The sequence below is a fragment of the Prosthecobacter fluviatilis genome (assembly GCF_055388355.1).
The window spans coordinates 3,331,544-3,792,916 of the sequence record NZ_AP043782.1 but is presented as its reverse complement, the minus strand read 5'-3'; the positions used below and the strand labels follow the sequence as shown (position 1 = coordinate 3,792,916).

Sequence of the window (461,373 nt, the reverse complement as noted above, 5' to 3'; positions counted from 1 at the left end):
GGCCATGCAGCCCGTCACATCGGCCAGCAGCGGCAGCGTGGTCAGCCAGCCGGAGCCCAGGATCGTCACCCCGCGTGCCTCCTGCAGATAAGTGGCAAACCAGCTGGCAAAAAAGATGTACCCCGCCGCCCGGCAAAACTGCTGCAGGCACAGGCACCACAGCGCCGGACTCCGCAGCAGCAGACCCCATGGCACGCGCGGAGCTTCAATCGCAGCCCCCGGCGGCGCGTCCTGCTCGATCTGCGCGCGCTCCGCTGCATTCACTCCTGGATGTTCGGACGGCCGGTTACGGTACCAGACCGCAAACCACGCCGCCCACAGCACACCGGGCACGGCATACCACACGAACATCCAGCGCCAGCCGATGCTCACGACCAGCCACGCTGTCAGCGGTGCCGCGATGATGCTGCCCACGGACATGAAGCCGCTGAACGCACCGGAGGCCGAGGCCTGCGCCGTGCGTGGAAACCACCGCGCCATCACCGTGGTGCCCACCGGCACCAGCCCCGCCTGCGCCATGCCCATGAAGGCACGCGCGCCTGTCATCACCGCCAGATTTCCCCACGCCAGGAAGGCGGTGGCCACGGACCATAGCACACCATACAAAGACAGCGACCAGCGTGCTCCCAGCCGCTGCGCCAGCATGGCCGCAGGGATCTGGCACAGCGCATACGGCCAGAAGAACGAGCTCATGAGCATGCCCGACTGCTCCTTGGTGATGCCCAGCTCCGCACGGATCGTGCTCTCCGCCGGCGCCACCCCATTGCGCGTGAAATACGCCAGCGCTGCCGCCGCACAGATGCCTGCGAGCACGATGAAGCGGGTGCGGGTGGGTTTCATGGCCGGTAGATTACCAGTCCGTCACAGCTCCATCAGGGCTGAACTCTCGCAGCACGATCTCCTGCTGGAAGGGATGCTTCTTCACCTCCGCTTCATTGATCGTGATGCCGAGGCCGGGCTTCGTATTCGGGCGGACGATGCGGCCCTGCTTCTCGATGGTGAAACCTTCCTCCACCACGTCCTGCCGCCAGGGCACATCGTTGTGGACGGTTTCGCAGATGATGTAGCTGGGCTGTGAAAAGCCGAACTCCAGCGATGCGGCGGTGCTCACAGGCCCCTGTGGGTTGTGCGGCGCCAGGGAGATGCGGTGCGCCTCCGCCAGCGCGGCGATGCGCTTGGCCGCGCTCAGCCCGCCGCAGTGGGTGATGTCCAGCTGGCAGATCTCCACCGCGCGTTTTTCAAACATGTCCTTGAAGGCCTCCAGGTTTGTCACGCGCTCGCCGCTGGCCACGGGTGTGGTGAGTGCGGCATTGATGCGGGCCAGCCCGTCCACGCATTCCGGCCAGCAGGGCTCCTCAAAAAAGTAGAGACCGAAGTCATCCAGGGCCTTGCCAAACTTCAGCCCCATCGCGGGAGAGGGCCGCGCATGGCAGTCCACCATGATGTCGATGTCCGGCCCCACGGCCTCCCGCATGGCGGCCACGGCTGCGGCTGCGGCGCGCACGGGCTTCTGGCCCTCGATGGGCATCGTGCTGGGCACCGCCATGCTTTTGAAGGCGGTGTAGCCATCCGCCACGGCGGCCTGCGCCAGCTCGGCAAAACGTTTGGCGTTGTCCGCCGGGGTTTGGTAAAAGTCCTCCATCTTGCCGCCGCCGAGATGGCAGTAGGTGCGCACAAAATCACGCACCGGACCGCCGAAGACCTTGGAGAGCGGCATGTTCGCCACCTTGCCGACGATGTCCCACAGCGCGAGATCAATGCCTGCGATGGCCGTGGCCCGCACGATGCCGTGCCCATGCCAGAAGTGCTGCCGGTACATCACCTGCCACAGATACTCCACCCGCGTCGGGTCTTCGCCGATGAGGAGATGCGACATGTCCTCGATCGCGCCGACGATGCTGCGCGTGTGCCACTCCAGCGTCGCCTCTCCCCAGCCGATGAGACCGGGCTGGTCCGTGACGACTTTCACGAAGACCCAGTTTCGCATTCGGGCATGGCAGACGAGTGTTTCGATGGCGGTGATTTTCATGAGGCGATGTGGTTGGAAATGGATTCGATGAGTTGCTCCAGGCTGCCCGGCGCGACAACGGCGATGCTCTCCTGGTAGATCCCCGTGTCGTAAAGCTCACGAGGCGGCAGGTAGGAGGCGCCCCAGTCCGCAGCGATGGTGGCCACGATGACGATCTTCTCTGGAAAGCGGCGGCGCAGCTCGGTTTGCAGCACGCTGTAGCTCTCTCCCTGCACACCCACCCACACCGCATCGCCCATGTGCCAAACGACGACTTGCAGCGGAAAGCGATCTCCCGGCGGCAGCTGGTGGAGCTTGTGCAGCAGGCGCGTTTTGCGCTCGCTCATCGCACGGCAGTCGGCGGCTTGGGCTTCATCGCCCGCAGCACGCGCGGTGGCCTCGGCAGCCTGGAAATGATCCAGCTCCGCCTGCACCTGCGCCACCGTCGGCTGGCCGGGGCGGTAGCGCAGCGGCTCATGCCAGCGCTGCAGCTTCCAACCCGCCTTGGTTTCCAGATCGATCTTCTCGTGCTTCCACGCACCCAGCGTCGCACCGGACACGACAGCGCCTTGATAAACAAAGACCGTGCCCGCCGCTGGCAGCGCCGTGAGGGCCGAGAGCGCGGCATAACCCAGCTCGCGCCCATTGCGATCCGCCACAGCGGTGTCACCGACGAAGCCCTCGCGCGGACCCAGTTCGCCGCTGGCGCCTTGCAAAAAGAGGCAGGGCGCGCCGGTGTCGCGTTCAACGAGCTCGCGCATCGCACCGATGTAGTCGGGACTGATCAGCGTGTTTTCCCATGCCAGTGTGGTGGGGTGGCAGGCATAGTTTACGATGCAGGCCAGCGTCTTCCCGTCATCCGCCGTCACACGTGCCAGGACCACGCTGTCATCCGCAGGCACACCGGGATTGTGACCGCAGATGTATTGCATGCCGTCCCAAAAATCGCGCTGAGTGGCCAGACTGCAGCGGCCACGGCCATAGACGATGCCCGCAGGCACCAGCGAGGCCATGCATTGCTTCACCAGCCGCCCTGCCCGCTCCCCCAGTGCGTGCAGGTAGGGCGGAATCAGATCGCCACCCGGCAGCGTGGCACGGTCCAGTCCCATCAGCCCCGCGCCGTGGGTGTGGGAAAAGACCACAAGCACCTCCTCCTTTGCCACACCACCGATCTCCGCCGCTTGTGCCACGAGCTGCGCATGCTCCGTGGCCCCCATCACGCAATGATCCAGCGCTAGAATGATTTGCCGCCCCGTTCCCTCCATCGGCGCAAACACCGCCACCGTGGCGCGCAGCGGTCGGTGCACCCCGGTGGCGCGCTCGTGCTTCGCCGCGCCCCACATGCGGTGGTAGATGTCCGCCGGTGGCGTGATGTCGCACCAGGAGAGTGCAAATCGGCACCGGCTTTGCGGTGCGGGATCTTCGGTGCGGGAGAGTTCAGGCATCACACATCAAAGGCATGGCGGACCTCCAACTTTCATCATGTCATGAATCTCCTTCCCCAATCCATGCACATTACGCCCCCCCGGGGCCGCTGGTGCGGTTTTCAGACCACGAGGTTGCCGCGAAAGCCCATGGGCCTGGCACGTAATTTACCCCATGATGATTTATCGCCGCCGCTTTCCTGTCACCGCACTCGCTTTCGGTCTCGCCGCATTCTCATCCCTCGGTGCCGCAGACAGCGTTCTCGACATCGGCTCGCGCCGTGAGTTGTTTGTCGATGATTTCCTCATCGGCCAGCTCACCGGCAAGGCCGAGCAACGGCTGCACCATCCTCAGATCCAGGAGATCGCGCTGACGCATGATGCGCCATGGGAGGGCAGCGGCAGCGGTTACCACAGCGTCTTCAAAGACGGGGACAAATACCGCATGTACTACAAGAGCTGGCAGCTCACCGTCACAGCCCCTGGCAAGGTAAACACCGGCGAGCACCCGCTCTTCACCTGCTACGCGGAGAGCGACGACGGCATCCACTGGCGCAAGCCCGAGCTGGGCCTGCATGAGTTCAAAGGTTCCAAGGCCAACAACATCGTCATTCCCCACGGCATGATGGGAAAGGTGAACCCCGATGGCGGACACCCCGCAGTTTTCAAAGATGAAAATCCCGCCGCACCCGCAGATGCGAAATACAAGGCCATCGTGCGCTCCAATTCACCCAAGGGCCTGCTCGCGCTGAAATCGCCCGATGGCCTCCGCTGGTCCCCCATGGCCGATGCACCCGTCATCACCGATGGAGCGTTTGATTCGCAGAACCTCGCGTTTTGGGATGCGCAGAGCGGCGTGTATCGCGCCTACTGGCGCTACTTCACCGCCGGCACCACCGATGAAAAAAACTGGAAGCCCTCAGGCGACCGCGCCATCCGCACCGCCACGTCCAAAGACTTCCTCCACTGGGAAAACCAGCACGACCTCACCTATGTGGACTCCCCGTCCGAGCAGCTCTACACCAATCAGGTCAAGCCCTACCACCGTGCACCGCATCTGCTGCTGGGCTTTCCCACGCGCTACACCGAGCGCGGCTGGTCAGACAGCATGCGCGCACTGCCCGAGCGCGAGCACCGTGAGTGGCGCTCCAAGGCCAGCGACCGCTACGGCATGGCCATCACCGAAGGCCTCTTCATGGCCAGCCGCGACGGCTTGAAGTTCAAGCGCTGGAATGAAGCCTTCCTGCCGCCCGGCATCGAGCGCCCCGGCACCTGGAACTACGGCCACCAGTACATCGCCTGGCATCCGGTGGAAACCAAGTCCGCTCTGGAAGGCGCACCCAATGAGCTCAGCCTCTACGCCACCGAGAGCTACTGGACCGGCAAGAGCAGCGCCCTGCGCCGCTACACGCTGCGGCTCGACGGCTTTGTCTCCATCCACGCCCCCAGGAGCGGCGGCGAGCTCATCACCAAGCCGCTCACCTTCACCGGCAAAGCACTCACCCTGAACTTCGCCAGCTCCGCCGCTGGTGGCATCCAGGTGGAGATCCAAGATGCAGACGGCAAGCCGCTCCCCGGCTTCACCCTTGCCGACTCCCAGCCTGTCTTCGGCGATTCCCTTGACCGCACCGTCACCTGGAAAACCGGCCCCGATGTAAGCGCCCTCTCCGGCAAACCCGTGCGCCTGCGCTTTGTCCTGAACGATGTGGATTTGTACTCGCTGAAGTTTGAGTAAAGTAGCCCTGTTCCTGTGGAACAGGGGTGCGTGCCGCAACGCCCATAAGCACGGAGCCAAAGTGAATTGGCTTTGGAACTTCTAAATCCACATGCAACTCCCGCTACCCTGTGGCATGAGTAGCTCCGATATTATTTTATGAGCTACATAATGGTGGATGTGGAGTCGGACGGTCCGATTCCGGGAGATTACTCGATGATCTGTTTTGGTGCGGTGGTGGTGGAGCCGGGGCTGAGCCGCACTTTTTACGGGCGGCTGCGCCCGATCTCGGAGCGCTTCATGCCGGAGGCGCTGGCCGTCAGCGGCTTCACGCGGGAGCAGACGCTGCAGTTTCCTGAACCTGTCGAGGTCATGCAAAACTTCGCCGAATGGCTGAGCGGTATTTCCAAAGACCGTCTCATGTTCGTGTCAGACAACAACGGATTCGACTGGCAGTTCATCAACTGGTACTTCCACCACTTTACCGGGGCCAATCCCTTCGGCTTCTCCTCCACCAATCTCGGCAGCTTGTACAAAGGAATGGTGAAAGACACCTTCCAGACCTTCAAGCACCTGCGCCGGACCAAGCACACGCATCATCCCGTGGATGATGCCATCGGCAACGCCGAGGCGCTGCTGACGATGAAGGATGAGCTGGGGCTGAAGATCAGGTTGTGATCACTCGGCGGCAGGTGTGGGCAGTTTGTCAAAGCCGATGAAGAGACGTGCGGAAGCGTTTCTGCCAAGCTCAGCCATGGCCTCCAGCTCTTTCAGCCGAAGCATGGCGGGATTTTGTTGGTAGAATTTTGCCAGAGCTTCACGAGCAGCCATGGCGGCGCTTTCGCCTTCAGCGGTGATGCGTTCTGCTTCCGCAGCCGCTTCCGCACGAGCACGGCTGGCCTTGGCGTCTGCCTCTGCACGCAGCGTCTGAACCTCGGCTTCGTTGGCAGCCTCCAATTTTCGTTTCTCCAATTCGGTGCGTGTCTCCACCAGTCTGGCCTCGCTCAGGCGCTCTGCGGCCAGCACCTTGTTCATGATCTCCTGGAGATTCCCAGGAAACACCAGATCCTTCACGTCCGCACGGAGAATAGCCACACCGTAGCTGCTCGCGGCCTCTTTGACATCTCGCATGATGTCTTCACTCAGGCGGTTCCGATTCGTGAGGATTTCCTCCAGCGACATGGATGCCAGCGAGCGCCGCGCGGCCAGCTGCACATCGCTGTAAAGCCGCTCCTCGTAGTTCACCACCTGGTGAATCGCCGCCTTGGGGTCGGAGACCTTGAACTGAACGATGATGCTCACACGAATGGCCACCTTGTCGGAGGTCAGAATCTCCTGGCCTTTGATGGTGAGCTCACGCTCGCGCACATCCACCACCACCACAGACTCGACAGGCCGCCGAGGCATGAATAGCAGCGCAGGGCGAGGGCCTTTGATCTCGTAGCGTCCGGCTTCCAGAATTTTCTTTAACACACCGTCCTGATAAAACAGGCCGCGGTGCGTGTCTTTGATGATGAGCTCTCCTGTCATGATCGAATGAAATGGACCTCGGAACCAAGCCGATATGGTGGAACAGGCGGCCCAGATTGGGTGGAGGACCTGGCGTGTTCAATGAATGCCATGTCCACCTGTTTGGAGCCTGCCTCCTAACTTGGTCGAGGCATGTGCATGATAGCCGCCCATGCGTAAGAGCGCAAGAGCTGCATGAGCAAACTTAGTAATGCCCCACTTGTGAAGAGCTTAGGTCTGACATAAGATGAGCCTGTGTCACCACAGGCTCATCCACACATCACCTTGTCAATGGCTGACGCTTTTACACCTTCGCCAGCACCGCATTGAACGTCGCGCTCGGACGCAGCGCGGCATCCGCCTTCGCGGTGTCCGGCTTGTAGTAGCCGCCCACATCAGCGGGCTGGCCCTGCACGGCGAGGAGTTCGGCGACGATCTTGGCCTCGTTGGCCGTCAGCTCTTCGGCGACGGGCTTGAACTTGGCCTGCAGCTCCGCATCAGCCGTCTGGGCAGCCAGTGCCTGGGCCCAGTAGAGGGCCAGGTAGAAGTGGCTGCCGCGGTTGTCGATGGTGCCCAGTTTGCGGCCGGGGCTGCGGTCGTTTTCCAGGAACTTGCCCGTGGCGGCGTCGAGCGTGTCGGCCAGCACCTTGGCCTTCGGCAGGCTGAAGTTTTCGGCGATGTGCTCAAAGCTCGGTGCCAGTGCGAAGAACTCGCCCAGGCTGTCCCAGCGCAGGTAGTTTTCTTCGAGGAACTGCTGCACGTGCTTCGGCGCGGAGCCGCCGGCGCCGGTCTCAAACAGGCCCCCGCCGTTCATGAGCGGGACGATGGAAAGCATCTTGGCGGAGGTGCCCACTTCCAGGATGGGGAAGAGATCGGTGTTGTAGTCGCGCAGCACGTTGCCGGTCACGGAGATGGTGTCCTCTCCTTTGACGATACGCTCCAGCGAGAAGGTGCAGGCCTCGGCAGGCGGAAGGATGCGGAGGTCCAGACCAGTGGTGTCGTGGTCCTTGAGATACTTCTCCACCTTGGCGATGATCTGGGCGTCGTGAGCACGGTTCTTGTCCAGCCAGAAGACGGCGGGGGTCTTGGAGGCGCGGGCGCGGTTCACGGCCAGCTTCACCCAGTCCTGGATGGGTGCGTCCTTGGTCTGGCAGGCGCGCCAGATGTCTCCGGCCTCCACGGCGTGCTCCAGCAGCACGGTGCCGGCGCTGTCGGTCACGCGCACGGTGCCGTCGGCGGGGATCTCAAAGGTCTTGTTGTGGCTGCCGTACTCTTCGGCGGCTTGGGCCATGAGGCCCACGTTTGGCACGCTGCCCATGGTCTTGGGGTCCAGAGCGCCGTTCTTCTTGCAGAAGTCGATCACGGCCTGGTACACGCCGGCGTAGCTGCTGTCAGGAATGACAGCCAGCGTGTCCTGCTCCTTGCCGGCGGCGTTCCACATCTTGCCACCACCGCGGATCATGGCGGGCATGGAGGCATCCACGATGACATCGCTCGGTACGTGCAGGTTGGTGATGCCTTTGTCGCTGTTCACCATGGCCAGTGCGGGGCGGCTGGCGTAGGCGGCCTGGATGTCGGCCTCGATCTCGGCCTTCTTTTCCGCAGGCAGCTTGGAGAGCTTGGCCACGAGGTCGCCGAAGCCGTTGTTGAGCTCCACGCCGATCTCCGTCAGCGCGGCGCCGTGCTTGGCCAGCACGTCCTTGAAGAACACACGCACGGCGTGGCCGAAGATGATGGGGTCGCTGACCTTCATCATGGTGGCCTTCATGTGCAGGGAGAAGAGCACGCCCTCGGCCTTGGCTTTTTCCAGCTGGGTCTCGATGAAGGCCACGAGCGCCTTCTTGCTCATGCGGGTGGCGTCGAGGATCTCGCCGGCCTTCAGCGGGGTCTTGTCCTTCAGCACTTTGGTGCTGCCGTCTTTGCCGATGAACTCGATCTTCACATCCGTGGCGGCTGGCACGCAGACGGATTTCTCATTGGAGAAGAAGTCGTCCTTGCCCATGGTTCCCACGCTGGTCTTGGAGTCGGCGCTCCACTTGCCCATGGAGTGGGGGTGGGCCTTGGCGTAGTCCTTCACGGCCTTCGGCGCGCGACGGTCGGAGTTGCCCTCGCGCAGCACAGGGTTCACGGCACTGCCCATGACCTTGGCGTAGCGGGTCTTGATGTCCTTCTCGGCGTCCGTCTGCGGGTTTTCGGGCAGGTTTGGCACGGCGTAGCCCTTGCTCTGCAGTTCGGCGATCGCGGCCTTCAGCTGCGGCACGGAGGCGGAGATGTTTGGCAGCTTGATGATGTTCGTGGTGGGCTCCAGGCAGAGCTTGCCGAGGTAGGCGAGGTCATCAGACTGCTTCTGCGCATCGGTCAGGAAATCGGGGAAGTTCGCCAGGATGCGGCCCGCCAGGGAGATGTCGCGCGTTTCCACTTCGATCCCGGCCGGTTTGGTGAAGGCCTGCACGATAGGCAGGAAGGAAAAAGTGGCCAGCAGGGGAGCTTCGTCGGTCAGGGTGTAGATGATCTTGGCGGACATGATTTGGAGGGGGGAGAATGAAGAGCGGAAGAGCTAAACGCGACCACGCAGCTGCGCAATGCCCAAGGTGCCGCAGCTTCTGCGCCGCACTGGGCGCGGCTTGGGGGCTCTCCAATTTTTGAGAACATGCCGGGATGCAAAATGTGAACGTGAGTTCAAATTCCTGAACTCCACCTGCTCATCAGCTTGAGCGTTCGTTTCGCCGTGAATTCCTGCATCAGTGGCCGCAGTTGATCGGTACCGCCAACTGCCAAGGCCAGGATGGCGATGGCTCTGATGACTGCCGGCAGATGGGTGAGGACAATCCGGACGAGTTCGTTGGTCTCCTTGGGAGTTCGCTTCGGAGTTCGTGGGTGCTTTTTGGATTTCATGCACCCGTACCAATATGCTTTGCTCTCAGAGTGCAAACAATCGAAGAGCCTCAAAAAGCCCCCTTTTTTGAAGCTTTTCGAGGAGGGGGCTTGGAACTTGCGTTCAAAACGTTCCTTATTGAGTGTGTTGATTTAATGCATTGATAAACAATGGATTGAGTGCCAATGCTGCGCGTCACACCATGGGGCTATCCGCCCCGCACAGCATCGCGGATGGCGGGCACCAGCAGCTCCGCCACGAGCTGGTGGCCCAGGTCATTCGGGTGCATGCCGTCCAGCAGCATGCCGTCGAGGGTGGTCTGGTGCTTCGCGGCAAAGGCCGGGTAGGCGGCATGCACATCCAGCAGCGGCAGCTTCAGCTCGGCGGCCAGCTGGCGCACGGCCTCGTTGTAGCGGACCAGCGTGGCGGACTCAAAGCCGTCTTCGGCAGCGGGATCGTAGGGCGCGTGCCCATAGAGCTCGCGCAGCTTGGAGGTCCAGCGCAGCGGGTTGGCCGTCATGAGGATGACCTTGGCCCCCTGTTTCTGCGCAGCCTGGATCATCGTGCGGTAGTTGCGGATGAAGGCATCCAAAGGCACGCGCGGGGTGGTGGCGGGCGGCTTTTTCCACACGTCCACCGCCGAGTCATTGATGCCAAACTGCATCACCACCACGCGCGGCTGGTGTTTCAGCACGTCCGCCTGCAGGCGCTTCAGCGCGTCCTGCGTGGTGTTGCCACTGATCCCCGCATTGTACACCCCCATGGAGGAGCCGATGCTCTGCAGCCCCTGCTCCACCCGAGTGGCATACACCTTGAGGCTGCCGCGCGGGGCCGTGGTGGAGTCTCCAAACATCACGATGCCGCCCGGCTTTGGCACCGGCTTGGGCGGCGGCACAAACACCGGAATCTCCCCTGCCCCGAGATCCGCGGCATTCACCTTCATCCGCAGCCCGCCCTGCATCGTGGTGATCCACAGCTCGCCGGGTTTGCGCTCGTAGAGGTAAGGATACGACACACGGCCGCCGGGCACGTAGTTCGCCGCCACGATCACCGGCTTGGACCACGTGGCTGCCTCATCGTCTGAAAACGCCAGCGCTAGCTCCACGCGGCTGGTGCCATTCTTCGGGTCATGGCGCGGCGGCGCGTTCCACAGCAGCGCGATGCGCTCGTCGCTCAGCCGCGCCATCTGCGGGCAGCAGGTGACGGAGGCGATTTGCGTCTGCTTCAGCCCCTGCCACTTCAGGCCATCGCGCGAGATCGCCTCCCACAGAAAGCCCGATTCCGTGCGCAGCAGCAGGTAGAGAGATCCGTCCTTGCGCTCGATCACACTGCCTTCGAGAGAGCCGGCGTGATCGTGCGTTCCCACGCCGTAATCGAGCATATCACCGCGCTGCCAGCTTTTGCCGAGGTCATCCGAAACCCACATCACCGTGGCATGCCGCCATTGCGGGATGATCTCCTGCCCCACCAGCACGATGCGCCCCGACTTCATCTGGATCATGGAGTGAATGCAGCCGCACCACGGTGTGCTGAGCCGCACGGGCGTCTCCCAGGTTTTGCCATCATCGGTGCTGCGGCAGGAGTAGGTGGGCAGCACAAAGGCCTTCCAATCTATCCCCGGCTCACCCCAGCCCCAGCGTTTGGGCGCCTGGCGCTCCGCACCGTTCATCCAGGCGGAAATGACGATGCCCTCACGTGTGCGCAGCAGCGCGCGCTCGTTGCTGACATTGAACTTGGCTCCTTCTGCAAACAGCGGCGTGCTGCTCCACGTGCGGCCTTCATCCGTGCTGCGCAGAGCGTTCTTCGCATCGATGCACAGCACGCCACCGTCTGCCGTGGTGACAAAGGGCCCCTGATGGGTGAAAGGCAGCGCAGCGGCCTTCGGGTGCAGCGTGGGTGAGTCAGCAGCAAACGCGTGGATGCTGAGCAGCGGCAGCAGGAGAAGAGAAAGTCTCATGGTGGCTCTCATGTACGCATGGAATCACTCCCTTGTACTCATGGCGTTCTGGTTCTATGCGCAGACCAGCCGCCTGGAAGTAGCACGGGCAATCCTGCCCGTGAAGAGCGCGTTCTTCGCGGGCAGGATTGCCCCCCACTGCCTTCGCTCACCCGATCACATTCTCCCCGCGGTTCTCCCTCTGCTGGATCGTCACCGGCCAGCCGGGAAACTGGTTGCCGGGCTTGCCATCCGTCGCGTCGATGAGGAAGCGGAAGGACTCAATGAAGTAGGTCTTCTTCTCCGTGTCGAAGGTGATGAAGCCAAATCCGCTGCCCTTCTCGTGCGCCTTCTCGTAGCGGTTCGCGGCCTTGCCCACCTCGGGATTGCCCACGGCGTACACATAGGCCTTGTTGCCCAGGCCTTCAATGAACTCACCCGTGTCCGGCAGGCCATGTTTGGGGCGGTTTTCATGCGGCATCTTGAGCTCATCCGGCCGCCACCAGCGCGGATAGCCGGCGGAGATGGCAGGCGTGCAGAAGGACCAGTTGCTGTCGCGCTGCTTCTCCACGCCGTATTGCGTCAGCGTGGTGAGATGCTGGTCGCCATTGATGTGCAGTGCCATGGAGGGGCGCATGATTTCCACTGCCCGGTTGCGCGGCGTCTGCGGCCAGCCGCCGGAGTCGAGATCGGCCTTCAGGTATCCATCGGGCCCGCCATGATGCGTCGCCACATTCGCAAACACCGTCTGGCTCAGCACCGCCTTCAGTGCATGCCCGCGCCAGTCCTGGGCCCACTTTTTGAGAAACTCCTCCTGACGCTCTCCGAGGAGCACGAGACCCGGTTTGTCGAGTTTCAAAGTGTCAAAGCCGGGGTCTGGAACATGATCAGCGCGGCCAGCGCCAGTCTCCACATGCTCGGGGCCGCTCTTCCATTGGCGGTCGGCGATGATGGCAAAGCCCACCCCGCCATACACCATGTCGCCGTAGTACACGCTGATGTCCTGCTGCACCGGCTTGGGATCGTAGGCATCGGGATGATGCGCCACATTCGTCTTGTGCACCGCATTGACCATCCGCGCCGGTTCGATGTAGCCGCCTTTTGAAGAGGCGCCTGTGTCGCCCACGTCCATTTTTTTGCCACCCTCGCCCCAGATGTTGCCCTGGAAGACATCGTGGTCATCCGGCAGGCAAAGCGTCGGCGCATTGCGCATCACCTCGCGGAAGGCCCAGCCGTGCTGGTAGAATTTGCGCAGGTAGTTCAGGATCGCAGGCTCTTCGGGCGTGCGGATGATGCCAAAGCCGCCGTGGTTCTCATAAATCTGGTCGCCGGAGAAAAAGACGAGATCGGGATCCAGCTTCAGCAGATTCTCCGCCACAGGCGCGTAGGGGAAGCCGTAGTCGTTCTGACAAGTCAGCGCCGCCATGCGCAGCGGACGGCCTTCGGGGTTCGCCTTGATCGTGCCGGTCCACTCATGCGGCGTCTCGCTGCCGTCCGTGTGCTGTTCTCGGTAAACCACCTTGTAGGGCGTGGCCTGCTTTGCATCCCATTTGGGAATTCGGAAGGTCGCCACCCAGGCGTCGGGATCGAGCTTTGCCTGTCCGAGAGATTTCCATGCACCGCCCTTCTTCACCAGCAGCTCCACCACCTGGTTGTCCTTCGCTCCCATCGGTCCCGTCAGCGCACTGAGCTTCATCACAAAGCCCTCGTCTGTGCGTGAATCACTCAGCGAGTACATCGACCAGAGCAACGGGCCAAATTGATTCTGCGGCGACACGGCGAAGGCATTGCCCTCCATCGTCCAGTTTTGAAAACGGTAGCGCCCTGCGCCTGCGGCACCCGCCTTGGCTTTGTTCTTCTTGGCCCCCGCCACCGCACCGGCGGCGAAGTTGTTGGCCATCGAGACATTGCCAAGGATTTCGTCTGCCGAAAATGGATGCATGATGGCTGCCAGCTCCGCGCCCGAGTCTGCCGCGTAGGCCGTGAGTGTCAGCGCGCACTTGTCGCCTTCTGCCGTGCCTTTGAGCGTCAGCTTCACCTGCTTCAAAGCGCTGCCATCTTTAACGGGCGCGGTCTTCGGGCCCAGAATGAGCTGATCGCCCTGCCATCCGGCGTTGATGCCCTTCTGCACGAAGCAGTTGCTCCGGTATTCATTGATCTCACTCCGAATGCCGATGCGGAAGCCCGCGCCGCCGTCGGTCTTGCCGGTCTCCAGCCGCGTCAATGTCACGCTCATGGTGAAAGCCCCGTTTTGTGTGATCTGGTGCGTCAGCGAATGCACACTTCGCCCGCCGGCCATGCTGAGGCACTCTGCACCGCCCTCGCTCACACGCCAGTCTTCCATGGGATTGGCCCAATACTCCCCGCCGAGAAACACGCGGTCATGTGTTTTTGCCCAGGCATCCGTTGCAGCTGCGGGCTTGGACGGTGCGGCAGTGGCTCTGTCACGGGTGCCAAGGCCCATGAGGGTTCCTGCCGTCATCAGCTTCAGTCCGGTGCGTCGGGAGATGTTTCGTTTCATGAGTGCGATGCAACGTTGCTCATGCACCGCACCCATCAGCGAATTTCACCCTTTTTGCCTCAGCTCGCTGCCGGAGCTTCCGCGGCGATGCGGCGATAGATTTCCTTCGCGGCCTCATACGCACGCCTTGCCACGTCCCGCTCCGCAGGCGCGATGTTCTTCTCCCGCATGCGCCAGAGCTGCTCGATGCAGGCCAGGCACCACTGCGCGCTGCGGCGCGAGGCACGGATGGGCTTGTCAGCGACGATGACGTTCACCGGATTCGTATGCATCTGCGGAAACTGCCGCACCGCCACCCAACTGCTGCGGGGGATGTCCACGTTGAAGCGGATCTCGTGCACTTGATCATCCGCAGGCACTTCGCGCGTGGCCACGGCTAGACCATTCACGACCAGCTCCACCTTGCGCTTACCGCCAGCGTAAGGCTGCGCGGCAGTCACGTCGTGATAGTTCACCGTGTCTCCGGTCAGGCGCGCACCCGCCACGGGCACTGCGCCGCCATACGCAATTTCGAGCGGAGTCTCGGAGCTGAACGCGACCTTCACGCGCACCTCCGCACGGCCCGGCTGGGCGAGGCGCACTTCGTCTCCCGCCGGCTGGCCTGCAACCATGAAGTCCAGCGCATGCGCATAGCCATCGCTCACATAGCTGCGGCCCTGCGCAAGGCCTTCACACCATTTCGTGAAATCAATGCGGTCCACCTTGCCCAGCTTCACATAGGTGCGCCCCTGGCCCACGCGGGTGCCGCTCATGCAGGGAAAGTCCGTTTCGCCCGCAGCCTTCAGCGGAAAGCCGCAGTTCATGAGATGGTACCATGCGTTCCACTCCAGCAGCCGCGCCGTGTCCATGGTGCTGATGAAATCACACACGCCGTGCGCAGTGGTCACAAAGATCTCATGCCCGCCTGCGTCCGGGATCGCCACATTGGGCAGCGCATCAAGTACACGCTCATGACTGTTGGCGAGTTCGGCCTCATTCAGCCCGTCATCACGATCAGCATCGATCTTGTCAAACGGTTCCGGCAGCAGCACGGCCTGCGCCTCAGCAGCCGAGAGTCGCGCATCCTTGTCTGTATCGTAAAGCCCGAGCAGGCGCCTGGCCGCCACACCAGCATTCACCTGCATGCCGCTGCCGGAATGCGGGTAGCCAGTGAAGCCGCCCTGCTGCTTGGTCCATCGCAGCGCGGGCAGCGTCCAGGTGGGCCAGCCTTTGATCCCTTCTGCACCGGGATACACCAGCTCGCGCAGGTTCAGCAGACATACATGGCCGAGCGCTGCGGAGCCGAAGCCGCTGACCTCCATGTCGTACTTCATCTGCGTCAGCGGTTCGCTGAATTGGTCCACCTGGGGGCCGAAGAACTGCCTCTGATAGTCGAAGCAGTAACCCCACGCGAGCACGCATCCCACGTTCAGCCCCTCGCCCTTCACCTGTTGAAACATGTCCTCCGGCCGCATGCCCTCGGAGGGCGTGGTGTAGTGTGCGCAGCCTGCCGCGTGGATGTGGTGATCGCCGCTGTAATACCCAAAATCCGCCGCATTCATCCAGCGCTCCAGCTTTACCGGCAGCGTCGTTTCCTTTGCTGATGGGATCGTCACCTTCGTCTTCACCGTGCGATATTCCGGCCCGCGAGATGCCTCCATGACAAACTCTCTCGGAGGCAGAAGCACACTGCCTCCGCTGGCCCGATAAAGATGCTTTTGGAAAAAGAAATCCGGCGCCAGCCGGCGTGCCTGTGGCGGGAAGACGCGGCCCTGCGCATCGGTGAAAGTCAGCCGCGCTGTGGTGTCCTTGCCGTCATGGTCTTTGACATCCAGCTTCACCGTCACCGCAGGTGAAATCTGAAACAGCACCGGCACCTCGGCACGAAACCCCAGGTCCTGCGTGCCCTGGCCGATGTCAAAAGCGAGCGTGGCTTCGCGTTTCCCCGACTCGCTGGAATAGACAAGCGCGATGGCGTACTCCACCTCCAGCCCGCTCAGATTCGCAGTCATCGGCGCAGAGTCATGCAGGCCCACCTCCAGAAACCGGTCTGCGCCCTGCGTGTTCTCATTTTCCCGCAGGTGCGTCTGGCGTTCTCTCTCCATGGTGCCCTTGGCCACGCCCGCATAGGAGGGCCCGGCCTGCGGACTGCTGATGTGCAATGCCGCCACGCTGGTGGCATGATTGATCACCTTGATCAACAGCGGCGTGTAGCCCGCTTGCTGAAGTCGTGCGGCAGCCGGTCCGCGCTGCGCTTTCACGCGGGATTCGGGATTGATGTCCACCACGCACAGCACCTGCGGATCCAGCACGGACTGCACGCCCGCGCCATCACGTGCGGTGATCGCGGTCTGCAGCTTCGTGCGCGTCTCAGGTGGCAGCGGCGCACCGAGAAAATCCAGCGCCTGCACCAGCCGCTGCGCATTCGCCGCCAGTGGCTGGCCCTCGGTCTCGATCACAGGGGGAAGGTCGGCGGCATGAACCATGCCTCCGGCCAGGAGCACGAGGAAACGGGCAATCTTTGCAGGCATGGTCTGTATACGCTCCTGGCAGGCGTATCTTGACCGCAGCCGCAGATCCCATCACGCCTTGAAGAAGATCTGCCTGCGGTACAGCGCGTAGAGAAAGAGCCACACCAGCAGCAGACCACCGGTGCTTTCCAGTACGCCGTGCCATTTGGGATCCAGCGGCTGGTACAGACCGCTGAAGAGCAGCTTGGAAGTGTGCCCAAAATTCACGAAGTGATACACCATGTAGATGGTGAGACTGTTCATGCCCACGACGACCAGCGGGAAGGCCCATCGCTTGAAGTTCAGGAGATCGATGATGCCGTAAAACACCGCCAGCAGCGTGAAGGAGATGCCCGTGGTCACCAGGATGAAGGAGCTCGTCCACATCCGCTTGGCGATGGGGAAATGCAGGCTCCACAGCAGGCCCAGCGCGAGGCACACGGCCCCCGCAAGCAGCAGCTGGCGGAGCTTGGCCGCAGGCGTGCTCGTGCTGCTCTGGAGCAGCTCTCCCGCGAAGACACCGAACATCGTCAGACACATGGCGGGAAACTGCGTGAGCAGGCCCAGCTCATCATACGTCACCTGCAGCAGACGTCCGGGCAGAAAGCTGCGGTCAAACCAGCCCACGAGATTGCCTTCAAACGAGAGATTTCCCGCGCCAAATCCCGGCACCGGCACCAGGAAAAGCGCGGCGTAGTAGGCCAGCAGGATGCCGCCCGCCACGCAGAGGCGCTTCGTGGAGTTCAGATTCAAATACAGCACCACGCTGACAAAGCCCGCCAGCCCAATGCGCCCCAGCACACTGCCCAGGCGCATCTGGTGCGGATCAAAGAACGGGATGGGCGCGTTTTTGTCCAGAAAGCCCAGCGCGGCGAGGATGAGCAGGCGCACGAAGGCCTTCCGGTACAGCTCACCTTTCGGCGTTCCCTGCGCCACGGCCTTGGCCAGCGAAAACGGAATCGACACGCCCGCCAGGAAGAGAAAGAGCGGAAAGATGCAGTCGTAAAAGGTGAAGCCAAACCACGCCGGATGCGTGAACTGCCCCGCCACCGCATCCACCCACGCCAGCCCCGTTTTCCCCTGCAGCTGATGGATCACCTGCCCCGTCCCGGCAATCATGAGCATGTCAAAACCGCGCAAGGCGTCGATGGACACAAGTCGGACTTTTTGCGCAGGAGCGGACATGGCGGTGCGTCAGGCTGAAGTCACTTCGCAAACTCCACCACCGTGCTCACCATGGCATCCCTCTCATCGGTCACGCCGATGTACCAGGTGTTGGCCTCGGCTGGCGGTTTGGGCGCGGTGATGGTGCCGCCCTGGACCGTGGCGGGGATGGACTTCCACTCGCGTTTCGAGCGCAGGCCCGTGTCCGTGGTGTAGTTCAGCTCAGCCTTCTTCAGCGGGACCTTGCTCTCGCAGCTCACCGTGACCTTGTCACCTGAGACCACAGGTGCCGCCGGATTCGGCAGCGGATCTCCACCACGGCATTTCGAATCAATAAAGATCCCGATCTCCTTTGGCGCCCATCCTGGCGGATGTCCATGAGGCATCTTCACCTGGATGCGGATGTGCTTCTCACCGGGCACCGCGTTGTAGCTCTTCATGTAGCTGTCCAGCACGTAGTGCACGTCGTTGGTGCCGTTCACAAAGAGCATGGGCACGCGGCAGCGGGGCAGCAGGCTGCCGGGATCATACTCCTTCACCCACAGCGCGCGGTGTTCGGGGTCCAGCTTGTCGATGCTGGGCTTCTGCACGGACTCGCCCTCATGCAGGAAGCCGCAGCCATACACCGGCACCGCCGCCTTGAAGCGGTCATCCAGCGAGGCCACGAGGCACGTTGTGTAGCCTCCCCAGCTGATGCCCGTCACCGCTGTGTGCTCTGCATCCACTTCAGAAAAACTGCGCAGCAGAGAATGTGCGCGCATCACGCTGGCTGCGGCATGAAAGGGCCAGTCATCGCTGGTGTCCGGTGTCAGGATGCAGTCAAATTTTTCCGGGTGCCCATGCGGCGGGCCGCCATTGGCCAGGCGCTTGCGTTCGCCACGGTGCCCGTTGCCGATCGCCATGCCGGTCTTGGGATCAAACTCCACCTCAGGCGGCCGTGAGCCGTTCAGATCCATCGCAATGGCCGCGTAGCCGCGCTTGGCCCAGAGATGCACCCAGTCGGCAAAGGCTGTGCCGCCGCCGCCGTGGATGAGCACCACGCCCGGAAACTTCGCGCCCGGTTTCGCCTCCCCCAGCGTGACGGGCGAGGCATAGAAGGCGAAGACCTCCGTGTCCTTGCCCTGGTATTTCTCTCCCGTGTAGGTCAGTGAATGGATCGGCTGGTCCTGCCTCACCCACTTCATGGCGGGCACGTTGCTTTTGAGCGCATCCAGATCCCAGGGGCCGACTTTTTCGGCATGCAGGGAAGTGGCAAGACAGAGAACGGTGGAGAAGAAAGCAAACCTCATGGCGGGTGATCAAACGCTCTGGCAGGTCGCGATTCACCCTCTTTTTCATCAAAAAACAAAACCGCCGCAGCGAGCGACTCCTGGCACTCACTGCGGCGGCATTTGGGTCAACGAGAGATGGACCGCTCTCAGTTGGCCTTCTTCGGACGGCCAAGCACATCGTCCTTGGTCGTGAGCGCCACGGCCACGACCTGGTCGATGAGATCCTGGCTGATCTTGAGATCCTTCAGGGTGTTCACCAGGTTTTCAGCGATGGCGTTGAAATGCTCCTCGGTCAGGCCCATGCCGTCGTGGGCTTTGCGCATGTCCTTGCCGGTCCAGGGCAGCGGGCCGCCGAAGGCAGCGCTGAGAAATTCCTTCTGCTTCCGGCGCTGCTTGTCCATGCTCACATCATCAAAGAAGTGCTTCACACGGTCATCGGCCAGCACCTTCACATAGAAGGCGTCAATCGCGGCGTCCATGGCGGCTTTGCCGCCCAGCTTCTGGTACAGGCTGTCTTCGCGCGCCTTCAGCCACTTGGCTTTGCACTCTTCTTTGGCAAAGGACCACTTGCGGCCTTCATAGCTGGCGGTGATTGCAGGATCGGCAGGCTTGCCGCTGATCGGGCAGATCGTGTTGGTGGCTGCTTCTGTGGCGACAGCGGCGGGATCAACGGCAAGCGCGGCGGCGTTGACCAGCAGAGTCATGACAGCGGTGATGGTGACGATGGATGAGAGGATGAGTTTCATGGTTTGGTTGGGCCATTTAATAAGTTGCATCAGCAATACATCAATGCACCGATCCTGCGCAGCTCTGCGCATTTGTTGCGCGCTGCTTTCCGCGCCAATTCCGGCGCACAACGACGCAGGAAGTGCAGAGCATTGCACGTTTATAGTTGCATCATAAATGCATGTTTAAGACGGAACCCCTGCTCAAATCTGACATCGTCGGCCGCGCCGAGATCGAAACCCTGGTCAACACCTTCTATGAACGTGTGCGGGCCGATGACACCCTCGGCTTCATTTTCGACAAAGTCGCCCAGACCAACTGGACCATGCATCTGCCCAAAATGTATGCCTTCTGGGAGACCGTGCTCTTTCGCACGGGCGGCTTCACGGGCAACCCCCTGGCAGCGCATGCCAGACTGGTGCCGCTCACGGACATGGGCCGTGACAAGTTTGACCGCTGGCTGCAGCTCTTCCGCGGCACAGTGGACGACCTCTTTGCCGGAGAGCGTGCCGAGCACATCAAAAACTGCGCGGCAGACATGGCCAATGTCATCTATTCGCGCATTAATGGTGTGCCCGATCCCCGGTTCGATCCCGCAAACCTCACCCTGGAACAACGCGCGCGTTATTCACGTTATCAGCAGCCAGCCGCATGAGCCAGTTTCCCGCCTGCAAACACAAAAAGCACCGTGCCACCGGGCCGCGCCGCGACGGGCTTCACTGGCTCGCATCAGAGCCGTATCGAGTGTTCTTTTTCAGCGGAGCGCTGTGGAGCATCATCGGCGTCGCTCTGTGGCCGCTGTACTATGCGCAGCAGCTCGGCTTTTATCCGGGCCTGGTGCATGCGCGGATCATGATCGAGGCCTTTGGCGCAGCGTTCGTGGTGGGCTTTCTCGGCACTGCCGGGCCGCGCATGGCCACCGCGCCAAAGCTCACACCGCTGGAGCTTGTCGGACTCCTCGTGCTGCATCAGGCCTGCGGCATCTCTCACCTCACGCTGCACATGGCGTGGGGAGATGCGTGCTTCATCGCGCTGCTCGGCTCGCTGCTGCTGTGCCTGGTGGTGCGTGTGGTGAAGTTCCGCAAGGAGGCGCCCCCTCCCCAGCTGCTCCTGGCGCTCACCGGCTTGATCTGCGGCATCACAGGCGCGTCGCTGCTGCTTTCAAACGCCACCCTGGTGAATCTCCAGCTCCTGCGTCTGGCCAATCTGCTGCTCTACCAGGGCCTGCTGCTGCCACCGGTGCTGGGCATCGGCGCCTTTGTGTTTCCACGCATGCTGGGCGGAGATTTTGGCGATCCTAAAACCGCTGCGCAAAGACGCGCCAAGCTCATGCTCGCCCTGACGGCGGCAGTGCTGGTGGTGCTCAGCTTTTTCATCGAGGCGCACGGCTGGGTGATCTTCGGTTACGCTCTGCGGGCCGGCATTGCGGCAGGCTATCTGCTGGTTGAGGTCAGCTGGAAGACTTCGCAAAGCGGATCTCTCACCACAGGCCTGTTCTGGTCGCTTGCTTTGGGCTCGCTTGGCCTGGTGCTTGCCGGACCTTTCTATGCCCAGCATGTCAGCGTCGAGCATCTGCTCTACATCGGCGGCTTCGGCATGCTCATGCTCATCGTGGGCAGCCGCGTGCTCTTCGGTCACAGCGGCGATCTCGACGGCTTCTTTGTGAAGAGCAAATGGGTACGCTTCCTGGTCTTTCTCAGCGTGCTGGCTGCCATCACCCGCGCCACGCCCGCCTGGGTGCCGTCCACCACGGTCTCCCATCACATCTATGCCGCGCTGACCTGGGCGCTGCTGGCCCTCTTCTGGCTGCTCTGGCACTGCCGCCGGTTCGTCAAACGGGATGAGGAGTAGCCTCCCCGCAAAATCAGCACAGCATTCCCCACGTGCAGGTGGGAATGCAGCTTCTGGATTCGGTTTACTCCCGCATGAACGCAGCGCTGAGCAGACCCGAATGGTCCAAGGTGGAATCAATGGCCTATGACGGCTTCGACGAACGCCCGTTTCTCGTCTTCTGGGAAATCACGCGCGCCTGTGCGCTGGCATGCAAACACTGCCGGGCCGAGGCGCAGTCTCACCGCCACCCGGATGAGCTGACGCGGGAGGAATCGAGCCGCCTCATCCGCCAGCTCGCAGAGCTGAAGCCGCCCATGCTCATCCTCACGGGTGGAGATCCGCTCATGCGCACGGATGCTCTCGATCTAGTGCGCGAGGCCACCGCTGCAGGGCTCCATGTGGGCCTCAGCCCCTCCGCCACAGCACGGCTCATGCATGCCGACTTTTCCGAAATCAAAGCCGCAGGTGTGGAGCGCATTTCCCTGAGTCTGGACGGCGCCACGCGGCAGACGCACGACGCTTTTCGCGGCATCAGCGGTACCTTTGACCGCACCATCGCCGCCGTGCACCGTGCCCATGCGGCCGACCTCAGCGTGCAGATCAACACCACGCTTACTCGCGGCAATCTGCGCGAATACGAGGCCTTCAAGAAGCTCATGTTTGAGCTGAAGCCCGCCATGTGGAGCGTCTTTCTGCTGGTGCCAACCGGGCGTGCCGGCATCGCCGATCTGCCGGATCCTCTGGACATCGAGCATGTGTTTCAGGACATGGCCTCGCTCGTGGGCAAAGCCCCCTTTGCCATCAAGACCACCGAGGGCCACCACTTCCGCCGCGTGCTCATCCAGCGCCACGGAGCCAGCGGCAGACAGCGCCCGGGCATGCGCTCGCCGCTCGGCATTCGCGATGGGCGCGGTGTCATGTTCATCTCCCACACGGGTGTGGTATCCCCCAGTGGCTTCCTGCCTTTTGACTGTGGCAATGTGCGCGAGGAGCACCCCGCAGACATCTACCGGCATCATCCGCTCTTCATCTCCCTGCGTGACAACGACGCCCTCGGAGGCAAATGCGGGCGCTGCGAATTCCGCGCCGTCTGCGGTGGCTCCAGAGCACGCGCCTACGGCGTCACGGGCGACCCCTTTGCAGAAGACCCGGCCTGCATTTACCAGCCGAGGCAAGGCACGGCAAAGATGTCAGCAGCCCCCCACGCCTGAATCAAAGCGAAGGCGGCGTCCAGTCGGGGATGCCGCCGGCCTTCTCCTGCTTCTCGTACAGCTCCCAGAAAGGCTTGGTGGGAGACATGGGCGCGCTTTCATTCACCATGAGCGGCCGTGCCTCCTTCCAGAAGGCCTCGTACGCGGCGTTCATCTTCTGCACCACTTCAGGGTAGTCGCCGCTCACATCTGTCTTCTGATAAGGATCAGCCTCAAGATCGTAGAGTGCGCCCTTGGAAGGCTGCGCCGCAGCACCGGCGGCCTGCTTTTTCTTTTTGGGATTCCCGCCTGCAGCCCGTGGCCCCACGTAGCGGAAGCGCTGGTTGCGCACGCCGTAGTTGAGAAATTCCTGCGTGTCCGGCTCCACGCCTGTGGGCCAGCGCGCCACATGGCTGAAGAGGTAGCGGTCCTCCCAGTTCCCGGCCTTGTCTTCGATCAGCGGTAGCAGGCTGCGGCCCTCCACCTGGTTCTTGGGCAGCTCGGCTCCTGCCATGGCGGCAAAGGTGGGCAGCAGGTCGATGTGTGCCGCGATGGTCTTGATGTCGCGGCCTGGATGGATATGCCCGTCCCAGCGGATGAAGAAGGGCACACGCACGCCGCCTTCATCCGTGGAGCCTTTGAGCCCGACCTGGTCGCCATTGAAGAAAGGATAGCCCGGCACGATGTCCTTGCCGGGAACGCCGGGGCCACCGCCGGTGGTGCCGTTGTCAGACATGAAGATGACCACCGTGTTTTTATAAAGGTCCCACTCCTTCAGCTTCTCCGCCAGACGCCCCATGTTCTCATCGAGGTTCTCGACCATGCCGTAGAATCCGGCCTGGTCTTTGCCAAAGCCGAGATCGGTGAAGCGCTTCGCATTCTTTTCCGGTGCAATGTAGGGACCGTGCGGCGCATTGGTGGCGATGTAGGTGAAGAAAGGTTTCCCGCTGTCCTTCTGCTGCTTGATCCAGCCGAGCGCGGCGGTGAAGAAGACATCGGTGCAGAAGCCGTGAGTCTTCACAAAGCTGCCGTTGTGACGGATCACAGGGTCCATGTACTTGTTGTTTGGCGCATCCGCGCAGGAGCAGTCGTAGGCCTGGCCAATGCCGCCCGCGCCGTGGATGAAGGCTTCGTCAAAGCCGCGCTTGTGCGGCTGATACGCTTCTTCATCTCCCAGATGCCATTTGCCAAAAATGCCCGAGGTGTAGCCCTTGGTCTTGAGCACCTGCGGCAGGATGGTGGCGTTCAGCGTCATGCGCTCGCGCTCCAGAATGGTGTGCGTGATGCCGTTTTTGAGATCGTGCCGCCCCGTCATGATGGCGCTGCGCGTGGGCGAGCATGTCGGACTCACGAGAAAGCGGGTGAAGCGCAGGCTTTTCGCATGCAGCGCGTCGAGATTCGGCGTCTTGAGCCACGGGTGGCCCACACATCCCATCTGCGCGTAGCCTTGGTCGTCCGACATGACGAGGATGATGTTCGGCTTGCTGCCGGCGAGGTCGGCCACTGCGTGCAGGGCCAGGGCAAAGAAAAAGGTCAGGGCGAGTTTCATGGTCGGAACTGTGAGGACGCAGGCGCGGCGGTGCTCTTTCAAGCAATGCAGTCAGGAGGCGAGATACAGGCTACTTTTTGTAAGGCGGTCGCTTCACTTCGTGAATCACGGGCACGTCCTTGTTCATCTGTTCGTAAACAGCCATGAGGCGCTTCACCTCCTCAGGATGCTTGGCGGCCACATCGTGCTGCTCGCCGGGGTCGTTCTGCAGGTCAAAGAGCTGCATCTTGGCCGCCGCATCGCCCGTGTTCAGCCCCGGGAAGGCGTCCAGATTGTACTGCTCGTAGGGCGCAAGGATGGTGACGCCATCCGGCGCGCGCGGGTCCAGCCATTTGCCATCCGCCCCGGGCTTCAGCTTGATCTGCGTGGCAGGCAGCACATGCAGCTTCCAGCGCACATCGCGGACATTGCCCAGCTTCGAGTTGAGATGACCGAAGATGTATTCATGCGGCGGCTTCGCCTCAGCACTCTTCAGCACCGGCATGAGGCTGCGGCCATCCAGCGCACGGTCATCCGGCATCTTGGCGCCGGTCACATCCAGCACGGTCGCAAAGAGATCCATCGTGATCGCGAGCTGATCTCTCACCTGCCCGGCGGGGATCTGCCCCGGCCAGCGGGCGATCATGGGCACACGGTAGCCGCCTTCCCATTGCGCCGACTTCATGCCGCGCAGTCCGCCGCTGCTTCCGCCAAACCATGCGCCATTGTCACTGGTGAAAAGCACCAGCGTGTTCTCATCCAGCCCCAGCTCCTTCAGCTTCGCCAGCACCTGGCCCACGCTCCAGTCCAGCTCCTCCACCGCATCGCCATAGAGCCCCGCCTCGCTTTTCTTATAAAACGCCTCTGAGGCCGCCAGCGGCTTGTGCGGCATGGCCTCCGCCAGGTAGAGCAGGAAAGGCTGGTCCTTGCTCCGCTCGATGAAGCCCAGTGCGCGCTCCGTGTAGCGCCGCGTCAGCGTTGCCTGCACCACAGGATATTCAATGACCTGCGTGCCCTCCAGCACCTGCACCGGCCTCATGTCGTTGGAGTAGGGTATGCCGTAATACTCATCAAAGCCGCGATCCGTGGGCAGAAAGCCTGCCTTGTGCCCCAGGTGCCACTTGCCCACCATGGCCGTGGCATAGCCTGCGGCCTTCAGCACCTGCGCCAGCGTGGTCTCTTTCTCGGGCAGATGCAGCGCATCTGCCTCCGGGCCGCCATCCGGTGCAGGGTTCTGCGTCATGCCACAGCGGAAAGGATAGCGCCCCGTCATCAGCGCAGCACGTGTAGGTGCGCAAAAGGGTGCCGGGCAGTTGAATTGCGTCAAGCGCGCGCCCTCCGCCGCCATGCGGTCCAGATTCGGCGTCTTGATTTTCACATGGCCATAGCAGCCCAGGTCACCATAGCCGAGATCATCAGCCAGGATGACGACGATGTTCGGTCTCCCGGCTGCATGACACGGCATGGAAAACGCAAGGGACAGAAGTGCGAGCAGCAGAGTCTTCATGGGATTGTGCGCAGATACGTGGCGAATGGCACGATCATGCACGGCACTCCTTCAATTCTGAAACGTCGGTGCGGCAAAGTCTTTCCTGACATGCGGACTCAGAGCTCGTCTTTCACCGGGGTTTGATGATCAGGCTCTCCAGCGGCGGCGCCTCATGCTCGCCTGTGTTTTCATAACCGGGCAGCTCTTTGCCGCCATGCCGTTCTTCGCGTGATGTCACCTCCGGTCCATAAGCCATGCGGACGAGTTTCAGGTTTTCAATTTTGTCCTCCGCCCGCACTCCGACGCGTGTGCGGTAGATGGCGCAGTCCTCCACCGTCACACGTGCATCTCCGCGACCGCCCGGGCCGCGTGCACGGATGGCCACCTCATTGTCATCAAAGACGCAGTGGGAGATCAGCGCCTCAATGTGCTCCTTCAAATTCAGCGCCGCCCGTGTGCTGATCTGGCTGGGCTGGTTCCAGCCATGCATGTAGCACTGGCGGATGATGAGCTTGCAGCGCTCGCCATCCGGCGGAGTCTTGGAATCAAACGCGTTTTCCCCCGGGCTCTGCCCCGCTTTGAACCCAGGTGCGTCTTCCGCCAGCGGGCTGGTCCACAGGTGGCATTTTTCGATCGTGAGGCTGCCGCGCTGTTTGCGGTCAGGATCAAACTGAATGCAGTCGCCCGTGATGTGGGAGATGTCGCAGTTGCGGATGGTCACATCGCCCCAGCGACCGGTGATGCCATGTGCGTCCGTTTGTTTTTCAAAGGTGCCGTTGAGCAGGTGATGGATGCGGCAGTTCTCGATCACCACATGCGTGCCAAACACACCAATGCCATTGCCCGTGCCATTGAAGATCTCGCAGTTGCGCAGCGTCACATCGTCCGCGGTGATCTTCACAATGTTGCCGCCCGCACCCTGGGCATCCACGCGGTAGTTTTCATACACTCCCGGCTTGGTGATCTCCAGCCGGTGCACCAGCTTGGCCCCAGCCAGGGTGCCCACTGGCCCCTGAACTCCCGCCAGGTCGGCGGCATGCAGCGGAGCCAGCCAAGAGGAAAGGATGCTGCAGAGGAAAAGCGTTCGTGGCATGGCCCCTTGAACGTAGCCGCAGGACCAAAATTTCCAGTCTACCAGGGAATCACCACCCGATCTTTGACGAACTTCCCCCGCAGGGAATGCGGAGCGTCCAGCGCCAGCCAGGTCAGCGTGTCAGCACCCTCCTCGGGGCTGCGCGGTGCTTCGCTGCCGCCCATTTCCGTGCGGCACCAGCCTGGGCACATGCTGTTCACCATCACCTGCGGCAGTGCGGCGGTGAGCTGCTGCGTCAGCATGTTTAGAGCAGTCTTGCTGATGCAGTAAGCCGGCGCCCAGGCCTGCGGCTCGCCATCGAGCTGCCCGGCCCCGCTGGAGACATTGATGATCCGTGGCGCGCTCGATTTGGCCAGCAGTGGCGCAAAAGCCTGACTCACGCGCAGTGTGCCCACGACATTCGTGTTCAGCGTCTCTAGCAGCGCCTCGGGCTTCAGCTCCAGCAGGTTCTGGTAGTGGTCCAGCAGGATGGCCGAGTTGTTCGCCAGCACATCCAGCCGTCCAAATTGCTGCGTGGTCTGCCTCACTGCAGCATCCACGCTGTTCTGATCCGTAATGTCCGCCGCCACGCCCACAGCTCCTTCGCCGATTTTTTCAGCCGCCGCCGCAGCACGTGCGCCATCACGACTGCTGATGATGACCTGCGCACCACGTGCGGCCATTTGCTTCGCGGCAGCAAGGCCAATGCCACGCGTGGCTCCAGTGATGAGAATGACAGGTTTCATGCGATGAAATCAGGCGGCGTTGCTTCACGCCCGTTCCCAGCGGAACTTACGCTCCTCCTCACGGATCGGTTGATCGTTGATGCTGGCATAGCGTCTGGCCATGTAGCCGTTTTCATCAAACTCCCAGTTCTCGTTGCCATGACTGCGCCACCACTGACCAGCCGCGTCATGCCACTCGTATTCAAAACGCACCGCGATGCGGTTTCCTGTGAAGGCCCAGAGCGTTTTCTTGAGCCGGTAGTCCTGCTCCTTTTCCCACTTCTTTTTCAGAAACTCGACGACTTCGGCACGGCCATTGAGAAACACATCGCGGTTGCGCCACTCGGTGTCGGGTGTGTAGGCCAGCGAGACGCGCTCGGGATCGCGGCTGTTCCAGGCGTCTTCCGCGGCCTGGACTTTCTTGATGGCCGATTCTTCAGTGAATGGTGGCAGGGGTGGGCGTGGGTTCATGGTGTTTGCAGTTTGAGTTGGGATTCGAGTTCGGCAATGCGCGCTTTCAGTGGAGCGACGGCTTCTTGTACTTCGGCGGCAGTGAAACGGGGTGTGATGAATTTGGGGCAGTTCCAGTCGTAGGATAAAACGTCGATGACAAAGATGCGCTCCACTCTCGCGGCATGACCTCCGGGTGGCGCGGTCTTTTCCACCAGCTCGGAATGTTCCCGCGCATCCAGCACCTTCGCATGACCGATGATCTTCAGCCTTTCACGCGCTGGATAATCCATGAGGAAAAGGCTCACGCGGTCATTCGCCGCAAGGCTCCCCACGCTGATCATCTGGCGGTTGCCGCCATGGTCTGCAAACATGAGCTCGTTCGGCCCGGTGACACGCAGAAAGCCTTTGGCCCCGCCGCGATGCTGCAAATACGGCCAGCCGTTTTCCGTGATGGTGGCCATGTAAAACGAGTCGCGCTGCGAGATGAACTCCGCTTCTGCAGCCGTGAACACGTCACGCTCAGGCGTGGATTCAAAGGCGGGGTGCGTCCGCCCGTAGTAATGTCGCTCCGCCTCGAACACGGCAGGCGTGAGCACGGTGTGCATGTATCGGTCGGCCATATTCGAGGTGGAGTGAGAGGTGGTTGTTTAGGCGACGCCGCCGAAGCTGACAAAATCGTCGAGATCAAGGTAGTCAAAGGTTCCGCGCAGATCTTCGCGCGCCGGATTGAGGCGTTTGATCTGTTCCGTGAACCATTCGCGCATCTCCACATCGTTGAAAGACACGGTTTCAGTCCAGTCGGACCACTGATTGATCTCAAGTGGCGTGCGCTGCAGCGGCGCTTTTTCACGCACCCACGCCAGCACCTCCCAGTCGCCCGCTCCCCTTTTCACCTGCTCCAGCAGCGCTTCGGGCTGAATGCCGGTGAAACGGAAGAAGTGGCCGTCATTGGGAGTGTCATAGACATACTCTCCGTTGGTGCCGGCGAGCGTGGCGCGCGCTTTGTCCAGCATGCGCGGCAGGATGGTGTACCCGCCGAGGCGCACGCGCGGGCTGCGCGGGGCGCGTTGAGTAAGGTTCGGTGCGTTCATGGGATGTTTCAGTGAAGTGAAGACATGATGAAATTTCAGAACACGAGCGTCTGCCAGCCTTCAGCCAGATAACGGCGGATGCTCGCAAAGCCGGGAGTGCCGGCCAGCGCGAAATCTTTGATCTCAGGCAGCCCGCAGGCTTCGACTTCCTTCGTCGCACCAAAGACGTTGGAGCAGCCGCAGGAGGCGCCGGCGATGGCCGGGCGCACAGCATTGTAGAGACCATGCGCCGGATGCGTGGGCTTCGAGAATTCAGCAGGCCAGCGGACGCCTGTTCCGGCGAATACGACACTGACTTCGTCGCTCTTTTCCTGCGCTTCCGCAGCGAGGGCGAGGCCATTGAAGGCGCGGCCAAGGGCTTCTTCGCCGTTTTTAGGATCGGAGGTGATGATGATTGCGATTTTCATGGGATGGTGTGTTTGGGTTTGAATGCTCTCTCTGGAGCAGGCGTATGCTGCTCTGCCTTTCAGCCTGCGGGTAATGCCGGTTCCTTGTTGCCGTTATGCCGGAAGCGCATAACCTTGGTGATATGATGGACCGCATCAAAGCCCTGCTCACCGTGATTGACGAAGGCAGCGTCAACCGCGCTGCGGTGCGTCTGCGCATCACCCAGCCCGCGCTGAGCCGGCAGATGCAGGCTCTCGAAAATGAACTCGGCGGCAAGTTGCTGGAGCGCGAGACCAGCGGCGTAAAGCCCACGGGCCTTGGCCATGCCTTGGTCAAGTCCATGCGCCCTCTCGTCGAAAATTATGAGGCTGCTCTCGCCGATCTGCGCCGCCAGGCGCGCGGTGAGCGCTCCGAGCTGCGCGTAGGGTATTTGGGCTCGGCCGCTCAGAGCATCCTCACTCCAGCTTTGGCAAAGCTCCGCAAAGTCCAGCCGCACGTGAAGCTCAAACTGCAGGACCTCTCACCGCGTGAGCAGATCGACGCCCTGCGCGCCGGAGAGCTGGATCTTGCGCTCATCGGCCAGGAGGGCCAGCTGGCGGCACGTGAGTTTCACAGTGCCAGGCTTTGTTCCCTGCATGTCTGCGTGGCCGTGGCGGATGATGATGCCCTCTCCACTCGCAAAAGCGTGACGCTGAAAGAGCTGAAGGGCCGCGACTTCATCGGCGTGGACGAGGAGCAGGTGCCCGGGCGCAATCGCTGGGTCGCTTCCATGTGCAAAGCCGCCGGATTCAAGCCGCGCTTTGCCGTGATTGTGGACGGCATCTCCAATGTGCTTTCGCAGGTCGTCTCAGAATCCGCAGTCACCCTGCTGCCCGGTTATTTTGAAAAACTCCAGCACCCCGGCATCACCTTTGTTCCTGTCAGTGATGACAGCGCTCGCTGGGACTGCATCGTGCTCTGGCAAAAAGGCCGCGCCTCCGCCGCCACCCGCGCGCTGGTGGAGGCCCTGAAGCAGGTCGCGGCGACGCTGCGCTGAGCGGATCAGCGCAGCCTCAGCCCATGCTGCTCCCAGAAGGACTGCATGGCCGCATGCGAGCCGTTGAAAACATTGCGCTCCACCGGCCGGTCGAGGTTGCCAAAGTAAAGGCTGTTGCGGTTCATGCCATGGTTGTACACCTTCGGCTGCGAGCGGCCATGAGACCAGTCCACACCCCCATACTGCCACAGGGCCCAGTCTGACCACACCTGATACTGATGCAGCAGCCCGTGCGGACTGCCTGGCGCGGGATACACCGGCCCCGCGCCGCTGTCGTGGGCATACAGCGCCAGCCAGTACGGCATGCGGCGCAGCTTGGCTTTCGTGGCCGGGTCCGCGCTGCTCAGCAGCTGCTTCAGGTGCGTACTGTTCTCCAGATACGCCACCGGCACCACCCCCGTGCGCGACTCCACCCGGTCCATGAAGCGCAGGATGTCCGACATGCGCGAGTTCGCGTCAAAGTCCGCGCACAGCAGCAGCGCAGGCGCATTCCACGCACGGCCATGTGCCAGGGAATGCGCCCTTGCACAGAACTGGTCCGCCTGTTTTACCGCATCCACATGCGTTTGCAGCCGGTAGTAAATCCCGGGCAGCATCCCATTGCGATCCGCCGACGCCAGGAAGTGCGCACACTTCTCATCCAGATTGCCACCCTTGCCCGCCCGTGCGATCAAGGCGCTGGCCCCATTGGCTCGCAGCGCGGACACATCATGCTCCGAGTACCCCTGACCCGGCCGCTGCTTCTCCTTCGGATCATACGCCGACACATTGATGATCTGCGGCATGCCCCAGGAAGACATCGGCGGTGGGATGTCTGGCGGCCCGCCGATGGGCGGTGTGGTGCAACTGGCGAGGGCAAGGAGTAGCGGCAGCAGCAGGGGGCGTTTCATAAAGGAGAATGATTCACTCCATCGGCTCGCGCGCAAGGGAGCGTTTCCCACGGCATAATCTAATCCAACCCCAGATCCTCTATGAACCTCTTGTTCTCGCCATACTTTTCCTCCGGCAGGCCTAGCTGGTCTAGAACGATGTGTTTGATCAGCAAGGCAATGTCACCCCGTGACAAAGCATGGCACTCGTCCTCTGTGAGTCGTTGCAACAGATGATAAGACGTCCAGTCAGACAGCTCTCCGAGTGTTTTCAGTTGGGCGGGAAAGTCCGTGCTGAGTCCGAACCAGCGCAGGCGCGGCCATGCTTTGACCCCCATCTCTTGTTTGAGTTGGCTCCATTGCCGACGGCGCGAGCTGCGATCAGCAAGCACATCATCGAGTTTCTGAATTCTGCTGACTTCGCCGTCAACCAAGCCCAAAACCCGCAGAGCTTTTGTCAGTTGCACCCAGACGGTCTCTTCTTTGGCCCGAAGCACAACGGTGTCGCTTTGCGCTTTCGCATCCAGTTTGGCGGCGATGCATTCAATGGCATCCCGCGGAGTGCGCATCTTTTCAGCTTCCTGATCGGAGATCGAAATCTGGAAGGTTTCCTCAAAGGCTAAAACAAGCTCGACGCTATCAAGACCCATGGCGGACGATGTTTGATAAAAGTGGAATCAATCGCTCTGCCGCACCAGTTCACAGACTGTCGCAGCTTTGGCAAGGAGCCTCATGCCATTCCAGCGGTGCCGGCAGTTCGAAACCTGCGTATTCAATGTGCAGCACGCGGCGCCTCCTCGGGCTGGAGGAACGCGAGGACGCATGCAGCAGCAACGGCCGCATCAGCAGCACGTCACCGGCTTTGGCTTCGCAAAGCACCTCTTCGCGCGTTTCACGACACCCCTGTATCGCTTCCGCGCTCAATCTGCCCAGCCGATGCGTACCCGGCAGCACTCGCAGGGCTCCGTTGCCTGCATCTGTATCGTCCAGGTGCAGCCGCACGGCCAGCATCTGCTCTAGCAGCATCATGGGTGGCTGCACATGCGGCACACCTTCCTTGACACTCCACGGCCCAAAGCCAGTCATTTCCGTCTGCTCTTTGAGCGCAAGTGTCAGGTCCTGGTGCCAGGCCACGAGCCAGTTGGTTTCCGGGCGTTTGTCAAAGTAGATGCCGCGAACCGGGACGGGGTTGAAGGCAAGATATGGACTCACCAGATCTGCCAGCAATGACTGCGCCAGCTCAGCCACCTCGCGGACGCGCAGCATGCCACGGGAGCCCGCTCCGTTCGCATCACCCAGCAAGGCAGCCAGAGCATGGCGGGCTGAAGCATCGAGCACATTCGGCACGATGACGAACCCGTGAGCGTCCAGATGAGATGCGAAATTCATGCTGTCGATGGCTTGCGCGTTTCCCGCTCATTTGCAAGCCGGCCATTGCCGGTGGAGGTGTTTCAAAAATCCGTTCGTGTCACCTTGCCGCCATCCTCCGAACGAAGCTCGATCCAGTCGAGCTCCATCCGCTGCTCCTGCATGGGCAGGTAAAGCCGCACGATGCCCAGCGGTCCAGCAGCAGGAATCTGCACGCTGATCTCCTCCCAGCCGCCTCCCTTCAGCGTGAAGAGCACGCGCTGCGCTTTGCCACCGTTTGGCACCCAGTCAAAATGCGAAGTGCCCGCCTTGGCCTTGATGCGGAATTTCGCTGTCGTCGGCCCGCTGTGCTTGCCAGCAGCGAACCCGAAGAAGCACTCAAAGCCGATGTTGGTCACACTCACGATGCCGTCCTTCACCGTGGCCTTGCAGTCGCGTGCCTTCCAGCCTTGCAGCGCGGGATCGCCGTCATCTTTGGCAGGTGCCTTGGCTTTTGTCTTGGCCTGCGGCTTGCCTTCGAGCTCGGGATGATGCTGCTTCGGATCAAAGGCCGGATTCGGCACCGGCAACACCGCATGGGTTTCCTTCAGAAACGCTTCGATCAACGTGTCCAGCTCCTGCACGAGTTCGGGCTTCTGTGCGGCAAGGTTGCTCTTCTCGCCGGGGTCATCGTGCAGATTGAAAAGCAGGTATCGGTGCGCGCCTTTCTCCCCGCCGTGAAAAAGGCGGATGAGCTTCCATTCGCCGCGATGCACAGACACTCCGGGCGGTAGCCAGTCCGGCACATTGGGAGAGGAATGCGGGAAGTACTGGAAGACCGCCTTGCCTGGCAAATCGCCGCCTTTCAGCGCGGGCACAAGGCTGTGGCCGTCAAAGATCTGCCCTGCCGCAGGCTGGATCGCGAGGGCTTCGAGCAGCGTGGGGTAGTAGTCCTCGCTCTGGATCAACGCATCGCTGCGTGCTCCCGCTTTGGCGAGACCTGGCCAGACGATCACGCCCGGCACGCGCGTGCCACCTTCAAACAGGCAGGCCTTGCCCCCACGCAGCGGCGCATTGCTGGTGGGAGTGGTGTCGTCCACCTTGTCATACATGTTGCCCCCGTTGTCGGAGGTGAAGATGATGATCGTATTGTCCGCGATCTTGAGCCGGTCCAGCGCATCCAGCAGCGTGCCGATGGCGTCATCCATGCTCTCCACCATCGCCGCATACGTCGGGCTGTGTTGCGGATCTTTGAGATTCACACGCGCACGATGTTTCTCGATCAGCGCCTTCTTCGCATCAAACGGCGCATGCACGCTGAACATCCAGTAGTTCAGGTAAAACGGCCCGTCCTTGTGCTCCTCCATGAAGGCCACGGCCTCCTTGGCCATGCGGTCCTCGATGTGCTGGTCCGGCACGTCTGGGTCCGCGTCAAAATCGGCAAACTTCCACGGCGCCATGTAGCTACCCGCCGGTCCGGGTCCGGGATGGTGCGGCACATCCACATCAAAGCCCTGCTGCAGCGGCGAGTAGGGTTCGGGGCCCAGATGCCATTTGCCAAAGTGGCCCGTCGCATAGCCCGCATCGTGCAGTGTCTCCGCCAGCGTGCGATATTCAGTTTTCAGGCGTGTCGGCGGCGTGGGCTGGATCGCCTTTTGGTCCGCTGCAGATTTTTTCGGCAGCGTCGCTTCCAGCACCACCTGCGGCATGTGGCAGTTCGGCACGGTGATGCCCGTGCGGGCCGGGCTCAGCCCCGTGAGAATAGCCGAGCGCGTGGGCGAGCACAGCGGACTCGCGGAATACGCCCGCGTGAAGGTCATGCCCCGCTGTGCCAGCCGCTGCACGTTCGGTGTCTGGTAAAACTTCGTTGTGCCATAAAGCGTCGTGTCACTCCAGCCGAGATCATCGGCCAGAATGATGATGACATTCGGCTGTTTCGCAGCAGCGAGGAGTGCCGGACAAAGGGCCAGAAAGCAGAACAAGAGTTTTTTCATCGTGACGCAGGCAGAAGATCAAGGGTGCGAAACTCAGCAGGACCAGGCGGCAGATGCACACGCACATGGATGACACGCCCCTTCGCCGGGATTGCCACCTCCTGCGTCTGCCATTCATCGCCCGCTTTCACTTCAAACGGCACGCGGTTCGCAGGGAGAAAGTCTTTGTCTCCATCCATGCGCCAGGCGATGGCGCCCTGGCCGGCGGCAGCCGTTTTGAAAACGATTTTGGCTGTCACAGGTGCGGCCAGCTTGATCTGGCTGCGGGTGATGAAGGTGCCCTTGCCACCCTTGTCTGGCGTGAGCACCAGCACTCCATTCTTATTGATGAGGCTGCCTCCGCGTGCCAGCCAGCCGCGTGTGGCCTTGGTGTCGGGCTGCTCGGCTTTGGCTTCAGGCTGCGGCGCAGGCTTTCCTTCGAGGTAGAAGTCAAAATAGGCATTCCACACCCCAGCCATAGGCCCGAGTGCGAGGCCTGGCGGGTTCAGCTCTCCACACCAAGCCGTGAGTTTGCCGCGCAGCCGTGCTGCGATGTCCGGATGCTGCGAGGCGAGGCTGTGTTTCTCTTCCAGGTCGGTGGAGAGATCGTAAAGGTACTCGCGCTCGCCCCCGCGCAGCAGCTTCCAGTTTCCCTCGCGAATGGCGCTTTGGGCCATCCAGCGCCACATCAGCGCCACATGCGGTGGCCGCGTGTCTTCACCTTTGAGATACGGCATGAGATTCACGCCATCCAGATCTCCCGGCTTGACGGAAACGTCCGCCAGCGCCGCTGAGGTGGCCGCGACATCCAGTGCGCTCACCGCATGCTCATACGTCTGCCCGCCGGGAATCGTGCCGGGCCATGCGATAAGAAACGGCACATGCATCCCGCCTTCGCTCAGCATGCCTTTTTCTCCATTCAGCGGCGTGTTCAGGCTGCCGTCCCAGCCGCCCGCATCTCCTTCCAGCGGCGAGTCGGTCTTGTGAATCTTCAACGGCGCCCCGTTGTCGCCGATGAGGAAGATCAGCGTCTTCTCAGTCAGTCCATGCTGCTTCAGCGTGTCCGTGATCAGGCCCACGCCATCGTCCACCGCAGCCAGCATGCCCAGCGCAGCACGGCGGCGCTCCGGCATCGGGCCTGGAAAGCGGTCCTTGTACGACTGCGGTGCATCCAGCGGCGTGTGCGGCGCACGAAAGGCAACATATAGAAAGAACGGCTGCTCTTTGTAGCGCTCAATGATTGCCGCCGCTGACTTCGCACAACCATCGACGTGATAAAGCTCCGGCTTCATCTCGCTCATCGGCCGGTCCTGACCATCCACCGTGATGTTGGCGGGAAACTTCTGCTGCCCATGCTGCGAATACACATGCTTGAACCCATGCTTCGTGATCTCGCTCTGCGGGCCGAGGTGCCATTTGCCAAACTGCGCCGTCACATACCCTGCCCGCTGCAGCCGCGTGGCGATCGTCGTCTCCTTGTTAAAGCCATCCAGCGTAGAGTTGTTGTTGTCCAGATTGAAGCGTCCTTGGAATTTCCCCACCATCAGTCCTCCACGTGACGGCACACACTGCGGCGCGGTGCTGTAGCCGTGCTTGGCCACGACACCGCTGCGCGCCAGCGCGTCGATGTGCGGCGTTTTCACATCCTTTTCCACACCGCGGATGCCGAGATCGGCATAGCCGTGGTCGTCGGTGTAAAAGACGATGATGTTGGGCTTTACGGCAGCACTGGCTGCTTCAGCCAGAATGACGAGGCCTAGAGCGAGGAGAATGCGGAGCTTCATGGTGCTTTCTTTTTCTTGGTCTGGTCAAACATCGCTGCAGCTTCGTGGCCCACCTGGCCCGGTGTCACGGCGTCTTTCAGGGACTCGGCCAGTTTGGCACGCATCGTGGCCAGACGCTCGGGCTCCTGCGCGGCCAGATTGTTCTTTTCGCCGATGTCGTTGGCGAGGTTGTAGAGGGCGAAAGTGTCTGCGGTGTTGGCTGTCTTCTTCGCACCCCCCTTGCCCTTTTTGCCCTTCCCCTTTGCTTTCGCGCCTTCTGCGGGCGCTTCTTCGCTGTCGGCGTCGCTGCCATTCACGACGAGCTTCCAGTCGCCCATGCGCAGCGCGGCCACGGTGGGAGACTGCACGCAGAGGATCGCATCATGCGGCGAGGGCGCACCCTGCGTGAGCATGGGCCAGACATCTTTGCCATCCAGCGGCGTCTTCTGTTCCAGGGAGCCACCGGCCAGTTTCACCAGCGTGGGATACCAGTCCACAGTATGCATGGGCTCTTTGATACGCTTGCCAGCCGGAATATGCCCCGGCCAGTTGGCAAAGGCGCACCCGCGCACACCGCCCTCATAAATGCTGCCTTTGAAGGCGCGCAACGGCCCGTTGCTGCCAGGAGGCGGACCGCCATTGTCGGTGGAGAAAATGATGAGCGTGTTTTCACGCTCCCCGCTTTTTTCTAAAGCGGCCACGATCTGCCCGATTGCCTCGTCCACCGCTGCCAGCATGCCCGCGAGTTTTTGCCGTCCGCCCGTCAGAGCGCCATAAGGCTTTAAGTACTCCTCCGGCACCTCCAGGGGGCCATGCACTCCATTGAACGGCACGTAGAGAAACAGCGGCTTCGCCTTGTCCTTTTCGGCGATGGTGCGGCAGGCCTCGCGTGCGAGGAGATGCGTGGTGTAGCCCTCTTCTTTGATCTGCTGGCCGTCGCGGTACCAGTCCAGATCCGGGCCGCGCATGTGGGTAAAGTAGTCCAGCATGCCAAAGTAGTGCCCATAGTGGTGGTCAAAACCGCGTGAGGTGGGCAGGTAGGCAGGCTCAAATTCACCCAGATGCCATTTGCCGATGATCGACGTGGCGTAGCCCGCATCGTGCAGCGCATTCGCCAGCGTGCGTTCCGTCAGCGGCAGACCCCACGTGGCATGCGGACGCACGATGGTGTACACACCCGTGTGCGTGGCATAGCGGCCGGTCATCAGCGCAGCACGTGTGGGCGAGCACACCGGCTGCACATAGAGCGACTCCAGCACGGTACCTCCGGCTGCCAGCTTGTCGATGTTCGGTGTCTGGATCTCCTTGCCGCCATTGAATCCGCAGTCCGCATAGCCCAGGTCATCGATCAAAAAGAAGACAATGTTAGGCTGCTTCTCGGCTGCGAAGGCCGATACCGAAAGGAGAAGGGATGATAAAAGCAGTGCGATGGTTTTCATGAGAGGAGAATGGAGATAAGGTTTCATTTGGACTTCTTCTTTTTGTCGGCGCCGGGATCGACCATCGTCACCGGTTCGCCAATCAGCAGCGGTTTGCCAAAGACGGTCTGCTTGTCTCCCTGCTGCTGCATCCAGGCGTCCACATCCTCACGCAGTTGCTGCAGGCGCTCCGCCTGCGCGGGTTCTGCGGCGAGGTTGTGCAACTCGTTCGGATCACTCTTCAGATCGTACAGCTCCTCCGCAGGCCGCACTGAGTACCGCTTCACCTTGGCCGCAGCTTCCGTGTTAGACTCAGCGGCGCTGAGCCAGCTCTGCCAGTAGTTGAAGCCGCTGGTCACCTTGCTGGAGCGGGAGATATGCGTGTGGTGCTGAAATTCGGGGTGCAGGTTGCGGATGTACTTCCAGTCACGCGTGCGCACACTGCGGATGGGATACACATTGAAATCGCCATCCCCGCTGTGCGTGGTGAAGATTTTCTCCCGGTGTGTCGTGACTTTCCCCAGCAGCACACCTGCAAACGACTTGCCGTCAATACCCTCCGGCACCGTGCCGCCACCGAGCTCGATGAAGGTGGGCAGCAGATCCGGCCAGGCGATCATGGCATCATTCGTGGAAGCCGGTGGCAGATGCCCCGGCCAGGCTGCGATGAAGGGGATGCGGATGCCCGCATCGTACAGATTCCATTTCCCAAACGGCCACTGCCCGCCGTGATCAGCGGTGTAGATGAAGAGTGTGTCCCCGGGCACCTTGTCCTTGGCCAGCGCCCGCAGCTCGCCGAGCAGGGTGTCCGCACGCGTGATGTCCGAGCAGTATCGCGCCCGCTGCTCCCGCGTCGCCGCAGTATCCACATGTTTAGGGGGCAGCTTGAGCGCCGCCACATCATAGCCCGCATTCTCACCCCAGGGCACATGCGGATGACGCGTGCCGAAGAATAAACACAGCGGCTTGGAGGCATCGCGAGTGTTGAGAAACTTGGCCACTTCCACGGTGTCCGAATCGCCCTGCTGCTGCCCGCCGAGAACATCAAAGCCATGGTCCTTGCCGTAGTTCCCATGCGCTACCTTGCCAAACGCCGCCACTTCATATCCCAGCGCATGCAGCACCGGTGGCAGCGAGGGCACGCCAGGAATCTTCGCCTTGTGGTTCGGCTCCGCCCCATTCCGCGCTGGCCACAGCCCCGTGCACAGTGTGGTGCGGCTGGGGCCGCAGGCAGGAGAGGCCACAAACGCATGCGTAAACTTTACCCCCTCCGCCGCCAGCTTCACCATGTTGGGCGTGCGGATGTCCGTGGCTCCATAGGGCTCGGAATCCAGCATGCTGTGATCGTCCGAAATAAAGACGACGATGTTTGGCGGCACGGTTTTCTCTGCCGCCAAAAGAGGCAGACACAAAAAAGACGCGAAGATAAACGACAGAGACAGGTTGGACATGCGCCCCGTTAACGAACGGTCTTGCAGAAACATCTCAGCAAATGCTGTGTCGGATTCCGCATCGGAGCTTGTCACCAGCCGGGTGGCATTCTAGCCTCCAGCCATCATGACCTCGAAACCGAGCGCCTCCACCAAGCAGTCCGCCGAATACGCCATCTACAAGCCCAACGGTCGCGGCGCCGGCGGCGTGATCCGCTTCGAGTTCAACCGCGCCAAGGGTGCCGTCTTTGTGGACGCCGCCTCACAGAGCGGGGAGAAGCAGTTCGACTGGGAGCAGAAGATCACCATGAAATGGGGCCTCTCCGATCTCGGCACGGTGCTGGCCACCCTCCAAGGCCGCCAGGAGCAGGCCAAGCTTTTCCACCAGTCTGAAAAGGCCAACAGCGCCTTCGAGCTCACCTTCCGCGATGATCCGCAGAAAGCACCTTACTTCATGAGCATGTCACGGCAGGAGGCCGCATCCAAGAGCGTCAAGAAAGTCACCATACCCGTGACCCATGCCGAAGCCGCGATCTTGGAAACCGCCCTCCGTGCGGCGATCACACGGCTGATTGGGTGGTGAAGCAAGCATCGGCAGCGTGGCTCATCCCCAGCTCTCGTCCCGGTACATCGCTGGCGAGGTGTTGCGGTACTGCCGCAGCATGCGGCTGAGGTAGTAGCGGTTTGTCAGCCCGCATTCTTCGGCGATGGATTCGATGCTCTTCTCCGTGTGCCTCAGCTGCCTGCAGGCCTCGTCCAGCCGGTAATCCAGAAGCACTCGCATGGGCGCCTGCTGCAGCTCTTGCTGAAAGAGATGGTTTAAATTCCGCACGCTCAGCCCCGCGTGCCGCGCCACCTGCTCGGCGGTCAGCTTGATGCCGAGGTGCTGGTGCATGAACTCCATCGCCCGCAGCACCCGCGCGTCCAGATGCTGCTTTTCCCAGACACTGTCCGGCAGGCACTGCACGGCGGCGATCACCAGCTGGATCGTGGGCCAGGGAAACCTCGCCGCCACCTTCTCCTTGCTCAGCTTGATCAGCCCCGGGATCAGGCTCTGCATCAGCGTCGTGGTGCGAAAGCGGTGGATGCCCGGTGCCGCGCGGTCCGCCAGCGGCCCCAGGTTGAAATGCGCATACCACTTGCTGAAAGGCCGCGTCGTCGTGGTGCTGAAAGTCGTGTGTGGCGGAATCAGATACATGAAGCCCGGCTCCAGCGGCGTCTTCTCACCCTCGATTTCCACCACCCCTCCCGGGCTCACCGGCCAGTACAGGCGCCAGTAGGGATCATTCAGCCGCCGCAGCTCCCACTGCTGCAGTTCGATCTTGCGTGTGGTCAGGATGTCCACCGTCACCCCCGGCAGCGCCACCGTGCGCTGGCCCTGCACGCGATGCGCGGAGCCGGTGGGCACGAGGCTCAGGATGTTTTTGTTCGTCTGCATGGGCATTGCAAAATCCGACACAAATCTGGCGAGCCCGTGCATGGACGGCAAGCGGGGAGTGGCTAAGGATTTAAGCTCAACCAAACTGAACACACACCATGGCCGACATCCAAACCAGCGCTGCAGACAAGAAGGAAAAGGAATTCTTCACCGACGTCCCCCAGGAGGCCCCAGGCTTCTTCCTCAAGGGCTGCCACCAGTATGACTGGGGTCTCAAGAACCGCCTCTCCAAGGTCTTCAACCCCAAGGACGGCCGCACCGTCATGCTCGCCTTTGACCACGGCTACTTCCAGGGCCCCACCACCGGCCTGGAGCGCGTGGACCAGACCATCCTCCCTCTCGCCCCCTACGCCGACTGCCTCATGCTCACCCGTGGCATCCAGCGCTCCGTCATCCCCGCCTCCACCACCAAGGCCATCGCCCTGCGCGCCTCCGGCGGCACCTCGATGATCAGCCCCATGGAAGAGTGGGAAGGCGAGCTCGACGGCAAGAAGATCAAGTTTGGCCGCCCCGGCTTCGAGCCCCTTTCCAATGAGAGCACCGCTCTCAACATTGAGGAAGCCATCCGCCTCAATGCCTCCGTGCTCGCTGTGCAGGTCTTCATCGGCAGCGCGTATGAGCGCCAGTCCCTCAAGAACCTCACCGACCTGGTGGATGCCGCCAGCCGCTACGGCATCGCCGTCATGGGCGTGACCGCCGTGGGTCGTGCCATGGCCCGCACGCCGCAGTACTTCCGCCTGGCCACCCGCATCATGGCGGAGCTGGGAGCCAACATCGTGAAGTGCTACTACACCGAGAAGGAGTTCGACACCGTGACGAGCTGCTGCCCGGTGCCGATCGTGATCGCCGGTGGCAAGAAGCTGCCAGAGCTCGACGCGCTGAAGATGTGCGCCAACGCCATCAAGCAGGGCGCGAGCGGCGTGGACATGGGGCGCAACATCTTCCAGAGCGACGCCCCCGTCTCCATGATGCAGGCCGTGCACGGCGTGGTGCACGGCGGTCTGAACGCCAACAAGGCCTTCGAACTCTACAACGACCTCAAGAAAAAGGAGCTGCGCAAGAAGTAAGCTTCAGCAGACCCAGCACATTCACAGGGGGGGGATCATCTTGATCCCCCTTCTTCCACGCACTGCTCCAACCACTCCAGCCTTTCCTTCCGACCATGTCACTCAACGCCAATCAAGCCCGCCTCATGATGCTGCAGGTGGCCGACGCCATCATCGCCGCCGAACCCATGCTCTCCCAGGCCGACCGCGACCTCGGCGATGGCGACCACGGCCTCGGCATGAAGCGCGGCATGGAGGCGGTGAAAGCCCAGCTTGAGCCCATGGACCCCGCCAGCGTGGAGCAGGTTTTCGTCACCACCGGCACCGCCATGATGACCAGCATGGGCGGAGCTTCCGGTGCCATCTTCGGCACCGTCTATCGCGCCGGTGGCAAGGCCCTCGCAGGCCGTCCGGCCTTCGACGCCGAAGGCCTCTCCCTCTTGCTCTCCGCCGCCCTCGAAGGCGTGATGAAACGCGGTGGCGCCAAGCCCGGCGACAAGACTATGATCGATGCCCTGGCCCCCGCCGCTGAGAAAGCGCGCGAGTCCACCGCTCTCCCTCTCACCGAAGCCCTGACCGCTGTCGCCGCCGCTGCCGAAGGCGGCAAGGAAGCCAGCAAGAACATGATCGCCCAGTTTGGCCGCGCCAAGACGCTGGGTGAGGCGTGCCTCGGATTCCCGGATGCAGGTGCCTGCTCCGTCGTGGTCATGCTGAACACGATGCGGGATTTTGTAGTGGGTTGACTTGTAATTTACCGAGTTAGAATTTGTTCTGGCAAGGTGGACTCATACTCTTTCAGTTTCGCTTTGAGATACTTGTGATGTTCGATAAAACGAGGGTCAGAAATTGGGTAAACATCACCATAACAATCCTCATAAATAAATCGTAGAAATGACAAAAGCAGTTCGCGAGACACATACTTTGGAAGTGCTGTTCGCAGCGGAACACACATCAAGGTAAAGGAATATTCCTTGGCTTCTGGCGAAAGAGAAATTCGTGGACACCGATAAGGAAAATCAAAAATAACGGCTTTCATTCCAAGCGCTTTTGCACTCTGTCGAAATTTAACAGGCCGCGCTCGTCTCTCGGTAATTTCATTTTGCGGAAGTGCACCTTCCACACCTTGCATGTCAAAGAATAGAAAATCACAGTGATGTTCAGCATCTAGCAGCACCTTCTTAAGGTAAGATAGCATTAAATCGGCAGCTTTTCGACGAGCTTCACGAACTTCTTTATTGATTCCAAAATAGCTCACAATAGCCTTCCTGCGGTGGCGATAAAAATGACACATCAGAAAACCCACAACGTCGTTGTGATGCGAAGCAGTTAAGACGATATTTTCTACATCCAGATGACGGTCGTTAGGATTTGGGTTGGTAAACTCTAGTAACTCCTCGCAGCTATAATTAGTTCCATCATCTGTAAAAAGCGTTGTGTAAAGGTCGATCAATCCTGCCACCTCCTTATCGTTAGCACTTTTTATCCGACTAACTTTCACGCGATCTCTAATCAAGTTTTCCCACACGAAAGCGGCAGTGATTGTGCCTACCACCGCAAGTAGAGATTCAACGATCATGATACACTCAGGTTGAGGGGATTTATTTTTTCACATGAAACTCTGAACGAATTGCGGTCGCGCAGATTAGTAATAAGCACATGGCAGAATCAGGCATCGATTCATATTCTGCAAAAAACAAGTAAAATATTTTGAATATAATTTGGGTATAATCTTAGGTAATATGATTTAATAACATGCAATCTTGCTTGCATCCCACAAAAACCTGTCCGGTTTCTTCCGCTGGTGTGAGATAATGCCACACGCATGAACACTCACGAAACCCAGGCCGCGCAGGTTTTCCTGGCCCATCACGACTTTGTGAGAGGGGTGGCGCTGAAGTATGCACCGTGGCCGGGGCTGATGGAGGACATCGCGCAGCAGGTGTTTTTGGAGTTCATGGCCAAGGAGTCCCAGTGGGATCTGAGCACGGATGCCCGCCCGCTGCTGGCCACGATGACGCGGCACATCGCGCTGCGGCAGTGGCGGGAGCGCACCCGGCAGCAGCCCGAGGTGGTGCAAAAACTGGCTGACCACATCCGCCTGCTGGCGGAGGAGCGCGAGGCCCCGCCGCGCTATGAGGAAGAGATCAGCGTGCTGCGCGCCTGCCTGCAAAAGCTGCCGGAAAAAAGCCGCGAGCTGGTGGAACTCTACTACTACAACGACATCGGCACGCCGCAGATCGCCGATCAGATCAACATGAAAGCGGACACCGTCTGCCGCGCGCTTTCCCGCGTGCGTGAAAAACTGCGCGAATGCATCGAGCGCACCACTGCCAGCCAGGGAGGGCAAGCGCATGCCTGACACCGACACCCTCGTCCAACGCTATCTTGAAGGCACCCTCACCAGCGGCGAGGCCGAGGAACTGCATGCGCTGCTGCAAGCGCACCCGGAACTGGGAGAGCGCCTGCTGCAGCACTTTGAAATGGACGCCATGCTGCGCGCCACCAAACCGCTGGTGGTGGAGAGCATGAGCACCCGTCCTGCACTGCTGCCCCGCCGTCGCTTCACCTTTGCCACCGTGACCAGCGTGGCGGCCATGGCGGCCTGCATCGCCCTGCTGGGTGCGTGGTTGATCCATCAAACGCTGAGTCCGCAGCCCGAGAACGAGGAGGAAACCACCGCCTCCGTGGCCGTGCTGACTCGCGGGGTCAATCTGGAGTGGGAATCCGCCGCCATCGCACCCGGCACGCCGTTGTCCCCGGGCTGGTTGAAGCTCAAGTCCGGCATCGCCCAGATCGAGTTTTATCAAGGGGCCCGCGTCCTGATCGAAGGCCCTGCCGAGCTGCAGCTCGTCTCCTCCGGCGAAGCCACCTGCACCCGTGGCAAGCTCAGCGCCCAGGTGCCGCCGCAGGCCAAGGGCTTCCGCATCAACACGCCCAAGGGCACCATCGTCGATCTCGGCACCGAGTTTGGCCTGGATGTGGGCGCGCAGACGGCCGAGGTGCATGTGTTCAAAGGCGAGGTGGAACTGCATCGGCCCAGCGCGACCATGAAGTCGCTGAAGGAGGGCCAGGCCATGGCCATCGCAGGTGCGACGGCCGTGCTCCCGGCCAATGCTTCCGGATTTGCCTCGCTGAATGAGATCGACGCCCGCAGCGCCATGTCCCAGCGATTCCAGTTTGAGAAGTGGCTGGCCTCCAGCTCTAAGCTGAACGCCGATGCCAGCCTGCGCCTGCGCTTTGATTTTCAGGAGGATGAAGGCTCGCGCTCCCTGCGCAACCACGCTGCGAACGGCGCGCAGATTGCCGATGGCAGCATCGTCGGCGCTTCCTGGACCACCGGCCGCTGGCCGGGCAAGCGTGCCCTGGAATTCCGCAACGTGAGCGACCGCGTGCGGCTGAACATTCCCGGCGAGACCAAGGCGCTGACCCTGGCCGTCTGGGTGCGCGTGAACGGCCTGGACCGCACCTTCAACTCCCTCTTCATGTCCGAAGGCTGGGGCGACCGCAAAACCCACTGGCAGATCATGCGCGACGGCAGGGTGCGCCTCGGCATCGCCGGTGGCGGTGGCGCGGCGCATGTGGACCACGATACACCGGTGCTCTTCACCCCCGAGCGCTTTGGCCGCTGGACGCACCTCGCCGTGGTGTATGATCCCGCCACCAAGGAGGTGCGTCACTATGTGAATGGCGAGCTGCTGACCCGCTCTGGGCTCAAGGACACCACACCGCTCAAGATCGGAATCGCCGAACTCGGCAACTGGAACGACCGCCGCAGCTCCGGCGGCGTGGCCATCCGCCTCCTCAGCGGCGCGATGGACGAGTTTGCATTCTGGGACCGCGCGCTGAGTGACGAGGAGATCGCGGGCTTGGCCAGGTAGAGGGTTATTGACAATGCTGGTGTAAAACATAGTTTTACCCATGGTCAAAACCATCAGCAAGATCGGCAACTCTCAGGGGCTCATCTTCGACACGGCCCTCCTCCAGCTGGCCCGGCTGAAGGTTGGGGATGAGGTGAATGTGGAGGTGCACGCCGGTGGCACCATCACCATCACTCCCATGAACCCTCAGGTCATCGAGGCCGAGAAAGCCGCCGAGAGCATCAAACGGCTGATCCAGAAAAACAGCGAGCTTTTCCGCCGCCTCTCATGAGCCCCGCCATTCTGCATCCGACGCTGGAAACGGCTCTCGCGATCCATGCCGAAATCCTTGCGGCGCAGGGTGGCAGTCCCGGCCTGCAGTCCAGAGCGCTGCTGGAATCTGCCCTGGCGGCTCCCCTGGCCTTGCAGTCGGGGCCGTCGTCGAACCAGGACCCTGTCGAAATCGCAGCAGCCTATCTGTTCTATCTTGGGCGCAACGACGCCTTTGTGGAGGGTGGCCAGCGGTTTGCCCTGGCCGTCTGCCTGGTGTTTTTGAGCGAGAACGGCTTTCTCAAAACCGAAGAGCTCGATGCGAACGCCTGGGAAAACCTCACCCGCGAAGCTGCCTCTGGCATCCTGAGGCGAGAGGAGGTGACTCAAAAAATGCGGGAACTGCTGGCCTGGGCAACGGGATAAGGGCTGCTTTTTAGTGCAGATCTGGAAGCGGGACGCACTGTCATTACGAGGCAAAGCAGCCCTGCACTCATACTTGACGAACGCAGCAGCACTGGATAAAAACGGCACGTCATGACATCCAAATTCTTATCTCTTCTCTCCCTCGCTGCTCTCACCTTCAGCCTCAGCCAGTGTGTGGCTCCTGCTGGCAGTGATGGCAGCCGTTCTGCTCCCTCGGGATCTTCATCCGGCGATGGCACCATCAAGCCTGGAATGACCAAGGCGCAGGTCATCGCTGCCTGGGGGGAGCCCGATGAAAAGAAAACTAGCGCCAGCGGCGAACTCTGGCGCTGGGCTCAGCAGGGGTGGAAGCGCCACGTGCCGGTGTATGGCACCTGGGCGAAGGTGGAGGAGCATGTGGTGCGTTTCGGAGCGGATGGCAAGGTCGTCGGTGCCGGTACGGAAGACTACGGCAATGCCTTCCAGGAAGGCTGGCGCCGCAGCTATGGCCCCAACTGAGATACCTCTTTCATGAGAGTGACACCCGAAACATTCGTGTGTCGTAATGCCAGCATTTGAGCCGCCAGGATTGTTTGATCCTGGCGGCTCTGCGCGTCTGGCAGGAACTCCTGCTGATCATCCCCCCCTTCCCCGCCCCGGACCGGGCCATTCCGTGGAATGCCAATTTTTTATTGTCCGGTTTCTCCGCCCTGTGCGGTACTAGCTCTCCCGCCCGTTTTTTTTCCCCAACCCATGAAGCAGCTCCTACTCACCCTCGCACTCCTCGGCTCGGCCCTGTCCGCGCACGCGCAGGAATATCTCGAAGTCGCGGCAAATCCGGTCGGCGCCGGCAAAGGCAAAAAGATCGTCCTGGTGGCCGGTGACGAGGAGTACCACACCGAGGAGAGCATGCCCATGCTGGCCAAAATCCTGGCCAAGACGCACGGCTTCAACTGCATCGTGCTTTTCTCCACGGATGAAAAGGGCGGCTACATCGACCCCAACAACCAGAAGAACATCCGCGGCACCGAGGTGCTGGACGACGCGGATCTGCTCATCATCGGCACGCGTTTCCGCCAGCTTCCGGACGCGAGTCTGGAGCACTTCGCCAAATTCCTGAATGCCGGCAAGCCGGTGATCGGCTTCCGCACGGCCACGCATGCCTTTACCGGCAGTGCCAAGACCGGTGACTTCAAGTGGAGCGAGTTTGGCCTGAAGATCCTCGGCGAGAAATGGGTGAGCCACCATGGGCAGCACAAAAAGGAGGGCACCCGCAGCGTGGTGGTGGAGGCCAACGGCAAGAATGAAATCCTGAGCGGCGTGGGCGAAATCTTCTGCACCACCGATGTGTATGGCGCACCGGATGTGAAGCCAGAGAGCGACACCATCCTGCTGCGTGGCGCGGTGACGGAGTCGCTGGACCCCAAGTCCAAGGCGGTCGCAGGCCCGAAGAACGACCCCATGCAGCCCATCGCCTGGCTGCACGACTACACCTCCCCGGACGGCAAGGCCAAGGGCCGCTCCTTCTGCACCACGATGGGTGCCTCGCTGGACTACACGGACGAAAATCTGCGCCGTCTCATCGTGAATGCGGTGCACTCTCTGCTGAAGCTGCCGGTGCCCGCCAAGGCGGACGTCGCTTTCATCGACCCCTTCAAACCCACCGCCTACGGCTTCATCAAGGACTCCTCTTACTTCAAGCAGCGCAACCTCAAGCCCGGCGACTTTGCCACGGGCAGCAGCCCCACGATGGGCACGCCCGATGACAAAAAGAACGCTGCCAAGAAGCCGGAGGAAGTGAAGGCCCCGCATCAGCCCACCACTGAACCTGCCGCCGCCACCTCCGCCCGCCCCCAGGCCGTGGCACCCCCGAGCAAGGGTGAGCACATCGTGCTCATCGGCAACGGCCTCGCCGAGCGCGACACGTGGTACAGCCAGATCGAGACCGAGCTCCAGCTCCGCTACCCGGACCGCGAACTGTTCTTCCGCAACATGGGCCATGTGGGAGACACCCCCGGCTTCCGACCGCATCCCTCGCGCGCCTCTCAGTGGGCCTTCCCTGGCGCGGAGAAGTTTCACCCGGACAAGACCATCCACAACGGCCAGGGCTTTTTCTCCACGCCGGACCAGTGGCTCACGCATCTGAAGGCGGACACCATCGTGGCCTTCTTTGGCTACAATGAGTCCTTCGACGGCCCCTCCAAGGTGGGCAACTTTGAGGCTGAGCTGGACGCCTGGGTGGTGCACACCCTGAGCAAGGCCTACAATGGCAAAGCCGCGCCGCGCGTGGTGCTGGTGAGCCCCATCGCCTACGAAAACCAGAGCGCCAAGCGTGATCTGCCGAAGGGCGACACGGAAAACGCCAACCTGCTGCTCTATGCGGGGGCCATCGAGAAAGTGGCCAAGAAACACGGCCTGACCTACATCGACCTCTTCACCCCCACGAAGGAGATCGAGGCCAAGGGCGGCGAGTTTTTCACCACCGGCGGCTTCATCCCCACCGAGAAAGGTTATGCAGAAATCGGCAAGCTGCTGGCCACCGGCCTCTACGGCCACGCCAGTTACGAATCCAAGGCCGACCCCAGGCTGGTACGTGAGGCGGTGAAGGAGAAGGACTGGTTCTGGAACACGGACTACAACATCCTCAACGGCGTGCACGCGCATGGCCGCCGCTACAACCCCTACGGCCCGCAGAACTACCCCGATGAAGTGCAGAAGAGCCGCGAAATGACCGCGCTGCGCGACAACCTGATCCACGCTGTGGCCACCGGCAAAACCAGCGAGCTGAAGGTGGACGACAGCAAGACCCACACGCTGCCACCTGTGCCTACCAACTACGTGCCGAGCGTGAAGAACGGCAGCGAGAAGTACCTCTATGGCGAAGAAGCCCTGAAGTCCCTCACGGTGCCGGAAGGCTACAAGGTGGAGCTGTTTGCCTCCGAAAAGGAGTTCCCCAATCTGGCGAACCCGATGCAGATGTCCTTCGACAACAAGGGCCGTCTCTGGGTGGCCACCATGCCCACCTACCCGCACTACCGCCCCGGCGATGCCATGCCGGACGACAAGATCCTCATCTATGAGGACACCAATGGTGACGGCAAGGCCGACAAGGAAACCGTCTTTGCCGACAAGCTGCACCTGCCCATCGGTTTTGAGTTCACCACAGAAGGCGTGTATGTGACCCAGGAGCCGAACCTCGTGCTGCTGCGCGACACCAACGGCGACGACAAGGCCGACAGCATGGAGATCGTGCTCGGCGGCTTTGACACGCACGACACGCATCACGCCATCAGCGCCTTCACGGCGGACCCCAGCGGTGCCTTCATGCTGTGCGAGGGTGTCTTCCTCCACTCCAATGTCGAGACGCCCTACGGGCCGGTGCGCTGCGTGGACGGCGGCTTCTTCCGCTACAGCCCGCAGCGCGGCCTGCTGGAGCGCACCATCCAGATGAGCATCCCCAATCCCTGGGGCTTCGTGTTTGACCAGTGGGGCCAGGACTTCCTGCTGCACACCTCCGGCACCACCATGAACTGGGCCCTGCCCGTGGAGGTGAAGCCCACCTTTGGCAGCAAGACCCCTTCCACCGCCGACCTCGTGCCGGACGGCCACAAAGTGCGCCCCACCAGCGGCCTTGAGATCGTCTCCTCCCGCAACTTCCCCGACGAAGTGCAGGGCGACCTCATCTATTGCAACGCCATCGGCTTCCTCGGCATCAAGCAGGTCAAGATTGAAGACAACGGCGCCGGCTGGAAAACCGCTCACCGCCAGGACCTCCTCGTCAGCACGGATGGCAACTTCCGCCCCGTCGATCTCGAATTCGCACCCGATGGCTCCCTCTACGTCATCGACTGGCACAACGTCCTCATCGGCCACATGCAGCACAACGCCCGCGATCCCCTGCGCGATCACGTCCACGGCCGCATCTATCGCATCACCTACCCCGGCCGCCCTCTTGTGAAGCCCGTGCCTGTCGCCGGTGCTCCGCTCGCCACCCTGTTCGAAGACCTCAAGGAACCCGAACTCCGCACCCGCTACCGCGCCCGCCGCGAACTGCGCGCTCGCGATCCCAAGGAAGTCCTCCCCGCCATCAAGACCTGGGCCGCAGACCAGAAGGACACCCACGCCAAGCTCGAAGCCCTCTGGGTCACCTGGGGCCTGAACGAAGCCGATGAAGGCCTCCTGCGCGAAATGCTCGCCTCCTCCGACTTCCACGCCCGTGCCGCCGCCGTCCGCGTGCTGCGCTACAACACCCACCGCATCGCCGATCACGTCGCCCTGCTCGAAAAAGCTGCCGCCGATGAACATGGCCGCGTGCGCCTCGAAGCCGTCGTCGCCGCCTCGTGGCTGCCAAACATTCCCGCCGCCAAGAACATCGTCGCCATCGCCGCCAAGCTGCCGCAGGACGACTGGAACAAGGCCGCCATCAAAACCGCCGCCGACCGCCTCGCTGGCGTGGCGGAAACCGTGAAGCCCGAGCACCCCGCGGTGCCCGCCCCTGCCTACCTGAGCGACGCCGCCAAAAAGCAGTTCAAGCTGGGCCAGGAGATCTACAACCGCGAAGGCCACTGCGTCACCTGCCATCAGCCGAACGGCGCCGGTCTTGATCCCGCCTTCCCCAGCATCGTGAACAGCCCCTGGGTCACCACGGACCGTGACCGCCTCATCAAGATCGTCATGTACGGCCTGATGGGTCCCATCAAGGTCGGCGGCAAGGAATACAACGGCCAGGTGCCCATGACTCCCTTCGGCGGCATGCTCAAGGACGAGGAAATCGCCAGCGTCCTCACCTTCGTGCGCAACCACTTCGGCAACAAAGCCGACCCAGTCACAGCAGCCGAAGTCAAAGCCATCCGCGACGCCAACCCCGGCCGCATGATGCTCTTCACGACGGACGAGCTTTTGAAGCTGCACCCGATGAAGTAGACGCGCAAACAGACGATTCTTGCTGCAACGCCGGGTGCCTAACAGCCCCGGCGTTGTTGTTTTGCCGAATCCGACACATCCTTTGCCGGTAGTTTTGGATAAACGGGTGCGTTTATCCACGCGCCCAACCATGAACCGTCTCCTTTTTCTATCCCTCCTGTTCACCTCCTTCGCCTCCGCGCAGGACGGCTTTAAACCGCTTTTCAACGGCAAGGACCTCACCGGCTGGGACGGCAATCCCGAGCTGTGGAGCGTGGAGGACGGCTGCATCACGGGCAAGACCACCGGGCCGGAGCAGCTGGCGTACAACCAGTTCCTCATCTGGCGCGGCGGGAAGGTGAAGAACTTTGAGCTGCATGCGAAGATCAAGGAAAGCGGCAACAACACGGGCATCCAGTACCGCAGTAAGGAGCTGCCGGAGAACGGCAAGTGGTCCATCGGTGGTTATCAGTGTGACATTCACCCGGCTCATCCGAACAACGCGATGGTGTATGAGGAACGCGGACGCGGCATCATCGTGCAGAACGGCCAGGGCGTGGTGATCGACCCCGAGGGCAAGCGCTGGCTGGCCTCCGAGCACGAGCCGGTGAAGGTGGACATCGCCGAATGGCACGAATACACCATCATCGCTCAGGGCAATCATTTGATCCACAAGATCGACGGCAAGGTGACGATCGACCTGCTGGACTTTGAGGAATCCAAGCGTGCGCTGGAAGGCTTGGTCGCTTTTCAGATCCATCGCGGGCCTGCGATGAAGGTGCAGATCAAGGATGTGATGCTCAAGGAACTGCCGGATGGCGGCGTGATCTCGTTTGAGAAGTCGGCCATCCCCAGCGATGCGCAGATCATCGAGGCCAAGGCACCCGCGAAGGGCAAAGGCAAGGCAGCTGCACCGGCCAAGGGTGATGGCAAAGGCAAGAACGCTGCCGCCAAGGGGAAGCCGAAGCGCGCAGAGGCGGTGGGGCCAGCCATCGGTGCGAATGTGGCCACACCGGTGACGAACATCAAGACGCTGCCTGATTTCAAAGTGGAGCTGCTCTACTCCGTGCCTGGTGGCGAGCAGGGATCCTGGGTGAACCTTTGCACGGATGACAAAGGCCGCATCTACGCCAGTGACCAGTATGGCTGCCTCTACCGCTTCAGCCCGCCTGCTGCAGGCCAGCCTTTGAAGGCTGCGGATGTGCAGAAGGTGGCGGCAGAGATCCGTGGCGTGAACGGCATGCTCTTCGCCTTTGGTGCCCTCTACATCGGCGTGAACGATTACGAAAAGAAGATCCCCAGCGGCGTGTACCGCATCACTGACAGCAACAATGACGACATGCCCGACAAACTGGAGATGCTGCGCGAATTTGACGCCGGCAGCGACCACGGTGTGCACGCCATCTTGAAGACGCCGGACGGCAAGGGGCTCTATCTCATCAGCGGCAACAATGCCGTGCTCAAGGAAGGACCGAAGGCGGGCACGCTGGACACCTCTCCTGTGGCAAAGTTTTGGGGCGATGACCATCTGCTGCCCCGCATGCCGGACGGCCGTGGCCACAACCGCCATGTGATGGCTCCTGGCGGCATCGTTTACCGCTTCTCACCGGATGGAAAGCAGTTCGAGATCTTTGCATCAGGCTTCCGCAACATCTACGACGGCGGTGTGAACCGCGAGGGCGAGCTCTTCGTGTACGACGCAGACATGGAGTATGACTTCAACACCTCCTGGTACCGCCCCACACGCATCAACCACGTGGTCAGCGGCGGCGAGTACGGCTGGCGCAACGGTGCTGGCAAGTATCCCGAGTTTTACTATGACAACCTGCCCGCCACGCTGAACATCGGTCCGGGCTCGCCCACCGGCTGCAGCTTTGGCTACGGCGCGAAGTTCCCTGCCAAATACCAGGACGCCTTTTATGCGCTCGACTGGAGCTGGGGTAAAATTTACGCCGTGCATCTCACGCCCAGCGGTTCCACTTACACCGCCACGAAGGAAGAGTTTGTCACCGGCGGTCCGCTTCCGGTGAGTGATGCGATCATCGGTCCAGACGGCGCGATGTATTTTACGATCGGCGGCCGTCGTGTGCAGAGCGGGCTGTATCGTGTGACATACACGGGCAAGGAGTCGACCGCACCCGCGATACACGAACCGCAGATCACGGCAGGTGCCAACCTGCGCCATCAGTTGGAGGCATTTCACGGCAAGGCAGACGCGAAGGCTGTGGCCTTTGCCTGGCCACACCTCAGTGACAAGGACCGCTACATCCGCGCCGCCGCCCGCACGGTGCTGGAGCACAATCCGCTTTCTGAATGGGAAGCCAAGGCGCTGAATGAAAAGAATGCCACTGCACAACTTGAAGCCCTGCTGGCGCTCGCTCGTGTCACGGGCGTGTGCCCCACGCACCGCGCTCCGGACCATGTGGTGAACACGGCGATGCGTGACAAGATCTTGGCTGCGCTGCTGAAGCGTGACTTTACCAAGCTGAACAATGAGCAGCGCATGGCCTACGTGCGCCTCACTGAGATCGTGCTGCATCGCTTTGGCAATCCGGACGATGCCATCGTGGCTGCGATCATCGCCAAGCTCGATCCTGCGTATCCGGCGGACAATTTTGAGCTCAACTGGCTGCTCACAGAAACACTGGGCTATTTGCAGGATCCAAAGGCTGCGGCGAAGGGCATGGCCCTCATTGCTGCAGCAGAGAGCCAGGAGCCACAGATGGAATATGCACGCAGCCTGCGCTTTCTGAAGACCGGCTGGACCAAGGAGCTGCGCACGCAGCAGCTGGAGTGGTTCCTGAAAGCGGCGAACTACAAAGGCGGTGCCAGCTTTGACAAATTCATCGAGTTCATCCGCAACGACAGCCTCACCACCTTTACGCCCGAGGAAAACGCGCAGCTGGCCGAGCTGATCGCGAAGAAGCCCGAGCGCAAATCCGCCATCGAAAACGTCGGTGCCATGTTCGTGGGCCGCACGCCCACGATGTGGACGCTGGATGAACTCAGCGCCGCCGCCAAGACCGGCATGAAAGGCCGCAGCTTTGACAACGGCCGCAAGATGTTCACCGCCGCCGCCTGCTACACCTGCCACCGCTTTGGCAATGCCGGCGGCATGACCGGTCCTGATCTCACTGGCGCTGGCGGCCGCTACAGCCCGCACGACCTGCTCGACAACATCATCAACCCCAGCAAGGTCATCAACGAGCAGTTCGCCCCCATCATCGTCACCAAGAACGACGGCAGCGTGATGAGCGGTGTGGTGGTGAACCTGAGCGGCGATGGGGTGACTCTCAACACCGACCTCACTGACCCCAACCAGCGCGTGAACGTGGACCGCAAGGAAGTGAAGAGCATCGAGCTCAGCACCGTCTCCCCCATGCCACCCATGCTGCTCGCCATGCTCAAGAAGGACGAGATCCTCGACCTCGTGGCCTACGTGCTGAGCGGCGGGGACAAGGGCAATGCGATGTTTGGGAAGTAAGCTGAGCCAATATCCTTTCCTCGACGGCTTTTGAGAGCTCCCTGCTTTTGCTGGGAGATCAACCTCTGTGCTTCGTTATCAACGCCCCATGAAACTCCATTCCACGATTCTTCACGCCTTCCGTGGCTTGATCCTGGCCGCAGCTTTGCCTTCCATGGTTTCCGCTGCGGAAAAGCCCAACATCCTCGTCATCGTCGCGGATGATCTTGGTTATGCTGACATTGGCGTGCACGGAGGAAAGGTGGTGCCGACGCCGAACATTGATGCGCTGGCGGCCAGCGGGGTGCGCTGCACGAACGGCTATGTGACAGCGCCGTATTGCAGCCCTTCGCGAGCCGGGTTCCTCACGGGGAAATCGCAGACGCGGTTTGGGCATGAGTTTAATCCGCATGTGGGAGACGAGGCAAAGCTGGGGCTGCCACTGGACCAGCGCACGATCGCCAATGTGCTGCATGATGAGGGCTACGCCACAGCACTCATTGGCAAATGGCATCAGGGTTTTGATGCGGCACATCATCCGCAGTCGCGCGGCTTTGATGAGTTTTTCGGCTTCCTCGTGGGCGGACACAATTTCCTGCTGCACAAGGATGCGGACCCGGAGTTTGGCTCCGCGCATTCGCACAACATGATCTACCGTGGCCGCGAGCTGCAGCACCTGGACGGCTACACGACGGATCTCTTCACCGACGAAGCGCTCGGTTTCATGAAGCGCCATGCGCCCAAGCCGTGGTTTCTCTACCTGGCCTACAACGCCGTGCACACGCCGCTGGAGATCGCGGACAGGGTCAAGGATCGGATTCCTGCAGATGTTACGGACCCTAACCGGCGTGGTTATCTTTCGCTGCTAGTGGCGCTGGATGATGACATTGGCCGCATCACCGCCGAGTTGAAGGCGAAGCATCCGAACACGCTGGTGTTTTTCTTCAGCGACAACGGCGGCTCAGGCAGAAAGCCCTTCTTGGCCTACAACACGGGTGTCAACACACCGTTGCGGGGTGACAAGGGCCAGACGCTTGAAGGCGGCATCCGAGTGCCGTTCTTTGTGAGCTGGGCCGGCAAGCTGCCCGCAGGCAAGACCTATGACCAGCCCGTGAGCACCATGGACATCCTGCCCACGGCCTGCGCTGTGACCGGAGCCAAACAACCTGACGGAGTCGAAGGTGTGAACCTGCTGTCGTATCTCAAAGGCGAAGTCACCACCGCACCACACGACACCCTCGCCTGGCGTTTCGGTCCGCAGAAAGCAATTCGCCAGGGAAACTGGAAACTCGTGGATGTGCGCGACATGGAGGCCAAAACCGAGTCCGGCTGGCAGCTCTATGATTTGAGCACTGACATTGGCGAAGAGCACAACCTTGCCACCTCCAAGCCCGAGCTTGTGGCCAAACTTTCCAAGACCTGGGAGGAGTGGAACGCCAAAAACATCGCGCCGCAGTGGCACGGCTCCCCGCACGAAGACCCCACCGCGCCTCAGAAGCCTGCGGCAAAGGCTGGCAAGGCGAAAAAGAAGTGAGCGGAACGGCCTTTGCACAGGCCGCAGGCATCATCCTACAAAGAGCAAAGGTTGCACTGAAAGCAGCCCGCGTTCAGCGTTTGATAGAACTCCTCCTATGCCCGTCTTTTCCGATCCCTTTAGCGAAGCCCGCAGCACCGCCGGCGTGATGAAGTGCCCCTTCCATGGCGAAGACATCACCATGATCCTGCGCCACGAGGATGTGCGCAAGGCGGCCAAGGACTGGCAGACCTTCAGCTCGGACGCGCCTTTCCGCGTGCCGATTCCCTCAGAGGAGGAAGTGCGCACCATGCGCCAGCTCCCCATCGAAACCAATCCGCCGGAGCACACCGACTACCGCGCCATCGTGGAGCCTTTTTTCCAGCGCGCCAAAGACCCGGCGATGATCGCGCAGGTGGAGGCGCTGATGGAGGGCATGCTCACGCAGGCGCTGGGCCGCGACTCCATCGAGATCGTCAACGAATTCGCACTGCCCATTCAGTCACGCGCGCTGACGCATCTGCTCAACGTGCCCGCCTCGGAAGGTGAAACCTGGATCGGCTGGGGCATTCATGTGTTCAAGGTCACGGGCGGCGAGTTTAAAAAGGGCAACGTGCTGGAGGATTACCTGCACGCGCAGTTTGACCGTGCAGAGGCGAATCCAGGAGAAGACTTTTTCAGTGCCCTCACACAGGCGGAGTATCGCGGGCGCAAACTCACCCGTGAGGAGATGATGGGCTTTGCCAATCTGGCCTTTGCCGGCGGGCGTGACACGATCATTCACACCATCTCCTGTGCGCTGGGTTATCTGGCGGAGCATCCGGAGGCGCTGGAGTTTCTGCGCGAAGATCCGAAGCGCATCACGTTGGCGAGCGAGGAGTTTTTCAGAGTCTTCATGCCGCTCACGCACATCGGCCGTGTGTGTCCGGCGGACACTGATGTGAATGGTGTCACGGTGAAAGCCGGCGAGCGCATTTCGCTCGCATGGGCCTCTGCCAACTTTGATGCCAATGCCTTCCCGCAGCCCGAGGAGGTGCGCCTGGACCGCAAACCCAACCCGCACCTCAGCTTTGGCTTCGGCACGCATCTCTGTCTGGGCGCACCGCATGCGCGGCTTATCCTTCGCACGCTGCTGAGACTGTGCTGCGAACGCGTGAAGCGCATCACCATTCTCAAAGCCGAAGAGCGTGTGGAGCATGAGGCCAAGTTTGACCGCACGCTTGGCTATGATTCGCTGGTGGTGAAGCTGGAAGCCTTGGGTTCGCCATGCTGATCGTGGCTTTTGGCTGAAGCCGCACTTGTCAGTGTTCCAGGCCCAGCAGCTTCAGGCTGTCGCGGTGGATCATGGCTTCGATCTGGTTCACGTCCAGACGCGGGAGCTTGGTGCCTTCGAGCATGTCGTTGAGCTTGCGGATGCCGTCGATGGAGGCGTTCACGGTGGTGAAGGGGAAGTCGGTGCCGAAGAGGAGCTTGTGCCAGACGCCGTACTCCTGGGCGAGCATGAGCGAATTGTAGAGCTGCCAGGGGCGGTAATGGAGTGCGCTGACGTCGGCGAAGACATTGGCGTGCTTGCGGATGGTGACGAGGCATTCGCCCTCATAGGGATGGCCGAGATGCGCGAGGATGATCTTCAGCTCAGGATGTTTCAAAGCCACGGGCTCGATGAGGCGCGGGAGGGTGAAGGCCAGCGGGGCCTGGGCGATGAAGGTAGTGCCGGTGTGGAGGAGCACGGGCAGGGCGTGCTTTTCGGCGTACTGCCACAATGGGTCCAGCTGAGGATCGTCCGGGCTGAAGCCGGCATACATGGGCATGAGCTTGATGCCGCGCAGGCCGAGCTCCTCATGGCCGAAGCGCATCTCGCGCTCCCAGTTTTCCTGAGTGGGATCGAGGGCCAGAAAGCCGATGAGACGTGCAGGATCGCGCGCGACGTAGTCTGCCACGGTCTTGTCATCGACCCAGAGGCCGCTGAGCTTTGCTTTGCCGCCGAAGACGATGGTGCGGGTGTTCTCCGGGGCGCTGGCGCGATAGGCCTCGTACGTGGCGCTGATGTCCACCTTCACGCCGGGACGTGCGCGGCCAGCCTGCTGGATGAAGTCTTCTGAGAAGTCGGAGGGGAAATTCCAGGCGTGGGAGTGGACGTCGATGATCATGGGCGGGAGAGTCGTCGGCATAAGTACGCCGTGAAGGGGCAGGAACTGGCATGCGGCGACTGCTGCGGCGGTCATGGCGCGTCCGCCGGCGCCAGAAGAAGTTGAGGAGAACAGAGACGTTTGGCCTGGCCGCTCCGGCACAGGCATGCGAAGGGGGCTGGTGACAAAAATACCGATAGAAAGCACGCGGAGGGAAAAAGGCGGCGCTGTGGGGAGCGTTTTCTGTCCGCGCCCATGAACGGACCTCCCACCTTTCCCACACCTCCTGCGGCTCGACATCAAAGCCTCCGTATAGGCATGTGCAGTCATGCCTTCACCAGCGCCAGCATAGCCATTTTCAGATGAACACAGTCCTGCCCACACTCGTCCTGCTGGCGGCCGCCCTCTGCCAGCTCCCGTTTCCGCTGCGCGCCGCGCCGCCTGAGTCCACAGCGCAGTCGACATTGCGCGCCGTGGATCTCCGCATCGGTGAAGCCGCTGAGGTGAAACTCGCGGACGGCAGCGTGGCCAAAGTGAAGCTGCTGGACCTGCAGGAGAAGACAGACACAATGGCCAAGGCTGTGCGCGAGGCCCGCGTGAAGGTGGTGGTGAATGGAGTGGAGGCTTGGATCATGAGCGCGAACTACCATCTGCCCAAGCCTGTGGGCGGTGTGCAGATCGACTGCCCGATCACGCGCGGCTACAATGCCAACAGCGGCGAGGATTCCTGGGGGCTGGAGAAAGACGCACGTCTGCGCCTCTGGCCCGCAGGCGCGTCGTGGATCGAGCCCGGGACGTTTGTGTATCCGCTCAAGCAGCGCTGGTTTGCCACCAGCACGCAGTTTGCCAATGAGCCCACCTATGTGGACGGCGGCGACAAGCCGGACCGGAAGAAGATTTATTATCACAACGACCTCGACTTCGGTGGCTGCGAAGGGCTTGTGGAAGTCGTGGCCGCCACAGATGGACTCGTGGTCAGTGCTCGGGACAAGACGCTCGACGGCTACTCCCTCACGCCCGTGCGTCCGCGTTACGATGTGGTCTATGTGCTCGATGCCAGAGGCTGGTATTACCGTTACAGCCACTTCCACAGCATCGATGACGCCATCCAGCCCGGCACGCGGGTGAAGATGGGGCAGCGCATGGGCCTGCTGGGCAAGGAAGGCGCCAGCGGCGGGTGGTCGCACCTGCACTTCGGCATCAAAAGCCGCCAGCCCTCGGGCAAATGGGGGACGCAGGAGGCCTACGCCTTTGCGTGGGAGAGCTACGTGCGCGAGCAGAAGCCGCAGGTGATTGCCGTGGCGCGGCCGCATCATTTCATCCGTGTAGGCGAGAGCATCACGCTGGATGCGTCCAAGTCCTGGGCCGCCTCAGGCAAGATCGCCAGCTATGAGTGGACGCTGGCGGATGGCACGAAGAAGAACGCGGCCACTTTTGAGCGCACCTACACGCAACCTGGCAGCACCAGCGAGATCCTCAAAATTACCGACGATGCCGGGAATACGAGCTACGACTTTGCCATCGTGCAGGTGATCGGAAACGACCTCGTGAACATCCCGCCCGCGATCCATCCGAGCTTTTCCCCCACGATGAACCTCAAGCCCGGCCAGGAGATCACCTTCAAGGTCCGCACCTTCCGCGATGCTGGCGGAGAGACCTGGGACTTTGGCGACGGATCCCCACCTGTGAATGTGAAGTCCGACGGCAACGCCAAAGCCCTGGCCAAAGACGGCTACGCGACCACCACCCACACCTTTTCCATGCCCGGTGACTACATCGTGAGCGTGCAACACGCCAACGCACGCGGGGAGAAGGCGCTGGGGCATCTGTGGGTGAGGATCGGGAAGTAAGCGGCGCATGCCAGCGCTTCACATCGATCATGCTGCTGCTGCGATCATGCGATCAAACTGGCGATCCACCTCGCGTTTGGTTTCGTCGTCGAGTTTGAAGCCGACGGGGCCGCGCACGAGGGTGTTTTTGAAGATGCCCTGGCGGACGAGGAGGTGCTTTTCGACGGCGAGGAAGCCATCGAGGCTGGTCTGCATGGAGATGAGGGCGGAGAGGGGGCCGTGGATGCGGTCGGCTTTTTCGGTGTCGCCGGATGTGAGCGCATTCCACAGCGGGACGAGGCCGCGGATGAGGTCCGCGCCTGGCATGGTGCCGACGACGCCGCGCTTGAAGGAGTCCACCAGCGCGATGCCGCCGGTGCCTTCGAAGACGCGGGCGCGACCTTGGGTGGCATCGCGGAGTTCGGAGAGCTTGGGGCCGATGGGGGAGGCTTCGGGTTTGTACTGCACGCGCTCGGGGCCGAACTCAGCGAGCAGCCGCGCCTGCATGGCGATGGGCATGGGCTTGCCGACGTAGCCGCTGGCGTCCTGCACGATGACCGGAATCTGGATGGCGTGGATGATGCGGGTGTAATAGGCCAGCAGCTCGCTCTCGCCGATGCCGATGGAGACGGGCGGGATGGCCATGACGGCATCTGCTCCGACGCTCTCGGCGTGCTTTGCATAGCGTTCGGCGGTCTTGGAGGATTCCGCGCCCACGCTGATGATGACGGCGCCGCGTGCTTTGCCAAATTTGCATGCGGCAGCGGCAAGTGCTTCGCGCTCCTCGCTGTCGAGCCGCAGGGTTTCGGAGACCATGGCCATGACGATGCCGTGGGAGCCGCAGTCGTAGAGCCAGGAAATTTCGCGCTCGAGTGTTTCGAGGTCGAGCGTTTCATCGGCATGCCATGGGGTCTGGAAGACGGGAAGGACGCCGTGGAGTGGGGGGGGGGGAGGCATGGGCTGGGGAGGGGGAGGGGAACTTCTGATTTCATCAATCGTCAATCGTGCGTGCCCTTGGTGTCTTGGAGACGGAGGATTGACGATTGAAGAGCCATCGATTCTTGATTTTTGAAGTATGAGCCGGAGGGTTGAATTTAAACGCGAATGCTTTGAGGAATGACCGCAAATTGACGCGAATCAGAAAGAGGGCTGAAGTTTCACCATAGCAGCTTGCCGCCATCGAGGATGAGGACGCTGCCGGTCATGAAGCTGCTGGCTTCGCTGGCAAGGTAGAGGGCCAGCGGTCCGATCTCATCGGGGCGGCCCCAGCGGCCCATGGGGATGCTGGTGGCGACTTCGCCTTCGAACTCGGGGCGCTCGCCGATCCAGCGTTTGTTGGCATCGGTCATGAAGGGGCCGGGGGCGATGGCGTTAACGGTGATGCCGTGCGCGGCCCAGTCGGCGGCCACAGCTTTGGTGAACATGATGAGTGCACCCTTGGAGGTCTCGTAGCTGCGGCCGCGCATGGCCTTGCCGGGCCAGAGGGCATTGATGGAGGCGATGTTGATGATGCGGCCCCATTTGCGCGGGATCATCGCTCCGCCGATGCGCTTGGTGAGGATGAAGGCCTGAGTGAGATTGAGGTCGAGGATGCGCTGCCAGTCTTCGAGGGGGAGATCTTCGGTGGGGGTGTTGATGCGGCGGCCGCCGACGTTGTTGATGAGGATGTCGATGGGGGCGTGATCGCGCAGCACCGTGTCGCAGAGGCGCTCGGCTTCCTCGGGCTTGGAGAGATCGGCCTGGATGGAGGTGACGTGGACATTGGCACTGTGCAGTTCTTCGCAGGCTTTTAGCAGGTGCTCTTCGTTGGAGCCGGAGATGATGACCTGGGCACCGGCCTCCCCCAGCGCACGCGCCATTTCCAGACCAAGGCCGCGAGAGCCGCCGGTGATGAGGGCACGGCGGCCGGTGAGTTTGAAGCGATCAAAAACAGGCATGGGAAGAGATCGCCTCAACGGGCGAAGTCTTTCAGGCTCGCCTTATCACGCTGCCTTCGGCTCCCGGATATGCGCCCAGCAGTGCACATGCGGGTCGCCGCGGAAGAACCAGACCATGTTGGGGCCTTCGATCTGCCAGACGTCCCAGACGCCGTGTTTGCCAACGTCCTGGTTTTTGAAGAAGGCCGTGTGCAGGCTGTCGAAGCCGCCGGCCTCGATGTACTTCATGGACTCTTCGCGTTCGGACTGGCGGAAGGGTTTCAGCAGATCGGCGAGGACTGTTTTGACGAGGTCTTTCTGGTCGGCTCTGAGGTCGGCGACGGAGATGCCTTCGAGGCCCTGGGTCTTGCCGGTGAGCTTGACGGTGTCGCTGCCGTCTTCGTCGCGGGATTCGCCCAGGAGGGTGGTCTCGCGCTGCTTGCCGTCGAGGGCTTGAAAGACTTCGTTGGCACGCTGGGCCTGGAACCAGTAGGCGTTACCAGGGTGAGTGGGCTTTTCATTGAAGCCCTGGGCGGCGTAGCCGTAGAAGATGGGGCCGCCAAAGGCCGCGCCTTTTTCGCTGTCTCCATTGCAGCGGCGGGTGCAGTGGCGGCCGGTGAGGACGAACTCGAACTGGTTGGTTCCGGGCTGGCCAAAGATGGCGATGGAGGCGCTGCCAAAGCCGCCGTCTCCTTTGTTGTACTGGTCAAACTGACGCCAGACCTCGGATTTGTATTCGTCGCAGTGAAGCTTGTCGAAAATCTGGCGCACGAGGTCCTTCTGGTCGGGTTTGAGGACGTCGCGGATCTTCTGCGGGGTGGTGTGCCATTTGTTATCCACCTTGAGGCGGCGGGTATCGCTCCAGGCAAAGCAGAGGGTCTAGCGCTGGGTCTCGCCCATGCTGCCGTAGAGCTGCTGCACGAGGGTTTCGGAGGTGGCTGGGGAGATGGCACCAAAGGCGGGGCCGGGCAGGCCTGCAGTGGCGGCCTGGGCACTGCGGGAGAGGAAATCGCGGCGGTTCATGGCCGCAGGGCGGGGATCGTGTTCATGGCTGGTTTGTACCAAACGCCGTCTGCAGTGGAAAGTTTTTGTTTATCGGGGCTCCATCACGATCCGGCATGGAAACGATGCTGAACGGGTATTTTCAGCATGGATGAGAGGGACGTAATTCCCAATGTGAAACTCCTCGGCACCACTTTTTTGTGCGGCGCGCTCTGGCTGGCGCTGATCACGACCATGCATGGTTCATTGAACCTGAAGTGGTTCGCGCCCAAGGCTGCGGGCACGACACAAGCGGCGGAGGGCAAATTCCGCATCGGCTTCCTGCCGGTGACGTGCCACCTGACCTGTCCGGTGACGGATTTCATCAATCAACAGGTGGAAGGGCAGAGCTCGTTTGAGCCGGTGCGCTTTAGCGGCTGGCCGGAGCTGAAAGAGGCGTTTCTTTCGGGCTACACGCCCGCCACCTTCATCCTGGCTCCCATGGCCATGGCGCTACGGGAGCAGGGTGTGCCGATCAAGGTGGTGTACCTGGGGCATCGTGACGGCAGCGCGGTGATGGTGCACAAGGATTCCAAAATTTACCGCATGGAGGACCTGCGAGGGAAGCGGATCGCGGTGCCAAACCGCTACTCCAATCAACGCCTGCTGGTGTTCCGCGCGCTCAAGCAGGCAAACATGACGGTGAATGACATCGAACTGGTGGAGATGCCGCCGCCGGACATGCCGGCTGCGCTTTACTCCAAGGCCGTCGATGCGATCTCCAGCGGCGAGCCCTTCATGGGCCAGACTGAGCTGGACGGTTACGGGCGCGTGCTCTGGCTGACGAAAGACGTGTGGCCCAACTTCATCTCCTGCGTGCTGGCGGTGCGCGAGGACTTCATCAAAAACGACCGCGAAACGGTGCAGCGGCTGGTGGACGGGATCGCGAGCAGCGGCAAGTGGCTGGACACGAAAATGGACAACCGCATGGACGCGGCGAAGTTTGTGGCGAAGAACTACTACAATCAGCATCCGCGCCTGCTGGAGTTTGTACTGAGCAAGCCGCCGGACCGCGTGAAGTATACCAACCTGGCGCTGCGGAAGCCGGACTTCGAAGAGATCGAGGCGCTCGCGCGGGAGGCGGGTGTGATCACCAAGGATGTGGTCTTTGAAGATTATACGGACACCTCGTTTGTGCCGGATGATTCCCAGGTAAAGCCGTCCTCCTATGAGGGGCTGAAAGGCGGAGAGGTGCCGCCGAGAAAGTAAGCCGTCGATTGCTGCATGAAGCGTTTTTCCTCCATCCTTCTGCCACTGGTCACCGCAGCGGTCTTCCTGCTGGGCTGGCATACGCTGGTGCGTGTCTCAGGCAGCGATCTCTTCCCCACTCCGGTGGATGTGCTGCGCGGCATCCATGAGCTCTTTGAGAAAGGGCTGCTGTTGAAATACATCGTGGCATCGCTCTTTCGAGTGAGCTGGGGTTTTGGGCTGGCAGTGGTCGTGGGCGTGCCGCTGGGGCTTGTTTTGGGGTGGTTCCGCCCGGCCTTCCAGGCACTGAACCCGATTATCCAGATCCTGCGGCCCATCTCACCCATCGCATGGATTCCTGTGGCGATTCTGTGGTTCGGGATCGATGACACTGCGCCGGTGTTTCTGATCTTCCTGGCCAGTGTGTTTCCCATCACCGTGTCCTCGATGGCGGCGGTGCAAAACATGCAGCTTGTGTATCTGCGTGCGGCTCAAAATTTTGGCATCAAGGGTCCGCAGCTCTTCAGGCGTGTGATTTTGCCTGCCGCCTTGCCGCAGATCATCACGGGCATCCGCATCGCGCTGGGCATCGCCTGGCTGGTGGTGGTGGCGGCGGAGATGATCGCGGTGAACAGCGGTCTGGGGTATCTCATCATCGACGCACGCAATGCCGGCAAACGCTACGACCTTGTGGTGGCCGGCATGGTGATGATCGGGCTGATCGGGCTGGTGCTGGATCTGCTGATCCGGCAGCTGGAGAAATTTGACGAAGTGAAATGGGGCTATGGACAACGATAAATCACTCATCCACGTCCGCGATTGCTGGAAATCCTTCCCTGGCAAAAGAGCCGGAGAGGAGGTGCACGTGCTGGAGCGTGTGAATCTGGATGTGAAGGCAGGAGAGTTTGTCTGCGTGGTGGGCCCTTCCGGCTGCGGCAAATCCACGCTGCTCAACATCATCGGCGGCTTTCTTAAAGAGTCGCAGGGAGATGTGCAGGTGGCAGGATCGGCGGTGAACGGGCCGGATCCTCGGCGGATCTTTGTGTTTCAGGAAAACGGCGTCTTTCCCTGGCTCACGGTCGAGGAAAACATCGGCTTTGGCCTGATGTCCCGCCCGCCCCGGGAGAGGGAGGAGCGTGTGACGCACTACATCGGCATGGTGGGACTCACCGGCTTTGAGAAGTCCTACCCGCGCGAGCTCTCCGGCGGCATGCGACAGCGCGTGGAGATCGCCCGTGCACTGGCGGCAGATGCCGAGGTGCTGTACATGGACGAGCCTTTCGGGGCGCTGGATTTCATCACTCGTCTGAAAATGCGCGCGGATCTGGTGCGCATCTGGCAGGCGGAGAAGAAGACGATTCTTTTTGTCACGCATGACATCGAGGAGGCCGTGCAACTGGCAGATCGAGTGGTGGTGATGAGCCGCCGCCCGGCCACGGTGGCTGAGGAGGTGCGGGTGGAACTGCCGCGCCCACGTGATCTGGACTCCCCCGGCTACCTGGCCGCACGAGACCGGATTTTCGCCATCATGGGCATGGATGTGCATGGTGGAGGAAGTGGTGATTTGAAGTGATCTTTTTGTCGCGAGCAACGTATATTCGGACCCATTCCATGAACACCGAACACGAAGTCATCATCATCGGCGGCGGACCAGCCGGCACCAGCACTGCGGCCATTCTGGCGGAGTACGGCCACAAGGTTCTCGTGCTCGAGCGCGAGAAGTTTCCGCGCTACCATGTGGGGGAGTCGCTGATCCCGTTCACCTTCGGCCCGCTGGAGCGTCTGGGGCTGATCCCGACGATGAAGAAATCTCACTTCATGAAGAAGTTCAGCGTGAGTTTTGTGCAGCCAGACGGACGGCGCTCGCAGCCCTTCTATTTTTACAACCGATATGACCGCGACACCGTGGCGCAGACGTGGCAGGTGATGCGCTCAGAGTTTGACCACATGCTGATGGAGCACGCGCGCGGCCGAGGCGCCGAGGTGCGTGAGGAGACGACCGTGACGCAACTGCTCAAGGACGACAGCGGCAAGGTCGTCGGCGTGGCTGTGAAAAACAAGGACGGCAGCACGGAGCACCTGCTGGCCAAGCTGGTGATCGATGCCTCGGGCAAGGAAGCGTTTGCCTCGGTGCGCGAGGGCTGGCGCGTGGGCGACCCCTACCTGAACAAGGTGGCGGTGTGGACCTACTACAAGGGATCCAAGCGTGAAGAAGGGATCGATGAAGGCGCGACGACAATCGCTTTTGTGCCGGACAAGGGCTGGTTCTGGCACATCCCCATGCACAATGACATGGTGAGCGTGGGAGTGGTGGCCGAGGGCAAGTACCTGAGCCGTGACGGCGTGCGCGATCCGAAGGCGATGTTTGAGCGCGAGATCGGCGAGAACCAGTGGATCAAGGAGCACCTCTCCGCCGGAACTTGCACGGGAGAATATTGGATCACGAGCGAGTATTCACGGCACTCGAAGTACGGTGCTTCGCCGGGGCTGCTCCTGGTGGGTGATGCCTTTGCGTTTCTGGACCCCGTCTTCAGCAGCGGCGTGATGCTGGCGCTCAAGAGCGGCGTGCTGGCGGGAGATGCTGTGCATGCGGCTCTGGAGGCGAGAGACCTCTCCCCGCAGCGCTTCAGCGAGTATGCCGAGCAGATGCGCCAGGGCATCGACAACATGCGCAAGCTTGTTTACGCCTTTTACAATCCAGACTTTTCCTTCAAGGACGTGGTCATGAAATACCCCGATGCGGGCGATGAGATCACCGACTGTCTTTCTGGAGATGTGAACAAGGACTACTCTTCGCTGTGGAAGAAGATCCGCGAGTTTGCGCCGATCCCGGACATCCTGCCCTACGGGGTGCCGATGGCGGCGTGAGCGGTTTTCTTCACACTCCAAACCACGAGCAGAAAGAGGGCGATCAGGCTCGCGCCGGTGGCGTTCTCGCGCAGGGTGGGCGGAAAGATGAGCAGGTAGCCGGCACTCTTCACCAAAGCGGAAAAGCTGGAGACGCAGAAAGGCATGAGAAAGAGGCGGAAGGTCACCCAGCGGTCCGGCCAGATCCAGCGACCGGAGGCCGGCGTCTGCGTGCTGATGAGCAGCGCCGCGCCGATGATGGCACTCAGGCCCACGGAGGTGAGCCAGATGCGTGGTGTGCCGTCGAAGTGGTTCACAATGCTGAGCAGCCACCAGATGAAGTAACACCAGAGAATGGTGCGGCCGGTGGAGAGATTCTGCAGGTAGCGGATGAGAGGCATGGCGGATGCGGTGGCAGATGAATGACGCGCATCCGGGCTTCGGCAAACACGAAGGACAGAAAGCCGCCCAGAGGAGTGCGGCCTGACAGTCATGGGGCGCGTAATGCGCATGCACCATGCCATCCCGACCCCGTCTCATCCTCGTGCTGGGAGACCAGCTAGATCTGCAGTCCGCCGCCTTTGACGGCTGCGACCCGAAGCGGGATGTGGTGTGGATGGCGGAGGTGGCGGCGGAGTCCACCAAGGTGTGGAACGTGAAGGCGCGCATCGCGGTCTTTCTCGCGTCCATGCGGCACTTTCGTGAGGCGCTGCGGGAAAAGGGATGGCGTGTGGACTATCATGAAATCGGAAAGCATGAGACGCTGGTGGAGGCGCTGAGTGCGAGTGTGCTGTCACTGAAACCCTCTGAGCTGATCATGGTGCAGGCCGGGGAGTGGGGAGTGCAGCGCGACCTGGAGTCTGCGGCCGCAGAGCTGAGCGTGCCGCTGGAGGTGCGGGAAGACCGCCACTTTCTCTGCACACCGGCGGAGTTTGCCAAACACGCGGCGGGCCGCAAACAACTGCGGATGGAGTTCTTCTACCGAGAGATGCGCCAGCGCACGGGCGTGCTGATGGAGAATGACGGCCCGGCGGGCGGGCAGTGGAACTTTGACCACGACAACCGCGGCACCTTTGGCAAAGAGGGGCCGGACCTGCTGCGCATGCCGCCAAAGCGGTTTATGCCAGACAAGATCACGCGGGAGGTCATCGCACTGGTGGAGGAGCGTTTTGCCAAGCATCCGGGGACGTTGACGGATTTTGACTGGCCGGTCACGGCGGCGCAGAGCCTGGAGGCGCTGGAGGATTTCATCGTGCACCGGCTGGCTGATTTTGGACAGTACCAGGATGCCATGTGGATGAATGAGCCGTGGCTGTACCACTCCAGACTCAGCGCGGCGATGAATCTCAAAATGCTGGATCCGCGTGTGGTGATCGCGGCTGCGGAAAAGGCGTGGCGCAGCGGCAAGGCACCGCTGGCGGCGGTGGAGGGCTTCATCCGGCAGATCCTGGGCTGGCGGGAGTATGTGCGCGGCATCTACTGGCTGAAGATGCCAGACTATGTGCGGCTGAATGAAATGCAGGCGCATGAGAAACTGCCCGCCTTTTACTGGACGGGAAAGACGGACATGAACTGCCTGAGCCAAGCCATCGGCCAGACTCTGCGCTATGGCTACGCGCACCACATTCAGCGGCTGATGGTGACCGGCTTGTTTGCACTGCTCTACGGGGTGGATCCGTATCAGGTGCATGAGTGGTACCTGGCGGTGTATGTGGACGCGGTGGAGTGGGTGGAGCTGCCGAACACGCTGGGCATGAGCCAGTATGGCGACGGTGGCCTGATGGCCAGCAAGCCCTACGTGGCCAGCGGCAAGTACATCCAGCGCATGAGCAACTACTGCACCGGCTGCAAGTATGACCCCGCGCAGTCCACAGGACCCAAGGCCTGCCCCTTTACCACGCTGTACTGGGACTACCTGCTGCAGCATGAGCCGCGACTGAAAAAGAACCAGCGCATGAGCATGCAGCTGAAAAACCTGACTCGACTGAGTGCGGAACAGAGAGGCGAGATCCAGGAGCAGGCGCGACGGGTGCGGGAGAGGTGTGGTGGAGAGGGGTGGTGGAGAGGGGTGATTCCCATTTGGAGTGCGGCTGCGTCGATGACCTGCGCTTGAAGACTGCTGCTTTTGGGTGGGAACTGATGTGCGAGCACTCACGAGCTTGCGGAAAGCGGTAGCTGCGCTCGTTCCTCGCTGCGCAACCGCACTCCAAAAACGCTGCGGCTGAACGGGGGATTTGGGGACGAACATGGATGTTCGTTTTATGTTGGAGATCACGCCAGCACGTCCTTCACCACCTTCGCGGGTTCGACGCCGGTGAGCTTGAAGTCGAGGCCCTGGGCGCGGAAGGTGAAGCGCTCGTGGTCGATGCCGAGCTGGTGCATCACCGTGGCGTGCAGGTCGCGGACGTGGACGGGGTTTTCGGCCACGTTGTAGCTGAAGTCGTCTGTGGCGCCATAGGTGATGCCGGGCTTGATGCCGCCGCCGGCCATCCACATGGTGAAGCAGCGCGGGTGGTGATCGCGCCCGGCCTCGGGGCTGTCCCACTTGCCCTGGCCAGCGACACCACGGCCAAACTCGCCACCCCAGATGACGAGGGTGTCATCGAGCAGGCCGCGTTGTTTGAGGTCCTTGATGAGGGCGGCGCTGGGCTGGTCGGTGTCGCGGCAGCGGGCGGTGCACCAGCTCGGGAGGCGGCTGTGGTGGTCCCAGTCGGGATGGAAGAGCTGGATGAAGCGCACGCCACGCTCAGCGAGACGACGCGCGAGGATGCAGTTTGCGGCATAGCTGCCGGCGCGGCGTGAGTCAGGGCCGTACATGTCGAAGACGTGATCGGGCTCGTCGCTGAGATCGGTCAGCTCCGGCACGCTGCTTTGCATGCGGTAGGCCATTTCATACTGGCGGATGCGGGTGGTGATCTCGGGGTCGTGCGTTTGCTCAAAGCGCATCTGGTTTAGCTCCGCGAGACCATCCAGCATGCCACGGCGCAGATGGCGTGGCAGGCCTTCGGGATCGGTGAGGTACAAGACGGGGTCTTTGGAGTTGCGGAGCTTCACGCCCTGATAGCGTGAGGGCAGGAAACCGCTGCCCCAGTAATGGTCGTAGAGCGGCTGGTCGCTCGGGCGCTGCATTTTGGAAATGAGCACGAGGTAGTCGGGCAGGTTGCGGTTCAGGCTGCCGAGGCCGTAGCTGATCCATGAGCCCATGCTCGGCCTACCGGGAAGCTGATGGCCGGTGAGAAACTGCGTCATGGCCGGCGCGTGGTTGATCTGGTCTGTCGTCATCGACTTGATGAAGCAGAGATCGTCCGCCACGCCCTGCAGGTGCGGCAGCCATTCGCTGATGGTGGCGCCGCTTTTGCCGCAGCGGCTGAACTGGGTAAGCCCCGGCAGGATGAGCTGCTTCTGACCGGAAGTCATCGTGGTGAGGCGCTGGCCCTGGCGCACGGATTCGGGCAGCTCCGTTCCCGCGAGGCGCATAAGCCCGGGCTTGTGATCGTAGAGCTCCAGCTGCGAGGGACCGCCTGAGTGAGTGAGGAAAATGACGCGCTTGGCCTTGGGTGCAAAATGCGGCAGCGAGGGAAGGCCCGGCACCTCCGGCTGCTCTGCGAGGGAGTGCAGCGCCATGGCGCCGACGGAAACGCCGGTGCACTGGCCGAGGAAGTAGCGCCGTGTGGTGTTGAGGGAGGATTCACTCATGGGTGATGGCTTCGTCGAGGTTGAGCACCAGGCTGGCCACGAGCGTGTGCGCGGCGAGTTCGGGCGTGGTTTGCAGTTTGCGGGCGTCTTCCGGATGCGTGCGGTAATGGGCCAGGGCGCTGTCGAGCTCGCGCTGAAGCACGGCGAGTTCTTTGGCGGTGGGCTGGCGTGTCAGGACAGACTGGTAGAGAAGCGGCAGGCGGTCTTCGCTCTTGGCCGCCAGCATGCGCTTGGCTAGTGCGCGGGAGGCTTCCATCATCGTCTCGTCATTGAGCAGGGTGAGTGCCTGCAGTGGTGTGTTGGTGCGGGTCATGGCCACCTCGCAGACACGGCGCTGGGCACTGTCGAAGAGGAAGGTGGGGGCGATGCTACGCCGCCAGAAGGCATACAGGGTGCGGCGGTGCTGGGCCGCGCCCTGGCTGGGCTCGTAGGTGAAGCGGCCCATGAAGATCTCCTCCCACACGCCATCCGGCTGGTAGGGGCGTACAGGTGGTCCGCCGAGGGCGGGATTGAGAAGGCCGGAGGAAGCGAGCGCGGCATCGCGGATCATCCAGGCGGGCAGGCGGAAGCGTGGGCCGCGCGAGAGGAGGAAGTTCTGCGGATCGGAGGCGTCTGTGCGGTCGGAGGACTGCTGATAGGTCGCGCTGGTGACGATGAGCCTGATCAACTTCTTCACGTCCCAGCCGTTCTCCATGAAATCGACGGCCAGCCAGTCGAGCAGTTCGGGGTGCGTGGGGCGCTGGCCTTGCAGACCGAAATCATCTGGCGTGCGAACCAGTCCCGCACCGAAAAACATCTGCCACACATGGTTCACAAACACGCGTGCGGTGAGCGGGTTGTCCTTGGACGTGATCCACTTCGCGAGGCCGATGCGATCCCGCGCCAGACCTGCGGGCCAGGGGGCGATGGCGGCGGGCACGTCGCGCTGGACGACATCGCCCTTTTTATCCCAGACACCGCGCACAAGCACATTCGTTACGCGCGGCTCTTTGCGTTCTGCGAGCACCATGACGTTGAGCTTGCCTGCGGCAGCCTGCACTTCCTTGAGCTGCGCGGTGGCGCGATCCAGCGAAGCCTTGGCGAGCTGGTAGGGTGCATAATCTTCCAGAAACTGCGCCATCAGGCGCTCGCGCTCGACTTTGCCGGCGGCGAGCTGTTCGACAGGCGTGAGGCCGAGTTCGCGCACGGCGGGGCCGGGCTGGTCGGTAGCGGAAACGCGGAAGCTGGCGATGTTGGCATCGCCATTGGTGGAGCGTTGGCGGAGTTCGAAGATGAGCTCTTCGTCAGTTTCGAGTTCGAGCGGCTCAGCGAAGCCGTAAAGCGCGGTATGCGGCTGGTCTTTGGGGAAGCCCCTGGTGGTCCAGCCGTTGCGCGGGTCGTCATCCAGCGTGCCTTTCACATCGCCGTACTCGCGGGCCTTGCCTTCGACCTTGGTGTCGGCCACGGCGTTCTTAACAAGGATGTCGCGGATCTGGGAGCTGCCCTTGCGTCGCACCTGCACCTTGATGTCAGTGAGGATGAATTCGCCGTCCTTGCCACGGGAGAGCACACCGTTTTGCGGCAGCACTTCGAGCTTCAAGCCGGTGAGACGCGGCAGCTTGACGGAGGAGATGAGGCGATAATCGTCCTGTTTGGGGTTCGGGCCGCTGGCAGTGACGATGCCGTCCTTGGCCTGGGTCAGCTTCGAGCCTTCCTGGGACTCCACCGTGCCATGAATCACGTGCCATGCCGTGAAGCCGCCCTTCACCGCGCTCTGCTTTTCAGCGAGCCATTTCTCGAAGGGCGTGGCGGCGTCGGCTTTCGCTTGAGCTTCGACCGGCTTGCGGGCATCGACCAGTTTTTGGGCTTCATCCACGGCACGCTTGGCATGGGGAGACTGGTAGCTCAGGTAAGGCTTGGCAGCCGTGCCGGCAGCACCGTCTTCATCGATGCTGTTAAAGAAGGCGTTGAGGCTGTAGTAGTCGTGATGGGAGATGGGGTCAAACTTGTGCGAGTGGCACTGGGTGCAGCCGAGCGTGAGACCGAGCCACACGGTGCCGGTGGTGTTCACGCGGTCGATTACGTAGTCGATGCGGGACTCCTCCTTGTCGCGACCGCCTTCGCCGTTGGTCATGTGGTTGCGGTGAAAGCAAGTGGCCAGTTTCTGCTCGGGCGTGGCATTGGGCAGCAGATCTCCGGCAAACTGCTCCAGCGTGAACTGATCGAAGGGCTTGTTGGCGTTGAACGACTCCACCACGTAGTCGCGCCAGGGCCAGTTGGTGCGCGAGGCGTCGGACTGGAAGCCATCGGTGTCGGAGTAGCGTGCGGCATCCAGCCACCACATGGCCATGCGCTCGCCGAAGTGGGGCGATGCCAGCAGGCTGTCTATGGTCTGAGATTCCGATGTCGGAGGCAGGCCGGTGAGATCGAAGGAAATGCGACGGCGGAGAATGTAATCTGGTGCTTTGGGGGAAAGCGTGCGGCCTTCTTTGGCGAGGCGGGCTTTGACAAAGAAGTCCACGGGATGGCCTTCGACCCTGGCCTTCACCGGCTTTTCGAGGGACCAGTGCTTGCCCCATTTGGCACCTTCGGCGATCCAGCGTTTCAGCAGTGCGACCTGCTCGGCCTTGAGCGCGGGCTTGTGTGATTTTGGCGGCGGCATGACCTCCTCCGGGTCGGTGCTGACGATGCGGGACATGAAGTCGCCGGACTTGAGCACCTCACGTGCGCCCTCTTGAGTATCGAGACGCAGGTCCGCTTTGCGATGGCCCGCGTCCTGGCCGTGGCAGGAGAGACAGTTGTCCGAAAGCAGCGGCAGCACCTCGCGGCTAAAGCTCACCGGCTCCGCATGAGCGGAAAACGAGAGGGCGAGGAGTGGCAGCAGGTATTTCGACATGAGACGCAACATGCTGAAACCAACGCGTTTGAACATGCAGGGTGCATGCATCGGCTTTGGACAATCCTGAGATTTTTTGCGTGCAGCCGCGCTCTGGGCTGTGGTGAGAGACGTATCTGGGAACAGCCCCCTTCCCTCATGAGCAAGTCTCTCTCCAAAATGCAATCCGGCCTCGCACTGGCCGGATTCATCGTCGTCACCTTCTGTGCTCCGCTACTCAGTGTGGGTGTGGGCTCCATGCCGGGGGCGTGGTACGCGGCGCTGAACAAACCCACGTGGAATCCGCCGCCGTGGGTGTTTGGCCCGACATGGACACTGTTGTACACGCTGATGGCGGTGGCGGCGTGGATGGTGTGGAAGCGCTCGGGCTTTTCAAAGCCCCTGGTGCTTTACTTTGTGCAGCTGGCGCTAAATGCAGCCTGGACGCCGATCTTTTTCGGCCTGCACTGGCTGGGGGTCTCGGTGACGGTGATCGTGGTGCTGTGGCTCATGATTGCGGCCATGCTGGTTTCATTTCGACGCGTGCGCGGCACGGCCGGGTGGCTGCTGGTGCCGTATCTGATGTGGGTGTCGTTTGCCACAGCGCTGAACGTCACGATCTGGCAGCTGAATGGTTGAGAATCCATGACGAAACCTGCACAGGCATGCTCAAAGCCCACGGTGGTGGATGCGGCTGCCATCCGTGAATGCCTGCTGCGGCTGGCAGCGTGCCGGGGCGAGGGGGCCACCTACTGTCCCTCCGAGGCGGCTCGGCAGCTCAGCCATGACTGGCGTCCACTGATGCAGCCGGTGCGCGAGGTAGCGGCCGAGCTGGTGGATGAAGGGCTGCTGGTCTGCACGCAGAAGGGCGTGCCTGCGGATCCACTGGCCGCGCGGGGACCGATCCGGCTGGCAAGGCCGGCGAAGGACTAGCGTGCTCCTTGTGGAATCTGCGTGGCAGGCTGAGGCGTAAACCGCTTCTGCATGGCTGTGCACACTTTGTTTCATCAGCAGATCATTCCTGCGCCGCTGACGGAGGTATGGGCGTTCTTTTCCAACCCGCGCAATCTGGCCCGCATCACGCCGCCGGGGATGGGGTTTTCCACGGAGGAAAAAGACCTGCCGGCCGCCGTTTATCCGGGGCTCATGATCACGCACCGGCTACGCCCGCTGCTGGGGATTCCCATGACGTGGCTCACGGAGATCACGCATGTGGTGGAAGGCAGGCGCTTTGTGGATGAGCAGCGTGTGGGGCCTTATGCGGTGTGGCATCATGAGCATGACTTTGAGGATCTGGGTGACGGGCGCACCCAGACGACCGACCGCGTAACGTATGTGATGCCCTTTGGCCCTCTGGGAGAGCTGGCGCATCCCTGGCTGGTGGCGCCGGAGCTGAAGCGCGTCTTTGCGCATCGGGAGAAGGCGATGCGGGAGATTTTCCCCGGCTGAGTTTGGGAGAGTCCGTACAGCGGCGGGTGCCGTATCTGCTGGCTGACTTTCCAACCCATACTATCAAAACAAAGCGCGCATGAGTTCCAAAAAATGGCTGATCACCGGATGTTCGAGCGGCTTTGGCCGGGCGATTGCAGAGGCGGCGCTGGCGGCCGGGCAGCAGGTCATCGCCACGGCGCGTGACGTGCGCAGCATCGCGGATCTGGAAAAGCCGGGAAGCTGCGAGGTCATGGCGCTCGACATCACCGATGCGGCCAACATCCGTGAAGTGATCGCGGCTGCGGGGGCGCTGGATGTGATCGTCAACAACGCGGGCTATGGCCTGATCGGTGCGGTGGAGGAATGCAGCGACGAGCAGATCCGCCGCAGTCTGGAGACGAATTTCTTTGGCCCGCTGAATGTGATCCGCGCGGTGCTGCCAGGGCTGCGGGCACAGAAGCGCGGTCACATTGTGAACATCAGCGCTGCGGCGGCCATTTCGAATTATCCGGGCTTTGGCATCTACGGCGGGGCCAAGGCCGCGCTGGAGATGATGAGCGAGAGCCTGCGGCTGGAGCTGGCGCCTCTGGGCATCCACGTGACGCTGGTGCAGCCGGGGCCGTTCCGCACGGATTTCATCGCACGGGGACTGGAAAAGGCCGCCACGCAGATCGCAGACTATGACGGCAGCGCGCGGAAGTTTGCCACGTTTCTTGAAACCGTGAACGGCAAGCAGCCCGGCGATCCGGTGCGTGCCGCGCAGGCCATTGTGAAGATGGTGCTGGATGGCGAGACGCCGCCACGCCTGCCGCTGGGCAAGTATGTGGTGAAGAAGATGCGTGACAAAGCCGCAGCCCTCACACGCGAGGCCGAGCGCTGGGGAGACGTGGCCGCAGCGACGGATTTTGCGAGCTGATGTAGCCCGCGCAGGGGATGATCGTTCGTTCGACTTGCGGCCGGATGCAGCGTAAGAAAGCCACCCGACATGAACATTCCCGTGCCTTATGAACTGAACGGCCGCCGCCGCTGCCTGCTGGTGCAGGACGGCGAGACCATCAGCGTCGGACGTGGAACGGCCTGCAGCATTCAGGTGAGCGGAGAGGCGGTGGCAGAAGTAGAGCTGAAAGCGCAGATGGTGAATCGCTGCGAGGTTGCGGTGGTGCATCCGGCCAACGGTGGCGTGCCCTACGCGCAGCCTCTGCCTTGGAAAATGACTCTGGGCGGCACCGAGCTGCAGATCATCCGGCCTGCCAGACCTGCTGCGGATGCGGCCGTGCCTGAGGATAGAGACATGGTGGTGCAGGGACTTAGGGCAGGAGAGATGCCGGTGATTTTGCGCCAGGCTGTGCCTCTGCTGGTGGGCTCGGGTGCCGAATGCCAGGTGGTGATTTCAGATGCGGGCTGCCCGCCTTGCTTGCTGGCCCTGTGGGCGGCACCCGGGGGCAAGGTGCAGGTGCAGCTGCTGGACGATTCTGCGACGGTGGGCTGGCTGGGACGTGCGGGCGAGAAGGAGGCGGTGCTGGAGCCTCCGCTGAGTCTGAGCATCAACGGCCGGATGCTCCTCCTGAGCAACAGCGCTGCAGCATCTGCACAGGCTCTGGTAGCCAGACCTCTCGTGTCCGGAGCTGCAGTCCTGCCCAAAGTGTCCGCCATTCTTCCCAAGAGTGCGGACAGCGGTCCGAAGATCATTTCCAAACAAGCGCCGGCGGAGACACCGAAAGAGGAGGCGGCCCGATCAGGGCAGAAAACCATCCTGCATGTGGAGGCGCCTGCCCACCGCCCGGTGGTGGTGCAGCAGGCCATAGCGCCGGCCAGCTCTGAGGCGGCACCGCTGACCATGGAGGAGGCGCAAAAGGCCCACACCCGGCACGCGAGCCCCACCGCCTTCATTATTTGCAGCTGGCTGCAGGTGGGGATGACGTATGCGGTGGCGTTTCTGCCGCAGCAGACCGTGGAGCTCTGGATCGCCGCCGGGGGCATGCTGGTGCTGACTCTGCTGCTGGGGCTGGCTGCGCTCCTGAAGTGAGCAGCGCTCAAGCATGCGGCTGGTTTTTTCCACGCCGGTGTCATACAAAGCGGCAGCCCGCGGCACTCAGCGGGAAATGAATGGAACGCGCGACTGCCGACCAGCTCGAAGCCCTGCATCCCGACGCCTTTGGCTGGGCGCTGCACTGCTGTGCGGGCGATCATGCGCGGGCGGAGGACGTGCTGCAAAACGCGTATCTCAAACTGGCCCAGCAGCGGACGCTGCACGATGGGCGCTCCAGCTTCAAAACGTGGTGGTTTGGAGTGATCCGACTCACGGCCTACGAGGAGTTCCGGCGGCTGAGATATCGCGAATCCCTTCTGGGCAGGCTGCTGCTGCACTTCGGCGCTGCGGAGCAGGATCCCAGTCCTTCGCCCGCACGAAAGATGGAGCTGGACGAGCGTACGGCCGAGTTGCGGCGCTGCCTGGCGCAGCTGCCAGCACGACAGGCAGAGGTGCTGCATCTGGTTTTCTACCAGGATCTGACGCTCAACGAAGCGGCGGAAGTGCTGCGTGTGAGCCTTGGCTCTGTGCGCCAGCATTACGAACGTGGCAAAGCGCGCCTGCGCAGCCTTCTGCAACCCGACCCCATCCATGAAACCTAGCACTGACGACGATTTGCTCGCGATTTTTGCGCGCCTGCGCCGGTCTGACCGTGAAGATGCACCCGCCTGGTGTCCAGAACTGCTGGATGCGCCCCGGCAACGCCCCGAACCTTCCAGGCGCTGGATGCCGGCAGTGCTGGCGGCATCCAGCGTGGTCGTACTGTCACTCTTCCTGGGGCGTATGCCGCAGCATGGGCCGTCGCTGAGTGAAGCCCTGCCGCCTTTGTTTGATGTGCCGTCTGGAGAGCTGTTTGCCAGCATCGAGCCATCGCTGATGGCACTTGAAGCGCCATCGGATTTTCTTCTGCCTGAACACCTTAACCTTATTCACCCATGAAAAAGTTTCTTTGCTGTCTGTTTCTTGCTGCCGCCAGTCTGCCCGCAGCTCAAGTGGAGGACTGGCTGAAAAGCGGGCTGCTGCATCCGGATGTGCTCGATTCAGTACGTGAGCAGCTGGGGCTTACCGAAGAGCAGCAGGTGAAGCTGAACTCCCAGCTCAGCAAAGCACGTGCGCAGGCGGAGCCGCTGGAACAGGCCGTGCAGGAGCAGAAGAAGGCGCTCGGCCAGATGCTGCAAGACCCGAAGACTGCAGCTGATGCGGCGGCGGAACAGCTGACGAAACTGCTCAATGCGGAAGCTGCGATCAAACAGCTGCAGCTCCGGACGCTGATCGGCGTGCGTGATGTGCTGACTCCGGAGCAGCTGGCCAAAGCCAGGAAGCTCGGCCCGCCGAAGGTGGCCGGAGGCAGCGCTCTGGAGGCCAAGGTCCATCAGAAAGCCGGCAAGCTGAGGGCTGCGGTGGAATCGATCGGCCTGCCGCCTACTGAGGCGATGAAATACCGTGGCGGCGAGATCGAAAAGCTGATCCAGAGCGGGCAGTTTTCCGAGGCCAATGCCAAGCTGGATGAGCTGATGGAGGATTCGCATGTCAAAGAGCTGGAGGCCGAAGTGGAAAAGGTGGACTTTTCCAAGTTTGAGCCTGGAATCACGGACTTGGAGACCCTGAAGGAACGCTATGAAAGCCTGCAGGTGGCCGGGCAGGAGATCATTTCACTGCCGCTGCTGCGCGAACTGGTGCAGGCCAAGGAGGCATTTGAAGCTGCCAAAGAGGCCCAGGACGCCGAAAAAGTGGGGCGCATCCTCACCTATGTGGAGGGCAAGCTGAAGAAGTAGGCCGGGCAAAAAACCGGGAAGCAGGGGAATGAGGAGTTTCCCCGTATGGCGGTGTCGGGGTGAAACCGTAGAAAACTTTCGTTTGCCTTTGGCCCGTTTCCGGCGATAAGACGCTGTAAGTCACCTGTTAAGGGTCAGGCTCAGTCGTTCATCAGGTGATTTTGAATCCGTTGGTGTTCATATACCGATGATCGGGGCTGATTCTGGCGCGAAGCGGAAGACTGCACCCAACAAAGATATGAATACCAAGATGTATGTGGGCAATCTGCCCTTCGCCGCTCAGGAACAAGACATTCGTGAGCTGTTCTCCCAATATGGTGGTGTCACCGAAGTCTTCCTCCCGATGGATCGCGAAAGCGGACGTCCACGTGGTTTTGCCTTTGTGACCATGGACTCTGCAGAAGCCATGAATGCTGCGATCAATGCGCAGAATGGCCAGGAATTTATGGGCCGTAAGCTGGCCATCAATGAAGCCCGCCCACGTGAAGAACGTCCGGCTGGCGGCGGCGGCGGTGGCCGTGGCGGCTACGGTGGTGGCGGCGGCGGTGGCCGTGGCGGCTACGGTGGTGGCGGCGGCGGCGGTGGCTACGGTGGTGGCGGCGGCGGTGGCCGTGGCGGCTACGGTGGTGGCGGCGGCAAGCGCGGCGGCTTTGACCGTGGCAATCGCGGCGGCGACGAAGGCGGCTGGTAATTTCCCAGTTTCCTTTTGATTTTAAGCCCGTGGTTCAGTGAGAGCGTTTCAGCCCTCCTGGATCACGGGTTTTTCTGCGTTCACGAACAGCGCAAACACGCCTGCCAGAACAAAGGCCCCCGCACACATCCAGACGCCCTCGTGGTAGTCCTGGTTGGTGTCGAAATTCTCACGCACGACAGAGAAAAGCATGGGCATGATGGCGGCTCCGAGGTTTCCCCACATGTTGGACCAGCCGAAGAGCTGTGCCTGGTATTTGCCGCTGATGTCCTGCATGGTCGTCCACATGGCTGGCAGGCCGATGTCGCCAAAAAAGGCGACGAGGCCAAAGGCCGCTGCCATACCCCAGGGGGAATCAGTCCACAGGGCCAGCATGTAGCAGGCAGCCGCGGCAAATTTGGTGACAGACATGGGCAGCATGCGACCCAGGCGCTTGCCATGATGGCGGCTGATGTAGTCCGTGATGAAGCCGCCGAGCGGGAGGGCTGCGATGCCAATGGAGAGTGCGCCTGTGGTGATGAGGCCGGTCATGCCTTCCTCCAGGTGCATCACTTTTCTGAGGTAGTCCGGCAGGGTGAGGATGAGGAAAGCCCAGCCGATGTTGGTGAAGAACTGCACGGCATTGGCCATCCAGAGATTGGTGCTTTTGCAGGAGAGCTTGAGAGGGAAGCTTTTGGGCGGATCTTTGACGGGCTGGAAGTCTCCCCTGCCCTCTGCCAGCAGGGAGATCTCAGCCGCATTGCAGCGCGGGTGCTGCCGGGGATGCTCGCGGAAGACACGCCAGTATGACGCGGCGACGATCACGCCGACGAGCCCATACAGCCACCCTGCCCAGCGCCAGTCGCCTGCGCGCAGAATCACGAATGCAGTCAGGCCTGGTGCCACAGCACCGCCCACGCGTCCGCCCCAGGAGATCAGGCTGCTGGCAAAACCACGTGATTCGATGTGTGCCCAGCGGGTGAGCAGGCCGCTGCTGGCGGGATAGTAGCCGGCTTCGGCCAGTCCGCAGAACAAGCGTGCGAGCAGCAGGGTGGTGAAGCCCGTGGCAAAGCTGGTGGCCGCGGTGAAAACCGACCACATGGCGATGTAAATGGTGATGAGTGTGCGCGTTCCAAAACGGTCGCTCAGCCACCCGGCAGGCACTTGGGCCAGAGCGTATGCCCAGAAGAAGGCGCCTTTGACCCAGTCAATCTGCCAGCCTTCCAAAGCGACACTTTTTTGGAACGAGTCTGAACTCACAATCTGTGCCAGGCAGATGCGGTCCAGGTACATGAGAAAGGCTACCATGGTCGCCGTGGCTAGGATCTGATGGCGGACGATCGTGGGGCGTGCGGAGGAAGACATCGTAGAGACAAGACGCAGAAAATCAGCCATCCCTAGCAGGATTCGAGCTTGAAGAAGAACCGGAAGGCGTGCATGAGCCGTGTGTTGCAGCGCAAAAGCGACGCAATGAACCGGCTTGCCTGCCGCGAAGTTTCATCAACTCTTCCTTACCATGACTGCCATCAAAAACCTTACCGCGCTGCTCGTGCTGAGCTTTCTCGCCTCCGGCGTGCTTGGCTGGTTCCTGTTTCAGTCGCATGCGGACCTCGCGGCGGTGCATGCGGAGCTTGAGCAGGTCAAGGCTGCGCATGCCGAGGAGATGAGCGCGAAGAAGGCTGAATTTCAGCGCACGCTCGAAACCCAGGCGGCGCAGCATCAGAAAATGGTCACCGCGCTCAATGATGAGCATGAAAAGAAGATCGATGAACTTCGCAAAGGTGAGCGCAAGCGTCTGGCGATTGCCGCCAAGGAGTTTGAAAACATCTTCGAGGGCAACAAGACCACGCTGCAATACATTGACCTGCTGGAGGACAAAGTGAAGGCGGGGCAGGCGCTGTCGAAGGCGGAAGTGGAAAAGCTCTCGATCATCACCACGGGGCTGAGCTACCTGAAAAAGCAGTACCAGAAGCCGATGCAGGAGTTTCAGGAGCTGGCAAACTACTTTGACGCCCAGGCTTCCAAGCAGCTTGAAAAACCGAAGGGAGGCTTCTTCAAGCGCCTCTTCAGCAGCAATTTCCGCGATGCAGAGAAGGAATACCTTCGTCAGGAGGGGGCCAAGGAAGCCTTTGAACAGGCCCAGGGCAAATTCTCCAGCACCTACAAGCAGGCCCAGAAGGTGATGAACTCCGTCAACCTTGATGCCGACGGCGAGATTCAGAAGCTGCACGCCTACATTGACGACAAGCAGCAGATGAACGCCCAGGATCTCACCTCTTTCTTTGACAAGGCAAGGAAAGCCCTGCGCACGCATCAGGATGTGCTCGATTTTGAGCCGGATGCCGTGCCACTGCCAGCGACTAAACCCCAGCCTTAAAGGCGGGATTCCGGCAGTGGCCGTTTTGGGGATGTATTCCTACGCCTCTTAGGCTTTTGATTGCAAGCATGACGCTGGCCCGGCGAAGCCGTGCTCAGGTGGGTTCATAACACTATAATACTCTGCTGGAGCAGCCAGCCTGGGGTCGGAAGAAGAACGGCCCTATTGATTCTTAAGTCAAAATTTGAGACTTTTGAGACGAGTCGCCAATTGGCTCATCCCTCAGTGAAGGACAAAGATTTTCTTGCCTTTGGGTTGCCAATTCCTTTAGCATCGACCTTCCCCCTCAAATTAAATCATTATGAATTTTTTACGCGTACATCGTTCATTTATCAGCGCGCTGATGATGTTGTTGATGTTCTCCTGGCAGGTAGGCCAGCCGCTGACTGCAGCGACCTTGTATTGGGATGCGGATGGTGTGCTGCCAGGCAACAGCCTGACCACAGGTGCCGGTCTGGGCGGTTCCGGGATATGGAACACAAGTCTGCCCTACTGGTGGGATGGAAACGTCACGGAAGCTCCAGCCACTTTCACAAGCGGCGACACCGCTGTTTTCATGGGGCTGGGGGGCGTTGTGCAACTGGGCTCTCCTGTTACTCTGGGATCTCTCACCTTTGGCCAGAGCGTAGGTGCTTCAGGCTTCAACATCACGGGAGATGGCACGGCGGGAAGCAACACGCTGACGCTCGCGGGGGCGGCGTCCATTGCGGTCAACGCAGCCGGTGCTGATACCATCAGTGCTGTGATTGCCGGCTCCAGCGGGCTGAATCTCAGCAGTACCACGACAGGCACGCTGGTCCTTTCCGGGGCCAACACCTTCAGTGGCAACATCAACATCAGCTCCGGGACACTGGGCATTTTTGCCGATGCCAATCTTGGGAATGCGGCCAATGACATCACATTCAACGGCAGTCTGGCTGCGGGCCTGATGTTCAATGCCCCTGTGACATTGGGGGCGGGGCGTACGATCACGCTTGGCAACACCGGCGGGGCCGTGGCGCTGCTTTCTTCAAACGGGGCTGCCGCACAGGTGGTGCTGGGGCAGGTGACAGGGGCCGGGACGCTGGCAGTGGCCAACGCCGGGACAACGTACCTTCTCAACACCGGCAACAACAACACGGGCATCCTCTGGGCACAATCGGGCACGGTTTCACTGAGCACTCTGCTGGACGGCGCAGGGAATGGCAACGTCCGGCTCGGTTCGGCTGGGACCACGGGGGGCCTGCAGTGGAATGTGGGTGCCACCGGGGCGCTGACCCTGAACAACCGGAGCATCGAACTTGCGGGCACCACGGGTGGCGGAACGATCGACAGCGCTTCGCTCGTGGCTGCGAACAGCATCACGATCAATTCAAACCTGGTGGCAAGCGGCAGCGGTGCCAAGACGCTGACGCTGACCGGTTTCAACACGGGCATCAACACGTTTGCCGGGCAGATCGTGAACAATACGACCACGACTGGCGTGAACAAAACAGGCATGGGCCTTTGGGTGCTGACGAATGCGAACAACACGTACACGGGTGCGACGACGGCCACAGCGGGCACTCTGAGGATCAACGGAGCAGGGGCGCTGAGCGCATCTTCGGCAATCGCTTTTGCAGGTGGCCAGCTGGAGCTGCGCAGCGACACGAGCAAGACTTGGGGAAACGTGAGCGGCATCACCGCCACCAGCACGCTGTTCATTGACCACACCCTAGGCGGAACAGCCGCAGGGCAGACGATCACGCTGGGAACATTCGCCGCCAACGGCACCTTTGCTCTGAACGTCGTTGGAGATCATGGCTACAACCTGACCACCGGCCTGATGACCGTGACCGGAGCGAAGACAGTAACTCTGAACAACTATCTTGGCGCCCCTGGCTACACGGCAGCAGGCTACTCGCCCGGGACGATCACCATCGGCAACGGCACCAATGCCATTACGACCGTCACCACGGGGACGGCAGCCCTGGTCCTGGCTGGCTATGGCGACTATGTTTTCGCAGGAGACATCAAGACGAGCAGCGCAGCCAACATCCCGCTCAACATCACCAAGAGCAATCTTGGCGTGGTGGTTTTCTCTGGCAACAACTCAAGCTGGTCCAGCACAACGCAGGGAATATTGAACACGACGGCGGGGACCACACGCATCAACGGTTCCACGTCTTCCATCGGTGGTTCCACCATCGGAGTGGCGGGTGGGATGACGGAGGTCCGCAACAATGCCAGCACCAACTGGTCTGCGAACAACCTGACTTTGCAGACGGCCAGCGGGACGTTCGTGGCGGCACCGCAGATCGGAAGCTCCAACACGGGAAATTTGCTCACGCTAGGTTCATTAACATCACTGACGACGGGTCTGACCTTCAGCTTTGACACGAACCACAGCTACGGGATCACCTTCAGCGGTGCCGGGACGACCGCGATTGCTGCCACGACCTTGAGCAACATCGGCAACGGAACGATCACCTATGCCGGAGGACTGACCAACACGGCCGCAGCGACGTGGACGATTGCTGGCAACGGGGACTCCGTGATCTCCGGGAGCCTGACCGAAGGCACAGGAGCTCTCGCGCTGACAAAGACGGGCCTGGGAACACTCACGCTCAGTGGTGCAGCCAATTCCTTCAACGGAACGCTCACGCTGACCGCGGGTATTCTCAAGCTTACCACAGCGCTCGGAACGGGCACCGGGAATCTGACGTTCAACAACACCGGCTCCGGTCTGCCGAACAACAACGTCATCGGGCTGGATCTGCGTAACAATGGCTCTCTGGACTTTTCCACTCATGGACTTGGCCGCTCGATCACCACCGTGTTCAATGTGGACAACAACGGCTCAGGAACGAATGGCACAATGACCCTCGGCGGCGGGCTTTCTCTTCAGGACAGCGGCTGGTCGGACCTGTTCATGGGAGCGAATGGTTACTCGCTCAAGTTTGGCGCTTCGTCTGCCGTGAAGGTGGGCATCGCTTCGCAGACAGCAGCGCTCAGCTACACTTTGTGGAATTACATCCCCAGCATTTCCGGGAACGGGAATGTCGAGCTGGCCGGCGGGCTGACCTTCTTTAATCCTTCGACTCAGACGGCGGCCATCGTTCTTGGTGGCACGGGTGATTACAAGATTTCCGGCGCGATCACCTACACGGCTGCGGGTACATCTGCTGACACGATCACCAAAAGCGGTCTTGGAACCGTGACTTTGACCGCAGACTCCAGCTCCACATGGAACACCGGCAGCACGGTCAACATTTACACCATGACCAACGGGATCACGCGCACCACGGTGGCCGGGGCGCTGGGCGGCGCCAATGCCAAAGTGAACGTGAACAGCGGGGTGCTGGATCTGCGTGGTGACACGGGATTTACACTGACGGCCCCCATCACTCTCGGTGCAAGCAACTCTTACATCAATGCGGACCGGGCGGTTGGGGGGGCGGGGACGGGGCAGACCATGACTTTGAACGGTGTCTCGTCAGGTGCATTCACCTCCTACTTCACCAGCGACAACAATTACTCGATCAACACGGGCACATTCACACAGACGGGTGCATCGGTCTTGGTGAACCGCATCGGGGGCACCGGGGCGCTGATCATCCCCACGCTGACGGGCACTTTTAATGCCAAGGTGGATGGCACAGGCAGCACCGGCATCACCACAGCGCTGACACTGGCCACTGGTACGCTGACCAAGAGCGGCACGGGCACGCTGACTGTTGGCGGACCTGCTGCGTATGCCGCCAGCAACACGAACGGTGCCGTCACAGTGAATGGCGGCACGCTGGCGCTGGATTTCACCGGGATCAGCACGGCCACGAACCTCCTGCAAAGCGCAGCTCTCACACTCGGGGCCGCGAGTGCGGGAGCAGTGAGCGGCGGCGCATTGAGCATCAAGGGGGCAGCCACGGGAAACACCAGCCAGACGTTGTCCACGCTCGCTGTGCAGGCTGGTTATGACCAGATCGTGCTCACGCCAAACGGTGCCGGCACCACCACGCTGGCCTTTACCGGAGCCATTACGGCGACGAATGCGGGCGGACAGCTGCTGATCAGCGCTCCGACAAACGCCACGGTGACGATTGGCTCCGCCTTGAACACGGCGGCAACCACCGGGCGCAACGTCGTTTTCTATGATGGCTCCAGTTATAACTGGGCAACGAATGCAGCCTCGGGAGGTGCGACGATTTCAGTGACCAATGGGTCTGCGCTCGCAGCGGTGAAGTATGCGGCTCTGGCGCTCACCGCTGGCACGGACACGAGCAATTCGCAGATCGCCACCAACGCACTTACCACACTGGGCGGGGCCCGGACGACAAACTCTCTCATGATCAGCCCTGGTGGGGCCGGCGGCAGTCTGGCGCTGGGCGCCAACACGCTGACGCTGACCCAGGGGGGCATTCTTTTCACAGGGGCGAACGCCTACACGATCACCGGCACCAGTGCGAGCAGCGGCCTGAAGAGCGCCACCGCCACAAACTCTGACCTCGTCATTAACAACTACAGCAGCAGTACGCTGAGCATCCAGGCTCCGATCATTCAGGGCACGGGCATTTCAACCCTGACTATCGGGGGCCTCAGCACTGGCACAACGGTGCTGGGAAATTCCAGCCTGCTGGCCACCGTGGGCACCTACACGGGCATCACCTACATCAACAGCGGCACCGTGCAGCTTGCCTCAGGCATTACGGGATTCGGCGCTGCAGCGAGCAACACGGCGCTGACTCAGAACGGGGGAACTCTGGACCTCAATGGCAACAATGTGAACGTCGGTGCTTTCAACGGCGGCCCTGCGGCGATCATCGACAACACGAATGCTGGAACGGCATCTTTGACCATCGGTGCCGGCAATGGCGCCGGCACCTTTACCGGAACCATCAAGAACACCGGAGGCGCGCTGAGCCTCATCAAAACCGGCACCGGAGCCATCACACTGGGTGATTTGACGGGCGCTGGCAGCCTTGCCTTTACCGGAGATTTGACGATCAACACAGCCGGCGCTTCGGGCGCCAATGTGCTGACCCTGGCGCTTGCGCTGGCAGATACTGCAGGAACCAAGATCAACCTTGGCACCGCAACCGCTGGAGACACCGTCCAGATGACCTATACCGGAGCCACAAACATGATTTTGAACAACCGCCAGTTTAACCTGAGCGGCCAGTCCAGTGCCACCATCACTGCCAGCGGTGTGAACGGTATCAACGGCACCCCCGGCATGCTGGTGATCAACAGCAACCTGCTGATGGATGGCACGGGTGCCAAGACACTGACACTGGGCGGCACTGCGGGTGCAACGGCGCCTGGCGGAGGCACGGTCAGCGGCATCACGGGCAGCGGGTCGGTGGCCACGATCAACCAGTTCAACGGGAACATCGGCAACGCATCCGGGGGCGGTGCCCTCACGCTGACGATCGCCGGGTCGGGCGGCTGGTCGCTCGGCGGGAACAACAGCTTCACCGGTGGCATGAACATTACCTCCACTGGCATCATCCGGGGCACCAGCGCCAATGCTTTTGGCGGCAGCGCCAACACGATCAACTGGACTGCAGCGGGGCAGCTGGACCTGCGCTCGGATTCATCGCTGAATTTCGGGAATGCAATCACTTGGGGCAACGCAGCGCTCAAGATCAATGTGGACCGCGCCATCAATGGCACAGGGTACGGGCAGGTGATGACGCTGGGGGCGATCACAGAGACCGTGTCCGGGCAGACGCTGACGGTGACCAATGCTCTTGGAGTGGGCAGCAACCTCAACGGCACCAATCCGATCACAGGCTATGGTTTGCGAGTCGCAGGCTTGATCCTCAATGCCGGCACCGCCACGACGATTACCAACGGCATCGGAGCCTCTTCTGTGGCCCAATTTGCTGTCCCAAATGCAGGAACCGGAACTGCGGGCGCATTCACCATCGATGGCATCAGCACGGCAGGTTCTCTTGGAGCCCATACACTGACCATCGGGTCGGCGGGCAATGCGCAGTCGGTGACCATCATCACGGGTGACATTGTCCAGGCGGCAGGGACCACGCTGGGCATACTTTACACGGGCAACAACCTCATGACTCTGGCAGGCCAGACTGCGAGCACCAATTACAGCGGGGGGCTGACGTTTAACAATGCTGCCACAGCCGCCTCTGACGCGAACTCCGCCATGACGGTGCGTGTCACGACGCAGTATGCGCTGGGAAGCGGCGCGGTCACTTTCAGCGGCAACAACTTTGGCACCCTGGAAGTGCGCAATGACTCCAGCGTGACCTACGCCAACAGCTTCATCATCAACAACGCTACAGCGGCGAACAACAGGCTGTATGTGGGTGAGGCGATCAATGGCTCCGGAGGGCATGGCAATCTCTTCACGTTTGGCCAGCTCACCTTCCAGGGCATCACTGCCAACGCACTGACGATCGGCGGCATCAGCAACAGCAACAACAACAGCGGTGACTCGGTCACTTTTGGCGGTGTTTCACTCAACCTTGCGGGAGCGGCGATATTTACCGTCACGAACAATCTGCTGCTTCCAGGCATGCTGAATCTGGGGAATGTGACCAGCACGAACACCACCGCAGCCACCACACAGACGCTGACGATTGCTGGAAGCGGTGTGACCGTTTTGGGAAATGTGACGGATTCGGCCACGGCCACGGCGCTGACGGCCATCACGTACAGCGGCACGGGCATCTTGGATCTTAGCGGGGCTACCAGCGCCAACACTTTTTCCGGCGGCCTGTCGCTGAACAACGGCGTGACCCGCGTGACCAATGCCTATGGGCTGGGCGCCAGCACGAACACGGTGGTGTTCAATGGCGGCACACTGGAACTTCGCAGCGACAGCAACGTCACGTATAACAATCCTTTGCAACTTCTGGCAACAGGCGCAGCTCCCGCCCAGGGCTCCGGGATCAATGTGGGGCAGCTTCCGGGCGGCACCGGAGTGAACGGCAGCTCGACGCCTGTGACTTTTACTCTGGCGCAATTGAAGGTGACTGCTGCCGGCAAGACCATTGCCATCAACGGGATTGGCGGGGTCGCCTCATCGTCGGCTTCTGTGGCGAGCAGTGCGGCGAGCGTTGTGTTTTCAGGCGGCATTGATCTGAACGGCTCGATAGGGGGGGCAACAACCATCACGAACAACCTGGCGCTGCCGGGCATTGTTGATCTGGGCAGTGTGAGTTCTTCCACAACGGGAGCCGCGACACTCACGGTCAACGGAGCTGGCTTCACCACGGTTGGTGATGTGAGCAACGGCAGTGGAACCGTGACGCTGACCTACGGCGGCACCGGCATCCTGCAGGTGACTCCGACAGCGACCACCACCACCAACTACAGCGGCGGCCTGAACCTTAGCGGCTCCGGCACCCTGCGGATCATTACCAACGGCACCGCAGCCAACTTTGGGGCGACGACCAACACCATCGCTCTGACCAACGGAACTCTGGACATCCGGACGGACTCCAACCTGAGCGTGGTCAACCCGATCACCGTGGCCACCAACAGCCCTACGATCAACGTGGACGCGGCAACGAGCGGCAATCTCAGCAGGACCGTCACCTTTGGCGGGGCTGTGACGACACTGACCACCACGGCCAAGACGCTCACGCTCACGAGCGGCAGCAACTATGGGATGACGTTCACGAACGGCTTCAGTGTGGTGACCTCGGGTGCCACCTACACCATCGCCAACAATGCCTCGGGTACGGTCAACCTGGGAGCGATTGATTTTCAGGCGGGCACCGGAGCGCTGACTCTCAGCGGATCTGGCACGACCATCGTGGGCAACGTGACAGGCACGGCCGCCGCACCTACACTCACCTATGCAGGCACCGGCTTCCTGGACATGACGGGCATCACGGGTGGCACTAATCCCTTCAGCGCCCTGACCCTGAGCGGTGCCGGTGGCATCGCGCGGGTGAACACGGTGACCAATCTTGGCGCGGCCGGCAGCGCTTTGACTTTTACGAGCACCACCACTGCGGCGACTCTCCAGATCCGTAACGACAACGGTGGCACAAGCAATGGCACCATCACCTTTGGCAACAATGTGGCGCTCAACGCCAACAATGCGCTGGGGATCATCGACTTGGGCAATGCCGGAGTGCTGGCCGCCACTGGCAACACGGTGGCTTTTGGAGCTCTGACCAACAGCACCACGGCCAACAGCATCGGCACACTGACGATCAATGGTGCCAATGGCTACGGTGCGAGCTTCACCAGCATCGCGCTGTCCAGCGGCACCACAGGGGTGGCCACGACTCTGGTGGCCAATGTCCCAGTGGCCATCACAGGCGGTGTCTCCAACGCCATGACGGTGACGGCGGGCAAAGGTAACACCCTGGTGCTCGACGGTGTCAGCACAGGCTCGATCTCCGGAAGCATCGCGGATGCCGCAGGCGGCTCTCTGGCTGCGGGTGGCTATACGGCCATCACCAAGCAGGGCACCGGGACCTGGACTCTTTCCGGTGCCAACACCAACGAGGGTGCGACCACGATCAACAGCGGGACGCTGCTCATCAATGGCTCGTCTGCGGCGAACAATGCGTACACGGTGAACGGTGGTGCCACACAGGGACTCCAGGGCACGCTGGGTGGCACTGGCACCATTGGAGGGTCGGTGACACTGGCGACAAACGGTGCCACTTCTTTCGCACAAGGAGCGGTGCTCACTCCCGGCACAGCCGGCGCAGTTGGCACACTGACGATCAACGGAACCCTGACGACAGGCAATTTCAGCAGTCTGAACTTTGACCTGGGCGGAAGCACGACGCCCGGAGGCGGTGTGAATGACCTGATCATCACAAGTCTTCTGCCGAATCTCGGGGCGAACACGCAGATCAACATCAACACACTGGCCACGCTCGCGGTCGGCAGCTACACACTCATCAACGGGTACACTGGCACGCTCACGCTGAGCAATCTGATCCTGGGCAATTTCACGGGTGTGGACACGATTCACTCGGGTGCGCTGCAGGTGTCTGACGGCATGCTGCAACTGCTCGTGACAGCTGCTGCGCCTGCCACCGCGTACTGGTCGGGGGCGATCAACAATACTTGGAACACTTTTGGGAGCGGAGTGACCACCAACTGGCGGACGGACGCCACGGGCAACGTGGACACCAATGCGCTGCCAGACGATGGAACAGACGTGCACTTTTACACGACGAACCCAAGCGTGCCCCTTGGGCCGGTCGATACCATCCTGGGCTCAAGCATCGGGATACGGACCTTGTCGTTTGATGCCAGCAGCGTGAATGCTGTTTCCATCTCCGGCAGTGTGCTCACCATCACGCCGACCAGCAGCAGCACGGGCATCAGCATTGATGCCGCCGCAGGGGCGGTGACGATCAACAGCGCGCTCACGCTGGGTGCGGCGCAAACGTGGACCAACAACTCCACCAGCAATCTCTTCACCGTGACCGGCAATGTGACCAACGGCGGCAATTCGCTCACCATCGCAGGTGCAGGGAACACCACGATAAGCACAGGTGTCATCAGCGGGACGGGTGGGCTGACAAAGAGCGGAATCGGCACGTTGACTCTGGGTGCGGCCAGCACCTATGGCGGTGCCACCATCCTGAGCGGTGGCACCCTGCGCCTGCTCACTGTCACCAATGCTCTGCCCACCACCACGGGGCTCACTCTTTCCGGAACGGCCACACTGATTGTGGACGGGGCGCAGACTCTCTCCGGAGCCTATGGCGACACAGCCACCAACACCCTGAATGGCAGTGCAGTGCTGACTTTCAACAGCGGTGCTATTACCATCAACAGCCTCATTGCCGGCAGTGCTGGCTTTGGAATCAGCCAGACCGGCACAGGAACGATCAGCCTTACCAATGCCAGCAGCACGAGCCTGGGGACGCTGAATGTGACAGCTGCAACTGCCAGCACCTCGACCATCGACATCGGCAGCAACACCTTTGCGGCCAGCGGCATCACGCTTGGCGGACTGGCAGCCACAAGCGCTCCAGTGATCGCGGGTTCGGGTGGCACACTCAACCTCGGCGGCAACGTGACCTACACGGCAACGAACAACCCGCTTGGCGGCCTTATCAGTGTCGCGAATCTGAATCTTCAAGGGGCGCAGCGCACGTTCACCGTGGGTGACAGCACCACAGCTGCGGCAGACCTCACCATCTCCTCCATTTTGAGCAACGGCTCACTCACCAAGGCTGGAGCGGGCACTCTGGTGCTCAGCGGCACAAACACCTACACGGGGCTGACGACGATCTCGGCAGGCACGCTGCAGCTGGGCATTGGTGGCACGGTGGGGTCGCTGGATCCCACGGGCGGGATAGCAAACAGCGGAACGCTGACGCTCAACCGGAGCAACACGATCACGCAGAGCACGGGATTTGGAAACATCAGTGGCACGGGATCGGTGATCATGAACGGAGGCGGCACGCTGGTTCTTGATGGCACCAACACATACACCGGCAACACCACCGTCAACGCGAGCACGCTGAACCTCACCGGGTCCTGGACCGGCAGTGCCTCCACATCCGCGCTGAAGTACGGGGATTCCGCAGGCATTTCGATCGTCAACTTGAGCGGCACCTACAGCGGCTTCATCATGACAGGGGCAAACGCCGTCGGCAGCGTTGCGGTCATGAACCAGACTGCTGGAACGGTGACGATTGTGCCTACCAATGGAACCGACACGCAGTGGGTTGCCAAGACAGGATACGGTTACCTCAACATCACCGGGGGCAATTTCAACACCGGCCGTTTCGACGTGAATGCGCCAGGTGGCTCGGCGGTCGGGGTGCTGTATGTGGGAGGCACGGGTACGCTGACACAAAACACGGGAGACTATTTCATCATCGCGTATGCCGGGCTGGCGCAGATGACGGTGGGACCGGGCGGCAGCTTCATCCGGACGTCCGGTGCCAGCAACAACTTCCAGATCACCATGCAGAACGCGAACAGTTCCGGCACGTTGAACATTGCAGGCGGCACAGTGAACACGGGACCAGCGAAAGGAATCACCTTTGGTTTTTCCTCCCCGGGAACAGGCATCTCAGGCTTTGTGAACCTGGCGGCTGGAACGCTGGCCGTGGGTGCAAACACCGCGCTTGTAGGAACGACCGGTGCTACCAGTGAATACTTTAACTTCACGGGCGGCACGCTGAAGGCGAATGCAGCCCTGACCAATGTGATTCCTGCTTCAACGGCCAATCACACGGTGGTCAGCAACAATTTTGGGGCCATCAACAACTTTGCCGCGACAGGGGATGCCTCGCAGAATTTTACCGGCGGCCTGAAGGTGGACACCAACAGCTTTGCGGTGACCTTTTCCAACGTTTTGCAGGGAGCCACGGGCAGCGGGGTGGCGCAGTCGAGTCTGACAGTGACGGGAGGGACGGGCTATGTGGGCGCCCCGGCCGTGGAGTTCACAGGTGGCACGCTGGTGGCCGGGGGCACACCTGCCTCGGGATATGCATTGATCAGCGGCGGACAGGTGACGGGAATCGTCATCACCAATCCAGGTACTTATACCGTGGCGCCGACGGTGACACTGTCTGGTGGCGGTGGAACAGGAGCCTCTGTGGCTGTGGGAACGCTGGTGGCCAATACAAGCGGTGGTCTGACAAAGATAGGCACTGGGACTCTGACACTGAGCGGGGCAAACACCTTCACCGGAGGAATAGACATCCAGGGAGGTCTGCTCAGCGTGGCCACGCTGACCAACGGAGGTGTGAACGGCACCCTTGGGGCTTCCTCCAACAGTGCCGCAAACCTGCTGCTCGGCAGCACGACTGCCGGGGGCGGCATTTTGCAATACACCGGCACGACCGCAGGCACCACGGACCGCAACTTTACTCTCAACAATGTCAGCGGCGGCTTTGATGCTTCGGGGACGACGGCGGGAACGCTGACTCTCACCGCGAGCAACGCCATGACGGTGACGGGAGGTCTGGGCAACGCGTTCCTCTACCTTCAGGGCAGCGGCACTGGCACGGCAGGAGCGGGCAGCATCGGAACTCTGCTGGCAGACGGAACGGGCACCACGGTGGGGCTGGTCAAGCAGGGAACGGGGACCTGGGCGGTGACGAACACCAACACCTACAGCGGCAGCACGACTCTGACGGCTGGCACGCTGGTCGTCACCAGCCTTGCAAACGGCGGCGTGGGCAGCAACATCGGAGCTGCAACGAACGCCGCCGGCAATCTCGTGTTCAACGGCGGCACCTTCCAATACACTGGCGGTGACACCAGCACAGACAGGCTCTTCAGTGTCGGGGGCTCCTTCTCACTGGACGGCTCGGGCACAGGTGCAGTCAGCTTTACCAATACCGGGGCCTACGCCATGTCCGGCACCGCCAGCGCTCGTACGATGACTCTGACGGGAACCAGCACGGGCAGCAACACCTTGTATGGCAGCATTGCTGACAGTGGCACCGGTGCAAACATCACCTCTCTCACCAAGTCTGGGGCGGGGCGGTGGATCCTGGCAGGGGCAAACACGTACTCCGGAACCACGACCATCTCGGCAGGGATTCTTCAAATCAACGGTGCTGCCGCGTTGTCTTCCTCCACAGCCATCTCGCTTTCAGGAGGCACGTTCTCCTATCGTGATGACACCGCCGGGGCGATCGACCGGACGGCAACCAACCTCACACTCGCCACGTCTGGATCAACCATTGATGTGGGCAACAACGGTGGCGCCACGACCGGCAGCGTGGTCAGGTTTGGCGCTCTGACTCAGCTTTCCGCAGTCGTGCGTACGCTGAATTTCACCGGTTCCAACGGCTATACGGTGGAGCTGGCAAGTCTGGCGCTTTCTCCTGGCACAGGACAGACCACAACTCTGAACCCGACGACGACGTCCGTCAGCATCGTGGGTAATGTGACCAACGGAATGAGCGGGTTTACGAGCGCGCAATTTGACACCATCGTACTGAGTGGCAGCAGCACCGGCAACAGCATCGGCGGGGTCATTTCCGACGCTGTCGGTGGGTCTGCGACTGCAGGTGGCTTCACCAGGATCACGCAGAACGGAGGCGGGAGCTGGAGGCTGTCCGGGCAGAGCACGAGCACGGGCGCCGTGGCCGTGCAGAACGGCACGCTCTGGCTCGCAGGAGGGGACAACCGTCTTAACTCCAATGTGGTCAGCGTGACTCTGGGCACTGGCACCACCAGCGGCAAGATCGTCATCGGTGGCAATGCCGACGGGACGACGACAGCAGGCTCACAGCGCTCGCAGACGTTCAACCAGACAACATCCACCAACATCCTCAGCACCAGCGGCACGGGGACTTCAAACAGCATCGTAGGCGGTGCGGATGGCGGCACGAGCGCCGGAAGCCCGGTGAACAATTCGACGCTGACCCTGAACATCGGGGCAGGACTGACCGACACCTACAGCGGTCTCATCGGCTGGGATGGCACCGGAAGCGTCGGCTTCCAAAACAACATCAACCTGGTGAAGAGCGGTGCGGGCACCCTCGTTCTGACAGGTGACCTTTCGAACTGGACTGGCACCCAGACCAATGCGGCGGAAGGCACGGATCTCACGATCGATCCCACGCGCCCGACCATCACCATCTCGGGAGGTGTGCTGCGTGCGACAGGAGTGCTCAACACTGTGGTGCTGCAGACCGGCGGCATCTTTGATGACCAGACGACCAGCCATGGGGTGAACTTCTACCTGAAGATCACCGGTGGCCTGGTGACGAGCAACGCCCTGACTGACAACGCCGAGGACGTGGTGGAGGCCATCTCTCACGGCGTGTATGCACTGAACTTTAACAACACCGGCACGACAGGCGTTTCCGGCAGTGACATGTATCTGGGGGCTGTGGGTGCGCGCATTTTCAGCGGCTCAGCTTTGGCAGCGGGATCTGGAAGCACCTATCGCTTTGGTGGCGGTGCTCCCTGGGCGGCGGTCTCCACCGCCACGCTGGGAGGCAGCGGCGGCTACCTGCAGATCGCCACAGCGAATGTGATCACGGGTGCGAACAATGTGATTATTGGTGACAATGGGTCGTATGGCAGCGGCCTGGGCATTTATGGCGGCAACAGCACGGTGGAATTCACCGCAGCACAAAACTACACGGGCACCACAACGCTGGCGGGCGGCACGCTGGTGGTTTCGAACAGCAACCAGCTGGGCATTCCGACAACCACCACCGGCAGCCTCATTCTGGACGGAGGCATCCTGCGCTATTCGGGCATCACTATGGATTTGTCCAACCGCATCACCATAGCCAGTGGAGGCACCATCGACACCAACGGACAAAACGTCACCTTCGCCACGGCTCTGGGCAACGGCAACACCGGCACCAGCGGCCTGAGCAACGGTGGGCTGACCAAAATCGGCCTGGGAACTTTGACCCTGACTGCTGCCAGCACCTACACCGGCACGACCACAGTGAGCGGCGGCACTCTCAAGCTCAACAGGCAGACGGGCTCTCTGGCTTCGGGGTCGGCACTGTCCTTTGGTGGCAACGGCACCTTTAACATGGACAACACGGGTGCTTCCGGAACCCTGAGCCAGACATTTGGAACGCTCACCTTTGGCGTCGGTGATGGTGTTGTGCTTTCCACCCGCACTGCGGCCCAGAGCACGACGCTGACTTTTGCGGCACTGCCGACGCGCACTGCAGGAGCCACCGGAAACTTCGCGGTGGCTGGAACGGGCTCTTCTGCGTCTGTCAATAAAGTGATCCTCACCTCCGCGCCGACAGCCGGCCAGTTCCTGAACGCCGGTCTCTACTTCGGCGGGGTTGATTTCGCAGTGTATGATGCGACGGGCTACGTCCGCGCCATCAACTATTCCACGGACACGAACGTTGCCACTTCGGCAGGTGGTGCCACACTTGGCGCTTCGGTGGCGGGCAAGGACATCCAGCTCAACACCGCTGCTGTGACCGCGCAGACCACGGTGTCCATTAACTCGCTCAAAATCGCCGGAGCTTTTGGCATCACTCTTGGGTCGGGACAGACGCTGACCATTGCCAGCGGCGGCCTGATCAAAACGGGAACCACGGCCACCATCACTGGCGGCACTGTGGCAACTAGCGGAGAGCTGGTCATCCGGCAGGATGCATCTGCGGATGCGCTGACCATTGCCAGCGTCATCACTTCTGGCACTGGGGTGGCCGGCAATGTGGCGCTGACAAAATCCGGGCTTGGCACGCTGACCTTGAGCACATCGACGAACGCCATCAACGGACAGATCGTGATCAATGGCGGCACGGTCACCGTGGACAGTGTGAACCGTATCGCGGGCAGCAGCGGCATCACGCTCAATGGCGGTGGCTTTACGATCAGCGGCAACTCGACCATCAACCGAGTGTTCACGCTGGGGCTTAACGGTGGCACGATCACCCAGAGCAGCACGGGGCAGGACAACACCATCGGCACGGCGGGCGATGTGCTGCAGCTTGCCGGAATGGGGGCGCGCACTCTGACGCTGGTGGGTGCCGATGCCCGCGTGAAAATCTTCACTTTCAGCATTGGCGACAACGGCGGAGCCACCAGCCTGATTCTGAGCGGATCAGGAGACTCCAGTGTTTACCGTTTGTCCGGGACCAACACCTACACTGGCACGACCACGATCAACCGAGGCGTTTTGCGCGTGAATGCGCAGACAGATCTGGGTGGCGGCGTGGGTGGAGCGACCCCGAACTCGACCAACACAGGGGGCGGCAACCTGATCTTTGCTGCGACCGGCACGCAGCGCGCGATTCTGGAAATCAACAGCACCGTTGGGGGTGTTTACCGTTCTGTGGGAACCGGGTTTGACCAGATCCAGTGGACGGGCAACGGCGGTTTCAGCAACCAGACTGCGAACACGACTGCGGTGGTGAACTTGGGCGGTGCCGGGGCCACTCTGACGTGGGGCGCGGCCAGCTTTGTGCCTGCGGCCTCCAGGCTGCAGCTCGGGCAGGGCGGGGCAAACGTCGCTGCAGCCGGGACGGTGGATTTCCAGAACAGCATCGACTTCGGCACGGCGGTGCGCACGCTGGATATTGGCAACGGCTCAGCCATCGTGGATGCCATCCTGAGCGGCAACCTCATCTTTGGCTCCGGTGGTGGCTTTACCATGACCACAGGCATCGGCGCATTGTCTCTTACCGGGACGAACAACACAGGGGTGGTGCCGGTGACTGTTTCGGGAGGCATGCTCTACTTTGCCAGCGCGAATGCGGTCCTTGGCGCAAGCGGCACGATCACGGTGACTCATGGAGCCAGTGCTCCTGCGGCCATTGGAATGGCGGGATCCACGAACCCCCTGCTTTTCTGGAACAGCCGCCTGGCATCGAGCTCCAACGGTGCTTTTGCCCTGGATGTGAACAGCAGTGACAATCTGGACTTCAGTGTGGGCAATGTGACGAACATGCGTCTCACAGCCTTCAATCCCGCCAACAAGGCGGTGTATTACACCGGCATAATGACCCCGAACGGTTCCACCTACCGTTTTGGTGGCGTGGCTCCTGTGATAAGCACCAATGCACCATCGACGACATTGGTGCTGTCCGGCAAAAACACCCTGACCGGAGCACGCAGTGTGGACCTGGCTCCCGGCAATCTGACGGTGACCGCCACGCAGAACTACAGCGGCGGCACTGGGGTGAACACGACGCTGGCGGGGTCCACCAGCGTGGTGGGAGTGGGCTCTGATGCCGCGTTTGGCACGGGAACCATCACCGTCGGCGGTGCTAATACAGTGACGTTTGGTGCGGTCAATGGCGACCGCGTGGTGGCCAACCGCATCCTGGACACGCAGACGGGCACTGTTGCCTTTGTGGTGTCGGGCGACCAGACCAGCGACGGCATCGCCAACAACACGAACCAAGGGGCCATCACGTATGCCGGCACACTGGATCTGAATGCACGCGCTGCTTCTGCTGTGCTGCACATACGCACCAGCCATGCCGCAATCTTTTTGGGCAACATCACCAACAGCACCAACGGTATCACGCTCAACAGCAGCACGGCGAGCTTGTTCAGCATCCTCTCCGCTGCTGGCAACGGTGGTGTGGCGAAGACATTCTCCGGAGCGGTGACCCTCGGTGACAGCACCACTTTGACCATCGATGGAGACAGCTCGCTGGGCACCAACGGGGGGCTGACGATGGGCAGCAGCACGCTCATACTGCAGCCGGGCACTTCTGGCGCCATCGTTCTTGCGGGAGCCAGTACAAGGACGCTGACGGTGACTGCCGATAAATCGCCCAATTTTGTCGTCGGCGCTGGCGGCACGCTCGTGATCACGGGAGCGATCAACGGCGGAACCAACACGGCGGCCAGGACTTTTACCAAATTCGGCGCAGGAACGCTGACGCTGCGTGGGGCCAACGGCACCTACACGGGTGCGACAGGTGGATTTGCCAACACGATGCAGATCAATGGCGGCAAGCTGCAGCTGGATTCCGTCAATTTCACCGCGGCAACGGATCGGTTCATTGCTGAGACGACGCTTATGCCGCTGACCTTTGGAGCGGGGTCGGCCACGCTCGGTGGCGGCGGCACCCTGGAGATCGTTCACGATGCTGCGAAAGCATTCGCTTTGACGCAGGCGTTTGGAAACCTGACGATCAACCAGGGGGCGCATACCATCGCGCTGACCAACAACAACGCCACGCAGGCGCTGAACCTCAACCTGGGCAACGTCTTCACCCGCGCGGCGCTCAATGGTGGTACGCTGAACTTCACCAGCACGACGGCCGGCGGCGCCAACACCATCATCTCCACGATAGCGAACAATTCGGGCGGCATCATCGGCGGTTATGCGACGTTTAACGGTCTTGACTGGGCCGTGCAGTCTGGGAGCAACAGCATCATCGCGCTGGCGGCTGGCAGCTACACCACGCTCACGGCCGCCGCCAACAGCACCACTGGCAATTTCATCCTAAGCAGCGGCTCGGTGACGCTGAGCACTTCTGGGGCCAGCTTCAACACACTGAAACTCGTGGGCAGCTCGGGCGGCACAAATCTGACGCTCAACGGCACCAATGCTCTGACCTCGGGTGGGGTGATCTTTGACAACACCCTTGGAAGTGCAACCATTTCCGGGGGCACTCAGCTTGGGGCCACGGGCTCTGAAATCATCGTCTTCACCGGCGGAACGGGGAACAATTCCACGAACAGGCTGACGCTTAATGCGGTGGTCAAAGGCACTGCGACAGCGCTGACGAAATCGGGCGCCGGCACATTGGTGCTCGCAGGTGCCAACAGCTACACGGGCTCCCTCATCATCAATGCGGGAACAGTCGAATACAGCAACGGCAGCGCCACGGGACAGAACCTGGGCACCCCGACGGCGGGTGCCACCAACATCATCCTCAACGGAGGCGTCCTGCGCCAGACGGCCACCAACAACCTGATCTTTGGCATCACTGTCAACGGATCTGCCGCCATCGACCTCGCATCAGGGGTGACCTTGACGCAGACAGCGCAGGGCATTACCGGCATTTCCAGCGCCACGGGACTCAACACCGGTCTGCTGCAGAAAACGGGGCTCGGAACCCTGACGCTGGCAGGCACGACAGCGAACAGCAACCTGAGCATCGAAGTCGTCGGTGGTGTGCTCAATCTGGGCAAGTCGTCAGTGCTGGCGCTGGGCGAGGCCACCAATGGCAATGGTGTGCCATATGCGGCATTGATTGTGGGCAGCGGGGCTGTGGCGAATCTGACAGGGGCGGGCGGCAACCAGATCGGTGATGCCTCCAGCGTGGTCGTCAGAAGCGGAGGCATCTTTGATGTGATGGGCACAGGGGCCACTGCAACGGCGGAAAGTTTTGACGGCCTTGCGGGTACCGGAACCGTCCGCAACACGGTGGGCACGCTCTTCACGCTCACGCTGGGCTCGAACAACAGCAGCAACCTGGCGCCCTACACGCTGGGCGCAGCAGCTGCCGGGGTGAGCTCCACAGGGCTGAACAACTTTGGGGGTGTTATTCAGGGGAACATCTCCTTGAACAAGATCGGCAGCGGCACGCAGATCTTGAGCGGCAACAACACCTACTCCGGCTCCACGATCATCAATGAGGGGACCTTGAAGCTTGGCACCACGAATGCACTGCCAAGCGGTGCGGGCAAAGGTGACGTCACACTCGTCGGCGACAGCACCGCCACCGGTGTGGCCATCGGTGGTTCCGCCACGGTCCTCGCTCCAGGAACTCTCGATCTGGGCGGCTATAATCAGGCCATCAACGGACTCAACTCCACCACGGGCGGCTATGTGATCAGCACGCCAGGTGCGGGTGCGAACACCAGCAACACACTGACGGTTGGCAACGGTGATGCGAACGGAGCCTTCAACGGGGTGATTGCGGACGGGTACGCGGTCGGCGCGGACTCCACGACAGCGGCACCGCTGGCCTATGCCGGCGTGATCAATTTCACCAAAACAGGTGCAGGCACGCAGGTGCTGAGCGGAGCCAACACGGCCAGCGGCCTCCTGACGGTGAACCAGGGCGAGGTGGATCTGAATGCAACGGCTGCGAACGCCTGGTCTGGCAACGTCATCGTGAACACCACGGGCGTCCTCAAACTCCTGCAGAGCAGCCAGATTCTGGACAGCATGACGCTGACTGTTGCCGGAGGCACCTTCCGCCTCAACGGCTACACGGAGACGGTGGCCGGGGTCTCACTGACTGGCGGTGGTTTCATCCTCGACATTGTCGGTGGCGGGGCGCTGACCAGCACGACGACGTTTGACCTGCAGAGCGGCACGGTGTCTGGCGTCCTCGCTGGCAGCGTGGGTGTGAGCAAGACGACCGGCGGCACCGTTATTTTGAGCGGAGCAAACACCTTTACGGGCAAGACCTCTGTGACAGGCGGGGTGCTGAGCATCTCTGCGGACAACAATCTGGGAGCGGCGCCAGGCAGCAATGTGGATGACCAGCTCACGCTGGACGGAGGCACGCTGCAGACCACGGCGTCTCTGGTGATCGCCAGCACACGGCGGATCACGGTCGGTGTTTCTGGCGGAACATTTGACACCGCAGCGGCAACCACGACGACCGTGAACAGTGTGATTCTGGGCAGCGGCCCGATCACCAAAGTCGGTGCAGGAACACTGATCTTCACAGCGGTGAACACCTACAGCGGCAAGACAAGCATCCAGGAGGGGACACTGAGCGTGGCCTCCCTTAACAGCGTCGCGACACCTGCACAAAGCGCTGGCAGCAGCCTGGGAACACCGAGCAACGCTGCCAACGGCACCATCGACATGGGTTCAGGCGCCACTGCAGGCGCCCTCGTTTACACCGGGACAGGCGAAACGACGGACCGGGTGGTGAACCTTGCTGGTACCACGGGCGGCGCCACGCTGGATCAGTCTGGAACAGGAGCCATGAAATTTACGAGCGACTTCACGGCCACGGGGGCGGGCTCCAAAGTTCTCACCCTCCAGGGGTCCACCACGGGCACGGGCGAAATCAGCGGTGCCATCGTGGACAACAGCGGCACCAACACGACCAGCGTGGTGAAGGCCGGCAGCGGCACCTGGGTGCTCAGCGGTGCGAACTCCTACGCAGGCACGACGACGGTCAACGGCGGGACTCTGGTCATCAGTGGCACGCAGGCTTCCACCGGGGCGACGACGGTCAATGGCGGCACGCTGCAAGTAGGCGCAGGTGGAACAGGCAGCATCACCGCCAGCACGGTGACCGTGGGCAATGGCGGAACGCTTTCGGGCTCTGGCACGATCGCGACCAGCACGATCATCGGCAGCGGTGGTGTACTGGCTCCGGGAGATGGTGATCCGAGCACGGGCAATGCGACGCTGACCTTCAGCGCTGCCTCGAACTCGCTGACGGTGGCGAACACGGGCTCGATCCATCTGAGCCTGACCACCGCGGACTCGACCGACACGGCATTTGCCGCGTGGTTCCACGCCAATCCCAGCGGAACGGCAGCAGACTATGTCTCGAGCATTGGCGGGATCGCGAACACAGGAGCGGGCACGAGCTGGAATGACACGCATGCAGGCAGCCATGATTTCATCTCAGCCGCTGATACGATCGTTCTGGGCAGCAGCAGCACAGCAGACCAGCGGGTGGTGGTGTCTCTGAACAATCTTTCCGGAGTGACTTACGGCAGCGTCTTCAATGTGATGGACTGGAGCACGCTGGGGGTGACACATGACGACAGCGCCCTGTCTGCGATGGGAGCCTTCAGTGTGGCGAACAACCTGCAGCTGCAGGACCTGACCAGCTTCTCGGCAGGGCTGGCATGGGACACCAGCCTCTTTGACAGCTATGGCATTTTGGTGGTGGTGCCCGAGCCTGGGCGCCTGCTCCTGATCATGCTGGGGCTGCTGGGGCTGCTGCTGCGCCGCCGTCGTCGCCTGGCTGCCTGATCACCCGAATCTGGATACAGGGGGGATTCAGCACATTATCCCTTCTGTTTTGCGGTGGATGGTGCGTGGAAAGGTCACAAACGGCGTGGGACTGGACACAAACAGAGGGGCAATCAAAGGAAAGGTTGCCTTTTATGTGACGTTTTGGCTAGGCTCGTGAAATTCCAGTCCGCGCCCTCCCGGGCTCGGCGATGTGCCTGACCTACCTACTATTCCCATGCAAACCACTCCAAACCAAACCACCCGCCGCACTTTCATCCGCGGCACTGTGGCCGGCGCCGCCGGTCTCGCTGTCCTGCCTACATTTTCTGCTCCCCTGGGAGCCAATGCTGATGTCCGTGTCGCGGTCATCGGATTCAACGGCCGTGGTGCCGGCCATATCGGCAGCCTTCTCGGCATCAAGGGCGTACGCATCGTCGCTCTCTGCGATGTTGATAACAAGGTGATGGAAAAGCACGTCGCCTCCCTGGCCAAGAAAAACATCACCGTGAAGCAGTACAAGGACTTCCGTGAGTGCTGCGCGGACAAGGAGATCGACGCCATCACCATTGCCACGCCAAACCACAGCCACACGCTGATTGCCATGACGGCGATCGCGAACGGCAAGCACGTCTATGTGGAGAAGCCCGTCTGCCACAACATGTGGGAAGGCCGCAAGCTGGTGGAAGCCGCGGCGGTGGCTGAAAAGCAGGGCCTCGTGGTGCAGCATGGCATGCAGCGCCGCTCCTCCCCGGGCTGGCAGGCCGCCATGGACTGGGTCAAGGCCGGAAACATCGGCAAAGTGCAGCTCTCCCGCGGCATCAACTACAAGGCGCGCAAGAGCATCGGCAAGGTGGCCGAGCCCGTGAAGCCTGACGCCGCCGGCCGCATCGCCGGTACCTTCCGCGACACCGGTGGCAAGCCGCAGATCGTGGATCTGGACTACACCCTCTGGTCCGCCCCGCGCGCGGTCCTGCCTGTGCGCCGCGAGCAGATGCACTATGACTGGCACTGGCAGTGGGCCTATGGCAATGGCGACATCGGCAACCAGGGGCCGCATCAGCTGGACGTGGCCCGCTGGGCACTGGGCAATCCTGAATTGCTGCCGAAGCGCGTGATGAGCTTTGGCGGCCGCTGGGGCTACCAGGATGATGGCGAAACCGCCAACAACCAGATGGCTTTCTATCAGTGGGCCGAAGGTGCACCGCTGCTCTTTGACAACCGCGGACTGCCCATGAAGGACATGAACTGGACGAAGGGCTATGAGCCCGTCTTCCGCATCAACGGCAAGACCGCCGCCCCTCGTATCGGCAACGTGATCCACTGCGAAGGTGGTTTCGTCGCGGAAGCGAAAGCCTACGACAACCAGGGCCAGGCGATCCAGAAATTCGATGGCTTCGACGAAGGCGCCGATCACATGAAAAACTTCATCGAGTCCGTGCGCGCCGGGAAGCTGATCAACAGCAACCTGCACGTGGCCCATGGCTATCATGCCGCCTCGCTCGCGCATCTTTCGAACATCTCCTACCGCCTGGGCAGGCAGCTCAGCGTGGCGGAGGTCAAGGAGCGCCTTGCCAACGACAAGGCCGGTCAGGAAACCCTGGCTGATTTCGTGGCCAACCTCGAAGCCAACAAGCTGGACCTCAATGTGGATAAGATCAGCGCCGGTCCATGGCTGGAGTTTGATCCCGTGGCCGAGAAGTTCACCGGCGAGTTTGCCGCCGAGGCCAACAAGCTGGCCGAGGATGAGTATGCCGCAGGCTTTGAGCTGCCGAAAATCGGCTGATCATCCCTGATTTAAACCCGTTCATGCAGCGCGGAGCCGGGAGACCGGCTCCGCGTTTTCATGCAGCCAATGGGAATTGCCTGGCAGGTAAGGATTCTCCTGCTTTGAGGCAAAACGGTTGCGACTTCAGCGCCGTGGTGCTAGCTGAGCCCCCCGTTCCCACCAAAACTCCAGATGCGACCCAACCAACTTCTTCAAGCCATCGGTGCCGAGCTGCGCATGCAGATCATGACCTACATGCAGAACGACCAGCGTGCCGCCTACAAGGCCGTGATTGATTCGCTCGCACCCGCCAAGCGCCTGCGTCCTGCCTTCATCCTGGAGAAATCCCGCGCCAAGCAGGCCGAATGGCTGCTGGAGCAGCTCAACACGAAGTCGAATGAGGAAGTGACGGCGCAGATTTTCCAAATCTGGCTGCTCAAGGGCCAGCCGCAGATGCTCATTACCTTCCTGGATGCCGCAGGCATCAGCCACGACGGCAAGGGAGAGGTCAGCGAACTGCCGGAAGAAATCACGGACGAGAAGGCCGAGGCCGCTGTTACCGCTCTTCTGGCCGCATATCCGGCCAAGCAGGTGGCGCTTTACCTTTACATGTTCCAGCAGCAGCGCGAAGGCGGCTGGGCATCGATCGCCAAGGCCATTGAGGCCCGTCCTGAGCTGAAGCTCGAAGCCTGAGATCCTGGCCATGATGGACGCCCTGGACCGCGCCATCGCCAACACGCAGGCGCATCTCGATGCCCTGCGGAATGAGCGTGGGCACTGGGAAGGGCGTCTCTCCAGCAGTGCGCTTTCGACGGCGACCGCCGTCGTCGCACTGGCGCTGGTGGATCGCGGCAAACATGCGGCACATATCGCTGCCGGTGCGCAATGGCTGTGCGAGCACCAGAACTCGGATGGCGGCTGGGGAGACACGACGCTGAGCAAGAGCAACCTGTCCACCACGCTGCTGTGCTGGAGTGCACTGCACCTCGTCGCACAAAGGGATTCCACGACGGCACGATCTGCTGACGCGTGGATCACCGCCCGGGTGGGATCGCTGGAGCCTGAGGCCATTGCCGGCGCGGTGGTGGCGCGGTATGGAAAGGACAAGACTTTCTCCGTACCGATCCTCATGCTCTGCTGCCTCTGCGGTACTTTAGGAGAGAGACCCTGGCGGCATGTCATTCCGCTGCCCTTTGAGCTGGCGGCGCTGCCGCGCACCTGGTTCGGGGCCATCGGCCTGCCGGTGGTGAGCTACGCGCTGCCTGCCCTCATCGCCATCGGCTACACTCGCTTTAAGAATGCGCCGCCTGCGTGGTGGAATCCGCTGCGCTGGGTGCGTGCGCTGGCGTGGCCGCGCATTCGGCCCATGCTGAAAGCGCTGCAGCCCAGCAGTGGCGGCTATCTGGAGGCCACGCCGCTGACTAGCTTTGTCACCATGGCGCTGGCGGGCGGGGGGCAGCTGGATCATCCCTGCCTGCCGCTGGCAGTGGAGTTCCTGCTCCGGTCAAAGCGGGAAGATGGGAGCTGGCCCATCGACACCAATCTGGCGACGTGGGGGACGACATTGTCTTTGCGCAGCACAAACTTCAGCACACCGCCTCTCCAGTGGCTGCTGGCGCAGCAGTACCGCGAGGTGCATCCTTTTACCAATGCGCCGCCGGGCGGCTGGGCCTGGACGGATCTGCCCGGGGGCGTGCCGGATGCAGATGACACCTCGAGCGCGCTCATCGCACTCAAGAAAACCGGTCATGTTTGCGATGCCGCCGTTCAGCAGGGCATCACCTGGCTGCTGGACCTGCAAAATCGTGACGGGGGCATTCCTACGTTTTGCCGTGGCTGGGGCACGCTGCCCTTTGACCGCAGCACGCCGGAGATCACGGCACATGCGCTGTGTGCGTGGTGGGTGTGGCATGATGAGCTGCCGGAGGCGCTGCAAAAGCGCATCGTCAAATCCACTCAACATGCATTCCGCTATCTGGAGCGCGTGCAAGCTGCGGACGGCTCGTGGATTCCGCTTTGGTTTGGGAATGAGCACACACCGGATGAAAACAATCCCGTCTATGGCACGGCGCAAGTGGTGAACCATCTGAGCGGCAGTGAGCAGCTTGCCGCTCTGTTTCATGCGCTGATCGAAACGGGGCGTGAATACCTGCGCCGCGTTCAGAAGCCCGACGGCTCGTTCGGTGGCGATGCCAGTGCGCCTGCGAGCATTGAAGAGACGGCGGTGGCGCTGCATGCGCTGAGCCACGGGGGCGATGATGTGCAGAAGAGTGCCCATTGGTTAATCGCCGCCACGGAAAATGGCACCCGTTTTCCCTCAGCCCCCATCGGACTCTACTTTGCCCGGCTCTGGTACCACGAGCAGCTCTATCCTGTTGTTTGGACGCTGGGAGCGCTGCGGGCGGCGAGGCAAAGCAGCCTTGTTGCTGCGGAACAAAGGGCGTAGCGCACGGGAGTACCGGAAGGTTTGGGTGATTACGAGAGGGATTCCTTGTTCCACAGGAACAAGGCTACTCTATTCCTGCTCCACGCTGCTCGTCACATCCACAGGCGGCTCGCCAGCGGCTTCTTTTTCGACGGGCTGAACGCGGATTTCGACGTTTACGGGGACGGCGCGGAGGCCTTCGATGATGCGCTGGAGGCGCTCGATGGTGGTGTCAGACAAGGTCGGCTTGCTTACGGCCTGCTCGATCTTTTCCAGGCCGAGCGTGAAGGCGTTCATGTGGCCGGTGATGCGGTTGATGGGATCGTTTTCGCCTGCGCCTCCGGTGAGCAGGTTGCGCTTGAAGGTGCTCTTGATTTCGGTCCAGCGGATGACATCGGCCTCAGTGGAGAGGCCGTTGATCTCGCGCCATTTGAGCAGGTTGGATTCTGCGGCCTGACTCAGCGTCTGCGCCTCGCCGCGATAGTGATCGGCGATGAGGCTGGCGACTTCAGCATCGGTCATGAGCGGGAGGATTTTCTCCGCGATCTTGTTCATGTTGCGGTAGCTGCCCTGGAGCTTGAAAGGCGGCTCGGTGCGGTAGGCGTCCTCCATGGCGGCGCTGCGCACATATTCCTGGTTCACGCGCAGGATGATCTCGCGAACGTGGAGAAGCTTTTCCATGACGGCGACGGCTTCGTTGATTTCTTCGGCGCTGTAGCTGCCTTCAAACTCCACGCCTTCTCTGGTGCCGGTTTGGGCGACCTTCAAGATGGCGAGGGCATCTGCGTGACTGCGTGAAGCAATGCGGGCCAGGGTGGCGTTGCTGGTGAGGCAGTTTTCAATGTAGCTGTCTTTGAAGGCTTCCTGATGGCCGCCGAGGATGTCTCCCAGGTTGTAGGTGTCGGCGCGGTTGGCCAGCATGTCGGGCACCTGAAATTTTCCGCCGACCTCGGTGTAGGGATTGCCGGCCATGACGACGGCGACTTTGCGGCCGCGCAGGTCATAGGTTTTGGCCTCGCCTTTGAACACGCCTTCGATCTTGCGGGTGCCATCGCAGAGGGAGATAAATTTTTGCAAAAACTCGGGGTTCGTGTGCTGGATGTCATCGACGTAGATCATGACATTGTCCCCCATCTCAAAGGCGAGGTTGAGCTTCTCGATCTCTTCACGAGCGCTGGCGTTGGCGGCCTCGGCGGGGTCGAGAGATGTGACCTTGTGGCCCAATGCGGGGCCGTTGATCTTTACCAGCGTGATGCCGAGGCGGCTGGCCACGTACTCCATGAGCGTCGTTTTGCCGTAACCGGGCGGTGAGATGAGCAGGAGCATGCCCATGCGGTCGGTGCGGGTGTCTTTGCCTGCAGCACCGAGCTGTTTCGCGAGGTTGGCGCCGATGAGCGGCAGATAGACTTGATCGATGAGGCGGTTGCGCACGAAGGAGCTGAGCACGCCGGCTTTGAACTGATCGAGGCGGAGCTCGCGGCGGCGGGTTTCGGCCAGGCGATGTTTGAGCAATTGGAAGGCTTCGAATGCGGGGACGACTTCGGCTTCGTAGCGTTGCAGGCGCGTGGTGAATTCGTGATAGTCCAGATCGAGCTTGGCCTCGGCGATACGCGCATGCGTGCCGGTCAGTCCGGTGATCGTGGCGCGTGCGGCGGGCTCGGTGGGGATGGCGGCTGGTGGCTGGTCGTTGGTCACGACCATGGCAGCGGTTTCAATCAGCACTCCACGATCAGCGGCGGGGTTCAACGCGGTGACCCATTCCAGAGCGATCTCAAACGCCAGCAGCGGCTGCGCGGTGAGTGCGGTCAGCGTTTCCTCGAAGTCCTTCGCCGCACGTTTGGCCGTGAGCTCCTTGCGGAAGCTGCGCAGCAGCTCGATGGCGGCGACGGAGCGGGTGAAAGGGGATTTGGACTGCAGCTCATCGAGCAGGCACACAGCAATCGCGGGTGCCGAAGCTTGAGGCAGGAGGCTGCTCACACGCTGGATCAGATCGTCATCGGGGGCGGCATGGGAGATGCCGAGGAGGTCGCGCATCCTGCCTTTGGACTGCATGCGTGCCAGGAGGGCTTTCTTGGCATCATCCTCCGGCCACGCATGCCAGAACAAGCGCGCATACCCGCGTGCTGCAGGGGAATGGCGCAGCAGGCCGAGCGCCTGCTGCATCTCGCGCAGGGGTTTCAGCAGCAGGGCGGCGTCGTGGTCATGCACGCCCTTGGTGTAGCCTTCGTGGTAGCGCTGGGCCATGAAGGTGGAGACGTCATCGCCTGCACCCGTTTTGAGCATCTGCCAGGCGAGGTATTCGGCGCGATACACATCTGCGTTTTCCGAAACGACGGCCTGGTCCCACACACCGCGCTGCGCCGTGAGCTCCGGGTTTTCGACGGTCTCGAAGAAACGTGTGCCGGTGAGATGGAAGGCGAGCGAGTTGTCGCGTGGGAGGATGGTGAGCTCCAGCGGCTGCTTGTTCACGCTGAACTGATGCTGGCCGAGCTGGATGAGATCGCCCCCACTGACGAAGATCTCCGCCTTGTCGCGGATCTGTTTCAGCGAGTCCTGCTGGACGGTCTTGAGTCGGGTTTGCAGTTCATCGGCACGGACGCTGTCGCCGAGTTTGCGCAGTTCGTCGATGAGGTCGCGCAGCTTGGCCACCATGGCGTCGGCAGCCAGCCAGGCGTGGACTTCCTCGGGCTTGGCAAAATTCGCGAGGCGGTTGCGGATGCTGGTGAGGATGCGCTCGGCGGACTGGCCGAGACTGCTGCAGCGGCGGTTCAGGGCATCGCTGAGGCTCTGGCGGCGGGACTCAAAGGCAGACTGCACCTCCTCGCGCTTCTGGATGAGCTCTGCGGCGTAATCTTCGAAGTCGGAGAAGCGTGTCTCCATCTCCTCGATCTGCACCAGCACGCGGGTGAGTGATTCGTCGCACTTCTCCGGGGTGGTGGCCACCTCGAGGTAGTTCAGCACGCTTTGGCTCAGCAGGCTTAGCTGCGCCTGAAACTGTGCTGCGCCTTCGGTCTTGGCGAGGTCATTGCGCCGGTTGCGCAGGACGCTGCGCACCTGGTTGAGCTGAGCGAAAAGCGTGGAGATGCCTTCGATGATGCGCGTGGTCTCGGTGGCGTCTTCGATCTTGAGGCCGCTGACGATGGCGGTGAGCATCTCCAGTTCGCTGCTCGATTTGGCGAGCGCTGATTCGACTTCCTGCGCTTCGGTGACCTTGGCCAGCGCAGGTATGCGGGCCTGCTGCTCGGTGATCTGTTTGCGGTAAGGGTCCAGCGACTCCGTCTTGAGCAAAAAGGTGACGCACTTGGCCGAAAGCTTGTCCGCGCCCTCCGCCACCGCCTTGTCCATGCGGTCGATCTCGGCGGCGTCGGTGTAGCGCACATCGCGCAGGGCGATGATCTGGCCGCGCAGCTCGCGCAGGGAGGTGAGCAGCCCCACAAAGCCGAGGATGTCGTCAGGGTCCGTGTTGGAAGCGGCGTTGAGAGCCTTCTGGGATTTCTCCTGCAGGGCGGCGGTCTGGTCCGCCGCCGTCTTGCGCATGCGGCTGACTTTTTCAAATTCGCCCAGCGCAGCTTCGGCCGTGCTCTTGATCTCGACGAGCGTGCTCTTGAGATCGTGCGCCTCCGCATTGCCCACCCAGAAATAGCTGTCGGCGATGTCGCCGCAGGAGCGGGCCAGCTCGACGTAAAGGCCGGAGAACGAGTCGTCCTTGGCCAGGAGTGTCAGCACGCCGTTGCACTCCGCCATGGCGCGCACGATTTCGGCGTTGCCGATTTTGCTCAGGAAGGTCTGCGAGGCCTTGGCGGCGCTGACATCGGAGGTAAGAAAGGGTGTACGCCAGACCTGGATGACGTGGTGCTTGCGTGGCTCATCATCGGCCAGGAAGAGGACAAGCTCGCCGCTGGGGAATAGGCTGAAGCCGTGGCAGGGCTGCGGCGTGGCAATGCTCTGCGTGATGAGGTTGTAGCTGAGCAGCAGGTAGGAGCCGCTCTCGAGATGACTGAAGACAAAGAGCGTGTCCTCGCCATTGGCGGCGGCGATGCGCTTTTCAAAACGCATGGGCGGCAGGCCGGTCTCAAAACGCCGCACCTCGCCTGTCTGAAGTACGTAGCCGTGCGGAAAGAGGACACCGTGGTCGTCAGGCAGGAGGACGCAGCTTTCTGCGATGCTGTCGATGCGATGCGCCTGGCGTGTGCGTTCATTGAAGACGAGATGCCGCCATGTCTTCTCCTGGTAGGGCAGCACCTTGAGCAGGATGAGGCTGCCGACGATGGCGTAGTAGACCTCCGCGTCGTCGAGCGTCTGGTCCCTGTTTTCGACGGGCTCGTTGTAGATGCCGCGTCCGGAGTCGGTGTTGTTTTCCACCTTCACCGTGAGGTCGCCGCCGATGGTCTCGACGAAGACGCGGTCCTCAATGCTGATGTGCGGGTGGTTGCCGTGGATGTACATGTCCCGCGTGGCGCGCTTCCATTCAAACTCCTGCGCGGGCGGGAAGATGAACTCGTGGTCGCTGCGGTTGCCGAGGTACTTGAGCGTGCCCTTGTCGTCATCCACCAGCCACTTGAAGGTCTTGACCTCTGTGGCGCGCTGGCCCACCTGAAAGCCCAGGTAGAGATGCGGCCCGATGCGGTGAAACTTCAGGAAGGAGGCGTGCTTGTAGTAGTTGTAGAGGTAGGCGAAGTCCTCCACAAACTGGGGGTCGCCCAGCAGGCTGTCCTTGTTGGGATGAAAGCTGTGGTCGTCCGGGTGGAAATCATACACCGCAAACACGTCCTCGATGCGCATGGTGCTGCGCAGGCCGAGGTGCACATTGTAGCCAAACAGGAAACGATGCGGCCCGATGGCGGCAAGGTCGCGCGGCACGCAGTTGTTCTCCGTGGTGAGCCGTGTGGTGGCCAGCAGCGCCGTCTCGATGCCGCCGAACTCGGACTTGCGATCGGTGTTCAGCAGATCCAGCCGCCGCTGCAATTCCGCACCGTGCTTGTTCAGGCGCTGACGAATGACCTCATAAGCACCGGCTTCGAGCTGCGGGGAGGGTGGGGGAGATGGTGCCGGATCAGCCATGTGTATCCATCCAGATCAATTTGAGAAATAATGCGGCATGCAGAAGTGCGAGAATGCCAAACCAGTTTGGGCCAGAGCAGACATCGACCACTGTCATGCCGATCACCAGCAGCGTCCAAACGGACTTGCCTGAATTCACCAAGGTGCGTTGCACTGCTGGAGCCGCAGGGTTCATCAGCTTACTTCTTCGCCGCCTTCGCTGCGAGCAGGCTGCTCACAGTCTGCTCCGTAAGCCCGAAGCGGGAGGCGGCGCCGACCATGCCGGTGAGTTTGTTCAAGGTGGCGGCGTCGGGATTGAGGCCGATGAGCTTGGAGAAGAGGGCGCTGAGCGTCAGATTCTTCGTGTCTTCGGAGGTGAGACCGAACTGGTCGATGATGTTCTTGAGCTGGGATTTGAAGTAGTCGGGATCGCCGGTGAAGAAGGTTTCCTTCACGTCCTTCAGCGTGCGGCTGCCTTCCACCATGCGGTCGATGGCGCGTGCGTTGCCGATGGCGGTGGTGATCTTGTCGAAGAACTGGCTTTCGCCGCCGATGATCTCGATCTTGGCGGACTTCATGGCCTCGCCAAGCACATTGGCCTGGGCGGCGGCGATGTCCTTCTGGATGTTGATCTGGGCAAGCTCGATGGCTTTTTCCTTGTCGAGCGTGAGCTTGAACTCCTCGTGTTCGCGTCCGGCGTTTTCGAGGAGCTTCATGGCCTGGGCCTTCTTGGTGATGCCATCGGCTTCCGCCGCAAGTTTGAGCTGCGTGACTTCGGCTTCCGCAGCACCCTTGCGCTGTGTGACCTCGGCGTCCGCAGTGCCCTGCTTCTGCGAAGCCTCGGCCTTGGCGAGCAGCACCTGGGCTTCGCCGAGACCAATGGCGGCGGAAGAGGCAGTCCTGCCTTCGGCGAGGGCCTTCTCGGCAGCGGCCTCCTTGGCTGCAGACTCCTGACGGGCCTCGGCAAGGGTGAGCAATTCCTGAGCGTGCAGCTCCGCAGCCTGTTTGGCGGCTTCGGCAGCCTTGATGGCGGTGAAGGCGGCCTGCTCTGCGGCAAGCTGCGCGGCCTGTTTGGCGGCCTCGGCTTCCTTGATCTTCTGGATGAGCTGCTCCTGGGCGTTTTTCTCGGCGTTGGTGAGCGCGACCTGCTTCTCGCGGTCGGCGGTGGCGAAGGCTTCGGTGTCCTTCATTTTCTGCTGCTCGACGACGACGGTCTTTTCCAGGGCCACGCGGTCCTTGATGACTTCCTGGATGTTCTTCTTCTCCACTTCCACGGCCTTGTCCTTCTCGATGGACTTGAGCGTGGTGATGCGCTCGCGGTCGATGATTTCGAGATTGCGGTCACGTGTGACGCGCTCGACTTCGACGGCGTCGGTGCGCTCCTTGTTGCGCTGGGCCACGAGGACCTGCCGCTCCTTGTTCTGTGTGGCGATGGCGATCTCCTCGTCGGCGCTGATCTTGGCACGCTCGGCCTTCAGGCGCTCCTCCTCCTGCACCTTCATCATCTCGGCGGTTTCGCGGGCGCGAACGCTCTCCACGTCTCGCTTCTGCTTGGATTCGGTTTCGGCGAGCTGGCGCTCCAGCTCCAGGATGGCCTCGCGGGCCTGCACGTCCTGCTGCTTGATGACCTTCTCCTTGTCGCGCTGGATGTTGTTGGAGAGCTTGGCCTGGGCGGCGGTGAGCTCGGTGATTTTCTTGATGCCCTCGGCGTCGAGGATGTTGTCGGGGTCGAGATTCTCAAGCTGAGTCTGCTCCAGGAAATCGATGGCGCAGTCGTCCAGGGTGAAGCCGTTGAGGTCGGTGCCGATGACCTTGAGGATCTCGCTCTTGAAGTGGTCGCGCTCATTGTAGAGCTGCACGAAGTCGAAGCGCTTGCCCACGGTTTTCAGCGCTTCGGAAAACTTGGCGTCAAACAGCACGCGGATGGTGTCCACAGTGCTCGCACGGGCGCAGCCGATGCTCTGGGCCACGCGCAGCACGTCCTCAGGCGTTTTGTTCACGCGGACGAAGAAGGCGACCTTGATGTCGGCGCGCAGGTTGTCTTTGCAGATGAGGCCCTCCTGGGCTTTGCGCTCGATCTCGATGCGCTTCACGGAGATGTCCATGTACTCGGCCTGATGCGCCACGGGGATGACGATCATGCCGTTGAAGGACACCTTGGTGCCGCCGATGCCGTTGCGTACGATGGCCTGACCCTGCTGCACTTTGCGGAAGAACCGCGAGAAGAGGATCAGAATGCCAAGGAAAATGCCGATGATGATGACTCCGACGAGGAGGCTGCCTTCGAGCAGCACGGCGAGGTGTGGGGATGAGGTCATAGGAAAGGGCTGGTTGTGGAGTCGGTGGGTTAGGTCTGAGGAGCGGATTCGATCAGGTAAAAAAGATGGTCAGGACCGGCGGCAATGACCTTGGCTGGGGTGCCGCGTTTCAGCGGTGCCGCATCGGGCCGGGTGCGGACGTTGATCAGCAGCGGGACATTGGCCGTGGTGATCTCAAGCTGGCCGTAGCTGGCGTCTGCCTCCGTGGAAACCACAACGCCGACGCGCCCCATGACCTCCTCGGCTTCAGAGTCGGCATCTCCCATGGCTTTGAAGAGCTTTGCGACGGGGAGGGTGACGATCTTGGTCAGGATGAGGCTGCCGAGCAGATTGGGGAGCAGAAGCAAGGCGGCCTGCTGCACACTGCCAGCCTGATTGTACCATTCGTTCAGCGCCAGGGAGCCCAGCCACATGAAGAGGACCAGGAAGCTGAGCCAGACGACCAGAGGCACCTGCGAAAAACCAAAAAAGCGGCCTGTGGCCAGCCATGCCCCGCCTGTGTTCAGTCCGTGTCCGTGGGAGGAGTCAGCTCCGGAAGGCGCGTCTGCATCCAGGCCGATATCATCTGGCAGATCCGCCTCGAAATCGAGCGCGCCCATCAGGACCAGCAGCCAGTAGCAAATGACTAGCGCCAGAAGCAGCGAGAGCAACAACTGGTGAGGCAGGATGGCGGCCTGGAAGAGTTCGATCACGTTGGGAGAGCTGGAGGAAGAGTGATGCGCGATATAAGCAACTGACCTGATGCAGGGCGATTACAATTTTGAAGATCGTCTTCAATGCTTTTAGTGAGGACGGGGGGCTCCTGTCAAAGGCGTAAACAAAATACTGAGTCGTCTGCCCCGATGGAAGGGATATGAAAGGTCCAGCAGAATAAGGATGGAGAAACAGATGGGCAGACTTCAGCCTTGAGGATTGATTATGAACCGTGAGAAGGATTGACAACACCGGCAGTACTCCTAGAATCGGCCTCGAATTCATCCCGAACAACAGCACAGCGAATTGTCAGTCAGTGGAGGTCAATGGCATGAGGAACACAGAATTTGAAGACGAACGGCGTCCGCCTAATCCGCCGCTGCATTCCGAGAAAATCGTCACGGATCGGAAGATTTTCTTCCTGGATCTCAAGGAAAATGACCGCGGCAAATTCATCAAGATCACCGAGGACGTGCGCGGCCGCCGTGACACGATCATTCTGCCCATCGATGCAGCGCAGGAGTTCATGGATGCGATGATGCGCACCCTGGACGCCGCAGGCGTGGACGAGTGAAGCTGGCCTCCCTCAGGGCGAGCATTCGGTCTGTTAAAGTCCATTTCTACCGGACATGACCGGAAAACATCCTCGATGGATTGTGAGCTTTCTCACAGGTGCTTTTGCATCAGCCATCCTGATCGGATGGCATGTCCTGCGGAGCAGTCACCATTATTCCGAGCTAGGCACCTTTTTTCAGGGAACAGTGGCCGGCCAGCAGGTGCAGGGAATCGCGTTTGTTGAACATGATGGCCTTGGGTTTTTGGAACTGACACAGTGGAAAGTGGAACTCGTGCGCCCGGGGCAGCATGTCACTCTCTACCGGAAGTCATCGGTATTTCAGGAGAAGGTTCCGTACCAGCCCAAGGTCGAGATCGACGGACATCAAATCCGCATTGATGACGGGGAAGACCGGTTCGTGGTGACCGTGCAGTAGGGCTCAGAGGACTGAGCACGGGGCTTTGTGCTCATGTGAAACGGATCACATGCTTCTGCCCGTGCTCATCGTGAGCGGGGTTGAGGGCGCGGAGTTCGAATTCGGCACGCTCTGAGTTGATGCGGACGATGACCCAGCCATTCGGGCGCTTGGGGTCGAATGTGTAGGCCACAGGGGGCAGATTGATGAGCGGGAGGCCGGTCTTTTCGTGCTTTGTTTTCAGCCAGGTGTGGGTGTGGCCGTAAATGTACCCCTGCACTTTGGGGTAGGCTGCCAGGAGGTCGAAGAGGGCATCGCTGTCTTGCAGGCAGCTGCCTTTGCCTTTTTCGTCCATGCTTGGCTGCATGGGATTGTGATGCGCCACGATGAAAGTGGGCTTGTTGGGTGCGTTGCGCAGCTCGCGCTCAATCCACACGAGCTGCTGCTCTCCGAGCAGGCCGGGGGTTTTGTTCACGAGATTGAGCGAGTCCAGGAGCACCCAGTTTACCTGGGCGCTGGTCACGGTGGCCACATGCTTGTCCGGCACGTTCATCGGGCGTTCGGCATTGGGCGGCGGGGGGCCGATGATGGCGTTGAGGAAGTTGTTGCGGTGGTCGTGGTTGCCCAGGGTGCAGTGAATCTGGATGGACTGCTCCCGCAGCGCCTGGATGCAGTGGGTGAAGGTGACGTAGTCCTCCGTTTTGCCTTCGAGGTAGGCGCAGTCGCCGTTGACGATGAGGCCAAAGGGCTTTTGGCCTATCTTGAGCACCTGGTTGGCGCAGCGGCGCAGATTTTCCGCCATGCAGGCGCCGCGCGCCACGAGGGCTTCGTCCTCGGCGATGTGGGGGTCGGAAAAAAGCACCCAAATCTGTTCAGGGATCTCCAGGGCGGAAAGCTGAGTGGCAAGCGAGCCCAAAGCGGCGGCGGAGCTGCGCTGCAGAAAGCTGCGGCGGGAGAGTGGGGGCAGGGTGATTGGCATGGGAGAGTGAAACGCTGGTCAAAGGCCGGATCGTGCGGACGAGCGAAGGCAAAGTTCAGGTGCCGAAGTAGCGGTCTCCCGCATCGCCGAGGCCGGGGACGATGTAGCACCTGTCATTGAGGCCGGCATCGACGGCAGCGGTGATGATGGCCACATCCGGGTGGGCGAGCTTCATCGCCGCCAGCCCTTCCGGGCAGCTGACGACGCAGATCATGGTGATGCGCACGGCTCCTGCCTCCTTGAGCTGCCGTGCAGCCTCGCAGGCACTGCCGCCGGTGGCGAGCATGGGGTCGAGCAGGAAGACATCCGCAGCGGAGAGGCTGGCCGGCAGGTTTGCATAGTAGGCCTGCGGCAGGGCGGTTTCCTCATTTCTCCGGATGCCCACATGGGCGACGACTGCCTCTGGCGCGAGGGGCAGAATGCCATCCAGCATGCCCAGGCCTGCGCGCAGGATGGGCGCAAAGACCAGCGGGCGTGCCAGCTGCGCCCCCTGGGTTTGCTTGAGGGGTGTCTGCACGCTGATTTCTCGCATGGGCAGCTCACGGGAGGCTTCGAAAAACAGCAGGCGCGCGAGATGGTTGAGGTGCCGCCGAAACTCGTGCGATGGCGTATCTGCAGCACGAATGGCAGCAAGATGGCACTGCGCGAGGGGATGCTGAACGACGACGACGGGCTGCATGCCGGACACTCTGCCGCGTTTGCCTGTGCTGGCAAAGTTTTCCACCACTGCGGTGACGTTCATGATAGGGTGGAGACATGAAAACAAGCTACTGTGTGCCTGTGGTGCTCGCACTAGTCCTGGGCGCATGTGACAGCGCACCCAGGGGAGACGGTTCGAGCTATTATTATCCGTCTGCCAACCGGGAGGCACCGCAGCCGGGCAAGGGCACCATCGGTCCTGGCATCGCCAGCATGGCGGGCAGTAGCGGTGCTCCCATACCGCGCGGCGGGTATGCCCCGGGCTCAGGACCCACGGCAATGCCGGGGGGGAATCAGTTCATGTATCAGCAGAACGTGTCAGGGCCTTTTGGCAGCAGCAGTTCCAGCACCGTCATCAATGCCTCTGGCGGTGTGCAGAGCTATCAGACCATCGGAAACATGCCGGTGTATCCCGGCATGATGGTTCCCGGGTACAATCCCAACATGCGCCATCCCGGCAGGATGCCGACAAGGCCGGTGTACGTGCCGGGAGTGGGCGGCGCGGCGGGGTATTACATCAATCCGAGCACTGGCGCGCGCGTGCCGGGGCCGTAGCCGGACTCACCCCTCCTTCTCCGCCTGGGCCCGCTTTGCCTCGGCACGGTGCTTGAGCACCTCAAAGACGATAGGCAGCACTGAGACGACGATGATGAGAACGAAGACCAGCTTGAGGTTGTTCTTGATGATCGGGATGCTGCCAAGGAAGTAGCCGGCGATGCTGAAGCTAAGCACCCATATGAGGCCGCCGCCGAGACTGTAGCAGAGGAAGCGGCGGTAGTCCATGCGGCCAAAACCGGCGGTGAAGGGGGCGAAGGTGCGCACGATGGGGACGAAGCGGGCGAGGATGATGGCCTTGCCGCCGTGTTTGACGAAGAAAGCCTCCGTTTTGGCCAGATAGTCGCGCTTGAACCAGCGCTGGTTGACGATCCAACCGCCCGCCTTGCGGCCGATCCAATAATTGAGGTTGTCACCGATGATGGCGGCACACATGAGCAGCGGGATGATGAGCTCAATGCGGATCAGACCCTGAGCGGAAAGGGCGCCCACAGCAAAGAGAAGGGAATCCCCCGGCAGGAAGGGCATGATCACCAGCCCTGTTTCGCAAAAGATGATCGCGAAGAGCAGCGCGTAAATCAGCGGACCATGATCCCTCGCAAAAATTTCCAGGTGCTTGTCGATGTGAAGGACGAAATCTATCATGGCTGAGGAATCTCCGGAATCAGAGCGGAGCGGCAAACGAAAACTCATGCCGATTCTGGCAGGCTCACAAAAAAGCCGGGGCTTGGCGCCCCGGCTCTGCTGGAATGAATCTGGTAATCTTGAGGAGTCTTACTTCAGCTCGGCAGTGACCACCTTTTTCCCTTCAATCTGGAGGCCGTCCACATTCTTGAATTTTTCCGCGACTTCTTCAGGGCTCAGTCCGACGTCGGCCGACTCCATGAAGCCGGCGAAGACGTCGGCGTTGTCCATGATCTTGTCGAACTGGATGTCCATGTAGCTGATGGTGCCGTCGTTCAGGTGAGTGGCGTTGGAGCTTGAGATGCCGTTGGCGCCCTTGACGGCCACCGCCACGCGCATGCCGGCAAACATGGGCTTCATCATTGCCATCTGGGATTTCATCATGGCCATTTCATCCGGGCTCTTTTTGGGCTTGGCCTCGCCGCCACCGCCCTTCTTTTTGTCGGCGTCAGGATTGGTGATGGAGAGGGTGGAGCCGCTCAGCGCGAAGGTCATCGGCTGGGTGGTGGATGGCTTGCCTTCCTGCTCAGGCTCAAAGGGGACATATTTCAGCTTGGACAGATCGGCGACGGCAAAGACCACTTTTACACCGCTTTTGCCATCGGGAGTTTTCACTTCCTCATGGGATTTGACGGTGACGCCTTCGCCGAGCTTCTTCGCACGTTCCTCGGCCTTCGCCTTGTCCATGACGAGTCCTTTGAGCTGGTCTCCCTGGCCGCCCTGCATCATCGCCGCCAGCTGGGCGCTCATGAGGACGCTCTCCTCGATGGTGGCTGTGCCGTCTTTGCTGACGATCACGGTGGACTTGATTTCGATGCAGGACGCCAGCATGCAAGCCAGGGCCGCGAGGAGGAGGGTTGAGATTTTCATGAGGGTGCAGAATAGGCGTGTGGAGTTTTCTTCTACAAGCGCAAAGACTGCTGCCGTGTGACATTTACCGTGACAGAACGGCAAGGATGCTGCTTGCCAAATGGTTCACTTTCTGAAACAAGTCAGGCATGGACTCCCATGAAGTGATCAGCAAGGCCGTCGAGCAAACCAGCTTCAAGGAGGTGGCGGCGCAGATGGGCGTCTCCCTTTCACTGGCCTACAAGTGGTCTCAGCCTGACGAGCAGCAGGGCAGCGGCACCTCCAACCCGCTCGACCGCGTGCGTCAGCTCTACGAAATCACGAAGGACCCCCAGCTCATCCAGTGGCTCTGCCACAAGGCAAACGGGGTCTTTGTGCAAAATCCCACCACGGGCGGGCCGCGCGGCATGGAGCTGATGCCCGCCACACAGGAGATCGTCCAGCAGTTTGCAGATCTCCTCACCGCCATCAGCAAGGCGGCGTCTGACAACCGCATCAACAAGGACGAGGCGGACCACATTCGCGGAGTGTGGGATGAGCTGAAACGTTTCACGGAAGGTTTCGTCCGCCTGTGTGAGAAGGGGGACTTTGCCCACCTCGCAGATGAGATCAAAACGCACCAGGGGCACAAATAACCAACCTGATTGTTGGACGCCATGGCCACCACCGGTCCGCTGCTGATCCGTCATGAAGGCCACACGCCGCGTGAACGCAGCACCTGTGGCTGGCGGGACCGTTTGATCAGCCGTGAAGATGAGGGCCTGTCCCCGGCGGCCTGGGCACATGCGGTGGACATTGATGGTGCGAAGCTCCACTACCACCGGCGCTCCACTGAGCTCTATTATGTGCTCGATGGCGAAGGCGTGGTCCTGCTGGATGGTGTCGAACAGCCTGTGACCAAAGGCTCCATGCTCCATATTCCGCCTAGTGTCGTACATGGGGCACGTGGCAAAATGCGTGTGCTTGTCATAGGCATCCCAGACATTGCTGATGACGACTATTTTGAAGTTGGCGAAGTGGCCCTGTAACTCCGGGTGGGGGTGGATTGAATCTTTCTCCCTGAGGTTTTTATGCCACTTTTTAGCAAAAGCTTCAGGTCTTTATAAAATCCATTGGACCAATAAACATTTATTATGTTTATTATTAACTGTATAGATTCAGTCCCCTTAACTTTATGAGCGAGAACGTAAGTAGCACCTTGGTGCCCGAGATCCGTGCAGTCCTTGCACAGCATGGTCGTTTCCCTGTGGAGAACCTTGCTGAGGGTGATGACCTTTACAATGCCGGTCTGACATCTTTGGCGACGGTCGCTGTGATGCTGGCTCTGGAAGACAAGTTCAATGTGGAGTTTCCAGACAATCTGATCGGCCGGCGCACTTTCAAGAGCATCGAATCCATCGCGGAAGCGATCACGAAGCTCGCCGCCTAGTCCTGGTGCCAGCGAGAGCACTCCGAGCGACAAACTCAAGACCCTAGCAGCCTGAACCCCCGCCCCATCCTGTGAGCACTCTTTGCAGCACCGAAGTGGATTTTGACCAACTTTTGAAGGAGGTGCATGCGCTGGGCAAATCTGTCCTCAGAGCCCATGCGGCAGATGTGGACCAAAAAGCGCGTTTTCCTGCCGAGTCGATCAATGCCATGCGCGAGGCACGCCTGCTGAGTGCGTATGTGCCCGAAGAATATGGCGGCATGGGCTTGAACCTGGTGCAGGTGGCGAAGATCTGCGAAACGCTGGGCCAGTACTGCGGCTCGTCGGCCATGATTTATGCGATGCATAAAATTCAGGTGGCGTGTGTGGTTCATCATGCCCAGAACTCCGAGTTCTTCCGCGATTACCTGCGGCAGCTGGCGGATGAGCAGCGGCTCATGGCCTCGGCGACGACGGAGATCGGTACGGGAGGCGACCTGCGCTCCAGCATTTGTGCGGTGGAAGTCACGGGGGATCAGTTCACCCTCACCAAGAAGGCGCCTGTGATTTCTTATGGCGAATTCGCGGACGAGATCCTGGTCACCTGCCGCAGCGCCCCGAACGCTCCGGCGAACGAGCAGCTGCATGTCATGGTGCGCAAAGGGGAATACAAGGCAGTGCCAATCTCGACCTGGGACACGATGGGCTTTCGGGGCACGTGCAGTTCGGGCTTTGAGCTGACGGCATCTGGCAGTGCGGAGCAGATCATTCCGCAGCCGTTCAATGAGATTCTGGGCCAGACGATGCATCCTTACTCCCACATCGTGTGGGGGGCGCTGTGGGCGGGCATCGCGATGGACGCGGTGAACCAGGCGCGCGCCTTTGTGCGTGCCGAAGCACGCAAGACACCCGGCGAAACCCCCATCTCAGCCATCCGCCTCGGCGAGGTGGACCAGGTGCTGCAGGTGATGCGGCACAATGTGGCGTCCATGGCCAGGGAGTATGACGAACTGCGCAGCCGAGACTGCCCAGGAGTGTTTGAAGAATTCGGCTTCTCCATCCGCACCAACAACCTGAAGCTGTCCAGCTCGCAGCAGTTCGTGGACATCGTGGGACGTGCCATGCTGATCTGCGGCATCTCAGGCTACCGCAACGACTCCAAGTTCAGCATCGCCCGTCATCTGCGGGATGCGTACGGCGCGGCGCTGATGGTGAACAATGACCGCATTTTGAAACTCAATGCCACGATGCTGATGGTCCACAAGGAAGGCTGATTATGATTTGTAGCTCAACCAACACTCTTCCCCTGACCGAAGCCTATCAGGCCTTCCTCGATGAAGTGACCCAGGCGGGGCTTCTGGTGCCGCTCGGCGTGCGCGGCGTCTATGGCTACAATGGCGTTTTTGAAGGAGTGCTGCAGGCTTTTGACCGCCTGGTCACGCGTCGCGCCGCTCACATCCAGGCGGATGTCATGCGCCTGCCTGGCGTGCTCAGTCGCGAGCACTACCTCAAGACCAGCCACATCGAAAACTTTCCCGATTTGATGGGCTCCGTTCACAGCTTCATGGGGCGTGACCGTGAACACATGGGCATGCTCTCCAAGCGTGAAAGCGGCGAGGAATGGACCCAGGATCTGGCTCCCAGCCAGCTGATGCTGACGCCTGCATGCTGCTACCCCTTGTACCCCACGGCCACTGGCACCCTGACCAGCGCCGGAAGGACGGTGGACCTGCTGTCACAGGTGTTCAGGCATGAGCCTTCGATCGACCCATGCCGCCTCCAGATTTTCCGCCAGCGCGAGTTTGTGCGCCTCGGCAGTGCCGAACAGGCGCTGGACCATCGCCGTCAGTGGATTGAGCTTGGACGCGACATTCTGGCGGAAGTGGGGCTCGCTGTGGAGATTGTGCTGGCCAACGATCCCTTCTTCGGTCGCGGTGGCCGTGTGATGGCTGCATCCCAAAAGGAGCAGGACTTGAAGCACGAGTTCACCTTCGCCGTGGCCACAGCCGAGAAGCCGACCGCCATCGCCTCGACCAACTGCCATATGGACTACTTCGGCAAGGCCTTCGACATCAAGCTGCCCAATGGCGAGGCTGCGCATTCGGCATGCATCGGCTTCGGCCTGGAGCGCATCACGCTGGCGCTGTTCAAGCATCATGGCTTTGATCCGGACTCCTGGCCGTATGAGGTGAAGAACGCCTTGGAACTATGAGCCGGCCGTTTCCAGCGCTTGACCCACAGACTTACGTCCGGCATCGCCTGCACACGCAGGAGCGCGAGTGGGCGGAGACAAACTGCTACGTGGATGTTTGGATCGAGGTGCTGCACGCCCGCGGCCTGGAGCCGATAGCGGCCCTGCCATTCACCTTGGGCATCGACTTCGAAGGGGATCAGTGGACGTTTTTCAAATACCAGCTGGCGGATCTGTATGACCTCTACGCGCTGGATGTGCAGGAGCTGGCCATCTACCGGCCGCTGACAGCCCATATTGAGGAGCAGCTCTCACTCGGAAGGCCGCTGCTCGTGGAGCTGGATTCATTTTACCTGCCTGACACCGCCGGCAGCGCCTACCAGCTTGAGCATGTGAAAACGACGGTGGCCATTGCGGAGATCGACATGGAGCGGCAGCGTCTGGGCTACTTCCATGCGCAGGGTTACTACCATCTGGAGGGAGATGATTTCGTGAACATCTTCCACCTGCGCGGCGAAAAAAATCCAGCCATCCTGCCACCCTACTGCGAGATTGTGAAGAACGCAGCCGCCCAGCCGCTGCAAGGTGAGGCGCTTCTGGATGCGTCACTCGTATTGCTGAAGCGCCAGCTCCAGCGCCTTCCGGTGGAAAATCCTTTTGTGAAATTCCGCGCGCGATTTGAGGCGGACATGCAGTGGCTCATCAACGAACCGATCACCACCTTCCACCAGTACTCGTTTGCCACGCTGCGCCAGTTTGGTTCCTGCTATGAACTGGCGGGGACTTACTTGAAGTGGCTGCAGGGCCAGGGAGTCGCGGGGCTGGACACAGCCATCGAGAGTGTGCTGGGGCTGTCTGCGAGTGCCAAAGCACTGCAGTTCCAGCTGGCACGTGCCATGGCGCGCAAAAAGCCGATCGATTTTACTCCGGTGGATCAGATGGCGGAGCGCTGGACTCTGGCGATGCAGCAGCTTAAGAGTGCGTTTCCCGCCTGACACGCCATGACCGACTCCGTGCACTTCGCCTCGTGGACATGCTGCTCGCAGGCTCCCGGAGCCTGCGCTGAACCAGTGTCGGTGAAAGGTGAGTGGTTTGCAGCGCAGGTGCCGGGCACTGTGGCCGGTGCTCTGTGTGCGAGTGGAAAATGGAACCACCAAAGCCCGCCCGAAATCGATGCGCAGGACTGGTGGTACCGCACGACCCTGACGGTGGCGCCTGTCTCAGTCGGCGAACCCTGCGTGCTGTGCTTCGACGGACTGGCCACACTGGCAGAGGTATGGCTCAACGGTGAGCGCATCCTGAGCACGGACAACATGTACCGCAGCCACCGGGTGAATGTCTCGCAGAAGCTGCGGTCGGAGAACGAGCTGGCGATATGCTTCCGCTCGGTCGCCGCTGATTTAAAAAAGCGGCGTCCGCGTCCGCGTTGGAAGACCAATCTTGTGAACAACCAGCAGCTTCGCTGGCTTCGCACCGGCCTGCTGGGGCGCATCCCCGGCTGGTCTCCGCCGGTGCCTGCCATCGGCCCATGGCGTGAGGTGAGGCTGGAACGCTCTGCGGTGCTGCTCAGCGACGTGCAGCGGACTGCCGTGCTCGATTGCGATGATGGTGTCGTATGTTTTCACGCGCGTGTGTCGTCGGCGCGGAAGGTTGTCTCTGCCCGTTTCCAAATGGGCGGGCATCAGGCTGAACTGAAGATCCTGGATGATTCGCTTCACGGTGAGCTGCGAGTGCCGAAGCCCGCGCTGTGGTGGCCGCACACGAATGGTGCTCAGACGCTGCATGCCGCGGCAGTCATTGTCGAGACTGACGGCGGAACCCATGAGTTCCCTCTGGAGCCGGTGGGCTTCCGTCGCATCGAGGTGAGCCATGAGCCCGGCTTTGCGCTGCACGTGAACGGGCAGCGCATTTATTGCCGTGGTGTGTGCTGGACGACGAATGACATTTTCAATCCTGGCAGTGCAGGGGAGTCTTTGAGGCATGATCTCACCCTGGCACGTGATGCGGGCATGAACATGCTGCGCATCGGCGGCACGATGAACTATGAGAGTGATGAGTTCTACCGCCTCTGCGATGAGCTGGGCATCCTGGTCTGGCAGGACTTCATGTTTGCCAACATGGACTACCCCGTCGAGGACGCTGCGTTCGCTGAAAACATCACGGCCGAGTCAAGGCAGCAGCTTGACCGGCTGGCGCAGCACCCCTGCGTGGCGGTCTATTGCGGCAGCAGCGAGATCGAGCAGCAGGCAGCGATGCTCGGAATGCCGCGTGAGCTCTGGCGCAACCGCTGGTTTGGCGAGCAGCTGCCGGCGCTGTGCGGCCAGCACCATCCGGGCACGGCTTATGTGCCATCATCGCCGAGCGGCGGTGTGCTGCCGTTTCATACGCGGACCGGAGTCACCCATTATTACGGCATCGGTGCCTATCTCCGTTCCCTGCATGAACTGCGGCAGGCGGATGTGAAGTTCACCACCGAGTGCCTGGGCTTTGCAAACATCCCGGAGCCTGATGCCATCGACGAGATCATGGGCGGGCTGGTGCCAGTGATGCACCACCCGCGCTGGAAGCAGCGTGTGCCTCGTGACACCGGTGCAGGCTGGGATTTTGAAGACGTCCGGGATCATTATCTAAAGGAGCTTTTCAGTGTTGACCCGGTGATGCTGCGCTCGTTTGACATGCCGCGTTATCTGGAGCTCAGCCGCGTGGCCTCAGGCGAGATGATGGCGCGTACCTTTGCCGAATGGCGCAGCGGGCACAGTCGCAATGCCGGTGCTTTGGTGTGGTTTTACAAGGATCTGTGGCCGGCTGCGGGCTGGGGCATCCTGGACAGCACGGGTGTTCCGAAAGCGGCCTACTACCAGCTCAGGCGCATGTGGCGTACGAGGCAGCTGACGCTCACAGACGAAGGTCTCGATGGCCTGCATGTGCATCTCAGCAACGAAACTGCGGAGTCCGTGGACGGCTTCATTGAGGTGCAGCTCCTGCGTGAGCCCAATGTCAGCGTGGCCCGGCATGAGTTTGCGCTGAAGCTGGGCCCGCAGTCGCAGCAGACGTGCAGTGTTGATGAGATCCTGGGGTCTTTTCATGATGTCAGCTACGCATACCGCTTCGGGCCGCAGACCCATCACGTGGTGGTCGCCACCTGGCTGAACGCGGCCCGTGAAGTGATCAGCGAGGCCTTTCATTTCACACGTGCGCGGGACCCTGAGGCGCAGCCGTTTGCCCCCGGGATGCTGAAAGCTGTGGCTGAGCCGCAGGGAGACGGCTGTTATCGGGTCACGCTGCAAAGCGAGCGCCTCCTGCATGGCGTGCGTCTTTCGGCCAAGGGCTTTCTGCCTGAGGACAACTATTTCCACCTCGTTCCCGACCGGGCAAAATCCGTGGTTTTCAGGCCAAGTTCCGGTGGTTGCTCGTTCAGGGCTTATGTTGAAGCCCTGAATTTGATGGGCGAGGTTTCTGTGGAACTGAGCTGCCCCACCCCTTGAAACCTCCCATGATTTCCCACGCCGATGATCCGTGCCCGTGTGCATCTGGGGAGATGGCACCGGTGGACCGGATCGAAAAAACAGCTTTTTACTTCAAGAGCAGCGGGCGGCCGTTGTTCGCGTGGCTGCACCGTGCTCCGGGTGGCGGCGACCACGGTGTGCTGATCTGTCCTCCGCTGGGGCATGAGCAGGTACATTCCCACCGCGCGCTGAGACATCTGGCGGACAAGCTGGCGGCACAGGGCTTTACCGTGATGCGTCCCGATTACCACGGCACCGGAGATTCGGACGGCGTGGTGGAAGATCCGCAACGGCTGGCCACCTGGCAGGCGAACGTGACTGATGCAGCCGAATGGCTGCGTGGTGTGGCCGGGTGCGGGAAGATCAGTCTTGTGGGCCTGCGCCTGGGGGCGGCGCTCGCGGCCCTGCATGCTGCCCAGCATGAAGTGGAGAGCCTGGTGCTGTGGCACCCCGTGGTGAAAGGGCGGCGCTACGTGCGTGAACTCGCCGCCCTGGCGCAGACGGCGCAAATGGCTGCGGCAGGCAACGGGGGCGACATTGAAGCCATGGGCTTTGTTTACACCCGCGAGCTGGCTGCTGATCTTGCCGAGATTGACCTGCTTGCCTGCGTGCCGCGTTGCCGGCATGTTCTGATCGCCACAAGTTCGGGCGATGGCGGGCTGCTGGACCACCTGGCCAAACATGGCGTGCCTGTGGAAGCCATCACTCCGGGCGGCTACAATGAAATGATGGCGGAACCTCATGACACGGTCGTCCCGCATGAGGCGCTTGAGGAAATTGCCGGGTGGCTCAAGGCCAAAGCGCCGCCGATGCGGGCGGCCAGTCCCATCCATGCATCGCTGCTGCAAAATGCCATGCAGACCGGAGGCTCCGCATTGGCGGATGAGAGCCTTCATCACATCAGCAGGGCACCGGATTTGTTCGGCATCATGTCAGAGCCTGCCGGGGGCGAGACGTCGCTGCCGTGGATTTTGATTCTCAATGCGGGTGCGGCTTACCGGATCGGCCCCGGACGGCTGCATGTGACGCTGGCGCGCCAGCTCGCGCAGATGGGTTATCCCAGCCTCCGCATCGACATCAATGGCATCGGTGACAGCGTGGCCGAGGATCCTGGGAAGGAAAATGACGCCTATGCTGCGACCGCCTTCCGGGACGTGGGCCTCGCATGCGACTACCTGCATGAGAAGAAGCCCGGCAGGCCCGTGGTTTTGATGGGGCTCTGCTCCGGTGCCTATGTGGCTTTTCAGTCTGCCGTGCAGCTGCCCGACTGCACCATCATGGAAAGCATCCTGATCAATCCCCTCGTCTTCTTTTGGAAAGAGGGGATGACCATCAATGATACCAGCATGGACCAGCTCGTGGCCTGGCGGGATTATGCCATAGCCATTTTCAAATGGAGCCACTGGAAGATGCTGCTGACGGGAAAAACACGCACAGGTTTCAGGGGATCCATCAAACGGTTTGCCGGCCACGCGAAGCCTTTGATTCAGAAGCTGGGCAGGAAGGTGCGGACGAGTCTGAAACCTCCTCAGCCAGTGCTGCAGGAAAAAGGCTGCGCGCATCCGGCCAGACAGGATCTGTCCGGAGATCTGCAGCGTGTGGTGACGGCCGGGCGCACACTGGCCATGTTTGTCTCGGACAATGATCCGGGTTATTTCCTGATGATGTATCAGGCACGCCGCAAGGCACGCCAGCTCATGAAGCAGGGCAGGCTGCAGTGCCGCTTCATCCACCAGGCGGATCACACTTTCTCCACCGCTGAGTCGCGCCAGACCTTTTATCTCTCTCTGGCGGATTACCTTCAGAAACGTTTTGGCGCCAGTCTCATCCAGGAACACGAGAGGCAGGATGAATGCGCAGTGCCAGCTGCAAAGATGAAGCTGTGACCGGAAGTGGTGGCACGGCGGCTTTTCTCACCTGCTTTACTTCAAGGGCGGAACGCGGAAGACCTTGCCTGTGTAGGGGCATTGTGAAAGCTGGCCCGCATTGAAGTCCCGCACGTCGATGAGACGTCCGCTGGGATCGAAGGGGCTCTTCACGACACCACGCTTGCCGGGGGCCCAGGTGGCGTATGGAATGTCTGCCGGATTCAGATCCTTTGCATGCGCTGCGTTCAGGGCGGGCTCCGTAGCTGCGGATGTGGCCGACATGGCAGGAGAGGGGGGCTGGGCTGTCGTCAGCCCCGCTTGCTGCAGTCCGGTATCTGCGGCCACGCTTCCCGAGGCTGGCGGTTTGTAGCGCTGCGCAGCCAGGTTCCAAAAGGCATCACGTGACGCAGCGCGAGGATCTTCCTTTGGAGCGTTTGCGGCAGCTGCTGGTGCACCTGCAGGCGGCGTGCCTGTTGCGGCGGGTGCCACACCTTCAGCGGCGATGGGGGCTCCCGCCGTCGCTGGTTGTGATTCCAAATTCCCTGGCAGGGCGGGGGCGGCCGCTGGGGGCTGCACGGGGTTTGTGGCTGAAGGAGGCGTATTTGCCGCCGTGCGAGGCCTGCTTTTCGAAGGAGCCCTCTTTGGCCCCTCACAAGACGCCAAGCCAAACGCGGTCAGGCACAAAAGTGCAACGGGGTAAAAGAAGCGGATCACGGCAGTAAGGGTGATTGCTGGCGCGGCCAACCAGCGCCAGATCTTTAGTGCACTGCGCTCATGCAAGCAAGCGTGAGAGGGACACAAAAAAGCCTGCAACTTTTTCAGCTGCAGGCTTTTTTGAAATTGGTTGCGGGAGTAGGATTTGAACCTACGACCTTCAGGTTATGAGCCTGACGAGCTACCGGGCTGCTCCATCCCGCGATTTGATGGGCAGCTAGAATCGGCTGTCTTGGAAGATTGGCAACCTGTTTTTCCAATACTTCGCATCTTGACCTGCAACATCGCCTGCGCCTTCTCGTTTGCTGCTTCCCGCATGAAAAACACTGCCATCACCCTTCTGCTCGCACTCGCGGGCTTCGCCGCCTCTGCCGCAGACAAACAGCCTGCCGCAGACAAGCCTTCGCCCATCGGTTACTCTGACACCCCGGTCATTCCTGGCACCCAATGGAAGGTGCACGACATTGACCGTCCACGGCCGGCTGCCGTGGCACCGAGTGAAAAGCCAGGCGGTGCGCCCTCAGATGCGATCGTGATTTTCGATGGCACCAACTCGGATGCCCTGCAGGCGAAGGAGAAGGACGCCAAGGGCAAGGAAACCGGCAAGCTGATTCCCTGCCCATGGCAGATCGACAGCGGTGTGATGATGATCTCCGGCGGTGACTGCTGGACCAAGCAGGAATTTGCCAGCTGCCAGCTGCACCTGGAGTGGATGAGCGAGCCCAATACGAAGGGCAATTCACAGAAAAAGGGCAACGCCGGGGTGTTTTTCATGGATCGCTATGAATCTCAAATGCTGGACTGTGACAACAACCCGACCTACGCCGACGGCATGACGGGCAGTGTTTACGGGCAGACGCCGCCCCTGGTGAATGCGGTGCGCCCGGCCGGTCAGTGGCAGGTTTATGACATTGTCTTCACCGCGCCCAAGCTGGAAAACGGCAAGGTGGTGGAGCCTGCTTACATCACGACGTTTGTGAATGGCATCTGTGTGCAGAACCACACGAAAATCATGGGGCCTACCAAGCACAAGAACATCACGGACTACAGCGGCGAGTTCCCCGAAAAGGCGCCGATCCGCATCCAGGATCACAAAAACGACCCTCCAGTGCGCATCCGTAACATCTGGATCCGGCCGCTCTGAGGCCGTCAGAGGTGGCACTCCACTCGACTCACAAGGCCGGAGGTTTTTCCTCCGGCCTTTTTGTTTTTTTGACTGGCTATGAACGAAAGTAAGGAAAGCGTAAAAATGATACGGTATTTATGATAATTTCATTGAAGTTAATAAACTGCGCCCTAAAGTATGAATATTCGTCGTAAATAATAAATTCCTATACCCGCCATGTTCGCCAGTTGCTTGTCGATTGAAGGACATAGCATTCATCAATACTTTGATTATGCCGCTCGCTTTCTACCCGCGCTCTATCAAAGCTGCTGCCTTGGTCGGCAGCGGGCTGGCGTCGTTTGCACGGACAAGACGTTCTGCCGAGGCCACGATACTGACCTTCCACGGGCTGAGTGAAAACACCTCTGACCGAGGCATTCTCGACTGGTCTCTGCATCTTCAGGCGGGCGTCTTTCGCAGCATTTGCGCCATGCTGGCAAAGGAGTACCACGTGATTTCGCTGGCGGATCTTGTCGAGGCCCGCACCCAGGGGTCGGGTCTTCCTGACAATTCTGTCATCATCACTTTTGACGATGGCTATGCCTCCAATTACGAGCTGGCCTATCCCATTCTGCGGGAGTTCGGACTGCACGCGACCATTTTTGTCACCACGGGTTTTCTTGATGCGGTGGAAATGTTTTGGTTTCAGCGTGCTGATCTCGCGCTCGGCCGCACCCGGAAAGAACTGCTCGACTGGAAGATCAACGGGAAAAGCCTCCGGCTGTACCTGGGCACTTATGAGCTTCGCCAGCAGTCGCTCGCGAAGCTGCTGCCTGAGCTCAAGGAACTGCCGGACGCAGATCTGCTCAGCGAAGTGGGCCGCCTGGAGAATGCGCTGGAGGTGACTGAGCCCTCATTTGATGACCTGCCCCAGGCCATGAGACCGATGACTTGGGAAATGGCCTGTGAAATGTCGCTGAGCGGGCATGTGGACATCGGGGGCCACACACATACGCATCCCATTCTGGCGCGTTGCGATGTCAGGGCAGTGCGGGCAGAAATCGCCACCTGCCGGGACCGCATACATGCTGAGATCGGCGAGCTGCCTTTTGCCTTTGCCTATCCCAATGGCGGCAGTGATGATTTCACGCGTGAAACACTCATGCTCGTGCGTGAGGCCGGTTTCAAGGCCGCATGCACGACCATCAGCGGCCGTGTTGACAGCACTGTGCCGATGCACCAGCTGCCACGCTACGGCTCGCCTGAGTCGGTGCTGGAGGCGAAAGCCACTGTGTCTGGTGCATTCGAAACACTCAAAGACTGGCGGCAGAGCTGCCGGAAGGCGATGTCGATGATATGAGGACGATCACGCTGGACACGACCAACACGCTGCAGCTGCCCATCCGGCAGACGGCACGTGCGTTCGTGGCGACGCACGCAATGCCTGCGCAAGCGTCCGACCAGCGTCCGGTGGTGCTGCATTTTGCCTACAGCATCGGTGGGGGAGGGGCGGAGGCGATGCTCATGAACCTGGCTGAATCTCTTGATCCGGCCCGGTTTCGCACCGTCGTGGTGGCTGTCAATGCCAGGCCCTGGAAGCATCAGCTCAGGCGCTTGCATGAAGCAGGGGTAAATGTACACGACCTCGAGAGCACCGCCTATCTCCATCCACGTACGCTCGCCAGACTGCATGCCGTGCTGCGCGCTGAGCGGCCGGATGTGGTGCAGACATGGACACACCATGCGGATCTTGTCGGCGGCTGGGCCGCACGGGCGGCGGGCGTGAGCAATGTTGTCTGGAGCATCCACTGCCGCGAAATTCACCGAAATCCCGGCGACAGTGACTTCAAGATGGCGCTCTTCCGCCGCATGCTGGCGGTGACTGCGCGCTGCATCCCGAAGCGCATCATTTCCTGCTCTGCCACTGCCATCGAAGACCATGAAGCCATCGGTTACCCGCGAGCCAAGATGCGCTGGATTCCCAACGGCATCAATGCAGAGCGTTTTCTGCCAGACACGGATGCCGGACTCGACACCCGGGCTGAGCTGGGGCTGCCTGCGGGTGTGCCCGTGATCGGTTACGTCGGGCGTTTCCATGAGATGAAGGATCTGGCCACTTTTTTGCGTGCAGCGGCCCTGCTCCAAAACCGTGTGCCCAAGGCCCATTTCGTTTTCTGCGGCGGGGTCGAGATCGAGCTGGGTGAGGTGGAGCGTGAGCTGCTGGCTCAGCTGCCACACCGGCAGCAGGTGCGGTTTGACTCTTTCCGCGCCGATCCATGGAAGCTGTATCCGGCGTTGGATGTGTTTTCACTTTCTTCGCGAACCGAGGCCTGCCCGATGACCATCATCGAGGCGATGTCCTGCGGTGTGCCGTGTGTCACCACAGATGTGGGCGACTGCGCTCGTCTGCTGGAAGGGGTCGGTCAGGTCGTGCCCATGCGTGACCCGGCTGCGCTGGCCGGTGCCTGGGAAAAAGCGCTGCAGCTCGGAGCGGCGGCTCGTGAAGACATCGCACGGATGTCCCGTCAGCGGGTGAATGAACATTTTACCATCGCCCACGCGGCACGGCAGTATGCAGAAACTTATGCAGAGCTCCTGGAGGTGAAGGCATGAAAGCGCTTCTTCTCTGCATGGCGCTGGTCTTTCCTGCAGCCGCCCAGCCGGTCAAAGTGGCGTTTTGTGATGGCATGACCCGCATTCCGCGTGAGGGGGCCGCGCCTGTCTCAGGCGCAAACATTCTTTACGCAGCACGGGGTGAGTGGGAGCCGCTGCAGATCATCATCACCGCCACACCAGAGCAGCTCAAATCCATGCGGGTGGTCGCCACCGGGATCGCCAAGAATGATTCTGATGCCCTGCTGCCTGCGCCGAAGGTGCTGCGCGAGCATTACGTGCGAGTGTCCAAATCCACACCGCGGGCGCCATTGCCAGCGGGGGATTATCCGGATGCGCTCGTGCCGCTCGACATGCCTCTGCAAGAGAGCCACGGTTCTGAGGTGGTGAACCAGCCATACTGGGTGGATGTTTTTGTGCCTTACACGGCTGCCCCGGGCGCATACACCGGCCAGGTGCGGTTCGAATTTGCCGATGGCCTGAAAGTCATCGCCTGTTACACGCTCAATGTCTGGGATTTTGACCTGCCGGTCGTGCCCCAGCTGCGCACGTCGATCATGACCACGGTGCGGCATGTGGCTCAGGTCCATGGGCTGGATTATCATGACAACGCGCCAACACCGCCGCATGCGGCATTGCTCGATGCCTACTACGACATACTGGCCGAGCATCGCCTGAGTGTGGACCAGATCTACGGCAGCTATCCCGACGCCGGCACTGGCAAGCTGGATGAAGAAAAAGCCGAGAAAGCGCTGCGAAAGCACCTGCTGCATCGTCATTGCAACAGCATTGGGCTGCCAATCTGGCCAAAATGGCCTTTTCAGGACCCCCTGGGTGCGGACCGTGAGGCTGCGATGAGCTATGTCGCGCAGTGGATGAAGCTGCTGGCCAAAATTCATTGTGAATCACGCGGGTACGTCATCATGGGAGACCTGGATGAGCCGAACGATGAAACGGCCTATGCCACGGTGCGCCGCTGGGGCGAGTTCTTCAATGAAGTGGAGAGGAAGCATGGCGTGCGTGTGCCGCTGCATGTCACCGAACAGCCGACGGCTGAAAAATCGGCGTGGGGTTCGCTGAACGGTGCGGTGGACATCTGGGTGCCGCATTTCAGCGAAGTGTGGAAGGACATGGAATGGGCCGGCGGGAGGCATGACATCGCCCTGCGTCGTCAGGCGGGTGAGGAAGTGTGGACCTACGCGGCGCTCGTCCAGATGCCGGTGGCGTGGGAGGAGCAGCACGGCAGGCCGCAGCAGCTCGGCAGCAGCTTTCCACCTGTGTGGGCAATCGACTATCCGCCCATGGCGCACCGCATTGTCGGCTGGTTGTTTCCGAAGCACGGCATCACCGGCTTCGACTACTGGGACACGATCTTTGCCGCCGAAGGCGTCGATGTCTGGCAGGATGCAGGCACCTTCAAAACACCTGATGGTGCGACTTACAACGGAGATGGCTCCTACATCTACCCTGCCACGGAAAAGCACCAGGGCCGCAACGCCCCGGTGGCCTCCATGCGTCTGAAGTGGCTGCGTGAAACGGCGGAAGACTATGACTACCTGATGCTGGCGCGCCAGATGGGCCTTGAGGACGAGGCGCGCCGCCTCACCGCCAGTTTTGCACGTGGGTTTGGCGACTGGGATGACAATCCAGGCAGGCTCCTGAATGCGCGCCAGCAACTGGGGGCGCTGATTGAAGCCGCGCAGCATCGCAAACAATCAGCCGCATTGCCGGCAGGAGGTGCAAAATGACTTCGCTGATGCTGGGCTCCAATCTGCGCCGCACCGCGCCCCATGCTGCTGCCGCTCCGCGTCGTGGTGTGCTGACGCTCGAGATCGTCCGTGATGAAGCGGGATTCCTCGCGCTGCAGCCTTTCTGGGATGTGCTGGTCGAAAAGATGGCCACGCGTTCGCCATTCGTCCGCTGGGACTGGATGAGCCTGTGGTGGGAAGAGTGTCGCAAAGAAGCGCGGCTGGCCATTGGCGTGCTTCGTGATGCCGCAGGTGTGCCGCAGGCGATCGCGCCGCTCATGCTCGCCTCTGAGCCGGATTCTGTGCGCAAGCATCTCGTGACACTGGCCTTTCTGGCAGGATTTGGAGAGGCGCACGGAGAGCGGCTGGACCTCATTGTGCCTGCCGGGCAGGAGGATGAACTCACGCCGCAGCTCTGTGGTGTGTTCAAACTGCTGATGCCGGAATGCGACAATGTCCGTCTCAATCACCTGCCGGAAGAATCTCCCAACAGACCGCATCTCCTCGCGGCTCTGCAGGAGTCGTTCAGCCATGCTGGCGTGCTGAACCGTCAGATTGGCCGGTACATCAACCTGCCTGCCTCCTGGGAGGAATACGAGGCGCGTCACAGCTCGAAATGGCGCAATCTGCTGCGCCGCTGCCGCAGGGCGTTCACGGCAGAGCATGCAGGCACTGCCAGCCATGCCGGCGAGCGCATGACCGTTGACGACACGATGAAGGAGTTCCGGGTGCTGCATGCCATGCAGTGGGCGGAAGGTGTCAGCAGCTTCACCACGGAAGCCTCCTGGCGCTTTCACCAGCGGCTGGCGGCGCGCTGGCTGCCGCAGCAGCGCGCATGGATGCCCATACTCGAAGCCGATGGCAAACTGGTCGCCGCCCTGTACGGCTTCGTCGAGCGTGAGGAGTTTTTCCAGTACCAGTCGGGCTGGGAGCGTGCACTGGCGAAGATTTCCCCGGGAAAACTGGTCATTCGCTGGACTGTGGACTGCTGCATCCAGCGAGGCCTGCGGGTGTTTGACATGCTGCCCAGCGACTACGAGTACAAACGGCAGTGGTGTGACGGAGAGCGCTGGCTGCTTGATCTCGAAGGCTTCAATCCCACCAGCTGGCGTTCCAGGGCATTCACGGCACTGCGCACAGTGCGCCGCTGGCTGCCACGGCGTTCTTCTTCAGCGGCGGCTCTTACCGCCGAGTAATTTTTTCATATGGCCATTTCCTACAGCATTCAACCTTCAAACGCCGCCCCCAAGGACGGCTTTGGGGCTATGCTCGCCCTCGCACCAGCGCGTGGGCTGGCGCCGCTGGCGCCGTCCATCACCATGCCCGCGCATCCGGGCTCTTCCCCTGTGTTTGATCCGCGTGCCTTCCTGCCGCCGATCAATCCGCAGGATTTTGAGGTGCAGTCGCTCATCAGCCTGGTCGACGTCATAGGCTACATCCGCAAGCGCTGGCTGCGGGCGGCCTTGCTTGGGCTCATGCTGGCGGCGTTCACTTTTTATTACCTCGGCATGGGGGTGAAAATCTATGAGGCTGAATCGCAGCTGCTCCTGCGCATTCAGGACGCCAATCCGTTCAAGTTTGACGCCATGTCCGGGCGCGGAGTCACCGAGCTGAGCGCGGTGCAGCTGATCAACAACCACCGTGCGGAACTGCTGTCCGGACGCTTTTTGAGCTACTTCTACGACCACTTCCCGGCGAAGGACCGCGACGCGCTGCTTGACCGCGAGGCCCACTCGCTGGGCCGCAAGGACGAACTGCTCAAGCTGCTGGGGCTTTACAAGCCAGGCAAGCCCGGCGACCCGCGCGAACGTTTCATTGACCTGATGATTGCCAATGTGCGTGTGGAGCCGCTCAAAGAGTCGCACATGCTCCGGGTGCAAATCCGGGATCGCGATCCGAAGCTCGCAGCAGAGCTGGCCAATCGGTTTGTTGAAGACTACACCCGCTATGTGGCGGAGCAGGAGGGGCAGCTGAGTGCCGATGCCTCCACCTTCCTCGAGTCAAAATCCGAAGAGCTGCTGAAGCGCCTGCGTGAATCAGAGCAGAAACTCGCCGAGTACCGAAAGAAAGAGGGCCTCATGGAGGACTCGGAATCCAAGGAGGTGTCCAATGAAAAGGTGCGGCAGCTCAACGCCGCGATCACGGATGCCGACCTGAAGCTCACCAAGGCCAAAAGCGATCTCAAAGACCTTGCCGCTGCGCAGAAGTCCGGCCGTGACCTGACCGAGCTCAAAGTTTTCGCAGACAACGCCGACGTGAGCTTCATCCGCAAGCAGCTCGACGCCAAGATCGCCGAGCGCGCGCCTTTGGAGGCGACGTGCGGGAGGAAGCACCCGCGCATGATCGCGCTGGCAAATGAAATCGAAACACTGCGCGCGGGGCTGGACCATGCGGTCAGCAATGTGGTGGGTATCATCCAGGCCGAGGTGGAGTCCCAGGAGCGGCAGCTTGCCGACTATCGCCGTCAGCTTGAGGAGGCACGCGGCGTGGCTCTGGACGTCAATGGCAAAAATGTGCAGCTGAACCTGCTGCGCGATCAGGTGCGCATGGACCGTGATCTCTACGAAAAAATCGAGGCGCGCCGCAGCCAGGCCGCGCTGACAAGCCAGTTCCGTGACAGCGGCATGCTGCGAGTGGTGGATGTGGCCATGGTGCCGGAAAAGCCTGTGAAACCCAGCAAGCCTCTTGCTGCGGCCGCCGCCATCATGCTTTTCGGCATCACCTTTCTGGGACTGCCCGTTGGCTGGGGCATCTTCGATGATCATGTGAGGAAGCTTTTCCGGCCCAAGGTGGAAAAACCTGCGGCGCAAGATCAGACGCAGCACACTGCCTATGGCTACGGCTATCCTGCTCAGCCGGTGCCACCGCCAGCATCTCCCTTTGCCATCGCCAAAGCTGCCCCTACGCCAGTTTTGCCTGCGGTGAATCACCCGCTGCAGGCAGTGCCGCAGCCGCAAACTCGCCAGGTGCCGGTCATCAAGCCTGCCAGCGGTGAAGCCACCGTTCTGGCCCGGCTGCCTTACGTGCACGGTTCCAGCCCCGAAGCCATGCTCTCAGAGCTGCTAAAGCCGGAGCCCCTCGGGGCCTCCAGTGCGCTGCATCAGCTCACCAGCACACTCGAAAAGCAGGCGATGAGCCGTGGCAGCACCGCCGGGGTGGTCCTCATCACCAGCGCGGGCACAGGCGAAGGCAAGACGCTGGTCTCCGCCGCACTGGCCGCCGCTTTCTGCCATCAGGGCCGCCGGGTGTTCATGATGGAGTGCAATCCATCCTCCCCCACGATGCACCAGTGGTTCCCGCGCACCATGCAGGGCTACGGAGCGTATGCGAATGATCTGAGTGTTCTGCGCTACGGGCACAGCAATCTCTTCCTGCTGCCCGGCTGCGACCTGCCCGCCCATGCCACGAATGAACTGCTCGACGGATATCGCAGCTGGATCGAGCGGGCAAAAACGGAGGTGGACTGGATCATTCTGGATGCCTCGCCGCTGCTGAACAGCTTTGCGAACGTCGCTCCACTTGCGCCGCTCGCGACCGATGTGCTTATCGTCAACAACCCCGCCAAGACCACGCCCGCCCAGCTGCGCGCCGGGCTGGCCCTGCTGCAGCCGATGATGTCCTCCAGCGCCCTGCGCGGCATGGTGGTGAACGGGGGTTGATCTCAATGCGCGCCCGCCGCGCTTGAGCCAGCCGTCTTGGTGCACAGGAAGATGAGAGGGATCATGGCCAGAAGGAGCAGCCCGGCTACATGGAAGCAGTCGTTGAAGGCCAGGATGAAGGCCTGCTTGCGCACGGTGGCATCGAGCAGATGCAGGGCGCGGTCTTGTGCACCGACGGCATCGATGCCCTGGGAAATGAGATTTTGGGTAATGGCGGCGATTCGGTCGCGAGTGAGCGGATTGTAGAGGCTGATCGCTTCGCCGAGATGATGAGAATGAAAATGCTCGCGACGGGTGAGCAGGGCGGAGAGCATGGCGATGCCAACGGAACCGCCGAGATTGCGCAGCATGTTGAAGAGGCCCGAGGCGCTGGCGGCGTTCTGCGTCTCAATGCCGCCGGTGGTGATAAGGGAGAGCGGGACGATGATGCAGGTGAGACCCAGAGCGCGCACGATCTGCGGCAGCACCAGCTGGTCGTGCGCGGTGTCGGCGCTCATGGTGCTCATCATCATGGCGCTGAGGCCGAACAGTGCGAGGCCGAAGGCGACGATGGCGCGCTTGTCGAACCATTGCATGAGACGCGGCATGAAGGGCATGACCACGAGCTGAGGCAGGCCCACCCACATCATGGTGGAGCCGATCTGCATGGCGTTGTATCCCTGGATCTGCGCCAGATAGACGGGCAGCAGATACATGAAGCCGTAGAGGCAGAGGCCCAGCACCAGGTTCACAATGCTGCCGAGCAGGAAATTCCGGCGTGCAAAGAGGCGCAGGTTCACCACGGGCGTGATCTTCTTGCGCATCAGCTCAATGGCGACAAACAGCGGCAGCGTGATGGCGGCGAGGATGGCCAGGCGTGTGATGAACCCGGAGCCGAACCAGTCCTCCCGCGTGCCCTCTTCCAGAAAAACGGTGAGCGAGCCAAGGCCGAGCGCCATGAAGAGAATGCCGGTCCAGTCTCCCTTCTTTAGCAGCGGCAGCTGCATGGGCGTGGCATTAAGGCCCCAGGCGATGGCGGCCACGAGGAGGATGCCGGGCACCAGATTGATGTAAAAGATCCACGGCCAGGAGTAGTTCTCGGTGATCCAGCCGCCCACAGTAGGGCCGATGGCCGGTGCAAACATGGCGCTGAGGCCGAAGAGGGCAAAGCCCACGGGCTGCTTGGAGGCAGGCAGCTTGAGCAGCACCATGGTGGACGCCATGGGGATGAGCGCGCCGCCGGTAAAGCCCTGCAGGGCGCGGAAGACGATCATGCTGGAGAGATTCCACGCAAAACCGCAGCAGATGGAGAAGACGAGAAACAGCACGCTGTTCCAGATGAGGTAGCGCCGCATGCCAAAGACCTGTGCCAGCCAGCCGCACAGCGGGATGACGACGATCTCCGGCACGAGATAGGAAAGGGAGACCCATGAGCCTTCATCCAGCGTGGCTCCGATGCCCCCGGTGATGTTTTGCAGCGAGGAGTTGGAAATCTGGATGTCCAGCACCGCCATGAAGGCGCCCAGCAGGGAGCCTAGCACGGCCACCCAGTTGCGGAGGTTCTCGCGGGAAGCCGTGGGCACATCGTCCAGCGGCATGGAAAGTGCAGGGCTTCGCGTCATGGCGGTTTCTGGGTGGAGGATTGGGATTCTCGAAGGCGAACTCAGGATTTCACCCGCACGGTGGCGATGGCCGAGAGGCCTGGGGAGAGCTGGGCGGAGAAGGCTTTCGTCTGGTCGGCAGCGAGACGGATTTTCACCGGCAGGCGCTGGACGATCTTGGTGAAGTTCCCGGTGGCGTTGTCAGGAGGCAGCAGGGTGAACTTGGCACCCGTGCCCGGAGAGAAGCTGTCCACCTGCCCCTGGAAGCTCTGGCCATGGATGGCGTCGATCTTGATCTCCACCGGCTGGCCGGGGCGCATCTGGGAGAGCTGGTTCTCCTTGAAGTTGGCCACCACCCAGGTGTCCTGGGAGACGACCGCCAGCAGGGCCTGCCCGGGCTGCACGTGCTGGCCGGTCTGGAGGGTGCGCTTGCCGATGCGGCCAGTTTCTGGCGCACGCAGCACGGTGTAGGAGAGCTGGAGCTCAGCGTCGTCCAGCACTGCCTGGGCGTGGTCACGTCCGGCTTTGGCCACGGCCAGATCTGCCTCGGCGGCGCGCACCCCTGCGGCGGAGGCCTCGGTGGCGGCTAAGGCCGCCGTGTGGCTGGCGGTCGCGGCCTCAAAGGCGGACTTGGCGCTGTCGAGATCCTGCCTGGAAATGGCCCTGCCTTCGGTCGTGAAGAGCTTTTCAGCGCGGTCAAAGTCGAGCCGGGCTTTCTCCAGCTGGGCTACGGTCACCTCCACCTTGGCAGCGGCCTCCCGCCCGGCAGCCTGAGCCCGTGCCAGGGCGGCCTCGGCCTGGGGGATCTGCGCGGTGGCCTGCTCCAGGGAGGTTTTGGCAAAGGCCAGCTTCATTTCGTAGTCACGCGGGTCCAGCTTTGCCAGCGGCTGGCCCTTGGTGACGAACTGGTTGTCCTGCACAAGGACCTCCAGCACGTCTCCGGTGATGCGGCTGCTCACGGGGTGCACGTCCGCCTCGATGAAGGCGTTGTCGGTTTCCTCAAACTTGGCCGCATAGGCCAGCCAGGAGGCAAGTGAGGCCACGGCCAAGGCCAGCAGGGGGATGCCGAGCAGCAGCAGCCGGGCGCGGGTGCCTAGCCTGCGCCGCTTGGTGGCGCTGCGGGAGCTTGGTGCCGGGGCTTCTTCGAGCCCGATGTCGTCGTGGACGAGGGTCTTGGCAGTCAGGGTTAGGGTGCTCATGTCTTTCAGAGGTGTTGTTTCGGCACCATCATCCCTCACCGCCCCCCTGCCGGACATGACTTGTTTCCTTTGCGTGTGATAGCTAAAAGCTATAAGTTGCTGGGTGGAATTGCGTCATTTGCGCTACTTCGTCGCCGTCGCGGAGGCCCTGAGCTTCAGCCGTGCGGCTACGCGTCTGCGGCTGGCGCAGCCCTCTCTGAGCACGCAGATCCGAGATCTTGAGGAGGAGCTGGGCCTGCAGCTGCTGGAGAGGAACCGGAACCACGTGGCGCTTACGGACGCTGGCACGGTCTTTCTGCGGGAGGCGCGTGCAGTGCTGACCCGTGCGGACAAGGCCGTGGCGCGTGCCAAAGAGGCTGCGGCGGGAACCACCGGGGAGCTGCGTGTGGGCTCCATGGGGCCGCTGACCATCAGCTTTCTGCCGGCCTGCCTCACGCGGCTGCATGCGGCCCTGCCCAAGGCGCGGATCAGCGTGCAGGAGACGGGCCCCTCAGACCAGCTGGCGCAGATCGCCGCAGGACGTGTCCACATCGGCTTCATCCCGGAGATCTTTGCCAAGCTCTCGGCGGCCAAAAAACTGGTGGTGCGCAACATCCTGCGCAGCCCGCTCATCGTGCTGGTCTCGGAGCATCACCCCCTGGCCAGGCGCGGCACCGTGCGCCTGCGCGAGCTGGAGGACGAGACCTTTCTGCACATCCTCATGTATGGCAGCGACGCTCAGCGTGTGTGGACGCGGGAAATCTGCCGCAGCATCGGCTTTCTGCCGCAGTTTGGCAGCGCGGCCTCGAACGCGGAGAATCTGGTGACGATGGTCGCCGCAGGAGCTGGAGTGGCTTTGATCCCGAAAATCGCCGAACGCACGGGCACTCCAGGCTGTGCAGCGCTGCTCGTGACTGACAAAAGCCTGCACTACGACCTCTGTGCGGTCTATGACGAGAACTTCCCCTCCGCATTGCGGGACACGTTTCTGGGCATCGTGGAGGAGGAGGCCAAAAAGGTCGAAAGCCAGGTGGCTGTGCGGTGAATGGCCCGCAGGGCCGTTTTAAGGCCCGTTTTGCCGCTTCAGCGCATCGATCAGGGCTGCGGGCTCGCTGACACTCAGCATCACGCTGTAACCCTCGGTGGTGGGAATGCGTGCCACACGGGTGGGATCGGTCACAAAGAGCAGGGCCTTCTCCCCGTTGCGCAGCTTGAACCAGCCGGAGGCATAACCGGGCAGCCCGGTGCCGTTGGTGCGCCATTTGGCCTGATGCTCCTTGTCCTGCCTGAGATTGGTTACCACCGCCTTCTCCAGTTGGAGAGACCGCAGCGGAATCAGGCGGCCATACAAGTCTCCCTGAATGCGCAGGCCTTCATGGGAGACGGTGCAGGTGACGTGCCGTGTGGACCATGCCAGATAGCCCAGGAGCGCGGCCCCCAGCAGCAGCACCAGCGCGATGATGGCGAGAACCCAAAGCGACTTGGCACTGGCAGGGATGATGGGGAAGACAAGTGTGGTGTCCATAAGACAGACGGTGCTCTGTGTGCAGCCAGATGCAACGGGCACAAAAAATCCGGCAGCCTTGCGGGCTGCCGGATGAGTTGTTTCCAGGGGCAGAACGAGCTTGGAGGCTCGTCTTACGCATTACGCATTGGCACGCAGGATCTGCGCGAGCACGTAGGGCAGGATGCCACCGGCGCGGTAGTAGTCGATCTCGACGGGGGTGTCGATGCGGACGATGACCGGGACATCGAAGCTGCTGCCGTCGGCCTTGTGGACGCGCAGGGTGGCCTCGCTCATGGGCTTGAAGTCGTTGCTCAGGCCCAGGATGTCGAAGGTGGCGTCGCTGAGGTCCTTGACCTTGTCGTAGTCAGCCTTGTCCTTGAAGTTGCAGGGCAGCACGCCCATGCCGACGAGGTTGCTGCGGTGGATGCGCTCAAAGGATTTGGTGATGACGGCTTTGACGCCGAGCAGACGCGTTCCCTTGGCGGCCCAGTCGCGGCTGGAGCCCATGCCGTAGTCTTCCGCACCGATGACGATCGTGGGTGTGCCAGCGGCCTTGTAGGCCTCGGCAGCGTCATAGATGCTCATTTCCGTGCCCGCAGGCTGCAGGAGGGTGTCGCCACCTTCCTTGCCACCCAGCATGAGGTTCTTGATGCGCACGTTGGCAAAGGTGCCGCGGGTCATCACCAGGTCATTGCCACGACGGCTGCCATAGCTGTTGAAGTCGGCTTGGGCGACTCCGTGCTCCAGCAGGAAGCGGCCGGCCGGGCTGGCCTTCTTGATCGCACCAGCCGGGCTGATGTGGTCCGTGGTGACGCTGTCGCCAAAGATGCCCAGCGGGCGGGCGCCTTTGATCTCGGTGATGTCTCCGGGCGTCATGCTGAAATCAGCGAAGAACGGCGGGTGCTGGATGTAGGTGGACTTGGTGTCCCACTCAAACACATCGCCCACACTGCCCTTGATCTCGTTCCATTTCGGATTCTGCGAGGCAAAGTCGGTGTAGAGCTTGCGGAAGACGTCCGGGGAGAGGGCGGACTCCATGGCATCACGCACTTCTTTGAGCGTGGGCCAGATGTCCTTCAGATAGACGCCGCTGCCGGGGACGAGCTCGTCTTTACTCAGATCGATGTCCACCGTGCCGGCGATGGCGTAGGCGACGACGAGCGGAGGGCTCATGAGGAAGTTGGCCTTGATGCTCTGGTGCACGCGGGCTTCGAAGTTGCGGTTGCCGGAGAGCACGCTGGCTGCCACGACGTCCTGGCCTTTGACCACGTCTTCAATGCCGGCGTCGAGCGGGCCGGAGTTGCCGATGCAGGTGGTGCAGCCGTAGCCGACGGTCTGGAAGCCGAGCTTGTCGAGCTCGACCTGAAGGCCGGTCTTGTTGAGGTAATCCGTCACCACACGGCTGCCTGGGCCGAGGCTGGTTTTGACGGAAGGCTTCACAGTCAGGCCCTTGGCGTTGGCCTTCTTGGCCAGGAGGCCTGCGGCCAGCATGACGCTTGGGTTGCTGGTATTGGTGCAGCTCGTGATGGCGGCGATGAGCACGCTGCCGTCGGTGATGCTGTCCTTGATGCCACCCTTGGAGTCCACGGTCACTTCATAGAAGGTCTTGTCAGAGACCACATCCACACCTGCTGCGGCTCCGGTCACATCGATGCCGTCGGCCTTCGAGGTACCGAGGTGCTCGACGACCTGGGAGGCAGGGGCCTTGCCAAAGCCACCGGCCTTCACATCGGCTACGAGCAGGTCGTTGAACTTGGATTTCAATGCAGGCACTTCGATGCGGTCCTGCGGGCGTTTCGGGCCGGAAACGCAGGGGACGACGGTGCTGAGATCCATCTCCATCTCGGTGGTGAACTCGAGCGAGCCTTTCTCGGTCGGGATTCCCCACATGCCCTGCGCCTTGTAGTAGTTTTCGACGGTCTTGCAAAGCTCTTCGCTGCGGCCAGTGCCACGCAGGTAGGCCACCGTTTCCTCATCCACGCCAAAGAAGCCCATCGTCGCGCCATATTCAGGGGCCATGTTGGCGATGGTGGCACGGTCTGTGACAGGCAGGCTGACAGCTCCAGGGCCGTAGAATTCGACGAATTTGCCCACGACGCCGAGCTTGCGCAGCTTCTGGGTCACTTCGAGCACGAGGTCCGTGGCGGTCACGCCTTCCTTGAGCGCACCCTTGAGGTAAACACCCACGACTTCAGGGACGAGGAAGGTCACAGGCTGGCCGAGCATGCCTGCTTCAGCCTCAATACCGCCCACGCCCCAGCCCACGACGCCGAGGCCGTTGATCATGGTCGTGTGCGAGTCGGTGCCGACGAGAGAATCGGGATAATAGACGCCGTCTTTCTCCAACACGCCCTTGGCGAGGTATTCGAGATTGACCTGATGCACGATGCCGATGCCCGGAGGCACCACCTTGAAGGTGTCAAAAGCCTGCTCACCCCACTTCAGGAACTGATAGCGCTCCTTGTTGCGCTCAAACTCAAGCTCAAGGTTTTGATTCAGCGCAGCCTGCGTACCAGCAAAGTCCACCTGCACGCTGTGGTCGACCACAAGATCGACCGGCACGAGGGGCTCCACCATCTTCGGGTTCTTGCCCAGTTCCTTGACTTTGGAGCGCATCGTCGCCAGATCGACGAGGAGTGGCACGCCAGTGAAGTCTTGCAGCACAATGCGTGCGACGGTGAAAGGGATCTCATATTCGCCGGGGGCCTTCGCGTTCCAGTTGGCGAGATTCTTCACATCTGCCTCGGTGACCTTCTTGCCGTCCAGATTGCGCAGCAGGGACTCCAGCACGATGCGGATGGAAACCGGCAGGCGGGAAACTTTGCCGACGCCGGCTGTCTCCAGTGCAGGAAGAGAGTAATACTTGCCGGGGGCGCCGGAACCTGTGGTGAAGGTAAGAGGGGTGTTCATTGGGATGAGTAGCGGCCAACGAAATAGCAAGAGTAGCAGGAATGACACCCTTTTTTTGGCCGACTCGTATTCTGCTCTTTAGAGGGCAGGGTAGAAGTGAGGGTGGAATAGAGAGGAAGAAGCGGCTGGTTAGCAGAAGGGTGGGGCAGGGACTGGAATGCAGGGCAGATGAAGAATGCAGCGGGACTTTGGCGGAAAACGGGAGAGGAGCTGGATAGAGGGTGGTTTTGGACAGCATCCAAAAACGGGTAAAGGGTGGCGCGCGAAGTGAGAGCGGTTCCCCAATGGATTTTCGGCAAGCGAGTGATTGGCGACGCTCCTGGCGTTTGGGAGACCCAGCGCTCTAACTCGCGCCGGGCTTGCGTTGGCTCAGCCCGAGGTAAGAAGCGGCCGTCCTCAGCCCGCCGTCGCCCGAAGTCCACGATGGCCGAGCAACGAAGCCAAGTGTGACCGGAAACGAGTTTTGGGAATTGCTGCAAGCAGGCAGTTGTCTCGCGTGGTGGCGCGGCAGTGACGTCAGAAAGTCGATCGGAGGGGGGGCTGCAAGTGATGAGAGCTTTAGTTCCCTTAAGTTCGCTTATAAAGGACTTCCGTCATCAGGTGCGAATGCTGCGTTTAACACCCTTCGCGCCATGCTCGCACCCACATGTAAGCTATTTGAGCCGTCAGTCTGAGAGGACAAACAGGATACGAGAAGGAAAAGCAGACCGAATCGAGGCCAGATGCAGCCACAAAACCTTCTTTTGAAGCTGACTCGAGGCTGATTCAGCCGCCGGCGAACCCAATTTGCAGGCTTTTTGGAACAAAAAATCAGCCCAAACGCGATTTTAGCACCAAAAACCTCAATCGAGGGGAATCAGCCGCTCAAACACGACTTTTTCGAGGCTCTGGGAGGCACGTTTTGGAAGCCTCGTACGTAGGCATAACGCGAGAAAAAGAGGGTTGGCATTGTTGGGTCTGCGAAGGGGTGAAAAACGGCGCAAAAAACGCCCTTTTCGGAGTCAAAATCGGCATTGGAAGGCGGTTTGGGTGCAAAAAAGTGAAGGTTTTTCGACAAAAACGTCAAAATGTAGTTGCAGGGTCTTAGACCTGTTCTACTATCCCAACCCGCAGCGAAAAACGCGGGCTGAGAAAAAAGGAAATAAGAGACTCAAGTCGCTCATTTCCAATTGAATCAGAAACGATCTTTTAGAAAACACAGAAGCAGCGGAACGAGGGTCAAACCGAGTTTCAGCTGTTCGAAAACAGAAAGCTAAATTGTGCGCTGCGCGAATAAGTGCGCAGGCATCTGTGGTTTAAACAGATGCAGTCAATTTGGCTGGCTTATAAATTAAGTCAGCACCAAAATTTTTGGAGAGTTTGATTCTGGCTCAGAACGAACGCTGGCGGCGTGGATAAGACATGCAAGTCGAACGGGATCATCGGAGTAGCAATACAACGGTGGTCTAGTGGCGAACGGGTGCGTAACACGTGGATACATTCCGGAAAGCGGGGGATAGCCCAGGGAAACTTGGATTAATACCGCATGTGGTTGAAAAACTAAAGGCAGGGACCGCAAGGCCTGCCACTTTCCGATTGGTCCGCGGCCTATCAGCTAGTTGGCGGGGTAAAAGCCCACCAAGGCTACGACGGGTAGCTGGTCTTAGAGGACGACCAGCCACACTGGAACTGAGACACGGTCCAGACACCTACGGGTGGCAGCAGTCGAGAATCTTTCACAATGGGGGCAACCCTGATGGAGCGACGCCGCGTGGAGGATAAGGTCTTCGGATTGTAAACTCCTGTCATGTGTGAACAAGGTTGCGAGGTTAATAGTCTTGCAAATTGATGGTAACACAAGAGGAAGAGACGGCTAACTCTGTGCCAGCAGCCGCGGTAATACAGAGGTCTCAAGCGTTGTTCGGAATCACTGGGCGTAAAGGGTGCGTAGGTGGCGTGGTAAGTCAGATGTGAAAGCCCGGGGCTCAACCTCGGAACAGCATCCGATACTACCATGCTAGAGTACTGAAGAGGTGACTAGAATTCTCGGTGTAGCAGTGAAATGCGTAGATATCGAGAGGAATACCAACGGCGAAGGCAGGTCACTGGGCAGTTACTGACACTGAGGCACGAAGGCCAGGGGAGCAAACGGGATTAGATACCCCGGTAGTCCTGGCAGTAAACGGTGCACGTTTGGTGTGGGCGCAATCGACCGCGTCCGCGCCGGAGCTAACGCGTTAAACGTGCCGCCTGGGAAGTACGGTCGCAAGATTAAAACTCAAAGAAATTGACGGGGACCCGCACAAGCGGTGGAGTATGTGGCTTAATTCGATGCAACGCGAAGAACCTTACCTGGTCTTGACATGCATTGTGTCTACGGTGAAAGCCGTATAGGGTAGCAATACCCGCTTTGCACAGGTGCTGCATGGCTGTCGTCAGCTCGTGTCGTGAGATGTTGGGTTAAGTCCCGCAACGAGCGCAACCCCTGTGATTTGTTGCCACCGGCGTATGCCGAGCACTCGAATCAGACTGCCTCGATCAACGAGGAGGAAGGTGGGGATGACGTCAAGTCCGTATGGCCCTTACGACCAGGGCTGCACACGTACTACAATGCCCAGTACAATGTGAACCGAGACCGCGAGGTGGAGGAAATCAATAAAACTGGGCTCAGTTCAGATTGGAGTCTGCAACTCGACTCCATGAAGCTGGAATCGCTAGTAATGGTACATCAGCTACGGTACCGTGAATACGTTCCCGGGTCTTGTACACACCGCCCGTCACATCATGGAAGCTGGTTTCGCCCGAAGTGCGTGCGCCAACCGCAAGGAGGCAGCGCCCTAAGGCAAGACTGGTGACTGGGATGAAGTCGTAACAAGGTAGCCGTAGGGGAACCTGCGGCTGGATCACCTCCTTTCTATGGAGAATTGTCCAGGCTCACGCCACAATGGACAAGGTCGACACTGACTGCTGGAAACGGCAAAGTGTGCGAATGATGAAAATCACCGCAAAACCTTTTACTGCGCGCCACTAGCCGCAGCGTACAATTTAGTTTTTCTGTTTTCTGTGCCTTGAGCGGGGGTTTAGCTCAGTTGGTAGAGCGCTAGCTTTGCAAGCTTGATGTCAGGAGTTCGAGTCTCCTAACCTCCACCATCAATGATCAGCGGGCATGTAGCTCAGTTGGTTAGAGCACCGCCTTGATAAGGCGGGGGTCACTGGTTCGAGTCCAGTCCTGCCCACCATTCATTGTGCACATCTGTTTTTTTGGGATTCTGTTCTTTGACAACTGTATATAGGGTAGAAAAAACAAATTCAATTGAGCCATCTTGAGAACCAACAGGTTTCGAAAAGATAAGTAAAATTAAGAATCAGGCGAAACCATTTCGGCGGGTGTCAAAGCCCGTCACATGAAATGGATTTTAACAATGCAAGATTTATAGGGTATGTAGTGAATGCCTTGGCACTAGCAGGCGATGAAGGACGTGGTAAGCTGCGATAAGCTCCGGACAGCCGCAAGCAGGCTTTGACCCGGAGATCTCCGAATGGGATAACCTGTGATGATTCATCTCATCACGTGACGCTCTGAATACATAGGAGCGTCGACGCAACACCGCCCGAAGTGAAACATCTCAGTAAGGCGAGGAAAAGAAAGCGAATGCGATTCCGTCAGTAGTGGCGAACGAAAGCGGACCAGCCTAAACCGGAGGTTTACCTCCGGGGTTCGGGGCCCGATGTGGTAGTTGAACAGTTAGGTGAAGCGAATGGAAAATCGCTCCAAAGAGGGTGAGAGGCCCGTAACCGAAAACTCGACAACGCCTAGGGATTCCCAGAGTAACACGATCCACGTGGCATTTCGTGTGAATATGTGCCGACCACGGCATAAGGCTAAATACTAGCTAGTGACCGACAGTGAACAAGTACCGCGAGGGAAAGGTGAAAAGAACCGCCGTGAGCGGAGTGAAATAGTACCTGAAACCACATACCTACAAGGTGTCAGAGCCGGCTTGTCCGGTGATGGCGTGCCTTTTGCAAAATGAGTCTGCGAGTCAGTCTGTGTGGCAAGCCTAAGTCCTTCTGGGACGGAGGCGGAGCGAAAGCGAGTCCGAACAGGGCGACAAGTCGCACGGGCTGAACCCGAAGCGGAGGCGATCTACCCATGGCCAGGTTGAAGCGTTGGTAATACGACGTGGAGGACCGAACTGGTGAACCTTGAGACGTTCTCGGATGAGCTGTGGGTAGGAGTGAAAGGCTAATCAAGCCCCGTAATAGCTGGTTCTCCCCGAAATGTATTTAGGTGCAGCGTCATGCGCTGATCGAGGGGGGTAGAGCACTGAATGAGCTAGGGGACATACCCGTCTACCAAACTCAATCAAACTCCGAATACCCTCGAATGTAGCATGGCAGTAAGACAGTGGGGGATAAGCTTCATTGTCGAAAGGGAAACAGCCCAGCCCTGCAGCTAAGGTGCCCAAATGCCGCTAAGTGGAAAGGAGGTGAGATTTCTTTGACAGTGAGGATGTTGGCTTAGAAGCAGCCACCATTTAAACAGTGCGTAATAGCTGACTCATCGAGAGATCTCGCGCCGAAAATGATTGGCGATCAAGCGGCATACCGAAGCTCTGGATTGAACGGTCTACGGATCGTTCAGTGGTAGGGGAGCGTTCTGTGAGCGTCGAAGCGTGAAGGCGACTGACCGTGGAGTTCACAGAAGTGAGGATGCAGACATAAGTAACGTTAAGGGCGGTGAAATCCCGCCCCGCCGTAAACCCAAGGTTTCCTGGGCAACGATATTCGTCCCAGGGTTAGTCGGGAGCTAAGTCAAGGCCGTATGGCGTCGGCGATGCACATTGGGTTAATATTCCCAAACCGGCTATGGTTAAACCACACGTGCGTGGAAATTGAGAAAGCATGCCGGCTGAAAGTGGCAGAAGGAGGCGGGGCAACCCAAATCCGGTCTTTTGATCCGACCACCGAGAAAAGCGTTGTGGCCCTTTCCATGGCCGCCCGTACCGCAAACCGACACAGGTGGGTGGGTAGAATATACCAAGGCGAAAGAGTGAAACCTCGTTAAGGAACTCTGCAATCTAGTCCCGTAACTTCGGAAGAAGGGATGCCCAAGCTTGCTTGGGTCGCAGTGAAAGGGGACAACCGACTGTTTATCAAAAACACAGCATTGTGCCAAGACGAAAGTCCAAGTATACGATGTGACACGTGACCAATGCGGAAAGATTAAGGCAAGGGGTTAGCCGCAAGGCGAAGCTCTGAACCCAAGTCCCCGTGAATGTCGGCCGTAACTATAACGGTCCTAAGGTAGCGAAATTCCTTGTCGGGTAAGTTCCGACCTGCACGAATCGTGTAACGAGTTGTCCGCTGTCTCAACGAGGGGCTCAGTGAAATTGTATTAGCAGTGAAGATGCTGCTTACCCGCAGAAGGACGGAAAGACCCTATGCACCTTAACTGTAAGCTGTCACTGGTCGTTTGGTTTCCATGCTTAGCGTAAGTGGGAGACTTTGAAGCATGACTTTCGGGTCATGCTGAGTCGTCAATGAAACACCACCCTTGGGTATTGAACGATCTAACCGCAGTCCATGAATCTGGATGTGGGACCATGTCAGCCGGTCAGTTTTACTGGGGCGGTATCCTCCCAAAGAGTAACGGAGGAGCGCGAAGGTTGGCTCAGCGTGGTTGGTAATCACGTGTTGAGTGCATTGGCATAAGCCAGCCTAACTGTGAGACCTACAAGTCGAACAGATGCGAAAGCAGGCCAAAGTGATCCGGTGGTTTAATGTGGAATTGCCATCGCTTAACGGACAAAAGGTACGCTAGGGATAACAGGCTGATTTCATCCAAGAGTTCATATCGACGATGAAGTTTGGCACCTCGATGTCGGCTCGTCGCATCCTGGGGCTGGAGAAGGTCCCAAGGGTCCGGCTGTTCGCCGGTTAAAGCGGCACGCGAGCTGGGTTCAGAACGTCGCGAGACAGTTCGGTCCTCTATCCTCTGTGGGCGCAGGAAAGTTGAGGGGTTCAATTCCTAGTACGAGAGGACCGGAATTGACGCACCTCTGGTGTTCCAGTTGTTCTGTCAAGAGCATCGCTGGGCAGCTATGTGCGGAAGGGATAAGCGCTGAAAGCATCTAAGTGCCAAGCCCATCCCAAGATAAGCTTTCCCTGAAGGATCGTGGAAGACTACCACGTTGATAGGCCACGGGTGCAAGCACAGTAATGTGTTCAGCTTAGTGGTACTAATCATCCGTTTGTCTTGCATTGTTCCATTTCAAACTGAAGCCTGGTTCCAGGCTCAATCGAATTTTGATTCTCCCTGTATGCAGTTGTCAGAGAACACTCCCTGAGTGTCTCCAGACACTCGGTTCATATGCCTCACCGCATCATGGGCCGCAGTCTGGTGACCATGGCACAGTGGTACCACCCGTTCCCATTCCGAACACGGAAGTGAAACGCTGTTGCGCCGATGATAGTATGGCGAAAGGCTATGCGAAAGTAGGACGTTGCCAGATTAAACATCACCCCGCATCCCCTCAAAAGGATGCGGGGTTTTTTGTGCCCCCATCCCATCCCAGCCGCGCCTGCCGCAAACCACGGGCAAAAACGCGGCCCGCCGGCACCAGCCCGGCCGCTCAAACGCCTGAAACCTCTGTGCGTTGGCGGCGTCTTCCAAAATCATTGCCGAAACGCCAGCCTCGCATCACCCAGCGCAGGCTTGAGGGGACACGCCTCCCCGCCTCACGCGTCTGCCCAGCACAGGCAGCGCTGGCTTTCCCCAGCCAGCAGCCGTCGGAGCCCATGACTTTCGCGGCAGAGACTGCCTGCCCAACGGCAAGGTGTTTTGCGCGCAGTCATGCCGGCGGATGCGAAGCCCCCAGCGCCACAGCGTGTCGCGTCCTGTAACCGGGGCAATGATCGCCGGCGGAGCGCCTTTCCCGCAGCCAGCCGAAATCGCCTGCGCCGGGCACGCGCTTGCCCAGCATGGGTAGTGCTGGCTGCCCCCCCCTGCCAGACCTGTCACGTCACGACTGAGATTCCCCTTGCCCCGCTCAACCGCAAGAACACCACAACAAGCGTCTCATACCACGATGCGATGAAAACGGGTCTGAAGGTGGAGGCACGATCCGACGGAGGGGGATCATCTTGATCCCCGCACCTGCAGCGTGTTCGTGGATCTGCGAAGACGCAGGGCGCTGCGGGAACGTGTGGGATCGGGACGATCCCACTCCGCCTGAGGCTTCGCCGCAGCGACGGAGGGGGATCATCTTGATCCCCCCACCTGCAGCGTGTTTGTGGATCTGCGAGGGCGCTGGGCGATGCGGGAACGTGTGGGATCGGGACGATCCCACTCCTCCAGAGCGCGGGCTGGCCGCATGGAATGCTGGCTTTCACCCATGAGACCCGTTTTCAGCTGTGCGTGGTGTAACACGACGCGTGACGGCGGCCACTGACTCATTGAGTCCCTGAAGGCAGATCTTTTGTCAGTAGTGTTTACACGTCGCTCTGCACGCACATTCAAAGCAGCTGGTCTGCATACTGCCGCCATGCGGTCTCAACAGAGGAAACGCCCGTCTCAATGCTCGGCAGGCTTCGCTTGGAGCCTGCTTATTTGCCCTCCAGAAACAGAACAAAAATCAAACGCCCATCTTTCCAGGGAGGGCCGCCGATAAACAAAGGACTGTCCTTGCGCAAAACAGCATCACTTTTGACCAGCACCTGGTGCTCACGCCAGACTTGGAGGTGCAGATTGACCCCGCCACGCTCGGCTGGACCTTTGGAGTCTATCTTCATGAACAGATCCCGGGAGGGAACGACCCACGATTCATACTCCCGGAAAATGTCCTGACGGTGCTGGCCCAGGATTTCGAAGTGTTTGTACGGAAATACTTTCGAGAGGCGCTCATTCAGCTTTGGCAGCTCAGCCTGCATAGGCTCCTTGGCTCCTGTCAGCTGGCTGGCATCATTGGTGGCGAAAATGAGCGCTCCCCAGACATGCCCGTCCGTCGCGTGCTTGACGGAGGAAACCACGGCTGCAGGCTGCCCCTGCCCCTGGGCAAAAGCCGTGAGAAAAACAAACGTCAGCGCTGGGAGAAAGAATTTCATCCGCGCGGGGTGAGCAGGGGATTGCCTAGCGCGTCACGCGAAATCATGAGCACTGCGGCGCCCTGTGAGTTGTACATCGTGGTTGAGGCCAGCTCGGGTTCCACCTCACTGCGCCCGACATGGATTCCAGACACTTTTCTTTCCGCAGGCACGGCATCCAGGCCGTCCAGCATCAGCACGGTGGCTTCCGCAGCATCGTCGTGGTAGGTGCGTGCCTGCACATGCGTGTTGGGCGTGTAGGAGCTGAGAATCATGCTTTCGGAGGCCCCCCCGTTTTCAGGGTTCAGCACCACGAAGCCCAGCACTGCGAGGGCTGCGGCACCTGCCACTGCAAACCAGGGCTTCCGCAGCCATTGCAGCAGGCTGCCAAGGCCAGGGGCAGCCTGCCTGGCGCGTGCTTCATCCAGCGCCATCTGGGTGATGCGCACTCCGATTTGCGTGTTGAAGTAATCTGCGTGCGGCACCCGCATTTCTGCAGGCAGGTGGGTGCGGAGGCTGGCGCTGAGTGCGCGCATTTCCGCAGCTTCTTTGGCGAGCACCGGGTCGGATTTGAGGCGGGTCTCAAACGCGCGGCTCTCGGTTTCATTCATCTCGCCATCTATCCAGCGGATGAGATCATGTTCTTCAGAGGGATGTTTCATAAACGTCGTGGAGTTGTTCCTGAAGTTTTTTGCGTGCGTAAAAGAGACGTGACATGACCGTGCCGAGGGAGCAGGGGATCAGAGCGGCGATTTCTTCATAGGCGAGCCCCTCCACCTCCCGCAGCACGATGACCTGCCGGTGCTCGGGCGAGAGCTTGGCGATGGCCTCCTGAATACGCTGCCCGAGCTCGGCGTTGCGCAGCGCCGTGTCAGGCGCGAGGTCCCCTTTCGGCGCCGCCTCTGCGCCGGCGGCGACACGGTGTTCGGTGCGCTCGTCATCAAATTCACCATCCCCCTGGATCTTTTTCTTCCGCAGCCAGTCATAGCTGACGTTGTGGGCTATCCGGTAGAGCCAGGTGTAAAACCCCGCATCATGCTTGAACGTCGGCAGCGCACGCCAGGCCTTGATGAAGGCCTCCTGGGCGAGATCCCAGGCTTCGGTTTCGTTCTGGATGAGGTGGTAGGTCATGGCGTAGATCCTCCCACGGTAGCGAGTGACGAGGACGTCAAAGGCCCGTGTGTCGCCAGCTTGGCTGCGCTTGACCAAGTCGAGGTCGGAGACTTCGCCAGGGTCAGTCGAGGCTGAGGCAGGCATGGATGTTTGATGGCGAAGGATTGACGACCTTGAGTGGAAATTTATTCAGGTCTCAGCACTTTTTGGAGCCAAAAAGTGCAGCGGACGTTGAATCAGGGAATCTTCAGGCTCTGACCCGGCCGGATCAGATCGCTGCTGAGGCCATTGGCGGCCTTGATCTTGGAAACGGAAGTGCCCTTTTTCCGGGCGATGGCAGACAGCGTGTCGCCTTTGGCGACCGTGTACCGCGATCCGCCGGATTTTTTGGCCGAGCTCTTGGACGCCGTGGCTTTTTTCTTGGCAGAGCTGCCAGACGCACTGCTTTTCTTGGGCGCGGCTGAACTGCTGGGAGGAGTCACCTTTTTCGAGCTGCTGAAGGCATAAGGGTTCACCGGGGGCTCCGGCTCCGGTGGCAGAGAGGGCGGGGCTGGCGGTGTCTGGTATTTCGGCGCCGAGGAGGAGGCGTAGCCACTCTGACCCGGGTAGGGGTTGTAGTGCCCGTCATTGCCGTAGTTTGATGCGTAGGGATCGCTGCTGCCCGACTTTTTCAAGTTCTCACAGGAGGCCAGGAAAAGGCAGGAGGCGGACAGCGCAAGGATTCGAAGAGCAGTCATGGTAGGGCGAGGTTCCAGCGAGCAAACACGCGGGGCCGGTAATCTAGCCACTAATGAAATCAGGCGCATCCTTTTCAATGCCAAATTTGCCGCTCATGCGCCTGAGCTGCGATTTCCGCAGGTTGGCGCAATAGTGCGCGTGGCCGAGGCGTTGTGCCTGAGCGGGGAAATCTTCCGACACAGGTCTTGCCAATAGGCCTGGCATTCCCTAGCTTCGCGTCCCACCCCATGAAAATCGGCTTCAATCTTCTTCTCTACTCCGGCCACATCACCGAGGCTAACTACCCTGTCATCGAAAAACTCAAGGCCACCGGCTATGATGGGGTCGAGGTTCCGATCTTCGACGTCAGCAACCCCGCCCATTTCAAGGGCATCGGCCAGGTGCTCAAGGACAATGGCCTCGAGTGCACCGCCGTGACTGTGCTGCCGGACGAGGCTCACAATGCCATCAGCCCCGTGGCTGCGAACCGCCAGGGTGCCATCGATCATCTCAAGCGCGTCATCGAATGCGCGCACAATGCCGGCGTGCAGACGCTCTGCGGTCCTTACTACCAGGTGCTGGGCCAGTTCACGGGCGCTTTCCCCTCGGAGGCCGAACTCGCAGGTGCTGCTGAGGTGCACCGCGCCATCGCCCCCATAGCAGAAGCTGCCGGCGTGAAGTGCGCCATCGAGGCGCTGAACCGCTTTGAGGCCCACCTGCTCAACACCATGGAGCAGGCCGCCGCCTACGTGAAGCGCGTGGATCATCCAAACTTCGGCACGATGTACGACACCTTCCACGCCAACATCGAAGAGAAGAGCCCCATCGCCGCCATCGACACCGTCTTTGCCTCCGGCAAGCTCAACCACGTGCACATTTCTGAAAATGACCGCGGCACCCCAGGCCGTGGCCACATCAACATCGTGGAGCAGATCAAGCACCTCAAGAAAATCGGCTATGACGGCTGGATGACCATCGAGGCCTTTGGCAGCGCCCTGCCGGACCTCGCCGCCGCCACCCGTGTCTGGCGCGATTTCTTCCCGAGCACCGAACAAGTTTACACCGAAGGCTTCGCGCTCATCAAAAACGCGCTCGCCTGAGATCAAGCCCACACCCAGCCATTCATCCCAACATGAACACACCAACAACCACTCCCGCTGCGGCCACTTCCCGCCGCCAGTTTATCGGCACCACCGCCGCCGCCAGTGCGCTGACCGTCGCCCAGTCTGCCTGGGCAGCCGGCAGCGATGAAATCAAAATCGGCCTCATCGGCTGCGGCGGCCGCGGCACCGGCGCTGCCAATCAGGCTCTGAGCACCAAACAGCAGGGGGTGACGCTGCACGCCGTGGCAGACGCCTTCAAAGAAAAGACCGACAAAGCGCTGAGCGGCCTGCGCGACAAAAATCCTGACAAGGTCAAGGTGGACGACTCCCGCAACTTCGTCGGCATGGATGCCTACAAAAAAGTCATCGACTGCTGCGACCTCGTCATCCTCACCACGCCTCCCGGCTTCCGTCCGTACCACTTCGAAGCCGCGGTAAACGCCGGCAAAAACATCTTCATGGAAAAGCCCGTGGCCGTGGACGCCCCCGGTGTGCGCAAGGTGCTGGAGATGGCCAAGGTGGCCGATGAAAAGAACCTCAAAGTGGTCGTGGGCCTGCAGCGCCGCTACCAGAACTGCTACAAGGAAGCCCTCACGCAGGTGAAAGAGCAGGGCATCATCGGCGACATCGTCTCCGGCCAGGTGTACTGGAATGGCGGTGGCATCTGGTTCCGCGACAAGCTTCCCGGCCAGAGCGAGCTCCTCTACCAGATCAACAACTGGTACTTCTTCACCTGGCTGTGCGGCGACCACATCAACGAGCAGCACATCCACAACATCGACGTGGCCAACTGGTTCATCGGCGGCCACCCCGTCAGCGCCCAGGGCATGGGCGGCCGTATGCAGCGTGTGGACAAGAAGTTCGGCCAGATTTATGACCACCACTACGTGGAGTACACCTATGAAAACGGTGTGCGCATCAACAGCCAGTGCCGCCACCAGTCCGGTGTGAGCAATGCCGTGCGCGAGGAATTCACCGGCACCAAGGGCAAGATCTATCTGGACAACGGCGGCCGCTGCTATGCCAACGACCACAAGGGCAACACCATCTGGAAGTACCGCCCCGGCGGCAAAGACATTGGCGACGCCAAGGGCAAGGCCGCGAAACGCCTCGACCCGGATCCATACCAGACCGAGCACGACATCCTGCAGGCCGCCATTCGCGAAAACAAGCCGCTGAACAACGCCTACTACGGTGCTGAGTCCACCATGACGGCCCTCATGGGGCGCATGGCCACCTATTCCGGCAAAGAGCTGAAATGGGATGACGTGCTCAACAGCAAGGTGCAGCACATGCCCAGCATCATCACCCCCGAGTCCGAGGCTCCGGTCAAACCCGACGCCGAAGGCTGGTACCCCGTCGCCATCCCCGGCTGGGCCGCCAAGGACTACGCCGAGCACGGCCGCCAGAACGTTGAGATCGTGTAATCCCGCCGTTCAGGTTCACTCTGGCCCCGGTTGCAGCGATGCAGCCGGGGCTTTTTTCTGGAGTACGACAGGCACTCCTGCCTGTCGGCCAGCGCGGCTTTGCGCTCACCGGGTAAAAGTGTCCAACCCCCTCCGCTGAACTCTCGGATTTCAGCGGCTTCTTCCGGCCAGTTCAAAACACCCGCCAAATCCCTTGCCAATCGCACGTTCTCTTCGCTACAACCACAGCTTCATGAACACCAGCCGCCGCACTTTTCTCACCAGCTTTGCCGTTTCCGCCGCCACCACGACCCTGCTCTCGCGCGACTGGTCAGGCCAGACCCCGGAGCGCTACCCTGACCCGGATGTCATCGTGCTGGAGCCTGAGTTTGAAAAACTCATTCAGGGAAACTCCCCCATCCGCCGCCTGCACACCGGCATGCTCTGGGCCGAAGGCCCTGCCTGGAACGGCACCGGCAACTACCTCGTGTGGAGCGACATCCCCAACAACGCCCAGATGCGTTACCTGCCCGAGGACGGACATGTCTCCGTGCTGCGCAACAACGCCAACAACAGCAACGGCAACACCTTCGACCTGCAAGGCCGCCAGATCTCCTTTGAGCATGCCACACGCCGCGTCGTCCGCTATGAGCTGGACGGCAGCGTCACCGTGCTGGCGGACAAGTTTGAGGGCAAACCGCTCAATGCCCCGAACGACGGCGCGGTGCATGCAGACGGCTCCGTCTGGTTCACCGATCCCGGCTACGGCAGCATGATGGACTACGAAGGAAACAAAGGGGAGCTCCACCTCAAAGAGTCCGTCTATCGCATCGATCCCGGCGGAGAGATCACCAAGATCACCGAGGATCTGGAGAAGCCCAACGGGCTCTGCTTCTCGCCAGATTATAAGAAAGTGTACATCGTGGACACCGGTTCGCCGAAAAACATCCGCGTCTATGATGTGGATGGGAAGACCGTGAAAAACGGCAAGGTTTTCACCACCAACAAAGGCGCACTGGCGGACAAAAAAGCGAAGGGCAACTCAGACGGCATCCGCTGCGATGTGGAGGGCAATCTCTGGGCCAGCGCCGGATGGATTGGCGATGGCTACGATGGTGTGCATGTCTTCAATCCCGAAGGCAAAATGCTGGGCTACATCAAGCTGCCCGAAACCGTCAGCAATCTCTGCTTTGGCGGGCCGAAGCGGAACCGCCTGTTCATCACGGCCTCCCAGAGCCTCTACTCGCTGCATGTGAACACGCGAGGCGCTCATCATTGCTGAGGCTGCTTCGGTCAGCACGGCGTCTTGATCTTCGGCTGCGGTCGTATTAAACGAGCGCATGGATGAATCCTACACGCAGCGCTTTGGCGGCATCGGACGGCTTTACGGAGCTGCGGCGTTGCCGCGCCTTCAGGCGGCGCATGTGGCCATCGTGGGCGTCGGTGGCGTGGGCTCCTGGGTGGTCGAAGCCCTGGCACGCAGCGGCATTGGCGAGCTGACGCTGATCGACATGGACGATGTCTGCATCACCAACACCAACCGTCAGCTCCCGGCGCTGGCGCACACCGTGGGTGTTTCCAAGGTGGATGTGCTGGCCGCACGTGTGGCGGAGATCAATCCCGCCTGCCGCGTGAACCGGGTCATCGAGTTCCTCACGGAGTCGAATGTGGATCGCCTGCTCGCGCCAGATTTCCATTTTGTGGTCGATGCCGTGGACCGCACCTCCATCAAGGCGCTGATTCTGGCCAGGTGCCATGCTCGCGGCATGCCCGTCATCACCTCGGGTTCTGCAGGCGGGAGGCGAGATCCCACACTCATCCGCACGTCAGATCTCGGTCATGCCGGGGCGGACACGCTGCTCAAAGGTGTGCGCCAGTGCCTGCGCCGCCAGCACAGCTTTCCCAAGAGCGAGGAAGGCCGCCCTCTGGCCATGGGCATCCCCTGCGTTTTTTCCAGCGAGAAACCTGTCTACCCCTGGGCGGATGGCTCCTGCTCTCTGGAGCCCGAATCGGGTGCTGAAACCGGCCTCCGCCTCGACTGCGCCGCAGGCTTTGGCGCGGCGACGCATGTCACCGGCACGTTTGGCTTTGTGCTGGCGGCGGAGGTGGTGCGGAGGCTGGCAGCCGAGGGATGAGAGGAGCGCAGAATGCGCTAATCTTGTGATCAATCCCCGGCCGACGACTTTGGCCGGCTATCACGGATTCCAAAGGAGCGGCGTTGCTTTGCCCACCAAGCAACGAGGGGCAGCCAGCACAAAAAGCCACCAGCAAGGTAAACGAATGCAGAGGCCTCCTGCGCAGGGGTCCTGGCTTCGAAGAGGGCGGACACGAAAAAACTGCCGAAGTAGGAGGCCATGAGGTAGAAGACGATCCAGCCGAGATACCACATCCAGACTTTGCGGTAGAGAAGACCGAAGCTGAAGATGGAAAAGACGGCGGCGAGGCCCAGGAAGTAAGGGAACGCTTCCATGATCTGGAGGAAAGGATCGGCTGGGCCTGCACCTCACTTCGCCACCGGCTTGCCCGCCTTGACCCAGCCGCCAAAGCCGTCGTCCATGTGGATGAGGTGGGTGAAGCCCAGCTTTTCAAAAGACGGCAGCGCCCGGGTGCTGCGGCCGCCGGCCTGGCAGTGCACCAGCGTGGGCTGGGTCTTGTCCAGCTTGGCCAGCTGCGCTTCAAAGTCGGCGGACATGATGTCGATGTTCTTCGCGCCTTGGATGTGCCCGTCCTTGAATTCGTCCGGCGTGCGCACATCCACGATCACGACCTTTTCTGCGGAGATGATTTTGGCGGCTTCGTCGGCTTTCACATGTTTCACGGGGTCTGCAGCAAGGGACATGGCGGGTAGGATGAGGGTGAGAATGAGGGTGGTGATGAGATGTTTCATGGGTGGCTGGGTTACAAGGTTGAGGTTTGAAGTTTCACGCTGAGGCGGAGGTGGCGCAGTGGACTTCGACGGGCATGTGGCTCAGCCGCCGGTAGAGCTTTCGCAGCTTCAGCAGAGGCCACCAGCGGTAGAGATAGATTTCCAGCGGCTTCCACATGGCCACCCAGCCGATGATGGTCAGCCCTTCGCGGGCGACACTCTGCCAGCTGGTTTCAGCCGGGTTGAGCAGGGTGGCGGTGAACTGGCACAGCCCCAGAAACAGCAGGCCGATCAGCAGGGAGACGCGCCCTTCGCGCATGAGACGCCTGAGATCACGCAGCGCCATGTCGGCACGGTATTCAAAATAGTGGGCGACGGAATCGGCAACAAGCTGTTGTGCATCGGCGACACCGGCGGGGTGTTTCGCCAGATGCACAACGAGCTTCAGACCGTGTTTGTGCGGGTGCTCCTGCGCCCAGCTGACGATAAACTCCTCCGCATCGTGGTCCAGGTCACGCTCATGGAAAGGCGAGGGGTCCAGGGAGTTGAACAGCTGGTTCAACTCCGTGAGCTTGACCTCGATGAGGTTTGTCATGGGCACGATGCAGTGGGAACAGCCTAGGCCTTTGCAGCAGCATAGCCTTTGGCGACCTCTGCCCAGTTCACGACATTCCACCACGCGGCGATGTAGTCAGGGCGCTTGTTCTGATACTTGAGGTAGTAGGCGTGCTCCCAGACATCCAGGCCGAGGATCGGGGTGCCGAGATCGGCCTCATCCACGATGCCCTTCATGAGCGGGTTGTCCTGATTCGGCGTCGAGGTGACCTTCAGCTTGCCGTCTTTGGTGACGATGAGCCAGGCCCAGCCTGAGCCAAAACGCTTCACGCCGGCTTCTCCAAAAAGTTTTTTGAAGTCGTCGATGCTGGTGAAGGTGCTCTGGATGGCCTCTCCCAGCTTGCCTTCGGGGCCTTTCGGGCCGCTGCCGGCCGGTGCCATCCATTTCCAGAACCAGGTGTGGTTCACGTGCCCCCCGCCGTTGTTGCGGATGGCGGTCTGCGCAGCCTCGGGGAGTGCTTTGATGTCGGACACCAGTTCAATCGCGTCAGTTTTGCTGATGTTGGCCGCCTTGAGCGCGTCACCCAGCTTGGAGATGTAGGCCGTGTGGTGCTTGCCGAAGTGGATGTTCATCGTCATCGCATCGATGTGGGGTTCCAGGGCTTCCGGGGCATAGGGCAGGGGAGCCTGGGTGAGGTCCAGCGCATGGCTCCTGGAAGGTGCAAGGAACGAGCCTGCAAGTGCAGCGGTGCTGGTGGTCAGGAAGTGGCGGCGATTCATGGTGTTTGGGGTGTGGGTAGAGCCCTAGAATACGAAGACAGCAGGGGCGATGTCACGGCGAAAGTGCCGCGTGCATTCTTTTGTCACCGTGATAATTTGGCGAAAATCTGTCATGGCCGCAGTCATCCATCCCCCCGAGTGGACCACTCCGCAGTCCTCTTTTCGTTCCCGAGACGACTGGAGCCTGAAGTGGTGGGTCATGTTTGCCCTGATCCTCTCTGTCGTGTTTCACATGATGCTTGTCGTCGGGTTTGACTCACTGGGCATTTCGGACGTGCCTCCCGCCAAGCCTCGGGATGTGCCGGAGCGTTTTCGCATCGATGAGCGCCTGCTCAAGGAGCAGCAGGCCATTCAGCAGATTCCGGAAATCATCGCTCCGGGAAACGTGCCGGACATGAAGGCCTTTGAGCCGAAGCTGGATGATTTTGACAAGCTGCAGGAGCTGCCAAAGAACCAGGAGATCGACCTCACGCCGAATGTGAAGGAGATCACCAATTTCATCCGTGCCAACGACCCCGGTGATGGCGCGCCTGGCACGCCCAAGGGCAGCGACATGGCCAAGCTGCTCGCCCCCCAGTCCATGGACGGTCCGGACATTGCCGCCGAGATGGCCAGCGTTCGCAGGGATGTCCTTTCCAAGCCGCTCTCGGAAAAACAGATGCTGCTGGACGCCGGAGCTGCAGACCCTGGCGAGGGTGGCAAGATGGACAGCGGCCTGCTTGACGCTGTGAAAAGCCAGGGCACCGCGACTGCCGCAGGCGCGCGAGTCAAAGGCTTCAGCAATCTGGATGACCTGCTCGGCGGCGGCGGCAAGATGGGCGGCAGCACGGCCCCAATCCTGATGCCCACCGACCTGCTGTTTGAGTATGGCAGCGATCAGCTCGCTGAAGCAGCACGCCTCAGCCTGATGAAGCTGGGCTTCCTCATCCAAAAAAACCCGGACTCCCTCTTCATCATCGAAGGCCACACAGACAGCTTTGGCGGCGAGGAATACAATCTCGAGCTGAGCATGAGGCGTGCGAACGCCGTGGTGAGCTGGCTGCGCGAGTCCCTCGGGCTTGGGACGGACAGGATCCAGGCCATGGGCATGGGCAAGTCGAAACCGATCGTCAGCACCGCAGGCACCGCTGAGCAGCAGGGCATGAACCGCCGTGTGGAAATCAAGGTGAGGCCCAAGAAGTAACCCGTTTCACGTCAACCTCGCAGCCCGCATACCGGTGAAGTCCGTGTTCCTGCAGTTAACTAAACTTTGGTTGCGCGGTGGCCGCTGGCTGGTGATGACCGCCTGTCTGCTCTTTTTTGCCTGGTGCTATGTGCAGGCCTTTCAGCGGCAGGAGGCCGGCTCTCCGGCCAGTCTTTCAGAGCATGAGCGCCTGTACCTGAACGCAGCCATTGAGACCCGGCAGGATCTCACGCCGGATTTCTCCAAAAGCGTTTCGCGGCCGCTGAACGACTGGCTGCCACACCGCACAGACGGGGTGGTCCGTCCGCTCTGGCCCTGGCTGGCAGCGTGGAATGTCTCCCTGGGGCAGTCCGTGCCGTCCGGCGCCCTGGACCAGGATCATCAGCATGTGGTCAAAGCCGGCAGGCGCTGGCTCATGGGGCTGGGGCTGGGGTTTTTATGGATGCTGGGGCTGGCGGCGGCGCGGGCGTTTTCGGTGCCTGCGGCGCTGCTCACGATTTTGACCATCGGCTTTGGCGTGCTGCTGCCCTCCACGGCGGAGTTTTCCCCCGATGTGCTGTTTCAGCTGCTCTTTCTGCTTGTCTGGGTGTGCTGCGTGGCGGCGCTGAAGCGCAATTCCCTCTGGCTCTACGGTTTGATCGGGCTGATCTCGGCGCTGGCAAACCTGACGCTGCCCACCACCACCACGCTGGTGCTGGTGTTTGTTTTTGTCAGCAGCCTCCGCTGGCTGTGGGGCTGGGTGCTGGCCCACCTGCCGCATGAGGGCGGCACGTCTCTCTGGGTATGGCGCAATCACTGGCTGGGCATGATCCTCCTGGTGGCATGCCACCTGATCACCGTCGGGCCCATGCTTGCCTACTCGAAGGAGAAGCTGGGAGATGCCGCGCCTTTCCACTGGCGCTGGTTCAAAAATGAAGAGGCCATGCAGCAGTGGACGGCAGCGCACCGGACACGCGAGGCCCTGCAGGCGGTGCCGAAGGATGAGCTCCCGAGCTACGCCACCTACATGGCAGCGCATGCACCTGAGGAGGTGAAGGGGCGTTTCTGGCAGGGGGGGCTCAAAATGCTGGAGGAGGTGCTGCAGTTTCCCTGGAGCTTTGATTCTTTGCCGCATGAGCGCGGCGTTTTTGTGATCGTGCTCGCCGGCATTCTTGGCTTGCTGCTGCTGATCATTGCCTTCGTGGCGCCACGTGCGGCGCATGCCGGGCAGGCCCTGCATCCTGAAACGGCCCCGCTGGCCCTTTTCAGCATTCTGGCCTTCGCGGCCTGCACCCTGGATTTCGGCTGGGACGTGCCGGTGCTCACGTGGGGCAGCCGTCATCTGGCCCTGTATCCACCGCTGGTGCTCAGCCTGCTCTGGGCCAGCGAGTCCCTGGTGCATCGGGCACGCCGCCGCAACATGCGGCTGCCTGTCTTTGTGATTTATGAGGCTGTTCTGTGGGCGCTTTGCCTTCTGGCCTTCTGGCGTGTGATCGCGGTCTTGCAGCCGCACTCTTTCGCGGCATGAGTGCGCCCCCTTCATGGCTGCTCCCAAACATCGGTTCATTCTCTGCTTCGACTTTGATGGCACCCTCGTGCACCCCGAAAGGGATCCGGTGTTTCATCCCGGCCTCGGGCAGATGATTCAAATGCTGCGCGGGCAGGGCGCGGCCTGGGTGATCAACACCGGACGCGGCTTGAGCCAGGTCATCGAGGGGCTGGCCCAGCACGGCATCTACATGGAGCCGGACTTCATCATCGCCCAGGAGAGCGACATTTATAAGCCGGGCTTCTTCAGCCGCTGGACCGACTACGGTTCCTGGAACCGGCAGGCGCGGCGTGCCCAGGAGCGGTTTGCCAAGGACCACCAGGCATCTCTGCTGGCCATCCGGCAGATGGTGGAGTCGCAGACCAATGCCTCCTTCATCAACGGGGGCGAAGGGGAGATGGGCATCGTCGCCACCAGCGATCTCGAGATGGACCGCATCTGCCTCTACATCGACGCTCACACGAGGCAGTTCCCGGACATCGGCTACCATCGCAACGGCATCTACCTGCGCTTTTCGCACAGTGGCTACAGCAAGGGCACTGCGCTCAGCGAGCTTGCGCGCCTGCTTGGGCTGGATGCCTCGGCCTGCTTCGCCGCAGGGGACAATTTCAACGACCTCAGCATGCTCGACCCGCGCCATGCCCGCATGATCGCCTGTCCGGGCAATGCCGTGGAACCCGTGAAGCGCATCGTTCATACGCGTGGCGGGTTCGTCGCCAGCCGCTTTGCCAGCGAGGGCATGATGGAGGCGCTGACGCATTTTTTTGGAAATTCCCAGGCTCCGGCAGCTTAATTTTGCCTTTTCTAAAGATTTCAGGGCAAGTTTTCCTTGCCGAAGCGGGAGACCTGTGGAAACCTCCACGCCCCTCTTCCCAAAAGAGGTAGTAGAACTCTCATTTTTTCAGGTTATGGCATACGCAATCATCAAAACAGGCGGCAAGCAGTACAAAGTCTCCGTGGGCGACAAGTTCGACGTGGAGAAGCTCGAAGCTGCTGAAGGCGACATCGCCACTTTCGACCAGGTGCTCGTCGCCGGTGAAGGCAGCAGCATCAAAGTGGGCGCTCCTACCGTCGCAGGTGCCACCGTTTCCGCCAAGGTGCTCAGCCAGCACAAGGCTGACAAGGCCACCACCTTCAAGTTCCGCAAGCGCAAGGGCTTCCACAAGACCCGTGGTCACCGCCAGCCGCTGACCCTCGTGCAGATCACCGCCATCAACGCCTAATCTTTTACTTCTCACTTCTTATGGCCCATAAAAAAGGACAAGGTTCCGTCAAAAACGGTCGCGACAGCCAGAGCAAGCGTCTTGGCGTCAAGAAATTCGGTGGTGAATCCGTCATCGCAGGCAACATCATCCTCCGCCAGCGCGGCACCAAGTGGGTTCCAGGCCGCAATGTCGGTCTTGGCCGCGACCACACCATCTTCGCCCTCGTGGACGGCAAAGTGCTTTTCGACAAGGACGGCACCCGTGTGAACATCGAGCCAGCCCTTCAGGCTTAATCAGCTCGACCAGTCTGTTTTGAATCAGGGCGCGGATCATCCCCGCGCCCTTTTTCATGCCCAAATTTCACCTTCGCGCTTCAATTTCCTACTTTACACATCGGGAATTGGGTGAATACTCGCTCCCCCTCGCATGAATCCCGACCAAATCCAAGCTCTCAACGACGCTGCTCGTGGCCAGTCGCCCCAGGAAATCATCAAGACCGCCCTCGCTCATGCCGCTGGCGGTGCCATCGTCACTACCAATTTCCGCCCCTATGAGGCGGTGATCCTGCATCTGGTGGCCGAGCAGCAGGCAGACGTGCCCGTGCTCTGGGTGGACCACGGCACCAATCTCCCCGAAACCTACGTCTTCGCTGAAAAAAGCCGCGAGCGCCTGAGCCTCAACCTCAAGCCCTACCTGCCCAAGATGACCGCCGCCCACTGGCTGGCTCTCAACGGCGGCCAGGTGCCGATGCCCGATGAAGTGGAGCGCGTGGAATCCTTCAGCCGCATCATGAAGCTGGAGCCCTTTGAGCGTGGCATGCGCGAGCTGGCCCCGAAGGTGTGGATCACCGCGCTGCGCAAGGAGCAGAACCCCCAGCGTGCCGCCACGCTGCAGCCCTTCATGTGGGACGCCAAGTTCAACTGCCTCAAGGTCAACCCCATCCTCGACTGGACGCCCGTGGAGATGGACGCCTACCTGGCCGAGCACAAGCTGCCGAACGAGCGCACCTACTACGACCCTGCCAAAGGCGACGAAAAGCACGAATGCGGCCTGCACGCCAAGCTCGTCACTGACAAAGCGTAAGCGTCCATGGATTTTCTGACTCCAGAATTTGGGCTCTACGTGCTGGCCGGCTTTGTGGCGCAGCTCATCGACGGTGCGCTGGGCATGGCCTATGGCGTCAGCGCTTCGTCGCTGCTCTCCGTCTTTGGCGTGTCGCCGCAGGTGGTCAGTGCCACGGTGCACGCTGCGGAGTGTTTTACCACCGGGGCCTCGGGCCTTTCGCATCATGCGTTTGGAAATGTGGACCGCACCCTGTTCCGCAGGCTGCTCATCCCAGCGGTGATCGGTGCCGTGCTCGGCGCTTACATCCTGACTTCCATCGACGGCAAGGTGCTCAAGCCCTACATCTCGATGTACCTCATCATCATGGGCGCGGTCATCATTGCCAAGGCCTTCACCCGTGTGCCGCCCAAGAAAGTCACCACGCATCTCGCGCCGCTGGGCTTTGTCGGTGCGCTGGTCGATGCCATGTGCGGCGGTGGCTGGGGCCCCATTGTGGCGTCAAATCTGATCATCCGTGGCAACGACACCCGCATCACGGTTGGAAGCGTGAACGCGGTGGAGTTCTTCGTCACGCTCTCCGCTTCCATCACCTTCTTCCTCACCATCGGCCTCACGCATTGGAACATCATCGTCGCGCTCGCCCTCGGCGGTGTCATCGCCGCGCCGCTGGCTGCGTGGGCTGCCAAGCACATCCCGCACAAGCCCTTCATGGTGCTCGTGGGTCTGCTCATCGTCGTCGTCAATTCCCTCCGCGTTTTCAAGATCCTTTAATTCAACCCGTCACATGTCCGCGATCACCCATCTTCAGTTCCTCGAATCCGAGGCCATCTACATCCTGCGGGAAACCGCCGCGCAGTTCCAAAAGCCCGCGCTGCTCTTCTCCGGCGGCAAGGACTCCATCGTCATGGCCTGGCTCGCACGCAAAGCCTTCTACCCCTCCAAGCTGCCCTTCCCGTTGCTGCATGTGGACACCGGCCACAACTTCCCTGAGGCCATGGAATACCGCGACTGGTTCGTGCAGGAGATCGGCGCCACGCTGACGGTGGGTCTGGTGCAGAAGTCCATTGATGAAGGCCGCGTGCAGGAGGAGAAAGGCCACACCGCCAGCCGCAACAAGCTGCAGACCGTGACGCTGCTGGACACCATCGAAGAGCATCAGTTTGACGCCTGCCTCGGCGGTGGTCGTCGTGACGAAGAAAAGGCCCGCGCCAAGGAGCGCTTCTTCAGCCACCGCGATGAGTTCGGCCAGTGGGACCCCAAGAACCAGCGCCCCGAGCTCTGGAACATCTTCAACGGCCGCAAGCATTTCGGAGAACACTTCCGCGTCTTCCCGCTGAGCAACTGGACCGAGATGGACATCTGGCAGTACATCCGCCAGGAAAACATCCCGCTGCCAAGCCTCTACTTCAGTCACAAGCGCAAGATCATTGAGCGCCACGGCCAGCTCCTCGACGCCAGCACCGGCATCATCCCGCTGCTCGATGAAGAGAAGCCCCGCGTGAAGGAGATGACCATCCGTTTCCGCACCGTCGGCGACGCCACCTGCACCGGCGCCGTGGAATCCACCGCCAGCACGATTGATGAAATCGTCGCCGAAGTGGCCGCTGCACGTCAGACCGAGCGCGGCACCCGTGCCGACGACAAGCGCTCCGAGACCGCCATGGAAGATCGCAAAAAGGAAGGGTATTTCTGATGAAAAGATTGGCTGAAGCACTCTCCTACTCGGTGGCTTATCTCGCTTCCGTCCGTCGCAACGATGAAGACGCGGCAGATGAAGACTGCGAAACACTGGACTTCATGACCGCGATCGTGCGCGAAGCCTCACCCGCTGAGATCGAAGCCATTCGAACAGCTTCAGAAGAAGCCATCGCAACGCTTCTTCAAGACCCGGAACCAGATCACGAATTCATTCAAGGTTACCGCGACTGCATCGAAAACCTCTGCAACCAGACCGCATAGTCCCCTTCACTCACTTTTTTATCATGGACGTTCTCGTTAACCCCACCGAATCCTCTTTGCTTCGCTTCACGACCGCTGGTTCGGTCGATGATGGCAAAAGCACGCTCATCGGCCGCTTGCTGTATGATTCCAAATCCATCTTCGAAGACCAGCTTCTCGCTGTCGAAGAATCTTCCAAACGCCGTGGCGATGCGCATGTGAATCTCGCTTTGCTCACCGACGGCCTGCGTGCCGAGCGCGAGCAGGGCATCACCATTGACGTGGCCTACCGCTACTTCGCCACGCCAAAAAGAAAATTCATCATCGCCGATACTCCAGGGCACATTCAGTACACGCGCAACATGGTCACCGGTGCCTCCACCGCTGACCTCGCGATCATTCTGATCGATTCGCGTCTCGGTGTCATCGAGCAGACCATGCGCCACACGTATCTCGCCTCGCTGCTGCGCATCGGCCACATCGTGCTGGCCGTGAACAAGATGGACCTCGTGAACTTTGACCAGGCCGTCTATGACAAGATCGTGGCTGACTACATGGCCTTTGCCAAAGGCCTCGAAAATCTGCCGCACGTCACCCCCATCCCGATGAGCGCGCTCAATGGCGACAACGTGGTGGACAAGTCGGAGCACACTCCGTGGTACACCGGCCCGTCCCTCCTGCAGCATCTCGAAACCGCGCAGGTGCATACGGAAACCGCTGTCGATGAAGCACGCTTCCCCGTGCAGTGGGTCATCCGCCCCATCTCCGACCGCGAAGACGCCAAGCTCGGGAATCTGCACGACTACCGTGGCTTTGCCGGTCGCGTGGCCAGTGGCACCTTCAAAGTGGGCGATGACGTGCTCGTCTATCCCTCGGAGATGAAGACGAAGATCACCGGCATCCACACCTTTGAAGGCCCGCAGGAGGAAGCCATCCCGCAGCTCAGCTACAGCATCACCGTGGCCGATGAGATCGACACCAGCCGTGGCGGCATGATTGTGAAGGCCGGCGAACCCGCGCAGACCGCCCAGGAGTTTGACGCCATGATCTGCTGGTTTGCCGACAAGAAGACGCTCAAGCCCCGCAGCCGCTTCCACCTGCGCCACACCACCAATGACGTGCGTGCCGTCGTCACCGACGTGCTTTACAAGGTGAACATCAGCACCCTGGAAAAGAGCGCCGCCAGCAAGGAGTTCTCATTGAACGACATCGGCTGCATCCGCCTGCGCTGCGCTGCGCCGATCTTCTTCGACTCCTACTCCAAGAACCGCACCACCGGCAGCTTCGTCCTCGTCGATGAACAGACGAACAACACCGTGGCCGCAGGCATGATCCTCAAGCCTCTGGTGGACGCCGGCGACGAAGACGCCGAAGTCGCTATTTAATACCACGCACTGCTGAACACGGGTCTCATTGGTGGAAGCGAGCTGCCATGCGGCCCGCCAGCGTTCTGGAGGAGTGGGATCGTCCCGATCCCACAGGCTCTCGCAGCACCCGGCGTTTCCGCGTCATCCGCGAATGCGCTGCAGGTGGGGGGATCAAGATGATCCCCCTCCGTCGGTTCGTGCTCCCGCCTTGCCTCTGTGTTCGCCGGGTCCACCGAACACATTTTCGAGAAGAGGTCCGATTCGGATTTCATCGCGCCCATGCTTGCCAGCAGCTTCAGCACTGGCTTGTATGGGCGCATGCTTTTCCGCACCGTCATTGTCTCAGCAGCCTTCTTTGCCGTCATCATTGCGCCTCTGCGTGCCAATGATGCCAGCATCAATCTCGGTGCGCATGGTCCCGAGCCGGTGGGCGAGTTTCGGGGGGAGGAATCCGTCGTGCGCATGGTGTCGGAAAAGATCGACATCACCTTCGGCAAGACGGAGACGCACGTGCACTGCCGCTTCGTGTTTCGCAGCAGCAAAACGGGGGGCGATGCCGTGCAGATGCTCGGCTTCCCGGATTTCCACACCGAGGCCGACACCGGCACCATCCACTCTATGATCAGCCGTGTGGATGGCAAAGAGGTGCCTTCCAAAAAGCTGCGCGGCTGGCAGGATCTGGAAACGTCCAGGTGCCATCTGGGTACCTCGATGGAAGGAGCTGCCGCCGACTTCTACACCATCACCGTCAGCTTTCCCCCGGACCGCGATGTGGTCGTGGAGCGCGAGTACACCGCCACCAATGGCCGCTCCGTCATGGGAGACACCTCCTTCTCCTACACCACCCGCACCGGCGGCAGCTGGAAGGGGACCATCGGCAGGGCGGAGTTCCACGTCACCCTGGATGGCTGGAAGCTCGATGACCTGGCCTTTGAAGACGGAGAGCAGAAAATCGATCCGCGTGTGCAGCGCAAATATGGATCGCCCAATCTGAGCGAGTGGAAAGTCGAAGCCCCCAACAAGCTCAGCCTTGTCTGGACGAATTTCGAGCCCGCCGTGCACCACACGCGCCAGAACATTCACCTGCAGACCTGGAACGTGCCGGCTCAGGAGTGAGGTCGTTCGCGCATCGTGCACCGCTCTGGGCGTAGGTTGGGTGTGTTTGGCGTCGGGTGCATTTCATGCTCCCCAGCTCCCTCCGCCAAACCGCCCGACTGCGAGGGCGTTCGTACGCCATGGTGCCTGCCGTACGCTGATGGACGGGCGGGCTGTCGCCACACCCATCCTACGTTCTGGCGCGGCGCTCTGGGCGTAGGTTGGGTGTGTTTGGCGTCGGGTGCATTTCATGCTCCCCAGCTCCCTCCGCCAAACCGCCCGACTGCGAGGGCGTTCGTACGCCATGGTGCTTGCCGTACGCTGATGGACGGGCGGGCTGTCGCCACACCCATCCTACGTTCTGGCGCGGCGCTCTGGGCGTAGGTTGGGTGTGTTTGGCGTCGGGTGCATTTCATGCTCCCCAGCTTCCTCCGCCAAACCGCCCGACTGCGAGGGCATTCGTACGCCATGGTGCTTGCCGTACGCTGATGGACGGGCGGGCTGTCGCCACACCCATCCTACGTTCTGGCGCGGCGCTCTGGGCGTAGGTTGGGTGTGTTTGGCGTCGGGTGCATTTCATGCTCCCCAGCTCCCTCCGCCAAACCGCCCGACTGCGAGGGCATTCGTACGCCATGGTGCCTGCCGTACGCTGATGGACGGGCGGGCTGTCGCCACACCCATCCTACGGCGGAGCCTGCATGCCGATCTCACGCTCTCGTGTGTGAGTTCACCCCATGGCCGCGTTTTAACACGCAACCATGACCTACGACGGCCTCATCCTTGGTTCCGGGCACAATGCACTCGTGCTCGCCTGCTACGCAGCACGTGCCGGGCTCAAGGTGGCCGTGGTGGAAAAAAACCCGGTGGCCGGCGGTGGTCTGGCCACAGTGGAGCATCCGGTGGGCTCCGGCTTTCGGCACAACACGCATTCCTTCTTTCATCGCGGCATCAATGCCATGCCGTGGTATCGCGAGCTGGAGCTGGAGCGCCATGGCGCGCGCTACATCGAGCCCGAGCTCAATGTGGCCATGATCCTGCCTCAGGACCGTGTGCTGGAGTGGTGGACGGATTTCGAAAAGACCTGCGCCTCCTTCGCCGAAATCTCACCGCGCGATGCTGTGCGCCTGCGCGAGTGGACGGAGCGCTTCCGCCCCATCGTGGAGCAGATCCTCATCCCCGAGGCGCAGCACGCCCCGCTGCCGCCGGCGGAGCGCATGCTCAAGCTGCAGCAGACCGCGCCCGGGCGCACGCTGCTGGAGGTGCAGGCCCTCTCGCCCGTCGAGTTTGTCATGCGCGAGTTTCAGCACCCCGCCGTGCGCGCGGGCCTGCTCTTCTTCAATGGCCTGCGGGAGGTGGACCTGCGGCAGAAAGGCTTCGGGCATTCCATCCCCGCGCTGCTTGCCAGCCCGCGCAAGGCGCAGATGTGCATCGGCGGTTCGCTCCGTCTGGCCGAGGCCCTGTGCGCGGACCTGCGCGAGCATGGCGGCGAGCTGTTCACGAACTGGCAGCCGCGCTCCATCCTCACGCGCAGCGGCCGTGCGTGCGGTGTGGAATCCATCACCGGAGACCGCATCGAGGCCACGCAGTTTGTCGCCAGCGGCCTGAACCCGCAGCAGACGTTTCTCGATCTCATCCCCGCAGACGTTGCGCCCTCGCATCTGCGGGAAAAAGCCGCCGCGTTTGAGTACAACCTCCTCGCTCCGCTGTTCGCGCTGAACCTCAACCTGAGCGAGCCGCCGCGCTATGCCGCCGCCGCATCGCATCCGGAGCTCAATCACGCCTTCATGACCATTCTCGGGCTCGATGACGTGGCGCAGTTTCATCACGTCGTCACCGCGCATGAGCGTGGCGAGATCCCCCGCACCGTCATGTGGGGGGCCTGCCCCACGCAGTTCGATCCCTCCCAGGCTCCCGCTGGCCGTCACACCGCCTTCATGTGGGAAAAGCTGCCCTACGCCCTGCGTGGCGATGCGCGAAACTGGGATGCCGAAAAAGACGCGCATGGCCGCGAGATGCTCGCGCTCTGGCAGGCCTACGCGCCCAATCTCGAAGGCGCCGTGCTGGACTCCTTCACCCGCAGCGCGCTGGATACCGAGCGCCTGCTGCCCAACATGATGCGCGGGGATTTGCTCGTCGGCTCCTTTGCCAATGACCAGACCGGCTATCACCGCCCTTTTCCCGGCGCAGGGAATTACCGCAGCGGCATCGAGGGGCTTTATCTCTGCGGCGGTTCCACCCATCCCGGCGGCAACGTCACCGGCCTCTGCGGCTTCAATGCCGCGAAGGTGGTGCTGGCGGATTGCGGAGTGTGAGTGGAAGGGGGCGCGGACACTCCTTGTATGATGGGGTTGTTCTGCAATCGTGATTGCGGCTAAGCTGGCCGCAGTCTGGATGCTGCGGCAGGCTGGCCCTTTACACCAACCTGCCGCAGAGCGTTCCGGGGAGCCTGCGGGCACTCAAGGCCCTTGGAGGCCGTCGGACAGCAAAGCACCCGGGACGCCAGAACAGACGGTAACTCGAACAGTTGAAAGAGCCTCCGCTTGACCTTGGTCCCGTGGAGAAGCTCGCATTGGCAAGGAAGAGTCCTCATAACCATCCATCCCATCCATCGTCATGAATGATGTCCATCCCCCGTCCGTTGTCTACGTCGGCGTTGATGTCAGCGCCAAGCATCTCGATCTCGCCGGACTATCCCGGCTCAAGCAGGTGCCTAACACTCCAGCAGGCCACCAGCGGCTGCTGCACAGCCTCCCTGCCAACGCCCACGTCATCGTAGAGGCCAGCGGTGCCTGCGAGCATGCGCTGTGGATCACTCTGCTCAAAGCCGCCGTGAAAGTCAGCCGTGTCAATCCCGCCAAGGTGCGCCACTACGCACGGGCCAATGGTCGCCTGGCCAAGACTGACGCATTGGATGCGCAGCTGCTGGTTCTCTTTGGCCAGGGGCTCTCACCGCAGCCTGACGTGCTGCCTTCGGAACAGATGCTGGAGCTGCAAAGCCTTGTCAGCCGCCGCGAACAGCTTGTCGCCGTGCATGCCACCCAGCAGGTCCAGCACCAGCAGCTGCAAAATGATGCGCTCAAAACTCAGGCCAGGCAGCTCATGGACTTCATGGAGCAGCAGATCAAGGCACTGGAAAAGAACATGGCCGTCCTGGTGAACTCAGCGGAACTGCGGGAGCGGTCTCAGCGCATGCAGCAGCTGCCCGGGGTCGGCACGGTCACCAGCGCCACCTTGCTGGCCTTGATGCCGGAACTCGGCCTGCACAGCGACGCTCGCATCTGCGCTCTGGCAGGCCTTGCACCGCATCCCTATGACAGCGGTCCGATGAAGGGCCAGCGCCACATCCAGGGTGGTCGCTGGAGAGTCAGGCGCGTGCTCTACATGACGGCCATCTGCTCCCTGAGCCACAACCCCATCCTCAAAGAACACTACAAACGTCTACGTCAACGCGGCAAACCTGCGAAGGTCGCCATCACAGCTCTCATGCGCAAAATCCTCTGCGTGCTCAACAAACTCCTCACCCAACCCAACTTCACACTTGCGTCGTAACACAGTTGCTGTCCGCCTCCTCCGGCCATCGCTATCACCTCGTGCTTCCAAGCCTCGAAACAGCGGACAAGAGTGTCCGCGCTCCTCTCGCACGCTTTCCCTACAGCGCCCGAATCATCTTCCCCTCCTTCGTGCGGCACGGCACGTGGAGGTGATCCAGCCAGACGGGGATGAAGTGGTTGATGAGGAACTTCCGCGCCTCGGCGAGGTCGTCGAAGGTGGTGCCCGCCCAGGGGTAGCCGCGTTCCTGATGGTAGAACTCCCACTCGCCACGCCGTTTGGAAATGAAGTAGCTGCCATCGCGGCTGCCCGCTTCGGTGCTCACCGGCGGCAGGTTTTCGGGCTGCAGGCCCTGGGCCGCGAGGCTGTCCTCGATGTCCTTGCGCGTCAGCGTGAAGACCCGGTTCACCGCGTCCTGGCAGCGCTCGGTGTTGCCCTCCACATTTGTGTCCCGCCACTCCGGCGGCAGACCCAGATGCGCCAGCGCCCACGTCGCCACATCCTCGTGGGATTGCAGCACCTTCATCTGCGCGGCGATGGTGAGAGGTTCGGCGGCCTTCATGCATCAAGGTTCCCGGAAACCGTCAGGAATCAAGCCCGTGGGATCGGGACGATCCCACTCCGCCGGAGGGTGCTGCGCGGAGCGTCTGGAGGAGAGGGATCATCTTGATCCCTCAACGCACCGCCGCGAGCAACGTTCTTCAAACCACCAAGCCGCAGGTGCTGCTGCTCCAGCGCGGAGCTTTGGGTGAAAGCGGAGCGTGGAGGGATCGGGACGATCCCACTCCGCCGGAGGGTGCTGCGCGGAGCGTCTGGAGGAGAGGGATCATCTTGATCCCTCAACGCACCGCCGCGAGCAACGTTCTGCTCCTGGCAACCTGGCCGGCGCAGGGATTCGCATTCTACGCATACCGTCCCGGTCGGTTCGCGCTGTCACTGCGCGCCGACGGCGCTGGTGCTGGCGCTGGACGGTGAATCACCTTCTGCGAAGGCAGCCAGCCTTGATCGAGCCACTTGCGCAGCCCGGCGCGCCAGTCCCGGATCGAGGTTTGGCCGTTCATCCATCCGTTCGCCTCCCAGTGGTTGAACATCGCGGCGCCATCGCTGGCCGGCAGTCCGATCTGCACCGCGTAGGCCTCCAGCTCCGCCTGGGTGCCACGGCCGGCATGGGGCTCTGCGCCGCAGGGAAACTCCAGGCCTTTGAGGCTGATGCTGCGGTCCGCTTTGTTCAGCCAGTTCAGCAGCCGCGCACGGCTGAGCCGCTTTTGTTTCAGCTCGCACCAGGCCGCGCATTTTCCCAGCTCCGCCGGGATGTCGAGGGCCTGATACGCCGGGTTCGCAGCGAGGTGCGCGAGCCATGCCGCGTCGTCCACCGGCAGTCCACGGCGTTTGGACTGGGGTGCCGCAGGCAGGCGTGGCGCTGCCAGGGGCTGCGCTGTGTGGCCTTGGCCCGTCCCGGCCTCGCGTACGTACGCGGGCGCGCGCCCATGTGCAGGTGTGGGGGCGTGTGGGTGGGCGGGGGAAAGGGGAGTCTGAGGGGAAAGGGGGAGGGAGGGAGAGAGGGGGAGGGAGGGAGAGAGGGGGAGAGGGGGAGAGGTGTTGTTTTTTCAGACGAGTCAGACGCATCCGGACACTCCAAGACGGGTTCAGACGGTGTTAAGACGTTTTCAGACGCCCGCAGACGCTGTGCTTCATAGTAGCGGCGGTTCCTTTCGGCACGCCTGCCGGCCTTGGAAGGCTCCGCATCCACGATGAGGCCACCCTCGGGGGTGAGTTCAAAGCGCCGGCCCGAGGCGAGCAGCGCGGCAATCATTTCTGTCGGGATCACCATGGTTATCTTGTGGTAGGAAGTGGTATTCAAAAGCGGAGTTCAGCCCCCGTGGACATGGACCTTTTCCAGGTGCCTTTCCAGAAGCTCCGGATAGCCGTTCGTGGCGCTGGGGTGCAGGCGCTCATGGCAGGGGCGGCAGATCGCCACCAGCTCAAAGAGGAGCTCATCACCCACATGGGCATAGGTCTTGTGGTGGACTTCCCTGGCCGGGGCCTCCAGGCACCCTTCGCAAATGCCGCCGGCTCTCTTGAGAACGCGCTGGCGCACGGACTGCCAGTCCGCCGATGCCAGATAGCGACGATAGACCGCCCGCCACTCCGCCTTCCGCCTGGCGATGGCAGCTTCCCGGCACTGCCCGTAGGCATCAACGCCCTCGCGGAGGCGCCTCTGGTACAGCTCCTCATTCCACTGCGGGCACCTTTCGCGGTTGGGGACGCTGGAGTGTGGGAGTGAATGGCTGAGCTTCTGGCCGCAGTCAGCACACTGGATGCGATAGAAAGGCTTGCCGTCCGACTGCAGCGCCACACGAGGCTCCCGCCGCAGATGGTCGCAATGCCGCAGCCTGGCCGCCTCCGCACTGATCTCACGGCTGTCGATGTCCAGCGAGGGAAAGTGCCACTCGCGGCGCAAACGACGTTGCCGGGGCATCGCACCCAGGAGAGCGTTTGGGGTTGTTTCCATAAGGATCTGGCGGCAGGGTTGAAACCGGTTTTGGATGCACAGGATGAACGGCATTTTTGTCTTCCAAACGCCGCCTGGAGGCAGGCAACGAGGCGCTCGGTCGGGTGATTATCACCTTGGACATAGCATGGTATGAATCGGTATTTTATCAAGAGATTTCGGCCTGTTTCACGCTCTGGCCGAGGCCTGTGTGCAAAGCTTTGCAACTGGAAGAAAAATCAGCGCAGGCGCGGGCCTTCAACGGTTACGACCTGTCATTGCCGGAGGAGTGTCGTGCGGCAGCCCTTGACGCCAGAGACTGGAGGTCTATGGCGACAAGCCGGGCAGTAGCACGGGCAATCCTGCCCGTGTAGAGCGCGCCGCTTACGGGCAGGATTGCCCGTGCTACTTTCGCTTCGGCAGCCTTCATGCACCCAGGATTCCCGGAAAAACGAGGTGCGGCAGCGGCATTAGTCTCTGTGGCGATCAGGCGGATAGGACGGTACCGGCAGACTGGAGGGGATAAGTGAGGGGTTGCGTCAGGCAGACTCAAACGATAAACTCCCGTCATGTCACAGTCGATCCACCTTGATCTCGAACTGCCGGGCGATCTGGCGCGGTTCAAGCTGCCTGCCGGGGTCAGTGAACGGCTGACCGCCCTGCTGGACAAGCAGGATGCGGGACAGACTCTCACCGATCAGGAAAGGGCTGAAGCCGAAGGACTGGTGGATCTGGCAGATACGCTGACTTATCTGGGACTCAAGGCCAGGGCTGCAGCATGAGCATCCCCAGCTTCTTGCGCATGCAGGTGGTCGAACGCGCGGCAAACCGCTGCGAGTACTGCGGGCTTTCTCAGGAAGGTCAGGAGGCCGTGTTTCATGTGGACCACATCCAACCGGTGAGTTTGGAAGGACCGACTGAGCTTGAAAACCTGGCCCTGGCCTGTGTGTCTTGCTCGCTGCGCAAATCAGCGCGGGTGACTGCGGCGGATCCAGACACCGGCGGCATGGTTCCACTGTTTCATCCCCGGCGTGACCTATGGAATCTGCATTTTCGTTGGAATGCGGCTGAGCTGATCGGCATCACTCCCTCGGGGCGCGCCACGGTGTCAGCAATGGCCATGAACCGCCCCATCGCCGTGAGCATCCGGCATGAAGAATCGTTGCGTGGCCGCCACCCGCCTCCAGGGCATCTGTGAGCTGGAGTGACGGAACCTCGTTGAGGTTCCTGATCCGGCGGGGATCGTGGGTGGCGCGGTTCCCAGGAGAGCACTCGCTATCGCTTCCTCCTTCGCTCTTCGAGCTTCGGAAGACAGGAACGCACTCCTAGGCTGCATGACGAAAGCCCGTTGGGCTTTGGAACAAGAGCGCTTGGGCTGAGAATGAGCCTAAATTTTTTGAGCCGTCTTTTTCACCTTTTGATTCCGCTTCGCCTCAAAACCTACGTCTGCTGAAAGCTGATTGAGGTGTCTGTTGTCATTGGCACGACAGAACGGTTCAACGGAGACGATCGCCTCCTTCGCAATCCTGATGGCGAAATCTAAAGACGGCGCACCTCTGCTGCTGGTCACATCAGGATAGTCGAAATCTTTCCCGTGATATCTTTCGCTCAGTTCCTGAAAATCGGACTTATCCTTTGGAGACAATGAGAGCCGATTCATGCCAGATGTGATGGCTGCCTCATACAGCTGAATCAAATCATGGCCGTTCGCTCCTCCCTTTTTGCGGAACTGTTTTTCTGTGTCTCCAGCTGCTCTGAGATAAGCTTTCAATGCAAGTTCAATTGCCCGACATGCAGTCGCATATATTGCAGGTCGTAAATAGCTTTTATGATCTGGAATGAATTTTAATAGTTCTCCATTGCCTTCGCTGGCTGCTCGGCAGAGCCTGGCACAGTCATAAAAGCTACCGGCCGTTAACAACAAGCAAACCGGCGTTTGCTTGTCGAAAACTGGACCTGATGTGTGCATGGCTATCGAACGCGCCCCCTACTGGCACGCCTCACACGTCCCGCCATTCCTCATCGCCTCAATCGAGCAGGCCATGACTTCTTCGGCGGTGTATTGCTTGGCGGCGGCTGCGGTGGCGGCGACGGCAGCTTGGTGGCTGGCGACGATGCCGCGCTTCTCCTTCTCGACTTCGCTGGTGGCTTTTTCGATGTTGGAGGCGCTGCGGGTGCGCAGGTAGTAGGTGGTCTTGAGCCCCTTGCGCCAGGCGGCGCGGTACATGTGGGAGAGGGTCTGCATGGCGCTCTCGCCGCAGAAGAGGTTCACGCTCTGGGACTGATCGATCCACTTCTGACGACGCGCGGCGGCGTCGAGCAGCCAGGCCCAGTCGATGCCGAAGGCGGTGGCGTACTTGCGCTTCAGATCGACGGGGATTTCCTCGATGCTTTCGAGCTCGCCGTCGGTGTACTTGATCTTGGCCTGGATCTCGGGGTTCCAGAGGCCGCGCTTCTTGAGGTCCTTCACCAGGTAGGGGTTCAGCACCATGAAGTCGCCGGAGAGGTTGCTCTTGGTGTAGAAGTTGGTGAAGAGGGGCTCGATGCAGGGGCTGGAGCCCATGATGTTCGAGATGGTGGCGGTGGGGGCGATGGCGAGCACGTTGCTGTTGCGCATGCCGTTCTTGGCGATCTTGGCACGCAGGCCGGACCAGTCCATCTTGCCGCCACGGGGGACGTCGATGTCGAGGCCGCGCTCTTTGGCGAGGAGATCGACGGTGTCCTGCGGCAGGAGGCCGCGGTCCCACTTGCTGCCTTTGTAGGTGGAGTAGGTGCCTTTCTCGCCGGCGAGGTCGCTGCTGGCCTCATAGGCGTAGTAGGCCACGGCTTCCATGAACTCGTCGTTGAACTCCACGGCTTCCTTGGAGGCGAAGGGCAGGCCTTTGCGGTAGAGCGCGTAGCCGAGGCCCATGACGCCGAGACCGATGGGGCGATGGCGGCTGTTGGCGGTCTTGGCGGACTCGGTGGGGTAGTAGTTGATGTCGATGACGTTGTCGAGCATGCGCACGGCCACGCGGATGGTCTCGCGCAGCTTGGCGTGGTCGATGTTGCCGTTGTCGTCGAGGTGGTTGTCGATCAGCACGGAGCCCAGGTTGCACACGGCGGTTTCCTCAAAGCTCGTGTTGAGCGTGATCTCGGTGCAGAGATTGGAGCTGTGGATGACGCCCACGTGGTCCTGCGGGCTGCGCACGTTGCAGGGGTCCTTGAAGGTGATCCAGGGGTGGCCGGTTTCAAAGATGGACTTGAGCATCTTCTTCCAGAGGTCCAGCGCCTCCATGCTGCGGCCAAAGATCTTGCCCTTGGCGGCCATCTCCTCGTATTCGAGGTAGCGTTTTTCAAAGGCGCTGCCGTAGAGCTCGTGCAGGTCCGGCGTTTCGTTGGCGCGGAAGAGCGTCCACTTCTGGCGGTTCTCCATGCGCTTCATGAAGAGGTCAGGCACCCAGTTGGCGGTGTTCAGGTCGTGCGTGCGGCGGCGTTCGTCGCCGGTGTTCACACGGAGCTGGAGGAAGTCCTCGATGTCGTTGTGCCAGACTTCGAGGTAGGCGCAGCCGGAGCCGCGGCGCTTGCCGCCCTGGTTCACCGCGATGAGCTGGTCATTGTGCAGCTTGAGGAAGGGGATGACGCCCTGGCTTTCGCCGTTGGTGCCCTTGATGTAGCCGCCGGTGCCGCGCACCGCCGTCCAGGAGCCGCCAAGGCCGCCCGCCCACTTGGAGAGGTAGGCGTTGTCGGCGATGCCGCGCTGCATGATGGACTCGATGCTGTCGTCCACCTTGTAGAGGTAGCAGGAGGAGAGCTGGCTGTGCATCGTGCCGCTGTTGAAGAGCGTCGGGGTGCTGGAGCAGAAGCGGCGGCCTTTGTACAGGCGGTAGAGGGCGATGATCTTCTCCTCGGCGTTTTCCTTTTCCTGCACGCAGAGGCCCATGGCCACGCGCATCCAGAAGAGCTGCGGGGTTTCGAGGCGCTTGGAGGGCTTGACCTTCTTGTCCACGATCAGGTAGCGGTCATAGAGGGTCTGGATGCCGAGGAAGTCGAAGTCCATGTCCGCAGCGGGATCCAGAGCGTCGGCGATCTTGTCGAGGTCGTACTTGAGGAGCTGCGGGTGCAGACGCTCGATCTCGATGCCACGGGCCAGGTTCTTGCGGAAGCCGCGGCGGTGGAAGTTTGGCAGCTGCTCGATGCCGTGGTCCACGATGCTCCAGCCGAGCACTTCTTCATAGATGTAGGTGAGGAGCATGCGGCCGGCGAACTTCGCGAAGTCGGCGTCCTTCTCCATGAGCGTGCGAGAATTGAGGATGATGGTGGTCTTCAGAGCCTCGACGGTGATGTCGCTGAAGATGGAGCGGCGCAGCTCCATCTCGATCTCGCCACGGCTGAGGCAGAGGTCCAGGCCCAGGCTGGCGAAGTCGATGCGGCGCTTGAGGTCCTGGCCGTCCCAGAGGAAGGTCTCCGTGGGGGACGCACGCACGAGGATGAGGGTCTGCTGCTGGTCGGACTCCTGCTCGTCTGCGATGGCGGCGGCCTGCTCTTCTCCGCTGCGCATGGTGGAGCGCAGCGCGCGGTACTGGATGTAGGCGCGGGCCACTTTGAAGAAGCCCTGCTTCATGAGCTCCTCTTCCACGAGATTCTGCACGTCCTCGATGTGCATGAACTGCTTGCCGTCATTGATGATGGCGCGGCTCACGGCCTCGGCGATCTGCACGGCCGGCGTGGAGTCCATCTCCAGGGAGAGGAAGGCCTTGCGCACGGCGATCTCGATCTTGTTGTGGTTCCAGGGCACGAGCTGGCCGTTGCGGCGGATGACTTTGGTGGTGACCATGATGGGCTGGAGGGCGCCGGCGTCGTTGGCGTCGGAGTTGGCCAGGGTTTCGGTGCGTTTGCGGCGCTCGGCCAGGCTGCGGGCCACGTCGTGGGCGTTGTGGCGCACCAGCGCCTGCTCAATGACCTGATAGATCTCCTTGGTGCTCAGCATCGAGCCCTCGCTGCCATTGTCCGTCGTGCGCTGGGCCACCTCCTCCGCCACCGCGCGTGAAATGGCCTGCACCAGCTGGCGGTTGGAATCATTGAAGATCTCGCTCTGGCGCTGGCGTGCCAGCAGCAGGTCGGTGATCGCATTGCCCACCGTGTCGGCGATTTCACCGACGTCGAAATCACGCTCGCTGCTGCCGATCCTCACCTTGGTGGCCGTCTTCAGGGGAATGCCCGCCACGCCTGCGGTCAGCGCGCTCCATTCAAACTGGGGCTTGTCTTCCTTGGGCGTGTGGTGGGCGTAGCGCTTGAGCTCTTTGTCTTCTTTGAGCAGGTCGTGGGCATGGGTCATGGCGGGAGGTCCAGGCTAGTGGTTGTGGAGGAGGGTGGCGGGGGCGGAAAAGGAGAGGGGGGAAGGCAGGTGTCCCCGCCGCAAAAACTCAGCGGGAAACCGGCCATCAATTGGAAATATGGGATCTTGAAGAAATATTAAAGATCGTCGTCAGAGCAGACTTCGAGCGCAGAGGCCTTCTGGTAGTCGGTCACCTTGCCCTCAAAGAAATTTTGCTCCTTCTTGATGTCCATCAGCTCCGCCAGCCATGGCAGCGGGTTGGTGATGCCCGGGTTCAGCGCCGGGAGGCCGCAGCCGTCCAGACGACGGTCGGCGATGTAGTCGGTGTAGCGCTCGAATTCTTCGGCGCTCAGGCCCACGGCGTTCACCGGCAGGCAGTCACGGATGAATTCCTTCTCCAGCGCCACGCCTTCGCGCATGATGTTGGTCAGCTCCTCGCGGAACTCTGCGGTCCAGATGTCCGGGTTTTCCTCGATGAGGTCCATGAACAGATTGCGGAAGACTTCGATGTGGTTCGACTCATCGCGCAGCGTGTAGCGGAACATCTGGCCGATGCCGGGGAACTTGTTCTGGCGGTACAGGCTCAGGATCATGCCAAAGAGGCCGTAGAACTGCGTGCCCTCCATGCACTGGCCAAAGACGAAGATGTTCTTCGCCAGCAGCTGCTTGTTCTCCAGCTTGGTCAGGTCCAGGTCGCGGCGCAGGTTGTTGGAGTGCTTGGTGACGAACTCGTTCTTCTTCACGATCGTCGGGATCTGCTCAAACATGGCCTCGCACTCATGGGGGTTGATGCCCAGGGAGGAAATCATGTACAGCAGGGAATCCGCATGGATGTTCTCCTCATGAGCATGGCGGCCCAGGACGAGCTTCAGTTCGGGGGCGGTCACCAGTTCGCGCACCACATGCTGCACATTGTCACCTACGATGCCCTCGGCGGCGCTGAAATAGCCGATGCCCATCATGATGATCCAGCGCTCGTTCTGGGAAATGTCATTAGAGCGCCATTGTTCTACGTCCTTCTGCATCTGGATGTCTTCAGGCTCCCAATGGTTGGCCTTCATGATGCGGTATAGGTCGTACGCCCACTGGTACTTCAGCGGCAGGAGGTTGAAGGTCATGCTCTTGCGGCCATTGATCACCTTCTTGGCTGCGTAGGCGGCCTCGGCTTTATCTTGATCGAGTGGGAATTCCCGGTTGCCAATCTTGTAGGTCTTTTCCATGACGAATTCGTTGCAGAGTGAAGGGTGTTAATTTGATTTTTCGCGAAAATGACTGAGCATCCGACTAGCATCATAAATACCAGATCTGGCGGAGGCCGAGGCGGATCATGCACAAGATATTGTGTTCTGGCGAGATCTTTTTCCCAGCCATTGTGCCGAAATGCGTTTCACAGCGCAGATTCAAGCGTTCCACGGCGAAAAAATTTTTCCGGCGTCAAAATGCCTAGCGTGATGAGCAGAAATGAGAATTTTGTCACTCCTGCCGCTCGGCGCAGGAATCGTGCAGGGAAAGCTAAAAAACATCTGAAATCTCGCTGGGAAAGCCGACACAGGGGGGATTTTGTCACACAACCTGCTTAGCCCCCGCCCCATGCCCTGCCATCTCCTGTTCCGTTACATGGCCTGCTGCCTGCCGCTGGCCCTGCTGCTGAGCTCCTGCTCGGTGCTCAATGTTCCACAAAACAGCGTCAGCAACCCGCCGCCGGGCGTCACGGTGGACCTGATACCCAGCGGGCGTTACGCACGCAGGCAGTACCGGCCCATGCGGCCCACCTACATCACCATCCACGCCACGGAAAACTACGCCCGTGGCTGTGGTGCCAGGGCTCACGCCCAGATGCTCAAAACCGGGGCCATCAAAGGTCGGCATAATGCGATAGGCTACATCGGCTGGCATTTCACTGTGGATGATCATTCCATCTACCAAAGCATGCCGGTGAACGAGCGCGGCGAGCACGCCGACTACGACGGCCCCGGAAACCGCACCTCCATCGGCATCGAGATGTGCGAAAACCGCGGCAATGACCGCAGCCGTACGCTGGACAAGACCGCACGCCTCGTGGCCTGGCTCATGAGGGAGTACAACATTCCGCTCAATCACGTGGTGCCGCACCAGCACTGGCTCATGATCCGGCACGATGACCACCGCAATCTCGGCCACAAGAACTGCCCGCACTTCCTCATGGACCGTGGGCGCCCGGGTGCGAAGTGGCAGGCCTTTCTGAACAGGATCGCCGCCTATCGCCGCGCATTGTGAGCTTAAATTGTCTTGCCACGGCAAACACCCCACGCTGAGTCTGCCGCATGCCTCAAAACCTCGATGCCCTGCGCCTGGCGCTCCAGCACTCCCCAGACAATGCCCCGCTGCTCATGCTCTTTGCGGAGGCCTGCCTGGACGAGGGGCTGCTGGAGGAGGCGGAGCAGAGCTTTCAGCGCGTGCTGAAGGAGGACCCCGCGCACGCCGAGGCCCGGCTGGGCCTGGCCCGTGTGGCGTTGCTCAATGGCAAGACCTCGCAGGCGGCGGTGCGTGCGGAGCAGATCATCTCAGACACACCCTCCTGCGCCGCCGCCTACCTGCTGCTGGCGCGCATTCACATCACCGAGGGGGACCTGCCCAAGGCCAAAGCCATGTATGACAAAGGCGTGGCCCTGAACAGCTCCCTCGCAGACCCCGGCATCGAGAAGGATCTGCACAGCGTCAAGCCCTCCAGTGATGACACGGCGGGCCGCAAGCGTGGCGCCATGACCTCCAGCGGCACCTTCATCGAATCCGTCAAAGAGGATCAGGATGACGATGACGGCCACCCGCGCGGCGGTGCCGCCTTTGACCTCGGGCTGGCGGATTTCGGCAAACCGCAGCTCGATTTCTCCGGCGTGGGCGGCATGGAGGCGCTGAAAGAAGAGATCCGCATGAAGATCATCTACCCGCTGCAGCACGCGGAGCTCTTCAAGGCCTACGACAAAAAAGTGGGCGGCGGCGTCCTCCTTTACGGCCCGCCCGGCGTGGGCAAGACGCTCATCAGCAAGGCCACCGCCGGCGAGATCAAGGCCAACTTCATCGCCTTGGGCCTGCACCAGATCCTCGACATGTGGATTGGCGGCTCGGAGAAAAACATGCACGAGGTCTTTGAGCTGGCCCGCCAGAATGCGCCCACCATCCTCTTCTTTGACGAGGTGGATGCTCTGGCCGCCGACCGCCGCGATCTGCGCCAGAGCGCCGGCCGCAATCTCATCAACGCCTTCCTCTCGGAGATGGATGGCGCAGAGTCCAGCAACGACGGCGTGCTCATCATCGGTGCCACGAATGCCCCCTGGCACATCGACCCCGCCTTCCGCCGCCCGGGCCGCTTTGACCGCACGCTGTTTGTCCCCCCGCCTGACGAGGCCGGACGCGCGGCCATCATCGAGGTCATGGCGCAGAAAAAACCCATCGGCGAGCTCGATCCCCGTGCACTGGCCAAAAAGACCGAGGGCTTCTCCGGTGCCGACCTGAAGGCGGTCTTTGACATCGCCACCGAGGACGTGATGAACGAAGTCATGCGCACCGGCAAGGTCATCCCGCTGACGACCAAGGACCTCATCAAAGCCGCAGGCCGCCACAAGGCCACCACCAAGGCGTGGTTTGAGAGCGCCAAAAACTACGCCATGTACTCCAATCAGAGCGGCTTCTACGATGATGTGCTCAAGCACCTCGGCCTCATGAAGCGCTGAACCACCCGGCGCTCCGCATGTCTGACGACTTTCATCCCTCCCCAGATGCCGCCTTTGCCCGCGGCCGCCTGCTGCAGACCCAGCACCGCATTCAGGATGCCATCTCCTGCTATCAGCAGGCGCTCGCGCTGGATGCACACCACACGACCAGCTTCATCATGCTGGCGCTGTGCTGGATGCAGGAGGAGGACACCGCGCCGAAGTCCATCGACGCCGCGCGGCGCGCCGTGGCGCTTGAGCCGGAAAATGCCTTCGCCCGCAGCGTGCTGGCGCTTGCTTTGAACGCGAACGCCAGGGACGGCCAGACGGCGGCCATCAAAGACGCGCTGCAGCAGGCCGAGGAGGCGGTGAATCTCGATCCCGACAGCGACTTCAGCCACGCCGTGCTCTCACGCCTGCACCTGCGCCTGCGTGATTACCCGAAGGCCGAGGCCGCCGCCCGCGCCGCGCTGGCGCTGGACACGGAGAACACCATGGCCGCCGAGGTGCTCTCCGCCGCGCTGCTGCTGCAGAAGAAGGACGGCGACAACCAGGAGCTCATCAAATACCAGCTGCAGCGCAACGCCGAAGACGACAGCGCGCATGCCAGTGCCGGATGGATGGCCGTGATGCAGGGGGACCATAAAAAAGCCAACGAGCACTTTCTTGAAGCCCTGCGGCTGAACCCCATGAATGAAAACGCGCGCCTGGGGCTCATCGAGTCCTTCCGTGCGCGGTCATGGATTTACCGCGCCAACCTGCGCTTCTGCCATTGGATGAACCAGTTCACGGAAGGCCGGCAGAGTGCCATCATGCTGGGCGGCTTCATTGCCTACCGGATGCTCAGCGGTTATTTGGAAACCGTCGCGCCTTTTTGGGCCGATGTGGTCATCGGCACATGGCTCGTCTTTGCGCTCTGGTCACATCTGGCACGGGGGCTGAGCAGCTTTTTTGTCACCATGGACCGCTTTGCCCGTCAGGCGCTCAAGCCGCGTGAATACTGGGAGGGTGTCGTGGTGGGCGGTCTGATCTTCCTCTCCCTGTCGGTGCTTCTTCTCGGCTACGCCTGCCATGTGCCGGAGTCTGGGGTGGTGGCGCTTGCCTGTCTTTTCGCTTCGGTGGCCAATGCCGCTGCGTTTACCAATCACCATCACGTGGGCCGCCTTGTCTATGGCGTGGCAGCTGCAGTGTCCGGGGTCGGGGCTCTTTATTTCGGCACTGCTGTGCTGGCAGACGCCGGTCTGCCCTTTGCGGGCTGGGCGGGCACTGCTTCGCTGCTCATTGGTGTGGTGACCACCTGGTTGCGGTCGTTTCGCGTGCTCTATGTTTGAAGCCCGGCCATGCTTTGGTGAACCAGCCCCGGCCAGGGGTTTGCAGACCGGGGCTGGTTCTGGGGGCCTCCTGGCTTAGTAGCGGCGGTAGTAGCCGTTGCGCTGGTCCTTCGAGTTGCCGATGGCGTTGCCTGCCACCGCACCGAGGCCTGCGCCAATCGCTGCGCCTTCAAGGCCGCGACCGCTCTGGTTGCCGATGATGCCGCCCGCAGCCGCGCCGCCGAGGGCGCCGATCACTGAGCCTTGCTGCGCGTTGGGTCCGGTGGCGCAGGAGGAAAGCGCCGAGACGGCCAGCATCGAAATGAGGGGGAGGACTTTGAGTTTCATGGTGTGTTAGGATGGCGTTGTTTTCGCCGCCCATACACTTTGCAAAACACGTGCCACCCCGCTTTCACTGGGGAGAGCCGCGCAAACCGCCTCAAAATCCGGGCAATTTGCAATCTCGCATCGGGCATGTTGCACGATCCGCATTCGGCACGCGGTTCATCCATGGCAGGCCTCCGGCGGCAGCCTTACTTTCTCATCAGATACGCAAAGAAGTCCTTCAGATCCGCGTCGCTCATGCCGGGAAATGGGGCTTGTGAGGCGTTCCCGCTCTGGTATCTTTAAGCCGTGAGCGCCCGTGATCTATTGCTTCAAGTCAAGGCTCTGCCCCCGGCCGAGCAGCGACGCTTTTTGGACGCTATGATGGATTTGGATGCCGCGACCCACCTGCCTGCCGCTGAAATGCAGGTTCCTGATTTTGAGGCATACTGGGGGCGGCTGCACTCTCTAGGCATGCCACGCTGGACGGCCGAGCAGACCGCAGGCCTGGACCGCTGGCTGGCCGGGGAAGATGCTGCTGCATGACTCCTTACGCGGACACCAACTATTTTACCCGCCTCTACCTGGAGCTTGAAGGCGCTGAGAAAGCCAGAGGCTGGGCAAAGGATGCCGCGTTGCAGGGGGCCGCACCCTTGCCGGTGACCTGGCTTACGGAGCTGGAGTTGATCAACGCCTTTCAGCGCTGTGTTTTTGTCGCTCGAACGGAGGGGCGACTTCGGGTGACTTCTGAATTTGCCGGTGCCGCGCAGCAGGAATTTCGTGATGCATTGAGCGCCGGGCAGTTTTTGCGCCCAGCTCTGGTGCCCTGTTCTCGGCTGAAAGAAAAATTTGAAGAACTGTCACTGCGTCACACCGCAGCCCATGGATATCGCACCTATGATCTCCTGCACGTGTCTTTCGCGCTGCTGCTGGGATGTGATACGTTTTGGAGCTTTGACGTCAAGGCACTCGAACTCGCCGCTTTGGAAGGCCTGCGAGTTCCTGATCTTCAGTGATGGATTAAACCTGCCGCTCAGATCACTTCTTCATCAGATACGCAAAGAAGTCCTTCAGATCCGCGTCGCTCATGCCGGTGGTGAGGCCTTCGGGCATGAGGGAGATGGGGGAGGCTTCGAGCTTCTCGATATCGGCCTGCTTGAAGGCGGTTTTGTTGCCGGCCATGTCCTTGAGGACGATGCCGCTGGCGTCCTGTGCGTCCATGAGGCCGGTGAGGATCTGGCCGCCCTTCGTTTTCACGATGTAGGCGCCGAAACCTTCGCGGATTTCCATGCTGGGCATGAAGAGGTTGTCCAGCCAGAAGTCGGCGTTGGTGCGGTCATAGCCGGTGAGGTCGGGGCCGATCTTGCCGCCTTCGCCAAACAGGGTGTGGCACACGGCGCAGCGGGCCATGAACTGGATCTTGCCTTTCTCGGGATCTCCCAGGCCGGTCTTCACCACCGCCTTGATGCGCTCGGACTCCTTCTTTTTCTCCGGCGTGGGGCCGGTGGCCAGCAGGCCCTTCCAGTGCTTGTCGATGGCGGCGTCGATCTCGGCATCTTTGTGCAGGCTGAGCTGGCGCACGATGTCCACCGTGAACTGCTTGGCGGGGATCTTCCATTCGTTCACAAAGCTCACCAGAATTTGAGCCCACTCCTTGCGGCCGGCCATCACACGCAAGGCGTCCTCACGCAGCGCCTTGTCGCCTGCGATCTGGCCTTCCCAGCCCAGCAGCAGCGCCTCGGGGATGCGCTTGTCGTCAAACTTGGCTGCTGCCTGCAGGATGCCGCGCTTGAGGCCCGGCGGGTTCGTGGCTTTCAGGATGTTCACCATCGGCATCACCGCCTCCTGCTTGCCGAGCTCCGCCAGAGTCTTGGCGATGGCGATGCGTGCCGTGTTGCTGGCCTTCTTGTCTTCCAGCAGCTTCAGCGCGCTTTTCAGCGCATCTGCGCTGCCGCTGCGCAGTGCGAGCGTGAGATCGCCGCCGCTCTGCTTCGCCATGTAGTCGTTGAGCGCCTTCGTGAGCGACTCCGGCAGCTTCGGCATCTCCGCGCCTTCAAAGGCGGAGGCAATGCCGGCGATGAACTTGCCGCGCAGGGCGTCATCATTCGTCAGCGCGAGCAGATCCGCGCAGGATTGCAGGTTCTCCTCGCCACCCGCCAGCGCATAGCGTTTGGAGAGCTTCTCGGCGAGGTTGTCGCGGAAGAGGGAGGTCTTGAGAAAGGCGCTGTCGGATTTGAGGAAGGCGAACACCTCTGCGCGCTCTTTTTCCGCCTTCGACTCCAGTGCCCACCACGCGAGCAGGGGCAGGTGGCCGCTGACATCTTCCGCATCGCCAGCCCAGAGGAGGGGCAGGGCACTCTTCGCGGGGAGCTTCTTGGCGGTGGCGAGGATCTGAGCGCGCACTTCAGGGTGCTTCTCGGTCTTGGCTTCCTTCAGCAAGCCGTCCACATCGCGGTTTTCTTCTCCCACCATCTTCACGCACCAGCGGCGGATGTAGGGATCGCTGCTGGTGAAGGGCAGCTCGTCGGCCAGACCCAGAGCATCAAGAGCCCACAGGGTTTCGAGAGTCTGCGGCATGGCCTTGAGCTTGGGACCCAGATCGGTGAGGTGACGCCAGGCGATTTCGTGAATGGCCTGCTTGCGGAACCACTCGTTCGGATGGCTCAAATAACCGAGCAGTTCATCCCCGCTGGCTTTGCTCAGATCAAACGGCTTCAGCTTCGGCGCACCTGCCGCAGGCCGCACACGGTAGATGCGGCCGCTGGTCTTGTGCCAGTCGTCGATGGGGCTCACATGGCTGAGGCGCGTGTCGTACCAGTCGGCCATGTAGAAGCCGCCGTCCGGGCCCACACCGGCCCACACGGGGCGGAACCAGCGGTCCGGAGTGCTGAGCAGGTTTTCCTCGTCCTTGGTGCGGAAGGTGGAGCCTTCCGGGATGCGCTCGCTCACATACACGAGGTTTTGTAGCGCGTTCGGGGCGATGATTTTGCCTTCGTAGGCGCTGCCCAGCAGGCCGCCTTCATACACCGTGAAGGCCTGCGGGAAGCGTTTGTTGTCGCCTTGATGGTTCATGTGCTCAAACCAGCCGAAGGCATACGGATTGGTCAGCGGGCCGTGCTTGCCCCAGCCTTTGATGCCGTAGCTGCCCTGCTCGTAGTGCATGCCGCGCGTGGCACCATTCGTGCCGGAGAAGAGGCGGCCCTTGCTGTCGATGTCCAGGCTGAAGGTGTTGCCGCCGCCCTCGGCGTAAATTTCAAAGGTCTTCTTGATCGGGTGGTAGCGCCAGATGCACTGCCCCTCCCACTTCACGTTCTTGGTGTTGGCGCTGCTGACGTTCCCGGTGGTGGTGCTGCCGTTGGCCCCGTAGAGCCAGCCGTCCATGCCCCATTGCAGATTCGTGGCCACGCTGTGCGTGTCCTCCAGGCCAAAGCCGCTCAGCTCCACCTCGGGTGTGTCAGTGTCCGGCTTCGCGTCAAAGTCGGCATCCGCGTAGCTGAGCAGGTACGGCGGATTCAGCACCCAGATGCGGCCCATGCCATGCAGCGCGGCGCTGGCGATGTTCAGGCCGGTGATGACGTCCTCGTGCTTGTCAAAAAAGCCGTCTCCATCCGTGTCTTCAAAGACGGTGATCTTGTCCGCGCCCTTTTCACCCCGTGGCGGCGGCAGCGGCACCTTGTCAAACTTGGCGCGCAGGTGCTGGTCATAGCTGATGATCTTCAGCCCGGCGGGAAACTGATACTGGCGGTACTGCACCACCCACATGCGGCCTTTGGAGTCCCAGCTCGCATACAGCGGCTGCTCCACCACCGGCTCGGCGGCCATGAGGTCGATCACCACATCGCTGCGTGTCTTGAATTTCTTGAGCGCCTCTTGCGGCGGTGTCGGTGGCGTGTCGTCGCGCATCACCCCGCGTCCGGCGCGGGTTTCCATGATCTTCTTCACCGCCTCGTTGCCTGCCACAGCGTCGGGCTTGACGTTAGGATCAGCGGCGAGCGCGGAACTGCCGAGCAGGAGAAGGAAAAGACGCGTGTTCATGGGCGGAATGGATTAACAAACGGAGCGGCGGTGCTTTCTTGCCACCTTATCACCGGTTCCGATATTTTCGTGTGGCAGAAAAAAGGCCCGGTCGGGCACCTCAGCCCTTATTTGCGAAATCCACCTATCATCCCCCTGCCCATGGTGGACTCCCATTCCGGCAGTTTGGACTGGAGAGCCTAAATAGGTCCCAAGGTTTAAGAAGGTTGCTCCCTTTGGCAGGTGTGCCACAGTACCTTACTGATGCGACTTACCAGCAGCTCTGCCGCTCCTCTTGTGAATCGTTCTGCGCCGCCTTCCCCGCAGGAACTCTCCGCCATGATGCCCTTTGGGCGTTATTCGGTGCAGGCGCAGGTGGGCATCGGCGGCATGGGCACGGTCTACCGCGGCACTCAGCTCAGCCTTGGACGGCCTGTGGCCATCAAGGTGCTGCGCGTGACAGATGGTTATGACTTTGCTTTTGAGGACCGTTTTCGCCGCGAGGCACGGGCCATGGCCACGCTCAACCACCCGAACATCGTCGCCATTTATGACTATGGTCACATCGGCACCGACTTTCTGTTCTTCGTCATGGAGTTCGTGGACGGCACCGATCTCGGCGAGATCATGCGCACCGGACGCATGACGCCCGAGCTGGCCTTGCAGCTTCTGCCGCAGATCTCCGCAGGCCTCGAATACGCACACTCCAAGGGCATCGTCCACCGGGACGTCAAGCCCGCCAACATCATGCTCACACGCCAGGGTGAGGTGAAGATCACCGACTTTGGCCTCGCCAAGGACGTCATGCGCGCGCCTTCGATGGTCACCGAAACGCACATGGTCATGGGCACGCCGGAGTATGCCGCGCCGGAGCAGTTCAACGCCCACCGCGAGGTCGACCACCGTGCCGACATCTATGCCTTCGGCGTGCTGATGTACCAGATGCTCACCGGGGCCCTGCCACGCGGCTCCTGGCAGCCGCCTTCGACGCTGGTGCATGGTCTGGACCCCCGCCTGGATGCCGTCATCGTCCGGGCGCTGATGACAGACCGTGAGCATCGCTACCAGTCCATGGGAGACATGCGGCGCATGATCGAGCAGGCTCTGGTTCCGGTGCTCCCTCCCTCCAGCCGGCCGCTGCCAGCCGCCAAACCCTCCGCCGGACGCATCCTCCTGCTGGAGGACGACCTCATGGTGCGCGATCTCATGCGCCGCGCCCTGGAAAAGGCAGGCTATGAAGTCGTCGAAACCGGAGACGGAAAGGACACCCTGCGCCTCTACCAGGAGGCCATGCACCACGGGCAGCCCTACGATCTGGCCATCCTCGACCTCACCATCCCCGACGGCATGTGCGGCCGGGAGACGATGCTCTACCTCCGCCGCATGGACCCGCAGATCCTCGCCATCGTCTCCTCCGGCTACCGGGACGACCCCGTGATGAGGGACTGCGGCGCCTACGGCTTTGCCGCCGCCCTGCCCAAGCCCTACCATGTGGAAGGCCTGCTGCAGATCGTCAATGGCGTGCTGGCCGTGGGACGGAGGCGCGTGGCGTGATCTCAGCCCGTAAGATGGGTGTGGCGACAGCGCGTGTGCCCTTCGAAGCACGCAGTGCGAAGAATGGGCCCGTCCATCAGCGTGCGGCAAGCCCCATGGCGTACGGACGTCCTGGGGGTCGGGCGGTTTGGCGAAGCGGCCTTCCTATGATTGAGAAGGCATCATCCGCCAAACACACCCAACCTACGCCCAGAGCGCCGCGCCAGAACGTAGGATGGGTGTGGCGACAGCCCGCCCGTCCATCAGCGTGCGGCAAACGCCATGGCGTACGAACGTCCTCGCAGTCGGGCGGTTTGGCGCAGGGGCATTCAGGTGATTGAGTGCACGCAGCGCGCCAAACACTCCCAACCTACAAAATCCGTTTCACACCACGCGCACCGCCGCTTGGTTTTCCATGGCCTGCCACACGCCGTGCACCACGCGCATGTAGTTCATGCCTTCGACGAAGTCTGGGCGGGGGCGCGGGGCTTTGGCGTCGCGCACGGCGGCAATGAAATCCCGCTCCACCGTCCAGGTGCGTTGCAGTTCCGTGGGCACCGTCACAGACTCCATTTTGCCGCCGCGCTTGCCGAGCTGCAGGTCATCCGTGGCAAAGTCATAGCTCAGCGTGCCTTCGGAGCCAAAGATCCACAGCTTGTCCGTCGGCGCATGGGCCGCCACGCCGCTGAAGAGCATCGTGGCCTCGATGCCGCTGCGGAATTTCGCCATCACATGCACAAAGTCCGGGATGTCCACCTCCACGCCCGCACGCTCCGGGATCACCACATTGCCGCGTGCCTCCACCTCCACGATGTGGCCGAGCCACTGCTGCAGCACCTCGGTGTAGATGCCCAGCGTGAGGATTTGAATGCCGCTCAAGTCGGACTGCTGCCGCCAGTGCGCGGGCATCGCCGCATCCAGCCAGGCATCATTGAAGCTGTGCAGCAGCACCTGGTGCGGCGTGCCGATGGCTCCTTCCGCCAGCAGCTTCTTCACCAGCTCCCCCCCATGCATGCCCTGGGGGGCCGGGCAGATGGCCGTCACGAGCTCCGGGTAGCGCATGGACGCCTCCCACATCTGGTTCGCCTCCGGCAGGGAGGCCGCCATGCGCGCCTGGGTAAAGACGTGCTTCCCATGCTGCAGCGCGTAGCACGTCATCTCCGCATGCATGTAGGGGTGCGTGCCGATCCAGACCACATCCACCTCGTCGCTCGACGCCACCTCCTCCCACCGTTCCACGGGTTTGGCCTCCGGCGCGAATTCCTGGCAGAAAGCCTCAGCGCTCGCCAGGCTGCGGTTCGTCACCCGCGTGATCTGCACGCCGGGGATGGCCCGCAGGCCGGGCATGTGACGGGATTTGACGATGCCACCGGCGCCAATGATGCCGATGCGGATGGGTTGCTCTGTTGCGCTCATGGTCGTATGAATGAAGAGCACGTTGGACCCAACATCCAAGCCACGCATGCAAATCCTGCACATCTTCATCTCCCCCGAGCACATCTATGTGGGCCATCACGGCCTTCCCCCCGGCACCACGCCGATGACCGAGGTGCCCGAGGTGGAATGCGTGACCGGCAAGGGCCTGCGCGGCGACCGCTATTTCGGCTGGAAGGAGGACTTCAAAGGGCAGGTCACCTTCTTTGAGCACGAGCAGTACGAGCGCCTCTGCGAGCAGTTCAGCGTCATGGGCGTGCCCCCCTCCGCCTTCCGCCGCAACATCATCACCAAGGGCATCGACCTCAACACGCTCATCGGCACCGAGTTTGAAGTGCAGGGTGTCCGCTTCCTCGGCACCCAGGAGGCCGCGCCCTGCCACTGGATGAACCAGGCCTTTGCCGAAGGCGCTGAAGCCGCGCTCAAAGGCCACGGCGGCCTGCGAGCCAAGATTTTGAGTGACGGAATCCTCCGCAAATCATGAACACGCCCTTCGCCGCCGTATTGCTCGCCGGTGGTCGCTCCACCCGGATGAAACAGGACAAAGCCCTGCTCCACTGGCATGGGCAGGATCTCTGGCAGGCACAATTGCACAAGCTGCAGTCCATCGGCGCCGCCCGTGTGCTGCTTTCCTGCCGCAGCGATCAGCCCCTCTACGTGAGCCCCAGCGAGGGCGTCGAGATGGTGCACGACCCCGCAGGCGTGGATGAGGGCCCGCTCGGCGCCATCTCCCGCTGTCTGGAGCGCGTGCAGATGCCCCTGCTCGTCCTGGCCGTGGACATGCCCTGGATGACCGCCGCCTTTCTGCGCGAGCACCTCGTGCCGCACACGGAGCCAGTGGTGGGCCGCTTCTTTCGTGGCCCTCACGGAGATGAAACCCTCGCCGGTCTCTACGTCCCCGCCATGCTGCCGCTGATGCAGAAGGCTTTGGGCGAAAAACACCTCTCCCTCCAGCCCATCATCGAGGCCGCCGTGCACTCAGGTCTGGCCATCACGCACGCCCTCGGAGACGAGCAGATGCCCTTCTTCCGCAATGCGAACACGCCGGCGGATTTGAAGTAGCTCGGGCAATCCTGCCCGAGATGATGCGCCTTCTTTGCTGGCAGATTGCCAGCACCACTCATACCACGCACAGCTGAAAACGGGTCTCAGGGGTGAAAGCCAGCATTCCATGCGGCCAGCCAGCGCTCCGGAGGAGTGGGATCGTCCCGATCCCACACGTTCCCGCATCGCCCAGCGCCCTCGCAGATCCACGAACACGCTGCAGGTGGGGGGATCAAGATGATCCCCCTCCGTCGCTGCGGCGAAGCCTCAGGCGGAGTGGGATAGTCCCGATCCCACACGCTCCCGCAGCGCCCTGCGCCCTCGCAGATCCACGAACACGCTGCAGGTGGGGGGGATCAAGATGATCCCCCTCCGTCGCTGCGGCGAAGCCTCAGGCGGAGTGGGATCGTCCCGATCCCACACGTTCCCACATCGCCCTGCGCCCTCGCAGATCCACGAACACGCTGCAGGTAGGGGGATCAAGATGATCCCCCTCCGTCGCTGCGGCGAAGCCTCCGGCGGAGCGGGATCGTCCCGATCCCACACGTTCCCGCATCGCCCTGCGCTCTCGCACATCCACGAACACGCTGCAGGTGGGGGATCAAGATGATCCCCCTCCGTCGCTGCGGCGAAGCCTCAGGCGGAGTGGGATAGTCCCGATCCCACACGTTCCCGCATCGCCCAGCGCCCTCGCAGAACCGCGAACACGCTGCAGGTGGGGGGATCAAGATGATCCCCCTCCGTCGCTGCGGCGAAGCCTCAGGCGGAGTGGGATCGTCCCGATCCCACACGTTCCCGCTTCGCCCTGCGCCCTCGCAGAACCACGAACACGCTGCAGGTGGGGGATCAAGATGATCCCCCTCCGTCAGCTCGTGCCTCCACCTTCAGACCCGTTTTCATCGCATCGTGGTATGAGGCCCTTGGCTTCTTGAGCCGCCCGGATGTCCTGGCTCACCTCAGCTCATGCCCCAAAATCGCCAGCGTGGCGATCCCCGCCGTCTCCGCCCGCAGCACCAGCGGCCCGAGCGTCACCGGCACAAACCCCGCCGCAAAAGCCTGCGCCTCTTCCTCGTTCGTAAAATCTCCCTCAGGTCCGATCAGCACCGCCACGCTCTGCGGCTTTGATTCCGGCAGCGCCTGTTTGAGCGTGCGCGTTTGTTCGCTGAGCGCAGGAATGAGTTTGAAGTCCGCCTGAAACTTCACCCCGGCAGCAAAGGAAACGGGAGCCTTCAATTCAGGCACAAAGGGCGTGTGGCACTGCTTCGCGCTCTCGATCATGTGCCGCCGCCACTTGGCCAGCTTCTTTTCCACCTGCGCTGCATCCAGATGGATCACCGTGCGCTCCGTGATGACGGGCTGCACACTCGCCGCTCCCAGCTCCACCGCCTTCTCCAGCAGCCACTCAAAAGGCTCTGCCTTGATCAGCGCGGGCAGCAGATGAATCGAGGTCTGAAACGGCGGCACGCTGGACTCCGAGACGATGCGCGCCTGCACCTCCGCCTTGGAGACATGCGTGATCTCACACACCGCCACACGGCCCGCGCCATCAAAGACCTCAATGGCGTCCCCCGGCTGCTTGCGCATCACCCGGCCGCAATGCTGCGCCTCATCGCCGGTCAGGGTGAGGTGGGGCGCGGCCCATTCGGAGGCTGGAAGATGGAAGCGCGGCAGCGACATGTCAGCGCTTCATCAGGGCCTCGATCTCATCCGCCTCGATGGGGATGTGCGCCATGAGGTCGATGTTTTCCTTCTCGCCGATGAAGATGTTGTTTTCCAGTCGCACGCCCAGCTTCTCCTCGCGGATGTAGATGCCGGGCTCCACGGTGAAGACCATGCCTGCCTGCACCGGCTTCCACATGTGGCCCACATCATGCACGTCGATGCCCAGCGGGTGGGACGTGCCATGGGGAAAGTATTTCTTGTACGCCGGCCTTTCGGGGTCCTGCTTGGCCACGTCTTCGGGCGTGATCAGGCCCAGCCCCAGCAGCTCCTGCTCCATCATCCTGCCCACCTGCTCCTGGTACTCGCGGATGATGACACCCGGGCGCAGGATCCTGCAGCACTCTTTAAAGACGCGCAGCACCGCGTCATAGACCTGGCGCTGGCGCGGGGTGAACTTGCCGTTCACCGGGATCGTGCGCGTCAGGTCGGCGTTGTAGTTGCCGTAGTTCGCCGCCACATCCAGCAGCAGCATGTCGCCGTCCTGGCACTGGCAGTGGTTGGTGATGTAGTGCAGCACGCAGGCGTTGGCCCCGGTGGCGATGATCGGCGTGTACGCAAAGCCGCGCGCACGCTGGCGGATGAACTCATGGCAAAGCTCCGCCTCGATCTCAAACTCATGCACCCCCGGCTTCACAAACTTCAGCAGACGATTGAAGCCGTCTCCCGTGATGCGGATGGCCTCGTTCAGCGCCGTGATTTCATGCGGGCTCTTGATCACGCGCAGCTCGTGCATCAGCTGCGCCAGGCGGTGGTAGCGGTGCAGCGGGTACTCATGCTGGCAGCGCCGCGTGAAGCGCATCTCCCGTGTCTCCGTGGGGATGGTGGCGCGGGTGTGCTCGTTCGAGTTGAGAAACACATGGTCCGCCTGGCACATCACGCTGCGGAACTGCAGTTCAAAATCCTCCAGCCAGTGCACGCGCGCGATGCCGCTGCGCTCCTTCGCCTGCTCCTTGGTCAGCTTCTCGCCCTCCCATACGGCGATGTGCTCGTTCGTCTCCCGCACAAACAGCATCTCCCGCTGCTTCGGGTCCGCAGCGTCAGGGAACAGCACCAGAATCGTCTCCTCCTGGTCGATGCCGCTCAGGTAAAACTGGTCGCTGTTCTGGATGAAGCTCAGCGAGCCGTCCGCATTCGTCGGCAGCACGTCATTGGCATGCACAATCACGAGCGACCTTGGCGGCAGCTTCGCATACAGATGCTCACGGTTCGAGGCAAACAGTTCGGCTGGCAGGGGTTGGTAGCGCATAGGAGTTAGGGCAGGCGTCCCGCCTGCCGCTGGAGCCGAAGTTGCACGCAGCCCCGCTTCATGCACCACATTATTTCGCAGGCACCGCCTTCGGCGGATGCCGGTCGGCCTGGATCCACTGCCTGGCTTCCGTCCAGAAGGCTTCCACCGGCAGGGCAAAGGTGGTCACGCGGTCCACGCGGGCGATGTTGATGCCCACCACCTTGCCCTCCAGCGTGGCCACGGGGCCGCCCATGTCGGTGGGGAGCAGCGGGATGTCGTGCTGGAGCACTTCGGGAAAGTTGTCGCTGCGCAGGGACACACCGCCATTGGCAAAGTCCTCGCCCTCCCAGTTGTGCAGCACCTTGGTGCGGCTCGCGAGGCGGATGCGGCAGCTTTCTTCCTTCCCTTGGCGCAGGTAGCGGATGTCGATGACCTCCCCCGGCTGGCGTCCTTTGATGATGTCATACACACGGCGGGACGCTGCCACCTTTTCCCCCGCGATGGTGATGAGCAAGTCCTCCTCCTGCAAACCGGCGGCTTCGGCCGGGCTCTCGCTGGCGATCCCGACAATGCGCACGCCTTTGCCGTCCTTGGTGGGTTTTTCGTCCATGCGGATGCCCATGGCGGCCCCCTCGCCCGGAATCTTGCGTGGCTTGGCGCTCACGATGCCGATGCGTGGTGCCCCACCTCCCTCGGCCACACTGCACAGCCACTGGCCCAGGGTCAGGGCATGCGCCTCGCCAAAGGAAACCGTACGCAGGCCGGTGATGCCGACGGCCTGCGCCAGCACCAGGTCCAGCCTCGTGTCGCGGTGCACCTCGCGCAGGTCGGCAGAGCGCCCGTCGCTGAATTTGATGCGCGTTTTCTGCAGTTCGGGCACCTCGCTGGCCTTGATCAAAACGTAGCCGTCCTCACCCACGATGGTGGCGGTGCAGAGGGTGCGCCCCAGCGGGCTCTCGATGCTCGCGCAGCAGGCGGTGGTGAGCTGCCTGAGCTTTTCGACGGCGGCCAGGGTGTTCTTTCCGTTGGTGCGGTCCTCCTGCGCCAGGGGCGCACGCGGCGGGTCGGCATGCACCAGCACGGCGCAGAAAAGCAGGAGCAGGGTGGAATGAGGCAGCACCAATGACCCAACACCCCGTGCGCCAGCTGCGGCGGGCTTTCGGTCGCGAGTGACTGGCTTCCCTTTGGTCATCGCATCACTGCCCTTCATCCTGTGGTTTTTGCGCCAGCTGCACGGAAAGGTCGCGCTCCTTGCCGTGCGTGCGCAGTTTGATCTTGAGCGTGTCGCCCGCGGCGCGGGCCCGCACGGTGGCGCTGAACTGCTGCTGGTCGGTCATGGCGTCCCCGTTGACGCTCAGGATGATGTCCCCGGCCCGGATCCCGGCCTTCAGTGCCGGCGAGCCCTCGATCACGTCGGCCACCTCCAGGTCCAGGCTGTCGTTCATCACGGTCGCCACCCCCAGGTAGCCCCCCGCACCCATGCCCCAGGTTTTGATCACCTGGGACTTCTGCATCGCCTCCCAGGAGCGCAGAAAGGGGGCCATGGACACGTGCACATTCTGGTCCCGGCCCTCCCAGATCTGGCTGTGGATGCCGATGACCTCGCCGTTGAAATTAAACAGCGGCCCCCCGGAGTCGCCGCCCATCAGCACGCAGTCGCTGTGCAGGCTGTTGGCCGTCTGCTTGATGATCTTGCCCACTCTCAGCACCGGGCCGCGTGCCTTGTCAAACCCGCCGGGATGCCCCAGGGCAAAGCACCACTCTCCAGGCTGCACTTTGGCCACTTCCCGGCTCAGGCTCACATAGGGCCAGGGTTTTCCACGGTCTTTCAGCCGGGCCAGGGCGGCATCCGTCGTTTTGTCCAGCCCCAGGGATTGCGCCGTGGTCACGGTCCCGTCTTCCAAGATGATTCTCATGTCCTTCCCCGGGTCATTCGGCACATGGGCGGCCGTTAGCAGCAGCCCGTCCGCCGAAATGATCACCCCGCTGGCCGTGCCGCCTCCGGTCTGGATGGCCACCAGCGCCTGGCGCACCCGGGGCAGGAGCTTCTGCACGTCATTCTGGATTTCCTGCAGGGCGGCGATGTCTGTTTTCGGCGGCTTGTCAATGCTCTGACGCTGCTCTGCCGCGTTTGCGCGCCCACACAGCAGGGCCACGATCAGCAGAAGGTGAAATGAAGTGTGCATTTGAATCAACCAAAACCAACGGCTCAACTGCGGGAAAGTTGCCAGATTTGGCTCTTCTGTTCAAGCCAAGTCTCAGTCTTCTTCCGCCGGTTCCCACAGCTTCGTCGCCCCAGGCAGCACCGCCGAGGCGCCAGGCGGCACCAAGGCGATGACGAGATCCACCGGGATGATCACGCCATCGAGGTCACGGCGGAAATTCCGTGCATGCGCATCCGTGATGAGAATGCCATCCCGTTGGCGATACCACGTCACTCCATGCACGTCGGGATTGATGATGTGGGTATCGTCCACCCGCTCAAAGCCGTGTGCCGCGAAAAACGCCTCCGCGTCCTCCAGCGTGGCGGGCAGGTTCTCATCCTCTGGGATGAACGGCTGCTCCACCGCCATTTGCGGCTCATGGTCCGAGCCAGTGACTTTGCCCAAGTAATGGGTGCGCATCCCGAAAACATCCGTCATTACCGCCCAGCGTCGCAGATACTCTGAAGGCAGAGCCGCCCTCATCATGAGGCGGGTTTTGTTCTGAAAGGTGCGCGGGTCGAGCAGCTTTGTCTCGTCCATGATCCGGCCGTAGAAGCCGGGCAGGGTATGTTTGATGACTTTCCCCAAGGTTTCGGAGCCGTAGAGAGCATGTTCTCCGCCCACACCCATGGTGTCGGAAGGAGGTTCTTCTGCGTTCGGTTCTACGGCAAGCCGTCTCAGCTCGCCTTCACGGGCGACTGCGTATGACCGCTGCGAATTCCAGCCATAATGGATTTGCGCATCTGCTCCGCTGATACGCGCGGCTGATTGGAGCAGATCGCGAACAGCTTTTTTGGGTCCGTAATGATGACCGCCTTGGGTTTCATAATGCCAACGTAACATAGGTTACCTGGCCGTCATCTGGAAAAGTCCCGCCCCGGGAACCCTGATTCACCGGTTGAACATCCCTTCCGGCTGCGCTTCTCTCCACCCCTCACTTTCTTCCTCAAAAATACATGAACTACGACCTCATCGTCATCGGCGGCGGGCCTGCGGGCTACGTCGGAGCCATCCGCGCAGCTCAACTCGGCAAGAAAGTGGCCTGCGTCGAAAATGACCGCGCCGGGGGCACCTGCCTGAACTGGGGCTGCATTCCTACCAAGGCCCTGCTGAAAAACGCCGAGCTCTACCACACCCTGACCCACCGCGCCGAGGAGTTTGGCCTCAAGATCGGCAGCATCGAGTATGACTGGTCCAAGGTCATCGGCCGCAGCCGTGGCGTCAGCGACAAGCTCAACAAGGGCATCGAATTCCTCTTCAAAAAGAACAAGGTGGACTACCTGCGCGGCACCGCCAGCATCCCCGCCGCCGGCAAGGTGGAAGTCACCGCCGCAGACGGCAGCAAGGAGACCCACGACGCCGCCAACATCCTCATCGCCACCGGCGCCAAGAGCCGCCCCATGCCCGGCTTCCCCTTCAATGGCAAGACCGTCATCGGCAGCAAGGAGGCCCTCACCCTCGCCGAGCAGCCCAAGAGCGTCATCGTCATCGGCGCGGGCGCCATCGGCATTGAGTTCGCCTACTTCTTCAACGCCTACGGCACCAAGGTGACCGTCGTCGAAATGCTGCCTGACATCCTTCCGGTGGAAGACACCGAAGTCAGCAAGACCCTGGAAAAGAGCCTGACGAAGGCCGGCATCCGCATCCTCACCAACACCAAGGTCACCGGCACCTCCGAAGACGGCAAGGGCGTGAAGATCAGCGTCGAAGGCGCTGCCAATGAGACCCTTGAGGCAGACGTCTGCCTCGTCGCCATCGGCGTGGCCCCCGTGCTGCCCGGCGGCATCGAGCTCAAGCTCACCGAGCGCGGCTGGCTGCAGACCGACGACCGCTACCAGACCTCCGTCAAAGGCATCTACGGTGCCGGCGACATCATCGGGCCGCCCTGGCTCGCCCACGTGGCCAGCTACGAGGCTGTGCAGTGCGTGGAAGGCCTCTTCACCAAGCACAAGCCCAAGAAAGTCGGCGTCTTCCCCGGCTGCACCTACTGCCATCCGCAGGTGGCCAGCATCGGCCTCACCGAGCGCGCGGCCAAGGAGAAGGGCCTCAAGTTCAAGGTCGGCAAGTTCCCCTACGTGGCCAGCGGCAAGGCGCTCGCTGCTGCGGAGCCCGAAGGCTTCGTCAAGATCCTCTACGGCGAACCGCACGGCGAGATCATCGGCGCGCACATGATCGGCAGCGAAAGCACCGAGATGATCGCCGAGATCGGCCTCGCCATGAATCTGGAAGCCACCTGGGACGAAATCGAAGCCACCATCCACGCCCATCCGACCCTGTCGGAAATGGTCAAGGAGGCCACCGAAGTCGCCAAGGGGCATCCGATTCACGTGTAAGTAAACGGAGCTGACATTTCTGATCACTTATGCGGGCAGCCAGTGATGGCTGCCCGCTTTAGCAACAAGGCGGAGGTGGAAAAACAGGAGACGACCTGGTCAGCCGTTCCATCTCCTCTTTTCGCGCTGCGCGGGCGTTTGGATCGCTGAGAAAACTAAATCTTGCCCCTTGCGGAGCTCTGGAAGGATACAAATAGCCCGCCTCCAACAGGCGTAGCCGTGATTCCCCGATTAGATCCTGATCGAGAACATTCTGGTAACCGAAGCCTGGAAGTCCGGCTAAAATAATCGGTTTCTTCATCTTTTGAGCACGGGCAATCGTCATCTCGAGCAACCAGAAAAAGTGATGGGCGTGAACGTTCTCAAATTGCAATTGCCCATCGGTCACCGGTGTTTCGAAAGAAGTTTTTTTGCCGCCAAATTGCAGGGTAATGACCTCGCCGACTTTCAGGACCGGATTGAAAATCGCATAAGCTGAAGCCCAAGCATCGTCCGTTCGACCGTGTTGCAACAACTCCGGCATGACGTTGGAGGCAAGTGGAAATGGACTCCATGAAGGAGTCATTGTGAGGGGGGCAGTAGGCAGAACGTATTTGCGTGTCAGATCACAGCGTCTTCGTGTCTTCCAAACTGTGTCACTTTGATCTTCAACATTGATCAGCCACTCGAATTGACCGGTAAAGAAATCCGCTGTGATCTGATTCTTTTGGGGCCATTTCTTCAGAACACCTATTAGATAGCAAAAGGTGTGAACTGGTTCGGTGCTGAGTTCTTCGAAGGTGTACACATCATACGATGCAGAGTTTGAGATGCTTCTTCAAGGCCGTTGGGCTTTAGAGGCACGCTGAGATGCCGTCTTGCGTGACCGATCTTTGCCTTTATCCTCAACCAAGTGTCACTCGCTGCCCATTCACTGCTGAACATGGGCCGTCTGGATCGCACGGCGATCTCGGTGGGCACATTCGAGGATCAGTGGCGCGAGGATTACGAGTGCTGGATGTCGCATCCGGCGCGTGAACGCTTCCTGTTTATCGAAAAACTGCGACTGGTTTACTCTGGAGAGTCTGCTCTCAGACGATCTGATCGAGTTTTTGAGGTGTCTGATCTCAGAGAGAGTTGAGATTCCAGAGCGAAACTCGACAGGATCATCCCGTAGTGACATCTCCATCCTCCACCATGAACCGCCGCCAGTTCCTCCACACCGCCTCCGCCTCAGCCGCAGCCCTCGCGGCTTCCTCCTGCACCACGACCACACGCAGGGCGGACAAGCTCATCATCGACACCCACCAGCATCTCTGGGGCGGAGATTTCGTGAATCCGCCGTGGGTCAAGACAGCCCCGGAGGTGCTGCAGCACACGTTCCTCACGCCTGAGTATCAGGAAGCTTTCCACGGCCTCAACGTGAAGGCCATCTACATGGAAGTGGACGTGGCTCCGAAAGACCACATCAAGGAGGCCGACGCCATCGTCGCGCAAATCCGCGCACGCAACACGCCCACTGTCGCCGCGACCATCGGCGGGCGTCCGGCTTCTCCGGATTTCGAGAGCTACGTGCAGCGCTATGCCGGTACTGGCATCGTCAAAGGCCTGCGCCAGGTGCTGCACGGTCCTTCTACTCCACGCGGTTACTGCCTGCGCCCCGACTTTGTGCGCGGCGTGCAGACCCTCGGCAGGCACGGCCTCAACTTCGAACTCACCATGCGCCCCACGGAGCTGCACGATGCCGTGAAGCTCATCCAGCAGTGCCCGGAGACACACTTCGTCCTCGACCACTGCGGCAATGGCGACCCCAAGGCCTTCAATCCCAAGCTCGGCCCCGGCCTCCCGCGCACCTGCACTGCCGACGGCTGGAAGCGCGGCATCGATGCCGTCGCCGCGCAACCCGGCGTGATGTGCAAGATCAGCGGCATCGTCGCCTTCGTCCCACCCGGTGAATGGCGCGCTGAAGACCTCGCGCCGGTCGTCAATCACTGCCTCGACGCCTTCGGCCCCGACCGCGTCTTCTTCGGTGGCGACTGGCCCGTCTGCCTCCTCGGCAGCCGCGTGCGCGGCTGGGTTGAGGCGTTGGATCAGATCGTGGCCTCACGTCCCTTCGCCGACCAGCGCAAGCTGTGGTCGGGCAATGCGACCAGGTTTTACCAGCTATAAGCAAAGGGTTACGCTAGGTCCAAGGCGAAGCACGTGGGCCGTAGGATGGGTGTGGCGTAAGCCCGCCCGTCCATCAGCGCACGGCAACGCACCATGGCTTACGACACGCTCATCGTCGGGCGGTTTGGCGAAGAGAGTTCTGTTGGCGTGGGTAAAATTGGCACGCCAAACACACCCAACCTACGACCAGGCATCAGTCCAGCGTCTGCCGATACCTCAGCACGCCCACGATCAGCGCCACAATCGCAAACAGCCCGATCTGCCACAGTTGCAGCGAGATGTCCGCAAAGGTGTTCCCCTTCAGCAGCACTCCGCGCACGATGCGCAGGAAGTGCGTCAGCGGCAGCACCTCGCCGATGGCCTGCGCCCACTGCGGCATGCCCCGGAAGGGAAACATGAAGCCCGAAAGCAGCAGGGAAGGGAGGAAGAAAAAGAACGAGCCCTGCACCGCCTGCAGCTGGTTGGTCGCCAGCGTGGAGAAGGTGATGCCCACCGCGAGATTGGCCGCGATGAACACAAACGCCGCCACAAACAGCAGCCCGATGTTTCCCACAAACGGCACGTGAAACAGGAAATGCGCCGCGAGCAAAATGAGCACCACCTGGATGTAGCCCACAAACAGGTAGGGGATGATCTTCCCCAGCAGCACTTCAAACGGCCTCGTGGGCATCGAGAGCAGATTCTCCATCGTGCCGCGCTCCCGCTCGCGCGTGATCGCCAGCGCCGTGATCATGACCATCGTCATCGTCAGCACCACGCCCATGAGGCCGGGCACGATGTTGTACTGCGTGATCGCCTCGGGATTGTACAGCGCATGGATGCGCAGATCGATGGGCGCATCACTCTGCGCCAGGTAAGACAGCGGGCCTTTGAAGTCGTTGATGAGCGCCGTGGTCAGCAGCGGGCGCAGGATGTTGATGGCGTTGCTCGTCGCGGCAGGATCGGTGGCATCCGCTTCGATCAGCACGGTCGGCTTGTCCCCGCGCAGCAGGTCGCGTGAAAAATCCTGCGGGATGGTGATGACAAACTGCACCTCCCCATGCTCAAGCACTTCGCGTGCCTCATCCTCGCTCCGCACCTGCCGCACAAACTCGTAGTAGCCGCTGTTGCGGATGGCGCTCAGCAGCGTGCGCGCCTGCGGACCGTGGTCGTTCACCAGCACGGCGGCAGGCAGGTGCTTGGGGTCGGAGTTGATGGCATAGCCAAACAGCATGAGCTGCAGCAGCGGAATGCCCACCATCATGCCAAAGGTCACTCGGTCCCGCCGCATCTGGATGAACTCCTTGATGATGATCGCCAGGAAGCGCGTGATGGAAAAGTAGCGCTTCATGCGGCAGCAAAGTTGTCCTTCGATTGGTCCATCAGGTGGATGAACACGTCCTCCAGCCCGGAGCGGATCAGCGTCCATTCATGATCCTTGCGGAAAGGTGCGATGGCCTGCTCCAAAGCCGCTGCATCGCCACCGCTGACATGCAGCGAAGTGCCAAAGGCCACCGCCTGATGCACGCCCGGCTTTCCACGGAGCGCCCCGGCAAGCTTCAGCAGATCGCCGCCTTTGACCTGCCAGGTGGTGAGATGCGCACTCTCAATCACCTGCTGCACCGTGCCGTGGGTGAGCAGATCGCCATACGCGATGTAGGCCAGCCGGTGGCAGCGCTCGGCCTCGTCCATGTAGTGCGTGGTGATGAGAAACGTGAGACCCTCGGCGGCCAGCTGGTGGATCTGCTCCCAGAAATCTCGCCGCGCCTTTGGGTCCACGCCGGCGGTGGGTTCGTCCAGCAGCAGCAGCTTGGGCTCATGGATCAGGCAGGCCGCCAGCGCCAGCCGCTGCTTCCACCCGCCGGACAGCTGCCCTGCCAGCTGGCGGTCACGTCCGGCCAGACCCAGGCGCTCAATGGAGGCGGCCACTGCATCCCTGCGGTTTTTCACGCCATACATCCGCGCCACAAAATCCAGATTCTCGCGGATGCTCAGGTCCTCGTAAAAGCTGAAGCGCTGCGTCATGTAGCCCACCTGCTTTTTGATCTCCTCGCTCTGTTTGATGACATCAAATCCCAGGCACGAGCCGCTGCCTTCGTCCGCCTTCAGCAGACCGCACAGCATGCGGATAAAGGTGGTCTTGCCGCTGCCGTTCGGGCCCAGGAATCCGTAGATTTCTCCGGTGCGCACCTGCAGGTCGATCTCGTTCACAACGGTGCGCGTGCCGAATCTCTTCGTCATGCCCTTCACGTCGATGGCCAGTTCCTCGCTCATCTTCAGGGCGCAAATTCGACATCCACCGGCTGTCCAGGATGCAGCTTGGCCGCCACCGCATCGTCAAACTTCAGCTCAATCATGAACACCAGCTTGCTGCGGTTTTCCTGGCTGTAGATCACCGGCGGCGTGTATTCGGCCTGCGCCGCGATGAAGCTCACCCTGGCCTGCAGCGCCTCAGCCGCCCCATCCAGACGCACCTTCACCGCGTCGCCTGCCTTCAGCTTCGTCAGCCGTGTTTGTGGCACAAAGGTGCGCACCTTGATGTTCGCCGGCGGCAGCAGGGAAACGACGGGCCGGTTCGCCGCCACCATCTCGCCCTCGCGATACAGCGTGTCATTCACCACGCCGGCCTGCGGGGCGCTCTGCTGCTTCTGCGAGAGGTCCCACGCCGCCTTGGCCAGCGTGGCCTCGCGTGCCTTGACCTCCGCCTCCAGCGCCGCCACCGCATCGCTGCGCAGGCCCAGCGCGGCGGTTTTCAGGTCCGCCTCCAGCTGCTCCACGCGCCGCTGGTTTTGGATGTTCAGGCTGCGGGCCTGGTCCGTGCTTTCCACCGCCACCGCCCCCGATTTCGTCAGATCCATCTGCCGCGCGAACTCGATTTCCGAGAGCGCCAGCGCCTCACGCGCCTGCTTCAGCTGCGCCTCCAGAGACGCGATCTCCGTCGGTCTCTTGCCCTTCTTTGCATCTGCCAGCGTGTTGTTCGCCTGCTGCAGCCGGTGCGCTGCTTCATCACGCGCCGCTGTCTCCGCCACATCCTCCAGCGCAAACAGCACATCTCCCGCCTTCACCTGCGCGCCACGCTGCACGTGCAGCTTCGTCAGCCTTCCGCCCAGCGGCGCAGACACATACACAAACTCACCCTCCACATACCCCTGCAGCACATTCGACGGCGGCTTCTCGCAGCCCAAAAGCCCGACGATCATGACCAGGACGCCGAGGGAGAGATACAGCTGCTTCATGATGGGATGGAGAATGGCACACCGGTTACCCCGTTATGCGTGAGTTGCAAGATGTGGCCGCCTACGCTTCAAGGCCAGGCTCGACTTTCTCACTCGCTGCTTCAATGTGATCGTCCGATGAGCACGTCAGACGCAACGGATCATTCGCTGGCCGCAGTCAACGCGGAACTGACTCCGGCGGACAAAATTCAGCTCCTTCGACAGATGCACCGCATCCGTGCCTTTGAAATAACGGCATTGCAGCATTACCAGGCTGGCCGCATGGGCGGCTTCCTCATTCTGCAGATCGGTCAGGAAGCCATACCGGTGGCCGTCCGCTCCATGATGGGTCCGCAGGATCATAGCATCTGCAGCCTTCGTGGCATGGGCACTGCCATCGTGTCGGGAATGAGCATGCGGGAGGGCATGGCGGAGCTGTTTGGCAAGGCCACAGGCTGCGCCCGGGGCAGGGGAGGCCTCTTCGGCTTCTACGCTCCCGAGCATCGTCACTGGGGTGGCCACGGCTATGCCGCCACACAAACGGCCCTGGCGGCAGGTCTCGCCTTTGGACTCAAACATCAGGAAAAACGCGGTGCGGTGTTCTGCTTTCTTGGCGATGGCGCCGTGAACCAGGGCACCTTTCACGAGTCATTGAATCTCGCCTCCCTCTTCAGCCTTCCGGTGATCTATCTCATTGAAAACAACGGCTACGCCATGGGCACCTCGGTCAAGCGCTCCTCCGCTTTTGAAGGTTCGCTGGCCCCGCGCTGCGGGCTACAACATCGAGTGGGATCTCATCAATGGCGACAGCGTCTATGAAATTCGCACAAAGCTGCAGCCCGCCATCGAGCGCGCCTATCGCGATCAGCGCCCCAGCGTTCTGGAGATCGCGACCTGCCGCTTCGAAGGGTTCACCGTCGCGGACGCCAACAAGTTCAAGTATCGGACGAAACTTGAAGTCGAAGACCGGTGCCAAAACCACGATCCCTTGCAACTCTGGGCGGCCCAGTTGCAGAGCGAGAATGTGGTGGATCAGCAGGCTGTGAAGCGCATCAGATCAGTCGCCTTGGCGGAAGCCAGGGCTGCGGCTGAATTTGCCAAATCGAGCCCCTGCCTGCCTCCTGCCGCAATCATGACCGACATCTACTGGGAGGTCGATTGCGCCACTGCAGCAGGCACCACGGGACGTCATCTTTTCAGCCCGTGATGCTCGCAGCGGGCGGGCTCACTTCACCACACCCAGCACCTCCAGCTCATGGATGGACCAGTAGGTCCCCTTCACCTCGCCGGTCTGTGAGATGCGGATCGCTTTGGCCTTCATCGGCTTCGGGAAAAGATACTCCACAGATCCTGCCTCGCCTTTGCCCTGCAGCACGGGCTTCTCCCATTCGGTGCCGTTGAGTGAGAGCTCAATCTTGTACTGGCGCGGGTAATCATTGTGGGACTTGCCGGTGTCGAGCACGAGGCCGGAGATGTCGGTGGCTTCGGGCAGCTCAATTTGAAACCACATGTCCGGCGTCTGCGGCTTGTGGGTGTCCCAGCGCGTGGTGATGTCTCCATCAATGGACTTGCCAGCCTCCTTCTCCCCGTGGCTGGCGCTGAGCTTCCACGCGCTGCGGTTCTTCAGCGGCTGCGGATACAGCGCCTGCAGCTCCTCGATGGTCCAGGCCGTGGTGCGCTTGGAGAGTTCCTTGCGCAGCTTTTCCACTTCCTTCTTTTGCACCAGCTTGCCGTTGTTGCCAAAGGCCTTGCGGATGTAGCTGGTCACGTCGGCGATCCACTGGTCGTTGTTGCTGGACATCGGCACCATCTGCGCCTCGTAGGTCTTGCCGTTGATGGGTCCGGTGAGGCCGTTCATCATCACGCGCACGATCGCGTCTCCCTGAACAGCTGTCTTGGAGCCTGCAAGCGGCGGAGCCAGCGTCGCGCCTTCACGGCCTGCAATCGGCATGCCCGCGCCATCAAAGCCATGGCAGGCGAAACACAGCGAGCGGTAGATCTCCTGACCGCGCTCCAGCTGCTTCTTCTCATCCTTGCTGAAGCTGCCGCTGATCTTGGGGGCCTCCACCAGAAGCTGTGCGCCGATTTCTCTCACACCCAGGCTGCTCGATGTCATCAGCACCGTCTGCGCCTCCAGCTTCCAGTTGGGCCAGTTCAAAAGTCGGCTGGTGTAGAGCGTCTGCAGCACCACGGTCGGATCTTTGTCGGTGCGCATCGCCTTGATGTCGGCGACCAGCGCCGTGTCACCCTTTTTAAGCAGCGTCTCCGCCACGCGGATGCCACTCGCACGCATTTGCGGATGCTCGTCCTTCATCGCCGTGCGGATGATTTCAGGCGTCAAGGCGTCCAGCCCTTCCAGCGTCCACAGTGCATGCAGGCGGGCCAGGTGGTTCTCATGCTTCGCCGCCATCTCAATGAGGGCAGGCACCACGGACTTGTCGTTCTTCACCACCAGCATGCGCTGTGCGGTGTCGCGCCAGAAGCCGTTCGGATGCGTGAGATGCGCCACCAGCTGCGCGGGTGTTTCACCGATCATCTTCGGCTGCGGACCCGGCTTGAAATCCTTGTGCACCAGACGCCACACGCGGCCGTGGCCGATGACGTGCTGCATGCCGGTGGGCTCGATGGCACCGCGCAGGAAGCTGCCCGGCTTCACCCAGTTGCCTTCCTGAATGATGCCGCGATACGCGTCCACGATGTAGAGGCAGCCATCAGGGCCGGTCGTCATGTTCAGCGGGCGGAAGTTCGGGTCGCTGCTGCGGATGAACTCGCTCATCTGTTCCTCATACGGATTCGTCACCGTGGTGATGCCATCCTTCATCTCCACAATCGAACGCCGGATCAAACGCCCCACCGGCTCCGGCAGAAACACATTCCCATACAGCTCCTTCGGCAGGCGGTCACCCCGATAGACGGTCTGCCCCGCGCAGCCGGTGAAGTGGTTCAGGCGCAGATCCTCCGGGGAGTGGAAACGCCCCGGCCCGCCCTGAAAATCTCCCAGCGCCACGATGGGCCACACGGTGTCGTATTTCTCGCTCTTCTGCTGCGGCACATTGATCGCCGCGTAGAGGATCGGTGCCTGGTAGTTCCACAGGCCCTTTTCACCACCGGCGTTGCTCCACCACATCTTGCCGTAGTCATCCTGCGCCAGCCCCCACTGCCCGCCATTGGGCGCGGTGTTTTCCTTCAGCGGTGCTTCTTTGCCATTCCAGCGCAGGCGGTAGCCGTTGTAGGTGGTGTAGATCCAGTTGTCCAATCCCCACACCAGTCCGCTCGGCTGATGCTCCATGTTCCCGCCGCGCGGTCCGCCCACATACCAGGGTGCCTGCTCATCCGCCACGCCGTCGCCGTTTGCATCGCGATGCAGCGTGATGTCGTTTGTGTCCGTGATGCCCACCAGCACCCGGTCATCCAGCGGCAGCACCATGCGCGGCAGCAGGATGTTGTCCATATAGACGCTGTGCTTGTCAAAGACCCCATCACCCTTCGTCGATTCATGCAGCGAGATGCGGCTCTTCGGTGTCAGCTCGTCCGTGCCGTCGATGTCCTGCATGTACGTCCGCATCTCCACCACATACATTTTGCCATTGCCATCAAACGCGATCGCCGTCGGCTCCTTGATGATCGGATCGCTCAGCACCAGCTCCAATGAATAGCCGTTCGGCAGCTCGATCGTTTTCAGCTCCTCCTCAGGGCTCAGCGCCTTGATGGGAAAGGTGTAGGTCGGCTTGGTCTGCGCAAACGCGGCGGCGCTGGCGAAGAGGAGGCAGGAGAGAATACGGAGGTTCATGACGGACGGTGGTTGAAATATCGCCATAACATACTCCTGAAGCCCCTCGTTCGTTTGGTGACAGGCTGCCAATCTTTGTTAAAATCCGGCCATGCCGCTGCCGCGCCTCCAAGCCGATTTCTTCGCCCGGATCGCCGATCCCCAGGGCGTCCGCGCCATCTTTGAGCACATGCCCGGCGTCTTCTTTTTCATGAAGGACGACCGGGGCCGCCACATCGCCGCCAACAGCGCCACCTTCCAGCGTTTCGGCATCAGGAGCGAGCGCGAACTCGTCGGCGCCATGGATGAAAAATTCTTCCCGCCTGAAGTCGCCAAGGCCTACCGCGAGGACGATCAAAAAGTCATCCGCAGCGGCAGGCCGCTCATCAACCGCCTCGAAGTCTGGTATGATGAGCAGCGCAATCTGAACTGGTTCCTCTGCACCAAGCTGCCGGTGAAGGACAGGCGCGGCAAAGTCATCGGTGTCATGGGCATCACCCGCCGCGATGAAGACCGCATGCGCCATCACGACGTGCGCGAGGTCGCCGCCGCCATGCATTTTGCAGACGAGCACTGCCAGGAGGCCGTGACCACCGGAGATCTCGCCCGCGCTGTGGGCGTCTCAGAGCGCCACCTGCACCGCAAGCTCCGCGCCGCCCTCGGCCTCAGCCCCTACGAGCTGCTCCTCCGCACGCGCATTCAGTCCGCCGCCGAGGCCCTGGCCAAATCCTCCACGCCCATCATCCAGATCGCCCTCGATCACGGTTTCTGCGATCAAAGCGCCTTCACCCAGCAGTTCCGCAAACGCACCGGCATGACACCCCGGGAGTTTCGCCGCAGGCATCAGGGGTGACCAGCTCTCATGCATCTGCGGCAGCGGCGCGTAAAAAGCCAAGCCTCCGGCGCAGGCTGTTCGCGGCCGATGTGTCCGGCAGCAGCGTTTCATCCAGCCTGAGCGTCAGCTCCCATCCGCCATGGGACTGCTTCACATGCGCCGCACCCAGGTTTGCCCACCAGGTCAGCATCACGTGGTTTTCATCCATCACATACGCCACAAACTGCCTCAGACCAGCCTCCTGCGCTTCCGCCCACAGCACTGCCAGCAGGAGCGTGCCCACGCCCTGGCCCTGAAACTCATCCGCCACCGTAAAGGAGACCTCCGCGCTGTCCTCCAGACCTTCCGAGCGCCAGTACGAGCCGCCGCCCACGCCAGGAATGTCATCGTTGTTTTCGATCACAATGACCCACGTCCGGTGCTGCCCGTCGTCATTCGTACACAGCCGCTCGATGAATTTCGGATTCGCGCCCTGGACGCGCGTCCAGAACCTGAAGTACGTCGATTCCGGTGAAAGCCTCCTGAACGCATCCGTGATCCGCTCCCGGTCATCCGGCGTCAGCGGGCGCAGGATCACAGGGAGCCGATCGTTCAGCAGCAGGCGGTAACTGGGCAGCAGGGCGGACATCAGGCGCAATAGAGTCTCATCAGCTACGTGAGCAAACACCTGTTGGTGACACTGAATGTTCACGCCCCACGTTCAGCAATCGGAGTTTGTGAGGAGCCCCATCCATGTCTAGCCTGCGCTCATGCCACCCTCTCGCTCCACCGCCAAGCCCGAAGTCCTCCGCGGACTCGTGGACCGCGTGGTGTTTCACAATGAAGACAACGGCTACTGCATCCTCAAAATCGTCCCCGCAGGCCGTCAGGACGTGGTCAGCCTCATCGGCAAAGCGCCGCGTGTGGTCGCCGGGGAGGAGTTCGAAGCCCGTGGCGTGTGGGAGCCCAACCGCGACTTCGGCCCCCAGTTCAAAGCGGAAGACATCAAGCTCCGCCGGCCGGACTCCCTCGCAGGCATCGAGCGCTACCTCGGCAGCGGCTTGATCGAAGGCATCGGGCCCAAGTACGCCAAGCGCATGGTCGAGAAGTTCGGGCCCAAGGTCTTCGACATCATCGAAAACGAATCCAAAAAGCTCGAAGACGTCGAAGGCGTCGGCAAAAAGCGCCGCCTCGAAATCCGCGAGTCCTGGATGAAGCAGAAGTCCATTCACGGCATCATGCTCTTCCTGCACCAGCACGGCATCAGCTCCTCACGGGCCCTGCGCATTTACAAGACCTACGGCGAAGAATCGCAGGCCGTGCTGAAGGACAATCCCTACCGCCTCGCGCAGGACATCCGCGGCATCGGTTTCAAAACAGCCGATGACATCGCCTATCAGCTCGGCGTCGCCGAGGACGCCCCCGAGCGCATCCGCGCAGGGATTTTGCACGTGCTGGAAACCGCCGCCGGCAGCGGTCATTGCTGCGTCCCGGAAACCGAGGTGATCAAAAAGGCTGTCGAATTGCTCGGTGTGGAGGCCTTGGTCGCCCCACAAATCGATGCGCTCATTGCCGAGGACAAGGTCGAGCGGCACGACACCTTTTTATACCTCCCCTACCTCCGCGCCGCAGAGCAGAGCATCGCGGCGAATGTGCGGTCGCTCGCCGCCCTGCCCGCAGCCTATCCGAGCATCGACGAAGACGCCGCCCTCGCCTGGGTGCTGAAAAAGACCGGCAAGGAGCTCGCCGCCAGCCAGCAGCATGCCGTGCGCGAGGCCCTGCGGCATCGCCTGCTCATCATCACCGGCGGCCCCGGCGTGGGCAAGACCACCATCCTCCGCAGCATCCTGCTCATTCTGCAGAGCAAGCAGATCAAGCTCGTCCTCGCCGCGCCCACCGGACGCGCTGCGAAGCGCCTTTCCGAAAGCACCGGCCTTGAGGCCAAAACGCTGCACCGCCTGCTCGAATACCAGGGCGAAGGCCAGTGGGGCCGTCATCGTGGCAAGCCCCTCGCCGGCCATCTCTTCGTCGTCGATGAAGCCTCCATGATCGATGCCCCGCTCATGGCGCAGTTCCTCTCCGCATTGCCCGATGGCGCGCACCTCCTCATCGTGGGAGACGCAGACCAGCTCCCCTCCGTCGGCCCCGGCATGGTGCTGCACGATCTCATCGCCAGCGAGAAGGTGCCCTGCGTCAAGCTCACCGAGATCTTCCGCCAGGCCGCCAGCAGCCGCATCATCACCAGCGCGCACGCCATCAATCGCGGCCAGGTGCCCGATCTGAAGCCCGCGCGCAGCAGCGATTTCTTCTTCCTCCGGGAGAGCGAGCCCGAGGAGATCAAGCACACCCTCGTCGAGCTGGCTCATACCCGCCTCGCCACCAAATACGGTCTCGATCCCATCCGCGACATCCAGGTGCTCACGCCGATGAATCGCAACCTCCTCGGCACCCTTTCCCTCAATCAATCTCTCCAGCTCGCGCTCAATCCACCCAACGAACTCAAGTTCGAGATCGAGCGCTTCGGCGTCACCTTCCGCGTCGGCGACAAGGTCATCCAGACCCACAACAACTACGACAAGGAGGTCTTCAACGGCGACATCGGCCACATCGTCACCATCGATCCCGATCCCGTGAAGATCCACGTCCGCTATGACTCCGACCGCCTCGTCGCCTATGAGCCCGGAGAACTCGACGAGCTTCAGCTCGCCTACGCCCTCAGCATCCACAAAAGCCAGGGCAGCGAATTCCCCTGCGTCATCATTCCCGTCAGCACCCAGCATTATGTCCTGCTGGAGCGCAGCCTCATCTACACCGCCATCACCCGCGCCAAAAAACTGTGCGTCCTCGTTGGCGACGAGCGCGCCCTCTCCCTGGCCGTCAGCCGGCAGGAAAGCCGCAAACGCTGGACCGGTCTGCGCCAATTATTGTGCTCGTCATCCGGCGGCTGATCGGGTATGAGTCCCGGCATGATGGATCAAGCCCAGCTCTCTCATGCCTGGTTGCGGCAGGCCCGCCGTACACGGCGCAAGGTGAATGCCGGCTGGTGGCTCGCGCGTTCCATGCCCCTGATGGTGATGGCCGGGGTGGTCGGATTTGCCGCCATCTTTCTGCTGCGCTCGCGTGGCATGGAGCTCGGCTGGCATGCTGTCTGGCCATGGGCGCTCTCTGCGCTGGCGGCCTTGATCATCACCGGCTGGCTGCTGGCGCGGCGTCAGTTCATTTCATCCTCGCAGGCCTTGGTTCGTTTGGAGTCCGAGCTGCATCTGCACAATGCCCTGACGACGGCGGTGGCAGGCCGTGGCGTCTGGCCGGCCATGGTTCCTGCTGCAGATGACGGCTGGCGCTGGCGCTGGCAGACTGTGGGCGGCCCCGTCGTGGCCTTTGCCGCCAGCCTGGCGCTCGCCATCTGGCTGCCTGTGGCGCAGGACGCCGAAGCCAAAGAGCCGACAGTGGAGCCCCAGGCCTGGGCGCAGATGGAGGACTGGCTGCAAAAGCTCAAGGAAGACCAGATCATCACCCAGGAGGAAAAAGACGAGCAGCTCGCCAAGATTGCCGATCTTCGCGACCAGCCGCCGGAAAAGTGGTTCAGCCACGAGAGCCTCCATGCGGGAGACACGCTCAAGGAGCAGCTGCAGCGTGACATCAGACAGCTCGCTCAAAACCTCGCCGCGGCGGAGCGCAGCCTCAATGCACTCAAAAACTACGCCGACCAGCTTTCCGTGGAGGCCAGGGAGCAGCTGCTCAAAGACTTCGACCAGGCGCTTGCAGACATGAAGTCCGGCAGCTTGGAGCTTGATCCCAAATTGCTCGAAGCCATCACCGCCATCGATCCTAAAAATCTCCAAGGCCTCTCCAAAGAGCAGATGAAACAGCTCGGCGAATCCATGAAAAAGAAAGCGGGCGCCTGCAATGGCATGTGCAAAAACCCCGGCTTCCTGGGTGATGGCGAAGGCGAGGACGATGCCCTGGCAGAGGCCCTGGGCCTGCAGAAAAAACAAGGCTCTGGCATGGGTGATGGCGATGGCGAAGGCCCCGGCAACGGCGGCGTCTCACGCGGCCCGGGCACCGCGCCGCTGACCTTGTCCGATCAGGAGAACGATTTCGGCACCGACAAAAAAGAGGCGGTCTCCAACACAGACCTCTCACGCGCCCAGGTGGGCGACATGCTCGCGCTGCAAAATGGAAAACATGAGGTGGACAAGACCGCCCGTGGCCCCCAGGCCGCAGGTGCGGTGCAAAACGCCGGGCAGGGTGGCGAGCAGGTCTGGCGCGAGTCCCTGACCCCGGATGAGAAGGCCGTGCTCAAGCGCGTCTTCCGCTGAGCACTGCCGCCGGAAGACGTGGCACTTTGTATGAAATGTATGTGAAGCGCCCTTTTCATCTCGACTTCACGCCTTGGCTCTTTTTTAGTCTGAAGAATGACAGACGCCTACGCCTCAGACTCAGAGATCCAGTCGGCATCCCTACCCGTCGATGCCCTGCGGCGGACCCTGAATGAAGTGCTCTTTGGGCAGGGCGAGCTCATCGAACTCGTGCTCTGCGGCGTCATTTCACGCGGTCACGTGCTGCTTGAGGGGCTGCCCGGTCTCGGCAAGACCGAACTCGTGAAAGGCCTTTCAAAAGCCCTCGGCCTCACCACACGTCGCGTCCAGTTCACCCCCGATCTCCTGCCGGGAGACATCACAGGAAATCCGGTGCTTCAGGAGGTTGACGGCAGGCGCGAGTTTGTATTCCAGCCGGGGCCCGTGTTCACCAATCTGCTTCTCGCAGACGAAATCAACCGCGCCTCCCCCAAGACACAGTCCGCCCTCCTTGAGGCCATGCAGGAGCGCCGTGTGACGGTGCTCGGGCAGACACATGCCCTGCCAGACCCTTTCTTCGTCCTCGCCACGCAGAACCCCATCGAGCTCGAAGGCACCTATCCGCTGCCGGAGGCGCAGGTGGACCGCTTTTTGTTCAAGCTCGAAGTGCTGCGCAATTCGCCCGAGACGCTGGCAAAGATCGTCACCCAGCGCGAGCTTGGCGTGGAGCCCCAGGTCGCCTCCGTGGTCACTCGCGAGGCCTTTGTGCACATTCAGGCGACCGCGCGGCGCATCTTCCTGCCAGAGATCGTGGCGGACTACATCGCGCGCATCGTCGATGCCACGCATCCCGGGCAGTCGCAGGCGGCGCAGGGCGTGCGCTTCGGCGCCAGCCCGCGTGCCGCGCTGAGTCTGGCGGCCGCTTCCAAGGCGCGCGCGCTCATGCACGGCCGGCCAAATGCAAGCTTTGAAGACGTGCAGGCCCTCGCGCTCCCGGTGCTCAATCATCGGGTGCTGCTGGACTACACCGCGCGCATGGATGGCAAAACCAGCGCCGGTGTCGTGCGTGCCATCCTGGCGGAAGTGCCCGTGCAAAAGCTCGCGACACCACGCACCCTGAAGGAGGCCGCATGAGGTCCTTTCACCACCTGCTGCTGGGGGCGGTGCTGCTGGTGGCTGCGGCGGCCCGTGCTCAGCAAAACATCGTCAATGAAGATCTTGACCCCGCTTCCGGCACACGGGTTCAGGTGCGCAGTGTTTTTGATCCTCTGCCGCCTTCCGGCTATGCGCCCATGCGCATCGTGGCGACAAACGGCACGCGCAGGGACGCCCGCTGGAGCTTCGACTTTCATTCGCAGACCCAGCACTACCGGCGCCAGAGCGAGCATGACAGCAGCTTCGCGCTGGACGTGCCTGCACGTTCCACGCAGTCCGCGTTGTTTCTGGTGCCTCTTGCCGTGGATTACGCAGCCAGCAGTTCCGGGGGTTCCGGCCACATGCTGAGAGTGGGCATTTCAGGCACGGGCTTTGATGAGGCGCCCAAGTTTGAACATGAGAACCGCAGCTCAGGGTTTCCGTCCCTGGCGCTTAGCGAGTCCCTGGCGGAGTTCAGCATCACACAGCTCAACAAGGAGGTGGAGGCAAAGCTCAGCTCAGGCCACGGCAGGTACTATGGCGGCACCATGAGCTTCGGCTGCCGCTTTGAGCCTGCAGACCTGCCGGACTCATGGCTGGGGTACAGTGGGTTTGATTTCGTGCTGCTCAGCGGCGCGGACTGGCAGAAGCTGAAGCCGGCGGTGAAGCGTGCCCTCTACGAATGGGTGCGGCTCGGCGGCAATCTGCATGTGTACCTCTCTCCGGGCACCTACTCGGAGTCCCTCGGTCTGCCGGATATTGCCAGTGCGGGCGCGCACAGTGTTTCTCTGGGAAAGATCGTCACCCTCAGCTGGGACGGCAGGACCCTCCCCGCATCCCAGACGGTGAGCCGCTACTGGAGCGAGGAGCAGCGTTTGCACAGCCTTGCGTTGCACCATTCAAAAACAGGTGACTGGCCCCTGCTGGGGCTGCTCGGCACGCGCAGCTTTGCCTCCTGGCAGGTGATTGTTTTCCTGGTGATCTTTGGCCTGCTGGTAGGCCCGGTGAACCTCTTTGTCCTGGCTCCCGCAGGCAGGAGGCACAAGCTTTTTGTCACCACCCCTCTGCTCTCCATCGGCGCCAGCCTCGTCATGGTGGTGCTGATCCTCCTGCAGGATGGCACGGGCGGGGTCGGGCGGCGTTTCGTCGTGGTTGATCTCGAACCGGACGAAGCCGCAGCCTATGTGACCCAGGAGCAGGTTTCCCGCACCGGTGTGCTGCTGGGCGCAGGTTTTGAGATGAGGCAGCCTGTGCTCGTCGAGCCGCTCGTCATGCCGGACACACCGTGGGCGAAACTCAAAAACACCCCCGGCGGGCAGCCCACGAACCTCATCCAGGACGGGCAGGAGCGTCGCGGCAATTTCTTCCAAAGCCGCGCCGAGCAGGGGCAGGTGCTGCGTGCCGCCGTCTCGACTCGCGCACGTCTTGAACTCAAGACCGGTGCCGCGCCTGATGCCGCACCGACGCTCATCTCAGCGCTCGGCTTCACGGTGGAGGAACTGTTTTATACCGATGCAACGGGCGCGCACTGGCAGCTGGAAAAACCGCTCAGCACCGGCCAGAGCGCCACGCTGGTCAAGGCGGATGCTGTCGCGAAAAACCCCTGGCTGGATGCGGCCCTTGACCCCGCCGTGAGCTCGCTGCGGAAAGTGCTCAACGACGCCACGACGAACCGCCGCTCGTTCTTCATCGCAAAGGCCCGCAAGGCCCCCGATTTCACCCTCGGCACCCTGTCCTCCATCCGCTGGGAGGATGATCGCATCGTCATCTTCGGCCCCGTGGCGCAGCCCTGAACTCCGCATCTTCGTCAATTTCATGCCATCGTCCGTTTCCCATTCCTCTCCCGCTTGCGAGATCGACCGCAGCCAGCCTGCCGTCGTGGTGGAGGATCTGCACCGCAGCTTTGGCAGCCTCAAGGCGGTGGATGGCGTCTCCTTCAGCATCGACCACGGGCGCGTGGTCGGTTTCGTCGGCGCCAATGGTGCCGGCAAGACCACCACCATGCGCATCATGGCCACGCTCGACTCCCCCGGCAGCGGCAGCGTCTCCATGGGCGGGCACAATGTCGTGCATCATCCCGCCAAAGTGCGCCGTCTGCTCGGCTGGATGCCGGACAGCTTTGGCACCTACGAGCACATGACCGTGCTCGAATACCTCGACTTCTACGCACGCGCCCTCGGCTTCAAAGGCGCAGACCGTCTCCGGCGCATTCAGGAGGTCATGGATTTCACCGACCTCACGCCGCTGGCAGACCGCATGAGCAACAAGATGTCCAAAGGCCAGACCCAGCGCCTCTGCCTCGGCCGCGCGCTGCTGCATGATCCGCAGATCCTCATCCTCGATGAGCCTGCCGCAGGTCTCGACCCCAAGGCGCGCGTTGAACTGAAGAACCTCATCCGCATCCTCGCGCAGGAGGGCAAGACCATCCTCATCAGCTCCCACATTCTCAGCGAACTCGGGGAGATGTGCGACAGCCTGCTCTTCATCGACAAAGGCCGCATCGTGCATCATGGCGACGCCGAAAGCATGGTGCGCGGCACCGAGACCGCTGGCGAGACAATGGTGAATGTGCAGCTCGCCGGCGAACCCGCCAAGCTCATCGAATGGGCGCTCACCGCCCCGCTGATCAAGGTCGAAGAAGAGACCAGGCGCGGCGCGCGTCTGCGCATTCAGGCTGCCGATGACGCCACCCTCTCGGGCGTCCTTCGCCGCATGATCCAGGACGGCCTGCCCGTGCTCGACTTCCACCGTGAAGAGCGCCGTCTCGAAGACGCCTTCATCGACATGCTCGGCCAGATAGACAAGAACACCTTCAAATCCCCGCCGCCCGGAGGGTTGCCGCAAAAAAACGCAGAAGACGCAAAAAAGGAGGGATTATGAATCTAAAGTTCAAGGATCCGGTTTTTCAGTTGTGTGATGTCATTCGAGAGACGGCATTTGCAGCGCACAAATTTCATGGACCAGGTCATCTGGAGAAGATCTATGAGAATTCACTGGCCAACCGGTTGCGCAAACAGGGTTTGCAGGTTGAGCAGCAGGTGCCCATGAATGTGTATGACGAAGATGGGGCGCTGCTAGGTGATTATTTTGCTGATCTTTGGGTGGAGCGGCAGATCATCCTGGAGCTCAAGGCTGTGCGTGCTGTGCTCAACGAGCACACCGCGCAACTGCTTGGCTATCTGCGCAGCTCACGCTGCGAGCATGGGCTTTTGCTGAACTTTGGAGCGGGCCGTTTTTACATCCGCAAATTTGTGCTCTCCGAAGCCATGGCTGCGTTATGACAAATTCTGAATTCATTGCCGCAAGGAAACGAAGAATACAAAAAGGGAGGGTTCTGAATCAGAATCCCTTTTTTGCGTCTTTTTGCGTCTTTTTGCGGCCATCCCACTCATGAACGCCGCACCCGTCATCACAGACTTTCCCGACCGCCTCTCACCGATGGTGGTCAAGGAGCTGCGTCAGGGGCTGCGCACCCGGCTTTTCGGCGGGGTGCTGGTCACGCTGCACCTCATGCTGGTCCTGCTCACCCTCATGAGCGGTGGCGCGGAAAATGCCGCGGCGGTCAGCGGGTGGTTTGACGGCATCATCACGCTCGTTCTCTGCATCATCATGCCGCTGCGTGGCTTTTCCGCCGTGGCGGATGAGCTGAAGTCAGGCACGCTGGACATGCTCGCTCTCACGCGGCTTTCCGCAGGGCGCATCATCTTTGGCAAGTGGGCCGCCATCGCCTCGCAGTCGCTGCTTCTCATGCTCAGCATCATGCCTTATGTGGTCGCACGTTTTGTGTTCGGCGGTCTGGATCTTTTTGGAGAGGTTGCCGCGCTGTTCTACAAATGGCTGGCTGGCCTGGTGCTGGCGGCGGTGATCGTGGCGCTCTCGACTCAGCGCCAGTTTTGGCTGCGTGCCGTCGTTGTTTTCCTGCCGCTGATGATGACTGGCTGTGGCGCGTTTTCTTTGATAATCATGTCACGCATGGGCGGCGGCATGTCTTCCGGTAGGGTGTTCACTTTCTTCACCAAGTCGGGCGGTGGCAGCACCCTGCTCCTGGTGGTGGCACTGGCCGCATGGGCCGTATTTTTCTTTCTCAGCCTGGCGGCCACCCGCATCGCTCCGGCGGCCTCCCTCCTCAGCGTGGTCAAACGCTCCGTTCATCTGGCCATGTTCCTGTCCCTGATGCTGCTTGGCTGGCTCACCGGCTCCGCCGCCGCCATGGGCGTCACCGTGGCCGGTGTGCTCTCGCTGCTGATGATGGACGCCCTCACGGAGCGTGTGAACGAAGTGCCCTCCGTCTACGCCGCGTTTTATCAGCGTGGCTGGCTCGGGCGCGCCGCACTGTGGCTGCTGGCCCCGGGCTGGGTCACAGGGCTGGTTTACTCGGCGTTGCTGGTGGCGCTCGCCGCATTTTACGTCAGCTGGAGCCGTGGCACGGAGGAGGCAAAGTTTGTCTTCATTGGCGCGTCCGGCACCTGCATGATCGCCGCCCTGCTGCAGTTGTTTCCCACCCGCAAGTCTCGCGACCTGCTCCTGCCGTTCATCGTCTTCTCGCTGTTGGTCAACGTGCTCTTGGTGAGCTTGGGCAGCCTGCTGCTGCTGCCCCTGAAAATCAAGAGCACCACCGCCTGGTTCAGCACGGCACTCCCCCAGCTTCTGCCGGCAGGGTATGCAAACGCGCAGCCGGGGGACAAGGCGGCCCTGCTCCAGCTCGGCCTGCTCACTTCCTCTGTCTGGCCTGCGCTGCTGCTGGTCGCCGCAGTGCTTGCCTGGCGTCATGCGCGTGCCGCCAGGCAGGAGGGCCTGCGCATCGTTCACGCTGCGAAAGGAGGCGCTGCTGTCTGACATGAGCGCCACACTGCCCATGCTGCGTGATTTCAGCGATCACTTCAGCCCCATCGTCGTCAAGGAACTGCGCCAGGGGCTGCGCACGCGGTTTTTCACCTCGGCGCTCATCCTGTTTCACACCCTCATCATCCTGCTGCTCGCCACCGTGGCTTTGGGGGCCCCGCTGGAGATTGTGAACGGCATTTTCTGGGGCATCGCAGGGCTCATGCTGCTGGCCGTCATGCCCCTGCGCGGCTTCTCCGCCCTCCATGTCGAAGATGCCGACGGCACGCTGGACATGCTCATGCTCACCTCCATCGCCTCCTTCCGCATTCTTTATGGCAAATGGGTGGCCCTTTGCGGCCAGTCGCTTCTCGTGGCGGGCTCCATCCTGCCTTACATGGTTGCACGCTACTTTTTTGGCGGCGTTGAAATCCTGAGGGAAGTCGTGGCGCTGGTCATGCTCGTTCTGGGCTCAGGCCTCATCACCGCTGCGCTGCTCGCCTTTTCCTCGCTGCCGTCGCTGCTCCTTCGCATTTTCCTCGGGCTCTGCGTGGGGGCCGGGGTGGTGCCGCTGGGCTTTTTCACGGCCATCCTCGTCTCCGCCTCGGAGGCAGACTCGCTCCTGCGTGAATTCTTCGCGCTGCAGCTATGGGAGCAGTGCAGCTTCGTTGGCGGCATTCTGGCCGTGGTGGCGTATGCCGTTTATTATTTTCTGGCGCTCGGCTCCTCGCGCATCGCGCCTCCCTCGGAGAATCACAGCACAAAAAAACGTCTCGTCGCCTTGGCCGTGCATGGCCTTTTCATGGTGGCCGGGCTGCTGCTCTGTTTTTTCAGCAAAGATCCCGACGTCGCCTTCTGGGTCTTTATACCCCTCTTGTTCCTCACCCTCATCGTCTGCATGGATGTGCTCACTGAGGAGATGCCCTGTTACTCCACGGCTGTCGCGGCCCTGGCGCGTCATGGGCGCCTGGGCAGGCTTGCCGGCAGGCTCCTGCACCCGGGCTGGGCTTCGGGCGTGCTGTTCTCCCTGCTTCTGTGCGTCATGGCTCTCAGCATCACGGCTGGCATCACCTTCAGGCACTCGTCCTGGGATCTGGATGACGGCCCGGGCCTCTACATGCTTTGCCTGCTGCTGGCCGTCTTCGTGCCTGTCAGCCTCCGCATCACTCGGGCGGGGATTTTTGCCAGCTGGTGGTTCGTGCAGATCTGCATGGTGGTCGCCGGCATCATGTTGACGATGTTCTGCCATGCCATGAACGCACGCGGTCTCGGTGCACTCGGCATCTTCACGCCCGTCACCGCGCTCTTTGGGGTCGAGTGTGGCAACTACAGCAGCCGTGAGAGCATCCTCATCATGGGCAGCCTGTTCAGCCTGGGCTGGCTGCTTCTCGCCATCCTGCGTGCAGGCGTTAATTTCAAAACTTACACCAGGCTGGAGCACGAGGCCCTGGAAAATGCGGCCCGGCAACCCTCGCGCACCCATGACGCTCCTTGATGACGCCGCCGCGCTCCGCTCTCTCCACGTCCGTGCCCGTGGCTGGGCGCGCGTGCTCAAGCTTCCCTTCCGCCAGCAGCGCTGGCGCGGCCATGCCGGCGACTTCCTCGGCGGCGGCACCGGCAGCAGCCTCGACTTTCAGGATCACCGCCTCTACCTCCCCGGAGACGATCCGCGCCAGATCAACTGGCAGGCCTACGCCCGCACCGGCACTTACTCGATGAAGCTCTATCGCGAGGAAGTCCGTCCCCTCGTCGATCTCATTTTTGACGTGTCAGCCTCCATGTTCGCCTTTGCCGCCAAGGAGCAGCGTGCGCTGGAATTGTTTGCCTACGCAGTCGAGTCCGTCTTGCAGTCCGGTGCCACGCTGCGTTGCTACGCCATTGCCGGTGCACAGCATCGCTTGCTCGAGCCCGAGGTCATTCTCAGCGGCCAGTGGCACGCACGCGTCAGCGACCTCATCTCCACTCAGGACATCCCTGCGCTGAACCGCCTCCCCCTTCGCGCCGGTGCCATGCGTGTCTTCATCAGTGACCTCCTCTTTCCCACCGAGCCGGAAGCCCTCCTCGCCTGCCTCAGCTCACGCAGCGGGCGCGGCATCGTCTTCGCACCCCAGTCTCGGGAGGAGGCCGACCCGGGCTGGGACGGGAACTACGAGTTCATCGACCCCGAAACCGGCCTCCCTCACGAGCACCGGGTCGAGCCCGCCCTGCTCCAGCGCTACGAGGCCGCCTACCGCCGTCATTTTGAGCTGTGGAAATCCGCCGCCCTGAAGCACGGCATCTCGCTGGCTCGTGTCGCTGCCGAGGCCGACTTTCAAAAGGCGCTCCAGCTCGAAGGAATCCCCAGCGGAGCCGTGGAAACTGCATGAGCCTCACCCTCGCCAACACCTGGGGCCTCTGGGCGCTGCTCGGCATTCCGGCCGTGATCGCCATTCATTTCCTCCAGCGGCGCAACCGCCGCGTGCACGCCACCACGCTCTTTCTGCTGCAGCAGATGAAGCGCGAGAGCCGCACCGGCAGCCGCTTTGAGCGCCTCCGCACCTCCATCCCTTTCTGGCTTCAGCTTTTGATGGTGCTGCTGCTCACCTGGCTGCTCGTGCAGCCCCGCTGGCTCAGGCACGATGCCGTGCAGCGCATCGCCGTGGTGATGGATGCATCCGCCAGCATGCAGGCCTTCCGCACTCCTGCGCTCAGAGCGGTCGATGACGTCCTCGGCCTGCTCGAAGGCCCTCTGGCGCGCGCAGAGCTCACACTGCTGTCTTCAGATGTCGAGGCCCCCAGCCTCTATCACGGCACGCTGGCCGCTGAGCTGCGGCAGGCGCTGCATCAATGGGAGCCGCTCCTCGGCGTGCATGATTTCACCCCCGCCTTGCGCATCGCACGCGGGCTCGTCGGGCCAAAGGGCGTCGTCGTGCTTGTCACAGACCACCCCCTGCCTGTCCCCCCTCTGTTTGGCGCGCAGGTGATTTCCGTCGGTCAGGAAACCGACAACGTCGGCTGGGCCGGCGTGACCGTGGAGGAGGTTGACGGCCAGTGGGTCTGGCACGCCCTGGTGAAAAACTACTCCAGCACTCCGCAGCAGCGCCAGTGGCATGCCCTGGCCGGCACTGCGCAGTCCCCTGCCAAATCTCTCAAGCTCGCCCCCGGGGAAACCCAGACGCTCTCCGGTCCCTTTCCCCCCGGAGAGGTCCAGCAGTTTGCCCTTCACCTTGGCGACGACGCATTCGCACTCGACAACGTTCTGCCGCTCGTGCGCCCTCAGCCCAAAGTCCTCTCGCTTTGTCCGTTCGACGGCAAAACACCGCTGCTCGCGGAGCTCTTCAGCCGCTACGCCCACCTGCGCATCGTCGGCGCTCCGGGTGCGTCGGATCTCGTCGCTGCGGTGATGACACCCACTTTCGCCCTGCCAGAGCAGCGTCATGGCTGCTTCTTTCAGGCCCCGCCGGAAGAGACGGCCCCCTACCTCAAAGGCAGCATCGTGGCCGAGCCGCATGCGCTGGTCGAAGGGCTCAACTGGCAGGGGCTTCTGGTGCGCGAGTCCAAACCCATGCCCCGTCAGTCCCAGGATCGCGTGCTGCTCTGGCAGGGCGAGCGCCCCTTGATCGTCTTGCGCATCATGCCCGCCGGCGGCAGGCAGTTGATCTGCCAGTTCGATCTGGAGATCTCCAATGCCCGCAAGCTGCCTGCCTTCGCCGTGCTTCTGCATCGTTTCCTTGAAACTTTGCGCACAGACAAACTCGCGCCTGAAGCCGCCAACTTCGACGTGCGTCAGCACCTCAATGTGGCGCACCGCCAGGATGCCGAAGCCGGGCCATTGAAACTCGGAGACCAGGAAATCCCCCTCGCACAGGCCCGCCTGCTCCGTGCCCCTTCACGGCCCGGCCACTTCACTGTGCGTCAGGGTGAAACGCTGCTCCTCACTGCGGCCGCACATTTTGCCGACACCCGAGAGGCAGACCTCACCCAGGCAAAGCCGTTCAATGAACTCGACAAGGTCAAGGCCCTGCAGGTCGAGACCCTGCACGAGGCAGACCCCGGCTGGCGGCTGTGGCTTCTCGCCCTGCTCCTTTTGCTGTTCGGCAGCTGGTGGTTCACCAATCCCAAACGCGAAACTCAGGAGGTCTTGCGCGCATGAAACATCCGTTCAGTGGCCGCAAAAAAACGCAAAGGCCGCAAAAAGGGGCTGCCTCCGGAAACCTGCGCCCCCTCTTTTTTTTGTGCCTTTTTGAGTTTTTTGCGGCCATCCCAAATGAGGTCCTGCCATCATGATCTTCCGCCATCCAGAATGGTTCGCCCTCCTGCCCGTGCTTCTGCTGGCCGGCAGGCTTCTGCCGCGCCTTTCGTTGTGGCGGCCGGTTCGGCTGCTGCTGCTGGTGCTCATCACGGCCACGCTCGCACAGCCGCAGTGGCGTCGCCTTGCCGACGGCGTCGATCTCTGGGTCCTGCTCGACAGCTCCGTGTCCGCAGAGCAGCCCATGGCCAGGGGCATGCAGGAGTGGGAGAAGCTCCTCGAAAAAAGCCGGGGCCGCGAAGACCGCATCTTTTACCTCAGCTATGCCGCGGAGGTGATGAAGCGTGGCGCTGAAGGCGCGGAAATGTACGCACGCAACCAGACTCAGACACGCACCGCCCAGGCCATCACCCAGGCGCTCGCCTTTGCCCAGCGCGAAGGCCCTGGCCGGCCGGCCCGCATTCTGGCCATCACAGACGGTTACTCCACCGAGCCGCTGACGGGCCTCGCCTCCAAACTCTCGCAGCAGGGCGTGGAGCTCGACTACCGCCTCGCCCGCGAAAGCGAGACCACCGACTTCCGCATCTCCGCCATGAAGCTCCCTTCGCGCGCTCAGCTCGGCGAGCCGTTTTTGATCGAGATCGAGCTGCGCGGCACCGCCGATGGCAAAGTCCCCCTCACCCTGCTGCGCAACGGACGTGAGCTCAAAACCAGCGAGGTGGACGTCCGGCTCGGCAGCGGTGCCATTCGCTTTACGGACCGCCTCCCGGCCGCCGGTGTCGCACATTATGAGGCCATCATCCTGCCGGCCAAGGACGCGCACCCGGGCAACAACCGTCACGAAGCGATGATCGAAATCGCCGGCGGTCCTCGCGTGCTCCTCCTCACCAAGTACACGGACGACCCCGCCGCCGCCGCCCTCCAGCGCCAGGGGTTCACCGTCGAGACCGTCACCGAGCTGCGCTCTCTCCGCCCCGGCCAGCTCGCCGGTGTGAAGTGCGTCATCTTCAACAACGTCCCCGCCTTTGAGCTCCCCTCCGAGTTCCTGCCTGCCATGGATTTTTATGTCCGCGAGCAGGGCGGCAGCATCCTCATGGCAGGGGGAAAGCAGAGCTTTGCCGCAGGCGGTTATTTCGAGTCGCCGCTCGATCCGCTGCTGCCCGTCTCCATGGAAATGAAGCAGGAGCACCGCAAGCTCATGGTCGCCATGGCCATCGTCATGGACCGCAGCGGCTCCATGGGCATGAACGTGCAGAATGGTTTCACGAAAATGCAGCTCGCAGACGAAGGCGCGGCCAATGCCATCCGCTTCCTCGGGCCGCAGGATCTGCTGGCCGTCTATGCCGTGGACAGCGAGGCCCATGAGATGGTCCCCCTTCAGCAGGTGGGGCCTAACCGCGATAAAATGGAAAGCGCCGTGCGCCGCATCGAAAGCACCGGCGGCGGCATCTATGTTTACAACGGGCTCAAGGCTGCCTGGGATCAGCTCAAAGCCGCACCCGTCGGCCAGCGCCACATCATTCTCTTCTCTGACGCCGCAGACTCCGAGCAGCCGGGCGACTACCAGATCCTGGTCGAGGAAATCATCAAGAATGGCGGCACCGTCAGCGTCATCGCCCTCGGCACCCGCAGGGACGTGGATGCCTGGATCCTCGATGACATCGCCAAGCGCGGCAAAGGCCGTATCTTCTACACCGACAAAGCCGAGGAACTGCCCAGCATCTTCAGTCAGGAAACCGTCGCCGTCGCCCGCAGCGCCTTCATCACGGACCCCGTCGCCACCAAGGCCGCCGGCGGCTGGTTTGAGATCAGCAGCCAGACCTTTGACTGGCCCGCGCAGGTGGACGGCTTCAATCTCAGCTACCTGCGCGACTGGGCCAGCCAGGCGCTCATCACCCAGGACGAATACGCCGCACCTCTCGTCGCCTTTGGCCCACGCGGCACCGGCCGCACCGCCGCCGTCAGTTTTCCCCTCGGTGGCGAGCACTCCCAGCTCGTGCGTGCCTGGCCCAAATACGGCGACTTTTTGCAGACCCAGGTGCGCTGGCTGATGGGCGAAACTCTTCCGCCCGGCATCGGTGTCCGCCACCGCCTGGAGGGCAATACCCTCACCCTCGATCTGCTCTACGATGAAGAATGGGCGCCCAAACTGCGAGCCAAAGCCCCGCGCGTGGTGCTGGCGCACGGACTGCGGGCCGAGGGCTCTCACGAGCTCGCCTGGGAGCGCGTCTCACCCGGGCATTACCAGACCCGCACCGAACTCCCCGAAGGTGAAATGGTGCGCGGAGCCGTGCAGGTCGCCGGGCAGGCCGTCAGCTTTGGGCCCGTCATTGTCGGCACCAGCACCGAGTGGGCCTTTGATGAGTCACGCGTCGAGGAGCTGCGCCGCGTCTCCCAAACCAGCGGCGGCCGTGAGCTGCTGGAAATGAGCCAGGCCTGGCGCAGCCCCGCCACGCCTCGCTTTACGGATCTTGGCATTTACCTGCTCATCGTCACCCTACTCTGCCTCCTCTTCGAAGCCTTCGTCACCCGCACCGGCTGGAAGCTGCCCCGGCTCGCCCGTGCCGAAAGCAAGCCGCGCCCCGCAATCATCAAACCCACCCGCGAAGCTCTCCAACATCAGCAGCGACTCAGCCAGGCACCGCAGGCCCAAGAGATCAAAACTCCTGCCGCTGAAGCAGAGCCCAAGATCACCCAAGTCTCCGCCGAAGAACGCCAAAGCCGCTTTCAGCGTGCGAAGAAACGCTGAGACTTCGCGGATGGATCGTAGCTTGCACCCTGGGAGTCGGTGATTTACAATAAACCATGGTTCCCATCCTGAGACAGCCTGGCTTTCAGCAGCGTGCCATGCCGTTGTCCATCCAGGCCTGGCATCAAATGATCGCCACGGGTCTCGCTCCGGCGCGGGCTGAACTCATTCGCGGAGTGATTGTCGAAAAAATGAGCAAGTCCATCATCCATACCAAGCTTGCGGCGAGAATTTTTGCTCTTCTGCAAAAACTTGCAGGCGCTCAGGTGTGGGTCCGCAAAGAAGATCCGCTCACCTTGACGGATTCAGAACCCGAACCGGACGCATCGGTGGTCGCGGGCAGGGAAGAAGACTTCCAGAGTCATCCAACGACAGCTCTCCTCGTTGTGGAAGTTTCTGTTTCCAGTCTCAATGAAGACCGTGAAATGGCCGACCTCTATGCAGAAAACGGCGTGGCCGAATACTGGATCATTAACGGCTCCGAGCGTTGCATCGAATGCTATCGCGATCCCTCTGCTGGCCGTTATCAAACCCAGCTCCGCATCACCGAAGGCTCCATTCTTCAGAGCGCCGCCCTGCCAGCCGTGAGCGTGGACATCGCCGAATTGTTTGCGGGTATCGGCGCCTGATCCCTCCCGCGTTCAAGCAGGCATCCCAGCGTGCGAAGAAACGCTGATGAAAAGTCGCCATCGGCGCTCTGAAATGATCAGATCAAGGCTCGCGTGTCTTTGATCCAGATTCTTTTCCAACGGCTCATGGTACTAAACTGCCGTTCTTTGCCTTTCGAGACAAAGAGTTCGGCGTGGCAGCGTACGTTGGGAGACACTTCAACCCATCGTCGCTCCTCATGCCCACTTCGCGCCGCTCCTTCCTCAAGCATTCCACGCTCGCCTCCGCAGCCGCCGCTTTTCCGGCGTTCGTCCGCGGCCAGAACCTCAACAGCAAGCTCCAGGTGGCCTGCGTCGGCGTCAATGGCATGGGCTACAGCGATCTCCACAACGTCGGCTCTCACGCCGCCGTGAAATTCGTCGGCTTCTGCGACGTGGATGCCAACCGCTTCGACAAGGCTGACAAGGAGTTCCCCGGCGTGAAGCACTTCTCCGACTACCGCGAGATGTTCAGCACCCTTGGCGACGGTTTCGATGCCGTCACCGTGGGCATCCCGGACCACATGCACGCACCCGTGGCCGTGGCCGCCATGCAGAAGGGCAAGCACATCTACTGCCAGAAGCCCCTCGCGCACACCGTCTGGGAGGCGCGACAGATGCGCCTCTGGGCTGAGAAGAAAAACCTCGTCACCCAGATGGGCAATCAGATCCACTCCTCCATCGAGTACCGCATGGGCACGCGGCTCATCAAGGAAGGCGCGATCGGCAAAATCAAGGAAGTGTACTCCTGGGTCGGCGTCACCGGCAATGAGCGCACCCGCATGTTCCAGCCGCCGCCCTCCGCTCCCGTCCCGGCCAATTTGAACTGGGACCTCTGGATCGGCGCCGCTCCCATGCGCGAGTACGCCCCCGCCTATCACCCCTTCATCTGGCGCGACTGGCAGGACTTCGGCGGCGGCGGCCTCGGCGACTTCGGCTGCCACATCATGGACCCCGTTTTCACCGCGCTCGATCTCACCGCCCCCATCAGCGTCCACGCCAAGAACAGCGGCATCAACAACCAGATCTGGCCCACGCATGAGACCATCAACTATGTCTTCCCCGGCACCCAGTACACCGCAGGGAAAACGATGAAGCTCACCTGGATGGACGGCGGCCTCAAGCCCAGCCACAAGCTCGCCCAGATGCCCGGAGACATCGATCTCCCCGGCAGCGGTTCCATCTTCATCGGCGAGGGCGGCACCATGGTCCTCGCTCATGTCGCAGGCCCGCGCCTCTACCCTCTCGACAAGTTCACCGGCTTCAAATACCCCAAGGAAGAAGGCCGCAGCCACTGGCACACCTGGGTGGACGCCTGCCTCGCCGGCACCAAGACCAGCGACGGCTTCCACTACGCCGGTCCGCTGGCGGAGACCGTGCAGCTCGGCAACGTGGCCACCCGTCTCGCCATTCCCAAGATCGACCCCGTCACCGGCCGCATGGAGGAGGCCAACAAGGTGCTTGAGTGGGACGCCGCCAATCTGAAGTTCACCAACGCACCCGAGGCCGACAAGCTGCTCACCAAGACCTATCGTCAGGGCTTCGAAGTCGCTGCCGCTTAAGCCTTCGCATTTCCCGCTCCCATCCCGTGCGCGCCGATCTGAAAAGATTCGGCGCGCATTTTTTTCGATGGCATTTGAGTGGCTGGCGTAGTTATTGCGTCAGAACATCATATGAACTCGGAAAACACGAACGAATCGTCGTCTTCCCTCAGCGGAAGTCTCCTGCTCGCCTCACCGGCCATGCGCGACTCCAATTTCGCCCGCTCCGTGGTCTTCATGGCCGCGCACAATGCGAAGGACGGCGCCTTTGGCTACATCCTCAACCGCCCCCTGGAGCAGTGCGTCGCCGATCTCCTTCCAGACCAGGACTTGGGAGCGCTTGGCGATGTGCCCGTGTTCATGGGCGGCCCCGTTTCCACAGACAAGCTTGCCTTCGCCGCTTTGCATTGGAACAAACGCCGCCGCACCCTTCGCTGCCAGACTCATCTCTCCGTGGCAGACGCTCTGCACGCGCTCAGCCTCGGCCATGATGTGCGCGGCTTTGTCGGCTACTCCGGCTGGAGCGGTGGCCAGCTCGAAAGCGAGCTGGAAGTCCGCTCCTGGATCACCACCCCGGCCCGTCCGCTGGTGCTCACTGTTGAAAAACCCGCCCAGATGTGGTCCGCCATCCTCAAGGACATGGGCCCTGTCTATAAGGTCATGGCCGGTATGCCTGAAGACGTGAGTCTGAACTAAGCCGGCGTGAAGCGGCCCGCACATTCCGTGTGCGGTGTGGGCGGCAGGCCTGCCTGCCACCTCTTATAAGATGCCGCTCCAGCCTACTTCGAAAATTCCTTGTCGATCGCGTCCAGATACTTCGAGATCGGATCGGTGCGGACTGGAAGTTCTTTCTTGATGGTGGTGGGCAGGTTGAGGAAGTCGTCAAACTTGCCGGAAAGGCGGCCGCTCTCGCTGGCTTCGAACCAGTCCAGGTAGTCGCGCACCGCGACAGACTTCTGGTAGGCGACAATCGCAAACTCATGCAGCGCGGCCAGGCGCTTGTCCATGTCCTTCGTCCTCCCGGCTTCGATGTCGTGCACCGCGACGAGGTAGCCTCGGATCACAGGGCGGAACAAAACGCCCACACGCAGCTCCAGCGCCCTCAGTGACGCCAGGTTGTACTCCAGTATTTTAGCACGGTCTGGGTGCTTCAGGATATGCTGATACTCCTCGATGGGCAGGCTCACCGGTACCAGGCTCGGTGCTGCGGCGTCTGGGCTGGCCGCCGTGCCTGGAGCTGCCCTGACCTGTTCGGGCGTGGCCGGCTTTGCATTCGGATTCGTCGTCTGTGGCTTGCGCGCAGCTGTGCTGGAGGATTTGGCGGTGGACTTGGAGTTGGGATTGGTCGTGCGCGGCTTGCTGCTTTTCTTCACCTCTGGCTTCTCCGCTTCAGCCTTCGGTGCTTCAGCCTCCTCCTTGGGGGCTTCCTCGGTCTTGCGTTTGCGGAAATCAAACAGCGGCTCCGTTGTCGGGCGGGCGGCGGGCGGGGCCAGCATCTGCCAGGCATCTGCCATCATGGGTGAGATCAGGCGGGCAAAATCAAAGCTGCTCTCCGGAGTCAGCATCGCCTGCTTCTCCTTGGCCGGCGCTTCCTCTTTCTTTTCCTCCGCAGGCTTCTTGCCGCCACGGAACCAGTTCATTGGATTGAGCTTCGTGGGCTTCTTTTCTTCCTGGGGCTCCTCTTTCGCTGCCGGTTCTTTTGGGACGCTGACCTTGGGCTTTTCGATCGCCGCCGCCTTTTCCTTCTCCTTTTCAGCCACCTTCTTGCCGGGGCTCGCAGTCACGGCGGGTTTCTCATCAGGCTTCTTCTCATCAGGCTTTTTCTCCTCGCCACCGGCGCCAAAGAGCCGGCCCATGAAGCCGGGTTTCTTTTCTTCTGCCTTGTCCTCTTTTTCGGCCATGGCTTCAGCCGGCTTTTCAGCCGTTTTGGAGCTGCTGTCTTTGGCCTCTGCATCGTCAGGCTTTTTCTTTTCCTCGCCACCGGCGCCAAAGAGCCGGCCCATGAAGCCGGGTTTCTTTTCTTCTGCCTTGTCCTCTTTTTCGGCCATGGCTTCAGCCGGCTTTTCAGCCGTTTTGGGGTTGCTGTCTTTGGCCTCTGCATCGTCAGGCTTTTTCTTCTCCTCACCGCCGGCACCAAACAGGCGCCCCATGAAGCCGGGCTTCTTTTCCTCGTCCGCAGGCAGCTCCTTCGCTTCGGCCGTTTTGGCGGCTTTGTCTGCGGCTTTCGCCTCGCCTTCCTTTTCGCTGCCATCTCCCAGGAAGAGCATGCGGCGCAGCAGGCTGCGTTTCGTCTTCGGGTCCTCCTCGGCGGGTTCCTCCTTCGGGGTTTCAGGCGTCGGCTCTTTCACCTTGGCCTTGGCGGTTGCAGTCTCCGCCTGGGCTGGCGCACGGGGCTCGCTCGCCGCGATCACCGGCAGCGGTGCGGGGATCACAAAGGGGTGCAGTTTCACGTTCTTTGGCACCTCCGCAGGCAGCGCTTCGTAGTGGATCGTGATGGCCTCCTCGATGGCCTTGAGGCTTTCGGCCGCGCTGAGCGGCTCGGCCACACCGGGCTTGGCCAGGGAGGCCAGCTGCAGCGACCACCACTTGTTCAGGCTCGACGCCGAGGCGGCGAAGTTGGGGAATGCAGCGCTGAGCAGTTCGCGCTCGGAGCGCGAATCACTCGCCAGGGAGTTGAGAAACTTGTTCAGATTCTGCGGCCCGTTTGGCTGGTCCACCAGCGCCAGCACCAGCGCGCAGCATGAGGTCTCGTAAATCGTCCGGGAGAGGTTGTCCATCTCCACCGGGGAGGCTTCGATGATCTCCTCAATGCCGTAGATTTTCCCGCTGCGAAACAGCGTGGCAAACATGGCGCTCGGGGCCGGGCTCGCACGGAAGTCCAGCGCATGCAGCACGCCGGTCATGACCCAGTCGGGCAGCAGCAGGCGCCCTTCCGGTGTCTCGATCTTCTGGTGGTTGCGCAGGATGCGCTCGGCCAGCAGCGCCCTCACCAGTTCCTTGCGCAGGTCCTCCGCCTTCAGCCCGGGCCCCTCGTTGATCGTCACCTGCAGGTGAAAGCCCCCGAAGTTAAGCTCGGAGATGGCGGTGGAAATCGGCGGCCCTTTCGACTTGGCCGCCTCCTCGCCGGTGTTCAGCAGCACCACGATCGGCAGCACCCACGGCTCCTTGTCATTGAGCACCCTGCGCAGCTCCTGCGAAATCTCCTCACAGCGTGTGGACATGGCGCTGCGCGTCTCAAACACCTTTCCATGCACAATGAACTGCCGGCTCGTGCTGGTGGAGCTCGTCACGGGCACCTTGTCCGCCGGAGTCGGCACGCGCGGCACCTCCGTCACCGCTGGCTTTTGTGTCACGGCTTCCAGCGCCTGCATTTTGCTGGCGGAATTCGCAGAGGTCGCAGGCGCTGCGGGCACAGGTGCAGGCGCTGGCGGGGCTGCAGGCTTGGCGCCGGGCTCATTCAGCAGCTGGCCCGGCAGGGGAGGCGGGGCCAGAGTCTTCGGGGCCTCGATCGCAGCCGCCGCTTCTTTCTGTTCCTTCGTCAGCGGCGGGACGGGAGGGGCGGCTGTTTGCCCCACAGCGAGCAGTGTGGTGCAGACAAATGAGAGCACGCCTGCGCAGGCGCATGGAAAACGGCGGTTCATGCAGTGGGGAAGCGGGGATCGAGCACGAGCTTGTCCTTCGCGATGGTGATTTGGGTCATTTGAAACAAGGCACGGATTTCTGGATCAAGTGCCTCGGCCAAAGCTTGCAGCGAGGGCTGGAGCGGCCTCATCATGCCACGCGGCATCTCCAGGTGGCCGTACGCTCCACGCAGCACTTCCACCCGGAAGTCCTTTTCTCCGCGGTGGATCGCCAGGTCCACGCTCGCGGTCTGCGTATGCCCGTGGATTTTCCAGATCAGAAACAAACGCGCCGTGTCCGGCTCCAGATCGATGCGGACTCCTTCAAACGCCGCCCAGCCTCCCAGGACTCCCGGGATTTTTCCAGACAGCGTCGCGGACAGGTGACGGTTGATTTCCACCTCGCTCACCTCCATCACTGCCGCACGCTTGATGGTCGTTTGCCGCATCATGTCAGGCAGGTCATCGGCCTTCGCAGAGCTTGGCGCAGCGACTCTGGGCAGATCTGCCGGCCGGTGTGCCACCCAGGCGGCTCCGGCCAGCAGGCTGATCCCAAGCAGCCGCAATGTCTTGATGAGTTGGCGGATCACAGCGGCAGGTGGTGGTGAGGTATGAAATGCGGGCTAGGGGCCTAGGCCCCCGTCGTCTTGGCAGGTGCTGGCGTGCTCGCGGCTGGTGCAGGGCTTGCCGCAGGCGGCGCACTGGTGGCTGAGGCGGCGCTTTCAGAGTCCTTCTTCGCCGCCGCTTTGTACGAGTCGCTGCGGTAGTCGGTGATGTAGAAGCCGTTGCCTTTGAAGATGAAACCTGCGCCCATGCCTATCTTTCGCTTCACCGGTCCCGGACAGCCCTCCTTCGGGCACTCCGTGAGGTGAGGGTCTTTCATGGACTGTTTGGCCTCAAATGGATGGCCACACGTCTGGCATTCGTATTCGTAGGTGGGCATGGTGGGGGGAAGGTGAGATGCCTGCGCGGGGATAATGCTGTGCGCAGCAGGGCTCTAAGTATGCTGCTTGGCACCCTCTGCTGCAAAAGGATTTTCCCCCTCCATTCTGGCTCTGTCACAATTCAGCGCTCGACACTCATCAGCCTTTGCATGTATTATCCGGTCATGGCTGCTTTGACCCAGGAAACCGTCTTCTTGAAGAATCTTTATGCCACGCCCGCCGACTGGCAGCGCGATTTGTTCTATTCCGTGGTGCGTGCGGGCCACCTCAAGGCGGGCTATGAGCACCGCATCGAGCGCGAAACCTACCCCGGCCACGAGCTGATCCTCTGCCTCAAAGGTCGCGGCTGGGTCCAGGTCGCAGGCAAACGCCATGAAGTCGGGCCCGGGGCTCTCCTCTGGGTGAACTGCCACCATCCTCACCTCTATGGGGCTGCCAAAAAGGACCCCTGGGAGCTTTATTGGATACGTGCAGAAGGTCGGCCGCTCGACCGCATCGCCGAGCTCCTCCAGGTGCGCTCACAGCCCGTCCTCGAAGGCATTAATGAGCAGGCTGTCGCTCAGGAGTTTGAGCGGGCTTTTGAGCACATGAGCGGCACCCGCCCCAGCGATGCCGCACTCGCCAGCGCCGCCGTCGCCTCCATCATCGGCCAGGCCTTCCACGTCCGCCTCTCAGAGCCCGGGCAGGTGCAGCCGGAGCTCCCCTCCGCCGTTTCCAAGGCCCTCGAGCGCATGCGCCTCTACTTCCACCTCCCCATGCGCGTGGTCGAGCTGGCCCAGCTCAGCGGCATGAGCGAAAGCCACTTCAGCCGCCAGTTCAAGGCCTCCATCGGCACCAGCCCCATCGACTGGCTCCGCCGCGAGCGCATCAATCAGGCCAAACGCCGCCTCATCGAGTCCGACGACCCCGTCAAGGAAATCGCCCGCCAGGTCGGCTACCATGACCAGTTCTTTTTCTCCAAGGACTTCAAGAAGATGACCAAGCTCACCCCCACCCAGTTCCGCGAGCAGGAAAAGCAGTCCTAGTCCGCCACAGGCCTCTGCTTCAGCCGTTCTTCCACCCACGCATGTGTGCGGCGGAGGATGAAATCCAGCATCAGCGCCAGCAGCGCCCCTGCAAACGCTCCGCCGACCCCGCCATACACGGCGATCATCCAGCTCTCGTCCACCTTCTCCAGCACCGTGCGGCCCACCCACGCCGTCACCGCCCCTGCGGGTATCCCGGCCAGCACACCGCACTGCAGCAGCAGCGCCCTCATGGCCGTGGCCGGACGTTTCGTAAAGAAACCCAGCGCCACCGAGCTCGACACCACGCCCAGCATCACCATTCCTGCTGCGATCGCGCACGCAAACAGTCCCGCTCCTATCCCGACGCCGATCAGTACGACCATGACAATCAGCATGATGAGGCCGGGAAAAATCATGGCCTCAGCATCAAACTCAAATCTCGAATTTCAAATCCTCATTTCACCGCCACTGTCATCCCCATGAGCATCACCCCCGCACCCCAGGGCCTCCTCGGCATGAAGCCGGAGGAGATCGCTGCCGTGTTCACAGAGCTGGGCCAGCCCGCCTTCCGTGCCAGGCAGCTCGTCGAGTGGGTCTTCGCCAAACGCGCCGCCACCTTCGAGGCGATGACCAATCTGCCCAAGGCCACCCGCGAAGCCCTCGCCACCCGCTTCGTCACCCGCACCATGACCATCGCCAAGGTCACCGGCTCCAGCGACACCACACGCAAGTTTCTCCTCAAGCTCCATGACGGCCGCTACGTCGAGACCGTCCTCATCCCGGCCAATCCCGCCCTCTATGGCGGAGCCTCGGACCGCCGCACCCTCTGCGTCTCCAGCCAGGTCGGCTGCGCCTACGACTGCAAATTCTGCGCCAGCGGCCTCGCAGGCTTCACCCGCAACCTCACTGCTGCCGAAATCGTCGAGCAGATCGTCCAGGTGGAGGCCTATGCCGGAGAGCGTGTGGACAATCTCGTCTTCATGGGCATGGGAGAGCCCCTCGCCAATTTCTCCAACGTCACCAAGGCCATCGAAATCCTCAATGCGGAATGGGGCATCGGCATCGGGGCACGTCACATGACCGTCAGCACCAGCGGCCTCGCTCCGCAGATCAAAAAACTCGCCGATTTTCCCCTTCAAATCCGCCTGGCCATCTCCCTCCACGGCGCCACCGACGAAGTGCGTGAGAAAATCATGCCCGTGAACCGCAAGCACAACCTCGCGGAACTCTTCGAGGCGCTCGACTACTGGAACCAGAAACGAAAACAGTTCCTCACCTTCGAGTTCATCCTCATCGCCAATGTAAACGACAGCCTCCAGCAGGCCCAGGCCCTGGCCAAACGTGCGCGCAGCGCCAATGCCAAGGTCAACCTCATTCCCTACAACACCGTCGATGGCCTCGACTGGGTGCGCCCCAGCGAAGCCGCCCAGGACGCCTTCCTCGCCGTGCTTCTCAACGCCGGCGTCACCGCCACCCTACGCCGGGAAAAAGGCCACGACATCGCCGCCGCCTGCGGTCAGCTTCGCCTGAAACAGGAAACCGAACTCGGCATCATCGAATCCCCCATCCCCGCCAAACGCATCACCATCGGCGGCGGCGCGGACTGATTTTCCGGAGCGCCAAAGGCGCGCGCTATCGCAGCCCAGGGCAGCGCCCTGGGTTGCCTGTTTCGCCACATCCTTGGCCCGCAGGCAGTTTGCCCTTCGTAGTGCGCACCGAGCAGAATGGGCGTCTGCAGCAGACTTGTTCGAGAGCAGCATGTCTGGCTGTTCGGGACGTAGGTTGGGTGTGTTTGGCGGCTGATGGTTGCTCGATCATCAGGCGGCTGCTTCGCCAAACCGCCCGACTCTGGGGGGCGTTCGCAGGCTGAGGCGCGTGGCTACACGCTGAGGGACGGCGGGCTGTCGCCACACCCATCCACGGCCACGCCTGAAGCACTGAACCTGGAGCTCTATTCGAGAACAAGTCCAATACCACGCACAGCTGAAAACGGGTCTCATGGGTGAAAGCCAGCATTCCATGCGGCCAGCCAGCGCTCTGGAGGAGTGGGATCGTCCCGATCCCACACGTTCCCGCATCGCCCTGCGCCCTCGCAGAACCACGAACACGCTGCAGGTGGGGGGATCAAGATAATCCCCCTCCGTCGCTGCGGCGAAGCCTCAGGCGGGGTGGGATCGTCCCGATCCCATACGTTCCCGCGTCGCCCTGCGCCTTCGCAGATCCACGAACACGCTGCAGGTGGGGGGATCAAGATGATCCCCCTCCGTCGCTGCGGCGAAGCCTCAGGCGGAGTAGGATCGTCCCGATCCCACACGTTCCCGCATCGCCCCTGCGCCCTCGCAGATCCACGAACACGCTGCAGGTGGGGGGATCAAGATGATCCCCTCCGTCGCTGCGGCGAAGCCTCAGGCGGAGTGGGATCGTCCCGATCCCACACGTTCCCGCATCGCCCAGCGCCCTCGCAGAACCACGAACACGCTGCAGGTGGGGGATCAAGATGATCCCCCTCCGTCTCTGCGGCGAAGCCTCCGGCGGAGTAGGATCGTCCCGATCCCACACGTTCCCGCATCGCACAGCGTCTTCGCACATCCACGAACACGCTGCAGGTGGGGGGATCAAGATGATTCCCCTTCGTCGGATCGTGCCTCCACCTTCAGACCCGTTTTCATCGCATCGTGGTCCAATGGGTCCCGTCACGCATAGGCACCGCGGCGTGTCCGGGTCTCAAGGAGGCCAGGAGTTTTCAACAGGCTGTTAAAACTACCTCACCCGCGCCGGCTTCCTCACCGCAGCCGCAGGCACCCGTTTCACCGGGCGCTTCAGCTTCGATGCAGACACTGACTTGGCGGCTGCGGGCTTGGCTGCCACGGGCTTCGCGGCAGTCTTGGCTTCCTTCAGCTCACGCAGCTCTTTCTCCACCTCGGCCAGACGCTTGGAGGTCGCCTCCAGCTTCCGCACCACCAGGCGCGCCACAAATTCATACAGCGCCGCATGGAAATCCGGGTCTTCCTCACGGGGATGGATGTCCTGCAGAAACTTCTGGTCCACCGCCAGGCACACCGCCTTGGTGGAGGCCAGCACGGAGGCCAGACGCTTGTCATGGTTCACGAGCGCCAGCTCGCCAAAAACTTCCCCGATCCGGGTGATGGAGGCCACCTTCTTGGTGCCGACCCGCACCTCCAGCTCACCGCTGAGCAGGACGTAGATGCGGGAGTCGATGCTGCCTTCTTTGATGATGCAATCTCCTGGCTCGCACTGCAGCAGGCTGCTGGAATTGAGCACATCATCGAGCTGGTCATCGCTAAAGCTGGCGAGGGCAGGCACCGCACGCAGAGGCGACGGGCTGTGCTTCTCGTCATGGATGTAAGCAAACTCTTTCATGGAATATGCAGGATTCTGTCAGGAGGATGGCAGGCGGGAAAGATAAATTTTGCTCATTTTCCGGCACTCTTCACCGCCGCATCATACGCAGGCCAGAAGCTCGCCGGTGGCATCAGGTCCTTGCCGCCATCATCAAACCGTGTGCCGATCTCCTGCAGCGGCAGCGCTTTCACCACATCGATGCCCGCCGTGATGTTTGCCGGCGTAAACACCAGCCGTGTGAGCTTCATGCCCTTCAGCGGGGTCAGATCCGTCACCGGCGTTTCGCCTATGTGCAGTCGCTGCAGCGCCGTGCCGCTCAGCGGCGTCAGGTCCTTCACCTTCGTGCGGTGCAGCGTCACGCTCACCAGCGGCACCGTCTTCAGCGCGCTGATGTCCGCCACCGGGCAGTCCGTCAGCCACAGCATCTGGATCGGGCATTTGCCGATCCCCGAGATGTCTCCGATCGGGCAGCCCACCGCATTCAGCTCCACCAGCGGCATGTTTTCCAGCGCCGCCAGGTTCTCCACTGGCGTACGGCTCAGGTACAGCTTCTCCAGCGGCATGCCCCGCAGTGCGGAGAGATCCTTCACCTTCGTGTCCTCCAGGTACAGCTCCACCAGCTTCTTCCCCTGCATCGGCCGCAGGTCCGTGATCGGCGTCTCGCTCAGGTCCAGCGCCAGCGGCTCGATGTGCTCCAGAAACTTCACGTTCTCGATCTTCGCCCCGCGCAGGCTCAGCGCGATCACCTTCCCACCCTCGATGTTGAACTGCCCGTCGCCCGCATACGCCGGATTATGGTACTTGATCTCCGTGTGCATCATCTCCTGCGTCCAGTACACCTTCTTCGGTTCCTCCTTTTTGGGCTCTGCCTTGGCTGGCGCGGGAGCTGCCGCCACGGGCTTCGCCGCAGGCGCGGGTTTCTTGGGCTCATCGCCGCATTGGGTCAGGAGCAGAGGCAGGACAAGGAGCAGGCTGGGCTTCATGGCACCGGCATGCCGGATTTCCCCCCTCCTTGCAAGCCGGAAGTGAAACAAGCGCGGCAAACCCGCGTTTATCGCGCCTCATCATGCGCCCGCTTCTTCTCCTCGCCGCACTGCTTCTCGCATCGTCCGCCTTTGCCGCCAAACCCAACGTCCTGCTCATCGTCGCAGACGATCTCGGCTACCACGACCTAGGCTTCCAGGGCTCCAAGGAAATCACCACGCCTCATCTCGACAAGCTCGCCGCCCAGAGCCTCGTGTGCACCAACGGCTACGTCTCCCACCCTTTCTGCAGCCCCACCCGCGCAGGCATCATGACGGGCCGCTACCAGCACCGCTTCGGCCATGAAAACAACCCCGCCTGGCTCCCGCAGGACACCGTGGCAGGCCTTCCCCTGACGGAGACGACTTATCCCCAGCTCATGCGCAAGGCCGGCTACACCACCGGGGCCGTCGGCAAGTGGCACCTCGGCGCGCATCCGCAGTTCCACCCCAATGAGCGCGGCTTTGACGAATACTTCGGCGCGCTCGGCGGCGGGCATCAGTACTTCCCCGGAGACAAAGGCGGCGTGGAGTACACCCTCCCGCTGAACCGCAATGGCAAGGACGAGGCCCAGACCAAGTACCTCACCGAGCAGTTTGGCGATGAGGCGGCAGCATTCATCGGACGTCACACCGGGGAGGCCAAGCCCTGGATGCTCTATCTCGCCTTCAACGCCCCGCATACACCACTCCAGGCCCCGCAGAAGTGGCTCGACAGGTATTCGCAGATTGCCGACAAAAGCCGCCAGACCTACGCCGCCATGGTATCGGCCATGGATGAAGCCGTGGGCGCTGTGCTGGACAAGCTCGACGCCACCAAGCAGCGCGAGAACACGCTGATCTGCTTCGTCAGCGACAACGGCGGCCCCAATCTCCAGGCGAAGAGCGGCAGCAACTTCACCAGCAACGCCCCCCTGCGCGGTGCCAAGGGCATGGTCTATGAAGGCGGCATGCGTGTGCCCTTCCTCGTCAGCTGGCCCGCCAAAATCAAGCCCGGCAAATACGAGCAGCCCGTCATCGCCCTCGACTTCCTGCCCACCTCGCTGGCCGCTGCGGACTCCGCAGACCTGACGCCGAAAAATCTCGATGGCGTAAACCTCCTGCCCTTCCTCAGCGGTGAAAAATCCACCGCACCCCACGACACCCTCTTCTGGCGCACCGGCGGTCCCGGCGGCAACAACGCCGTGCGTCGCGGCACCATGAAGCTCGTGCGCCTCGGCAAAGCGGAGCCCGAGCTCTACGATCTCTCCACCGACATCGGCGAATCCCAAAACCTCGCTGTTGAGAAGCCCGAGGTGGTCAAAGAACTCGTCGCCGCCATTGCCGAATGGGAAAAAGGCACCATCGCTCCCATCTTCGAAAGCCCCAAGCAGGGCAAACCAGCGGCGAAGAAGAAAAAGAAATAGCCTGCTTCACAGCGTTTCTGGCAGCATGAGGTTCATCATGCTGCGCCCGCTCACTTTTCTTCTGCTCTGCTCCTTCGCTCACGCGGATGAGTTCGATCCTCTGCGCGCCGTGGTGTCCAAAGCTATCGCCAAAGGAAACCCGGCCGGTGCTGTGCTCTGGCTGGAGAGCGGAGACAAAAAGCTCACTCTCGTCGAAGGCCAGCGCGCGCTCGTTCCTGCCAAAGAAGCCATGACCGAAGACACTGTCTTCGATGCCGCTTCTTTGACCAAGGTTGTCGCTACCCTGCCCAGCGTGCTCATCCTCATGGAGCAGGGAAAGATCGAGCTGGAGGCCGAGGCGCGTCGCTACATTCCGGAGATGCGTGCTGGCATCACCGTGCGTCACCTGCTCACCCACACCTCCGGCTTCAGGCCCGGCATTCCCAAGGAGCCGGAATGGTCAGGTTACGCGGCAGGCATCGAACGCGCCATCGCCACAGAGCCCGACGGTCCTCCCGGCCGCTTCTTCCGCTATTCAGACATCAATTTCATCCTGCTCGGCGAGATCGTCCAGCGCGTCAGCGGCATGCAGTTGAATGAGTTCGCAGCGCAGCATGTCTTCCAGCCCCTGCACATGGACTCCACCCGCTTCCTCCCGCCCGAGGAGTGGCAGCCACGCATCGCTCCCACCGAAAAAGACGACACCGGCACCATGCTGCGCGGCGTCGTGCACGACCCCACCTCACGCAAAATGGGCGGTGTCACCGGCCACGCCGGCCTCTTCACCACCGCTGGCGATCTCGCAAGGTACGCACACATGATTCTCGCAGGCGGTGCTGGCGTGTTAAAACCCGAGACCGTCAAACTCATGACCGCACCGCAGACCCCGGCCACCGTCTTTGAGCGCCGTGGGCTCGGCTGGGACATCGACTCCACCTTCAGCCGCCCGCGTGGCAAGATCTTCCCCGTCGGCTCTTTCGGACACACCGGTTTCACCGGCACCAGCCTGTGGCTCGATCCCGCCTCGCAGACCTTCGTCATCTTCATGAGCTCTCGCCTGCACCCCGATGGCAAAGGCAGCGTGCGCGATCTCTATGAAGAGATCGGCACAGCAGCAGCCAAATGCGTGAAGATCATTCCCTCCACCGGCCCGCCCTGGCCGCGCGATGAAAAGGAAATGCCCACCGTGCTCAATGGCATCGACGTGCTCACCCGTCGAAAATTCGCCGATCTCAAAGGCCTCCGCATCGGCCTCATCACCAATCAAACCGGCATCGACGCCCGGCGCCACAGCACCATCGATCTCCTCGCCAAGGCCCCCGAGGTGAAGCTGAAAAAACTCTTCAGCCCAGAGCACGGCATCCGTGGCGAGCTCGATCAGGAAAAAATCAGCAACTCCACCGACAAAAAGACCGGCCTCCCCGTTCTGAGCCTCTACGGCACGCAGCGCGCCCCCACCCAGGAGCAGCTCGCAGACGTGGACGCACTCGTCTTCGACATCCAGGACATCGGCTGTCGCTTCTACACCTACATCGGCACCATGCGCCTCTGCATGGAGTCCGCCGCGAAAGCCAAAAAACCCTTCTATGTCCTCGACCGCGTGAACCCCATCGGCGGCCTCCAGGTGGAGGGTCCCGCCCTCATCGACGCCGAAAAACCCACCGCCACCCACGCCATCCCGCTGCGCCACGGCATGACCGCCGGTGAGCTCGCAGCCATGATGAATGCCGAGCGCGCCATGCAGTGCGATTTGAAAGTCATCCCCGTCGAAGGCTGGCAGCGCCACCTGCTCTTTGACCAGACCGGTCTTCCCTGGATCAATCCCTCGCCCAACATGCGTTCGCTCAATGCCGCGCTGCTGTATCCTGGTATCGGCCTGCTGGAGTTCAGCATCACCGTCGGGCGCGGCACCGACACCCCCTTTGAGGTCCTCGGCGCTCCCTATGTGGACGACCTGCGCCTGTCGTATGAACTGAACAAGCTCGGTCTGCCAGGCGTCCAGTTCACCCCCATACGCTTCACCCCCGCAGCAAGTGTGTTCAAAGGCGAACCCTGCGGCGGCGTGCGCATGGCCATCACCGACCGCACCGCTTTGAATGCCGTCGATGTCGGCATCGCCATCGCCAGCACCCTGCAGAGGCTTTATCCCAAGGAGTTCAAGCTCGCCCTGGTGGACACCCTCCTCAATCGCGCCGCCAGCGTGAATGAGATGCGTGCTGGCGGCTCATGGAAAAAGATCGTCGCAGCCTGGGCCACTGAGTCGCAGGCCTTTGAGACGAGACGCGAACGCTTTTTGAAGTATTGATGTACTGGGCCATGAAGACACGAATCATGTACATCGAAAATAAAAGCGGCGGACTCAGCGGGCCAGCCCGGATTGGACGGGTACGATTGTCCAAGACGGGCAGGACGTTGTTCTACGGCGGATTGGAACTGAAAAATCTCGATGGAGCTGGTTACAAGAGCAATCACGTCGATCTGGCCACAGGTCATCACTACTGGGTTTCTGGACCGCGCAAAGACGGAGAAGACAGGCTGTATGGCGGAAGGGTGCCCGTGGAAATCGATGAAGACGTGAGAGAGGAGTATTGGACGAAGATTCGCAACTTGCCTGAGCGGATAAACGATGGCGTGCAGTGAAATCTGGAGCTTGCATGATAGGGGAGTGCCCGTGCTACCATCCGCATGATGAAATACCGCCGCCTCCTTCTGCTCTGCACCCTCCTGCTTGCCGCCTGCGGCAAACCTGCGGAGTCATCCAGAGGCACCATCGGCGTGTCGCTCCTCTCCTTGCAGAATCCCTTCTTCAAAGTCATCGCCGACAACATCGAGGCCGAGGCCAGAAAGCACGGCTATGACACCCTCATCGTCAGCGCCGACTCCGACGTGGCGCGCCAGAGCAACCAGATCAAGGACTTCATCGTGCGCGACGTCGCCGCCATCGTGCTCAGCCCCACCAACTCCAAGGCCATCGTCACCGTCATTCAGGAGGCAAACGCCGCCGCCATCCCCGTCTTCACCGTGGACGTTCCCTGCAATGAGCCCGGCGTGAAAATCACCACCCAGGTGGCCACCGACAACTTCGGCGGTGGCAAGATGGCCGCTGAGGCCATGATCGAGGCGCTGAAAGGGCAGGGGGGAAAGATCGGCGTGCTCGACATGAAGCAGGTCGAGTCCTGCATCCTCCGCGTCAAAGGCTTCAAAGAGTCCCTGGCCGCTCACAACGCCGCAGCGGTGAAGAAGATCGAGATCGTCAGCGAGCTCGACTGCGGCGGCGCGAATGACAAAGGCTACAAGGCCACTGAGGACATGCTCCAGGCACATCCAGATCTTGTCGGCATCTTCGCCATCAATGACCCCGGCGCCCTTGGTGCCCGTGGGGCCGTGGAGAAGGCGGGAAAAACAAACAAGGTCGTCATCATCGGCTTCGACGGCCAGCCCGAAGGCAAGCAGGCCATCAAGGACGGCAAGATCTACGCCGACCCGATTCAGTTCCCGGACAAAATGGGCGCGGAGGTCGTCCGTGCCTTCATGCGCTATTCGAACGGCGAAGAACTCCCCCCTCAGATGCTCATCCCCACCAGCCTCTATCGCAAAGCCGATGGCGCGGCGCATGCTTCGCTGAAATGATCCACCCATGAAATTCCTCCCCCTGTTTCTCTTCCTGGCCTTCGGCTGCCTTATCGCCTCTGCCGCAGATCCCAAGCCCGACTCCGAGTTCACCACCACCGACCCCAAGAAGGTCAAAATCCTCGAAGACTCCTCACGCGAAAAAGAACCCGAGATCGATCACTTCAAGCACCTCTGTCCCGGCCTCGGCGGCTATCAGGTCATCCATGAAGGCGGCGATCTCCGCAGCTGGATCAATCTCATCTACGACGGCCGCAAGACCGACCTCATGAACGCCACCCTCACCGCCTGCCCTGGCCAGTTCCCGGCCAAGGCCAACAACGTCGTCCAGTGGCGCGGCTTCCGCAAAGGCGACACCTTCGCGCCCTACGCCATCATCTACCGCATGATGTCCAGCGCCGATGACGAAAAGCAGACCCGCCTGGAGACCTTCGTGATCATCAGGCTCGACAAGGACAAGTCCGCCGTCGTCGCCCATCTGTCTGCCAGGGAAGGAAATGAAAAAGCCGAGCTGCTGGCGGACAAGCTCTGCAAGCCATGAACTCAGGCATGCCTTCCACCATTCGCCGGCTTCTGCTGGCCGTCCTCATCACCCTCATTGGTCCTCTGCCTGCGCAGGAGCAGGGCGCGGCTCCGGTCCGCATCCTCTTCTTTGGCAACAGCTACACCGCCTTCAACAAGCTCCCCGGCATGGTGGGCGAGCTGCTGCTTTCTTCCGGAGTCTTCGCTCCGCACATCGCCAGCAGCCTGCATGGCAGCTATACCTTGGAGCGCCACACCACCAATGCCGAGGGCCTCGCCTTGCTCAAGCAGGGCGCCGACGACGGCAAGCCCTGGGACATCGTCGTCGTGCAGGAGCAGAGCGTCGTCTCCGCCGCCGCTGCGGTGGACGCAGACGCCCGCAATCTCATGGAAAACGGCCTCTCCAAGCTCGTCCGCCTCGCCCGCGAGCAGAACCCCAAAGTCCTCATCATCGACTTCCAGGTGTGGTCCCGGCACGAAAAGCTTTGGAAGGAAAAAGACGCAGACGCCCTTCTCACCGGCGCTTCCTCGGCAGAGGCAAGCACCCGCATCCATGTGGCCAATGCCCGTTCTGTGAAGGCCGCTCAGGAAAGCAATCCCGGTGCCCAGATCCTCGTCAGTCCCGTCGGCGATTTCTGGTGGCTGGTGCATGATGAATATCCCGCCCTGTCCCTTTACGATTCAGACGGCTCTCATGCAGATGTGCTGGGCACCCTGCTCAGTGCGTACGTCATCGTCGGCACCATCGGCGGGCGCGAAATCCTCGAAAACGTCTCCTGGCTGCCGCCAGACTGTCCGGCGGTGCTGGCTGGACGCGTGAAAAAATTGATCCTCGACCACCCCGAAGTTTTCAAATCGGCCGGGAAGTAGCGCACGCGTGGCAGCGCCGCATCATTTCGGCCGCCACGAGGTGACATCATCGCTCGTGCCCGGTATCTGGTCCTTGCCGCTGCTGTAAACGGCGATCTTCAGCGGCAGATGCGCCGCCTGACCCGTCGAGATCTTCGGGTCCGTATTGGCTGCATCCGGATTCTTCACCTGGTTGTCGCCGTTCGTGTCCAGCAGGATGTGGTACGGCTGGCCGTACATGTCCGTCAGCTTGTAGGGGCGCGCCGCACCCACCAGCCCATGCCGTCCGTTGTTCGCAGGATTGAAGGTCGCAAACTGGGTGCGCTTCGGATTCAGATCCGCCGTGCCTCCAGACGCCGGCGGAATGCCCATGAGCGTGTCCACCAGCGGATTGCTGCCATCCGTCAGCAGTTCAGGCGCGTCCTCACCATTGGCCCCGGTGAAGCCTGCGCTCACGGGATAGCGGTTGTAGTCGGTCTGGTACGTTTCGATGCCAGTCTTGAGATCCATCAGCACCGTTCGCACTTTCAGATTGTTGGCTTTGTCGATGAGCTGGGTGACCCCCGCTGCTGTCAGGCTGGCGAGGATCGCGATGATGGTGATCGTGATGAGCAGTTCGATCAGGGTGAACGCTCTCGTAGCAGGTTGCCGGTGCGTTTTCATATTTGGAGTTTACCCGAAATGCCGGTCGGGGGTCAATCCTGGTTTTTCGGCGTCATTGCAGGCACCGGGATTGGATGCGTCCGGCTTCGTTGATGAACCTTGTTAAAAACAGCCAGGGTCAGGCTGGCCAGCAGTGCCACCAGCACGATCACAGCAAGAAACGGAAAGCTGATGAAAACCAAAGGGCGCTGATGCCGGTGCGTGTTCACAGCTGAACCTTATTAGAAACAGTCACAGCAGGTCAATCCTGCTCTTTTCACCCTTGATCCCCCTCGGGAAACAGCGCACGGCTTCCCCTCCCGTGAACAAAGAAGCCGTCCTCGATCAAATCCTCTCCGTCCTCAGTGCCGAACTCGCCGCCCTCACCCGCGCCGCGCAGGGCTCCTTTGCCGCAGCCACAGATCCGGACAGCAAGGCGGAAAACAAATACGACACCCGCACCCTCGAGGCCTCCTACGTCGCCCGCGGTCAGGCCCAGCGCGTGGCAGAGTTGCAGGAGGCCGTGCGTGCCTTCGGCGCATTGTCAGGAAACACCCTCGAGTCAGGCGCCGCCATCACACTCGGAGCCCTCGTCACCTTGGAAACTTCCGGCGAACAAACCCACTACTTCCTCGGCCCCTTCGCAGGCGGTACCGAGATAGTGCATGCAGGTCAGGAAGTCGTCGTCATCACTCCCGCATCCGCCTTGGGTCAAAAACTCATCGCCAAGCGGGCAGGGGACACCATCGCCCTGCGCCCCGGCCTTTCCGCAAAGGTGACCGCAGTGGCCTGACCACGGCGAATCCAGCCTGTCCTGCAGAATGCGACATCATGCCCCTCAAAGCGTCACACTGCATGGGGCCTGTAGGACCCGCAGGTGAGCCCCGGCCTTTCCGCAAAGGTGACCGCCGTGGCCTGATCACGGCTGATCCAGCCTGTCCTGCAGAATGCGACATCATGCTCCTCAAAGCGTCACACTGCATGGGGCCTGAAGGGCCCCCGGAGTCAGCCCAGGGCGCCGGAGCGCAGCGACAAGCCCTGGGTCTCTCCCATCCACGCGCACCACCTCTTCAGGAAGCGCCCTGAAGGGGCGCGGGAGCAGCTGCTTTCGCCCCATCACATCTCTCCGTTCATGCGGTTCTGTTTCTGGAGGCTTGCCAGATCAATCACAGCCTGCGCTAGCAGTCACAGCCGCAGCATCCGCACCCGTCGCCGTCGCAGGGATTGCAGTCGACCATGGTCCCCCCGCCTCGGGTCCATCCGGGGCGGCAGCAGCTACAGCAGTCACAGCATTCATCGCAGTGGCACCCATCGCATTTGTCCCAGCAGGAGCGTTTCCGCTCGGTGCCTTCAATGGGTGACTGCACATGCTTCGTGCCTTTCTTCGTGTCTCCCGCCACCTGCACCACCCGCGCTTCCGCACCTGCGATCAGCACCGTCTGCCGCAGGTCGCGATGTCGCCGCAGCGGCAGGGCATCAAACGTGCGCCGCAGGCTCGCGAGTGCTTGTTCAAGCTTAGGCAGCAACGCCGCCCGCCGCCCCACGAGATCAGGAAAAGCATGCAGCGGGTTAAACTGCCCGCGCTTCTTGTCCCGCGCCCAATCCTCCCACGCATCTTGCGCGTAGATGAGAAAGCCCAGGCTCTCACCGAGTTGACGCAGCAGCGGTTTCGCACCCGGTGCACCCGACACCTGCGCGAGGTGCCCCACGATCTCACCATACGCCGCACACGTCGGCCCTGCGCATGCGTCGAGTCTCGCTGCGGGATGCTCAATGTCAGCCTGCCCCGCCATCCAGCCGCGAACCTCTTGCACCGGAAAGCGCATCGCATGCAGCAGACCCAGCGCGTCGCCGATCGGCCTGTCGAGCGCTCTCGATCCCACACGCGCCGCATGGCGTCGCCACCCCCGCTCATCCTGTGCATCGTCGTCCAGCTTCGCGCTCAGGCCGCAGACCGTCACAGCGGCCGTGTACTGCAGCACCGGGCTGTCCGCCACGAGATCACGCGGCGTGGCAAATGCATTGCAGCACGTCGTCCGGCACAGCACCGGCGGCGCTTCCGCCAGGGCGGAGCCCAGCAGCGTGAGAAAAGCGCTGTCCCGGTTCACCAGCCAGCGCGCCCACGCGCCATAGTGTCGGTGCAAACTCGTGCCGAGACCGCAGAAGTGCGCTCGATACAAAGACGCCGCCTTCTGGCAGCACATCGTGGGACCCGGGAGATGGCCGAACATCGCCAAAGATGGCGCAAACACCTCCGGCGACGAATGATTTTCGCTCAACCCGCCCGCCGCATCTCCACGATCCACGCCGGCGCTTTGCCCTGGCCCGGCACCGAGCTGTCCGGCTGCCGCTTCAGTCCCACCGCATGCGCTAGCAGCCACTCCAGCCCCTCCCAGAAGCGCACCGCATCCAGCACTGGATTCAGCACATTCGTCACCGGGCAGTAGTGCACGTCCTTCGGATTCGTGTGATGCACGGCATGATGTTGCGGCGTCTGCAAAATCCGCAGATCCTGCAGCAGCGAGATCACGCGCCCATTCTCCCGCCGTGTGCGGTGCGCCCACTTGTGCACCTCGTTCGCATTTCCCCCCACCAGCGCAAAGAGCCACACGTGCCACGTCAGGCAGTCCAGCCATGCCGCCGCGATCAGCAGCACACTCATCGTCATCACCAGCTCCTTGTTGCTCTGCCACCACGTGTTGTGCGTCATGTGCCGGGGCAGGTGATGATGCACGATGTTCGGCCTTCCCAGCCAGCGCCCCAGCCACGGCGTGTCCTCGCGCACATACGCATCCTCAAACCAATGAACCAGCCCCGCCGCAAAATCCGCCGCCAGCACCACACCTGCCGCCTGTATAGAGAGTAAGATAAGGTCTTTCATGACCCCGCATCTCTGCCTCAGCCTTCACAAATCAGGATATTGATAGTCTTGAAGGTGCGATTGAGGGGATCAATGGATGGTATGAGCCTATCGCAGCACTCCGACTGTTCTTCGAGCGCTCAAATGAGAAGACCGAGGGTTTTCAGAGCGGTCATGCGTGCGGCGCGGTCGTCAAAGTAGAAATGGGCATCAATAGGATGCAACCAGCCAGTGACGTCCTGGATGACGTTGTTAGGATGCAGGTCAAAGACATCCACTTCACCAAGGAGATCGTCGTCGAGGACAAAATTGCCGCCAAGGGAGCGAGGGGCCGGGTCACGCAAGTTTTGCCGGATGAGGGAGGCTTTGAGCTCTTCCCATTCAGGGTGAACGCCGTCGATGTAGGGCTGCGTGATCACCACTTGGAGCCGTCCGCCCTCCAGCATGCCGCCGAGCAGTTGAATTTCGTCGTCGAAAAAGTAGTTGGAGAGCAGCAGATCGCTCAGGTAGTCGAACAGCGATTCCGTGGCGAGCTTTCGGGCATCGGCGACCTTGAGAACGAGATTCCTGCCCGGCAGCAACGCCACACGATGTTCTTTGCCGCCTTTCAAGGCATCGGTTTGCAGCTCGCGCTCCACTTCATCCACCGAGAGCCAGCGCTGTTCTCGTGTAAAGAGGGAGCTCAGGACACCGATTTCATCGTCAATTGATTCGCCCGAGCCTTTTGCAGGGTCACCACCCCCTGCGTCTGCAAGGCTCTGCGCCGCGCTTCGGAGAAAGCCTGCCGCACCCTCGTGACGTGGATAGTCACAGGTTTTCCCGAGAGCTGCGGAGATGGAAAGGAGCGGTTCAATTAATGAAACATGCTTGACCGAATCCCAAAGTCAAAAGGTGAATCTGATGTTCCTGGAGCTTCCGAGTTGCTGCGGAAGGAGCGTTCGAGTGACGGAACCTCGGGATTCTTAACCTTGAGGGTAGTTTGGGTGTGATGATCTGTGATAGCGCTCACTATCGCTCACCCATGCTGCGCTACATACCGAAAGCTCGCCGGGTTTTGATTCTGTTAGAAATTAGGTTCTAAATTTCCGGCCGTAGTGGCGCAATAAGCTTTCAGTAAAAGGCTCCGTACGAATATGGTCACGGTTCAAATTTCCTTGGGCAAGGCTTTCAACGACAGTTGCCGCTTCTGCAAAGAGCTTCTTAGATCCTTCTTCGTCTCGGAGAGACTCCACGAGTTTATTGGCATTGCGATCCATTTCATGGGAATTGGGTTTCGCTGGAGGATCAGGAAACAGCATCAATCGAGCTGCCAATAAAATGTGATAACGAGCGGGTCTGAGTTTGGCTGGAAGGTAGTTATTACGAAATAAATAATCGAGACGATAATGTGCAAAAGCAGCTGCGTAATAAGCACTCAAAAAATGATCTTTGCCGAAAATTTCATTTCCAACTTCCTTGAGTAAACCCTTGTAGTTTTTAGTCGTTTTATGAGGGAATTCACGATAGACGGACGCGTAGGCTCGAACCAAAGTGGGCATATTGATGATGCGCACTTTCTCGACATTTTCGGACGCATACTGCCTTGGGCGGCGCTCATAATAAAGACGATATTGTGCGTCAAATGTCGGGAAATAAGTCTCTAGTTTCTTTGGAAACTCTTCGAGCGCAAAGAACTGATCATCGGAGATTTCTGTCTGTCTGTTTGTTGCGCGAATGACCGAATTTCGAATGCCTTCATCGGTAGTTGCCAGTATTTTCACTGGAATAAACATGTTTGAAGCCAGCCGCTCCTTGCATGCAAAAAGCACATGGCTCGTTTGGCAACCATTAACAATTTGATAATCCTCTATGACAAAGCGGTCTCCAACAGGGTTGATTCGTTGAGCAACAATCGTGATACCATTGTTCAGGATTGGAAACAAATGCTGTTGGGCTGCATCTAAAAGAGTTTGGCGAATATCACTATTGACAGCGTTCCACTCCATCCAGTGACGAACATTGTCATGGAATAATGAGGAGGCGATTTCTCCATTATCCTGCGTGATAAGCTTTAGGTATTCACCTGCCGCCAAGACTCCCATATAAGCTTGGTCTACCCCAGCGATTGCTGGAATGGTTAATTTACGTTCGAAGACAATCTGTCTCGACACTGCGTTTTTGGTTTTCCGGTAAAGCGCCTGGATTTGGTCGGCACCCAAGCATTCAAAGCGGACCTCTCGAAATAGACCAAGACTTTCGATGTCTGCTTTTGCTGCGTCACGTCTTGCTGTTAAGTTCGCATCGTTCTGCCATTTGCCAGTAGTGACATAATATACAAAACAAATCGGATTGCCTCTCGTAAAGAGGCCAGCTTGTTTAAAAAGTGCGTCAGCAATTATCTTAGACTCTCTAATTTCGTCGTTTTGAGGTAATTGAGGAGACTCGCTGAGGAAGTCAGTGATTCCAAAGCTGATATTACCAATCTTAGCTGTGTCAAAGCCTGATGAACGTTCAGCCTGCACGATTATGATGCTGGCATCTACATACTTATTAGTCGCGGCCAGATCAGAAATTTCAGCAGGATCGGTGACAATAACCCCATTCACAATAAATGTAATCGCATCAATCGCGCAGTCTCCCCCGCTTCCAACCACAACATCCGTTGTATCAAGCGAATCGCTCAGGTGGTCATTTGTCGCAATATAGGCCGCAAAATGTTCAAATTGCTTATCTTCAGGAAGCTTGGTAAGCGAGTTTTGCGAAGCAAACTCCGTCATCAAGTGTTTCGTGATCTGGTCCATGATTGAACTTTTTAGCTAGGCTTACTTCACCAGCCTCACCATCAGATCCTTGCTCTCGACGCTTTCGCTGATCTTGACGCAAATCTCTTTCACGGTGCCGGCGATCGGTGATGCCACGGCGGCGAACATCTTCATGGCTTCGAGAGTGAGGAGGGTTTCGCCTTCCTTCACCTTCTGGCCCACGCTCACGGCGATGCTGGCGACCATGCCGGGCATTGGAGCGCCGACTTGAGTCGGGTCAGCCGGGTCGGCCTTGGTCTTGGTCACGGCGTTCTTCGCGAGCGCCTTGTTGGTGACGGTGGTGTGGCGTGGGTAGCCGTTGAGCTCGAAGATGGCGGTCTGCTGGCCGGTGGCGTCGGCCTCGGTCATGTTGAGGAGGCGCACAAAGAGCGTCTTGCCTTCTTCCAGGTTGATGTGGATTTCTTCCTTGTCCTGCAGGCCGTAGTAGTAAGCAGGCGTGGGCAGCGCGGAGACATCGCCGTAGGTCTTGCGGAAGTCGGCAAACTTCAGGAACACGTCCGGATACATGAGGTAGCTCCACACATCGTCGTCGGTCGGCTCCTTCTTCAGCTTGGCCTTCAGCTCAGCGCGGACCTCGGTCAGGTTCACCTTGGCGGCATGCGTGCCCGGGCGGCCTTTGATGCGCTTGCCGTCCTTGCCCACGATGGCGTCGGCCAGCTTGTTCCACTTCTTGCGTGAATCCGCGGCCTTGGCGGGTTCCATTCCGTAGAAGGGCTCGCCGAGCCAGCCTTCAAACATGCTGGTCACGTCCTTGCTCCACTTGGTGCCGGTGAGGTTGAAGACATCGCTGGGCTTCACGCCACGCGCCACGCACTCGATGGCGAGGTCGCCCACCACCTTGCTGGACGGCGTCACCTTGACGATGTCACCGCAGAGCTGGTTCACCTCCGCATACGCGTGCGCGATCTCCGGCCAGCGTGGCCCCAGGCCCATGCCGATGGCCTGTTCCTTGAGGTTTGTATACTGGCCGCCGGGCATCTCATGCAGATACACTTCGGCGGTGCCGTAAGGCTCGGCGGTGTCAAAGGGCTTGTAGTAGGCACGCACGGCGGCCCAGTAGTCGCTGAACTCCTGCAGCGCCTCGCTGTCCAGCCCGGTGTCGCGCGGCGTGTTCTGCATGGCAGCCACGATCGAGTTGAGGTTCGGCTGCGAGGTTCCGCCGGAGAGGGAGGAGATGGCGGCGTCCACCACGTCCACGCCCGCCGTGGCGGCTTCCAGAATGCTGGAGGCGTTCAGACCGCTGGTGTCATGCGTGTGGAAATGAATCGGCAGGCCCACTTCATCCTTCAGAGCCTTCACCAGCTTCTTGGCGGCGAAGGGACGGACGAGGCCCGCCATGTCCTTGATGCAGAGCATGTGTGCTCCCATCTTTTCCAGCTCCTTGGCCAGACGGACGTAGTACTTCAGGTCATACTTGTCGCGCTTCGGATCGAGAATGTCTCCGGTGTAGCAGAGGGTGCCTTCGCAGATGGAGTTTGTCTCTTCGCGCACGGCATCCATCGCCGCCTTCAGGTTTGGCAGGTAATTCAGCGAGTCAAAGATGCGGAAGATGTCCATGCCGTTCTCGGCGGAGTGCTTGATGAAGCCCTTCACCACGTTGTCCGGGTAGTTGGTGTAGCCCACGGCGTTGGAGCCGCGGAAGAGCATCTGGAGAAGGATGTTCGGCACCTTCGCGCGGATGTCGCGCAGGCGGTCCCACGGGTCTTCACGCAGGAAGCGCATCGTCACGTCGAAGGTCGCGCCGCCCCACATCTCCAGGGAGAAAAGGTTCGGCGTGCGGCGCGCCACGCTGTCCGCCACGGCCAGCATGTCATAAGTGCGCATGCGCGTGGCCAGCAGAGACTGGTGGGCGTCGCGCATGGTGGTGTCCGTCAGCAGCAGCTTCTTCTGCTTTGCCACCCAGTTCTTGCAGAACTTCTCCGGCCCCATCTCAGTGAGGAGCTGCTTCGTGCCCTTGGCAGGCTCCACGCGGTGGTCATACTTGGGAATCGGCGGCGCACTGAAGGGTTTGGAAATCTTGTGCCCCTTGGCAAACGGGTTGCCGTTCACGATCGTGTCCGCCAGGTAGCTCAGCAGCTTGGAGGCACGGTCCTTGCGCGCCACAAACTTCAGCAGGTCGGGATTGTTGTCGATGAAGCGAGTGGTGGCCTGGCCGGACATGAAGTCCGGGTGGTGCACCACGTTCATGAGGAAGGGGATGTTTGTTTTCACCCCGCGGATGCGGAACTCGCGCAGACCGCGGTCCATGCGGTCCAGCGCTTGCTGGTAGGTGCGGGCAAAGACCGTCATCTTCACCAGCATCGAGTCATAGTAGGGCGTGATCACCGCGTTTGTGGCGCCCAGCGCACCGTCCAGACGGATGCCGAAGCCGCCTGCGCTGCGGTAAGTGAGGATCTTGCCAAAGTCCGGCGTGAAGCCGTTTTCCGGGTCTTCGGTGGTGATGCGGCACTGGATGGCAAAGCCGCTCTTCTCGATCTTGTGCTGCGGCGGCAGGGCCAGCGGCTCCTCATGCACCTTGTAGCCCTGGGCGATGAGGATCTGGCTGCGCACGATGTCGATGCCCGTGATCTCCTCCGTCACCGTGTGCTCCACCTGGATGCGGGGGTTCATTTCGATGAAGTACCACTCGCCGGACTCGTGATCGACGAGGAACTCCACGGTGCCAGCGTGGGTGTAGTTCACAGCTTCGGCCAGCTTCACGGCGGCTTCGCAAAGCCCGTCGATGATCTCCTGCTTGATGCCGTAGCTCGGCGCCTGCTCGATCACCTTCTGGTGACGGCGCTGCACGGAGCAGTCGCGCTCGTGCAGGTGCAGCACGTTGCCATGCTTGTCCGCCAGGATCTGCACTTCGATGTGCTTGGCCTTGCCGACAAATTTTTCGAGGAACACGGCCCCGTTGCCAAAGGCGCGTTCGGCCTCCGTCTGGGCTTCGTCGAGCAGCTTCTCCAGATCCTTCGCCTCACGCACGATGCGCATGCCGCGCCCGCCGCCGCCGAAAGCCGCCTTGATGATCAGCGGAAAGCCGATCTTCTTCGCCGTGGCCAGGGCCTCCTTGCGGTCGCTCACCGGTTCGTCCGTGCCTTCCAGGATCGGCACGTTCAGTTTGCGCGCCACGTTACGGGCGGCGGTTTTGTCCCCCATCATGTCGAGGATCTTCGCCTCAGGGCCGATGAAGATGATGCCGGCGTCTTCGCAGGCCTGGGAGAATTTGGGGTTCTCGGAGAGGAAGCCGTAGCCGGGGTGAATGGCGTCCACGCCTTTTTCCTTGGCCAGCGCCACGATGCCCTCGATGTCCAGGTATGCGCCCAGCGGTCCCTTGTCCTTGTTCAGCTCATAGGCTTCGTCCGCCTTGAAGCGGTGCGGGCAGAAGCGGTCTTCCTGCGCATAGATCCCCACCGTTTTCAGCCCCAGTTCAGTGGCCGCCCGCATCACGCGGATGGCGATTTCAGAGCGGTTCGCCACCATCAGTTTCTTGATGGGGCGGATCGTGGAGGCGGCTGGTGCTTTCTTGGACATGGCAGGGTTGGTTGGAAATGCGCGCGCACAGTCCAGCGAAATCACGGCGAGGCAAGGTGCTAGCGAAGTTTTCCAGCGCCTCGATCCAAGATTGGCCATGAACTTGCTAATTAAAGACCGTCTGGCGCTCAGTTCCCGCCTGTACGAGCCCCCCGCATGTCCATCCACGTCGCCCTCCACCACCGCACCAGCTACCGCTACGAACGCCCTGTCGAGCTGGGGCCCCAGATCATCCGGCTGCGTCCCGCCCCGCACTCCCGGACGCGGATTTTGAGCTATTCCCTCAAAGTCACCCCCAAAAAGCACTTTCTCAACTGGCAGCAGGACCCTCAGTCCAACTACCTTGCCCGCCTCGTCTTCCCGGAAAAGACCAGCGAATTCACTATCGAGGTGGACGTCGTCGCCGAGATGACGGTCTTCAATCCCTTCGACTTCTTCCTCGAGCCCGAGTGCGAGCACTTCCCCTTCAAATACGACGCCGTCCTCGACCACGAGCTGGCCCCCTTCGTCAAGGCCGCCGAGCCCACGCCCAAGTTTGCCGACTACTTCAAGCGTCTTGAGACCGACCTCCTGGAGATGAAGCCCTGGCCGCCCCGCACCATCGACGTGCTGGTCTTCATCAATCAGCGCCTCTGGAAGGACATCGGCTACACCGTCCGCATGGAGCCCGGCGTCCAGACCGCCGAGGAGACGCTCACCAAGCTCACCGGCTCCTGCCGCGACACCTCCTGGCTCATGGTTCAGGTGCTCCGCCGCCTCGGCTTTGCCGCCCGCTTCGTCAGCGGCTACCTCATCCAGCTCAAGCCGGACGTGAAATCCCTCGATGGCCCCAGCGGCACCGAGGTCGATTTCACCGACCTCCACGCCTGGTGCGAGGTCTATCTCCCCGGCGCCGGCTGGGTCGGCCTTGACCCCACCTCCGGCCTCTTCGCCGGGGAGGGCCACATCCCCCTCGCCGCCACGCCAGACCCCCAGAGCGCCGCCCCCATCTCCGGCTTGGTCGAGCCCGCCGAGACCAAGTTCGAGTTCGAAATGAAGGTGGACCGCATCTTCGAGTCCCCCCGTGTCACCAAGCCCTACACCGACGAGCAGTGGGCCGAGATCGAGGCCCTCGGCCACGCCCTGGACAAAGAGCTCCAGGCCAATGACGTCCGCCTCACCATGGGCGGAGAGCCCACCTTCGTCTCCATCGACGACGCCGAAGGCGCCGAGTGGAACACCACCGCCGTCGGCCCCATGAAGGCCCGCCTCTCGGACGAGCTCATCAAGCGCCTCAAGGCACGCTTCTCCCCTGGTGCCTTCCTCCACTACGGCCAGGGCAAGTGGTATCCAGGCGAGCAGCTCCCACGCTGGTGCTACGCCAGCTACTGGCGCAAGGACGGCGAGCCCCTCTGGGGCCACCCCCACCTCTTTGCAGACATGCAGAAGGACTACGGCGTCACGGAGACCCACTCCGCACGCTTCATCCACGCCCTGGCGGAGCGCCTCGGCTGCGGCGGCAAGTGGATCATGCCCGCCTACGAGGACGCCTTCTACTACCTCTGGCGCGAGCGCCGCCTGCCCACCAACGTGGATCCCCACAAATCCAACCTCAAGGACATCGAGGAGCGCACCCGCCTCGCCAAAGTGTTCGAGCAGGGGCTGGACAAGATCATCGGCCACGTCCTGCCGCTCAGGCCGGCATCCGGCGGCTGGGAAACCGGCCCCTGGTTCCTGCGCGCAGAGCGCTGCTACCTCATCCCCGGAGACTCCGCCATGGGCCTCCGCCTTCCGCTCGACTCCCAGCCCTGGGTCAAGACCACCGACTACCCCTACCATCACGAGCAGGACCCCATGGAGGACCGCGAGCCCCTGCCAGATCGCCAGCAGTTCGTGCGTGGTATTGCCGGTGTCCCCGCCTCCTTCTGGAAGCGGCTCGTCCTTTCCCAGAAAGGCCCCAAGGGTCTCGCAGATCTCACCGAGGAGGAGCGCAAAGCCCTCGAGCAGGAGCAGCTCATCGACCCCGCCTTCCAGCCGCCTTCCGTCGGGCAGTCCGCAGACTGGGTCGTCCGCACCGCCCTCTGCGTGGAGCCGCGCGATGGCAAGCTCCACGTCTTCATGCCCCCCACCAAGACGCTGGAGGAGTACCTCTCCGCCCTCGGTGCCGTGGAGGACGTCGCACTGGCTTTGGACCAGCCCCTCGTTCTGGAAGGCTACCCACCGCCCTACGACCCACGCGTGAACGTCCTCAAGGTCACCCCCGACCCCGGCGTCATCGAGGTCAACGTCCACCCGGCCAAAAACTGGGACGAGATGGTCAACATCACCGAAACCCTCTACGAAGAGGCCCGCCAGACCCGCCTCGGCACCGAGAAGTTCATGGTCGACGGCCGCCACACCGGCACCGGCGGGGGCAATCACATCGTCATGGGGGCCGAATACCCCAAGGACAGCCCTTTCCTTCGGCGTCCGGACCTCCTGCGCAGCCTCGTCACCTACTGGCAGAATCACCCCTCGCTCTCCTACATGTTCAGCGGCCTCTTCATCGGCCCCACCAGCCAGAGCCCCCGCATCGATGAAGCCCGCAATGATTCCCTCTACGAGCTGGAGGTGGCCTTCAAGGCCGCCTCCGACGCCGGCCATGTCCCGCCGTGGCTCGTGGACCGCCTGTACCGCAACCTCCTCATCGACTCCACCGGCAACACCCACCGTGCCGAGTTCTGCATCGACAAGCTCTACTCCCCGGACAGCAGCACCGGCCGCCTCGGCCTGCTGGAGATGCGCGGCTATGAAATGCCGCCCCACGCACGCATGAGCCTCGCCCAGGCCCTCATGCTCCGCACCCTCATCGCCCGCTTCTGGAAGGAGCCCTACGAGGCACCCCTCGTCCGCTGGGGCACCGACATCCATGACCGCTGGATGCTCCCGCACTTTGCCTGGAGCGACATCGAGGACGTCTGCTACGACACCCGTCAGGCGGGTTACGAGCTCAAGCCCGAATGGTTCGCCCCTCACTTCGAGTTCCGTTACCCGCTCAGTGGCGACTGGTCCGCCCGAAATGTGCACATGGAGATCCGCCAGGCACTCGAGCCTTGGCACGTGCTCGGCGAAGATGCCGGCATGGGCGGCGCGGTTCGCTACGTGGACTCCTCCCTCGAGCGCATCCAGATCAAGGCGCAGGGCTTGGTCGAGGGCCGCTACGCCATCACCTGCAATGGCCGCACCGTCCCGCTGCATCCCACCGGCACCAACGGCGAATACGTCGCCGGCGTGCGCTACCGCGCCTGGCAGCCGCCAAACTGCCTGCAGCCCACCGTCGGCGTCCACTCGCCGCTCACCATCGATCTTGTGGACCGGTGGAATCAGCGCTCCCTCGGCGGTTGCACCTACCACGTGGCCCATCCCGGCGGCCTCAGTCACGAGTCCTTCCCGGTCAATGCCTACGAGGCTGAAAGCCGCCGCTACGCCCGCTTCTTCCGCCACGGTCACACGCCAGGAAAGATCAAAGTGGCCCCCGCCACGCCCAATCCGGAGTTCCCCTTCACCCTGGACCTCCGGCACGGTTGAACTGACGCCACCGCGAGCGCGCCAGCGTTTGGGAGTGAGGTCGCGCAGAGGCAAGGCGCAAGCCTTGCATCGCAGCTGCCGCTTTCGCAGGCACCACCGTATCCCCCGGCCTCAGCCCTCACACTCCCGCTCATGGCATAAACATTGCGTCCAGCCTGAAAATAGGATGCGCTGCTGCCAACGGTTCCTACTGTCCGCACCATCCGCCATCTCCGACCACGCATTGATCTTCCAATCCCAAAGTTCCACCTCCGCCGCTTCTCCCGTCACCCCTCGGGCCGCTCCGCCGCAGCTCGACGGCACGGCGGTTGAGGGGCATTACGACGAGCTCCGCGACGCCGCCGGCAAGCTGCGCCCCCACTACGAGCCCGTCATCTCCGATCTTCAGAAGCGGGACGTCGCCGGGGTCAAGCGCCTCGCAGACACCGCCCGCCGTCTGCTGGCGGAGCGCGGCGTCACTTTCAACATCTACGACGCCAAGGGTCTCGACACCCCCTGGCAGATGGACCCCGTCCCCTTTGTCATCTCCGCCCGCGAATGGGAGGGCATCGAAAAAGCGCTCATCCAGCGCGCCACGCTGCTCAATGCCATTTTGACAGACAGCTACGGCCCCCAGCAGCTCATCAAGGACGGCAGCATGCCTGCGGCCATGGTGCTCGCCCAGCCCAGCTACATCCGCGCCTGCCATGGCATCAAGGTGCCCGGCAACAAGCCGCTCCAGGTCTATGGTGCCGACATCGTTCGCGCACTCGATGGCCAGTGGTGGGTCATCTCAGACCGCACCCAGATTCCCACCGGCTCCGGCTACGCTCTGGAAAACCGCCTCATCACCTCCCGCCTGCTGCCCGAGGTCTTCCGTGATGCGCGCGTGCGTCGTCTCGCCGGTTTCTTCCGCCAGATGCAGCAGTCCCTCGCCGCCCTCGCCCCACGTCCCGTGGAGGAGCCCCGCGTCGTGCTGCTCACACCCGGGCCCTACAATGAGACCTACTTCGAGCAGGCCTACCTGGCCCGCTACCTCGGTTACACGCTCGTTGAGGGTGAAGACCTCACCGTCCGCGACGACCGCGTCTATCAGAAGACCCTCAATGGCCTGGAGCCCGTGGACGTCATCCTCCGCCGCGTGGACGACGACTTCTGCGACCCCCTGGAGCTTCGCAATGACTCCATGCTCGGCGTCCCCGGTCTCGTCCGCGCCGTGCGTGCCGGCAATGTGGCCCTGGCCAACTCCCTCGGCTCCGGTCTCGTCGAAGCCCCGGCCATGATGGCCTTCCTCCCCAGCCTCAGTCGCAAGCTCCTCGGTGAAGATCTTCTCATGCCCTCCGTCGCCACCTGGTGGTGCGGCCAGGAGAATCCGAAGGCCGAGGTGGAGAAAAACATCGAACGCCTGGTCATCAAAAACGCCTTCAAGGTCCGCGGCCGCGAGATCAATTTTGGCGAACACCTCACTGCGGCCGAGCGCGCCGCCCTCATCGAGCGCATGCGCTTCGCGCCAGACCGCTGGGCCGCGCAGGAAAAAATCTCCTTCTCCACCGCCCCCGTCTGGGACGACGGCCACCTCGTGCACAAGCCCGTCAGCGTGCGCGTCTATCTCGTCGCCACCCAGGACGGCTACATGGTCATGCCCGGCGGCCTCACGCGCGTGGCCGCCAAAACTGACTCCTCCGTGGTCTCCATGCAGAAGGGCGGCACCACCAAGGACACCTGGGTCCTCAGCGACGGCCCCGTGGACAACGTCACGCTGCTCTCCAACACCAGCACGCCGGTGGAGCTCCGCCGCACCGGGCACAATCTCGGCAGCCGCGTCGCCAATCATCTCTACTGGCTTGGTCGCTACGCCGAGCGCGCTGAGTCCAGCGCCCGCCTGCTGCGCTCCACCCTCCTGCGCTGCTCGCCCGAGAGCGGCATGAGCGAGACCCCGCTCCTTCTTCCTCTGCTCGAAGCGCTCAAAAAACTCACCGTGCTCGATGACGTCACAGACGTCGCCGCCCTCGCCTCCCAGCAGGAGCAGCTTGAGGCCCGTCTGCTGGAGGCCATCTTCGACCCCGATCATCCCTCCAGCGTCCGTTCCTGCGTGGCCCACATCCAGCGCATCGGCGTGCTGCTGCGGGATCGCATCTCCATCGACACCTGGCGCATCATCAGCCAGCTCGGAGACGCCTGGGACACCTATGAAAGCACGCCCAGCGTCACGCCCATGGCAGACGCTCTCAACGTGCTCACCCGCATCATCCTTGAGCTCGCCTCCTTCCATGGCCTCGCCAAGGAAAACATGACGCGCGCCCAGGGCTGGATGTTCCTCGACATCGGCCACCGCCTGGAGCGCACCGTTTACATCTGCGAGCTGCTGCGCGCCGGGCTCCGCAGCGCCGATGCTGAAAACCCCAGCCTCCTGGAGGCCATCCTGGAGGTCGGAGACAGCACCATCACCTACCGCAACCGCTACAGCCTCCTCCCCCAGCTCGCCGCCGTGTATGACCTCCTCATGCTCGACGAGCTCAACCCCCGCGGCCTCCGCTTCCAGTTTGAGCGCATCCGCCAGCAGTTCGAGCACCTCCCTCACGAGCAGAAATCCGCGCTCCTCACCCCGGCCATGCGCATCTTCCTGGAAAACAGCACCCGCCTCCAGCTCTGCGACCCCACCGAGCTCGCACGCGTGGAGCACGGCGCCTGGTCCCAGTCTCAGGTGGACCGTCTGCTCACCCAGCTCATCGACGCCATGCCCCAGCTCAATGATGCGCTGACCGCCTCCTACTTTGCACACTCCACCATCAGCAGCAGCGATGCGTCTCCGGCTGCTGAAACCGCGACCACGTGATGAAATACCGCATCACCCATCGCACCACATACAGCTACAGCTCGCAGGTGGCTGTCTCACACCATGCCGCGCGGCTCTGCCCCCGGGACACCGAGACTCAGCGCTGCCTGGAGTTCAGCCTCAGCTTTGACCCTGAGCCTGATCTCTGCACCGAGCACATCGACTCCTTCGGCAATCAGGTCGCCAGCTTCTCCGTGCAAAAGCTGCACAATCACTTCGAGGTCACCTCCCGCAGCTTCGTCTCCCTCACACCCGTGCTGCAGCCCGACCCTCAGCAGACGCCCCCTTGGGAGGAGGTGGCAGCCCTGTTCCGTGATCCCGTTTCCGCAGACCTGCTCGACCCCTGCCAGTACGTTTACGTCAGCCCCCTCCTGGTGCCCGAGATGCAGCTGCGCGATTTCGCGCTCCCCAGCTTCACCAAAGGCCGCCCTCTTCTCGCCGCCACGGCGGATCTCTTCCGCCGCATCTACAAGGAGTTCGTTTTCGACCCCAAGGCCACCACCATCAGCACGCCGCTCAAGGAGGTGCTGGAAAAGAAGCGCGGCGTCTGCCAGGACTTCGCCCATCTCTCCATCGCCAGCCTTCGCGCCATCGGCCTGCCGGCGCGTTATGTCAGCGGTTATCTCCGTACCCATCCGCCTGCAGGCAAGCCCCGGCTGGTAGGCGTGGACGCCTCGCATGCCTGGGCCTCCTGTTTCGTGCCCGGTTTCGGCTGGGTGGACTTTGATCCCACCAACAGCTGCTTCACCTCCCTCGACCACATCACCGTGGCCATCGGGCGCGACTTCTCAGACGTCAGCCCCGTTCGCGGCATCATCACCGGCGGCGGCAGGCACACCGTCGGCGTCGGCGTCGATGTCGAGCCCGTCGGCGACTGACCCGGCTCGGGCTCCTTGGGAGAAGCAGAGAAATAAGCGGCACATGCCCGGCTGGCTGCCCTCAGCCAGCCGCGCCGTAGCCCAAGGCTTTCTCATACCACGATGCGATGAAAACGGGTCTGAAGGTGGAGGCACCATCCGACGGAGGGGGATCATCTTGATCCCCCCACCTGCAGCGTGTTCGTGGATCTGCGAGGGCGCAGGGTGGATGCGGGAACGTGTGGGATCGGGACGATCCCACTCCTCCGGAGCGCTGGCTGGCCGCATGGAATGCTGGCTTTCACCCCTGAGACCCGTTTTCAGCTGTGCGTGGTATCACCATGGACAGCCTTCTCAACGGAAAGGTCTTTTGCGCTGCGCTAGATGTCCATCTCCCCGGCTTCCCCACGTATTTTTAAAGCGATTGAAACTCTGGCACAGGGGCTGCTAATTAATAAGGTCCCATGTCGTCACTGTTTAACGACTACCAACCAGAGAGCTTCTTCGACGAGGTGTTTTCCAAACCAGGGAAGACGCGCACGCACTACGGAGCCATGCTTGATAGTGTAGGTTCACTCACTCCGTCCGAATATTCTGCACGCCAAAAGGCTGTGGATGCCGCCTTCCTCCGTCAGGGCGTCACATTCACCGTCTATGGCGATGACCAGGGTACCGAACGCATCTTCCCCTTCGACCTCATGCCGCGGATCATCCCGCAGCGTGAATGGGAGACGGTGGAGGCCGGACTGATTCAGCGCATCACCGCCCTGAATCTCTTCCTCAACGATGTCTATCACGGTCAGAAGATCATCAATGACAAGGCCGTGCCCGCAGACCTCGTGCTCTCCGCCTCTCATTACCGGCCCGAGTTCCGTGGCATCAAGGTGCCCCACGGCATCTACATCCACATCTGCGGCACCGACCTCGTCCGCGATGACAAAGGCGACTACTACGTCCTCGAGGACAACGGCCGCTGCCCCTCCGGCGCCTCCTACATGCTGGAGAATCGCAACGCCATGAAGCGCGCCTTCCCCGGCCTGCTTCAGTCGCTCCCCGTACGCCCCGTGGACGCCTACGGCTCCATGCTGCGGGAGACCCTCGCGCACCTCGCTCCCAGCAGCGTGCTCGATCCCGTCATCGTCGTCCTCACGCCCGGCATCTACAACAGCGCCTACTTCGAGCACTGCTACCTCGCCAAGCAGATGGGCGTGCCCATCGTCGAAGGCCGCGATCTCATCATCCGCAATGATCGCGTCTTCATGCGCACGACGAAAGGCCTGGAGCAGGTCCACGTCATCTACCGCCGCATCGACGACGACTTCCTCGACCCCCTCGTCTTCCGCAAGGACTCCCTCCTCGGCGTCCCCGGCATCATCAATGCCTACCGCAAAGGCAACGTCGCCCTCGCCAACTCCATCGGTACCGGCGTCGCCGACGACAAAGCCGTCTATGCGCTCGTGCCGAAGATGATCAAATACTACCTCGATCAGGACCCCATCCTCCCCAACGTGCCCACGCACCTTGGCGTGGACGAAAAGGAGTGCTCCTACATCCTCGACAACCTCGACAAGCTCGTCGTCAAGGCCGTCAACGAATCCGGCGGCTATGGCATGCTCATGGGTCCCCACGCCTCCAAAAAAGAGCGTTCCGAATTCGCCGAGCGCATCAAGAAGAACCCGCGCAACTACATCGCGCAGCCCGTTCTTCAGCTCTCCCGCCACCCCGTCTTTGTGGACGACCACTTCGAGGGCCGCCACATCGACCTGCGCCCCTACGTGCTCTGCGGCGACCGCGTGCGCGTCGTCCCCGGCGGCCTCACCCGCGTCGCGCTCAAAAAAGGCTCTCTCGTCGTGAACTCCTCCCAGGGCGGAGGCAGCAAGGACACCTGGGTCCTCTGGGACGACCCCCTGGACGCACCTGCCGAAACCTCACCCGCCGCCTGATCACACGCCATGCTTAGCCGAGTCGCAGACAGCATTTACTGGATGGCACGCTATGTCGAGCGCGCCGAAAACCTCTCACGCCTCCTCCTTTCCACGCAGGATCTCCTGCTCGATGCCGGAGCCGAGGGCGTGGATGAAGCACAGTTCTGGCAGCCCCTCCTCGCCACCACCGGAGACGAGGACGCCTACTTCGGACTGCACAAAAAAGTCAAAGGCAAGGACGTCACCGACTTCCTCGCCCTCCGTGCGGACAATCCCAACTCCATGCTCAACAGCATCCGCGCCGCGCGTGAAAACGCCCGCACCGTGCGCGACCAGATCTCCGACGAGATCTGGGAGTCTCTCAATTCCCTGCGCCTCTTCGTCGAGTCCGCCGAGGGCAAGGCCATGCACCGCACCCAGAGCGCTGCTTTTTACGAGCGCGTGCTCCGCGGCTCCTACGAGTTCCAGGGCGTCGCAGACTCCACCACCCCGCGCGGCGAAATCTGGTATTTTCTACGCGTCGGCACCTGCCTGGAGCGAGCGGACAAGGTCTCCCGTCTTCTCGACACCTGCTCCGGCCTCTCCCTGGAGATGCCACCTTCTCCCAAGGCCCGCCCCCTGCGCTGGGCCGCCCTCCTGCGCTCCTGCTCCGCCTGGCATGCCTTCCAGACCAAATGCAGCAAGCAGGACCCGGCAAAAATCATCGAATACCTCCTGCTCGACGAGACCTTCCCCCGCTCCATCGCCTACTGCGTGGCGGAGGCGGAGGGTGCCCTCCAGGCTCTCTGCACCGGGGCAGGCCTCCAGGGCATGCCCATCCTTCTGCGCCATGTCGGCCGTCTGCGTGCAGACCTCGCCTACACCACCGTCGAGGAGGTGCTCGCCATCGGCCTTCACGAGTACATCGACAATCTGCAGACACGCCTCAACCAGATCGGAGAGGCCATCTTCCAGACCTTTGTCCTCCATGCCGAGTTCTCCATGCCGGCCGAGGAGCCTGCACCCGAAATCGTCAGCGTCCCGGGGGCCTACCATGCCCATGCCGATGAGGATGCGCAGATCCAACAGCAACAGCAGCAGCAATAGCGGCGTACTTGCGTCTCCCGCCGTTCCACCGCCATGCGATTCCGAGTTTTCCACCGCACGCGCTACGTTTACCGCGCTGCGGTGCGCGACAGCTACAATGAGGTCAGGCTCCGGCCTGTCACCGACGACAAGTCACGTCTCGAATTCTTCCTGCTCAACGTCAAGCCCCCCGCACGCCTCCAGCACTTCCGGGACAACTGGCTCAACTACGTCCACTACTTCGACATCCCCGAGCCGCACACGGACCTGACCATCGAGTCCCAGTCCACCATCAACACCACCAATCCCTACAAGGACGGCAAGCCACTCGGCGTCACCTTCGAGATGCTCAAGGACGAGATGGACGAAATGGTCCTCCCCTTCCTCGGAGACAGCCGCTACATCGCCATCACCCCCGAAGTCTGGCGCCTCGGCATCGACATCCGCAATGACAGCAACGACGTCTTCGAAACCGCCGAGGCGGTGATGAACTACATCTACCGCGAGTGGAAGTACTCCCCCAGCACCACCACCTCGTCCACTCACATGGCCGAGGTGTTGCAGAGCAGGCAGGGCGTCTGCCAGGACTTCGCGCACCTCATGATCGGCATCTGCCGCGCCCTCGGCATCCCCGCCCGCTACATCAGCGGCTACCTCTACAACGGCCCCGACTCCCACCTGCGCGGCACCCAGGCCTCCCATGCCTGGTGTGAGGTCCATCTCCCCGGCAAAGGCTGGTTCGGCCTCGACCCCACCAACGCCACCCTCGCAGACGAGCGCCACATCAAGATCGCCACCGGCCGCGACTACCACGACGCCGCCCCCATCTCCGGCTACTTCGACGGCCCCCCCGGCGCCACCACCGCCCTCCAGGTCGAGCTCGAAGTCCGTCGCCTTGATGGCTGATCCGCTGAATCTTCCGTTGTCTTTCACCCCCTCCCAGCTACAATTCACGTAGCGGGCCGCGCAACGGGGTTGGAAACTTCAAAACCGATTCTGGAGCGAGGCTCCCAGAATCAATTTTTAAAGTTTTTATGGGGTTGTTCTCTCTTCCGGTGGTGAAAATAGGATCGGTGTCCATGGACGGCACGGAGCCGGTGTTCATACTTGGCCCCTGCGTCATCGAGAGCGAAGACTTCATCTGGGACATCGCCGAAAAACTCGGCACCATGGCGCAGCAGCACGGCTGGCGCTGGGTCTTCAAAGCCTCCTACGACAAGGCCAACCGCAGCGCCATCTCCTCCTACCGCGGCCTCGGCTGCGAGGCCGGCTGCAAGCTCCTCGCCCAGATCGGCGCCAAGCTCGGCGTCCCCGTCACCACCGACGTCCACACCGTTGAGGAGGCAAAGCAGGCCGCCGAGCACATCGACCTCCTCCAGATCCCCGCCTTCCTCTGCCGCCAGACCGACCTCATCGTCGCCGCCGGCGAGACTGGCCGCACCGTGAACGTCAAAAAAGGCCAGTTCATGGCCCCTTGGGATGTCAAAAACATCGCCGACAAGCTCGTCGCCTCCGGCTGCCAGAACTTCATGTTCACCGAGCGCGGCACCACCTTCGGCTACAACAACCTCGTCGCCGACATGCGCTCCCTCTACTGGATGCGCGAGCTCGGCTACCGCGCCGTCATGGACGCCACCCACAGCGTCCAGCGCCCCGGTGGCCTCGGCACCGCCACGGGTGGCGATGGCAAGCTCGCCCCCGTACTCGCCCGCGCCGCCGTGGCCACCGGCTGTGATGGCGTCTTCATGGAGACCCACCCGGACCCCGCCAAAGCCTTCTCAGACGGCCCCAATCAAATCCCGCTTTCGCAGATCGCCGAAGTGGTCGAAACCTTGCGCAAGATTCATGGCCTCGTTCGCGACATCTCTTGAGCGGCTCTACCGCCGCAGGATCGCACTCTCCATCACCCTCGGAGTGGTGGCAGGCCTCGCCATGTTTGCCCTCGGCCAGCAGAGTTCCGGCTCAGACTCCGGCATGGCCGCCTTTTTGCAGATGGTCCCCCCCGGAGCCGTCAACAAGGGGGCCGTCATCCCCTCCTTCGACTCCACCGGCCGTCGCACCATGCTCATCACCGCAGACATGCTCCGTCGTGTCGACGACGAGCGTATCTATGCTGAAAACCTCGTGGTCCAGATGTTCAGCGCAGACCCCAAAAACGACGTCCGCATCGACCTGAAGACCGCCTTTTACCAGATGGCCGGCACGGGCGGCATCCTCCGCAGCACCCAGCGCAGCCATGTACGCCATGCCGACTTCGACATTGAGGGGGACAGCCTCATCTACGACACCGCAAAAAATCAGGGACGCATGACAGGAAACATCCACATGGTCATCTTTGACAGCAGCGCTCTCAGCAGCGAGGTACCACGCCCCGCTGAATCCCGCCCCACCAAGTGACATGAAGACGCCATCCATTCTGCTCCTCGCCCTGCTCATCAGCAGCATCGGCGCTTTGGCACAAGGCCCGGGCGGCGGCGCACGCCCTCTGTTCGATTTCCGCAAAAAAAAGATCGACGAAGAAACCAAGGTCAAGGCCATTGATACTGCCAAGGAGGCCGTCAAGCAGGTGCCCGATGAGATGAAGGACAAGGCCAAGGAACTGCTCCTCTCGCCCGACAGCGCTGAAATGCGCCAGAAGGCACTTCAGGCTGCCCAGTCGATGATCCAAGGCCAGGGCACCGCTTCCAGCCCAGCAGCGGCTACGCCCCCCATCGCCACAGAACCCCCCCCTGCTTCTGCGCCAGCCCCAGCCCCAGCCCCAGCCCCCATGGTGGCTGTCGTTGAAACGCCACCACCACCACCACCCTCTGGCCCGCAGCCCAAACCTTTGCAGCCCTTGAACCTGGACGAGGCACCCAAGGCCACCAAAGGCCAGATCGACATCACCGCCCAGAAAAGCGCTTTCTTCGATGCCAACAACAACTACGGCATCTACACCGGGGATGTAAAGGCCCGCCATCCCCAGATGTACATCGAGTGCGAGGAGCTCGAGCTCTTCATGACCAAGCAGCAGGGCTCCGTGCTCGGTGCTCCCAAGCCCCCCAAAAACGGACCCGCCGCCAAGGACTCGGACATTCTCGCTCCCGCAAAAAAAACCGGCAGATCCGCCCCGCCCATCGACAGAGCAGACGCCCGCGGCCCCATGGTCACCATCGAAAAAATCTCTGAAGATGGCGAGCTCCAGATCGGCCACTGCAAGCACCTCATCTACGACGGCAAAACCGAGCAGACCACCCTCCTCGAATGGCCCCAGGTCCAGGCCGGCAATCAGCTGCACAAAGCTACCGAAGCCGGCTGCATCATGGTCATCGACAAGACCGGCAAGCTCACCACCACCGGTGGCCATGAGACGATCATTCTCCAGGGAGACGAGATCGCGCCTCGCAAAAACGGCCAGGCCTCGCCCGCACCCGCACAGCAGTGAACATGGCTTCGCGAAAGAAAAAAATGAAGGACGTCAGCGGCGGGGATTCCCTGCCGTCCCTGGACCTTGCAGAAACACGGTCGCATGCCTCGCACGACCCCGGCATGCCTGCACCCATCATCCCGGACAAAAACACCCTTCTTCACACTGAAGGGCTGAAAAAAGTCTATGACGGCCGCGCCGTCGTCAATGGCGTGGACATCGAGGTCAAAACCGGTGAGATCGTCGGCCTGCTCGGTCCGAACGGCGCCGGCAAGACCACCACCTTCTACATGATCGTCGGCCTCGTGCAGCCCAATGGCGGCAAGGTCATGTTCGACGGCAAGGACACCACCCACCAGCCCATGTACATGCGCTCCAGGCTCGGCATGGGCTACCTCCCCCAGGAGGAGTCCATCTTCCGCCGTCTCACCGTCCGGGAAAACATCATGGGCGTCATGGAGACCCAGCCCTACTCCAAGGCCGAGCGCGAGGAGCAGACCCAGTCCCTCATGGAAAAGTTCGGCATCGACCACGTCGCCGACAACCTCGCCATCACCCTCAGCGGTGGCGAAAAGCGCCGCCTCACCATCGCACGCTCCCTCGTCACCTCGCCCAAGCTCCTCATGCTCGATGAGCCCTTCAGCGGCGTTGACCCCATCGCCGTCAGCGAAATCCAGGAGATCATCCGCATGCTTCGCAGTGCGGGCCTCGCCATTCTCATCACTGACCACAACGTCCGTGAGACCCTCAACATCGTGGACCGCGCCTACCTCATCTTTGAGGGCCGCGTCCGCCGCCACGGCAGCAAAGATTTCCTCGTCCAGGACGACGAGGCCCGCCGCCTCTACCTCGGTGAAGGCTTCACCATGTAAATTTTGTCCAACCCAAAAAGGAGAACCACCATGCAAAAACACAACGTCAACCTCCCCATCATCGTCACCGCACGTCATATGGACGTCACCGATGCGATCCGTGATTACGCCCACAAAAAGATCGAAGGTCTCCACCTTGACTACCCCCGTATCATCGAGGCCAAGGTCGTCCTCGATGTCCAGAATCACCACCGTCACATCGCTGAAATCATCCTCTTCTGCGCCGACCACATCGTCATCGAAGTGAAGTCCGTCACCGAGGACATCTACGCCTCCATCGACGAAAGCGCCTCCAAGATCGCCCGGCGCATGCGCAAGTACAAGACCCGCCTGCTCAAAAACCACCGCCCGCGCAAGGAGGTCTCCATCCGCCACATCGAGGAGCAGGTCTTCCATCAGGAAGTGCTCCACACCGAGGACGAGCACATTGAGCCCGCCTACGTGCACAAGGAAAAATACAAGATCCGCCCCCTCTATGCAGACGAGGCCATCATGGACCTCGAAATCAGCGACCGCCCCTTCGTCCTCTTCCACAACCAGCAGACCCACCGTCTCGCTCTCCTCTTCCGTCGCAAGGATGGCGACTACGGTCTCATCGAGCCCGAAATGGAGGCTTCCAACGGCACCGCCAAGTAAGGCGCGTCTCACACCTCATTCATCACTCAACCGGAGCGGCCTGGATTCAGGCCGCTTCTTTTTTGATCTTCGCCAGGTACGCACGGCAGTTTTCCTCGCCCATGTACTTGGCCAGCAGCTTCTCGTCGATGTCGGTGAAGTCCACCATGATCAGCCCGTCCACCACCGAGGAGAAATCCTTGTCCACATTGAAGCTCAGCAGCGTCGCATTCAGCTTCAGGTAGTGCTTCAGCAGGATCGGGATCCCCTTGCCGTCCGTCTCCAGGCTGGAGATCAGCGCAGAGCAGTCGTCCACGTTCTGCAGATCCGCGCTGATGAACTCCCGCATCATCCTCCGGTTCCTCATGTAGCGGAAAGGGTTCCGCGCCTTCACAAAGCTCGAAAGGTGCGGGTGCATCCGGTTGTCCTGCAGAAACTCCACGATCATTTTCCGCGACAGGCTGCTGTAGTCCTTGCTGATGCTCACCGGGCCAAACAGCTTCTTGTAGTGCGGGTTCCGCGCCACCCAGTGCGCGATGCCCTTCCACAGCAGCGGCAGGGAGGCCAGGTTCCGCTGGTAGGCCTTGATGATGAAGCTCCGCCCCATCTCCACCGCATGCTCCAGATTCGCCAGGAACGGCTTCTCAAACCGGAACAGCGTGCTCGTGTACAGTCCCTTCGAGCCATACTCGCGCAGAATCACGTCCGCACGGCCCAGACGGTACGCGCCCGCCACCTGTTCCTTCTCCTCATCCCACAGGATCAGGTGCTCGTAGTACCGGTCGTATTTGTCCAGGTCGATGTCGTTGCCCGTGCCTTCACCCACCTCGCGGAAGGTCACTTCGCGCAGCCGCCCGATCTCCGGCAGCAGCACCGGGATCTCGTGTGAATGCGCCTGATAGACGGACAGATTGCCCTGCCCCACCAGACGCCCCCCTCGCGCACGGATCCGGTCGATCTCCTCCACCATGTGCTCCTGCTGCGTTTCAGACGGCGGCGTGATGCTCACGTTCTGCCCCTCCACCGTCAGCTTGGCGGTCTGCTCCTTGCCACGCTGGTGCAGCACAAAGGTGTGGATGCGCAGGTACCGCGTCAGGGACTCATCATCCTCAAATTTCTTCAGGCGCGAATACGGGATCGGCTGCCCCACGCGCATCGGCACCGGCGTGTTCGCCCGGTTGCAAAACTCGCGCAGCAGCAGCGTCGTGCGCAGCCGCGGGTGGATCATCCCCGCAGCGTGAAACAGCGCGCTGTTCGAGCCCGGGAAATACACCGGCAGCACCGTCGCCTGCGTCCGCCGCACCAGAGACCCCACATGGTTGCTCCAGGCCGGTTCATCGATGCCGCGTCCAGGTTTGTAGGAGGCCACCTCACCAGCCGGGAAAATGACCAGCGCACCCCCGCCGCGCAGCAGCCGGATCGCCTCCTTCATCGGTGCCAGGTTGCGTTTCGCAGCACCCTCTCCCCCAAACGGGTCCACCGGAATCACGTGATCTGACAGCTCTTTCATCGCCAGCAGCAGCGAGTTCGTCATCACCTTCAGGTCAGGCCGGAACTGCCCCGCCCAGCGCGCCAGCATCACCGGGTCAATCACGCCAAACGGGTGATTCGCCACGATGATCAGCGGCCCCTGCTTCGGAAAGGCAAAATCCGTCGGCAGGTCCACCTCCTCCTGCAGCTGCAGCGCATGCGACACCGAGTCAAACCACGCAAACACATTCGGGTGCTGCGGGTGCATCTTGAAAAGCCGCGCAGACTCCTGGTAGCAAGCCTCAAAGCCACGCAGCCCCAGCGCCGTTTCCAAGGCGGGACCGATCAGTCGGTAGATCCGGCGCTGAAGGGGCGTTTTGAGGTGCTCGTTAAGGTCAAAAACCATGAAGACGGTTGTATATGAGGCGGGTGTGCCTCACCCATCCTCCTGAATACGCTTCAAGCAAGCGCCATCAGCGTATCGTTTTTGTCATTATCACAATTGAAAGGCTCAGCTCAGCGCCCCTTGAATCTGCTTCATCCAGTATTCCGCCCGTGCGGCGAAGCTCAGTTCATCCTTTTGATAAAGAACCCCTCGGGAAACATTCACCAGCAGCGGAGCCTTCCGCCCGCTCCCTTTCAGCGCCGCCAGGTCTCCCCCCTGCGCTCCCAGGCCCGGGATCAGCAGCGGTACATCCGGGATGTGGTCCAGCACATTCGGTGCCGCATTCGTCAGCCCCACCACCAGCCCCGCCTGCGGGTGCCCTGCCGTCATCGCGGCCACCAGCTCGTACACCTGGCGGTCGCCAGTGGGCTGCAGCTCGATGTCCTTCGCCCCGGGGTTTGAGGTCACCCCCAGCAGGTACAGTCCCTTGTCCGCGTATTTCAGGAAAGGCTCCAGCGTGTCCCGGCCCATGTAGGCGTTCAGCGTCACCGCATCCACGTTCATCGCCTCAAAACAGGCCTTCGCATAATAGCCCTGCGTCTCGCCGATGTCTCCACGCTTCACATCCAGCACCACCGGGATCTCCTTCGGGATCTCCTGCAAAATCTCCTCCAGCATCTTCATCCCCCGCCAGCCCAGCGCCTCAAAGTACGCCGAGTTCGGCTTGAACGCCGCCGCATACGGCGCCGTCTGCTCGATCACGTCCAGAATCCACCGCTTCGTGCTCTCCTCCGCATTCTCCGCCCTCACATCCAGCCCCACGCACAGGTTCGATCCAGTTTTGGCAATGCGCTGATTCAGTTTGTCGAGGAAGGTCATGGCATCCTGCTTGCCACAGCCTGTGCCCTCCGGCAAGGCCCTTGGTAAACGATCATCCCGGCCAATGGCGGTGGCCTGACGAGCTCCCGCTTCAGAAGTTTTAACCACAGCACTCCTGCAACCATCAGCAGAGCCCCGAAGAGGATGTAAACTGAGCGCAGGTTCGAATAGCTCATGCCCCCGGTGTAATGGTCCACCACGCTCGCAGACGCCGCACCAGTGGCAAACAGCAGGACACAATAGAACCACGCTTTTCGCGCCCTGGCTGGTGAGTGATCTTCATCCGTCTGCGGCACGGAAAAGCCACCTATGAAGGCAAAACCTCCCAGTAAAGCCGCCAGCAGCACCAGCCGTCTCCATTCAAAGTTAAATTCCATCGGATGTTCTGGCTTTGAAACGAACCTTGCCCTTGTGCTGGCTGAAGTCGATCTTCTTCATGCGGTTCAGCAGAAAAACCTCCCGCTCCTGCCCCGGGTAATCCGCCAGTCCCTGCCACTTGCCCGCCGCATGTAGCACCGCCAGCAGATGGGCGAGCTTCGGCTCCAGTCCGGCATCATCTGGGATGCGGCTCCGCAGGCGATGAATGCTCTTCAGCAGCAAAAGCGGTCCGCCCAGAAACAACTGGCTCAAAACATAGGCAGGCCCGGTGACCTGGCCTGCATAGTGATCCACAATATGCGCGCCCGCCGTATCTGCAGCACTCCCCAGATCATGGTAAAAGACAGACTCGGAGTAGCTTTGGAATCCCTCGTCTTTTTTCCAGGTCCGCCACCCGCTGAAGGAGATGCCTCCCAGCGCCGCAAAGGCAAGCCAGGGAGCGGACCCGGTCGAAAAACCGAATGCATGCAGGGCCATCGCCGCGCCATATCTGAAAAACAGCCAGGCAAGCACATAGCAGACCAGAGCGCCCGCGATACCTAGCACCCCCCACACCACCTGCCTGCGGTTGAATTCTGCAATCATGGGCGGCATTTATGGACGGGCCGCAAATCTCAGCCAGAAAAAATTTGTGCCCGGCCCCCCGCCCCGCCATTTTGACCACCTTTCCCGATGAGCATCAAAGCCTCCGACCAGCCCCTCGTGGGCATCATCATGGGGTCCAGTTCCGACTGGCCCACCCTCAAAAACGCCGCCGAGGTGCTGCAGGAATTTGGCGTGCCCTTTGAAAAGAAAGTCGTCAGCGCCCACCGCACCCCCCAGCTCCTCTACGACTACGCCACCACCGCCTCCGAGCGCGGGCTCAAGTGCATCATCGCCGGCGCCGGCGGCGCCGCCCATCTCCCCGGCATGACCGCCAGCATGACCCTCATCCCCGTCCTCGGCGTCCCCGTCCAGAGCCGTGCCCTCAGCGGGGTGGACAGCCTCTACTCCATCGTCCAGATGCCCGGCGGCATTCCCGTCGCCACCTTCGCCATCGGCAGCGCCGGCGCCATCAATGCCGGCCTCTTTGCCGTCTCCATGCTCGCAGCAGACAGCCCCGGCCTCACCGCCAAGCTGGAGGCCTTCCGCAAGCGCCAGACCAAGAAGGTGCTCGAAAGCCAGAAGGAACTCGAAGTCGAACCCCAGGCATGAAGTTCCCGCCCCCCTCGACCATCGGCGTCCTCGGCGGCGGCCAGCTCGGCCGCATGCTCGCCCTGGAGGCCCGCCGCGCCGGACACCGCGTCGCCATCTTTACCGACGAGCCCCACGGCTGCCCCGCAGGGCAGTATGCCGACGTCGAGATCAACGCCCCCTACTCCGACACCGACGCCCTGAATAACTTCCTGCAGCAGGTCGATGTCGTCACCGCCGAGTTCGAAAACATCCCCGCCTCCTGCCTCGCCGCTGTTGAGGCCGTGAAGCCTCTCCGCCCCGGTGCCAAGGCCCTCATCACCACCCAGCACCGCGAGCGCGAAAAAAACTTTCTTCGCGATCAGGGCATCGCCTGCGCCCCCTTCCGCGTCATCGACGACCTCGCTGGACTTGAGGCCGCCGTCGCCGAGCTCGGCCGCCCCTGCGTCATCAAGACCGCCGCCTTCGGCTACGACGGCAAAGGCCAGTGCAAAGTCACCGCCGAAACCGACCTCGCCCAGGCCTGGAGCGGCTTCACCGGCCAGCGCGCCGTCGTCGAGCAGTGGGTCTCCTTCGTCTGCGAAGTCTCCGTCGTCGGTGCCCGCAGCATCTCAGGCCAGATGGCCACTCACGGCTGCGTCGAGAACCAGCACACCCACCACATCCTCGACGTCACCATCTCTCCCGCCCGCGTCGATCCCAAAATTACTGAGCAGGCTCTCGATCTCTGGAAAGCCGTCGCCGAAGGCCTCGACTACGTCGGCACCATGGCCGTCGAAATGTTCGTCACCACCGACGGCAAAGTCATCGTTAACGAGATCGCCCCACGGCCGCACAACAGCGGCCACTACACCATTGATGCCTGCCGCACCAATCAGTTCCAGCAGCAGCAGCGCGCCGTCTGCGGCCTCCCGCTGGGAGACGCCTCCCAGCACACACCGGCGGTGATGGTCAATCTCCTCGGCGACGTCTGGCCTGCCCCCCTCGTCCACCCCGACTGGTCCCCCGTCCTCAATCACCTCCTCGCCAAGCTCCACCTCTACGGCAAACGCGAAGCCCGCCCCCGCCGCAAAATGGGCCACTTCACCGTATTAGGAGATACCATCGCAAAAGCACTCGAAGACGCGTTGGCGATTCGCAAAGCTCTCGGCATCGGCTAGAACGCGACAGCATTTTGGAGTGCGGTTGCGCAGCGAGGAACGAGCGCAGCTACCGCTTTCGAGCCGGTGAAGCGTGCGCAAACACAGCCCCTCTACACCTTCACCCACGCACCTTTCTCGGTGCTCTCCAGCATCGCCTCGCAGAGCTTGATCTCATGGTGGCCGTCCTCGGCCGTCGCAAACAGCACTGGTGTCTGTTTTCCGCTCGCGATGTGCTCATACACGGCACGGTAGTGCATCTTGTGCGCGTCGCTGAAACCTTCCGCATGTCCGGGCGGATAGTCGGTGTAGTTGGAGACGTCTTCGAGGAAGCCGGGGGTGCCACGGTGCATGATCTGGTTCGGCTCATCGCGCCGTCCCACCAGGATCTCGTTCGGCTGCTGCAGGTCCCAGCGCACGCTGCCCTTGGTGCCGTAGATGCCGAAGCTCAGGCTGCATTTCCAACCTGCCGCCACTTGGGAGATGCTGGCATTCGCATGCACCCCATCTGCAAAGCCGTGCTTCGCCTTGCCAAATTTCAGCAGCACGCTGCCGAAGTCTTCCGTATCCACCTTGTAGTCCACCATCTTCTTGGGGTCCACTTTGGAAAAGGTCTTCACCTCACCCTTCGGGCGCTTGCGTGTTTTGTAGAAGGTTTCCACGTGGGCAAAGACGCTCTGAGCCTTCGCGCCGAGCACAAAGCTCACGGCGTCGATCCAATGGGTGCCGACATCTCCCACGGCGCGCAGTTTGCCGCCTTCGCTTGCAAGGATGCGCCAGTTGTAGTCCGTTTCATGCAGCAGCCAGTCCTGGAAGAAGTGGCCTTGGACGTGGATGATTTTGCCGAGGTCGCCGCGAGCGACCATGGCGCGCATCTGGAGGATGGCGGGAAAGAATCGGCACACGTAGTTCACTGCAAAAACCGGGCCCTTCTTGCCGCCCTTGCGCACGGCATCGACGACGAGCTGGGTGTCCTTCGCGGTCATGCCCAGCGGTTTTTCGCAGATCACGTGCTTGCCCATCTCCAGGGCCTGCAGGCACTGCTCCACATGCACCTTGTTGGGGGAGGTGATGTGCACCACGTCGATGTTCGGGCTGGCATACATGGCCTCATGGTCGTAGTCGCCGTAGATTTCCGGGATGCCCCACAGATTGCCCACCTGGCGCGCGCTTTTGGTGGAGCCGCAGATGCCGTTCACGGTCACGCCGAGTCGCTTAAGTGCCTCAATATGAACGGGGCCGATGAAGCCGGTGCCGATGATGCCGGCGCGGAGGTGGTGAAGGGGAGTCATGCCGGTCAGTGAAGCGCGAGGAGGGGCTTGGTCAATGCGGCAAAGCACTCGCTGCATGAATTGATGGATCATTCCCCGTTCTTAAGGATATTCAGTTCTGCCTTCGTCCATGTCTGACGCCTCCCATGCCTTCTCTGATGAAGCCGCCGCCGCTATGCTGGGGGGCGGCCTCGAGCCCCTGGAGGCGGGCGATGAAAAGCCCGGCTCCCAGCTCGGCCCCTACCGGCTGGTGGAAAAGCTGGGCGAAGGGGGCTTTGGCATCGTCTGGCGGGCGGAGCAGTCCCAGCCGGTGAAGCGGGAGGTGGCGCTGAAGCTCCTGAAGCGTGGCATGGACTCCCGCCAGGTGCTCGCGCGGTTCGAGCAGGAGCGCCGGATGCTCGCGGCGATGGAACATCCGTGCATCACGACGATTCTGGATGCAGGCATGTCCCCGGACGGGCGGCCGTTTTTTGTGATGGAGCTGCTGCGCGGCAGGCCCATCACCGCGTTTTGCGAAGAGCACCACCTGCCGCTGAAGGAGCGCATCCGCCTCTTTCGGGAGGTCTGCAGCGGTGTGCAGCACGCGCACCAGAAGGGCGTCATCCACCGGGATCTGAAGCCTTCGAACATCCTTGTTTTGGAAGTGGATGGCAGGCCGGTGCCCAAGATCATCGATTTTGGCATCGCCAAGGTCCTCGCCTCCGGAGATGTCCAGGGCATGACCTTCGCCACGCAGGCGAATTTCATTCTCGGCACCCCGCAGTACATGTCCCCGGAGCAGATCGAGGACGTGGGCAGCGTGGACACGCGGAGCGACATCTACGCGCTGGGCACGGTGCTGTACGAGATGCTCGCCGGCCACCCGCCCTTTGCGGAGGTGACCCAGCAGGGCCAGACCCGGCAGGAGTTCTGGCGCCTTGTTCGTGACAAAAATCCGCCACGTCCTTCCACCAGTTTCACCACCCGGATCCTTCCTGCGCCTGAGCCCGGCGCTGAGAGGCGCATGGATGTGTCCCAGCTCCCGGCGGACCTCGACTGGATCGCCCTGCGTGCGCTGGAAAAGGAGCCGCAGCGCCGGTACCAGAGCGCGGCGGAGTTTGCCGCTGATCTTCAATGCTTTCTGGAGGGTGCGCCGGTCTCCGCGCATCCGCCCAGCCGGCGCTACATCGCCTCGCGCTGGATCAGGCGCCACCGGGTGGCCTTTGCGGCGGCTTGCGTCAGCGTGCTTGCCTTGGTCACAGGGGCGGGCGTGGCCATCTGGCAGGCGAAGCTGGCGCGCGAGGCGCAGGGGCGGGCGGAGTCCGAGGCGCTGCGCAGCCGGGAGTCCGCCACCTTCCTCACGGACCTGCTCAAGGAAGTGGCTGAAGAGGTGCGCAACGGGCGGAACCCGGAGGCATTGCGGCTGGCGCTCATCACCAGCCAGCAGCGCATCGAGGACATGCGGCAGGACCCGGACCTGCAGATCGAGCTCATGAACCAGGTGGCCCGCCTGTTTGATCTGATGAGCGACCGCAAGCTGTCGCTGGTGGCACTGCGACGCACGGCGGAGCTTTCTGCCGCAAGGCTGGGGCCGGAAAATCCCGCCGCGCGCGAGGCCGCCTTCCAGCACATCATCATGGCCGTGGATCACGGCTCACGGATCGAGGCGGTGGACCTGCTGAAGGCTCTGCGCAGCCACATCGAGCAGCATGAGGGGCGGGGCAGCGCGGTCTGGTTCCGGGCGCAGGGGATGCTGGTGCGTGCGTGGATCAAGCTGCGCCGGGGGCAGGATGCCGCCCAGGCCAGTGCGGAGGCGGTGGCTGTGGCGCGGCAGAAGGCGCTCAGTGGCACGGAACTGCACAAGATTCTCATGTCGCATGCCGAGGCGCTGGAGGCCGCGCGGGAGTATGATGCGGCGGAGAAGCAGATCCAGGAGTGCATCGCCCTGGCCACACGGCGGGGAGATCTCCCGGACCACCAGTGGGAGTTCGACACACGGATGGTGGAGCTCATGATCCATCGTGGCAACCTGGCGCGTGCTGCGGAACTGCAGGGCAAACGGGTGCAGGGCCTGAAGAAGACGGAGCCGGACAGCGCCGACCTGCCGCATCAGATGGTCTGGCTGGCGGAGATCGAAAACCGCGCCGGGCGGCACCGGGAGGCCATCGCCCAGGCGGAGGAGGCCCTGACGCTCATCCAGGCGCGGACTGCGGCCATCTCCCAGGAGGACGCGCGGGCGGACACCCTGCGGGAGCATCTGCAGGCGGCGTTTGAGATTCAAAGTGCAGCGTATCGCAGCCTGAAGCAGTTCGATGCAGCGCTGGCCGCTGCGAGGGAGGGGCTGCGGGTGGCGCAGCAGGGGGGCACGGAGACGCTCATGACGCGGGCGCTGGCGGCGCTGGCCGGGGCGGAGGAGGCGGCGGGGCACCTGGAGGAGTCCTGGCAGCTTCACCACCAGATCTACGAGAACCACGCGGAGCACAACGCGAGCTACAAGAACCGTTTGGACGATCTGCGGGAGATGACGCGTATCCGACTGAAACAGAAGCGTTTCCAGGAGGCCCTGGCGCATGCGCGGGATGCCTGGCGGCAGACGCTGGCGGAGCCGTCGTCCAGGCTGGAGCCGGATTACCTGGAGTACATGGCGGAGTTCGCCCTGAAGACCTGGAAGACTGTGAAAGCGGCGGACCCGACGGCGGTGGCCCCGGAGGAGGTGGGGGCCTGGGCGAAAGCGATGAAGGGTGCCCAGGGGTGAGGGAGGTCAAGAATCGTCATGGTGACGGGTGTGGACAAAGGGGCGTTTGGGTGTGTCGGATCTGGCAATGTTGCAGGTTGGTTGCGGGATCGAGGACTCTGTTCTTGGTTCTTGGTTCTTGGTTCTTGGTTTTTGACGGCGTTGTGGAGCCGCGCAATCGCGTTTTGATGGACTGATGCTCGATGCCATTCGCCCGGATGGGTGGGGATGGTCCGGCGGGTTCAAGGAGGCGCTGAGGCTGATGGAAGTGATGTTGTTTTCACCACAGGGTCCAAGCCGAGGGCACAGAGATCTGATCTGGACCAAGCGGGGGGCCGGAGTTTTTGGGCCACTGAGGGGACACTGGCTGGCACTGATCCGTGGGACGAACGATTTTGCCGCAGAGGGGGCGGAGGTTGAAACTGGGAGGGGAGCTAGACGGGCGGCGGGAAGAGATCGAAGTGGGCTTCGGCGGCGCGGACGCGGAGGCGGCGGGGATGATTCAGGTCGAGGGCGCTGATGGTGGCGCGGCCGGTGGGGGGGAGGCCGAGGATGCGGGTGTCCTGCCAGGTGAAGTGATCTGACCAGGGGTGCTGGCGCGGATGGTAAAGGGGTGCCGAAAGTCCCGTATCGGGATCGGTGGCATGAGAACGGTCTGATTTGTGGAGATTGCAGCCGGGACAGGCGAGGGCGAGGTTTTCGGCTGTGGTTTCGCCGCCGCAGGTGCGCGGGACGACGTGCTCGAAATGAAACGTGGTGCCCTAACAGCCTGTTGAAAAACTCCATCTGGAGTCTTTAAGGCGGCGGAGCATGACTGGCTGCGTTGAGCGGCTTGCCGTTATCTCCTTCGATAGCGACTGCGCCACTCGCCTTGCCATCCATGCTCCGGCGCTCTGAAATCCTCACAGCCGAGTTTTTCAACAGGCTGCTAAAGTGACTGGCTCATCCGGCAGTACTCGCAGCGACCACCGGCGCGTGTCTTGACGAGTTCAGCCAGTGAAGCGGGGAGGCTCATGCGGGCCGACGACCGAGGAGTTGGAGGGCCTCGGCGCGGAGCAGGGAGATTTCCTCGCTCCACGCGGCGAGGGCGGCGAGCTCCTGCTTTTGGGCGGGCTGGAGGAGTCCGTCGTTGTTGCGGTCCATGAGTTCCTGCAGATGCCGGTCCGTCTCTGGCGGCAGGCGCAAATCACCGATGGAGCGGATCCATGTCTCGGGTGCGGGAATGGTGGCAGGCATGGGGGAAAATCGAAGATGGGCTTGGTTTGTCAATGGGCATCGAGGCAGGAGCTGGACTGGCCGAAAAAGAGGAAAGAGGGGAAAAAGAGGAGTTACTGATTCCGGATTTTTTTGCGCCGCAGAGATTTTTCTGAGCCGGATCTGGGTGGCCGCAAAGAGGCGCAAGAAGGGCGCAAAAAAGAGGCCGGAATTTCAGCTCAGAAACAGAGATGACGGCCTACGGAACATACTGAATACACAGAGCCGAACGAAGTGAACCGGAGCGCAGTCAACCCGGATGGGCGGGACGTGACAGCGGGGCGAAGGGGGCGCTGGGACGTTCGTTTTTGCCGCAGAGGGGCAGAGGGGGAGTTGACGGTGGTTTAACGTTTTTGACGGTGGTTGACGGTGGTTTGTCGGAATGCTGAGGCCAGGGAGCTGAATCTTGGAGGCTTTGGTCGTGGGGGCGTGAGGGAGATGCGAGGGGTTGCGGGGAGAAGGGTTTTTAACCGCTGATAGGACGCTGATGAGACGCTGATAAAGGCACCAGATTTGATTTCACCCCCGAGGCCGAGCCGAGGGGCCGGAGAGAGGGCTGAAGGAGACGGTGAATTTGGGGAGGTGATCCTGGGGACGTGAGCTGTGCTTGTTTGCGGCTCTCTGTTCTCGGTTCGCAGTTCTCTGTTTTAGGACTGGGCCATCGGGGGCGATGGGGTGTTCGGTTTTGCCGCAGAGGGGCAAAGAGGCAGAGGGAGCGGAGGGTGAGAAAGGGGGAGAGTTTGGCTTCGCCTGTCTCGCAAAGCTCGGCTCAAGTTGCCGGAGAAGCAGCGGAGGATGAGGCGGGGGCGGGGACGCTGAAGGGGCGGCCGTGGGGAAGATCCTGGCCTGGCTTTTGCGCGGCTGGATCGGGTCCGTTGGGTGATTCTCGTGATCTGCCGATCAACACTCTGCGTTGATCAGGCTAGGTAATGCTTGGCATCATTTTGTCGAAGAGTCGTGGCACATTCAAGGAGAGGGAAATCACAGCCGAGGGCTATTCTACAATAGTTATTTCCTCCTTGCCCCTCTGATTAAAACTCGCTTGATTGAGTGAGTTCTTTGCCGGACAGCCAAATGGAAATAACAAAATTTCTCAAAACGAAATACAGTTCCGTCCTTGTGCGTTAATTGGTTGCAATACTCCACTTTCTTCGCAGGCTCCCACTTGCATATGCTAATTTCTAAGAAATATGCCCATGATCAACAATGCGTTCTCTACCCCGGAGATTGCTTCAAACTGATCAGGAGCATTCCTGATGAATCGATTGATCTGACCATCTCATCACCGCCCTACTGCATGGGCAAAGAATATGAGACCTCAACCAATTACGAAGACTTCATCAGTTTACATGAAAAGCTGATTCCAGAGCTTTTTAGAATCACCAAACCGGGTGGCAGCATTTGCTGGCAGGTTGGGTTCCATGTTGCCTCTAGTGTGGTGACACCGTTGGATTATCTGGTTTATTCTACATTTGGAAAGTGTGAGGGGCTTTATCTGCGCAATAGGATCATTTGGACATTCGGACATGGCCTTCACTGTCAAAAGAGGTTTAGTGGCCGCCATGAAACGGTGCTGTGGTTTACGAAAGGGAAGGATTTTGATTTTAATTTAGACGAAGTCCGAGTACCTCAAAAATACCCAGGAAAGCGTTCCTACAAAGGCAGTAACAAAGGACGGCCGAGCGGCAATCCAAAAGGAAAAAATCCGGGTGACGTATGGGAAATACCTGCCGTTAATGCCCGCCACTCGGAGAAAACTGACCACCCATGTCAGTTTCCGCATGCAATTGTTCAAAGACTAATTCTTTCTTTAACCAAACCTGGGAACCTTGTTTTCGATCCTTTTTTTGGGTCTGGAACCACGGCTGCTGCTGCAATTGTCGAAGACAGACGTTTTGTGGGTTCCGAACTAAATAAGTCTTACTACGCAATCGCGAAGCAACGTTGCGAAAAAGCTATGTCTGGAACCCTCGTATTCAGACAACACGATAAACCAATCGATGAGCCCAACCCGGCAACTAAAGTTGCACAGGTGCCCGCTTCATTCAGGGAGGTAAACAAGAAACTTTGAATGAGAGATATATATGGCCGACGACAAACAACAAGGGCGAAAAAGGCGCAAGCGGAAGAAAAGAAAATCCACTCCCCAAGAGCTGGAACAACGGGCGCTCAGAAAAGACGTGCGAGCTGTTTTTAGTGATGCCGGTTTTAAAAAGGTGCTCTCAGTGAGTGATAAGGAGTTTAAATTCAAAGATCGAAAGGGAGACTTTGATGACATTTTTGTGTATAAGAATGTAATTGTTCTCGCAGAGTACACTTGCAGCTCAGAGTCGAATGTATCGGATCATTTATTGAAGAAAAAGGTACTGTTTGATTTAATCAATTCTGATCAGCAGGCGTTTCTTGAAATGCTTGAAACTACTTTTCCTACATTTGCTGATGCTCGTGATACAATCTATTCCGATCAAGATTGCAGGATTAAAATTTTATATTGCTCACGACATAACCTGTTGAATGAGCATAAAATTCATCTGCCTGAAGTGGTTTTTTTCGACTATCCTATTCTTCGCTACTTCAAGATTGTTACCGCTGCAGTTAAAAGATCTTCGATCTATGAATTTCTACATTTCATTGGTTTGTCTTGTAAAGATATTGGATTCAACGCAAGCTCAAAGAAAGATGCAACTGGGTTTGTCCTCCCGGAGTCCTACAGTAGTTTTCCGAAAGGTTATAAGGTAGTAACATTTTACATTGATGCTGGCTCTCTATTGGAGCGGGCTTATGTCTTACGAAGCGATGGGTGGAGTGATGCTTTTGGAACTTACCAACGAATGATCGTGCCCGCGAAAATTGCTAGTATGAGAAAGTATTTGAATTCAGAAAGACGGGTTTTTGTCAATAACGTCATTGCAACGCTACCATCCGGCACAAAGATTCTTGATGATAAAGGTGATACGGTTCAACCAACGGCCCTCACTCAGATACAGAGCGCAACGATTCAAATTCCGAGAGGATTTAACACTGTAGGATTAGTCGATGGTCAGCACCGAGTATTTTCATACCATGAGGGTGGCGAATATGAAGAGGTGATTGCCCAATTGAGGCAGAAGCAAAATCTCCTTGTTACAGGAATTATTTATCCGATTAAAGCGACAGAGCTTGACCGAATGAAATTTGAAGCCCGGCTTTTTTTGGAAATTAATTCGACTCAATCCAATGCAAAGTCGGACCTAAAGCAGGCAATTGGGCTGGTACTAAAGCCATTTTCTTCGGAATCGATTGCAAAGGCTGTTATTCACAAAATGAATTGCCGCTCACCTCTTGAAGGCTGCTTCGAAGAATATTTCTTTGAGAAAGATAAAGTAAAAACAATGTCTATTGTCAGCTACGGCCTTAAACCTCTCGTCAAACTTAGCGGCAATGACAGCTTTTATTCTATATGGGATGATCCGCAAAAGAGTAACCTATTAAAAGAAGACGACCGTCCTCTTTTAGAGAAGTATATTGACTACTGTTCGAGTCAGATTTGCATTTTCATGAGTGCAGTTAAAGCATCAATATCGCCATCACACTGGACAACGGATAAAAAGTGTAAAGAGAAGATATTGACGACAAGTGTTATCAACGGGCTGGTTATTTGTCTAAGGCTTCTGATCCAGAATAACATGATTTCTGACTTTGCTGGGTACAAGCGAAGCCTTGCTAAGCTTTCTAGCTTTAACTTTTCCCAATATAAGTCTAGCCAATATGCTGCAATGGCTCGGGATTTATATTCAAACTTCTTTGAGACAAAAGACGGATAGAAAATATATCTGTCCAACTTTTGCATAAGCTTTCTTCTTCGAGCTTCGTAGGACAGGTCGCGCTTCGAACTGTGCGGTGGCAGGACGACCAGTTCAACTTAAACGCGGCTCACCCTTCGAGGATGTAGCCGCAGGCGAGTTTTTGGAAGCGGTCGACTTCGTGGGAGGTTTTTTCGGGGGTCCAGGAGAGTTGGGGGGCCATGAGGGCGGCGACGTGGGGGGCGGCGGACATGCTTGCTTGAGCATCGAGGAGGAGGGAGCGGCTGCGGCGGGCGAGGACGTCGCCGACGGTGCGGGCCATCTCGTGGCGGGCGTGGAAGATGACTTCGGCGCCGATGAGGTCGAGGCGGGGGTGGACTTTGGCGGCCCAGGCGGGGTTTTCTGAGGCGAGGGCGCGGATCTCGGCGGCGTCGCTGCCGTAAACGGCGAGGGGATCGTGGGGAGGGAGGACGGTGGCGGAGCCGTGGATCATGAGGGTGTGGGTGGTGCAGTGGCGGAGGCCGATGCCGCCGACCATTTCGGCGTGGTCGATGACGTCCTCCGCCATGCGGCGGTAGGTGGTCCATTTGCCGCCGGTGATGGTGATGAGGCCGGAGTCTGCGACGAGGATGGTGTGATCGCGGGAGAGGGCGGCGGTGGAGTGGGCGTCGGCATTTTTCATGGCGACGAGGGGGCGGAGGCCGGCGTAGATGCTGAGGACGTCTGAGGGGAGGGGATCGCGGGTGAGGTAGCGCGCGGCGTGGGTCATGAGGAACTCGATTTCATCTGGGAGGGCATGGGGCTCGAGGGTGGCGTGCTGGACGGGGGTGTCGGTGGTGCCGATGATGACGCGGCCGTGCCAGGGGACGGCGAAGAGGACGCGGCCGTCGTCGGTCTTGGGGATCATGATGGCGGAGTCGCCGGGGAGGAACTCGCGGGGGAGGACGAGGTGGACGCCCTGGCTGGGGGCGACGATGGTGTCTGCCTTTTGGTCGTCCATGCGGCGGATGTCATCGACGAAGACGCCGGTGGCGTTGATGACGGTGCGGGCGCGGATTTCGTGCTGGAGGCCGGTTTCGACGCATTCGGCCTGGAGGCCGATGACGTGGCCGTTTTTCTCTTTGAGGAGGCCGACGCAGCGGGTGTGATTGAGGACGATGGCGCCGTGGGTGACGGCGGTGCGTGCGAGGTGGATGGCGAGGCGGGCGTCGTCGAACTGGCCGTCGTGATAGACGACGCCGCCGGTGAGGCCTTCGGTTTCGAGGGTGGGGAGGTGCTCGATGATTTCGTCGCGGGAGAGGTAGCGTGAGGGCTCGAGGCCGAGCTGGCCTGCGAGGGTGTCGTAAACCTTCATGCCGATGCCGTAGAAGGGGCCCTCCCACCAGTGGTAGCTGGGGATGACGAAGGGGAGGCTGTGGACGAGGTGGGGGGCGTTGCGGACGAGGAGGCCGCGCTCGCGGAGGGCCTCGAGGACGAGGGAGACGTTTCCCTGCTTGAGGTAGCGGACGCCGCCGTGGACGAGCTTGGTGGAGCGGGAGGAGGTGCCTTTGGCGAAGTCTGACTGCTCGATGAGGACGACGGAGTGGCCGCGTGAGGCGGCATCGACGGCGGCGCCGAGGCCGGTGGCGCCGCCTCCGATGATGGCGATGTCGAAGGGGCCGGTGTGGGCGGAGAGCTGGGAGAGGAGGCGCTCGCGGTTCATGGGATTTGGGGGGAGTTTAGGGGGAGCGCGGGGGAAAGGGAAGGGCGGAGTGAGGGAGGGGGCGAGGGGGGGAGATGGGGGGATTGGCCGCAAGGAGGCGCAAAGGGGCGCAAAAAAGGGGGAGGGGGAAGACGGAGGGGGGCGGATGGATTGGCCGCAAGAAGGCGCAAAGAGGCGCAAAAAGGGGAGGGGGAAGACGGAGGGGAATGACGAATGAGTAAATCCGAATGACGAAATAATGACGAATGTCGACGCTCGAAGGGCTGAGTTCGGTGTGGCTGGCGATGCGTGGGAAAGGGACTTGGTGCCGCAGAGGGGCGGGAATGGATGGGCGGCAAGAAGGCGCAAAGAGGGGAGGGGGAAGACGGAGGGGGGCGGTTGTTTGCGGTGGTTTGCGGTTGTTTGCGGTGGTTGAGCCGGAGAAGGGGAGATAGTCGGACAATGAGACAATCAGATGGGGAGAGGGATTGGCCGCAAGGAGGCGCAAAGAGGCGCAAAAAAAGGGGGAGGGGGAATGACGGAGGGGGGCGGATGGATTGGCCGCAAGAAGGCGCAAAGAGGGGGAGGGGGAAGACGGAGGGGGGAATGACGAATGAGTAAATCCGAATGACGAAATAATGTCGAAGGTTGGGCGCTGGGGGCGGAAGGTTTGGCCGCAAAGGGGCGCTAAAAGGGAGGGAAAAACGGGATGGTTGAGGAGAAGAGGGGGACGTGGGTGTGGCGGGCAGGGAGTGTGCGGAAGGGTGGGTGTGGCGGGGTGCTGCGGAATGAATTCCGCGCTCCTGGGGAGCATTCGGGGGTCGACAAGTGGTGGCGGGGTGCTGCGGAATGAATTCCGCGCTCCTGGGGAGCATTCGGGGGTCGACAAGTGGTGGCGGGGTGCTGCGGAATGAATTCCGCGCTCCTGGGGAGCATTCGGGGGTCGACAAGTGGTGGCGGGGTGCTGCGGAATGAATTCCGCGCTCCTGGGGAGCATTCGGGGGTCGACAAGTGGTGGCGGGGTGCTGCGGAATGAATTCCGCGCTCCTGGGGAGCATTCGGGGGTCGACAAGTGGCAGCGGGGTGCTGCGGAATGAATTCCGCGCGTTCCTGGGGAGCATTCGGGGGTCGACAAGTGGTGGCGGGGTGCTAGGGGTGGGACCCCCCAAGTTAACCAACCTCTTATTTACTGAATTCCATGTCCGACATCGCTCTCGCCAAAGGTGAAAAATTTCTCGAAGACAATGCCAAGAAGGAGGGCGTGGTGGTGACGGCCAGCGGGCTGCAGTACCAGGTGATCACGCCGGGAACGGGGAAGAGCCCGAAGGCGACGGACGTGGTGGAGGTGCACTACGAGGGGACGCTGATCGACGGGAAGGTGTTTGACAGCAGCTACCGCCGGAAGGAGTCGATCGAGTTTCCGCTGAACCGTGTGATCGCGGGCTGGACGGAGGGTGTGCAGCTGATGCAGGAGGGGGCGAAGTACCGCTTCTTCATCCCGTCGAAGCTGGCGTATGGCCCGCGTGGTGCGGGACGTGACATCGGGCCGAATGAGGCGCTGATTTTCGATGTGGAGCTGATCAAGGTGAAGTGAGGCGCTTGGCGCGGTTCTTTGTTCCTTGTTCTTGGTTCTTTGTTTTTTGTTTTTTGTTTTTTGTTGCTGGGCGGTGCTGCGGTGCCGCCCAGTTTTTTTGTGGCGGTGTGGGGGGAGAGCCTTTTCATTTTGATGTGGCTAGGCGGAAGACTCTTTTTGAGTGGGATGGGCAGGGTTCGTTGGTCGGGGGGGGATGGGGGTGCGCTGGTCGACAGACATGAGTGTCTGTCGTACTTCAATCCATGTGTGCAGGCTGGGCTGTGGGTGACATGGAGGAGTGCGATGGTTTTGACATGCTCTAGGTGTCGAGGCCGAGCTTGCGGCGGCCTTCGTCGGTGAGGCGGTTGGAGGACCAGGCGGGGTCCCAGACTTGCTGGACGACGACGTGTTTGACGCCGGGGACTTGGAGCAATTGGGGCTCGACGGGGTGGGTGTTGCCGCCGGATCCGAAGGTGAAGAAGCCGAGGCGGGGGCGGCCGCGATGGGGCATGGACATGAGGAGGTGGACGGTGTCGCCACGGACGCGGATGTCGTGGACGAGGCCGAGGTCGACGACGCTGATGCCGGCGGTGTAGAGCTGCTCGTCTTTGCACTCGCGGAGGGCGTCCCAGAGGGCCTGCTTGGGGATGGGGCTGTCGCCGGCTTCGCCGGGGCGGGCGAGGCGTGTGGTCTGCTTTGGCGGGGTGATGCCGTGGGGGATTTCGCCGGGGGAGAGGTGGAGGGGATGGGCGAGGCAGTGGCGGAGGGCTTCGATCTGAGCGGGGCCTTCGGCGGCGGTGAAGGGGATGGCGACGTAGGCGTTCTTTTGGTGGAGGATGGCTCCGGCGGGGACGACTTTCTGGGGCAGGGGGTAGCGGCTCCAGACGTGGCCGTGCCAGCGGTAGAACATCTGCGGTGAGCCGGAATGCCGGGGCTCGGGCATGCCCTGGGCGGTGTGCTCGAGGTAGAGGGCGACGAAGGAGTCTTTGCTGTCTTTGTTGGCGAAGCCGACGGCCCAGATGTTGTCGCGCTGCCTGGGGTCGACGGGGCCGCTTTGCAGTTTGCCATCGGGGCCCATCCAGAGCATTTCGGTGAAGGACTGGCCGGAGAAGACCCACTCGTCATCGCGGAGTGCTGCGGCTTCGAATTCCTTGATGACGTGCATGCGGCCGAGCTTGTGGAACCAGGGGATGCCGGCGTAGAAGCGGTACTCGACTTCGATGTGGAGGCGGCTGGGGGAGAAGACGGGATGGACGGGGGAGTAGGGGAAGCCCCAGCGGCGGACGATGGTGCAGAGGGGGCCGCGGATGACCTCGTAGTCGGGGCAGCGCTCCCAGAGGGTGATGCGCATCTTTTGGAAGTGGCCTGCGGTGGCGTAGTCGTGGGCCCAGTCGATGCCGGGGGGCTCGCCGTGGCCTTCGCCGCCGGCGAAGAGCTCGAGGCCGTGCTCGCGCTTGAGGGTGATGCGCTCGAGCTGGCCCATCTGGTGGGAGAGGGAGGCCTTGTAGGTGTCGTTTTCGATGTCGAGAGCGTAGCCTTCGCCGCGAGTTTGGAGGTCGGTGAGGTAGGCGGGGAGCTCGGCGTCGGGATTGCCGTAGAAGAGGAGGTAGGTCTGGCGGAGGTGGGCGGCGCCCTGCGCCATGAAGAGGACGTGGGCGAGGCGCTCGGGGCCGCGGCGGACTTCGCTGTGCGTCTGGCTGGGGATCTCGAGAAGGGTGTGGTCGGGCTGGATGCGTGCGACGCGGACTTCGCGGGTGAGGGAGACGGCCTGATCTGCGGCGCAGCTGAGGAGGACCTCGACGGGCTCGGGGGCGCGGTCGAGGCCGATGGTTTCGTCGAGGGTGAGGACTTTGCAGAACTGCCAGCCGGAGGCCCAGGTGCGCCAGGGGGGAGGCAGGGAGGAGACGGGGACAAACTGTGCGGTGGGGACGAAGGGGGTGCCGGGGTGTGCGCCTTCCTCCTGGGCCTGGAGGGTGGTGGTGCGGAGGGAGTCTGTGAGCGAGCGGACGAGGCGGAAGTCTTTGTTTTTCCAGGCTTCTTCGAGCAGGCGCAGCTTGGTCTCGAAGCTGTCGGTTTTTTCCCAGTAGGTGTTTTCGCTCATGTGATGGGGTGGGCGGGGGTGGTGAGGAAAATAGGGGGAGCGGGGCGCTGATCTTTCCGGCTTTGGAGGCTTTGGATGAAATGCGTGGGGGGGCGTGGGTGGGGGCTGAAGGGCTGTGCGACACACTTTCGGCAGACTGCCGGAGGCAAGGAGCTGCGATTGGCTGCGTTTAGCAGCCATGATGTTCCGCTTTCTTCTGTGTTTCCTGCTGGGTGGTGTCTGTTTTGCCGCGCAGCCCAACATCGTCCTGATTGTGAGTGATGATCAGGGCTACCCGGATCTGGGGTGCATCGGCAGCAAGCCGCTGGTGACGCCGAATCTGGACAGGCTGGCGGCGGAGGGGGTGCGGGGGACGAGCTTTTATGTGACGTGGCCGGCGTGCACGCCGTCGCGGGGGAGCATTCTGACGGGGCGGTATCCGCAGCGGAACGGGCTCTACGACATGGTGCGGAATGATCTGGTGAACTACGGGCACCGGTATGATGCGGAGGAGTATGCGGTGTCTCCGGAGATGACGCTGGGGCTGGATGTGCGGGAGGTGACGGTGGGGGAGATGCTGCGGAAGGCGGGGTATGCGACGGGGTGCGTGGGGAAGTGGGACATGGGGCAGGCGAGGCGCTTTCTGCCGCTGCAGCGGGGGTTTGATTTCTTCTACGGGCACGGGAACAACGGGATCGACTACTACACGCATGAGCGGTACGGGGTGGCGTCGCTGTTCCGGGGGAATGTGAGGACGGAGGAGGACAGGGGGACGTATGTGACGGAGGTGTTCCGGCGGGAGGCGCTGTATTTTTTAAATGAGCATGCGGGGAGGAAGCCGTTCTTTTTGTACCTGGCCTTCAACGCGCCGCATGGGGCGTCGAGCTTTGGGGAGGGGACGAAGGAGGGGGAAAAGAAGCTGAGCGAGGGGGTGCAGGCGCCGGAGAAGTACGTGGCGATGTACCGGGGGAAGGTGAAGAGCGAGAAGCTGGCGCGCTACTGCGGGGCGGTGACGTGCATGGACGAGGCGATCGGCGCGGTGATGGAGGCGGTGGAGAAGGCGGGGCAGCGGGAGAACACGCTGTTTGTGTTTTTGTCTGACAACGGGGGGAGCGGGAATGGCGGGAACGAGCCGCTGCGGGGGCACAAGAGCACGATGTGGGAGGGCGGGCTGCGGGTGCCTTTCATCGTGCGCTGGCCGGGCGGGAAGGTGCCGGCGGGGAAGGTGACGGATGAGTTCATGACTTCGCTGGAGCTGGTGCCGACGCTGCTGGCGGCGGCGGGTGCGCAGGGTCCGGAGGGGGTGAAGCTGGATGGATTCAACTTGCTGCCGGTGCTGCGGGGTGAGGTGAAATCGCCGAGGCGGGAGATGTTTTGGCAGAGGCGCGGAGACAAGGCGGCGCGGGTGGAGAACTGGAAGTGGGTGGCGTCTGAGAACGGCGGGGGGCTCTATGATTTGAGCACGGACAGCGGGGAGAAGAAGGACCTTTCGGGGGAGAAACCGGAGGTGGTGAAGATGGTGCGGGAGAGATTTGCGGCGTGGCGGGCAGAGATGGAGGCGAGCGAGGCGAGGGGGCCCTTTCGGGACTACTGATGGCCAAATGTCTGTGAATGAGTCATTTATAATGAGAAACGATCTCAACAGGGCAATTGATGAGAAGAATTTCACAAATTGAGTATGGGACTATTGCAAAAAACGTGCTAATGAGAGGGCTCCATCCAAACACATGACCAGCGCCAGCGCCCCTGAGATGACTTCTCCCAAGCCCCAGGCGACGATTTCCGAATGGAAAAAGATCGTCGCACCTTTCCAGGTCCCTTCTGTCCCACGTGCCATCTGGCAGATCCTCAACACTTTCATTCCGTATGTGCTCCTGTGGTGGGCGATGTATTGGAGCCTTTCGGTATCGTACTGGCTGACGCTGGCGATCGCGGCGGTGGTGGGTCTGCTGGTGGTGCGTATTTTCATCTTTTTCCATGACTGCGGGCATGGGTCGTTTTTCAAGTCGAAGAGGGCGAACAGCGTACTGGGCTTCATCTGCGGGATGCTGACATTCACGCCGTATTCGCACTGGAGCTGGCAGCACTCGGTGCACCACCAGACGTCGGGTGACCTGAGCCGCCGAGGGGACGGGGACATCTGGACGATGACGGTGAAGGAGTACCAGGCGGCGAGCCCGAAGTGGCGCTGGTTTTACCGGCTGATCCGGAACCCGTTCACGCTGTTTGTGGTGGGGCCGCTGGCGCTGTTTTTGATCCATCAGCGCTTCCCTTCGCCGCGTGCGAAGGGGAAGGACCGCAAGTCGGTGATGGTGATGAACGTGGCGCTGGTGCTCATGATTGTGGCGATGAGCTGGCTGTTTGGCTTCAAGAACTACGTGATGATGCAGCTGCCGGTGACGATGTTTGCGGGGATCGCGGGGATCTGGATGTTTTATGTGCAGCACCAGTACGAGGACGTGTACTGGGAGCACAAGGATGAGTGGGACTACACGACGGCGGCGCTGCAGGGGAGCTCTTTCTACAAGCTGCCGAAGATCTTCCAGTGGTTCACGGGGAACATCGGCTTTCACCATGTGCACCACCTGAGCTCACGGATCCCGAACTACTACCTGGAGAAGTGCCATAACTCGCACCCGATGTTTTACTCGATCAAGCCGCTGACGTTTTGGGAGAGCCTGAAGTGCATCAACCTGCGGATCTACGACGAGAGCGACAAGAAGCTGATCTCGTGGAAGGAATACCGCCAGCGCTATGGCGCGGAGGCGCCTGTGGCAAAGACGGAGGAAGTGGATCCGGCGGATCTGCCTGCGCCGAGCGAGATCGGTTCCGGGATGTCGTAAGAGGGCGTCGATTTAACAGCGTAGAATTTGAAGCCCGCGGGGAATACCTGCGGGCTTTGTTTTTTTGGGAAAGAGGCAGCCTTGGCGAGGGGTGTAGAGGGCTGGCGAAGCGAGGCCTGCGGCGGGGCGTTTTGCAGACGCTGCTGGAGGCCGATGGGTGTGGCGGAGAGGTGGGTTTGCTTCTCTGGTCGGTGGTATGAAGACCCAGGGCTTGTCGCTGCGCTCCTGCGCCCCGGCTGAATCCGTCGCCCTTTCAGGGCTGGTGTCTGGCCGGGGGAATGGGTCAAAGTGGTGCTCTTTGAGTGCCGTGGATGCAGGCTCATTTTTAACGGCGCATGGTATTATTCGGTGCATCCGGAGGACCGCAGTCGTACTTTGAAGCATGTCTGTTTTTCAGCTTAACACAGAGTACAGCCCCCAGGGGGATCAGGCGCAGGCGATTGCGAAGCTGACGAAGTCTGTGCGTGCGGGGAACCGGCACCAGACGCTGATGGGGGTGACGGGCTCGGGGAAGACCTTTACGATGGCAAACATCATCGCGGAGGTGGGGCGGCCGGCGCTGGTGTTTTCGCACAACAAGACGCTGGCGGCGCAGCTGTATTCGGAGTTTAAGAACTTCTTTCCGCGCAATGCGGTGGAGTACTTTGTGAGCTATTTCGACTACTACCAGCCGGAGGCCTACATCGCGCGGACGGACACGTACATTGAGAAGGACAGCGCGGTGAACGATGAGATCGAGCGGCTGAGGCTGGCGAGCATGGGGGCGCTGATCACGCGGCAGGACACGATCATCGTGGCGAGTGTGTCGTGCATTTACGGATTGGGATCGCCGGAGGACTATGAGGGGATGATGCTGCCGCTGAACGTGGGGATGCAGATGACGAGGGAGACGCTGCTGGGGAAGCTGGTGGACATGCTGTATGAGCGGAATGATGTGCAGCTGACGCGCGGGAAATTCCGGGCGCGGGGGGATGTGATCGAGGTGGTGCCGGCGTATCTGGAGAACGAGGCGATCCGGATTGAGTTTTTTGGGGATGAGATCGACCGGATCAGCGCGGTGGATGTGCTGACGGGGACGGTGACGCTGAAGATGCCGAGCTACACGATCTTTCCGGCGAAGCAGTTTGTGACGCCGGGGGACAAGCTGAGGCGTGCGATCGTGAAGATCCGGGAGGAGATGGAGGAGCGGGTGGCGTGGTTTGAGAAGGAGGGGAAGCTGCTGGAGGCGCAGCGGATCAAGATGCGGACGCAGTATGACATTGAGATGATGCAGGAGATGGGCTTCTGCCAGGGGATCGAGAACTACAGCCGGCACCTGACGGGGCGTGAGCCGGGGGCGACGCCGGGGACGCTGCTGGATTTCTTCAAGGAGCCGCCGCTGATGTTCATCGACGAGAGCCACGTCACCATTCCGCAGATCGGGGGGATGTTTGAAGGGGACAAGTCGCGCAAGACGGTGCTGGTGGAGCATGGGTTCCGGCTGCCGAGCGCGCTGGACAACCGGCCGCTGAGGTTTGAGGAGTTCATGGGGAAGGTGGGGCAGCTGGTGTATGTGAGCGCAACGCCGGCGAGGTTTGAGATTGAGAACAGCGTGGTGGGGAATGCCGGGTACATCGCGAAGGTGGCGGATGCGCTGCCGATGGCGCGGACGGTGAAGATCAGCGGAAGCGCGGAGCCGGTGGAGAAATTTGATGTGACGACGAAGGGGCGTGCGCTGGTGGTGGAGCAGATCATCCGGCCGACGGGGCTGCTGGACCCGGTCATCACGGTGAAGCCGCTGAACGGGCAGATTGATGAGACGATCGAGCTTTGCCGGCAAAGGGTGGAGAAGCGTGAGCGTGTGCTGGTGACGACGTTGACGAAGCGGACGGCGGAGGATTTGACGGACTACCTGAGGAATCTGAATTTCAAGGTGCGGTATCTGCACAGCGACATCGATGCGATCGAGCGGGTGGAGATTCTACGCAGTCTGCGCGCGGGGGACTGCGATGTGCTGGTGGGGATCAATCTGCTGAGAGAGGGGCTGGATCTGCCGGAGGTGAGCCTGGTGTGCATTTTGGATGCGGACAAGGAGGGCTTTCTGCGGAGTGAGTCGTCACTGATCCAGACGGCGGGACGTGCGGCGCGGCATGTGAACGGGGAGGTGGTGCTGTTTGCGGATCTGCAGACGAAGAGCATCCAGCAACTGCTGAGCATCAGCGGGTACCGGCGTCAGGTGCAGATGGAGCACAACGAGAGGCATGGGATCACGCCGCAGACGGTGCAGCGTGCGGTGCAGGAGAGCCTGCAAATCCTGGGCAAGGCGCGCGAGGTGGAGGAGAGCGTGGTGCGCGAGGGTGGCGGGGATTTTGCGATCACGGAGACGATCCGTGAGCTGGAGCAGGAGATGGCGGCGGCGGCGAGCAAGCTGGAGTATGAGCGCGCGGCGCTGCTGCGGGACCAGATTCGTGAGCTGAAGAAGCGTGCGGGGCTGAATGCGGATGATACGGGGGCGCTGCCGGCGCAGCGAAAGAGTGTGGTGTATGGGAAGGGAAAGCGCGGGGGGAGGAAGGGGAGGTAATTTATGATTTACGATTTGTAATTTATGATTTCAGTTTTGTGAAGGTGGCTCGTGGAGTGGGGGCTCGAGAGTTTTTTTGCAAGGGATTTGAGAGCAATTGAATGGGGGAATTGGATTGAGGGAGGCGGTGGGCTGAGTGGGAGTGATGAAGTGATTTTGAGGGACGGAGATCTCTCATTCCTTGGGGCAGTCGGAGGGACCGAAAGAGGAGGGAAAAATTTTGCTTGCCAGTGTAACAGATGTGCTGTTACACTAATAACACTTCGCGTATGCTGCCTTTTTCGATTCAGCTTCAAGATGGGACGCCGGTGTCTGACCAGATACTTGGGGCGGTGCGCAAGGCGTTGCTGACGGGACAGATGAGGGCGGGGGATGCGTTTCCGAGTGTGCGGACGCTGAGCCAGGAGCTGAGGATCAGCCCGACGACGGCGCACAAGGTGGTGCTGCAACTGAAGGACGCGGGGTGGCTGAATGCACGACCGGGGATCGGGATGGTGGTGACGGTGCCGGAGCAGCCAAATCTGACGGAACGGCTGGCGCAGATCACGCCGGAATGCCGGGCGCTGCTCAAGGAGGCGGCGGAACTGAATCTCACGCTGGAGCAAGTCATCAAACATCTCAAAAGCCTATGATCACGATCACCGATCTGCATAAACGTTTCCGCAAAACCGAGGCCGTGGCGGGTCTGAGCCTGGAGGTGCCGGAGGGGCAGGTGACGGCGTTTCTGGGGCCGAATGGCGCAGGGAAGAGCACGACGATCAAATGTCTCTTAAATCTGCACCGGCCGGACAGCGGGCGGATTGAGGTGCTGGGCGGGGATTCGCGGAAGCTGGGTCCGGCGCAGTTCACGCAGATTGGCTATGTGTCTGAAAACATGGAGCTGCCGCTGTGGATGACGGTGGGGCAGTTTTTGGACTACTGCAGGCCGTTGTATCCGAACTGGGACGGGGCGTTTGAGAAGCAGCTCATGGGGCAGTTTGACCTGCCGACGGGGACGAAGCTGAAGGATCTCTCGCGCGGAATGCGGATGAAGGCGGCGCTGCTGAGCAGCCTGGCGTACCGGCCGAAGCTGGTGGTGCTGGACGAGCCTTTCAGCGGGCTGGACCCGCTGGTGAGGGATGAGTTTATCCGGGGGCTGTTGGAGCTGACGGAGCAGGAGGGATGGACGGTGTTTGTGTCGTCACATGACATCGAGGAGGTGCAGCGGCTGGCGGACCGGGTGGCGATCATCAACCGGGGGAAGCTGGCGCTGGCTGAGACGAGCGACAGCCTGCAAGCGAGGTTTCGTGCGGTGGAGGTGGTGCTACCAGATGATGGTAGAGCGCCGGTGAATCTGCCGAATGACTGGCTGCATGCGGAGCAGGCGGGGAGGACGCTGCGGTTTACGGCGAGCCGGTTTGCGAATGAGGAGGCGCTGGCTGCGGTGCTGCGGGAGGCGGTGCCGGGGGCGACGCAGCATGAGGTGCGGGCGATGAGCCTGCGGGAGATCTTTGTGGCGCTGGCGAGGGCTTACCGACTGGAAGGGAAATGAAGCATGAATTCAATCCAGCCAGTTTTCTACACGCAAGCCCGGGACCTTCTCGAAATCGACGAGATTCCGGGTGAGGATCGTGGCGCCGTATTCGAGCGCGATGGAAGCGATGCGCAGATCGAGGGTACCGATATTGAGCTTGGAGGATTTCAAGCCGTCAAAGATGTCAGCGGAATCTGCGCTCCAAGGAAGACAGGTCCATCGTTGCAAGTCAGCCAAGCTGTTCTGGAACTGCGCGTAAGAACGCACGCCGCGATCCAACTGCCGATGAGGCTGAATCTCAGCGAGCCAGCCTTTGAGTACCTCCTGAGGAGTGATGACCGCAAGAAAGAAGTCATCAACCTGGGACAGCTCCATTCGATTTTGCAATCGAAGTCCCGCAGCACTTTTCCGAACGAATTCAGAATAGTGATTGGTGTCGAGGAGGAACATTACGGACTTAAGATTCGCCGCGGTTCGCTTGTTCGCGCCATTGCGCACCGAGGCGAACAGCCTCGTCGAAATGCTCGCTACCTTCCATGCTGCCAAACGATTGTTTCCATGAGTTTCGTGGGGCCACTCGAACGCCGAGCTTTTTCAGCTTCTCGACCACGGCAGCATACCTCTCGTCTTGGGACAAGGTGGGCAGGGCTGAATTTTCGAGAGCCTTCATGGGTGCATTTTAACAGCCAGGCCAGCATTTGCCAACCGGCATTTGGAGAGCGGGGCTGCACCTTTAGGATCAAGGCTTGTCATTTTGATAACTCCTCATCTGGCCTATGACACTTCATCAATTCCTGAAAGAGTTCCGGTATCTGCGGCTGCGCCTGCTGGCGTTTCTGGGGCTGCTGGGTTTTGACCTGGCGGTGAATCTGGAATGGGTGCTGCCGATGCGGGCGGGGGTGGCTTCGCCTGGCTGGCTGACTTATGTGCCGGTGGTGATTTTGCTGGCGGGGCTTTCGCTGCTGATTTCGTGCCCGGAGGACCGACCGGGAACCGACCGCAGCTTCATCAGCACGCGGCCCATGCCTGCCAAGGCCTATTGGACGGCGCGGCTGCTGATCTGGCTGCTGCTGATCGTGCTGCCGGTAGTGGTGCAAAACGGACTGTACCTGATTATTTCCGGCCGTCCTGCGGCTGATGTGCTGCGGGGGATGTGGGAGAGGCTGTGCTTTGCAGCGGGTTTTTCCGCGTGGCTGCTGCCCACGCTGGTGCTGTGGAAGCGAAGCGAGCTGTGGAAGATGCTGCTCACGGTGGTGCTGGTTTTGGTGGGGGTGTCCAAGATGCTGGACGTCGCAGGGGCGGCGTGGTGGGAGTATTACGCGAGCTATTACCAGACGTGGGCGGGGCGGGCAGCAGGGTGGGTGGTGTTTGCGGTGATGAGTGGAGTGCTGGCGTGGAGGCATCTGAGCCAGCGATTTTCATTCAAGCGAAGGCTGGGGATGACGCTGGTGGCGGGACTGGTGGCGCTGCTCACAGCGCGGTTCTGGTCATGGCAAGATTCGCCACCTGAAGCCCAGGATGCGGCTTTGGTGAAAAAGCTGTCGTCAGAATTTCAGTTTCATGTGGATCTGTCCAAAGCCCGATTCGAGGGGCCCGAGAAGAGCTATGGCCCGAGGCTGACCGCCGAGGTGAACGAAGAAACGCACATGCAGGGGGTGCATGTGGTGTTTCGGCCGCAGCGAAGTGACCTGGCCCAAGGGGGGAGTGTGCGCCATGTCGAAAGAACGGAGAAGAACCCGTACCGCCGCTCTCCGTTTGATTCCCCGCAGATGGAGGTTTTTCGTGGAGACAGAAATCTGCGCGACTTTTTTCCAAAGGGCACGCTGCTGATGGCGAATGACGAGTATTTTCCCAAGTGGACGCTGAAGGACCAGCCGCTCACCCAACTGGCCGCTTTTTCCGCGCCCCACCCCAAGTTTGATGAGCCTCTGAGCATCGAAACCGATTTTGTGGTGGACTGGTATCGGCGTGATCTGGCGCTGGATGTGCCCGTGGCAGCGGGAGCAAAAGGCACCTGCGAAGATGTGAGATGGGAAATCCTGCGCGTAATGCCTGCGGCGGGGCCGCAGCCGGGAGCGCTCACGGTTTCGCTGCGTGTGGAGTCGCGGGCGCATTGGGTGGCTGAAAATGGGCATGCCATTCTGCTGCACCTGCCGGAGCAGCGCATGCTGAGGCTGGAGCCGACGAAGCAGGTGATCGCGGGCGAACGCGGGGAGCATACCGGCTGGAGGCATCAGCAGGTGGATCTGACCTGGAACTACATTTTCAATCATGCGGAGGGAGATCCCACCGGAGCGGATCTCTCCAAGGCGCGGCTGATTCTGCTGCGCAGCCGGTATCTGGGGCAAACCCAGCAGCACTGGAAGTCGCCGGAGATGAGGCTGGCGGACCTGCCCTCCAACTGGGGCAAGAGCCTGCAGTGGTTTGAGTCGAAGGCGCTGTATGCCGGGCGTGAGATGAAAGCCTTTCAGGAGCGCATGGCCACCCTGACGCCACCGACGGCGGAGAGCACGGAGAAGGAGGCACGGCGGTATGTTTATGACCTGTTTTCCGCCGCCTCTGTCACACAGGCTGTGTACACCTATGCGGCGCATCCGCTGATCGCCGAGGCGTTTGAACCCCTGGGCCGCCACCATCTGCCGCTGATGCTGGATCTGCGTGGACAATCGTGGCCTGGCTGGTCGAACAAGCCGCCGAACAACCAGCTGGAACGTTACGTGACCGAGGAGCAGCGGGAGCTATTGATCGACCGCGCGCCGAGTCAGGCGATGCTGGCTGACCTGGTGGTGCGCAAAGGCTGGGCGGAGGCGGCCAAGAGGCTGAAGCCGCAGATCCTTTCCAGCGTGGTGCTGCCGCCCGGTGCAGACGAACTGCTGATCGCCTGGAAGGATGATCCTGATGCTGCCGAAAGGATGCTGAAGGAAGCGCCCAACGATTTCAACGGGGGGCTGATCCACGCACTGGACAAAGTGCCAGAGAGGAGGCCGGCGGTTGAGGCGGTGGTGAGCAAGCAGTTCGAAGACACGGTGCCGCTGATTCCTTCCAACAAGAGCGCGCGCGCCCTGAGCCGTGCGGCGGAGTTTGGCTCGGCGGAAGCTTTTGCCCTCTGCCTGCGCTGGCTGTCCATCGGCGGAGATCTCACTTCAAGGAGCGTCGCGCATCCCTACCTGAAACTGCTCAACGCCGATGGCAGCAACTTCTGGGACAAGCGCATGCCGGTCAGCGAGAGGTGGCCGTTTTTCCGCCGCCTGAAGGTGGAAGACTGTGAGTACGTGCCTGAGAAACGAGCCTGGAAGATTCGCCAACTATGAACGCGCCATCCTTTTCCTACCGAATGTTTCATCAATGCCGGGCTGAGTGGCGGCACCAGTACGGCATGGTGCTGCTGTGGCTGTCGGTGCTCCTCATGAGGCAATGGCATCGTGCGCATGAGGCAAGGGCCATGTTTTCAAAACTGTCCATCGCAGGATTGGACCTGTGGCTGGAAGTCGGGACAATGCTGATGGCGGCGGCGGTGGCCTGGCGAAGCGTGAGTGCCGACATGCCTGCGAACACGGACACCTTCAGCCTCACGCGACCTGTCGGGCAGTCGGCGCTGTGGTGTGGGAAGCTTCTTTTTTTGATGAGTGCGGTGATTGTGCCGACTGCACTCGTGGTCAGTGCAAGCTGGCAGCGATTTGGGCTCGGCACGGGGCAATGGGATGCCCTGACCTGTGCGGTGATGCTGAGCGGTGGGCTGGTCTGCGGGATGGCCGGAACGCTGACTGCGCTGGCATCGACATCGCGGCAGGTGTTTGCCCTGGGAGTGGTGGCGGTGCTGGGAGTGGGCGTTGAGCTGGTGATACCGGGGAGCGTGCAAGAGGCGGCCGGCATCACGCTGGAGCAGCATCATGTGGAGCAGTGCGGGAGTTTCATCGCTGCGTTTTGTGTGCTGGCCGGGCTGCTGGTGGCGTGGTGGCTGGTGACGGTGCCGAGGAGGCGGTGGATGGCAGCCTGCTGCATGACGGGGACGCTGGTGGCCGCGCCTTTGATAGCGCGTGCGTGGCGAACCGACTGGATCACACCGCCTGCGCTGAAGTATGCGAACGCAGCGAAGCTCAGCCTGAAGATGGGGAAGGCGGACCCTGCGGACAAGACGCCGGGACGCGGGCTGTGGCCGACACTGCGCATCGCAGGTCTGGGCAAAGACGAGGTGGCGAGCATCGCGGAATTTGCGCCGGTGGATGACCAAGCCACCTGGCCGCCGGAGGGGAGCTACAGCGACCTGAAGGTGAATGACAACGGGTATGACGCGTGGCTGCACCAAGATCATGCACGCGTGCTTTTCAAACACTACCCAGCCACGACGCTCTGGCGGCAGCAGATTGGGAACAACGAGATGTACAACGGGCGTAAAACGCTGGTGGAGGTGATGCAGGCGCTGCGGTTGAAACGGGAGGAGGCCATCACGCGACGCTGGCGGCTGCGGCTGGTGGTGCATGAAATGAAACGCGTGGCGACGGTTCCGTTCCGGCAGTTTTGGACGCAGGAGAACGAGTTTCTGATCCGCCCGGGACTGAGGCTGGAGTGCAATGCCTATGCCTGGCTGCGAGATGCGTGGGAGATGCATGGCCGGGCGCACCGGGTGTCTTCTTCCATCCTGACGGAAGAACCCACCCGCCCTGTGCATGTGAGAGGCCGTGATTTGAGTGATGACTTTTGCCTGGTGCTGGAAGACCTGGACCTGAAGGAGAACCGGGTGTTGTCTCTGGGGCTGGTGCAGAGGGAGAGGCAGTGGTCCAGCTATCGGGACCGCAGCCAGCAGTGGCAGACGGATGAAAACCAGGGCTTCGAAATCCGGATGTGGACGCCGAGAGAGCAGGAAGTGATCCTGAAGCGAACGCGGGATGAGTGGATCGACGCGCAGAAGGCCAGCGTGTGGCATGCGGAGGAACGTGGTGTGGTGGAGTTTGAACTGACGGCGGCGCAGATGGCGGAGGTGCTGCCGGAGCCTGTGAAGAAGGGCGAAAAGAAGCCGTGAGGTGACGGGGGCAAAGTTGGCGTGAGGAATGACCGCTTTGCGTCGTTAGGATTTGCCATGAAACGACGCGCCTTTCTCCTTGCCTGTGGGTCCACCGCTTTTGCTGCCAGTGGCAGCGCCAGATTGCGCATAGGGCAGATCGGGACGGAGCATGCGCATGCGGCGGGGAAGATGGCGGCGATGCGCGCTTTGCCGGAGCTCTGGGAGGTGGTGGGCGTGGTGGCGAAGGAGAAGGGGTATGAGGGAGTGCCGACGCTGACGGAGGAGAAGCTGCTGGGGACGCCGGATTTGAAGGCGGTGGCGGTGGAGACGCGGATGGAGGATTCGTGTGCGACGGCGCTGCGGTGCATCGAGGCGGGGAAGCATGTGCATCTGGACAAGCCGGGGGCGCTGAAGCATGCGGAGTTTAAGACGATGCGGCTGGAGGCGGAGAAGCGGGGGCTGACGGTGCAGATGGGGTATATGCTGCGCTATAATCCGGCGTTTGAGCTGCTGTTCCAAGCGGTGCGCGAGGGGTGGCTGGGGGAGATCACGGAGATCGATGCAGCGATGGGGAAGCTGGGGGATGCGAGGCAGCGTAGCATTATGGGGGCGCTGCCGGGCGGGGGATTGTTTGAGCTGGGCTGCCATGTGATCGACGCGGTGGTGACGATCCTGGGCAAGCCGCAGGGGGTGAGCGCTTTTTCAACGCCGACGCGGGATGATGGCGTGAAGGACAACCAGATGGCAGTGCTTCAGTATGCGAAGGCGACGGCAGTGGTGCGGGTGAATCATGCGGACCCGTTTGGCGGGCCGAGGCGGCGCTTTAACGTGACGGGGACGGAGGGGACGTTTGAGATTGTGCCGATGGAGAGCGGGAAGGTGAACCTGTCGCTGACGAAGGCGCGTGGTGCTTACAAGAAGGGGGCGCAGTCGTTTCAGCTGGAGGTGCCGAAGGACCGGTATGCGGGGGAGTTTACGGACCTGGCAACGGTGGTGCGCGGCGAGAAGAAGCTGGCGTGGGATGCGGCGCATGATGTGGCCGTGCATGAGACGGTGATGCGGGCGGCGGGGGCGTGGGAGCAGTGAGGGGAGCTGACGGTGGCTGAACGGTTGTTTGGGAACACAGCATGCTTTGGGCACTGTCGAGCAACCTGGGCATGCGTGAGCTGACCGACCCGCGGAAAGCGGTAGCTGCGCTCGTTCCTCGCTGCGCAACCGCAGTCCAAATGGAGAGCGTGCCTGGGTGGCGCAATGGCGGTGGGTCTTTGCGGGGGCGCTATACTCGGGCAGGATTGCCCGAGCTACTTACTGCGTGGCGAACTTGGTGAGGAGGCCGCGTTTGCGGGTGAGGTTGAGGACCCAGACGAAGAGCCAGCCGGCGAGGGTGAGGTAGATGAGGTTGAGGCCGGCGGAGAGCCAGAGGTAGTTCCAGTCCATGGTGCCGGTTTTCATGACGGAGCGCATGCCTTCGAAGATGTAGGTGGGAGGGAAGCACCAGGCGATGGGCTGTGACCAGGCGGGCATGTTTTCCACGGGGTAGAAAACGGCGACGACGGGCTGGAAGAAGAACGGGATGGCCCAGGCGAGAGATTCGACGGCGAGCCCCCAACGCAGGATGAGTGCGGTGGAGATCATGCCGAGCGCCCAGCCGAAGAGCATGAGATTGGCGAAAAATGGGATGAGCCACCAGCTGAGCTGGAAGACATTGAAGGCGTAACCAAGCCAGGAGATGAGGCTGAGCACGACGGCTGTGATGAGAATGCGCAGGACGCCGACAATGAAGGTGGCGCTGATGTATTCCGAGGAACGAACCGGGGCGACGAAGACATTGAGCAGGTTGCGGGTCCAGACGTCCTCCAGAAAGGAAATGGCAACGCCCTGCTGGGCACGGAACATGATGTCCCAGAGGATCATGCCGCCGAGGAAGAAGAGCACGTAGCTGCCGAATTCGGGATTGGTGTTCTTCTGGATGAAGACGGTGACGTTTCCCCAGACGACGAGGTCAACGACGGGCCAGAAGGCGAGCTCGACGAGGCGCATGGGACTGCGGGCGTAAAGAAACAGGTAGCGCATCACGAGGGCGCTGATGATGCGGAAATTCATAGGGCTGATTCTTCTTTCTTTGGTTCGTCGAGAAGCTCGCCGTCACGGGCGATTTTGATGAAGACATCCTCAAGGTTGTCGCTGCTGGACTGGGCAACGATGTCTGCGGGAGTGCCTTCGCAGACGATCCTGCCTTTGTGGAGGAAGATGACGCGGTCGCAGACTTCCTCGATGTCGCGCATGTTGTGGGAGGTGTAGAGGATGGCGATGTTGCGCTCGCGCTGGACTTTGCGGACGACTTTGCGGACCTTGTCGGCGATGTCGGGGTCGAGGCTGGCGGTGGGCTCGTCGAGCATGAGGAGCTCGGGGTCGTTGAGGAAGGCTTTGACGAGATTGACGCGGGTGGATTCTCCAGCGGAGAGCTGGCCGGTGACGCGCTTGCCGAGGTGGGAGATTTCGAGGAGCTCCATGAGCTCGGCGATTTTTTTCTTGGGATTCGGGACGCCGTAGATGCGGGCGAAGACGCTGAGGTTTTGCCAGACGAGGAGATTGCCGGGGAGGGCGGTGTAGGCGGAGGAGAAATTGGAGCGCTGGAGGATCTCGATGCGGTGCTTCTGCAGAGGCAGGCCGAAGGCGTTGAGCTCGCCTGAGGTCGGCAAGGTGAGGCCGAGGAGGCAGTTCATGGCGGTGGTCTTGCCGGCTCCATTGGCGCCGAGGAGGCCGAGGACTTCGCCGCGATGGAGCTGGAAGCTGAAGCGGTCGAGCGCCTTCACGCCGTCGAACTCACGGGTGAGATCGCGGGCTTCGAGGATGACTTCGCGGGTGTCGGGGGCGGAGGGCATGCGCGGTTGGGGAAAGACGGAATGATTTACACCGCAGAGATTGGAAAAACGCAGAGATCTGAGTTTTGAGTATTTTTCTCTGCGGTTTTTTCCACTGCGGTATGGCTCAGTGGGTTCTTAAAGGTACTCCTCGATGGGGAGCTTGCCGTTGGAGGCGCAGATGAACATGGTGCCGGGCTTGGTGGTGCTGGGCTTGAGCATGACTTTGCCGCCGCCCATTTCGACCATGAGCTGGCCGGCGGCGATGTCCCAGAGGCTGATCTGTTCTTCGACGTAGGCATCGAGACGGCCGGTGGCGATGTAGGCCATGGCGAGGGCGGCGCTGCCGAGCATGCGGGTTTTGCGGACTTCGTAGGCGATGCGCTTGTAGCGCTCGAAGCCGAGATCGAGGGCTTCTTTGCTCTTGGAAAAGCCGACGGTGACGACGGCTTCGGCCATTTCAGCGCGGTTGCTGACGGCGATGGGCTTGCCGTTGAGGTGGGGCTTTTCGCCACGGATGACGGTCCAGGTTTCGTTCTGCATGGGGTCGAAGATGACGCCGATGAGGAGCTCTTTGGATTCGCGTTTGCGGGCGGCGATGGAGACGCAGAAGTGGGGGATGCCGAAGAAGTAATTTACGGTGCCGTCGATGGGATCGACGATCCATTCGATGTCGCCGTTGCCGCCGGTTTCGCCGCCTTCCTCGCCGAGGATGGCGTGGTCGGGGAAGCGGGCGAGGATCATGTCGGTGATGAGCTTCTGGGAGCGGACATCGAGCTCGAGCTTGATGTCGTGGCGCTGCATTTCGTTGACGGTGAGTTCGGAGCCGAAGTTTTCGGTGATGAGTTTTCCGGCGGCGTGGGCGGCTGCGGTGGCGGTGGCGAGGAGTTCTTTCACTGCGGAGCGTGGGGGGATGAGAGACGGGAGATGTGCGCGATCAGTTCGCGCGCGAGGGCGGTTTTCGACTGCCTGGGGAGGGGAATCGAGTGACCGCCGGGGAGGCAGAGGGTGACTTCGTTTTCCAGACTGTCAAACCCGATGCCTGATTGGGATACGTCGTTGGCGATGATGAGGTCGCAGCCTTTGCGCCGAAGCTTGTCCTGGGCGTGGGGGATGAGGTTTTCTGTTTCTGCGGCAAAGCCGACGAGGAAGCCCTGGAAGCCGAAGGTGGAGCGGACGGAGCCAAGGATGTCCTCGGTGCGTTCGAGCTCCAGGGTGAGGGTGGTGGCGGACTTTTTGATTTTTTGGGTGGCGGCGTGGGCGGGGCGGTAGTCGGCGACGGCGGCGCTGAAGATGGCGGCGGTGCAGCCCGGGAGATGGGTGCGGACGGCGTCGTACATTTCACGGGCGGTTTCGACGCGGATGATTTGGATGCCGGAGGGGGGAGAGATGGTGACGGGGCCGGAGATGAGGATGACCTCATGGCCTGCGGCGTGGGCGGCTTCAGCGAGGGCGTAGCCCATGCGGCCGGAGGAGCGGTTGGAGAGAAACCGCACGGGGTCGATGGGCTCGCGGGTGGGGCCGGCGGTGATGAGGAGGCGCATTGGGAGAAGGGAGGGCTGATTTTACACCGCAGAGATTGGAAAAACGCAGAGATTTGATGAGGTCTGGATCAAGAGATGCGCCGCAGAGATTCGGAGAACGCGGAATTTTTGATCGGAGAGTCTGAGATGAGAGACTGAGGACATGGGAGCCAATGCTGACTGATCAGACCAAGGCGGGACGCCTCGATCCGGTGACAGGCCGGAGGCCTATCCGCCGGGGACGGTGAGGGGCTTGCCGTTGTCTTTGGGGCCGAGTTTGATGAAGTAGGGGACGGCGCGGCGGGCCCAGTCTTCGGCATCGGGGAAACCGCCTGCACTGGAGCCGAAGGTGCTGCGGAGCATGTCGGTGTCGATGATGCCGGGGTTCATGGGAATGACGGCGACCTTGCCGCCGGTGTCCTGAGCGGTGGCCATGGAGAGGCCTTCGATGGCGTACTTGGTGGCGCAGTAGGGGGCGACGTCGGAGGCGGTGCAGCGGCCCCAGCCGGAGGAGAAATTGACGATGACGCCGCTGCCGCGCTTGAGCATGGCGGGGAGGAGGTGGCGCATCATGGCGGCGGGGCCTTTGATGTTGATGTCGATGATGCGGCTGAAGTCCTCGGCGCTGGTTTCCCAGAGGGGGGCGTTGGGGTTGATGATGGCGGCGTTGTTGAGGACGAGATCAGGTGCGCCGAATTTTTCGAGGAGGGTGGCGCAGAAGGTGGCGATGTCGGATGCGCGGGAGACGTCGCAGGTTTGGAAATGATGTGGGGCGGGGAAGGTGCGTGCGAGGTCGGCGATTTGGGCGGCGTTGCGTCCGCAGCCGACGACGTTCCAGCCGGCTTTGATGAAGAGCGGGACCATGGCACGGCCGAGTCCGCGGGTGCAGCCGGTGATGACGACGGTTTTGGGGTTCATGCGAACCCACCGTTACTTCTCGTCTGCGGAAGGATCAAAGGGCTTGTTGAAGGGCGGGCCGCGTTCGCCGTCGTAGGTTTCGCGGAGGTATTCGTCGCCTTCACTTTTCTCGCGGCGGATGTTTTTCGGAGCCACGAGATTCCCAATCCGGCGGCGCTCGGCGCGGCCGGCCTGCCACTGCTCCCAGGTCCATGTGCGCTCGGGGCTGGATTTGAGTTTCGAGGGCGTCATAATGATAGATTAGCTCAGGACTTGGATTTTGCCAGTTCGGCTTCCACTTCGGTCTTCACAGCGTTGAATTCGGGTACGCAATCAAATTTGGAAGAAGCGGCCACACGATAGGCTTCGTTCCAGTCGATAGGGAGCCGACCAGAGACAACGGCTGCCATTATCTTTTTCGCGCAGTCGTCATCTTTTTCATCGTATCGACCGACCCACTTCCGGGCGGAGTAAATCCGCTCGACGAGAGCATCCTCCACGGGAATCAATCTCACTTCTCCATGAGGAGTATAGAATCGGGAAAACTCCTTCTCGGAGCGATAATCAATCTCTCCCAGCAGATCAACCCACAGGCCTTCGACAGTCCAGCTCTTGTTGGCACCGCGACATTGAATGCCAGGGATCTGGCGCATGATTTCACCGCGCTCATCGATGCTGGGCTGCGGCCAGCCGGTCCAGCAGATGTCGGTGTCGCCGGACATGTAGGCGCCGTCGGTGTAGAACTCGATGGCGGAGCCGCCGACAACCACAGGCTCAAAGCCACGCTCGCGGAAGAGCTCGGAGACGAGTCCTGCGAGGAGGAGGGACTTGGAATTTAAGTCAGTTTCTTCGCGAACCAGTTTGAGCGCGGTGGCGATTTCATCGGCGGTCATGCGTAGAGCATGGCGGATGAATGCGCGTACGGGCAACTCAAATCAAACCTTCGCCTTCTCCACCTCATCCCATGGAATGGTGGAAAGCTCTGCATTTGGATTGCGGCGTTCGAAGTAGTTGATGGCCCACTGGTCGGAGAAGAAGACGACCCAGCGTTCTTCGGCGTCCTGGGCGGTGGCGACGCCGCTGGGGATGTCGAAGTCTTCGATGGAGCCGCCGTCTTTGGTGCGGACCCAGCGGAGGACGGTGTAGGGGGCGTTTTCGAGGCGGCTCTGGGCGTTGTATTCGCTTTCGAGGCGGAACTGCACGACTTCAAACTGGAGGGGGCCGACGGCACCGAGGAGGGGGACGCGCTGGCCGGCGTGGGGCTGGATGAACTGCTGGACGACGCCTTCGCTGAGGAGCTGCTCGAGGCCGTCGCGGAAGCGCTTGTAGTGCGCGGTGCTGGGGTTGTGCAGGTAGGCGAAGACTTCGGGGGCGAAGCGGGGGATTTCGTCGAACTTGAGCTTGGGGTCGGTGGCGAGGGTGTCGCCGATGCCGAAGCCGTGATTGCCGACGATGCCGACGACGTCGCCCGCGTAGGCTTCGTTGACGGTTTCGCGATCCTGGGCGAAGAGCTTTTGAGAGTTGGCGAGGCGGACGAGCTTGCCGGTGCGGGTGTGGGTGACCTGCATGTCGCGCTCGAACTTGCCGCTGACGATGCGCACGAAGCTCATGCGGTCGCGATGGCGGGGGTCCATGTTGGCCTGGATCTTGAAGACGAAGCCGGAGAAGCCTTCGGCGGTGGGCTCGATGACACGGCCGTCGGCGGCCATGCGGGGCTCGGGGGGCGGGGCGAGTTCGAGGAAGCCGTCGAGGAGCATCTGCACGCCGAAGTTGTTGCTGGCGCTGCCGAAGAAGACGGGGGTGAGCTCGCCGCGATCGATCTTGGTGCGGTCGTAGGCATGGCCTGCGCCGTCGAGCATTTCGAGCTCCATCTTGGCCTGTTCGAGGGCTTCGGGGACGGTGTGCTGGGCGACGAAGTCGTCATCGAGGCCGCCAACTTTTTCGGGGGCGCGGTAGGCACCGTGCACGGTGCGCTCAAAGAGATGGACGTCCTTTTTGCGGCGATCATAGACGCCACGGAACTGCTGGCCGAGGCCGAGGGGCCAGTTGATGGCACAGGCACCGATGCCGAGGACGGTTTCGAGTTCGTCGAGGAGGGTGAGTGGCTCGCGCGCGGGGCGGTCGAGCTTGTTCATGAAGGTGAAGATGGGGACGCCACGGCGGCGGCAGACTTCGAAGAGCTTGCGCGTCTGGGCCTCGATCCCTTTACCGGCATCGACGACCATGATGGCGGCATCGACGGCGGTGAGGACGCGGTAAGTGTCTTCGGAGAAGTCCTTGTGACCGGGGGTGTCGAGGAGGTTTACCACGCTGTCTTTGTACTCGAACTGGAGGACGGTGGAACTGACGGAGATGCCGCGCTGCTTTTCCAGCTCCATCCAGTCGGAGGTGGTGGCGCGCTGATTTTTGCGCGCAGTGACGGAGCCTGCGAGCGCAACCGCGCCGCCGTAGAGCAGGAGCTTTTCGGTGAGGGTCGTTTTACCGGCGTCCGGGTGCGAGATGATCGCGAAAGAGCGACGGCGGGCGATTTGGGCTTCGTGGGGCATGGGGCAGCAAGGGGGGAGTGTCCATGCCGCAAGGAGGGGTGGGTTTCAAATGACGAATGACGAAATCCGAATGACGAATCCCGAAGGCTTGGCCGAAGATTCCGCAGATTATTACCGTTCCTGTCCGCCGCGTCGATGTTTCTTAGGCGGGCGGAGAACTCCATTTTTGCCCCATGAATTTCCACTCAATCATTCGCTGCCAGTCAGGGCTGCCTCGTATCCTTTTTTCAATCCTGGGAGTGCTGGTTTGGGGGGAGGTAGCAGCAGGTGCGGAAGATGCGGTGGCCATCGGGTCACGCCGTGAACTGTTTGTGGACCGCCTGCTGGTGGGGGAGCTGAAAAACACGACACTCAAGCTGCATGAGCCGCAGCTGATGTCTCCGGTGACGCAGCCAAGGCCGAATGGCCATTACGCCACGGTGCTGCGAGCGCCGGACAAGTTTCAGTTTTACTACCGGGGTGACAAAGACCCCAAAGTGACGTGGAAGAACCAAGGCATCGAAGCCTATCACGACGGCGAGGTGACGCTCTATGCCGAGAGTGCGGATGGCATTCACTGGAAGCTGCCGAAGCTGGGCCTGCATGAGCATCCTGCCTTTCCCGAAGGCAACATTGTCCTCATGAACGAGTTCATGGTGAATCACAATTTCACGCCATTCATTGACACCCGGCCGGGTGTGCCTGCCGATGAGAAATACAAGGCGCTGGGCGGTCTGGCCTTTCAGCCGCAGCAGCAGGCGGTGCGTGAGAAGCGTGGCCCAGGAGGCCTGAAAGCGTTTGTCTCACCCGATGGCATCCACTGGAAAAAGCTGCGAGAGGAGCCTGTGATTCCGGAGGCATGGGGCAAGTACTTTGACTCGCAGAACTATGCCTTTTGGAGCGAGGCCGAGCAATGCTACGTCTGCTATTTCCGCCGCTTCATCGGTGGATTGCGTGGCATCGCCCGAACCACCTCGGAGGATTTCATCCACTGGACGCCGTTTGTGGAGATGAAGGCGAATCTGCCGGGAGAGCATCTGTACACCGCATGCACGCAGCCCTATTTCAGGGCACCCCACCTTTACCTGGCGCTGCCCACCCGTTTCATGGAGAAGCGGGGTGCGGCCACGGATGTTCTTTTTATGAGCACGCGGGGCGGGGAGGTGTATGACCGCCTTTTCACACAGAGCCTGATCCGGCCCGGACTGAGCAATGAGGGCTGGGCCAACCGGGCAAACTACGCGGCGATCGGCATTCATCAGACGGGGGACACGGAGCTGTCTTTGTTCCTGACAAACGGCAGGCGCTACACTTTGCGGCTGGACGGGTTTGTGTCGGTGAATGCGCCGCTGGAAGGCGGCGAGTTCATCACCCGGCCGCTGACCTTTGAGGGCAAGGAACTGACGATCAACTACGCGACAAGCGCCGCAGGCCAGATGCAGGTGGAAATTCAGGATGCACAAGGCAAGCCAGTGCCTGGCTTCTCGCTGAGTGAGTGCGATCCCATTTACGGGGACCACATCTCCCGCGTGGTGACGTGGAAGAAGGAGAGCGATGTGTCCAAGCTGAAGGGCACGGTGATCAAGCTGAGGTTTGTCATGTCTGACGCCGACCTCTTTGCTTTGAAGTTTGAGTGAGCTCCGCCGAGCCGCAGGTGATGGAAGCGATGAGTGCGCTCAGAACCAGTGGGGGATGAAGCGGCTGGTGTTGGAGGTGATGAGGGAGGTGTCTTCGCGGATGCCGATGCCGGCGGGCTCGCCGCCGATGATCCAGGAGCCGATGACGGGGTGGTTTCCAGAGAAGCTGACATCGGAGTGAAGCTCCTGGTAAACCTTGGGCTGGGCATGCCAGGGGCCGTCGGTGGTTTCGAGGAGGCTGCCGTTTTGGACGATGCGGACGTTGGTGCCTTCGCGGCTGAAGTAGGGCTTTTCGACGTGGTCGCGCATGCCGTCGGGCTTGAAGGAGGTGCGGAGGAGGTTGGGGTGGCCTTCGAACATCTCCCATAGGAGGACGAGGAAGGCTTTGTTGCTCCATAGCATTTTCCAGACGGGCTCGATGAAGCGCTGGCAGCGGCCGGGGAGATGGCAGGAGAAATCCTCCAGCCACATCCACTCCCAAGGGTAGAGCTTGAAGAGGAGGTCCATGGGGTGGTCCTGCTGGTCCACGAAGCTCTGCATGCCGGCGTTCCAGCCGATGTCTTCGACGGCGAGGTCGAGGGTGGTTTTGCCCGACTGGCGGCAGGTGTCGATGAGATAGAGGAGGGTGCGCCAGTCTTCTTCGGAGCCGCGCTGGGCGCAGAAATGGATCTGCTGCTGCGGCCAGGAGGGCCAGGCGGTGAGGAGTTTTTCGTGGATGGAATTGAACTGATCGGCGTGGGGGCGGGTCTGCTGGAGCCACTGCCACTGGACGACTGAGGCCTCCAGCAGGCTGGTGGGGGTGTCGGCGTTGTATTCGAGCATTTTGGGCTGGCCGGAGCCGTCCCACATGAGATCGAAGCGGCCATAGAGGGAGAGGTCGTCGCGGTCCCAGGAGTGGATGATTTCCTGCCAAGCCTGTGGAGAGATGGCGAGGCGGTCGCGCCAGTTATCGCGGATGGCGCGCTCAGCGGCGGCGATGCTGATGCGCTGAAGTTCGGCGGTGGCCTGCTCGAGCTGGTCGATCTCGCGGCTGGAGAAGCGGTAGTGGGCGGATTCGTCCCAGTAGGGATGGTCGTCGGCGGTGTGAAAGGTGAGGCCGAGGGCTTCGACCTGGGCCTGCCAGTCGGGGCGGGGGGATTCGGTGATGCGTTGCACGGAGGTATCAGGAGCCGGAGAAAAAGCCGGAGAAATGCCCGGTGCTGCCGAAGCCGCCACGGCTGGTGAAGGCGGAGCGTGTCATGCCGGCCTGGCTCTGGGGGACGCCGGTGTGGATGGGGGCTCCGGTGGGCTGGCGTGCGTAGTCGTTGTTGATCGCCGGAGGGCTCGTGGGAGTGGAGGGAACGGTGTTGTTCGATGAACCCGAACCTGCAAAGCCACTGCGGAAATAGGTGGAGGATGAAGGGTAGGCCCTGGTGCTGTGATAACGCGACCACCTGCCGCAGCGGTAGTAGCCCCAGCGCTGATCGTAGTGATCATAGGGGTAGGGGAACCAGCCATTGCAGGGCTGGTGGTAGTAGCCGAGCTGGGGGTCGTAGGCGTTGTGCGGAGGGCTCTGGCGCGAGACGTCATTCCCGGCCACAAAGGCGGGAAGGCTGGCGCGCATGGCGGGGCTGAGGGACTCGGGCGGCAGCACGGCCGTGCTGTGAACGTTCACCGGCTCGGTCATGCGATTGTAGCCGGTGACACCCAGGCCCACGCCCGCCAGCGTGAGGATGATGACATTGCTGCGTTTCATGCGACGGAAGGGAGCGTTAGCTGCTCATGGCAGCCGCGAGGATCAGCGACACGCCGATGATCACGCTGCCGGCAAGGATGGCCGCAGCGATGTTCTTGTGCTCGAAGATTTCGGCATGGAGATTGCCCGGGGTCAGCTTGTCGAAAAGCTTGTAGCCAGCGATGGCCATGAGGATGCCGGCGAAGCCGAAGACGATGAAGAGCTCCAGGCCGTGGGAGATTGAGTATTCGGCAAGGATGTGGGTGGAGAGAAGAGGCATGGGCTGGGAGAAGGGGTGATGGGTGGCTGGCGGAGACAGCGGTGGGTTTGAGCCTATGAAAGAGCCGCATAGGGAGGAAAGATAAATTACAAGGGGCGTGGAATTTTGTTGGAGGGTGGCGGGAGGCAACACGCGACGATGCATCGGCGCAGCTGGGCGGCGGCAGGTGGGGATGGGGAGTTTTCACGCGCTCATGGTCGGGCGGGCTGTCGCCACACCCAACCTACGGGCGGGTATGCGTCCATGGTATGAGATGGTTGAATGTGGCAAGCAGAGAACTGGGAGTCATATCCTCGTGATTCACTGAACAGCGCGGCGGGGCGCATGGCAGACGCTGCTGGAGGGCGCAGGGTGTGGCGGTGTCCTGGGTTTGCTTCCCGGTCAGGATGTCAGTCACCCAGGGGAGCACTCGCTAAAGCTCGGCACCCCTGGGCTGCATGAAGGAAGGCCCTTGGCCTTCGAGACATTTTCAAATGGGTCCTTGGGGATACTCCACTCTGACCAAATACAGCCCGCAGGCGGGGGCGGTTTGATTGCTTTGGGGGCCGGTGGGGTCGGTGAGGAGACGGGCGAACCATTCTTTGGGTTCGCGGCCGCGGGCGACGTGGATGAGGCTGCCGACGATGAGGCGGACCATTTTGTAGAGGAAGCCGTCGCCGGAGAATTCGAGGGTGAGGAGGTCACCGTCTTCGCGGAGTTCGGCACGGTGGATGGTGCGGGTGGTTTTCTCGGTGCGCTGGCGGCGCTCGGTTTCGGGCATGTCGCCGCGGTTGGCGGAGAGGCGGACGAAGTTGTGCGTGCCGACGAGTTTTTCGCAGCACCAGCGGACGGCGTCGAGGTCGAGGGGGCCGTAGACGTGCCAGGCGCGGTCTGCTTCAAAGGGGGAGAGCATGCGGGGGCGCCAGATGCGGTAGCGGTAGGTTTTGCCGGCGGCGTCAAAGCGGGCGTGGAAGAGGGGCGGGCATTCTTCGACGTTGAGGATGCGGATGGTGAGGGGGAGGCAGGCGTTGAGGGCGTGGGCCCAGGCCTCGGTGCTCATGCGCACGGTGTCGGGGACGTCGCAGTGGGCGGTCTGGGCGAGGGCGTGGACGCCGGCGTCGGTGCGGCCGCTGCCCTGCACGCGTGTTTCGATGCGGGTGGCTTTGCGGATGGCGGTGTTGATTTCGTCCTGAATGCCGCCGCCGCCTTCCTGGCTCTGCCAGCCGCGCCATGGGGTGCCGCAGTAGGCGATGGTGAGGCGCAGGCGTTTGAATCCCGGCGGGGGGCCGTGATGCCTGCCGGCCTTACTTTCGACGTCGCTTCGGCTCATCGGTCCAGGAGAGTTCGTATGACTCGTCGGGGAGCAGAAAGCCTGCGGGGCCGCGCTGCTGGTTGAGGTATTCTTGAAGGATGACGACGGCGGCGAGCTGATCGACGATCTCGTTGCGCTCCTTTTTGCCGGTGATGCCGGCGCGTGACATGGAGGCCTCGGCCTCGACGGAGGAGAGGCGCTCATCGACGAACTCGATGGGGACGGAGTGCTGCAGCTCCTTGCCGAGGCTGGTGGCGAATTTTTCCACGCGCTCGGCGGCGCTGCCGCGCTCTCCGCTCATGCGAAAGGGCATGCCGATGACGATTTTGCCGATGTGCTTTTCCGTCACGATGCGGGCGATGGTGCGTTCGGGCTCGTGACTGGCATCGATCGTTTTAAACGGGCTGGCGACGATCTCGGTCTCGTCGCTGAGGGCGAGGCCGATGCGTACGGTGCCGTGGTCGATGGCGAGGATGCGCGGCATGGGGCTGGAGGATGGACCCTGGACGGCAGATCAGCGCAACTGCTGGGGCAGGCCGTCCACGATCTTTTTGATGTTTTCGGCCTTGCTGCGGGTGGCGACGAGGAGGCCGTCCTTGGAGGCGACGACGATGAGATCCTGCACACCGATGAGGGCCACGTGCTGGCCGGTCTGGGTGAAGACGATGTTGTTGAGGGTGTCGAGCTGGGAGAGGGCGCAGTTGTGCTGGTTGCCATGCTCGTCGGTCTTGAGATAGCGGCCGACGCTGGTCCAGTTGCCGACGTCGTCCCAGTCGAAGGTGGACTCGATGTTGAGGACGCGGGAGGCGTGCTCCATGAGAGCGTAGTCGATGGAGAGCTTGGGCAGCTTGCCGAACTGCTTTTCGACGGTGGCGTTGAAGTCCTTGGAGCCGCGGAGCTCGGAGACGAAGTCTGCGAGGACGGGGCAGTGGCGGCTGAGCTCGCTGAAGATGGCGGGGATGGTCCAGATGAACATGCCGGCGTTCCAGAGGAAATTGCCCTGGCTGATGAAGTGCTCGGCGAGATCGGGGTTGGGCTTTTCACGGAAGCGGGCGACTTCCCAGACGGGGAGGTCATTGAGCCCGCCGATGCTGGCGCGGCGGCCGCGCTCGACATAGCCGTAGCTGGGGCAGGGCCAGGTGGGGGTGATGCCCACGGTGACGAGGCTGCCGCTGTTTTCGGCGGCGAGGGCGGCATTGGAGAGCACGCGCTGGAATTCGGCCTGATTTTGAATGAGGTGGTCCGCGGGGAGCACGATCATGGTGGCGGTGGGGTCACGGGAGACAACCCAGCCGACGGCGAGAGCAATGGCGGGTGCGGTGTCGCGTTTTTCAGGCTCGGCGACGATGTTTTCCACCGGGAGGTCCTTGATCAAGGCACGGACGGAGGCCTCCTGCTGCTTGTTGGTGAGAATGAGGATGTTTTCCTTGGGCACGAATCCGTCCAGGCGGTCGATGGTGAGCTCGAGCAGGGTCTTTTCGCCAAAGAGCTTGAGGAGCTGTTTGGGCTGGGCATCACGGCTGATGGGCCAGAAGCGCTGGCCGCTGCCGCCGGCCAGAATGAGGGCATAACGTTTTTTGGATTCGGCTTGGGACATGGGCTGTGGGTTTGAGGTCGGGCTTCCATTAGCCGGAAAGCAGGATACGGGCAAATTCCTCTTTGGTGATTCTCTCAGTGAGGTTATGTTTAAGCATGCAAGAAACTCCCACAGCTCCTGGATATGAAACGTATGCGTCACTGATCGCCCCTGCGGCCGCTGGCTGCGCGCTGGGCATCCTGTTTGGCCGGGGTATGCGCCGTGGGTCGTCCAATGTGATCGCGCTGACCTTGCTGGCCGCCAGCGCCGCGATTGCGGCGCCGGTCATCACGGATTTGGTGCAGCGTACGGCGAACCGCCCTGGCAGCGAGCGCGGCAGCCGCCGCCGCCTGGAAGGCATCCGCAATCACGGGATGCCGGACGGGGATGTGGGCGAGTTTTTTGCGGACACGCCGGAGCCGTTTGTGGCGAAGCGGTGAGGGAGCGTGAGGCTTCTCGTTTTACGGAGCGGAAGAACGCAGCCGTTTATTGGCAAATGCGATTCCTGAACCGGTCTTGAGGTAGCGTTCGAAGTCTTGGGCTTGGTTTCGATCAGAGAAGGCCAGATAGGTTTCGAGAATCCAGGGCTTGTATTGGCTGGTGTGGGGGGATTTGCCGGAATTGTGTTCTTTGAGGCGCTGGCGGAGGTCTTCGGTATAGCCTATGTAAACCTGTGCAGGGGAGGATTCGCTGCGGAGGAGATACACGTAGAACATGGTTTTCAACCTGGGCAATAGGGACAGATGAAGGCAAGTCCTTTTAAACTTGGAGGAAGGGGGCGGCCCGTCCTTCGCTCTGCGAGCTACGGAGGGCATTTTTTGCCGCTTAGACGGCAAAAAATGGCGGAGAGGGAGGGATTCGAACCCTCGGTTGCCTTACGACAACGTCTGATTTCGAGTCAGGTGCCTTCAACCACTCAGCCACCTCTCCGGATCATTTCGAGGCGTGGAGAGTACAGCCTCTGCGGCTGAATGCAAGGCGCGGCTTTACAATGCCCCTGGAGAATTGCAGTTGAGTTCCGGGCCGGGTGAGGATCAGTAAGGGCGTTATGCAAATTCTCTCTGTACTCGTTGGCCTGGTGTGCGCGGTTCTGCTTGTCCCCGGGCTCTTTCCAGGACTGGGCTGGCTTCAATGGGCCGTACTGGCGGGTTGTGTGCTGGGCATCATCTTTGGCTCGTTCTGCCAGCGGAAGATTGGCCTGACGATCAATGTGGCTGTGGCGCTGTGTGCTGCGCTGCGTCTGTTTCTCGGCGGCGGGTTCTTCTAAACCTTGGGCAGCTTCACCTTGCCGTGCTTCACGCTGAGGTGGGGGCTGTGGGCTGAGAGGAAGCGCCAGGGGTAGTCCACGGCCTGGCTGATGCCGACGCGGATGTCGGTGACGACTTCGTGAGGGGTGGCGGCGTGCTGGATGAGGCCGCAGCCTGCGGGGCGGCCACGACCTGCCATGGGAAGGCCGTGGTGGGTACCGTCGATGCCGAGAGCCTGGGCGAGCTTGCCGGGGCCGGAGCAGAGGTCGCGGGGCTTTTCACGCTGGCGGCGCTGCTGCATCTGCGGGATGCCGCGGGTGGGTTCCAGAGCACGGATGAGGATGAGGCCGTCCTGGGAGCCGCCTTTGACGTGGAGGTTGAAGAGCCAGTACATGCCGTAGTTGAAGTAAACGTAGGCGGCGCCGGGGGGCATGGCTTTCACAAACTCGCGGGCGCTGGGGCGGGTGGCGGTGTGGCAGGCGGGATCTCCCTCGACGGTGTAGGCCTCGGTCTCGACGATGACGCCGGCACAGCCGTGCCAGACGAGCTCGACGCCGATGAGGTCGCGGGCGACGGTGAGGACGTCGCGCTGGAAGAAGGATGTGCCGAGGTAGGGCATGGAATCGAGAAACACTGATTTAACACCGCAAGAGATTATACCACAATCTGTTAAAAACGGGTCTGAAGCTGGAGGCACGAGCTGGCGGAGGGGGATCATCTTGATCCCCCCACCTGCAGCGTGTTCGCGTATGTGCGAGAGCGCTGGATGATGAGGGAGGCTCGGCTTTTTGGAGACTCGAGAATGCAGGGCGATGCGTGAGCGTGAGGGATCGGGACGATCCCTCTCCGCCAGAGCGCTGGCTGGCCGCATGGGATGCTTGCTTACATCCATAAGCCCCGTTTTCAGCTGTGCGTGGCGCAGAGAATACCTTCAGAGTCCGAATTTCGCGGAGTTCTATTCGATGCAGTGGGCGATTTGTTCAGCGCTACTTTAGAGGCCGGTGGGATGATCCACGAATTCCCATGGGATGCCGAATTTTGATTCGATGTATGCGGAGAGGGCTTTGACGCCGAAGGTCTCGGTGGCGTAGTGGCCGCCGTAGATGAGATTGACGCCGATCTCTTCGGCGAGGGTGTAGCTCCAGTGGGGGCCTTCGCCGGTGATGAAGGTGTCGATGCCAGCCTTGGCGACGGTGGCGACTTCGGAGCCTGCGCCGCCGGTCATGATGCCGATCTTGCGACAGGTGGCGGGGCCGCCGGGGCAGAGATGGACGCGGGCGCCGGTGGCGGTGGCGAGGCGGGTGACGAGCTCGTCGCGGCTGATTTCGGTTTCGATTTTGGCGCCGTTTTCGGAGCCCTTGGTCTTCATAAAGTTGCCGCAGGGTTCAAAGCCGAGGGCGCGGGCGAGGACGGCGTCATTGCCTAGGGTGGGATGGAAGTCGAGCGGGAGGTGGGAGCTGTAAATGGCGAGGCCGGCATCGAGGGCGGTCTGGATTTTTTGGAAGACGGGGCCGGTCCAGGTCTGGAGGCCGGTCCAGAACATGCCGTGGTGGACGATGAGGAGATCGGCACCTGCGGCGACGGCTTTTTTGATGACGGGGAGGGTGGCGTCCACGGCGGCGACGATCTTGGTGATCTGGCCGGTGCGGTTTTCGAGCTGGAGGCCGTTGAGGGCGTTGGAGTAGTCCGCGATCTCGGCGATGCGTAGTTCGGTGTCGAGGTGGGAGACGAGGTCGGCGAGATTCATGCTGGACAGTGGATAAGTCGGTTCGATAGCATGCACATCATGTGCTGCTTCACGGGAAAAGTCGAGGAGGTCAAAAACACGCGCATTTTTGCGCGCCTGGGCGAGCATGGGAACCAGGTGCTGATCTATCAGATGTCGGTGAATGTGCCGCGGGATCTGGCGATGGTGCTGCCGATTCCGATCAAGAAAGGGACGGGAGAGGATGCGGTGAAGTTTTTTGATTTCTCGAAGTATGAGCGGGTGTTTGATGATCTGTGGGAGATGTTTCCCATGCGCAGTTACGGGGCGGATCCCTTTGGGGCTGCGCCCGCGGCTGCGACGAGCAGGTCTCTCGCGGTTGTCTCGGTGGGTGCGTACGATGCGAGCTTTGTGCCGAGTGCGGCGGATTTCAGCCGGCTGGATGAGCGTTTCCGCCTGCCTGAGGGAACCTGGGACAAACTGCCGGGATATGAGGACTTTGGGTTTGCGGTGTTCAAGCTGAAGCCGGGCAAGGCGCAGGTGCATCCGATGGCGTTTTCATTTCCGACGGCGCTGGCGGGGACGGTGTTTTTCCCGACGATGCACATTCACGACGGTAAGATCCATGCGAAGGAGACTTTTGACCATAAGCTCTACCTGCAAGGAACCGGCCTGAATGTGATGGGTGGGGGCTGGGAGGAGTCTCCGGGGCTGGCTGTCACCAAGGTGAAGTGCGGCTACACGCATGGGATGATCCGGCCGGAGATGCATGTGTACCGCAACGAGATCCGTGGTGTCTGTGACAACGGGGACATTCTGGTGAAGCCGAAGAAGGTGTGAGCATGCCTGAAGTCACACGATTTGCCCCAAGCCCGACCGGATGGCTGCATCTAGGGCATGCGTATGCGGCGTTGTTTGCGCAGGAGAAGGCGGCGGGTGGGAGGTTTCTCATCCGGCTGGAGGACATTGACGGGACGCGGGCGCGGCCGGAGTATGAGGAGGCGATCTTTGAGGATCTGGCGTGGCTGGGGCTGGAGTGGGAGAGGCCGGTGCGGCGGCAGTCGGAGCACTTCGATGACTATCGTGCGGCGCTGAAGAGGCTGGAGGGGCTGGGGGTGCTGTATCCGTGCTTTTGCACGAGGCGGGAGATTCAGGAGGAGATCGCGCGGGCGGGGAATGCGCCGCAGGGGCCGGATGGGCCGCTGTACCCTGGGACGTGCAGGAATCGGAGTGCAGAAGAGCGGGCGCAGCGGATGGCGGCAGGGGAGCCGTATGCGCTGCGGCTGGATGTGGCGAAGGCGGCGGGGCTTGTGGGAGGGGACTTGGAATGGAGGGACCGTGGGCGTGGGGTTTTCACGGCGCGGCCCGGGGTGTTTGGCGATGTGGTGCTGGCGCGCAAGGACACGCCGGCGAGCTATCACCTGGCGGTGGTGGTGGATGATGCGCTGCAGGGGATCACGCTGGTGACGCGGGGGGAGGACCTGCTGGAGGCGACGCATCTGCACCGGCTGCTGCAGGCGCTGCTGGGGCTGCCGGTGCCGGAGTGGTGGCACCATGGGCTGATCACGGATGAGAACGGGAAGCGGCTGGCGAAGCGGGATGATGCGCGGTCATTGCGCAGCCTGCGTGAGGCGGGGTGGACGGCGGAGAGGGTGAGGGAGGTGCTCGGAAGAAATGACGGATGAGCAAGTCCGAATGACGAATGGTGGCGCTGTGGGGTGGAAGAGCGGGCACCGGAAGCTGGCGGAGGCAGCGAAGGGCAGTGGTCAATCCGCCTAGGTTTGGAGCGCTCTGGGCGTGCGTGATGGACGATTGACGAGCAATCGATTGTTGATTGCCGAAGTTTGACCGCGTGGTGGAGGCGATGCGGGGCCCGACAGGAGATGGGTGGCTTAGAAGCCGCCGACGGGTGGGGGAATGGTGCGGGCACCGCCGCCGCCGAGGGGATTGCCTTTGGTTTCTTCGATTTCGGAGACCACGTTGTCTTTGAAACTCAGGCTGAGGGTGCCGACTTCGACGCGGATGTAGACGACGGTTTGAACGATCTGGCCGAAGGCATTGACACCGGTGGTGGTCTGCGGGACCTGCTCGTAGATGGCATATTCGACGCGCTCCTCCTTGCCTGCGGCGGTGATCTTGCTGGACTTGCGGGTGGGCCTGCCGAGGGAGGCCTGGACTTCCTGGCTGGTCATGCCGAGAGCGACTTGCCTGCGCAGGATGAGCTCTTCCACCAGCTTGGTGCGCTCATAGAGTTTTTTGAGGTTCTCGTTCAGGTTCGGCACGGCGGAGATGACTTCGTTCATGCGCACCCAGCCTGCGACGTCGCCATGGCGGGCGCGACCGCGGACACGGTAGGCGGTGTCTGACATGGCCAGGAGGGTGACGATCGTGCCGGGGGCGAAGGAGCCGAGGGCGCCCTGGAGCTTGCTGGTGGGATAGACGGGGGCCTCGATCTGGACTTTGAGAGGGATGGGTCTGGGCGTCATGCCCTCGACGGCGAAGGTGCCGGGCTCGACGGTGGTGAGCGAAGACCGGTTGCGTGGGGAGGAGGTGACGGACTGCGCGCGGGCGGCCTGGGTGGTGCAAAGGGTGAGGAGAACCAAACAGAGCGCTTTCATAGGCAGGGAGGCTGGGATTTGGGCTGAGAGTAGCCGAGTCTGACGGTTCCGGGCAACCTTTTGTTCGACGCCTAAAATCTCCCGCGTATTCCTTACCACCCCAAACGGACCGGATGGGCGGACAGGAGTGTCCGCGCTCCCGTATCCCTTTCCCACCCCAACCATGCCAAACGGACCTCTTTCCACCAAGCTCTTCGACCTCGCCAAGCAATACATCCCCGGCGGAGTGAACTCTCCTGTGCGCGCCTTCCGCAATGTGGGCGGTGACCCGTTCTTTGTGAAACGCGCCAAAGGCTGCCGGATCTACGATGTGGATGACCGCTGCATGATCGACTACGTGGGGACGTGGGGCCCGGCGATTCTGGGGCATGCGCCGATCCCGGTGATCGAGGCGATCCACAATGCGGCCAAAGAAGGCGTGAGCTTTGGCATCCCGAACCTTTATGAGGTGGAGATGGCGCGGACGATCTGTGAATGGGTGCCGAGCATCCAGAAGGTGCGCATGGTGAGCAGCGGCACGGAGGCGACGATGTCGGCGATCCGTCTGGCACGTGGGTTTACGGGGCGTGAGAGGCTGGTGAAATTTGACGGGTGCTATCACGGGCATTCGGACAGCCTGCTGGTGGCGGCGGGCAGCGGGGCGCTGACGCATGGGAACCCGGACAGCGCGGGGGTGCCGAAGGCATTTGCCGAACTGACCAGCGTGCTGCCGTTTAATGATGAGGCGGCGCTGGAGGAGCTTTTTGAGAAGCAGGGGCACGAGATCGCGTGTGTGATCGTGGAGCCCTACCCGGCGAATGCGGGGCTGATTCTGCCGAAGCCCGGATTCCTGCAGAAGCTGCGGGACATCACGGCGAAGCATGGGGCGCTCTTAATTTTTGACGAGGTGATGACGGGCTTCCGTCTGGCCCGAGGCGGGGTGCAGGAGCTGGAGAAGATCACGCCGGACCTGACGTGCCTGGGCAAGGTGATCGGCGGCGGGCTGCCGGTGGGTGCTTTTGGTGGCCGTGCAGACATCATGGACAAGCTGGCGCCAGTCGGGCCGGTGTATCAGGCCGGGACGCTGAGCGGCAGCCCGGTGGCGCTGGCGGCAGGTCTGGCGCAGCTGCGTGAGCTGGAGAAGAAGAACGGCTACGCGCTGCTGGAAAACCTGGGGCAGATCATGGAGGACGCGGTGCTGGAAGTGCTGAAGAAGAAGGGGCTGAACTACCGGTGGTACCGCCGAGGGAGCATGTTCTGCCTGTTCTTCACGGAGAAGGAAGTGCACAACCTGCAGGATGCGAAGACGTCAGACCTGGCGGCGTTCCGGAAGTTCTTCCACCACTGCCTGGACAACGGCGTTTACTTTGCGCCGAGCCAGTTTGAGACGGGATTCATCAGCATGGCGCACAGCCGTGATGACCTGGAGCAGACGGCGGAGGTGGCTGCGGCGGCGCTGGCGGCGTTGTAAAAATGTGAACCCTTTTCTTTATGTCTGAACCTCGTTTCGCCGTTGCCCAGCTGGATGAAATTCCGCCGACGCCGTGTCCTTGCGGGCAGGCGAGGAGGGCGTTCAAGGAGGACTGGAACACGCTGGCGACGGTGCACCTGACGGACATCCACGCGGATTCGAAGGCGCACTACCACAAGAAGATGACGGAGATCTACATTGTGCTGGAAGGTGAGGGCCATCTGGAGGTGGACGGGCAGATCGTGCCGCTGAAGCCGATGACGACGGTGATGATCCGGCCGGGGTGTGTGCACCGGGCGGTGGGGAAGCTCAAAATCATCAATGTGCCGATGCCGCCTTTTGATCCGGCGGATGAGTTTGAGGTGTGATTTTCCAGATGATGAAGCGCTTTTTGTCTCTCCGCTTTTTCGCCACGCTGGTGATGGGGCTTGGGCTCCTGTGCCTGCTGGGTGTTGTGCTGGAAAATTGGACGGGAGCCCGAGCCCTTGCGAAGGCAAAGGAAGCTTTTATCGAGGAAGGGGGAACGCTCGACTCTGAGCAGCTCCGGCCGAAGCCGGGTCCGACGGGTTCGAACTTTTTGGCCATTGAGCAGCTTGCTGGCATTTCAACCCAGCAGAGCGATGATAATTCAGCGCTGCTTCAAAAACTTCGGTCTATCGACTGGGGGCTTGCGGCTTCTGGGAAGAACCCCAAGACACCCTGGCCCAATTTGAATGGCGGTTGCGTACTGGGTGAGCCCTTTGATGCGCAGAGCGCGGCAGCCTACCTTTCTGAAATCTCCTTCATCGATACACCGCCGAATGCTGATGCAGCTCAAGTCCTGGCAGCGATCGACAGGATGCATCCGCTGCTCAAGGAATTGAGTGATGCTGCGGTGGAGCGACCCGAGGCGTGCTTTGACCCTGCAGTCGGACATGAGCATGTTGGTGCGCCTTATAAACGTCCTGGCCCCTATATGAGCGGTGCGCTTCAAGCCGCGAAGGGCCTTGCCTTGCGGGCGCAGTTTGCCGTGGCAGCGGGTGACGCGGAAAGTGCGGTGCGCTCCATGCAGGCGTCGCAGCGCTTTACCCAGGCTTTGGGCAAAGAGCCGCTGCTGATCGGACTGCTCTGTGCCATCACCACGGCCACTTTTGATTCGAATTCCATCTGGCTCCTGCTCCACAGCCACACGAACTCGGCTTTGCAATTGTCCCGACTTCAGGCTGATCTGGAGCGGTTGGACTTCAAGCGTTCGTTGCGGCAGGCCATTCACAGCGAACTGGTCTGGCAGTTGGAGAGCATTGAATGGTACAAGCGGAACCGTGATGACTGCGTCAGTGTCTGCTCGCAAATCCAGATCATGTCCGATCAGACTGAGCCACCTTGGTACGCGTCGGCGGTGATCCGGATGATTCCAGCGGGCTGGTTCGATCACAATGCCGCCAATGTGCTGCGGATAGGATCTGACTACCTGCGCAAGCCGGTGAAGGATGGTGATGGGCGAAGCCTTTTGCGCAGCTCTGAAGAAATGGAGATCTTGTTGGAGGAGCATCGGGGCATGACTTCGCCGCATCATGTGCTGACTGTGCTTGGCTTTCCCGCGTACCAGATGATCATCGGACAAGCGATTTATGCCGAAACTTTGAGGCGCCAGTCGATCGCTGCCATCGCGCTAGAGCGTTATCGACTCTCTCATTCGAAGCTGCCGTCCACATTGGCGGAACTGGTCCCTGAATTTCTTTCCGCCGTTCCGCAGGATCCCATCGACGCAGAGCCGATGCGTTACCGTGTCGAGGGCGGGTCCTTCACCCTTTGGTCCATCGCACGGGATTGCAAGGATGACGGTGGCAAGCGCCCGGAGGGCAAAGATGCCAAGCGCATCGGCAGGGCAGACTACCTCGGGGACTGGGTTTGGAAAAACTGAGGGTTGAGGCTGGTCAAGTTGGTGCAGGAATGCTTGAGTCTGAAGCATGACAGCAGTCTTTGTGGATCCAGACTCGACACGTGTGGGCTTCGCGAAAAACATTCTCGAATCGGCGGGCATCGCCAGTTTCATCCAAAACGAAAACACGCGTACGCTGGGGCCGAGCATCTTTGGGTTCTCACACACGCCGCTGAACGACCCGCGGCTGTGTGTGGTGGATGAAGAGCGTGCCGAGGAGGCGGTGGCACTGCTGCGGGAGCATTTTGGTGCTGCGGGCAATGCCAGCGAATGGCTCTGCCAGGAGTGCAAAGAATCGAATCCCGCCGCGTTTGAAGTGTGTTGGAAATGCCAGGCTGTCAAAAACGAATGATCGAGACCATGAACAAGATCGCAATCACCCTGCTGGCAGCCTTGCTTCCGGCCCTGAGCCCTGCGGAAACACCGAAGGTGAAGAAGCCGGCGATGCCGGAGGGGTTTCATGAGCTGAAGATTGGTGATGCGGCGCCTGATTTTGACCTGGTGGGCATCGATGAGGAGAAGCACACGCTGAAGGAGTACGCGGACGCGGAGCTGCTGATGGTGGCGTTTCTGAGCAATCACTGCCCGACTTCGCAGGCGGTGGAGGGGCGTATCAAGAAGCTGCAGAAGGACTACAAGGGCAAGGGGCTGAAGGTGGTGGCGATCAATCCGAATGACCCGGCGGCGCTGCGGCCGGATGAGCTGGGGTACTCGAAGTACAACGACAGCTTCCCGGAGATGAAGCTGCACGCGAAGGAGCAGGGCTTTACGTTTCCCTACCTCTACGACGGGGACACGCAGAAGACGGCGCTGGCGTATGGGTGCCTGGCGACGCCGCATGTGTTCCTTTTCGACCAGGATAGGAAGCTGCGGTACCAGGGGCGGCTGGATGATTCGCGCTATGCGGATGAGGCGACGGTGACGGCGCCGGATGCGCGCAATGCGATCGAGGCGCTGGTGGCGGGGAAGCCGGTGCCGGTGGAGGTGACGAAGCCGCATGGATGCTCGACGAAATGGATCGACAAACGGAAGCTGCTGGCGGCGGACAATGAGAAGTGGGAGAAGGGCGAGGTGGAGGTGGAGCTGATCGACGCGAAGGGGGTGGAGGCGCTGCGCAAGAACGACACGAAGAAGGTGCGGATGTTCAACGTGTGGGCGACGTGGTGCGGGCCGTGTGTGGAGGAGTTTCCGCAGCTGGTGGCGACTTCGCGGAAGTTTGGGCTGCGTGAGTTTGAGTTTATCAGCATCAGCATGGACGACCCCAAGGACATGGGGGAGGTGAAGGCGTTTCTGGAGAAGCACAACGCGGTGGTGCCGGAGAAGCTGAAGCCCTCGCTCAAGGCGGAGGGGCGCAAGGGGAATGCGTATGTGTTTAGCGAGGCGAGCCAGGATGGGCTGATCAAAGCGCTGGATGCTGAGTGGCCGGGGCCGATCCCGCACACGCTGGTGGTGGCACCGGGTGGCGAGGTGATCTACCGCCACAATGGGCCAGTGGACGGGGATGAGCTACGGGAGAAAATCCTTGAGTATATGGGGCGGTTTTACAAACCGGAGTAGGGCAGGCGGGACGGTTGCTCTACGGGCCGATGCTGCGGCGAGCGGGACGGTTGTGCTACGGTCAGAACCAGCCGCAGACGAGCTTCACGAAGCGCAGACCCTCGGCGGTGAGTTTGCCGGTGCTGCCGCTGCCGGTGACGCAGCCGCGGGTGTACAGGTAGTGAGGGAGGCCGGAGTCTTTGACCCAGGTGACGGCAGGGGCGGCGACGGCGGTGGAGGAGGCTTTGACGGCGAGAGGCAGGCCCCAGCGGCTGAAAGTGACCTCCCAGCTGGCGGGCTTGGACTGGCGAGGGCCGTCCAGGAGCCAGGGGTAGTTTTTGAGGATCTCCATCTCGGCGTCTCCCGGGACGGCCACGCGGTAGCTGCTTTCGGTGGCGCGCACAGCGCTGGCGGCGGTGAGGCCGGGATTTTTCTGCTGCGCGAGGTAGAGAGTCTGGAGATCGAGCCCGATGAGATTGAGGCCGTTGTAGAGGCCGTGATGATTGGGGGTGGGGAAACTGGCATTGTGCCAGGCTTCGAAGCGGCTGGAGAGGAAGAGATTGAGCTCCACATGGAGGTGGGCGCGGCGCTGGTCGATGCCGCTGCCGGTGTAACCGAGGATGCCGAGGGTGGTGCCTGCCCTGACCTTCTGGCCGACGCTGACATGGGCGGCTGCGAGATGGGCGTAGAGGGAGAAATAAGGGCTGCCGCCCCAGTCGTGCCGCACGACGACGTAGCGGCCGTAGTTGCTGAGGCCTGCCGCGGCGGCTGCATAGACCACGACACCGTCGGCGATGGCGCCGACTTCGTCCTGGGGATTGCCTCTGGCATCCCGCTGGAGGGGTTTGATGTCGAGGCCTTCGTGGAAGCGTGCGTAGGCGATGCGGCTGCCGATGTGGCGGGGGTCACGCACGAAGCCGAACTGACCGCCCTCCCAGGGGGTGGTCTTGGCGCCGTCGAAGTCGCGGTCCACAAACTGGAAGAAGTCCGGGGGGGCTTCAAACAGGGCGTGGTTGGCGGTGGGCAGCCGGAGCTGCTGTGCGGGCAGGGCTCCGGTGAGCACGGAGAGCAGCGACAATGACAGGGCGAGGCGGATCATCTGGTGCCGGGCAGTTTGTAGCCTTCAAGCGGGATGTCATTGGTCTTGGGCACCTTTGGGACGATTCCACGTTCCCTGTCGCGCGCGGCGGCTTTTTCGGCGGCCTCCAGGGCTTTGGCTTCCCTGCGTGAATTGAGCTTTTCCTTGGAGGTGGACGGCATCATGTCATCCATCCAGCGGGAGGAGGATTTCATGTATTTGATGCGCGGGTAAAACTTGTCCATTTCATCGATGGTCTGTTTGGAGAGCCCGCGCCAGATGATGAAGCGGCCGTCGGTGATGGGCTTGTCGATTTCGACCATGTCGATGGGCATGCCGTGGATGAGGGTGAGGAAGACCATGCCGTGATACTCGCGGGAGGCGAGGTCGAGGGCGTTGCGGCCTTTGGTGTCGAGCTGGAGGACGACGCCGTAGCCTTCGTTGTTTTCCGCCTCGAAGGGCTCAAAGGCGGAGATGCTGCGCTGGCTGAACTCGGGGGATTTTTTGAAGGTCATCTCCTGGCCGCCGATGGGGAGGCGCATGATCTCGCTGGGGTGCTCGAGCTGTGCGGTCTGCACGTGCGTGGTGATGAGCAGCTTGTTTTCGCGAAGAACATCGCAGCTGGCCAGGAGTCCGGAAAGGGCCAGCATCAAAACGGTGCGGGGAAGTCGGTGCATGGAGACATCAAACCAAATACGGGCCTGCTTTGCAACCCTGGAGGCGGCCCGAGTGTGAAACTTCTGTGGTGCTGCGGTGATCGCCTGATTTGACAACCTCACGAATCGCCGGAGTGTCGGCGACCCTCTTTTTTCACCATGCCAGGCAATGAACGCACGCTCCTCAACCCAATGCAGATGGCCGCAGGGGTGCAGGCTCTGGCGCAAAGCATCCTGACGGCGAATGCCGGGGCGGAGAGCCTGGCGCTGGTGGGGGTGTTTACCCGCGGGGTGCCGCTGGCGAAGCGGATCGCGGCGGAGATCGAAAAGCTCGGGGGCGTGAAGGTGTTTCTGGGCACGATCGACATCACGCAGTACCGGGATGACCTGAACACCTTTCAGATGGTGCCGAAGCTGGAGGGGTCTGACATCGCCTTTGACATCGACGACCTGAACGTGGTGCTGTGCGACGAGGTGATCTACACCGGGCGCAGCGTGCGTGCGGCGCTGGATGAGCTGCTGAACTTTGGCCGCCCGAAACGCGTGCAGCTGGCGGTGCTGGTGGACCGCTGCGGGCGTGAGTTTCCCGTGCAGCCGGATTTTTCCGCCCTGAAGGTGACCCTGGCGCCTGAAGAACGGGTGGCCGTGCGATTTGAAGAAGTGGACGGCCAGGACGCCTGCACCGTGCAAACCCAAGCTCCAGCAAGATGACCCCGCGCAAAGACCTCCTCGACATCGCCTCGCTCACGGATGAGGAAATCTCCTTCGTGCTGGACAACGCCGGGCCGTTCAAGGACCTGTTCAAGCGCAGCGTGAAGAAGGTGCCGACGCTGAAGGGGCGGACGATGCTGACGCTGTTTTACGAGCCCTCCACGCGGACGCGGTCGAGCTTTGAGGTGGCGGCGAGCCGCCTGTCTGCGGACGTGACGCACTTTGACATCGAGTCGAGCAGCGTGGTGAAGGGGGAGTCTGTGCTGGACACGGTGGAGACGCTGGAGGCGATGCGGGTGGACTACATCGTGGTGAGGCACAAGCAGGCGGGGACGCCGAACCTGATCGCGAAAAACACGCGGGCGAGTGTGATCAATGCGGGTGACGGCTGGCATGCGCACCCGACGCAGGCGCTGCTGGATGCCTTTACGCTGCGGGAGATCCACAAGGACCTGCGCGGCTGCCGTGCGCTGATCGTGGGAGACATCCAGCACTCGCGCGTGGCGCGCAGCACGAGCCTGATTTTCCGCAGGCTGGGCATGCAGGTGGCGTATCTGGCGCCGGGCTCGATGATGCCGCGCGAGGTGCCGCAGGAGATCCCGCAGTTTGGGAACTGGACGGACGCCTTTGAGTGGAAGCCGGACGTCATCTATCTGCTGCGAGTGCAGGGAGAGCGACTGGATGAGCCGCTGATCCCGAGCTCGGCGGAGTATCACCGCAACTACGGGCTGACGGATGAGCGGGTGAAGGTGCTGCGAGAGCGCGGGCTGCACCTGATGCACCCGGGGCCGGTGAACCGGGGCGTGGAGATCACGGACGCGGGGATGAGCTACGAGAAGTGCCTGATCAACCAGCAGGTGGAGAATGGCATCGCGGTGAGGATGAGCGTGCTGTACTGGCTGAGGCCGGGGGCGGCGGAGTAGGGTTTTGACGTTAGGCAAAACTGCTTTCAGCAGTCACATGACCCATCCTCCAATGGGTTCGCTGTCCCATAAACCTGACCCATAAAATATTAAAATCCGGATTCCGCCTCCACCCCAAAGTGAAGCGATGATGTATTCAGAGTCTGCGATCAAGACTCCCGGCAATATTGGGATACACTAGTTAGTTGTCGCGACCGGGCCACCAGGCAGAAGATCCGATTGATAGGGGGCTAGTCCCAGATGTGCTCGATCAACAGCAGCTTCAGCCTCAGCTTTACGGCATTCGTCATAAAGTGACTGCGCCTGCTTTTTCAAAGCAATAGAATGGAGACGGAAGCCACCAATCCAAGTGATGGCGTAGAGCATGGCGATGAAGAACCAGATTTTCCGCGCAGCACTCATGCGCTCAAGTATTGGATGGGAAAGATCCCTGTCGAGTGTTGTTCGTCCTTGTTCCCGCCTTCAAAACTTCCCGTCGCGGGATTCGAAGTGGGTGGGTTTGCCGAGGGATTCGCCGCCGTGGGAGATCCAGTGGGCGACCCATTCGGTGAGTTCTTCGTCGCGGATGAAGGGGACGCCGAGGTCGACGAAGCTGCGGTAGGGGTTGCTGAGGAGGGCGTCGGGGGCTTCCTTGCCGGTGATCTGGACGGGCTTGCCGAAGAGTTTGCCGAAGCGGGTGGCGACTTCGCGCACGCTGAGGGTGGTGGTGCCGGTGAGGTTGACGGTCCAGGCGGGGCTCTGGGCCTTGGCGAGGCTGAGGAGGGAGAGGGCGTTGGCATCGCCCTGCCAGATGGTGTTGAAATAACCCATGGTGACGTCCACGGGCTGGCCGTTCCAGACCTGGCGGGCGATGTCGACCATGACGCCGTAGCGGAGGTCGCAGGCGTAGTTGAGGCGGATGAGGGAGACGGGGGTGCCGCGTGTCTGGCTGAAGTATTCGAAGATGCGCTCGCGGCCGAGGCAGCTCATGGCGTATTCGCCTTTGGGATTGAGGGCGTCTTCTTCACGGCTGCCACCGCTCCCGAGGGGTACGAGGCCATAGACATTGCCGGTGGAGAAGGCGGCGATGCGGCTGCGGTGGTAGCGCTCGCAGACGAGGCCGGGGAGCCAGGCGTTCATGGCCCAGGTCATGGCCTCCTGGCCGGTGGAGCCGAATTTCATGCCGGCCATGTAGATGACGTTGGGGGCATGCGGGAGGTAGGCGACGGCGTTGGCGGAGAGGAGGTCTGAGGAGATGACTTCGATGCCGTGCTGCTGGAACGTCTCGGCGGAGCCGGGGGAACTGAAGCGGGAGACGGCGATGACGCGGCGCTGGGTGCCGGCTTCGTCGCTGGCGCGTTTGGCCATGCGTGCGAGGGAGGGGCCCATTTTGCCAGCGGCACCGAGGATGATGATGTCACCGGGCAGGCGGCTCATCATCTCGATGACGGCGGGGGTGGGACGGCTGAGCTGTTCTTCGAGATCGACGAGACTGGCAGGAGGCATGGGCGCATTTATGAACGGGTTTTGCGATTCGAAAAATGCTTTGATTCAAACGGCTGGGGGGAGGCGGAGCTGGCGTTGCAAAATGAGCAAAAGTTTCTCCGGCGATTGCCTAGGCGGCATTTACCGCTAGCATCGGCGCACGATGATCGCCTCTGCCGCCGCTGCTGTAACCGCCAATCTGAATGTGTTTGATTTTTCCTGGGTTGCCAGCCCGGAGGCGTGGGTTGCGGTGCTGACGCTGTGCGTGCTGGAGATTGTGCTGGGGATCGACAACATTGTGTTCATCTCGATCCTGGTGGACAAGCTGCCTGAGGAGGAGCGCGCGCGGGGGCGGTTCATGGGGCTGGGGCTGGCGATGCTGACGCGCATTCTGCTGCTGCTTTCGATCACGTGGGTGATGTCTCTGACGGCGCCGCTGTTTTCGCTGCTGGGGCACACGATCACGGGCAAGGACCTGGTGCTGATCTTTGGCGGGCTGTTCCTGATCTACAAAAGCACGCACGAGATCCATGAGAAACTGGAAGGCGACCCCGAGGGCGAGGTGAGGAGCAGCGTGGGCAAGGGGGCGGCGTTTGGCGCGGTGATGGTGCAGGTGGCGCTGCTGGACATTGTGTTCTCCCTGGACTCGGTGATCACGGCGGTGGGGATGGTGAAGCACATTTCCATCATGGTGACAGCGGTGCTGATCTCGGTGGGGTTCATGATGTTTTTTGCGAAGGCGGTGGGCGATTTTGTGGCGCGCCATCCCACGGTGAAGATGCTGGCGCTGAGCTTCCTGATTCTGATCGGGACGGCGCTGATCGGAGAGGGGTTCCACTTTGAGATTCCGAAGGGGTACATCTACTTTGCCATGGGCTTTTCGATGGCGGTGGAGATGCTGAACCTGAAGGCGAAGAAGAAGGCTGCGGCCAAGGCCTAGGGTGGTGATCGGAATGGGGCGGCGGAGCTTTTCGTGGTGCAGCGGCGCTGTTTGAGGACGCTGCCGGCCCACCGAGGAGACGTCATGAGCATGAGCTGAGTGTTTTGAACACGAATGACGGGGAATGTCCGCGAATTTTCACGAATGGTTCTTGGGCGGGAATTGAGGTGTCGTGGGCGTCGTGAAGGCCCAGCAGGGGGGCAGCTTTTTGAAGGCTGCGGTGATTTGGCAAAAATGTCTCAGTGATGTGACAAGAGGTGCCAATTTTGTGGCACAATGAGGCTCGGCGGAGCGTGGGGAAAAACGGGGTGATGTTTTTCAAATCATTGGTTATCAATGTTTTGATGGTGTGAAAATGGGGCTGGCACGACTGATGCATGAGTATGGAGCGGAACATCACTCCAACCCCAAAACTCAAACCAAACCATCCGAAGCCATGAAACTCATCCGCACCAATCCCTTCAGCCTCAACCGCGTCTCCGACTTTGACGAATGGTTCCGCCATCCGTTTGCGGGCATGCCTTCTCTGAGCACGTTTTTCAACCACCTCGGCGAGGTCTTCCCCGGCGTGGCCAATGACAAGCTGGCCGTGGATGTGCATGAAGACAAAGACAACTACCTGGCGAGCTTTGAAGTGCCGGGCGTGAAGAAGGAAGACGTCAAAATCGAGCTGAACAACGGCCTGCTGAGCGTGGCCGTGGAAAAGCGCGAGAAGGACGGCGACAAAGAAAGCTCCTACAGCCTGACGCGCTCGGTGTCGGTGCCTGAAGGGGTGAACGCCGAAGCCATCTCCGCGAAGCTCGAAGACGGCATCCTGACCGTGACGCTGCCGAAGCAGGAACGCAGCAAGCCGCGCACGATCACTCTGAACTAATCCGCCCCATCTCCCCCAACTCCAATCCCATCCCTTTATCTTTAAAACTACCATGAATACGACCTGCTCTCCCAGCTCCTGCGCTCCAGCCACCTCCGGCGTCACTGAATCTCTGCGCAAGCCCCTCTACAACGTCAATGGCAACGCCGAAGCGTATGAAGTGCGCGTCGAGATGCCCGGCGTGCCGAAGGGCGGCGTGAAGATCGACCTCGAAGACAGCATCCTAACCATCCGGGGTGAACGCAACGCCACCGTGCCGGAAGGCATGAAGACGCTGCACCGCGAGCTCTCCCCGCTGAGCTACCTCCTGCGCCTGCGCCTTAACACGCCGGTGGATGAGGAGCAGATGACGGCCAAGCTCGAAGACGGCGTGCTGACGCTGCGCCTGCCACTGAAAGAAGTGGCCAAGCCGCGCCAGATCCCCGTGCTGTAATCTCTGAGCCGACAGCGTCTGAAAAGCCCTGCCGCCCGCCTCGCCGAACTGTGCGATGCGGGCGGCCTCTTTTTGTCTTCCAGCGCGGCATGATCTCGGCTACTAGCGTAGGCATGGCCGACTCTTCCCCTTCCCAGCCGTCACTGCAGCAGACTCTCGGACCCTGGCAGATCATGTTTTATGGTCTGGGGTCCATGCTGGGGGCGGGGATCTATGCGCTGATCGGCAAAGCGGCGGCGGGGCTGGGGAATGCGATGTGGCTGGCCTTCATCATGGCGATGGTGGGCGCGCTGCTGACGGGCCTGACGTATGCGTGTGTGGGAGGAAGGTATGCCAAGGCGGGAGGTGCGGCGTATGTGACGCAGCGCGGGCTGGGCAAGCCGCTGCTGAGCTACATCATCGGCATCGCGGTGATGATGAGCGGGCTGACGAGCATGGCCACCGGGGCGCAGGCGATCATCGGGCAGGTCAAGGAGCTGATGGGCTGGCAGCTGGCGGACATGGTGGTGAAGCTGTGCGCCATCGGGGTGGTGGGCCTGGTGGGCTGTGTGATCTACCGCGGCCTGAAGGAGAGCATGTGGCTGAACATCCTGTGCACGATCATCGAGGCCAGCGGGCTGATTTTCATCATCATCATCGGTGTGCGCTACTGGGGCGGGGTGAACTACCTGGAATCTCCGGGGGACACGGCGGCGGGCGGTACGGGCTCGGGCATCACGATGGCGCTGATCATGCAGGGGGCGGTGCTGACGTTTTATTCGTTCATCGGTTTTGAGGACATTTTGAATGTGAGCGAGGAGGTGAAAAACCCGGGGCGCAATGTGCCGCTGGGGCTGATCGGCGCGATGGTGCTGGCCACGATGATCTATCTGGCGGTGGCGATCACGGCGGTGTCCGTGGTGCCCTGGCAGCAGCTGGCGAAGAGTGACGCGCCGCTGATGGAGGTGGCCCGGCGGGCTGCGCCGTGGTTCACGGGGATCAAGCCGGTGTATGCCTTCATCACCATTTTCGCGATCGGTAACACGGCGCTGCTGAACTACCTGATGGGATCGCGGCTGCTGTATGGGATGAGCCGGCAGGGGCTGCTGCCGGCGGTGCTGGGCCGTCTGCACCCCACGCGGCACTCGCCGCATGTGGCGGTGTTTGTGCTGTTTGGCATCGTGTCGGTGCTGATCCTGAGCGGTGGGGTGAAGCAGCTGGCGGAGTCCACGGTGCTGCTGCTGCTGATCGTGTTTACGGTGGTGAACATCTCGCTGATCATTCTGAAGCGCCGACCTGATGAGCCGAAGGGGGGCTTTGAGCCTCCGGCGTTTGTGCCGGTGCTGGGAGCGCTGGTGTGCGCCTCGCTGATCGTGGTGCGGGTGCAGAGCGCCATCACCAGCACGGATGCGGCGCAGCGCACGGCACCGCTGATCGCGGGGGCGGTGGTACTGATCAGCGTGGTGCTTTACTTCATCCTCAAGCCGAAGAATCCGGTGGCGCAGGAAGATTGAAGAAGGGTGGTTCCGGGCTTATGGGAGAGCTCCCATGAGCCAGGCCGTCCGTCTCCAGAAAGCCGCCGCAGTCATTGCCGGCCCGGTCGTTTTCATCGTCATGGCTCTGTGCCTGACGGGCTGCGCGTCATCCTATGAAACGCTGCGCGCCGAAGCGATGCCCCATTATGGAGCATCGCTTCCTGGAACGATCCAGGTGACGGTGCTGCAAGGGTTTCGACGCCCCGGGCATTACCACCTGCCGCAAGGTGCCACGCTTGGCCAGCTGCTGGACCGGGCGAAGCTGAAACCTTTTGCATGGGGAACCAGCAACTCCCAATGCTGGCAGTACATCGCCATGGAAATGCCGCGGCCTGCCAGAGGACGGCAGATGATCAACCGTGAAGGTCTGGCGGGGCTGACGATCTCGGCGGAGGACCGAAACATCCGGCTGCGAGACGGCCAGCAGGTGAGGTGCGATGTGTTAACGTGGTGAAATACAGATGAGACAGGGAGCGGATGGTGCTAGGAACACCTTGTCATGAGCCAGACCGCCAATCTCCACATCGCCTCGAACATTCCGCTGCCCGCACCGCGCGGGATGATGAGCGAGATCGCGCCAACGGAGGCGCAGACAGCCTTTGTGGAGCGTTCGCGGCAGGAGATCCGGGACATTTTGTCCGGCACAGATGAGCGGTTTCTCGTCATCCTGGGGCCGTGCTCGATCCATGATCCCGAGGCGGGCATGGAGTATGCGCGCAAGCTGGCGGCGCTGGCGGAAGAGCTGAAGGACAGGCTGTGCATCGTGATGCGTGTGTATTTTGAAAAGCCGCGCACGACGGTGGGGTGGAAGGGGCTGATCATGGATCCGCATCTGGATGGAAGCTGCGACATTCCTGCGGGGCTGCGGCTGGCGCGGAAGATCCTGCGGGATGTGCTGGATCTGGGGCTGCCCACGGCGACGGAGCTGCTGGACCCCATCACGCCGCAGTACATTGCGGATCTGATCAGCTGGAGCGCGATCGGTGCGCGGACAACGGAGTCGCAAACGCACCGGCAGATGGCGTCGGGTTTGTCGATGCCGCTGGGTTTCAAGAACGGGACGTTTGGGCACATCGCGCCAGCGATCAATGCGATCAAGGCGGCGATGCAGCCGCAGACTTTCCTGGGGGTGAGCGAGGATGGCGTGGCCTCTGCGGTGACGACGAGCGGGAATCCGGACTGCCACATCATCCTGCGCGGCGGAGAAGACGGGCCGAACTACGGCGCGGACAATGTGATGGAAACGATCGACGGGCTGGAAGCGGCGAAGCTGAAGCCTGCGATCATGATCGATGCGAGCCATGGCAACTGTGCGAAGGATCACCGGCGGATGCCGGATGTGTTTCGTGAGATCGTGCGCCAGCGTGCGGCGGGGCAGAAGGCGATCATCGGCGCGATGCTGGAGAGCAATCTGGTGGGCGGGAACCAGAAGTTTCCGCAGCCGCTGGACAAGCTGGTGCGCGGGCAGTCGATCACGGATGCGTGCATTGACTGGGAGACGACGGAGGCGCTGCTGCGAGAGGCGCATGGTTTGTTGTAACACCGGGCCGCAAACTGTAGTCTGATCCCTGCCATGAGCGACCATAGAGTGACCCTCTCAAACGGCAGGAGGCTGGGCTATGCGGAATACGGTGATCCGAGCGGGGTGCCGATGTTTTATTTCCATGGCTGGCCGGGCTCGCGGCTGCAGGGAGAGATGCTGGATGAAGCGGGCAAGAAGTTTGGCCTGCGTGTGGTGTCGCCGGACCGTCCGGGGATCGGGCTTTCGGATTTTCAGCCGGGGCGCCGGCTGCTGGACTGGCCTGGGGATATGCGCGAGCTGGCGGCGCATCTCGGGTGGGAGAAATTTCATGTGCTGGGTGTGTCGGGAGGCGGGCCGTATGTGCTGGCCTGCGCCTATGCGATGCCGGAGCGGCTGCTGAGCGCGGGTGTGGTCTGCGGGGCGCCGCCGCTGCGGGAGGTGGGAACGAAGGATCTGCTGTGGGCCTACCGGCTGGCGCTGTGGGCGCAGGACCGGGTGCCGTGGTTTCTGGGGGCGGGGCTGGCGGTGGCGGCGCAGTTCATGCGGCTGCCAGCGGCATCGCCTTTGGTGGCGGCACAGGTGTGCAAGATGTGCGAGCGCGACCAGCAGGCCTTTGCGCGGCCGGACTTGTACCGCATTCTGACGACGAGCGGGCGTGTGGGGGTGACGTCTCCGGTGCATGCGGTGAGGCTGGATGGGAACATCTATTCGAGCGACTGGGGCATTGATCTGGGCAGTGTGAGCTTTCCCATCCGCTACTGGCATGGGGGCCGTGACAGCAACATCCCGGCTTCGATGGTGGAGCGGTTTGTGCAGAAGATTCCGAATGCCACGCTCACTCTGAAGGAGGAGGACGGGCACTATTCGCTGCCGTTTCTTGGCACGGAGGAGATCGTGGAGGAGCTGGTGCGGGGGGCTCGCTGAGGCGGTGAAATAGCCCCAGTCTCTTTTTGCGGCTACAGAAGGTACTCGCGGGCAGGATTGCCCGCACTACTTTGCGGCATGGACGACCTGGAAGCACGGATGCGCGCCGATTTTGAGGAGATCGGGCGGACGTTCATGCCGTTTGGGAAGTACGGGCCGCAGCATTTCCCGCCGAACGGGGTGCCGATCTATGACATTCCGGCGGAGTATCTGGGGTGGTTTGCGAACAAGGCGGGGTTTCCGAAAGGACGCCTGGGGGTGCTGCTGCAAATGGTGCACCAGATGAAGGCGGACGGGTCCGACGTGGTGTTTGATGTGTTTCGGAAGAAACGCGGGCGAACGGACCTCAAACCGACGAAGCAGAAGTCGTGGAAGTTTGAGGAGTGAGGTTTGGCCGTAGGATGGATGTAGCGACAGCCTGTCCGGTGGTTTGGAACCTAGAAAATCAGAAATCGAAGGCTCGACAATCGTCAATCCTCCGGCTTAGGCGCGTCCTGGGCGCACGTGATTGACGATTGATGAACAATCGATTTTTGATTGAAGAGGTTTTGGCCTATCCGCGGATGGGCGGGCCGTACCAGACGTAGCACATGAGGTAAACGATGATGCCGGTGACGGAGACGTAGAGCCAGACGGGGACGGTCCATTTGGCGACGCGCTTGTGTTTGTCGAAGCGGCTGCGCAGGGCCGGGACCACGGTCATGATGATCATGGGCAGGCTGAGTATGGCCAGGGGAATGTGGGTGAAGAGGATGGTGAAGTAGATGGGGCGTGTGAGGCCCGTGCCGGCGAACTTCACGTGGCCCGCGTGGTAGTGGTAGTAGAGGTAGCAGCCGAGGAAGGCGGTGGAGAACAGCAGGGCGATGATCATGCTGACGATGTGCGGCTTTTTATGGCCGAGCTTGATCATGGTGAGGCCGAGGAGGATGTGCACCAGGGCGCAGCCGTTGAAAATGGTGTAGAGCTTGGGGAGTTCGGTGACGTCCATGATTCAGTTTGAGGAGGCTGGCTTGTAGGGGGCCTTTTTCTGGTCAGCGAGGAGGTAGCGAAGGTCTTCGCGGATTTTGCCATCCCAGAATTTGGCGGCTTCGGGATCTCCGTTCAGGATGTCCTCAAGGCGGCGGAGATGGCCGCGGTGGTCAACGACAGCGACGCGAAGGTCGTGGATGTATTTGTCGTCCGGGGAGAGGCGCTCGGCCTCAGGCATGTCCTGCACGGGGCGGAACTGCACCTGGCTGGTCATGAACTTGCGCACGGCGTCTTTTTCACCATTCACGAACCACCAATTGGCGTCGTCCTTGATGTCGAGACCGCGGGCAAATTTCTGCATCATCTCGGGGGTGTCATCGGCGTCGAGGGTGAAGCTGATGAAGTGGACGCCGGGTTCGCTGGCGAATTCTGACTGGAGCTTTTTGAGCTTGGCGATGACGGCGGCACAGCCACGCGGGCAGCGGGTGAAGACCCAAGAGATGACGAGGACTTTGCCCTTGAGATCTTCGAGGTGGACGGTTTTGCCGCTGCGCTCGGTGAGCTCGAGGTCTTTTTCGAGGCGACCCAGGATGGGAGGGCGGTTGACGTCGTTGTCGATGCGGGAGCGGTAGATGAGGTAGTTGTAAAAGACGACGAGGCCTAGAACGGCGATGATGACAGGCACCCAGATGGTCCAGGGGCTGAGCTTGGCTTTGGGGGGGGATTCGTTCATGGAGGTGCGGTTTACGCGTGTTTCCAGGCAAGGATGGATACGATCAGAATGCCCGGGAGATACATGAGGGTGCAGAAGAAAAGCTTGCGTGCTGAGGCGCGTTCGGGCTGGCGGTTGAAACGGAAGGCGAGCATGCAGAGCCAGCCGCTGAGGAGGAGCGCAGGGGGAAGGAACCACCATGCCGAGGCGGCACCGGCGTAAACGGGATAGAACATCAGGAGCACGGTACTGACGGCGTAGGCGAGGGCGTGCTTGGAGGTGCGGGCACCGTGTTCGTCGTCATTGGCGAGCATGACGAAGCCGCCCTTGCGGTATTCGTCGCGGTACATCCAGTTGATGGCGAGGAAGTGAGGGAGCTGCCAGAGGAACAGGAGGAGGAAGAGGTAGATGGCCCCCGGCTCTGCCATGAGCTCCCAGCGGAAATGCGGCACGGAGCCCGCAGGCAGGGGCCCGGCGGCACCGGCCCAGCCGATGAGGGGAGGCAGTGCGCCGGAGACGGCGCCGACGAGCGTGTTGGTGGCGCTCTGACGCTTCAGCGGGGTGTAGATGAAGAGGTATACCGCGAGGGTGAGGGCGGTGAGCGCGGCGGCCTCCATATTCACCTGGATGGTGAGATGGATGAGGGCCCAGGCGCTGAGGAGCCAGCCGATGCCGAAGGCTGCCGAAGGGCTGACGCGGCCGGAGGGCAGGGGACGGTCTGAGGTGCGCTGCATGCGCGAGTCGGGCTCGATCTCCATGAGCTGATTGAACACGGCGGCACCAAAGGCAGCGAGGGTGCTGCCGATGATGGTGTGAAAAAGCAGCCAGAAGTCGAAGCCCTTGGGGGCACGCAGCCAGAACCCGACAAACGTCGTGACGATGACGAGGGCGCTGAGGCGGAACTTCGTCAGAGTCAGCAGATCGCGGGTGGTCATGGGCGGTTAGCGGAAAAACTTTTTCGCCTTTTCGAAGAAGCTTTCCTCCATGGGGGAGGTTTGCTCGCCGAGGGATTTGGCAAATTCATCGAGCTTCGCGCGCTGTTCCGCATTGAGCTTGGTGGGGACGGCGATCTGCACGTGGACGTAGAGGTCGCCGTAGCGGTCTTCGCCGAGGATTTTCATGCCCTTGCCACGGAGACGGAAGGTGGTGCCGTTCTGGGTGCCGGCGGGCACTTTGACGGAGGCCTTGGACTCCATGGTGGGGACGGTGATCTCACCGCCGAGGGCGGCGATGCCGAAGGACAGGGGCATGTCGCAGTGGAGGTCGTTGCCTTCGCGCTCGAAGATTTCGTGGGGCTTGACCTGGACGACGATGTAGAGATCTCCGGCGGGGCCGTTTTTGACGCCGAGATCACCGTTGCCGGTGGAGCGGAGGCGGGAGCCGTCCTCGATGCCGGCGGGGACCTTGACGCGGACTTTGGTGCGTTCTTTGGAACGGCCGGTGCCGTGGCAGCTGCGGCAGGGGTCGCTGATCATTTCGCCGCTGCCGCTGCAGTCGGGGCAGGTCTGCTGGATCTGGAAGAAGCCGCGGGAGCTGATGACCTGGCCGACGCCGCCGCAGGTGCGGCAGGTTTTCTTGCCGCCGCCGCTGGCGGAGCCTGAGCCGGAGCAGGTTTTGCAGGAGGCGCTGCGCTCGTACTCGATTTCACGCTCCACGCCGTGCGCGGCGTCTTCGAGGGAAATTTCCATGCCGTAGCGCAGGTCGCTGCCGCGCTGGGGGCCGTCACGGCGGCGACCACCGCCGCCACCGCCACCACCGAAGAACTGCTCGAAAATGCCGCCGCCACCGCCGCTGAAGACTTCGCGGAAGATGTCGAACGGATCGTGGAAGCCACCACCGCCTGCGGAGGGGCCGCCCATGCCACCGGCGAAGGCGGCATGGCCGTAGCGATCATAGGCGGCGCGCTTTTGCTCGTCGCTGAGGACGTCGTAGGCTTCGCCGACTTCCTTGAATTTGGCTTCGGCGGATTTGTCGTCCGGGTTTTTGTCGGGGTGATATTTCACCGCGAGCTTGCGGTAGGCTTTTTTCAAATCCTCGGCAGAGACGTCACGTGAGACGCCGAGGACTTCATAATAATCGCGTTTGTCAGCCATGGGAGGGTAGAGAGAGGGTTACGCCTCTGGGGTGGCTGCGGGACCACTGGAAACGATGACGCTGGCGGCGCGGAGGAGGCGGTCCTTGAGCTTGTAACCACGCCGGGTGACACGGATGATGGTGCCTTCCGGTGCGGAGGTGCTGGGCTCCTGGGCGACGGCTTCGTGGAGGTTGGGGTCAAAAGCTTTGCTGAGCGCCTCGATTTCCTGGACGCCGCTTTCACGGAGGAAGTCCTGGAGCTGGCGGCTGACCATGCTCATGCCCATGAAGATCATGGATTTTTCGGATTCGGCGCGGGCGGCTTCGAGGCCCATGTCGAAATTGTCGAGAATGGGGAAGAGAGCGCGGAGGAGGTCGGCATTGGCGTAGGCGCGTGTTTCCTGGGCCTCGCGGGCGGAGCGTTTGCGGAAGTTGTCGAGTTCGGCCTGGCTGCGGTAGGCCATGTCTTTCCAGCGTTCGACTTCCTGGGTGAGCGCTGTGATGGGGTCCAGCGGAGCAGCCTCCTCGACGGGCGCGGCGGCTTCAGGGCTGGGGATTTCTTCAGCAGAGGGTTGCTGGGTCGTGTCTGGACTCGGCTCGGTCATAGGATTTCGCGGTTTTTTGGGGGGCCGCGACTATGCCGTCTTCTGAATAGCAATCAAGGTGATGTCGTCATGGGAGCGCCGACCTTTCAAAAAGTGCTCCAAATCCATGATAATGCCGCCGATGACGGCCTTGGGCCCGTTGGGGGCATGTTTGGCGAGCTCCTGCTGGACGCGATCTTCGCCAAATTCGACGCCTTTGGCGTCCATGGCCTCATTGACACCGTCGGTGTAGAGGAGGAGGCAGTCTCCGGGCAGCATTTCGAAGCTTTCGTCCTTGGTGACGCGCTCGAAGACAGCGCCTTTGTCAATGCCGACGCCGAGTCCCGGGGGGTGGATGGACTCGACCTTGCCGGAAGCCTGGCGCCAGAGCAGGGCGGCATTGTGGCCGGCGCGCGAGAGGGTGAGTCTGGAGCCGTCCTGCGTCATGGCAACGTAGGACATGGTGATGAACATGTCTTCGCGTATGTCCGGGGCGATCTGGCGGTTGACTGCGGCGAGGACGGCGCTGGGGGATTCGTACATCTGGGACTGTGCGCGCATGAGGGTGCGGCACATGACGGTGATCATGGCAGCGCCGAGGCCTTTGCCTGAAACGTCGGCGATGACGGCGCCAAAGCGGCCGTCGGGCAGGCTCAGGAAGTCGAAGTAGTCGCCACTGAGAGTGCGTGCGGGGATGTTTTTGCCGGCGATGATGAAGCCGGGGACCTGAGGGTCGCGGTCCGGGAGGAGGACTTTCTGGATCTGGCTGGCGGTTTGGAGCTCCTGCTGGTCCATGCGGTTTTTTGACGCCTCCTGGTGAGACATGGCATTGGCGAGGGCGAAGGCGGACTGCTCGATGAGGGAATTGAAGACTTCGAAGTCGTTGGCGTTGTAGCTGCGGCCGTCCTTGGGGGAGGTGACGGCCAGCACGCCGAGCCTGCGAACGCCAAAGCTGAGGGGGCCGATCATGGCGGTGACATGCTGCTGAGAGGGGACGAGGTGCTCGCCCAGGCGGGAGTCGGTGCCGAGGTCTGGCAGGAGCTCGGTCTTCTGCTGCATGAAAACGCTGCCGAGGAGGCCTGACTGGACTTTTTCAGCATGCATGCGGAGCGTGCTGAGGAGGGTGGCGGAGTTTTCCTTCATCTGCTGCCGCACACGCTCGGGGAGGCTGATGAGGGGGGCGCAGAAGTCGGAATAGTGGCGTGGGACGAGCTGCTGAGAGGCTTCGTCGTAGAGGTAGAGGGCGCCGCCGGTGCTCTGGGTGACGCGGATGGCCCCCTCAACGATCAGGCGGTACATGGAGGCCTGCTGGTCGTCGCGCCAGATGGCCTCGCCGAGGTCGTGCAGGTAATGGAACATGCGCCGTTCTTCGGCGACGATGGCCTCCTCTTCGGCGCGGAGGGCTGCGATGGCGTGCTTTTGCTGACGTGCAATCTTAGCCAGCATTACCAGTCCCGCCGTCATCAGCAGTACGATCAGGACAAGGAGAGCGATGATCATGGGTGTAAAAGGCGGCCCGGCTCATCCGGGTGGCGCCTAGGCGGGAACAGCAGATGTGCCAGCCTCCAGCTCTTTTTCCAAAAATTCGATCACATCGTGAAAACGGCTTTCGTTGGCGTCACTGACATCGGCCAGGGCCTGATGTGCAGAGAGCACGTGCTGAGTCTGTACTTCCTTGCACTCGGCGGTGGTTTCGCCGCAGTTTTGGAGGGCGTCGCAGACTTTTTTGCGTTCGGCTTCCCAGAGCTTGCCGTCGCGGTCGAGTTCCAGAATGTGGTCGAGGCCGAGGCTGGTGAGGAGCTGGAGGTTGCGCTGGTTGGCATTGACGACGCTGAGGGAGCCGCCGCCGCCAGACTCGCGGAGGCTGAGGGCCGCGCCGGTGAGCATGCCGAGAAAGGTGGAGTCCATCATGGGACAGCGCTCGAGATCGACGACGAGATTGCGCATGCCCTGATCGACGACGCGCTGGAGGGCCCGTTTGGCCTGAAGACTGTTTTGAAAGGTCCCTCTGCCGTCCACCCTCATCCAAAAAACGCGACCGATGGTGCCAACAAGAATATGAGTGGGAGGAGTCATGCGTTGCGGAGTTAGTTCCAGAGCGCGGATTGCTGGCTGACCAGTTCTTCCTTGCCTCGCAAAATACTGACGCGCCATGCGATCACCCGGCCACTTTTTTGATATTCTGAGCCGACGACCTGGAATTTGGCGACGTTGCTGCGGTGGATGTCATCGATGACCAGCTCCTGAACGCGCTTGCTGAGGCCTGATTTTGCCTGCTGGTATTCGAATTTGACGGTCACGGGGCCGGTGCGGTCATCGGCTTTCCAAAAGAAGGCGTAGTAGTGGCCGAAGCGGTCAACGATGTCCTTTTTGGTGACGGCGCCGTAAATGTAGTGCTGGCGCTCAAACAGAATGGTCTGGTTGGTGGTCTGAGGGGTGAAGAAGGGCATCAGGTGATAATATTTCACCTTGGCGATGGTTCCCCCAGGGCCTTTGACCGGACTTGAACAGGCAGAAAGCGCAAAGGCCAGGATGGCTAGGCATCCGAGGCGGAGGCAGGAGGTGCGTTTCTCTGTCGTCATGAAGTAGGAATATTGAATCGGGACGCTTGATGTCAACGTTCCCTTCGATTCTTCGAATCGACAAAGGATAATTTACAAAAGTGAGACGGGGTCAACATCCCAAGTGACAATAACGTCAGCCGGGAGGGAGGTGGACTGGAGGACCTGCTGGATGTGGCGGCAGAGGGGGCGTATTTTGGCGGCCCGGAGCAGGAGCTGATAACGGAACTGGCCGTGGGCCTTGGCCATGGCGCAAGGTGCGGGCTCGCCGATGAGCACGTCTTCGGGGAGGCCCTCCAGGAGGCGGCGATGGAGGGTCTGGAGGGCGAACTCCGCCATGGTCTGGTGTTTTCCCCGGCTGGCGAGAATGACGACGTGTGTGTAGGGGGGGTAATGAAAAGCGCGGCGCTGCTCGAGCTCCTGCTGGGCGAAGCCCTCGAAGTCGTTGTGGCGTGAAAACTGTACGGCGGGGCTGTGGGGGGCGTAGGTCTGCACGACGACCTCCCCTTTGACCTCGCCGCGGCCGGCGCGGCCGGCGACCTGAACCAGAAGCTGGAGGGTGCGTTCCGCGGCGCGGAAGTCGGGGAGATTGAGGGCGAGGTCGGCATTCAACACGCCGACGAGGGTGACGTTGGGGAAATCAAGGCCCTTGGCGATCATCTGGGTGCCGATGATGAGGTCGAGCTTCTGGGCTCGGAAGTCGCGGAGCAAGTCGCGGAGCTGGTTTTTGCGCTGAATGGTGTCGGTGTCCACACGGGCGATGCGCGCGTGAGGGAAGACCTCGCGGACGACGGTTTCGACGCGCTCAGTGCCGAAGCCTGCGAGCTTGAGCCCGGGCTCATGGCAGAAGGGGCATTTGGAGGGGGGGAGGCGCCGGGAACCGCAGACGTGACAGACGAGGCGGTTTTCGTGCTTGTGGAGCGTCATGGGGATGCTGCAGTCCTGGCACTGGATGGTCTCTCCGCATGCGAGGCAGGCCATGGAGGTGTTGAAACCGCGGCGGTTCAAAAAGAGGATGGTCTGCTCTTTTTTCTCGAGGCGTGAGGTGATGGCGGCGCGGAGCTTTTCGGAGAGGATGCCGGCATTGGCCACGGAGGTGCCGGTGCCTTTGCGCCGCTCCATGCGCATGTCGACGATGCGGATGAGGGGGAGGGTGCGGCCGTCGGTACGCTGCATGAGCCGGAGGAGCTCGTACTTGCCGTTTGCGGCATTTTCGAAGGATTCGAGGCTGGGTGTGGCGCTGCCGAGAAGGACGACGCATTTTTCGATGCCGCCGCGCACGACGGCGACGTCCCGTGCATGGTAGCGGGGTGTTTCGTCCTGCTTGAAGGAGGGCTCGTGCTCCTCGTCGACGATGATGATGCCGAGACGCTCCAGCGGCGCGAAGATGGCGCTGCGGGCACCGATCACGATGTCTGCGCGGTCTTCGTGGATCTTGAACCATTCGTCGTGGCGTTCGCCATCGCTCAGGTGGCTGTGGAGGACTGCGATGCGATCGCTGCGGTCTGAGAAGCGCGCCTTGAAGCGCTCGATGGTCTGAGGTGTGAGGGCGATCTCCGGAACGAGGACGAGGGCGGTGCCGCCGCGCTCGAGCACACGGGCGATGGCCTGGAGGTAGACCTCGGTCTTGCCGCTGCCGGTGATGCCGTGGAGGAGGATGGGGCGGGTCTGGCCGGAGGTGTCGAGCGCCGCGGAGACGCGTGCGTAGGCGGCCTGCTGCTCCGGGGTGAATGTGAGGGCCTGGGTGGGAAGGAAGGCTTCGTCCTGGAAAGGGTCGCGCTCCACGCGCACCTCGCTGCGGGTGATCCAGCCTGCCTTGAGGAGAGGCTTGAGGATGGAGGCGGCGCGTGGCAGGTCACGGCGGATCTGGCTGAGGGTGGCTTCGCCGCGGCAGCTGCGGAGGATGTCGAGCACGCGAGCCTGCATGGGGGCTTTGTGGCGGAGCTTTTCAAACTCTTCAGGAGGCGGTTCGCGCAGGAGCCTGAGATGGCTGTCCATGACGAAGCTGCCCGGTTTGTCCCGAACGGCCTGAGGAAGCATGGTGCGCAGCACGGTGTGGACGGAGACGAGATAGTACTCGGCGATCCAGCGCGCCAGCTTGAGCAGGCCGGGGGTGAACATGGGGCGCTTGGCGACGAAGGAGGCGATCTCCTTGAGGCGGCCGCGGTGGGGGGAGTCGTCGAGCAGCTCGAGGACCACGGCATTCATGCGGCGGTTTTGCAGAGGCACCATCACGCGCGAGCCCACGACGATCTCGTCTTTGAGGTGGGCGGGGATGGCGTAGTCGAGCTCCATGGCGGCGGCCCCTTCGAGCTGAACGCGTGCGATCCGTACGTGTGAGGGAGGGGCAGGCGCTGCAGCGGCGGGGGTGCCAAACAGATCGCTCTGATCGGGCCGGGGTGCAGTGCTTGGGCTGGTGGGAGGCATCTGGCGCAACCTAGCCTTCGTGAATCGCAGGCCAAAACGATTCTTCTTTTGAGAAACAAAACACCCCGTGCGATAGTTCCACAGAGCAGCATGGAGCGAACGGCATGTGGAACTTTCTGACAGAGCACTGGCGCGACGGCGTGGAGATACTGATCCTCGCTGCGCTGGCGTATCACGGATATCTTTTTTTCCGTGCGACGCGCGGTGCACGCATTCTGACGGGCCTGCTGGTGCTGCTGCTGAGTCTGGCGCTGCTTTCGCTGCTGCTGGAGCTGTCTGTCATCAGCAGCCTGCTGCAGCGCTTTTCGGTCTTTCTGGCGATAGCACTGGTGATCATCTTCCAGCCGGAGCTGCGGCGTGTGCTGGCAGAGCTGGGAAGCAGCCGTATTTTTTCCTTCAACCGTCCTGACCCGGAGGTGCTGGATGTGCTGATGGAGGCGATGCAGCAGCTGTCCTCAAGGCGCTGCGGGGCGCTGTTTGCGCTGAAGCGCGGCATCGACCTGAAGCCGTACGCCGAGTCTGGCGTGGAGCTGGATGCGGTCATATCGAATGAGCTGGTGACCACCATTTTCCACCCGAAGACATCACTGCATGATGGCGGAGCGATCATTGACCAGGGGCGGATTTCGTCCGCAGGCTGTGTTTTTCCGGTGAGCCAGCGAGAGATCCAGGACCGCGCGATTGGTCTGAGGCATCGTGCCGGGATGGGCATTTCGGAGGAGACGGATGCGATAGCGCTGGTCGTTTCCGAGGAGACGGGAGCTCTTTCACTGTGCTTTCAGGGCCGGCTGGAGCATGATCTGGAGCCGGCGAAGCTGCGCCAGCGGATCAATGAAATCCTCACGGAGGGGGCAGGCGCTGGGTTGGAATCTGCAACGGAGGGCAGTCATGAACTGGGGGCATCAGCTTAAAGAACTTATCATACGCAACTGGCGGGAGAAGATCGTCTCCCTGGTGCTGGCGTTTTTGTTCTGGTTCATGATCAAGGCGCAGGACGCCCGAAACATGCCGACGTACCCCATGCCGGCGCCGAGGCTGCCGGTGCCGACGTCTCCGGCGCCGCCGCAGCTCACGCCAGTGATACCGCCGCCTGTGCAACTGCCTTCGGAGCTGGAGCCGATGCTTTCGCCGCCCAATGCAGGGACTGCGCCGCCGCGCGGAGCCGGGACAGTGCTGAGCGGCGCCGCCGGGCTTTGACACTCAGGAAGTCCTGCGCTAGAAGCGCGGTCCTATGTCTGAAAAGCGTCAGTTCTTCGGCACCGACGGCGTTCGTGCCGTGGCCAATCGTCATCCAATGACCCCAGAGTTCGTCATGCGCCTTGCGCAGGCGGCCGCCGTCGTGCTCGGCGGGAAACCGGAGGGCGGGGAGCGCCCCAAAGCCGTGCTGGGCCGTGACACGCGCGCCTCAGGGGAGATGCTGGAGTCGGCGATCGCCGCCGGGCTGAACTCGGCCGGTGTGGACGTAATTCTGGCCGGCCAGCTGCCGACTCCTGCGGTGGCGATGCTGAGCGCGCAGCTCGGGGCCAATTTTGGCATCGTTGTTTCCGCTTCTCACAATCCTTTCACGGACAACGGGGTCAAATTTGTCCACGGCGACGGGCACAAGCTCAACGACAAGACGGAGTCTGCCATCGAGCGTCTGGTGCTGGGCACGGAAGACACGCCGCGCCCTGAGGGGCGTGGGATCGGCCGCATCACGAAGCTGGCGGACGGTGTGGACCGCTATGTGGCGCATGCGGTTTCCTCGATGGGCGGCGTGCGCCTGGACGGGATGCGCGTGGCGCTGGACAACGCGCATGGCGCGTCCTCCTTTACGAGCGCGCTGGCGCTGGAGCAGCTGGGCGCGGATGTGCAGGTCTTCCACTCCGAGCCGGACGGCTTCAACATCAATGAAGAGTGCGGCTGCACGCATTCTGAAGAGATCGAGCGCATCGTGCGCCAGTGCCAGGCGGAGGCGGGGATCGCGCATGATGGCGATGCCGACCGCGGGGCGCTGTGCGACGAGCTGGCCATCGCGCTGGACGGCGATGAGCTGATGGCCATCGCTGCCGAGTCCATGCTGCGCAAAGGAACGCTGAAGCAGAACACGCTGGCGGTGACGGTGATGAGCAACTACGGGCTGGATGATCTCGTGTCCCGGCTGGGCGGCCGCGTGATCCGCACAGGCGTGGGCGACCGCTACGTGCTGGAAGAAATGCGTGCACGGGGCCTGAACTTTGGCGGCGAGCAGAGCGGCCATATCATTTTTGGCGACTGGGCCACCACCGGGGACGGCCTGATCTCGGGCCTGCAGGTGCTGCGAATCATGAAGGAAACCGGCGAGCCGCTGAGCGAGCTGCGCAAGTGCCTGAAAAAATTCCCGCAGTGCGCGCGCAACCTGCGTGTGCGTGCGAAGCCGCCGGTGGACCAGCTGGCGGAGGCGCAGAAGATCATCAAGGAGACCGAGAAGAAGCTGGGCGACTATGGCCGCGTGCTGCTGCGGTACTCTGGCACGGAATCGCTGATCCGCCTGCTGGTGGAAGGGCGTGATGTGGAATATCTCGAAGCTCAGGCGGACAAGATCGCTTCGGCGGTGCTGGCGCAGATCGGATAACACCGTACTGCGATGAAAAGCCACTTCGCTCCGGCCCTTGCCCTTGGCGCCTGCATCATCATCGGGTGCGGTGTCATTGCCATGGGTTTTGGCAGGGACGCAGGCCAGATCGTCGCATTCATCGCCATCGCCTTTGGTGGCTGGCTGCTCAAAACGGCCATGGAAATCTCAAAGAAGGACTGAGCGTGAGCCATTATTTCATCACCGGTACGGACACCGACGCAGGCAAGACCTATGTCACCTGCCTGCTGCTGGAGGCGCTGAAGCGTGAGGGGAGGCGGGTGACGGGCTTCAAGCCGTTTGTCTGCGGCCAGCGCGATGATGCGATCCATCTGGCGAATGCGGGCAGCGGCGGGCTGACGGTGGACGAAGTGAATCCGGTGTGGTTCAAGGTGCCTGCGGCCCCGTATGCGGCGGCACTGATGGAGAACCGGAGGTTTGAGCTGAACGAGGTCATCGAGCGGTTTCAGGAGATCGCGCAGCGGCATGAGCATGTGCTGGTGGAGGGGGCGGGAGGCTGGGAGGTGCCGCTGAATGAGTTTTCGACGATGGCGGATTTTGCGCAGCGGCTGGCGCTGCCGGTGATCGTGGTGGTGAACAACAAGCTGGGCTGCCTGAACCACACGATCCTCACCGTGCGCAACATCCAGGCCCGTGGCATGACCTGCGCCGGGGTGATTCTCAATTATGTGCAGGAGGAACGCGACGCGGCGAGCATCAGCAACCGGATGGTGCTGGAACATTTTCTCGATGTGCCGGTGCTGGCGGAAGTGATGCACGGCGAGACGGAAATCGAGTGGCCGCTGTGAATGCGGTTTTTCAGACTGCCGGTTTGACCGGCTCTCTGAAAATCGTGCGCCTGGCCACGGCAACGACCAGCAGGCCCACGAGCATGCCGAGGGCCATGGAGGGCGGGATGTCGCTGGGCCAGTGGGCACCGCAGTAGATGCGTGACCAGGCCACGGCTGCCGCCAGGAGGTACATGAGGATGCCTGCGCCGCGATAGAAGGAGGCAATGACGGTGGCGGCAGCGAAGAGATTGACGGTGTGGCTGGAAGGGAAGGACTTGCCACGGGTGGCACCGTTGGGCTCGCTGGGTTTGACCACGGGAGGCTGGAAGAGGCGCATGAAGGCGGGGGAGCCGTGGCCGAGATCGCGAATGATGACATCGGGCCGGGCATCGCGCGGGCGCACGCGGCCGACGGTTTTTTTGAGAGTGTTGGAGATCACGCCGTCGCCGAGGCCGATGGCGATGCCGAGACAGAGCAGCATGATGCGGGCCCGCTTGCCGCCGCGCCAGGCGGTGATCAGAGCTGCTGCGATGATGAGGGGCAGCCAGGCCTCGATGGCGGAAAGGGCAGGCATGAGCCAGTCGAGCACCGGATGAGACCACACAGAATTGATCTGGTGGAGAAGGCTGAGATCCCAGGGGAACGGCATGTGAGAACAGAGGTGATCAGAATGAAGCGTGGCGGAACAGTGGCTGCCCCGTCATTTGCCGCCGGCATGAACCGGCTGCCAGTTTTTCAAATTTCTGCCCAAGAACACGCTGAACTCGAGCGCCTGGCTGCCCAGGGGAACGCGGATGGTGCCAAGGAACTCTATTTTTTCGAAGGCAGCGGTGAAGACTTCATTTTGGGCCAGGCTGGCGTAGGAGCCGGGTTCGAGAATGAGGGCGTCCGAGCCGATGCGCTCCTCAGGCCCTGGCCAGATCTCATACTGAGAGAGGACCGTGCCGCTGGGCTCCCAGCGATAGACGCGCGGATGAGAGGGCATGTAAAAAGCCATTTCCGCAGCGGAGTAGCGATGGCCGAGGGCCATGACAAAGGTGTTTTCCCTGCGAGGCACCCGATCCAGAAATTTTTGGGCCTCGATGCCGGCCTCTTTCCAGCCGCGCATGTCGGCGAGCTTGCCAATGGCCTTCAGATCCGTGGTGAGGATGACGACCAGTCCCACATGAGCCAGGAGGACGAGGGCACCGCCGATGCGCAGCGACCAGCGCTCCCAGCCTGGGTGCAGCCTGAAGGGTGAGACGCCGCGCAGCCAAGCGGCCCCGAGAATGAAGGCGGGGACAAAAAAGGCTGCGGGCCAGTTGGGATTGATGCGCTGACGCAGGGAGAGCAGGGCGAAACAGGCCAGCGCCGGAGCGGAGGCGAGCAGGAGGAAAAGGACGGGACGTGAGATCTGCCGGCGGAGTTTGACCGCTGCGATCATGGCCGCGACCAGGGCGGCAAAGGTGACGGGGGTGTAGATCAGAGCCTGGAGGCCGATGTTTTCACCCGTGCGGCCGAGCCAGCGGCTGAAGCCGAGGCTGGAGGTGTCGAAGTGGTGCTTGGTATGCTCCAGCGTGATCCATGCATGCTGCTGATTCCAGCGAAGCACCGGAATGATGAAGGCCATGCCGAGGAGGATGGAGATCCACATGCGGGGATTGCGCAGGAGGGGGCGATCCTCGCGTGAGAAGGCGGCGAAGACGAGCATGAGCGCGGGGAAGGCGAGCATCATCTGCTTGCTGAGCGTGCCGAAGCCGATGACGAGAGTGAGGGCGAGCCAGCGCAGGTTGCACGCGGGTTTCTGCGCGGCATGCCAGAAGATCAGGAGGCCGAGCGTCCAGCAGAGGAGAAGCGGGGCATCGATGGTGAGCAGGAGATTGAGAGCAGCGTTGGCGAGAGTGAGGAGCACCAGAACGGCGGCAAGGAAAGCGGTGCGGGCGTCAAACAGCACGAGCGCCAGACGGTGGATGATGACCAGCGTGGCGGTGCCGAGCAGCAGGGCGGCGAAGCGGATGCCCCACTCCGCATTGCCTGTGAGCCAGCCGATGGAGCCCATCATCCAGCCGATCATGGGAGGCTTGCTGTAGTAGCACCAGTCCGGCCTGCGGCCCCAGTCCCAGTAGTAGGCCTCATCGCCGATGAGATCGGCACCATTCACAAAGAGCAGCATGAGGCCGACGCGCACGATGAAAACGGCGGCCAGAAGCCACCAGAAGCGTTTAATCCAGATCGAGGAGTCAGAAGCGGGAATCACAGACATGCACGCGCATGATAGCCGCGACTGCCGGGTGGGAAATGGGAAAGCAATCTGCCGGTCTTGTTTCTTGGCGGCTTGCACCCTGCTGCGACGCAGGCACCGTGCGGCAAAGGAATGATGAACGACAAGGCGCAAAAAGAAATCGACTGGCTCTACAGCACGCAGTTTTACGGCATCAAGCTGGGGCTGGACAATGTGCAGCGGCTGCTCAGCGAGCTGAAACTGCCAGCGGCGGGGCAGAAGTTCATCCATGTGGCGGGGACGAATGGGAAGGGGTCCACGTGTGCCTTCATGCATTCGATTCTAAAAGCTGCCGGGATCAACGCGGGGCTCTTTACCTCGCCGCATCTGATCCATTTTGGCGAGCGGATCCGGGATGCGGAACGCATGATCACGGCGGAGGAGATTGCTGCCGGAGTGAACCGGCTGCGAGAGCGTGTGGCAGGCTGGGACCCGCACCCCACGTTTTTTGAGCTGACGCTGGCGCTGGCTCTGGAATGGTTTGCGCAGCAGGGCTGCCCGTGGGTGGTGCTGGAGACGGGGCTGGGCGGGCGGCTGGATGCGACGAATGCCATCATGCCCGAGGTGAGTGTGATCACGCCCATCGGCTGGGACCATATGGACATGCTGGGGGACACACTGGCGAAGATCGCAGCGGAAAAGGCGGGGATCATCAAGCCGGGAGTGCCGGTGGTGACGATAGACCAGGAGCCAGAAGCGATGGAAGAAATCGCGTTCGCTGCAGCGGAACGTGGGGCACCGCTCACGATCATCTACTCGCCATGGCATGGGGAAACCGGTCTCGCAGGCCCGCATCAGCGTTGGAATGCAGCCTTAGCTGCTGCTGCTTTGCACGCAGCGGGGTTTGAGCTTGAGGAAGAGGTGATCGCGCGAGGTTTGCGCGAGGTGCAGTGGCCTGCACGGTTTCAGAAGGCCGGCGGCTGCATCATCGATGGTGCGCACAATCTGGATTCAGCCCGTGTGCTGGCGCAGACGTGGCGGGAGCAGTTTCCGGACGAGCGGGCGGAGATGATCTTTGGTGCAGTGGCTGGCAAGGACACGGCTGCGGTGATGCGGGAGCTGGCGCCGATTGCTGGGAGCTGGCGTTTCACAGGCTTTGAGTCGCCGCGAGCGCTGACTCCGGAGGCACTGCGGGAGATTTGGAACGGGCTGGGGATTGAGGCCCGGCCTGTAACCCTGCATGCACGGGTTGCGGATGCCTTGAAGGCGATGAAGCCGGAGGCGCGCACGCTGATTGCGGGCTCGCTTTATCTGGCGGGCGAGGCGCTGGCGCTGCTGGAAGACAGGGCGGCGGCGTTTGAGAAGAGTGCGCAGTGAGGTGCGGTGGCGCCTCATGGATTGCGGTGCCGCTGATCGACGGGCAAGAGTGCCCATCGTACTATTCTTCGGAGGCGGTGACTTTGATCTTGTAGCCGTTCTCGTTTTTCTCGAGCTTCATGAGGCCGCGCCCGGCCACGGCCTCCAGCAGGGAACTGAAGGTGCTGAAGCCGTAGAAACGCTCGTCAAACTGGGGCTGGAGGCGGCGGATGGCCTGCTTGACGGGGCCTGCCCACACGGTGTCGCTGCCGCTGCGGCTTAGCATGGCCTCGACAGTTTCCACCACGATCTGGATGGCTTTTTCAGGGTCACCACCCGGCTTCTTTTCCTGGGAGACAGCTTTGCCGGGTGTGGGTGCGGGCTTGGCACGGGCCAGGCGTTTGCGGGTTTTTTCCTCCTCGCGCACGAGGTCGTCGTAGAAGATGAACTCGTCGCAGTTGTCGATGAAGAGGCCGCTGGTGGACTGCTTCACGCCGACGCCGATGACGGTCTTGTTGTTTTCGCGCAGCTTGCTGACGAGAGGGGAGAAATCTGAGTCGCCGCTGACGATGGCGAAGGTGTCCACGTGGGGCTTGGTGTAGCAGAGGTCGAGGGCGTCCACGACCATGCGGATGTCTGCGGAGTTTTTGCCGGACTGGCGGACGTGGGGGATTTCGATGAGCTCGAAGGAGGCCTCGTGCATGGCGGCCTTGAAGCTCTTGTAGCGGTCCCAGTCGCAGTAGGCCTTCTTGACGACGGTGCTGCCTTTGAGCAGGAGGCGGTCGAGGACCTTGCTCATGTCAAACTTGTCATACTGCGCATCCTTCACGCCGATGGCGAGGTTTTCAAAGTCGCAGAAAACGGCGATGGTGTGGGTGCGGTCGGGGTGGGCTGCCATGATGAGGGAAGGTCCGTCCATGCAGGCGGATGGTCAACCGGTGTCTCGTCAACGGCCGCAGTATGTTGCGCAAAGGATTGACACTGGCTGTGCTTTTCCGCTTCGATGCGCGGATGGATTTGAAATGGCAGATTTTTCTTTGTACAGCGGCAGGCATGGCGCTGCTGACCACGGTGGTGATGCATCTGGCGCTGATACCCTGGCGGCGGAGTGCGGGCTGCCACTGGACGGAGCGTGCACGGCTGCTCTGGCCTGCGCGGCGGGTGTCTGTGGCGCTCGTGTTTGCCTGCAGTCTGTCGGGCGGCTTTTTGGGAGGGGTGGACCGCGCCAGCTGGCTGGTGAACTCCTGCTCCGTGGCGGGACTTGTGTGCGGCTTTCTGGCAGGCACGTTCTTTTTCACGCGCGCGATCGAGCCGCGCTACCGCTTCCTCACCTGGCTGGGTGAGACATTCTGGATGGCGCTGGTGCAGTTTGGCATCTACGGCATCCTGCTCGGGCTGATGTGGTCGATGCCGAACGCTGTCGGACCTGCTGAGTGGCTGCGCTTTGCCGTGGGGCTGGTGGGGGTGCTGGTCATCGCCACCGGCGTGTGGCTGCCGCTGCTGAAGCTCTTTCCGCACAAGCGGAAGCCGGAGGAGGAAAGGCTGGAGGCTCTTGTGCGGGAGGTCTCTGTGCAGACGGGGCTGACACCCCGGTGGATTTTTTTCAGCAAGTCGCCCAAGGCCTTTGCCGGTGCGCTGGTGCATCTGCGCAGTCTGGTGCTGACCTCCCGCCTGATGGAGATCCTGAACGATGAGGAGCTGCGTGCCGTGCTGCACCATGAGGTGGCGCATCTGCGAGAGGGGTTTGGGGTGAAGCTCTCGCGCCTGCTGCCCATCGTGGGCATTTCCGCCCTGGCTTTCATGAATCCTGTGGAGCATGTCTATGGCCTGAATGGCATTGTGCTGCTGTTTCTCTGCCCCGTGCTGTGTGCACGTCTTGCACGAGCGATCGCGCGGCGGATGGAGCATCGTGCGGATGATGCCGCCATCCAGGGGGCTGATCCGGTGCAGTATGCGCGTGCGCTGGAAAAGCTTTACGAAGCCAACCAGATGCCCGCCGTGATGCGCAGCAACAGCATGGTGCACCCGCATCTCTATGACCGCATGCTCGCCGCCGGGGTGACGCCTGACTATGCGCGCCCTGAGCGTCCGGGGATCATGGCCTGGCCGGGATGGGTGGTGCTGCTGATGCCTGTGGCCATGATGGTCCTGATGCTGACCCAGATACCGACGAATGCTCCGCGCTCATCCAAGGCCCGAGCAGAGCCCAGGCTCGAAAATCACCGGTAAAACGGCCACGCCGTGAGGCTTGGCGGTCCCAGAGACTCCTGCTCGAAGTCGCCTTTGGTGCCGGCGGTTTGCATGGCCTGCAACTCCGCGTGGCAGTCTGCCATGTGTGGATCTGCGAGGAGGCGGCCGAGAATCTGGTGGTCGTGAGATTGTAGTGCGGCGGAATCTGCGCACGGGCGGTGGCGCATATGCAGCGGGGTGATGGCGCGGCCGGAGCGCTCGCGGAGATCGCGGAGGATGTCGAAGCCGGCGGGGTCGCTGTCGCCAAAGTGATGGATGGGCAGGCTGGCGGGAAGACGAGCCAAGAGGGCGAGCACAGCACGGCCTGGGTAGCTGGTTTGAATGAAGAGAGTGTCTCCACCCAGCTTTGTCAGTTCCATGAAGGTGGTTTCGTTTTCCACCGTGAGCACGCGAGAGGCCGTGCAGTGAGTGGCTACGGCACGGCGGATGTCGGTTTCAGAAAGGGAAACAGGCGCCTTGAGAAGCCCAAGGTTCAGGGGGCCTTCGGGCAGCTGCAGAAGCAGCGGGCCGCAAAGGAAGACCTGACGCGGCTTTTCCATGAGGCCGAGGTCTTCGAGAGAGCTGATTGTGCTGTTTGAAAGCTGCTTGAGCGCGAGCTCGATGCGGGGTCGCAGCTCCTCCAGCCTTTTCGAGCTGCGGCAGATGCTGCAACTGGCGAAGCGGATCAGCGATTCGCCCTGCCAGCCCAGCACGCGCGGGAGGAGGGTGAGGAGTTCGCGATTTCCTTCCAGATCATCTCGCGCAAAGGGTGCGATGGAGGTGCCATCGAGCACCTGCTGCGCCAGCTTTCGGCACCAGGACGACCAGGCTTGCTGATGCTGTGGGACATGCGTGTCTGCAAAGGACCCGAATAGATCTGCAAGCTGCCTTCTCTCCTCGGTGGGAGAGGATTCGTGCAGATGACGAAACAGCCACTGCTCGCCGCCTTCGCGTGAGAGGCGCACGATATGGATCAGGCGCTCATCGCGGGCATGGGTGTCGAGCTTCAACATGCCCTGAGACCGGGCGGAGGCTGCACGCAGGCGCTCCTCGGCTGAGCTGCGGGCTGCGGCGGACTGGGCACCGGCGGCTTTGAGAAGTTTCATGTAATCCAGCGTGAAGTCTCCGCTGCTGACGCCGGTGCGACCTGCCTGGGACGCGCGGTAGCGGTCGGCGAAGACCTTCAGTACGTCTGGAAGATCATGAGCCATGCTTGTCCATCCATTCGCGGCCTTCGGGGGTGTCGCGGAAGAGCACGGCGGGAATGTTTCGGATGCGGGTTTTGCCGCCTTCGCGTTTCTCCGTCTTTGTCACCACGATGAGTTCGTCGCACAGGCTGAAGGCGAAGGGGATGTTGCCGCTGGACATGCTGAAGACGCCTTGCAGATCGAGCTCCTGCATGGCGGCCAGGCAGTCCTGAATGCGCTCGCCGCTGAGCTTGCTGAAGGCCTCGTCGATGGGCACGAGTGCCAGGCTGGGCTCTTTCCAGCGGGTCTCGTGGCGGTTGTAGGCGTGCAGGTAGCTGGCGAGGATGGCCACGAAGTAGGGGCTCTGATTTTCGCCGCCGCTCATTTTGCCGCTTTGCTTGTCCACGCTCACCGGCTTCGCGTCCGGATGGCGCACATCGGAGACAAGGAGGTCGTAGTCAAAGTACTGGCGGTAGTCCAGCAGACGTGCGGCCTCGGGGCTGCTGCCTTGCTTGACGAGCGTTTGCAGGAAGTGATCGAGCGCGGTGCGCAGCTCGCCCTCCAGACTGGAGAAGAAGAGGTCGTCGGGATCGCGCGTGGAGTTGAGGTCGATGAGATGGCGGTAGAAGCGGAACTCGGGGTTCGGTTCCTTTTTGATGTGATAGACATCATTGCCGATCTGCCGCTTGAGCTGCTTGTTGAGCAGGAAGATGATGTTGTCGATCTCCTTGAGCGCCTTCTGCATGCGGCTGAGCACCTGCGTACGAAAGAGGCCCTCCCAGCGTTTGCGCTCGGCCCCGGCCTTCTTCTCGAAATCCGGGATGCCCTGGCCGTCGATGCGGGCCAGCAGCTTTTCATAGTCCTTCGTACTGCGGCCGTCTTCGGGCAGGTCGTCGAAGCGTGGGGAGAAGGTCTTTTTGAATTCGACCATCGCGGCCTTGAGGTCGCCCTCAGCCTGCGCGGCACTGACGGCGGCCCTGCTCTGCTCTTTTTCGAACTCCCGCGCTGCGACATCGGCGGCGAGATATTTCTCCAGCATGTCCTGCTTCCAAGTTTGGTAGCGGTCCAGATGGGCGGAGATGTCGATCTCTCTGCGCACACGCAGCAGCTCGTCTTCACGCTTGGAGGCATCGTCACGGCGTGTGGCCAGTGTCTTTTCGATCTGCTCGATCTCACGCTGCAATCCTTTGCGGGCGATTTCGAGGCGTTCCTTCTCAAAGGAATCCGCTTGTATGCTGAGTTCGTGCGCCTGCTGCTCCAACTCGTGCAGGGAGCCGGTGTCGATCTCCTGGAGCCGCTTCATGAGCTCTTCGTGATCTTGTTCCAGCTTGGGCAGTGACTCCACGCGCACCAGATCCTGAGCGAGCGTGCCGTGGTCTGGCAGCTTGGTGTCCTTGTCGGAGATGAGGGCATTGATCTCCGTTTCCAGCGGTTCCAGGCGGCGGATGCCGGCCACGATTTCCTGCAGCAGCGCCTGCTTGATCTCCTGCTGGCGTTGCAGGCCGCGTTTGCCGACAAACGGCACGCCATCGTAGCGCCGCGCGCGATGCGTGACGCCGTCGCGCAGCATGAGGCCGTCGGGCAGGATGGCGGCATCGTGCTTCTCGAAGTCCGCCAGCTTTTGTACGCACTTCACCTGACCGAACCAGTGATCGACGCAGGCGCGGGCCACGGGGTCGTCGGTTTCGATCTTTTCAGCGAGAGAGCCTTTCAGCACCTTCGGTTTTAGCGCGAGCATGCGTGCTGGATGCACGAGTGACTCCAGCGCAGCTTTTGGCCCCTGGGCTCCGGCTTTCAGCTCATGGAAATGACGCAGCGCCTCGGCATGCTGCTCCTCGTTCACCAGCACGGCAAACTTCTCGGTGAAGGCCACCTCGATGGCCTCGCGCCAGCCTTCGTCCGCCACCTCGCACACTTCCCGCAGCGCATGCGCTGCGGACCTTCCTTGGAATTGCAGCAGCTTGCTGTTCAGTTCATGCAGCAGCGGCTGCTCGATGGGCGGCAGCCCGGCTTTGAGGGTGCTGATCTGGGCCTCCAGATCAGAGCGCTCGGCACGCAGGCGGCGCAGCTCCTCGGCATCAGCGGCAAAGCCCTGGCGCAGGTTTTTGCACACCTGATCTGCAGCATCGCGCAGGAGGCTGAGGGCATTGGCCGTGGCGGCTTCATCGCAGCCCTCGAGAAGTTCCAGAGCGGTTTCAAAACGCTGTGTGTCCACCGGGCGGGGCAGGGGAGCCTGCTTCACGTCCTTGAGCCATGCCTTCGCATCCTTCACACGCTTGCGCAGGCGGTCGCTGAGCTTGCTGCCGAGTTCACGCAGGCGCAGCAGCTCTGCTTCCAGCTTGCGGCCCTGCTCGGTGAGCTGGTGGTAGAGGCGGCCTTCGGAGGACTCGTGCATCAGTCCCAGCAGGCGTTCGCGCTCGCTGCGGCAGCGGGAGATCTCGCTCTCCAGCTCCAGCAGGCGCTCCTCATCCACGGAGAAGCGCTCGCGCAGCTCGGCCAGCCGCTTTTCCATGCTGGTCACCAGACCCTGAGTATGCTCGTGGTTCAGCTCGGTGGCGAGGAACCTGGCAACATCGCGATCGCGCTGGGCATTCGCGCGTGTTTCAGAAAGCTGGCGGATCGTCTGCAGGCGGGTGAGCTGGCCGCGCAGCAGGCGGAGCTCGTTTTCGTAGGATTCAAAGTCGCGGTAGCTGGCCACCACATCCTCCACCGGCACGGCCTCGCCAGGCAGCACAAAGCGGCGGCAGAAGTCGTCAAAGCTCTTGAGGTTGGTGAAGGACATCGCGCTGGGCAGCAGGCGGTCCAGCACCTCGCGGTTGAAGTTCAGATGCGCACCGCTGCTCATGTCGCGCAGGTATTCGCGGGATGAGGCGAAGACGTGCCCCTCGCGTCCCTCCACGAGCTGGCGGAAGCCCAGGATGTCCAACGTGCGGCGTTTGCCATCCTCCGCCGAGACATGGATGAAGTCATCCTTCTCCAGCTTGGCGGGGCAGAAGAAGGGGGTGATGTGGCCGTCGTTTTCCGCCGTGTTGCGGAATTCGATGCGCAGGCCCCAGGTTTCCACGCGCTTGCTGCCGGGCCAGGAGAATTCGGCCGCCACGTAGGTGGTCACGCCTTTGTCGTGGTAGAACTGCGGCTGACCGCTTTCGGACTGCTGCTTGGTATCCAGCAGGCAGTAGCCTTTCAGCGTGCGGTCCGACTGCGTGCCGGTGGCGCTGCGGTTGAAGTGATGGCGTGCACGTTCAGGACCCACCAGCACCAGCATGAGGAGGTCCATCAGAATGGATTTTCCCGAACCGGTGACGCCGGCCAGCACGAGGTTTCCCTGCACAGGCAGCGTGTCCTGGTAGCCATACCAGTTGATGGCATGGAGGCGGGAGAGGCGAATGGCGCGGCTTTTGGTGCTCATGCCTCCACCTCCTCTTCGGTGCTGGAGTTCACGGCTTGTGCCTCACCGCGCTTCAGCGCATGGGCCGATTCTGTCCACTCCGCCAGTTCACGGAAGGGAACCACGCGGCGGATGGCGGGAAGTACCTCGATGCCCGAGTCTTCAAAGGACTCGGCAGATTGAAACTTGATGAGGTTGAAGCGAGCAGCCTGGCGCAGGATTTCGCGCAGGCGGTTGCGGGAAATCTGGCCCACCGCATCTGGGAGAAGCTGGTCCTTCATGAGGGCATTCAGTTCCGCCACGGTGAGAAAGGCCTGGGTCTCGCCTTCATCGCGCCAGCGCACATCTCCGGCATACCAGAGTGCCAGCCACACCAGCGTGGCATCCTGCTTGAGATGCAGCACCATGGAGGAGACGCGCGGGATGGCCTGCACCATGCGCTCCTCGTGCAGCAGAGCCACATCCAGCCCTGCCAGCGCTGCGGTCTCGCGCAGCCAGTCAAAATTCTGGCGGCACCAGTTGTAGAGTCCGCTCTGGCCGCTCTCCAGCCCCAGCAGGGAACCATGCGCCAGCAGCTCCTGCAGCGCTTCCGCGAGACGGTTGCGGTCCTGCTCCTGCAGCCGCAGCAGCGGATCCGGTGCGGAGGGTTCATGAAGGCCGTTTTCGGTGTCGCTCATTCGTCGGGATTATTTCTTGATCAGGTCAAAGTGCTCCACCCGCGCCCCAGGCAGCGCGTCCAGTGAGATGTCGCCGGCGTGTTCGCGGGTTTTGGCACGGGTGCTTTCGATCTTGTAGGAGGCCTCGTTGGACTCCGCATGCAGCAGCAAGGCGATGAGTTCGGTGAGATCCGCCTCCGAGGCCACGGGCAGGTCGGCGCTGGAAATGCGCGCTCCCTTCTCTCCGGGGATGCGTTTTACAAACTCGTTGGCACGGCGCACGGAAAGTGAATCGCGCAGCGCGCGTGCCATGCCGCGCAGACCCTCGTCGCGCTCGGCGTCGGACACTTCGTCGTCCAGAGCGGCCTGCTCGGCGGTGGTGCGGCGTGTGGGCGGTGCGTAGAGGGAATCCAGCCCGGCGGGCATGCGTGTCTCTGGCAGACGCAGGGCTGGAAGCGCTGGCACTTCCCAGGCGCTGGAAAGGCGCTTGCCGGAGAGCATGCCGTTCACGGTCTGGAAAAAGTTGCGTATCTCTCCGCGGCGTTCGCCGGTGACGTCTTGCAGATAGCGGAAACGCGAAAGTGAACGGCGTGTGAAGTCAGCGGTGCGGCGGTCGATTTCATCCGCCATGGGCTGCACCAGCTCCAGCAGATGGGCCAGGTCATCCAACCGCTGGCGCACACGCGCACGGGCGGTCTCGGCGCTCAGAGTGGGCTCTCGGCGCAGCAGCTCGGTCTGCATCTCGGCGATCACGCTGGAGTCATCCTGCAGTCGGTCGCTGATGCGACGTACGGCTTCGGGCAGGCGAGCAGGGAGTCGCGCGCGGATCAGCTCGGCGTAGGCGCCGTGGGCGATCTGCTCCGCGTAATCCTCAAACACGAGGGCCAGATTGCCTTTGAGAGTGTCCTCTTCAAGCTGACGCCGGGTAAGTCGCTGCACAGACTTCTGCATGGTGCGCAGTTCGCCCAAGCCCTGCCGGGTGTTGGAAAGGCAGACGTCCACAGTTTGCAGCGGGCGCTCGATCAGCTCGGGCTCATTGGCCAGCGCGGCACAGACGGCGGTGAGCTTGTCCGTAAAGACGGCGGCCTCGGGGTGGGCAATCTGCCGCAAGGCGGCGATCAGCGTGGAGCCGTGCGCGTCAAAGTAGAGCCGCCGCTTCCAGTCCTTGCGCGGCGGCTCCTCCAGCCAGCGGCAGCGGGCCAGGTGGTCCAGCACACGGCGGGCGGCTTCACGCGGAGGCAGCGAGACGGGGGCCTGCTCGCCCTCTGCCGCAGGTTCGTCCTCCTCTGGCTGGAATTCCGGGTGCCGGGCCAACACCTCGGCGATGATTTCGATGGCATCGCTGCGGTCCAGCCCGTCTGGCTGTTCTCCGCACTCGCGATCCAAGGCGTCCAGCACGTCCACATAGGTGGGCGCATTTTTCCCAGCCAGCACGCGGAAGAACGCGGGATCGCGCACTTCACGGTAGAGGCTGGTGGAGAGGAGGTCTGACATGGTGAGCCGCCCACCATGCGGAGGCTTCACCGCGTGGCAACTGCCCGTCCTACTCCGCTCTAGGCATGGACGATCCCGCCCTGCAGGACGGGGGGCGCAAGAGGTGGAATAGCACCAGCGTTGTCCCGGACTGCCCCAATTTTGTCAAAAACGCCCCAGCCAACCCATGAAGACACGTCTCCTCATCCCTGCGCTCTTCCTTTCCGCCGCCGTGCATGCTGCACCGCCGAAGAAGGAGGAGGGCATCGACCCGAACAAGCCGGTCTCCTTTTACAAGCACATCCGCCCCATCTTCCAGGCCCAGTGCAACGGCTGCCACCAGCCCGCCAAGAAGAAAGGCGACTATATCATGACGGAGTTCGTCGCGCTGCTCAAAGGGGGCGAGGAAGGGCATGCGATCATCCCGGGGAAACCTGCCGAGTCCAACCTGCTGAAGCTGATCAAGCCGGATGAAAAGGGCAAGGTGGAGATGCCGCAGAAGGCCGATCCGCTGCATGAAACGCAGATCGCGCTGATCGAGCGCTGGATCGCGGAAGGTGCCAAGGATGACACGCCTGCCTCTGCCAAGGCGGAATACGACATGGCCCACCCTCCAGTCTATGTGAAGGCGCCTGCCATCACCTCCATCGAGTATTCGCCTGACGGCAGCATGATCGCCGTGGCGGGTTATCATGAAGTGCTGGTGCACAAGGCGGATGGCAGCGGGATCGTCGCACGTCTGGTGGGTCTGGCGGAGCGCATTCAGAAACTGGCGTGGTCTCCGGATGGCAAAAAAATCGCCGTTACCGGTGGCAGCCCGGCACGCATGGGTGAAATCCAGATCTGGGACGTGGCGGCGAAGAAGCTTGAACTCTCCAAGTCGCTCACGTTTGACACACTGTATGGCGCGAGCTGGTCGCCGGATGGCAAATTCCTCTCCTTTGGCTGCGGTGACAATGCGGTGCGAGCCATCGAGGTGGCTACTGGCAAGGAAACCCTCTTCATGGGCGGCCACAGCGACTGGGTGCTGGACACCGTGTGGGGTGTGAATGGCAAGCATGTCGTATCATGCGGCCGTGACATGAGCGTGAAGCTCACGGAAGTGGCCACGCAGCGTTTCGTTGATAACATCACCTCCATCACCCCCGGCGCACTGAAGGGCGGTGTGCAGGTGCTGGCGCGGCATCCGCAGCGCAATGAGGTGCTGATTGGCGGTACCGACGGTGTGCCGGCGATCTACCGCATGGAGCGGCTTACCAAGCGTGTGATTGGCGACAACGCCAACCTGATCCGTAAATTCCCAGCCATGCAGGGGCGCATCTTTGGCGTGGACTTCGCGCCGGATGGCAAGCGCATCGCGGTGGGTTCCTCGAACGAAGGTGCGGGCGCGGTGAACATCTACTCCAGCGACTACGACAGCACCATGCCCGAGGCGGTGAAGAAGATCGTGGAAACCGTGAACGGCAAGGGACCTGAACTGGACGCGTGGATCGTCAAAGATGTGAAGCAGCTCAGCAGCACGCCCGTGCCCTGCGGCATCTTCAGCGTGACCTTCAGCCCGGATGGCAAGACGGTTGCGGTGGCAGGTCAGGACGGCCAGATCCGCGTGATCGATGCTGCGACCGGAGCCATCGCCAAGGAGTTTGTCTCCGTGCCGCTGGTGAAGGAACAGGTGCTCGCCGCCACGGATGTGATCGTGGACGACAGCGTGCGTGCGGTGCTGGAAAAAGACACCAAGGTGGAAACCCTGCACACGGGCCCGACGGTGGCCTCCATTGATGTGGAGCCCACCACGATCAAGATCGGCAAGCCAACGGAATATGCCCAGCTCCTCATCACCGCCCGCATGAGCGACGGCACCCGCGCGGACGTCACCCGCATGGCCAAGATCACCGCAGAAAACACCGATGTGGTGGATGTGAACACCCGCGGCATGGTGCGCCCGGACAAGGATGGCGCGACCAACGTGAAGATCTCCTTCCAGGGCAAGACCGCGAACATTCCCGTGAATGTTGCAGGTATGAATGTGGCACTGAAGCCCGACTACGTGCGCGATGTGATGCCCATCATGTCCAAGCTGGGCTGCAACCAGGGCACCTGCCATGGTGCCAAGGAAGGCAAGGCGGGCTTCAAGCTCTCGCTGCGTGGCTATGATCCCGTGTATGACGTGCTCGCCTTCACCGACGACATCTCCAGCCGCCGCGCCAACGTGGCCTCGCCGGAGCACTCGCTCATGCTGCTCAAGGCCAGTGGTGCCGTGCCGCATGAGGGCGGTCAGCTCACGGTGCCCGGAGAGCTCTACTATGAGTCTCTGAAGGCCTGGATCGGCCAGGGTGCAAAGCTGGATCTCAAAACACCGCGCGTCACCAGCATCGAGCTGTCTCCAAAGAACCCGGTCATCGAGCGCATCGGCGGGCGCCAGCAGCTGCGCGTCATCGCACACTATGCGGATGGCTATGTCAAAGACGTGACTGCCGAGGCCTTCCTGGAAAGCGGCAATGGTGATGTGATCGAAGCTGATAAAAAGGGACTCATGACCAGCCTGCGCCGTGGCGAGGCTCCCATTCTGGCCCGCTTTGAAGGCGCGTATGCGGCCACCACCATCACGGTGATGGGCGACCGCACCGGCTTTGCCTGGAAGGAGCCGGAGAAGTGGAACAAGATCGACGAGCTGGTGGCGCAGAAATGGCAGCGCATGAAGATCGAGCCCAGCGGTGTGTGCAGCGACGAGGACTTCCTGCGCCGCATCCACCTGGACCTGACCGGCCTGCCGCCGAAGCCGGAGGAAGTGGCCGCCTTCCTGGCCGACAAGCGCGACACGCGCACCAAGCGCAGCGAGATCATCGACAAGCTCATCGGCAATCCCGACTTCGTGGAGCACTGGGCCAACAAATGGGCTGACATGCTGCAGGTGAATTCCAAGTTCCTCGGTAATGAAGGAGCCATGGGGCTGCGGACGTGGATCAAGCAGCAGGTGGCGGACAACACGCCGTATGACCGCTTTGCCTACCGCATCATCACCGCCACGGGCTCCAACAAGGACAATCCCGCCGCCGCCTACTTCAAGACCGTGCGCACGGCGGAGGAGATCAGCGAGAACACCACGCACCTCTTCCTGGCCACACGTTTCAACTGCAACAAGTGCCACGACCATCCCTTCGAGCGCTGGACCATGGACCAGTATTATGAAACCGCGTCCTACTTTGCGCAGATCGACCTCAAGGGCGACCCTGCCGCCAAAGGCCAGACCATCGGCGGCACCGCTGTGGAAGGCGCCAAGCCGTTGTATGAAATCGTGAGCGACAAGAAGGACGGCGACGTGCTGCACCTGCGCACCAACAAGCCCGTGGCTCCGCGCGTGCCGTATGAGAACGAGCTCGTGAGCAAGACCGCCAGCACCCGCCGCGAACAGTTTGCCACCTGGATGACCAGCCCGCAGAACGATTACTTTGCCATGAGCTACGCCAACCGCATCTGGGGCTACCTCACCGGCACCGGCGTCATCGAGCCGCTGGACGACATCCGCGCCGGCAATCCACCGAGCAATCCCGAGCTGCTGCAGTATCTGACGAATGAGTTCATCCAGAGCGGTTTCAATGTGCGCCACCTGATGAAGATCATCGCCAACAGCCGCACCTACAATCTGAGCCTGGCCACCAACAAATGGAACGAGGACGACAAGACCAACTACAGCCACGCCAAGGCCCGCCGCCTGCCCGCCGAAGTGCTGTTTGATTCCGTCTTTGCCGTGACCGGCAGCATGCCCAACATCCCCGGCGTCCCCAAAGGCACCCGCGCCGCCGCTCTGGCAGACGGCCAGATCAAGCTGCAGGACGGCTTCCTCGCCAACTTCGGCAAACCTGCCCGTGAGTCCGTGTGCGAGTGCGAACGCAGCAACGAGGTGAACCTCGGCCCCGTGATGGCCCTCATGAGCGGCCCGACGGTGGGAGACGCCATCAGCGATCCGAACAACGCCATCGCCAAGCTGACGAATGAGATCAAGGACGACCGCCAGCTGGTGGATGCCATCTTCATGCGCGTGATCAACCGCCATGCGAGCGAGAAAGAAATCAACGCCGCTCTGGCCTCCATGCAGGAGATCGATCCTGAGAACAAGGAGCTCGCTGCCACCCTGCAGGCCAAGGAGGCCGAGCAGAAGCCGATCATCGAGAAAGCCGAGCAGGAGCGCCTGGCCGCCATTGAGGCTGCCAAGAAGGAGCTGGAAGGCTACAAGGCCAAAATCGCGCCGGAAGTGGCGAAGAAAGAAGCCGCTCGCAAAGCCGCCATCACCACTGCCGAAGCCAAGGCGAAAACCATCAAGGACACCGCCCCGGCCAACCAGCCTGCGTGGGAAAACTACCTGGACCTCACCACTGAGTGGCAGCCCTTTGACAGCATCAAGGTGCAGCGCGCGGGGGGCGTGGAAAAGCTGGAAGTGCAGCCCGATGGCAGCCTCTTTGCCACGGCGATGCCCGCGGGTCGTGAGAGCACCGGCAACTACCTGCTCATCGGCAAGACCACGCTGACCAACATCACCGCCATCAAGCTGGAGATGCTGCCTGACGACCGCCTGCCGAACAACGGCCCCGGCCTCGCCCCCGATGGCAACTTTGTCATTGGCGAGATCACCGTGCGCACCGATCCCATCGATGCCAAGCGCAGCAAGCGCGGCGGCGAGGAGCAGCTGCTGAAGAATCCGAAGGCTGACTTTGAGCAGACAAACTTTGTCGTCACTGAGGCGCTCAAGAAGGGAAATCGTGACCGTGGCTGGGCCGTGAGTCCGCAGGGTGGCTTCCGCCATGAGGCCACGTTTGAGTTTGCCAAACCCATCGCGCACGAGGGCGGCTCGCAGTTCAGCGTGCAGATCACCTCCAACTTCCAAAACGGGAAGTACAACCCTGGCCGCTTCCGTCTGTGGGTCACCACCAGCCCGACCGTGCGCTTCGGTGCGCCTGCCGCCGTGGCAGCCGCGCTGAAGACTCCCGCCGCTGCGCGCAAGCCGGAGCAAAAGGCGCTGCTGGCCCAGCACTTCCTGGATCAGTTCAAGGACTTCCAAGCTCAGAACAAGGTGCTGGCCAACGCCCGCAAACCACTGCCCGTGGACCCGCAGCTCGTGGCGCTGGAAACGAAGCGCGCGGATGCTCAGAAGCCGATCATGCTTGATCCCAAGCTGGTGCAGCTGCGCCGTGATGCCGGGCTGAGCCAGAGCCAGCTTGGCAACAAGCGACTGACGGCTGCGCAGGATCTTGCCTGGGCGTTGATCAACTCACCGGCGTTCTTGTTTAATCATTAAGCGTTTTGGCAAAGCAGCCCGGCCGCACCGCATCGCAGCCGGGCTATCAGCCATGAAGGCTGTGTTGTTGATTTCTCGGTGCGCTCAGTTCAGGATCATGCCTTCAAATGGCAACGCCCCCTGCTTCTCCCACTCCCACCGTCGTCCTCATTCATGGGCTGGGTCGTACGCGGCGCAGCATGTGGCTGGTGGGGCTGTGGCTGAAATTCTGCGGATATCGGGTGAAAAGCATCGGTTACCCGTCCCACCGCAGTTCGATTGCGGATGCGGTGCAGAATCACATCAATCCGGCGTTGGAAAAGCTGGAGATCGAAGAAGGGACGCAGGTGCATTTCGTCACCCATTCCCTCGGCGGCATCGTGTTTCGTGCCTGGGCGGCGCAGCGTGATCCGGCGTTTCCGCTGGGGCGTGCGGTACTGCTGGCTCCTCCCAATCAGGGCAGCCAGATCATTGATGAACTGCGCCAGTGGGGTTGGGTGCGCTGGCTGCTGGGCCCGGTGTCAGCAGAGCTGGGGACGGATGCCAACAGCACGCCGAACATGCTGGGGCCGCTGCCGCCGGAGACGGGCGTCATCATGGGCAACAAGGATACGCTGCCCATTTTCCGCCGATTCCTTGGAGATGAGTCGGACGGTGTGGTGACGATAGCCAGCTCGCATGGGGAAGGAGAGGCAGAGCATGTGCTGCTGCCGACGAATCATGCCACCATCATCCTGCAGCCGGCGGTTTTCCGGGCGGTGCACCGGTTTTTGAAGACGGGGAGTTTTGCGGAGTGACGGCGGTACGGTTCCAGACCGTGTTCAACACACTGTCGGTATGCCGCATCATATCGTCATTCGTGAATCGCAGGGTCTCGATGCCCAGGGATCGTAAGAACGAATCTCTGACTTTGTCATGCTGCTTTCCTTCGGTGGAGTTGTGCTGTCCGCCATCCAGCTCGACTGCGAGCTTTAAATCCGCACAGTAGAAATCAAGGACATAAGGAGCCAGCGGATGCTGGCGGCGGAACTTGCGTTTGTTCATGCGGCGGTTCCGCAGGCAGGCCCACAAGAGGGCTTCAGGGTCGGTGGCGTCTTGGCGGAGCTTGCGGGCGAATTCAATGAGGGTGAGACGTTCGCCGGTGATCTCGTGGCGGATTTCTTCCAGTCGAGTCAGCATATGGGGACTACACCCAAAGGAGGAGAGAGTGTCAAGGTGGCTTTGGGTCGCCCCTCACCCTGCCTCTCCCCGAAGGTTGCGGTGGATCAGCGGAGCCTCGGGCGGGGAGAGGGGATTCGCGTTGGATCGCTTTGAAAGCGAATTGGGTTCGTAGCTGGTTTCTCCTCTCCCCGTCCCAAGCTACGCCGCTCGAAGTTTATCTTCGGGGAGAGGCTGGGTGAGGGGCGATATTTCGCCCTCGCCCGCTCACCTCACGGAGCCGCCAGCTTGGTCACCACGTGGCTCATGTAGGGGAAGAGCTGTTTTTTGCGGCTGACGACGCCGGCCATGTCATAGACATGCTCCTTGGCCTGCGGGTAGTCGATGGCGTCGATGACGCGCTGGTCTCCGGCCACGAGCAGGACGCTGTGGTGGCGGGTGATGTCGGTGACCATGAGGCAGGCGAAGTGGAGATTGTGCTTGGAGAGCAGGGCCTGCAGCGCGCCCTGGAGGTCGGACTCGCGCTTCCAGAATTCGTCGAGGCCGAGTTCTTCGATCTGGGAGATGCTGATGTGCCAGCCGTTTTCCTCGAAGACCTTGCGGTCGCTTTCCAAGGCACGGTCAGGGGTGTTTTCCCGGAGCATGGAGCCTGCGGCGAAGAAGTCTTTGACGAACTGGGCGCTGTCGATGCCGGCGATGGCGCTGAGCCATTCGAGGATCTCCTTGTCCGTGTTGGTGGTGGTGGGACTGGTGAGGTGGAGCGTGTCGGAAATGATGCCTGCGCAGAGGCAGATGGCGGTGGCCTTGTCCGGCGCGGCCGCGCGCATGCGGTACATGATGCCCACGATGGTGCAGCTGCTGCCCACAGGCTCATTGATGAAGCGGATGGGCTCCTTGGTGCGCAGATTGCCGCTGAGACGATGATGGTCGATCACCTCGATGATCTCGGCCTCATCCGCACCGGCGACGGCCTGGGCAAATTCATTGTGGTCCACCAGCACGAGCTTCATGCGCGGGAGGTCGATGAGGTCTGACTTGGAAAAGACGCCGAGGAGCTTGTGGGTTTCCTCATCGACCACGGGAAAAAGAGGCTGGCCGGAATGTTGCGCCGCGGGGACGATCTCACGCAGGGGGGTGCGGGAGCCGAAGGAGAGAAACTCGTGCGTCAGCGCCTCGCCGATGGGGCGTGAGAAACGCAGGAGCTGGGAGGTGCTGGCGGTGTCGTAAGGGGAGTAAATGATGGCGACGCCCTGCTGCGCAGCACGTGTAAGAATGCTGGAGGTGGCCTTGAACTTGCCGGTAATGATGAGGCAGCGCGCATTCATCTCGACGGCGAGCTCGTGGATTTCCGGGCGGTCGCCGGTGACCATCACCAGCCGGTTTGAGGGGAACTGCTGAGCGCGTTTGCGAGTGGTCTCGAGGCTGGAAGCGGCGACGACGAGCACGAAGTCCTGAATGGTCTCCAGATCTGCTGCAGCGCCGCCGAGGATGCCGTCGAGAGCATTGACAATGTTGAGCAGGCTGGTACGGACTTCACGGTTGGCGGCATCCGTCTTGTCAGTGGTCTGAGCAGGCAGAAAGAGCTGTCCGAGCTCCTGAATGGCCGGCATGCCGAGCAGGCGGCCTTCGTCATCGACGATGGGGATGCTGCGGAAGTTGTGATCCATCATCATCCGGTACACCGAGAGGAAAGTCTGGTGTGGGCTGGCGGTGAAGACATCGCGCCGGCAGATGGTGGCGGCTGTGGGGCGCACATCCAGGAGGAGCCTGGGGCCGGGGACACCGGCGGTCTGGAGCACCCAGTTGGTGCGCACGCTGAGCTCTCCACAGCAGGCGGCCTCAGCCTTCATGCCGCGGACATCGCGCAGAAAGGCGGCATAGCCGATGGCGGAACAGATGGCGTCCGTGTCGGGATTGCGGTGCCCGATCACGTGGATCGTGTCCGGCGAGGCGGACTGACGCATAGCCGAGGGAATACGGACGATCAGCGACGAATGATCCGTCGCGGCTGTTTCTGTGGCGGCCATGCGTCAGGCGGTGTGGAGGCCAGCTCAGGCAAAGCCCAACGCGGTGATGCGGGCGTGCACGGCGTCTTTGTTTTCAAGAAGTTCGGCGATGGGGTCCCACTTGCCGGTGGTCAGCGCCTCGTGGGCGGTGGCTGGCAGGGTGATGGAGAACTCCTGGTCTTCAAAGAAGACCTTGCCGGCGGCGACGTCGATGGTGACCTCGAGCTGCGGGTTGCGCTCGATCTCGTTGGCCAGAACGCGGATGTCTGAGGCACTGGCGCACACGCAGGGGATGCCGAGGGTGGTGCAGTTGCCGAAGAAGATCTCGGCGAAGCTTTCGGCGATGACGGCGCGGATGCCGAAACGGTAGAGGGCCTGGGGGGCGTGCTCGCGGGAGCTGCCGCAGCCGAAGTTGGTGCCGGAGAGGAGAATGTTGGCGCCCTTGAAGCGGGGATCGTCAAGCGGGTGGCCGGTGGGCTTGCCGTCCTTGTCGTAACGGACGTCGTAGAAAGCGAATTCGCCGAGGCCGTCAAACGTCACGCATTTCATGAAGCGTGCGGGGATGATGCGGTCGGTGTCGATGTCAGAACCGGGGACGTAAACGCCACGACCGGCGACTTGGGTGATTTTTGCGAGTGCCATGAGGGGGGAGACAGTAGCGGAATTCGGCGCGAGGGCAAATGCGCATCTCAAACTCAGCGCCCTTGCTGCTGGATGAGGGAGTTGCGTGCCTTTTCGGCATCCAGAGCCGTCTGGCGCAGGAGCTCGCGGTAGCTGTCCAGCCAGTTGGTGGTGCCCTCAGGGTTGAGCGCGCCGGCTTTTCCGGCCCAGAGGTAGGCAAATTCGGCCTCCTGATAGCGTTTTAGGCGGTGATAGTGGATGCCGAGGGCCAGGCGGGGCTCCTCGTAGAGGGGGGCGAGGGCCAGCGCACGCTGGATGGCCTGGAATGCGGCGTCATTTTTTCCGGCGGCGTCGAGGGCGTCTGCGAGCGCGAGCTGGTAGAGGTAGTTGAAAGGGTTCAGCGTCGTCGCGCGCGTGAGAGCTTTGAGGGAAGCCTCCACGGTGCGAAGGTAGGCATCCTTGGTCATGCCTGGTTTGACGGAGTCCATCAAAGCCAACCCCTGCTGATAGGCCAGCACGGCATTGCGGGGGTCCATGAGAACGGCGCGGGAGAAATGAGCCAAGGCTTTGCTGGTTTCACCCCGGCTGTTTTGGTACCGAGCCAAGGCTGCATAGCCATCAGCGGTGCCAAAGATCGCGGCGGCACCGACAAGCGCGGCGGAGGCAGCCAGCATGGCGATTTTCATGAGGAAGCGCAGGCCCCAGATGCGGCGCGGCCGGAAGACCTCGCTCTCAATGCCCGGATTGGCGAGCATGCCGAGGAGGATGGCGCCGACCAGCGCGGTGATGGGGATGTGGCCTTGAAACTCAAACACGGCCTGGACCAGCGTAGCCACCAGCGCGGCGATGCCGCCGAGGGTGAGCGCCAGCGCATTGCTCCCGAGCATGCCGGTGGCGGGAAATTTTTCGACCGTGAACCAGCGCAGGAAACGCAGGCCGTTGAGCAGGTGCGCCAGCACCACGAGGAGCACAAGCGCCAGACCTGCCCAGCCGTAATCCGCGAGCGTCTGGAGGTATTCGTTGTGGGCGAAGAGCGCATCTCCCATATGAGCCGAGGACTCCGGGTCCCGGTGGGTGATGCACCCCTCGTAAAACATGCGCGACCCCATGCCGATCCAGGGTGATTCTGCATTCTGTGCGAGTGCGGCACGCCAGATGTGAACGCGCATGTCTTCGCCCAGCGGGCTGGTCAGCTGGCGTGTGAGCATGGAGTCTGCGTTCACTTTGAAAAGTGCGCCGCCTGCAGCGCCCCCCACCAGCAGCAAGGCGATGAGCAGCCACTTGAACAGGGAACGTCTGGTGCACCACACAACCCAAAGAGCGAGCAATACAAACACCCCGCCGCCGACACCGAGGCCCAGCATGGCGGCGCGGCTCATGGTGAGAGCGACTCCGGCCAGCATCGACAAAATGCCAAACCCCAGCAGCAGCCGCGAGGCGATGTGGATGCGGGCAAAGAGCATGACGCCTGCCGAAAGGAAGGCTGCAAAGGAAAGGAAGGCCGCGAGGTGGTTGGGATTGTTGAAGAAGCCGCCGATGCGCCCGGGAGGGAAGGAGCGGAAGAAGCCCGGCACCAGATGGAAGTCCCAGCGTCCTTTGAAGTGCAGCCAGCCGGCGGTCAAATTTCCTGCCACGAGCACCAGCAGGACGGAGACAATGGCAAGACGCCATTTTGAGTCGCTGACGGCCGTCACTGTGAGCAAATAGGCCACAAAGCCAGCCATCAGCACGGCGGCGTCCTCCCGTGCGTAGATCTCCACCGGAGAGGTCCAGGCACGCCAGCCCACGTATCCCGCGAGCAGGAGCATGGTGAGCAGGCACCAGTCGCTTGGCTGAAAACTGACTCGCAGCTTCCAGCGGAGCACGGCCGTCAAACCTGCGAGGCCAAGAAGCAGACACCCTGGCCAGAAGAACAGCAAACGGGTCTCAGTGCCGAGCAATCCGGTCACGAAAAGGCCGAGGAGAAAGAGAATGAGAGCGAGTTTCTGCATGCCAAAAGACCGCCCAAGGACGGAAAACGCTGAAACTGAACACCGATTCTGCGGTCTTGGACACTGAAAAAAGTGTCTGAGTTGTCAGGGGCTTGTCACAGCGGCAGCGGAGCACGAATGAAAGGTGCGCAAAAATCCATCCGTGGCTTGCGCAATACCGGTTCACGCCTCTCGTCCCTGCATGCCTCCAACCGCCAGCCTGTTGATGGAAACAAAAGACGTCACTCAGGACGCCGAAGCGGTCTTTACGCGCGTATTTCGCACAGATTTTACTCAGCTAGGTTTTGCTGTTATGGTGCTACCAGCCGAGACGAGTTCACGTGAACTGAGGCGTCACATGACGGCCTTGAAAGAGCTCCTTTCCCAAATGCATACAGCGAAGTGGGGTGAGGGACTTGAGTATCTTTCGTTGGGACGGTTTGATCAGCAAAACACTACGCGGCTCCATCTGGATGGCGCGCCGGAGAGATCGTTTTTGATGCTTGGCTACGAGCCCACGCAAGTGCGCAGTGAGTTTCACATCGCGGATTTCACCCGCTGTGCCCATGATCTCGGGATCAGCCCCTCTGAGTTTTTGCGGCTGCACAACCCGATGTACAGCCCTGGTGCTGAACTGCTACGTCAGTATCTCGTCTCCATATCGGACTGGCGGGAGGACAGGCCCCGAATTGTTGTCATCAACAACAGCATGGCGGCACAAGGCACATTCGGGGCTACTCATGGCGTGCTGCATGGGGCAACAATTCTATCTCCTGACGCTCAGGCATCCAGAGTCATCAATTCGACCATGATAGCGCCTGCACGCTTTGCCACCTGCGATCCGACGATGCACGTGCAGCAGTTTCTCGCCACGGATGAGATTTCCGGGCAGATACTCAGCTAGAGAGGATCACAGCGGAAGCGGCTGGTCTTCGCCAATGACCTTGACTTCCATCTCCAGAGTCACGCCGCGCTCCTGGAGGGCGGTTTCCTTGATCTGGGAGACGAGGTCGAGGACTTCGCGGGCGGTGGCGCCGCCTTGATTGACGATGAAGTTGGCGTGGACGTCGCTGACGGTGGCCTTGCCGACACTGCGGCCTTTGAGGGCGAGGTCGTCGATCAGTTTGCCTGCGCCGCAGATTTCGGGGTTTTTGAAAGTGCAGCCGGCGCTGGCGCCGACAGGCTGGGAGGTGCGGCGTTTTTGATGGGAGGCGGCGAGCTTGGTGTCGATCTCCGCCTGCGGGGCAGGGGTGCCTTTGAACACGGCGGAGACGACGTAGCGCTCTTCGAATTCGGGAACGCTTCGGTAGTGGTGAGTGATCTCGGCGAGCGGCTTTTCTTTGATGCTGCCGTCCGTGTCGATGAAGCGGACGCTGACGATCTGGTCGAAGGTCTCGGAGCCCATCGCACCGGCGTTCATGCGAATGGCCCCGCCGAGATTGCCAGGGATGCCTTCCATCCACTCAAAGCCGCCGATACCGGCATTGCGGGCGGCGCTGGCGATTTTCTTGAGCCGTGCGCCAGCTCCGGCGGTGATCAGATCTCCGTTCACGGTCACGTTTTCAAAGTCGCCTTTCGTGTGAATCACTGCGCCGCGGATGCCGCCGTCTTTGACAAGGAGATTGGAGCCGCGGCCGATGACACGGATGGGGATCGAGGCCGAGCGCAGGTAGCGCACGACTTCCGCGAAGGCGGCTTCATTGCGGGGTTCGATCCAATACTGCGCGGGGCCGCCGATGAGCCAGGTGGTGTGGCGGTTCATCGGCTCGTAGAGGCGTGCGACACCGCCGCCGTTGGCATCGAGGATGGCGCAGAGTTTTTCGAGCACGGGCAGATCGCGGGCGATGCAGCGGCCGACTTCGTGGACGTTGCCAGCGCCGAGGGTGATGAGCAGATCGCCGGGGCGGAGGGCGTTGCCCACTTTGTCGCGTGCGATGGGCATCGTGGGCGTGCTGCCGGTCTTGGTGTGGTCGTTTTGGAGCTTTACCTCTTCGAGGATGGTCTCGCCGCTGACACCGGGAAGGGGCTTTTCACTGGCTGGATAGACGTCGGTGACGAAGAGTTCGTCCACATCGTTAAAGCTGGCGCCGAACTCCTTTTTCAGGAGCTGCGTGCGACTGTAGCGATGGGGCTGGAAGAGGCAGACGATGCGCTTGGCGTTCAGGCCTTTCGCGGTGGCCAGAGTGGCGGCGATCTCGCTGGGGTGATGGCCGTAGTCATCCACGACGGTGAAGCGCTCTCCACTGTGGCGGATTTCGAAGCGGCGCTTGGCACCCCGGAAGGTGCGCAGCGCGTGCTGGATGGCCTCAAACGTGACGCCGCAACGGGTGGCGAGGGCGATGGCCGCGAGCGCGTTGCTGACGTTGTGCTTGCCGGGAATGCCGAGCGTGGCCGTGCCGAGAAGCTGGTCTTTTTGGTACACCTCAAACTCGGAATGATCCGGCTTCATCGAGAGGATGTTGGCCGAGAAATCGTGAGAGCGGCTCCAGCCGTAGCTCACGCCTTGGGGCCCGGCACAGACTTCGCTGGCTACGGGATCTTCGGCGCAGTACACCCAGTGGGTGCGTGTCTGGCTGAGGACCTGGCGGAACACGGTCTTGATGGCCTCGATGCCGTCATAGAAATCGAGATGCTCGGGTTCGATGTTCAGCACGATGGCGTGCTCCGGATGGAAATTGACCAGCGTGCCGTCGCTTTCATCGCCCTCAGCCACAAAAAGCTCGCCTTCGGTGTCCCAGTGCGCGTTGGAACCGAGGATGGGGATTTCCGCGCCGACGTAGTGGCTGGGCCTGAGACCGCCCTGGCGCAGCACGTGCGCGGTGAGGGCGGAGGTGGTGGTCTTGCCATGGGTGCCGCAGACGACGACGCCTTTCTTGTTCGCCATCACGGCGGCCAAAGCCTCCGCGCGGCGGACAAGCGGGATGCCCTGCTTGTAGGCGGCTTCATAGGCCACGTTGCCGGGCTTGATGGCGCTGGAGTAGATGACCATGTCACAGTCCTCGACTTCCTTTTCCGTGTGGCCGTGGAAGAACTGAAGGCCGAGTTTTTGCAGGCGCTCCGTTTCCAGGGTGGTGGCCTTGTCCGAGCCACTGACCTTGTGACCGAGGCCCAGCAGCAGCAGGGCCAGCCCGCTCATGCCTGAGCCCGCAACGCCGATGAGGTCGATGCGCATGGGGTGACGGCTTTCTTTGAGGAGGCTGAGGACGGCGTGGGACATGATGTGTGGGTGAGGAAGCTAGGCCGTGATTGGCGCTCGGGCAAGAAGGGGACTTCTTAGGGAGCCTGAAAACTTGGCGATTATTTGTCATCGCCTCCACGGGCGGGGTCTGCTCTCATAGCCGCGGGATTTAAAATCCCATGCATGAAACCAGACATTCAGATTATTCCGAAACTGTGGACAACGATTCCGGAGGCGATTCGCAACCGGGTGGGGCGTGAGGCGGGAACGCAGCGCGCGATCTTTGAGGAAGGGCACCTGCTCATCATCCTGCATCAGCTGCCGGGGCCGCATGATGTGGAACGGCGTCCGGCTTTGTTCTGGAGGCAGCCGGACGGGGTGTGGAAGTCGGCTCCGGACAACGGCGGAAGCCTGGCGCTGCAGAACCAGCTGGCGGCCTACGCCGCCCGTCTGGAGGAACTGGACAAGGCGGAGCACGCGGCGCAAACCGCCGCCGAGTATCACGAGGTGCTGGAGGCCATCGCCCCGGTGCTGCGCAGCTCGCGCGGCATGCACCGCGCGCTGCAGCAGGCGCGAGAGTTTGTGAAAGCGGACCGCGATGTGATCAATCTGCGGGATCAGGCCGCAGGTGTGGAGCGCACCGCCGAGCTGCTGCTGCAGGATGCGCAGTTTGGCCTGAACTTCACGGTGGCCAAGCAGGCCGAGGCGCAGGCGCAAAGCGCGCAGATCATGGCAAACACCTCGCACCGCCTGAATGTGATGGCGGCGCTGTTTCTGCCGCTCACGGCCCTGACAGGACTCTTCAGCATGTATGTGAGGGCGGACGTGGCCGACACGCCGACGAACTTCTGGCTGATCGCAGGAGCTGGTGTGCTCATTGGCGTGATGATGAGCTCGCTGGTGGTGGCCCGGCGTTGAAACACGACCCGGCAGACGGTGGCAGGATCTTACGGTGACAAGGTGCTGACCTGGCTCTCCGTCAGGTAGTAACCTTTGTCGTCTTTGCGCACGACGCATCGAATCGAGTAAGACGGGCAGTCCAGGCTGGATTCGTGCATGGGTTGCAGAACGATCTCCGTAGTCAGGAGGTGCTGAATGAGAGCGGGCTTGCAAATCACGGTCGCTTGCACCGCGGTTGCCTTCCCCTTCTGCTCAAGGTCAGGGCCGGAGATCATCTGACCGCCATTCGAATAAACCACGTTCACGGACAACCGGATGCCTTCTGCCGCCTTCTGTTCGATGAAGGGGGTGAGGATTTCAGTGACAATGAAAAGACGCAACGCCTTGTCCGGCATGAATCCGGGTGGGGAGTCGATAGGATGCTCCACGGAATATCTACTCACCGCTCTTTTTCCGTGCCTCGATGTAGTTTGTCATGGCGTTCATGTTTTTGACGAATTCGCCGGAGTCGATTTCATCGTTTTTGAGCCAGCGGCCTTCGCTGTCGAGGGATTCGGCGGCTTTGCGGGCCTTGGAGGCTGCAGCTTTGGCGCGGCTCAGCCACTCCTTGGGCGTCTGTGGGCCTGCGAAGTTTTTCTGCAGTTCTTCGCGGCTTTTGGCGAGCTTCTTTTTAAAGTCGTCGATGTTGTCCTGCACCATGTCAGTGAAGGAGTAGTGAGTGGGGATGTTGCTGCTGTCGTAGGTCAGCACGTAGGTGTCCTTGACGAAGAAGAGGGGTTTGTTGGTCTGCAGCTCGTAGAATCGGGCATGGGTGCCGTCGGGCAATTTGGAGCGCTCGAACCAGGCGAGGGCGGGCTGGATGGGCTTGAGGTATTTGTCATCTCCCGTGAGCACCCAGAGCTGATGCAGGACCTCCATGGCACCGAGGCTTTCGTAGCCGGTGACTGAAGGGGGCTCGAACTTGCGAGCCCACACGGGGTGCATGTCGCGGTCATACTGCTGCGCCCAGACTGGCTGGGGCTCGGGCATTTGGGCCAGGATGAAGAAGTCGCCGAGCTTTTTGAGGGCCGTGAGGTAGCGCTCGTCTTTTTCGAGCTCATAGGCTCGGAAGAGGACTTTGGCGATCTGTTGGAGGTTGTCGTCGTTGAGCGTGTAAAAGCCGGTATATTTGACTGCGGGGAAGGTGCGGCTCCAGGTCTCGGGGTAGCTGGCCTTCAGCACGGGCGCGGTGGGGTCGGCGGGACCGGTGAACTGCTGGGGCCAGGCACCGATGGGGGCCTGGGCGGCGAGGAGGGAGTCGAAGGCAAACTTGGTGCAGCGCTTTAGCTCGACGTCGTCTTTGCAGGCTGGCTCGTGGACCATTTCGAGGAGAAAGAGAAGGGCTGACTCAGTCTTGTTGTCGTCGAGCGTGGAGGAGTTCCTGCGTTTGCCGGGCTCTTTGTCGCCTGCGTCGAGGTCGCTGCGGAGGTGGTATTTTTTGATCTTTTCGGGATCGAAATCGAAGTCGCTGTCCCAGCCGCCGGTGGCGAGCTGGCATTTGAGCAGGGACTTGGCCGCGTCTTTGGCGGCGGTGAGGAAGACTGCGTCTCCGGTGGCCTGGTAGGCCTTCAGCATGACGAGCCCCATGGTGGTGGTGCCGTGCGGCTGGATGGAGGTTACGGTGGGCGATTTCGCGTGCTCCACTTCGCCGATCTTTCCTTCCTTGTCATAAGAGGAGGCGTAGCCGCCTTCACGAGCGAGGTGAGTGTGGGCGTAGGTGACGGCTTTCTTCATGGCCGCCGTGATGACGGCGGGATCAGGCAAGTCTGCGGCAAGAGCGAACGAGGACGAGAGAGCGAGAAGGAAGAGCGGACGCATGGTGGGAGCGCAAACGTCAGCTTCAGCTCCACTCCTTCAATCTTTCCGGGAAGGGGCAGTCAGCACAGGCAGAGTCGTCTTCGAGGCAGAAGTCCTCGTAGATCTGCAGGAGGCCCTGCTGATGGTGGAGCTTTTTGGTGAAGTCACGTCCGCGCGGGGCGTCGCCAAAGAGGCGGAGCACGGCGCGGCGGACTTTCTGATTGTCCAGCAGCGCAGGGAGTTCGAGGTATTCGGCCCAGAGGCGAGTGCGCTCCGGCACGAGAAGGGGATAGGCGACGTTGGCGAGCATCTCCTGGACACGTGTTTCGCCGATCAAGGCGAGAGGTTTCTCCGAAGCCTCTGCGAGCAGGGTGTAATGAGTGTCCCAGAACTCATGTGAAAGGGAAAGGAGGGACTCGCGCCATGCAGCCTGGCTCCAGCGCGTGGCGTCTGCGAGCGGGGTGATGATGGCGGACCATGAGCGGAGCAGCGCAGCGAGCGCGCCGAGGCGGCGCTGAGGATGATTGCCAGGACGGATGGCGCTGAGCTGCCAGCGCAGGAGCTGGTGGCCGTCCAGCCAGCGGCCCATGCCGCTGCGCAGCTTCCACCATTCGCTCCACAGCTGGCGGAGGTAGGAGCGGGTGGCAGGTTCGGTGTCCTCGCTGCGAACGCCTTCGAGAAAACCTGAGACACCAAAGAGCCAGGCTTCGCGCTTGGCGGCGTCGAGGCGGGTGATTTTTTTCAGTGGCAGCCGTTGGGCCAGGATGGCAAAAGGCTGCTGATTCCGGCGGTAGCCCAGTGTCTGAGCGAGCGCCTGGTAAACCGCCTGCTCACGTCCATGGGCGGCAACGCTGCGGTGCAGGCGCCTGGATTTGAGATCCAGGCGGTGCTGCGCGGCGGATTCGATGATGGACTGCACGCTGGAGGCCTCCATTTCACGCAGGGGAAGGGCGCAGCGGCCCATCCTTGCAGAGGCGAGGCGCGTCCTTGGGGTGATGCCTTCTGGCAGCATCGCGGCCTGAAGCAACACCTGGGGGACGTCATGGTGCTCGCTGGTGCGGGTGAAAAAGCGCTCTTCCGGCGCATTCAGGAAGAGGTGCAGCACCACGTGGTTGAAGTGTTTGTTCGCACCATGGGTGTGACGTTCCCAGTCACGGGCATCGGAGTCCAGCTCGATGTCCCCCCGGACGGTCTGCCCGTCGATGACGATGGCGCAGCCGCTGAAGTCAGGGCCGGCCCCGGAATTCCACTCACCGAAGTCGGCAATGCGCACGGTCCTGCCATCGGTGGTGGTGAATTCGCTGCCAAAAGAGCCGGAGAACCAGAGGCTCTGCAGCTGCAGCTCCGTCATGGGTTCGGCAAAACCTGGCAGGTGCTCGGCCACACCGGAAAACACGGCGTCGCGAAAACGTGCATAGCGGTCGGCGAGCGGAAGCGGCGTCATGTCTTGTTGTGCCAGCACCAAGGATGGTGTCGAGCCAAAATGCCACCGGATTTATGAATTCAAGAAGGTGCAGGATCCGAGTGAATCCAGCACGGACCTGTGCGTAAGGTGAAGCATGAAGATTTCCGCATGGAAACAAGCCGCCGTGGCACTGGCGCTGTGCCTGCTGGCGGGACTGACCTGTCTTGTGCTTCTGACCGTGACGCGGCTGAGGGAAGTGGAGCAACTGCGGGGGCTGGCGCATGAGGAGCAGGAGATCGGCCTGCGTTTCCACCGCGATGGAGCGGCGCTGATCCTGGACCTGCACAGCGCGGCGCTGCGGCTGGGCGACGGTGAGGTGAATGTGGGGAAGCAGGACCAGTACACGGTGCTGTTTGCGCGCAACGAGGCTTTTTTCCGCCAGCCGCCGGTGTCGCTGACAGGCAAGGCAGCGACTTCGCTGGAGGAGGTGCAGAAGGACCTGCGCATCTACGGGGAGCAGGTGCAGTCATGGCTGGCGCTGCCAGACAAGGAGCGGCTGGCGGGCGTCATGCATGCAGATGAACCGTTCAGGGAACTGCTGCGGGACCTCCAGGCGCTGCGGGATGCCTGCGGATTTCACCTGCTGGACCGCGTGAGCGAAATGCGGGACTCCATGAGGGAGCTGCAATGGCTGGTGGTGACGGCTGCGGTGGTCATGGCACCGCTGTTCGGAGTGCTGCTGTGGATGATCTATCGCGGCTGGTTTCGCCCGCTGCAGGAGCAGGCGGCGCTGGTGGAACATGCCAAGACGGCCCGTGATGAAATGGCTTCTCTGAGCAGCCTGGCGGCCGGGCTGGCGCATGAGATCCGCAATCCTGTGGGAGCGCTGAAAAACCGGGCCTATGCGCTGGGGCTGCTGGTGGATGCAGAGCTGCAGCCGAAGGTGGCGGCGCAGGTGGCGAGCATGAACCGGGAGCTGGACCGGGTGGAGCATATCGTGGGGGATTTTTTGATTTACGCGCGTCCGTCTGAGCCGCGCATCATCCCCTGCGCGCTGGCGGAGCTGGTGGACATGTTTCACCATGACCACCAGGCGGAAATGCAGCAGCGGGGAGTGCGTTTTGAGCTGGGCGTGGTGGAGGACGCCAGCTTTCACGCGGATCCTGAACTGCTGCGCCAGGCACTGCTGAACCTGGTGCGCAATGCGGCGGAGGCCTGCAGCGGGCGGACGGACGGCTGTGTGCAGATCGAGGCGCTGGCGCTGGAGCGCCGCATCGTGCTGGCGGTGACGGACAACGGGCCCGGTGTGCCGGAGGATCTGCAGGAGAGGCTGTTCAAGCCCTTTGCCACGCTCAAGCGCGGTGGCACCGGGCTGGGGCTGACGATCAGCCGCAGCATCGCGCGCAGGCATGGCGGCGATCTGCTGCTGGCCTCCACCTCTGCGGAGGGAACGCGCTTTGAGCTGAGGCTGCCACGCCTTTGAGGGGCTTGCATGATGGCAGCAGCGGCAGCACCATGGAGGCATGCCTGAACAGGGAGCACGGCTGCTGCTGATCGATGATGACGATGATTTCGCGTCGTCCCTGCTCACCGTGCTGGAGACAAGCGGCCACCAGGTACGGCGTGCCAGTGATGGCACCACCGGGGTGCAGATGGCGATGACGGAGGCGTTTGATCTGGTGATCTGCGACATCCGCATGCCGGGCATCGGCGGGATGGAAGTGCTGCAGCGGCTGCACGCGGCGAAGCCACGGCTGCCGGTGATTTTGATGACGGCCTTCAGCACCACCGAGCGAGCGATCGAGTCGATGAAGGCGGGGGCGTTTGACTACCTTCTCAAGCCCTTTGACCCGCCCGAGATGCTGCGCGTGGTGGAGAGGGCGCTGCATGTGTCATCTGCGGCCGCGCGACCGGTGCCGCTGCGCGAGGGCGAGGCTGGCAAGGCGGCGCTGATCGGTCGAAGCCGGGCGATGCAGGAGGTCTTTAAACAACTGGGCAGCTACGCAGCCACGCCGGTGCCTGTGCTCATATTGGGGGAGACCGGCACTGGCAAGGAGCTGGTGGCGCGAGCGCTGCACCTGCACAGCCGCCGGGCCGAGCAGCCCTTTGTGGCGGTGAACTGTGCGGCGATCCCGGAGAACCTGATCGAGAGCGAGCTTTTCGGGCATGAGAAAGGCGCGTTTACGCATGCGGTAGCGCGTCGTGCCGGGAGCTTTGAGCAGGCTCAGGGCGGCACTTTGTTTCTGGATGAAATCGGTGACATTCCTCCCGCCGTGCAGGCCAAGCTGCTGAGGGTGCTGCAGGAAAGACGGGTCAGAAGGGTGGGGGGAAGCCAGGAGCTGGAGCTGGATATGAGAATCATCACTGCCACGCATCGGGACCTGAGCGCGATGATCAAGAAAGGGGAATTTCGTGAGGACCTGCTGTACCGGCTGAACGGTGCGGTGCTGCGGCTGCCGCCGCTGCGGGAGCGCGCCGAGGACATCACGCCGCTGGCCCGGCACTTTCTGGCCAAGGTGGCCGGTCAGCTCGGCATCGCTGAGCCGGCCATCGAGCGCGAGGCGCTGGAGGTGCTGAAGCAGCATCGCTGGCCGGGCAATGTGCGTGAGCTGGAGAACGTGACCCGCACCCTTTTGATCGAAGCCCGGGGATTTTCCATCTCGGCGGAGATGGTGCGCACGCTGCTGGGGACTCCTCAAAATGAGATGACTGCGACCACTGTGGACGGGCTGGTGGAGTCCTGCCTGAATGCCGCCCGGGCGGGGGCTATGCCTGGAGGTGCGCTGAACGCCGCCACAGAGGCCTTGGAGCAGAAGCTCTATGCCGCTGCCCTGAAAATGGCGGCGGGCAATCAGAGCCAGGTGGCTGAGTGGCTGGGGGTCTCGCGAGTGACGGTGCGGGAGAAACTGGACCGCTATGATCTGCTGCCCAAACGGACGCTGAAAAAATGAGAGTGGCTGCCCGTTGCAAAAAAAGTTTACACACGGTGATCTGAAATTTTGCAAATAATGAGCTCTTCCCGGTGGGTAGAGGTTGCTTAATTTTTTGTTAGCCTATTCATTACGAGTGGGTTGAGATGTGTTCCGTGTGGCTGGCATGGTACTGGCAACAAAGGATGGCACTCCCGGAAACACGCCTGCGCGGCAACCAAACGCCAAGGGCTGCATCCCGGACCTATTCCAACCAACCCAACCAACCATCCTATCAGCCATGAAAACCAAGCTCATGCTCGTTGTCGTGCTCGCTTCCGCTGCTGTCGCCCAAGCCACGCCGCCCATCACTCCGGCCAAGGCCAAAGCGCCGCTGCATCTCAGCCAGGTGAAGGGCGTCTTCCACAGGATCGCTCAGAAACCCAGCGCTGCCCCGGTGGCGGCCAACGGCCAGAAAGTGGCCGCTGCAAGTCCGTTCCTGAACCATCCTGAAACTGCTCCTGGCCCGCACTAAGAGATGAAGCGACTGCCTGCCGGTCCATCGCTGGTGTGAGAAGGCTGCTCCCTGGCAGTCCGTCGCAGTCAAAGGCCGCCGCCGTGAGGTGGCGGCCTTTTCGGATGCACAAAGCCGCTGCGCATCAGCCAGGTGAAGAGCATTTTCCACAAGTTTGAACCTGTGCCTCAGCCGATAAGTTAAAAGGTGCCCCTGAACACGACCCTCAATCACCCGGCATCGGCTGCCGGCCCAAAACAGCGAGGGCGGATGGACGGTCCTCCTTGGGCAGGATCAGCTAAAGAATAGGGAGCGCTGCAAAAGCGACGGTTTTCTTTAACGTTTCACCTGGAGATCCAGAATCCCGATCCGCCACGGAATGCTGCCGTATTTCTTTGCCTGGTAGCCTTCGGCATCGACACCCTGGAAGACGAAGCGGAGATGCGCGGGATCGACTTCGAGTGTTTCGTCATTGCTGCTGCGGATGAGTTCGCCGTGGCTGATGCTGGTGGTCCAGGGCACTTTTTGCGTGACGTTGGCGCTGGAGGCGAAAGGGTGGTCACGGGTGGCCGCCAGCGGCTGCCACGGGCCTTCGAGTTTGTCTGCAAGCCAGGCTTTGTAGTAGCGTTGTCCGGGAGCCATGGCCTCGATGAGGGTGAGGTATTGGTTGCGGCCTTTGAGCTTGTAGGTGTGGGAGGCTTCAAAGAGTTCGTCCTTCGTGTCTTCAAGCTGGAGCTCGGGTTTGGACCAGCCGAGAGGGAAGTTTGACCGGGAGGTTTCGCGCCGCCAGAAATGGCCGTCGTCGCTGGTATAGAATAGGTGGGCTTTGGTTGTGTCGCAGATGACCCAGAAGTCGATCCACCTGATCTTGTCGCCGCCTTCGGGCAGCGTTTCGATCATGGGCTGCGGTTTGGTCCAGGACTTGGGGTCGGCGATGGTGGACGTGGTGGAAAAGTAGGGAGCCATTTTCGGTCCACGGCGTTCATCGACGAGCTGGTAGATGAGATACCACTTTTGATGCGGGGTGTAGAAGAACACCTGCGGAGCGCAGTGGTACTGATCATGAAAGTCGAGTGTGTGGCGTGCGGCCTTGTCAGCGTCCTTCCAATCGGTGAAACTGAGATATTGCATGTCCACCTTGCCAGAGGCTCGCCGATGCGTGGCAAACAGGTGCCATTTTCCCTCATGGAACACCATGGAAGGGTCTTTGAGCGCCACATCGGGGTCGGTTGCGTCTGTGGCAGGACCGACGAGCGGGGGCGAACTCTGCCACTGGAATTCGCCCGTGCCTAGCCAGGCTGGATCAGCCGCGTGAAGCGTGCTGAGGAGACACAGGGAGAGCAGAGTGTGCAGCTTCATGGCTCGATTTTTCCGGGCCATTCAGGGGCTCCGCATTGCAAAAGTTGAAGCATGGCCAGCGCTGCAGAGGGTGGCTCCTTATCGGGTATTTGAAGGCGAGAGGACGTAGATGTTGCTGTCGACGGTGAGCTGACAGCCGCTCAGCTGGGCAGCATAGTTCAGGGCTTCGGACAGAGGGATATTGCGGAGGTCGAGACTGATTTTGACAGACGCACCACCTGTCTTGATCAGGATGTTGACGCCCTTTTTCGAGGGGTCGAGATCGCGCGATTTGATGCGAAAGAACTCGGCGGCCTCTTCGAGCGTGGCACCGCTGAACTGCACCGTGGGGAAGATGATCTTGTCCGCATTGCCCAGAACGGGAGGTGCTGAGTAGGCTTCTTTGAAGTCCGCAGCAACGACAACAGCATAAGGCTCCACGCGGTGCTTGAGGCCTGCGAGCTCCGCACAGTACTTCAAGGCGATCCCGAGCGATACATCCCGCAGGTCGATGGTGATGGGTGCTGTGCTGGTTTCTTTGATAACAACCGTGATGCCTTTTTCTGCCGAAGGGGTGCTGCTGGTGTCAAGGTCGCGGCTCTTGACGCGAAGGTATTCGAGGGCCTCCTCAATGGTGGCCTTTTGGAATTGGACGACCGGGAAAATGATCTCGTCCAGCTTTTGCTGAATCTTGGCGGAACGCTCAGCAGGTGGCTGGGCACGTGCTGAAGTGCCAAGTGCAAGCGATGTGACAGCGATGAAGAGGAGGCGGCGTGTGATCATGCTCGTGGTGGAGTTCAAAATCACGATAAGGGGTTCTCCTGCATGCTGGAAGAAAATTCTATGATGCGAGCTGCCGTAGAGAGACATCGGCCAATGAATTCACCCGCTTCCACGCACCAGTGAAGTCGAGGTGGCGTGTCATCGGCCCCGGGGCGACGATGCAACGGATGCCGGCGGCCATGGCGGCGCGGAGACCATTGAGGGAGTCCTCAAAAATGACGGCTTCTTCGGGGGTGACGCCAAGATTTCCAGCGGCGTGGAGGAAGAGGCTGGGGTCGGGCTTCACCTTGCCGGTGTCATCGACGGTGGAGATGTGGTGGAAATGATCATGCAGGCCGAGCTGGTCCATCCAGGAGTCGATCCAAACGCGCGGGCTGCTGCTGGCGATGGCGATGCGCAGGCCGAGTGAGGCGGCCTCTTGCAGGCGGTCCGCTACTCCTGGGAGCAACTGGAGATGCTTCCGCAGTTCGTTTTCACGGGTTTTGCGTTCGAGTTCGATGGCCGCCCAGTCGAAGTCGCGGCCGGTGAGCTGTTCGAGATCACGCTTGGGATCGTAGACGCCGGTGAGGAAATCGGTGCCGACGGCCTGCGCATAGCGCTCCACAGGCAGTTCATGGCCATGCTGGTCGAAAATTTCTCTCCAGGTGTGGTAACCAGTGCTTTCAGTGTCAACGATGAGGCCGTCGAAGTCGAAGATGACGGCGCGAAGGGGTGGGGGCATGCGGATGGATGGCCGAAAGTAGCGAAAGATGCAAAAGATTCGAAAGCTGTGAAAACTGGCAGGCCCACTTTTTGTGCTTTTTCGTTTCATCTGACTTCAAAGGCATGGAAGCGTGATGGTACGATGCTCAGCCTGAAACGCCCCGCTCCCGAACGACTGCATGGATTGCTGGAGTCTTGGAGAAATGCACCGCTGAGCTATGCGCCGCCGTTTGCAGGCGGATTCATCGCCGATGAGCATGAGGTGAGACTTGGGAGCGGAGAAGAGATTTATAGGGCAGCCTGCGAGGCTCTGGATGCGTGGGTCATGTTTCCCACATGGGCGGAGGTCAGCCGGTTGGAAGCCAAAGGCCAGGAGGTCGGGCAGATTGTGGCGATGGTGACACGCATCGGTGGTCTGTGGTGGGTCAATCCGTGCCGGATTTTGCGGCGCTGCGATTCAGCGCACACGCATGGCTTTGTCTATGGCACGCTGCCAGAGCATGCGGAGTGCGGCGAGGAGCAGTTTGTCATTGAGCATCGGGCTGATGGCAGCGTGTGGTATGCGATTCGCGCGTTTTCGCATCCGCGTCATTGGATGGCGTGGCTCGGTTTTCCCCTGGCGCGGTGGTGGCAGTGCCGGTTTGTGCGGGATTCGCAGGCGAGGATGAAGGAGGCGGTGCAACCATGAATCCGCAGGCTCTGAAGGCCTGGATCAGGCCGATGCTCTGGCTCGCCATATCCATTCAACTGAATCTGAAGTTGGAAGCAGCATCACTGGTGGTTATTTTTTTGCTGTTTTCAATGCTAGTGTTGATCCCACTGGCCAGGCCCACCACGGGCCGGAAGCAAGCCCTGGAAGAGTTTTGGGCTGTTGTGTTAGCGGCAGAGAGTTTTTGTTTTGAAGCTTCAGGCGGGACTGCGCTGATGGTGGCGGGATGGCTGATCATCACTTGGCGCCGGGCATCGACCTCGCTCCTGGCATGGCAACGAGCAGGACAGCGGGATGCCGGTTCGTTGTGTCTTGTCGCGGCGGATGTAGGTCCTGCCGTCGGGGCTGCGTGGCTGATGGCGCATCGTGCGAACTGGACGCCGTGGGGCTTCGATCCACTCATCGTGCTGCTCACAGCGGCGCACTTTCATCATGCGGGGTTCACGCTGCCATGGATGGCGGGGCTGAATGCGCAAGCGAAACCGGGGCGGTGGACGAGCTTTTCTTGCTCAGCGGTTCTCTTGGGCGTGCCCATTGTGGCAGTGGGTATCACCTGCACTCATTTCGGCATTTTTCGATTTGTAGAATCGCTGGGCGTCCTGATTTTGGTGCTTGGAGCGCTTGGCGTAGCGTTGTCTCATATAAGGCGAGGTTTTGAGAAGCAGTGTTCTATATGGACGAACTTTGGCTTCATCCTTTCAGGGGTCTCACTGTCTGCCTCGATGCTTCTGGCCCTGGGCTTTGGATTGCGTTATTTGATCCCACAATACGCTCTTACCCTGCCGCAGATGTGGTCGATTCATGGGATGCTCAACGCGTTTGGCTTCGGAATGTGTGGGCTTCAGGCGTGGCGGAGTTCCCTCACGCGTTCTGAGCGCCCTTCAGCAGATCAAACAGCGTGATCATGCCGAGGAGTTTTTTCTCTTCATCGACGACGACCGCCTTGCTGACGCCGCTGCGCATCAGGGTGCCGACGAGCACAGGCACGGGGGTGTCTGCGGTGATGCAGAAGGGCTTGGTCAAAGGCAGTGCTTGCAGCTTGTCCACGCAGGTGAGGCCGTGGTTCTTGAGCCATTCATAGGCCACGGAACGGCGCAGCAGGCCGATGACGCAGCCGTTTGTAGTGACGGGGTAGGTGCTGTGCGGATGGGCCTGAAACTCCGCCACGGCATCCTGCACAGTCGCGTTGGCATCGAGGAAGGCGATGTTTCGTGTCATGACATCTGAAGCGCAGGCTTTGCGGGTGGCTTCGGGGATCATGTCCACCGTGTTCTGAATTTCCTCGGGCAGGTGGTACTGCTGCGCGGTGCCACGGAAGAGGGTGTCCAGCGAGCCGATGCTTTGGGCGAGGATCTTGAAGGTGTCGCCGTCGATGGCGACGAGTTCGCTGGACTCGGTGGCCGTGGCATCGAAACGCCAGATGCCGTCGCCGAGCAGGGCGCGTTCGCCGAAGTGCTCGCCCGGACCTGCGGCTTTGACGATCTGGCCCTGGGCGTCGGTGATGTTGACGTTGCCTTTTTTGACAGCGTACAGGGACTGGGCAGGCTCACCGGCATGGAAGAGGGAATCTCCGGGCTCGAGATGCATCTCGCCGAGGGGCGAGGAGAAGCTGGGGGTGAGCAGATTGATGTCGCGCGGGAAGAACATCTCAAAGGTCCACTCCGCCATGACGCGCAGCTTGCGGTCAAAGCCGGGGAGTTTCATGAGGTAGATGCTGCGCCACATGAACCAGGCGATGATGCCGGAGAAGCGCATGCCAAACACCTGCGCGACCGCCTTGCGGTGGCCGATGGTGGCCAGCTCTCCGAGGCCGGTGAAGCGAAACGGTTTCAAGGCGCGACCCGCAAAACTGGCGGCGATGTTTCGCGCCACCAGCGCCCCCTGGCGCATGGCAAACTGAGCGGTCTCGGGACAGTTGCCACCATCGGCTTTGGGGAATGCGGCGCAGTCTCCCGCCGACCACACGTTGGTCAGGCCTCTGACCTGGCCGCTGGCCTCGACGACGACCTTGCCCTTTTCAACAGGGAGGGAGCCGCTGGCACCGAGCGCTTTGATTTGAGGATGAGGTGCATTGCCCACTGTGCAGACCACGAGTGTGGCGGAAAGAGAGACGCCATCTCCCAGCTGCACGGTGCGTGCCGTGACGGCGCGCACGCGGCTTTTGAAGATGATTTTAACGCCCATCTCGGTGAGACATTTGCCGGTGTAGGTGCCGAGGCTGTCGCTCAGCATGCCCAGCAGGCGCTCGCCGCTGTGGATGAGTGTGACGCTGGGCTCGCCGGGATCGATGTTTTCGTAGAAGCGGCGTGCGCCCTGGATCAGATCCTGGATCTGTCCGGCGGTTTCCACTCCGGAGTAACCGCCGCCTACGATGACGAAGGAGAGGAGCTCTTTGCGCAGCCTGGGATTGGTGATCAAGTTTGCCTCCTCCAAGCGGCTGAGGATGGCGGCGCGCAGCTTCATGGCATCGCCCACGGTGCGCATGAGGTAGGCATGTTCGGCCATGCCGGGAATACGGCTGAGGTCCACTCCGGCCCCGGGTGCGAGCATGAGGTGCTCAAAGCCCACCGTGACCTGCGGGGTGAACATGCCGCCATTGAGCGTGATGACGCGGTGCTCCAAGTCGATGTGGGTGACCTCTCCTTTCAGCACCTCCGCACCACGGCAGATCATGCGGATGGGATTGACCACATGCTGAGGTGAGAGTGAGCCGCCGGCGACTTCGGGCAGCATGGGCTGGAAGACCATGTGGTTCTCGCTGGCAATGATGCCCACGGTCATGTCCGCCACGTCTTCGGTCAACCGCAGCAGCTCGCGCGCGCAGTAGACTCCGGCAAACCCTCCACCGATGATGGCGACTTTGAAAATACGGTCGGGCTGCTTGGGCATAGGACCACCGCCAAGCGCAGGGGGCGAGCCAGCTTGAACGGAAAATAGGCGCTTAGCGCCGCAGCACGCGTTTCATCACCACCAAAGCGTCTCCGGGCATGAGCATCGCGGAGGGGCTGGGGTTCAAGTCTGTAGCGCCCTCCTTGCGCAGGATGGCCACGGGAAGCATGCGGCCGGCGGTGCCGGTTTCGACTTCGGAGATGCGCTTGTGAACCCAGGGGGAGTCGGCGCGGATCTCGATCTCCTCCATGTCCAGGCCCAGCTCTGTGAGGTGGTGGTCAAAGTCGATGCCGGCTTTGGTCTTGCCGCCGATGAGGTCGCGTGCGTTCGGGTGCAGGATCAGGTGGGCGATGCGGTCTGCACCGATGTGGGCAGGCAGGACGACACGGTTTGCGCCCGCCTGCAGCAGCTTGCGCTCGGTGGAGGGCACCTCGCCACGGGCGATGATCTGGATGGCGGGGTTCATATTGCGCGCACTGAGGGTGATGAAGACATTGGCGGCGTCGTTGGGCAGCACGGTGGCCAGCACGCGTGCGCGGCTGATGCCGGCGTGTTTCAGCACGGCTTCGTCAGTGGCTTCGCCCTGGAGAGTGAGAAAGCCTGCATCGCGGACTTCGGCCACGCGATCGGTGGCCTGGTCAACGATGACGAAGGGGATGCCGCCTGCCTGCAGCTGCGAGGCGATCATGCGCCCGATGCGGCCGTAGCCGCAGATGATGGCGTGGTTGCTGAGTTTTTCGATTTCGTTTTCCATGCGTTTGCCTCCCAAAGCCCGTTGGATTTGCGCCTCCGTCAGCCACTGAACGAGCGTGCCGGTGACGAAGATGATGCCCGTGCAGCCGAAGAGAATCAGGATGGTCGTCCAGGCCCTCAGCCAAGGGTCGGTGATGGGCACCACCTCGCCATAGCCGACGCTGAAGGCGGTGATGACGACCATGTAAAAAGAGTCGCTCCAAGACCATCCTGCCGCTCGATAGCCGATGGTGAAAACCGCCATGACCAGGCCGACGAAAGCAGAGGCGTACAGAACATTGGTCTGCGGGCGGCTTTTGGAAATGGGCATTTGGCTGGCTAAAGGAATCATTTAGCTAAAGGCGTGCCAGGATGGAAAACTCGTGGGGTAAAGATCGCGACTCCTGAATGAAATGCCGCGTGCATCAGAGGCGTTTGCTTTCCACGTTCCAACCCCACCTATGAAGTACCTGTTCTCTGCTGTCTTAGCCTTCTCATTCCTCAGCCCCGCGTTTGCAGCGGACAAAAAATCCATCGTCATGATTGCTGGGAAGCCTTCGCATGGTCCGGGGCAGCATGAGCACAATGCGGGCATCCAGCTTCTGAAGAAGTGCCTGGAGCAGGGGGTGGCAGACCAGGTGGACGTCAAATTTCATCTGAATGGCGAGTGGCCGTCCCAGGAGGAGCTGTCTGCGGCGGACACAGTCGTGATCTACTCAGACGGCGGTGGCGGACATCCGGCCTTGCAGGGAGACCGCCTGGCGCAGCTCGACAAGGAGATGAAGCGCGGCTGTGGCTTTCTGACGCTGCACTATGCGGTGGAGCCCACGATTGAAAAGGGTGGCAAGGAGTTCATCGACTGGATGGGCGGCTGCTTTGAGATCAACTGGAGCGTGAACCCGCACTGGGACGCCAACTTCAAGGAACTGCCAGTGCATCCCATCAGTGAGGGCGTGAAGCCTTTTGGCACGAATGACGAGTGGTACTTCCACATGCGCTTCCGCCCGAACATGCAGGGAGTGACACCTATCCTCAGTGACGTGGCTCCTGACTCCACCATGAGCCGCCCGGATGGTGCCCATAGCGGCAATCCGGCCGTGCGTGAGTCCGTGAAGAACAAGGAGAAGCAGCATGTGGCCTGGGCCTGCGAGCGTGCAGATGGCGGCCGTGGCTTTGGCTTCACCGGCGGCCATTACCACAAAGGCTGGGCCAATAACGACCAGCGCAAGCTGGTGCTGAACGCGATCCTCTGGACGGCAAAGGCGAAGATCCCTGCGGACGGGGTGCCCTCTACCGTGACGGAAGACGACATGAAGGCCAACCTGGACCTCAAGCCCGGGCAGGGCCTGCCTGAGAAAACGAAGGCGAAGTAAACAGACGCTATGCCAGCATGAACCGTCGTCAATTTCTCCAACAAAGCACGGCGGGCATGCTGGCTGTGAATCTGGCCTCCGGGCAGTCAGCGGCATCGCTGATTGCATCGCTGGAAAAGGTCACGCTCAAGCGCGGCCGCGATGGCAGCGGGCCTTCCTGGTTTCATCCGCGGCCCTGCGTGGTGCCGGGCAAAGACGGCCTGGTGATCTTCATGACGATGCAGGAGATTCGCGGTTCCGATTTCTTTCTGCCAGTACATTGGATGGAGTCCCGTGATCTCGGGCGGACGTGGTCGGACCCGCAGCCGGTGCCGCCGCTGGGCCGTGTGCCGACGACGGACGGGCGTGGCGAGGAAGGCGTGTGCGATGTGGTGCCGCAGCATCATGCCAAAACGGGCACCGTGCTGGCGATGGGGCACAACGTTTTTTACCGTGGGCCGAAGTTTGACCGCAACCAGCCGGCACGCTGGCCTGTGTATGCAGTGTACAAAGACGGGCACTGGTCCGAGCGCAAACGGCTGGTCTGGGATGACCCACGTGGCGCGAATATTTACACCAACAACTGCGGCCAGCGCGAGGTGCTGGAGGATGGCAGCATCGCCTTTGTGATGTCATTCGGTGCACGGCAGAACGGGCGTTCCGCCGCCGGGGTGCGGTGCTCGTTTGACGGAGAGACGCTGGCCATTCAAAAGGTGGGCCGTGAGATCAAGCACGCCGCCGGACGTGGGCTGCTGGAGCCCTCGCTGGTGCGCTATCGTGGGAAGTTTTACGTGACGCTGCGTGCCGAGGACAACTGCGGCTATGTGGCTGCGAGCGATGACGGGCTGAACTTTGAGGAAAAGCAGCCGTGGTGCTGGGATGACGGCACGCCGCTGGAAATGAGCACCACGCAGCAGCACTGGCTGCCGCACAGCGAGGCGCTGCACCTGGTCTACACACGTAAAGACGCCAGTAATGTGAACGTGATACGCTGGCGTGCGCCGCTGTTCATGGCGCAGGTGGACCTGAAGACACTGCGGCTGATCCGCGAGACTGAGCGAGTCGTGCTGCCGCTGGAAGGCGATGGTGTGAAAGCGCCAGATGAGGTGCCTCTGATGGGAAATTTCCAGACCACCAACATCTCACCCGATGAATCGTGGGTGACTGATGGCGGCATGCTGCCAAAGCATGGCTTCAAGGGAGATCTACTGCTGGGCAGGATCCGCTGGAGCCAGCCAAATGCGCTGATGTGATGCGCTCAGGCGGAGTAGCCGCCGGAGATGTAGGCATTGAGCTGCTCGATCGTCATGCGCTGAGTGGCGATGATCCACTTCACAAGATCGCCGATGGAAACAATGCCGAGCAGTTCCTCGCCATCCAATACCGGAAGGTGGCGGATGCGATGTTCCGTGATGATCTCCATGCAACTGGAGACGGTTTGATCTGGTCCCACGGTCACCGGTTCCCGCGTCATGATCTCACTGACGGGCGTTTCCTTGGAGGATTTGCCGCGGAGCGCCACCTTGCTCATGTAGTCGCGTTCTGAAATGATGCCGACCAGCCGGGTGCCCTCCACCACTGGCAGCGCGCCGATGTTTTTCTCTGACATCATCTGAATGGCCTGATAGACGGTGGCCGTTGGCGAGATGGTCCAGATGTCCCGGCCCTTGTGCTCCAGCAGGGTTTTGGCGGCGGTGGGAATTTCCATGGCATTAAATTTTGTTGGTTCATTTTCTGAAATGAGCGTCTGCTAAGCAAGCTTCGTTTTCCCAGCACTTCCGGCCGGGGGAAAAGCTGGAATCGGCCCACCTTGGTGCTTGAGATCGACGCCACGCGTCGTTTCATGCCGTGCCATGAGCACCCAACCCACGCCTCTCTCACGTCGCCGCTTTGTCGGTGCTGCCGGTCTCGTCGCCGGAAGCATGATCACCCGCCCGCTGTTCGGCCAGAACGCCGCCAGCAACAAACTCAACGTCGCCCTCATCGGCGTGTGGGGCCGTGGTCTGGCCCACTACGACTCCATTGCGGAGGAAAACGTGGTGGCCTTGTGCGACATCAACGAAGCTCGCTTTCCCGATGCGCTGAAGCGTTTCCCGAATGCGACGACGTACATCGACTGGCGCAAGTGCCTGGATCACAAAGGCCTCGACGCGGTGGTGGTGTGCACGCCGGACCACACCCATGCCTTCATCGCCAACTGGGCGCTCAAGCGCAATCTGCACTGCTACTGCGAGAAGCCGCTGGCGATCACGGTGGATGAGGCACGCACGGTACGCGCCACCTGGGAAACGAAGAAAGGCAAGCTGGCCACGCAGGTGGGCATGCAGCGGCATGCGAATCCGAATTTCAACCGCGTCCGCGAGCTCATCCGCGACGGAGCCATCGGCGAGCTGAAGGCCGCCTATGCCTGGGGCAACCGCCAGATTCCCAAGCCGGGCTACTTCCCAGAGGAAGGTGAGCCGCCGAAGGGATTCCATTACGACCTGTGGCTTGGCCCCTCCCCTTTCCACCCGTACAACCCCGCCTACTTCTCCGGCGGGGCCGGTGCCAACTGCCTTTCCTGGAACATGTTCTGGGACTTTGGCGCTGGTCAGATCGGTGACATGGGCAGCCACACCATGGATCTGCTTTGGAACGCCGTGGACGGCGGCCTGCCCACCTCCGCTGAAGCAAAGGGTGATGCCTACAACTCCGACGTGACGCCGGTGAAATGCGAGTCCCACTTTGAGCTTCCCGCCAATGACTGGCGCGGGCCCATCACTGTGGCCTGGTATCAGGGCGGCGCGATGCCGAGCTCGCCCAAGAAGCACATCGACCTCACGCAGATCGGTCACGGCGCGATGTTCAAAGGCACGAAGGGCTTCCTCATCGCCGACTTCGATTCACGCCTCATCCTGCCCTACGGCAACGATGCGGACATGAGCTACTACAAGCCGCGCAAAAAAGAGGACATGCTGCCTGACATCGGCCACTTCCAGAAGCAGTGGTTTGACGCCTGCCGCGACCCCAGCAAGCCCACCGCCTGCAACTTTGGCTACAGCGCCGACATGATCGAAATGATGCTGCTCGGCCTGGTGGCCTACCGCACGGGCAAGAAGATCCAGTATGACGGCAAGACTGGCAAAAGCCCCGACACGCCCGAAGCGAATGCCTTCATGAAGAAGGAATACCGCCCCGGCTGGAACATCGACGGCTGATCTGAGTCATGAACAGGCTCCCACCCATCGGCATCGTCAGCCTGGTGCTGATGGGCTGGGTCTCGTCTGCTACGGCGGCCGGGTATTTTGATGAGACGAAGTTCACAACGCTCTTCGCTTTTGACAGCGTCTCCATTCCCTATTCGCAGAATCTACGGCTGGAAATGAGGCAGGCCGAGCGGCATCCGGCCAATCCAGTGCTGCAGAGAGGCAGGCCGGGAACGCCTGATGCGCAGGGGGTGCAGTTCTACGGCTCCATCATCCGGGAGAATGACACATACCGCATGTGGTATGTGGCCTATGATGATGACACTGAAAACAAGGTGGCATCCGCCCGCTGGCGAGCGGCCTATGCGGAGAGCACGGACGGCGCGCACTGGACGAAGCCGGACCTGGGGCTCGTGGAATACAAGGGGAGCAAGAACAACAACCTGCTGCAGATGGGCGGCGGCCCATGGGGTTTTGTGAACATCAAGGTGCTCAAGGATGAGGCCGATCCTGATCCGGCGAGGCGGTACAAAATGACCTCGCATGTGTACTTTCGGGGACAGAGGAGACTGGGGACTCTGCTGCCGTTTGTGAGCGTGGACGGCTATACCTGGAAGCCGGTGAAGGAGGTGAAGTCAGTGAAAGCCGAACTCAGAAAGGAGGATCTGCTGCTGCCAGCCATTCACTTTGAGCCCAGCGGCGGTCTCTATGAGTGGGACGGCATGTTTTATGCCTGCGGACAGAATGCTCTGAATGCCATGCAGCCCTATCAGGGACGCGTGACGCGCATGTATCGCTCGCCAGATTTCATCCACTGGCTGCCCACGCAGAGCATTGGTTTTGTGCGTGAGCCCCAGCACCAGGTGCTGGGACCGGGGCGCAGCCTGGAGGGCGAGCAGACGCATGAGGGCATCAGTGTGTGGAACCGACGCAATATGCTGCTGGGCGTTGTCGGGCTGTGGCACGGCGCGAAGGAGTGGCAGGACATCACGATTGATCTCGGTTTTGTGCTCAGCAACGATGGTCTGAACTTTCGAGAGCCTGCGCGTGAATGGACCTTTCTCAAACGCGGTGCGGATGGCGCCTGGGATCAGGGCGGGGTGCTCCAGGGGCAGGGGTTTGAGAACATCGGCGACGAGACCTTCATCTACTATGGCGCCTGGGATCCACGGAGCAGGGAAAAAGTGCCTGAGCGTGGCGGTGTCGGCATTGCACGCCTGCCGCGCGACCGCTTTGGAGATCTCGTGGTGGAAACGGCCGGAAAAGGGCCCGGAGACTACCAGCTTCCTGAAATCACCAGTGAGTTTGTCACCGCAGCGCTTTCGCTGAGGCGAAGACAGAATTTCTTTGTGAATGCAGAGGGTCTTGGGCCTGACGCAGGGCTGAAGGTCGAGCTTCTCAGCGCCAACGAAACGCCGCTGCCGGGCTACGCCAGCACTGTCAGACAGAGCGGATTCCAAACACCGGTGAGGTGGGAGAAGGACGGGGGTGATCTGCCCGAACGGGTCCGTGTGCGCGTGACGTTTGAAGGAAGGCGCAACACGGACATCCGTTTCAGCGCCTTGTATCTGAAGCCTGCCGAGTGATGACTCCATGAACCGCCGCCATTTTCTCAGCGCCACTCTTGCTGGCAGTGCAGCAGTCGCCGCTGCAGCACCGCCCAAGGGCATCATCGACTGCCAGAGTCACCTCTTTTTTCCCGAGGTGCTCGACATGATGCGCAAGCGTAAAACCGAACCGCTGGTGCATGACGACAAAGGCACCGTCTTTCTCAAGATGGGTGACTGGCTGCGCAAGGTGCCGCCTTTTTATCTCGATGTGGATGCCAAGCTCGCGACCATGGACGCCAGCGGCATCGAGATCACCATGCTAAGCACAAACGACCCCGGCCCCGAGTGGTTTGGCGCGGACGGTGCGGCGGTGGCGCAGCTGATTCATGACTCTCTGGCGGCGGTGATCGCAAAGCATCCCACGCGCTTTCGCGGACTGTGCGTGCTGCCGCTGCAAAATGAAAAGGCGGCGGCCGAAGAACTGGACCGCTGCGTGAACAAGCTCGGCTTCAAGGGCATCCTGCTCTATACCAATCTCGCCGGAGCGTGGTGTGATGAGCCGCAGTTTCACTGGCTTTATGCGCGGGCGGAGGAGCTGGGAGTGCCCATCCTGCTGCACCCCGCCAAGCCAATGACCACGGAGCAGGTGAAGGGGTATGAGCTCACCAGCACGCTGGGCAACATGTTTGTAAACACCATCGCCATTGCCCGCATCATCGCCAGCGGATTGCTGGACAAGCACCCGAAGCTGAAGCTGGTGTGTCCGCATTTGGGCGGCACGCTGCCTTACATCAGCGGACGCATGGACCATCAGCTCACGGTGCTGAAGCGTGGGCCGCAGAACCTGCAGCGCAAGCCCAGCGAGTATCTGCGCAGCATCTACATGGACATCGTTTCGCCGTTGCCGGAGGCGATGCGCTTTGCGCTGGATTTCAGCAGCGCGGACAGGCTGCTTTTTTCCAGCGACCATCCGTGGGTGGAGCCGAAGGAGATTCTGGAGCCGCTGCGCTCTCTGAAGCTTTCTGCGGACGAGGAGCAGAAGATTCTCTCTGGAAATGCACGACAGCTTTTTGGCCTGACATGAGCACAGTGACCAGCAGCAGACCCGGCGTCATCGGCATGGGCCTGATGGGAAGCGCCGTGCTGAAAATGACCGGCGCGAGCTGCGGCTGGGACGTGGATGCCACGCGCTGCGTGAACGCAGCCACGGCTCAAGAGGTGTTTGAGCAATGCGATGTGGTGTTTCTTTGCCTGCCCAACTCCCACATTGCGAGCGATGTGGCAAGAGGCGTGACATTGAAGGCGGGCCAGATCATCATTGATACGACCACGGGCGATCCGCGTGAAATGGCAGCGCTGGGGGCTGAGCTGGCGGCGCTGGGTGTGCACTATCTGGATGCGACGGTTTCCGGCAGCAGCGTGCAGCTTCAACAGAGGGATGTGCTGGTGATGGCTGGCGGGGATGCGGCGGCGTTTGAGCGATGCCGCGAGTGGTTTGCCTGCTTTGCCCGAGAGTCCGTGCATGTGGGGCCCTGTGGCAGCGGGGCAAAGATGAAGCTGGTGACGAACCTCGTGCTGGGCCTCAATCGTGCCGCACTGGCGGAGGGGCTCGCCTTCGCGCAGCAACTGGATCTGGACCCGGCTCAGACGCTGGATGTGATGCGCCGCAGCATGGCCTACTCCCGCATCATGGACACCAAAGGGGAGAAGATGATCACGCAGGATTTCAACCCGCAGGCGAAGCTCTCGCAGCATCTCAAGGATGTGCGTCTCATGCTGGCTGCGAGCGCGATCCCGCTGCCACTGAGCGAGGTGCACCGTGAACTGCTCGAAAAGGCTGAGGCACTGGGCTACGGCGAGGCGGACAACAGCGCGGTGATCCAGGCGATTTTGAAATCATGAGCAAAGCCCAACGCTATCTGGTGCTGGTCACCGTTTTTCTAGGACTCGTCTTTGATGGCGTGGAGCTCGGGCTGATGCCGGTGGCATCGCTCTCAGTGTCGAAAAGCCTGCTGGGAGCAGGCTTCACTCCTGAACTGGGAGGAGAGTGGTTTGCGCGTTTCACGGCAGCGCTGATGCTCGGCGCGGCGATCGGCGGCATCGTGCTGGGAAGCCTAGGAGATCGCGTGGGGCGTACGCGGGCGATGGGGGTGTGCATTTTGTTTTATACTATCTTTGCCGCCATGGGGGCGTATGCGCAGACGCAGGAGCAGATGCTGGTGCTGCGCTTTCTGGTGGGGCTGGGAGTGGGCGGCTTGTGGCCCAATGGCATTGCGCTTGTTTCTGAGTGCTGGTCCAGTGCCTCGCGGCCGCTGGTCTCCGGGGCGATGATGGCGGGGCTGAACGTGGGCGTCCTGGCGCTTTCCCAGGTGGCACGGCAGTGGCACATCACGCCGGAGTCCTGGCGGTGGGTGTTTCAGTTTGCAGGTGTGCCGGCGCTGCTGGGAGTGTTTGTGCTGGTGGTGCTGCCAGAGTCGCCCAAGTGGCTGGCTTCGCGTGGCATGTCCAAAGCTTCGGTGACGCCGCTGCGCGAGCTGTTTCAGCCGAATCTCATCCGCTTCACCTTGGTGGGCATCCTGCTGAGCGCCATCCCGATGATCGGTGCGTGGTCGGCCAGCAAATGGATGATCCCGTGGTCTGACAAGATCGCCGGAGCTGCACATGCCGACTACAAGGCGGCGACCCAGGGCTGGTGGGCGCTGGGGGCCACGCTGGGCAGCCTGCTAGGCGGACAGTGTGCAAACTGGCTGGGCCGGCGGCTGAGCTACTGCCTCATCAGCCTTGCCACAGTCAGCATCACCTGCGCGATGTTTCAGATGACGGCACCGCTGGAGGCTTCGTTTCATCCCATCGTGTGTGCGCAGGGCTTTGTGGCCACGTTGTTCTTTGGCTGGCTGGCGCTTTATCTGCCGGAGCTGTTTCCCACACGTGTGCGTGCCACAGGCAGCGGGCTGGCGTACAATTCCGGACGCTTTGGTACGGCCGTGGGAGTGCTGGCTGCGGGGTTTCTTTTCTCGGCGCTGGGCGGCGATTACGCACGGGTGGGCGCCATCTGTGCGTCGGTCTATGCGCTGGGGGTGATTGTCATCTGGTGGGCGCCAGACACAAAGGCTTTGGAGTTGGCCGATTGAGTCCGCCTCGTGTGACCGTATGGAGAGGATGCGCCAGCTCCTTTTTGCCATCTGCACTCTTTTTTCGACCGCATATGCGGCTGATCCCTCCGGTGTTTTCAAAGCCGGTGCGGCCACCAGCAACATCACACCGGAGCTTGGCACCTCCATGAACGGCGGGTTTCAGGACCGGCAGGCAACTTTTGTACATGATGAGCTGCACGCGCGCTGTCTTGCGCTTGACGATGGCAAGACGAAGCTGGTGCTGGTGGTTGCGGACAGCTGCGTCATCGGGCGGGGCATTTTTGATGAAGCGAAGAAAATGGTGAACGAGGCCACCGGGCTGCCGATGGAGAACATGCTCATGTCTGCCACGCATTCGCACTCGTGCGGCACGGCGCAGGCGGTGGGCCAGAGCGAGCCGAATCCGATGTATCAGCGTTTTCTGGCACGTCGCATCGCCGATGGGGTGCGCTGCGCTCTGAACAATCTTGCGCCTGCCAAAATCGCGTGGGGAAAGGTGGATGTGCCGCAGCATGTCTTTAACCGCCGCTGGAAAATGAAGCCCGGCGGCATCCCCGCAACGCCTCATGGCGTGACCACGGATCAGGTGAAGACGAATCCCGGAGTCAACAACCCGAACCTCCTGGAGCCAGCCGGACCGACGGATCCTGAGGTGTGCTTCATCAGTGTGCAGTCACCCGAGGGAAAACCCATCGCGCTGTATGCCAACTACTCGCTGCATTATGTCGGCGGCACAGGGCCGGGCCATCTTTCGGCGGACTACTACGGTGTCTTTTGCAGCCGGATCGGCGAGCTGCTCGGCGTGGGGAATCAAGACCCCGCCTTTGTGGGCATCATGTCCAACGGGACCAGCGGCGACATCAACAACATCGACTGCCGGGGAGGGCAGGCGAAGCAGCCGCTTTATGGGCAGATCAATCTCGTCGCGAAGGATGTGGCGCAGGCTGTCGCCGGTGCGTGCAAGGCGCTGAAGTATCAGGACTGGGTGCCGCTCGGAGTAGCCCAGAAGGAGGTCGCGCTCGGTCTGCGCATCCCCACGCCGGAGGAAGTGGAGAAGGCACGCGCGGTGACGAAGCAGTCCAAGCTTTTTCCACGCATGGAGACGATGGAGCAGGTGTATGCGCGTGAGACCGTGCTGCTGGCCGACTTTCCCAAGGAAGTCTCGGCACCCCTGCAGGTGCTCAAGATCGGCGACCTGCGTGTTTCAGCCATTCCTGCCGAGGTTTTTGTGGAGATCGGGCTGGGTTTGAAGAGCCGACATGCGCAGACTTTCACCGTGTCCCTGGCCAATGCGTACCATGGCTATCTTCCCACGCCGGAGCAGCACAAGCTTGGCGGCTATGAAACCTGGCGCGCCAGATCCGCCTGCCTCGAAGCCGATGCCTCGACAAAAATCGTCGCAGGGCTGGAGGAGCTGTTTGCAAAACTTCAGTAATATCTATTCACGCGACTATGAAATTCATTCTGCTCTGCTTCGCGCTGCTTACCTGTGCTGCATCTGCTGCCAACATCGTCGTCATGACGGTGGAAGATCCCAACAACTACGAGGCTCCGCGCACGATGCGTGAATTTGCGGAGAAGGAGCTGCGGCCGCTCGGGCATCAAGTCACAATCATCGAAGGGGACAAGCCGCAGCCGCATCACTTTGCCGGACTCATCGAGGCGCTGAAAGAGGCGGATCTGCTGGTGCTTTTCTCGCGCCGTCGCTTTCCGCCGAAGGAGCAGATGGCGGCCATTCGGGCGCACCTTGCCGCAGGCAGGCCTCTGCTGGGCATTCGCACGGCCAATCATGCCTTCATTCCCAAGCCCAATGAGACTGTGGATCCGAGTCTGGCCCCATGGCCGGAGTTCACGCACGAGGTGCTGGGTGGCGAAAACACCGGGTATGAAACAAAGGGGCTTCCTTACAGCGTGAGTGTGGCTCCGGGTGCGGAGACAAGCGTGCTTCTGAAGGGCGTGAACACCGCCGGCATCCAGGGGTATCAGTCGATGTACAAAGTCCTGCCGCTGGCCGCTGATGCCACCCCGGTGCTCATCGGTACCGCCCAGGCTGGGGCTGTCACGCCGCCGCAGCCGGTGGCATGGGCACGCACCTATGGCGCTGGGAAAGCGCGGATTTTCTATACCAGCCTCGGAGCACCTGAGGACATGCGCAGTGCCGATCTGCAGCGGCTGCTGCTCAATGCTGTGGGGTGGGCTTTGCAGAAATAGCGCATCATGAAAATCATCTGTCTGCTCCTTCTCACATGCGTGGTCACGGCCAGGGCTGAAATGCTCGCTGGGGTGGCCAAGGTTGACATCACTGACCGCACTGGTCCGGTGAATGATCCGTGCTTTGCCAAGGCGCTGGTGCTCAAGAACGACGACACCACGGCGGTGGTGATCACGCTGGATGCGGTGGCGGTGGGAGGCATCGGGCGCATTGGCAATGGCTTCATGGCGACGGTGCGCGGCGGACTGCGGGAGCTGGGCATCGCGCCGGAGAATGTGGTGGTCAATGCGAGCCACTGTCACGGCATCGTACGCGGAGATCTGGAGCCGCTGGTCATCCAGGCGGTGAAGCAGGCGGCACAGAATCTGGTGCCGGTGAAGGCGGGCAGCGGCGAAGGGTCTGAGACGCGCATCAGTGAAAACCGGCGGCTCAAAATGAAAGACGGCAGCATGGTGGACATGCGGCGCGCCTACTCGATGCCACACGACGAGGATGTCGCCAGCGTGGGGCCCATCGATCCGCAGGTGGCCGTGCTGCGGCTGGATCGCACGGACGGCACGCCGCTGGCTGTGCTCTACCAGTTTGCCTGCCATCCGATCATGAACCCGCCCAGCAAAGGTTGCTCGGCGGATTATCCGGGCTTTGCCTCCAAAGTCATCGAGGAGGCTCTTGGCGGTGGCGCGATGGCTTTTTTCATCCAGGGGTGTGGTGGGGACATCAATCCGGTGCGCTACAAAGAGGTCTCCCGACCAGCCGATGCCGAGCCGCTTGGCGCCATGCTGGGTGCCACGGTGCTGGCCTCTTTGCGGAAAATCGAAACCCAGGCCGGTGCGCCTCTCAAAGTGAGCAATGAGACCATCGCCCTGCCGCGTGCGGCGGATTACACAGCGCGCATTGCCAACATCGAGGCGGAGCAGAAAAAGCTCGTGGCCGCGCTCAAGTCCACCAACATCAACTTCAAGACCTTCCTACCACTGCTGCTGCAGCACAAGCTCTGGCCGGAAACGCCGTCGCATTATTCGCAGAGCTACCTGCATGACCAGTCATTGGATCGGAAAGCCATCCCCCAGCTTGATGCCGACAACCGCGCGCTGGTGGAGAGCTACCTGGCCAACATCGAGATCATGGAGCGGCTCACACGGTTGAATGCCAACCTCGCACTGCTGAAAATGCACCTGAAGCAGACCGAGGCAGCCGCCAGCCCAACGTTGGATGCCGAGGTCTGCGGGCTGCGTGTAGGCGACTTCAAGCTGGTGACCTTCCCCGGAGAAGTCACAGTACAGGTGGGACTGAACATCAAGAAAGCCGCGAACGACGCCCGCGCCTTTGTCTCCGGCTACACCAATGGCTACATCTGGTACACACCCACTGTGGAGCAGCGCCTGAACAGCGGCTACGCGCAGGAAGACTGTGACACGCTGGTCGCACCTGAGTGGCAGAAGATCTTTGAGACGAAGGCGCTGGAAGTTTTGCGCAATCTCAGCCGATAAGCTTTTTCATGAAATCATCACTCTTGCTTCTGTTTGCCGCATTCACCTGCTCCGCCTTGGCCGCAGAGGATCTGTCAAAGACGCTCATGACCACACGCGGCAAGCTGCTGGTCAGCGAGGACTTCGCGTCGCCGCTCGCCCCTGTGGTGGGCAAGCCGGTGGGGTTTGCCAGCGGGTTTACTGGCTGGCGTTATAATGCTGGGACTGCGGGTGGAAAATCGGGATATTGGAAACTGGCCGACGGAGTTTTCACCGGAGTGGAAAGCCCTGGGGCCAATCATCCGGCGACAGCTTCGTTCGGCTTTCAATTCACCGACGCCATCATTCAATGCGAGGTGAGGCTGAATGACGTGCCCGATGAAGGCCGCAAATACCGCTCTTTGTTTGTGAAGGCGACGGATGCCAAGGACTACGTGATCTCGCTGAGCGTGGGACCGGGCGGTCTGTTTCTGACGCCGTATGATGCGGAGCGCATCAATCCCACGACCAAGCAGCGGGAAAAAGGAACGGCGGGCCGCGCGCTCACGCCCGTCAAACTCAACGAATGGCATACTGTGGTCCTGGAGATCAAAGGCTCGGAAGTGGTGGGCACGATTGATGGCAAGAGCACCACGCTGAGCAATCCGCTGATTGGAACCGCGAAACACAGCATCATGCTCGGGGCCGGCACTGAGGCGAGCTTTCGCCATCTGCGCGTGTGGGAGGCGCTGCCCAACGCAGACTGGACCACAGCCAAGGCGACACTGCAGGCAGCCGTGAAACCTTGAACTGTCAGTCACTGCAAACCGGCATTCCATTTAACCTCATGAACTTGTCTTCTCTCCTCCGTCTCCTGCTCATCATGGCTGTCGCTTTCGTGTGGCAGCTCCAAGCCGCCGAACCAGCCCACATCGTCATGATGATCGGCGAGGACGAATATCATACCTGGGAAACTCTGCCGGAGTTTGCCGCCAAAGAATTGAAAGCCGCGCCTTATCGCGTCACCATCATCCAAGCGGACAAAGCCGATAAGAACCAGTTCCCGGGGTTTGTGGAGGCCGTGCGCGATGCCGATCTCCTTTTCATCAGCGTACGCCGCCGCACTCCGCCGGTGGAGGTGATCCATGCTGTGCGTGCTCATCTGGATGCAGGCAAGCCGCTGGTGGGCATTCGCACGGCCAGCCATTGCTTTGCGCTGCGTCCCAAGGAGCCGGAGCCCAAGGCCGGGCTGGGCATCTGGCAGGACTTTGATCCCCAGGTGCTGGGCGGCAACTACACCGGTCACTATGGCAAAGATCCTGCCGCTATCACCGTGATCCCGGGTGCGGAGTCGCATCCCATCCTGCGTGGGGTGGTGGTCTCCGAGCTCATCGGGCATGGTGGCCTGTATAAGAACACACCTCTCCAAGCCGGCACGACGCCGCTGCTGAAGGGAACACTGCCAGGAGCAGAGATCGAGCCTGTCGCGTGGACTCATCTGTACGGTGGCCAAAAGGCCCGGGTCTTCTACACCTCGATGGGGCATTGGGATGACTTCAAGCTGCCTGCCTTCCGCCGCTTTTTGCTCAATGGCATCGCCTGGGCGCTGGAGAAGCCCTGACATTTTTTCTTCGCCACAGTGGCTGTGCAGCCTTGAGCACCGTCACTCGCTCGCCATAGGAAGCGGCTCATTACCCCCCCCGACAAACATGCGACTTCAAGACCAGGTCATCCTCATCACCGGCAGCTGCACGGGCATTGGAGAATTCATGGCGCGGCGCTTCGTTGCCGAAGGCGCTCGAGTCGTCCTTCACGGACTGGAAACCGAGCGCGGCGAGGCCTTGCGGCAGGAGCTTGGCACTGACAAAGCAGCCTTCTGCCAGGGCAACCTCGCAGACCCGGAGGTCCCGGCCAAGCTGGCCGCCGATGCCATCGCCGCCTTTGGTAAAATCGACGCTTTGGTGAACAACGCGGCGATGACCAATCGCGCACGCATCGCCGAGACGGACGCTGCCATGTTTGACCGCATCATCGCCGTGAACGCCCGTGCGCCCATGCTCCTCATCCGCGCGCTGCTGCCCGAGCTGAAAAAGAACCAGGGCGTGGTGCTGAACATCGGCTCGGTGCTGGCCCACTGCGGCCAAGCCAATCTGCTGGCCTACTCCATGTCCAAGGGCGCGCTCATGACGATGACACGCAACCTGGCCGATGCGCTCGGCACCGACCGTGTGCGTGTGAACCAGCTCAACGTCGGCTGGACCCTCACAGAGAACGAATACAAGGTGAAGCTCGGCGATGGCCTCGGCGAAGGCTGGCCGGAGCGACTGCCCGCTTACGCCGTGCCCATGGGCCGTCTGCTGAGGCCTGAGGACATCGCCGCCGCCGCTGTGTACTGGGTGAGCCGCGAGAGCTTCCCAGTCACCGGCACCGTGGCCGAGCTGGAGCAGTATCCGCTCATCGGCCGCTACACCAATCACGAGGGAGATCCTCTCAAACAACAAGATCACACCAACTAAACCACCATGAAACTGATCCGCTTTGGAAACCCTGGAGAAGAAAAACCCGGCCTGCAGCTGGAAGATGGCCGCCGTATCGACGCGAGCGCCTTTGGCAGCGATTACGATGAGAAATTCTTCGGAGGAGACGGCCTTGAGCGTCTGGCCGCCTGGGCAAAGGCAAACGCCGCCATGGCACCAACCGTGTCCGCTGAAACTCGCCTTGGCCCCTGCATCGCCCGCCCGAGCAAGATCATCTGCATCGGCCTGAACTACGTGGACCACGCCAAGGAGAGCGGCATGCCCATCCCGGCGGAGCCCATCGTTTTCTTCAAGGCCACCAGCGCCATCGTGGGACCGAATGACAACGTGGTCATCCCACGCAATTCCAAGAAGACCGACTGGGAAGTCGAGCTGGCTTTTGTCATCGGCAAAAAGGCCAGCTACGTTTCTGAAGCAGACGCCATGAGCCATGTGGCCGGCTATTGCGTGCACAATGACTACAGCGAGCGCGAGTGGCAGCTGGAGCGTGGCGGCCAGTGGGTGAAGGGCAAGAGCTGTGACACCTTTGCGCCCATCGGTCCCTTCCTCGCCACCAGCGATGAGATCCCTGATCCGCAGAACCTGAAACTGTGGCTCAAGCTCAACGGCAAGACCATCCAGAACAGCAGCACCGCACAGATGATCTTTGGCGTGCAGAAGCTGGTGAGCTACCTGAGCCAGTTCATGAGCCTGCTGCCCGGAGACATCATCACCACCGGCACACCTCCCGGCGTTGGTCTTGGATTCAAGCCTGATCCTGTCTTTATGAAGCCCGGCGATGTGATCGAGCTGGGTGTCGAAGGCCTCGGCGTGCAGGGGCAGACGGCGGTGGCGGCTGCGTAAAAGTCGTTTCGCGCTTTATCTTATCAGGAGGCCGCTCAAATGAGCGGCCTCTTTTTTATGCAGAGGGTTATTCAACCTTCAGCACACCGTTCATCACCATCCAGTGTCCAGGGAAGGTGCAGAGGTAGGGGTAGTCGCCCTTTTTCTTGGGGGCGGTGATGTGAATGGTGAAAGACTCCTTTGGATTGGTCATATCGGTGTAGGCGAGCACGTCGTCGGAGTCGGGTACGTAGTGCTTGGCCAGGCCCTGCGGGTCGGTGATCATGAGGTTGGCCAAGTTGCCGACCTTTTGCAGCGTGCCCGGTTTGGCGAGCATCCAGTTGTGTGGCACCACGTCGGGATTTTTGAAGACGATGGTGAGCTTCTCACCGGCTTTCGCTGTGAGCTGCTTTTGCACGTATTGAAGTCCCAGCGCGGCCTCGATGATGACTTCACGTCCGCCTTCGCCCTTGGCCCACGGGTTGGGCTTGGCGGACTTCGGAGCTTCCATGCCGATCTGTGCAGCATGATTGGTCTTGGCGATCTTGGTGTAGCCAACGAAATCGGTGAAAGGCTCTGCCAGAGCATGTGCCGTGAGGAAGACATCATGGCCGGTGCTCAGGTGCAGATGGATCTGGCTGGCGGTGACGATCTGCGGGATTTCGAGGAAGAGCGTTTTGCCACCATCGAGCTTCTGCACGCTGTGGATTTCCAGTGGATCGTGGCCGGGAGTGTCAGCATATTTCACGGAATATTCCGGTGAGCCATACTGCGGGCCGTAGCGGTAGTTCCAGCACTGCGCAAAGCAGGTGGCGGCCTCGGCGTTCTTCACGGGCTGGTTGAAGCGAAGCAGTACGCCGTTGTCCCGGGCTTCGAAGCCGATGAGCACGGGTTTTTCACCGCCGGTGAAGCGCACACGCTGGAAGCAGCCGTCCTTGGGTGTGTAGCTGCCCCAGCCCTGCATGCCGTTCACGTAGAGATGACCGTCATTGGGATTGAAGCGCGCGCACTGCGGGCCGGAGTCGAAGTTGCCGCTGATTTTCACGGTGGCAGCCTGCCAGCGGCCTTTGACGTTCTGCCGCATGACGAGCCATGCGCTGCCACCACCGGAGGAGAGGTGGACGAGATTGCCGTTGCCTACGAGTGAAGCCCATGAGTGTGGTATGTCAGTCCACAATGTTTGAGGTATGAAAACTTGGCTGCTGGCGCTGTTGTCCTCGCCACGCGGAAGGTACATGAGCACGGGCTCGGGGGGCTGGCCGTTCCTTGGGCCGCCAGCGCCGAAGTGGGCGCCGAGATTGTGATCCAGCTCGATCTGGAAGATGGAGGAGGCCGGTGTCCAGTCGCCTTCCTGCCCGCTGGTGGTGACGAAGTGGCCGTCCGGCGAGATGCCGAGACCGTCCGGATTGCGGAAGCCGGTGGCGAGTACTTCGAGCTTGTCCCTGCCGGTGATGCGGCACACGCCTTGATTGCCGGAGGCGAAATACCAGCGGCCTTCCTTGTCCGTCTCCAGGCCGACGATGAAGTCATGACCACCAGGAGAGGTCTGCATGGCATTGGTCACGCAATCGTAGAAGTCGGCTTCGTCGTCGCCATTGAGATCATGCAGGCAGGTGATCTGATCACGGCCGAGGACGTAGAGCTTGTCCTTCACGATCTTCATGCCTAGCGGCTGATTGAGGCCGGTGGCGAAGCGCTTCCAGCGGATTTTTTCGAGCTTTTCGTCGATGCCCTTCACCAGCCAGACCTCGCCGGTCATGGTGGCGATGGCGGCGGTGCCATCGCTGAAGAAATCATGCGCCGTGATGAAAAGGAGTGCTCCGTAGGGATTGTCGAAGGGCAGCTCGATGGTGTCAGTGGCGAAAGGCTGCTGCGTGCCGAGGTTGCCCTTGGTTTCGAGCCACTGAGGCCATTGGGCGGGGAACTCTTTGACGAGTTGAACCTGCTCGCCACGGACATTCCAAAATGAGTCACCCACTTTGAAGATGACGGCCTTGCCCTGGCGATAGAAGCCTTGGTACTGCCCGTTGAGTTTGATGGATGGCTTGGATGCCACTTTTCCATCCATCGCAGCGCCGCCCATGAACCCATGGCGGTGATCGGTGAGCTTGATGAAGCCTCCAGTCCAAGTGATCGGGAATGAAAGCTTCTCGCTGTCGAAGACATAGGAAGTATCACCTTCGCGGACGCACACGGCTTTCGGAATCGTCAGGCCTGCACCTTTGAAGACACAGCTGAACACCGAACCGTGATCGCTCTCGGCGAAGCGGCCATCTTTCCAAGTGACCTGGTCATTCTGATTGCCCCAGTGGCCTTGCTGGCCGCCATCGAGGCCGGGGAACTGTGGCAGCAATGCCGGGAGCGTCTTCTGCTTCATGAACTGGAGCGCTTGCTTGCCGTAGAAGTCGAAGACACGCTCGCGGTTCACGAATTCCTGCCAATGCACGTTGTCTTCAGGGTTGAGGGGTTTGCGGTCCGGTGTGAAGGCGGCGGGCGGCGGGGCCTTGGGCGGCAGGATGGCATCCAGGTGGTCGAAGTCCCAGAGGCCGATGGTGTTGTCCATGCGCAGGCGCGGGCCGTTGCTTTTGCGCGGCTTCATCACGCCGCGGGCGATGCGCACGTCGTCCAAAACACCATCACAGCCGATGGTGCCTTCCACGAGGCTGCCGAAGGCAATGCCACCTGCCTTGGGCATGCCCTTGAGGGGCTGCACGGACTTCTCAAGCACCTGTTTGCCATCAATCCAAAGGACAACGTTCTTCTCGTCGATGCTGGCCAGCAGGTCATGCCACTTGCCGTCGCAGATGTTCACCTGGGAGTCGAAGTCACCGCCGCGGCCTGGCATGTAGAGCGCCAGCGTGCCGCGTTTCGCATGGGTGTAGAGCTCCCAATGCGTGGCGGAGGATTTGGCGTCTGAGGCAATAAGGATGTTGAAGTGCTCTTTGCTGTTCAGCTTCGCGCGACACTCGATGGTGATGGGCAGCGTGCGGAAGGGTTCGTTGTCCTGCTCAAAATAGCTGCCTTTCAGAGCCTCGCCGAATTCCTGATTGATGGAGGGCACGCCCTCGCCGGTGATGGGGGGCTTGGCTATGAAGCTGGCAGCGGCTGGCTTGTCATTCCATGTGCGGTATTTTGGCTTCGGTCCGGGCACGTTGTCATCTAGCTGGGGAATCAGCCACGCGAGCCCGTCGAGATTGTCCAGCAGGCGGCCTTCAGCGTCTTCATTCGTGTGGTTCAGAATGCCGATGGGACCGTTGTAGCCGCTGGCGCGCACGATGCGCAGCACCTTCACATCTTCGGTGCCCACACCGAGAGGGAGGATCTTGCGGCCCTTCGCCTCGCCATCGATGTCCATGCCGTTGAGGTTGAAGCAGAGCAGGTGCGGCAGCATGCGTGGCAGCACCTTGGCAAGGCGATCGAGATGACCGTGGCCGTGGTGAAGGTTGTACACCATGCCGATGTTCTTGATGCCCTTGGCCTTCAGAGCCTCCACGATGGCGATGGCGTTTTCAGGTTCGCCATACCATCCGCCGTGATTGTAGAGAGCCACCGGGCAGCCCAACGGGGCGGCGGCTTCGCAGATCGGCTGGAGGCGTGCGACCTCTTTTTCCACGCGTGCTTTCTGATCCGCTTCGTCCTTCACCTGGATCGCGCCGCCGTTGCCATTGACCCACAGCTGAGGATGCACGCCATGGCGCTTGAAGAGTTCTAGTGTCTGCTTCGCTTCGTCGTTGAGCACCGTCGGGAACCACCAGCCCATCAGCTCGATGTGGTGCTTTTTGAGTGCGTTCAGTTCGTCGTCCCACTGGGGAATGTGCTCTTTGCGGTAGTCATAGACGAATTTTTTCACGCCCATTTTTTCCAGCATGGCCGCACGCTCCTCGGGTCCGCGCTTGCCCGCATCAAAGGGCACGATGCACCACGCGGCGAGGTTGGATTTGTCGAAAAGAGTTTCGGCTGCCTGAGTTTGGCAAAGGGCAGCGGCCAGCAGGGTGATGGCGAAAAGGCGGGAGAGCATGGGGAAGGGTTACTTGGTGGTGGAATAGGCGGCCCACTGGGCCTCGATCCATTGAGCATCAGGGGCACCGTCGAAGACGAGGATGCGGTACTTGGAGATGTAGGGTTTGCCGGGCTCGATGGACCAGTCTCCATCCTGCGAAGGAGCGATGCAGAGCTGCGGATTTTTGGGATTGAGGCGCAGGGGCTGCGGGAAGCGGAAATTGGAAGGATGAATGAGGATGACCATACCGGTGGATGCGCCATCCACCTGACCACCGATGTGAACCCACTTGCCTTTGGTGGAATCTCCTTTGACGCGGTCATACCCTTCGCTGGTCAGCATCGTCACGGCATCGACCGGATTCCATGCCAGATTTCCGCGCACGCCCAGGCCGCCGTAGTGATACTGGGGCAGCTTCAACGGTTTGTCCGTGGCGCAGGTCTGGGTGCTCGTGAGGTCGATGATGTTCGCCAGCTTTCCATCCAGCTCCTTCTGCGCCACCGTCACTTCCCAGGTTTCGTTCAGCACTTTTTGATCAGGCGTGTGGCTGTGATCCAGGAAGACATGCTCGCTGGTGAAGCCGCCGCCCTCAGCACCGCCCCAGCTTTTGTCGAGTTTGGCAAAGCGCACTTCGGCGAGGATCTGGTCGCCGCTTTTGTTTTTGCCATCTCCTTTGCCCTGGTTCCAGAAATCGGGGTGCGAGTCGCCAAACTCGGTCTTTGTCCACGCCATCCAGATGCCGCGATGCCAGCGGTGATCTTCGGGATGATTGCCTGTCACCAGCTTGCCGCTCGGCGAGTAAACCGGATGCAGGTGTGCTCCGTGTTTGAACACAGCGGCCACGCCTTCAGGCACCTCGCCAGCCTCCATCTGATAATCGCAGATCGTTTTGCCGCCGGTGCTGAAGTTCAGTGCGGAGCCCTGCTTCTCCACCTGGATATCAGCGGCGAAAGTGGGCGCGGCGAGGAGAGCGGCGAAGAGAAGGGTTGGCTTCATGACGATGGAACGACCCGCTGTATCACAAACTCGCAGGCTTTACGAGTGTTCCCGCTTTCACCACGCCGCCCTGCATCACGGCCATGAGGTTGTCGCGGTTTTCGAGGAGGGAGATGTCTGCGAGCACATCACCCGCGACGACGAGCACGTCCGCCAGTTTGCCTTTTTCGAGAGAGCCGATCTCCTCTTCTCGGCCCATCATCTTCGCACCGCCGAGCGTGGCGCACTTGAGGGTGTCCAGCGGAGAAAAGCCCACATAATTGACGAAGAAGGTCAGTTCCTGGGCGTAGGTGCCATGCGGTGTCCAGGCAAAGCCGTAGTCGCCGCCGAGGCCCATGGTGCCGCCGGCCTTCAGCACCTTGCGGCAGCTTTCCGCCCCGGCCTCCAGGGTTTCCTGGTGACCGTCGAGCACGCGCTGGGAGAGGCCGAATTCCTTGCCACGCTGGACGCTGAAGAGTTCAAAGCCAAGGCCGGGGCACATCGGCACGTTGCGCTTCAGCAGCAGATCCAGGCACTCGTCATCCATGAAGGTCCCGTGCTCGATGGCGTCATAACCGGCTTTGAGCGCATTGCGGATGCCCTCAGTAGCGCGGCAGTGGCCGGTGACCTTGAGGCCGTGATTGTGTGAGGTTGCGACGACTGCGTGCATTTCCTCAAAGGTCATGCACAGGGTGTGGTGGTCGTTGATGTCCGGAGAGGCGGCATCTCCGGTGGGGTAGGTTTTCACCCACTCGATGCCGTCTTTGACCAGCTTGCGCACGGCGGTGCGGGCCTGCTCGGGACCATTCACGATGAAGACGATGCCCTCCATGCCGATCCGGCGGTAATCAGGGTTCCAGTCCATCAGCCCGCCTGCACCACAGATCTCGCGGCCGCTGGCGCTGAGGCGCGGGCCGGGGATCATGTCCTCCTCGATGGCCTTCTTCATCCACACGTCGATGTTGTGCAGGCAGCCGCCGCTGCGTGCCGCCGTGTAGCCGCACTCCAGCGCGGTCTTCGCATTTACGGCAGATTGCAGCGTGACGTATTCGACGGGGAACTTGATGTCGAGATCCTGCAGCTCGGAGACATTGAAGTAGGTGAGGTGAATGTGCGCCTCGATGAGTCCCGGCATGATGGTGCCGCCCTTGGCATCGATCACGCGTGCGTCAGGGGCGGCAGGCGGCGCGTCGGCGGCAGGGCCTGCGTAAGTGATGATACCGTCGGTGATGATCAGCGCGGCATTGGGAATGGCGGGCGCGCCCGTGCCATCGACGAGCTGGCCGTTTTGGACGACGGTTGTGCCTGGTTGGAGCTTCATGGTGAGTGAATGCTATCGCTTTGTCCGGCGCGGGGATAGAACAGGAGCGGCAGGGCTTGGAACATTCGCGGCGGCGTATTTTTCGCGGTACGCCCCCGGGGTGAGGCCGGTGACGCGGCGAAATTCGCGCGTGAGGTGGCTCTGGTCCGCGAAGCCACAGCGCAGGCCGGTGGCGGAGATGGATTCGCGCGTGTCCACCAGCAGACGGCAGGCGGTCTGGATGCGCAGGCGCCGCAGGTACTGCTGCGGCGGCAGGCCATACTCGCGGAGAAAGCTGCGCTCAAACGCCCGTGCGGACATGCCCACGGCGTGCGCCATTTCCGCATTGGTCACGGACTCGCCCAACCGGCGCGTCATCAGCGCGATGACGACACCGAGGCGGATATCTCCACGCTGGTCGATCTGCGCCGCATCCAGCATGCGTGTGATGCCTGCGGTGCCGACGACACGGCCCCTGGCATTGCACACCGGTTTCTTGGTCGTGAAGCACCACGCTGCCGTGTGGTCAAAGCGACCGACGAGTTCCAGGCGGCCCTGTACCGTCTGTCCGGCCAGCACCGCCTCATCGCCTGCACGGAAATGCGCCGCCAGATGTGGGGGCGAGAGGTCGTCGTCGGTTCGGCCCAGCACCTCCTCAAGCTTTTGCATGCCATAGTTCAGCATGAAGGTACGGTTCACCCAAAGGTAGCGGCGCCTTGCATCTTTGATCCAGGCCTGCACGTCTGGCAGCGCGTCAAAAAGATCGCGCAGGGCATCGGCGGCAGATGTGGCGGCGGCTTCGGCTTTCACAGTCGGGAGATTAACAGGAACGGATTTTGATGGCACTCCGAATCATGAAGGCATGAAAAAAGCGGAGCCGCTGGCCGCAACTCCGCTTTGAGAAGGAAATGAAAGCTCCCGGTTACTGGCGCACTTCCTTGATGTGCTTGTCAGGTGCGGCGTCGAAGGCGGCCTTGCTGGCGGCATCTGCAAAGGCGACCTGACGAGAGTAGGTGACGGTGATGGCAGGGTCAGATTTCTTTTTGCTCAACGGGCACTGGCCGGCGGTGGCTGCAAGGATATTGCTGAGATATCCCTTGGGAGCGGCGGTAAACTGGGCTTTGCAGCGGTTGCAGCAGACTGCCACGGTCTTCGAATAATTGCTGGTGATTGCCGGATTCGCCGGTTTGCCCGAGATAGGGCAGACGGTGTTAAGCGGTTCGGCGGCAGGTGTCGCGCCAGCCAGCAAGCCAAGGGCGGTGATGAGGGTGAAAACGAATTTCATGGAGGGCATAGCCTGTCGGATACGAATGCACGGATCTTCCGCAACCGAAACCTTCATGCCAGCACCCCCCCCTTTGCCGGTGTGCTCTGACACCCTGAATTGACACCCCTAGGAGGCGGGCCTATCTTCACTTCCGTATGCATCTCGAATAGACTGCATGCAGGGAGCATCAGGTGCCTGCCATGACCTGTTCTCTGACACGTGCTCCATGGCCAAGCTTCAATACCTGATGCGATGAATCTCTACGTGAGCAACCTGCCTTACTCCCTGACGGACGAGGATCTGCGGATTGAATTTGCCGCTCATGGTGAAGTCTCCAGCGCCCGCCTGGTCAAAGACCGGGAGACGGGTCGCTCGCGTGGCTTTGGTTTTGTGGACATGCCGCTTGAAGCCGATGCACTGGCGGCAATCAATGCACTGAATGGCAAGGAGGTAGGCGGGCGAGCGCTGAGGGTGATCGAGGCGCGGCCGAGGGAGGAGCGTCCGCCGCGGAAGCATGAAGGTGACAGCCGCAGCAAACGCGAACCGCGTGAAGGCTGGAGCCGTGACAAAAGGTCTTGAATCAAAAAAGGGCGGCACGGAACGCCCTTTGTCCTGATGAGGATGCAGGCAGGCCGCATGCAGAGCGGCGAAGAAGCAGAGCGCTCCTTATTTCGGCTGATACTTCGGATAACGCTGCTGAAGCTGCTGCAGCATCTGCTTCGCCTTGGCTGAGTCTCCGGCTTTCTCCAGCACCTGCGCAGCTTTGTGGAGCGCGTTGGGGGTGACATCGGGGTCATCAAAAAACTGGCTGGGCACGGCGTATTTGGCGGCGGCGTCCTTCCATTTGACCATGGCGGCCTCCTTCTGACCTTCAGCCGCGAGCTTGTCACCCTGCGCAGCGTAAATGTCGCCTTCGAGGATGAGCAGTTCGGCCTGGAGGCGGCCGTCTTTGACGACCTGCAGGGCATCCTGAGCGACCTTGTCAGCTTCATCAAAAAGCCCTTTGCCGAGCTGGGCGCGGCCTTTGGTCAGCAGCGCGCGTGAGCGCGTGGCGGTGTCGGGCTCTGATTTGAGGAAGTTGTCTGTGGCCTGAATGCTGGCGTCGTACTGCTGGTTTTGGAGCTGCGCCATGCCAAGGTAGTTCCACACCACGGGCTCGGTGTTTTCCGGGTTTTGCGGAGTGACGGCGAGCTCGAGGAAGCGTGCTGCGCGTTTGTAGTCGTCTCCGCTGTAAAGTTTGAGCCCGAGCCATTTTAAAATGTTCGGGGGGACCGAGCCGTCGGGTTTGGACTGGAGGTAGGAGTCGATGGTCTTGGCGAGGTTGTCGGCGTTTTGGCGCGCGTAGTCACAAAGGATGATCAGCTGGCTGGATTTTTCGAGGTAAGCTTTGCTGTCGAGCTCGATGGAGCGGCGCAGGGCGGGAACGGCCTTGTCATAGATCTTCTGGTCGAAGTTTCCCCGGCCGATGCCGTAGTAGGCTTGTGCAGCAGCGGTGGTGGTGGGGAATTTTTTGAGCAGTGTCTCAAAGGCGGTGATGGTGGCCTTGGGGTCCTTCTGCTCCATGGCGATGAAACCAAGCTGCAACCACGAGAGCTCGCACGCGTCGGATTTGGGGAACTCCTTGGTGACGTGTTCAAAGTCGGCCTTCGCCTTGGGCAGATCGCGGGCGTCACGGTTTGCAAGGCCACGGCGGGCGTAAGCCTTGGGAAGGAATTCGTGGCCGGGATTTTCACTGATGAAACGGGTGAATGTGCCGACGGCTTCCTGGTTGCGGCCTGCCTCCCCCTGCGCCCAGCCCATGTTGAAGAGCGTGCCTGGGCGCAGCTTTTCGGGCAGTTTTTCGAGGGTGACCTCGTTGTAGCTCTGCGCCGCCTGCTGGTAGTCGCCTTTGTTGAAGTAAAAGTCGGCTCGGATCAGGCGTGCCAAGGCCAGATATTCATGGTCGGAGTGCTTTGCCGCATGCCGTTTGATGAAGGCGGTGGCGAATTCGCCCAGGTCCTTGTCATTGAGCAGGTAGAAGCAGTAGAGCTTCCAGTAGCCTGCGCTGAAGGCTTCTTCGGTGTCGGCGTGGTACTGTTCGATAAGCAGGTAAACTTCGACGGCCCGGGCATAGCTTTTGCGCATGCGGTGCGCATGGCCGACGAGGAGCAGCATCTTGGCCCTGGAGGCACCCTGGGGGAGGACCTCAGAGTTTTTGTTGTAGTAGTCGATGACACCGTCGTAGTCGCCCTTGGCATACAGGGCCTGAATGATGCCTACCAGGGAGATGCCCCGGTTTTGCTCGCTGGTCTCAGGCATCCGCAGAGCCTTCTCAAACATGGCGATGGATTCCTCCGGCTTGCTGAGCTCTGCGTAGAGGACGGCGGCGCGAATGCTGGCCTCTGCCACGATGGCGCGGTCAGCACTGGATTTGACGAGTTCGTCAAAAATAGGCAGCGCCTCGGCCTTTTTGTCCTGGCCGAGATAAATGCTGCCAAGTGTGAGCAGCGATGTTTCGCGGTAAGGATTGTCCGTTTTTACAGCGATCACGCTGTTCAGGGCTGCGGTCTGTTTTGCCTTGTCCCCGAGCATTTCATACGCGCGGCTTTTGTTGTAGGCGGCAGCCAGGCGGACTGGGGGGCTCTTGGTCTTGCTCTCGGCGAAGCCGAAGAATTTGGCCGAGTCTGCGAACTTGGAATCGTTGAACGTCATTGCGCCGAGGCGGTAGGCGCATGATGGAGCGCCCTCGCTTTCAGGGTAGCGGTTCACGACTTCCTCATAGTAGCCGGCGGCCTGCTTGAGCTGGTTCTGCTTCATGTAGCACTCACCAATGCGGTAGAGCGCCTCCGGCACCTGCCTGCCGCTGGGGTACTGCTGAAGGTACTTGGCGTAGGACTGCGAGGCCATGCCCCACTCCTGGCGGTCATAAGCCAGAGTGGCAAAATCAAACATGTCGTCATCAGGCCCCTTGGTCTTTGGGGCCGCGTCCGGCACGGGCTGCGCCTTGGGGGGCGGGCTTACCGGAATGGCCTTTGGCACGTCATCTTCGACAGGGAGCGCACGGGGCGGCGCAGGCTGCTGAGCCATGGATGAAAAGGCCACCATGCAGCAGAGCGCAGGAATGAAACAGGGCGCATGGCTGCGCGAGGCGGTTGGGGACTTCGCGGCGGTCATCTCACTTGGGCGTGGAGGCAGGTTGGTCAGCGTCAGGTTTGCGCGTTGCAAAGGCAATGTTCCAGATGCCAGCCTTCTGGCAGGTATCCAGCACCCGGATAACGTGCTGATAATTGACGATTTCATCGCCACGAAGGATCACAGCCTGATCCTTGTAGAGCGAGACGATGTTTTTCAGCTTCACCAGCAGCTCGTCGGTGTTGAACTTCTGGCCGTTGACGAGGATCTCGCCGTCTTTTTTGATGTTGATGATGATCTCGCCGACATTGCGGGACTCCTTTTCCTTGCCCTCTTCGGCGGCAGGCACGCTCACGTCCATGACCTGCTCCTCCTTGGCATACTGGAAGGTGACGGCAAAGAAAATGACGAGCAGGAACAGCACGTCCACCAGCGGTGCGAGCTGCATGGGCGAGGGTTCGATGGAATGCTGTTTGCGGAAATTCATCGCGAATGGGGAACTGCCTGTTTACTGGCCGGCGACGGCGCGTGCGGCACGCTTGTACTGCACCGCGAGCAGGGCCATCAGGTGGGTGGTCGCGGCTTCCATTTCAGAGATCAGACGGTTCACCTTGCCACGAAAGATGGCGTAGAACATGAGGGACGGAATGCCGATGACGAGACCGGAGGCCGTGCAGAGCAGCGCCTCAGAAACCCCCTGGGCGAGGCCGAGCTGGTTTGAGCCTGCAGCACCCTTGCCGGAGATTTCATGGAAGGTGGTGATCATGCCCAGGGTCGTGCCGAGCAGGCCGAGCATGGGGGCGATGGCGCCTACGTCACCGAGATAGGCGATGCGGGCCAGCAGAAGGCTGGACTGGCGGTTGCCCTCGGCTTCGGTGACTTCCTTGACCTCCTCAAAGCTCGCGCTCGGGTTGCGTGTGGCAAAGTCGAGCGTTTTGGAGGTGATGCGGGCGATGCATTCGTTGCGGCGGTTGCACACCGCGAGCAGTCCCAGGTAGTCCTGCTTGCGGATCAGGGCATCCGCCGAGTTCATAAAGGCATCGCTGACCACGGTGCCCTGCCTGACCGTGAAGCCAAAGAGCACGATCATAAAGAGGGCAATCATCGACAGAATGATCAGCGGGTAGGCCATGACCCCGGTGCGCTTGACGAAGCCCTGAAAAGTCAGCACATCGCCGTAGGGGTTGTCTTCGCCAGCCGGAGCCTGGGTCACGGTCACCCCATGAGCGGCAGGCGCAGGCTGCTGGGCCTGGGCCTTGTTGAGGTTCATCGTGAAGATGAGCGCCACCAGCACGGCCAGGGCGAAGAAGATTTTTCGGTGCATGAGGCGGCGATTGTAAACGTATGCGCCAGCCTTGCAAGGGGCCGGTGGCTGGCTTTACCGGCCCGGTCAGGCCAGCAGTTCCCGTACCACTTTGCACTCGTTTACGCCTGTGAGGCGGAAATCCAGCCCTGCGTACTTGTAGGTGAACTTTTCGTGATCGAAGCCCAGAATGCGCAGGATCGTGGCATGCAGATCATGCACGTGGACGGGGTTTTCCGTGGCTTGGAAGCCAAATTCATCGGTGGAGCCATGAGTGTAGCCGCCCCGCACACCGCCGCCGGCCATCCACATCGTGAAGCCGTAATGGTTGTGGTCGCGGCCGTGTTGCTTGCCGGCATTGGCACCGGGGGTGGGCAGTTCCACGGCCGGGGTGCGGCCAAATTCGCCCCCCCACAGCATGAGGGTTTCGTCCCAGAGGCCGCGCTGTTTTAGGTCGCTCATAAAAGCGGCCATGGCCCCGTCCGTCTGCTGTCCAAGCTTCCGGTGCTCCAAAATTTCGTCGTGATTGTCCCACGGCTGGCCTGCGCCAGTCCAGAGCTGGATGAAGCGCACCCCGCGCTCCAGCAGACGCCGGGCGATGAGGCACTGACGGCCAAACGCGTGGTCTCCGTACATTTTCCGAACCGATTCCGGCTCCTTCATGATGTCGAAGGCGTCCGTGGCCTCCATCTGCATGCGGTAGGCCAGTTCGTAGCTCTGCACGCGGGCTTCGAGCTGCTGGTCGCGGTCCTGCTGAACCAGATTGCGCTGGTTGAGCTCCTGCAGGAGGTCGAGCTGGCGGCGCTGCTGCTTGAGATCGAGCGAACCGTTTTTGATGAATTCCACGAGTTTTTCAACCCGGGTGTCCTCGGTGTTGATGTAAGCGCCCTGGTAGGCGCTGGGCAGGAAAGCTGACTGCCAGTTTTTGGTGCGGCGTGTGGGCATGCCTCCGGGGCACATGGCGATGTAGCCTGGAAGGTTTTGGTTTTCACTGCCGAGGCCGTAGGTCACCCAGGAGCCCATGGTCGGGCGGTTCAGGCGGCCTTCCCCACTGTTCATCAGCCCCAGGGAAGGCTCATGGTTGGGCACGTCCGCGTACATCGAGCGGATCACGCAGAGATCGTCGGCAAAAGCACCGGTCTTTTCAAAGACTTCGCTCACTTCCAGCCCGCACTCACCGCGCTTGGTAAACTTGAAGGGGGATTTGAAGCCTGCCCCGGTCGGGCGCTCGGTTTTGAGCACGTTCGGCAGCGGCTTGCCGTCGTATTTGTCCAGCATTGGCTTCGGGTCGAAGGTATCCACGTGGGATGGCCCGCCATTCATGAAGAAATGCACCACCCGTTTGGCCTTTGGCTCAAAATGGGGGCGTTTGACGGCCATGGGGTCCAGGGTGGCGGCTGCCGCCTGCTGTGTGAACAGTGAGCCGAGGGCTACCGATCCAAAGCCCATGCCGACACGTTGCAGCAGTTCGCGGCGCGTCAAAAATGCATGCTCCAAGTTTGGGGCATGATGTGAAAAAGAGGAGTTCATGGGGGTATGAAAGGTACGTTCCCGGGAGGGGATGTTTTTGCAGGATCTCTTGCGCGAGATTTATAGCACAGGAAAGCGCAAAAAAGGAGCAGAAGCTGCTGATGGAAGGCTCCGTAAATTAGCGTATCCTTTATACCCCCAATGTTTTCGAATTCACGCCATCTTGCTCTGGCCGCCTTTGTCGTCGGCTCGTTTCCCCTTTCCGCTGCTCCGGCCTGGAAAGACGCTGAAGTCGTTTTGAAGGCCAAATGCTATGAGTGCCATAACCCCAAGAAGACTAAGGGCGATGTTGATTTGCAGCAGTTTGCCGCCGATCCCCAGCTGGCCAAGCATTTTGAGGTCTGGCTCAAGGTGAAGGACACCATCGAAAACGGCGACATGCCGCCGCCGAAGGCCCACCAGATGACCGACCAGGAGAACCATGCCCTTCTCGGCTGGGTCAATGGTGAGCTCGATGCCCTGGCTGCCGCCCAGTCCGGCGATCCCGGCCCCGTGACCATGCGCCGGCTCACCAACGCCGAATACGACTACACCATCCGCGACCTCACCGGGCACGACTACAGCCTGGCCAAGGAATTCCAGACCGACGGCGGTGGTGGCGAGGGTTTCAGCAATACCGGCGACGTGCTTTTCATGAGCCCCGCCGCGCTGGACAAATACTTTGGCGCCGCCCGCAAGGTGGCCGATTTCGCCACCATCATGCCGGGCACCGGCATCGTGTTCAATTCGCAACGCATCGGCCTGCGTGGCCCTGAACAGGTCAAGGCGCAGGCTCAGCAGGCGCTGTATGTGTGGTACCAGCAGAAGGCGGCTCCGTTTCTGCCAAAAGACTTCGATGACATGCGCGAGGCGGACTACATGGTGGCCTGCTGGAAGCACAAGCACTTCAAAACCCCGCTCGAACAGCTCGCAAAGGAGGGAGGGCTGCAGCTGCCCTTCCTGCAGAACTGGAACACCCTCGTCAATGCCACGGAGCCCAAGTCACGCTTCCTCGACCTCACCCGTGTGGCCTGGCGCGAGCTTCCAGCACCCGACGCTGCCAAACCTGGCCAGGTGCCGCAGGCCGTGATCGACGGAGCCAAGGCCGTCCAGGCCCAGCTCCTTTCCTGGAACAATCCCAAAAAGCCCGGCAGCGGCGTGCAGCGCCAGCAGCAGGACGCCGACGGCATCCGCGCCTACCAAATGAACATCGAGGTGAAGGGCAAGAAGCAGGCCTTCCTGTGCATCGGCGACGATGGCGACGGCAACAAAGGAGACATCGCCCTCATCACCAAGCTTGATGTGCGTACCACCAAGGGGCACCTGCTGTATATGGACTGGCTCAACAAGCAGATAGGCGAAGACCAAAAGGCCCTCGCCGCCACGCCGCCTCCGGCCAATGCCGAGGCGCTGAAGCAGCGCATCGCCGAGTTGGAGAAAGTGAAAAGCGCTTTTGGCAAGCATCCGCAGGGCCGCCAGATCGAGCCCGGAGTGCTGGCCATCGCGGCACCGCTGGCTTTCACCCTCCCGTTGCCTGAAAACGCCACCTGGCTGCATGCCGAGGCCCGCCTGGACCTGCAAAATCCCGACATCAACGACGGCACCATCCAGTGGGCGCTCACCACGGACAAGCCCCGCGACGTCACCAAGATCATGCCCGGCGTGCTCACCGTTTGGAAGACCCAGACTGATGCAGCCCGCAACACCATGCGGGATTTTGGCGTCATGAAGCAGGCCTTCCCGGACATGTATGAGCGCAGGCTTGAGGAAGTGGCCAGCAATCTCTATCGCCGCAACCCGGGCATCACGGTCTATTACTTCAGTGATGATCAGCTCGGCCAGCTTCTCGGCCCCAAAGACCGCGACTACCTCGCGGCCATGAAGAAGGACTTTGGCTACACCGCCAATCCCAAGCTCAACCCGCAGCAGCAGAAGGAGTTCGACTCCGCCCTGCTCGGGCACCTGCGCTACTTTGCCGGTCGTGCCTGGCGTCGGCCGCTCACTCCCGAGGAAGGCCAGAAACTCGATGCCCTCTACTTTGAAGGACGCAAAAAAGAGCTCGATCGCGAATCCGCCGCGCGCGAGGTCGTGGTGCGTGTGCTGGTTTCCCCCTTCTTCCTCTTCAAGGCGGAGACTCTGCCGCTGGCCAGCAATCCCACGGGCGATGTGAAGCTCAACGCCTATGAGCTGGCCTCCCGCCTCAGCTACTTCATCTGGGCCTCCCAGCCTGACTGGGAGCTGCGCAAGGCTGCTGATGACGGCAGCCTGCTCAAGCCCGAAGTCCTCGCTGCGCAGACCAAGCGCATGCTGCGCGACCGCAAGGCCACGGCGCTTGCCAAGGAATTCGCCGGCCAGTGGCTGAAGTTCAACGGCTTCGACGAAAAGAGCACCGTCGATGAGAAGAAGTTCCCCGAATTCACCACCGAGATCCGCAACGACATGCAGCGGGAGACCCTCGAGTTCTTCTCCCATCTCGTGCGCGATGACCGCAACGTGGGCGACATCATTGGTGGCGACTACTCCTTCCTCAATGAGCGCCTGGCCAAATTCTACGGCGTCCCGGGTGTCACTGGCGGTGATTTCCGCGAGGTAAAAGTGGCCCAGCAGCATCGCGGCGGCCTGCTTGGCATGGGAGCCATCCTGACCAAGACCTCCCGCCCCAACCGCACCAGCCCCGTGGTGCGTGGAGACTATCTCTACCAGGTGGTGCTCGGCTTCAGCTCACCGCCGCCGCCGCCGAATGTTCCCAAGCTGCCGGACAGCGCCGTGAAGCCCGCCTCTCTGCGCGAGGCCCTCATGGTCCACCGCACCGACGCTGCCTGCGCCGTCTGCCATGAGCGCATCGATCCGCTCGGCTTCGCCCTTGAAAGCTTCGACCCCATTGGTCGCTTCCGTACCGCCGATGAAACGGGTGGCAAGATCGACGACACCGGCGAGCTGAAAGACGGCACCAAGTTCCAGGGCCTGCCCGGCCTGCGCGACTACCTCAAGAAAAACGAAGTCAACTTCTCCGCTCAGTTCTGCCGCAAGCTCCTCGGCTACGCCCTCGGCCGTCAGACCATGCCGAGCGACAAAGCCTTGCTCGCCAAGATGCAGGCCACGCTGAAGCAGAACGGCGGCAAGTTCTCCGCCGCCGTGCTCGAAGTCGTCAACAGCCGCCAGTTCCTCAACCGCCGCAGCGAGGCCGTGGTGGCCTCCTCGAATCAATAAAACACCTCGCCACCCGTCTTACCTTTATGAACCTTTCCCGTCGCAAATTTCTCCGTGGCTCAGGCATCGCTCTCGGGCTGCCTTGGTTTGAGTCGATCAACTCCTTTGGAGCTGATGCGGTGAAAAACAACACCGCGCCGCGTCGTCTCGCCGTGTGCTTCACCGGCAATGGCGTCAATCCGCACCACTGGGGCGCCACGCAGGGCGCTGGCGGCATGGAGTTCATGAAAACGCTCACGCCGTTGGAGCCGATCAAGAAGCACATCAGCGTGTTCAAGGGCCTGTGGAATCCCACCACTGTGGAAGGGGAGGGCGGGCACTACCCCAAGATGAACGTGCTCTGCGGACTCAAGGTGAAGAAGACCACCACTGATGTCGAAGTCGGCACCACCATGGACCAGCTCGTCGCCGCACAGACGGGCAAGTTCACCCCCGTGCCCTGCGTCGTGCTGGGCACCGAGCGCCCCAGCTACAGCACGGACTCCGGCTTCACTTCCATCTACTCCGCCTACATCTCCTGGAGCACTCCTACCACCCCTGCGCCGAAGGAGATCTTCCCACAACAGGCCTTCGACCAGCTCTTTGACGACGGCAGCAAGCGCAAGCGTGACAAGAGCATCCTCGACCTCGTGATGGAAGACGCCGGCGCGCTGAAGCCCAAGCTCAGCCAGCGCGACAAGCAGAAGCTCGACGAATACCTCACCTCCGTGCGCGAGATCGAGCAGCGCGTCGAGCTCGCCGAAAAAATCAGCCAGGCCGAAACCCGCGGCGCGGGCTGGCAGCCCACCGTCAAGGTGCCCACCCTTGCACGCCCCGGCTCCGGCATTCCCACCAGCAGCGAGGACCATCTGCGCCTCATGTTCGACATCATGCTTCTGGCCTTCCAGATGGACCGCACCCGCGTGGCCACCTTCATGATGAACAACGACCTCTCCAACATGCGCTTCCCCAGCCTGGAAGGCATCAGCGGCGGCATCCATGAGCTCTCCCACCACGCCAATGACGAGCACCGCCTCGACATGTATCAGCGCGTGAACCAGCACCAGGTGAAGCTCTGGGGAGAGTTTCTCACCAAGATGCAGGCCACCAATGAAGGCGAGCGCAGCCTGCTGGAAAACAGCATGGTCATGCTCACCAGCAGCCTCTTCGACGGCAACGCCCACGACTCCCGCCAGCTCCCTGTCGTCCTCGCCGGCAACGGCGGCGGCTCCATCCAGGCTGGTCGCTTCCACGACCTTAGCGCCGACCCCAACCGCAAAATGTGCCGCCTCCACATCGCCCTCATGGACCGCATGGGCCTGCATGTCGGACATTTTGGCGATGCCGAGAACGCGTTGGCGATTTAGTTCGTGAGGTGATGGCTTCGGGCACCGTAGAGGTGTCATGGTCATCACCTCCCTCGATTTCGACAAACCGGGCAAGCAGCAGGGCTTCCTGCAGGTCCCTTATTCCCACAATCTCGGTGGCTGGGCGAATGTGATGGTGCCCATCACGGTCGTGGCTCGTGGCAAAGGACCGACAGTGCTCGTGCTCGGCGGCAATCATGGGGACGAGTATCAGGGGCAGATCGCCGCGATGAAGCTCGCGCGTGAACTGACGCCTGAGAAGGTGACGGGCCGCGTCATTCTCATACCTTCGCTCAATTTTCCTGCGGCACGTGCTGCCACGCGACTCTCGCCGCTCGATGGCATGAACATGAACCGCGCCTTTCCTGGCGATGCAGAAGGTCCGGTGACGAGCCAGATCGCGCACTATCTGCGCACGGTGCTCTTTCCGCTCAGTGATGTCGTCATCGACATGCACTCGGGCGGTCGCAGCATGGAGTTCGTCCCTTGCGCGCACATGCATCTCGTGCCGGATCGTGAGCAGCGGGCGAGGATGTTTGCCGCCATGCTCGCGTGGGGCACGGAGTTCTGCTTCATCTACGCGGACATCGCCGGCAGCGGACTCCTGCCTGTCGAAGCCGAGAACCAGGGCAAGCTCGTCATCACCACCGAACTCGGCGGCGGCGAGTGCGTTCCCGCCAGTGTGCATCGCATCACACAATGCGGCTTGAAGAATGTGCTCATCCATGTCGGAGCGCTGAAAGGCCGTGAGCAGCCCCGAAAAGCAACCGCGATCATCACGCAGGCCACCAATCGCGAAGATTACATTCTTGCGCCTGAGTCGGGCATTTTTGAAATCGCCGTCGATCTCGGGGGCAAAGTGAAGCCTGGGCAGACGGTGGGTTTCATCCATCATCTGGAGCGTGCGGATCGGGCTCCGGAACCCATTGTGGCACAAACTGCCGGTTACTTGATCACGATGCGCGCGCCGTGTCTCACGCAGCAGGGCGACTGCGTCGCGGTGATCGCGCGACAGGTCAGTGCACGTGAAGTTCTAAGTGCATGAACCGCGCAAAAACGGCAGGTGCCCTCGTGGCCTTCATGTGGTTCGCGTATTTCCTGAATTACTGCGACCGTCAGGCGATCTTCTCGATGTTTCCGTCGTTGAAGCTCGACCTGAAAATGACGGATCAGGAACTCGGGCTCGTCGGCGCGGTGTTTCTTTGGGTGTATGCCATCGGCTGCCCGGTCTCCGGCTATCTTGGAGATCGCTTTTCAAAACGTCTGCTCGTCGTGCTGAGTCTGGTCGTGTGGAGCATCGTGACCATTGGGACCGGCTTTGTCACCTCAGGTGTGCTGATGCTCGTGATGCGTGCGGCGATGGGCGTGTCCGAGTCGCTTTACATGTCCAGCGCGGTCGCGCTCACGGCCAGCGCGTATCCTGTGGCGAGGCGCTCACGGGCGGTGTCGATGCTCATGACCGGCCAGATTGCGGGCACGGTGGCAGGCAGCTGGTTTGGCGGCTTCATGGCGGATCGTGGCCAGTGGCGCTGGGCCTTCTTCGCGCTCGGTGCGGTGGGCGTGCTCTACGCGATTCCTTACTTCACCTTCCTGCGGCGGGTTGGGGAACCTCAGCCTGACAAAGCTGGGAGCGCAGGCGGCATCAGTTTTGCAGCACTCGTTCGTTCGCGCACCTTTGTCCTGCTCTGCCTGGTGTTTCCGGTGTTCGTCTTTGGCATCTGGCTGCTCTACGGCTGGCTGCCCGCATTTCTGCATGACAAGTTTCATCTCAATCAGGCTGATGCCGCGTTCAACGCCACCGTCTTTCTGCAAGCCGCCACGTTGGCCGGTGTGCTTGGCGGCGGCATGATCGCAGATGCGCTTTACCAGCGCATGCCAGCCGCGCGCCTGTGGCTCATGGTGTGCGGCCTCGCGCTGTCCGCGCCTTGCATTCATGCCCTTGGCAACAGCGACACGCTGCTCGTCACCCGCGTCGCCGCAACCGGTTTCGGCCTGTTCAGCGGCCTCTTTATCGCAAACATCTTCCCGGCCTCCTTCGATGTCGTGTCTTCAGACGCAAGGGCCACCGCCGTTGGCCTGCTGAACTTCTTTGGCGCTATCATGTCCGGCTTTGCCACGCTTTTCGGCGGCATGTGGAAGCAAACCCTCGGCATTGACCGCCTTCTCTCTCTCACTGCGCTTGCTTATTTCACGGCAGCCATGGCCTTGTTCGTCGGCATCAAGGTGCTGTTTCATCGTGATCACAACCATATCGTCTCCCATTCATGAAGAACATCCTCCTTTTATGCTCAGCAGCTTTTTTGCTCAGCTCACCGGCTGGACAAGCATCAGCGCAAACGCCTGCCAGACCCACGCCCGCCGTGCGCATCGCACTGTGGCACGGCAAAGCCCCTGATGGGGGCGGCAAGTTCGAGGATTGCACGAAGGAACTCGAAGTCTTTCTTCCGCCCGCTGGCAAAGCCAATGGTGCTGCCATCGTCCTGTGCCCCGGCGGTGGCTACATCCGCCACGTCACCGACCGCGAGGGCTACCCCATTGCCCAATGGCTCAATGAGCACGGCATCGCCTGCGTCATTCTCGAATACCGTCTGCCCTCGTTGCGCCATGCGGTGCCATTGCTCGATGCGCAGCGCGCCATTCGCCTCACACGCGCCAAAGCTGTGGAGTGGAAGATCGACCCGCAGCGCATCGGTATCCTCGGTTTTTCCGCAGGTGGTCATGTCGCCTCCACAGCGGTGACGCATTTTGATCAGGGCAATGCCGCGTCTGCTGATCCCATCGAGCGGTTGAGTTGTCGCCCCGATTTCGGCTGGCTCGTCTATCCCGTCGTCACCATGGGCGAATTCACGCACGCAGGATCGAAGGCGCAGTTGCTCGGCACCGACCCGAAGCCCGACCTCGTGCGACTCTATTCCAACGAACTGCAGGTCAGCGGTCAAACCCCGCCGACCTTCCTCGCCCACGCCATCGACGACAAGGCGGTGCCGATTGAAAACAGCCGACAGTTTGTCGCCGCCATGCAGGCGAACCACCTTCCGGTCCAACTCCTTGAACTTCCCTCCGGAGGGCACGGCCTCAACGGCTGCAAAGGCCCGCTGTGGGAGGAGTGGAAAGCGGCTGCCCTTGCATGGATGGCAGGACGCAAACTGATTCCGGAGGTCAGACCATGAGAAGGGCCGCTCTCATCATCCTCGTCATCGCGGCCCGGGTTCTGGCTGACGAGCCGCAGGACATCGTCTTCAAAGCCGACATCGACGGCAGTCAGCAGCGATATGTCGAACTCATGCCGCCGGACTTCGATCCAAAGGCGCCGCATGACGTGGTGCTCGCATTTCATGGACATGGGGCAGACCGCTGGCAGTTCATCAAGGATACGCGCGGCGAATGCAAGGGCGTGCGCGATGTGGCGGCAAAGTTTGGCATGATCGTTGTCTCGCCAGACTACCGGGCAAAGACTTCGTGGATGGGGCCGAAGGCGGAGGCGGATGTGGTGCAGATCATCGCAGAAATGAAGCTGCGCCATCATGTGGGGCGTGTGTTTGTCGCCGGTGGCTCCATGGGCGGGACGGCGGTGCTTGCTTTCACCGCGCTGCATCCTGAACTCGTGGCGGGCGTGTGCAGCCTCAATGGAACGGCCAATCTGATCGATTATGAGAAGTTTCAGGAAGCTCGCACGGCTTCCTTTGGCGGATCGAAATCGGCAGTGCCAGAGGAATACAAGAAGCGCAGCGCGGAGTTCTTTCCCGAAATGTTCACGATGTCTGCGGCGTTCACCACGGGTGGCAAAGATGACGTTGTGCCGCCGCAGAGTGTCCTGAGGCTCGTGGAGAAGCTCAGGCAGGCGAAACGCAAGGTGCTGAGCATTCACCGCGAGGCCGGCGGGCATTCCACGACCTATGAGGACACCTGCGCGGCGATGGAGTTCATGCTGCGAGAGGCGGGATGCCGGGCAACGGGCGAGCGTGATGCGCTGCGTGTCACGATGGGTGCCAAATCACCTGCCGCGGATCTGGCAGCGGATGCCCAGGTCTTTGGCAAAGCCATCGACCGGGCCTTGAAGTATGAATCTGCGCTCACTGAGGCTGACATGCGGTTGCTCAAAAATGCGGGCGTTCGCGCGAAGGAGCGTGCCGTGGCCGCAGCCGCCAGCACTCCCACCTGGACCACAAAGAAGGGAAAAGTCGTGCGGGGCTTCTTCTCCGCCGTGGATGGTTCCGTGCAGCCCTATGGAGTGATCGTGCCTGAGAAATACGACGCCACAAAGCCGATGCGGCTCGATGTGGTGCTGCATGGCAGCTCAAAACCGGTGGGCATGAGCGAGATGAAATTCATCGCTCGATTTGATGAGGGCGATGACGTGGCGAAGTCCGTGCCGGATGTCGATTACATCGAGCTGCATCCGCTGGGTCGCGTGGAGAACTGTTACCGCTGGGCCGGTGAGACGGATGTCTTCGAGGCCATTGAAGCCGTCTGCCGGAACTACAGGATCGACCGTGACCGTGTGGTGCTGCGTGGCATGTCGATGGGGGCGTCGGGCACCTGGCATCTGGGTTTGAAGAATCCTGACCGCTTCGTCGCCATCGGGCCCTACTGCGGCTATGTGGACACGCATCGTTTCTCCGAGACACCGATTCCAGGCTTCATCAAGGTTGGTCCGCTGCCGACGTATCAGGAAATCGGCCTGCACATGCTTGACTCGGTGGACTACGCCGCCAACGCCGGAGTCGTGCCCGCCATAGCGGCCATTGGTGACAAGGATGTGTTCTTCCAGGCGCACGTCATCATGGGCGAGGCCTTCGCCAAAGAGGGCATCCCATTCACGAATCTCATTTCGCATGGCACCGGGCATGTCATTGAGCCGAAGACGCATGCCGAGCAGATGCGCCGCATCTCCGAATACGCAGCGAAGGGGCTCGATCACGACCCGAAACAGCTCATCTTCGTCACCTGGACGGTCAAATACAACCGCTGTCACTGGCTGGAGCTGCTCAGCCTCGGCAGGCATTACGAACGTGCCGAGTTTCGTGCCAGCTTGATCGGGGATGGCCTTGAAGTCAGCGAAACAGGCAACATCACACGTTTTGCCATCCATCGTCCGCTGTCCCGGATGCGCATCGCAGGTGCCGAGATCTCCCTGCCTCCTCACAAGCCTGAGGACGTGCTCGTGTTTGCACAGACCGGTGGTTTATGGATGTGCGAGGGCTTGCGCAGTCAAGTCAAGCTCACCGGCAAGCGCCCGGGACTGCAAGGCCCCATTGACGATGCCTTCGCCACACCTTTTCTCTGCGTGCGTGGCACTGGCAGGCCCTGGAATGAGGCAGTGAATGCATGGGCGGACGAGAATCTGAAGCGCTTCAAATACGAATGGTCGCGCTACATGGGCGGCGATCTGCCGGTGAAAAACGACACCGAAGTCACCGAGGCTGACATGCGCGGCAAGCATCTCATCCTCTTCGGTGATCCCGGCAGCAACTCGTGGATCGCCAGAGCGCTGCCGAATCTCCCCGTGACGTGGACACACGACGAAGTTCGTCTCGGTGATGTCACGCAGCCGGCCAGGGATCATGCGCCTGTTTTCATCTGCGCCAGCCCGCTCGCGCAGGATCGCTACCTCGTCATCAACAGCGGCCACACCTTCCACGAGAAGGAGTTTGCCGCCTTCAACTATCTGCTTTTCCCACGGCTTGGTGACTGGGCGGTGATCAAGATCGGAGCGGAAGAGAAAGTGGTCCGTGCCGGCTATTTTGATGAGTCATGGCGGAAGGCTGGCGTTGTTGCGCCGTAGAATATTGCACCCATGCCACGCATCCTCATCGCCGAATGCAAACAGGAAGTCTCCACCTTCAATCCGCACCTGAGCGGATATGACGATTTCACGCTTCGTCACGGCCAGGCAATTCTCGACTACCACCGGCAGGTGCGCAGTGAAGTCGGCGGAGCGTTGAATGTGCTGGATGCAACGCCGGGCGTGGAGCTCGTGCCGACGTGCAGCGCCCATTTCATCACCTCTGGCGGCACGCTGGCGGATGCGGCTTTTGAGCGCATCGCGGACGAACTGCTATCCAGCATCAGAGCTGCACCGCCCGTGGATGGCATTTACTTTTCTCTGCACGGAGCTATGGCGGCCCAGAGCCAGGATGACCCGGAAGGCTGGCTTCTGGAGCAGACTCGGAAGATCGTCGGCGAGAGGGTTCCCATCGTCATCTCCCTGGATCTGCACGGCATCCTCACGGACCGCATGCTGGAGCAAAGCGATGCTGCCGTGGCCTTTCACACCTATCCTCATGTCGATTTTTTCAGCACAGGCGAGCGCTCCGCTCGGCTGCTCCTGCGCATCGTCGCGGGTGAAGTGAAACCCGTCACCGCCAAGGTGCGGGTGCCTGCGCTCGTTCGTGGCGATGAACTGATCACCGCCTCCGGCTCCATTCGTCACGCGGTGAATGCCGCGATGGCGGTCGAGCAAAGCGCAGGCGGCCTCTCGGCAGCGATGATGTGGGGTAATCCCTTTACCGATGTTCCCGCCCTCGCCTCGAACAGTTTTGTCGTGACAGACAATGATCCAGCTCTCGCGGAACGCGAAGCTCTGCGCATCGCCGGCTTGTTCTGGGAGCATCATGAGAAGATGCAGGTTCCCCTCACCAGCCTGGCTGAAGCCGCGCGCCAGACCAAGGAGAATGCCTCCGGAACCGTAGTGCTTGTGGATGCGGCGGATGCCACGAGCTCCGGTGCCTCCGGTGACAGCAATGCAATCCTTCGCGCCCTGATCGATGCAGGCTATGAAGGCACGGCCTTGGTCCCCATCGTTGATCCTGGTGCTGTGGAGGCCGCCTTCCGGGCGGGTGTTGGGCATGCAGTCAAAACAACGGTCGGAGGCGCTCTGGATGCCGGCCGCTTTACCCCGCTACCCATGGAAGGGCACGTGAGAATGCTCTCAGACGGCTGGTTTCACAGCGAGACCACACGCGAGCTGTGGCAGGCCGGCCCCACGGCGGTGATTCAGTCCGGTCACATCACGCTTATCATCACCAGCCGCGCGGTGAGCCTCTATGACCGCGCACTGTTCCTGTCTCACGGCTGCGATCCCAGGCATTATGGAGCCGTCGTGGTAAAGTCGCCGCAATGTGAGCGCCACATGTTCAAAGACTGGGCTGCGCGATACATTGATGTGGATGCCCCGGGCTCCACCAGCGCCCATCTCCGCAGCCTCGGCCACGTCCGCTGCGAACGCCCCATGTTCCCGCTCGATGCGGAGGTTTCTTTCCAACCCCAGGCCAAAATTTTCCAACGACACCCATGAAAATCCGAGAAATTCGCTGCGCAGGTTTGCGCGGTGCCACCCCCGAAGGCGGCTGGAGCAACGAGCTCCGGCCTGAAGACTGTGTTCATACACTCATCGCCGTCCACACCGATGAAGGCGCCGTGGGGCTCGGCAGCGTGTTCACCCATGATGCGCTCGTGCGTGCCTCCCTCGCGGTACTGGAGCCGCTCTATCGTGGCGAGAACGCCCTCGAACCCGAGCGCGTGAGCGAGAAACTGCACCAGAACATGTTCTGGCTCGGTCGTGGTGGTTCCATCACGCACACCATCAGCGGCATCGACATCGCCCTGTGGGATCTGCTGGGCAAAGCCACCGGGCAGCCGGTCGGTCGTCTGCTTGGCGGTCGTTATCGCGAGCGCGTGCAGCCTTATGCCTCGTTGCTGATGGATGAGCCGGCAAAGCTGCGTGATCACCTGCTCCAGGTGAAGGCCCAGGGCTTCCGCGCATTCAAAATTGGCTGGGGGCCGTTTGGCCGTCGGAATGCGGCCACCGATGAAGCGATCGTCAAAGCCGCACGTGAAGCCGTGGGGGCTGAATCGCGATTGATGGTCGATGCCGGTGGCAGCGATGCGCATTGGACGAACGGCTACAAGTGGGCGCTGAACACCGCGAAGATGCTCGCCGATTACGGGGTGCATTGGTTTGAAGAAGCGCTCACACCCGACTCGCTCGAAGACTTCGTGAAGCTGCGCGAGCATTCACCTGTGCCCATCAGTGGCGGTGAGGTGCTCACCCGGCGTCAGGCCTTTCAGCCTTTCCTCGAAGCGCGCGCCTTCGACATCATCCAGCCAGACGTTACGAAGGTTGGCGGCATCAGCGAAGAGCGGCGCATCGCTTGGATGGCGCAGGAGCACGGCGTACAGTTCATTCCACACGGGTGGAACACGGCCGTGGGTCTCGCGGCCGATCTGCACCTCGCCTCGGCTTTTCCCGGCACCGATCTCGTCGAATACCTCACGGGTTCGCCATTCATTGACGAAATCACCCTCGGTGGCTGGAAGCTTGATGCCGAAGGCATGCTGGCCATTCCGACCACGCCCGGACTCGGTCTCGAACTCGATCCTGATGCGGTGAAAAAATACACCAACGGGGAGAAGCTGTTGGAACGGTGAAATTCTTTTGGATGCTGGTCCAAAGCCTTTCCAGCGACAGGTTTTCAGGCGCTCGCAAGTCCAGCGTTGAACAAGCCTGACTGCGTTGCGCAACATGGAAAACGCTCTGGCGATTTGATCGCCAGGGCTTGCGCATGGCCCAGTGCAGGCCGAATGAACTCTCTCAAGCGACAGCTGGCACCGTGTTGTATTTGAGTGCCTGCTTCAGCCAGCAACCACTCTGACATCTGTTTTTGGAACTGCCAGAGTCTTACAGGCAGTGCATGCGTCAGCCCTGTTGGATCACTCCTTCGTGATTGTCTCATCCAGATTCAGCAGCACGCGGGCAACGAGGGTGTGGGAGTCGATTTCGCCGGACTTGGGCTGGTGGCGCTGGAGCATGCCGAGCAGGACGGTCGTTTCCTTCGCACTCGGCGGGCGGCCGGTGCAGAGGCGGAAGCCGTAGGCGATGCGGGCAGCATCATCCGCGCCGCCTTCTTTCCACATGCGTGCGCCGAGAGCTTTTGCGGCCTCCATGCTCATGGTTTCATTCAAGGTCATGAGGGCCTGGAGTGGCGTGTTGCTCTTGGAACGGCGGATGCAGGAGCTCTCGCCATTCGGCACGTCAAAGGTGCTCAGGAAAGGATACGGCGTGCTGCGGCGGCGGAAGACATAGAGGCTGCGCCGGAACTGGCTCGCGTCCTCATCCACCTTCCAGGGGAAGGGCGCGTAACTGGCGGGTTTTTCGAAGAGGTATGCCGGGGCGGGTGGCATTACAGGGCGTCCGCCCACGGCGGGATTGAGAAGGCCGCTGGCGGCGAGCTGGATGTCGCGCACCACCTCGCCCTCCACACGGAAGCGCGGGCCGCGGGCGAGCAGGCGGTTGTAGGGATCGCGCTCCAGAAGCTGCGGTGTGACCTTGCTGCTCTGCTGATAGGTCGCACTGCTGGTGATGAGGCGCAGCAGGTGCTTGGTGCTCCAGCCGTGCTCCATGAAATCGACCGCCAGCCAGTCGAGCAGGGCGGGGTGGCTGGGTGGCGAGCCCTGGGTGCCCAGGTCCTCCGCAGTTTCGATCAAACCGGTGCCAAAGACCGCCTGCCATACGCGGTTCACATAGGCGCGGGCGGCGGTGGGAGATTTCCTGTCCACCAGCCATCTGGCAAAGGTGAGGCGCGAGCCATCGGCGTTCTTGGGCAGCGGATTCAGCACCGCAGGCACCCCGGCGGTCACACGATTGTCGGGCTTGAGGAAATCGCCGCGCTTGAGCACGGAGGTCATGCGCGGCTCAGAGCGGCTGTCCAGCACGAGCGTGGTGGTGCCTTCGGGATGCTGCTTCCAGAGGGACTCGATTTCGTCATTCACCGGCTGCCATTCGGCCACGGTGGTGCGGAAGACAGAGAACTCGGGCTTGCCGCCATAGAGCGGATTGGCCGCAGCCTTGGGTGCGTCGGTCACACTGATGCGGTAGCGGCCGAGGTTCATCGTCTGCAGGTCATCGCTGTTCCAGCCGCCGTGCTTCATGCTCAGCGTGACAACGAGCTCGCTGTCGGGCTTCAGCTCCACGGGCTTCTCCAGCACAAAGACCGCGTTGCGCGGCACATTGCGCCGTCCCGGACCGGCGTTGATGCCCCAGGCGGTGTCCGCCTTGCCATCGATCGCGTAGGCGATGGGGCCGGTGACGCGCTTGTCCTTCTCGCTTTCCTTGTCGCGCGCAAAGGGTGCGAGAGGCGTGTTTTCAGGCTCGCCAAAATCCGCCGTGGCCTGACTGAATTTCAGCTTGGTCGGTTTGCCGTCGATCTTCATTTCCGCGCTGAACTCCGTCAGCGCCGCCGTGCCCTTCTGCGAGCGGCCGGGGCCATAGGCAGGGAGGTTGGGGTCGTTCATGAGTTCCAGACGGAAGGCGGTGATGGTGGTGAGAGGAGGGCGGACACTCTTGTCCGCGCTCCTGTCAGGCATCGGGGCGTCATGAAAGCCCTTCACCGCAAACTTCACGTCGCTCTTTGTCGGGGCGTAGCCTTGGGCGAGGATGCTGCCGTCGGGCTGGCGCAGAGCCTTTTCACCGCCGGAGGGGTCGTCTTCAAAGGCCAGGGTGTGCCATTGAGGCTGCGCGGATTTCACAGAAGCCACCCACTGGTTCATGCGCTGCTGCCAGTCCGGGTGGTCGTGCTTCAGCTTGGCTTCCAGCTCGCCGATGCGTGTGAGCAGCTGCGTGCGCTGCATCTGCTCGCCGCTGGTGTACACCACGCGCCAGGGCTCGTTGTCATTGTTCAGGAAGGCGAACATGCGGTAGTACTCCTCCTGCGAGATGGGGTCGTACTTATGGTTGTGGCACTGCGTGCAGCCGATGGTGAGGCCGAGGACGCTTTTGCCGATGGTGTCCATGCGGTCAAACATGGCCTCCATGCGGAACTGCTCCGGGTCCACACCACCCTCCTCGTTGATCATCGTGTTGCGGAGGAAGCCAGTGGCCACGATCTGGTCCTGTGTGGCCTTTGGCAGTTCGTCGCCTGCGAGCTGCTGGATGATGAACTGGTCGTAGGGCAGGTCGCGGTTGTAGGCGTTCACCACCCAGTCGCGGTAAAACCAGATGAAGCGCATCGGGTCTTTTTCATAGCCGTTGCTGTCCGCATAGTGGGCTGCATCCAGCCAGTGGCGCGCCCAGCGCTCGCCATAGTGCGGCGAGTTCAGCAGAGTGGAGACCGCACGCTGGATGCTGCCAGTGGCGTCTTTCTGACAAGCCGTGGCAAAGGCATCGATCTCCTGCGGCGTGGGTGGCAGGCCGGTCAGGTCCAGGTGCAGGCGGCGCAGCAGCGTGGCGGGTTCTGCAGATTGGGAAGGGGAGAGGCCTTCCTTCTGCAGCCGCTCGCGGATGAAGGCATCGATGGGGTGCTTGGCGTTCGTCGGTACCTTCGGCTTCACCGGGGGCTTGAAGGCCCAGTGATCTGTCTTCTGCTCCAGCTTCACGCTCGCGCTGTCCGGCCACACCGCTCCGGCATCGATCCACTCCTTGAGCTTGGCGATTTCCGCCGTGCTCAGCGGGTCGCCCTTGCGCGGCATGCGCATCTTTGGGTTCGTGCCCAGCACGGCGTGCATCAGGCGGCTGTCGTCCGCTTTGCCCGGCAGGATGGCCACGCCAAAGTCGCCGCCCTTGAGCGCGCTGGGCTTGTGGTCCAGCCGGAAGGCCGCCTCCTGCTTGTGTCCGCCGTGGCACTGGTAGCAGTGCTCTGCAAAGATGGGCTGGATGTCCTGGACGAAATCCACCGCCGCCTGTGCGGGTGCGGCGAGCAGCAGAAAGAGGAGGGCGGGTTGGCTTTTCACGACTCGGAGGAATACTCCAACCCAGCATGCGAAATCAGCGCCTGATGCATGGAGAATGCTGTCGCGCGGTAGCCTGTGCCGCCTAGTGGAGACTGGTGCGGGGTTTGGCAGGCAGCTGAGCCCGAATGACTGTATGCTGGTGGCTGCCCGTCCCAGCATGCCGGGCGGCGGCAACGGTGGCAGATTTTCCGCTGTTCATGACGGTGGAAGCTTGCAAACCGGGGAGGAACTTCTGAAGTACAGTCCAGGCAAAAACCCCGATGACGGTGAGTGCGGCGATCTTTAGCAGCACGGTGGCCATGACACGGGTGCGGGAGGCCTTTTTGGGCACGGCTGCCAGTGGTAGTGGGCGGCCCACAGGCGATGACGACGCCTTGGTCAGCACGGGCCGGGGCTTTGGCGCAGTGGACCCGAGCCGTGTGGTCTTGGCGCCTGCGGCCATCACCGGGGGCTGCTTTGTCTGGTAGGCGGAGCCGGCCGGCATGCTCTGCATCAGCACTGTCAGAGCTTGTGAAACGGATTTTGGGCGCTGCTGCGGCACCAGATTGAGCAGCCAAGCCAGCCAGTCGCGCAGGGGCTGGTCCAGGTCGGGCCGCAGATGGGCCAGCACCTCGCTGGCGTCAAAGGCCAGCCAGTCCTCCATGACCTCATTCACCGTGGTTCCCAGAGTCGGAGTGGTGTTTGTGGCGATGCAGAACAGGCTGCCTGCCGCAGTGAAAAGATCGCTCCGCATCGTGGGCTGGCCGCCGCTGTGCAGCTCAGGTGCGCGAAACCACAGCGTCTCAGGCGGCTGGGTTTTGCGGGCCATGGAGAGTCCCCAGTCCTGCACCTGTAGAAACAAGCCGCCGTCGGGGTGGTCGGCGATGATGAGATTGCTCGGCTTTAGATCGCCATGGGGCAGGCCCATTTTTTCGCCCACCAGCAGGGCGTGCATGAGCTGTGCCGCCAGTGTGCGCAGATCCTTAGGGGAGGGCCTGCGCTCTTCGTCAAAGGAGCGGCCGTTCAAGCCCGGCATGAAATCAGACACCAGGGCGAGCTCATCCTCTGCGGGCAGCAGCATATGGAGACCCGCGATGTGCGGATGTCGCAGCTGCATCAGAGAAGGGGCCATTTCCAGGAGGAGCTCGCGATTCAGCGGATGTGCGGCTTCGTGGTCCTGGAGCAGGGCTTTGATCAAAACCTTGCGTCCCGTTTCCGTCTCGACCCCCCGGTAAACTTTGGCAGAAGGGCCTGCGGCGAGGATTTTTTCTGGGTGAAATTGGTCCACGTGCGATTTAGTGGTTGTTTTTAATATCATCGCAAAAAACAGGGGGAAAATGCAAGACAAGATTGGCGCACTTGCGCGCCAGCGCATCCGCCCCACAGTTATGCCATGATGAAACTCGGACTGATTGGCTGTGGAAAAATGGGTGGTGCACTGCTGCGCGGCGTGGAGCAGGCGCTGGGAAAAAGCGGCCTGCATGTGGCGCTGAGCGATGTGATGCCCGAGGCCGTGAGCGCCCTGCGTAAATGCCTCACCTGCAAGACCATCACCGGCACACCGGCTGAGGTCGCGGCCGCTTCGGACGTCATCATCCTCGCTGTGAAGCCGGGTGACATGCAGGGTCTGTGCGAAAGCCTCGCCCAGGTCAAAGGCTCTCGGCTCTACCTCAGCATCGCCGCCGGGGTATCGCTGTCGCATCTGGAGGCCTGGCTCGGCGAAAAGCAGCGCGTGATTCGCAGCATGCCCAATACCCCGGCGCTCGTCGGTATCGGGGCCGCAGCCTATGCGCGCGGAAGCAAGGCCACGGCAAAGGACGCGGCGCTGGCGGAGAAGATTCTGGGAGCCGTGGGCACGGCGGACGAAGTGGCGGAAAAGCTGCTCGATGCCGTCACCGGCCTCTCCGGCAGCGGCCCGGCATACGTTTACACCGTCATCGAGGCCCTGGCCGATGGCGGCGTCCTCATGGGCCTGCCACGCGCAGCGGCCCTGCGCCTTGCGGCCCAGACCGTTGCAGGTGCGGCGGAGATGGTGCTCACCACTGGCAAACATCCCGCAGCTCTGCGGGATGAAGTCACCAGCCCAGGTGGTACGACCATTGCCGGGCTGGAAAAGCTGGAGCAGCACGGGCTGCGCCATGCGATGATCCAGGCCGTGCGCGCGGCTACAGAGAAGAGCAAAGCGCTCGGGGCGTGAAGAAGGTGTGATGGGCACGAGCAGTCTCATGCCGGTCTTCAGCCTTTACCCAGCCCGCAGTATCGACACGGCAGAATGACTCATATGCCGTTCGAATGGCCGGAGTGCTGGGGCCGACAGGCAGGAGGGTCTGTCGTTCTCAGCTAAATCAAAACGCCGGCTTGAAGTAGCCCAGGTAACCCAGGCCAGCGCCTACGATCACGGCGATCAGCACCACCAGCGGCGCGGCGAGCACGCGGCGCTTTGCCAGCACGGGCAGGAAGCCGAGGACGAGCCAGAGGGCGATCTTGATCCAGACCCACTTGGGCATGGCACCCATGATGCCCAGCTTGGCCAGCATGCCAAAGCCTGAGACCAAGCTGATGACGAGGCCGATGCCATGCCACATCATGGCCTTCTTGGCTCCTTCACTGGAGAGCAGACCGCCGATGCCGACGAAAACGAGGATCAGGCCGATGAGATGCAGGTAGTGGTAGAACGGGAGAGACATGCCGCAGTCTGTGCCCCAAAGAACCGCCCCGCACAAGTACGGGCATGCTCAAAGTAGCCTTGCTGCTGTGTGGAACGCGAGAGGGGTATGCAAATAGCAGCAGGTGGCACCGCTTTTGCATCCTGCTTTCCCGACACAAAAAAGGCGGTCCGCTCATCGCGGACCGCCTCGGAAACGACGCTTTTTAGAGGATCAGCCCTCTTCGGAAGCCTTGGCGCCGGCCAGTTTGGCAGCACGCTCGGCCAGTTCGATGTGGAACTGCTCGGGTGTCGGGGCCTCGCCTTTGGTGCGGGTGCGGGCGAACCAGTCGGCGAAGATTTCGCCTTCTTTCCGCTCGGCCTTGAAGGCTTCGAGGAAGGCGCGGACCTTGCCGGGGACTTCTTCGCCGAGGACGGTCTTGAATTCCAGGCCTGCAAGGCGGTCACCGCGGATGCTGCCGCCGACGAACATGGCGTACTTGTTGGGCGAGCGGCCCACAAAGCCGAAATCGGCGTTGTAGGGACGACCGCAGCCGTTGGGGCAGCCAGTCATGCGGAAGAGGATCGGCTCGTTTTCCAGACCAAGCTCGCGCAGCGCTTCGTCGATCTTGTCCATGAAGCCGGGCAGGACGCGCTCGGATTCGCTCAGGGCCAGGCCGCAGGTGGGCAGGGCCACGCAGGCGTGAGCCACTTTGCGAGCACGGGTCATGCCGTCGGCGTGGACGACGCCGTGCTTGGCCAGGATGGCGTCCACAGCAGCTTTCTGATCTGGGGAAACCTCAGCGATGATGAGGTTCGTGTTCGGCGTGACGATGTAGGGCAGGTCCAGCGTGCGGGCCAGCTCGGCAAAGGCGCTGCGGTATTGAGGGCCGTTTTCACGGTCCACGATGCGGCCCATGCTCACGTGCACTGCACAGTAGAGCTTGCCGTCTCCTTGTTCGTGCCAGCCCAGCTTGTCTTCCACGGTGTCAAAGCTCAGCTCCTTGGGCGGGAAGGTCTCGATGCCGGGCAGGCGGCGGACCACTTCAGCGCGGAATCCGTCCAGGCCCATGGTCTGCACGGTGTACTTCAGGCGGGCGTTCTTACGCTCGGTGCGGTTGCCGTGGTCGCGCTGGGTGGTCACGATGGCCTCGATGGCATCAACGACGTTGGCACGCTTGGCGTAGAGCAGCGGCTGGCCGAGGAATGGGCGGGTGGTGAGCTGGCCGTGGCTCATGCCAAAGCCGCCGCCCACCGTGATGGTGTAGCCTTCCACTTCTCCATTCACCACATGAGGCACAAGGCCCACGTCCTGGGAGAAGATGTCCGCGTCATTGCAGGGCTGGATGGCCACGCCGATCTTGAATTTGCGGGGCAGATAGACCTTGCCGTAGATGGGGTCGTCGCCTTCAGGGGCCTTGGTCTGCTCGCGCACGGCGGGATTGACCGCAGGGTCTTTCATCCAGTCGGGTTCGAGCTTTTCGCCGTCCAGCCAGATGTCGGCATAGGCGTTGGAGCGCCACAGGAAACGCTGGCTGATCTCTTCCGTAAGTTTCTGAGTATCAGCATGAACGGCGTCCTTGATGGGGGCGGCGGGGCCCATGGTGTTGCGCACCACGTCGCCGCAGGCACCCATGGTGCTGAGGCCGCTGTGGCAGACGTTGTGGATGACCTCCTTCAGGCCGCCTTTGAGCACGCCGTGCAGCTGGATGCCCTGACGGTTGGTCAGGCGCATATTGCCCATGGCTTTGGTGCACAGGTCATCGTGGATGAGCCACTGCTTGGCGGTGATACGTCCGCCGGGCATCTTGCTGCGGATCATGAAGCTCCAGGCCTTTTCCAGCTTGGCCTTGGTGCGCTCGGCACGGACATCGCGGTCGTCCTGCTGGTAGGAGCCGTGGTGTTTGAGCAGGATGTTGGAGTCCTCCGGAATGTTCGGGGTGCTGGTGTCAGCGAACTGCTCGGCCAGCTGGCCGCGGAGGCCGGCTGAGGCGAGTTTGAGGTCTTCAACGGAGGCTTTGCTCATAATGGATGGGTTTGGGGGGCTTACAGTGTCGGCTAGGATGCCCTGAATGCAAGTGCCGGGGTCTGGGGAGGGGGGATTCTGAAAATCATGGACGGGATACGTGACAAACGGCTCTAAGAGGGATTACACTGTCACCGGAATGAGCAGCCCCTACTTTTGGAAGCTTCAAACAGCGGCACTTTTGCTGCCGCTCATGGGGAGCTGCGTCAAAAAAACCGACTACGATGCGCTGCAGCTAGAAAACCAGGCCCTGCAGACGCGGGTGGATGAGGCCAGCCACCAGCTGCTGCAGTCCCAGACGGACGTGATTTTGCTGCAGGGACAGCTGCAAAAACTCACCGCCCTGGAGTCTGAGCTCAAGCAGACTGAGAATGAGCTGCAAAAGTCTCAGAATGAACTCAAGGCGCTGAAAGCGCAGTTCGACCGGTTTCGCACGCAGCGCCGCAGTGCGATGGTAGGCAAAAAGTTTCCAACGCTGAGTCTGGAGGACGGCCGAGTGCTGCGCGAGGCGGAGATCACGGCAGTCACGGCAGAGGATCTTTCGATCAGGTACGCCGACGGGCTGGTGAAAGTCGCCTTGGCGAAAACCACACCGGATCTGCGCTGGGAGGCCTGCTACGACCCGCTGGAGGCACTGGAGAAGGCACGGGAAAACACGTTAGCCAAAGCCTCGGTGGTGCGTGAGCAGGCCGGATTGCCCCAGACTGCCGCTCCGGCTCCGGCTGCGCCCATGCCAGCCCGCAACGTCGTGGAGGTGTTGCGGGCGCAGCTTGCCTCACAAAGGCAGGTCTTGAATGCCGAGTACCAGGAGCTCACCACTAAGAATGCAGCCGCTCTGCGTGGGGCGGCTTGGAACTTTGGCCAGCCTGAGGCCAGCCCGCTGCTCAACACGCTTTCCGGCAGCCGCGCTGTGCTAGGCATCAGCCGTCTCCAATCTCAGCGGGATGCCATTCTGGCGACGCTCAGGCAACTGCGTGAACTCGACCCGGCTGCGCGCTGATCGAGCAAAATCCGTAAAATAAGCTAGGCAACCCGCCCGTTTGATCGTTCCATGTCGCATTCAATCATGAAATCCAGCCTTCTTTTCGTTCTTGTCCTCACCGCAACAGCTGCCTCTGCGGTCGATTTCAAATCGCAGGTCGCCCCGATCTTTCGCAACAAGTGCTACGCCTGCCACAGCGTCACGAAGAAGGTCAAAGGAAAGCTGGCCCTGGATGACGACAAGCTGCCAGAGCAGATCGGTGCCGGGAAAAACATCATTCCCGGCCAGGGGGCGCAAAGCACCATGTACGTGAACTGCACGCTGCCAAATGATGATGGCGACGTGATGCCTCCCGAAGGCAAGAACCGGCTGACAGACGCTGAACTGGCGACTCTCAAGGCATGGATCGATGAAGGAGCCAGCCTCACTGGCGGAGGCGCTGCACCTGCGGCCGCCATGCCTGCAGCTGGGGGAGTCCTGAAGTGGACCAACACCGAAGGCAAAACCATCGAGGCCGAATTCATGGGATTGGAAGGGGACAGCGTGCTGCTCAAAATTCCCTCCACCGGGGTCACGCACATCCTGGCGCTGAGCAAGCTCTCCGCTGAAAGCCAGGCACAGGCGAAAACTGCCGTGAAAAAATAACCATGAGGAGCGTGTGGGGCATTGCCACGTTGAGCGTTATTCTGCTGGGCAGTGCGGCGGCGGAAATGCGTGTCTGGACGAACACCAGCGGGCAGCTGATCGAAGCCGAACTCACAGGTGTGAATGCCGCGAAACGTGCCGTCAATGTGCGTTTGAAAAACGGGGCTGAGTTTGAGATCGCCATCGACAACCTCAGCCCGCCGGACAAGGCCTATGCCAGGGAGCACTGGATGGCCATGCAGAATGCACCGGCGAGCGCCGCCGACGGTGGGATCACAGAAGCCTCTCTCAAAACCCTCCCCGAATCATTCCGCCCCCGTTTCGCTCCCTCGACCCGTCTGGAGGCCATCCGCCGGGGTGGTGGCACTCCTGAAATCGAGGCCGCAGTGGCAGCTTCCCTGGATCTGTTTAAAACCAGCCAGAACGCCGATGGCTCCTGGGGCCGCTCCAACAAAGGGGCGATGACCGGCTTTGTGCTCCAGTGCTTCCTCGGCCATGGTGAGACACCGGATTCTCCCGAGTATGGAGACTCTGTGGTGAAGGGGCTGATGTACCTGATCGAGCTCGCTGGCAAAAACCCTCCGGGCATTTTTTCCGAAAAGTGGGCCGGTCGAGATGGAGGGGGACTAGGCGGAGCCGGAACCTATGAGCATGCCATCGCCACCCTGGCGGTCGGTGAGGCTTATGTCATGGCAAGGCTGGGCACCAAAAGCCTTCCAGGTATGCGTGAGTGTTTTGAAACGGCCATCAAGACCATCATCAGCCAGCAGACGAGCAAGGGGGCCTGGACTTATGGCGGCGACACGATTGTCTATAATCCAGGGGCCGGTTCCGATCTGTCCTTGGCCAACTGGCATTTTCAGGCGCTCAATGTCGCCAAGGCTACCGGCTTGAAATTCGAGGGGCTCGACCCCTGCATCAAGAAGGCGCTTTCGTACATAGAATCCGTTCAAACCAAGGACGGCGGCTTCGGCAGCGCCCTCCGCGAAGCACACTACAACCAATGGAGCCTCAGCGGTGGCGCCACGGCAGGCCATCTCATGCTGACTGGGAAAAGCACGCCTGCGGCTAAAAAGGGCGTCAAATTCATCTCCGGCTTCCTCCAGGCCGAGCCGCCAGACTGGGAGAAAAACTGCAACCTCTACTGCTGGCATGGCTACAGCAATGCCCTCTTCCTCAACGGCGGCACCGAGTGGACGACCTTCGCCACCCGGGTCATGCCGCAAATCCTCGCCGCCCAGCAGCCGGACGGCTCCTTCAAGCATGGCCGTCCCGACTGGCCTGCCGGGGATGCCGCAGATGCCACCTATCGTCAGGCCCTCTGCACCTTGATTCTCGAAACTTTTTACCGCTGAGCCCTTGGCACGGCTCAGGCCAGGACAAACACCGTCTCGGCCACCCGCTGCCCGTTCACCTGCAGCTCCACACGGTGCCTGCCTGCGTAGTGTTTGCGCGTGGTGAAATCACGCACCACCTGCGATTTGACGAGCTCGATTTCAGCATGCGCCGGCAGGTCGATCTCAGTCCACTTAAACACCTTCTCAGCACTCCCTCCGCTCGCTTTGACATAATGCACCACGTAGTCGATCGCGAGGCGCTGCGCACGGCCAGAGGCGGAAGTCAGCGCAGCCGTCAGCTTAAGCCGCTGCCCCAGTTCCAGGCGTGATGGAGAAGCTTCCAGCTTCGCCGTGACCTCCGCCTTCTTGCCAAAGCCAAACAGCTTCAGCGCCCCCGGATGCCCGCGCTTGATCAGCGTGCGGCACGCATGCTTGGCGATCCACCGCAGGTGCTCCTGTCGCAGATCCCAGCTTTCGAGGCGCTGCAAAACAGAGTCATGATGATCCTTCGTGATGTCGTTGAGATGATTCGCCACCGACCGTCGCACAAACAGGGAGTCATCATCCTTCAGCGCCTCCAAAATCTTCGCCGTCGGCTCGGGGTCGCGCACCAGCGCCTGCAGTCGCATGCCCCAGGGCAGTCGCGGCCGCGATCCCTCGCTGGCCAGACGGCGCACCTTCTCATCCGGGTCGGCAGTCCACGCGTGCATCATTTGCAAGGCACGTTTTTGATCCGCCAGAATGAACGGCCGCACCGCAAACTCCGCCGAGCCAAACACCGTGAAAAACTTCAGCGCTTCCATCGAAAAATCGAAATCAGCCAGGCCGTAGGTCGCCACGAAATCGCCCAGGAAAATGGTCACAAACTCATGCCCGATGCGTGGCGCCAGCTTTTGCAGCACCCTCACCTTCTGCTGATACGTTCCCGGCAGCGCCACCTCCACGGCCACTGCGCACTGATGCACCCGCTGCATCAGGCTGCGCTCCTCCAGCCCATCGAGCACCGTGTTCATGAAATCATCGCTGCGAAACTTCGGCGCGATGCTGGCGAGTTCCTTGGCAATCGAGCGATAGCGTGCGGCATCAAACCATTCTTTGAGCTGTGGCGGAGGGGAAGGTTCAGGAGGCATGATCAGCGGCGGCGCATGTGGGGCAGATTGGTTGGTTGCACGGTGGCGGCTTCTCGCCCAAATCGCAAGGATGCCTGCAACTTCCCGCCGCCTCCACGCCTTCACCGAATCCGTCATTCGCGCCATGACGCGTCTTTCGAATCAGCACGGCGCGATCAACCTTTCCCAGGGCTTTCCCGACTTCAATCCGCCGGAGGAAATCCTCGCGGCACTGGAGCGTGCTACGCGCGGTCCTTTCCATCAATACGCGGTGACATGGGGCGCGCCGCGCTTCCGCCAGGCGCTCGCCAGAAAGATCACTCATTTCTCCGGCACCGCGGTTGATCCAGATCAAAACCTCGTCGTCACCTGCGGCAGCACGGAGGCCATGATGTGCGCCATGATGACCTGCTGCGAGCCGGGAGACAAAGTCATCGTCTTCTCCCCCTTCTACGAAAACTACGCCGCAGACGCCATCCTCTCCGGGGCCGAGCCCATCTACGTCCCCCTCCGCCCGCCGCAGTTCGGCTTTGATCCCGATGAACTCGCACGTGCCTTTGCCCAGGGGGCGAAGGCCATCATCGTCTGCAATCCATCCAACCCGACAGGCAAGGTCTTCACCCGCGCCGAACTGCAGCTGATCCTCGATCTCGCCGAAAAGCACGATGCCTTCGTCATCACCGACGAGCCCTACGAGCACATCGTCTATGCACCGCACGAGCACGTGTACATGCACTCGCTTCCCGGTGCGGCAGAGCGCGTCATCGTCTGCAATTCACTCTCCAAAACCTACTCCATCACCGGCTGGCGCCTCGGCTACGTGCAGGCAGCCCCGCACATCATCGCGCAGGCGCGCAAGGTGCACGACTTCCTCACCGTCGGTGCCGCTGCCCCGCTTCAAGAGGCCGCCGTCGCCGGACTCGAACTCCCCGACAGCTACTACCACGGCCTGCGCGATCTCTACACCGAGAAGCGAGACATCTTCCTCAATCACCTCCGCGCCACCGGCCTGCCCTTCACCGAGCCCCACGGCGCTTACTACGTCCTCATGGACATCTCATCCCTCGGCTTCCCCACCGACACCGAAGCCGCCGAATGGTTCGTCAAAGAAGTCGGCGTCGCCGGCGTCCCCGGCTCCAGCTTCTTCCGCGAACCCGAACACCGCTTCATCCGCTTTCATTACGCCAAGCAGCTCGAGACGCTCAACGTGGCAGGGGAGAAGTTGCTGCGAGTGAAACGGGGGCGGTGAAGCAAGGCCAGCGGTCTCCGAATGCGAGTGAAAGGCATGCGCGGCAGTTGACGGATGTCTTCACATCAAGATCGGAGAAAATGCCCCCGAATGTTCCAACCAGCCATCCAAGTGCTGCGGTGCAGGATGGTTAAAGATTGGCGGCATAAGCCTGCAGTTCTCGGTACTCGGCCAAAATCCGCTTCACCGCCGCCACCGTCGCTTTCACCTGCGCATCCATCGGCGCCAGCGCCGGTGTCTCAAACACGATCTCCAGTGCGTGCGGGCGCTGCTCGGGCGGAGCGCTGAGAATGCCCAGGTAGCCTTCCTTGATGATGCCGCGCAAGGCTGGGAAACCATCGATGATATGCTGTTCGTTGCGCGGCAAAAACTCACTCGCGGCCTGCAGCGCAGGTTCCAGGAGATGCTCGCTGAGGAGAGCTCCGCTGACGAAGCCGTAGCAGCCGTCAGACGTGTCATCCGAATGCAGCGAGATGATGCCGTCGTAGCGTTCACGTCGCAGTTCGGCTTCCAGGAAAACAACTTCGGGTTCGATGGAGCCGCACCAGAATTCCCGGTTCAGATCCAGCCCGCTGTGGCTGTGCCGGGTGCCCAGATGGCATCCCGTGGGGTTGCACACGGGGAAGAAATGCAGTTCGTAGTCATGCAGTTCCTCCGGCTTTCCGGCCGCCCAGGCGATGAGCTCCTCGGTGGCCAGCGTACCGGCCTCTTCATCGCCATGGATGCCGGCGAAGATGCCGATTTTCATGCCATGCCCCGACCTCAGGGGCGTGCTGACAAACTTCGGCAGGAAGCTGTCTTGTTCTGGCTGGTCCGTCTCAGTCATCACTCTTGAAGCTGTCTTGGGCTGGGCCGTGGAAGGTGCCAGCCCACAAACAGCCAATGGGGCGAAAGTGCCACTGTTTCAAGCGCTGACTTTTTGTGCCTGGGAAACTACCTCATGCCCACTGACGGGAAGCTGAGCCGTTGTCGCCGTCAAAAGAAACGTCGGGTGAGCTCAAAGTAGGCGAAGTTGGTGTGGTCACGGTGGAGCTGCTTTTGCACGTAACCGCCCGACTGGAAATAGGAGTAGCCGATGATGATGTCCGTTTTTGCATCCCAGGTGTAGCGTGCGCGGATGTCGTATTCATTGCCCAGGAATCTGCCGCTTGCTCCGGTTTTGTCCTGGACCTGGATCACGTTGCCCACGGAGAATACATCGGTGGCGCTGGCCAGCCAGTAGGCGCTGTAGTTCAGATCAAGGCGCAGCTTCTGATGGGGCTTGAGTTCGATGCGGGCCGTGGGTGTGCTCACATTTTGAAAGGTGATGTAGTCATTTGCAGACCAGGCGCGGCCAAAGCCGAAGAAACGCTGGAAGCGGTTGTCTTTGTTGTCACTGGGGTTGTGGTCGCCGCTGGCGTAGCCGTAGAAAAGGCTGAGCCGGGGTTTCCAAGGCTGAGAGGCCAGGGTATAGCCCACCTCAAAGGTGCTAGCATAGGCGTCCACTTTCCGCGTGCCGTTTCTGCCGGTCTGGTAGATGAAACTGAAATCATAGTCCAGGCCTGTGCCCGCCACGATGCCATAAACGCGCAGGCCCGGTGAGTGAACCACGTACTCCAGTGTTCCTGGGTAGGCAGACTGGTTCAATGCGAGATAGAAGGGCTCAAAAGTGATGACATCCGACCAGCCGCGCAGATGCCCGATGGCCCCATACACCCACTGCTGGACCACAGGAGTGTCCCAGGAGTATTTCTGGCGGGTCAGAGGCTGGATGGCCAGCAGATCGAGCTGCCAGTCATTGCTTTCCTGGCCGAGGCTGGCATGAAAACCCTTGAAGGTGTTGGCGGTGTTGCGCCACTGGTTGTTGGCCAGCAAACGACGGTCAAGAAAGTCGAAATTATGAATGCCGAAACGCACGCTGAGAGGGCGGTTGTTTCCCAGGGCATCGTGTCCAAACAGGCTTTTGAAATAGAGCTCTCCGTACAGGCGGATGACGGCGAATTCGTTGACATCCCGGGTGTCTCTCACGAACTGGCTGTTCTCTCGTCTTGAGTCCTGCATCTCGAAAGCGAAGCGGAACGGATCGAGAATTTCTTTGATGCCGATGTAGGCACGTGTGCGGTGCAGCAGCGGCTGGTCCAGCGAGTCCATCGGACGCCGGAGATCGCCTTCGCGGTATTCATAGCGGAAGCGGTAATCGATGCCGACATCGAGCCACTTGGCGTTCAGGAGCGAATCGATGCCAATCTCGTTGGCGCTGCGCACATACTTGGGCGGGTCGGGATCACGGGTGGTGCCGAAGCTCAGCGGGTTTTGGTAATAAGAGCTGCGGGGCTCTTTTTTGGGGGCGATTTCTGCCTTGCACGTGATGCCTACCGCCAAAAGCAGGACTGTGTAGAAGAAGATGGAGGGTGGCGGGCCGGGGCGTGTGCTGGCTGTTTTCATGGCTTCTGAGGGGAGCGGCAGGCAAAGGGTTCGGGGCTGTGAGGCGGGGTTTCCTGCTCTGGGAGGTATTTTTTCTGTGATGTGAATCTGCGAGCCCTTCCTCAGAGGGGCAAAGTGTGGGGTGACGGCTTGGGCGCGCCGCTTTCCGGCGGATGCAATAGGTCGGTCTGCTTCATGGTGAAATTATTCTCTTTGAATATATACTATTCAAGTAAGAATTAAAAGTTTTTGAAAACACCGCCCATATCTGCGTTTCTACCATCCTGTTTTTCATCCATCCATGAGACTTCTTCCGCTTACCACCCTTCTTGCCGCGCTGGCCTTTGCCGCGCGTGCCGAACTGAAACTTCCCGCCATCATTGGCGACAACATGGTGCTGCAGCAGAAGCAGACCAATCCCATGTGGGGCTGGGACGCCCCAGGGACGGACGTGACTGTCAAATTCGGCGACCAGACCAAGACGGCCAAGGCCGGAGCCGATGGCAAATGGACGGTGAAGCTGGATCCTGTGCCGGCCAGTGCGAAGCCCGCCATGATCTCCATCAACGGGAGCAGCAGCAAGGAGCTTAAGAACGTGCTCGTTGGAGAGGTTTGGATCTGCTCCGGCCAGTCCAACATGCAGTGGTCTGTCAACGCCAGCTGGGACTCTGATCTGGAGATCGCCACGGCGAAGTACCCGAACATCCGCCTCATCACGGTGCCGAATGTGGGCACGCAGGAGCCACAGCAGGATTTCAAAGGAGAGTGGAAGGAGTGCTCCCCCGCCACCGTGGGCGGCTTCAGTGCCGTCGGCTTTTTCTACGGCCGTGTGCTTCACAAAATGCTCGATGTGCCAGTGGGCCTGATCAACAACGCCTGGGGCGGCAGCGCTTGCGAAGCCTGGGTGAACCGCGCCGAACTGGAGAAAGATGCCCGCTTCAAGCTGCTGACGGCCAACACGAAGAAAAACGAGGCTTTCCTGTCCTCCGCTGAGGCCAAAACCAAGTATGAGGCCGATCTTGCCGCCTGGAAAAAACAGGCAGACGAAGCCAGGAAAGCCGGCAAACCTTTTACCGCCCGCGCCCCTGCTGCGCCGGAGGCGTGGCTGCGCGGCAATGCACGCCCTGGCAACATCTACAACGGAGCGCTCCTGCCCACCATTGGCTATGGCATCAAAGGCGCCATCTGGTACCAAGGGGAGAGCAATGCAGGGCGTGCCTATGAATATGCCAGCCTCTTCCCTTTTATGATCCAGAACTGGCGCAACGAGTGGAAGCAGGGGGATTTCCCATTCTACTGGGTGCAGCTGGCCGATTTCATGGCTGAAAAAGCGGATGCTGAGCAGGCCACAGCAAGCTCCTGGGCCGAGCTGCGTGAGAGCCAGACAAAAACGGAAGCTGCCATCAAGAATGGCGGGCAGGCGGTCATCATTGATCTTGGGGATGCCAATGACATCCATCCCAAGAACAAGCGCGATGTGGCCGAGCGTCTGGCCCGCTGGGCGCTGGTCAAGGACTACGGAATGAAGCTGCCATACCGCAGCCCTGAGTTTCAATCTGCTGAGTTTGCCGGAGACAAGGTCGTTGTCACGCTCGACACCTTCGGCAGCAGTCTGCGCACCGTCGATATCAACGAAGTGAAGGGCTTTGTGGTTTGTGGCGAAGACAAGAAATGGGCCTGGGCTGAGGCTAAAATCATCGGCAAAGACAAGATCGAGGTCAGTGCCAAGGGCGTTGCCAAGCCTGTGGCCGTCCGTTATGCCTGGGCAGACAATCCCGTTTGCAATCTCTACAGCGTTGACGGTCTGCCGGTGACGCCATTCCGCAGCGACAACTTTGAAATGATCACGAAGCCGAAGCCTTAAGGGCTCCAGACCGTTCCAGCAGCGGCTGATGATCGAATCCCCCGGCCTGACAGCCGGGGGATTTTTCATTTGCGGATGGCGCCAGCAACAGCAGACAGCGGCCAGAAGACGGCGCTGACGAGACCGGAGACGATCCGGGCGGGGATGAGGAGGAGGCGGGCGATGGGGCGGAGGACAGCTTTGAAAGCGGCGTTCTTCTCGTAGGCCAGATGTGTCAGGATGATGCCGATGATGCCCGCAAACTTCACCGCCTTGGCAATGTGGTAGTGGCCGCCGGCCTCACTGATCAGCTTCAGTCCGCCGAGTTCGAACACCTGCTTGATGCTCTGATCCCAGAAGAGCTCCAGGCCCAGCAGCAGACCCACGAAGCCGACGAGCAGAAACGCGGTGTGCTCCAGCCAGGGCTGCCGTTCAAGCAGCTTGATGCAGTAACCGGCAACCAGACGCAGTGTGATGATGCCCAGGGTCACGCCGATGTAGACAAGGGTCTTGCTGTCACGCGCGAAAGCCACGGCGGCCACCACGTTGTCAAAGCTCAGGCTCAGATCAAGAAATGCGATCATGGCAATCGTTTTGGCGAAGCTGTGCTGCGCCGACTTCGCGGCTCCTTCCGCTTCGTCACCTTCCTGTCCTGCAAAATGGGAGCACATCAGCCAGACCAGGTAGAGAGAGCCCGCGAGCATCAGCCAGTGGTTGTCCATGATGAGACTGGCTGTGAAAAGGGCGACGATGCGGAAGCCATAGGCGCCGGCGTAGCCGATGTTCATGGCGGTCTTGCGCTGCTTTTCGTCGAGGTGGGATGCCATCGCGGCAATCGCCAGCGCGTTGTCCACGGAAAGCAGCCCCTCGATCACGACAAGGGCCAGCACAACGGGGATTCCATCTTTAACGGTGGTCCATAAATCAGCGGCGGCGAGGAATTCGAATATCATCAGCCCGCAAGATGGCGGACGTGTTCCGGCTTTCCAGTACCATTTGGATGTGAACAAAAAACACCCCGTTTCGGAATGCGAAACGGGGTGTTGCAGGAACAGGGGGGGGCTGGGCGGCGGATCAGGAGTAGGAAGACTCCACCCGTTTCGCCACGTCCCGGTAGCCGTAGTCGGCGTTGTAGATTTCCTTCAGCGCATCCAGGCTCGCGGTTTTGTCGCCCATTTTTTCGAGCACGTTGGCCAGTTCGTAGAGCACTTCCTTCTTGGTGGCATCCATGACGAGCAGCTCCTTGGCGGCTTCCATCAGGGAGGTTTTGGCCAGGTCGTTCATGTTTTTGCGCTCGAAGCAGCGGCCTAGCATGAGGATCGCCTTGATGCGCATGTTAGGGTTGGACTTTGCCTGCTGAAGCTCGGGGAGGGCTTCTCCGTACATGCCGGCGTTGAAATAGGCCTGGCCCAGTTCATAGCGCAGAGTCTTGTCGGTGGGGTTGCGGTCCACGCGGGTCTTGGCCTCGCTGATGACAACACTGGCACGCTGACGGCGGATTTCCGCGAGTTGGGCGCGTTTGTCATCGATGTCTGGCGCATCAGGATTGGTCTCGATTTCCCGCTCGTATTCCTCAATCTTCATGTCCTGCACCTTGTCGCGCAGGTTTTCCACTTTGCGCTGGAGGGCGACGTCACCGGGATTGAGGGTGAGAGCGTAGTCGTAGAACATGAGCGCGGTTTCGAGCTGCCCGAGGCGCTCATACAGGTCTGACATGCGCTTGACAATGACGATGTTCCCCTGGTCGGCGTTGTATTGCTCGATGGTTTCCGCGAGGAACTGCTCCATCTGCTCATTCGTCATGCCCTGGCGGCTGAGCATTTCCAGCTTGGCGGCCTCGCCTGAGTCCTTCATGGCATCCTTGAAGTTGGCGGAGCCCCAGCCCTGGTTTTTGATGGAGCTTTGAGCGGCGGCATTCTTTTCGCCCTGCATGGCCTCCATGTCACGGGGGTTGACCTTCAGGATGGCGTTGAAGACATCGGCGGCTTTTTCCGGCTGCTGGTGTGCCAGGTAATGCTGGGCCAGCTTGTGCATGTTTTTGGTGTTGTCAGGGTGGCCGGCCCGGATGGTCTCCAAGGCAAACGATGCCAGGTCCGTGAACTGCATCTTCATCGCAATGTCATAGAGCTGCTCGTTGGCATTCAGATTGAAGGGGTCCTTGCGGAAGATGTTTTCCTCCATGTCGGCGATGGTCTCGACCGGGTCCTTCTTGGAGGTGGGCTTCAGGCCGCCCAGACCAAAGCTGAATTTCTTGCCGCCGCTGCCGGCGACTTCTCCTTCCGCGCTGCGCAGCAGCTTGCGACCGTCCAGAAATCCGACGTTGGCCGTCACGATGGGCATCATCTGGTCGATCACATACTCCCAGTTTTTCCGTTCGGCGGAAATGAGGGCTTTTTTCCAAAGGGCTTGGTACTTGGGGTCGATTTCGGCTTCGGTAACGGTCATAATCTTTGAGGGGGGGATGGATCTGGTCGGTTGAAGAAAGCGGGGCGGGCTATTTTTTCCCGCCACCAAACCATGCGGCGATGCCACGCAGTTCCGCTCCTGTTCCTTCGGTCAGGCCCTTCATGCTGAATCCGTGCTCAAAGAGCACCATCCAGATGAAGGTGGCGACGAGGAAAGCTAGGGTCCAGAGGACTTTGGAAAGAATGCGCATGCCGATTTTCTCTACTGTATGAAGAAAAGGGGGGAATCGTCCAGCACGGAGTTACACAGAAGGAAAATGGGGGGATTTACTCTTTTTCGAAGAGCAGACGCAGGCTGTTCAGACACACCACCACCGTGCTGCCTTCGTGCGTCAGCACCCCCACGGTGAGCGGTACGATGCCGAAGAGCGAGGCCACGGCCATGACGATGACGCTGCCGAGGGAGATGACGAGGTTTTGCTGAATGATGCGGCGGGCGCGCTCGCTGATGCGGCGGGCGGAGAGGAGCTTTTCGATCTTGTCCTGCATGAGCACCACGTCGCTCTGCTCCAGGGCGGCGTCGCTGCCGCGAGCGCCCATGGCGACGGAGACGTAGGCGGCGGCGAGGCTGGGGGCGTCGTTGACGCCATCCCCCACCATGGCCACCTTGTGGCCTGATTGGGTGAGTTCGCGGATGGCGGCCACCTTGTCCTCGGGGTGGAGTCCGGCGCGGACCTCGGCGATGCCGAGCTTTTCCCCCACCTCGGCGGCGGCGGCACGGCGGTCTCCGGTGAGCATGATGGTGCGCACGCCGTCGGCGGCGAGGCGTTCGAGAACGCCTCGGCTGCCGGCGCGGATTTCGTCCTTGAGGAGGACGCGGCCGACGATCTGCTCGTGGAGGACCCAGACCTCGCTGAACCCAAGGGGGGCGTCTGGCACCGCCGCCAGCACCGCGCCGAGGGGGCTGTCTTTGACGAGCTCGCGGCGGCCTACGTAGCTGAGCCCGCGCTCGGTGCGGCCGCGCAGGCCCTGGCCGGTGATGGACTGAAACTCGGCCAGTTTTTCCATCTCGATGCCCTGGGCCTTGGCGTGCTGGGTGATGGCGCGCGCGATGGGGTGGTTGGAGTTGGCCTCCAGGCTGGCGGCGATGCGCAGCACCTCCTGCTCGCGTCCGGCGGGGAAGCTTTCGATCCGGCTGACCTTCAGCTCGCCCTCGGTGAGGGTACCCGTTTTGTCCATGGCGATGACGTCCACCTCGGCGAGCTTTTCGATGGCCGCGCCGCCGCGGAAGAGCACGCCGCGCCGGGCCCCCCAGGCGATGGCGGCCAGGATGGCGGAGGGGATGGAGAGCACGAGGGCGCAGGGGCTCATGACCACCAGCAGCGTCATGGCACGGTAGAAGGAGGACTTGGACGCAACGGTGTTTTCAAAAGGTGGGATGCCGAGTGCCAGCCACCAGATGAAGAACATGGCGGCCACAACGCTGAGGGTGAGGATGGTGTAGCGTGTGCCAAAGCGGTCGGTAAAGCGCTGGCTGGGGGCTCGCAGATGCTGGGCGGTTTGGATGAGGGTGATGATCTTGGCCAGGGCGCTCTGTGTGGCCAGGCGGTCCACACGCACGTGGACGAGCCCCCATTGGTTCAAGGTGCCGCCGTAAATGGGGGCACCCGCTTCCTTGGGGATGGGCACAGCCTCGCCGGTGAGGGTGGACTCATCCGCTGCCGTGGAGCCCGAGATGACGGTGCCGTCCACGGCAAAGAGTTCGTCCGGCTTGACCACGATGACCTCTCCCACCTGGAGGGACTGCACGGCGCGGTCTGCGGTGCTGCCGTCAGGCTGCAGGACGTGGGCAAATTTGGGGGCCGACTTGGTCAGGGCATTGATCTCCCGGTGCGTGCGGAACATGACAAAGTGCTCGAGAGCACCGGAGGTGGAGAAGAGGAACAGCAGGAGGGCACCCTCCTCCCAGGCACCGATGGACACGGCACCGAGTGCCACGGCCAGCATGAGAAAATGAACATCCAGCCGGCGCTCGCGCATGTTTTCCCAGGTGTCTTTGGCGGCGTCCCAGCCGCCGGAAACCAGGGAGATGGCAAAGAGGCTTTTCGGCAGCCAGTGAGGGGCGGAAAAGAAGCGCTCGGTGATGTAGCCTGCGGCGAGAGCTACGGCGCAAATGCCTGCCTGCAGC

At 61.4% G+C, this 461,373-nt stretch carries 374 protein-coding genes, 4 tRNA genes, 3 rRNA genes and 2 pseudogenes (2 of these 383 only partly in view); 206 read left to right on the top strand and 177 right to left on the bottom strand.

The window, feature by feature from the left end; translation table 11 throughout:
- The 3 genes in view from ACZ5WW_RS14705 to ACZ5WW_RS14695 are tightly spaced (at most 10 nt apart) and all read right to left on the bottom strand, a layout consistent with a single transcriptional unit that may run on beyond the window.
- A protein-coding gene (locus ACZ5WW_RS14705) for an MFS transporter (protein WP_377171497.1) crosses the window boundary here: on the bottom strand, positions 1-840 show its 5' portion. It extends 411 nt beyond the left edge of the window; 840 of the gene's 1,251 nt are visible here — the first part of the coding sequence; it begins with the start codon at positions 838-840; the stop codon falls past the left edge of the window.
- Between the two features lie 10 nt (positions 841-850).
- The gene (locus ACZ5WW_RS14700) at positions 851-2,029 is read right to left on the bottom strand and encodes an enolase C-terminal domain-like protein (protein WP_377171495.1); all 1,179 of its coding nucleotides are present in this window, start codon (positions 2,027-2,029) and stop codon (positions 851-853) included.
- Positions 2,026-3,453 carry a hypothetical protein gene (locus tag ACZ5WW_RS14695; protein WP_377171493.1) on the bottom strand — a complete coding sequence of 476 codons (1,428 nt, stop codon included), beginning with the start codon at positions 3,451-3,453 and terminating at the stop codon, positions 2,026-2,028. The genes ACZ5WW_RS14700 and ACZ5WW_RS14695 overlap by 4 nt, the downstream gene beginning before the upstream one ends.
- A gap of 154 nt (positions 3,454-3,607) precedes the next feature.
- Between ACZ5WW_RS14695 and ACZ5WW_RS14690 the strand changes: the two genes are divergently transcribed.
- Positions 3,608-5,167, top strand: a complete 1,560-nt coding sequence (locus ACZ5WW_RS14690) for a glycoside hydrolase family 32 protein (RefSeq protein WP_377171491.1) — start codon at positions 3,608-3,610, stop codon at positions 5,165-5,167.
- 138 nt (positions 5,168-5,305) lie between these two features.
- Positions 5,306-5,824: a 3'-5' exonuclease gene (locus ACZ5WW_RS14685; protein ID WP_377171489.1), complete on the top strand. Its 519-nt coding sequence runs from the start codon at positions 5,306-5,308 to the stop codon at positions 5,822-5,824.
- Here the strand turns inward: ACZ5WW_RS14685 and ACZ5WW_RS14680 are convergent, their stop codons facing one another.
- From ACZ5WW_RS14680 to ACZ5WW_RS14640, 9 genes are all read right to left on the bottom strand, one after another.
- Positions 5,825-6,676 (bottom strand): slipin family protein, encoded by an 852-nt coding sequence (locus ACZ5WW_RS14680; protein ID WP_377171487.1) that lies wholly within the window; start codon positions 6,674-6,676, stop codon positions 5,825-5,827.
- Between the two features lie 283 nt (positions 6,677-6,959).
- Positions 6,960-9,179 (bottom strand): NADP-dependent isocitrate dehydrogenase, encoded by a 2,220-nt coding sequence (locus ACZ5WW_RS14675; RefSeq protein ID WP_377171485.1) that lies wholly within the window; start codon positions 9,177-9,179, stop codon positions 6,960-6,962.
- A gap of 155 nt (positions 9,180-9,334) precedes the next feature.
- Positions 9,335-9,550, bottom strand: a complete 216-nt coding sequence (locus ACZ5WW_RS14670; protein ID WP_377171483.1) for a hypothetical protein — start codon at positions 9,548-9,550, stop codon at positions 9,335-9,337.
- Positions 9,551-9,738: 188 nt separating this feature from the next.
- A complete protein-coding gene (locus ACZ5WW_RS14665; protein WP_377171481.1) occupies positions 9,739-11,487 on the bottom strand; it encodes a GDSL-type esterase/lipase family protein in 1,749 nt (582 codons plus the stop codon).
- Positions 11,488-11,635: 148 nt separating this feature from the next.
- Entirely contained in the window at positions 11,636-13,987 is a 2,352-nt protein-coding gene (locus ACZ5WW_RS14660; RefSeq protein ID WP_377171479.1) for an alkaline phosphatase D family protein, read from the bottom strand.
- A gap of 59 nt (positions 13,988-14,046) precedes the next feature.
- A complete protein-coding gene (locus tag ACZ5WW_RS14655) occupies positions 14,047-16,497 on the bottom strand; it encodes a CehA/McbA family metallohydrolase (RefSeq protein ID WP_377171477.1) in 2,451 nt (816 codons plus the stop codon).
- A gap of 51 nt (positions 16,498-16,548) precedes the next feature.
- Positions 16,549-17,661: an acyltransferase family protein gene (locus ACZ5WW_RS14650; RefSeq protein ID WP_377171475.1), complete on the bottom strand. Its 1,113-nt coding sequence runs from the start codon at positions 17,659-17,661 to the stop codon at positions 16,549-16,551.
- A 20-nt stretch (positions 17,662-17,681) separates the two neighbouring features.
- Positions 17,682-18,929, bottom strand: a complete 1,248-nt coding sequence (locus tag ACZ5WW_RS14645) for an alpha/beta hydrolase family protein (protein ID WP_377171473.1) — start codon at positions 18,927-18,929, stop codon at positions 17,682-17,684.
- Between the two features lie 128 nt (positions 18,930-19,057).
- On the bottom strand, positions 19,058-19,657 hold the full coding sequence (locus tag ACZ5WW_RS14640; protein ID WP_377171471.1) for a globin domain-containing protein: 600 nt from the start codon (positions 19,655-19,657) through the stop codon (positions 19,058-19,060).
- A 161-nt stretch (positions 19,658-19,818) separates the two neighbouring features.
- Here ACZ5WW_RS14640 and ACZ5WW_RS14635 point away from each other — a divergent pair, with 161 nt between their 5' ends.
- The 3 genes from ACZ5WW_RS14635 (at position 19,819) to ACZ5WW_RS14625 (ending at position 22,681) form a co-directional block, all read left to right on the top strand.
- A complete protein-coding gene (locus tag ACZ5WW_RS14635) occupies positions 19,819-20,292 on the top strand; it encodes a group III truncated hemoglobin (protein WP_377171469.1) in 474 nt (157 codons plus the stop codon).
- On the top strand, positions 20,289-21,488 hold the full coding sequence (locus ACZ5WW_RS14630; RefSeq protein WP_377171467.1) for an NnrS family protein: 1,200 nt from the start codon (positions 20,289-20,291) through the stop codon (positions 21,486-21,488). The genes ACZ5WW_RS14635 and ACZ5WW_RS14630 overlap by 4 nt, the downstream gene beginning before the upstream one ends.
- Positions 21,489-21,562: 74 nt before the next feature.
- Positions 21,563-22,681, top strand: coding sequence for a radical SAM protein (locus ACZ5WW_RS14625; protein WP_377171464.1), 1,119 nt, complete (start codon positions 21,563-21,565; stop codon positions 22,679-22,681).
- A 1-nt stretch (position 22,682) separates the two neighbouring features.
- Here ACZ5WW_RS14625 and ACZ5WW_RS14620 read toward each other — a convergent pair whose 3' ends face one another.
- The 8 genes from ACZ5WW_RS14620 to ACZ5WW_RS14585 form a co-directional block, all read right to left on the bottom strand.
- Positions 22,683-24,209 carry an arylsulfatase gene (locus tag ACZ5WW_RS14620; protein ID WP_377171462.1) on the bottom strand — a complete coding sequence of 509 codons (1,527 nt, stop codon included), beginning with the start codon at positions 24,207-24,209 and terminating at the stop codon, positions 22,683-22,685.
- Positions 24,210-24,279: 70 nt separating this feature from the next.
- Entirely contained in the window at positions 24,280-25,695 is a 1,416-nt protein-coding gene (locus ACZ5WW_RS14615; protein WP_377171460.1) for a sulfatase family protein, read from the bottom strand.
- A gap of 112 nt (positions 25,696-25,807) precedes the next feature.
- Complete coding sequence (locus ACZ5WW_RS14610; RefSeq protein ID WP_377171458.1) at positions 25,808-26,770, bottom strand: right-handed parallel beta-helix repeat-containing protein; 963 nt, start codon at positions 26,768-26,770, stop codon at positions 25,808-25,810.
- A gap of 38 nt (positions 26,771-26,808) precedes the next feature.
- Positions 26,809-27,495 (bottom strand): SDR family NAD(P)-dependent oxidoreductase, encoded by a 687-nt coding sequence (locus ACZ5WW_RS14605; protein WP_377171456.1) that lies wholly within the window; start codon positions 27,493-27,495, stop codon positions 26,809-26,811.
- Between the two features lie 24 nt (positions 27,496-27,519).
- Positions 27,520-27,945: a nuclear transport factor 2 family protein gene (locus ACZ5WW_RS14600; protein WP_377171454.1), complete on the bottom strand. Its 426-nt coding sequence runs from the start codon at positions 27,943-27,945 to the stop codon at positions 27,520-27,522.
- Complete coding sequence (locus ACZ5WW_RS14595) at positions 27,942-28,547, bottom strand: pyridoxamine 5'-phosphate oxidase family protein (RefSeq protein WP_377171452.1); 606 nt, start codon at positions 28,545-28,547, stop codon at positions 27,942-27,944. The genes ACZ5WW_RS14600 and ACZ5WW_RS14595 overlap by 4 nt, the downstream gene beginning before the upstream one ends.
- Before the next feature lie 27 nt (positions 28,548-28,574).
- Positions 28,575-29,018: a DUF5069 domain-containing protein gene (locus tag ACZ5WW_RS14590; protein ID WP_377171450.1), complete on the bottom strand. Its 444-nt coding sequence runs from the start codon at positions 29,016-29,018 to the stop codon at positions 28,575-28,577.
- A 35-nt stretch (positions 29,019-29,053) separates the two neighbouring features.
- Entirely contained in the window at positions 29,054-29,425 is a 372-nt protein-coding gene (locus ACZ5WW_RS14585; protein ID WP_377171448.1) for a DsrE family protein, read from the bottom strand.
- Positions 29,426-29,547: 122 nt separating this feature from the next.
- Between ACZ5WW_RS14585 and ACZ5WW_RS14580 the strand changes: the two genes are divergently transcribed.
- Positions 29,548-30,441, top strand: a complete 894-nt coding sequence (locus ACZ5WW_RS14580) for a LysR family transcriptional regulator (RefSeq protein WP_377171446.1) — start codon at positions 29,548-29,550, stop codon at positions 30,439-30,441.
- A 5-nt stretch (positions 30,442-30,446) separates the two neighbouring features.
- Here ACZ5WW_RS14580 and ACZ5WW_RS14575 read toward each other — a convergent pair whose 3' ends face one another.
- The 7 genes from ACZ5WW_RS14575 to ACZ5WW_RS14545 all read right to left on the bottom strand — a co-directional run bounded on the left by ACZ5WW_RS14575 (position 30,447) and on the right by ACZ5WW_RS14545 (position 39,262).
- A complete protein-coding gene (locus tag ACZ5WW_RS14575) occupies positions 30,447-31,331 on the bottom strand; it encodes a GH25 family lysozyme (protein WP_377171444.1) in 885 nt (294 codons plus the stop codon).
- Positions 31,332-31,390: 59 nt separating this feature from the next.
- Positions 31,391-31,960 (bottom strand): acyl carrier protein, encoded by a 570-nt coding sequence (locus tag ACZ5WW_RS14570; RefSeq protein ID WP_377171442.1) that lies wholly within the window; start codon positions 31,958-31,960, stop codon positions 31,391-31,393.
- Between the two features lie 49 nt (positions 31,961-32,009).
- The gene (locus tag ACZ5WW_RS14565; RefSeq protein WP_377171440.1) at positions 32,010-32,699 is read right to left on the bottom strand and encodes a phytanoyl-CoA dioxygenase family protein; all 690 of its coding nucleotides are present in this window, start codon (positions 32,697-32,699) and stop codon (positions 32,010-32,012) included.
- Between the two features lie 62 nt (positions 32,700-32,761).
- Positions 32,762-34,651, bottom strand: a complete 1,890-nt coding sequence (locus ACZ5WW_RS14560) for a sulfatase (protein ID WP_377171438.1) — start codon at positions 34,649-34,651, stop codon at positions 32,762-32,764.
- A complete protein-coding gene (locus ACZ5WW_RS14555; RefSeq protein ID WP_377171436.1) occupies positions 34,648-36,414 on the bottom strand; it encodes a sulfatase family protein in 1,767 nt (588 codons plus the stop codon). Before ACZ5WW_RS14555 ends, ACZ5WW_RS14560 begins: the two co-directional genes overlap by 4 nt.
- A complete protein-coding gene (locus tag ACZ5WW_RS14550; RefSeq protein ID WP_377171434.1) occupies positions 36,411-37,832 on the bottom strand; it encodes an arylsulfatase B in 1,422 nt (473 codons plus the stop codon). The genes ACZ5WW_RS14555 and ACZ5WW_RS14550 overlap by 4 nt, the downstream gene beginning before the upstream one ends.
- 23 nt (positions 37,833-37,855) lie before the next feature.
- Complete coding sequence (locus ACZ5WW_RS14545) at positions 37,856-39,262, bottom strand: sulfatase family protein (RefSeq protein ID WP_377171432.1); 1,407 nt, start codon at positions 39,260-39,262, stop codon at positions 37,856-37,858.
- A gap of 106 nt (positions 39,263-39,368) precedes the next feature.
- On the opposite strand from ACZ5WW_RS14545, the gene ACZ5WW_RS14540 reads away from it, so the two are divergent.
- Positions 39,369-39,824 (top strand): hypothetical protein, encoded by a 456-nt coding sequence (locus ACZ5WW_RS14540; protein WP_377171430.1) that lies wholly within the window; start codon positions 39,369-39,371, stop codon positions 39,822-39,824.
- Positions 39,825-39,845: 21 nt separating this feature from the next.
- On the opposite strand, the gene ACZ5WW_RS14535 is transcribed toward ACZ5WW_RS14540, so the two are convergent.
- Positions 39,846-40,679 carry an AraC family transcriptional regulator gene (locus ACZ5WW_RS14535; RefSeq protein ID WP_377171428.1) on the bottom strand — a complete coding sequence of 278 codons (834 nt, stop codon included), beginning with the start codon at positions 40,677-40,679 and terminating at the stop codon, positions 39,846-39,848.
- 98 nt (positions 40,680-40,777) lie between these two features.
- Here ACZ5WW_RS14535 and ACZ5WW_RS14530 point away from each other — a divergent pair, with 98 nt between their 5' ends.
- Positions 40,778-41,746, top strand: a complete 969-nt coding sequence (locus ACZ5WW_RS14530) for a 3-hydroxy-5-phosphonooxypentane-2,4-dione thiolase (protein WP_464694154.1) — start codon at positions 40,778-40,780, stop codon at positions 41,744-41,746.
- Between the two features lie 95 nt (positions 41,747-41,841).
- A complete protein-coding gene (gene dhaL, locus ACZ5WW_RS14525) occupies positions 41,842-42,468 on the top strand; it encodes a dihydroxyacetone kinase subunit DhaL (RefSeq protein ID WP_377171900.1) in 627 nt (208 codons plus the stop codon).
- Positions 42,469-42,476: 8 nt separating this feature from the next.
- Here the strand turns inward: dhaL and ACZ5WW_RS14520 are convergent, their stop codons facing one another.
- A complete protein-coding gene (locus ACZ5WW_RS14520; protein WP_377171902.1) occupies positions 42,477-43,301 on the bottom strand; it encodes a hypothetical protein in 825 nt (274 codons plus the stop codon).
- A gap of 246 nt (positions 43,302-43,547) precedes the next feature.
- Between ACZ5WW_RS14520 and ACZ5WW_RS14515 the strand changes: the two genes are divergently transcribed.
- The 9 genes from ACZ5WW_RS14515 (at position 43,548) to ACZ5WW_RS14475 (ending at position 57,408) form a co-directional block, all read left to right on the top strand.
- Positions 43,548-44,084 (top strand): RNA polymerase sigma factor, encoded by a 537-nt coding sequence (locus ACZ5WW_RS14515; protein WP_377171904.1) that lies wholly within the window; start codon positions 43,548-43,550, stop codon positions 44,082-44,084.
- The gene (locus ACZ5WW_RS14510) at positions 44,077-45,603 is read left to right on the top strand and encodes a LamG-like jellyroll fold domain-containing protein (protein WP_377171906.1); all 1,527 of its coding nucleotides are present in this window, start codon (positions 44,077-44,079) and stop codon (positions 45,601-45,603) included. Before ACZ5WW_RS14515 ends, ACZ5WW_RS14510 begins: the two co-directional genes overlap by 8 nt.
- 40 nt (positions 45,604-45,643) lie before the next feature.
- Positions 45,644-45,874, top strand: a complete 231-nt coding sequence (locus ACZ5WW_RS14505; protein WP_377171908.1) for an AbrB/MazE/SpoVT family DNA-binding domain-containing protein — start codon at positions 45,644-45,646, stop codon at positions 45,872-45,874.
- Positions 45,871-46,278 carry a type II toxin-antitoxin system death-on-curing family toxin gene (locus ACZ5WW_RS14500; RefSeq protein WP_377171910.1) on the top strand — a complete coding sequence of 136 codons (408 nt, stop codon included), beginning with the start codon at positions 45,871-45,873 and terminating at the stop codon, positions 46,276-46,278. The genes ACZ5WW_RS14505 and ACZ5WW_RS14500 overlap by 4 nt, the downstream gene beginning before the upstream one ends.
- Positions 46,279-46,389: 111 nt before the next feature.
- On the top strand, positions 46,390-46,776 hold the full coding sequence (locus ACZ5WW_RS14495; RefSeq protein WP_377171912.1) for a hypothetical protein: 387 nt from the start codon (positions 46,390-46,392) through the stop codon (positions 46,774-46,776).
- A 234-nt stretch (positions 46,777-47,010) separates the two neighbouring features.
- Complete coding sequence (locus ACZ5WW_RS14490) at positions 47,011-51,180, top strand: PVC-type heme-binding CxxCH protein (protein ID WP_377171914.1); 4,170 nt, start codon at positions 47,011-47,013, stop codon at positions 51,178-51,180.
- A gap of 130 nt (positions 51,181-51,310) precedes the next feature.
- Complete coding sequence (locus tag ACZ5WW_RS14485) at positions 51,311-54,643, top strand: 3-keto-alpha-glucoside-1,2-lyase-like domain-containing protein (protein WP_377171916.1); 3,333 nt, start codon at positions 51,311-51,313, stop codon at positions 54,641-54,643.
- Positions 54,644-54,731: 88 nt separating this feature from the next.
- Positions 54,732-56,156, top strand: coding sequence for a sulfatase family protein (locus ACZ5WW_RS14480; protein ID WP_377171918.1), 1,425 nt, complete (start codon positions 54,732-54,734; stop codon positions 56,154-56,156).
- Between the two features lie 97 nt (positions 56,157-56,253).
- Positions 56,254-57,408, top strand: a complete 1,155-nt coding sequence (locus ACZ5WW_RS14475; protein WP_377171920.1) for a cytochrome P450 — start codon at positions 56,254-56,256, stop codon at positions 57,406-57,408.
- Positions 57,409-57,436: 28 nt separating this feature from the next.
- Here ACZ5WW_RS14475 and ACZ5WW_RS14470 read toward each other — a convergent pair whose 3' ends face one another.
- The gene (locus ACZ5WW_RS14470) at positions 57,437-58,306 is read right to left on the bottom strand and encodes an amidohydrolase family protein (protein ID WP_464694153.1); all 870 of its coding nucleotides are present in this window, start codon (positions 58,304-58,306) and stop codon (positions 57,437-57,439) included.
- Positions 58,307-58,626: 320 nt separating this feature from the next.
- Here ACZ5WW_RS14470 and ACZ5WW_RS14465 point away from each other — a divergent pair, with 320 nt between their 5' ends.
- A complete protein-coding gene (locus ACZ5WW_RS14465; protein WP_377171924.1) occupies positions 58,627-60,114 on the top strand; it encodes a PKD domain-containing protein in 1,488 nt (495 codons plus the stop codon).
- Between the two features lie 27 nt (positions 60,115-60,141).
- Here ACZ5WW_RS14465 and ACZ5WW_RS14460 read toward each other — a convergent pair whose 3' ends face one another.
- The 4 genes from ACZ5WW_RS14460 to ACZ5WW_RS14445 all read right to left on the bottom strand — a co-directional run bounded on the left by ACZ5WW_RS14460 (position 60,142) and on the right by ACZ5WW_RS14445 (position 63,032).
- Positions 60,142-61,050: a dihydrodipicolinate synthase family protein gene (locus tag ACZ5WW_RS14460; RefSeq protein WP_377171926.1), complete on the bottom strand. Its 909-nt coding sequence runs from the start codon at positions 61,048-61,050 to the stop codon at positions 60,142-60,144.
- Between the two features lie 200 nt (positions 61,051-61,250).
- Positions 61,251-62,030: an SDR family NAD(P)-dependent oxidoreductase gene (locus tag ACZ5WW_RS14455; protein WP_377171928.1), complete on the bottom strand. Its 780-nt coding sequence runs from the start codon at positions 62,028-62,030 to the stop codon at positions 61,251-61,253.
- A gap of 45 nt (positions 62,031-62,075) precedes the next feature.
- Positions 62,076-62,849: a DUF3500 domain-containing protein gene (locus tag ACZ5WW_RS14450; protein WP_377171930.1), complete on the bottom strand. Its 774-nt coding sequence runs from the start codon at positions 62,847-62,849 to the stop codon at positions 62,076-62,078.
- Positions 62,850-62,888: 39 nt separating this feature from the next.
- The gene (locus tag ACZ5WW_RS14445) at positions 62,889-63,032 is read right to left on the bottom strand and encodes a twin-arginine translocation signal domain-containing protein (RefSeq protein WP_377171932.1); all 144 of its coding nucleotides are present in this window, start codon (positions 63,030-63,032) and stop codon (positions 62,889-62,891) included.
- Positions 63,033-63,185: 153 nt separating this feature from the next.
- On the opposite strand from ACZ5WW_RS14445, the gene ACZ5WW_RS14440 reads away from it, so the two are divergent.
- From ACZ5WW_RS14440 to ACZ5WW_RS14425, 4 genes are read left to right on the top strand one after another with little or no spacing between them, the layout of a single operon-like run.
- The gene (locus tag ACZ5WW_RS14440; RefSeq protein ID WP_377171934.1) at positions 63,186-64,259 is read left to right on the top strand and encodes an ABC transporter substrate-binding protein; all 1,074 of its coding nucleotides are present in this window, start codon (positions 63,186-63,188) and stop codon (positions 64,257-64,259) included.
- Positions 64,260-64,274: 15 nt separating this feature from the next.
- Positions 64,275-65,036 carry an ABC transporter permease gene (locus tag ACZ5WW_RS14435; protein WP_377171936.1) on the top strand — a complete coding sequence of 254 codons (762 nt, stop codon included), beginning with the start codon at positions 64,275-64,277 and terminating at the stop codon, positions 65,034-65,036.
- A complete protein-coding gene (locus ACZ5WW_RS14430) occupies positions 65,023-65,811 on the top strand; it encodes an ABC transporter ATP-binding protein (RefSeq protein ID WP_377171938.1) in 789 nt (262 codons plus the stop codon). The genes ACZ5WW_RS14435 and ACZ5WW_RS14430 overlap by 14 nt, the downstream gene beginning before the upstream one ends.
- Positions 65,812-65,849: 38 nt before the next feature.
- Positions 65,850-67,106, top strand: a complete 1,257-nt coding sequence (locus ACZ5WW_RS14425) for an NAD(P)/FAD-dependent oxidoreductase (RefSeq protein WP_377171940.1) — start codon at positions 65,850-65,852, stop codon at positions 67,104-67,106.
- Here ACZ5WW_RS14425 and ACZ5WW_RS14420 read toward each other — a convergent pair.
- Complete coding sequence (locus ACZ5WW_RS14420) at positions 67,082-67,486, bottom strand: hypothetical protein (RefSeq protein WP_377171942.1); 405 nt, start codon at positions 67,484-67,486, stop codon at positions 67,082-67,084. The genes ACZ5WW_RS14425 and ACZ5WW_RS14420 overlap by 25 nt on opposite strands.
- A 116-nt stretch (positions 67,487-67,602) precedes the next feature.
- Between ACZ5WW_RS14420 and ACZ5WW_RS14415 the strand changes: the two genes are divergently transcribed.
- Positions 67,603-69,198 carry a cryptochrome/photolyase family protein gene (locus ACZ5WW_RS14415; protein WP_377171944.1) on the top strand — a complete coding sequence of 532 codons (1,596 nt, stop codon included), beginning with the start codon at positions 67,603-67,605 and terminating at the stop codon, positions 69,196-69,198.
- Between the two features lie 158 nt (positions 69,199-69,356).
- Here ACZ5WW_RS14415 and ACZ5WW_RS14410 read toward each other — a convergent pair whose 3' ends face one another.
- Complete coding sequence (locus tag ACZ5WW_RS14410) at positions 69,357-70,781, bottom strand: DUF1501 domain-containing protein (protein WP_377171946.1); 1,425 nt, start codon at positions 70,779-70,781, stop codon at positions 69,357-69,359.
- The gene (locus ACZ5WW_RS14405) at positions 70,774-73,692 is read right to left on the bottom strand and encodes a PSD1 and planctomycete cytochrome C domain-containing protein (protein ID WP_377171948.1); all 2,919 of its coding nucleotides are present in this window, start codon (positions 73,690-73,692) and stop codon (positions 70,774-70,776) included. The genes ACZ5WW_RS14410 and ACZ5WW_RS14405 overlap by 8 nt, the downstream gene beginning before the upstream one ends.
- A gap of 102 nt (positions 73,693-73,794) precedes the next feature.
- On the opposite strand from ACZ5WW_RS14405, the gene ACZ5WW_RS14400 reads away from it, so the two are divergent.
- From ACZ5WW_RS14400 to ACZ5WW_RS14360, 9 genes are all read left to right on the top strand, one after another.
- Positions 73,795-74,274, top strand: a complete 480-nt coding sequence (locus ACZ5WW_RS14400; protein WP_377171950.1) for a TspO/MBR family protein — start codon at positions 73,795-73,797, stop codon at positions 74,272-74,274.
- Between the two features lie 6 nt (positions 74,275-74,280).
- Positions 74,281-74,568, top strand: a complete 288-nt coding sequence (locus ACZ5WW_RS14395) for a DUF3253 domain-containing protein (RefSeq protein WP_377171952.1) — start codon at positions 74,281-74,283, stop codon at positions 74,566-74,568.
- Positions 74,569-74,619: 51 nt separating this feature from the next.
- A complete protein-coding gene (locus ACZ5WW_RS14390) occupies positions 74,620-75,084 on the top strand; it encodes an SRPBCC family protein (protein ID WP_377171954.1) in 465 nt (154 codons plus the stop codon).
- A 79-nt stretch (positions 75,085-75,163) separates the two neighbouring features.
- Complete coding sequence (locus ACZ5WW_RS14385; protein WP_377171956.1) at positions 75,164-75,982, top strand: oxidoreductase; 819 nt, start codon at positions 75,164-75,166, stop codon at positions 75,980-75,982.
- Positions 75,983-76,051: 69 nt separating this feature from the next.
- The gene (locus ACZ5WW_RS14380) at positions 76,052-77,092 is read left to right on the top strand and encodes a hypothetical protein (protein ID WP_377171958.1); all 1,041 of its coding nucleotides are present in this window, start codon (positions 76,052-76,054) and stop codon (positions 77,090-77,092) included.
- 80 nt (positions 77,093-77,172) lie between these two features.
- Positions 77,173-77,697 carry an RNA polymerase sigma factor gene (locus ACZ5WW_RS14375; protein WP_377171960.1) on the top strand — a complete coding sequence of 175 codons (525 nt, stop codon included), beginning with the start codon at positions 77,173-77,175 and terminating at the stop codon, positions 77,695-77,697.
- Positions 77,687-78,034: a hypothetical protein gene (locus ACZ5WW_RS14370; RefSeq protein WP_377171962.1), complete on the top strand. Its 348-nt coding sequence runs from the start codon at positions 77,687-77,689 to the stop codon at positions 78,032-78,034. Before ACZ5WW_RS14375 ends, ACZ5WW_RS14370 begins: the two co-directional genes overlap by 11 nt.
- Positions 78,031-78,870 (top strand): Spy/CpxP family protein refolding chaperone, encoded by an 840-nt coding sequence (locus ACZ5WW_RS14365; protein ID WP_377171964.1) that lies wholly within the window; start codon positions 78,031-78,033, stop codon positions 78,868-78,870. Before ACZ5WW_RS14370 ends, ACZ5WW_RS14365 begins: the two co-directional genes overlap by 4 nt.
- 238 nt (positions 78,871-79,108) lie before the next feature.
- Positions 79,109-79,561 (top strand): RNA recognition motif domain-containing protein, encoded by a 453-nt coding sequence (locus ACZ5WW_RS14360; RefSeq protein WP_377171966.1) that lies wholly within the window; start codon positions 79,109-79,111, stop codon positions 79,559-79,561.
- A 48-nt stretch (positions 79,562-79,609) separates the two neighbouring features.
- Here the strand turns inward: ACZ5WW_RS14360 and ACZ5WW_RS14355 are convergent, their stop codons facing one another.
- Positions 79,610-80,905: an MFS transporter gene (locus tag ACZ5WW_RS14355; protein ID WP_377171968.1), complete on the bottom strand. Its 1,296-nt coding sequence runs from the start codon at positions 80,903-80,905 to the stop codon at positions 79,610-79,612.
- 151 nt (positions 80,906-81,056) lie between these two features.
- On the opposite strand from ACZ5WW_RS14355, the gene ACZ5WW_RS14350 reads away from it, so the two are divergent.
- The 5 genes from ACZ5WW_RS14350 (at position 81,057) to ACZ5WW_RS14330 (ending at position 107,396) form a co-directional block, all read left to right on the top strand.
- Positions 81,057-81,917 (top strand): hypothetical protein, encoded by an 861-nt coding sequence (locus ACZ5WW_RS14350; RefSeq protein WP_377171970.1) that lies wholly within the window; start codon positions 81,057-81,059, stop codon positions 81,915-81,917.
- Positions 81,918-82,218: 301 nt separating this feature from the next.
- Complete coding sequence (locus ACZ5WW_RS14345; protein ID WP_377171972.1) at positions 82,219-103,203, top strand: autotransporter-associated beta strand repeat-containing protein; 20,985 nt, start codon at positions 82,219-82,221, stop codon at positions 103,201-103,203.
- A 217-nt stretch (positions 103,204-103,420) separates the two neighbouring features.
- Positions 103,421-104,968, top strand: coding sequence for a Gfo/Idh/MocA family protein (locus ACZ5WW_RS14340; RefSeq protein WP_377171974.1), 1,548 nt, complete (start codon positions 103,421-103,423; stop codon positions 104,966-104,968).
- 174 nt (positions 104,969-105,142) lie between these two features.
- Positions 105,143-105,643, top strand: a complete 501-nt coding sequence (locus ACZ5WW_RS14335; protein ID WP_377171976.1) for a type 1 periplasmic-binding domain-containing protein — start codon at positions 105,143-105,145, stop codon at positions 105,641-105,643.
- A 10-nt stretch (positions 105,644-105,653) separates the two neighbouring features.
- The gene (locus tag ACZ5WW_RS14330) at positions 105,654-107,396 is read left to right on the top strand and encodes a prenyltransferase/squalene oxidase repeat-containing protein (protein WP_377171978.1); all 1,743 of its coding nucleotides are present in this window, start codon (positions 105,654-105,656) and stop codon (positions 107,394-107,396) included.
- Between the two features lie 69 nt (positions 107,397-107,465).
- Here ACZ5WW_RS14330 and ACZ5WW_RS14325 read toward each other — a convergent pair whose 3' ends face one another.
- Genes ACZ5WW_RS14325 through ACZ5WW_RS14310 form a run of 4 tightly spaced genes read right to left on the bottom strand, consistent with a single transcriptional unit; the run spans position 107,466 to position 115,425 of the window.
- Positions 107,466-112,436 (bottom strand): DNA repair ATPase, encoded by a 4,971-nt coding sequence (locus tag ACZ5WW_RS14325; protein ID WP_377171980.1) that lies wholly within the window; start codon positions 112,434-112,436, stop codon positions 107,466-107,468.
- Entirely contained in the window at positions 112,429-112,611 is a 183-nt protein-coding gene (locus tag ACZ5WW_RS14320) for a hypothetical protein (protein ID WP_377171982.1), read from the bottom strand. Before ACZ5WW_RS14320 ends, ACZ5WW_RS14325 begins: the two co-directional genes overlap by 8 nt.
- A gap of 4 nt (positions 112,612-112,615) precedes the next feature.
- Complete coding sequence (locus ACZ5WW_RS14315; RefSeq protein WP_377171984.1) at positions 112,616-114,733, bottom strand: flotillin family protein; 2,118 nt, start codon at positions 114,731-114,733, stop codon at positions 112,616-112,618.
- Positions 114,734-114,762: 29 nt separating this feature from the next.
- Positions 114,763-115,425 (bottom strand): hypothetical protein, encoded by a 663-nt coding sequence (locus tag ACZ5WW_RS14310; protein ID WP_377171986.1) that lies wholly within the window; start codon positions 115,423-115,425, stop codon positions 114,763-114,765.
- Positions 115,426-115,757: 332 nt separating this feature from the next.
- Here ACZ5WW_RS14310 and ACZ5WW_RS14305 point away from each other — a divergent pair, with 332 nt between their 5' ends.
- Together ACZ5WW_RS14305 and ACZ5WW_RS14300 are read left to right on the top strand one after the other, a co-directional pair.
- Positions 115,758-116,000 (top strand): DNA-binding protein, encoded by a 243-nt coding sequence (locus ACZ5WW_RS14305; RefSeq protein ID WP_184344133.1) that lies wholly within the window; start codon positions 115,758-115,760, stop codon positions 115,998-116,000.
- A 55-nt stretch (positions 116,001-116,055) separates the two neighbouring features.
- The gene (locus ACZ5WW_RS14300; RefSeq protein WP_377171988.1) at positions 116,056-116,418 is read left to right on the top strand and encodes a hypothetical protein; all 363 of its coding nucleotides are present in this window, start codon (positions 116,056-116,058) and stop codon (positions 116,416-116,418) included.
- 31 nt (positions 116,419-116,449) lie between these two features.
- Here the strand turns inward: ACZ5WW_RS14300 and ACZ5WW_RS14295 are convergent, their stop codons facing one another.
- Both ACZ5WW_RS14295 and upp read right to left on the bottom strand, forming a co-directional pair.
- Positions 116,450-117,376 (bottom strand): metallophosphoesterase family protein, encoded by a 927-nt coding sequence (locus tag ACZ5WW_RS14295; RefSeq protein ID WP_377171990.1) that lies wholly within the window; start codon positions 117,374-117,376, stop codon positions 116,450-116,452.
- 55 nt (positions 117,377-117,431) lie between these two features.
- A complete protein-coding gene (upp, locus tag ACZ5WW_RS14290; RefSeq protein ID WP_377171992.1) occupies positions 117,432-118,118 on the bottom strand; it encodes a uracil phosphoribosyltransferase in 687 nt (228 codons plus the stop codon).
- 14 nt (positions 118,119-118,132) lie between these two features.
- Here upp and ACZ5WW_RS14285 point away from each other — a divergent pair, with 14 nt between their 5' ends.
- Positions 118,133-118,630, top strand: a complete 498-nt coding sequence (locus tag ACZ5WW_RS14285) for a hypothetical protein (RefSeq protein WP_377171994.1) — start codon at positions 118,133-118,135, stop codon at positions 118,628-118,630.
- Between the two features lie 6 nt (positions 118,631-118,636).
- On the opposite strand, the gene ACZ5WW_RS14280 is transcribed toward ACZ5WW_RS14285, so the two are convergent.
- Positions 118,637-119,275 (bottom strand): DedA family protein, encoded by a 639-nt coding sequence (locus ACZ5WW_RS14280; RefSeq protein ID WP_377171996.1) that lies wholly within the window; start codon positions 119,273-119,275, stop codon positions 118,637-118,639.
- Between the two features lie 129 nt (positions 119,276-119,404).
- Positions 119,405-120,184 carry a hypothetical protein gene (locus tag ACZ5WW_RS14275; RefSeq protein WP_377171998.1) on the bottom strand — a complete coding sequence of 260 codons (780 nt, stop codon included), beginning with the start codon at positions 120,182-120,184 and terminating at the stop codon, positions 119,405-119,407.
- Positions 120,185-120,312: 128 nt separating this feature from the next.
- On the opposite strand from ACZ5WW_RS14275, the gene ACZ5WW_RS14270 reads away from it, so the two are divergent.
- The 8 genes from ACZ5WW_RS14270 (at position 120,313) to ACZ5WW_RS14235 (ending at position 129,154) form a co-directional block, all read left to right on the top strand.
- Positions 120,313-120,798: a phage regulatory CII family protein gene (locus ACZ5WW_RS14270; protein ID WP_377172000.1), complete on the top strand. Its 486-nt coding sequence runs from the start codon at positions 120,313-120,315 to the stop codon at positions 120,796-120,798.
- Between the two features lie 21 nt (positions 120,799-120,819).
- The gene (locus tag ACZ5WW_RS14265; protein ID WP_377172002.1) at positions 120,820-121,191 is read left to right on the top strand and encodes a cupin domain-containing protein; all 372 of its coding nucleotides are present in this window, start codon (positions 120,820-120,822) and stop codon (positions 121,189-121,191) included.
- Positions 121,192-121,337: 146 nt separating this feature from the next.
- Positions 121,338-121,592, top strand: a complete 255-nt coding sequence (locus tag ACZ5WW_RS14260; RefSeq protein ID WP_377172004.1) for an acyl carrier protein — start codon at positions 121,338-121,340, stop codon at positions 121,590-121,592.
- A 71-nt stretch (positions 121,593-121,663) separates the two neighbouring features.
- The gene (locus ACZ5WW_RS14255; RefSeq protein WP_377172006.1) at positions 121,664-122,845 is read left to right on the top strand and encodes an acyl-CoA dehydrogenase family protein; all 1,182 of its coding nucleotides are present in this window, start codon (positions 121,664-121,666) and stop codon (positions 122,843-122,845) included.
- 2 nt (positions 122,846-122,847) lie between these two features.
- On the top strand, positions 122,848-123,783 hold the full coding sequence (locus tag ACZ5WW_RS14250) for an amino acid--[acyl-carrier-protein] ligase (protein WP_377172008.1): 936 nt from the start codon (positions 122,848-122,850) through the stop codon (positions 123,781-123,783).
- Positions 123,780-124,757, top strand: coding sequence for a DUF1839 family protein (locus ACZ5WW_RS14245; RefSeq protein WP_377172010.1), 978 nt, complete (start codon positions 123,780-123,782; stop codon positions 124,755-124,757). The genes ACZ5WW_RS14250 and ACZ5WW_RS14245 overlap by 4 nt, the downstream gene beginning before the upstream one ends.
- A 6-nt stretch (positions 124,758-124,763) precedes the next feature.
- Positions 124,764-127,247 (top strand): glycoside hydrolase family 2 protein, encoded by a 2,484-nt coding sequence (locus tag ACZ5WW_RS14240; protein ID WP_377172012.1) that lies wholly within the window; start codon positions 124,764-124,766, stop codon positions 127,245-127,247.
- A gap of 8 nt (positions 127,248-127,255) precedes the next feature.
- A complete protein-coding gene (locus ACZ5WW_RS14235) occupies positions 127,256-129,154 on the top strand; it encodes a serine aminopeptidase domain-containing protein (protein WP_377172014.1) in 1,899 nt (632 codons plus the stop codon).
- Positions 129,155-129,190: 36 nt separating this feature from the next.
- Here ACZ5WW_RS14235 and ACZ5WW_RS14230 read toward each other — a convergent pair whose 3' ends face one another.
- Both ACZ5WW_RS14230 and ACZ5WW_RS14225 read right to left on the bottom strand, forming a co-directional pair.
- Positions 129,191-129,418 (bottom strand): hypothetical protein, encoded by a 228-nt coding sequence (locus tag ACZ5WW_RS14230; RefSeq protein WP_377172016.1) that lies wholly within the window; start codon positions 129,416-129,418, stop codon positions 129,191-129,193.
- 559 nt (positions 129,419-129,977) lie between these two features.
- Positions 129,978-130,054, bottom strand: a tRNA-Met gene (locus ACZ5WW_RS14225).
- Between the two features lie 112 nt (positions 130,055-130,166).
- On the opposite strand from ACZ5WW_RS14225, the gene ACZ5WW_RS14220 reads away from it, so the two are divergent.
- From ACZ5WW_RS14220 to ACZ5WW_RS14195, 6 genes are all read left to right on the top strand, one after another.
- Entirely contained in the window at positions 130,167-130,994 is an 828-nt protein-coding gene (locus ACZ5WW_RS14220) for a 3-keto-disaccharide hydrolase (protein ID WP_377172018.1), read from the top strand.
- Positions 130,995-131,247: 253 nt separating this feature from the next.
- The gene (locus tag ACZ5WW_RS14215; RefSeq protein WP_377172020.1) at positions 131,248-132,315 is read left to right on the top strand and encodes a polysaccharide deacetylase family protein; all 1,068 of its coding nucleotides are present in this window, start codon (positions 131,248-131,250) and stop codon (positions 132,313-132,315) included.
- Positions 132,312-133,568, top strand: coding sequence for a glycosyltransferase (locus ACZ5WW_RS14210; RefSeq protein WP_377172022.1), 1,257 nt, complete (start codon positions 132,312-132,314; stop codon positions 133,566-133,568). Before ACZ5WW_RS14215 ends, ACZ5WW_RS14210 begins: the two co-directional genes overlap by 4 nt.
- Positions 133,565-135,316 carry a DUF4091 domain-containing protein gene (locus tag ACZ5WW_RS14205; protein WP_377172024.1) on the top strand — a complete coding sequence of 584 codons (1,752 nt, stop codon included), beginning with the start codon at positions 133,565-133,567 and terminating at the stop codon, positions 135,314-135,316. The genes ACZ5WW_RS14210 and ACZ5WW_RS14205 overlap by 4 nt, the downstream gene beginning before the upstream one ends.
- On the top strand, positions 135,313-136,512 hold the full coding sequence (locus ACZ5WW_RS14200; protein WP_377172026.1) for a GNAT family N-acetyltransferase: 1,200 nt from the start codon (positions 135,313-135,315) through the stop codon (positions 136,510-136,512). Before ACZ5WW_RS14205 ends, ACZ5WW_RS14200 begins: the two co-directional genes overlap by 4 nt.
- A gap of 9 nt (positions 136,513-136,521) precedes the next feature.
- On the top strand, positions 136,522-138,975 hold the full coding sequence (locus tag ACZ5WW_RS14195; protein WP_377172028.1) for an exopolysaccharide transport family protein: 2,454 nt from the start codon (positions 136,522-136,524) through the stop codon (positions 138,973-138,975).
- A gap of 2 nt (positions 138,976-138,977) precedes the next feature.
- Here ACZ5WW_RS14195 and ACZ5WW_RS14190 read toward each other — a convergent pair whose 3' ends face one another.
- Entirely contained in the window at positions 138,978-140,576 is a 1,599-nt protein-coding gene (locus tag ACZ5WW_RS14190) for a DHA2 family efflux MFS transporter permease subunit (RefSeq protein WP_377172030.1), read from the bottom strand.
- Between the two features lie 41 nt (positions 140,577-140,617).
- Positions 140,618-141,754, bottom strand: a complete 1,137-nt coding sequence (locus ACZ5WW_RS14185) for an HlyD family secretion protein (protein ID WP_377172032.1) — start codon at positions 141,752-141,754, stop codon at positions 140,618-140,620.
- A gap of 103 nt (positions 141,755-141,857) precedes the next feature.
- Between ACZ5WW_RS14185 and ACZ5WW_RS14180 the strand changes: the two genes are divergently transcribed.
- Positions 141,858-142,778 carry a LysR substrate-binding domain-containing protein gene (locus ACZ5WW_RS14180; protein WP_377172034.1) on the top strand — a complete coding sequence of 307 codons (921 nt, stop codon included), beginning with the start codon at positions 141,858-141,860 and terminating at the stop codon, positions 142,776-142,778.
- An 18-nt stretch (positions 142,779-142,796) separates the two neighbouring features.
- On the opposite strand, the gene ACZ5WW_RS14175 is transcribed toward ACZ5WW_RS14180, so the two are convergent.
- Positions 142,797-143,258 carry a PH domain-containing protein gene (locus ACZ5WW_RS14175; protein ID WP_377172036.1) on the bottom strand — a complete coding sequence of 154 codons (462 nt, stop codon included), beginning with the start codon at positions 143,256-143,258 and terminating at the stop codon, positions 142,797-142,799.
- Positions 143,259-143,378: 120 nt separating this feature from the next.
- Complete coding sequence (gene acnA / locus ACZ5WW_RS14170; RefSeq protein ID WP_377172039.1) at positions 143,379-146,150, bottom strand: aconitate hydratase AcnA; 2,772 nt, start codon at positions 146,148-146,150, stop codon at positions 143,379-143,381.
- Positions 146,151-147,497: 1,347 nt separating this feature from the next.
- Between acnA and ACZ5WW_RS14165 the strand changes: the two genes are divergently transcribed.
- From ACZ5WW_RS14165 to rrf, 5 genes are all read left to right on the top strand, one after another.
- Positions 147,498-149,043: ribosomal RNA gene (locus tag ACZ5WW_RS14165) — 16S ribosomal RNA — on the top strand.
- A 160-nt stretch (positions 149,044-149,203) separates the two neighbouring features.
- A tRNA-Ala gene (locus ACZ5WW_RS14160) sits at positions 149,204-149,279 on the top strand.
- A gap of 12 nt (positions 149,280-149,291) precedes the next feature.
- Positions 149,292-149,368: transfer RNA gene (locus ACZ5WW_RS14155), tRNA-Ile, on the top strand.
- 183 nt (positions 149,369-149,551) lie between these two features.
- A 23S ribosomal RNA gene (locus ACZ5WW_RS14150) occupies positions 149,552-152,396 on the top strand.
- 132 nt (positions 152,397-152,528) lie between these two features.
- A 5S ribosomal RNA gene (gene rrf / locus ACZ5WW_RS14145) occupies positions 152,529-152,644 on the top strand.
- The 16S, 23S and 5S rRNA genes sit together here with 2 tRNA genes alongside, the layout of an rRNA operon.
- A gap of 1,093 nt (positions 152,645-153,737) precedes the next feature.
- On the opposite strand, the gene ACZ5WW_RS14140 is transcribed toward rrf, so the two are convergent.
- The 4 genes from ACZ5WW_RS14140 to ACZ5WW_RS14125 form a co-directional block, all read right to left on the bottom strand.
- A complete protein-coding gene (locus ACZ5WW_RS14140; protein ID WP_377172248.1) occupies positions 153,738-154,235 on the bottom strand; it encodes a hypothetical protein in 498 nt (165 codons plus the stop codon).
- Positions 154,232-154,876 carry an anti-sigma factor family protein gene (locus ACZ5WW_RS14135; protein WP_377172245.1) on the bottom strand — a complete coding sequence of 215 codons (645 nt, stop codon included), beginning with the start codon at positions 154,874-154,876 and terminating at the stop codon, positions 154,232-154,234. Before ACZ5WW_RS14135 ends, ACZ5WW_RS14140 begins: the two co-directional genes overlap by 4 nt.
- Entirely contained in the window at positions 154,860-155,471 is a 612-nt protein-coding gene (locus tag ACZ5WW_RS14130; protein WP_377172243.1) for a sigma-70 family RNA polymerase sigma factor, read from the bottom strand. The genes ACZ5WW_RS14135 and ACZ5WW_RS14130 overlap by 17 nt, the downstream gene beginning before the upstream one ends.
- Positions 155,472-155,563: 92 nt before the next feature.
- A complete protein-coding gene (locus tag ACZ5WW_RS14125) occupies positions 155,564-156,064 on the bottom strand; it encodes a LysM peptidoglycan-binding domain-containing protein (RefSeq protein ID WP_377172241.1) in 501 nt (166 codons plus the stop codon).
- A 228-nt stretch (positions 156,065-156,292) separates the two neighbouring features.
- Between ACZ5WW_RS14125 and ACZ5WW_RS14120 the strand changes: the two genes are divergently transcribed.
- From ACZ5WW_RS14120 to ACZ5WW_RS14105, 4 genes are all read left to right on the top strand, one after another.
- Positions 156,293-157,144, top strand: coding sequence for a sugar phosphate isomerase/epimerase family protein (locus ACZ5WW_RS14120; RefSeq protein ID WP_377172239.1), 852 nt, complete (start codon positions 156,293-156,295; stop codon positions 157,142-157,144).
- Between the two features lie 32 nt (positions 157,145-157,176).
- The gene (locus ACZ5WW_RS14115; RefSeq protein ID WP_377172237.1) at positions 157,177-158,574 is read left to right on the top strand and encodes a Gfo/Idh/MocA family protein; all 1,398 of its coding nucleotides are present in this window, start codon (positions 157,177-157,179) and stop codon (positions 158,572-158,574) included.
- Positions 158,575-158,806: 232 nt separating this feature from the next.
- Positions 158,807-159,835, top strand: coding sequence for an SMP-30/gluconolactonase/LRE family protein (locus tag ACZ5WW_RS14110; RefSeq protein ID WP_377172235.1), 1,029 nt, complete (start codon positions 158,807-158,809; stop codon positions 159,833-159,835).
- Between the two features lie 58 nt (positions 159,836-159,893).
- Positions 159,894-160,688 (top strand): tRNA threonylcarbamoyladenosine dehydratase, encoded by a 795-nt coding sequence (locus ACZ5WW_RS14105; protein ID WP_377172233.1) that lies wholly within the window; start codon positions 159,894-159,896, stop codon positions 160,686-160,688.
- A 29-nt stretch (positions 160,689-160,717) separates the two neighbouring features.
- Here ACZ5WW_RS14105 and ACZ5WW_RS14100 read toward each other — a convergent pair whose 3' ends face one another.
- Genes ACZ5WW_RS14100 through ACZ5WW_RS14085 form a run of 4 tightly spaced genes read right to left on the bottom strand, consistent with a single transcriptional unit; the run spans position 160,718 to position 162,754 of the window.
- The gene (locus ACZ5WW_RS14100; protein ID WP_377172231.1) at positions 160,718-161,023 is read right to left on the bottom strand and encodes a hypothetical protein; all 306 of its coding nucleotides are present in this window, start codon (positions 161,021-161,023) and stop codon (positions 160,718-160,720) included.
- Positions 161,024-161,056: 33 nt separating this feature from the next.
- Entirely contained in the window at positions 161,057-161,440 is a 384-nt protein-coding gene (locus tag ACZ5WW_RS14095) for a rhodanese-like domain-containing protein (protein ID WP_377172229.1), read from the bottom strand.
- Between the two features lie 34 nt (positions 161,441-161,474).
- A complete protein-coding gene (locus tag ACZ5WW_RS14090) occupies positions 161,475-162,014 on the bottom strand; it encodes a hypothetical protein (protein WP_377172227.1) in 540 nt (179 codons plus the stop codon).
- 23 nt (positions 162,015-162,037) lie between these two features.
- Positions 162,038-162,754, bottom strand: coding sequence for a superoxide dismutase (locus tag ACZ5WW_RS14085; RefSeq protein ID WP_377172225.1), 717 nt, complete (start codon positions 162,752-162,754; stop codon positions 162,038-162,040).
- Positions 162,755-162,866: 112 nt separating this feature from the next.
- Between ACZ5WW_RS14085 and ACZ5WW_RS14080 the strand changes: the two genes are divergently transcribed.
- The 13 genes from ACZ5WW_RS14080 to ACZ5WW_RS14020 all read left to right on the top strand — a co-directional run bounded on the left by ACZ5WW_RS14080 (position 162,867) and on the right by ACZ5WW_RS14020 (position 175,684).
- Complete coding sequence (locus ACZ5WW_RS14080; protein ID WP_377172223.1) at positions 162,867-163,937, top strand: OmpA family protein; 1,071 nt, start codon at positions 162,867-162,869, stop codon at positions 163,935-163,937.
- Positions 163,938-164,031: 94 nt separating this feature from the next.
- Positions 164,032-165,444 carry a hypothetical protein gene (locus tag ACZ5WW_RS14075; RefSeq protein ID WP_377172221.1) on the top strand — a complete coding sequence of 471 codons (1,413 nt, stop codon included), beginning with the start codon at positions 164,032-164,034 and terminating at the stop codon, positions 165,442-165,444.
- 13 nt (positions 165,445-165,457) lie between these two features.
- Positions 165,458-166,258 (top strand): HAD family hydrolase, encoded by an 801-nt coding sequence (locus tag ACZ5WW_RS14070; RefSeq protein ID WP_377172219.1) that lies wholly within the window; start codon positions 165,458-165,460, stop codon positions 166,256-166,258.
- A 115-nt stretch (positions 166,259-166,373) separates the two neighbouring features.
- On the top strand, positions 166,374-166,688 hold the full coding sequence (rplU, locus tag ACZ5WW_RS14065; protein ID WP_377172217.1) for a 50S ribosomal protein L21: 315 nt from the start codon (positions 166,374-166,376) through the stop codon (positions 166,686-166,688).
- Positions 166,689-166,708: 20 nt separating this feature from the next.
- Positions 166,709-166,963, top strand: coding sequence for a 50S ribosomal protein L27 (gene rpmA, locus ACZ5WW_RS14060; protein WP_377172215.1), 255 nt, complete (start codon positions 166,709-166,711; stop codon positions 166,961-166,963).
- Between the two features lie 133 nt (positions 166,964-167,096).
- Complete coding sequence (locus ACZ5WW_RS14055) at positions 167,097-167,753, top strand: phosphoadenosine phosphosulfate reductase domain-containing protein (protein WP_377172213.1); 657 nt, start codon at positions 167,097-167,099, stop codon at positions 167,751-167,753.
- A 6-nt stretch (positions 167,754-167,759) separates the two neighbouring features.
- Complete coding sequence (locus tag ACZ5WW_RS14050) at positions 167,760-168,506, top strand: sulfite exporter TauE/SafE family protein (protein WP_377172210.1); 747 nt, start codon at positions 167,760-167,762, stop codon at positions 168,504-168,506.
- A gap of 13 nt (positions 168,507-168,519) precedes the next feature.
- Positions 168,520-169,428, top strand: a complete 909-nt coding sequence (cysD, locus tag ACZ5WW_RS14045) for a sulfate adenylyltransferase subunit CysD (RefSeq protein WP_377172208.1) — start codon at positions 168,520-168,522, stop codon at positions 169,426-169,428.
- An 8-nt stretch (positions 169,429-169,436) separates the two neighbouring features.
- The gene (locus ACZ5WW_RS14040; RefSeq protein WP_377172205.1) at positions 169,437-169,694 is read left to right on the top strand and encodes a hypothetical protein; all 258 of its coding nucleotides are present in this window, start codon (positions 169,437-169,439) and stop codon (positions 169,692-169,694) included.
- Positions 169,695-169,717: 23 nt separating this feature from the next.
- The gene (locus ACZ5WW_RS14035) at positions 169,718-171,058 is read left to right on the top strand and encodes a sulfate adenylyltransferase subunit 1 (RefSeq protein WP_377172203.1); all 1,341 of its coding nucleotides are present in this window, start codon (positions 169,718-169,720) and stop codon (positions 171,056-171,058) included.
- Between the two features lie 261 nt (positions 171,059-171,319).
- Positions 171,320-172,156, top strand: a complete 837-nt coding sequence (locus tag ACZ5WW_RS14030) for a hypothetical protein (RefSeq protein ID WP_377172201.1) — start codon at positions 171,320-171,322, stop codon at positions 172,154-172,156.
- Positions 172,157-172,893: 737 nt separating this feature from the next.
- On the top strand, positions 172,894-174,447 hold the full coding sequence (locus ACZ5WW_RS14025) for a phytoene desaturase family protein (protein WP_377172198.1): 1,554 nt from the start codon (positions 172,894-172,896) through the stop codon (positions 174,445-174,447).
- A 301-nt stretch (positions 174,448-174,748) separates the two neighbouring features.
- The gene (locus tag ACZ5WW_RS14020) at positions 174,749-175,684 is read left to right on the top strand and encodes an IS110 family RNA-guided transposase (RefSeq protein WP_377172271.1); all 936 of its coding nucleotides are present in this window, start codon (positions 174,749-174,751) and stop codon (positions 175,682-175,684) included.
- 100 nt (positions 175,685-175,784) lie between these two features.
- Here ACZ5WW_RS14020 and ACZ5WW_RS14015 read toward each other — a convergent pair whose 3' ends face one another.
- The 3 genes from ACZ5WW_RS14015 to ACZ5WW_RS14005 all read right to left on the bottom strand — a co-directional run bounded on the left by ACZ5WW_RS14015 (position 175,785) and on the right by ACZ5WW_RS14005 (position 178,196).
- Positions 175,785-176,246 carry a hypothetical protein gene (locus tag ACZ5WW_RS14015; RefSeq protein WP_377168614.1) on the bottom strand — a complete coding sequence of 154 codons (462 nt, stop codon included), beginning with the start codon at positions 176,244-176,246 and terminating at the stop codon, positions 175,785-175,787.
- Positions 176,247-176,586: 340 nt separating this feature from the next.
- Positions 176,587-177,057 carry a hypothetical protein gene (locus ACZ5WW_RS14010; RefSeq protein WP_377168612.1) on the bottom strand — a complete coding sequence of 157 codons (471 nt, stop codon included), beginning with the start codon at positions 177,055-177,057 and terminating at the stop codon, positions 176,587-176,589.
- A 497-nt stretch (positions 177,058-177,554) separates the two neighbouring features.
- Positions 177,555-178,196: an HNH endonuclease gene (locus tag ACZ5WW_RS14005; RefSeq protein ID WP_377168610.1), complete on the bottom strand. Its 642-nt coding sequence runs from the start codon at positions 178,194-178,196 to the stop codon at positions 177,555-177,557.
- A gap of 548 nt (positions 178,197-178,744) precedes the next feature.
- On the opposite strand from ACZ5WW_RS14005, the gene ACZ5WW_RS14000 reads away from it, so the two are divergent.
- The gene (locus tag ACZ5WW_RS14000) at positions 178,745-178,957 is read left to right on the top strand and encodes a hypothetical protein (protein ID WP_377168608.1); all 213 of its coding nucleotides are present in this window, start codon (positions 178,745-178,747) and stop codon (positions 178,955-178,957) included.
- Positions 178,954-179,373, top strand: coding sequence for an HNH endonuclease (locus tag ACZ5WW_RS13995; RefSeq protein WP_377168606.1), 420 nt, complete (start codon positions 178,954-178,956; stop codon positions 179,371-179,373). The genes ACZ5WW_RS14000 and ACZ5WW_RS13995 overlap by 4 nt, the downstream gene beginning before the upstream one ends.
- Before the next feature lie 189 nt (positions 179,374-179,562).
- Here ACZ5WW_RS13995 and ACZ5WW_RS13990 read toward each other — a convergent pair whose 3' ends face one another.
- The 3 genes from ACZ5WW_RS13990 to ACZ5WW_RS13980 all read right to left on the bottom strand — a co-directional run bounded on the left by ACZ5WW_RS13990 (position 179,563) and on the right by ACZ5WW_RS13980 (position 184,712).
- Positions 179,563-180,144 carry a HEPN domain-containing protein gene (locus ACZ5WW_RS13990; RefSeq protein WP_377168604.1) on the bottom strand — a complete coding sequence of 194 codons (582 nt, stop codon included), beginning with the start codon at positions 180,142-180,144 and terminating at the stop codon, positions 179,563-179,565.
- Between the two features lie 18 nt (positions 180,145-180,162).
- The gene (locus tag ACZ5WW_RS13985; protein ID WP_377168602.1) at positions 180,163-183,492 is read right to left on the bottom strand and encodes a ribonucleoside-diphosphate reductase subunit alpha; all 3,330 of its coding nucleotides are present in this window, start codon (positions 183,490-183,492) and stop codon (positions 180,163-180,165) included.
- Positions 183,493-183,629: 137 nt separating this feature from the next.
- Complete coding sequence (locus ACZ5WW_RS13980) at positions 183,630-184,712, bottom strand: ribonucleotide-diphosphate reductase subunit beta (protein ID WP_377168600.1); 1,083 nt, start codon at positions 184,710-184,712, stop codon at positions 183,630-183,632.
- 370 nt (positions 184,713-185,082) lie between these two features.
- Here ACZ5WW_RS13980 and ACZ5WW_RS13975 point away from each other — a divergent pair, with 370 nt between their 5' ends.
- Genes ACZ5WW_RS13975 through ACZ5WW_RS13965 form a run of 3 tightly spaced genes read left to right on the top strand, consistent with a single transcriptional unit; the run spans position 185,083 to position 188,512 of the window.
- Positions 185,083-185,748 carry a peptidoglycan recognition protein family protein gene (locus ACZ5WW_RS13975; RefSeq protein ID WP_377168598.1) on the top strand — a complete coding sequence of 222 codons (666 nt, stop codon included), beginning with the start codon at positions 185,083-185,085 and terminating at the stop codon, positions 185,746-185,748.
- Between the two features lie 47 nt (positions 185,749-185,795).
- Entirely contained in the window at positions 185,796-187,202 is a 1,407-nt protein-coding gene (locus ACZ5WW_RS13970) for an ATP-binding protein (protein ID WP_377168596.1), read from the top strand.
- A gap of 17 nt (positions 187,203-187,219) precedes the next feature.
- Complete coding sequence (locus ACZ5WW_RS13965) at positions 187,220-188,512, top strand: tetratricopeptide repeat protein (protein WP_377168594.1); 1,293 nt, start codon at positions 187,220-187,222, stop codon at positions 188,510-188,512.
- Positions 188,513-188,587: 75 nt separating this feature from the next.
- On the opposite strand, the gene ACZ5WW_RS13960 is transcribed toward ACZ5WW_RS13965, so the two are convergent.
- Entirely contained in the window at positions 188,588-188,839 is a 252-nt protein-coding gene (locus ACZ5WW_RS13960; RefSeq protein WP_377168592.1) for a glycine zipper domain-containing protein, read from the bottom strand.
- 285 nt (positions 188,840-189,124) lie between these two features.
- Here ACZ5WW_RS13960 and ACZ5WW_RS13955 point away from each other — a divergent pair, with 285 nt between their 5' ends.
- Both ACZ5WW_RS13955 and ACZ5WW_RS13950 read left to right on the top strand, forming a co-directional pair.
- Positions 189,125-189,361, top strand: a complete 237-nt coding sequence (locus ACZ5WW_RS13955) for a hypothetical protein (RefSeq protein WP_377168590.1) — start codon at positions 189,125-189,127, stop codon at positions 189,359-189,361.
- The gene (locus tag ACZ5WW_RS13950) at positions 189,358-189,831 is read left to right on the top strand and encodes a PIN domain-containing protein (protein WP_377168588.1); all 474 of its coding nucleotides are present in this window, start codon (positions 189,358-189,360) and stop codon (positions 189,829-189,831) included. The genes ACZ5WW_RS13955 and ACZ5WW_RS13950 overlap by 4 nt, the downstream gene beginning before the upstream one ends.
- A gap of 22 nt (positions 189,832-189,853) precedes the next feature.
- Here the strand turns inward: ACZ5WW_RS13950 and ACZ5WW_RS13945 are convergent, their stop codons facing one another.
- The gene (locus tag ACZ5WW_RS13945) at positions 189,854-192,850 is read right to left on the bottom strand and encodes a DUF7133 domain-containing protein (protein WP_377168586.1); all 2,997 of its coding nucleotides are present in this window, start codon (positions 192,848-192,850) and stop codon (positions 189,854-189,856) included.
- 276 nt (positions 192,851-193,126) lie between these two features.
- Here ACZ5WW_RS13945 and ACZ5WW_RS13940 point away from each other — a divergent pair, with 276 nt between their 5' ends.
- The gene (locus ACZ5WW_RS13940; RefSeq protein WP_464694152.1) at positions 193,127-194,383 is read left to right on the top strand and encodes a protein kinase domain-containing protein; all 1,257 of its coding nucleotides are present in this window, start codon (positions 193,127-193,129) and stop codon (positions 194,381-194,383) included.
- A gap of 363 nt (positions 194,384-194,746) precedes the next feature.
- Here ACZ5WW_RS13940 and ACZ5WW_RS13935 read toward each other — a convergent pair whose 3' ends face one another.
- The gene (locus ACZ5WW_RS13935) at positions 194,747-195,778 is read right to left on the bottom strand and encodes a Gfo/Idh/MocA family protein (RefSeq protein WP_377168582.1); all 1,032 of its coding nucleotides are present in this window, start codon (positions 195,776-195,778) and stop codon (positions 194,747-194,749) included.
- Positions 195,779-195,824: 46 nt separating this feature from the next.
- Between ACZ5WW_RS13935 and ACZ5WW_RS13930 the strand changes: the two genes are divergently transcribed.
- Positions 195,825-196,280, top strand: a complete 456-nt coding sequence (locus tag ACZ5WW_RS13930) for an MOSC domain-containing protein (protein WP_377168580.1) — start codon at positions 195,825-195,827, stop codon at positions 196,278-196,280.
- The gene (gene mobA / locus ACZ5WW_RS13925) at positions 196,277-196,858 is read left to right on the top strand and encodes a molybdenum cofactor guanylyltransferase (RefSeq protein WP_377168578.1); all 582 of its coding nucleotides are present in this window, start codon (positions 196,277-196,279) and stop codon (positions 196,856-196,858) included. Before ACZ5WW_RS13930 ends, mobA begins: the two co-directional genes overlap by 4 nt.
- A 933-nt stretch (positions 196,859-197,791) precedes the next feature.
- On the opposite strand, the gene ACZ5WW_RS13920 is transcribed toward mobA, so the two are convergent.
- The 5 genes from ACZ5WW_RS13920 to ACZ5WW_RS13900 all read right to left on the bottom strand — a co-directional run bounded on the left by ACZ5WW_RS13920 (position 197,792) and on the right by ACZ5WW_RS13900 (position 202,837).
- Positions 197,792-198,517: a 16S rRNA (uracil(1498)-N(3))-methyltransferase gene (locus ACZ5WW_RS13920; protein WP_377168576.1), complete on the bottom strand. Its 726-nt coding sequence runs from the start codon at positions 198,515-198,517 to the stop codon at positions 197,792-197,794.
- 1 nt (position 198,518) lies between these two features.
- Positions 198,519-199,808, bottom strand: coding sequence for an aminopeptidase P family protein (locus ACZ5WW_RS13915; protein ID WP_377168574.1), 1,290 nt, complete (start codon positions 199,806-199,808; stop codon positions 198,519-198,521).
- A 70-nt stretch (positions 199,809-199,878) separates the two neighbouring features.
- On the bottom strand, positions 199,879-200,982 hold the full coding sequence (locus ACZ5WW_RS13910) for a PDZ domain-containing protein (RefSeq protein ID WP_464694151.1): 1,104 nt from the start codon (positions 200,980-200,982) through the stop codon (positions 199,879-199,881).
- A 4-nt stretch (positions 200,983-200,986) separates the two neighbouring features.
- Entirely contained in the window at positions 200,987-201,976 is a 990-nt protein-coding gene (locus tag ACZ5WW_RS13905) for a S1C family serine protease (RefSeq protein ID WP_377168570.1), read from the bottom strand.
- 72 nt (positions 201,977-202,048) lie between these two features.
- The gene (locus tag ACZ5WW_RS13900; protein ID WP_377168568.1) at positions 202,049-202,837 is read right to left on the bottom strand and encodes a hypothetical protein; all 789 of its coding nucleotides are present in this window, start codon (positions 202,835-202,837) and stop codon (positions 202,049-202,051) included.
- A gap of 113 nt (positions 202,838-202,950) precedes the next feature.
- Between ACZ5WW_RS13900 and lpdA the strand changes: the two genes are divergently transcribed.
- The gene (gene lpdA, locus ACZ5WW_RS13895) at positions 202,951-204,327 is read left to right on the top strand and encodes a dihydrolipoyl dehydrogenase (protein WP_377168566.1); all 1,377 of its coding nucleotides are present in this window, start codon (positions 202,951-202,953) and stop codon (positions 204,325-204,327) included.
- Positions 204,328-204,385: 58 nt separating this feature from the next.
- On the opposite strand, the gene ACZ5WW_RS13890 is transcribed toward lpdA, so the two are convergent.
- Positions 204,386-205,114 (bottom strand): hypothetical protein, encoded by a 729-nt coding sequence (locus tag ACZ5WW_RS13890; protein WP_377168564.1) that lies wholly within the window; start codon positions 205,112-205,114, stop codon positions 204,386-204,388.
- 389 nt (positions 205,115-205,503) lie between these two features.
- On the opposite strand from ACZ5WW_RS13890, the gene ACZ5WW_RS13885 reads away from it, so the two are divergent.
- Positions 205,504-206,475, top strand: a complete 972-nt coding sequence (locus ACZ5WW_RS13885; protein WP_377168562.1) for an amidohydrolase family protein — start codon at positions 205,504-205,506, stop codon at positions 206,473-206,475.
- A 193-nt stretch (positions 206,476-206,668) separates the two neighbouring features.
- On the opposite strand, the gene ACZ5WW_RS13880 is transcribed toward ACZ5WW_RS13885, so the two are convergent.
- Genes ACZ5WW_RS13880 through ACZ5WW_RS13870 form a run of 3 tightly spaced genes read right to left on the bottom strand, consistent with a single transcriptional unit; the run spans position 206,669 to position 209,690 of the window.
- Positions 206,669-207,805, bottom strand: coding sequence for an ABC transporter permease (locus ACZ5WW_RS13880; RefSeq protein ID WP_377168560.1), 1,137 nt, complete (start codon positions 207,803-207,805; stop codon positions 206,669-206,671).
- On the bottom strand, positions 207,802-208,728 hold the full coding sequence (locus ACZ5WW_RS13875; RefSeq protein WP_377168558.1) for an ABC transporter ATP-binding protein: 927 nt from the start codon (positions 208,726-208,728) through the stop codon (positions 207,802-207,804). The genes ACZ5WW_RS13880 and ACZ5WW_RS13875 overlap by 4 nt, the downstream gene beginning before the upstream one ends.
- A 2-nt stretch (positions 208,729-208,730) precedes the next feature.
- Positions 208,731-209,690 (bottom strand): HlyD family secretion protein, encoded by a 960-nt coding sequence (locus ACZ5WW_RS13870; protein WP_377168556.1) that lies wholly within the window; start codon positions 209,688-209,690, stop codon positions 208,731-208,733.
- Positions 209,691-209,807: 117 nt separating this feature from the next.
- Between ACZ5WW_RS13870 and ACZ5WW_RS13865 the strand changes: the two genes are divergently transcribed.
- On the top strand, positions 209,808-210,488 hold the full coding sequence (locus ACZ5WW_RS13865; RefSeq protein WP_377168554.1) for a thiamine pyrophosphate-dependent enzyme: 681 nt from the start codon (positions 209,808-209,810) through the stop codon (positions 210,486-210,488).
- Positions 210,415-210,876 (top strand): thiamine pyrophosphate-dependent enzyme, encoded by a 462-nt coding sequence (locus tag ACZ5WW_RS13860; protein ID WP_377168552.1) that lies wholly within the window; start codon positions 210,415-210,417, stop codon positions 210,874-210,876. Before ACZ5WW_RS13865 ends, ACZ5WW_RS13860 begins: the two co-directional genes overlap by 74 nt.
- 18 nt (positions 210,877-210,894) lie before the next feature.
- Here the strand turns inward: ACZ5WW_RS13860 and ACZ5WW_RS13855 are convergent, their stop codons facing one another.
- Positions 210,895-213,459 carry a DUF7133 domain-containing protein gene (locus ACZ5WW_RS13855; RefSeq protein ID WP_377168550.1) on the bottom strand — a complete coding sequence of 855 codons (2,565 nt, stop codon included), beginning with the start codon at positions 213,457-213,459 and terminating at the stop codon, positions 210,895-210,897.
- A 91-nt stretch (positions 213,460-213,550) separates the two neighbouring features.
- Between ACZ5WW_RS13855 and ACZ5WW_RS13850 the strand changes: the two genes are divergently transcribed.
- Positions 213,551-214,291, top strand: a complete 741-nt coding sequence (locus tag ACZ5WW_RS13850; RefSeq protein ID WP_377168548.1) for an AraC family transcriptional regulator — start codon at positions 213,551-213,553, stop codon at positions 214,289-214,291.
- 7 nt (positions 214,292-214,298) lie between these two features.
- Here ACZ5WW_RS13850 and ACZ5WW_RS13845 read toward each other — a convergent pair whose 3' ends face one another.
- Entirely contained in the window at positions 214,299-214,901 is a 603-nt protein-coding gene (locus ACZ5WW_RS13845) for a GNAT family N-acetyltransferase (protein ID WP_377168546.1), read from the bottom strand.
- 121 nt (positions 214,902-215,022) lie between these two features.
- Here ACZ5WW_RS13845 and recD2 point away from each other — a divergent pair, with 121 nt between their 5' ends.
- The 14 genes from recD2 to ACZ5WW_RS13775 all read left to right on the top strand — a co-directional run bounded on the left by recD2 (position 215,023) and on the right by ACZ5WW_RS13775 (position 234,369).
- A complete protein-coding gene (gene recD2 / locus ACZ5WW_RS13840) occupies positions 215,023-217,200 on the top strand; it encodes an SF1B family DNA helicase RecD2 (protein ID WP_377168544.1) in 2,178 nt (725 codons plus the stop codon).
- 18 nt (positions 217,201-217,218) lie between these two features.
- Positions 217,219-218,574, top strand: coding sequence for a hypothetical protein (locus ACZ5WW_RS13835; protein WP_377168543.1), 1,356 nt, complete (start codon positions 217,219-217,221; stop codon positions 218,572-218,574).
- A gap of 96 nt (positions 218,575-218,670) precedes the next feature.
- The gene (locus ACZ5WW_RS13830; protein ID WP_377168541.1) at positions 218,671-219,687 is read left to right on the top strand and encodes an AAA family ATPase; all 1,017 of its coding nucleotides are present in this window, start codon (positions 218,671-218,673) and stop codon (positions 219,685-219,687) included.
- Positions 219,684-221,480, top strand: a complete 1,797-nt coding sequence (locus tag ACZ5WW_RS13825; RefSeq protein WP_377168539.1) for a hypothetical protein — start codon at positions 219,684-219,686, stop codon at positions 221,478-221,480. Before ACZ5WW_RS13830 ends, ACZ5WW_RS13825 begins: the two co-directional genes overlap by 4 nt.
- Positions 221,481-221,502: 22 nt before the next feature.
- Complete coding sequence (locus ACZ5WW_RS13820) at positions 221,503-222,567, top strand: ABC transporter ATP-binding protein (protein ID WP_377168537.1); 1,065 nt, start codon at positions 221,503-221,505, stop codon at positions 222,565-222,567.
- Positions 222,564-222,968, top strand: a complete 405-nt coding sequence (locus ACZ5WW_RS13815; RefSeq protein WP_377168535.1) for a GxxExxY protein — start codon at positions 222,564-222,566, stop codon at positions 222,966-222,968. The genes ACZ5WW_RS13820 and ACZ5WW_RS13815 overlap by 4 nt, the downstream gene beginning before the upstream one ends.
- Positions 222,969-223,077: 109 nt before the next feature.
- Positions 223,078-224,523: a hypothetical protein gene (locus ACZ5WW_RS13810; RefSeq protein WP_377168533.1), complete on the top strand. Its 1,446-nt coding sequence runs from the start codon at positions 223,078-223,080 to the stop codon at positions 224,521-224,523.
- Between the two features lies 1 nt (position 224,524).
- The gene (locus ACZ5WW_RS13805) at positions 224,525-226,003 is read left to right on the top strand and encodes a hypothetical protein (protein ID WP_377168531.1); all 1,479 of its coding nucleotides are present in this window, start codon (positions 224,525-224,527) and stop codon (positions 226,001-226,003) included.
- The gene (locus tag ACZ5WW_RS13800; RefSeq protein WP_377168529.1) at positions 225,990-226,874 is read left to right on the top strand and encodes a DUF58 domain-containing protein; all 885 of its coding nucleotides are present in this window, start codon (positions 225,990-225,992) and stop codon (positions 226,872-226,874) included. Before ACZ5WW_RS13805 ends, ACZ5WW_RS13800 begins: the two co-directional genes overlap by 14 nt.
- Entirely contained in the window at positions 226,871-228,640 is a 1,770-nt protein-coding gene (locus tag ACZ5WW_RS13795) for a vWA domain-containing protein (RefSeq protein ID WP_377168527.1), read from the top strand. Before ACZ5WW_RS13800 ends, ACZ5WW_RS13795 begins: the two co-directional genes overlap by 4 nt.
- A gap of 130 nt (positions 228,641-228,770) precedes the next feature.
- A complete protein-coding gene (locus ACZ5WW_RS13790; protein ID WP_377168525.1) occupies positions 228,771-231,485 on the top strand; it encodes a VWA domain-containing protein in 2,715 nt (904 codons plus the stop codon).
- Between the two features lie 56 nt (positions 231,486-231,541).
- On the top strand, positions 231,542-232,114 hold the full coding sequence (locus tag ACZ5WW_RS13785) for a Uma2 family endonuclease (protein ID WP_377168523.1): 573 nt from the start codon (positions 231,542-231,544) through the stop codon (positions 232,112-232,114).
- Positions 232,115-232,332: 218 nt separating this feature from the next.
- The gene (locus ACZ5WW_RS13780) at positions 232,333-233,694 is read left to right on the top strand and encodes a Gfo/Idh/MocA family protein (protein WP_377168521.1); all 1,362 of its coding nucleotides are present in this window, start codon (positions 232,333-232,335) and stop codon (positions 233,692-233,694) included.
- Between the two features lie 111 nt (positions 233,695-233,805).
- Positions 233,806-234,369: a YqgE/AlgH family protein gene (locus ACZ5WW_RS13775; protein ID WP_377168519.1), complete on the top strand. Its 564-nt coding sequence runs from the start codon at positions 233,806-233,808 to the stop codon at positions 234,367-234,369.
- Positions 234,370-234,452: 83 nt separating this feature from the next.
- Here the strand turns inward: ACZ5WW_RS13775 and ACZ5WW_RS13770 are convergent, their stop codons facing one another.
- Genes ACZ5WW_RS13770 through ACZ5WW_RS13760 form a run of 3 tightly spaced genes read right to left on the bottom strand, consistent with a single transcriptional unit; the run spans position 234,453 to position 238,236 of the window.
- The gene (locus ACZ5WW_RS13770) at positions 234,453-237,314 is read right to left on the bottom strand and encodes a hypothetical protein (protein ID WP_377168517.1); all 2,862 of its coding nucleotides are present in this window, start codon (positions 237,312-237,314) and stop codon (positions 234,453-234,455) included.
- On the bottom strand, positions 237,311-237,883 hold the full coding sequence (locus ACZ5WW_RS13765; protein ID WP_377168515.1) for a hypothetical protein: 573 nt from the start codon (positions 237,881-237,883) through the stop codon (positions 237,311-237,313). Before ACZ5WW_RS13765 ends, ACZ5WW_RS13770 begins: the two co-directional genes overlap by 4 nt.
- Positions 237,884-237,924: 41 nt before the next feature.
- A complete protein-coding gene (locus ACZ5WW_RS13760; protein ID WP_377168513.1) occupies positions 237,925-238,236 on the bottom strand; it encodes an FmdB family zinc ribbon protein in 312 nt (103 codons plus the stop codon).
- A gap of 165 nt (positions 238,237-238,401) precedes the next feature.
- Here ACZ5WW_RS13760 and ACZ5WW_RS13755 point away from each other — a divergent pair, with 165 nt between their 5' ends.
- Positions 238,402-239,262 carry an AraC family transcriptional regulator gene (locus ACZ5WW_RS13755; RefSeq protein ID WP_377168511.1) on the top strand — a complete coding sequence of 287 codons (861 nt, stop codon included), beginning with the start codon at positions 238,402-238,404 and terminating at the stop codon, positions 239,260-239,262.
- On the opposite strand, the gene ACZ5WW_RS13750 is transcribed toward ACZ5WW_RS13755, so the two are convergent.
- Positions 239,259-239,660 (bottom strand): hypothetical protein, encoded by a 402-nt coding sequence (locus ACZ5WW_RS13750; RefSeq protein WP_377168509.1) that lies wholly within the window; start codon positions 239,658-239,660, stop codon positions 239,259-239,261. The genes ACZ5WW_RS13755 and ACZ5WW_RS13750 overlap by 4 nt on opposite strands.
- A 63-nt stretch (positions 239,661-239,723) precedes the next feature.
- Between ACZ5WW_RS13750 and rlmN the strand changes: the two genes are divergently transcribed.
- Positions 239,724-240,851 (top strand): dual-specificity RNA methyltransferase RlmN, encoded by a 1,128-nt coding sequence (gene rlmN, locus ACZ5WW_RS13745; RefSeq protein ID WP_377168507.1) that lies wholly within the window; start codon positions 239,724-239,726, stop codon positions 240,849-240,851.
- A 1,153-nt stretch (positions 240,852-242,004) separates the two neighbouring features.
- On the opposite strand, the gene ACZ5WW_RS13740 is transcribed toward rlmN, so the two are convergent.
- Both ACZ5WW_RS13740 and ACZ5WW_RS13735 read right to left on the bottom strand, forming a co-directional pair.
- Positions 242,005-242,625, bottom strand: coding sequence for a cyclic nucleotide-binding domain-containing protein (locus tag ACZ5WW_RS13740; protein ID WP_377168505.1), 621 nt, complete (start codon positions 242,623-242,625; stop codon positions 242,005-242,007).
- 53 nt (positions 242,626-242,678) lie between these two features.
- Entirely contained in the window at positions 242,679-243,590 is a 912-nt protein-coding gene (locus ACZ5WW_RS13735) for a leucine-rich repeat domain-containing protein (protein ID WP_377168503.1), read from the bottom strand.
- Between the two features lie 83 nt (positions 243,591-243,673).
- Between ACZ5WW_RS13735 and ACZ5WW_RS13730 the strand changes: the two genes are divergently transcribed.
- The 6 genes from ACZ5WW_RS13730 to ACZ5WW_RS13705 are packed head-to-tail and all read left to right on the top strand — an operon-like array spanning position 243,674 to position 250,036.
- On the top strand, positions 243,674-245,035 hold the full coding sequence (locus ACZ5WW_RS13730) for a sulfatase (RefSeq protein WP_377168501.1): 1,362 nt from the start codon (positions 243,674-243,676) through the stop codon (positions 245,033-245,035).
- A gap of 25 nt (positions 245,036-245,060) precedes the next feature.
- A complete protein-coding gene (locus ACZ5WW_RS13725; RefSeq protein ID WP_464694150.1) occupies positions 245,061-247,319 on the top strand; it encodes an exo-beta-N-acetylmuramidase NamZ domain-containing protein in 2,259 nt (752 codons plus the stop codon).
- Between the two features lie 11 nt (positions 247,320-247,330).
- Positions 247,331-247,654, top strand: a complete 324-nt coding sequence (locus tag ACZ5WW_RS13720) for a 1-deoxy-D-xylulose-5-phosphate synthase (RefSeq protein ID WP_377168497.1) — start codon at positions 247,331-247,333, stop codon at positions 247,652-247,654.
- A 45-nt stretch (positions 247,655-247,699) separates the two neighbouring features.
- Positions 247,700-248,644 carry a substrate-binding domain-containing protein gene (locus ACZ5WW_RS13715; RefSeq protein ID WP_377168495.1) on the top strand — a complete coding sequence of 315 codons (945 nt, stop codon included), beginning with the start codon at positions 247,700-247,702 and terminating at the stop codon, positions 248,642-248,644.
- Between the two features lie 7 nt (positions 248,645-248,651).
- Entirely contained in the window at positions 248,652-249,185 is a 534-nt protein-coding gene (locus ACZ5WW_RS13710) for a hypothetical protein (protein ID WP_377168493.1), read from the top strand.
- 8 nt (positions 249,186-249,193) lie between these two features.
- Entirely contained in the window at positions 249,194-250,036 is an 843-nt protein-coding gene (locus ACZ5WW_RS13705; protein WP_377168491.1) for a hypothetical protein, read from the top strand.
- 21 nt (positions 250,037-250,057) lie between these two features.
- On the opposite strand, the gene ACZ5WW_RS13700 is transcribed toward ACZ5WW_RS13705, so the two are convergent.
- On the bottom strand, positions 250,058-250,678 hold the full coding sequence (locus ACZ5WW_RS13700; RefSeq protein WP_377168489.1) for a prepilin-type N-terminal cleavage/methylation domain-containing protein: 621 nt from the start codon (positions 250,676-250,678) through the stop codon (positions 250,058-250,060).
- A gap of 32 nt (positions 250,679-250,710) precedes the next feature.
- Positions 250,711-250,887, bottom strand: a complete 177-nt coding sequence (locus ACZ5WW_RS13695; protein ID WP_377168487.1) for a hypothetical protein — start codon at positions 250,885-250,887, stop codon at positions 250,711-250,713.
- Between the two features lie 92 nt (positions 250,888-250,979).
- Here ACZ5WW_RS13695 and ACZ5WW_RS13690 point away from each other — a divergent pair, with 92 nt between their 5' ends.
- Positions 250,980-251,450: a transcription elongation factor GreAB gene (locus ACZ5WW_RS13690; protein ID WP_377168486.1), complete on the top strand. Its 471-nt coding sequence runs from the start codon at positions 250,980-250,982 to the stop codon at positions 251,448-251,450.
- Between the two features lie 385 nt (positions 251,451-251,835).
- On the opposite strand, the gene ACZ5WW_RS13685 is transcribed toward ACZ5WW_RS13690, so the two are convergent.
- The 5 genes from ACZ5WW_RS13685 to ACZ5WW_RS13665 form a co-directional block, all read right to left on the bottom strand.
- On the bottom strand, positions 251,836-252,888 hold the full coding sequence (locus tag ACZ5WW_RS13685; protein WP_377168485.1) for a DUF5685 family protein: 1,053 nt from the start codon (positions 252,886-252,888) through the stop codon (positions 251,836-251,838).
- Between the two features lie 44 nt (positions 252,889-252,932).
- Positions 252,933-253,538, bottom strand: a complete 606-nt coding sequence (locus ACZ5WW_RS13680) for a fatty acid desaturase CarF family protein (protein ID WP_377168484.1) — start codon at positions 253,536-253,538, stop codon at positions 252,933-252,935.
- Positions 253,539-253,657: 119 nt separating this feature from the next.
- Complete coding sequence (locus ACZ5WW_RS13675) at positions 253,658-254,203, bottom strand: putative polyvalent protein kinase domain-containing protein (protein ID WP_464694254.1); 546 nt, start codon at positions 254,201-254,203, stop codon at positions 253,658-253,660.
- A gap of 384 nt (positions 254,204-254,587) precedes the next feature.
- Entirely contained in the window at positions 254,588-256,297 is a 1,710-nt protein-coding gene (locus ACZ5WW_RS13670) for an AIPR family protein (protein ID WP_377168480.1), read from the bottom strand.
- A 21-nt stretch (positions 256,298-256,318) separates the two neighbouring features.
- Complete coding sequence (locus ACZ5WW_RS13665; RefSeq protein WP_377168478.1) at positions 256,319-259,834, bottom strand: pyruvate carboxylase; 3,516 nt, start codon at positions 259,832-259,834, stop codon at positions 256,319-256,321.
- A gap of 156 nt (positions 259,835-259,990) precedes the next feature.
- Between ACZ5WW_RS13665 and ACZ5WW_RS13660 the strand changes: the two genes are divergently transcribed.
- The 11 genes from ACZ5WW_RS13660 to hpf all read left to right on the top strand — a co-directional run bounded on the left by ACZ5WW_RS13660 (position 259,991) and on the right by hpf (position 274,956).
- Entirely contained in the window at positions 259,991-263,380 is a 3,390-nt protein-coding gene (locus ACZ5WW_RS13660) for a transglutaminase family protein (protein ID WP_377168476.1), read from the top strand.
- A 223-nt stretch (positions 263,381-263,603) separates the two neighbouring features.
- A complete protein-coding gene (locus tag ACZ5WW_RS13655; RefSeq protein WP_377168474.1) occupies positions 263,604-266,195 on the top strand; it encodes a circularly permuted type 2 ATP-grasp protein in 2,592 nt (863 codons plus the stop codon).
- Positions 266,195-267,073, top strand: a complete 879-nt coding sequence (locus ACZ5WW_RS13650; RefSeq protein WP_377168472.1) for a transglutaminase family protein — start codon at positions 266,195-266,197, stop codon at positions 267,071-267,073. The genes ACZ5WW_RS13655 and ACZ5WW_RS13650 overlap by 1 nt, the downstream gene beginning before the upstream one ends.
- Positions 267,074-267,516: 443 nt before the next feature.
- Positions 267,517-268,995: a circularly permuted type 2 ATP-grasp protein gene (locus ACZ5WW_RS13645; protein WP_377168470.1), complete on the top strand. Its 1,479-nt coding sequence runs from the start codon at positions 267,517-267,519 to the stop codon at positions 268,993-268,995.
- 9 nt (positions 268,996-269,004) lie between these two features.
- Positions 269,005-270,063, top strand: coding sequence for an alpha-E domain-containing protein (locus tag ACZ5WW_RS13640; protein WP_377168468.1), 1,059 nt, complete (start codon positions 269,005-269,007; stop codon positions 270,061-270,063).
- Positions 270,064-270,096: 33 nt separating this feature from the next.
- Entirely contained in the window at positions 270,097-270,948 is an 852-nt protein-coding gene (locus ACZ5WW_RS13635; RefSeq protein WP_377168466.1) for a transglutaminase family protein, read from the top strand.
- 128 nt (positions 270,949-271,076) lie between these two features.
- Positions 271,077-271,913, top strand: coding sequence for a 3-deoxy-8-phosphooctulonate synthase (kdsA, locus tag ACZ5WW_RS13630; protein ID WP_377168464.1), 837 nt, complete (start codon positions 271,077-271,079; stop codon positions 271,911-271,913).
- Positions 271,888-272,439: a hypothetical protein gene (locus ACZ5WW_RS13625; RefSeq protein WP_377168462.1), complete on the top strand. Its 552-nt coding sequence runs from the start codon at positions 271,888-271,890 to the stop codon at positions 272,437-272,439. Before kdsA ends, ACZ5WW_RS13625 begins: the two co-directional genes overlap by 26 nt.
- Before the next feature lies 1 nt (position 272,440).
- Positions 272,441-273,466 (top strand): LptA/OstA family protein, encoded by a 1,026-nt coding sequence (locus ACZ5WW_RS13620; protein ID WP_377168460.1) that lies wholly within the window; start codon positions 272,441-272,443, stop codon positions 273,464-273,466.
- Positions 273,467-273,570: 104 nt separating this feature from the next.
- Positions 273,571-274,320 carry an LPS export ABC transporter ATP-binding protein gene (gene lptB / locus ACZ5WW_RS13615; protein WP_377168458.1) on the top strand — a complete coding sequence of 250 codons (750 nt, stop codon included), beginning with the start codon at positions 273,571-273,573 and terminating at the stop codon, positions 274,318-274,320.
- A gap of 30 nt (positions 274,321-274,350) precedes the next feature.
- Positions 274,351-274,956: a ribosome hibernation-promoting factor, HPF/YfiA family gene (hpf, locus tag ACZ5WW_RS13610; RefSeq protein WP_377168456.1), complete on the top strand. Its 606-nt coding sequence runs from the start codon at positions 274,351-274,353 to the stop codon at positions 274,954-274,956.
- A 46-nt stretch (positions 274,957-275,002) separates the two neighbouring features.
- Here hpf and ACZ5WW_RS13605 read toward each other — a convergent pair whose 3' ends face one another.
- The 4 genes from ACZ5WW_RS13605 to ACZ5WW_RS13590 form a co-directional block, all read right to left on the bottom strand.
- Positions 275,003-276,811, bottom strand: coding sequence for a lysophospholipid acyltransferase family protein (locus tag ACZ5WW_RS13605; RefSeq protein ID WP_377168454.1), 1,809 nt, complete (start codon positions 276,809-276,811; stop codon positions 275,003-275,005).
- Between the two features lie 105 nt (positions 276,812-276,916).
- Entirely contained in the window at positions 276,917-277,669 is a 753-nt protein-coding gene (pyrF, locus tag ACZ5WW_RS13600; RefSeq protein ID WP_377168452.1) for an orotidine-5'-phosphate decarboxylase, read from the bottom strand.
- Complete coding sequence (locus tag ACZ5WW_RS13595) at positions 277,666-278,046, bottom strand: hypothetical protein (protein ID WP_377168450.1); 381 nt, start codon at positions 278,044-278,046, stop codon at positions 277,666-277,668. The genes pyrF and ACZ5WW_RS13595 overlap by 4 nt, the downstream gene beginning before the upstream one ends.
- Complete coding sequence (locus ACZ5WW_RS13590; RefSeq protein ID WP_377168448.1) at positions 278,036-278,632, bottom strand: hypothetical protein; 597 nt, start codon at positions 278,630-278,632, stop codon at positions 278,036-278,038. Before ACZ5WW_RS13590 ends, ACZ5WW_RS13595 begins: the two co-directional genes overlap by 11 nt.
- 87 nt (positions 278,633-278,719) lie before the next feature.
- On the opposite strand from ACZ5WW_RS13590, the gene purE reads away from it, so the two are divergent.
- Entirely contained in the window at positions 278,720-279,241 is a 522-nt protein-coding gene (gene purE, locus ACZ5WW_RS13585; RefSeq protein ID WP_377168446.1) for a 5-(carboxyamino)imidazole ribonucleotide mutase, read from the top strand.
- A complete protein-coding gene (locus ACZ5WW_RS13580; RefSeq protein ID WP_377168444.1) occupies positions 279,238-280,380 on the top strand; it encodes a 5-(carboxyamino)imidazole ribonucleotide synthase in 1,143 nt (380 codons plus the stop codon). Before purE ends, ACZ5WW_RS13580 begins: the two co-directional genes overlap by 4 nt.
- A 92-nt stretch (positions 280,381-280,472) precedes the next feature.
- Here ACZ5WW_RS13580 and ACZ5WW_RS13575 read toward each other — a convergent pair whose 3' ends face one another.
- Entirely contained in the window at positions 280,473-281,651 is a 1,179-nt protein-coding gene (locus ACZ5WW_RS13575) for a Gfo/Idh/MocA family protein (protein WP_377168442.1), read from the bottom strand.
- Between the two features lie 109 nt (positions 281,652-281,760).
- On the opposite strand from ACZ5WW_RS13575, the gene ACZ5WW_RS13570 reads away from it, so the two are divergent.
- On the top strand, positions 281,761-284,364 hold the full coding sequence (locus tag ACZ5WW_RS13570) for a serine/threonine-protein kinase (RefSeq protein WP_377168440.1): 2,604 nt from the start codon (positions 281,761-281,763) through the stop codon (positions 284,362-284,364).
- Positions 284,365-284,777: 413 nt separating this feature from the next.
- Here the strand turns inward: ACZ5WW_RS13570 and ACZ5WW_RS13565 are convergent.
- A pseudogene (locus tag ACZ5WW_RS13565) lies at positions 284,778-285,089 on the bottom strand (HNH endonuclease); the annotation flags it as partial.
- 265 nt (positions 285,090-285,354) lie between these two features.
- Positions 285,355-285,579: a hypothetical protein gene (locus ACZ5WW_RS13560; protein ID WP_377168438.1), complete on the bottom strand. Its 225-nt coding sequence runs from the start codon at positions 285,577-285,579 to the stop codon at positions 285,355-285,357.
- A gap of 1,189 nt (positions 285,580-286,768) precedes the next feature.
- Between ACZ5WW_RS13560 and ACZ5WW_RS13555 the strand changes: the two genes are divergently transcribed.
- Both ACZ5WW_RS13555 and ACZ5WW_RS13550 read left to right on the top strand, forming a co-directional pair.
- A complete protein-coding gene (locus tag ACZ5WW_RS13555) occupies positions 286,769-287,668 on the top strand; it encodes a DNA-methyltransferase (protein ID WP_377168436.1) in 900 nt (299 codons plus the stop codon).
- Positions 287,669-287,681: 13 nt separating this feature from the next.
- On the top strand, positions 287,682-289,400 hold the full coding sequence (locus tag ACZ5WW_RS13550) for a ParB N-terminal domain-containing protein (protein ID WP_377168434.1): 1,719 nt from the start codon (positions 287,682-287,684) through the stop codon (positions 289,398-289,400).
- A gap of 109 nt (positions 289,401-289,509) precedes the next feature.
- On the opposite strand, the gene ACZ5WW_RS13545 is transcribed toward ACZ5WW_RS13550, so the two are convergent.
- Complete coding sequence (locus ACZ5WW_RS13545; RefSeq protein WP_377168432.1) at positions 289,510-291,081, bottom strand: glycerol-3-phosphate dehydrogenase/oxidase; 1,572 nt, start codon at positions 291,079-291,081, stop codon at positions 289,510-289,512.
- A 1,189-nt stretch (positions 291,082-292,270) separates the two neighbouring features.
- On the opposite strand from ACZ5WW_RS13545, the pseudogene ACZ5WW_RS13540 reads away from it, so the two are divergent.
- Positions 292,271-292,654: pseudogene (locus tag ACZ5WW_RS13540) on the top strand (FKBP-type peptidyl-prolyl cis-trans isomerase); the annotation flags it as partial.
- Positions 292,655-292,952: 298 nt separating this feature from the next.
- Here the strand turns inward: ACZ5WW_RS13540 and ACZ5WW_RS13535 are convergent.
- Entirely contained in the window at positions 292,953-294,734 is a 1,782-nt protein-coding gene (locus tag ACZ5WW_RS13535; protein ID WP_377168430.1) for a metal-sulfur cluster assembly factor, read from the bottom strand.
- Positions 294,735-294,912: 178 nt separating this feature from the next.
- Between ACZ5WW_RS13535 and ACZ5WW_RS13530 the strand changes: the two genes are divergently transcribed.
- From ACZ5WW_RS13530 to ACZ5WW_RS13510, 5 genes are all read left to right on the top strand, one after another.
- Positions 294,913-296,307, top strand: coding sequence for a sulfatase family protein (locus tag ACZ5WW_RS13530; RefSeq protein ID WP_377168428.1), 1,395 nt, complete (start codon positions 294,913-294,915; stop codon positions 296,305-296,307).
- A 133-nt stretch (positions 296,308-296,440) separates the two neighbouring features.
- On the top strand, positions 296,441-297,556 hold the full coding sequence (locus ACZ5WW_RS13525; RefSeq protein ID WP_377168426.1) for a fatty acid desaturase: 1,116 nt from the start codon (positions 296,441-296,443) through the stop codon (positions 297,554-297,556).
- Positions 297,557-297,938: 382 nt separating this feature from the next.
- A complete protein-coding gene (gene uvrB / locus ACZ5WW_RS13520; RefSeq protein ID WP_377168424.1) occupies positions 297,939-300,116 on the top strand; it encodes an excinuclease ABC subunit UvrB in 2,178 nt (725 codons plus the stop codon).
- A 269-nt stretch (positions 300,117-300,385) separates the two neighbouring features.
- On the top strand, positions 300,386-300,748 hold the full coding sequence (locus ACZ5WW_RS13515) for a GntR family transcriptional regulator (protein WP_377168422.1): 363 nt from the start codon (positions 300,386-300,388) through the stop codon (positions 300,746-300,748).
- Positions 300,745-301,647, top strand: coding sequence for an ABC transporter ATP-binding protein (locus tag ACZ5WW_RS13510; RefSeq protein WP_377168420.1), 903 nt, complete (start codon positions 300,745-300,747; stop codon positions 301,645-301,647). Before ACZ5WW_RS13515 ends, ACZ5WW_RS13510 begins: the two co-directional genes overlap by 4 nt.
- A gap of 9 nt (positions 301,648-301,656) precedes the next feature.
- On the opposite strand, the gene ACZ5WW_RS13505 is transcribed toward ACZ5WW_RS13510, so the two are convergent.
- Complete coding sequence (locus tag ACZ5WW_RS13505; protein ID WP_377168418.1) at positions 301,657-302,079, bottom strand: type II toxin-antitoxin system VapC family toxin; 423 nt, start codon at positions 302,077-302,079, stop codon at positions 301,657-301,659.
- A gap of 7 nt (positions 302,080-302,086) precedes the next feature.
- Positions 302,087-302,299 (bottom strand): hypothetical protein, encoded by a 213-nt coding sequence (locus ACZ5WW_RS13500; protein ID WP_377168416.1) that lies wholly within the window; start codon positions 302,297-302,299, stop codon positions 302,087-302,089.
- A gap of 106 nt (positions 302,300-302,405) precedes the next feature.
- Between ACZ5WW_RS13500 and ACZ5WW_RS13495 the strand changes: the two genes are divergently transcribed.
- The 3 genes from ACZ5WW_RS13495 to ACZ5WW_RS13485 are packed head-to-tail and all read left to right on the top strand — an operon-like array spanning position 302,406 to position 307,717.
- The gene (locus ACZ5WW_RS13495; protein ID WP_377168414.1) at positions 302,406-304,940 is read left to right on the top strand and encodes a hypothetical protein; all 2,535 of its coding nucleotides are present in this window, start codon (positions 302,406-302,408) and stop codon (positions 304,938-304,940) included.
- On the top strand, positions 304,937-306,649 hold the full coding sequence (locus ACZ5WW_RS13490; RefSeq protein WP_377168412.1) for a hypothetical protein: 1,713 nt from the start codon (positions 304,937-304,939) through the stop codon (positions 306,647-306,649). The genes ACZ5WW_RS13495 and ACZ5WW_RS13490 overlap by 4 nt, the downstream gene beginning before the upstream one ends.
- Before the next feature lie 57 nt (positions 306,650-306,706).
- Positions 306,707-307,717, top strand: coding sequence for a Gfo/Idh/MocA family protein (locus ACZ5WW_RS13485; RefSeq protein ID WP_377168410.1), 1,011 nt, complete (start codon positions 306,707-306,709; stop codon positions 307,715-307,717).
- A gap of 219 nt (positions 307,718-307,936) precedes the next feature.
- Here ACZ5WW_RS13485 and ACZ5WW_RS13480 read toward each other — a convergent pair whose 3' ends face one another.
- From ACZ5WW_RS13480 to ACZ5WW_RS13445, 8 genes are all read right to left on the bottom strand, one after another.
- Positions 307,937-308,734 carry an ABC transporter permease gene (locus tag ACZ5WW_RS13480; RefSeq protein ID WP_377168408.1) on the bottom strand — a complete coding sequence of 266 codons (798 nt, stop codon included), beginning with the start codon at positions 308,732-308,734 and terminating at the stop codon, positions 307,937-307,939.
- Positions 308,731-309,516 carry an ABC transporter ATP-binding protein gene (locus ACZ5WW_RS13475; protein ID WP_377168406.1) on the bottom strand — a complete coding sequence of 262 codons (786 nt, stop codon included), beginning with the start codon at positions 309,514-309,516 and terminating at the stop codon, positions 308,731-308,733. The genes ACZ5WW_RS13480 and ACZ5WW_RS13475 overlap by 4 nt, the downstream gene beginning before the upstream one ends.
- Positions 309,517-309,633: 117 nt before the next feature.
- Positions 309,634-310,392 (bottom strand): inositol monophosphatase family protein, encoded by a 759-nt coding sequence (locus ACZ5WW_RS13470; protein WP_377168404.1) that lies wholly within the window; start codon positions 310,390-310,392, stop codon positions 309,634-309,636.
- Entirely contained in the window at positions 310,389-311,039 is a 651-nt protein-coding gene (locus ACZ5WW_RS13465; protein WP_377168402.1) for a phosphopantothenoylcysteine decarboxylase domain-containing protein, read from the bottom strand. Before ACZ5WW_RS13465 ends, ACZ5WW_RS13470 begins: the two co-directional genes overlap by 4 nt.
- Before the next feature lie 207 nt (positions 311,040-311,246).
- Positions 311,247-311,936 carry an SDR family oxidoreductase gene (locus ACZ5WW_RS13460; protein ID WP_377168400.1) on the bottom strand — a complete coding sequence of 230 codons (690 nt, stop codon included), beginning with the start codon at positions 311,934-311,936 and terminating at the stop codon, positions 311,247-311,249.
- A gap of 12 nt (positions 311,937-311,948) precedes the next feature.
- Complete coding sequence (locus ACZ5WW_RS13455) at positions 311,949-312,167, bottom strand: hypothetical protein (protein WP_377168398.1); 219 nt, start codon at positions 312,165-312,167, stop codon at positions 311,949-311,951.
- A gap of 14 nt (positions 312,168-312,181) precedes the next feature.
- Positions 312,182-312,808 carry a hypothetical protein gene (locus ACZ5WW_RS13450; RefSeq protein WP_377168396.1) on the bottom strand — a complete coding sequence of 209 codons (627 nt, stop codon included), beginning with the start codon at positions 312,806-312,808 and terminating at the stop codon, positions 312,182-312,184.
- A gap of 42 nt (positions 312,809-312,850) precedes the next feature.
- The gene (locus tag ACZ5WW_RS13445) at positions 312,851-314,461 is read right to left on the bottom strand and encodes a peptide chain release factor 3 (protein WP_377168394.1); all 1,611 of its coding nucleotides are present in this window, start codon (positions 314,459-314,461) and stop codon (positions 312,851-312,853) included.
- Between the two features lie 173 nt (positions 314,462-314,634).
- On the opposite strand from ACZ5WW_RS13445, the gene ACZ5WW_RS13440 reads away from it, so the two are divergent.
- Positions 314,635-316,077, top strand: coding sequence for a glycoside hydrolase family protein (locus ACZ5WW_RS13440; protein ID WP_377168392.1), 1,443 nt, complete (start codon positions 314,635-314,637; stop codon positions 316,075-316,077).
- Positions 316,078-316,116: 39 nt separating this feature from the next.
- On the opposite strand, the gene ACZ5WW_RS13435 is transcribed toward ACZ5WW_RS13440, so the two are convergent.
- The 6 genes from ACZ5WW_RS13435 to ACZ5WW_RS13410 all read right to left on the bottom strand — a co-directional run bounded on the left by ACZ5WW_RS13435 (position 316,117) and on the right by ACZ5WW_RS13410 (position 320,959).
- On the bottom strand, positions 316,117-317,232 hold the full coding sequence (locus tag ACZ5WW_RS13435; protein WP_377168390.1) for a glutathionylspermidine synthase family protein: 1,116 nt from the start codon (positions 317,230-317,232) through the stop codon (positions 316,117-316,119).
- 7 nt (positions 317,233-317,239) lie between these two features.
- The gene (locus tag ACZ5WW_RS13430) at positions 317,240-317,812 is read right to left on the bottom strand and encodes a hypothetical protein (RefSeq protein WP_377168388.1); all 573 of its coding nucleotides are present in this window, start codon (positions 317,810-317,812) and stop codon (positions 317,240-317,242) included.
- A gap of 16 nt (positions 317,813-317,828) precedes the next feature.
- Positions 317,829-318,071 carry a DUF350 domain-containing protein gene (locus ACZ5WW_RS13425; protein ID WP_377168386.1) on the bottom strand — a complete coding sequence of 81 codons (243 nt, stop codon included), beginning with the start codon at positions 318,069-318,071 and terminating at the stop codon, positions 317,829-317,831.
- Between the two features lie 469 nt (positions 318,072-318,540).
- Complete coding sequence (truA, locus tag ACZ5WW_RS13420) at positions 318,541-319,380, bottom strand: tRNA pseudouridine(38-40) synthase TruA (protein ID WP_377168384.1); 840 nt, start codon at positions 319,378-319,380, stop codon at positions 318,541-318,543.
- A complete protein-coding gene (gene ruvX / locus ACZ5WW_RS13415) occupies positions 319,355-319,846 on the bottom strand; it encodes a Holliday junction resolvase RuvX (RefSeq protein ID WP_377168382.1) in 492 nt (163 codons plus the stop codon). Before ruvX ends, truA begins: the two co-directional genes overlap by 26 nt.
- 30 nt (positions 319,847-319,876) lie before the next feature.
- Complete coding sequence (locus ACZ5WW_RS13410; protein WP_377168380.1) at positions 319,877-320,959, bottom strand: mannose-1-phosphate guanylyltransferase; 1,083 nt, start codon at positions 320,957-320,959, stop codon at positions 319,877-319,879.
- Positions 320,960-321,054: 95 nt separating this feature from the next.
- Between ACZ5WW_RS13410 and ACZ5WW_RS13405 the strand changes: the two genes are divergently transcribed.
- Complete coding sequence (locus ACZ5WW_RS13405; protein WP_377168378.1) at positions 321,055-321,378, top strand: hypothetical protein; 324 nt, start codon at positions 321,055-321,057, stop codon at positions 321,376-321,378.
- A gap of 21 nt (positions 321,379-321,399) precedes the next feature.
- On the opposite strand, the gene ACZ5WW_RS13400 is transcribed toward ACZ5WW_RS13405, so the two are convergent.
- Both ACZ5WW_RS13400 and ACZ5WW_RS13395 read right to left on the bottom strand, forming a co-directional pair.
- Positions 321,400-321,654 (bottom strand): GIY-YIG nuclease family protein, encoded by a 255-nt coding sequence (locus tag ACZ5WW_RS13400; RefSeq protein WP_377168376.1) that lies wholly within the window; start codon positions 321,652-321,654, stop codon positions 321,400-321,402.
- 124 nt (positions 321,655-321,778) lie between these two features.
- Positions 321,779-321,868 (bottom strand) — tRNA-Ser (locus ACZ5WW_RS13395).
- 118 nt (positions 321,869-321,986) lie between these two features.
- Here ACZ5WW_RS13395 and ACZ5WW_RS13390 point away from each other — a divergent pair.
- Positions 321,987-322,205: a hypothetical protein gene (locus ACZ5WW_RS13390; protein WP_377168374.1), complete on the top strand. Its 219-nt coding sequence runs from the start codon at positions 321,987-321,989 to the stop codon at positions 322,203-322,205.
- On the opposite strand, the gene ACZ5WW_RS13385 is transcribed toward ACZ5WW_RS13390, so the two are convergent.
- Both ACZ5WW_RS13385 and ACZ5WW_RS13380 read right to left on the bottom strand, forming a co-directional pair.
- Entirely contained in the window at positions 322,202-322,804 is a 603-nt protein-coding gene (locus ACZ5WW_RS13385; RefSeq protein ID WP_377168372.1) for a DNA-3-methyladenine glycosylase, read from the bottom strand. The two genes, ACZ5WW_RS13390 and ACZ5WW_RS13385, sit on opposite strands and share 4 nt — an antisense overlap.
- A gap of 372 nt (positions 322,805-323,176) precedes the next feature.
- Positions 323,177-323,932, bottom strand: a complete 756-nt coding sequence (locus ACZ5WW_RS13380) for a Nif3-like dinuclear metal center hexameric protein (RefSeq protein WP_377168370.1) — start codon at positions 323,930-323,932, stop codon at positions 323,177-323,179.
- A gap of 39 nt (positions 323,933-323,971) precedes the next feature.
- Here ACZ5WW_RS13380 and ACZ5WW_RS13375 point away from each other — a divergent pair, with 39 nt between their 5' ends.
- Together ACZ5WW_RS13375 and gluQRS are read left to right on the top strand one after the other, a co-directional pair.
- Positions 323,972-324,730: a hypothetical protein gene (locus tag ACZ5WW_RS13375; protein ID WP_464694149.1), complete on the top strand. Its 759-nt coding sequence runs from the start codon at positions 323,972-323,974 to the stop codon at positions 324,728-324,730.
- 2 nt (positions 324,731-324,732) lie between these two features.
- Positions 324,733-325,575 carry a tRNA glutamyl-Q(34) synthetase GluQRS gene (gluQRS, locus tag ACZ5WW_RS13370; RefSeq protein ID WP_377168366.1) on the top strand — a complete coding sequence of 281 codons (843 nt, stop codon included), beginning with the start codon at positions 324,733-324,735 and terminating at the stop codon, positions 325,573-325,575.
- 207 nt (positions 325,576-325,782) lie between these two features.
- Here the strand turns inward: gluQRS and ACZ5WW_RS13365 are convergent, their stop codons facing one another.
- Complete coding sequence (locus ACZ5WW_RS13365) at positions 325,783-326,508, bottom strand: hypothetical protein (RefSeq protein ID WP_377168364.1); 726 nt, start codon at positions 326,506-326,508, stop codon at positions 325,783-325,785.
- A gap of 163 nt (positions 326,509-326,671) precedes the next feature.
- On the opposite strand from ACZ5WW_RS13365, the gene hemL reads away from it, so the two are divergent.
- The 5 genes from hemL to ACZ5WW_RS13340 are packed head-to-tail and all read left to right on the top strand — an operon-like array spanning position 326,672 to position 331,436.
- On the top strand, positions 326,672-327,958 hold the full coding sequence (gene hemL / locus ACZ5WW_RS13360) for a glutamate-1-semialdehyde 2,1-aminomutase (protein ID WP_377168362.1): 1,287 nt from the start codon (positions 326,672-326,674) through the stop codon (positions 327,956-327,958).
- Positions 327,959-327,978: 20 nt separating this feature from the next.
- The gene (locus tag ACZ5WW_RS13355) at positions 327,979-328,326 is read left to right on the top strand and encodes a cupin domain-containing protein (RefSeq protein WP_377168360.1); all 348 of its coding nucleotides are present in this window, start codon (positions 327,979-327,981) and stop codon (positions 328,324-328,326) included.
- A gap of 8 nt (positions 328,327-328,334) precedes the next feature.
- Entirely contained in the window at positions 328,335-329,861 is a 1,527-nt protein-coding gene (locus ACZ5WW_RS13350; protein ID WP_377168358.1) for a hypothetical protein, read from the top strand.
- Positions 329,862-329,907: 46 nt separating this feature from the next.
- Positions 329,908-330,231 (top strand): putative signal transducing protein, encoded by a 324-nt coding sequence (locus ACZ5WW_RS13345; RefSeq protein WP_377168356.1) that lies wholly within the window; start codon positions 329,908-329,910, stop codon positions 330,229-330,231.
- 8 nt (positions 330,232-330,239) lie between these two features.
- Positions 330,240-331,436, top strand: coding sequence for a redoxin family protein (locus tag ACZ5WW_RS13340; protein ID WP_377168354.1), 1,197 nt, complete (start codon positions 330,240-330,242; stop codon positions 331,434-331,436).
- A 61-nt stretch (positions 331,437-331,497) separates the two neighbouring features.
- Here ACZ5WW_RS13340 and ACZ5WW_RS13335 read toward each other — a convergent pair whose 3' ends face one another.
- Positions 331,498-332,514: a murein hydrolase activator EnvC family protein gene (locus tag ACZ5WW_RS13335; RefSeq protein ID WP_377168352.1), complete on the bottom strand. Its 1,017-nt coding sequence runs from the start codon at positions 332,512-332,514 to the stop codon at positions 331,498-331,500.
- Positions 332,511-333,170 carry a hypothetical protein gene (locus tag ACZ5WW_RS13330; protein ID WP_377168350.1) on the bottom strand — a complete coding sequence of 220 codons (660 nt, stop codon included), beginning with the start codon at positions 333,168-333,170 and terminating at the stop codon, positions 332,511-332,513. The genes ACZ5WW_RS13335 and ACZ5WW_RS13330 overlap by 4 nt, the downstream gene beginning before the upstream one ends.
- A 138-nt stretch (positions 333,171-333,308) precedes the next feature.
- Here ACZ5WW_RS13330 and pyrR point away from each other — a divergent pair, with 138 nt between their 5' ends.
- Entirely contained in the window at positions 333,309-333,860 is a 552-nt protein-coding gene (gene pyrR / locus ACZ5WW_RS13325) for a bifunctional pyr operon transcriptional regulator/uracil phosphoribosyltransferase PyrR (RefSeq protein ID WP_377168348.1), read from the top strand.
- Entirely contained in the window at positions 333,857-334,783 is a 927-nt protein-coding gene (locus tag ACZ5WW_RS13320) for an aspartate carbamoyltransferase catalytic subunit (protein WP_377168346.1), read from the top strand. Before pyrR ends, ACZ5WW_RS13320 begins: the two co-directional genes overlap by 4 nt.
- Before the next feature lie 177 nt (positions 334,784-334,960).
- Here ACZ5WW_RS13320 and ACZ5WW_RS13315 read toward each other — a convergent pair whose 3' ends face one another.
- Positions 334,961-335,149, bottom strand: a complete 189-nt coding sequence (locus ACZ5WW_RS13315) for a hypothetical protein (protein WP_377168344.1) — start codon at positions 335,147-335,149, stop codon at positions 334,961-334,963.
- A 96-nt stretch (positions 335,150-335,245) separates the two neighbouring features.
- A complete protein-coding gene (locus ACZ5WW_RS13310) occupies positions 335,246-336,268 on the bottom strand; it encodes an NAD-dependent epimerase/dehydratase family protein (RefSeq protein WP_377168343.1) in 1,023 nt (340 codons plus the stop codon).
- Between the two features lie 142 nt (positions 336,269-336,410).
- On the opposite strand from ACZ5WW_RS13310, the gene ACZ5WW_RS13305 reads away from it, so the two are divergent.
- From ACZ5WW_RS13305 to ACZ5WW_RS13270, 8 genes are all read left to right on the top strand, one after another.
- A complete protein-coding gene (locus ACZ5WW_RS13305) occupies positions 336,411-337,187 on the top strand; it encodes a TerC family protein (protein WP_377168341.1) in 777 nt (258 codons plus the stop codon).
- Between the two features lie 436 nt (positions 337,188-337,623).
- Positions 337,624-338,061 carry an Hsp20/alpha crystallin family protein gene (locus ACZ5WW_RS13300; RefSeq protein ID WP_377168339.1) on the top strand — a complete coding sequence of 146 codons (438 nt, stop codon included), beginning with the start codon at positions 337,624-337,626 and terminating at the stop codon, positions 338,059-338,061.
- 52 nt (positions 338,062-338,113) lie between these two features.
- Positions 338,114-338,494: an Hsp20/alpha crystallin family protein gene (locus ACZ5WW_RS13295; protein WP_184339709.1), complete on the top strand. Its 381-nt coding sequence runs from the start codon at positions 338,114-338,116 to the stop codon at positions 338,492-338,494.
- 113 nt (positions 338,495-338,607) lie between these two features.
- Positions 338,608-339,987: an APC family permease gene (locus tag ACZ5WW_RS13290; protein ID WP_377168337.1), complete on the top strand. Its 1,380-nt coding sequence runs from the start codon at positions 338,608-338,610 to the stop codon at positions 339,985-339,987.
- Between the two features lie 34 nt (positions 339,988-340,021).
- Positions 340,022-340,462 carry a hypothetical protein gene (locus ACZ5WW_RS13285; RefSeq protein ID WP_377168335.1) on the top strand — a complete coding sequence of 147 codons (441 nt, stop codon included), beginning with the start codon at positions 340,022-340,024 and terminating at the stop codon, positions 340,460-340,462.
- Between the two features lie 45 nt (positions 340,463-340,507).
- Positions 340,508-341,548, top strand: coding sequence for a 3-deoxy-7-phosphoheptulonate synthase (locus ACZ5WW_RS13280; protein ID WP_377168333.1), 1,041 nt, complete (start codon positions 340,508-340,510; stop codon positions 341,546-341,548).
- A 33-nt stretch (positions 341,549-341,581) separates the two neighbouring features.
- Positions 341,582-342,454, top strand: a complete 873-nt coding sequence (locus ACZ5WW_RS13275; protein WP_377168331.1) for an alpha/beta fold hydrolase — start codon at positions 341,582-341,584, stop codon at positions 342,452-342,454.
- A gap of 78 nt (positions 342,455-342,532) precedes the next feature.
- The gene (locus tag ACZ5WW_RS13270) at positions 342,533-342,841 is read left to right on the top strand and encodes a putative quorum-sensing-regulated virulence factor (RefSeq protein ID WP_377168329.1); all 309 of its coding nucleotides are present in this window, start codon (positions 342,533-342,535) and stop codon (positions 342,839-342,841) included.
- Between the two features lie 166 nt (positions 342,842-343,007).
- Here ACZ5WW_RS13270 and ACZ5WW_RS13265 read toward each other — a convergent pair whose 3' ends face one another.
- From ACZ5WW_RS13265 to priA, 9 genes are all read right to left on the bottom strand, one after another.
- Entirely contained in the window at positions 343,008-343,442 is a 435-nt protein-coding gene (locus ACZ5WW_RS13265) for a DUF420 domain-containing protein (RefSeq protein ID WP_377168327.1), read from the bottom strand.
- A gap of 3 nt (positions 343,443-343,445) precedes the next feature.
- Entirely contained in the window at positions 343,446-344,156 is a 711-nt protein-coding gene (locus tag ACZ5WW_RS13260) for an SCO family protein (protein WP_377168325.1), read from the bottom strand.
- Positions 344,157-344,167: 11 nt separating this feature from the next.
- Positions 344,168-345,070: a heme o synthase gene (gene cyoE / locus ACZ5WW_RS13255; protein WP_377168323.1), complete on the bottom strand. Its 903-nt coding sequence runs from the start codon at positions 345,068-345,070 to the stop codon at positions 344,168-344,170.
- A 6-nt stretch (positions 345,071-345,076) separates the two neighbouring features.
- On the bottom strand, positions 345,077-346,228 hold the full coding sequence (gene dnaJ, locus ACZ5WW_RS13250) for a molecular chaperone DnaJ (RefSeq protein WP_377168321.1): 1,152 nt from the start codon (positions 346,226-346,228) through the stop codon (positions 345,077-345,079).
- A gap of 18 nt (positions 346,229-346,246) precedes the next feature.
- Positions 346,247-346,813: a nucleotide exchange factor GrpE gene (locus tag ACZ5WW_RS13245; protein ID WP_377168319.1), complete on the bottom strand. Its 567-nt coding sequence runs from the start codon at positions 346,811-346,813 to the stop codon at positions 346,247-346,249.
- A 30-nt stretch (positions 346,814-346,843) separates the two neighbouring features.
- The gene (locus ACZ5WW_RS13240; RefSeq protein WP_377168317.1) at positions 346,844-348,292 is read right to left on the bottom strand and encodes a PP2C family protein-serine/threonine phosphatase; all 1,449 of its coding nucleotides are present in this window, start codon (positions 348,290-348,292) and stop codon (positions 346,844-346,846) included.
- Positions 348,293-348,328: 36 nt separating this feature from the next.
- Complete coding sequence (locus ACZ5WW_RS13235) at positions 348,329-348,868, bottom strand: STAS domain-containing protein (protein WP_377168315.1); 540 nt, start codon at positions 348,866-348,868, stop codon at positions 348,329-348,331.
- 11 nt (positions 348,869-348,879) lie between these two features.
- A complete protein-coding gene (locus ACZ5WW_RS13230; RefSeq protein ID WP_377168313.1) occupies positions 348,880-349,374 on the bottom strand; it encodes a hypothetical protein in 495 nt (164 codons plus the stop codon).
- Positions 349,375-349,446: 72 nt separating this feature from the next.
- Entirely contained in the window at positions 349,447-351,780 is a 2,334-nt protein-coding gene (gene priA / locus ACZ5WW_RS13225) for a replication restart helicase PriA (RefSeq protein ID WP_377168311.1), read from the bottom strand.
- Between the two features lie 104 nt (positions 351,781-351,884).
- On the opposite strand from priA, the gene cdaA reads away from it, so the two are divergent.
- The 5 genes from cdaA to bioD are packed head-to-tail and all read left to right on the top strand — an operon-like array spanning position 351,885 to position 355,182.
- On the top strand, positions 351,885-352,691 hold the full coding sequence (cdaA, locus tag ACZ5WW_RS13220; protein ID WP_377168309.1) for a diadenylate cyclase CdaA: 807 nt from the start codon (positions 351,885-351,887) through the stop codon (positions 352,689-352,691).
- Positions 352,669-352,977: a hypothetical protein gene (locus ACZ5WW_RS13215; RefSeq protein ID WP_377168307.1), complete on the top strand. Its 309-nt coding sequence runs from the start codon at positions 352,669-352,671 to the stop codon at positions 352,975-352,977. Before cdaA ends, ACZ5WW_RS13215 begins: the two co-directional genes overlap by 23 nt.
- Before the next feature lie 34 nt (positions 352,978-353,011).
- On the top strand, positions 353,012-354,373 hold the full coding sequence (gene glmM, locus ACZ5WW_RS13210; protein WP_377168305.1) for a phosphoglucosamine mutase: 1,362 nt from the start codon (positions 353,012-353,014) through the stop codon (positions 354,371-354,373).
- A gap of 12 nt (positions 354,374-354,385) precedes the next feature.
- Positions 354,386-354,556 carry a hypothetical protein gene (locus tag ACZ5WW_RS13205; protein ID WP_377168303.1) on the top strand — a complete coding sequence of 57 codons (171 nt, stop codon included), beginning with the start codon at positions 354,386-354,388 and terminating at the stop codon, positions 354,554-354,556.
- Positions 354,557-354,558: 2 nt separating this feature from the next.
- The gene (gene bioD / locus ACZ5WW_RS13200; protein WP_377168301.1) at positions 354,559-355,182 is read left to right on the top strand and encodes a dethiobiotin synthase; all 624 of its coding nucleotides are present in this window, start codon (positions 354,559-354,561) and stop codon (positions 355,180-355,182) included.
- Positions 355,183-355,192: 10 nt separating this feature from the next.
- Here bioD and ACZ5WW_RS13195 read toward each other — a convergent pair whose 3' ends face one another.
- Together ACZ5WW_RS13195 and ACZ5WW_RS13190 are read right to left on the bottom strand one after the other, a co-directional pair.
- Positions 355,193-355,813 carry a phosphatase PAP2 family protein gene (locus tag ACZ5WW_RS13195; protein ID WP_377168300.1) on the bottom strand — a complete coding sequence of 207 codons (621 nt, stop codon included), beginning with the start codon at positions 355,811-355,813 and terminating at the stop codon, positions 355,193-355,195.
- Between the two features lie 51 nt (positions 355,814-355,864).
- Positions 355,865-357,406 (bottom strand): ArnT family glycosyltransferase, encoded by a 1,542-nt coding sequence (locus tag ACZ5WW_RS13190; RefSeq protein ID WP_377168298.1) that lies wholly within the window; start codon positions 357,404-357,406, stop codon positions 355,865-355,867.
- Positions 357,407-357,517: 111 nt separating this feature from the next.
- Here ACZ5WW_RS13190 and ACZ5WW_RS13185 point away from each other — a divergent pair, with 111 nt between their 5' ends.
- Positions 357,518-358,741 carry a bifunctional folylpolyglutamate synthase/dihydrofolate synthase gene (locus ACZ5WW_RS13185; protein ID WP_464694148.1) on the top strand — a complete coding sequence of 408 codons (1,224 nt, stop codon included), beginning with the start codon at positions 357,518-357,520 and terminating at the stop codon, positions 358,739-358,741.
- Between the two features lie 61 nt (positions 358,742-358,802).
- Here the strand turns inward: ACZ5WW_RS13185 and ACZ5WW_RS13180 are convergent, their stop codons facing one another.
- Positions 358,803-359,639, bottom strand: a complete 837-nt coding sequence (locus ACZ5WW_RS13180; protein ID WP_464694147.1) for an NYN domain-containing protein — start codon at positions 359,637-359,639, stop codon at positions 358,803-358,805.
- A gap of 68 nt (positions 359,640-359,707) precedes the next feature.
- Between ACZ5WW_RS13180 and ACZ5WW_RS13175 the strand changes: the two genes are divergently transcribed.
- Positions 359,708-360,949 (top strand): M48 family metallopeptidase, encoded by a 1,242-nt coding sequence (locus tag ACZ5WW_RS13175; RefSeq protein WP_377168292.1) that lies wholly within the window; start codon positions 359,708-359,710, stop codon positions 360,947-360,949.
- On the opposite strand, the gene ACZ5WW_RS13170 is transcribed toward ACZ5WW_RS13175, so the two are convergent.
- The 4 genes from ACZ5WW_RS13170 to ACZ5WW_RS13155 are packed head-to-tail and all read right to left on the bottom strand — an operon-like array spanning position 360,940 to position 367,674.
- Positions 360,940-362,160, bottom strand: a complete 1,221-nt coding sequence (locus ACZ5WW_RS13170; RefSeq protein WP_377168290.1) for a Wadjet anti-phage system protein JetD domain-containing protein — start codon at positions 362,158-362,160, stop codon at positions 360,940-360,942. The genes ACZ5WW_RS13175 and ACZ5WW_RS13170 overlap by 10 nt on opposite strands.
- Positions 362,150-365,545 (bottom strand): SbcC/MukB-like Walker B domain-containing protein, encoded by a 3,396-nt coding sequence (locus ACZ5WW_RS13165; RefSeq protein WP_377168288.1) that lies wholly within the window; start codon positions 365,543-365,545, stop codon positions 362,150-362,152. Before ACZ5WW_RS13165 ends, ACZ5WW_RS13170 begins: the two co-directional genes overlap by 11 nt.
- A complete protein-coding gene (locus tag ACZ5WW_RS13160) occupies positions 365,542-366,201 on the bottom strand; it encodes a DUF4194 domain-containing protein (protein ID WP_377168286.1) in 660 nt (219 codons plus the stop codon). The genes ACZ5WW_RS13165 and ACZ5WW_RS13160 overlap by 4 nt, the downstream gene beginning before the upstream one ends.
- Before the next feature lie 9 nt (positions 366,202-366,210).
- Positions 366,211-367,674, bottom strand: a complete 1,464-nt coding sequence (locus ACZ5WW_RS13155; protein WP_377168284.1) for a Wadjet anti-phage system protein JetA family protein — start codon at positions 367,672-367,674, stop codon at positions 366,211-366,213.
- Positions 367,675-367,840: 166 nt separating this feature from the next.
- Between ACZ5WW_RS13155 and ACZ5WW_RS13150 the strand changes: the two genes are divergently transcribed.
- Both ACZ5WW_RS13150 and ACZ5WW_RS13145 read left to right on the top strand, forming a co-directional pair.
- Positions 367,841-372,946: a DUF1549 domain-containing protein gene (locus tag ACZ5WW_RS13150; RefSeq protein ID WP_377168282.1), complete on the top strand. Its 5,106-nt coding sequence runs from the start codon at positions 367,841-367,843 to the stop codon at positions 372,944-372,946.
- A 107-nt stretch (positions 372,947-373,053) separates the two neighbouring features.
- Positions 373,054-373,722: an esterase/lipase family protein gene (locus tag ACZ5WW_RS13145; RefSeq protein WP_377168280.1), complete on the top strand. Its 669-nt coding sequence runs from the start codon at positions 373,054-373,056 to the stop codon at positions 373,720-373,722.
- On the opposite strand, the gene ACZ5WW_RS13140 is transcribed toward ACZ5WW_RS13145, so the two are convergent.
- From ACZ5WW_RS13140 to ACZ5WW_RS13125, 4 genes are all read right to left on the bottom strand, one after another.
- Positions 373,655-374,104, bottom strand: coding sequence for an endonuclease domain-containing protein (locus ACZ5WW_RS13140; RefSeq protein ID WP_377168278.1), 450 nt, complete (start codon positions 374,102-374,104; stop codon positions 373,655-373,657). The two genes, ACZ5WW_RS13145 and ACZ5WW_RS13140, sit on opposite strands and share 68 nt — an antisense overlap.
- A 251-nt stretch (positions 374,105-374,355) precedes the next feature.
- A complete protein-coding gene (locus ACZ5WW_RS13135; RefSeq protein WP_377168276.1) occupies positions 374,356-376,110 on the bottom strand; it encodes a putative manganese-dependent inorganic diphosphatase in 1,755 nt (584 codons plus the stop codon).
- Positions 376,111-376,134: 24 nt separating this feature from the next.
- Positions 376,135-376,731, bottom strand: a complete 597-nt coding sequence (leuD, locus tag ACZ5WW_RS13130; RefSeq protein ID WP_377168274.1) for a 3-isopropylmalate dehydratase small subunit — start codon at positions 376,729-376,731, stop codon at positions 376,135-376,137.
- A 53-nt stretch (positions 376,732-376,784) separates the two neighbouring features.
- Positions 376,785-378,701, bottom strand: a complete 1,917-nt coding sequence (locus ACZ5WW_RS13125; RefSeq protein WP_377168272.1) for an O-antigen ligase family protein — start codon at positions 378,699-378,701, stop codon at positions 376,785-376,787.
- Between the two features lie 181 nt (positions 378,702-378,882).
- Here ACZ5WW_RS13125 and ACZ5WW_RS13120 point away from each other — a divergent pair, with 181 nt between their 5' ends.
- A complete protein-coding gene (locus tag ACZ5WW_RS13120) occupies positions 378,883-379,584 on the top strand; it encodes a hypothetical protein (RefSeq protein WP_377168270.1) in 702 nt (233 codons plus the stop codon).
- 6 nt (positions 379,585-379,590) lie between these two features.
- On the opposite strand, the gene murC is transcribed toward ACZ5WW_RS13120, so the two are convergent.
- Positions 379,591-381,897, bottom strand: a complete 2,307-nt coding sequence (gene murC / locus ACZ5WW_RS13115) for a UDP-N-acetylmuramate--L-alanine ligase (RefSeq protein WP_377168268.1) — start codon at positions 381,895-381,897, stop codon at positions 379,591-379,593.
- Positions 381,898-382,041: 144 nt separating this feature from the next.
- Between murC and ACZ5WW_RS13110 the strand changes: the two genes are divergently transcribed.
- The gene (locus ACZ5WW_RS13110) at positions 382,042-382,776 is read left to right on the top strand and encodes a CorA family divalent cation transporter (protein WP_377168266.1); all 735 of its coding nucleotides are present in this window, start codon (positions 382,042-382,044) and stop codon (positions 382,774-382,776) included.
- A 29-nt stretch (positions 382,777-382,805) separates the two neighbouring features.
- On the opposite strand, the gene ACZ5WW_RS13105 is transcribed toward ACZ5WW_RS13110, so the two are convergent.
- The 3 genes from ACZ5WW_RS13105 to ACZ5WW_RS13095 are packed head-to-tail and all read right to left on the bottom strand — an operon-like array spanning position 382,806 to position 386,038.
- Positions 382,806-383,186, bottom strand: coding sequence for a hypothetical protein (locus tag ACZ5WW_RS13105; protein WP_377168264.1), 381 nt, complete (start codon positions 383,184-383,186; stop codon positions 382,806-382,808).
- 7 nt (positions 383,187-383,193) lie between these two features.
- The gene (locus ACZ5WW_RS13100; protein ID WP_377168262.1) at positions 383,194-384,615 is read right to left on the bottom strand and encodes a pectate lyase; all 1,422 of its coding nucleotides are present in this window, start codon (positions 384,613-384,615) and stop codon (positions 383,194-383,196) included.
- Positions 384,616-384,637: 22 nt separating this feature from the next.
- Positions 384,638-386,038 (bottom strand): DUF2851 family protein, encoded by a 1,401-nt coding sequence (locus ACZ5WW_RS13095; RefSeq protein WP_377168260.1) that lies wholly within the window; start codon positions 386,036-386,038, stop codon positions 384,638-384,640.
- A 115-nt stretch (positions 386,039-386,153) separates the two neighbouring features.
- On the opposite strand from ACZ5WW_RS13095, the gene ACZ5WW_RS13090 reads away from it, so the two are divergent.
- The 3 genes from ACZ5WW_RS13090 to ACZ5WW_RS13080 all read left to right on the top strand — a co-directional run bounded on the left by ACZ5WW_RS13090 (position 386,154) and on the right by ACZ5WW_RS13080 (position 389,443).
- The gene (locus tag ACZ5WW_RS13090; RefSeq protein WP_377168258.1) at positions 386,154-387,482 is read left to right on the top strand and encodes a sensor histidine kinase; all 1,329 of its coding nucleotides are present in this window, start codon (positions 386,154-386,156) and stop codon (positions 387,480-387,482) included.
- Positions 387,483-387,522: 40 nt separating this feature from the next.
- Entirely contained in the window at positions 387,523-388,950 is a 1,428-nt protein-coding gene (locus ACZ5WW_RS13085) for a sigma-54-dependent transcriptional regulator (RefSeq protein ID WP_377168256.1), read from the top strand.
- A gap of 259 nt (positions 388,951-389,209) precedes the next feature.
- Positions 389,210-389,443: a hypothetical protein gene (locus ACZ5WW_RS13080; protein WP_377168254.1), complete on the top strand. Its 234-nt coding sequence runs from the start codon at positions 389,210-389,212 to the stop codon at positions 389,441-389,443.
- Between the two features lie 315 nt (positions 389,444-389,758).
- Here the strand turns inward: ACZ5WW_RS13080 and ACZ5WW_RS13075 are convergent, their stop codons facing one another.
- The 3 genes from ACZ5WW_RS13075 to ACZ5WW_RS13065 form a co-directional block, all read right to left on the bottom strand.
- Complete coding sequence (locus ACZ5WW_RS13075; RefSeq protein WP_377168252.1) at positions 389,759-390,781, bottom strand: glycoside hydrolase family 62 protein; 1,023 nt, start codon at positions 390,779-390,781, stop codon at positions 389,759-389,761.
- A gap of 78 nt (positions 390,782-390,859) precedes the next feature.
- Positions 390,860-391,543: a hypothetical protein gene (locus ACZ5WW_RS13070; RefSeq protein ID WP_377168250.1), complete on the bottom strand. Its 684-nt coding sequence runs from the start codon at positions 391,541-391,543 to the stop codon at positions 390,860-390,862.
- Positions 391,544-391,601: 58 nt separating this feature from the next.
- Positions 391,602-392,264: an HAD family hydrolase gene (locus tag ACZ5WW_RS13065; RefSeq protein ID WP_377168248.1), complete on the bottom strand. Its 663-nt coding sequence runs from the start codon at positions 392,262-392,264 to the stop codon at positions 391,602-391,604.
- A 123-nt stretch (positions 392,265-392,387) separates the two neighbouring features.
- Here ACZ5WW_RS13065 and ACZ5WW_RS13060 point away from each other — a divergent pair, with 123 nt between their 5' ends.
- Entirely contained in the window at positions 392,388-392,933 is a 546-nt protein-coding gene (locus ACZ5WW_RS13060) for a DUF1990 family protein (RefSeq protein ID WP_377168246.1), read from the top strand.
- The gene (locus ACZ5WW_RS13055) at positions 392,930-393,856 is read left to right on the top strand and encodes a YndJ family transporter (RefSeq protein ID WP_377168244.1); all 927 of its coding nucleotides are present in this window, start codon (positions 392,930-392,932) and stop codon (positions 393,854-393,856) included. Before ACZ5WW_RS13060 ends, ACZ5WW_RS13055 begins: the two co-directional genes overlap by 4 nt.
- Here the strand turns inward: ACZ5WW_RS13055 and ACZ5WW_RS13050 are convergent.
- The gene (locus tag ACZ5WW_RS13050) at positions 393,816-395,843 is read right to left on the bottom strand and encodes an FAD-dependent oxidoreductase (protein WP_377168242.1); all 2,028 of its coding nucleotides are present in this window, start codon (positions 395,841-395,843) and stop codon (positions 393,816-393,818) included. The two genes, ACZ5WW_RS13055 and ACZ5WW_RS13050, sit on opposite strands and share 41 nt — an antisense overlap.
- Positions 395,844-395,895: 52 nt before the next feature.
- Positions 395,896-396,906 carry a potassium channel family protein gene (locus ACZ5WW_RS13045; protein ID WP_377168240.1) on the bottom strand — a complete coding sequence of 337 codons (1,011 nt, stop codon included), beginning with the start codon at positions 396,904-396,906 and terminating at the stop codon, positions 395,896-395,898.
- A gap of 130 nt (positions 396,907-397,036) precedes the next feature.
- On the opposite strand from ACZ5WW_RS13045, the gene ACZ5WW_RS13040 reads away from it, so the two are divergent.
- Positions 397,037-397,948 (top strand): ThuA domain-containing protein, encoded by a 912-nt coding sequence (locus ACZ5WW_RS13040; protein ID WP_377168238.1) that lies wholly within the window; start codon positions 397,037-397,039, stop codon positions 397,946-397,948.
- Between the two features lie 17 nt (positions 397,949-397,965).
- Positions 397,966-399,180: a sialidase family protein gene (locus tag ACZ5WW_RS13035; RefSeq protein WP_377168236.1), complete on the top strand. Its 1,215-nt coding sequence runs from the start codon at positions 397,966-397,968 to the stop codon at positions 399,178-399,180.
- A gap of 5 nt (positions 399,181-399,185) precedes the next feature.
- Here the strand turns inward: ACZ5WW_RS13035 and ACZ5WW_RS13030 are convergent, their stop codons facing one another.
- Positions 399,186-399,635 (bottom strand): CBS domain-containing protein, encoded by a 450-nt coding sequence (locus ACZ5WW_RS13030; RefSeq protein WP_377168234.1) that lies wholly within the window; start codon positions 399,633-399,635, stop codon positions 399,186-399,188.
- A gap of 145 nt (positions 399,636-399,780) precedes the next feature.
- Here ACZ5WW_RS13030 and ACZ5WW_RS13025 point away from each other — a divergent pair, with 145 nt between their 5' ends.
- The 12 genes from ACZ5WW_RS13025 (at position 399,781) to ACZ5WW_RS12970 (ending at position 412,836) form a co-directional block, all read left to right on the top strand.
- Positions 399,781-401,124 (top strand): Gfo/Idh/MocA family protein, encoded by a 1,344-nt coding sequence (locus ACZ5WW_RS13025; protein WP_377168232.1) that lies wholly within the window; start codon positions 399,781-399,783, stop codon positions 401,122-401,124.
- Between the two features lie 8 nt (positions 401,125-401,132).
- The gene (locus ACZ5WW_RS13020; RefSeq protein WP_377168230.1) at positions 401,133-402,698 is read left to right on the top strand and encodes a hypothetical protein; all 1,566 of its coding nucleotides are present in this window, start codon (positions 401,133-401,135) and stop codon (positions 402,696-402,698) included.
- 7 nt (positions 402,699-402,705) lie between these two features.
- Positions 402,706-403,746, top strand: a complete 1,041-nt coding sequence (locus ACZ5WW_RS13015; protein ID WP_377168228.1) for an amidohydrolase family protein — start codon at positions 402,706-402,708, stop codon at positions 403,744-403,746.
- Positions 403,743-404,564, top strand: a complete 822-nt coding sequence (locus tag ACZ5WW_RS13010) for an NAD(P)-dependent oxidoreductase (protein WP_377168226.1) — start codon at positions 403,743-403,745, stop codon at positions 404,562-404,564. The genes ACZ5WW_RS13015 and ACZ5WW_RS13010 overlap by 4 nt, the downstream gene beginning before the upstream one ends.
- Entirely contained in the window at positions 404,561-405,793 is a 1,233-nt protein-coding gene (locus ACZ5WW_RS13005) for an MFS transporter (protein ID WP_377168224.1), read from the top strand. Before ACZ5WW_RS13010 ends, ACZ5WW_RS13005 begins: the two co-directional genes overlap by 4 nt.
- Positions 405,794-405,821: 28 nt before the next feature.
- Positions 405,822-407,231, top strand: a complete 1,410-nt coding sequence (locus tag ACZ5WW_RS13000; protein ID WP_377168222.1) for a hypothetical protein — start codon at positions 405,822-405,824, stop codon at positions 407,229-407,231.
- 17 nt (positions 407,232-407,248) lie between these two features.
- Positions 407,249-408,007: a ThuA domain-containing protein gene (locus ACZ5WW_RS12995; protein ID WP_377168220.1), complete on the top strand. Its 759-nt coding sequence runs from the start codon at positions 407,249-407,251 to the stop codon at positions 408,005-408,007.
- Between the two features lie 6 nt (positions 408,008-408,013).
- Entirely contained in the window at positions 408,014-409,498 is a 1,485-nt protein-coding gene (locus ACZ5WW_RS12990) for a hypothetical protein (protein ID WP_377168218.1), read from the top strand.
- A gap of 8 nt (positions 409,499-409,506) precedes the next feature.
- Positions 409,507-410,265: a LamG domain-containing protein gene (locus tag ACZ5WW_RS12985; RefSeq protein WP_377168216.1), complete on the top strand. Its 759-nt coding sequence runs from the start codon at positions 409,507-409,509 to the stop codon at positions 410,263-410,265.
- Positions 410,266-410,303: 38 nt separating this feature from the next.
- On the top strand, positions 410,304-411,077 hold the full coding sequence (locus ACZ5WW_RS12980) for a ThuA domain-containing protein (RefSeq protein WP_377168214.1): 774 nt from the start codon (positions 410,304-410,306) through the stop codon (positions 411,075-411,077).
- A gap of 88 nt (positions 411,078-411,165) precedes the next feature.
- Positions 411,166-411,972 (top strand): SDR family oxidoreductase, encoded by an 807-nt coding sequence (locus ACZ5WW_RS12975; protein WP_184339763.1) that lies wholly within the window; start codon positions 411,166-411,168, stop codon positions 411,970-411,972.
- Positions 411,973-411,978: 6 nt separating this feature from the next.
- Complete coding sequence (locus ACZ5WW_RS12970; protein WP_377168212.1) at positions 411,979-412,836, top strand: fumarylacetoacetate hydrolase family protein; 858 nt, start codon at positions 411,979-411,981, stop codon at positions 412,834-412,836.
- A 67-nt stretch (positions 412,837-412,903) separates the two neighbouring features.
- Here the strand turns inward: ACZ5WW_RS12970 and ACZ5WW_RS12965 are convergent, their stop codons facing one another.
- The 5 genes from ACZ5WW_RS12965 to ACZ5WW_RS12945 form a co-directional block, all read right to left on the bottom strand.
- A complete protein-coding gene (locus ACZ5WW_RS12965; RefSeq protein ID WP_377168210.1) occupies positions 412,904-416,833 on the bottom strand; it encodes a LamG-like jellyroll fold domain-containing protein in 3,930 nt (1,309 codons plus the stop codon).
- A gap of 9 nt (positions 416,834-416,842) precedes the next feature.
- A complete protein-coding gene (locus ACZ5WW_RS12960; RefSeq protein WP_377168208.1) occupies positions 416,843-417,811 on the bottom strand; it encodes a DUF6807 domain-containing protein in 969 nt (322 codons plus the stop codon).
- Between the two features lie 22 nt (positions 417,812-417,833).
- Positions 417,834-419,111, bottom strand: a complete 1,278-nt coding sequence (locus ACZ5WW_RS12955) for a metal-dependent hydrolase family protein (RefSeq protein ID WP_377168206.1) — start codon at positions 419,109-419,111, stop codon at positions 417,834-417,836.
- Between the two features lie 12 nt (positions 419,112-419,123).
- Complete coding sequence (locus tag ACZ5WW_RS12950) at positions 419,124-419,900, bottom strand: AraC family transcriptional regulator (protein ID WP_377168204.1); 777 nt, start codon at positions 419,898-419,900, stop codon at positions 419,124-419,126.
- A gap of 112 nt (positions 419,901-420,012) precedes the next feature.
- Entirely contained in the window at positions 420,013-420,375 is a 363-nt protein-coding gene (locus ACZ5WW_RS12945; RefSeq protein WP_377168202.1) for a hypothetical protein, read from the bottom strand.
- Positions 420,376-420,609: 234 nt separating this feature from the next.
- On the opposite strand from ACZ5WW_RS12945, the gene ACZ5WW_RS12940 reads away from it, so the two are divergent.
- Positions 420,610-420,936, top strand: coding sequence for an RNA recognition motif domain-containing protein (locus ACZ5WW_RS12940; protein WP_377168200.1), 327 nt, complete (start codon positions 420,610-420,612; stop codon positions 420,934-420,936).
- A gap of 87 nt (positions 420,937-421,023) precedes the next feature.
- Here ACZ5WW_RS12940 and ACZ5WW_RS12935 read toward each other — a convergent pair whose 3' ends face one another.
- The 4 genes from ACZ5WW_RS12935 to ACZ5WW_RS12920 all read right to left on the bottom strand — a co-directional run bounded on the left by ACZ5WW_RS12935 (position 421,024) and on the right by ACZ5WW_RS12920 (position 426,301).
- Positions 421,024-423,441, bottom strand: a complete 2,418-nt coding sequence (locus ACZ5WW_RS12935) for a tetratricopeptide repeat protein (RefSeq protein WP_464694146.1) — start codon at positions 423,439-423,441, stop codon at positions 421,024-421,026.
- Between the two features lie 70 nt (positions 423,442-423,511).
- The gene (locus ACZ5WW_RS12930; protein WP_377168196.1) at positions 423,512-423,955 is read right to left on the bottom strand and encodes an ExbD/TolR family protein; all 444 of its coding nucleotides are present in this window, start codon (positions 423,953-423,955) and stop codon (positions 423,512-423,514) included.
- Between the two features lie 21 nt (positions 423,956-423,976).
- Positions 423,977-424,792 carry a MotA/TolQ/ExbB proton channel family protein gene (locus tag ACZ5WW_RS12925; RefSeq protein ID WP_377168194.1) on the bottom strand — a complete coding sequence of 272 codons (816 nt, stop codon included), beginning with the start codon at positions 424,790-424,792 and terminating at the stop codon, positions 423,977-423,979.
- Positions 424,793-424,858: 66 nt separating this feature from the next.
- Entirely contained in the window at positions 424,859-426,301 is a 1,443-nt protein-coding gene (locus ACZ5WW_RS12920; protein WP_377168192.1) for a DUF1501 domain-containing protein, read from the bottom strand.
- Positions 426,302-426,442: 141 nt separating this feature from the next.
- On the opposite strand from ACZ5WW_RS12920, the gene ACZ5WW_RS12915 reads away from it, so the two are divergent.
- From ACZ5WW_RS12915 to ACZ5WW_RS12880, 8 genes are all read left to right on the top strand, one after another.
- On the top strand, positions 426,443-429,490 hold the full coding sequence (locus ACZ5WW_RS12915; protein ID WP_377168190.1) for a DUF1592 domain-containing protein: 3,048 nt from the start codon (positions 426,443-426,445) through the stop codon (positions 429,488-429,490).
- A gap of 26 nt (positions 429,491-429,516) precedes the next feature.
- Positions 429,517-430,836, top strand: coding sequence for a DUF1552 domain-containing protein (locus ACZ5WW_RS12910; RefSeq protein ID WP_377168188.1), 1,320 nt, complete (start codon positions 429,517-429,519; stop codon positions 430,834-430,836).
- A 37-nt stretch (positions 430,837-430,873) separates the two neighbouring features.
- Positions 430,874-431,881 (top strand): succinylglutamate desuccinylase/aspartoacylase family protein, encoded by a 1,008-nt coding sequence (locus ACZ5WW_RS12905; RefSeq protein WP_377168187.1) that lies wholly within the window; start codon positions 430,874-430,876, stop codon positions 431,879-431,881.
- Positions 431,878-433,104 carry an MFS transporter gene (locus tag ACZ5WW_RS12900; protein ID WP_377168185.1) on the top strand — a complete coding sequence of 409 codons (1,227 nt, stop codon included), beginning with the start codon at positions 431,878-431,880 and terminating at the stop codon, positions 433,102-433,104. The genes ACZ5WW_RS12905 and ACZ5WW_RS12900 overlap by 4 nt, the downstream gene beginning before the upstream one ends.
- Before the next feature lie 92 nt (positions 433,105-433,196).
- The gene (locus ACZ5WW_RS12895) at positions 433,197-434,006 is read left to right on the top strand and encodes an alpha/beta hydrolase (protein ID WP_377168183.1); all 810 of its coding nucleotides are present in this window, start codon (positions 433,197-433,199) and stop codon (positions 434,004-434,006) included.
- Positions 434,003-436,621 (top strand): prolyl oligopeptidase family serine peptidase, encoded by a 2,619-nt coding sequence (locus tag ACZ5WW_RS12890; protein ID WP_377168181.1) that lies wholly within the window; start codon positions 434,003-434,005, stop codon positions 436,619-436,621. The genes ACZ5WW_RS12895 and ACZ5WW_RS12890 overlap by 4 nt, the downstream gene beginning before the upstream one ends.
- Positions 436,622-436,633: 12 nt before the next feature.
- Positions 436,634-438,133 (top strand): M81 family metallopeptidase, encoded by a 1,500-nt coding sequence (locus tag ACZ5WW_RS12885; RefSeq protein ID WP_377168179.1) that lies wholly within the window; start codon positions 436,634-436,636, stop codon positions 438,131-438,133.
- Positions 438,130-439,266 carry a mandelate racemase/muconate lactonizing enzyme family protein gene (locus tag ACZ5WW_RS12880; RefSeq protein ID WP_377168177.1) on the top strand — a complete coding sequence of 379 codons (1,137 nt, stop codon included), beginning with the start codon at positions 438,130-438,132 and terminating at the stop codon, positions 439,264-439,266. Before ACZ5WW_RS12885 ends, ACZ5WW_RS12880 begins: the two co-directional genes overlap by 4 nt.
- Positions 439,267-439,548: 282 nt before the next feature.
- Here ACZ5WW_RS12880 and ACZ5WW_RS12875 read toward each other — a convergent pair whose 3' ends face one another.
- Positions 439,549-442,563: a PSD1 and planctomycete cytochrome C domain-containing protein gene (locus ACZ5WW_RS12875; RefSeq protein ID WP_377168175.1), complete on the bottom strand. Its 3,015-nt coding sequence runs from the start codon at positions 442,561-442,563 to the stop codon at positions 439,549-439,551.
- An 82-nt stretch (positions 442,564-442,645) separates the two neighbouring features.
- Positions 442,646-443,830, bottom strand: a complete 1,185-nt coding sequence (locus ACZ5WW_RS12870; protein ID WP_377168173.1) for a serine/threonine protein kinase — start codon at positions 443,828-443,830, stop codon at positions 442,646-442,648.
- A 105-nt stretch (positions 443,831-443,935) separates the two neighbouring features.
- On the opposite strand from ACZ5WW_RS12870, the gene proC reads away from it, so the two are divergent.
- A complete protein-coding gene (gene proC, locus ACZ5WW_RS12865; protein WP_377168171.1) occupies positions 443,936-444,739 on the top strand; it encodes a pyrroline-5-carboxylate reductase in 804 nt (267 codons plus the stop codon).
- 148 nt (positions 444,740-444,887) lie between these two features.
- Here the strand turns inward: proC and ACZ5WW_RS12860 are convergent, their stop codons facing one another.
- Both ACZ5WW_RS12860 and ACZ5WW_RS12855 read right to left on the bottom strand, forming a co-directional pair.
- Complete coding sequence (locus ACZ5WW_RS12860) at positions 444,888-445,229, bottom strand: hypothetical protein (protein WP_377168169.1); 342 nt, start codon at positions 445,227-445,229, stop codon at positions 444,888-444,890.
- Between the two features lie 192 nt (positions 445,230-445,421).
- Entirely contained in the window at positions 445,422-447,212 is a 1,791-nt protein-coding gene (locus ACZ5WW_RS12855; RefSeq protein ID WP_377168167.1) for an NADPH-dependent assimilatory sulfite reductase hemoprotein subunit, read from the bottom strand.
- 139 nt (positions 447,213-447,351) lie between these two features.
- On the opposite strand from ACZ5WW_RS12855, the gene ACZ5WW_RS12850 reads away from it, so the two are divergent.
- The 3 genes from ACZ5WW_RS12850 (at position 447,352) to ACZ5WW_RS12840 (ending at position 450,194) form a co-directional block, all read left to right on the top strand.
- Entirely contained in the window at positions 447,352-448,212 is an 861-nt protein-coding gene (locus ACZ5WW_RS12850) for a hypothetical protein (RefSeq protein ID WP_377168165.1), read from the top strand.
- 66 nt (positions 448,213-448,278) lie between these two features.
- The gene (locus ACZ5WW_RS12845; protein WP_377168163.1) at positions 448,279-448,839 is read left to right on the top strand and encodes a c-type cytochrome domain-containing protein; all 561 of its coding nucleotides are present in this window, start codon (positions 448,279-448,281) and stop codon (positions 448,837-448,839) included.
- Between the two features lie 2 nt (positions 448,840-448,841).
- Positions 448,842-450,194 (top strand): prenyltransferase/squalene oxidase repeat-containing protein, encoded by a 1,353-nt coding sequence (locus ACZ5WW_RS12840; protein ID WP_377168161.1) that lies wholly within the window; start codon positions 448,842-448,844, stop codon positions 450,192-450,194.
- A 14-nt stretch (positions 450,195-450,208) separates the two neighbouring features.
- Here the strand turns inward: ACZ5WW_RS12840 and ACZ5WW_RS12835 are convergent, their stop codons facing one another.
- Positions 450,209-451,306 carry a DNA alkylation repair protein gene (locus ACZ5WW_RS12835; RefSeq protein ID WP_377168159.1) on the bottom strand — a complete coding sequence of 366 codons (1,098 nt, stop codon included), beginning with the start codon at positions 451,304-451,306 and terminating at the stop codon, positions 450,209-450,211.
- Between the two features lie 70 nt (positions 451,307-451,376).
- Here ACZ5WW_RS12835 and ACZ5WW_RS12830 point away from each other — a divergent pair, with 70 nt between their 5' ends.
- On the top strand, positions 451,377-452,534 hold the full coding sequence (locus ACZ5WW_RS12830; protein ID WP_377168157.1) for a pyridoxal phosphate-dependent aminotransferase: 1,158 nt from the start codon (positions 451,377-451,379) through the stop codon (positions 452,532-452,534).
- A gap of 130 nt (positions 452,535-452,664) precedes the next feature.
- On the opposite strand, the gene ACZ5WW_RS12825 is transcribed toward ACZ5WW_RS12830, so the two are convergent.
- The gene (locus ACZ5WW_RS12825) at positions 452,665-453,360 is read right to left on the bottom strand and encodes a M14 family metallopeptidase (protein WP_377168155.1); all 696 of its coding nucleotides are present in this window, start codon (positions 453,358-453,360) and stop codon (positions 452,665-452,667) included.
- A 149-nt stretch (positions 453,361-453,509) separates the two neighbouring features.
- Entirely contained in the window at positions 453,510-454,958 is a 1,449-nt protein-coding gene (locus ACZ5WW_RS12820; RefSeq protein WP_377168153.1) for an alginate export family protein, read from the bottom strand.
- Positions 454,959-455,238: 280 nt separating this feature from the next.
- Between ACZ5WW_RS12820 and ACZ5WW_RS12815 the strand changes: the two genes are divergently transcribed.
- Positions 455,239-456,801, top strand: a complete 1,563-nt coding sequence (locus ACZ5WW_RS12815; protein ID WP_377168151.1) for a sialate O-acetylesterase — start codon at positions 455,239-455,241, stop codon at positions 456,799-456,801.
- A gap of 65 nt (positions 456,802-456,866) precedes the next feature.
- Here the strand turns inward: ACZ5WW_RS12815 and ACZ5WW_RS12810 are convergent, their stop codons facing one another.
- From ACZ5WW_RS12810 to ACZ5WW_RS12795, 4 genes are all read right to left on the bottom strand, one after another.
- Positions 456,867-457,733: a TerC family protein gene (locus ACZ5WW_RS12810; protein ID WP_377168149.1), complete on the bottom strand. Its 867-nt coding sequence runs from the start codon at positions 457,731-457,733 to the stop codon at positions 456,867-456,869.
- A gap of 121 nt (positions 457,734-457,854) precedes the next feature.
- Positions 457,855-459,225 (bottom strand): tetratricopeptide repeat protein, encoded by a 1,371-nt coding sequence (locus ACZ5WW_RS12805; protein ID WP_377168147.1) that lies wholly within the window; start codon positions 459,223-459,225, stop codon positions 457,855-457,857.
- 49 nt (positions 459,226-459,274) lie between these two features.
- Positions 459,275-459,436 (bottom strand): hypothetical protein, encoded by a 162-nt coding sequence (locus tag ACZ5WW_RS12800; protein ID WP_377168145.1) that lies wholly within the window; start codon positions 459,434-459,436, stop codon positions 459,275-459,277.
- A gap of 76 nt (positions 459,437-459,512) precedes the next feature.
- On the bottom strand, positions 459,513-461,373 hold the 3' portion of the coding sequence (locus tag ACZ5WW_RS12795; RefSeq protein ID WP_377168143.1) for a heavy metal translocating P-type ATPase. Its footprint extends 389 nt past the window's final position; the window shows 1,861 of its 2,250 coding nt (coding positions 390-2,250); its start codon lies off the right edge, out of view; it ends in the stop codon at positions 459,513-459,515.

Bases quoted from the DNA above. Each gene is read 5' to 3' on its own strand.
- ACZ5WW_RS13770 (WP_377168517.1), bottom strand. From the start codon at position 237,314: ATGAACCGCCGTTTTCCATGCGCCTGCGCAGGCGTGCTCTCATTTGTC.
- ACZ5WW_RS13850 (WP_377168548.1), top strand. From the start codon at position 213,551: ATGCCGCTGCCGCGCCTCCAAGCCGATTTCTTCGCCCGGATCGCCGAT.
- ACZ5WW_RS14600 (WP_377171454.1), bottom strand. From the start codon at position 27,945: ATGAACCCACGCCCACCCCTGCCACCATTCACTGAAGAATCGGCCATC.
- ACZ5WW_RS14325 (WP_377171980.1), bottom strand. From the start codon at position 112,436: ATGGCTGATCCGGCACCATCTCCCCCACCCTCCCCGCAGCTCGAAGCC.
- ACZ5WW_RS14280 (WP_377171996.1), bottom strand. From the start codon at position 119,275: ATGATAGATTTCGTCCTTCACATCGACAAGCACCTGGAAATTTTTGCG.
- pyrF (WP_377168452.1), bottom strand. From the start codon at position 277,669: ATGACCTTCCTCGACAAACTGAATCAGCGCATTGCCAAAACTGGATCG.
- ACZ5WW_RS14130 (WP_377172243.1), bottom strand. From the start codon at position 155,471: ATGCCTGCCTCAGCCTCGACTGACCCTGGCGAAGTCTCCGACCTCGAC.
- ACZ5WW_RS13665 (WP_377168478.1), bottom strand. From the start codon at position 259,834: ATGTCCAAGAAAGCACCAGCCGCCTCCACGATCCGCCCCATCAAGAAA.
- ACZ5WW_RS13875 (WP_377168558.1), bottom strand. From the start codon at position 208,728: ATGAGCGAGGAACTGGCCATCGACGTGAAGGGCATGACGAAGAGATTC.
- ACZ5WW_RS14380 (WP_377171958.1), top strand. From the start codon at position 76,052: ATGAACATTCCCGTGCCTTATGAACTGAACGGCCGCCGCCGCTGCCTG.
- ACZ5WW_RS14005 (WP_377168610.1), bottom strand. From the start codon at position 178,196: ATGGAAACAACCCCAAACGCTCTCCTGGGTGCGATGCCCCGGCAACGT.
- ACZ5WW_RS13485 (WP_377168410.1), top strand. From the start codon at position 306,707: ATGAAACGACGCGCCTTTCTCCTTGCCTGTGGGTCCACCGCTTTTGCT.
- ACZ5WW_RS14105 (WP_377172233.1), top strand. From the start codon at position 159,894: ATGGATGAATCCTACACGCAGCGCTTTGGCGGCATCGGACGGCTTTAC.
- ACZ5WW_RS13495 (WP_377168414.1), top strand. From the start codon at position 302,406: ATGACACTTCATCAATTCCTGAAAGAGTTCCGGTATCTGCGGCTGCGC.
- ACZ5WW_RS12990 (WP_377168218.1), top strand. From the start codon at position 408,014: ATGAAAATCATCTGTCTGCTCCTTCTCACATGCGTGGTCACGGCCAGG.
- ACZ5WW_RS13515 (WP_377168422.1), top strand. From the start codon at position 300,386: ATGCTGCCTTTTTCGATTCAGCTTCAAGATGGGACGCCGGTGTCTGAC.
- ACZ5WW_RS13400 (WP_377168376.1), bottom strand. From the start codon at position 321,654: ATGTTCTACGTGTATCTCCTCCGCAGCGAATCCTCCCCTGCACAGGTT.
- glmM (WP_377168305.1), top strand. From the start codon at position 353,012: ATGTCTGAAAAGCGTCAGTTCTTCGGCACCGACGGCGTTCGTGCCGTG.
- kdsA (WP_377168464.1), top strand. From the start codon at position 271,077: ATGGGGTTGTTCTCTCTTCCGGTGGTGAAAATAGGATCGGTGTCCATG.
- ACZ5WW_RS13915 (WP_377168574.1), bottom strand. From the start codon at position 199,808: ATGCGCTACCAACCCCTGCCAGCCGAACTGTTTGCCTCGAACCGTGAG.
- ACZ5WW_RS14515 (WP_377171904.1), top strand. From the start codon at position 43,548: ATGAACACTCACGAAACCCAGGCCGCGCAGGTTTTCCTGGCCCATCAC.
- ACZ5WW_RS14480 (WP_377171918.1), top strand. From the start codon at position 54,732: ATGAAACTCCATTCCACGATTCTTCACGCCTTCCGTGGCTTGATCCTG.
- ACZ5WW_RS13740 (WP_377168505.1), bottom strand. From the start codon at position 242,625: ATGAAAGAGTTTGCTTACATCCATGACGAGAAGCACAGCCCGTCGCCT.
- ACZ5WW_RS13125 (WP_377168272.1), bottom strand. From the start codon at position 378,701: ATGCAGAAACTCGCTCTCATTCTCTTTCTCCTCGGCCTTTTCGTGACC.
- ACZ5WW_RS13880 (WP_377168560.1), bottom strand. From the start codon at position 207,805: ATGAAGCGCTACTTTTCCATCACGCGCTTCCTGGCGATCATCATCAAG.
- ACZ5WW_RS13080 (WP_377168254.1), top strand. From the start codon at position 389,210: ATGAAAACCAAGCTCATGCTCGTTGTCGTGCTCGCTTCCGCTGCTGTC.
- ACZ5WW_RS14135 (WP_377172245.1), bottom strand. From the start codon at position 154,876: ATGAAACATCCCTCTGAAGAACATGATCTCATCCGCTGGATAGATGGC.
- ACZ5WW_RS12975 (WP_184339763.1), top strand. From the start codon at position 411,166: ATGCGACTTCAAGACCAGGTCATCCTCATCACCGGCAGCTGCACGGGC.
- rpmA (WP_377172215.1), top strand. From the start codon at position 166,709: ATGGCCCATAAAAAAGGACAAGGTTCCGTCAAAAACGGTCGCGACAGC.
- ACZ5WW_RS13795 (WP_377168527.1), top strand. From the start codon at position 226,871: ATGAGCCTCACCCTCGCCAACACCTGGGGCCTCTGGGCGCTGCTCGGC.
- ACZ5WW_RS14315 (WP_377171984.1), bottom strand. From the start codon at position 114,733: ATGACCTCATCCCCACACCTCGCCGTGCTGCTCGAAGGCAGCCTCCTC.
- ACZ5WW_RS13430 (WP_377168388.1), bottom strand. From the start codon at position 317,812: ATGAAACGCAGCAATGTCATCATCCTCACGCTGGCGGGCGTGGGCCTG.
- ACZ5WW_RS13450 (WP_377168396.1), bottom strand. From the start codon at position 312,808: ATGACCGCCGATGAAATCGCCACCGCGCTCAAACTGGTTCGCGAAGAA.
- ACZ5WW_RS14360 (WP_377171966.1), top strand. From the start codon at position 79,109: ATGAATACCAAGATGTATGTGGGCAATCTGCCCTTCGCCGCTCAGGAA.
- rlmN (WP_377168507.1), top strand. From the start codon at position 239,724: ATGAGCATCACCCCCGCACCCCAGGGCCTCCTCGGCATGAAGCCGGAG.
- ACZ5WW_RS13345 (WP_377168356.1), top strand. From the start codon at position 329,908: ATGACAGCAGTCTTTGTGGATCCAGACTCGACACGTGTGGGCTTCGCG.
- ACZ5WW_RS13855 (WP_377168550.1), bottom strand. From the start codon at position 213,459: ATGAACCTCCGTATTCTCTCCTGCCTCCTCTTCGCCAGCGCCGCCGCG.
- pyrR (WP_377168348.1), top strand. From the start codon at position 333,309: ATGCCAGGCAATGAACGCACGCTCCTCAACCCAATGCAGATGGCCGCA.
- ACZ5WW_RS14640 (WP_377171471.1), bottom strand. From the start codon at position 19,657: ATGAAACTCATCCTCTCATCCATCGTCACCATCACCGCTGTCATGACT.
- ACZ5WW_RS14140 (WP_377172248.1), bottom strand. From the start codon at position 154,235: ATGAAATTCTTTCTCCCAGCGCTGACGTTTGTTTTTCTCACGGCTTTT.
- ACZ5WW_RS13625 (WP_377168462.1), top strand. From the start codon at position 271,888: ATGGCCTCGTTCGCGACATCTCTTGAGCGGCTCTACCGCCGCAGGATC.
- ACZ5WW_RS14195 (WP_377172028.1), top strand. From the start codon at position 136,522: ATGGCCATTTCCTACAGCATTCAACCTTCAAACGCCGCCCCCAAGGAC.
- ACZ5WW_RS13380 (WP_377168370.1), bottom strand. From the start codon at position 323,932: ATGAATCTCGCCGACCTCGTCTCCCACCTCGACACCGAACTACGCATC.
- ACZ5WW_RS14230 (WP_377172016.1), bottom strand. From the start codon at position 129,418: ATGTCGGCCACATCCGCAGCTACGGAGCCCGCCCTGAACGCAGCGCAT.
- ACZ5WW_RS14215 (WP_377172020.1), top strand. From the start codon at position 131,248: ATGCCGCTCGCTTTCTACCCGCGCTCTATCAAAGCTGCTGCCTTGGTC.
- ACZ5WW_RS13005 (WP_377168224.1), top strand. From the start codon at position 404,561: ATGAGCAAAGCCCAACGCTATCTGGTGCTGGTCACCGTTTTTCTAGGA.
- ACZ5WW_RS14030 (WP_377172201.1), top strand. From the start codon at position 171,320: ATGCTTGCCAGCAGCTTCAGCACTGGCTTGTATGGGCGCATGCTTTTC.
- ACZ5WW_RS13685 (WP_377168485.1), bottom strand. From the start codon at position 252,888: ATGTTCGGCCATCTCCCGGGTCCCACGATGTGCTGCCAGAAGGCGGCG.
- ACZ5WW_RS14470 (WP_464694153.1), bottom strand. From the start codon at position 58,306: ATGCCGACGACTCTCCCGCCCATGATCATCGACGTCCACTCCCACGCC.
- ACZ5WW_RS13640 (WP_377168468.1), top strand. From the start codon at position 269,005: ATGCTTAGCCGAGTCGCAGACAGCATTTACTGGATGGCACGCTATGTC.
- hemL (WP_377168362.1), top strand. From the start codon at position 326,672: ATGCCAAACGGACCTCTTTCCACCAAGCTCTTCGACCTCGCCAAGCAA.
- ACZ5WW_RS14260 (WP_377172004.1), top strand. From the start codon at position 121,338: ATGAGCGAGAACGTAAGTAGCACCTTGGTGCCCGAGATCCGTGCAGTC.
- ACZ5WW_RS14245 (WP_377172010.1), top strand. From the start codon at position 123,780: ATGAGCCGGCCGTTTCCAGCGCTTGACCCACAGACTTACGTCCGGCAT.
- ACZ5WW_RS12980 (WP_377168214.1), top strand. From the start codon at position 410,304: ATGAACTTGTCTTCTCTCCTCCGTCTCCTGCTCATCATGGCTGTCGCT.
- ACZ5WW_RS14055 (WP_377172213.1), top strand. From the start codon at position 167,097: ATGAATCCCGACCAAATCCAAGCTCTCAACGACGCTGCTCGTGGCCAG.
- ACZ5WW_RS13490 (WP_377168412.1), top strand. From the start codon at position 304,937: ATGAACGCGCCATCCTTTTCCTACCGAATGTTTCATCAATGCCGGGCT.
- ACZ5WW_RS13315 (WP_377168344.1), bottom strand. From the start codon at position 335,149: ATGCTCTACGCCATCACTTGGATTGGTGGCTTCCGTCTCCATTCTATT.
- ACZ5WW_RS14205 (WP_377172024.1), top strand. From the start codon at position 133,565: ATGAAAGCGCTTCTTCTCTGCATGGCGCTGGTCTTTCCTGCAGCCGCC.
- ACZ5WW_RS14545 (WP_377171432.1), bottom strand. From the start codon at position 39,262: ATGTCCAACCTGTCTCTGTCGTTTATCTTCGCGTCTTTTTTGTGTCTG.
- ACZ5WW_RS13110 (WP_377168266.1), top strand. From the start codon at position 382,042: ATGAAACCAGACATTCAGATTATTCCGAAACTGTGGACAACGATTCCG.
- ACZ5WW_RS14685 (WP_377171489.1), top strand. From the start codon at position 5,306: ATGAGCTACATAATGGTGGATGTGGAGTCGGACGGTCCGATTCCGGGA.
- ACZ5WW_RS13290 (WP_377168337.1), top strand. From the start codon at position 338,608: ATGGCCGACTCTTCCCCTTCCCAGCCGTCACTGCAGCAGACTCTCGGA.
- ACZ5WW_RS14500 (WP_377171910.1), top strand. From the start codon at position 45,871: ATGAGCCCCGCCATTCTGCATCCGACGCTGGAAACGGCTCTCGCGATC.
- ACZ5WW_RS14275 (WP_377171998.1), bottom strand. From the start codon at position 120,184: ATGAAAATCTCAACCCTCCTCCTCGCGGCCCTGGCTTGCATGCTGGCG.
- mobA (WP_377168578.1), top strand. From the start codon at position 196,277: ATGAACACGCCCTTCGCCGCCGTATTGCTCGCCGGTGGTCGCTCCACC.
- lptB (WP_377168458.1), top strand. From the start codon at position 273,571: ATGCCTGCACCCATCATCCCGGACAAAAACACCCTTCTTCACACTGAA.
- rplU (WP_377172217.1), top strand. From the start codon at position 166,374: ATGGCATACGCAATCATCAAAACAGGCGGCAAGCAGTACAAAGTCTCC.
- ACZ5WW_RS13780 (WP_377168521.1), top strand. From the start codon at position 232,333: ATGCCCACTTCGCGCCGCTCCTTCCTCAAGCATTCCACGCTCGCCTCC.
- ACZ5WW_RS14365 (WP_377171964.1), top strand. From the start codon at position 78,031: ATGAAAAAGTTTCTTTGCTGTCTGTTTCTTGCTGCCGCCAGTCTGCCC.
- ACZ5WW_RS14425 (WP_377171940.1), top strand. From the start codon at position 65,850: ATGAACACCGAACACGAAGTCATCATCATCGGCGGCGGACCAGCCGGC.
- ACZ5WW_RS14085 (WP_377172225.1), bottom strand. From the start codon at position 162,754: ATGAATCGCCGCCACTTCCTGACCACCAGCACCGCTGCACTTGCAGGC.
- ACZ5WW_RS14605 (WP_377171456.1), bottom strand. From the start codon at position 27,495: ATGAAACCTGTCATTCTCATCACTGGAGCCACGCGTGGCATTGGCCTT.
- ACZ5WW_RS14575 (WP_377171444.1), bottom strand. From the start codon at position 31,331: ATGAAACGCCCCCTGCTGCTGCCGCTACTCCTTGCCCTCGCCAGTTGC.
- priA (WP_377168311.1), bottom strand. From the start codon at position 351,780: ATGCCTCCCACCAGCCCAAGCACTGCACCCCGGCCCGATCAGAGCGAT.
- ACZ5WW_RS13575 (WP_377168442.1), bottom strand. From the start codon at position 281,651: ATGACTCCCCTTCACCACCTCCGCGCCGGCATCATCGGCACCGGCTTC.
- ACZ5WW_RS13155 (WP_377168284.1), bottom strand. From the start codon at position 367,674: ATGTCAGACCTCCTCTCCACCAGCCTCTACCGTGAAGTGCGCGATCCC.
- ACZ5WW_RS13025 (WP_377168232.1), top strand. From the start codon at position 399,781: ATGAGCACCCAACCCACGCCTCTCTCACGTCGCCGCTTTGTCGGTGCT.
- ACZ5WW_RS14620 (WP_377171462.1), bottom strand. From the start codon at position 24,209: ATGAAACTCGCCCTGACCTTTTTCTTTGCCCTGGCCCTGCACGCAGTG.
- ACZ5WW_RS13075 (WP_377168252.1), bottom strand. From the start codon at position 390,781: ATGAAGCTGCACACTCTGCTCTCCCTGTGTCTCCTCAGCACGCTTCAC.
- uvrB (WP_377168424.1), top strand. From the start codon at position 297,939: ATGTCTGTTTTTCAGCTTAACACAGAGTACAGCCCCCAGGGGGATCAG.
- ACZ5WW_RS14120 (WP_377172239.1), top strand. From the start codon at position 156,293: ATGAAAATCGGCTTCAATCTTCTTCTCTACTCCGGCCACATCACCGAG.
- ACZ5WW_RS14665 (WP_377171481.1), bottom strand. From the start codon at position 11,487: ATGAGACTTTCTCTTCTCCTGCTGCCGCTGCTCAGCATCCACGCGTTT.
- ACZ5WW_RS12985 (WP_377168216.1), top strand. From the start codon at position 409,507: ATGAAATCATCACTCTTGCTTCTGTTTGCCGCATTCACCTGCTCCGCC.
- ACZ5WW_RS13065 (WP_377168248.1), bottom strand. From the start codon at position 392,264: ATGCCCCCACCCCTTCGCGCCGTCATCTTCGACTTCGACGGCCTCATC.
- ACZ5WW_RS13775 (WP_377168519.1), top strand. From the start codon at position 233,806: ATGAACTCGGAAAACACGAACGAATCGTCGTCTTCCCTCAGCGGAAGT.
- ACZ5WW_RS13275 (WP_377168331.1), top strand. From the start codon at position 341,582: ATGAGCGACCATAGAGTGACCCTCTCAAACGGCAGGAGGCTGGGCTAT.
- ACZ5WW_RS13710 (WP_377168493.1), top strand. From the start codon at position 248,652: ATGAAATTCCTCCCCCTGTTTCTCTTCCTGGCCTTCGGCTGCCTTATC.
- ACZ5WW_RS13535 (WP_377168430.1), bottom strand. From the start codon at position 294,734: ATGAGCGAAAACACCTACTGGGAAAAAACCGACAGCTTCGAGACCAAG.
- ACZ5WW_RS12915 (WP_377168190.1), top strand. From the start codon at position 426,443: ATGTTTTCGAATTCACGCCATCTTGCTCTGGCCGCCTTTGTCGTCGGC.
- ACZ5WW_RS14560 (WP_377171438.1), bottom strand. From the start codon at position 34,651: ATGAAAAAACTCTTGTTCTGCTTTCTGGCCCTTTGTCCGGCACTCCTC.
- ACZ5WW_RS13385 (WP_377168372.1), bottom strand. From the start codon at position 322,804: ATGCCCTACCTCGGCACATCCTTCTTCCAGCGCGACGTCCTCACCGTC.
- ACZ5WW_RS13590 (WP_377168448.1), bottom strand. From the start codon at position 278,632: ATGATTGCAGAATTCAACCGCAGGCAGGTGGTGTGGGGGGTGCTAGGT.
- ACZ5WW_RS13365 (WP_377168364.1), bottom strand. From the start codon at position 326,508: ATGAAAGCGCTCTGTTTGGTTCTCCTCACCCTTTGCACCACCCAGGCC.
- acnA (WP_377172039.1), bottom strand. From the start codon at position 146,150: ATGAACACCCCTCTTACCTTCACCACAGGTTCCGGCGCCCCCGGCAAG.
- ACZ5WW_RS12835 (WP_377168159.1), bottom strand. From the start codon at position 451,306: ATGCCTCCTGAACCTTCCCCTCCGCCACAGCTCAAAGAATGGTTTGAT.
- ACZ5WW_RS13190 (WP_377168298.1), bottom strand. From the start codon at position 357,406: ATGTCTGTGATTCCCGCTTCTGACTCCTCGATCTGGATTAAACGCTTC.
- ACZ5WW_RS14540 (WP_377171430.1), top strand. From the start codon at position 39,369: ATGACCTCGAAACCGAGCGCCTCCACCAAGCAGTCCGCCGAATACGCC.
- ACZ5WW_RS13510 (WP_377168420.1), top strand. From the start codon at position 300,745: ATGATCACGATCACCGATCTGCATAAACGTTTCCGCAAAACCGAGGCC.
- ACZ5WW_RS13265 (WP_377168327.1), bottom strand. From the start codon at position 343,442: ATGGACGTCACCGAACTCCCCAAGCTCTACACCATTTTCAACGGCTGC.
- ACZ5WW_RS13750 (WP_377168509.1), bottom strand. From the start codon at position 239,660: ATGATTTTTCCCGGCCTCATCATGCTGATTGTCATGGTCGTACTGATC.
- ACZ5WW_RS13800 (WP_377168529.1), top strand. From the start codon at position 225,990: ATGACGCTCCTTGATGACGCCGCCGCGCTCCGCTCTCTCCACGTCCGT.
- ACZ5WW_RS14630 (WP_377171467.1), top strand. From the start codon at position 20,289: ATGAGCCAGTTTCCCGCCTGCAAACACAAAAAGCACCGTGCCACCGGG.
- ACZ5WW_RS14570 (WP_377171442.1), bottom strand. From the start codon at position 31,960: ATGGGTCTTGATAGCGTCGAGCTTGTTTTAGCCTTTGAGGAAACCTTC.
- ACZ5WW_RS13545 (WP_377168432.1), bottom strand. From the start codon at position 291,081: ATGAACCGCGAGCGCCTCCTCTCCCAGCTCTCCGCCCACACCGGCCCC.
- ACZ5WW_RS14200 (WP_377172026.1), top strand. From the start codon at position 135,313: ATGACTTCGCTGATGCTGGGCTCCAATCTGCGCCGCACCGCGCCCCAT.
- ACZ5WW_RS14110 (WP_377172235.1), top strand. From the start codon at position 158,807: ATGAACACCAGCCGCCGCACTTTTCTCACCAGCTTTGCCGTTTCCGCC.
- ACZ5WW_RS13320 (WP_377168346.1), top strand. From the start codon at position 333,857: ATGACCCCGCGCAAAGACCTCCTCGACATCGCCTCGCTCACGGATGAG.
- ACZ5WW_RS14330 (WP_377171978.1), top strand. From the start codon at position 105,654: ATGATGGACGCCCTGGACCGCGCCATCGCCAACACGCAGGCGCATCTC.
- ACZ5WW_RS13095 (WP_377168260.1), bottom strand. From the start codon at position 386,038: ATGACGCCGCTTCCGCTCGCCGACCGCTATGCACGTTTTCGCGACGCC.
- ACZ5WW_RS14095 (WP_377172229.1), bottom strand. From the start codon at position 161,440: ATGAAACATCTCATCACCACCCTCATTCTCACCCTCATCCTACCCGCC.
- ACZ5WW_RS13215 (WP_377168307.1), top strand. From the start codon at position 352,669: ATGAACTGGGGGCATCAGCTTAAAGAACTTATCATACGCAACTGGCGG.
- gluQRS (WP_377168366.1), top strand. From the start codon at position 324,733: ATGCCTGAAGTCACACGATTTGCCCCAAGCCCGACCGGATGGCTGCAT.
- ACZ5WW_RS14695 (WP_377171493.1), bottom strand. From the start codon at position 3,453: ATGCCTGAACTCTCCCGCACCGAAGATCCCGCACCGCAAAGCCGGTGC.
- ACZ5WW_RS13650 (WP_377168472.1), top strand. From the start codon at position 266,195: ATGAAATACCGCATCACCCATCGCACCACATACAGCTACAGCTCGCAG.
- ACZ5WW_RS13970 (WP_377168596.1), top strand. From the start codon at position 185,796: ATGCCTCAAAACCTCGATGCCCTGCGCCTGGCGCTCCAGCACTCCCCA.
- dnaJ (WP_377168321.1), bottom strand. From the start codon at position 346,228: ATGGCTGACAAACGCGATTATTATGAAGTCCTCGGCGTCTCACGTGAC.
- ACZ5WW_RS13280 (WP_377168333.1), top strand. From the start codon at position 340,508: ATGAGCCAGACCGCCAATCTCCACATCGCCTCGAACATTCCGCTGCCC.
- ACZ5WW_RS14340 (WP_377171974.1), top strand. From the start codon at position 103,421: ATGCAAACCACTCCAAACCAAACCACCCGCCGCACTTTCATCCGCGGC.
- ACZ5WW_RS13825 (WP_377168539.1), top strand. From the start codon at position 219,684: ATGAGGTCCTTTCACCACCTGCTGCTGGGGGCGGTGCTGCTGGTGGCT.
- cdaA (WP_377168309.1), top strand. From the start codon at position 351,885: ATGTGGAACTTTCTGACAGAGCACTGGCGCGACGGCGTGGAGATACTG.
- ACZ5WW_RS13055 (WP_377168244.1), top strand. From the start codon at position 392,930: ATGAATCCGCAGGCTCTGAAGGCCTGGATCAGGCCGATGCTCTGGCTC.
- ACZ5WW_RS13150 (WP_377168282.1), top strand. From the start codon at position 367,841: ATGAAGACACGTCTCCTCATCCCTGCGCTCTTCCTTTCCGCCGCCGTG.
- ACZ5WW_RS14615 (WP_377171460.1), bottom strand. From the start codon at position 25,695: ATGAAGACTCTGCTGCTCGCACTTCTGTCCCTTGCGTTTTCCATGCCG.
- ACZ5WW_RS12940 (WP_377168200.1), top strand. From the start codon at position 420,610: ATGAATCTCTACGTGAGCAACCTGCCTTACTCCCTGACGGACGAGGAT.
- ACZ5WW_RS14370 (WP_377171962.1), top strand. From the start codon at position 77,687: ATGAAACCTAGCACTGACGACGATTTGCTCGCGATTTTTGCGCGCCTG.
- ACZ5WW_RS12815 (WP_377168151.1), top strand. From the start codon at position 455,239: ATGAGACTTCTTCCGCTTACCACCCTTCTTGCCGCGCTGGCCTTTGCC.
- ACZ5WW_RS13830 (WP_377168541.1), top strand. From the start codon at position 218,671: ATGACAGACGCCTACGCCTCAGACTCAGAGATCCAGTCGGCATCCCTA.
- ACZ5WW_RS14455 (WP_377171928.1), bottom strand. From the start codon at position 62,030: ATGCCTGTTTTTGATCGCTTCAAACTCACCGGCCGCCGTGCCCTCATC.
- ACZ5WW_RS13180 (WP_464694147.1), bottom strand. From the start codon at position 359,639: ATGGACGGACCTTCCCTCATCATGGCAGCCCACCCCGACCGCACCCAC.
- ACZ5WW_RS14635 (WP_377171469.1), top strand. From the start codon at position 19,819: ATGTTTAAGACGGAACCCCTGCTCAAATCTGACATCGTCGGCCGCGCC.
- ACZ5WW_RS13580 (WP_377168444.1), top strand. From the start codon at position 279,238: ATGAAGTTCCCGCCCCCCTCGACCATCGGCGTCCTCGGCGGCGGCCAG.
- ACZ5WW_RS12860 (WP_377168169.1), bottom strand. From the start codon at position 445,229: ATGTCTCTCCCGTTCTACCACTACCTGCATCTCATCGGCCTGATCCTC.
- ACZ5WW_RS13715 (WP_377168495.1), top strand. From the start codon at position 247,700: ATGATGAAATACCGCCGCCTCCTTCTGCTCTGCACCCTCCTGCTTGCC.
- ACZ5WW_RS14320 (WP_377171982.1), bottom strand. From the start codon at position 112,611: ATGAACCCTGCGGCTCCAGCAGTGCAACGCACCTTGGTGAATTCAGGC.
- ACZ5WW_RS13045 (WP_377168240.1), bottom strand. From the start codon at position 396,906: ATGCCCATTTCCAAAAGCCGCCCGCAGACCAATGTTCTGTACGCCTCT.
- ACZ5WW_RS13240 (WP_377168317.1), bottom strand. From the start codon at position 348,292: ATGATCATCGCTCTCCTTGTCCTGATCGTACTGCTGATGACGGCGGGA.
- ACZ5WW_RS14675 (WP_377171485.1), bottom strand. From the start codon at position 9,179: ATGTCCGCCAAGATCATCTACACCCTGACCGACGAAGCTCCCCTGCTG.
- ruvX (WP_377168382.1), bottom strand. From the start codon at position 319,846: ATGCCGCGCATCCTCGCCATCGACCACGGCACCGTACGCATCGGCCTC.
- ACZ5WW_RS12855 (WP_377168167.1), bottom strand. From the start codon at position 447,212: ATGAGCAAAGCCTCCGTTGAAGACCTCAAACTCGCCTCAGCCGGCCTC.
- ACZ5WW_RS13165 (WP_377168288.1), bottom strand. From the start codon at position 365,545: ATGAGCACCAAAAGCCGCGCCATTCGCCTCTCCCGCCTCCATGCCATC.
- ACZ5WW_RS13300 (WP_377168339.1), top strand. From the start codon at position 337,624: ATGAAACTCATCCGCACCAATCCCTTCAGCCTCAACCGCGTCTCCGAC.
- murC (WP_377168268.1), bottom strand. From the start codon at position 381,897: ATGTCCCACGCCGTCCTCAGCCTCCTCAAAGAAAGCCGTCACCCCATG.
- ACZ5WW_RS13475 (WP_377168406.1), bottom strand. From the start codon at position 309,516: ATGCCCTCCGCCCCCGACACCCGCGAAGTCATCCTCGAAGCCCGCGAT.
- upp (WP_377171992.1), bottom strand. From the start codon at position 118,118: ATGAACGTCACCGCAGTGGTGGAAAACTTTGCCAGCACAGGCAAACGC.
- ACZ5WW_RS13920 (WP_377168576.1), bottom strand. From the start codon at position 198,517: ATGTCGCTGCCGCGCTTCCATCTTCCAGCCTCCGAATGGGCCGCGCCC.
- ACZ5WW_RS13260 (WP_377168325.1), bottom strand. From the start codon at position 344,156: ATGAACGAATCCCCCCCCAAAGCCAAGCTCAGCCCCTGGACCATCTGG.
- ACZ5WW_RS14345 (WP_377171972.1), top strand. From the start codon at position 82,219: ATGAATTTTTTACGCGTACATCGTTCATTTATCAGCGCGCTGATGATG.
- ACZ5WW_RS13245 (WP_377168319.1), bottom strand. From the start codon at position 346,813: ATGACCGAGCCGAGTCCAGACACGACCCAGCAACCCTCTGCTGAAGAA.
- ACZ5WW_RS14445 (WP_377171932.1), bottom strand. From the start codon at position 63,032: ATGAACCGCCGCGATTTCCTCTCCCGCAGTGCCCAGGCCGCCACTGCA.
- ACZ5WW_RS14270 (WP_377172000.1), top strand. From the start codon at position 120,313: ATGGACTCCCATGAAGTGATCAGCAAGGCCGTCGAGCAAACCAGCTTC.
- ACZ5WW_RS14390 (WP_377171954.1), top strand. From the start codon at position 74,620: ATGGCTGTGCACACTTTGTTTCATCAGCAGATCATTCCTGCGCCGCTG.
- ACZ5WW_RS12970 (WP_377168212.1), top strand. From the start codon at position 411,979: ATGAAACTGATCCGCTTTGGAAACCCTGGAGAAGAAAAACCCGGCCTG.
- ACZ5WW_RS13020 (WP_377168230.1), top strand. From the start codon at position 401,133: ATGAACAGGCTCCCACCCATCGGCATCGTCAGCCTGGTGCTGATGGGC.
- ACZ5WW_RS12805 (WP_377168147.1), bottom strand. From the start codon at position 459,225: ATGACCGTTACCGAAGCCGAAATCGACCCCAAGTACCAAGCCCTTTGG.
- ACZ5WW_RS14585 (WP_377171448.1), bottom strand. From the start codon at position 29,425: ATGAAAATCGCAATCATCATCACCTCCGATCCTAAAAACGGCGAAGAA.
- ACZ5WW_RS13700 (WP_377168489.1), bottom strand. From the start codon at position 250,678: ATGAAAACGCACCGGCAACCTGCTACGAGAGCGTTCACCCTGATCGAA.
- ACZ5WW_RS13100 (WP_377168262.1), bottom strand. From the start codon at position 384,615: ATGCGTCCGCTCTTCCTTCTCGCTCTCTCGTCCTCGTTCGCTCTTGCC.
- ACZ5WW_RS14115 (WP_377172237.1), top strand. From the start codon at position 157,177: ATGAACACACCAACAACCACTCCCGCTGCGGCCACTTCCCGCCGCCAG.
- ACZ5WW_RS13560 (WP_377168438.1), bottom strand. From the start codon at position 285,579: ATGCCTGCCACCATTCCCGCACCCGAGACATGGATCCGCTCCATCGGT.
- ACZ5WW_RS13085 (WP_377168256.1), top strand. From the start codon at position 387,523: ATGCCTGAACAGGGAGCACGGCTGCTGCTGATCGATGATGACGATGAT.
- ACZ5WW_RS13305 (WP_377168341.1), top strand. From the start codon at position 336,411: ATGATCGCCTCTGCCGCCGCTGCTGTAACCGCCAATCTGAATGTGTTT.
- ACZ5WW_RS13945 (WP_377168586.1), bottom strand. From the start codon at position 192,850: ATGAACACGCGTCTTTTCCTTCTCCTGCTCGGCAGTTCCGCGCTCGCC.
- ACZ5WW_RS12930 (WP_377168196.1), bottom strand. From the start codon at position 423,955: ATGAATTTCCGCAAACAGCATTCCATCGAACCCTCGCCCATGCAGCTC.
- ACZ5WW_RS13270 (WP_377168329.1), top strand. From the start codon at position 342,533: ATGGACGACCTGGAAGCACGGATGCGCGCCGATTTTGAGGAGATCGGG.
- ACZ5WW_RS13705 (WP_377168491.1), top strand. From the start codon at position 249,194: ATGCCTTCCACCATTCGCCGGCTTCTGCTGGCCGTCCTCATCACCCTC.
- cyoE (WP_377168323.1), bottom strand. From the start codon at position 345,070: ATGACCACCCGCGATCTGCTGACTCTGACGAAGTTCCGCCTCAGCGCC.
- ACZ5WW_RS13835 (WP_377168543.1), top strand. From the start codon at position 217,219: ATGATGGATCAAGCCCAGCTCTCTCATGCCTGGTTGCGGCAGGCCCGC.
- ACZ5WW_RS13660 (WP_377168476.1), top strand. From the start codon at position 259,991: ATGTCCATCCACGTCGCCCTCCACCACCGCACCAGCTACCGCTACGAA.
- ACZ5WW_RS13985 (WP_377168602.1), bottom strand. From the start codon at position 183,492: ATGACCCATGCCCACGACCTGCTCAAAGAAGACAAAGAGCTCAAGCGC.
- ACZ5WW_RS13135 (WP_377168276.1), bottom strand. From the start codon at position 376,110: ATGGCCGCCACAGAAACAGCCGCGACGGATCATTCGTCGCTGATCGTC.
- ACZ5WW_RS13390 (WP_377168374.1), top strand. From the start codon at position 321,987: ATGCAAATTCTCTCTGTACTCGTTGGCCTGGTGTGCGCGGTTCTGCTT.
- ACZ5WW_RS13015 (WP_377168228.1), top strand. From the start codon at position 402,706: ATGAACCGCCGCCATTTTCTCAGCGCCACTCTTGCTGGCAGTGCAGCA.
- ACZ5WW_RS14505 (WP_377171908.1), top strand. From the start codon at position 45,644: ATGGTCAAAACCATCAGCAAGATCGGCAACTCTCAGGGGCTCATCTTC.
- ACZ5WW_RS13670 (WP_377168480.1), bottom strand. From the start codon at position 256,297: ATGGACCAGATCACGAAACACTTGATGACGGAGTTTGCTTCGCAAAAC.
- ACZ5WW_RS12905 (WP_377168187.1), top strand. From the start codon at position 430,874: ATGGTCATCACCTCCCTCGATTTCGACAAACCGGGCAAGCAGCAGGGC.
- ACZ5WW_RS13160 (WP_377168286.1), bottom strand. From the start codon at position 366,201: ATGAGCGACACCGAAAACGGCCTTCATGAACCCTCCGCACCGGATCCG.
- ACZ5WW_RS13950 (WP_377168588.1), top strand. From the start codon at position 189,358: ATGACTCCTTACGCGGACACCAACTATTTTACCCGCCTCTACCTGGAG.
- ACZ5WW_RS13040 (WP_377168238.1), top strand. From the start codon at position 397,037: ATGAAGTACCTGTTCTCTGCTGTCTTAGCCTTCTCATTCCTCAGCCCC.
- ACZ5WW_RS13070 (WP_377168250.1), bottom strand. From the start codon at position 391,543: ATGATCACACGCCGCCTCCTCTTCATCGCTGTCACATCGCTTGCACTT.
- ACZ5WW_RS13455 (WP_377168398.1), bottom strand. From the start codon at position 312,167: ATGACGCCCTCGAAACTCAAATCCAGCCCCGAGCGCACATGGACCTGG.
- ACZ5WW_RS13990 (WP_377168604.1), bottom strand. From the start codon at position 180,144: ATGCACACATCAGGTCCAGTTTTCGACAAGCAAACGCCGGTTTGCTTG.
- ACZ5WW_RS13635 (WP_377168466.1), top strand. From the start codon at position 270,097: ATGCGATTCCGAGTTTTCCACCGCACGCGCTACGTTTACCGCGCTGCG.
- ACZ5WW_RS13030 (WP_377168234.1), bottom strand. From the start codon at position 399,635: ATGGAAATTCCCACCGCCGCCAAAACCCTGCTGGAGCACAAGGGCCGG.
- ACZ5WW_RS14535 (WP_377171428.1), bottom strand. From the start codon at position 40,679: ATGCAGACGAACAAAAACATCCTGAGCCTCGTGCCCACCGGCTCCGCG.
- ACZ5WW_RS13205 (WP_377168303.1), top strand. From the start codon at position 354,386: ATGAAAAGCCACTTCGCTCCGGCCCTTGCCCTTGGCGCCTGCATCATC.
- ACZ5WW_RS14050 (WP_377172210.1), top strand. From the start codon at position 167,760: ATGGATTTTCTGACTCCAGAATTTGGGCTCTACGTGCTGGCCGGCTTT.
- ACZ5WW_RS13815 (WP_377168535.1), top strand. From the start codon at position 222,564: ATGAATCTAAAGTTCAAGGATCCGGTTTTTCAGTTGTGTGATGTCATT.
- ACZ5WW_RS13755 (WP_377168511.1), top strand. From the start codon at position 238,402: ATGGCTGCTTTGACCCAGGAAACCGTCTTCTTGAAGAATCTTTATGCC.
- ACZ5WW_RS12995 (WP_377168220.1), top strand. From the start codon at position 407,249: ATGAAATTCATTCTGCTCTGCTTCGCGCTGCTTACCTGTGCTGCATCT.
- ACZ5WW_RS14645 (WP_377171473.1), bottom strand. From the start codon at position 18,929: ATGAGGTTTGCTTTCTTCTCCACCGTTCTCTGTCTTGCCACTTCCCTG.
- ACZ5WW_RS14000 (WP_377168608.1), top strand. From the start codon at position 178,745: ATGTCACAGTCGATCCACCTTGATCTCGAACTGCCGGGCGATCTGGCG.
- ACZ5WW_RS13460 (WP_377168400.1), bottom strand. From the start codon at position 311,936: ATGAACCCCAAAACCGTCGTCATCACCGGCTGCACCCGCGGACTCGGC.
- ACZ5WW_RS12900 (WP_377168185.1), top strand. From the start codon at position 431,878: ATGAACCGCGCAAAAACGGCAGGTGCCCTCGTGGCCTTCATGTGGTTC.
- ACZ5WW_RS13185 (WP_464694148.1), top strand. From the start codon at position 357,518: ATGATGAACGACAAGGCGCAAAAAGAAATCGACTGGCTCTACAGCACG.
- ACZ5WW_RS13980 (WP_377168600.1), bottom strand. From the start codon at position 184,712: ATGGAAAAGACCTACAAGATTGGCAACCGGGAATTCCCACTCGATCAA.
- ACZ5WW_RS13905 (WP_377168570.1), bottom strand. From the start codon at position 201,976: ATGCACACTTCATTTCACCTTCTGCTGATCGTGGCCCTGCTGTGTGGG.
- ACZ5WW_RS14250 (WP_377172008.1), top strand. From the start codon at position 122,848: ATGATTTGTAGCTCAACCAACACTCTTCCCCTGACCGAAGCCTATCAG.
- ACZ5WW_RS13910 (WP_464694151.1), bottom strand. From the start codon at position 200,982: ATGACCAAAGGGAAGCCAGTCACTCGCGACCGAAAGCCCGCCGCAGCT.
- ACZ5WW_RS13730 (WP_377168501.1), top strand. From the start codon at position 243,674: ATGCGCCCGCTTCTTCTCCTCGCCGCACTGCTTCTCGCATCGTCCGCC.
- ACZ5WW_RS14015 (WP_377168614.1), bottom strand. From the start codon at position 176,246: ATGAAGGCCGCCGAACCTCTCACCATCGCCGCGCAGATGAAGGTGCTG.
- ACZ5WW_RS14035 (WP_377172203.1), top strand. From the start codon at position 169,718: ATGGACGTTCTCGTTAACCCCACCGAATCCTCTTTGCTTCGCTTCACG.
- ACZ5WW_RS13285 (WP_377168335.1), top strand. From the start codon at position 340,022: ATGAGCCAGGCCGTCCGTCTCCAGAAAGCCGCCGCAGTCATTGCCGGC.
- ACZ5WW_RS13820 (WP_377168537.1), top strand. From the start codon at position 221,503: ATGCCATCGTCCGTTTCCCATTCCTCTCCCGCTTGCGAGATCGACCGC.
- ACZ5WW_RS12960 (WP_377168208.1), bottom strand. From the start codon at position 417,811: ATGAAGCCAACCCTTCTCTTCGCCGCTCTCCTCGCCGCGCCCACTTTC.
- ACZ5WW_RS13145 (WP_377168280.1), top strand. From the start codon at position 373,054: ATGGCAACGCCCCCTGCTTCTCCCACTCCCACCGTCGTCCTCATTCAT.
- ACZ5WW_RS14435 (WP_377171936.1), top strand. From the start codon at position 64,275: ATGAAGCGTTTTTCCTCCATCCTTCTGCCACTGGTCACCGCAGCGGTC.
- ACZ5WW_RS13375 (WP_464694149.1), top strand. From the start codon at position 323,972: ATGTGCTGCTTCACGGGAAAAGTCGAGGAGGTCAAAAACACGCGCATT.
- ACZ5WW_RS13410 (WP_377168380.1), bottom strand. From the start codon at position 320,959: ATGTCCCAAGCCGAATCCAAAAAACGTTATGCCCTCATTCTGGCCGGC.
- ACZ5WW_RS14080 (WP_377172223.1), top strand. From the start codon at position 162,867: ATGGCCGCAGTCATCCATCCCCCCGAGTGGACCACTCCGCAGTCCTCT.
- ACZ5WW_RS13805 (WP_377168531.1), top strand. From the start codon at position 224,525: ATGAGCGCCACACTGCCCATGCTGCGTGATTTCAGCGATCACTTCAGC.
- ACZ5WW_RS14460 (WP_377171926.1), bottom strand. From the start codon at position 61,050: ATGCCTCCCCCCCCCCCACTCCACGGCGTCCTTCCCGTCTTCCAGACC.
- truA (WP_377168384.1), bottom strand. From the start codon at position 319,380: ATGAGCCGAAGCGACGTCGAAAGTAAGGCCGGCAGGCATCACGGCCCC.
- ACZ5WW_RS14495 (WP_377171912.1), top strand. From the start codon at position 46,390: ATGACATCCAAATTCTTATCTCTTCTCTCCCTCGCTGCTCTCACCTTC.
- ACZ5WW_RS14420 (WP_377171942.1), bottom strand. From the start codon at position 67,486: ATGCCTCTCATCCGCTACCTGCAGAATCTCTCCACCGGCCGCACCATT.
- ACZ5WW_RS13355 (WP_377168360.1), top strand. From the start codon at position 327,979: ATGTCTGAACCTCGTTTCGCCGTTGCCCAGCTGGATGAAATTCCGCCG.
- ACZ5WW_RS14410 (WP_377171946.1), bottom strand. From the start codon at position 70,781: ATGAGTGAATCCTCCCTCAACACCACACGGCGCTACTTCCTCGGCCAG.
- ACZ5WW_RS13995 (WP_377168606.1), top strand. From the start codon at position 178,954: ATGAGCATCCCCAGCTTCTTGCGCATGCAGGTGGTCGAACGCGCGGCA.
- ACZ5WW_RS13140 (WP_377168278.1), bottom strand. From the start codon at position 374,104: ATGCTGACTCGACTGGAAGAAATCCGCCACGAGATCACCGGCGAACGT.
- ACZ5WW_RS13405 (WP_377168378.1), top strand. From the start codon at position 321,055: ATGCAAGAAACTCCCACAGCTCCTGGATATGAAACGTATGCGTCACTG.
- leuD (WP_377168274.1), bottom strand. From the start codon at position 376,731: ATGGCACTCGCAAAAATCACCCAAGTCGCCGGTCGTGGCGTTTACGTC.
- ACZ5WW_RS13340 (WP_377168354.1), top strand. From the start codon at position 330,240: ATGAACAAGATCGCAATCACCCTGCTGGCAGCCTTGCTTCCGGCCCTG.
- ACZ5WW_RS12840 (WP_377168161.1), top strand. From the start codon at position 448,842: ATGAGGAGCGTGTGGGGCATTGCCACGTTGAGCGTTATTCTGCTGGGC.
- ACZ5WW_RS14100 (WP_377172231.1), bottom strand. From the start codon at position 161,023: ATGGAAGCGTTCCCTTACTTCCTGGGCCTCGCCGCCGTCTTTTCCATC.
- ACZ5WW_RS13550 (WP_377168434.1), top strand. From the start codon at position 287,682: ATGGCCGACGACAAACAACAAGGGCGAAAAAGGCGCAAGCGGAAGAAA.
- ACZ5WW_RS13230 (WP_377168313.1), bottom strand. From the start codon at position 349,374: ATGACGACAGAGAAACGCACCTCCTGCCTCCGCCTCGGATGCCTAGCC.
- ACZ5WW_RS12880 (WP_377168177.1), top strand. From the start codon at position 438,130: ATGAAAATCCGAGAAATTCGCTGCGCAGGTTTGCGCGGTGCCACCCCC.
- ACZ5WW_RS14565 (WP_377171440.1), bottom strand. From the start codon at position 32,699: ATGAATTTCGCATCTCATCTGGACGCTCACGGGTTCGTCATCGTGCCG.
- ACZ5WW_RS14335 (WP_377171976.1), top strand. From the start codon at position 105,143: ATGCGACCCAACCAACTTCTTCAAGCCATCGGTGCCGAGCTGCGCATG.
- ACZ5WW_RS13725 (WP_464694150.1), top strand. From the start codon at position 245,061: ATGAGGTTCATCATGCTGCGCCCGCTCACTTTTCTTCTGCTCTGCTCC.
- ACZ5WW_RS12920 (WP_377168192.1), bottom strand. From the start codon at position 426,301: ATGAACTCCTCTTTTTCACATCATGCCCCAAACTTGGAGCATGCATTT.
- ACZ5WW_RS13720 (WP_377168497.1), top strand. From the start codon at position 247,331: ATGAAGACACGAATCATGTACATCGAAAATAAAAGCGGCGGACTCAGC.
- recD2 (WP_377168544.1), top strand. From the start codon at position 215,023: ATGCCACCCTCTCGCTCCACCGCCAAGCCCGAAGTCCTCCGCGGACTC.
- ACZ5WW_RS13195 (WP_377168300.1), bottom strand. From the start codon at position 355,813: ATGCCGTTCCCCTGGGATCTCAGCCTTCTCCACCAGATCAATTCTGTG.
- ACZ5WW_RS13845 (WP_377168546.1), bottom strand. From the start codon at position 214,901: ATGTCCGCCCTGCTGCCCAGTTACCGCCTGCTGCTGAACGATCGGCTC.
- ACZ5WW_RS14655 (WP_377171477.1), bottom strand. From the start codon at position 16,497: ATGCCTGCAAAGATTGCCCGTTTCCTCGTGCTCCTGGCCGGAGGCATG.
- ACZ5WW_RS12955 (WP_377168206.1), bottom strand. From the start codon at position 419,111: ATGAAGCTCCAACCAGGCACAACCGTCGTCCAAAACGGCCAGCTCGTC.
- ACZ5WW_RS14530 (WP_464694154.1), top strand. From the start codon at position 40,778: ATGGCCGACATCCAAACCAGCGCTGCAGACAAGAAGGAAAAGGAATTC.
- ACZ5WW_RS12830 (WP_377168157.1), top strand. From the start codon at position 451,377: ATGCCTGCAACTTCCCGCCGCCTCCACGCCTTCACCGAATCCGTCATT.
- ACZ5WW_RS14385 (WP_377171956.1), top strand. From the start codon at position 75,164: ATGAGTTCCAAAAAATGGCTGATCACCGGATGTTCGAGCGGCTTTGGC.
- proC (WP_377168171.1), top strand. From the start codon at position 443,936: ATGATGAAACTCGGACTGATTGGCTGTGGAAAAATGGGTGGTGCACTG.
- ACZ5WW_RS14295 (WP_377171990.1), bottom strand. From the start codon at position 117,376: ATGCCAATCACCCTGCCCCCACTCTCCCGCCGCAGCTTTCTGCAGCGC.
- ACZ5WW_RS14520 (WP_377171902.1), bottom strand. From the start codon at position 43,301: ATGATCGTTGAATCTCTACTTGCGGTGGTAGGCACAATCACTGCCGCT.
- ACZ5WW_RS13680 (WP_377168484.1), bottom strand. From the start codon at position 253,538: ATGAAAGACCTTATCTTACTCTCTATACAGGCGGCAGGTGTGGTGCTG.
- ACZ5WW_RS14350 (WP_377171970.1), top strand. From the start codon at position 81,057: ATGACTGCCATCAAAAACCTTACCGCGCTGCTCGTGCTGAGCTTTCTC.
- ACZ5WW_RS14475 (WP_377171920.1), top strand. From the start codon at position 56,254: ATGCCCGTCTTTTCCGATCCCTTTAGCGAAGCCCGCAGCACCGCCGGC.
- ACZ5WW_RS13975 (WP_377168598.1), top strand. From the start codon at position 185,083: ATGCCCTGCCATCTCCTGTTCCGTTACATGGCCTGCTGCCTGCCGCTG.
- ACZ5WW_RS14185 (WP_377172032.1), bottom strand. From the start codon at position 141,754: ATGAGCACCCTAACCCTGACTGCCAAGACCCTCGTCCACGACGACATC.
- ACZ5WW_RS14595 (WP_377171452.1), bottom strand. From the start codon at position 28,547: ATGGCCGACCGATACATGCACACCGTGCTCACGCCTGCCGTGTTCGAG.
- ACZ5WW_RS14590 (WP_377171450.1), bottom strand. From the start codon at position 29,018: ATGAACGCACCGAACCTTACTCAACGCGCCCCGCGCAGCCCGCGCGTG.
- ACZ5WW_RS14690 (WP_377171491.1), top strand. From the start codon at position 3,608: ATGATGATTTATCGCCGCCGCTTTCCTGTCACCGCACTCGCTTTCGGT.
- ACZ5WW_RS14465 (WP_377171924.1), top strand. From the start codon at position 58,627: ATGAACACAGTCCTGCCCACACTCGTCCTGCTGGCGGCCGCCCTCTGC.
- purE (WP_377168446.1), top strand. From the start codon at position 278,720: ATGAGCATCAAAGCCTCCGACCAGCCCCTCGTGGGCATCATCATGGGG.
- ACZ5WW_RS13330 (WP_377168350.1), bottom strand. From the start codon at position 333,170: ATGCACCGACTTCCCCGCACCGTTTTGATGCTGGCCCTTTCCGGACTC.
- ACZ5WW_RS13465 (WP_377168402.1), bottom strand. From the start codon at position 311,039: ATGCGCCTCCTCATCACCGCCGGCCCCACCCGCGAGCCCATCGACCCC.
- ACZ5WW_RS14235 (WP_377172014.1), top strand. From the start codon at position 127,256: ATGATTTCCCACGCCGATGATCCGTGCCCGTGTGCATCTGGGGAGATG.
- ACZ5WW_RS14240 (WP_377172012.1), top strand. From the start codon at position 124,764: ATGACCGACTCCGTGCACTTCGCCTCGTGGACATGCTGCTCGCAGGCT.
- ACZ5WW_RS14405 (WP_377171948.1), bottom strand. From the start codon at position 73,692: ATGTTCAAACGCGTTGGTTTCAGCATGTTGCGTCTCATGTCGAAATAC.
- ACZ5WW_RS14220 (WP_377172018.1), top strand. From the start codon at position 130,167: ATGAAAAACACTGCCATCACCCTTCTGCTCGCACTCGCGGGCTTCGCC.
- ACZ5WW_RS13425 (WP_377168386.1), bottom strand. From the start codon at position 318,071: ATGCCTCTTCTCTCCACCCACATCCTTGCCGAATACTCAATCTCCCAC.
- ACZ5WW_RS14265 (WP_377172002.1), top strand. From the start codon at position 120,820: ATGGCCACCACCGGTCCGCTGCTGATCCGTCATGAAGGCCACACGCCG.
- ACZ5WW_RS14020 (WP_377172271.1), top strand. From the start codon at position 174,749: ATGAATGATGTCCATCCCCCGTCCGTTGTCTACGTCGGCGTTGATGTC.
- ACZ5WW_RS13605 (WP_377168454.1), bottom strand. From the start codon at position 276,811: ATGGTTTTTGACCTTAACGAGCACCTCAAAACGCCCCTTCAGCGCCGG.
- ACZ5WW_RS14670 (WP_377171483.1), bottom strand. From the start codon at position 9,550: ATGAAATCCAAAAAGCACCCACGAACTCCGAAGCGAACTCCCAAGGAG.
- ACZ5WW_RS13900 (WP_377168568.1), bottom strand. From the start codon at position 202,837: ATGTTACGTTGGCATTATGAAACCCAAGGCGGTCATCATTACGGACCC.
- ACZ5WW_RS13885 (WP_377168562.1), top strand. From the start codon at position 205,504: ATGAACCGCCGCCAGTTCCTCCACACCGCCTCCGCCTCAGCCGCAGCC.
- ACZ5WW_RS13235 (WP_377168315.1), bottom strand. From the start codon at position 348,868: ATGACTCCTCCCACTCATATTCTTGTTGGCACCATCGGTCGCGTTTTT.
- ACZ5WW_RS13525 (WP_377168426.1), top strand. From the start codon at position 296,441: ATGACCAGCGCCAGCGCCCCTGAGATGACTTCTCCCAAGCCCCAGGCG.
- ACZ5WW_RS14305 (WP_184344133.1), top strand. From the start codon at position 115,758: ATGAGGAACACAGAATTTGAAGACGAACGGCGTCCGCCTAATCCGCCG.
- ACZ5WW_RS13785 (WP_377168523.1), top strand. From the start codon at position 231,542: ATGGTTCCCATCCTGAGACAGCCTGGCTTTCAGCAGCGTGCCATGCCG.
- ACZ5WW_RS13935 (WP_377168582.1), bottom strand. From the start codon at position 195,778: ATGAGCGCAACAGAGCAACCCATCCGCATCGGCATCATTGGCGCCGGT.
- ACZ5WW_RS13965 (WP_377168594.1), top strand. From the start codon at position 187,220: ATGTCTGACGACTTTCATCCCTCCCCAGATGCCGCCTTTGCCCGCGGC.
- ACZ5WW_RS13090 (WP_377168258.1), top strand. From the start codon at position 386,154: ATGAAGATTTCCGCATGGAAACAAGCCGCCGTGGCACTGGCGCTGTGC.
- cysD (WP_377172208.1), top strand. From the start codon at position 168,520: ATGTCCGCGATCACCCATCTTCAGTTCCTCGAATCCGAGGCCATCTAC.
- ACZ5WW_RS13445 (WP_377168394.1), bottom strand. From the start codon at position 314,461: ATGCCCCACGAAGCCCAAATCGCCCGCCGTCGCTCTTTCGCGATCATC.
- ACZ5WW_RS14580 (WP_377171446.1), top strand. From the start codon at position 29,548: ATGATGGACCGCATCAAAGCCCTGCTCACCGTGATTGACGAAGGCAGC.
- ACZ5WW_RS14210 (WP_377172022.1), top strand. From the start codon at position 132,312: ATGAGGACGATCACGCTGGACACGACCAACACGCTGCAGCTGCCCATC.
- ACZ5WW_RS13035 (WP_377168236.1), top strand. From the start codon at position 397,966: ATGAACCGTCGTCAATTTCTCCAACAAAGCACGGCGGGCATGCTGGCT.
- ACZ5WW_RS13760 (WP_377168513.1), bottom strand. From the start codon at position 238,236: ATGCCCACCTACGAATACGAATGCCAGACGTGTGGCCATCCATTTGAG.
- ACZ5WW_RS14415 (WP_377171944.1), top strand. From the start codon at position 67,603: ATGCCATCCCGACCCCGTCTCATCCTCGTGCTGGGAGACCAGCTAGAT.
- ACZ5WW_RS14090 (WP_377172227.1), bottom strand. From the start codon at position 162,014: ATGACAAACCTCATCGAGGTCAAGCTCACGGAGTTGAACCAGCTGTTC.
- ACZ5WW_RS13120 (WP_377168270.1), top strand. From the start codon at position 378,883: ATGCCTCCAACCGCCAGCCTGTTGATGGAAACAAAAGACGTCACTCAG.
- ACZ5WW_RS14510 (WP_377171906.1), top strand. From the start codon at position 44,077: ATGCCTGACACCGACACCCTCGTCCAACGCTATCTTGAAGGCACCCTC.
- ACZ5WW_RS13480 (WP_377168408.1), bottom strand. From the start codon at position 308,734: ATGAATTTCCGCATCATCAGCGCCCTCGTGATGCGCTACCTGTTTCTT.
- ACZ5WW_RS13645 (WP_377168470.1), top strand. From the start codon at position 267,517: ATGTCGTCACTGTTTAACGACTACCAACCAGAGAGCTTCTTCGACGAG.
- ACZ5WW_RS14485 (WP_377171916.1), top strand. From the start codon at position 51,311: ATGAACCGTCTCCTTTTTCTATCCCTCCTGTTCACCTCCTTCGCCTCC.
- ACZ5WW_RS12820 (WP_377168153.1), bottom strand. From the start codon at position 454,958: ATGAAAACAGCCAGCACACGCCCCGGCCCGCCACCCTCCATCTTCTTC.
- ACZ5WW_RS14375 (WP_377171960.1), top strand. From the start codon at position 77,173: ATGGAACGCGCGACTGCCGACCAGCTCGAAGCCCTGCATCCCGACGCC.
- ACZ5WW_RS13060 (WP_377168246.1), top strand. From the start codon at position 392,388: ATGCTCAGCCTGAAACGCCCCGCTCCCGAACGACTGCATGGATTGCTG.
- ACZ5WW_RS13960 (WP_377168592.1), bottom strand. From the start codon at position 188,839: ATGAAACTCAAAGTCCTCCCCCTCATTTCGATGCTGGCCGTCTCGGCG.
- ACZ5WW_RS13790 (WP_377168525.1), top strand. From the start codon at position 228,771: ATGATCTTCCGCCATCCAGAATGGTTCGCCCTCCTGCCCGTGCTTCTG.
- ACZ5WW_RS12810 (WP_377168149.1), bottom strand. From the start codon at position 457,733: ATGATATTCGAATTCCTCGCCGCCGCTGATTTATGGACCACCGTTAAA.
- ACZ5WW_RS12800 (WP_377168145.1), bottom strand. From the start codon at position 459,436: ATGCGCATTCTTTCCAAAGTCCTCTGGACCCTAGCTTTCCTCGTCGCC.
- ACZ5WW_RS14355 (WP_377171968.1), bottom strand. From the start codon at position 80,905: ATGTCTTCCTCCGCACGCCCCACGATCGTCCGCCATCAGATCCTAGCC.
- ACZ5WW_RS14430 (WP_377171938.1), top strand. From the start codon at position 65,023: ATGGACAACGATAAATCACTCATCCACGTCCGCGATTGCTGGAAATCC.
- ACZ5WW_RS13570 (WP_377168440.1), top strand. From the start codon at position 281,761: ATGTCTGACGCCTCCCATGCCTTCTCTGATGAAGCCGCCGCCGCTATG.
- ACZ5WW_RS13500 (WP_377168416.1), bottom strand. From the start codon at position 302,299: ATGAAGGCTCTCGAAAATTCAGCCCTGCCCACCTTGTCCCAAGACGAG.
- ACZ5WW_RS14395 (WP_377171952.1), top strand. From the start codon at position 74,281: ATGACGAAACCTGCACAGGCATGCTCAAAGCCCACGGTGGTGGATGCG.
- ACZ5WW_RS13050 (WP_377168242.1), bottom strand. From the start codon at position 395,843: ATGCCCAAGCAGCCCGACCGTATTTTCAAAGTCGCCATCATCGGTGGA.
- ACZ5WW_RS13010 (WP_377168226.1), top strand. From the start codon at position 403,743: ATGAGCACAGTGACCAGCAGCAGACCCGGCGTCATCGGCATGGGCCTG.
- hpf (WP_377168456.1), top strand. From the start codon at position 274,351: ATGCAAAAACACAACGTCAACCTCCCCATCATCGTCACCGCACGTCAT.
- ACZ5WW_RS14550 (WP_377171434.1), bottom strand. From the start codon at position 37,832: ATGAAAACCATCGCACTGCTTTTATCATCCCTTCTCCTTTCGGTATCG.
- ACZ5WW_RS14285 (WP_377171994.1), top strand. From the start codon at position 118,133: ATGAAAACAAGCTACTGTGTGCCTGTGGTGCTCGCACTAGTCCTGGGC.
- ACZ5WW_RS13170 (WP_377168290.1), bottom strand. From the start codon at position 362,160: ATGGCTCATGATCTTCCAGACGTACTGAAGGTCTTCGCCGACCGCTAC.
- ACZ5WW_RS13295 (WP_184339709.1), top strand. From the start codon at position 338,114: ATGAATACGACCTGCTCTCCCAGCTCCTGCGCTCCAGCCACCTCCGGC.
- ACZ5WW_RS14175 (WP_377172036.1), bottom strand. From the start codon at position 143,258: ATGGACACCACACTTGTCTTCCCCATCATCCCTGCCAGTGCCAAGTCG.
- ACZ5WW_RS14650 (WP_377171475.1), bottom strand. From the start codon at position 17,661: ATGTCCGCTCCTGCGCAAAAAGTCCGACTTGTGTCCATCGACGCCTTG.
- ACZ5WW_RS13310 (WP_377168343.1), bottom strand. From the start codon at position 336,268: ATGCCTCCTGCCAGTCTCGTCGATCTCGAAGAACAGCTCAGCCGTCCC.
- ACZ5WW_RS13930 (WP_377168580.1), top strand. From the start codon at position 195,825: ATGCAAATCCTGCACATCTTCATCTCCCCCGAGCACATCTATGTGGGC.
- ACZ5WW_RS12845 (WP_377168163.1), top strand. From the start codon at position 448,279: ATGAAATCCAGCCTTCTTTTCGTTCTTGTCCTCACCGCAACAGCTGCC.
- ACZ5WW_RS14190 (WP_377172030.1), bottom strand. From the start codon at position 140,576: ATGACGCGAAGCCCTGCACTTTCCATGCCGCTGGACGATGTGCCCACG.
- ACZ5WW_RS14300 (WP_377171988.1), top strand. From the start codon at position 116,056: ATGACCGGAAAACATCCTCGATGGATTGTGAGCTTTCTCACAGGTGCT.
- dhaL (WP_377171900.1), top strand. From the start codon at position 41,842: ATGTCACTCAACGCCAATCAAGCCCGCCTCATGATGCTGCAGGTGGCC.
- ACZ5WW_RS13595 (WP_377168450.1), bottom strand. From the start codon at position 278,046: ATGGAATTTAACTTTGAATGGAGACGGCTGGTGCTGCTGGCGGCTTTA.
- ACZ5WW_RS12945 (WP_377168202.1), bottom strand. From the start codon at position 420,375: ATGAAATTCGTTTTCACCCTCATCACCGCCCTTGGCTTGCTGGCTGGC.
- ACZ5WW_RS14075 (WP_377172221.1), top strand. From the start codon at position 164,032: ATGACCGCCTGTCTGCTCTTTTTTGCCTGGTGCTATGTGCAGGCCTTT.
- ACZ5WW_RS13440 (WP_377168392.1), top strand. From the start codon at position 314,635: ATGAATTTCCACTCAATCATTCGCTGCCAGTCAGGGCTGCCTCGTATC.
- ACZ5WW_RS13865 (WP_377168554.1), top strand. From the start codon at position 209,808: ATGAGCACGTCAGACGCAACGGATCATTCGCTGGCCGCAGTCAACGCG.
- ACZ5WW_RS14680 (WP_377171487.1), bottom strand. From the start codon at position 6,676: ATGACAGGAGAGCTCATCATCAAAGACACGCACCGCGGCCTGTTTTAT.
- ACZ5WW_RS13870 (WP_377168556.1), bottom strand. From the start codon at position 209,690: ATGAAGCAGCTGTATCTCTCCCTCGGCGTCCTGGTCATGATCGTCGGG.
- ACZ5WW_RS13000 (WP_377168222.1), top strand. From the start codon at position 405,822: ATGCGCCAGCTCCTTTTTGCCATCTGCACTCTTTTTTCGACCGCATAT.
- ACZ5WW_RS14700 (WP_377171495.1), bottom strand. From the start codon at position 2,029: ATGAAAATCACCGCCATCGAAACACTCGTCTGCCATGCCCGAATGCGA.
- ACZ5WW_RS13555 (WP_377168436.1), top strand. From the start codon at position 286,769: ATGCTAATTTCTAAGAAATATGCCCATGATCAACAATGCGTTCTCTAC.
- ACZ5WW_RS12965 (WP_377168210.1), bottom strand. From the start codon at position 416,833: ATGCTCTCCCGCCTTTTCGCCATCACCCTGCTGGCCGCTGCCCTTTGC.
- ACZ5WW_RS14070 (WP_377172219.1), top strand. From the start codon at position 165,458: ATGGCTGCTCCCAAACATCGGTTCATTCTCTGCTTCGACTTTGATGGC.
- ACZ5WW_RS14610 (WP_377171458.1), bottom strand. From the start codon at position 26,770: ATGCCACGAACGCTTTTCCTCTGCAGCATCCTTTCCTCTTGGCTGGCT.
- ACZ5WW_RS12825 (WP_377168155.1), bottom strand. From the start codon at position 453,360: ATGACTGAGACGGACCAGCCAGAACAAGACAGCTTCCTGCCGAAGTTT.
- ACZ5WW_RS14400 (WP_377171950.1), top strand. From the start codon at position 73,795: ATGAGCAAGTCTCTCTCCAAAATGCAATCCGGCCTCGCACTGGCCGGA.
- ACZ5WW_RS13335 (WP_377168352.1), bottom strand. From the start codon at position 332,514: ATGATCCGCCTCGCCCTGTCATTGTCGCTGCTCTCCGTGCTCACCGGA.
- ACZ5WW_RS12885 (WP_377168179.1), top strand. From the start codon at position 436,634: ATGCCACGCATCCTCATCGCCGAATGCAAACAGGAAGTCTCCACCTTC.
- ACZ5WW_RS13530 (WP_377168428.1), top strand. From the start codon at position 294,913: ATGATGTTCCGCTTTCTTCTGTGTTTCCTGCTGGGTGGTGTCTGTTTT.
- ACZ5WW_RS14625 (WP_377171464.1), top strand. From the start codon at position 21,563: ATGAACGCAGCGCTGAGCAGACCCGAATGGTCCAAGGTGGAATCAATG.
- ACZ5WW_RS13505 (WP_377168418.1), bottom strand. From the start codon at position 302,079: ATGTTCCTCCTCGACACCAATCACTATTCTGAATTCGTTCGGAAAAGT.
- ACZ5WW_RS12890 (WP_377168181.1), top strand. From the start codon at position 434,003: ATGAGAAGGGCCGCTCTCATCATCCTCGTCATCGCGGCCCGGGTTCTG.
- ACZ5WW_RS12935 (WP_464694146.1), bottom strand. From the start codon at position 423,441: ATGGTGGCCTTTTCATCCATGGCTCAGCAGCCTGCGCCGCCCCGTGCG.
- ACZ5WW_RS13350 (WP_377168358.1), top strand. From the start codon at position 328,335: ATGATGAAGCGCTTTTTGTCTCTCCGCTTTTTCGCCACGCTGGTGATG.
- ACZ5WW_RS14490 (WP_377171914.1), top strand. From the start codon at position 47,011: ATGAAGCAGCTCCTACTCACCCTCGCACTCCTCGGCTCGGCCCTGTCC.
- ACZ5WW_RS12925 (WP_377168194.1), bottom strand. From the start codon at position 424,792: ATGCACCGAAAAATCTTCTTCGCCCTGGCCGTGCTGGTGGCGCTCATC.
- ACZ5WW_RS13620 (WP_377168460.1), top strand. From the start codon at position 272,441: ATGAAGACGCCATCCATTCTGCTCCTCGCCCTGCTCATCAGCAGCATC.
- ACZ5WW_RS13735 (WP_377168503.1), bottom strand. From the start codon at position 243,590: ATGAAGCCCAGCCTGCTCCTTGTCCTGCCTCTGCTCCTGACCCAATGC.
- ACZ5WW_RS13810 (WP_377168533.1), top strand. From the start codon at position 223,078: ATGAACGCCGCACCCGTCATCACAGACTTTCCCGACCGCCTCTCACCG.
- lpdA (WP_377168566.1), top strand. From the start codon at position 202,951: ATGAACTACGACCTCATCGTCATCGGCGGCGGGCCTGCGGGCTACGTC.
- ACZ5WW_RS14555 (WP_377171436.1), bottom strand. From the start codon at position 36,414: ATGAAGCTCCGCATTCTCCTCGCTCTAGGCCTCGTCATTCTGGCTGAA.
- ACZ5WW_RS12910 (WP_377168188.1), top strand. From the start codon at position 429,517: ATGAACCTTTCCCGTCGCAAATTTCTCCGTGGCTCAGGCATCGCTCTC.
- ACZ5WW_RS14660 (WP_377171479.1), bottom strand. From the start codon at position 13,987: ATGAAACGAAACATCTCCCGACGCACCGGACTGAAGCTGATGACGGCA.
- ACZ5WW_RS12850 (WP_377168165.1), top strand. From the start codon at position 447,352: ATGAGCAGCCCCTACTTTTGGAAGCTTCAAACAGCGGCACTTTTGCTG.
- ACZ5WW_RS14125 (WP_377172241.1), bottom strand. From the start codon at position 156,064: ATGACTGCTCTTCGAATCCTTGCGCTGTCCGCCTCCTGCCTTTTCCTG.
- ACZ5WW_RS14025 (WP_377172198.1), top strand. From the start codon at position 172,894: ATGACCTACGACGGCCTCATCCTTGGTTCCGGGCACAATGCACTCGTG.